The organism is Pseudomonas sp. D3-10 (genome assembly GCF_051132175.1).
In the GTDB taxonomy this organism is placed as follows: domain Bacteria; phylum Pseudomonadota; class Gammaproteobacteria; order Pseudomonadales; family Pseudomonadaceae; genus Aquipseudomonas.
Genome location: NZ_CP071668.1, coordinates 1991885 through 2442806, shown reverse-complemented (window position 1 = coordinate 2442806; position 450922 = coordinate 1991885). Strand labels below are relative to the sequence as shown.

Genomic DNA, 450922 nt, shown 5'->3' with positions numbered 1-450922 from the left:
GTGAGAGAAGCAGCGAGCGACCAGGCGCAGTCGCAGTCGCACGAAAAATCGCGGATGAGTGCATAACCGATCCTTTTTTTGTTTTGCTTTTCACGCATGTTAAATAACGCGGCCGCTTGAACCATAGTCTACTCATTGGAATCGCGCCCAAGCTGAAGGACGACACTCATCGCTTCTCGTCAGGTATAAACAACTGCGCGCCACTGAACGGTGAATATGTCGAGAATGACCGCCAATGAGGTGATTGAGCAGCTCAACAGGGCCAAGATCGCGTTGTTAGATGTTAGAACGTTCACCGCCTCGGCGCAGTCCGATGCTGTGTCTTTGCTCGGATGACCCGCCTCATGACGAACGCACTGGTTTTTTTCGCGACCCTTATCGGTATGGAGGGTTTTGCGTTTCTCGCCCACAAATATGTGATGCACGGCTGGGGCTGGGGCTGGCACCGCTCCCATCATGAGCCCCGCACCGGCTGGTTCGAGAAAAACGACCTGTACGCGATCGCGTTTGCGCTGATCGCCATCGTACTCATCGCGCTTGGCACCCAGGGCATGCACCCGCTGGAATGGATAGGGGCCGGGATGACGGCTTACGGTTTCCTGTACTTTCTGGCCCATGATGGGCTAGTCCACAAACGCTGGCCATTGAAGTACGTCCCCCGCACCGGCTATCTCAAGCGTCTGTATCAAGCGCATTTGATGCACCATGCCGTGTCGGGCAAGGACCGCTGTGTCTCATTCGGTTTTCTCTATGCCCCACCTACCGCGGTGCTTCGGGTTCAGTTGCGCGATCTGCATGGCGGACCTCTTCGCAAGAATGATCCGGGCGCTGCCACAGGCTCGGCAGACGCTCAGGCCAGTGACGCCCGCGAGCAGTGACGGCGCGGCACAGGCCGCCGAGCACATGCCGCAACTTGTCGACCTTCGAGGTCGACACCCGCGTATCCCAGGCATGCTCGCCCCGCCTTGAGACCTTGATGCCAATTTGCCGATAGACACCCGACGCAGTCGCCACCGCCCACGCGGAGCGCCACGGCAATGCCCTTAATCCCGCCTCGGCACTGGCGTAAAAAGGCTCGGCCAGCTGCACCAGCCGTTGCGCGAGGATGGCCAGACCGGGCCGATGCTGATCGTCGGCAAGTGACGCCTCGGGGATCGAAAGCTCATCCAGCCAGTCTCGTGGCAGATAGCACCGGCCGACGGCAGCGTCTTCGACGATATCCCGGGCAATGTTGGTCAATTGAAACGCCATGCCCAGGTCGCAGGCGCGGTCCAATGTCTTTTGGTCGCTGACGCCCATGACCTGAGCCATCATCAGCCCGACGACCCCGGCCACGTGGTAGCAGTAGTCCAAGGTGTCGTTTACGCTCTGATAGCGGCGCTGGTGTACATCCATCGCAAAACCCGCCAGGTGCTCCAGGGCATAACGCTCCTGAATGCGATGTTTGACCACCACCTCTCTGAAAGCAGCGAAGGCTTCGTGCTGCACAGGCAACCCGGCGTACACCGCCCGAGTCAGAGCGGTAAGGCCGGCAAGGCGCCGTTCAATGTCGAACTGGTTCAACACGGTCGCCGAATGCCCCGCCTCCTGACCATCTATCACGTCATCGCAATGCCGGCACCACGCATAGAGCATCATGGCGCTGGCCCGGGTCGAGGGGTCGAACAAGCGCGAGGCCGCGGCAAAGCTCTTCGAGCCCACAGCAATGCTGCGTTGGGCATGCTCCAGCAGGACTTGGTCCTGGTTAGCATCGCGATTCATGAGTGCAGATCCTCCAGCATCAAACCTGCCGTGGCCTTGGCCGAGCCGATGACACCGGGGACGCCCGCACCGGGGTGAGTGCCCGCGCCCACCAGGTAAACGTTGCCAAGGCTCGCGTCGCGGTTATGGGGCCGGAACCAGGCACTCTGCCAAAGGACAGGTTCAAGTGAAAACGCCGAACCCAAATGTGCGTTCAACTCACTGCGAAAATCATCCGGGTTGAAAATCCGACTGGTCACCAAATCTTCCCGCAGGCCAGGCATGTAGTGTTTTTCCAGATACGCGAAAATCCGATCACGGTAGCGTGGCCCCTCTACCTCCCAGTCGATAGGCGCGTTACCCAGATGAGGAACCGGCGAGAGCACGTAGTGGCTGGAGCAGCCCGGCGGGGCGAGACTCGGATCCGTGATGCAGGGCGCATGCAGGTAGAGCGAGAAATCCTCAGCCAGCTCAGCGCCATTGAATATTTCTTGAATCAATGACCGGTAGCGCGGCCCGAAGCAGACCGTGTGGTGTCGAAGCTGAGGTTGCGGCCGCTTGAGGCCGAAATGGATGACGAACAGCGAGTTGCTGAAACGCTTGCCTTTGAGGCGCGCGCTTTCCTTGATGCCACGGGCATGGCCGCCCAGAAGTTGCTCATAGGTATGCACCACGTCCGCATTGGAAGCGACGCAGTCGGCATTCAGCAAGCGACCGTTTTTCAAGCGCACGCCGCTGGCCCTGCCCGCTTGCACCTCGATGCTGGCGACGTCGGCATTGAGCTCGAAACGCCCGCCGAGGTCTTCGAAAAACCTCACCAGCCCCTGCACTAGCGCCCCCGTCCCTCCCTTGGGAAACCACACGCCCCATTCGCGCTCCAGTGCATGGATCAAGGTGTAGATCGATGAGGTGGAAAACGGATTGCCGCCCACCAGCAGGGAGTGAAACGAAAACGCCTGGCGCAGTTTTTCGTCTTCGATAAATTCAGAAACCATCGAGTAGACACTGCGCCACGCCTGCAGCCGAGCCAGTTGCGGCCCGGCCTTGACCATGTCCCGAAACGACAAAAACGGCACGGCGCCCAGCTTGAGATAACCCTCGCGAAAAACCGCCTTGGAGTACGCCAGAAACCGCTGGTAGCCTTCAACATCCTTGGGGTTGAGCCTGGAGATATTGCGGTCCAGCTCGGCCTGATCGTTGGCATAGTCAAACTGCGTACCGTCCTCCCAGCACAAGCGATAGAACGGCGAGACCGGCAGCATCTCGACGTAGTCACGCATGGATCTGCCGGCCGCTGTGAACAATTCCTCGATGGCGGTGGGATCGGTAATCACTGTTGGCCCGGCATCGAAAGTGAATCCCTCGTCGTGATACACATAGGCGCGGCCGCCGGGCTTGTCGCGTTTTTCCAGCAAAGTGGTTTGCACGCCCGCCGCCTGCAGCCGGATCGCCAGTGCCAGGCCACCAAAGCCTGCGCCAATCACAATCGCGCTTTTCCCCTGGGTCATGCTTGATCCTTGTAGTGCCGAGGCAGGCAGCGACGTGCCGCGTGCAGGGCCTCATTGATGGGAACAGGCGGCTTGCCGATCAGCACTCTAAGCTTGTCCTGCAGCGTGCTGTCGCCCGAATAAAAGCGCCTGATCAGCCCCTCGGGCAGACCATAAAAACGTTGCATCACCCGCCAGCGGTCCTGGGGTTTGCCTGCCAGGAACAGCATACGATTAAGCAAACGGTAAAACCCCTGGCGCCGCCACGCCTGTTCAGCGAATGCGCGAATGCCAAGGTATAAGGCGTCCGCCTGCAGGTTCTGCTGGCGGGCGACCCAGTCCGCCAGTTGCACCGCCTGGGGCAACGAATAACCTGTTGTGCAATGGCAAAGACCGGCCCGCAAACCGGAACGCGGCTGGCCGGGCGCCTCGCGCCAGAAGCTGGAAAAGTCGCCTGCCAGGGTGATCGGCAACACGCCTTGCTCTTCGCGAAGGCAGCGGGCAATGATCCATCCGCGATCTTGCACATAATCACGGACATGCTGGCGCAGTTGTTCTGAGGAAAGGCTCTGACGGTCAACGTAGTGGGTGTCCTCCACCAGCACCGTGTCGGCTGAAAACGGCAAGACGTAGACGAAACGATAGCCCTGCCCTTGAGCCACCCGGGCGTCCATGATGATCGGCACGTCCAGCCCATGAGGGGCCTGTAGCTGCAGCACCTGACCCAGGAACGCCTGTTGGCCCAGCACCAGATGTTCGCTGTGCTGGACGCCACGCCCGTCGATGACGGCCTTGGCCCACAGCTGTTCGCCGTCCTCCAGCAACAGCGAAGTCGGGGTGATCTGTTCGATCCGCTGTGAGACACGCAACCCTGCCCGCCCCCCGTCACTGAGCGCCGGTTCGATCACTTGGGCAAAGCGTTCGGAGGTGATGCTGGCATAACCGCTGTTCAACCGTCGCGAACGCCCCGGGAAATGCACCTCGTAGGCAGGCCAGGTTTGCACCACCAAGGGCCTGATCCACTGATGTTGTTCGGCCGTCAAGTCCGAGTCGTGAAAGGACCAGGTATGGTTACCACCGATCCGGGCCTGCTCTTCAACGCACAGCACCTGTAACTCAGGGCGCAACTGCTTGAGCCGCCAGGCGATCAGCCCATTGGCCAGCCCACCACCGGCGAGTATCAGGTCATAGTTCATGCCACCGCCTGCGTCAGCACGGGTTCGCCGCTACGCACCGCCGCCTCAACGATGTCCGCCGCTTTGCTGGCGCCACCGGCGCGCTGCAACTCAGCCGCCATCCGCTGCAAGGGCTCTCGTGGCAGAACAAGCAGCCGGGCCAGCCCATCAGCAATGGTGGCGGCGCTCGCCCAGCGGTGCAGCTTCAGGCCCAGGTCTCGGTAGCTGACACGCGCAGCCACCCCCGGCTGGTCAAAACCGATGGGCATGACGAGCATCGGCGTAGTGGTGGCTATGGCATCCATCACGGTGTTAAGTCCTCCATGGGTCACGACCACATCGGCGTGTTCAAGCACCGCTTGCTGGGGGGCGAACGCAGTGACCCAGGTCGCGCCACTGTCGAGAAGCATGCGTTCCTGAACCGGATCAAGCCTGCCGCAATGGGCGACCAACAATTGCGCATCCAGGCGACGGCAAGCCTTTGCAATCTGCCGGAACATACCCAGGCGCCCGCCCTGCAAGGTACCCAGGCTGGCGAAGACAAAGGGTCGATTTTTATCAATCTGCCACTCGAGGGTTTCACTGCCTGGCGAAGTTTGCCCCGTACCCGAAAAAGGCAGGCGCAACGGTCCGACTGCGTGGAAATGCGCGGGCTGCTGCAAACGGGGAAAATCGAATCCCGCAAGGGTCTGACTGATGTGGGCAAGCGGAGAAAGGCATTCATGCAGCGCATCGCGAGGCACGATGGCAAGCCGTCGACATGCACCTCGCAATACGTCTCTGAGCGGTCGCATCAGCCAATCGTAGACCTGCTGGCTACCGGCGTACATGCGTAGGCTACGTTCGTCGCGACCGTAGGCAAACGGCATCACCGGCAGCGGCAAGCCTGGCTCGCGGTTGACCGGCAACGCGCAAGCCACCGAGACATAAGGTAGCCCCAAGGCCTCGGCGACCAGCCCACCGGCAGCTTCCATCTGATCGCAGAGCAGTGCATCGACCTGCTCGTAAGCCAGCGCCGCGGGTAATTCATTACAAAGCATGTTTGTGGTTGAACACATATCGGCAATAACCCGCCGCAAGGTCAGCGGGTTATTAGAGCTGGCCGCGCGCTGCAACACAGCGTCCAGGCTCCCCGGTGGATGGCTGCTAGCAGCCATCGCATGAAAACCGATGCGCGGATCACCCAGCCAACGGCGCGCGTCACCCTGCTGGAAGAACGTGACCTGATGCCCACGATTCAACAGCTCTACCGCCAGGGCCTGAAAGGCCTGGAAGTGGCTATGGAACGCCGGGGTCACCACGCCGAAATGGCTCATGGGCGATGAACCGGTGGCAGTAATCTGGCTTGACGCAATGCCGCCAGATCTCCGGAACCGGTGCAGAAACAGGCAATGCGCAGCTGCCTGATGACGATGTCGAAATGCTCGATGACCGACGCTGTCGACACCGTCGCATCGCGCAGCACTCCGGCCGCCTGCCCTACCAGGTCGGCCCCCAGACACAGCGCCTTGGCCACATCCACGCCGTTGCGAATGCCGCCGGATGCAATCACCGTCATGCCGGGCAATGCCTCACGCACGCTGATCAGGCTGGTGGACGTCGTTATACCCCAATCGGCAAACGCCATTGCCACCTCGCGATCGGCGGGGCTGCTGGCGCGTTCAGCCTCTACCGCTGCCCAACTGGTGCCGCCGCTGCCTGCCACATCGATCACGCTGACCCCGACTCCAGCCAGGGCCACCGCCACCGATGCCGATATACCCGCCCCGACTTCCTTGACGATCACCGGCACGCCGAGACTTTGCACCGTCAGCCCGATGGCATCCAGCACGCCTCGCCAATCCCGATCACCTTCGGCCTGAACGGCTTCCTGCAACGGGTTCAGATGAATGATCAAAGCGTTGGCCTGCAAAGTCTCCACGGCGCGGCGCGCCAACTCCTGGCCATCCTTTTCCAATAACTGTGCCGCGCCGATATTTCCCAGTAACGGGATGTCGGGCGCCAGCCGCCGCAGCTCACGGGTCAAGCCCTGATCGTTGCCACTGCGCAGACCGACGCGCTGCGAACCTACGCCCATGGCGATGCCAAGCTCCTGGGCGGCCTCAGCCAGATGGCGGTTAATGGCTGAAGAACGCTGCGCCCCGCCGGTCATTGAACTGATCAGCAAGGGCGCTCTGAGGGGGATCCCAACCAGCGCGCTGGCAAGGTCAATGTCGTTCAGATTCAGCTCGGGCAGCGCGCAATGCTCGAACTGAAAGGCATCCAGCCCGTTGCCGCCACCCTGTCGTGGGTTATGGCTCACACCACGGCCGTCCAGCACGATATTGAGATGATCATCCTTTCTCCGACTTAAGGGATGCTCGGTCATGAAAGCTCCAATTCGGTTGAATCATTTCGCGGCGCGCGTGGTCATTTTGTTGAGTGGCGTTATACAAGCTTAGGCCGATCGTACAACTTGTGTGCAACGCTGACTGATAATTGAGGCACTGGTTATTCGAAGTGGTTCAGAGTTTGAGGCCCATCACGTGAACCACCAGAAAGCAGATCCCCCTTCACAACTGCCCTTAAAGCAAAGGTCAAGACCGATGACCATCGAGCCTGACGCAACCGTCGAATATGGGTTTAGCGAACGTTTGGAAGATGTGCGCGCGGCTATTGAGCAGCGTCTGGACCAACTGCTGCCGAGCAGCAGCGACGAGCGCGACCTTGTCGCGCTGGCCATGCGTGACTCCACGCTGGCGCCCGGCAAGCGGATGCGGCCGATTCTGTTGATACTGGCTGCACAAGGCTTGGGGCACGGTGGTGATCAGGCACTGGAATTGGGCTGCGCCGTGGAATTGATCCACGCAGCGTCACTGGTTCTGGACGACATGCCGTGCATGGACAACGCCCGATTGCGCCGTGGGCAGCCGACCGTGCACCTGAAGTTTGGCGAAGACGTGGCGATTCTTGCCGCCGTTGCCCTCCTCAGCCGCGCATTCGGGGTGGCCGCCGGGATTACCGATCTGGCACCCGCAATCCGCATGCAATTGGTGGAGGTCATGGCCAATACCGTTGGCATGCAGGGTCTGGTCAAGGGCCAGTTCAAGGATCTGCGTGACGGGCAGAAAAATCGCCCCCCTGAGGAAATTGCACTGACCAACAACCTCAAGACGGGGGTACTGTTTAGCGCGATCATGGACATGGCCTGGCTGATCAGTGGTGCCAAAGCTCACACACGCCCGATCCTGCAGGACTTTGCCGTTGAGCTGGGTCAGGCGTTCCAAATGTATGATGACCTTTTGGATCGTTGTCCGGACAGCAATAAGGACCAGGGCAAGGACGAGGGCAAGTCGACGTTCATTGCGCTTTACGGCGAGCAAAAAGTCCGCGAACAGCTAGAGGCTCATCTAATGAGCGCCGAAAGCCATTTGCGAGAAGTTTTCGGGCCCTCGCGAATGATCACCTGGTATGTGCGGATGATCTTCGAGAAAGCGGTGCGACAACGTGGCGCAAGGCTGTAGGGCCTACTTGGCCTGCTCGGCGATTGCTTGTTTCAACTTTTCGGCATCGGCAAAACGCTGCTCATTGACGACCGCGCCATTGTTCAAGGCGAGCCACTGAACGGTGTCCCGGTCGCCGCCATAGCGGGTGGCAACCCTGCCGTCCTGGTCGAGCATAATTCTGTATTTGGCCGAACGCATGGCCGGTACTGCCACCAGTTTGATCATGGAAGGCATCTTCTCGATATCGGCCAGGTACACAATGTGGCGCGCTTCCAGATAGCCCTCCGGGTGACCCTCCATCGCCGCATCCACTAACTTGGCGGCCGACATACTGCGCGCTATCAACAGCACCTGAGCGCTGTCGTTCAAGGTATACGCCTTCTCGTTCTGATCCAGCAGGGTCCACTTCATCGCGGGCTGGTTCAGATCTTTGGGTTGATCCAAATCTTTTGATTGGGCTGACTCCTGCGCCAACACGTGGAAGTTCAGTAGTGCACCGATCAGCAGGATCATAAGCCGCATGGTTTCGTACCTTATTCGAGGAAAGTCACGGAGTGAAACGCTGACGCCATCCTACGTCAGCCTGGCTGTCGCGCTCTAGCGCATTAATGCTTTTGTTGCCTGACCTGCTCGCAAGCGCGTTGCCACGGGGGCGCCGGGCCGAGGATGGCGATGCTGCGCCCTTAGAGCAGCGCAATGCTGTAGCTGACAAACACCCGGTTATGATCCTGGTCACGGGCGGCTTCGCTATTGGATTTACCGTTACGCCAGCCGAAGCCAACCCCTTTGAGCGCTCCCGACTGAATGACGTAGTCCAGAAAGATATCCCTCTCCCATTCTTTCTGATCGTCACCGGATCTCGTCTTGATGTTGTCACCGGAGAGGTACATGACCGAGGCTTTCAGGCCCGGGACACCCAGGGCGGCGAAGTCATAGGCATACTGACCGAATACTGTGCGCTCCCCTGCACGGGTGAAACTCTGGATCAGACGATCTGTGTGCAGGTACAAGGAGCTGCCTGCTGCGCCTTTATCTATCAGGCCACCCTGATTGAGCTGGGTGAAGCTGCTACCGTCCGAGACGCTTTGGTAACCCGCCGTCATCGCATGAGCGCCGATGCTGTAGATCAATGCAGCACTCCAGAGACGATTGTCGATAACGCCATCTCCGTTTTTGGTGTAACCGCTGATTCGGTAGCCCGATGTACCGGAACTGTTTTCCCCTGACGCGTCAGTCCTGAAGTAACGCAGGTCGGTTTTCAACGATTGACTGTCCGAGAACGCGAGGGTGTGCGTCAGTCCGAAAAACTGTTGGTTATAGTAGTTTTCGAGCTGGGCATAGTAGTACTGAGCCGTCAGGTCCTTGGTGACTTTCCAGTCACCCCCGGCGAAGGCGAACTGGTTGCTTTCACGCGTACCGCCCATAGCGGCGAGCCCCGTCTGATCCGTTGAGGCACGACCGGTTGCCCGTTCAATTCGCCCACCCGTCAGGGTCAAGTCCTTGAACTCGCTCGAAGTCATCTGGCCGCCCTCGAAGGTTTGTGGAAGCACCCGTCCATCGTTGGCGACCAGAATCGGAAGTTTCGGAATCAAGGTGCCGTAGCGCAGTTCGGTCCTGGACATTTTGACCTTAGCGGTCAGTCCCAGCCGGCTCCACTCGTCGACGGCGCGGTTGTCACTGTCCGAGGGAATCATCGAGCTGCCAACGTGACGTCCCTTGCCACTGTCCAGGGTGACGCCCAGCAACCCAAGGGCATCAACACCAAAACCAACGGCGCCCTCGGTATAACCCGACTTGAAGTCCAGCATGAAGCCCTGCGCCCACTCTTCGGTTTTGAAGGGGCAGCGACACCATCGCGGTTGTCGTTATTGAAGTAGAAGCTCCTCATGCCCAAGGTGGCTTTGCTATCACTTAGAAAGTCGGCAAACGCCTGGCCACTGAGGGCGATGCTGCCAGACACCAACGTTGCAGTTATTTTTTTCAGGCTCACTTATAACGCTCCGATTCTTATTTTTAGTAGGTGATGGAAGCGACTACGACCTAGCCATTCGAAGCCAAACGGACAATGGCATCGCGACTGCCTGCCTGCTCTCGAAGTACAAACTTTTGGATTTTCCCGGTTGCGGTTTTCGGCAACACCGTAAAGACCACTCTGCGCGGACATTTGAATCGAGCCAGACGTGCTTGGCAGAACTCCATTATTTCTGCTTCGGTGGGAGGCTCGACACCCGTTTTTAGCTCGACAAACGCGCACGGTACTTCACCCCATTTGTCATCCGGCTGAGCGACTACCGCGGCATACAGAACAGACGGGTGACAGTGGATCGCCTCCTCGATCTCTACAGACGAAATATTTTCCCCACCGGAGATAATCACGTCTTTGCACCGGTCGGTAATCTGGACGTAGCCGTCAGGGTGCACGACGGCGACATCACCCGTATGAAACCAACCGCCTTCGAATGCTTTTCGGGTTGCACTGTCATTCTTCAGATAACCCATCATTACGGTGTTGCCCCTGAGCAGCAGCTCACCCGTTGTCTGGCCATCTTTTGCGACTGGCCGCATCGTATCGGCGTCAGCCACCATCAAACCTTCGAAGGCGGCTGCACGAGCCCCTTGGCGTACTCGCATAGCGCCTTGCTCACCGGGCGTTAAATCGTCCCAGCCGTCTTGCCAGACGCAGCTGATCGGCGTACCGGACACTTCGGTAATTCCGTACACGTGGTCCACGTCGAAGCCTCGTGAAACAACTGCGTTGAGTATGCTGGCCGGAGGTGGAGAACCAGCAGTCAACACTCGAACCGGCGTCTTGAGCGCGGGGCGGTCTTCGGCGTTGGCAATCATGGCCATGACAATCGGCGCCGCACAGAAGTGATCGACACCGTGGTTATCGATCGCATCGAACACCGTCTCTGCGCACACTTTTCTCAGGCAGACGTGCGTGCCGGCCACAGCCGTGATCGCCCAGGTAAAACACCATCCGTTGGCGTGGAACATCGGCAATGTCCACAGGTAACGAGGCGCCCGCGTGAGCGGCCAGTTGGTCATCTGCAGCAGACTCATGAGGTAGGTGCCACGATGGCTCGCGACCACGCCCTTTGGGTCACCGGTTGTACCGGAGGTGTAGTTGAGCGCTATCGGCTGCCACTCGTCATCCGGCCAGACGCCTTCGAAATCAGGGCTGCCGCTGCGGATGAAGGTTTCGTAGTCAATGTCTGCGACATTCGCGCAAAGTGGCGCCAGGTGATCATTGATATCAATCACCATCGGGGGATGTTCGAGGAGTGCCAATGCAGCCTCCGCAAGCGCAGCAAACTCTCGATCCACCAGCAGCAACTTGCATTCGCCATGACGCAGAATGAATGCCACACCTTCGGCATCGAGGCGGTAGTTGACCGCATTGAGTACCGCGCCGCTGAGGGGGACCCCGAAATGCGCTTCGAGCATGGCAGGAGTATTAGGAGACAGAATTGAAACGGTGTCCCCTGCTCCCAGGCCTTTTTCGCAAAGTGCCGAGGCAAGTCGATAGCAGCGTTCGCGGGTTTCACGCCAGGTTCGTTGCAGTTCGCCATGCACCACCGCTACCCGATCCGGGTGCACAAGGGCTGCCCGATCCAGAAAACCAAGTGGCGTCAGGGGCAGATAGTTGGCCTTGCAGCGATCAAGCCCACTTTCATAAGCACCAGGGGTCATGATGTTGTTTCCTTATTATTGTGATGAAAAGTGCAGAACGCGCTCACCGGCTCCCGATCAGTGACCAAGGTGTTCTCGATGCTGCTCTCGTCGGCGTATCCAAGGCTCATTCCGCAAACCAGCATTTGATCCGAGGGAATCGCAAGGGCTTGCGAAATGACCTGGTGATATTTCAAAAAAGCGGCTTGTGGGCAGGTGTGCAGATGCCTTCCACGCGCAGCGACCATCACGGCCTGTAGAAACATGCCGTAGTCAAGAAGGCTGCCTTCCTTCAACACCCGATCCATGGTGAAGATCAGGCCGACGGGGGCGTCGAAGAATTGGTAATTGCGGCCGTGTTGCGCATGCATCCGCTGCTTGTCTCCCTTTTCAATGCCCAGCAGCCCATAGAGCTCCCACCCGACCTGCCTTCTCCGATCCACGTAGGGTGAAGTCCACTCGCGTGGGTAATAGTCATAGGCATCTTCAAGGTCGTTGCTCTGTGATGGATCGTTGTCAATTTCCGCGATGGCGCATGAAAGACGAGCCTTTGCTTCTCCAGTGACGACATGCACGCGCCAAGGCTGCATGTTCACCCCCGTAGCGCAGAACCGAGCGACATCAAGGATCGCCTCAATGTCTTCGCGCAATACGGGAGTGGGCAAAAAAGCCCGAATACTGCGCCGCGAAGCGATCGCCCAATCAACCGTTTGAGCAAGCAGTTCAGGCGGTATGGGCGGTTTGGATAAGCGATTCATTTTCATGCATTCAATTCCACGGATTCAGCTACAGACGGGGGCATCCATCAGTTCGACAGGGCCGGGGATTTTCTGACTTGGGTAGAGTCGGCGCGTGACTGATTGATCAGGGTTACGGCGACAGCGCCAATGAGGCCAGCCAGGCTGATGGCCATGAAGTTTTTCTCGAGCGCAAGGTTCAACGACACCAACCAGCCAATCAGGACAGGGGCGACGATTGCGCCTATTCGTCCCACACCAGACGCGAAACCCACGCCGGTTGAACGAATCGATGACGGGTAGAAATCGCCGGCGTACGCATACGCCAGCAATTGAGTTCCGAGGGTCGATGCCCCGACGATGAACACCACTGGAAACAGCAACGACGTTGAACGCGTATAACCCAAAACGGTGAGTGCAATCGCACCGACGATATAGAAGCAGACCAATACGTGCTTGATGTTCAGCTTGTCGCTCAACCACCCTCCGCCTATTGCACCGGCGATGGCTCCCAAGTTGAAAACAATCACAAAATTCAACGCAGAACCCAGGCTGAATCCAGCCATCGCCATCAGCTTGGTTAGCCAGGAGTTAAGGGCGTAGACCATGAACAGGCCCGTCATGAACGCGGCCCAGATCATTAAAGTGCTGAAGCCCCGCCCCTCCCTGAATAAGTTACGAACCGGTGCTTGCTGCTTATCCAGGACCGTGGCGTTCCCAGTCATCAGCGTGTTTTCGTCGATAACGAGAGCAGGGTCCAGTTTACGAGCGATCGCTCGCAGTTCGTCCTGACGTCCGGTCTTGAGCAGGTAGCCGATGGATTCAGGCATGGTCTTCAGGATCAGGGGAATAAGCACCACGGGCAGCAACGCCACATAAAACACCCATTGCCATCCATGACTCTCGATCAGTTGCTTACCCGTCAGCGCGACCAGGATTCCGCCCACGGAGAAAATTCACCCATCTGAGCGGTGCAGATAGGCAGTACGCCGCCGATCCCAAGGCCGGCGATGAAGCGGGCTACGCTGAAGCTGATCGGGTCACTGGTGAGGCCTGCCGCCGCCGTGAAAATACTGAACAAGGCCACGCAGATGGCGATCATCCTGGGACGCCCGATACGATCGGCTAGCGTGCCAAGAAAAATGGCGCCCAGCATCGTTCCGAAGAGCGCAGAGCCCGCCATGACGCCGGCGCTGGTTGGATCGACGTTCATGTCCTTCATGATCGCCGGAAGGGCTGCACCGACGACCGCAAGGTCATAGCCATCGATGATCAGAATGAGCACACACCAAAACAGGATGAGCCCATGGAAGCGGTTGAACTTTGATTCAACCGCGAGTGTATAGACGTTTACCGGCTGCATATCGCGTCTCCTTCGATCTTGTTTTTGTTTGTGAAGTGCGAAGAGTTACTGGCTCGCTTGACAGGCGATGCCAGGGCTACCTGCAGCGCATCGTAGGAGTTGCCTTTGCGGTGGCCTATGCCCGACGGCATCGTTGTACGTGACCGTTTTGGACACTCATGACTTACCCGCCAGGCCCGGGATGACCCTGGTCTGTTGAGGTTTTGGCAGATGAAACGAGCTGCAGATCACAGGAGGTAATCTGGCGGGGACGCAGTGCTTTTGTATAAGCGCAAGAAACGCTTTTAAATCTCGCCCGATTCGTCAGCATTGGAGCGGCGGTAAGCGCCGGGACTCACGCCCGTCCACTTTTTGAATGCACGATGAAAGGCACTGCTTTCCTGGAAACCCGTGAGGGCAGCCACTTCAGTCACGGTCATATTCGGCTGGCACAACAGATTGATCGCCATGTCACGGCGCAGATTGTCTTTCAAACGCTGATAACTGACCCCCTCGGCCTGCAGTCTTCGCTGGAGCGTCGAATAAGACATGCACAGCGTGCTTGCCATCTTGTCCAGCTCTGGCCATTGCTCCGGATCGAGGCCTCTCAATCTGAGGCGGATCTGGGCGCTGATGCTGTCCTCGTTACGATATTTCACCAGCAGACTGGCAGGCGACTCCTTCAAGAACGCCGATAGACTGGCTTTGTTTTGCGCGACTTTGAGGCTTAGAAAACTGCGCTCGAAACGAATCATCGTCACTGGCGCACCAAACTGAATGTCTTCACAGAAGCGCATCCGATAGTCGCTATCGTCGAGTGGTCGATTCGGCCTGAAGCAGAGCTCTTTAATGGGAATGCGTCTGTTACCCAACCAGCAGAGCAGTCCATGGACAAGGATCAGCCATGTTCCATAACTAAAGAGACGACGTTCAATGCCGTTGTCATGGATAACGATAACGGCGAAGTCGCCATCAAAACTCAGCTCACCGTGAATATCGTCCAGTACGAGACGCAAAAATTTCAGAATCCGTCGCAACGCTTGCTCTAACGACTCGCAGTCAATCGACGACTGGCACATCAATCGGAAGCTGCCCCGTCGCATGGGATGGCTATCGATTGCGAAAAACTCATCGTCGAGCAGATCCGAGAGCGCGACCCACAGCCGAGAAAATGCTGCAGCCGAAACCCTGGCTTGGGGGGAAGTGAGGAGTACAGGGTCGATACGTGCTTGCTGCAGTGCAAGGGAGGTGTCCAGCTGGCGACGCAACGCGCCCTCCAGGGCCTCATGCACCAATCCGATTGAAGTCGTTCCTTTATCCTGGATGAGCACGCCCTTTCCCCTCTGCCGGTGGTTGCCTGCTGACTTGATGCTGACTTTGAATCTCTTCGGCGGTCCTGCCTTGGGCAACCTGACGAGCCTGAACGCTTTCTACGTTCCGACTTCTCGACATGATCTGTCAACCCGAAGGTTTTGTTATCAACAAGCGCATGGGCCCTCTTCCCAGGCTTTGATGGCGGGTCTTGATAGTTGTCCAAAACATTCAACCACGCCGAGGCTTTTGGACATTGTCCAGGCCGTCGCCCACCGACACTATCGGCCGGCAACCTTCGGTTACGTTGAGTCTGACGCTACAGAATCCAGGAGTTACCGTGACAGAGAAAGAGCTGTACTGGGAAGACTTCACGCCAGGTAGCCTCTGGACGGCCAAGCAATCTGCGCCTATTACAACGCAGGCGATCATTGCCTTTGCCGCAGAGTACGATCCTCTCGATATTCACATAGATCCTGACCTTGCCCGTTCGAGTCCGCTTGGCGTGCACTGTGCCAGTGCAGTGCAAACCTTCGGTATTTCGCAGCGGCTGATGTGCGACGCTTTGCTGCTTCAAACCAATGTCGTGGCGGGTGGCAAGATCGATGGTTTTAGGATGGTTGCTCCGGTGGTGCCCGGAGACACGCTCAAGCTATCCGTTCAAGTCGTTCGATCATTCATTCATGCGTCAAATCATCAACGGGGCTGGGTCGTGTTTAAAGTCGATGTAACAACGAATGAGGGGAAAACGGTTCTTGTTTATGAGGTGGCAGTATTGATATTGCGCAGGAGCGATTTTGATTGAGATTGGTCGGGAGATTTAACGATAACCGTATGTACCGGTCTTGCCCTCCGTCCGCATCGCCCACGTCGCCCTCCCATTCATATATGCAAGGAAATGAAATCCACGAAACAGCGCAGCTTGGGCGTGATAAAGCGATTCGGCGGCCACAGCACACTGAAGTGAATGGTGCGGGTCACCTCTTGGGTCAGCACGGCCTGCAGCGCCCCGGACTCGAGGGCCTCCTTGACGGCAAATTCCGGCAGGCAGGCAATGCCCCGCCCTTCCATGGCGGCGTTGAAAAGCATGTCGATGTTGTTGCAGACCAGCACGGCCCGCAGGTCCTGCGTGCCGTTGTGGGACTTATCCGGTAGCGGCCAGCGCTCAAGCTTTCCGGTGGAAGGCACCCGGTATAACAGGCAGTCATGGTTGCTCAAGTCGCTGGCGTCCACCGGCGTCCCCTGGGCCTGGAAATAGGCCGGGGCGCCCACCAGCAGGAAACGGAAAGCGCCCAATCGCCGCGCCACCAGGCGAGAGTCATTCAACTCACCGGTCCTGACCACCGCATCGAAGCCCTCCTCCACGACATCCACCAGGCGATCGCTGAAATCCAATTCCAGATGAATGTCCGGGTATCGCTTGGCAAAGCTGGACAACAATGTGAACAGGAACTGCCCGGCCAAGGGCAGGCTCACCCGCAGCTTGCCGCGCGGTTCGCTGCTGGTGCTCGACAATTCCAGCTCTGCTGCTTCCAGTTCATTGAGCACGCGCTGGCAGCGGTTCAGGAAAAGCATGCCCTCCGCCGTCAGGTTGATGCTGCGGGTGCTGCGATGAAACAGCCTGACGCCCAGGCGCTGTTCCAGGCGCGCGACGCTTTTGCCGATCGCCGATGAAGACACGCCTAATAGCCGTCCGGCCGCGACAAAACTGCGCGTTTCGGCGACCTGGACGAAAACCGAGATTCCGCTGAGGTTGTCCACGCTCTCTCCTTGAGTTTCTTGCGCCTTGAATTGCGGAACGAAACGTCCGGTGTGTCCGGAATTCTAGCCTCTGTTTCCCCTGCCGTCTGCGACCTAGCATGGCGACGTCCATTACAGCAGGGGAATCGCGAACATGACCGCCAAAGAAACCATCCTACTCTCCAGCGCTATCGCCACCGACCCCATGCAGGTGCGAATCGACGCTGCCCTGAACAGCGCCATCGAAGAAAAACGCCTGGTGGGGGCCGTGGTGCTGGTTGCCCGTCGCGGCGAAATCACTTATCGCAAGGCCGTGGGCCTGGCCGACCGAGAGGCTGGCCTGCCGATGCGCACCGACGCCTTGTTCCGGCTCTCCTCGGTGACCAAACCTATCACCTCGGCCGCCGCCCTGGCCTTGGTCGCCCAAGGCCGCATCGGCCTGGATGATCCTATCGCTCGCTGGCTACCGGGGTTTCAACCAACCCTGGAGGACGGCACTCGCGTATCCATCAGCGTGCGCCAGTTGCTTAGCCACACAGCGGGCCTTGGTTACGGTTTTCTCGAAGGCACGGGCGGCGGCGCCTATGCACAGGCCGGTGTGTGTGACGGGCTGGAAAATGCGCCGGTGACCCTGGAGGAAAACATTCGGCGACTGGCGATGGCGCCGCTGCTCTATCGTCCTGGCACCGATTGGGGGTATTCAATTGCTACTGATGTGTTGGGCGCGCTCATTGCCAAGGTATGCGGGACCAGTCTGGCCGATGCGATCAACCAACTGGTGTGCGAGCCACTCGGCCTGTCCGATACCCGTTTCAATGTCGCCGACACCTCGCGCCTGACGGCTGCCTATCTCAATGCCGACCCCGCGCCACGTCGTATGAATGGTATCGAAGTGATCGAGGTTTTCGAGAACACCGCCGGCATCCGGATGGACGCGGATCGGGCCCTCGACAGCAATGCCTACCATTCGGGAGGCTCAGGGATGATCGGCTCCGCCGAAGAATTCCTGACCTTGCTCGAAACCTTGCGCCAGGGTGGTGGCGCGCTCATGCCGGCGAGCCTGGCAAAAGAAATGGGAACCGTCCAGACCGGCAACCTGGAACTCGCCAACTGGCCTGGCCGTGGCTTCGGCCTCGGATTCACGGTGATGACTGACCCGCAAGCGGCACAAGCGCCGGAGTCCGTCGGGACCTGGCGCCTGGGTGGGGCTTTTGGTCATTCCTGGTTTGTCGATCCGGCGCAGCAGATCTGCGTGGTGGCGTTTACCAACACTGCCTTCGAGGGGATGTTCGGACAGTTTACGGTCGATCTGTGCAACGCCGTATACGGCGCTTGATGGCCCTCGCCTTGCGCTGCCGTTCACGCTTTGAGAATGCGCTCACTCCTGATTCTTGCGAGAAATGACATGACTTGTTCTACCCGATCTAACGCATTATTCAGCCCGATGTTCTTCATTGCCCTGGGGTTGTTCGGCGTCTACACCATCGAGTTCGGCGTGGTTGGTATCTTGCCGGTGATCATTGAACGCTACAGCGTCAGCGCCTCCGAGGCAGGTTATCTGGTGGGTCTGTTCGCCCTGGTCATCGCGGTATGCGGCCCCTTCATGGTGCTGTGGTTTTCGCGCTACAACCGCAAGCGAGTCCTGACCCTGTCGCTGTTCATCTTCGCCGCCTCCAGCGCCTTATCGGCCTATGCGCCCAATTACGGATCACTGGCGATCCTGCGGATCATTCCGGCCTTCTTCCATCCAGTTTATTTCTCACTGGCATTTGTCGCGGTGGTGTCGCTTTATTCAGAGGAACAGGCTACACAAGCGACCGCGAAGGCGTTTGTCGGCACCAGCATGGGCATGGTACTCGGCGTGCCTATCACCACCTGGATCGCTGCACGTTTTTCCTACGAAGCGGCCTTCCTGTTCTGCACCGCAGTCAACGTGATCGCCGGGCTGGGCATCATCGCCCGGTTACCCGATACCTTTGCCGGGCAGCGGACGCCTTATGGGGAACAGTTGGCTATCCTGCGCAAACCGACGTTGTGGCTCAATATCCTGGCCTCGACACTGATCTTCGGAGCAATGTTTTCGGTGTATTCCTACAGCGCCGAGTATCTGTCTCGGGAAGCCGGAATGAGCGGTGAAGTGATCAGTGCCATGTTGATTCTGTTCGGCGTAGGCGGTGTGGCCGGTAATCTGCTGACAGGCCGTTTGTTATCCAAAAATAAAGTGGGTACCACGCTAATGCATCCGATCATGTTGGGGGCGTCGTATCTGATCCTGCATTTCTTTGCCAGTCCGGACATCTTGCCGATGATTCTGATCGTCGTGCTGTGGGGAGCCACCCACACCAGTGGCCTGATCGTGACCCAGGTCTGGCTGACCTCCGAAGCCCCGGAGGCGCCTGAGTTCGTTACGGGTCTTTACATCTCGTTCATCAATCTGGGCGTGACGCTCGGTGCGACTGCCGGTGGCTGGTTCCTGGCCCGCATGGGAATGGAAGGCACCATCGTAAGCGGCTTGGTTTTCTGCGTGCTGGCAGCCGCGACGATCGCGACCAAGGTACTTGTGTACGGGGCGCGACAGCCAGGTCTTGCGACGGAAACCCAAGCAGTTTTGCACTAAGTCATTCATCGGAGACCGTGGCAAGCCACGGTCTTTCTCGAACTCAGCGGAGTTTCTATCGGTCAGAACCACTCGGATGGAGTCACGATAGGAAACGTGCAGGCACTGTTGCAGTTGGAGCCCTAGCGCGGGGGTGGTGCAAGTTCATGAAAAAACCAGTCTTAAGCGAACCTACCGGAAGAATGCCTCACCCGGTGAACTCCGCAGAGGCAACCAAGAGCCGATTAGCGACCGTTAGAGCGTCTGGTCCTGAAGGTAGTCAGAAGGTGTAGACCATATTCAGGACAAGACAGCCTTTGAATCCGACATTAGTTCTTTTTGAGTACCAATCTATGAATTGATCAGCGCTCTGCCGTAGGCAAGAGGGTCGGTAGCATTGGCACAACTTTTCAGAAGTAGCTTTTATATCTTGCCGTCAATGAGGTGTGCCATGCCCAAGGTTGTCCAATTTCACCGTACCGGTGACGCTGATGTTCTGACGCTCGATGAAGTCGCTGTAACCGCGCCGAAAAGCGGCGAGGTTCAGATCGAAGTAAAAGCCATCGGCTTGAACCGTGCGGAAATCATGTACCGCACTGGGCAGTACGTGATCGAGCCCCAGTTCCCGGCGAAGCTGGGCTATGAAGCGGCCGGGATTGTCCGGGCGGTTGGCAGTAACGTCAGCGACATTGTTCCTGGTGACATAGTAAGCGTCGTGCCGGCGTTCTCTTTCGCCGATTACGGTATGTATGGTGAGGTGGTCAATGCGCCTGCGCATGCCGTCGTCAAGCACCCGTCCAATCTCAGCTTCGTGGAGGCAGCAGCCAGCTGGATGATGTTTGTTACTGCATACGGCGCGTTGATTGAGTACGGAAATCTACAGGCTGGCGAAACCGTGCTCATCCCGGCTGCATCAAGCAGTGTCGGTCTGGCAGCAATCCAGATCGCCAACATGCAAGGCGCCATCCCGGTGGCCCTTACCCGCACAAGTGCCAAGCGTCAGGCATTGCTGGACGCTGGTGCGAAATATGTCATTGCCACCCAGGAGGAGGATGTGATCGCCGAGGTGGCCGCGATTACCGGGGGCAAAGGTGCGCGTATTGTTTTCGACCCTGTTGGTGGTCCCGAGGCGACCAAGCTGATCAAGTCCATGGCCAGCAACGGAATCTTCTTTCAGTACGGTGCTCTGGATCATCGCGATATCCCGGTTCCGGTCTTCGACATTCTCGGCAAGCATCTGACCGTGCGGGGCTACGAGCTGTTCGAAATCACCACGGATATGCAAAAGCTGGCCAATGCCAAGGCATTTGTTGCCAAAGGCTTGGCAGGCGGTCAACTCAAGCCCGTCATCGACCAGGTCTTCCCGCTTACTGACATCGCGGCGGCACACCGCCGAATGGAATCGAATGCGCAAATCGGCAAAATAGTCGTCGTGGCCGACTAAGTAAAATGCGGCAGCCAGCTTGGCTGCCGTACGCCATCGCTGCCTGCCCTCAAGCGATGATGGCCTATTTTTTGGGTCCCCAAGAGAGAGGCAGCCCGGCTTCGCTATCATGTGCAGAGTAGGTCTGGCCCGATGCGCAGGTAAATGGAGATTGGCGATGAACCTGATTGAAGCCATGCAAATGTTCGTGGCAGTGGTTGAGCATGGCAGCTACACCAGAGCGGCCGAGGCGCTGAATGTGCATCGCCCGGCACTCTCCAAGAATATCCGTAATCTTGAGCACGAACTGGGTGTGCAGCTGTTGCACCGCACCACGCGCAGGGTGAACACCACGCCAGCTGGCGATGAGTTCTATGACCGCAGCCGGAAGTTACTCGCTGAACTAGCGGACACACTGGACTGGTTTTCGCCGACTCGTCCGCCGCGAGGCAAGCTAAGGATCGACATGCAGACCGTACTCGGTCACGCGGTGATAATCCCGCGACTGCCCGAGTTCATGGAGCGCTACCCTGGCCTGGAAATATCTCTGGGAGCCACTGACAACCTGAACGACCTTATTGCAGAAGGCATCGATTGTTCCGTGCGGCTCGGTGATCTGGATGATTCGAGCCTGGTGCCAAACGTATCGGCGAGGTCGCTTTGGTGACCTGCGCGGCTCCCGCCTACGTAAAGAAACATGGTTTACCAACCACGCTGGATGATCTGCAGGCGCACCTGGCTGTCAACTTCATGGTTGAACAGCGCCGCCAGATCATGCCCTGGCGGTTCAGGGGCAACGGTAAAATTATCAATGTGAAGATGCGCAGCGGCATCGTCGTCGACAACGCAGAGGCATTGCTTTACTGCGCATTGGCGGGGATTGGGATGGTGCAGGGGCTGCGCCCGGCGCTGCAGCGATACATCGATAGCGGACGTCTGGTGGAAGTTCTGCCGGATGTTCCAGTCGAGCCGAAAACCGTTTCCGTGTTGTTTCCGGATCGCCGTCATCTATCACCCAATGTGCGGGTATTTGTCGAATGGGTGAGTGCATTGTTCCAAGAGAAAAGGCATTAGCGCGGCCTCATTGGTGTTGGCCTGATTAACAGTCCCACCTTCCTCTGCCCGCCCCGAAGGCGAATGACTCGCGGCTCGGACCGAACATTTTCAGGTGCCACAACCGGACGAACATCAGGCGATTTTTTCCGGTGAGCATCGTTGGATTTCGCGCGTAGCAACCGCTGGCGCGTAACGATGAAAATCGAACGCCCTTGCTTTTCGTCCCGCACAATTATGGCCAAGTTGACGGTACCCGCGTATAGCGGGCACCGCTTCCCATAGGGGACGAAGGCTTACACGCCTGCTTACCAGCTGTAACTCACTTTGGCGGTAATCTCGCGACCCGGGTTGTAGAAGTTCGCTGTGCCGGAACCGACCACGTGCTGCTCATCCAGCAGGTTGCTGACGTTCACCGCAAGGTCGGTGCCCTTGGCGATCTCGTAGTTGAACGCGGCGTCGAACAGCGTGGCGCCATCGCTTTTGCCGGAGTTGGCTGCATCGAAGTAATAAGAGCCGACGTAGCGCGCGCCCAAGCCAACGCTGACATCAGTACCGGGCACGTCGTAATAACTCCAGAGCGAAGCGGAATGCTTGGGTGCCGTGGTGAACTCATTACCCTTCAGGGAGCTGCCGTCGTACAACGAACCGCGCAATACCTCGGACTCCATATAGGAGTAGCCACCAATCAGGCTGAGGTTCTGCGTCACCTGCGCCTTGGCCTCCAGGTCGAGGCCACGCGCCCGCGATTCGCCCACCGTCTGTTGCTCGATGATGCCGCTCGGCAGCACCACGGCGATGGTGACGTTTTCCTGGGTCAAGTCATAAACGGCCGCGGAGAACAGTGCGTCCATCCCCATCGGCGCATACTTCACGCCCACTTCGTACTGCCTGCCGGTCTGCGGTGTTACGCCAACCTGAGGCGGCGAGACGGACTCCACCATGCTCACATAGGTGGACACCTCATCGTTGACGATATAGGTCAACGCACCTCGGTAGGACGTTTCGGAGAAGTTGTCTTTCTCGGAGGATTGCAAGCCTTTGCTGGTAAGGTCCATCGAATCGTTGCGCATACCGGCGGTGACGATGAAACGCTCGTAGAACGATAGGTTCTGCTGAAGGAATACGGCCTTGGTGGTCGCGTCTCGCTTGTTGACCGCATACGGGGTGATAGAGCGTGAAACGCCAGTAAACACGGGATTTGCAACGTCAATCGGGGTCGTCAAGGCGTAGACCGAGCTTTCCTTGGTAGTCGAATCGAGGTATTCCACGCCCACCAGGCTGCTGCTGTCGATGTTCTCGAAGCGGGCGTCGTATTGCAGCATCAGGTTGCCGTTGAACTGGTCGGCCTCACTGTCCGTTCCAAACAAGTACCGGTCAACGGTAGTACCGACACGCGCGGCGCTGTCGCTGATGTAAACGTAGCCAAAATCATCGGTCAATTTGCTGTAACGCAGATTGCTGCGCAATACGAAGCCGTTGTCGAAGTCATGGGTGACGTTACCGCTGAGGCTGGTGCGCTCGACATCGTGAAAGTTGTAGCTCGGCTCACCATAAAACTTGCTGCGGTCGTATTCCTTGTCCAGCGGATAGCCGCCACTGTTGGGCGAACTTTCGGTTTTCAGATAGTCCAGAATCACGGTGGCTGACGTGTAATCCGTGGGCGCCCAGGTGAGGCCACCCATCAGCAACTGGTTGTCGTCCTGTGAGTGATCGTATTCGCGGTCGCTGTTTTGGCCTTTGGCAGTAAAGCGGCCAGCCAAGGTTTTCTCGTCGTTCAGCGCATCCCCCACATCGATGCCTGTCTCGACATGGTCAAACGAACCGTAGGTCACATAGCCTTGGCCAAACTGCTCAAAGCGCGGCTGTTTGGTCACGAAATTCACCGAACCGCCCGGGTCCGCTGGGCCAAACAGCGTGGAGTTGGCGCCACGCAAAATCTCTATGCGTTCGTAAGCGAATGGATCTTCGCGTACGCCGCGCATCGAACTCAGGGTCAAGCCGTCACGGTAGGTGGTGGCCTGGAAGCCCCGGATCTGGAAATAGTCATTGCGGTCATCCGTACCATAGAAGTCACTGACCACACCCGGGGTGTATTGCAGCGCCTCTTCCGTGGTGCTGACGCTGCGTTGTTCCATTTCCTTGTTGGTAACAACCGACACCGATGCCGGCGTATTGAGAATGCTGGTGGCCACCTTGCCGCCAACCCAGAGTTCCTTGGCGACAACCGAGTTGGCGTCGTCGTCGGCACTGACCCTGACCTTGGCATTGATGATGAGGGGCGCAAGGCGATAGTCCTCGACGGACGTTGTGTCGAGCTCCAGCGGGCCGGCGGGCGTAGGTTGGGGGAACAGTAGATAGGCATTCGGGCCTTGCTGTTGGATTTGCAATTCGCTTCCCTGTAGCAAGGATGACAGCGCTGCCGACGTATCGAGCGTGCCATTCACGCCAGCAGTGGTGCGGTTCGCTACACTCGACGCGTCGAAGGAAAGGCTGATGCCAGCCTCGCGCGCAAAGCGGTCAAGCGCCGGCGCCAGCGGGCCGGCAGCGATGTTCCACTGCTTGACCTGATTGCTGTGGTCAGCGCTCGGCGTTTGCGCCAGCGATGGCAAGGCGTAGCTGCTTACGATCAGCCCCAAAATCGCACCGTGCAAGGCACGACTTAATGGATGGCGCTGGGAAACAGGGGACGAACTCATATTCTCGCTCCAAGAAAGGACATCGGCAGACAGGCCTGTATTCCGGCCTTTCTTAGAGGTCGAACGAGAATGAGAATACACCTCATTATTTTTTTCAGGTGGCACAAAGTTCTGATGGGCTTAGGTGGCAGCGGTCACGGTCACCCAATAACGGGTCCGATAATCAACGTGCAAATGCAGTGACTGCGCGATCAATGCCAGGACCTGATCGTTGTCGGCGAGTTGGAAGGTGCCGGAAACGCGACGATCCGCGACCTCGTCGGCGCAGCGCAGTACACCGGGGCGATAGCGCGACAACTCCACGATGAAATCATCGAGGCGCATATTGCGCGCACTGATCACCCCGTCACCCCAGCTCCATAGATCAAGGCCGTTGCCTTTGAACATTCGGGCCCCACTTGATGTGAACAGCAGCTGATTTCCTGCCTGAACACTGCGGCTGGCAGGCGTTTGACTGGAGCCGGGGAAAACCGTGACTGATCCTTCCTGAGCCGCGACCAGCGTGCCATCGTCGAACTCGCGTGCCAGAAAGCGGGAACTCTGAGCGCGCATGATCCCGTCACGTGATTGCACCCAGAACGGTCGCGCTCGAGGCGAGTGTTGATCCGCGCCGACATTCACGATGATTTCACCACGTCGCAGGATTATCAGACGTCGCTGGGCGTCGAAATCGCTGTCGACGGCGCTATCGCTATTGAGCTGGATTAGGCTGCCATCATCGAGTTGGAAGCGCCGTTGCTCGCCGGTACTGCTGCGCTGCTGCGCAAGCATGGCGGGTACGGGTGTGTAGTCCCGGCCGAGCCAGGCTGCAGTGCCAACAATCGCCAATATGCCCAGGAGTTTCAGGCTTTCCCGCCGCCGCATTCCATGATTGGTCCCATTAAGGGTTTGCCGGGCCAGTTGAGCTGGCACGCCTGCGAATTCATCCCCAAGCGCTTCCACGCGCTGCCACGCCAACACGTGCTCCGGGCACTGCTGCAGCCAGAGCTCAAATGTGCGCTGTGTTTGCTCATCTGGCTGATCGAAGCGCAGGCGCACCTGCCAGTAGATCGCCTGGTCGACAACGGCCGGATCCAGCGTCTGGGACTCACGCCTCGACATAACGCAAGCGATAACAGTGTTGCAGGGCGGTGGCCAGATCGCGTTCCACCGTCGCACGGGAAACACCCAACTTTTCGGCTATTTGCGCGCAGGTCAAGCCGTCGAGCCGGGCATATAAAAACGCCTGGCGAACTCTCGGTTTAAGCATATCGAGCATGCGATCTATCCGCTCGAGCGTATCGAGAATCAGCAGTCGGCTTTCTTCCGAGGGAACCTCGTGTTGAGGCAGTAATGCGACGCTCTCCAGGTAGGCACGTTCGAGTTCGCGACGGCGATACTGATCAATCATCAACCCGCGGGCGATACTGCTCAAATAGGCCCGTGGTTCACGCAAGGGGCTGGACTGACGGGATTTGAGCAGGCGTACGAAGGTGTCCTGCGCCAAATCTGCTGCGTTATCGCGACATCCAATGCGTCGGATTAGCCAGCCGTGCAACCACGAGTGGTGGGTTCGATAGAGCAGCCCTAGATCTGCAGTACCTAGTGGTTCATCGCTGCGCATCGGAATCCCGGCAAATACATGATTGATAATTAATCGCATTCTACTCATGCGGTAGGCCTGAGGCAAATACGTGGTGCTTAGTGTCTGCTTTGGGCGAACGCTATCATTCTGTAGAGGCTGCGAGGGAACGGGAAAAACATTGGCAGCTGACTTCGTATGCCTAGCAGCAACTGAACCGCCCGCAGGTTCTTCGTCCTGCGATAGACCAGTGATGCCTTCGTACATCTCATTGGATAGGCGCACCTGCATCAGCAAATAACCTGAAACTAACTCAGTAAGAGAGCAGCAAAAATCACTGCAGAACTGAGAAACCACCCAATGGGGTGAGCAGATGCTTCGCAGGGGATAGTGACTGAACTCAGGCGTTGGACGAATCATACCTCTCAGTTGTCTGCAGGCCGAAAATAGCTATTGAAGCAGCCACAGACGAGCAATATCCCGCGCCCGCTCGCGCAATAGTCGAGGTGCTTGCTGGCACGCATCGGCGAGGCTCATGGGGCCCGAGACTAATGCGAAAGCAGCGTCGACGCCGTGTTCATACAGCGCCTCGTAGCGCTCACCGAGCGTGCCGGCAAGAATCACTACAGGTACGCCTTGCTCACGCGCAATACGCGCTACCCCCATGGGGGTTTTACCGCGCAATGTTTGACCATCACAACGGCCTTCGCCTGTGATGACTAGGTCTGCACCCTTGATTTTATCGGCAAGCCCGACCAATTCGGCCACCACTTCTATGCCCGGTCGAAAACTGGCCCCCAAGAACGCTTTCGCGGCGAACCCCATGCCTCCGGCTGCCCCAGCGCCCGGAACGTCGCGAACATCCTGCGCAAGCACGACAGCGCAACAATCGGCAAAATGGGTCAATGCCTGATCCAATTGTTCGATCTGCTCGCTGCTTGCCCCCTTCTGCCGACCAAAGGTAAATGAAGCGCCGTGGGCACCGCACAAGGGGTTATCGACATCAGCCGCCACCTCGAAACGGGTGCTATGCAAACGGGGATCCATCTTACTCAAATCGATACTACACAAACCAGAAAGAGCCAAGCCATCTGGCGTCAGCTCCCTTCCATCTCCATCTTGGAAGCGCACTCCCAAGGCATTGAGCATACCCGCACCACCGTCGTTGGTTGCGCTACCACCAATGGTCAAGATGATTGTTTTGGCCCCGGCATCCAGAGCGTCAAGGATCAGTTGCCCAGTGCCATAGCTGGAGCTGAGGCAGGCATTACGTTGCTCCAGGGCCACCAATTGCAGGCCGCTCGCCTCAGCCATTTCGATGACCGCGGTTCGCGTTTGCGCAAGCCATCCCCAACGGGCGCTGACCTCAACACCTAAAGGCCCTCTAACCTTGGCGTGACGACACTCACCGTCCAGGGCCGCCAGAATCGCCTCCACGGTTCCCTCGCCGCCATCGGCCATCGGGCATTGCACCAATTCAGCGTTGGGCAGCACCTCAGCCAGCCCCAGCGCAATGGCTTGTGCAACGCCATCGGCGCTCAGGCTGTCCTTGAATGAATCAGGTGCTATGACGACTTTCATGAGCGCTCTCCGGCGATAGGTGATGCCTCATGCTGACATCAGCGAACCGCTTAGGCTCTAGCTCCAGGCACAAGCACAGGCAAGCGCTTTTGTTCGCGCGCCTAAAGGATTCGCCCGAATCGCGGCGTAGGCTTGGTGAGGTAATAGTTGCCCCTAAATAACAAAAAGAGTGACGTCCAATGATTTTGAACCAGCACCCAGCTGTACAAACGCCGCCTCCCGGAAAGTCCATGACTGATTGGCCACGGGATTTCGATGTCCGTGCCATACGAGCAGAACAGCAAGAACTGCTCGAAAACGCTAGCCACCCGCGCCCTGCAAGCACCACTCGATCGGAGACCCTCCATGACGCCTAAAACCTCTGCCATTACGCACATTCACGCCCGCGAGATACTCGATTCACGCGGCAACCCGACGATAGAAGCCAGCGTGACACTGGCCAACGGTGTGACCGGATCCGCCAGTGTGCCCTCTGGCGCATCGACGGGTTCGAGAGAAGCGCTGGAGCTTCGCGATGGTGAGGCTCGCTACCTGGGCAAGGGCGTACTGCGCGCCGTGGACAACGTAAAGGGCGTGACCAGCGCAGGGGTCAAAGGGCTCAGTGCCCTGGACCAAGAGGCTGTCGATGAGGCCATGATCAAACTGGACGGTACTGATGCCAAAAGCGCCTTAGGGGCCAATGCGATGCTGGCGGTATCGCTGGCCACCGCACGGGCTGGTGCACAGCACCAGGGTCTGGAGCTGTACGAGCACCTGGCCTCCCTATACGGTCAACCTGGACGATACGCCTTGCCCATACCGATGATGAACATCATCAACGGCGGCGAACATGCCGATAATAATGTGGACATTCAGGAGTTTATGATACAGCCAGTTTCAGCCACATCGTTTCGCGAGGCACTGCGCATGGGTGCCGAGATCTTTCACTCCTTGAAAGCTGTATTGCACGCTCAAGGCTTGAGTACCTCGGTCGGCGACGAAGGCGGGTTTGCTCCTTCGCTGCCCTCCAACGAAGCGGCTTTAGTGGTCATCCAGGAAGCCGTGGAGCGGGCAGGCTATGTGCTGGGACAGGACGTTACCCTGGCGCTCGACTGCGCAGCCTCCGAATTCTTCGAGGACGGTTTCTACCATCTGCAGGGTGAAGACCGAAGATTCGACTCCGAAGACTTTACCCGTTACTTGAGTTCACTCTGTGAGCGCTACCCTATCACTTCTATCGAAGACGGCATGGACGAAAGTGACTGGGACGGCTGGAAAAAACTGACCGCCCAGCTGGGCGAACGCGTGCAGCTGGTAGGCGACGATCTGTTCGTGACCAACACGCGCATCCTCAAGGAAGGGATAGATCGAGGGATCGCCAACTCGGTGCTGATCAAATACAACCAGATCGGCACCTTGACCGAAACCCTGGCCGCCATCCGCATGGCTCAAGCGGCGGGCTACAAAGCGGTCATCTCACACCGCTCCGGGGAAACGGAAGATACCTTCATTGCCGACCTCGCCGTCGCCACGCGGGCCGGACAGATCAAGACCGGATCGTTGTGCCGGTCGGACCGAGTGAGCAAATACAATCGTCTACTGCGAATAGAAGAAGCATTGGGCGCCTTCGCGATTTACGGCGCAGGTACTCGCTAAGCCTATGCCGAGTGCTGATACCGGCGAACCGTTTAGGCTTCCAACTCAGGCGCTGACGCAAATCTGCGCCTGTTTACGCATGAACATCGAGGCTCATTCGTCAGACATCAGTTGCACACCCAGGTACAAAACAATCACGTCATCTAGCTTGTTCAGATCCATTTCGGTTATCTCTGAAATCCTATCCATCCGATAACGCAGCGTGTTTCGATGCAGGCCTAGGGCATCTGCACAGGCCTGAATTTGCCCACTGTGTTCACACCAGCTTCGCAACGTCTGCACCAACTGACCATTGCTGTCCTTGGCACGCACCTTGTTGACGACGGCCAGTAGTTCCTCGATCACATACTCTTCTCGATGAGCCCACAACATTGCCGGCAGACGCAAGCGAGTCAGCAACAAAAGCCGCTGCGTCTTCAACACGGCACGACCATAGGCCGCTAGTGCCGTCACATGCGCGCAAACTTTGCGTAGCCGCTCCATGCCCTGGACAGGCACGCCGACGGCCACACGAACAGGCGTCCAGCCTTGACTTTGCATTTTTTGCAGGTATTTGTGAGGATCGACCCCGCTGACGGCGGGGCAGCACCACATTACCGTATTAGGCGACGGACTCAGGCACCAACTGTCCGGAACCCGCCCCAGCAGCCATTCGCTGACCATCGCTGCGACCTGTTTAGATGCAAACTCAAGCAAGAGTGGCGTGCGCGTGAGCTGGTGTTTGAGCCCTAGCTGCTGCGCTTCGTCCAACAAGCGAGGAGAGTCTCCCGCATCCCCCAATAGCAAGGCCAGCAAGTCGTCGCTGCGCTGCTTGCGCCATTGCGACTGCACTTCGCGGTGCCGTTGCGAAACTAGCATTTCAGCAGTCATGCGCAGCAATTCTGCGTAAGTACGCAGCGTATGCGGATCGCCGGTAAGGCCCAACACACCAATCAAGCGTTTATCGTGCATCAGCGGCACGTTGATGCCTGGCTGGACCCCTTTGAGACAGGGAGACGATTGCACATCGATTTCCACCACGCGATGGTTCGCCAAAACTAGCTGGGCACCCTCATGACGGGTGTTGATCCGCTCGGGCTCGCCACTGCCCATAATCAAGCCCTGGCAGTCCATCACATTGACATTGAAAGGAAGGATGACCATCGCTCGATCGACAATGTCCTGCGCAAGCACATGATCCAACTCAAACATTGTTTTTATCCTTGAAATGACTCGCCACGCCACTGGCGCAGCTATCTGATTTCAAAATGGAGGTCACATAAGGAAGAAAACGTCGACTCCTTCCCGGAGTCGACGTTGAGCCAGTCTAACTTCTGATTGCAGAAAGTTTAGACTTTCACAGCAGGCGCTAGGCCCATCTGTTGAGAACCGTTGTTGTAAGCGTCATGGGACGCGGATTGGCTGGCGACAGGGGTCGTCACTTCATCAGGCTCCGGCTGACCGTTGAGTGCACGATTCATCTTCGACGTATCCAGTGCTCCTACCCACTTGGCAATCGCCATGGTGCCGACGCCGTTGCCAATGGTGTTGGTGATGGCACGCGCTTCAGACATGAAACGGTCGACACCCAACAACAGCACCATGCCAGCCACCGGGATGGTTCCCAGCGAAGCCAGGGTGGCCGCCAGAATGATAAAACCCGAACCTGTCACTCCGGCCGATCCCTTGGAGGTGAACATCAGCACGGCCAGCACGATCAGTTGGTCCATCAAGGTCAATGGTGTGTTGGTGGCCTGAGCAATGAAGATGGCGGCAATGGTGTAGTAGATCGCCTGCCCATCCGGGTTGAAGGTCAGGCTCGCCGGAATCACCATGCCAGCAACCGGCTTGGAAACCCCTGCCTTCTCCATCTTGGAAATCATCTGCGGCAGTACCGACTCCGACGAGCTGGTGCCCAGCACGGTGAACAACTCTTCCTTAATAAAGCGCAGGAACTTCCACAGGCTGAAACCACTCATGCGGCAGATGGGACCGAGCACAAAGATCACGAACACAATGCAGGTGAGGTAGACACAAGCCATCAGCTTGCCCAGCGAGAACAGTGAGCCGAAGCCGTATTTGCCGATGGTGAAGGCAATCGCGCCGAATGCGCCAATGGGAGCGAGGCGCATGATCATGTTGACCATGCGAAACATGCCCTGCATCAGGCTATCTAGCATGTCGACGAAGAATTTCGCGCGGGGGCCGACCTGTGCCAGGGCGACGCCCAACAACACCGAGAACAACAGGATTTGCAACACATTGCCTTTAGCAAAGGCATCGACGATGGTGTTGGGGATGATGTTCATCACGAAATCCATGAACGTCGTGTGCTTCGCTGCCGTGGTGTAGGTATCCAGACTTGAAGCGTCCAGCGTCGCGACGTTGATGTTCATGCCTGCGCCGGGCTTGAACACGTCCACCACCACCAGACCAACCACCAGTGCCAGAGTCGATACCACCTCGAAGTAGATTAACGCGCGTAAACCGACACGCCCTAATTCCTTCATGTTTTCCATCTTGGCAATGCCCGTTACCACCGTGAGGAATATCACCGGTGCAAGGAGCATCTTGATCAATTTAATGAAGGCGTCGCCCAAGGGTTTGAGGGCTTCACCGGTTTCAGGAACCGCTACACCCACGACGGCACCGAGGATCACGGCTAGCAAAACTTGAACGTAAAGCTTTCCCAGAATTCTTTTCATGACAGGGCCCTGATTTTTTATTGTTGTCAGGAAATGCCAAGGGCTGGATCAATGACCCCTCCCTTGGCGGTATGCCGCAGTATTACTTTGAATTAGCGGCCAATCAGCTTGATCACAGCGTCGGTGATCTGCCGAGTGGTCGCTGTACCGCCTAGGTCAGGCGTATGCAAACCGCTTTCGGTAACAGCTTCGATGGCGGACATCAGTTCCTTAGCCGCCGCCGACTCGCCCAGATGCTCGAGCATCATCGCCGCAGTCCAGAAGGTGGCGATCGGGTTGGCGACGCCCTTACCGGTGATGTCGAAGGCGGAACCGTGGATCGGCTCGAACATCGATGGGAACTGCCGCGAAGGATTAAGGTTGGCAGTCGGTGCAATACCCAGGCTACCCGACAAGGCGGCGGCGAGGTCGGAAAGGATATCGGCGTGCAGGTTGGTCGCCACGATCACATCCAGAGTTGATGGCTTAAGCACCATGCGCGTGGTAACGGCATCGACCAGCTCTTTGTCGATCTTCACATCAGGAAAGTCCTTGGCCACCTCGTAGAAGATCTCATCCCATAACACCATGCCATGGCGCTGGGCGTTGGACTTAGTGACCATAGTCAAGTGTTTACGCGGACGGCTCTGGGCCAACTGGAAAGCAAAGCGGTGGATACGCTCTACACCGGCACGGGTGAACACGGAGACTTCGGTGGCCACCTCTTCTGGCAAGCCACGGTGTACGCGTCCGCCGTTGCCCGAGTACTCACCTTCAGAGTTTTCACGCACCACAACCCAGTCGATCTGATCACCATTGTGCAGCGGGCTTTTAACGCCAGGAAGCACACGGGCAGGACGTACGTTTGCGTACTGGTCAAACCCTTGGCAAATAGGCAGACGCAGTCCCCACAAAGAAATGTGGTCCGGAACGTTCAGCGCACCTACAGCACCAAAGAAAATGGCATCGAAAGTCTTGAGTTCTTCCAAGCCACCTTCCGGAATGTAGTAGCCATTTTTCAGGTAGTTATCCGAGTTCCAGTCGAAGTCCTTGAAGGTAATTTCAAAGCCGACTTTCTTGGACAGCGCCTTGAGGACTTCAACCCCGGCAGCAATAACTTCAATGCCGATACCGTCACCAGGAACCGAAGCAATTTTGTACGCAGTCATTGTGAACACCTTTGTAAGTTTTGTTTTGCCCGTCGAACGGAGTCGTTCGATCAGGGTGTGTTCGGAGTATAAGTATTGAATTCGAAGATTTGAGTTACTTCAAATCACTACATAATTAACTTTCAGTTATGAATCTTTCGCCATTTTTTACCCGTACTTTGCTCAAGAATGAGCCTTCAAGTAAGCAACCGGCCGGCGTGGTTCCCTCTGGCGTCGCAACTCACCCAAAATTGATCCAGCCATAAAAATGAACCCTGCTCGCCAGCAGAAAGCCTGGAAGGTAAATGCTTTCATCGTGGGCAAGGATGCGCAGGAGAGGCCTTTTTCTGCTCCGTGACGGCAGCTGAGGCTTAAAGAGTCCGGCACAGCACTGATGGAGGTGTTCACCCCCGACACCTTCATTTAAGGCACCTGCTTTTTGCAGGTTGAAAATGCTGTTCAGTCAGGGCATGGGCAGGGTATATGTATTGATAACACTTCAATCATACATAAGCGCCCCATACATCACTTTGAGTCACGAATGAGCCAGACATTAGACCTGTCGTTTTTCTACCTGCTGGCCAACCAAGGCAGCCTAGCCGCCACGGCTCGCGAGCTGGGGGTCACCCCTCCGGCAGTGAGCAAGCGTCTATCGGCGCTGGAGGCCAGGCTGGGCATTCGTCTAATCAATCGCACCACCCGCTCAATGAGCCTGACCACTGAGGGTGAGCTTTACTTCTCCCATGCGGCGCGAATCCTTACGCAGATCGATGAGGTCGAGCAGATGGTCAGCAGCAGTCGGGCCACACCCAAAGGACTGATTAGGGTCAACGCATCGCTCGGCTTTGGTCGCCGCTATATCGGGCCGGCGTTGGCGGCCTTTTACAGCCGGTATCCTGAGGTTGAGATACAACTGGAGATCAGCGACCACCCACTGGATCTGACGACCCACGGGTTTGACCTGAGCATCCGTTTCGGCACACTGCCGGATGCTGCATTCCATGCTCGCAAAATCGCATCCAATCGTCGTTTGCTCTGTGCCTCTCCCCTTTACCTGCAGAAGCACGGCGCACCTGAGCGACTCGCAGATTTGCAGCAGCACAATTGCATTTTCATCAGGCAAAACGAGACGCCTTATGGCGTATGGAGTTTCGCAGCGGGTAGCCGTACTCAAAACATCAAAGTGCATGGCGCTCTGGGTTGCAATGATGGCGAGGTGGCCTTGAACTGGGCGTTGGAGGGTTATGGCATTCTGATGCGAGCAGAATGGGACATTGCTCGCTATGTGCGAAGCGGCCGCTTGCAGTTGATCCTTGAAGATCAGACGCCTACCCGCGCGGATGTCTATGCAGTTTACCCCCAACAACTGCAGCTATCTGCACGGGTTCGCACCCTGATCGACTTTCTGGTCGAGCGCTTTGCTCATATCGACCATTTGAGCGTAGCTGAATGACCCATTAACCTAAAACCTGATGGACCGCAAACAGCGCAGGCAAAGCGCCACGAGGCCCAGACCTGATGCCAGAGGCAGTAGAACTTGCCGGTATACGTGATCTTGGAAAGGCCATGATTCACTGCCACTCAGCGGCTTGCCCTGCCCACAGTGGGAAAATCACGGAGCCGAAGTGATCGGGTTCCTCTTCACGGCGTTCGTTGGTGGTCTTGTAGTTGTCGACCGGGCGGGTAAAGTCCAGGTTGGCGTCGGTGTACTGATAGAAAAGCTCAAGACGTGAATCATCGGCGAACGTCTGGATTGAGCGTCCTGTTTGCATCGTTGCTGTGCGCGATGGGTCACGGGCAAATGGCCGGCTTGCGATTGAGCGGTTTGGACGGCGGACTGCTTTGCTCCACAGGCGGCGGTGCAGTCTTCGAAAAACTGCATGATGCGCCCGTCCCGTCACTGCCCGTCGAGGCTGATTGCGTCATTGCCAGCCTGTTCGGTGCGATCCTGCTGGCAGCGTTCTTCGGGCTGCTCGCCTTGCTTGCCGGCGAACCAGCCTGGCCCTTGCCCCCACAACCTACCCGTTGCTCACCCAGGCAGCGCTGGCCCCTGATTAATCCTCGCGCCTCCCCCGCCCTGCTCCCCTCGCCTTGACGTCATCACCACGTGCCCCTGCATGACGCGCAGTCGGTGTGTACTCATCGAATTAAGCCAGGAAGCTATTCATGTTTCGCTTGATTACTTTGGCGCTGCTCGCGAGCAGCACCTGCGCGTGGGCGCAGGACACTACCCTGAACTTACCCACCAGCTTCATCAACGCCTCGGCCAACCAGCCGAAACCGGCCACCAACCTGGACGTGCACACCCCATCGAAAGCGGTGTCAATCTGTTCCAGAGTGTGCTCGATGTCGATGAAATCGCTACGCTGTACCTGTTCACCGGACAACCCGGTACAGGTTTCGGCATTGCCCAACGGCGCTGGGCCTTGAGGAAGTAAAACTGGATGCTGACGGTGAGGCTCACCCCATACACGGCGGTATGGGGCGCCTGAACCAGGCACGCAGATGATCATCAGGACGGTGCCCAGTCAACAAGCAAGTGGCGATCTATAGGTTGTGGTGTGACCGGCCCCATAAATGTTATGTTATTACATCTTTATGGGAGAGTTCATTTTGAAACATCACGTTCCGCTGCTGACAGGATTCACCCTCGGGCTACTTGGACAACCTATTTCAGCGGCACAACCTCTGACGCTGGACGCGTTGACTATCACCGGATCCACCGTGGAGGAGCGTGCCGATGGACCAGTGCAAGGTTATCGAGCAACGCGTTCGAGCACAGCTACTCGCACCGACTCCGACATTCGCGATACCCCGCAAAGCATCGATGTAATACCCGCCCAGGTGATCAAGGACCTCAACACCACGCGAATCGATCGCGCCCTGGATTTCGCAGGCGGTGTCTCACGACAGAACAACTTTGGCGGACTAACTTTTCTCAACTACAGCGTCCGTGGTTTTACCACCGGCGAACTCTACAGGAACGGCTTTGCCATCAACCGTGGCAGCTACAGCGCGCCGGACACTTCCAATATCGAACGTATCGAAGTGCTCAAAGGCCCGGCGGCAAGTCTCTACGGTCGCGGCGATCCCGGCGGCCTGGTCAATATCGTGACCAAGCGTCCGCAGGCTGAGGCGTTCAGCAACCTGAACATCAGCGCCGGCACCTGGGACCGTTACCGCAGCAGCCTCGACGTCAACTCGCCACTCGACAGCGAGGGCAACCTGCTGGCACGAGTAAACATGGCCATCGAAGACAATGGCAGTTTTCGCGATCACGTCGACAGTCAACGACGGATCATCAGTCCGTCGTTGAGCTGGCAGATTTCACCAGACACCCGCCTGATGCTCGACACCGAGTTCTCCCGTACCGAATCGGTGTTCGACCGCGGCATTCCGGCAGTCAATGGTGAGCTTGGCTCGGTCAAGCGGTCGACCTTCATGGGTGAGCCCAACGATGGCCAGATACGCAACGACAACCAGACCATTGATCTGGCGCTGGAACATTATTTGAACGACAACTGGAAGGTTCGCCTGGCCAATCACTACACGCAGGGCACGCTCAATGGCGCGAGCTCGGAACCTCAAGCATTGGTCGGCACCACCATCACGCGTTTCTATCGCGAGCGTGACTTTGAATGGAACGACAACATCACCCAGGCCGAGCTACATGGCAACTTCGAACTGGCCGGCTGGCAGCATCAGACGCTGGCGGGACTGGAGTATGAAAACTACCGCAACAGCCAGAAGTACCCCCAGAGCGCCACGCTTGCAAGCTATGGCTTGGATATCTACAACCCCGTTTATGGTCAGCCCAAGCCGGCCCTGACCCGCGCCAACGATTTCCACGAGCACACCGAGAGCTACGCGCTCAATTTGCAGGACCAGATCGCCTTTACCGATCGTCTGCGCGGATTGATCGGCGTGCGCCTGGAGCGCATCGAGCAGACTTCGCTGAATCGCACGACAGCTGTCAGCAACAGCCAGGAAAAAGACGTCGCCACTCCACGCGTTGGGCTGCTTTACCAATTGGCACCACAGGTCGGCGTATTCGCCAACGCGTCCACGTCTTTCAAGCCCAATACCATCGGCACGCAAGGCCAGGTCTATAAACCGGAAAAAGGCCTGGGTTATGAAACCGGTTTAAAACTGGACCTGTTCGACAGCCGTATTGGCGCGACCATCGCTCTGTTTCACATCGACAAGGAAAACGTCGTGACGACCGACGCGCTCGGTGAAAGTGTCGCAGCCGGTGAGGCTCGCAGCCAGGGCCTGGATCTGCAGTTCAGCGGCCAGATCACCGATGCCCTGCGTGTTATCGGTGCTTATGCCTACATCGACGCCGAGGTGACCAAAGGCGACTCCGCGCTACCCAAAGGCAGCGACCTGTTAGGCATCGCCCGCAACAGCGGTAGCCTGATGGGTGTTTATGAGTTTCAGGACGGCGCCTTGCGTGGATCGGACATGGGCGCAGCCTTCAACTATGTAGGCGAACGCTCAGGCCAGGCTGGCAGTAGCTTCAAACTGCCGTCGTATAGCACTGTCGATCTGCTCGCGCACTACAAAGCCAGCGAAGACGTTACGCTCGGGCTGAACCTGAACAATCTGTTCGATCGCAAGTACTACGAACGATCCTATAACAGTGCCTGGGTCCTGCCCGGAGAGCCGCGTAACCTCAGTGTGAGTCTGAGCCTCGACCTCTGACAGTGATCGCCAAGGTCGCAATGCATTCACCGCTCGAGCGCCAGGAATCGATTTTCCGGAACGCCTGCTGAGAGGCCTCCTCGACACCTTCGGCAACCAGGGTCAACCGAAGGCTATGAGCCATGGAGATAATCGCCTTGACCAGTTCCGCGCTGTCGCGGTTGTATTCGATGTCGTTGATAAACGAGCGGTGGATGTTGAGCGTTTCGATGGGCAGGCGACTCAAGTAGCTGAGGGCCGAATAGCCGGTGCCAAAACATCAACCAGCTTCAGTTCCACCGTGTATTCTCCCGTCGGATGTTCCACCAATAGCTGTGGATCAGCGCAGACGGGTACCGTTGCCAAAGGAAAGCGGCTGGGCTAATGAGGTAGCTGTCCATATGCCTACACAGAACGTGAGGCCTCTGCAGGGCTACGGTGTCCGTCTCCGCTCAATCATCGGCATCAGAGGCAAAGGAAAGCGGCTGAATCAGATGCGAGCCCTGATTGCGAACATTTCCGACATCCTTACCAACCTTGTACCAATGAAAGTCTGTTGCTGGTCGACAATGCTCCATCGCTAATTCGCGCGCTCGGTCAGGTGGCGTGTCGGGATCAATCCATTCACGAGCATGCTCAGGCGCCATGCGTCCGCACATGCTGTCACCCGTCGAATAGTGCTGCTTATGACATTGACCGCAAGCGATGCAAATCGTTAACTGTATATACGTACAGTTAATCCCTTAAGGCTTGCATCATGAGCATCACCATCCTGGGCCTGTTGGCTACCGGCGGCAAGAAGCTGCCTCTTTATTCATTCAAGGTGCCTGCAGGCTTCCCTTCGCCCGCTGCTGACCACATCGAAAAGCACATTTCCCTGGATGAGCTCTTCGATGTACGAGCTCCCCACGTCTATCTCGTGAGGATCGATGGCGACAGCATGCAGGGCGCGGGGATCTATTCGGGGGATATGGTGGTGGTTGATCGAAGCATAGATCCGATCAGTGGGGACATCGTTATAGCTGCGCTTAACTCCGAGCCACTGCTCAAGCGTCTGCATTTGCGCGACAACGCCGTAATACTTCTGTCGGAAAATCCCAAGTATCCGGCAAGGCACGTGATGGAAGGCGACGAACTCATGATTTGGGGTGTAGTGAAATACAGCGTCCGCGATCATGACAACACGTGAACCTGTCTTCGCCCTGATTGACTGCAACTCGTTTTACGCCAGCTGCGAGCGCGTCTTCAGACCGGACCTCGCGAAGACACCTATAGTGGTGCTGTCCAACGACGACGGCTGTGTAATTGCGCGTAGCTACGACGCAAAACCTTTCGTAAAGATGGGCCAGCCGTACTTCCAAATCAAAGATCATCTACGTCGGCATGGGGTTGTGGCGTTCAGCAGTAATTACGCTCTGTACGGCGACATGAGCGAGCGTGTCATGACGATCATTGAATCGTTAGTACCGACGCTTGAGGTCTACAGCATTGATGAGGCGTTCGCCGACCTCACCGGTATCCCAGGTGACTTATCTGCGTTTGGCCGGCACATGCGTTCTACCCTTCTCAAACGCACTGGCATTCCTGTCGGGGTTGGAATCGCGCACACCAAGACGCTGGCCAAGCTTGCCAACCATACCGCCAAGCGGCTGCTGGATATCACGGGCGGCGTAGTGGATCTCTGTGATCCCTTCAAACGGGACTGGACGCTGCGCAACACTGATGTCGGCGAGGTCTGGGGCATCGGCAGGCGCATGAAGGCGCATCTGGAAACAATGGGGATCCAGACCGCGATGGACTTGGCCAAAGCCGACCCGTGGATGCTTCGTCAAAAATTCAGCGTGGTGATCGAGAAAACCGCTCGCGAACTTGCCGGCACCCCATGTTTGGAGTTGAGTGAGGCTGATCCACCCAAGCAGGAGATTTGTTGTAGCAGGATGTTCGGCACGCGGCTCACCGAGATTGAGCCAATCAAGGAAGCTGTCGCCACCTACACACAACGCGCGGCGGAAAAGCTCCGAGCTCAAAGCTCACTGTGCAAGAAAATCCGCGTGAGCATTAGAACCGGCATGTTCAACCCTCAGGAAGCGAAGTATGCGAACGGGGCGTTGGTCGAATTACCTTACCCGACCAACGACGTGCGGCTCATGACCAACGCCGTAACCGAAGCGGTAAACCGTCTATTCCGGCCCGGCTTCAAGTACAGCAAAGCAGAAGTTTTGCTGATGGATCTGCGCCAGCCTGGCGAATTCACTGATGATCTGTTCGCTCATTCTCAACCCGTCATGGCTGATAAGGTGATGAGTGTTTTGGATGAAATCAATGGTCGATGGGGAAAGGGGGTTATTCGGATAGCGAGTGTGCCTGCAGCGCCTGGTTGGGCAATGCGTCGAGAGCTGATGAGTCAGAGCTATACGACGAACTTTGATCAGTTGTGGACGGTGAAAGCCCGCTAGCGAGGACGCGTTCGGCATCTGCAGCTTAAAAAATGCGCCTCCTATGCCGACTACTTACGGCCAGAGTGTGTAAAAACACAACTACGCTCAAAAGCCCTGTATCGAATTTTTCGTTGTACGTTGAAGCCGCGGACGGCTTTGAACTGAATGATGACCGTCCCCTGCCTCAACATTCGCAACGGAATGCACATGATCGATGTTCCCGCCGTTTTGACAGTCTTTTTGGTTTACCGGCCGGTGTCGTTATTTCAGGGCCAAATTTCGTTGCAGTAGTCCACAAAGCGGTAGCTGCTACGCGGTCAGGAGTTTTGGCCTTGGCAGTCATTCATCCAAGGGGTCGTTTAACGTGGTGATTGTCACCTTCGGTGCCCAGCCCAAGCCGGTTGACAAAGAGCCGATCGACCCGATGGTGTTCGTCGATGCCGTGGTAGCTGCATTGAAGTAAATCCGCGCCCCGGATGACGTTAGTCTTCGCGGCGCGGAACGACGACAACTGCGGGAGCAACGAAGATCGACCCTGTCCCGTCGGATAATTGCAGGTCGCCGTACGCGTACGGCGCGAGGCTTCATTACAGATCTGGCTGCGTACAGCACCGGCTCAATTAGAGCGCATTGAGACAGGCAGCTTTCGGCCAGAAGCTGCCACTCAAAGCGACTCGATAATTCCCACCCGACCGTGCATCATCATGCTCCCCACGATCCCGTCTTGGCAGCGAGGCCGTAGGTGCAGTACCTGCCCGCTCGCAAGAACAAGCCTTTTGAAATGGAAGTCATCTCATGTTCGTACGTAACAAACTGGTTCCGGAGTTAATGGTCACCAACCTGGATAGCAGCCTAGCTTTTTGGGTTTCTCATCTGGGGTTCAAAGTAGCTTATCAACGTCCGGATGATGGATTTGCGTACCTTGATTTGAATGGTGCTCAAGTAATGCTTGAGCAGGTTGATCCAGACGCGGGTCAATGGCTGACTGCGTCGTTGACCAAGCCGTTTGGAAGAGGCATCAACCTACAGATTGATGTAGAGGCTGTCGCACCCATCATCCAGAAACTTGTTCAGGCTGGATGTCCACTCTATCGAGAATGCAAAGACACCTGGTATCGCGCTGACGACATAGAAGTAGGCCAACGCGAGTTCATCGTTCAGGATCCCGACGGTTATCTCGTAAGGTTGGTTGAGCGGTTGGGTGAGCGACCGGCTTGTTCAATGTGAATCTGAGCCAAGCCGACCGTCAGCAATGGGTCGATTGCCGCCTGTGGTGAAGTGCAGCAATCGGCTGATATCGGATGTCCAATTTTGCGGATGATCAGACTGATCATTCTACAGAAAGGCGTCACGTAGATCTTTAATCACACCGCCTACCGTGAGATCTGGAATTTTTGGTGGGGTAGGATTTTCCCCAAACTCTCTCCATATGAACAAGGTCAGCTCTGCGCCGTCAGTTGAAGAGGGGCCATGTTCAGCGTAGGAGAAATTTTCAAGGAGCCGATAACGAGCATCACTCCAGAACATGTCTTCGACCCAGTGGTAGACCGGTATGAAATGGAAGTGAATTGGTAAACCTGGTTCATGACCGAAGCGACCGATATATAGCCGCTTGGGCCGGAGTCGCTGCTCAATTATATTTTGAGTATTGGCGAGCAACCCTTCCAACTCTGTAAGCGCATCTGATGACAGGTCAGTCAACGACGTGGTCTGCATTTTTGTTCCCAGCATCAAGTAGCCGGGAAGCGCTCACGAGGTGATGGTTGATAATCCAATGATCGGTTTGATGAATAATAAAATGCGGCGCAATTTCCATATGCAGTATGTCCTGATGAACTGACGTAGCAGAATAGCAACGTCATTTCGCTATGTCCGCTCCTGGCCGATTGCGGCCGTTCGTGAAACGCATCAATCGGCTACTGGCTGAACATCCCGATGCGAATGCTCACGTGCCTGATTACGCGGCATCGGAGTAAAATTGACTCAACGTAACGGCTCGCCCTTTTTGTGTCGTAGGTGCGTTCAAACCCCATCACCCATTCAGGAAGTTTGGCTCGCATGATCCCCGTTGCACTGCCCTCCGCCGAACTACTGCTTTACCTTGCCTTTTTCTTCGCCACGACGCTTTTCTGGTTCGGGTGGACGATAAGGCTGGTGGTTCGATATATCAAAGGTCGCTGGCGCCGCCCTCTCCTCCTGCCTTACATGCTTGTCACCGCGTGTGCGCTTTTTACCCTGTGGCAGTCCGCGGCTTTTTATGTGCAGATGCGCAGCTATGAACGGGAGAGAGAGGCAAGTTATCGCCCGGAACTAGTAGAGCCGATGCGCCTTGGCCAGATCGACATGCCCAAAGGCACAAAACTCGAATTAGCCGTTGCGGATCATCGGGAATCCTTCAAACGAGCCGTGTTTCCAAGCCCTGTGCGTATGCTCGATATGCCGTCGAAGTAGCCCGCTACATCGCGATTCAAACCAACGAAAAATACGAAACGGTGGGCTTCACGCCAGAGAACATGCGGCTAACCGGCCACGGCACGACGATGCAGATCGGCTGGCGGTGCAATGCGCTGCAACCGGTGGAGTTTGAGCTCAAGCCAGATGGCGGCGTATCGAGGTTCAGCACCTGTACGCTTGCTGATGGCAATGTAGTCGATGGCATCACCTTGCCCGAAGGCACCTCGCTCCGGGCTTCGACCGGCAATGTCTATGCCGATGGGTTTGTAGACTCTGACCGGTGGGTTCTCGATATGCCGGAAGGCGTACCCGTGCGTATCGATAATTTCGAGCTTGCGGATGCCAGTATTGCGCTCGACGCAGAGCGAAGGCTCTATGAAGTCAGAAGTGCGGTGCTTTCGAGCGTTGCCACACTCGCAGGGCGCCGTTATGCGGCGGCAAGCGCTATCCGCTTCAATCCGCTCCATATCCGGGAAGACTATGCGGGTGCCTGGTTGATAACCCCACCGCCGGGCGCCGACGGCTCACAGCCGGTAGCGCCTATGACCATCGTGCAGCGCAGAGACGGAAAGGTGTTGGCCACACTTACTGACTAAACGCGCGATCGATTAACTGAATGGTTGGCCCAGCATGTGCCGGTCCCCTTGCCGGGGGTGCCGAAAGGCAGAGCCCGACAGCAACAGGTGCAAACCACTTGGTTTTTCTTCACTGCGAGTGCTGGTTGGCCCTGAGCAGGTGCGCCAGGTTTCCCGCAGCGCTTTTTACCTGGGCGCGGGTGAGCGCGGCAAAGCCCAAGACAAACGCTGGTCCTGGTTGAAGGTTGTGACAAGAATGGCGAAGCGGTTGCAGCTGCAGCCCGACCTGTTTCGCTGCTTCGACTACCTGGTTTTCGTTTTGGTCTGCAGTCAGCCAGAGAATCAAATGAAAACCCGCGTGTTCACCGCTAAGGGAAACCGGGGACAGGCCACGATTTTGGCTCACCTGTAATCGGACTGTCTCATATCGTGGTCTGTCCCCGTTTCCTCTCCGTCGACGAAAACATCAACTACGCGTACCGGATTGGTATCGCTGACGTAGTCGTCGAGGCTTTCGGGAAGTGAGGTGCCTTGGCCTCGGTGTTCACCTTGGATAAAGCGCTTCATAGCAATCCCCGCGATAAAATCCTCAGTAATCATAGCAAGGGATCACGGAGTCGTTTCTACATACGCCGGGGCAATCGCAGACACCAATGGATGCCTATATATAGACGGTCTGGGGGCAGCGACTCTGATTGCTCAGCCTCAGGCTCCGAGATACCCTTTCTCCTCCTGACAGACAGGCGCGGCCAACAAATCATGTCTACTTGCTATTCCATTCAAATCACGCCAGAAAGACCATTGCCGGCCTTCTATTGCATTGCTGAACATCTATGGGGAACCGGATGTGATGTTGACTCTGACGGTGACTGCGCAGGTTCAGATGATCGCCAATGGACGGAACTGACATTGTCGCTTCGCGGCACATCAGGAGAACGTATCGACATTGACCCGCTCTCGCTCATGCCTCTTACCCTCGTGATCCGTTCATCGCACGCCACCCTCTGCCAAAGAGCGGCCGACTACATCGTATCTGTTTCCGGAGGCACTATCGGCGCAGCTGTTAACGTCAAGACGGTATGAGTGCGCGGACACGAGGCTTATAGATTTCCGGCAGGTGAAGAACCTAAAAGTGAACCCCTTGGCGTTTTTACACACTCTGGGCCGAAAGCTGCCTGTCAACATGAATACCAAAACTTCTCAAGCACAAAAAAGCCACTCATTTCTGAGTGGCTTTTTTGTGAATCTTGGAGCGGGAAACGAGACTCGCATCTGGCGTCCGACCCATTGAAGTCTAAAGGGTTTCTTTTCTTGCGAAAGCAAGAAGAGACTCAATTCTGGACTTGTTCTTTGGGTCTATCAAGAGCAAAAAAGAAATTCCAAGGCAAGCTATCGCGTTCTGGCGCACCGGATTTCGTCCTGCAGTCCATCATCTAAGCTCACTGAAGGCTCTTAATATGGAGAGTCGAATCGACGTCGCAGGTACTCACTCGATTACCGAGCGAAAGCTATGGCTGGTCGGTTATGATGACTGGGCAGGTTCAGCCTCGGCCACCTTGATCGGTGCTACCGGGACAGCAAGAAGTACTGCTCTGGAAATCGAGGCGTTTCTGTCCGGTCACCGACTCGCAGATTTCCGGTACTCCACGCAGGTGCCAGCCCAGCTGAGCTGAAATCTGCTGCGTGGGTTCCATCAGGTGCTTGACGTAGTCCTGCCTCAATTCTTCCCTGAAGCCAAAACAGCGGAATGAAACGCTCATGCCGCCGATCACGTGGCCAAAGCGGTCTCGAATCGGCGCCGCCAGGCAGCTCATGTTGTCTTCGAACTCTTCATGGTCTTCTGCATAGCCTTGTCGGCCATGCGCTCGTGGCCCAGCTCTTCCAGGGCGTGCTTATAGACGAAGCGCAGCAGTGTCGTCTCTTCCGGATCGGCACTGAAGGCGCAAGCGGCCTGGTTGACCGAGTTGTAGCGGGTGTAGTGGTACACCTGCAGCATGAGCTGTTGGTAGAGGGCTGGCGGCGTGTGATTGTCCAGGCTGAACTTCCAGTAGGTGCCCTGCTTGATCTGGGCCCAGCCCGCTTCGACGATAGCGTCGAGTTCCTTGAAGAATGCTTGCATTTCAATAGGTTCCTTTAACATTGTGGTAAACACTTTCGAGTTCCAGGTACACGAGGCTGTAGCGCCGCTCGACCTGTTCCCCGGTCCAGGTAACGTTATCCACCAGCACGCGCCCGCCCAAGCCGACATATAACGCCGCCAGTTGGCCGCGGCACAGGGCCGAGATGAATCGCAGCTGGATGTTGGCTTTCAGCCAGATGGCCGCCTGCAGGAGAAACATGCGCAGGTGCCGCCCGCCGCGGTACCGCTCGTCCAGCACCAAGCGATTGGCATCGAAGGCGTCCGTCGATTGTTCGAAATAGGCGTGCACATTGACTGCCCGCTCGACGAAACTCAGGCCATGGCCCAGCGGGGTGACGCGCAACGTCCCGACCACTTCGTCCTTGTCCAGGTAGACCAGGGGATAGGACAAGGCGTCGCGCACCTGCTCCCTTCGCTCGAAGTCATCCTCCCGTGCCGGGTTGGTCCCCAGATAGCGACTCCTGAGGTGCCGGACGGACTCGAACAGCTCATTTGCGTTGTCGATCACGCGAACAGACAGGCTCATCGGTGACCTCACTGGCCTTGACGCTGATCGACGATGCGCGCTTCTTTCCAGCTGAACCAACTGCCAAGGTTCACATGTTCGGCAAGATCGCCCACCACCATGACCGTGGCATCGACCCCCAGCCGTTCGCGCAGGCGCTCCTTGATCAGCAGCACCAGACGCCCACGATCGCCCTCGAAGAAGCGCGACATTTCCAGCTTGGCGATGACGGTGTCGCGATCATTGGCGCAACTGAGGATGATCTGGTAACCAAGGCATTGTTCGACGCCTTCAAGCAATGCCTGCTCGATCTGCGCAGCCGAGAAGGCGCGACCGTTCAGTTGCACGGCATCCTTCACCCGACCGACAACCTTGACGGTCTGGCGCATCGATTGCGGATAGCCGGGGCGCGACTGGATCGAGACCAGGTCACCCGTGCGGTAGCGGATCAACGGCTTGCTGCCAGGGATCAGCATGGTCACGCACAGCTCACCGTCGCCGGTGCAGCCGAGGCTTCCCCGGACTTGGGATCGAGCACCTCGATGATGTAGTTGAGGCGATGAGGCACCAACTGGTCGTTGGCGTTGCAAGCCGCGATGATCATCGCTTCCTGGGAGCCATACAGGCTGTTGTAGGCCTGCGCGCCCCACAGGCTGTAGAGGTTGTTCTTCAACGCTGGCGTGCACAGCTCGCCGCTCATCATGAACGCGCGCAGGGCGAAGTCCTCGCGTGGGTTCAAGCCCTGCCGCTCGGCTTCCTTGGCCATGGCCAGCAAGAGCCCCGGCGCCGACGCGAGCACGCCGATCTGCAGATCCTTGAGCAGTTGCAGGGCCTTGGGCCAACCGATCACCGGTGAGTGCGGCCAGATCTTGGCATTGCACAGGTCGAGTTGGGTGCAGACATCGCCCAAGGTGTCACCGAAGGAGTGGACCTCGGTGGGTCCCATGATGCCGACTACCGTCTTCTCACCTGGAAAATGCTTTTCGATCACGGCCTGGTAGGCCATGGCCAGTTGGCGATTGCTCGCGTAGCTTTCCTTGCGGTCCCGCGGGCATGGGGTAGCAGGCCCGGTGGTAATTGTAGTCTCGTAGTAGAATATGCTGTCTTCCAGCGGGCCGGACAAAATGTCGAAGCCCGTCTCGCGCAAGTCATCCTTGGTCGTGAATGGCAAGGTGACGAGGTCATCCAAGGTCAGCGAACGTTCGTCGAGCTAGGCAAGGTGCCTTGCATAGAACGGCGAAGAAAGCTTCACGTGGCCGATCACTTCCCCCATCTGTTCCTGATGCCATGCCGCCAGCGCAGTGTCGCTGAGGACGTCGGTCCAATAGGCATGATGAATCGGATCGTACCGCTTCTTGAATGTGTCTAAATACTCTTTCATTTCAGCCGCTCGGGTTTGATGGGTTAGTGGAGCTCAACGGCCGCTACGTTAGTGACAGAAGTTACAAATACCCAGCTGCGCTATCCCGCAGTTGTGTGCGCACGAGTTTCTTGTTAAAAGCACGCGCGATATATGCGCAAGAATAGTTGTTGCGCCTGTCAACACTAAGAAATGAATGAAAGATTAATCCGCCGAGCAGTTGACAGCCCCGGGGCACACTGGTAATTTCGCCGCACTGCCGCTCATTCCCGCAGTACTTAGCCAAGACTGGGATGTCTAAAATGTACTATCACCTTTCTGCTATCAGCTCCTCCCACAGCTATCCCGACAGCTGTACCCGGGCCATTCTGGCCATCTTCAAAAGCAATATCTGGCGTCGCTAACATTCTAGCGAAGACCAGCGTCTGCCTGCTGCCTGCTAGCAACGTCCTGATCTCTCCCCAATGAATTCGAAGGCGCTCGCGCCTTGTGCCCTGCGCATCGCTGACTGCAATCCGTTGTCAGCCTTGTACCGAGCGCGACATGAACAGCGTCCGCCCCGAATATTCAGGATATCCGTCAATACGCATTTAAAGTGCCTGCGCACTTTATATTCCCGTGGCGCTCTCTTAATCGAGTGCCTGAATCGTTGCACCTTAAAAATGGTATTAACCGTGAATACAAATTTAATTGACGTGGATGTTCTTCGTCGCGAAGAACGTCGATCCACGGATCCACTTGGCATATATGCATATGCACTGGCACAACTGGGTCGCGAGTCTGTCTTCATTCTTGAATCACTGTCCGGTCCAAGCCGCGATCGCCGGGCGACGATCCTCGGGCTCGAGCCCCTTTTCGAAGTGTGTATCGATGAGGGCCAGGCACAACTGCGAGGCTGTCCTGCGCTTTGTGAACATTTGTCCGCCAGCCTGCGACAAGGGGGGGTGCAGGTCGATCCCGAGCACAAGATCCATCTACCGGACAGCGAGGCCGCGTGGAACCTGCTCCGGGCTATCCAGGCTACGTTCCTGCTTGCGCCCAATGCCCCTTCCAGCCTGGCGTTCTTCGGCTACTTCTCCTACGACTGCGTTCGCCTGATCGAGCGGCTTCCCGATGTGGCCGAACAAATCTACAGCTACCCGCTCATCGCCCTGTCGGTCTATCAAACACTGGTTTATTTCCACAGCAACGGCATTGTCGAAACCCTGATCAACAACCACCCCCTGTGGGCGCCCCGTACTGTGGAGGATTACCCCTTCCTGACCACAACCCTGGCGTGCGAGGCAGTGGATCTGTCTCCGTATCCAGAGACATTCGACGAAATCCGCACGGTCACTCCGGAGCAGTTCTGCGCACGTGTCGAAGTCGCGATGGAGCACATCCGCGCCGGCGACGTCTACCAGATCCAGCTCGGTCATGAGATTCGGATTCGCTCGCAGGTTGCGCCGTTCGAGGTGTACCAGAACCTGCGCCTGCGCAACCCCTCTCCTTACATGTACCTGGCCCATGTGGGCGGTATCGACCTGATCGGTGCCAGCCCTGAGCTGTTCGTCAGCATCAAGGACGATTTGATAGAGATGCGTCCGATCGCCGGTACTGTCGGCAAGAAGCCCGGCGTCGATCCCACCCAACTGGTCCTGGAGTTGACCCGCTCGGAGAAGGAGCGCGCCGAGCACCTGATGCTCATCGATCTGTGTCGCAATGATATCGGTCGCGTCTGCCAGGCCGGCTCGCTGGAAGTCGACGAATTCATGCTGGTAGAGGAGTACTCGCACCTCTACCACATGGTGTCGAACGTTCGCGGTCTGCTGCGCCCAAGCCTGGATGCCTACGACGTGATCAAGGCCTCATTCCCCGCAGGAACCATGTCCGGCGCGCCCAAGGTCAGGGCAATGGAACTGATCGAGGGAATGGAGAGCAACCGCCGGGGCATCTACGCCGGAGCCCTTGGCCTGGTGGGTTTTGATGGCAGTGTGAATACCGCCCTGTGCATTCGCTCGACCGTCTTCGAAGAGGGGACCTACCACTTGCGTGCATCTGCCGGGGTGGTCGCCGACTCCATTCCCGAGATGGAGTGGAAAGAGACGCTGTACAAGATGGGTTCTGTATACAGGGCAGTGACCGGCAAGGAGATCGCACTATGAAAGTATTCCTGATCGACGCCTACGATAGCTTCGTCTTTATCATCAGCCAGTACCTGGAACAACTGGGGCTGGAAACCCGCGTCGAGCGTCACGACGTGCCAGACCTCCTCCAACGCATCGAGGCTTTTTCGCCGGACTTCTGCGTGCTCGGCCCTGGGCCTGGGCACCCGGTCGACGTTGGCTACATCGAAGTGATCAGGCACTTGCAGGGGCGTTTGCCGCTACTGGGCGTATGCCTGGGTCATCAAGCCATCGGCCTGGCCTTCGGCGCTCAGGTTTGCCGCGCCCCGCACGTGATGCACGGCAAAGTGAGCACGATCGAGAACGATGGCAAGGGCGTCTATGACCACACGCAGGCACGCTCCATACAGGCCACCCGCTACCACTCGTTGATGGTCAGCGACCAGCAGTTACCCGACAGCCTGGAAGTCACCTCGAGATCCACCGATGACGGCTATGTGATGGGTGTGCGTCATCGCCACCTGCCAGTGGAAGGTGTGCAGTTTCACCCTGAGAGCATCCTGACCGAAAACGGCCTGGACCTGTTTCGCAGTTTCATCAAGTGCTACGTGCACCAGTGATCCGCCAGAAGGGGCGCACTCCCCTTCTTTTCCGTACTCCAGCTGTTTCATTCCCGCTATAACAAGAGCGACTCGTTATGGACGAACACAACTCTCCCGTCTGCAGCCGGAACCAGGCCGGGCGTACCGCACCGCTGACCGCTTTCATGAGTCTCGCCAAAGATGCAAACCGTTGCGATTGGGAGCGCCTGCTGAACAAAGTGCTGCGTCAGCTCGGCTTCGGCAGCTACCTCATCAGCCTGGGACCGGCAGCACCGAGGGATACCGACCCTCTCGCCGGCCTCTCCAACAGCGCACGACAGCGCACTAGCTGGATGATAGGACAAATTATGCGCGCATGTGCTCCATATGCCTACTTGAGCCCAGCGGCGTATTTCTGAATCTTGTTTTAGCCCCGCGGCACCGAGCGTCTTGTATTCATCAATCCATGCTCCAAACGATGACACATCTGCACCGTATCGATGCGTGTCCTCTGTGGCACGCGCTTCGCCCACAATAGTTTCTGAGAGTAAAGAGCGTCGGCTTCTCCGTGTATGTCCAGTCATGACGTGATGGTCTGGCCCAGTTTCTGGCGGCTGATCAATATTCGCAGGCACCGTTTTCCCCGATGCTGGAGGGTAGACGAGTTCGCCGGCCCGTTGTTCTTTGGCCCCCAAAACAAACCAGCTGCTAGCTACGTTAAGAATAGTGCAAAGATAGACACATATCTAATAGCAAATATGAACACTACGAAGGTCTCTCTCTGACTACCCTCTCAGATTCCCATAAATCAACCCATTCAACGAAAAAATCTGCCTTCAAGGGCTTAGAAAAATAATACCCTTGAGCCTCGTCACACTTCAGTACGCTGAGGCAGTTCAGCTGCGCCACCGTTTCAACACCCTCTGCAATAACCCGTAGCGATAAATTCTTGGCCAAGCTTATAATTGCATTCACCAGCCTAGTGTCGTTACTGACTTCAGCTTCTAAACTCAATTCTGAAACAAAAGATCGATCAATTTTTAGGACATCGATGGGAAACTTTTGTAAATAACTTAGACTAGAAAAGCCCGTCCCAAAATCGTCGATCGCCAAACGCACCCCTAAATCCTTTATCGCCTCCAGAGTACTCATGGTGGCCTCAACATTCTGCATTAGTACGCTTTCGGTGATTTCTATCTCCAGCTGTTTTGGTTCAGTTCCTGTTTCATCCAAGACACGCTTCAGGCCGTCGACGAACCCATGCTGCCGAAGATCTAATGGCGAAATATTTACCGACATCATAATCGGCTGCCGCCCTTCAGTTTGCCATAAACGAATCTGCCGGCATGCCTCCCGGATCACCCAGAGGCTCAGTGGGTGTATCAGTCCAGTTTCTTCAGCTATTGCGATAAAATCAGCAGGGTAAACAATACCTCTGTCCGGATGCATCCATCGCACCAGCGCCTCGGCGCCGACCACTTTTCCATTGGCCAGCTCAAGCTTAGGTTGGTAATGCAACACAAACTCATTACGTTGCAAAGCAAGGCGCAGACCGGACTCAATGGCCTGACGGTGTCGAGCCTGCCTATTAATATCTTCGGTATAGAACCGATAATCATTTGGACCGGCCTCTTTGGCACTACGCATTGCCGTTTCGGCTCGCTTGACCAGCTCCACCGCTTCAATGCCGTCCGTCGGATATAGACAGATTCCCAAACTCGCGGTAACGCTTAACTGGTGATTTTCAATTGCATGCGGTGTACTAACAGCCGTCAGCAATTTCATTGCCACGCCTTTGGCTTGCTGCGGCTCTCCCACATCAATCAACAAAACAACGAACTCGTCAGCCCCATATCGAAATACAGAATCGGACGCACGTACTGCATTAGCTAGCGAACTGCTGATTCGCTTAAGAAGTTCATCTCCGACTGCATGTCCGAACGCGTTATTAATCCGCTTGAACCGATCGAGACCAAGAAAAATTACCGCTAAGCGCCGCTTATAACGGTGGCATTGAGCGAGGGCTTGGGTAAGACGATCATTGAGTAATGTGCCGTTAGGTAACTGGGTAAGCGGGTCATAATGCAGCAATCGCGATATCTTAACCAATTCTTGGATTCGCTTCTCAATGGTCTGTTCAAGAAGGCGCACTTTCTTTTCACTGTTCTGCGCCAACTGCCATTTACGAGTCATAGCGTTAATTATCAGTCGAAGCTCTAGACTGACCAATGGCTTGTCTAAAATTACTAGCTGTTCTCCTAGCTCGACCCGCTCAGCCATGTCTCGCCAAAAATGAGTTAAATGCTCGGTAGAGAGCACAATGAACACATTAGGGTCCGCTTTCCACAGGCCCTGCAATACATCAAAACCCTCGCTTTCGGGGAACATACGAACGCTGCTGATGACAAGCGCGTAGGGATCACTTCCGTCCCGGGCCTTCCTGAGCATCTCGACGGCCTGTTTACGATCGTATGCTGACTCAACGAGGTACTGACTTCGCGGATCAACCGCACCGGCCGCACGCCCGCTATTAGAGCCTTTCAACCCGTCCCCTTCGCTGGAGCCTAGAATCAATCGCAAAGCTCGATGGTTCGCGGGCTCGTCTTCGACCAGCAAGATTCGCCTATTGATGTCTTTTTGCATGCTCGTTGTGACCTCCATGATCATTGCTTCGATTAGGTGTTCCCAACCTCTGAGCCTCGATAGCACAACGTAAACTGATGCGGTGATAAAAACCATCTTCTACCACCGCAAAGCTACGGGTTAACTGCAACCGAAGAACGGGCGGAACCTGAATGAGTTCAGCTCACCATCGAATGACGAATGTCCAAGGCTATATGTTAGCCGTCTCGTTAATAAAGCGATGCCTCGTTAATGCTGCAGAGCCACATCTACCCTTACCAAACTGCATTCCATCTTTACGCATTCTCAACATTTCAACCAATTGTAGATCGTTCCCCTCTGCGACGCCTGATGAACCAAGCCCGCATCATAATGTGGTGGAAGCTCTGAGAATTTCGATCGTGTCCCAGGAAGTGGTGTAACCGAACCAACCGAAGGCGCCCTGTGGGCGAAAGAGGATGGTCATCGTGGTTCTTGGCTAATGTTGAGTTTGCGAAGACCAAACACTCACCAGAGAACCCACGATGACCAAGCCCACTATCGCATTGACCGAGTTGGTTGAGAAAGGGGCAGATGCTGATCTGCTCAAGCAAATGATCCAGTTCGTTGCCCAGCGCATGATGGAGTTCGATATCGAAGGCCTGTGCGGCGCCGTCTTCGATGTCAAAAGCCCAGACCGGACCAACAGCCGCAACGGCTACCGTGATCGCCTCTGGCAAACCCGTGCCGGTGACGTTGACCTGAAGATCCCCAAGCTGCGCCAGGACAGCTACTTTCCCGGCTTCCTTGAGCCTCGACGCACCGCTGAGAAGGCCATGGCGGCGGTCATTCAGGACGCCTACATCCAGGGCGTTTCAAAGCGCTCGGTGGACGAGTTGGTCAACACCATGGGCATGACTGGGATTTCCAAGAGCCAGGTTTCACGGCTGGCAGGTGAGATCGATGAGCGCGTTCACGCTGTCCTTGATCGTCCGCTTGAAGGTGACTGGTCCTATCTCTGGATCGATGCCACCTACGTCAGGGTGCGGGAGGCCGGGCGCATCGTCTCGGTTGCCGTAATAATCGCCGTGGCCGTGAACACAGATGGTGTTCGTGGAGTCTTGGGCATGCGCGTTGGCCCCTCCGAAGCTGAACCGTTCTGGACGGACTTTCTGCGCAGTCTCATGCGGCGCGGGTTGCGCGGCGTGAAGCTGGTCATCTCCGATGCCCACGAAGGCCTGAAGGCAGCTGTTTCCAAGGTCTTCCATGCGACCTGGCAGCGCTGCTGCGCACGGTCTTCGCTCAGGACAGCCGTGCCGAGTGCCATCAGCAATGGCGTTTGGTCGCTGATCAGCTACGCGAGAAATACCCCAAGATCGCGGCCCTTATGGATAGCTGCGAGGATGAAGTGCTGGCGCACATGGCGTTTCCCAAGGCGCACCGGCAGCAGTTGCACAGCACCAACCCGCTTGATAGGCTCAACGCCGAGATCAAACGCCGCACCGATGTCGTGGGGATTTTTCCAAACGATCCGGCCATAACGCGGCTGGTGGGGGCGATGCTGCTGGAGCAGAACGACGCGTGGTGCCTGCAACGACGCTACATGCAGTTGGAAGCCTTCGAGGCGGTCAGCGATAATCCACAGGCCAAGCTGTCGGCGGTGACCAACTAAACGGCAAGCTCAATGGCTAGAACCATGATGAGTTACACCACTTCCCGGGACACGATCAGAATTTCGCTAGCGACGGTCGGCTATCCTGTAAACCTCCCTCCACACCGAACGACGAAGACAGCGTAGTCTCAGACGGCGTCTGAAGCCCCAAAACCAAAACCCGCAACTAATTCATTTTCCAGTTATCAGGCGGCGGATTAGAAACGTTAAAGCACCGCCGTTTGGCCAGCGATTAACTGCATGGGGCGAAAGCGTATTTAATCCGATGATTAAGCTCATCCACCAGAACCGTCTGCCTGTCTTCAGCCTGCCTTCGCTCGGTAGAGGCAACAAGCATTTTGATCGTGCCGCCCACCTCTCCATTGGCGTTATGGAGAGGTGTCGGATACGGAATGAATGGAACGCGCAAACCATCGGGTCGTTCCGCAACTGCTTCGTATCCGTCCGGTGAAGTCATCTATTCAGCTCAGCAAAGCTCAGGCATGCCTGCACGTGAATTTTCGGGGGACTCCCTTGTCCTAGCGTCAGCCGCGTGGATCTACCCGCACATTACCCGTACCGGAGGAATTTCTATGAAGCTAGTTGAGATCAGTACGTTTATTACTCGGTGGCCGTTGCTAGGCTTGATGCCTCCAACCGCTTGGCTTGTTTCTCAAGACTGCGAAAACCAAATTTTGGCCTTGCTGGCAGGTCTTGGTGCGGGTTATCGGCGCCATGGAGACTGTGCCATCCACGAAAGCGCCGTTGTGGAGCAAGGGGCTGTGCTGAAAGGCCCGATTATCATCGGCGAAGGATCATTTGTGGCGGCGGGAGCTTACCTACGTGGAGGCGTTTACCTCGGCAGCAATTGCATCGTTGGCCCAAGCTGCGAGATGAAAACCAGCTTCATGCTCGGTGGTAGCAAGCTGGCACACTTCAACTTTGTAGGCGACTCGTTGATCGGCGAGGGCGTGAATTTTGAAGCAGGTGCAATAATTGCCAATTACCGTAATGAGCTGAATGGTGCAGATATCAAAATCCGCCATGGTGACAATGTAATCGTGACGGGAGTAAAAAAATTCGGTGCCTTAGTCGGTGACGGCTGCCAAATTGGAGCAAACGCAGTCATTGCTCCCGGCGCTCTACTACGGCCAAACACCCACGTTCCACGTCTGGGGTTGATTGACCAGTTCGCCTACGATTAAGTGGCGCCAATTTTGAAGCTGGTCACGCTCAGCATCGTAAATGCGGCTTAGCTATAAGCTCTCGCGAAAGCCATCGTATGGAAGCTTAATTATTTTGGACGTAAGCGTCCTGGGAAGTCACATTGCGATGGCCTAGGTGCAACCCTTTTTAAGGGTGAGGTCACTGCCTCGTCCATACCATAGCCTGAACAGTAATATGCGGATGACTTTCCAATGGCTCCCATTCATCCAGGAAGACAAACCCCTGATTCAAATAGAAGCTGAGGCTCTAACGTTTTCAGGAGAGACATCCAGAAAAACGCCGTCAAAACCTCTCTCAGTGGATCGAGCCTTTACGATATCCATCAGTTCATTTGCGATGCCAGACCCCGAGCTGCGTGTTCAACCCACATCCCAATCAAATTGAAGCGCTCTGACTCACTGACTGCGGCACAGACCATCCCGACGGGCCTGCCTTCCTCGAACGCCAGCCAGAACTCGGTTCCCGTAGATGAGGCTCTTTGTTGCCACTGGTCGCAGTCATAGTCAGCAGCAGTCTGTAACTGACGCCAAAGGCTGTTGGCGTATCCGGAAGCGCGGCAAGCCTGACGCGCTTGAGTAGCATCCAGTCGTTCTCGCTTGTTGCTCGAATTCGCATATCTGTCCTTAGTATCGTTTGTCCGGGAGGTACGGGAAATAAGCCTCGCGCAGATCAGCCACCTATCAAATGATGCGGCAGCAGTTGTTCGATCTGACTTGCCTTTTGCGTTAGCAGCCGCGTCAGTACATCCTTGAGATAGGCATACGGATCATGCCCATTCATGCGCGCCGACTGGATCAGACTCATGATCGCGGCCGCCCGTTTGCCACTGCGAAGCGATCCGGCAAAAAACCAATTTGAGCGCCAAAGTGCCCATGGTCTGATCTGGCTCTCCAATTGGTTATTGTCGATGGGTACAGCACCATCGTCCGGGTAGCGCGTCAGCGCTACCCATCGTCTAAAGCTGTAATCCAGGGCTCTGGCTGTTGCCGATCCGTTGGGCACCAGATCACGCTGGGCTGCAGCGTTTTGATGATCGGGGCTGCCTTTTCCTGGCGTATTCGCCAAAGATCCTCATCGCTCATGTCCCGAGCCTGGCGTTCAACTTCGTACAAGCCGCCAATCGAGTACAGCGCTTGTTCAGCCATCTGGCTTTTGTTCGCCACGTGCAGATCGAAAAACTTGCGATGGGCGTGGGCCATGCAGCCAATTTCGGTGATGCCTTTCTCGAAACCAGCTTTTTAGCCAGCGAAATCGTCGAATACCAGCTTGTCGTTCCACCGCCCAAGGAAGTTGTGCGCATGCTCACCTGCACGACTTGGACTGAAGGCATAAACCACAGCCTTGAGCGCCGAAAACGGCGTGGTACTGTAGGCCCAGACGTAAGCGCGGTGAGTTTTCTTCTCGCCTGGCGCTAGCATCTGAACCGGAGTCTCATCGGCGTGGATCACGCCTTGGGCCAACACTTGTTCACGCAGCGCATCGACCAGAGGCTGGAGTTGTACGCTGGTCTGTCCGACCCATTGCGCCAGCATCGAGCGAGCAATCGCCAGCCCGGCCCGAGCAAAAATCTTCACCTGCCGGTACAGCGGTATACGGTCGGCGAGCTTCGCCACCATCACATGGGCCAACAGGCCTGCGGTCGGGATGCCCTTGTCGATCACTTGGGCCGGCACCGGCGCCTGGATCAGTGTTTCGCACTGGCGGCAGGCCCATTTTCCACGCAAATGCTGCTCGACGGTGAACACGCCGGGTGTGTAATCGAGCTTCTCGCTGACGTCTTCGCCAATGCGCTGAAGTTGGCAGCCGCAGACGCACTGGATGTTTTCTGGCTCGTGACGGATCACTGTACGTGGGAACTGCGGTGGCAGCGGCGCACGCTTGGGTTTCTGACGTAGCTTGTCCGGTGCAGGTGGCGGATTGACCGCCTTTAACCCGGCCTCGATGGCCGCGATATCAGTGTCGAGCAGATCGTCGAGCAAGCTACCTTGGTCAGGGCTTAGCTGTTCGCTGCGCTTGGCGAACTTGTGTCGCTTGAGGATGGCGAGTCATGAGCGAGTTGCTCGTTGACCGTTTCAAGGCGGTGGATTTTCTGGCTCATCGAGTCGACCTGGGACAGCAACTGTAAGGCCTGTTCGGCAAAGGCACGTAGCTGTTCCGGTGTCATTTGATCAAGATTGGGCGAGGAAGTTATGCCGCTGATTGTGCCAGAGCCGGAAGTCAGCAGCGATCAACCGATGGGCTAATGGCAGGCGTGACAGCACTGTGATCAAGCCGCCAGCACCGACCCGTTGCCATGGCAAGCCCAGTACCAAAGCATGAGGTACACGCGTCTCCCTGGCCCTGCTGGCCCGTTGTTTGACCCTGACGCCGATTTCCCGGTAGACCCCACTGGCCGTCGCCACCGCCCAGACCGAGCGCCACGGCAACGACGTCAAGCCCGCTTCGGCGTCCTATCGAAAGGCTCCGCCAGGAACACCAGGCGCCGTGCCAGTTCGGCCAGGGCGTCTCGGTATTGGATCTGCGCCAGGTGCTGCTCTGGAATCGAGTACTCCTGCAGCCATTCCCGCGGCAGGTAACACCGGCCCACGCCGGCGTCCTCGATGATGTCCTGGGCAATATCGGTCAATTGGAATCCCATGCCCAGATCGCACGCGCGGTCCAGGGTGCGTTCGTCACGCACGCCCATGACTTGCGCCATCATCAAGCCGACGACGCCGGCGACGTGATAGCAATAGTCCAACGTATCCTTGATACGCAGGTAGTGACGCTGCTGGGCATCCATCGCGAACCCGGACAGGTGCTCCAGCGCGTAGGTTTGCTGAATGCGATGGCGACTCACCACTTCGCGAAACGCCGCCAACGCCTCGCTATCGACGGGTAGCCCGGCGTAGACGGCCTGCGTCTGGGCAACCAGCGCCGCGAGCCGTTGATTGACCTCATCCTGCCCGACGGCGGTAGCCGAGTGGCCCGCGTGCTGCCCATCGATCACGTCGTCGCAATGTCGACACCAGGCATAGAGCATCACGGCGCTGCGGCGCGTGGCTGAATCGAAAAGCCGCGACGCCGCGGCAAAGCTCTTCGAGCCGACGGCAATGCTGCGAGTCGCATAGTCGAGAACGGCAGCTTATAGACGAAAAGATAACCCTGCCCTTGAGCCACTCGGGCATCCATGATGATCGGTGCCTCGAAGCCATGGGGCGCCTGCAGCTGCAGCAACTGCCCGAGAATCGCCCGGCGCTCGAGCATCATCCGATCGCTGTTCCGCACGCCACGACCGTCGATGACCGCCCGCGCCTGAAAATGCTCGCCATTGGCCAGCGACACCGAATCCGGTTTCACCTGCGTAAGGCGCTGGCCGGTGCGCAGGTGGTCACCGAGCGCGGTGGCGATGACCACGATCGATTAGCTCGGACCCCAAGGCCTGAAACGCATGGAAATGACTTTGAAACGCCGGCGCGACGATTCCGAAATGGCTCATGGGCGGACGGGCAATGAGGGAGTTGCGAGTAGCTGGCGCGCCTGTCGCAATGCCGCCAGACTGGCCGAGCCGGTGCAGAAGCAGGCAATGCGCATCTGCCTGATGACGATATCGAAATGCTCGATGACCGCCGCCGTTGACAGGGTGGCCTCACGCAACACCCCCGCCGCCTGGCCAATCACGTCGGCGCCCAGGCAGATGGCCTTGGCGGCGTCGACGCCGTTGCGAATGCCTCCATAGGCAATCAAGGGCATGTCAGGCAGTGCGCGTCGAATATTTTGCAGGCTGATGGCGGTCGGGATGCCCCACCCACTGAACGCTTCGGCCACCCGTTGATCCGCCGGCCGCACCGCGCGGGCAGCTTCGACCGCCGCCCAGCTCGTACCGCCCAGTCCCGCCACATCGATCACCTGCACGCCGGCGGCGGCCAATGCCAGCGCGACCCGCGCCGATATGCCGGCGCCGACTTCCTTGACGACAACGGGCACGCCGACGGTCTCGACAGTACGGCGGATAGCCTCCAGGACCCCACACCAATCGCGGTCGCCTTCGGCCTGAATGGCTTCTTGCAGCGGGTTCAAATGAAGGATCAAGGCGTCCGCCTGCAGCGTATCCGCAGAGCGGCGCGCCAGGTCGAGACCGTCCCGCTCCAGCAGCTGCGCAGCGCCGATGTTGCCCAACAACGCAATGTCCGGCGCGAGTCGGCGCAGTTCGCGGGTCAGGCCTTGATCGTTTCCGCTGCGCAGCCCCACCCGTTGCGAGCCACACCATGGCGATGCCAAGCGCCTGAGCCGCCTCGGCCAGATGGCGATTGATTGCAACGGAACGGTCTCAACTCAGGCAACGCGCAATGCTCGAACTGCAAGGCCTCGAAGCCCGTGCCAGCGCCGCTCAGGCCAGCGCTGCCGCCCAGCGCGATATCCAGGTGATCGTCCTTGCGTCTACTCAGATCGTTATCACTCATCACAAGCCCCAAAACGCTTGAGTCATTTTGTTCTTGACGTTGTCGTTGATTGAGCAAACTTCTTGACCAGTGATGGCCGCAAGTTTGTACAAAGCTGACGCAGACTGAGGCAGCTATGGAGCAGAGTCGTTCCCAAACTTTTAGCGTGACAGATCTAGCAATTGCCCAGCCCCTATTCGCTACAGCGGAGGTATATTCACCGATGACCATGGACTCCGGCGCCATCGTCAATGTCGGCTTCACCGAACGCCTTCCCCAGGTACGCGCGTCCATCGAGAAGCGTCTTGATGAGTTACTTTTTGAAAGTCCCAACGAGCGCGACCTGGTCGCGCTCGCCATGCGTGAATCCACCTTAGCCCCCGGCAAGCGCCTGCGCCCCATTCTGCTGATCCTCATTGCCGAGGGGCTCGGGCATGAAGGGACCTGCGCCCTGGACCTGGGTTGCGCTGTCGAGCTAATACACGCCGCGTCGTTGGTGCTCGACGACATGCCGTGCATGGATAATGCTTCACTCAGGCGCGGTCGGCCAACCGTGCATTTGAAATTCGGGGAGGATGTGGCGATTCTAACCGCGGTCGCGCTGTTGAGCCGCGCGTTCGGTGTGATAGCTTCGATCCGCGAATTGTCGCCCGCGATCAGAACCCAGCTCGTCGAATTGGCGGCCAACGCCGTGGGCGTGCAGGGGTTGGTGCGTGGTCAGTTGCAAGATCTGCGCGACGGCCAGCAACCGCGAAGCCCTGAACAGATCGCGCTGACCAACAATCTCAAGACCGGCGTTTTATTTGGCGCCATCGTGGACATGGCCTGGCTGATCAGCAATAGCGAAGAACGCGTACGATCGATCTTGCAGCGCTTCGCGATAGAGTTGGGCCAGGCTTTCCAGCTGTATGACGATCTCTGTGATAGCTGCCCGGACAGTGGCAAGGATCAGGGCAAAGATTTAGGCAAATCCACCTTCGTTTCAACCTATGGCGTGGAAAAGGTCAGGCAGCAACTCTTCACACACATTTCCAACGCCGAGCGAAACCTGCGTCAGGTATTCAATGATGCCGACATGATTGCCGGCTTTATGGCGATGGTCTTCAAAAAGGCGACGATCCCCGCTTGATCAGGGCTGTGGTCGCCCGCGATGGCCTGCTTGAGCACCAAGCTCTCGGTGAACCGCTGCTCATGCACAACGGCCGCCCTTGAGTGTCAACCATTGAACCGAGTCGCGGTCGGCGTTGTAGCCACCGTTGCGCAGGTGGCTCGAAAATACGGTCGAGCATGAGGAGTTGAGCGAGTCATGGGGTTGGCTCTCGCACAGTCTGTCGCACAGGTAACTCAACTTTGAACGTCGTCCCGACTCCCGCCTCACTGCGCACAGAGATGGTGCCGTTATGTTTTTTCACAATGCCGTACGATAAGGAAAGTCCTAACCCGGTGCCTTGGCCGACAGGTTTGGTCGTAAAGAACGGGTCGAATATTTTTTCGAGAGTGTCGTGGGGAATGCCACACCCTGTGTCTGCAACTTCGATCCAAACGGTTTCACCATTGATACCTGTTCGCAGCGTGATTGTTCCGCGTTCAGCGCCGATCGCCTGACCCGCGTTAACGATCAGATTCATGATTACTTGGTTGATTTGTGACGGCAGGCACTCTACGAGTGGCAGCGCAGCATATTGCTTGACCACGTCCGCCTTGTACTTTATCTCATTGGCGACGATGTTCAGCGTAGAGTCGACGCCGTTATGTAGATCAGTCAGTTCCCACGACAGACTGGACTCCGCTCGTGAAAAGGCCTTTAGGTTATCGACGATCTGGCTGACACGGTACACGCCGTCTTTTGACTCTTTTATGAGCAGCGGAATGTCCGTCAACAGAAAGTCAAGTTCCAACCCTTCTCGGAGTTTTTCTAATTGCGCCAGCTGCTCTGGTGAGCCGATGGCCTGCGCGGCTAGGTCGTAGGCTTTCAACATCTCGAAAAGATTGCCGAAATAACCGTCCAAAGCGCCCAGGTTGGAGGAAATGAAACCAATAGGGTTGTTGATCTCGTGAGCTACGCCAGCCGCCAATTGCCCCAGGGACGCAAGTTTTTCAGATTGCACTAGCTGCATTTCCAGCAGCTTTCGCTCTTCTGTTTCCGTTTTAAGCAAGACACTCGTTTGTTCCAGCGCCTGGGTCCGCTCCTGAATCAACCGTTCCAAGGTGTGCGTTTGCATTCGGGCCCGCGCGGTCATTTCCCACTTCACTGTGAGCGCCTTGGCCATCTGCTGGATTTCGATATTGTCAAAAGGTTTCTTCAGGATTAGCAGACGGTCGTTTCCGTTTAGCCGCTCCAACAGTGCGTCCCAAGCATAATCAGCGTAGGCAGTGCATACGACGACCTGGAGCAACGGGTCTCGCTTCCATAACTCCTCTATCGTCCTGGCACCATCCCATCCGTCAGGCATGCGCATGTCCACGAATGCCAGCGCATAAGGACGCCCGCTATCCATCGCGCGCAGCATTTTATCCAGCCCTTCCTGCCCACCGTAGGCAGAGTCAAGCTCGTATTCAGCCTCAGCGGATTTGGGGGCGTCCCCGAACAGCGCGCACTCCAATGTTTCAAGATCATGATGCCTGTCATCTTTTGGAGTAAGGATCTTGCTGAAATCGTTATGAATTGCAGGCGTATCGTCAATAAGAAGGATCCGCCGATTGCTGAAACTGTTCATCGTTCACCTTCTGCAAGCGTTAGAGGAATTTGCAGCGCAAAAACAGCTCCTTTTCCTAAACCGTCGCTATGAGCCGTTAGTGTCCCTCCCATTTCGACAGCGGCAATTGCGCAACTGTGCAAGCCAAAGCCGTGCCCGTCCTTGCGGGTGGTAAAACCATGGGCGAAGATTTTCGGCATATTTTCCGCCAGGATTCCTTCGCCTCCGTCCCTGACGCTGATACATAATGTCTGAGGGTCAGGAACCTCCACCTTGATGACGATCTCTCTTGAGTCCTCGGGAACATCCGACATGGCGTACTTCGCGTTGCTGATGAGATTAATCAGGATCAGCAACAAACGGTGCTTGTCGCCGACGATTGGCGGAAGGCTGCAGTATTCCTTCACCACTGTGACGTGATGGCGGGTCAAGGCACCAAAGTTCATGCGCAAAGCGTCCTCAATCAGCGAGCTAACGACTAGCGTTTCGACCAGGCCGGCTATGCCGGCATAAGATTGCTGAGTGGCAACAACGTCTTTGATATGCTCAACACTTTTAGTCAGCTGACTAAGCTCTTCCGTTACGCTTTTATGCTCAAGGGCGATGGCCTCTACGAGTTGGTTCAGGTAGGCGGGCAGTAACTTGCCTTTTTCGTCCTCTGTGAGGAAATGTCCTAGGTCGTTGGGGTGTGCATTAATCAGTTGCATAGCCTTACCCAAACCGGAAGCTCGACTGCTGCGCACCCTGCGGCTGACTTCGCCAACGGAAATATTCACGCTATTAAGAACATTGCCGACGTTGTGTAGAACATTAGTGGCAATCTCAGCCATGCCAGCTTGCCGGGCAGTGTCGACCAATTCGCTTTGGGTAATTTTCAACTTACGAGTACGTTCCTCGACCTTAGCTTCCAATTCCTTGTTCGAAGAAAGTAGTCTGTCGTTCATGCGCCTGATTTGGGCGAAACTCTTTCTCAGCCGGATGGACAGGCAGACCAGGATAAACGCTAACAGTCCCGAGAACGCCATTAACACGTAATGGTTGAAGTCATGGCCTGCGGCCACATCCAACTGTTCCTTGTCGAAATACTCGCTGATCACATTTAGACTTTCCGCCACCAGCGGTGTGTCTGCATGTTGCCGAAGCTCCAATATTTGAGGCGTTTGCTTGAGTATCAATTGGACATGCCGACTCAGCTCTTCTATCGACGCTCGCAGAGGTGCCGGCAGACGCTCGGCGTTGGCTTGCACATTGCTAAGGTCTAGGGCAACCTTAGCGGCCTGCTCGCGGGTAGCGGTCCGTATGAACCCCAGCGTATCGAGCATGAGGTCGGCGACATCAATGCTGGCGTATTGCCACTGCAACTTAACCTCGTCAGGCAATCGTAAGAACTGAGCATGTATGCCGTACGCGGCACCATTAAGAAACTGCAAGGACCGGTCTAGTTCTGCACTGCGCATATTCAGCTGTTCAATTATGCTTAGCTTAGCTTCGACGGCTTTGAGATAACCTTCTCGGGGCCCGTTCCAAGGGTGGTGTAGAGCGCCAACTGGATTAGACGCAATAGTATCGAGCTCGTGCCAAAGTCGAGCCAGCTCCTTGGAAGATTCACTAATTTTGTGGTCATCCATTTCAGAGTTGAGCTGACACTCCATAACTGCTCTACTCAAATTGGCATCTTGCTGCCTGAGCTGGCGTACTAGATCTTTGGATTTGATATATAGGGCAGTTTGATTCCGGTCCGAAGCGGCATGCGTAAATACCAAGTAGACTGACAACAGAGTTATGCTAAAAAAAACGACAACTAAGCGAGAGATTGGAGGTAGAGTCATTGAGGATCACGCTGTAATTTCTTGCAATTACTTACATTCAAGGAAGACAAAAAACGAGCGCTGATATTTTCTTCGATGCTGGCCGGTGCCGGTCGTTTTGTAACGTCAGTTGGTTTACTTGTGCGCGGCTTCCCCGCTGCTCGATGGTTCGGTTCTGCGGGTAAGGACCTCGCGAGGCTCACCGCGATTGAGATGATAGATAAGTAAGAGCTTAGGCACAGGGCAGTGGTGCGCATTCCAGGGTATCCGAATGAAAAAATGACAGAGGGCCAGAGCGTGCCAGTATTGTCATCAGCACGGTCGACGATCTCTAATTCCATATTTATCGGGTCGACGCTTGTTTTCTTGAGAAACGGCAGACGGCCGGCATCACGAATCGAATGGCCTGGCCTCGCAGTTATCCTCCAAGCGCGGGTTGGGGATAAAAAATTGGCAGAGGCACAGCACCAGCACTTGTTTTATCCAGATTCCCCTGATCTGATATTATCGCCGCGCCACACAACGCTACCGCGAACATCGGAGCGGTCATCAACCTCGGGGGCTTTCGACCCGGCGTATTTCCGCATCTGTCGCTTGGGTCTCCGTAGACACAAGCGACAAACATCCCCTTGTGCCTGCGAAGAAGAGTGCCCCCGTCCAACCAAAGTCCAATTGCCCATCCGTATGTCGATCGGCTAATGAATACGGCATGCAGGCATGCGAGTACTCGCAACGCATCCTTCTGTCACGCGTTGCAGCGGCGTCAGTTAGATATTATTCACAGGAATTACTATGAAGATTCAACCGCTGGACGCTCCGGGCAAGGTCCAATCCGTACTGCTAGTAGATGATGAAGAGTCAATTCTCAACAGCTTGCGTCGCCTCCTTCGTAATCAGCCATACGAAATTTTACTGGCGAACAGTGGCGCCAAGGCCCTTGAAATATTGAAGGAGCGGCCGGTTGATTTGGTAATGACCGACGCGCGAATGCCGCACATGGATGGTGCCACGCTGCTGGGACATATTCGCCAGCTGTATCCTTTCACAATGCGCATCCTGCTCACCGGCTACGCCGATGTCGGCATCATGACTAAGGCAATCAATGAGGGGCAGCTCCATCGTTACCTGAGCAAGCCTTGGAACGATGAAGAGCTGGTGATAGCCCTGCAACAGTCTCTCGCCCACCAGCACTCCGAAAGCGAACGCCAGCGGCTCGAAGCGCTCACTCGCCAACAGTACATACAACTGAAAACACTTAACGCAACCTTGGAAAATCGCGTTGCAGCGCGTACCGCCGAGCTTCAGCAGACTTCGGACATGCTCGACCTTGCTTATGAAGAGCTCAAACGCAGTTATATAACCGGCACCGAGGTTTTTTCGCAGCTGTCCAACCTCCGCGTTCCGAAAACAAAACAGACCAACCAGCAGGTCATCGAACTCATCAGGGCCTATAGCGAGAGCCAGGGGCTCGATCAGCCCACTAGCCGCGATTTGACCATGGCCGCAGCGCTCTACAACCTTGGCAAGCTAAGCTGGACCGATAGCATGATGGTTACGCCGTCGGATATGTTGCGCCACACCGACCGCGATCTATACCGAGCTTACCCTAAGCAAAGTGAATCACTGCTGATGGCCTTGGACCCGATGAAGGATGCGGCGCGCATCATACTTCATCACCAGGAGCGCTGGGACGGCAGCGGTTTTCCCAATCGCCTTAAGGGTGATGCGATCCCCGTAGGGTCTCGATTGTTGAAACTCGCAGTGGACTTCGTGGAGCTGCAGAAAGGATTGATTCTTGAAAGACAAATGACCAGTGACGAAGCGTTCATCTACATTCGAACGTATGCAGGCAAATTGTACGATCCAGACATGTTGGAACTCTTCATCGAGGTTTGCGTTGCGCACCTACGCGATACGCTGCTGACCAATCCGGAGATACTAATCCTCAGCACTCGTCAGCTCACACCCGGCATGGTCTTGGCGCGCAACCTGAATGCTGATAACGGAATGCTGCTACTCAATACCGGTAAGGTGCTCAGCGGACCGCTGATTGAGAAGCTCATTGGCTTCGAACAACTGGAAGGTGCCAAATACAACGTATTTGTTACCGTATCGCCAGAGCGCCTGGAGTAGCCCGCTTAGCGTCACCTACGGTGAGCGCGGGGTGCTTGGCATCCCGCTCGCTGCGGCTGCGCGACATCCGACGGACGACTCGGAGCCTCAGCGACTTGATCGTATGCGTCCGGCCAACACACCTTCCTGACCCCAACGCCAAAGGTGATGGTGTCCACCTGAAAAATAAGTGGACACCATTTTTAGTCTTTTAAGCGGGTCTTTCACGCAGTTACAACGCCGTTCCTATTCCAAATCCTTCAAGGCTCAGGTCCTTTAAGAGTGCGCCCAGCCAGGGGCCTCGATTGCCAGAGTTGCGCTGAGCCACTGCCTTAACGCAAACCTCGTCCATAAATGGATTCGAGTCCAAGCGCAGAAAACCATGGCTCTGCAGCCTGCGTTCATTCCCCTGCCCTTGCAGCTAGCCGAAGTAAATTCGCAAGCCGCGTCGTCGACTATTTGTCTCGAAATCCCGCACCCACGCGGCACCGTCAAAGTGAGCTGGCCAACCGAAAACGCCGTAGCCTGTGCCACCTTTCTGCGAGATCTGCTGCGATGATCCGCATCGATACCATCTGGCTCGCCACCGAGCCGATGGACATGCGCGCCGGCACCGACACCGCCATGGCCCGCGTGATTTCAGTGTTCGGTGCGGCGCAGCCGCACTGCGCTTATCTGTTCGCCAACCGCCGCGCCACCCGCATGAAAGTCCTGGTGCACAACGGGTTGGGCATCTGGTTGGCGGCGCGTCGACTCCACCAAGGCAAATTCGCTTGGCCTGGCACGCGCCACGGTTCACAGATGGAGCTGAGCGCCGAACAGCTACACGCCTTGATACTGGGCTTGCCATGGCAGAGAGTTGGTCCCGGAAACGCCATTTCCGTCCTCTAAGCCGAACCATGCCCCATCCGGCAGCACAATTGTCCGAACAGCCTGTCGTCCTGTTTACGCTGATCTGGCAAGATCGGCGGCATGACTTCGATTTCCGACCTCGATCAACTGAACCCCGAACAACTGCGTGCACTCGCGGCGCAGTTGCTGCAACGCGTCTCGGCGCTCGACGAGCAAGTTGAAACGATGGGCAAGACCGTCCAGGTCATGGACAAGAAGATCTATCACGACAAAACGCTGATCGAAAAACTCATCCACGAGATCGCCCAGCTCAAGCGTTTCAAGTTCGCCAAACGCAGCGAACAAATGAGCCCGGAACAGGCCAGTTTGCTCGACGATCTGATCGATACCGATATCGCTGCCATTGAAGCGGAACTGGAGTCGCTGCAAGTTACTCCGGCACCCACCCAGGAAAAGCAGAAACCCAAACGTCGCGCCTTGCCGCCTGAGTTTCCCCGCACGCTGATCCATCACGAGCCGGACAACACGGAGTGTGCCTGTGGCTGCGCGCTCAAACGCATCGGTGAAGATGTCAGCGAAAAGCTCGATTACACATCTGGCGTGTTCACCGTAGAGCGCCATATCCGTCGTAAGTGGGTCTGCGACAGTTGCGAAACACTGAGCCAAGCACCGGTGCCGGCGCAGGTGATCGACAAGGGCATCCCGACTGCGGGCTTGTTGGCCCACGTCATGATTGCGAAGTTTGCTGACCATCTGCCGCTGTATCGCCAGGAAGCCATGTTTGGCCGCGCCGGCCTGGTTATCCCGCGTTCGACCCTTGCCCAATGGGTTGGCGCCTGTTGCGTGCAGTTGCAGCCACTGGTTGATGCGCTGCGTGAAGTGGTGCTTGAACAGCCGGTCGTTCACGTTGATGAAACGCCGGTGCAAATGCTCATGCCGGGCACCAAGAAAACCCATCGTTCCTACGTTTGGGCTTACGCCACCAGCCCATTTTGCGAAACCTCGGCTGTCGTTTACGACTTCAGCCTCAGCCGGGCCGGCGAACATGCGCGTAACTTTCTGCAAGACTGGAAGGGCAAGCTGGTCTGCGATGATTTCGGCGGTTACAAGGCCAGCTTCGAACTCGGCATGACTGAAATTGGCTGCATGGCCCATGCGCGGCGCAAGTTCTTCGAACTGCATGCGACCCACAAGAGCACGCTGGCTGAACAAGCCTTGCGTTACATGCAGGCGCTGTACGAGATCGAGGGGGAAATCAAGGATCTGGAGCCAGACATACGCCGTCGAATACGGCAAGAAAAAGCGGTACCCGTGATGGGTGCCTTGCATGCCTGGATGGTTGCCCAGCGATCTGCTGGAGATCGATCCATACTATTTCAATCGCCTTCAGTCGAGCCGACAATTCGGCATAAGAAGTCCAGCGCACGCCGATATGATTTGGCTGGCCGAGCGTCTGATGCCTCTTTTTTAAGACCATCGCCGACATCCGACAGGACAATAGAATAGCCAGGTCACGCAAATATTCGACGATGGTGCTTGCGAGTTTGTTCCAGTCAGCAATATGCGCAACGGAATAAACGCAGGTTACGGCGCTGTACCTATCGGCATCGGCAGCTGAATCCATCTCCGGACGAGGTTTGCCTTGGGGCTACGGCTCAGTGCAACGCCGGCAATCGAGGCGCCGGGTTGGGCACACTGTTGACTGGCCTGGACTATGAACGATTCTGAATCGGAACGGCGTCTTAACGGTATGGAATACCGGCTTGAACCGCTAAAAGTGGCGTCTGCTTACATCAGATGGATCGCATTTGCGCCGAGTTAGAAAGGTGTGTTGGCCGGACGCATACGCCCCACCCGGCCACCGGTTCCGCCCTTCCCGCTGCGACGCCTAAGATTCAACGATTGGAGTCGAAACGATGCTCACCGAATACCCAATTTCTGAGAGCAGTTGTACGAATATCAGCTTGCCTTGAAGCCGCTGTGCTGGAGCTGACCTTGAAGGTAGGAGGTGCAGCAAATATCGGCCTAACGCCCCAGTTGCCCTCCAAACCATCGGAGGTCACGACGGCCTATCACACGTCCACCCTTGGGCATGCGCTCAGGCCCGCGAGAGGCGTAGCGTCAGGATGTCCCGAAGCAGAGGTCAAGACCTTCCGTTAGCAACTCGCTGATGTTTCGCCCGTTGCATTCTATAGCCGGTAGCCCGAGCGGCCTCATCTCTCGAATCCCGAAGACGACGACCACCACTCTTCAAGACGCGGATCGAGCAGCGGTCGCCTGCTAACCACCTGACTCTGTGAGAGGTTACTCTTCCGATGTAATCTACGACGAAATATTGCCAGCCAAAGTGAGTGCGAAAGCAGCGCGTTTCATCAGGGCCCTCACCACCGTACCTTCCTTGTGACTAGATTTTGTGGTGGACCTCCAGCATCCTGGACGTCACTCTTCCGCCTTCGGTGTCGTACCCAGTATTATCTTGCACATATGCACCTGCTTTGAAATACAGTGGCTTGGTTTTCCAACTCGAATCGATGGTGGTTTTCCAATGGTATCCGGCAGTACTAATGCTCAGCGCTCCTTTTGGGCTGAGATGAAGCTGGTAAGAAAAGTTGCGGTTGAGCTGAACTCCAGTCGAAATTGTAACGACCTGACCCGTTTTGTCATCGGGACGCATGCGCACCTTCGCGACTATGCTTCCGGTAGAAGTTGATTTTTTTATATTGAAACTCCAGTTTCACCATCGGACTGTTGCTGTCCTTATTGTGAATCTAACCGATCACAATCTTGCCGGTGCTGGGCACTTGGTTGATAGCCAGACTCGCCCGAAATTTGTTATCTGCCGCCGGATAACGCCAATTGCGTAGACTGCCGTCACTGTTAGTTTCCCGCAATTCGCTGCGTGTATAACTAGCATTAGCTGTTTTGGTACCGGTCACAGGCACCCAGAAAAAAGGTTGCCATTTTCAGAGCTAAAGTATTTATCCTTAAATCCTCGCGCCAATCGTGGGGTTTCAATTGTAGTTGGCGGGCTACCGTCCCCTACCTAGTCACCAGCATCCTGCTATTCGAATAGGCGTAATCGTTGCATCTGGATCCTGGTCTGGAGCCGGAGCCGGAGCCGGAGCGATGTGTAGCCGTTGCACATCGCTTTGCAGCATATGTGACTGAAAAATGTATCAACGGAGCATTGAATTCAATAAATATTCTTCGCGGAGTTTCATACGCGCCAAGCGATAAAAGTTCAGCGCAGAGTCTCTGCTCATGTATCGGTCATCAAAAGCATCTTAAACCTGCGGATGGCCGCCACTCGCCAGACACCTGGGCTACTTCTTCACGAACCGCAGCGACCCCACAATACCAATCGGCACATGCTAGCAAACAACGTCTCGGAGGCGTATGGATTGATCGGTTGGCAGTCGCCGCACGGCTTGCGACCCCTGTTCTCGACAGAAATGACCGGACGCGGATACAACCGAGACTGGATCGAGCGCCCGCTGGCTCACGTCGACATCAGCTTCATCCGCGACGTGCACAACCACGCAGCCTACTTGAGTTCGCACCGCACGTTGAGGTAGCAGTGGGCGGATCTTATTGCTCTATATGCAGTTGATTCGGACAGGAAAACGCTGAAATTCTTTGCAACAAAATTGAAACGCGTTCACTCCTCAAGACAGCTACGGACCAACCGATAAATCGAGCATTAACGCTGCGATCCCGCGGCGCCACTAATGGCAGGCTTCGTATGTTGACCCGTAATATAAGCATATCCATCAGATCAGCCATTGGTTTCGGTATTATCGGCATTATTGTCCTTGCGCTCGGGTTATTCTCATTAAGCCAGATGAAGGACATGCGTAAAGGTTCCGCAGAAATTGACCAGAACTGGCTTCCAAGCATCGTAACGCTAGGCGATCTTAATACCGACATCATGCGCATACGCGCTCTGACTATGCGAGCCCTCCTCGTCAATGGAGAAAAATTGACCCAGACGCTGGAGAAGCTCAACTCCTTGACTGCCAACGTAGACAAATTAAACGCAGCGTATCTAAAAAATGTTACTACAATTGAAGAAAAGGAAGGCTATGACCAATTTTTGACCTTCCAACGACTGTACTTTATTGAGCAGAGAAATATTCTTTCTCTGATTAATCAGGGGCAACGTGAGCTGGCCATACAAGCAGTAGGTGGCCCGATGTCTGGTCACGCAGATGATATGACTCGGACGCTCGATAAACTCCAAGGGATCAATGCGGAAGAGGCTGGTAAAGCCGCAGCCCGCTCAGCCGAGACGTACGAAGCCTCCTTCAACTGGGTCATCATATTTATTGTCATAGCGGCTGTCGCCACGGTGGTCTTGGCTTTCGTATTTACGCGCAGCATTACGGGACCACTTAAGCAAGCGATCACTGTTGCGGAAACTGTGGCCTCAGGTGACTTATCTAAAGAATTCTCTGTCGTTGGCAGCGATGAGCCGGCACGTCTGTTAACTGCACTCAAGACCATGCAAGGCCGTCTGCGCATTACCATCCGCAGCATTTCGGACGCATCAAACCAGTTGGCCTCAGCGGCGAAGGAACTCAATTCAGTCACCGAAGTCTCGACTCGCGGATTACATCAGCAGAATTACGAAATCGAGCAAGCCGCTACCGCTGTGAATGAAATGACTGCCGCGGTAGACGAAGTAGCTCGTAATGCTGTATCTACATCCGAAGCGTCCGGCGCTTCTAACGCTACCGCTCAGCATGGTCGTCAGCAAGTTATGACTACCGTGGAGTCGATCAATCTTTTGGCTGGAGATGTTACAACTACGGCAACGCAAATCGAGCAGCTTGCGGGGCAAGTGATAAAAATCAGCTCTGTGCTTGATGTGATCCGTTCGATTGCTGACCAAACGAACCTACTTGCGCTCAACGCAGCAATTGAAGCTGCAAGGGCAGGCGATGCTGGGCGTGGATTCGCCGTCGTCGCTGATGAGGTTCGGGCACTGGCCCACCGCACTCAGAAATCAACCGAAGAAATCGAGCAGGTGATCAGTGGTGTGCATAAAGGTACTGACAAAGCGGTTCAAGCGATGCAATCGAGCAATGCGCGTTTAACCATTACACTTGAAGTTGCACGATCGGCTGGTGACGCGCTAGACGCAATTACCCATTCTATCAGTCAAATCAGTGAGCGAAACTTAATGATTGCAAGCGCTTCGGAAGAGCAAGCCCAGGTCGCTCGGGAGGTGGATCGCAATCTAGTGAATATTCGTGACCTCTCGTTACAAACCTCTGCCGGTGCTGATCAAACTAGCGCAGCCAGTCAAGAATTGTCATCGCTGGCCGTCCAGCTTAATGGACTAGTTACTCGATTCCGTATTTAGGCAAATTCCAGTGCGGTGCCGTAGCGCCAGCGTTTGCCTCGGGAGTTTGGATCTTCAGCAGGCAATAGCAAATGATCTCGTTAATATGCGGTTTTTTAGAGAAACCGTTTATGAGTATCGAGTCGCTCGCTGCTGCCAATCCAAACCCTTCACCCTGCGTAAATTCATCTCACCTTATTGGTGACCTGCAGGAAGAAACCTTGATTTTTGCATAGTGAACAAGGTTAAACATCGGTATTCTAAAAGTACGTTCGCTATCTATTAAGGGATGGAGGCGATAATAGAAGCCCCGGAGTCGCGAACCTTCGAGGCTTTGCATTCTCCGCCGTTCGGGACTGCTACGATTCAATGCTCACATAATCAACGAAAACCAGCCCGCGCACTAGGCTGCAATCAACGAGCTGTCCAATAGGATCGAGCTGCTAGGCCTCCTGCTGGGTCGCTGATCACGTCCGCGGCACCCCGGACGTGATCGACAAGAACGAGGAGTTCATGAAGATGTCTCTAGCAATCCTGATTCCCCCTGGACTGAATAGCGCGACTCGTCCCCTCCCCTCGCCAGACTTACCCCCGCCTCTATTGCTGTATATCCAAACAGCATTAAGAAGTCGATCCCATCATGAATTTTGAACAGGCCAAGGCGCTGAGGATTCAGCAGTGGCGCGAAACGCTCGACAACCAAGACCTGGGATGCGCACCCGGAGGCGTACCGGTCCTGCCTGCTTGCGGCAAGTGCCAGATTGGCCGGAGAACGGCTGGTTGATCGCATTGAACAATTCGAGATGGACGAACTAGCAAACTCGGCTACTGGCTCGCCGTGGAAGAGCTGCAATGGACAACGGTCCTATATCACAGCGCGCCCCACTACTACATTGTAGCGCGAGACGACTCCCCCGATCTGGGCACGATTCGACAGCCAACGTTTTCGGAAAGAACCGAGGGCCGCCGCCTGCACCTTTACGATGGGAACGTCTTTCGCCTAGGCGGGACTGTGAAGCTGATTTACAGCTCTGCGACCACCACCGGCGTAATTGAAGAACTTTTGCTCACCCTGGAGGACGGTCATCAGTTCCGCCTAGTCGAGAGGAGAAGCGTGAAACGTTGGGACATCGGTACTTAGGGTGGCGAAGCGCAGGCCAAGTCATGTTCGCCGGCCGAGCTCGAAACCATTCTCGAGCACGAACGCCAGATCTTCTTGAAGGCTGACGATCTCGACTGCGTGTCCGCCGAGAGCCTGGCTCTACAGCAATGCCTCACAGTGGTGGATGAGTGGGAGAACGACACTAAGGAAATGCTGAAAAACGTCGCAATTTGCTAACGAGCCACCCTCAGCCTCACACACCGGGCTAGATTGACGCCGCCCTCAACCCCACCGCTGACTAGGAAAGCCAAGCAATTTAAACCGACAAGGCAACGTAACAGCAGGGAACGCTCATTCAGGGAAGCTGACTGTCGACCCACTGCTCTCCGACTCCGATTGCTTCGGTAAGGGCGTCGAGGTAGCTGGACCAGGGTCCTTTGAGTTCTCCTACGGTGCTTGCCAATCCTGGCACATCACAGTTCACCAAGATATGCGCAGCTGTCGGTGCCGCGTCGTTGGGGCGCTTCCAGTCGAATTTCAGGAACAACTGGTGGCCCCTGTAGGTGTGTGCGACGGGCAAATCCAGATTATGAGACATGGCCCTCTCCTTGAGCTACATCAAATACCGGCAATCTTCACCATTACATGCAATACCTCTATCGAGGCTAAAAGCCCCACCATCGCGACCGCTCCAAACACTCATCATTCGGCCGAGGTCAGCTTGACAGAGTCGGCTAGTCTGGAGCAAATTCTGTTGTTTTGTTTACGAACGCGTTCCAGCGGTCATGAGCATCATGCTGTCGTTCAGTAGCTGCATCCCACGCAGGTCCCGAAATGCATTTGGAAGAAACAAGCATCATTAGGCCAGTTGTGGCGGCCTCAAGCTCCAATAGCAGTTCGTGAGCCTCAATCCTAAAGTCGTCGATAGTTTTCATATTATTTGTCCCAGGCGGAGCCAACCGCCATCTAGAAACGATATCCCTTAAGTCTGATATCGGCCGAATACGCCGAAAATTCACCCGGTTTCTCGCCAGTACGAAAATCCCTCCCTTGCACGTCACCCAGACACATCGTTTTGGCTCTCGGGGCGCGCTGGATATTCGTTAAAAAGCAGGAACCATTCCTAGTGCGGCTTTGACGTGTCACGGCCTCACCCACTCGCGCCCTTAGTTTATTTTCAGATTGATCATCCTGCGCAAATCAGCGCAGGCATGCTCATATTTCTGGTGAGCCGCTAGAGCCTTCGCTACAAATGTGCCGACTATTTATTGGCGCCCCCAATGTAATGAAGTCAAGCTATCCATCTAAAGTCTTCCGCTATAGAGACCAGGACGGTCATGCCTATCGACAACAATCGAAAAGGAAGCTGACCTCTGCGCGCTGTTCATCCAGGTATTCAACGAGCTAGCCGGCTGGCCCTGCTACCCAGAGGCCAGGCTCGACGTGCTTGTTGTGCACGAAGATGGCCGGCAGATCGGCGTCGGGGCCAAGATGCAGTTGAACTGCCAAAGTAGCTGACCAGCCCCTTCCCAACCTTGGCAAGGACCACTACGGAAGAGCTGGGTCTGATCACCGACTGCTGATCATAAGCAATCACCGATGCCAGTGCTGGCATAGCGAGGATGCTGGTTCGCCTCGGTGTGAGAATAACACTGCCTAGGGGAAACTCAGTCTTCAACGGTGCCCTATTCACTGATGACCGCTTCTACAATCTCGTCGAGGCGAGCAGCAGGACCTCAATGCTCTTTGAGCAGTTGCCGCATGACTTGAGCCCGTCGGAGCGTTGCCCGGTTCCGATCCTAGTTACCCATTTATTGGTCGGCGCTCCCTCTCCGGTTCGCCTAACGCGTTGGAGTGGCGGCCCTTAAGTTCTCGCCCTCCTTTGTAGTCAGGGGGTTATCCACGGTTAAATACATCGCAAGCCACGGTATCGGCACGTCTACTTGAACGCAGGCGCCCGGCAGCGAGCGGCATGGCTCGCCTAAGGGCGTCGTTCGCGGCACCTTGATCGAGACGGAACACATGCCGGCTTTTGATACCGGTCTATACCGCCCGGCCAACTGTGTGCTCTAAGGGCGGAGGCCTGGTTTACAGCCAGGCCGTCGGTAACGCGCTGCTGCGCCACTGGTTCAGCCACTAAATTGCCCGCCGATGGGAGGCACGGTCGCCGTCATCCTCACTGGCGACTTATTCCTCTCGATCAACGATCGAATAATTGGCCAAACGCATCGCATGCCTAGCCACCACCTTGGGCTCGCACAGTTGAGCCAGCGGCTCGGATACGCTGGCGAGCGGAGAACTTAAGCGAGCCAGGGGGTTGTTCTTTCTATCGCTTGGTGCACGGGTAATACGACGTTGAACGTAGCCCCGACCCCGGCCTCGCTGCGCACTGAATGGTGCGGTTATGTTTTTTCACAATGCCGTCCGATGAGGACTATCCTAACCCAGAGCCTTGTCCGATAGGTTTGGTCGTAAAAAATGGGACGAGTAATTTTTCGAGCGCGTCGCGGGGAATGCCGCACCAGGTGTCCGAACTTCGATCTGTGTGGTTTCGCCATCAACGCCGGTGCACAGCGTAAGGTGCCTCGTTCAGGGCCGATCGCCAGATCCGCGTTGGTTTTGCGCGCAGCCTCAACACGATAACCGAATATTGCTGCTCAACACGGCAAGGTGCGCAGCAGCGCGTTGATAGAGAAACTCATTAGCTTCGAACGCTAGAGGATGCCAAATACAACGTCTTAATTACCGTGCCGCCGACGGACCCAGAGTAGTTAGTTTAGAACCTCTGCCCTTCGCAGAAAGTTTTCGATACAACCACCTGGTTTTGTCGTGTTAGGAACTTAACGAGCAGAGTGCCATGCGCGGTGAGCTGGACAATACCTGTATCAAAAAATCATCAGCGGTATGGCGAGCTTCTGGTGAGTTGATATTTTGGAGTCGCACCTTTCGACCGAGGCGATCGAAAGCCAAGACCACCGTTGGTCGGCCCGTCCGATTAGGCAGGCGCAGACATTCAAAAAATAACCGCTCCAGCCGATAGATTAACTGAGAGTTGACACAGATAACCCTGCCTGGAATCCTATGCTCGAAAACATCCCAACTTCCGCCGCTCCCGCTCTGAACCGTACCAGCGTGGCCCTTATTCGCGCCTCTCTACTTAAATTTGCGGGGCTGTTGGTCAGTGTCTTTCTACTCGCTGCCTGTCTGCTTTTCTATGTGGCGCATGACCTTGATACGGTTGAAGAACACGAAGGCATTTTCTACATCAACAAAGCCATAAAGTCGGTGGAGAAACACGTAACTACCACAGTGAAGGACTACGCTTCTTGGGGGGAGGCGTACAAACACCTTCATCAAATGGTGGATGTTGATTGGGCATTTGCTCAAGCGAACATAGGCTCCGGAGTGTACAAAAATTTTGGCTATCAAGGGGTTTTTGTCGTCGATGGCGCAGATCGCACCGTTTATTCGGTGATCAGGGGCGAACTTAAATCAGTCGACATCGCGCAATGGTTAGGACGACCAATCGATGCGCTCCTCAATGAAGCTCGCGCGGCAGCTGGTAAGGAAGCCGCGGTTTCCACTATCGTTAACTTTGGTGGTATACCTGCGGTAGTTGCAGCTTCGGCACTCACGCCCGGTAACGACCTTACCGTTGAAGCGGTTGATGGTCCAGTATCTGTACTGGTTTTCGTCGAGCCGCTTGATAGTGCAAGGCTTCAAGCCATAGGAACCGACTACGGAATCAAAGCGTTACGTATAGTGACTCATGATAAGGTGTCTTCCACGACAGTGCAGTTAGGCGAAGACGGATCCGCTGGCCATTTGCTCTGGGAATTAGAGAAACCTGGCAAAAAGTTGCTGGGTTTCATGTTGCCATTGATAGGCGTGGCGGCTTCTGTAGTATGGCTGATGACTTGGGTCTTATTGCGACGCACAACCTTCGCAGCAAAGACGCTAGAAGATAATTATGCTTCGTTGCAGACCAGCCAAATTGCGCTTATCAAAAGCGAACAGCGTTTTCGCGATGTAGCGGAAGCCAGTTCGGATTGGATATGGGAGATTGACGCTCAAGGCCAATTGAGTTACCTGTCTGAACGATTCGAAGAAATCACAGGCCTCTCTAGAAATGCCTGGATTGGCGCTGACTTAGACAACTTATTACGTTTTGATTCAGCAAAGTTATCCCAATGGTTGAAAATGCCTAAGAGGCATCCCAACACCAGCGTGCAATGCAGCTATATTGATTCGCAAGGACAGGCACGGATTGCTCGGCTTCATGCGAGAGAGATGGTCGACGAGGGATTTCGCGGCACTGCGTGTGACATCACTGATGAGGTCGAAGCCCGAAGACGCATAGATTATCTTTCGCAGCACGATGCCTTGACTGGACTCCCTAACAGGACGCGTTTACAAGCGTTTCTTGATGGCAAACTCAGGGCTGTTTCCACCCGTGAAGCCCCATTGGTCATGTTGTGTCTTGATCTAGACCGTTTCAAGCCGGTAAATGATCTGCTCGGTCATGCTGCTGGCGATCATGTCCTTAACACAGTATCAAAACGATTAGGAGATTGCGTACGGACGGGAGACCTCGTCGCAAGGATTGGTGGCGATGAGTTTGTGCTGATAATCACTGACATGAGTTCCCAAGACGAAATAGACGCGCTGTGTCAGCGCCTTATCCATTCAATCGAAGAACCGATAGCCCTCGGCGCTCAGGAAGTCTTTGTCAGCGCCAGTATCGGTATTGCGATGGCGCCTAACGATGCGTGCGAAGCCGCCCAGCTGATGCGTTATGCTGATATAGCCCTGTACGAAGCCAAGGCCGGCGGTCGCCACACTTGGCGTTTTTATGCAGGCGACATGAACGCCAAAATCATCGAACGTCGCCGGTTGGAGAGCGATTTACGCTACGCCATCAAACATGGAGAATTACGGTTACACTTTCAGCCGCGCGTTCGCATTGTGGATGGCCGGCTGGTAGGGGCCGAAGCCCTGGTGCGCTGGCAACACCCCGTGCATGGATTGGTCTCCCCGGATACCTTTATACCCATCGCCGAAGAATCGGGGCTGATCGTATCGTTGAGTGACTGGGTGCTTACCGCTGCTTGCGAGAGCGCTAACCACTGGCCGAACAATATGTTCGTTTCAATTAATTTATCTTCAACTGAGTTCCGGCGTGGCAACTTAGTGGCACGAGTTCAAAAAGCCCTGTGCGAAACCGGATTTGATCCGACACGGTTAGAGCTGGAGCTGACCGAAAACATCATGTTGGTGGATGCTACGGGAGCCCTCGAGATCATGCGTGCCCTCAAAGGTCTTGGAGTACGCCTGGCGATGGATGATTTTGGCACCGGCTACTCATCACTGAGTTACCTTCGCTCGTTTCCCTTCGATGGCCTCAAAATCGACCGAAGCTTCGTCAACCGGTTGGGTGAAAACGAAAAAGATAAATCCGTTATACAAGCGATAGTAGGGTTGGGCCGGGCATTGTCGTTGACCGTCACCGCGGAAGGAATTGAAACGGCTGAGCAACTGGAACTGCTCAAAGCCGTACTTTGCGACGAAGGCCAGGGTTACTTTCTTAGCCGTCCCCTGGATAGCGAAGCATTCGACTTATGGGTTAGGGACAAGAAGATTGAACAGACAGGCCCACCGATTCCGTCTCACTAGCGTCCTGCGCAAGTACGATTACTTCTGAGAGTGCCTAATGCCGTCAGGCAATCAGGCAAAGCGCCGTAGCGTGTCTTAGCCCCCTATGGCGATGTGCGGCGCTGTTTCGCTGACAAGCGTACAGTTTCAGATTCTTTAAAGGGCACCTGGTGCCCTAGCTGTTGCGCCGCTGGTTTCATGACCGCCCCTGGGCTCGAAAAATAGTCCCCGCTGTCGTCAGTGGCTGGTTCTGTCTTAGGTTCGCTCGCGGCTTCATCAAGCCTGCCCTGGACGGCGAAAATCCGTAAGCGTTTGGCCAACTCTCCTCGAGTAGTTGGGGTATTGCGCAGACTCTCCCATCCAATTGCATGGAATTGACATAAGTGTCCATTCAACACACATGTTGCGTGGTTAAACGCGTGCCCACTTAACTGTTGACTCTGATAGGAATAGGCAATGCTCTAAGACAAACCGGCATAGGTGACCGAGTTTTCGATACATATCATGGCCTCGTCCCTACTTATTGGAAGTCGCCATGAACAGCAGAAAAACCATATTCATCACGGGGGTGAGCAGTGGCTTCGGCAACGCGCTGGCGCAAGAAGCTCTTGCAGCGGGCCACCGTGTCATAGGTACCGTGCGTAGTGAAGCCGCCTTGCGCGCCTTTCAGGCGCTCTCCGTGGATCATGCTCATGGGGTGATTCTGGATATCACTGACTTCGCCCGAATCGACAGCGTAGTAGCTGCTATTGAAGCAACCCACGGCCCAGTCGACGTGTTGGTCAACAACGCCGGCTACGGTCATGAGGGCATCTTTGAAGAGTCGCCGCTGGAGGAAATGCGTCGCCAATTCGACGTCAACGTGTTCGGCGCGGTAGCTGTGACCAAGGCTTTCGTGCCTTATTTTCGCAAGCGTCGCACTGGTCATATTCTTAATATCACTTCTATGGGCGGCACCATCACGATGCCGGGCATCGCGTACTACTGCGGGAGCAAGTTTGCTCTCGAAGGTATCTCCGATACGCTGAGCAAAGAACTGCTACCGTTCAACATCTTCGTGACCGCCGTGGCACCTGGCTCGTTTCGCACTGACTGGGCCGGTCGTTCGATGCAGCGCACCCCACGAAGCATTGCTGACTATGACGCCAGTTTCGACCCGGTACGTAAGGCCCGCGAAGAAAAGAGCGGCAAACAGCTTGGCGACCCGCGAAAAGCGGCGCAAGCGATGTTGCAGGTTATTGCCAGCACGACACCACCGGCACACTTATTATTGGGCAGTGACGCGCTGGGGCTGGTACGTGACAAGCTGAATCGCACGGCCAGGGAGATTGATAAATGGGAAGCGCTGACCCTTACCACCGACGGTTGAGCGACCAGCAGAGGGGGACATCAATGAATCGGGCCGACTCACGCACCTCGCGCATGGTGCATTTGATGGAAACCCTCGCGCCGGTCGAGGGCTACAACCTCAGCGCGCTAGAGGACATCCGCTTTTTGCGTTCGAATCGGCCACTGACTCGCACTCCGGTGCTGTATGACCCGGGTATCGTGATCCTGTGCCAAGGGCGCAAACGTGGCTATCTGGGCGATGACGTATACGTTTATGACGCCCAGCACTATCTAGTGGTGTCCGTCCCAGTTCCTTTCACCATGGAGACCGATGCCAGCGAGGCGCAGCCAATGCTGGCGGTCTACATGCGCCTCGACTTACAAATGGCCAGCGATTTGATACTGCAAATGGATGAAGCTCTCGGGCCAAGTGATGCCCAGCCCAAGGGCATGTATGCCTCGCCAATGGACGATTTGCTGCGCGCCTCGACGCTACGCTTTCTTGAGGCGATGAGCAGTCCGGGCGAAGCGCAAATACTTGGGCCGTCGCTGGTGCGGGAGATCTACTACCGCATCCTAACCGGCGAGCAAGGTGGCTCGATGCGCGCCGCGCTCAATCGCCAGGGTCACTTTGGTAAGGTCACTCGTGCGATCCGCAAGATCCATCGTTGCTACCAGGAGCGCCTGGATGTGGTGTCCCTTGCCCAAGAAGCGAGCATGAGCGTGCCCAATTTTCATCTGCACTTTCGCAGCGTGACGGACTCGTCGCCGATGCAATACCTGAAGTCGACGCGCTTGCACCAGGCGCGATTACTGATGCTACGCAACGCTATGACCGCTTCGACGGCGGCGTTCAATGTAGGCTACGAAAGCGCCTCGCAATTCAGCCGCGAATTCAAACGTTTCTTTGGGCGCACGCCCCAGGCAGAGATCGAATGGATGAAGGCGACCTACGCACTGCCTGCGCCGTCCACGCCATCTATGTACGTCTCGTCACATTAGCGATGAGCCGACCCGCTGCTCCGGCAACCCCAGTACCAGCGCTGTCCGCACCTGCCCAACATACTTTGGGCGGTTGAACGGGCGCCCATTTATGCGGCACCAACTCGGTAATCTCACTTGCCCGCTGCGTCGGCAGCCGCGGCTCAACGGGCATGATCCGTATGCCTACTTGAAGGACGTCCTCACGCGCCTGCCGACGCAGCAGGCCAGTGAGATTTCCGAGTTGCTACCGCACAGATGGACGCGAGCGTAATCAAAAAGCTTAACCGCTACGCGGCAAGCTCAACGTAGCTAGACTCCCCACCTCCAGTAGCGCCCGACAACAAACCCCATACGGACATCAGAGTGGTGCGTCCTGCGTGATCAACGCCTACCGTGCCACGAGACCAGCAAGCAAGAATCTCACCATCCGTAGTTAAGCAATGTTAAAGAAGCTCAATGGTATCGGGGCTAGTCACGCGTCCGACTTGATGACCCATGCGGATCCGGCCACCTTGATAAGCACCCCAATTGGAATCTTCTTCGACATGGTAGTGAAATACTGTGCCGGCACCGGATAGCCCATGGGCGTTACCCGCTACCGTAAATCGGCGATTGTTCAAATGCTCCCTGATTTGAGCAAGGGGGATTTCCATAAAATGTCGCGTCCTCTTAGTCGAAATGTTCCATTACAGTCGTCGATGATCTTAAGCCATTTTGTCGTGCCTGAAGTGAGGTCTACTTGCCTATCCCTGGAGCCGCAACTCACGACGATAAGACGCTAGATGTGTTCACCGCCGGGTTACGCCAATTGTGCATTTCGGCTTCGCCGACTCTCAGGCGATCGAGCAGGCCGCCAGTAGTTGCGCGAAAATCCTGGCAGCTTTGCCATGGTCCACGGTGCATAGCTGGCCAGTTGTTTTGTACCGAAAAAAGCCCATCCACCGGGTCAGACATCACGGCCTGACTGGTTCGTGGTAGATGCCAGCGCCGATAACGGTAAATGCCAACCGCAGACGCATGCCGACGTCTATCACTTCAGTTGGAAACAAAATGCGTATTGACTCGGGCTTCAGTTGTCCATCCGATGCAACTTCTGACCATGGACAAAAGCGGCAACGTAGTCGATCGCTATCCATTGATGGGTTTCGATGACACCGAAGTGTGGCCTATTTGGGCAACGGCCGTATTGCGCTAAGCGACCAAGAACTCCAGCAGTGGGACACCATCACGTTGCCCACCGACAACTTAGGTCGTCAATCCTTCTGGCCAAAGCGACCCTTTTTGGGGACCGTCCCGCTCAAGCAATACAGTTGGGCGTAGGTATCTCGCACAACGGAAAGGCCATGGATGCCCGTGGCCTCTTCCGCTACCGCGGTCAGGCTGACTTAAGCGAGGCCATGTCAATGACGAAACGGTACTTCACGTCGCTCTTGAGCATGCGCTCGTAGGCTTCGTTGATGTTTCGAATGTCGATCATTTCGATGTCCGAGACGATGCCATGCTCGGCGCAAAAATCAAGCATCTCTTGAGTCTCTGCGATACCGCCGATGAGCGAGCCAGCCAGACGACGACGCTTGAAAATAAGGTTGAATACGCTTGGCGACGGGTGCGGGGACTCAGGTGCGCCCACCAATGTCATGGTCGCGTCGCGCCTGAGCAGTGATAGAAATGCGTCGAGATCGTGTGGGGCCGCAACGGTGTTCAGGATGAAATCGAAGCTGTTCGTGTGCGCTTCCATCTCGTCCTTGTTTTTCGACACAACGACTTCGCTGGCACCCAGGCGAAGGGCATCTTCCTTCTTGTTTGGCGAGGTGGTGAACAACACTACATGCGCGCCCATGGCATTGGCGATTTTAACGGCCATGTGGCCTAGACCGCCGAGGCCTACCACGCCGACCTTCTGGCCGGGCCCAACCTTCCACTCGCGCAGCGGCGAGTAAGTCGTAATACCCGCGCACAGCAGCGGGGCCACAGCGGCGAGATCGGCGTCGCGATGAGAAATGCGCAATGCAAATTTCTCGTTAACCACGATGTTGTCCGAGTATCCGCCGAAGGTGTTTTCACTGCCGCCGAACGCATTGCCGTTGTAAGTCCCAACGAAGCCGTTCTCGCAGTATTGTTCCAAACCTTCCCCACAGGACGGGCAGCTCTGGCAGCTATCGACCATACAGCCGACGCCGGCCAAATCGCCAACCTTAAAGGCTTGGACCGAGTCGCCTACAGCTGTAACACGCCCGACAATCTCATGGCCTGGTACGGAGGGATAAATCGTGTCGTTCCATTCATTTCGGGCCGTATGCAGATCCGAATGGCAGACGCCGCAATAGAGAATCTCGATCTTGACGTCGTTCAAGCCTACTGCGCGGCGTGCGAATGTATAGGGCGCGAGTGGTGCGCTCGGGTCAATGGCAGCATAGCCGATGGCGTTGTTCATGAAGAATGGTCCTTTCAGTTGGACGATTGGATGGTCGTTTGGATCGAGACGGTATTGGAACAACGGCTTTCGAATCTTGGGTTGATGGTGCCTCTGAGCGGCCTTTGAAATCCAAAAAGAGCGATGTTCTCGGAGTTCACCATCGGTACCTCCGTGAGCCGGTAGCCAGATTCCCGTCAGAACCCTTCTAGGACGATCTTGCCCTTTGCCTTGCCGCTCTCCAGCAAGGCATGCGCACGACGAAGGTTCTCTGCGCTGATACGCCCGTAGTTTTCGCCAACGGTGGTGCGCAGCACACCCGAATCGATCTGACGCGCCACTTCATTGAGAATGTGGTGCTGCTCCTGCATGTCGTCGGTCTCGTACAGCGAGCGCGTGTACATCAGCTCCCAGTGCAGCGACAGGCTCTTGCGCTTGAGCGGTACGACATCCAGCGTGGCCGGGTCGTCTATCAGACCCAACTTGCCCTGTGGTTTCAGCGATTCGATAATTTGCTCGTAGTGTCGGTCGGTCTGCGTCAGGCTTGCGACAAAGCTGACCTGAGCAATACCGATGCGCTTGAGCTCTTCGCTCAGTGGCTTGGTATGGTCGATCACGTGATGCGCGCCAAGCTCCGTCACCCAAGCCTGGGTTTCAGGGCGCGAAGCCGTGCCAATGACCGTTAACCCGGTGAGCTGACGCGCCAGTTGCGTGAGGATTGAACCCACCCCGCCGGCAGCGCCGATGATCAACAGCGTTTCGCCCCGGTCGGCGGTATCGCGTGTAACGCCGAGGCGATCAAAGAGCAACTCCCAAGCAGTCAGGGACGTCAGGGGCAATGCCGCAGCCTGGGCGAACTTCAGCGACTGTGGCATCGATCCGACAATGCGCTCGTCCACCAGCTGCAATTCACTATTGCTGCCCGGGCGGATCAGCGACCCGGCGTACCAGACCCTGTCACCAGGCTTGAACAGCGTTACGTCGGGACCGACCGACTTGACCACGCCGGCCGCGTCCCAACCGAGTATGCGTGGCTGGCTTTCGTCTGCGTGCGGCACGTAGCCCTGGCGCACTTTAGTATCAACAGGATTGACCGATACGGCCTTAACCTCTACGAGCAAGTCGCGGGGACCCGGCACGGGATCGGGTAGATCGATCTCCACAAGGGCGTCAGGATTCTCGACTGGCAGACATTTGAAGTGTGCGATAGCTTTCATTTTGAGCCCCTCAGGAGACGCGGTACATTTTCGTGACGGAGAATTTTTCTGCTGCGCGTTCGATGATTGGCAGGGCCGTTTGGAAATGCGGTGTCGCCTCGTGCGCAGTCAACGCCGCTTCATCCAGCCACTGCTCGATCATGTGAAATGTGCAAGCCTGCTCGGCATCTTTGTAAAAGTCGTATTGGATGCAGGCCGCTTCGGCGCGGCTGGGGCCTTGCAGTTCCTGTAGCGCCTGCTGGAGCTCAGCTTCGGCACCGGCCTTGGCGACCAGTGTGGCAATCAGTGTTAGGGGAGCTTTCATTAAACCTCCTGTCTAAGTGTGCTTGAATATGAAAGGTGCATCGAGCTGGCATGACCTATTGAAGGTAACCATGCCAGACATGCCGCGAAGACCTAACGTGGATTACAGCGATACAACAATCTTGCCCACCTGGGCATTTGATTCCATGTACCGGTGAGCCTCGGCCATCTGGACGAAGCTGAATGTACGGTCGATCACTGGTCGCAGCTTTCCGCAAGCGAACCCTTCGTTGATGAATTGCTTGGCCCGTTCAAGTTTGTCGCGATCTTGGGTGATCTCGAAAAGCTGGTAACCGCGTAGAGTCAAATGTTTTCCGAGTAGATCCATGACCGAGACTGGGATATCCCGAGTGTCCAAAGCGCCGTACTGGAAGACGATGCCGTGCTTCGCTAGCGCCTTGAGCACCAAGGCCACTTCGGGTCCGCCAACGGGGTCGAAGGCCATGCGAGCGCCATTGCCGCGAGTAATGGCCATGACCTCAGCCATCATGTCCTGCTCGTGGGTCGCGATGACCGACGCCGCCCCTGCCTGAAGCAAGGCTGCGCGCTTTTCGCTGGTGCGGGTCAGCGCCACAGGTACGGCACCCACCATGTTCGCAATCTGGATAGCGGCAAGCCCCACGCTGCTGGACGCCGCACGGATTAGTACAACATCTCCGGCCTTCAGCCCACCGAGTTCGATCAGTGCGCCATAGGCGGTGACAAACTTCATCCAGATGGCCGCCGCCTCGACGAAAGAGAGCGCTTCCGGATGTTTCACTACCGCATGGGCCGGTGCGTTGACCAACTCACCGTACAAGCCGTATTCGTCAAAGGAGAACGCGGGCACTACGCTGACCGCATCGTCAACAGCGAAGCCGACCACACCGGGACCAACTGCAGCCACGGTTCCAGCGGCTTCATAGCCCAGCATGGCGGGAAACCTCGGTTCGATAACATACTCGCCTGTGCGGTACATCACTTCAGCCCGGTTGATGCCGAGCGCTCTGACGTTAATTTGAACCTCGTTCGGGCCGGGAGCCGGCACGTCAACCTCGTCGATCTGGAGAACCTCGGGTCCACCGGTGCGATGAAAGCGTATGACTCGGGACATAGCGTAATCCTCAGCTAACTTTTTGGATGGACCGAGCCATGAGCGGCCAGCGATGTAGCCACCAGTTCACGGCCGTTGGGGCAGCGGGCGATTAGGCCATGACGGCCATACTCGCCCCAACGATCATTTGTAGCGTTCCAGCCAGTGGGCGTAGGGAGCTGGCAAGGTCCAGGCCGCACGCTCTACGCTCAGTTCTTGAGCGGCAAAATAGGACCAATTCGGATTGGCCAGATGTGCTCGTCCGATCATCGCCAAGTCCAGCTGACCGCTCTTGATCGCTTCTTCGGCGACGCTTGGCGTGCCGAAGCCCCATGCCGAAGCCACAGGTATCCCCGCCTCGCGCTTTATACGCTGGGCAACGTCCCCCATGAATCCCGGAGCCCAAGGGATGTTGGTCTCAGCAATTGTGAAACCGATGCTGACGCTCAGTAGATCCAGGCCACCATCTTTGAACCGACGTGTCAGTTCGACAGCCTCGGCCAGGGTCTGTTCGTCCCGACCGTCGTATTCGATGACCCCTAGACGGGCGGTTAGCGGCAAGTGCTCCGGCCAAACCTCACGAACGGCCGCCAGCGTTTCAAGCAGGAAGCGGCAACGGTTGTCGAAACTGCCGCCGTAGGCATCATCACGTTGGTTGGAGTGTTCGGACAGAAACGATTGGGCTAGATAACCATGGGCGAAATGCAGCTCCAGCCATTCGAAGCCAGCGTCACGCGCACGTCCAGCAGCCGCGACGAAATCCTCACGCACGCGGGCAATGTCTTCCAGGGTCATGGCTTTTGGCTGCTTGCCGAGGTGGCCACCGAAGGCAACGGCCGATGGGGCAATGGTCTGCCAGCCGCGCGAGTCGTTATCACCAATATGGTCATCGCCCTCCCATGGACGATTGGCACTCGCCTTGCGCCCCGCGTGGGCAATTTGGAGTCCCGGCACGGAGCCGGCTGCCTTGATCGACTGGACCACCGGTACGAAGGCCTGAGCCAGTTCATCATTCCAAATACCCGCGCAGCCAGGGGTGATTCGCCCTTCGGGCGCTACAGCCGTAGCCTCGACAATCACGAGCCCCGCGCCGCCACGCGCTAGGGAGGCGTAGTGGACACTGTGCCAATCATTGATGAGGCCATCGTTTGACGAATACATGCACATTGGAGGAATCGCGACTCGGTTGCGAAGAGTGATGTCTTTAAGCGTGAGGGGTTGGAATAGCGCAGGCATTGAGGTTTCTCCGGGAATGCGTAGTACCTTTATTCGATAATATTCGAACTATGGTCGTAGAGCAAACCCGTGTATGATTCGTTCATGCGCCCCTACAGACATCCTTCACTTAGCGATTTCGTTCTTGAGCGTCTGCTTTACGCCTTGAGCGATCCTGTGCGCCTGGAGATCGTGCGGCGCCTTGACGAGTTGGGCGAGGCCAGTTGTGGCGAGTTGGACGGTGGCCGGCCGAAGTCGACAATGTCTCATCATTTTCGAGTGCTGCGAGACGCCGGTTTGGTTCAGACCCAGACCATCGGCACCACCCATATGAACTCGCTGCGCCGGGCCGATTTGGACAATCGATTTCCTGGCCTGTTGGAAACGATCCTTTCTCAGCTTGACTGATGCCGGTTGCAGGATACGTATTGACGTTACTGCCGATCTGCCTCCCTCGAGTCGCCCTGTTTGAGCCAACCGGCAGGCGATCGAACCGTCCCTGTTGTCGACGGCACTAGCTGCGGTTATCAGGGCTGCAAAGGAAGTAGTTCAAGGAGAGCGAGGCAAGCCTTGACGAAGCAAACAAACTCGCACTCAGCTGTTTCCTCAAACGCTAAGCCACTGCCTCGGCGATACTGCCACCGAGACAAGTAGCCGCTTGCCGCGGTGGCACGTTTGTCTCCTCCTCTGGACATCCGTTTGTGGCCGATAGCTGCCTGCCTCCAAGTGCTCTAACCGACCCGGCTCCGCACTCACCCCGTTAAGCTTTCGGGTCAGGAAGCGCGTCGCACCCATCCATTGCTTGAGCGTCCCGAAGGGATGCTCAACCTTCCGTTTTTCGGACCCGCATCATCTCCGGCGCGTTCCTCAGTCGGGCCTGCATTTCCTCTAATACGGCTTCATGCTCCCAGCGTCGAAATCGTCGTTCCGTACTCGGTGTGCACTGCGATTTCAAGGCGCAGCCCCGGCATTTCGAACACCAGTAACGGTGCAACGTCAGGCCTGTTTCAATGTTGGTATAGCGCCAGACCAGCGCCTCCCCCGCGGTTCCAGTGCAGAGCGCTGCAGGTTTACAGAATTAGAACAGTCAATTCCGATATTGTTGACCGAAGCGAACTGCTCCGGTCCGTAGTGTTGACACCTAACTCCGGCGCATCAATTCAAGTCAAACCTTCCAAGGACATAGCGTGACTCCACGTAGCGTTCACCAAACCAGGCGGACTGACTTGGGCAGTCAGCCCGCCTCAGAGTCTTATGGCTTGGCGATGTCCGTGCGCGACACCGCTGGCGATTCCTTCGGCAGCGTGTCCCGCAGTTGCTTGACCTGGGCCGCATTTACCGCCGGGGCCTGATTGCCCCAACTGCTGCGGATGAAGGTTAGCAGTTGCGCCACCTCCTCGTCCGACATACGCCAGGCAAAACCTGGCATGCCCAGTTCGGAAGGTGCAGTCGCGGTCGCGGGCAGCTTGCTGCCAGCCAGCACCAGACGAATCATCGACACCGGATCTTCCGACAGCACCGAGGAGTTCCCGGCGATTTTCGGGAAGACCCGCTCGTAACCCTGGCCGTTGGTGCGGTGGCAGGCGGAACAGTTGTCGAGGTACAACTCGGCGCCACGACTGCCCTCTTCCCCGACAGCCAACGCTTTGGCAGTCGTTGGATCGGCCTTGAAGCTCGATACCTCGCGCCCGCTGGCTGGCAGCGTTTTCAAGTAGGCGGCCACCGCCTGCACGTCGCCATCATTGAGGTGCTGAGTGCTGTGAACCACCACATCGCCCATTGCGCCACCCAATACCGCATGGGTCGTGCTGCGGGCGCTGCGCAGTGTTGCGACGATGTCTTCGGCGCTCCAACTGCCAAGACCGTCCGCCGGATTCCCGCGCAGGTTCACCGCCAGCCAGCCATCGATCACCGACCCGCCCGAAAGGTAAACCGGGCTTGACTCATCCAGCGCCTTTTCTTGCAAGGTCAACGCACGCGGCGTGTGGCAGCTGCCGCAATGCCCAAGACCTTGAACCAGATAGGCACCGCGTGCCACCTGAGCGTCCCTATAGCCGTCGGCCTTGAATGCCACGGCATCGGGCTGCGGTGCAAACACCTTGCGCCAGATCGCCAGCGGCCAGCGCATCGACAATGGCCACGCTACATCGTTGGCGCGGTTCTCGGCATTGACCGCTGTGACGCCATGCATGAAGTACGCGTACAGCGCCCGCACATCATCATCGCTGATTTTCGCGTAGGCCGGATAAGGCATGGCCGGGTACAGACTGTCGCCATTGGCGGCGATGCCGTGACGAATCGCGCGGTCAAAATCATCCAGTGTGTAAGCACCGATGCCGGATGTTGGGTCAGGGGTGATATTGCTGCTGTAAAGCGTACCGATCGGTGAGGCAATCGGCAGGCCGCCGGCGAACGGCTGGCCACCTTGGGTCGTGTCGATCTGGCGAGCATTCTCGCCTAAATGAGTGTCCGGTTTCATTAGACCACTACAAGAGCTTGCTGGATTAGGACAGGTGAGACAGTCACAGCACAGCAATCTTCTGGTGGTAAATTGCCACTATCTGCTGTCGGAAGAATCCAGTGATACGTCGATCTTTGTCCTCGCTCAGTTTTCTTCAATCTCTTCTGGTGCTGTTGTGCACTGCAACGTTGTTGTTTCTGTGGGGATTGCATTTCCAGCAAAAAGCTTCGTCTCGTCGGGAGGCGCTATCGGCAAAGGCTGCAGAACATCTGAACCTCGCCACTATTGCGGCGGAAAACCTGCGTCAGCTGGTAGACAGGGCTCAGGCCATCGGCAGGGTCACCCGCAGCGACATGGAGGAGCTTGGCATACGTCGTCAAGGCTGGGTGCGAATGCTGGCCGAGGATCCGGTTTTGAAGCGCATGAGTTTGTATACGACTGACGGCCATTTGATCTCTGCCAGCCACTCGGACGAACCTGCACAACTACCTGCTGAGTGGGTTACCCAACTGCAGGGCCATGCAGCCCACTATGGCTTCAAAGCGCTTCTGCCATCTTCACTGGCTCAACAGCCCCGTCTCCTCAGGCCCAACTGGCGCTTACCGTTTATCTTGCCGCTTATGGACTCATCCACCGGTAAAATGGCTGACATTTTGGTGATACAGCTTGACGTGGGCTACCTGGCAGCCTTGTTTGAACACATCAATTTGGGCCAAAGCGGGATGATGCGTCTGATAGACAACGATGGGCGGGAGCGTCTGCGGATCAACAGCAGCGGCGTGGTGTTCTCTGGCGCACCTCTTGTTCCCGAGCTGCCCATTGCCGGAAGCGCTTCCGGGACACTTCTTCAGCACTCTCCCGCTGGGCTGTATCAGAGCATGTATTTGCGCGTCCCACAACGCGGATTTAGCGTCGTAGTAAGCCAAGTACACGACGAGATACTCGTTTCCTCTGTGCTCACTTACCGGCGCCAGTTCTGGCTGAATCTTTCCATGACAGTGCTGATTCTCGGAGCCCTGCTTTGGACGCTGCGTGTGCTATGTAAACGTCAGGATGCTTTCACGGCGTTGGAACACGCCCAGCGGGTCAATCAAGAACTGATTGACAGACTGGAGGAGCAGCACCGCCACAGCTGCCACGCTGCGGCGACGGATCATCTGAGTGGGCTGCTCAACCGGCGCCAATTTCTTGAGGTTGCAACACAAGTGCTCTTCACGCAGCGCAGTAAGCGCCGACTCCTAGCCATCCTGTTCATCGACATGGATCGCTTCAAATCCATCAATGACTCACTGGGGCATAAGGCCGGCGATATGCTGCTGCAAGCAGTAGCAGGACGAATCAGCCGCCATCTTGAATCCGGCGATGAGGCGGCTCGCTTCGGGGGGGATGAGTTTGTAGTCTTGTTGGCAGGTGAACGCAGTGAAGAGCAGATCGATGGCTGGGTGCGAACACTGGTTGGAAAGCTTTCGGCTGTTTATTCCCTTAATGAACTTGAGGTAACGACCAGTCCAAGTGTAGGCGTCAGTATTTGTCCTAGGGATGGTCAAGATGTAGATGAACTCATTCGCGGCGCTGACGCCGCGATGTATTCAGCTAAACACGCCGGCAGGGGCCAGTATTGTTTCTTCGATTCATCGCTCAATGTCGCTAACGTGGAAGAGTTCATGCTGGAACAGGCTTTCGGCCATGCATTGAGCCATCGTCAATTCGTTCTGCACTATCAGCCGCTGATTCGCCTGGACACAATGCGCGTTGATGGTTACGAAGCACTGGTTCGCTGGCAGCATCCAGACTTCGGTCTTCTCTACCCGGATCGCTTCATTTCACTGGCGGAACGCACTGGCTTCATCGTGGCGCTCGGGTGGGAGGTGTTGCGTCTGGCCTGCGAGGACTTGGTGCAATGGCATACGCAAGGACGGAAACTAAAGATAGCTGTCAACGTATCAGCAATTCAGCTGCACCAGGCAGATTTCAGCGAAAAACTGCTGAGCAAGTTGGCAACACGAGAAATTGAGCCGAATCATCTAGAACTGGAAATCACCGAAACAGCATTGCTGGATCCGCAGGGCCAGGCAGTTGAGCACCTTCAGCGCCTACGCGCGGCGGGGGTGCGTATAAGCTTTGATGATTTCGGCAGCGGGTACGCCGGATTCGCTCATCTGCATCTATTGCCGCTCAATAAGCTCAAAATCGACCGCGCGCTGATCGCCCCTCTGTCCAATAGCCCAGACGACAACCCGATCGTTTCGTCCACCATCATCTTGGCCAAGCGCCTTGGCCTCGAAGTTGTAGCCGAAGGCGTAGAAACTCGCGAGCAGGTCGTCTGCCTGAAGCTTGCGGGTTGCGACATTGTTCAAGGCTATCACTTCAGCCGGCCCCTTACTGTCGCGCAGCTACACGAGTACCCGCCCTTCATAAATCTGGTAGACAACGCATGCGTGCAATAACATTTTTTGGAGCCCTCCTGACAGCCCTGGCGCTGGCAGACTTGGCTTATGGTCAGTGTTCGCAGCAAAGCCTGCGGGTTGCGGTTATTCCGAAGAAAAGCATGGATGTCTTGTTGCGCGAGCATCGACCTCTGGCCGAGCGACTTAGTGCAGCGACGGGGATGCCGGTGGAGATCGTTCCCTCCTCGTCGTATGAAAGCGTAGTGGACGCAATCGTTTCTGGCGGGGTAGACGTAGCCTGGCTTGGGCCAGCTTCCTACATCATGGCCAATCAACGTGACCCTCGCATTGAGCCGTTCGCCAGCCTCACTATCGCTCAAGGCTATTTCACGTCAGCTGGTCATTATTATCAGGCACTGCTCTTGGCACGCCCAGAGGTGGCTGTGAAGATCGACGACCTTCGCGGGACACGGGTCGCACTTACTGATCCAGCTAGCACATCGGGCAGCGTAGTGCCAAACGCAGAATTCTCAAGCCAGGTTGGCATCCCGCTGGCACAGTTCTTCAACACCGTGGTGTATTCAGGCTCGCACGACAAATCGCTAGATGCATTGCTGGATCGAAAGGTCGAGGCAGCTTTTGTCGCAAGTGTCCGAGTGGATGAATATCTGAAGAAAGGACTGATAAACCGCGATACGTTTAAAGTGCTGTGGCGCTCGGAGCCCATCTACTACGATCCGTTTGTATTTCGTGGCGCCCTTTGCGCCAGCCTCAAAGAGCAAATCCGGGACGCGATGCTAGTTGATAACAGAGGCTTGTATGGCTTCCTTAATTCTCAGGAGGCATCGGGAATTGTGCCGGTGGGACATGCCCAGTATGCCCCCCTGCTTCAAAAAATGCAGTCGATATCCCCTCAGCGTTGATCCTGGAATCATGACCGCCTTTTCCGAAAGCAATTTCTCATGGCAAAGAGCCGCGCTTATGTATTTCAAAGCTCGACACTTTAACGCTGATGCGCTGCTGGACAAGCGATGGCTGCATTTTCGTCGTATCGACTATTTGGCCTTGCTCCATCTGCGTCAAGACCTGCGATTGCGACATACGATTTCGCCCCACTGCTTACACTCTCTTTCCCTCCAACCCGGTTGGATCACAAGGCTGACGGCGCCGTCATTAAGCTCGCCCATTGAGAGAGAGCCTATTGCCATTCTTAGGTGATAGCCGGTAGGTTCAATACTACCTTGGGTCTCAACCGCCTGACGTGGATCGACGTGAGCTGTATAGCACTAGGCGCGTTCGTTACATTGCCGGTCAAAATGACGCAGGTCGGCGGTGTCACTCAGCCATTGCACTGGCGTGGTGGGTAGCTGATCACCAAAACGCTTCTCCGCTTTCCAAGAACAAGTTGCGAAAATTATCACCGAAGTGCCTAGTTGGGCTCGCGACTCAGCCAATGTCCTCGCGATCACAGCGGTTCAGGGCGACGGTCTCGCTCAGTTTGCGTCGTCCTCACAGCGGAACTCAAAACCGTCCGAGCGCCAACGCGTATCGCTGGTTTCCACGGCAATTCGGCCTTCGTGCCGACGCGGCACGCCGGTCTGTTTGATGCGGCGCTCAAGCAACAAGTTGTGATGACGCATGAGCCGGTACACCCGCTTCACATTGATCGCGGGCAGCAACTAGGTTTCACGCGCGCGATGCAGCAATGCCCAGACACGACGGTAGCCATAGCTGGGAAGCTCGCTGACCTGTCGCTGCATCTCAACCACCAGCGCAGCATCATCTACAGGCCTACTTCGCCGTACTTTGGGCGATACCGATTGCTTGATTCGAACCGTTAAACTGCTATCCCTCACAATTACCGACGCCAAAGATCACTAACAGTCGGTGTCGCTCAGATCCCGCTTAAGCTGAACACACATCTGGATAGCAAATCACCGTTCGATCATGCTAGCCGTTAGGGAAGGCGACGCAGCAGCTTCCGGTCGGCACGCCCTTGATAGCATTACCACGGCTAGAAAACCGTACGGACATACACCATTGTTCGAGCCGAATCATGGACGAAGAATACAAAACGGTGCTTTTACCTACAGGTATGAAAATCTCGACGCCCAAGAAGCCTGGCGTCGGCAGCGCTGCGCTTTCCAGTTTCTGAGCCGAATGGCGGAAAACATTCTACCCAAACGCCCGACGGTCGGCATGGAGCAGACAGAGGATCAGCCGATAGCATGGCACTGAAGACCCAACGATCCACTGGTGACACCCTATCATGTCCACGAATCCCAACCCCGTCGACTTCCTAGCCCTTTTGGACTCCATCCAGGAGTTCATCGTCGTTAAGGACGGCGCAGGCCGATGGCTTTTTTGCAACAAAACTGCACTAGCCGCCTATGAAATGTGCGGATTCGAGTATCTGGGCGTTACCGATCAAGAGTTGCTCACCCTGCGCCCAAAGTTCGCGGACGGGTTTGCACGCAACATCGAGACCGACGCCCTTGCGTGGCGAAACCGTTCGGCCACTATGGTTGAGAAGTCCTTCCTAGGACAGGATGGCCGCATCAATACGTGGGAGGTGGTAAAGATGCCTTCCTTCAATCCGGACGGCACCCGTGACCGTCTGATTATCGTCAGCCGCAACATCACCGAGCGAAAGCTCGCCGAAACGGCTTTGCAGGCGAGCGAAGAACGCTTCAAAAACCTTGCTCATGTGGATGCCCTGACTGGAATTCCGAACCGGCGGGGCATCCTGGATCTGATCTCGTCCGTGCTCGATGTATCTGTGTCGATTCCTGACCACCCAGACTGCTCAGCTCTCATCTATATGGATCTAGATAGATTCAAAACGATCAATGACCAGAAGGGCCACGAGGTCGGTGATGAACTGCTGATCGCGTTTGCTAAAAGGACGCGGGCGTGCCTTCGGGATAGCGATCTACTTGGACGCATTGGCGGTGACGAGTTTGTGGCTTTCTTGCCCCGTACGGATCGAAGCCAAGCACTTATCGTCGCCAAGCGGTTGTGCGAGTCCTTGAGCGGATTGTGGTGCCTTGAAGGGCAGCGGATTTACACGTCATCGTCCATCGGGATTGCGTTCCATCCTCATGCCGGTAATGACGTTCACTCGCTTCTACGCCATGCAGATGAGGCACTCTACCGGGCCAAGCGTGCAGGTAGGTCGCAGATCAAGATCTATGAGGCGGAACCAGCTTTAGAGAACCTTAGTGTTTCCATCCCGTTTTCTAACTGTAACTCTGATGTCTAGGCCGCTTTGAGATCGCTAGCCAGTCTTTGGCCTGCCCATCGGAATTGCCCGAGCTTCGAATGCTTATCCCGGAAGACTAACTAAATGCATAGTTCCCGAGCCCAAAGCTTAAGTTACCTTCGTACTCGGGAGACGATATCCAGTCGGTCAGTCAAGAGAATACTCAGCGCCTATCACTTCGGGATCGAACGGCTTGCGAGAGAAAATTCTTCTGACCATTGGTGCGAAGTGCTCCAAATCTGGGGTTGGGAACGCTGGGTCAAAAGAGGCCTGATCCCAACGCTCGAAAAAGTCTGCGCATAGCTGGAACACGGATGGGTTCTGTAGCGATCCCTCTCGTTACGATCCCCGCCAAAATAATGCGTGTAGCAGAAGTTCTGGGTAAGCGTCCGGTGAAGGCACTGTTTAAATTAATGCTGCGTGTAGTGCCGATGGTGTCGGCCCAGGGGTGGATCGTTGTAGCTAGGTGGGGATGCCTCGAAGGGCTTGCTGTTCTTGCAGCCAATCGGTGAAAAAATTGAGTGCTGGCGAAAACGTATCTGCCTCTGAGCTTGGCGTTCTTGCATGGTTCAGAAAATAATCGATCTCAGGCTTCATCTTCGGTGCTATCTGAAGGAAAAGTTCTACATGATCCTCAAGTGTCAGAGGCCATGTTTCGTCCTGCTCCATACGTAGAATGTTCGTCGATCTGATTAGTTTTCGGGATGCCTCTCGTTGTAGGCGACGTAGCTCAATAGCATCAGTTGTATGTTCAATCTTCTCGGCGTACTTTCCTAGTATTGATGCGAAGTCTCCGTTAATCGCCAATGCAATAGCTCGCGAGGGCTTGAAACGTTGCAGACTGGTAGTGACATCTCTCCCCCAAACGCATTTGCAAATGCTTTAGCCAATAGCCCCAGCTTAAAAGGTTTTCAGGAGCCAAGGCTTCGGTGATAGACCCAATGTCGAAGTCAACCTTGGTTATCTCTGGGTGTCTTGTCTGTAACTGATTTTTTATAAAGTTTATCTGGTCAGCATAAAACTCAGGTTGACCATTGATCAGCAGCGTTACGTCTAGATCGGACTCACCCAGTTTGGCGGTACCCCCAGCAACACTGCCATACAGGTAAATGCGGTCTACCACCTCGCCCAATATCGCTACCAAGGAGGAGCACATATCTTCAACAGTGCTTTTGAACTCGGGTTGGAGGTGGTTGCTAGGGATTCGCCTAATGCGCTGTTCGATCCTGCTCAGTAAATCCAGCAGATCGTGACAATTGATATCGTAGATTGACCGCCCGCCGAGGGTGGGCAAGACGTCTTTATTAAATATTCGCAAGATCTGCGAGAGCGTGCTTTGACGCCCTTCCTTCAGGCTCAACCTGCGGAACTCTACCCACTGATTGAACACGGCCTCAAAGGTGTGCTCTGCCGCAAAACGAACAGCACGACGCTGCTGCTTACGGTGCTCATAGGGATTGATGCCTTGGGCGACCAAGGCGCGAGCCTCATCACGTCGGACACGGGCTTCTTTAAGGCTGATTTGCGGATAACTACCGAGAGACATGCGTTTCTGCACGCCCGCCCAGTAATATCTGAAACGCCAGATTTTCCCGCCGCGGGCCGTCACGTTGAGCGCAAGCCCATCCGTGTCGCCTATCGTGTAGTCATTGCCGGTGATTCGGGCTTGCCGAACGGTCGTATCCGAGAGTGCCATAGCGAGCTCCTGAACAGAGTCAGGGCCAGATGCTCGTCTCGCTATCCAAGCTGCTCCAGCAAAAAACCGATTCAGTGCACATCCAAATCCAAGATCCTCATTCGGGACTTAAATCGGGACTTAAAAGCACTGGATGGAGCTGGATTTCAGTGGTTCCCGCTGGAACGAAAAAAGGGCCTAAAGGCCCTGATTTCAATCACTTACAGAATTCAGTGGAACTCTGTAGCGCGGTGCCTTGGCTCTGGACAATCATCCTGTCAAATGATCCAGAACCCATCGGCGAAATCCGGCTAGCTCGGAGGTCACGATTGCATCGTCCGCGCCGCGAATGCCATGCATATCAGCAGTTACATTTGCGCCTGATTGGCGCCCACGACGCCCCCTCACACCGAGCCTTAGCCGCTCACTTTTTCATACGTTGAACGAGGATAGACGACCCTACGCATTCTTTCGCTCCCCCGTCCCTCCCTTCCCAAGCAGGCACAACGAGGCTAGGTTGAGGCAATCGCGCTGATTGCGCGCCAGCATTTCCACCGTCAGTTGATAAGCCTGGTCGGCCGCATCCTTGAGCAGTTGCCAATCCTCCAGGCTGATAAATTGTTGCAACACCAACTCATCGGCGCGCCGAATCAGCGTGTTGCGATAATCCTCGGGAAAGTCCAGGCGATACGCATCGTCCTCGAGCAAAAGCCGCCAGGCTTTCAATTCCATCTCAAGGTCGGTCTCACTCACGGGCGGTTGTCCTTTTAAAGTTCGAACCAGCGGCCCACCCCGGGTCAACCAGGGTGGAGCCAGTTACAAGCAAGCTCAGCTCACTTGCGCAAGCAGGTCTTGCTTGATGAAGTTGCGCACCGTGGCCAAGTGCGTTTCCTCCTGTTCCAGCGCATGGCCGAAGCGCTTGGCGATCAGCGGATGACCACCCTTGTGCGCCAGCTCGATCAGCAGTTCCCAAGCCGCGTTGTCTTCCAGTTCGATGGTCAGGATCGCGCTCATCGATTGCGAGACGGTTGTGCGTGGGTCAGTCAATACTTGCAGCACGCCCATGGCCTTGACGCCCGCCACGTCCGCGCAAGGCGTCATGGCCGTCGGGTCGCCGCCGAGGGTTTCGATGGCTTCGCGCACGATGTTCATGTGCTCCAGTTCCTCGGCCTGGATCTGACGCAAGGTTTCCACCAATGCTGGGTCGGCACCGGGCGCGGACGTGGCCTTGGCGACCATCGCCTCATACAGCCTCACGCCGGTGCGCTCGAAGGCCAGGCGTTCGCCGAGCTTGTCCAGCAACACTTCCGGCGCCTTGCCGATGGTCTTGTCCAACGCGGTCTTGACCATGCCTTTGACCGAGCCTGGCGCCGGCACCGAGCCTATCAGGTCGGCCTCGCGAATGGCGCGCTCGCGTTCGGCGGTGTAGTCGCTGATGTCGCCGGGCACGTCCGCCGGGAACAGTCGGGTGGCTTCCAGTTGGCGAGCCGTGTCCTCGGGAGACATCTGGGTGCCGGTACGATTCATGCCGATGGTGACTTGGCGTTCGCTCATTGCTGTTCTCCCACTGGATTGAGTTCGGAGCCGGGCTTGAAGGTGTAGCCGGCCGAGGCGATGTTGGCGGGCACGCCTTCGCTGTTGAGCTGGGCGCGGTAGTCGAGGGACGCATGGCCTTCGCGCTCCTTGGGCACGTAGTCGATGCCATGGGCGCGCAGGTCGAGTTCCCGGGACAACGTCTCGCGGACAAAATCGCGCTGGCTCTTGAAGGCAATCATGCGTGGCAGCGGACCGGCCAGGATTTCGGCGGGATCGCGCCGTTCGTGCTTCTTGAACAACTCGCAGGCCAGGTTCAAGTGGCCCAGTTCGTAGTCGAGGAAGCGTTCCCACATCGCTTTGATGCGCGGGTTTTCTTCCTGCTCGGCGCAACTGGCGTAGGTGTAGACCTCCATCGCCTCATGCACCAGCCACTTCTCCATGAAGGATTCGCTGGGGTCCTGCAGCGAGCCGTACTGGGTGACGTGCTGTTCCTCCACCGAGGCAATCTCGGCGTACAACGCCCGTGCCACCGGGTCAGCGAACAGCGGGCCGATGTTCATGTAGTAATCGTGGGTCTGGTATTCCGCGCCGGTAATCAGCGCGGCATGGATTTTGGTGATCAGTGCGGCGCTGTCCTTCTGATAGTTGTCTCGAAGGTCATCGCCGGGGGCGCGGTGGTGCTCGCTGGTGGGCCGGCCGGGCACGATGTCCGTGTAGCCTTGCAGGATGTTATTGGCGTCCTTGCCTTCCAGGCGATCAAGCATCGCGGCGTAACGGTAGAGGTGGTCGAAATCTTCCAGCAAACCGAAGCGGTATGTCTGCGCCTGGTAAGGATCCGGCTCGTTCTGGGCCACCGCGGCGGTGACTTCGATGGCGACCTGTTCGTAGGCCACGGTGGTTTCCAGGGGGGAATGATCCGCCGACAGCAACCAGTTGATGGCCGTCATCTGATGGTGTTCGGCACGCCTGACCTGAGCCAGGGGCAGTTGCAGCTCCTTGTGGAAACGCGCACCGAAATGCTTGAGGCGCAGGGCGTCGGACTCGACGCCGTTCATCAATATCACCCGCACACGGGTGAACGTATCGTCGTCCAGTTTGCTGATCGGTTTGCCGGCCAGCTCACGCCAGGTAAAGGTCTGCTTGTCGAGGGGCGTCCCTTTGTTATCCAGCAGATTATCGATTTTGGTCATGGGTCGATCTCCTTCATCAGAGGCCACGCGAAGCACCGTCGAAGCAACGGCGCTGGGGCACAAAACGAACGACCCTGGAGAAATGCGCAGCTCTCCACGCAGACGATGAGCGGTCGCATAAGTGGATGAAATGCCGCTTGATTTTCCGCTCATCAGGTCGGGACAAGGATTTTCGAACCAAGGGCTGGCGCGCCGGCTCGGAGGTACATAACACCGCCGCAGCCCACCGCAAACGAAGCGGTCCGAGGGCTTTCACGGCGGGGGGTGTCGTACAAATCTGCCTGGAGTTTTCGCGATGTGTGAATGTTTCGTTCAGCCTGTTTCTTCCAAGGATTCCCTGGCGTTCTTTGCCCAGCGCGAGCCCTTCGGCGCCAACCAATCAAGCTTGTCCGCCGACAGCCTTCACGCCGCGGCGGCTCCCGCGCTTCATGACCGACAAAGCGTGATCAAGCCGAACATGCAGGTCAGCGCCATCCGCAACCGTGGCGGGCGCCTGGAAAGCATCAAGGTGCGCTGGGGGTGGTCGCCCGTCTGGTCGATGGGCACGATGCCGCCCTTGACCCACCTGCCCTTGCACCTGGTGATGCGCTCCAAAGTGTTTGACCGGGTCAAGCGCGACGGCAGAGTCTTGATAGCGGTCGATGGTTGGTATGAAACGTTAGAACCTGACGTGGCTGTACCGTCCCGCCGCCTCAGCTACACGACCTCCCGCCAGTCGTCACCGATATTCCTTGCGGCCCTAGCCCAGGCCAGTGAAACGCCAAATGGTTGCGATGGCCTTGCCCTAGTGACCTACGGCGAGATCGTTAGCGAGCAGCAAACAGTGCTGGCCTTTACCCGCGAAGATGCGTTGGTATGGCTCCAGCCCGACTTACAATGGGGGCAAGCGCAGCAGATCGCCATGCATATGGCGATTGCCGAACCGCAGCTTGAACACTCATTGACAACTGAGCGACGAGCCCTAGGAAGGCGAGTATGACCGCTATATGGTGTTGTAAACATCTCTTTAAGGAAGGACTTTATCCGAAATAAGGAAGGACTTTATCCGAAATTGATTACAAATTTCTGACGGTCCGCTGCATCGCGTTCGAGCCGTCGTCACATACCGCAACCGCAACCGCCACCGCAACAATTCTGGAGCGCAGGAAAAAGTCACCGCCGTCGGCAGCCCTAGCAATCCATTGCCGCTCCGGCCACGGAATCAACGATGACTCAATTTTCCGTTGGCTACCGCGCCGACCATCGATAGCTTTGCCGGGATTGTAGGCCTGTTGTTCATCGCCAAGGCTGGATTAGGTATGCACCTCGGCGCCTACGTCCAGCCTCGTCAGACGGATTGAATTAAAAGCCCTCCAAGTACTCAGTAACTCCTCACCGGGAGAAATAACGATGCCCTCAGCCATGCTGTACATCATCGATTACGAAATACATGGAGTGCCGAAGTCTTTCATCATTCGCTTAGACATCATGAATAACGCTGAGGCATGGCATTGGGCGAGTTGCGATGCGGGCGTGGGCCGGATTCCGAAGTTCGGTCGAGAAAAGGTCAGGCGTGTCAGCAAACCCCTCGCGGAGCGTTTAGGCATTTCCAATGTTCGCTGGCGCTTGTCGGGCGCAGAACCTTTCAAGCCCGCCGCCTACGTCCCACCAAGGTATTAGCTCCTTCATGAAGAGGGTGGTCCTTAAGCTGATTCGCGACCGCCCTCCACCATAAAGCGTCTGGTATCTGAAGGACCTTCTGACTCCTTTGTCGACGCAACGGAAGGGGGATACCGAAGGATTGCGGCCCCATAAATGGTCGATACTGAGCGGCCCCATGACGATGATCTGCCATGATGATCCGAGTCTCGTATTACACCATTCAGAGCTAAGGGTCTCTGACTTAGCGGTGCATACAAAACACTGTTTAATTGTCAGCATCGTCTCGATGCGGGCAGAAGCACTTCCCCTACCCGCCCAAGCCCCTAAACAAATGCTTGAGCTACTCGATTGGTGCTTTTTCAAGTTAACGAACTCAGCGAGTCAGGCAGGAAGAGTACTCCTCCTGGTCCCCAAAACAGGCGGTCCACTCAAAATCTACGCTTTAATCGTGCCATTTGCTCGGCTAGTTAAGCTTAACAACGGTAGGCACGGTAAGCCGGGTAAACACATACAGCAGCACACCCACTAAAACAAGTGCCCCGCCTCGCAGCCAAGTGCCCATGTTTTGCTGACTCAGCAATACGAGGCAAGACAGGATCGCCAGCCAGGGTATCCAGGTGGGAACCTGAAAATGTTCTTCTGCAACCTTGTCCTTGCGTAACACCAGCACGGCCACGTTGGTGCTGAGGAACACGAACAGTAAAAGCAGCACCACGGTTTGCGCCAAGGTCGCCAACGTTCCTGTCAGCGTCAGTGCGATGGCGACGAGCGTCGTGGCAATAATGGCCGCCCATGGTGTGCGCCTGTGCGGCAGGACCCGTCCCAGGACATCTGGCAAGGAATCGCTGGGGGCGAATCTGCTGATGACCGTGATCGCCTCGTCCATGAACCGCCGATTATACAGCCCTGTCAGCCGAATCATGTGGCGGGGTAATCCTAGGGAAACTCCGGGCGATAGGCGTCTTCGAGCAACAGCCGCCAGGCTTTCAGTTCATTTTCAAGTAGGTTTCACTCACGGGCGGTTGTCCTTTAAAAGTTCGAGCCAGTGGTCCCACCCCGGATAAACTAGGGTGGCGCCAGGTGGTAAGCAAGGCTCAGCTCACTTACGCAAGAAGATCTTGCTTGATGAAGTTGCGCACCGGCCAGGTTCGTTTCCTCCTGTTCCAGGGCATGGCCGAAGCGCTTGCAATCAGTGGATGGGCCCCCCTTCTGAACCAGTTCGATCAGCAACTCCCAAGCTGCGTTGTCCTCTAGCTCGATTGTCGGGATCGCGCTCATCGATTGGGACACGGTCGCGCGTGGGGCAGTCAATACTTGCAGCACGCCCACGACCTTGACGCCCGCCACCATCCGAAGCCATTTGCATTAAGCAAAAATTGCGTCCATAAACGTGTGTTTCGAGAAACTAAAAGGCGCTCCTCTCTTACCAATCAAAGGCCGGATGACACGCGAGGACGATCATGAGAAATAACGCCATTATTTCCGCTTGGCATGAAGCCACCGACCGCACCAACGAGCTGTTTCGAGAGGCCGATCGTCTCAACGCGATTGCTTATGAACTGCTAGCCCATGCCACAGATTCGTCTGAAGCCATGATCGCGTTTCAAAACGCGCGCGCAGCAGCGGATGCGAAAAGCCTTGAAGGCAAAAAAGCCTGGGACCAGGCGAGGGCCGTATTTCGGAAGAAACACTGATCGCTAGTCGCGCGTCAATCGAACGCTCACCCATTTGTGAGGAGCTAAAACCTTTGATCATGGTGCGGCTCGTAATCTTGCGTTTCGCTTTAGAGAGGGAGGTGTGTATCTATGCAACTCGATAGCCACTGTCGGAATATTATCGTTATTGGGGCTTCCGCCGGTGGAGTCGAAGCATTAAGGACTCTATTTCGCTCCCTTCCCTCTGACTTGCCAGCGGCTTTTTTGGTAGTGCTACATATTCCTCCGCACTCGCCGAGTGAGCTAGGAAGGATACTTGCTCGTGAAACCAGCATGAAGGTCATTTCGGTACAAGCCAATCAACCGCTCAAAACCTCAACCGTCTACGTCGCCAGCGCTGATCACCATCTGCTTGTGACAAAGGAGGGGGTCCGCCTTACTCGCGGACCGAAGGAATGCAGAGTTCGTCCGGCTATCGATGTACTCTTTCGCTCAGCGTCGGTGGCTTATGACTCTAGGGTGATCGGAGTGATACTGACCGGAGCGCTGGACGACGGAACAGCGGGACTTTGGGCGATAAAGGACAAAAACGGTACGGCACTCGTGCAGGATCCTTCTGAAGCTACTTATGAATCCATGCCCCGTAGTGCAATAGAGCACGTCGAAACAGACTTTGTAGGCACGCTTACTGAGCTGGCGAATCAGATAGCAACGCGGGTTAGATTGCCGATCAAGCAATTGGCCACAAGGCCCTTAAACGAGCGCCATCTGATCGAGACGAGCATCAGTGAAAATGGCAACGGCTTGGAAGCTGGGGTCATGAGTATAGGGAATATTTCGAGCTATACATGCCCCGATTGTCATGGAGTTTTGGTGCAGATAGAAGAAGGATCGATTGTCAGGTTTCGCTGCCATACGGGCCATGCGTTTTCGATCAAGACCCTAATCGCTGAAGTTAACGCCGCGATTGATACCGGGCTCTGGGACGCGCTCAGGGCGGTTGAAGAAAGAATTATGCTGCTTCGTCAAATGGGCGACCTGGCAGAAGCGCAAGGTTCTAAGAAAGATGCCGAGCGTTCCCGTTCCCAAGCCAAGGAAGCAGAAAACCGTTTGAAGCCGCTCCGCGAGCTTGTACTAGACCCAGACTTTTTTCGCACCAGTTGAGTGACGCAATCAATCAGCACCCTCAGGGGGATCAGCGACGATTGCTCCTAGCTGATCGCTGCCCACCAGAGCGACTCCCTAGAACTGTCGTAGCCGATCGCATCTGTAATCGCCTTTGCACGGTGCCAGGTTTCCATAGCCAATACCTGCAACGCGAAGCCTCGCGCAACCTCATCCGGACACTCAAGTAATACGCTCTGAGCGATGCCCAGCACCCCGCCGTGATTAGCTTGTATACCAAAGTGACCGGAAAAGACCTCTTTCAGTATATAGCGAGCACTGGTACCGATATCGCCGCAGACCACGCCGACGGCAGCAATGACCAAGCCGAAGCCGGATGTTTTGGAGGTGAGTGTGCAATGGTCGCCGTTTCACTCACGAAGTCCCGGGGCCATCGAAGGTGGTGGCTTGGCCGCCGGTGGCGCTGCGTTGGGGCTGCTGGGCGGTGGTTTGACCTCTCTCAGGTTGCGAGGAATAAATGCATGGCTTCCCTAGGTATGATCGATGCGATGCAGAGATTAAGCAAAGGGCGCCGGAAACGCGCTTAGTATCCCGACGGAAGGAAAAAGCCTCCGCAAAAAAGCATAAAACTGCTCCGCTCGGCCTCCTGCTGCCGCCGCCGGCTAACTTTTAGCTCCGGTTGAGGTTCTAAAGACGTGCAACCTAAATTTGAAACCGGCCGACCACATGGCCTATCGATATGTTGGGTAATCAATGCAGCCATACACACCCGCGCACCAGATTATTGTCATAGGCGCTTCCACTGGCGGGCTTCAAGCACTTCGGGAACTCCTAGGCCATTTCCCAAACGATCTCAACGCGTCAGTTTTCATTACCATGCACATCGGGGGAAACGCCAGTTCGTTACCGCATATCCTTGCCAAAGACACCTCTCTAGGGATCGGCTTCGCGGAGCCTCACGAAAAGATCATAAATGGGCGCATCTACGTCGCGCCGCCTGATCGTCATCTTCTAATTGAAAACGACGTCATTCAGGTTGTTCGAAGCGCCAAGGAAAATCATGCCCGACCGGCAATTGACCCCATGTTTCGCTCCGCAGCCATCAGCCACCGAAACATGGTAATTGGCGTCATTCTCACTGGCGAAATGGATGACGGGATCGTTGGACTGCAAGCGGTCAAGGTGTATGGGGGGTTAGCATTGGTACAGGACCCGGCCACCGCCGAGGCGCCCTCTATGCCGGAGAGCGCACTTCGCCATGTAGAAGTTGATGCCTGCCGATCCGTAGCGGAACTAGGGAAGATAATCGTTCAGACAGTCCAAGAGCGTGCTGCGGTGGGCACAGCACTGTCTATGCATTCTCGCATTGAGCCATTCGCCACCGAGAATGAGCTCACCTTCGATTTGAGCGCGGGAGCCCCAAACGCTGTATCTCAGGTAGGCGCCGCATCAGGAATGTCTTGCCCCGAATGCGGGGGCGCGCTGTGGGAGATAGGCGCTTCGCCACCGCGGTATCGTTGCCATACCGGTCATAGCTACACCGCTGCAGCGCTGTTCCAATCCCAGAACAAGACAATGGAAGATGCTCTTTGGGTGGCCATACGAGCGCTGCATGAAAAGCAAACGCTGCTGGACCAGCTGGCGGAGCGCAGCAAATGCAACGGGCGCAGCAAGGCGGTGGACGAATACGAGCTTGCGAGAGAGGAGCTTAATTCACACAGCGCCGTTCTACGGGAGCTAATCGCGAACCTACGCTGACTGGATGTCGTCATTGTAGGGAAGCTCCTATCACAAGACATCGATTTGGACGATTAACTGCTGGACGCTGCGGATTAAGCCTGGCAGATAGGTGCGCATTAAAATCTGGCTCACGATGCCACGGTATTTTGGAATCAATCGTCGAACGCGAAGTACTATTATTTTAGACCTTTACAGCTCAGTCTCGCTGGCTAAGGCATTTTTATATCCTGCGGACTCATGAAACTGCGCTTGGGATTTGCCAGCCCGCTTAGCTGCATACAACGCTTCATCGGCCTTACCCAATGCGTCAGCGAAGTCGCCCTCGGTCCACAGCGCTCCCCCGATGCTACAGCCTACCCTGATCACCTCGCCTGCTAGCGGGACCGGTTCCGCGAGCTTTGTAATGATGCGTTGAGCTGCGCTCTGCACGTTTGCCAGTGATTCGCCCGCCCTCAACCGCAGCAGCAGCACGAACTCGTCACCGCCGTGGCGTACCGCAATGTCGCCATCGCGCACGGTTGCTAAGAGCCGTAGCCCAACAGCATGAAGCAGGGCATCCCCAACGGCATGTCCAAAACGATCGTTCACTGGTTTGAAACCATCCAGATCCAGGCATAACACGCCAAAAGCAGGACGGTGAACAGGCTCACTTTCTATATTCTTGACGTAGTTTTCCAACGCGGCGCGATTAGGCAAACCTGTCACCGTATCGCGATAGGCTACCCCTTTGATGAGCGCCAATTGCTCCTTCTTTTGCGTCAGGCTTTCAACCAAGTGTCGAATGACCATGCTCAGCTTTTCTACTTCAATACTCCCCTTCACCAGCGGAATGTCTACATCGGCCCTTCGGAGAGAAGCGTAGCAGCCTCAGCTATTCGGTTTAGCGGTCCAGTGATGACACCAGCCACAAACCATCCAATCACAGCAAAAGCGATGGACAACATGCTCCCCCAAAGCAGTATTTCTGCGCGGAGTCCGTTTGCCTCAGCAAAGGCGACTTCTGCCGGCTGACGCGTTACAACGGTCCAGCCCAAACCAGGGTAACCATCAAGTCCTTTGCTTTCAGCCGATCCCACCACATAGGTTTTTCCATCCTGCCATTTATTCACCGACCATCGGATCTCACTGTTATGAGCTATGCCGGCCTCACTTGGCTTGCCGATCAGGTGCTTGGGGCCGAGCAGGACATTCCCGTCTTTGCTAACGACCAGAAACTCTAAACCCGGAAGGCTATTTTTCAGAGGCTCGAACATGGTTCGGCCTATTTCTGCGGCCCATTGCCAGGAAAGGTGGGTGGCCAGTACGCCGATAAAGCGTCCGGCTTTATCCTGTACCGGCATGCTGATGTCGACAAACTTCATTGCTTCCCCCGAAGGGTTGGGCAAAAGCTTTGCAAGCATTACCGCTTCGTGTACGTCGCCGACAAACGTCTTGTCCTGCCCTTCCATGAAGACTGGCCGATGCGCAATGCTGACGCCCTCAAGCAAACGACCGGTCGAAGCAACGACCGTTCCTTGAGCGTTAGTGAGTCCAATCCATGAATAGCTCGGGAATTGGGCGTTGAGGTGGTTGAGCGGACTTCTTGCTTCACCTACGTTAGCAGGGTTGCGCAGTGCCTCCAGCGCACTCAAGACGCCGAGTTCCTTGGAGCGGCTGTACATGTCACGATCAAGGCGGTCAATCATCGAGGCGGCATATTCAACGAGGTGATGTCCTGTCTGTTCTTTGTGGCGGGAAATGGCGGAGGCGCCAATGACACTACCGAAAATGCAAGTGAGGACTAGCACGGCGAGGGCCACTACAATCGCGAATTTTGCCCGAAAGCTCTTAAAGGGAAGAAGCTGCATGATAGGTAGGCCCAGTCGATTAAACGCCTACGATCCCTGGCATCCTTGCAGGGTTATCGGCCAGCAGCGCCCTTGCTTTAACCACTACAGGTGGCCTCCTTTGCATGTCTCCTAGATTAAGGAGCGCATCGCCAGAAGGTTTTAGGGTTCGGGCTGTGGCGAATCTTGGATCGCAAGCGTTGGCGAGGGTTACCAATATTACTACTTCCACAGCCCTTTTTGCGTACTTGACTACTCAAAACCCGCCCACCTACAAGCGGATGCCGGGCCTATGTGAACGCCGAGATTCTTCGCGACAGTGCGGCTGGTGGAGTAAACGAGCCGAGGCATGGTAGACAGATTGAGCGTACACTGTCGTATCAACCATTCGTCTGCGTAAGGCCAGCTATGACCGCTAACTGGGAAGCGCTACCACAAATCGATGGCGAAATTGTGGTCGTAGAAGACGATTCAAATCTGCGTGCGCTTACAAAGCAGATCGTAGAAGAAATAGGCGCGAAGACAGTAGCATTTGAGACCGCCAATCAAGCGTTGGTTTATCTGCTGCAATCAAGACAGCCTTGTAGCCTTGCAATTGTTGATTACGGGTTACCGGGTCAGATTAATGGAATGGACTTTATACGGATGATCAGTAACAAATGGCCATCAACAAAAACAATACTCATGTCCGGCTATGAGCTGATGCCAGAAACCGTTCCTTCTCCGACCATTTATCTGCAAAAGCCGTGGTCAATGAAAGACCTAACCAAATCTATACTGATCTACTTCACCCCGGTTACCCAACAGCAGAACGGACACATCCTTTTCAAAAACATTAGTTTCAACTCGTTTGTATCCACCCGGTACACTGCTGAGAAGTATTATTAAGGCAATCTCGACATCATCAGCTGCGCCATGTCCGAATTCAGGCTAAGCCCATTTAGCATGACTACTGCTTAATAGTTTCCCAATCGCATGCGCGCATAAATTATGGACATCAAGGCCCATTTTTCCCGCCAGGCAAACACCGATAGAGGGGCTTGCTGCTTATTAAAACAATCCGAACCAGACATATTCGGCGCCGCCAGATACAAGTCGCCGGATTGAAATTCATCGATTCTGAAGGGCAGTCATACCTGAAGCGAGTTATCTGGAACGTCCGCTTCTGGCCCAGGCTGTGTGAAAACCCCAAGTAAAAAACACGCCCGCGCTTCTATGTGAAAGCTGAAATTTGTCCGCAGGTTCACAGACTTAGATTCATGCAGGCGCGCGATTTGTGGACCGACTTCAAGGTTTCAATGGGTGTTGATGGTTTTCACACAGCCTGGGCCGAAAGCTGCCGTCGACGCAGCCTGCCGCTTAGCCCTCGCACGTATGCCTTGTCTCGAATACTGCATGAACATACAGTTTCAAGTAAGCACCCCATGAGTTGCGAACAAGCCAAAGCGCTGAAAATCCAGCAATGGTGCGATACGCTCGATAATCACAACTTCCTGTTATAGAACCCTGAGGCGTATCGGTCCAGTCTGCATTATCTGTACACCAATTGCAGGGCCAACCGGATGAACGTGCTGATGCAAGACGGCGTGGGTATCTGGCTTGCTGCGCGACGACTGAACCAGCATCTGGCTCGCTACGAGCCCATGGACATACGTGCCGGCACCGAAACTGCTCTGGCAGGAGTGGTGGCAGTGTTCGGTGCGGCGCAGCCGCACTGTGCCTATCTATTCACCAATCGCTGCGCCAGTCAGTGGAAAATTCTGGTGCATGACGGAGCGAGTATAGGCGCACTGGTGGGAAACAATCCTACTGCTACGACAATGGCCAGCCCACGAAATATGTTTATGCTATTCAGGATTCCACAACCGCATCGCCAAGCTATTATGCACTGCCGTCGCGCAGACAGCAGCTTGGCCTGTGGCAACGCTGATCTGCTTGAGCGAATCGACCACATCACCCACTGCATACAGGCCGGAAACAGACGTGCCCTGATGGGAATCAACACGCAGAGCTCCTTCCTCATTAGCCTCGGCGCCAAGCTGCATTGCCAAATCAGAGCAGACATGCGATCCCAAGGACGGGTAGACGACGTCGAAGCATAGCGATTCGCCATTGCAGGTCGCCACTTGCACTTGCCTGTTGCTGACCTCGATCTGCTTAACTCGGTCGCGTACTATTTTTATTCCCGCATCACGCGCTGTGGCAATCGCGTCCTCACAGCCATGAACATCTTCATTTACAAGCACTGTCACCCGATCAGTAAAGCTGCGGAGAAACAACGCATGTTTTATTGCGCACTGCGCCTCCCCGTAGACCGCGACGTTGTCACCGTTCACCTCGTATCCGTCGCAGATCGGGCATAACCGGATAATGGCTTGTGCGACTGCATCGTAAGGCCGCTCCATATGCGGAAGCGTGTCAACGATACCGGTAGCAAGTACGACTCTGCGAGCGGTCACAGATCTTTCATTTATTTGAGCTATGAACCCGGTGCTATTCTTTATTAGAGATTCTATTCGCCCGTCTTCAATTCGCGCGCCGTAACGCTTAGCTTGCTCGCGCAGGCGCGCAAGCAGCTCGCTGCCAGAGATGCCAGGTGGGAAGCCAGGATAGTTATGAGATACCGGGATCAAGCTCGCACGGCTTGGCCCGCCGTCCGCAACGAGTACCTTTCGGTGAAACCGACCCAGGTACACAGCTGTCGTCAACCCAGCTGGCCCGGCACCAATGACCAGACAATCGAGATCTCCCTGCCCTGGCCCGGCTGAACCAGGCCGAGCGGATATTGGTGTGTGCACATCTATTTCCGGAGACATGATCTTTCCCGCAGCGCATAGAACAGTAGAGACCTGAAGATTGAGATGGAAATTCACCAGATAGATAAGCGGTCGCTTATACCGATGGCTTTGTGCAAATAGGACGTTTCTGCAGGGTTAGCCGCCGACTCATTGCTGGATTGAACTCCGTTATCGCTCGCCCCCTCAATAGGCTCCCGAGCGACGCTTGTAGTGGTCAACTAATCCCGGACACGACGTTAAGCTTTTTCTCGGCGCGCGCTGGCGCCAAGCCATCGTTGAATTGGTGAGGCCGAATCTAGTTGTAGCGATGCATCAAAAAATGGCTGATATCGCGCTGTGCTTCCTGTGCAGTTCGATAACCCACGATCGGTATCCATTCTGTTTTCAAGCTGCGGAATACGCGCTCCATCGGGGCGTTATCCCAACAGTTTCCTCGTCGACTCATGCTCTGGCGCATGCGGTATCGCCACAACCGCTGGCGAAAGAGTCGACTTGCATATTGCGATCCTTGGTCCGAGTGGAATAGCAGATCCGAAGGCCTGCCACGCTGCTCGTAGGCCATGTTCAGCGCCTTGATCACCAGCTCAGCGTCTGGTTTTCCGACAACGCCCAACCCACGATCCGGGCGCGTACACAGATCTAGGACGACAGCCAGGTAATGCCATTTTCCTTGCGCCCAAATGTAGGTGATATCGCCGCACCAGACTTGATTGGGCGCTGGCACCTCGAACTCGCGGTTCAATGTGTTCGGGATATCGAGTCTTTCTAGCGTCGCTCTTTTGTAAGCGTGTGAGCCGGGTTGTTTGCTGACTAAATCAAGCTCGCGCATCAACTACGCACTTTGAATCGACCTAGTTGCTCACCATCTTCACGCATCAGCGAGGGAATGCTGCGACTGCCTGCAGCGCTGCGACTTTGCGAGAACAGCTCACTGACGCGACTACGCAATCGAAGCCGTTCAACATCGGGCGTGCGGCGCCGCAGGCGCTGGGCGTAGTAACACGAGCGGGTCACGTCAAACACATTGCACAGCCAATCGACCGGCTCATGGGCGCTCAACTGGTCAATCAGCGCGAACGCTCGTGATCTTCCGACATCAAGAGCGCGGTAGCCTTTTTTTTAATATGGATTTCTCTCGCTCAAGCCGAGCGATCCGGGCCTCAAGTTCCTGGATTTTCTGCTGCTCTGGGGTCAGCGCCTTGCTCTGCGGAGTGACGCCTTGGCGCTCTTTTTGAACCTGGTCAACCCAGCGGCGCAACGCTGACTCGCCAATACCGAGTGAACGGCTGGCTTCGATGTAGCTGTAGTTTTGCTTGAGCACGAGGTCGGCAGCCTCGCGCTTGAATTCAGGGGTAAAGGAGCGGCGTTGTTTGGTCATCTGACACCTCGATCTGGCGAGCATTCTCGCCTAAATGGGTGTCCGGTTTCATTAGACCACTACACTCATGGCCCCCACTCAGAGTGGAGGTGGCGCTTTTGCAAGCGCCACCTCCACTCTATTTGCACCTTCTTGAGTTGTGTCTTCTATAGAGCTTTCTCGGCGTTAAAACCGTCGAAGTTCTCGAAGACGCCCATGAAGCAAGGAACAGTCGACTCGCGTGCCCAGTCACGCTGGAGCTCGCAGTACATCTGCACGCGGCTGATGAGTTTCGCGCCTGCCTGCTCGATTCTGCGCAGGGCCGCTTCGTGCGCGGCGGGCGAGGTGCCGCCGACCGCGTCGACCGGCACATAGACCTCGTAACCTTCCTGAATCGCATCCAGTACCGGGAAGGTCAGGCAGGCTTCGGTCCAGAGCGCGGTCATGATGAGTTTGCGGCGGCCGAGCGCTTTCACTGCCTGCTTGAACTCGATGTCCTCCCAGCTGTTGATGGTCGTGCGGTCATAAGTCGGCAGATGGCCGAGTACGTCCTGCAGCTGTTGAATTGGCGGCTTGTTACGGCCGGTACCGACGTTGACCGTTGAGTGAATGATCGGGAGGTTGTAGTTGACGGCTGCCTTGGCAACGCTGGTGATGTTGAAAACCAGCTCGTCGCGAGGCATCGAGCGGATCGAGGAAACCTGAATCGGCTGATAATCGATGATGATCAGCGCCGAATTTTCGGGGGTCAGGAGGTGGTCGGTATGGGGATTGCGGATCGTCTCGCTTGTCATGTGTAGTCCCTGTTCTCAGTTGTGATGCACGCATGTCGGAGGGCCAGTGCATGCTCGGGTGGCCGGGCGCGACGGTGACGACGCGTCTACTGATATTGTTAGTGGATTGGTTTTTCCGGGAAACGTACGCCAGCGGCGACGTTGCCCGGAGCAAGGATTATGCTGTTGCGAATTTTGCCGCAGTAGTAGCATCCCGAGGCTAGCTGTGTCGCACAAAGGGGAACGCCGATTTGGATATCGAAGAGCTGCAAACATTCGTCGAAGTGGCCGATGCGGGAGGGGTTTCGCCAGCAGCGCTGCGGCTTGGCGTGTCCAAGTCGATCGTCAGTCGCCGGCTCGCTCGGCTTGAGGCGGAACTAGGCATCCAACTGCTTGCACGGACCACTCGCGGGGCTGCCGTTACTGAAGCGGGGGCGACGTTTCGAGACTATGCAGCCAGGGTCTGCGCCGAGATTGAGGTGGCCAAGGAAACGATCCTGCCGCAGGGCCCCCTTCGCGGCCGCTTGCGCGTTGCGGCGCCGTTGTCCTTTGGTCCCACTCATTTCGCGCCTATGCTCGCGGAAATGGCGCGCCGCCACCCCGAACTCCATATCCAGACCTGCTACAGCGATCGCTTCGTTGACCTCATTGCCGAGGGTTTCGATTGTGGGATACGCGTCGGTTACCTTCCGGACTCCAATCTGATCGCAAGGCGTATCGGCCCGATCTACACGAAACTCGTCGCAAGTTCAAGCTATATAAAAGCGCATGGGGCACCCGAGTCACCGGAGGAACTCGCCACGCACGAGGCGCTCATGCAGGGCACCGAAGCGTGGCAATTCATGGATGGCAATAAGATCATCACGGTTCGTCCCCAGGGGCGCTTCAAGGCGGACAACGGCATAGCGATCGTGGCTGCCGCGTCCGCAGGGCTCGGCGTCGCGTACCTTCCGGACTGCCTGACCTACGAGCATGTGACCTCAGGGGCGCTGGTGCCGATCATGACCCGGTTCCCACCGCCACCGGCGGGCGCCTATGTGGTCCGTCCGCCAGGTCAGCATCCGGCACGGAAGATACGGATGCTTGCAGAGCTGCTGATCGAATCGTTTGGACAGTCTCCGCACTTTGCGGGGCCTGCTCGTATTTGATGCGCAGCAAACTCACCACTTGCCGTCCAGGTCATTTCAAGCTATTGAGCTACGTTGGTCATAAGCCGACTGTCTATCGGTATCGGTCGATTAGCAAAAGGGTCGTAACGAGTCCGATCAACGCGCCATGGACAAACTTAATGAGCGGCGGAGTCGGTAACGACATTCTGGTCGAAAGAGAGGACGCCTTGGCATGCTTACTACCAGGTTGCACGGTCAAAATGTGTCCTTTGCGCCGACGGTACTGCCTCACTCTCGGTGGCCGGTGAGACCGGGGAGTCATTCGCAGTGGTGGGACTGGTGAGAAGCGACTATCGAGGGGAACCTGGATTAAAAAGCCTCGCCAAACACATCTTTGGAGACATCCCGCTAGCCCGACAGGCTTGAAAACTCACAGAGCGCAGCCGCTTGGCAATCTCAGCAATCAATCCAGCATGACCATCCCACCGCAACAAAAAGCCCGCCACTCTAGTGGTGCCCGGCCTCCGACCTGTGGAGCAGTTCGACAAACTGGGCAGTTAGCTTGTGGTTAGGCGCCAGGTTAATCAGGGGCAGGCACCGCTCATGTGACTCTCTCATCTTGACCGAGCTACTCAGGTAAACCGGAAGCACCAGCAGCCCTACATCGATCAACTCCTCGACCGTCGTACGATGAAACCCAGCTGTGTTCGAATATTGATTGATGACAATGCCTTCAAGACCAGTAACTCATTATGGTCAGCTTTGAGCTGTTCAACCTGGGCCATTATCTGATAGAGGGCATGGCGGGCGAAAGTGTCGCAGTCAATGGGATCAGAACAGCATCGGACGCAATCAGAGCGCTGAAGGTATAGAAATTCATCGCGGGCGGCGTATCTATGTAGATACGGTCGTAATCCTGTGCAAGCTCTTCCAGCAGTCGACGACATTTGTTGATTTTGAATTTTGCTTCAAGCTTTTGCTGTAGGTCCGCTAGCTCGCTGCTGGCAGCGATAATGTGCAAATTGTCATGGACAGTCTCAAAAATACGAACGCGATTATTCTTGGCTGCCAGCCCTGAAGACAGTGTTTGTTTGAAGAAATCAGCAATGCCGACCGGCGCATCGTCGCCAGTCAAGCCAGTTAAGTAATGAGTGGTATTGGCCTGTGCATCAAGATCGAGCGTCATCGCCACCTGCCAGTGGAAGGTGTGCAGTTTCACCCTGAGAGCATCCTGACCGAAAACGGCCTGGACCTGTTTCGCAGTTTCATCAAGTGTTACGTGCACCAGTGATCCGCCAGAAGGGGCGCACTCCCCTTCTTTTCCGTACTCCAGCTGTTTCATTCCCGCTATAACAAGAGCGACTCGTTTATGGACGAACACAACTCCCCCGTCTGCAGCCGGAACCAGGCCGGGCGTACCGCACCGCTGACCGCCTTCATGAGTCTCGCCAAAGATGCTAACCGTTGCGATTGGGAGCGCCTGCTGAACAAAGTGCTGCGTCAGCTCGGCTTCGGCAGCTACCTCATCAGCCTGGGACCGGCAGCACCGAGGGATACCGACCCTCTCGCCGGCCTCATCGCCACCTTTCCCAAACGCTGGCTGGAACACTATCGCGGTGACGGGTTGATCGAGATCGACCCGATACTCAGGCACTAAAGATGCTAACCGTTGCGATTGGGAGCGCCTGCTGAACAAAGTGCTGCGTCAGCTCGGCTTCGGCAGCTACCTCATCAGCCTGGGACCGGCAGCACCGAGGGATACCGACCCTCTCGCCGGCCTCATCGCCACCTTTCCCAAACGCTGGCTGGAACACTATCGCGGTGACGGGTTGATCGAGATCGACCCGATACTCAGGCACTGTCGACGCGAACTGCTACCTTTTTTCTGGGACAGCGAGCGCAGGCGCGCCCGTGGACGTTCCCGGCACTTCTGGCAACAACGCGAGCAACACGGCCTGCGCAGCGGCCTGAGCATCCCGCTGCGCTACGAGCTGCTCAGGGGAACACTGAGTGTGGCTTTCGATGACACCCAGATCACCGAACAGGAGGGCTTTTCCAACCCTGCCGTTTATCAACTGTTCATGCTCATCCCCTACCTGCTCGCCGGAATGCGCCATCAGTTGTAAGTTCCTGCCCAACCCTGCCAGGACCTCACGCCCAAGGAGTTGGACTGCCTGTATTGGGCCAGCGTCGGCAAGACCTCTTGGGAGATTAGCCACATCCTGACCTGTTCCGAGCGCACCATCGACTTCCACCTGCTCAATGCCCGACGCAAGCTGGGTTCGGTGAGTCGCCAACAGGCCGTCAGTGCTGCAGTGGCCTGCGGGCTGGTCATGCCGACAGTTGCCCCACCGGTTTACAGACGCCAGAAATGATAACCCTCGGCCTCGTAGGACTCCCGATCCAGGACAGCCTTGACATCAATCACACACGCCCCGGGCAATAACTTGGTGCGCATTTGCTGCAATGAGGTGCGCCGATAGGCCTCATGCGGCACAGCCACGATCAGCGCATCGCCTGCGGGCAGCTGTTCCCAACTGCTCAATGCGCAGTCGTACTGACGCATGACCGTCGCCGGGTCGGCCAGTGGGTCATTCACATGGACGTTGACGCCATAGGCTCGCAATTCGACGATCATGTCGTGAACCTTCGAATTGCGCACATCTGCGCAATTTTCCTTGAACGTGATTCCCATCACATTGATCGTCGAGCCCTTCACCACACGGTTGGAGGAGATCAGCAGCTTGATGGTTTTCTCGACGATCCACTTGCCCATGCCATCATTGATTCGCCGCCCGGCAAGGATCACCTGGGGATGGTAATCAAAAGCATCTTAAACCTGCGGATGGCCGCCACTCGCCAGACACCTGGGCTACTTCTTCAGGAACCGCAGCGACCCCACAATACCATTCGGCACATGCTAGCAAACAACGTCTCGGAGTCGTATGGATTGATCGGTTGGCAGTCGCCACACGGCTTGCGACCCCTGTTCTCGACAGAAATGACCGGACGCGGATACAACCGAGACTGGATCGAGCGCCCGCTGGCTCACGTCGACATCAGCTTCATCCGCGACGTGCACAACCACGCAGCCTACTTGAGTTCGCACCGCACGTTGAGGTCTACGGGATGCGGCTCGACGTGGCGAAGGTGATCAGCATGACATCGACCAAGGCGAGCTGTGACGTGATGGCAGCACAGATGAACTATGAGGATTCCAGCGGGGACCTGAAAATCCTTGAGTACCGGACCGCTGGTATCGGTTGCCGGGGCCAGAACTGAGCACGGACCGAGCGGGCAGACTTACGCTGGTAAAAAGCCGGGTTGAAGCGTCAATTCCGGCGATTGATCGCCTGGTTACCGGCTTTCATGACTCGTGGAGTACGATGAGGATTGATAGCTTAGGCAGGAGAGCCCAATGACTGAATCAGCGCGCACCACGGTAAAGTGCCTTGATCCCGGCGATGGCTCCGGCGATGTGATTGTGGAATTACCCGACGATATTCTGCGCGAGCTCGGGCTCACGACGGGCGACAGACTCTTCATCGAGCTCATCAATGGCGATATCGTACTCAAGCCAGTCCGCGAGTGCCGTGAATCTGATTAGCTGCCCTTTGCAAGCGCTCTGTCTCGTCATGTTGAGCTGATGAAGCCTTTCCAGCGGGGGTACAAAGGACGGCGTCAGCCTACCGCCGTCCTCATGGTCGGCGCGTTATTTGGCTGGATAGTTGGCTACTACTTGGTCCTCGCCGCTTTTGGTTAAACCAATGACTTGGTAGGCGTGGCTTACGCCATCAACCTCCATGCCTGGGGATCCAGCTGGCATTCTCGGTACGGCGATCCCGACCAGATCGTTCCGCCCCCTGAGATCTCGAATCTGCTCAGCTGGCACGTGACCTTCAACAAACTTTCCGTCAATCACGGCTGTGTGGCAGGACGCTAACCGTGGCGCTACGCCCAGCTTCTGTTTCACTGCGCTCATGTCCGTCTCAACATGGTCGGTCACTTTGAAACATTGGCTTCCAGGTGCGCGATCCATTTCTTGCAGCAACCGCAGTTCGCGTCTCGGTGAACGTCGATGGACAATGGCTCGGCAGCGTAGGCCCTCGAGGTCACCAGCAGCCCAGCGATAGCGGCTAGACGAACGAGTATCCGGTTAGTTGGCAGGAGTGTGTTCCTTACCGTCTTTGTGAACATGCGTCTTTGGCGACGATTGCGGGTGGGCATCCGGATGGGCTTCGGCCGCATTGTGGTCACCGTGATGATCTGCCGCTTGAGCGGGGCCTGCGGGTGCAGCTCCATGGTCGTGAGATGCCTGGGCATGATCGTCGTCTGCCGCTTCGTCGTGATCGCCATGCTCGGCATTACCGCTTACGCCGTGCTGACCCTCATGGTTATGCATATCGCTTTCACCGCCGCCGTGCTGGTGGCCACCGCTCGTGGCCACCAAAGCCTCGTACTGCTCCGGATTCATTTGGGGCAGTTGATCCAGGAACGCGACGATTCCCCAGATGTACTCGTCACCCATGCTCTTGCCCCAAGCGGGCATGCCGGTGGCTTTGATACCGTGTTTGATCGTCCAGAATGCGGCGGCCGGATCGCCTCCGCCACCCACCTTGGTGAGGTCAGGTGGCGACGGGTATAGCGCTTGGCTTAGTTCAGTCTTCTCAACGCCTGGGGCGAGGTGGCACCCAATGCACATGGCGTTGTAGTTGCCTGCTCCTGCCTTGATCAACGCCGCGTCCTTGAGGTCAGGCACTACAATGTCTCGCGCTCGAACCTCTATCGACCGGTCGCGAGCCATGGCGAGAAACGAATGAACAGCCGGAAAGTGAGGATCATCGGCTCCGACATTCACCAAGCCGAAATACGCCGTGCCCAAAACCGCAGCACTTCCGACAGCACCGGCCACGAGCAGCGTTGTAATTGTTCTTTTCATGTTGGAATTCTCAGAACCACATCCGGATACCGGCAACGAAGCGTGCCTCATTAACATCTCCACCCTCGTCTCGGATGAAGTCAGCGGTGTTGCCGTAGGAGCGGCTCCAGGTCACGCCTATATACGGGGCAAACTGGCGGATAATTTCATACCGTAGACGCAGCCCGACTTCGGTATTGGCCAGACCCGAGCCAACACCGCGCTCAGGATCGTTCTTGCCATAGAAGTTCGCCTCGGCCGTGGGCTGCAAAATTAAGCGATTGGTCAGCAGGATGTCGTATTCTCCCTCAAGACGCGCAGCAGTCTGGCCGTTCTCGCCGATGAACGCCGTGGCTTCGGCCTCGAAGTCATACAAGGCCATGCCCTGAATACCAAAGGCTGCCCAGGTCTGGGGTGATTCCGGTTTGAAATCCTGACGGACTCCGGCGACCACATCCCACCAGGGACTGACCGCGCGCCCGTACAGCAATTGCAGCTCAGCGTCTTCGGTTAACCCATTTGTGCGCTCGCCTTCCGAACGAACCCAGAGTCGATTGATGTCGCCGCCTATCCAGCCTGATGCGTCCCAGGCCAGGGTGCTGCCCTCATCGGAGTCCTGGTATTCGAGCTGGTCCAACAGGAAGAAGCTATTGATTCCGCTGTCGTGCACCTGGTGGCCACCCAAAGGCGGAAAGGCTGCCTCGCGGTCGGCATCAGTGAGCACTGGAATCGGCGTGCGGCTCGTTGTGGTTGGAGAAGTCGCTGAACCATGGTTCATCTGGGAATGGTCCATGCCCTTCATCGAACCGTGATCCATGCCCTTCATGTTTCCATGGTCCATCTTGCTATGGTCCACCGGGCTGGATTTGCTCTGGCTTTGAGCATGCCCCATCTGGCTGTGATCAACAGGGGCAGTCTGTTTCTGCTGTTTGCTCACCACCATCTTGCTGTGATCCATCGCCGGCATCGCTTCGGACGGAGCAGCATCCATTTGCATGGAACCGTGCCCCATTTTCGAATGATCCATGCCCGAGTGATCCATTTCTTCAGCGGCGAAGCTGGGCGTTACGCCCAGCATGCCGATTAAAACAGTCAGGGCCAGCAGCGAAGGCCGCCCAAAGCTATTGGCCATCTTTCCCTGCCTTAGCTTTGTCGCTGCCATGCGATTCCATCATTTTGTCGTGGTCCATGCCTTCCATCGAGCCATGGTCCATCCCTTTCATCGAGCCGTGATCCATACCTTCCATGGAACCATGGTCCATGCCTTCATGGTTCATCCCCTGGCCCTGCTTGTCCTGCGAGCCTTTGGCTTTGCCTGCCTCGGTGGATTTCTGGGAGTGCTGATCATGGTTGTCCCTGGACCACGACGCCGGGGCATAAACAGCCAGCATGCCTACCATCGCAGCAGAAAAGAAAAAGGCGCTTCGTTTCATTGGTTTGCTCATCTCAGATCTCCAGTTCATTCGTCCACACGGACTTCTCGGAACATGCCCATTTCCATGTGGAACAGTAGGTGACAGTGATAGGCCCAACGTCCCAAGGCACCTGCGGTGACGCGATAGCTTCGTTTTGAGCCAGGTGGCATGTCGATAGTGTGCTTGCGAACCATGAAGTTGCCGTTCTCGTCCTCCAGATCACTCCACATACCGTGGAGATGGATGGGGTGAGTCATCATGGTGTCGTTGACCAAGGTGATGCGAAGACGCTCGCCATATTTCAATCGCAGCGGTTCAGCGTCGGAGAATTTGATACCGTCGAACGACCACGCGAACTTCTCCATGTGGCCGGTAAGGTGCAGTTCGATTGTGCGTCCAGGCTCTCGACCATCGGGATCGATGAAGGTGCTCCGCAAATCGGCGTAGGTCAGTACTCGGCGCCCGTTGTTGCGCAGGCCGATTCCCGGATCGTTCAGCTTCGGGGTCGGCGACATGGTCTGCATATCGACCAACGGGTTGTTGGTCTCGGAAGCTGGATGGCTCTGCATTGCACCGCTCATGCCGGCCATGCCCTCATGACCCATCCCAGCCATCTTGCTGTGATCCATGCCGGCCATGCTGCCATGGTCCAGCCCAGCCATCTTGCTATGGTCCATGCCAGCCATGCTGCCGTGATCCATTCCGCCCATGCTGCCGTGGTCCATGCCCATGTCGCTCATAGCGATGATCGGGCGCGGATCTACCTCCGGCACGGGCGCTTGCAAGCCTTCACGAACTGCCAGGGTGCCTCGGGAGTACCCGGTACGGTCCATGGACTGCGCGAAGATCGTATAGGCCTGCTCGTTTTCAGGTTCGACGATGACATCGTAGGTTTCCGCAACGGCGATCCGAAACTCATCGACCGATACGGGTTTGACGTACTGGCCGTCGGCAGCCACAACCGTCATCTTGAGCCCAGGAATCCGGACATCGAAATAGGTCATGGCCGAGCCGTTGATAAAGCGCAGGCGGATTTTCTCGCCGGGCTTGAAGATTCCCGTCCAGTTGCCGTTCGGAGCCTGGCCGTTCATGAGGTAGGTATAGGTATACCCGCTCACATCAGCGAGGTCGGTGGGGCTCATCTTCATTTCAGCCCACATCTTCCGATCCGCTACAGCGGCCGACCAGCCTTTCTCGCTCACATCGTCAACGAAGTCGCCAACTGTGCGCTTGTGGAAGTTGTAGTAGTCGGATTGCTTCTTGAGTTTGGAGAGCACCTGCGCCGGGTCTTCATCCGTCCAGTCGCTGAGCATGACGACGTAATCACGGTCATATACAAACGGCTCCGGATCCATGGCATCGATCACCAAAGCCCCATAGACCCCGGACTGTTCTTGGAAGCCTGAGTGACTGTGATACCAGTAAGTACCGTTCTGGTGGACCTTGAACTTGTATTCGTACATGCCATCGGGAGCGATGCCGTGGAAGCTCAAGCCCGGCACACCGTCCATGTTGGCGGGCAAGATGATGCCGTGCCAGTGAATGGAGGTGTCCTGTTTCAACCGGTTGCGTACGCGCAGCGTCACGGTGTCGCCTTCGCGCCATCGCAGGATCGGCCCTGGCACTGAGCCGTTGATGGCCATGGCCGTACGAGCTGCACCCGTGATGTTGACGGGCAGCTCACCGATGTACAGATCGAAGTCCGTGCCGCTCAGCACGTTCGGTTGGCCAGGGCTGGTCACGGCCCAGACCGGCGCGCGCCACATGCCGAGCCCACCCAGAAGTCCGGTAGCGGCCAGGCCTTTGACGAAAGATCGTCTCGTGGTTTTGCTTTGCATGCCGTTGCGTCCAGTCAGGTAGATCGCTGATATCCAGGCTGCCGATGGCGCAGCCCTTGGGTTCATTGGAGCTCTCACCAGTCTCGTAGACTTTCGCCACTGCGCGAGGCTGATGAGAGGCCGTAGTCTGAAACTGCCATAATTCAGATTCCGGGGTAATTACATTTTCTGTAAGCTCGGATCAGCAGTTTTCGTGGCCCGCGTGCTTACTGGGCTGGGCGGCGACTGGCGCCTGCTCTTTCTTCTCCTGCGCAACCTGGTAGGCCTGCATGGAGCTTTGGCGAGCCGCTTCCATCCGCGCAAAAGCCCGGTCCGCGCCGCCCTCTGCCAGGGCGATGCCTGCCATGCCGAAGGTAACGACCATCAAAATTGCTTTAACCATGTTCATCTGGAGATCCTCAGTGGGTTCTGCGCCTCATGGCGTCAGGTACAGGGTCAAGTTAGCCTCGCGGTGCTGTCAGAAAACTGATCTCGACATTACTTTTCCGTCAGCTTCTGGTGGGGCGTCTTTTTTCCTGCAAACTGGAGATGCACCCCGCATGGATGAGAGCAGATGAAATTACTCGTAGCCGAAGATGAGCCGAAAACCGGTGTCTACCTCCAGCAAGGCCTGACAGAAGCTGGCTTCACCGTTGACCGGGTGATGACAGGCACTGACGCCCTGCAACAGGCACAGAGCGAAGCGTATGACTTGCTGATCCTCGACGTGATGATGCCGGGGCTCGACGGCTGGGAGGTCCTGCGCAAGATCCGTGCAGCGGGTCAGGATGTGCCGGTCCTTTTCTTGACGGCCCGAGACGGCGTAGACGACCGCGTGAAAGGTTTGGAGCTGGGCGCTGATGATTACCTGGTGAAGCCCTTTGCGTTCTCGGAGCTGCTGGCTCGGGTTCGCACGTTGCTGCGCAGAGGCAACGGTGGTTCTGCTCAAACCACCATGAAGATGGCAGACCTTGAGGTAGACCTGCTCAAGCGTCGAGCTACGCGAAACGGCAAGCGGATCGACCTTACTGCGAAGGAGTTTTCCCTGTTGGAGCTGCTCATGCGCCGACGCGGCGAGGTGCTCCCCAAGTCGCTGATCGCTTCTCAGGTCTGGGACATGAATTTCGACAGTGACACCAACGTGATCGAGGTCGCGATTCGTCGACTGCGGGCCAAGATTGATGACGACTTCGCGCCAAAGCTCATCCATACCGCCCGAGGCATGGGCTACATGATGGATGTGTCCGAGTGATGCGACCGCAATCATCGCTCGTCAAGCGACTGACCCTGATGTTCATGTTCGCGGTGACTGCTGTCCTGATGGTTGCTGGCGTGGCTTTCTATGGACTCAGCCAGCACCATTTCCGGATGCTAGATGAGCAGGCGCTTTCCGAAAAGCTGGAGTCAACGCGTCATATCCTGTCCATCTCAGCAGCGCGAGGCGGGCTAGACGATCAGGAGCAGCAGCTGCGGGCATTGCTCGGCGCACATCAAGATCTGTCGGTGAAAATCACCAAGGCTGACGGAACGGTCCTTTTTTCAGACCCCAAAGCCTCCCAAATTCCTCAGGGGTTCGAGCAGGCGCATCGGGGTGCGGTCTGGGAATGGCAGGATGAATCGCAGAACTTCCGCGGCATTACCGCCCAGCTGACCATGACAGGCGAGCCTGAACCAGTGACTGCCGTGCTGATGCTCAATGTCACCACTCACGCCCATTTCTTTGTCACCCTGCAATGGTGGTTCGGCATCGGCTTGGTGATCAGCGCGATTGTGAGCGCAGGCTTGGGCTGGGTCGTGGCCAAGAGTGGGCTTCGGCCTGTTGGGCAAATCACCAAAGTGGCGACCGGGATGTCGGCAAGATCACTCCGCGAGCGCATTCCCCTGGAGCCCGTACCGCTAGAGCTTCAGGAGCTCATCCTGTCTTTCAACGGGATGCTGGGACGATTGGAGGATGCATTCGTTCGGTTGTCCAACTTCTCTGCCGATATCGCTCACGAGTTGAGAACGCCGGTCAGCAACCTACTGACCCATACCGAAGTGGTGCTCGCCAAGAAGCGTGGCCTGGATGCCTATGAGGAAAACCTCTACTCGAACCTTGAAGACCTCAAGCGCATGTCGCGCATGATCGACGACATGCTTTTCCTCGCCAAGGCGGATAACGGTCTGATCGTGCCTGAGCAGATTGATGTGGAGCTCTCCGAGCTTGTATCCAAGCTGTTCGAGTACTACCAGTTCCTGGCTGAGGACCGTGGCATTCAGCTGACCCTCAAAGGTCGTGGCAAGGTTCGTGGCGATCGCCTGATGATTGACCGAGCGCTTTCCAACCTTTTATCGAACGCGTTGCGCTACACCCCGGAAGGCAATGAGATATCAGTGCAGATCGAGCAAACACCTGAAACCGTGACGCTTTCCGTGCGTAACAGCGGGGTAACCATCGATCCCCAGCACATTGCCAAGATCTTCGACCGGTTCTATCGAGCAGATCCAGCCAGGCGAGAAGGCGGGCCGAGCAATGCTGGCCTGGGTCTGTCGATAACACGCTCCATCATTGAGGCTCACAGCGGACGAATCTGGTGTACTTCGTCGGAGGGTGTCACAACTTTTCTCATCAGCCTCCAAGCCTCCAAGCGGTTGGTCGGTGCAGCCCCAACCCCTTAATGCTGAATTCAAGAATACATCTTGTAATGCCTGCCTTGTGCGCTGGCCTGAGAATACTGCGCGTGAGCCTGCCTGGAAGAAACAGGACGTATCAATGATGGCCGACTGCATCAAGGCGGACAGGGATTGCGCAGAGATGTGCAAGCTTGCGGCTACCTTGATGGCACGAGAAAGCATACTCGCCAAAGCCCATTGTGCGCTGTGCGCCAGGATTTTCCGCGCTTGCGGGGAGGAGTGCGGTGAGCATAAGGCAGACCACTGTCAGCATTGCGCAGAGGCCTGGATGGCCTATGCAGCATCCTGCGAAGCAGTGGCTGCGTAGGCGTATTTCGCCCAGGAGACGGGTAGACCGCTCATGACGAGCATGCGCTCTGGCGGAGCCTAGCTTGGGCAGCTAGCTAACCAACGGCGCTGCCTTATGGATATTGTTACAAAGAAGCCCGCCTCGGCGGCGGGCTATCAGATGTCTCCAAGGGAAGGCTGTAGGCCAACAAGTCTCGGAGCAAGCACTCGTAGGATACGCCTCTTGGCTCACACCTACCAGCCAGCTTCGGCGGAAGCGTCCTGCGTTCTGACGGCACTGGAAGCGGCTTATGTAGGCCCCGTCAATTGGCAGGGTAATCCGCCAAGACAAGGCTGGCTGATTATTCCCAGGCGGTATGCCCTCAGGCAGCTGTTCCTCCACCGAGGCAATCTCGGCGTACAACGCCCGCGCCACCGGGTCGGCGAACAGTTGGCCGATGTTCATATAGTAATCGTGGGTCTGGTATTCCGCGCCGGTAATCAGCGCGGCATGGATTTTGGTGATCAGTGCGGCGCTGTCCTTCTGATAGTTGTCTCGGAGGTCATCGCCGGGGGCGCTGCTCGCTGGTGGGCCGGCCGGGCACGATGTCCGAGTAGCCTTGCAGGATGTTATTGGCGTCCTTGCCTTCCAGGCGATCAAGCATCGCGGCGTAACGGTAGAGGTCGTCGAAATCTTCCAGCAAACCGAAGCGGTATGTCTGCGCCTGGTAAGGATCCGGCTCGTTCTGGGCCACCGCGGCGGTGACTTCGATGGCGACCTGTTCGTAGGCCACGGTGGTTTCCAGGGGGGAATGATCCGCCGACAGCAACCAGTTGATGGCCGTCATCTGATGGTGTTCGGCACGCCTGACCTGAGCCAGGGGCAGTTGCAGCTCCTTGTGGAAACGCGCACCGAAATGCTTGAGGCGCAGGGCGTCGGACTCGACGCCGTTCATCAATATCACCCGCACACGGGTGAACGCATCGTCGTCCAGTTTGCTGATCGGTTTGCCGGCCAGCTCACGCCAGGTAAAGGTCTGCTTGTCGAGGGGAGTCCCTTTGTTATCCAGCAGATTATCGATTTTGGTCATGGGTCGATCTCCTTCATCAGAGGCCACGCGAAGCACCGTCGAAGCAACGGCGCTGGGGCACAAAACGAACGACCCTGGAGAAATGCGCAGCTCTCCACGCAGACGATGAGCGGTCGCATAAGTGGATGAAATGCCGCTTGATTTTCCGCTCATCAGGTCGGGACAAGGATTTTCGAACCAAGGGCTGGCGCGCCGGCTCGGAGCTACATAACATCGCCGCAACCGACTCAAGACGACTGGTTTTTTGCGGCTTCAACGGCGGGGTGTAGTCAATATCTGCCTGGGAGTTTTCGCGATGTGTGAATGTTTCGTTCAGCCTGTCTCTTCCAAGGATTCCCTGGCGTTCTTTGCCCAGCGCGAGCCCTTCAGTGCCAACTCATCAAGCTTGTCCGCCGACAGTCTTCACGCCGCGGCGGCGCCCGCGCTGCATGAGCGACAAAGCGTGATCAAGCCGAACATGCAGGTCAGCGCCATACGCAACCGTGGCGGGCGGCTGGAGTGCATCAAGGTGCGCTGGGGGTGGTCGCCTGTCTGGTCGATGGGCACGATGCCGCCGCTGACCCACCTGCCCTTGCACCTGGTGATGCGCTCCAAGGTCTTTGACCGGGTCAAGCGCGATGGCAGAGTCTTGATAGCGGTCGATGGTTGGTATGAAGCGTCAGAACCTGACGTGACTGCACCGTCCCGCCGCCTCAGCTATACGACCTCCCGCCAATCGTCACCGATATTCCTTGCGGCCCTAGCCCAGGCCAGTGAAACGCCAAATGGTTGCGATGGCCTTGCCCTAGTGACCTACGGCGAGATCGTCAGCGAGCAGCAAAGAGTGCTGGCCTTTACCCGCGAAGATGCGTTGGTATGGCTCCAGCCCGACTTACAATGGGGGCAAGCGCAGCAGATCGCCATGCATATTGCGATTGCCGAACCGCAGCTTGAACACTTATTGACAACTGAGCGACGGGCCCTAGGAAGGCGAGGATGACCGCTATATGGTGTTGTAAACATCTCTTTAAGGAAGGACTTTTATCCGAAATTGTTTACAAATTTCTGACGGTCCACTGCATCGCGTTCGAGCCGTCGTCACATACCGCAACCGCCACCGCAACAATTCTGGAACGCAGGAAAAAGTCACCGCCGTCGGCAGCCCTAGCAATCCATTGCCGCTCCGGCCACGGAATCAACGATGACTCAATTTTCCGTTGGCTACCGCGCCGACCATCGATAGCTTTGCCGGGTTTGTAGGCCTGTTGTTCATCGCCAAGGCTGGATTAGGTATGCACCTCGGCGCCCACGTCCAGCCTCGTCAGACGGATTGAATTAAAAGCCCTCCAAGTACTCAGTAACTCCTCACCGGGAGAAATAACGATGCCCTCAGCCATGCTGTACATCGATTACGAAATATATGGAGTGCCGAAGTCTTTCATCATTCGCTTAGACATCATGAATAACGCTGAGGCATGGCATTGGGCGAGTTGCGATGCGGGCGTGGGCCGGATTCCGAAGTTCGGTCGAGAAAAGGTCAGGCGTGTCAGCAAACCCCTCGCGGAGCGTTTAGGCATTTCCAATGTTCGCTGGCGCTTGTCGGGCGCAGAACCTTTCAAGCCCGCCGCCTACGTCCCACCAAGGTATTAGCTCCTTCATGAAGAGGGTGGTCCTTAAGCTGATTCGCGACCGCCCTCCACCATAAAGCGTCTGGTATCTGAAGGACCTTCTGACTCCTTTGTCGACGCAACGGAAGGGGGATACCGAAGGATTGCGGCCGCATAAATGGTCGATGCTGAGCGGCCTCATGACGATGATCTGCCATAATGATCCGAGTCTCGTATTACATCATTCAGAGCTAAGGGTCTCTGACTTAGCGGTGCATACAAAACACTGTTTAATTGTCAGCATCGTCTCGATGCGGGCAGAAGCACTTCCCCTACCCGCCCAAGCCCCTAAACAAATGCTTGAGCTATGGCCTTGATGCAAGCCCTCCGCCTCGACGAAGTCAACTGCCTGGCGATGGGCTATCCAGGCCGGTCGGGGCTTTGTGACGTTTTGTCTCATAGGGACCGCCCTAGACGAGCTACGCTGGGCGTACCGACTTAAGTGGCGCGACACAATTGCTAACGCACGAACGTGTCGCGCTTTACTGCGTTGCCCGGTCCACGGCCTCGATCGCCTTGTCTGCTGCCTTGGTGGCGGTCGTGCGGCCTTGGTCGCCTTCTCGGCTGCGGTGCTGGCCTTGCGGGTGAGCTCATCCAGGCGCTTGTCTCGCTCTTCCATTGCGGCGGCGTAGGCGCCGCGGATAACCGCCCGCCTGCATGACCGCAACACGCAGATGAATGCCCGGGCTGACGGGCAAGTGTAAGACCTGAGGGATCGCGGGAATCGTGGCCGGTAGAGTGAGTAAGCGCCCAGATGGCCACGGCGAGTCCAAGAATAAGCGGCTGAAACCTTCGCCCCGGTGAAACTCCGGTGTCACTACGGCCGCTAATAGTCATGCCGGGATCAGCTCCGGCTATCTGCATCAATCTCCACTGGGTTGCGAGTCCGCGGCCGGGAGAAAGCAACACGGCGGTGGAAGTCCGCGCTGGAGACGTAACGAGCCCCCTCCCCCGACCAATAAATACCGCATGCACATGACACCGCGCCCCAGGGCAACCAGCGGAAGGATCGTGTGCAGCCGGAATTTGTTGGATCAACCAGATGGAGGCCGCCATGGCAACCAGCTATGCAGACAGCCAACACTCCCTTCCGGGGGATATCACGCAGAGCGCGAGCATCGCGCAGACGTATTTCAGGATAAGTACACGGGGCCGCTTGCCCGCACAAGAAAAGCGGAAGTGCCAGCTCTTGGTGCCATTCGTATTCACGAAAAGCGCAAAGCCATCAAAGTCAGGAAGGGTATAGTTTTTGGCGCGAGGTTTGGCGTGCCGGACCGCCGTATTGGTAAGGACCATCGTACTAACTCCACTCATATGAATGAAGGAGTGTTGCAAAGTATTCAGAGTGCCAAGCAGCTCTAAAAACTGACTTACCAAGCGTCGAATTGATGTACTAAAAAATGTACTAAAAAATCGTGGATATTGATGTATCGGAATGGATTTTACTGGAACGAAAAAAGAGACCGATGTCTCTTTTTTTGGTTTCTACATACTCCAATGGAAGTCTATAGAAAAATAATTGGAGCGGGAAACGAGACTCGCATCGGGTGTCCGACCCATTGAAATCTAAGGGGTTCTTTTCTTTCCGGGGCAGAAAAAGGCTTGATTTTGGACTTGTTTTCACAGCGTATCAAGAGGCAATTGGAGCGGTTCCAAACCAAAGCGATTGAGCTTCTTTCGTAGCCAGCCGGACAAGCGTTCATCAAACTGATGGCATCAATGGGCAAGATTATCAGTAGATGATGTTTGCCTATAGCAGCAGCTCAGTTCCCACTAGGGATACTGAGTCAGCGCGAATTGAACGCGGAGGTGTAGCGCAAGCCGCGCCCGCCATTTCTCCACAACCAGACCCGCTAAGTCTTTGATGTTGCCGTCACTTGTATTAGCAATGGCGCGTACGGCAGAAAGCAGGTTATCTGCAAGTGGTGTCGCCCGCGCACCTTCGCTGTCATGTCCGCGAGCAACTCGAAACAGCGCTATCGCAGTACACGTGCTGAAATCCACTGGAAAGGCTCCCGGCACCTGGCGCAGATCCTGTACATCCATCGTCCCACGCCGCCTTCCCACTCACATATGCAAAGAAATGAAATCCACGAAACAGCGCAGCTTGGGCGTGATAAAGCGGTTCGGCGGCCACAGCACACTGAAGTGAATGGTGCGAGTTACCTCCTGGGTCAGCACGGCCTGCAGCGCCCCGGACTCAAGGGCCTCCTTGACAGCGAATTCCGGCAGGCAGGCAATGCCCCGCCCTTCCATGGCGGCATTGAAAAGCATGTCGATGTTGTTGCAGACCAGCACGGCCCGCAGGTCCTGCGTGCCGTTGTGGGACTTATCCGGTAGTGGCCAGCGCTCAAGCTTTCCCGTGGAAGGCACCCGGTATAACAGGCAGTCATGGTTGCTCAAGTCGCTGGCGTCCACCGGCGTACCCTGGGCCTGGAAATAGGCCGGGGCGCCCACCAGCAGGAAGCGGAAAGCACCCAATCGCCGCGCCACCAGACGAGAGTCATTCAATTCACCAGTCCTGACCACCGCATCGAAGCCCTCCTCCACGACATCCACCAGGCGATCGCTGAAGTCCAGTTCCAGATGAATGTCCGGGTATCGCTTGGCAAAGCTGGACAACAACGTGAACAGGAACTGCCCGGCCAAGGGCAGGCTCACCCGCAGCTTGCCGCGCGGTTCGCTGCTGGTGCTCGACAGCTCCAGTTCTGCTGCTTCCAGCTCATTGAGCACACGCTGGCAGCGGTTCAGGAAAAGCATGCCCTCCGCCGTCAGGTTGATACTGCGAGTGCTGCGATGAAACAGCCTGACGCCCAGGCGCTGCTCCAGGCGCGCTACGCTTTTGCCGATCGCCGATGAGGACACGCCTAATAGCCGTCCGGCCGCGACAAAACTGCGCGTTTCGGCGACCTGGACGAAAACCGAGATTCCGCTGAGGTTGTCCACGCTCTCTCTCCTTGAGTTTCTTGCGCTTTGAATTGCGGAACGAAACGTCCGGTGTGTCCGGAATTCTAGCCTCTGTTTCCCCTGCCGTCTGCGACCTAGCATGGCGACGTCCATTACAGCAGGGAATCGCGATCATGACCGCCAAAGAAACCATCCAATTTTCCAGCGCTATCGCCACCGACCCCATGGAGGCGCGAATCGACGCAGCCCTGAACAGCGCCATCGAGGACAAACGCCTGGTGGGCGCCGTGGTGCTGGTTGCCCGTCGCGGCGAAATCACTTATCGCAATGCCGTGGGCCTGGCCGACCGGGAGGCTGGCCTGCCGATGTGCACCGACGCCTTGTTCCGGCTCTCCTCGGTGACCAAACCTATCACCTCGGCCGCCGCCCTGGCCTTGGTCGCCCAAGGCCGCATTGACCTGGATGATCCTATCGCTCGCTGGCTACCGGAGTTTCAGCCAACCCTGGCGGACGGCACCCGCACGTCCATCACCGTACGCCAATTACTCAGCCATACAGCGGGCCTGGGTTACGGTTTTCTCGAAGGCACGGGCGGCGGCGCCTATGCGCGGGCCGGTGTGTGTGACGGGCTGGAAAATGCGCCGGTGACCCTGGAGGAAAATATTCGCCGACTGGCGACGGCGCCGCTGCTCTATCGTCCTGGCACCGATTGGGGCTATTCAATTGCCACTGACGTGTTGGGCGCGCTCATCGCCAAGGTATGCGGGACCAGTCTGGCCGATGCAGTCAATCAACTTGTGTGCGAGCCACTCGGTCTGTCCGATACCCGTTTCAATGTCGTCGACACTTCCCGCCTGACGGCCGCCTATCTCAATGCCGATCCCGAGCCACGTCGTATGAATGGCGTCGAAGTGATCGAGGTTTTCGAAAACACCGCTGGCATCCGGATGGACGCGGATCGGGCCCTGGACAGCAATGCCTACCATTCGGGAGGCTCAGGCATGATCGGCTCCGCCGAAGAATTCCTGACCTTGCTCGAAACCTTGCGCCAGGGTGGTGGCCCGCTCATGCCGGCGAGCCTGGCGAAAGAAATGGGAACCGTCCAGACCGGCAACCTTGAACTCGCCAATTGGCCTGGCCGTGGTTTCGGTCTGGGATTCACGGTGATGACTGACCCGCAAGCGGCACAAGCGCCGGAGTCCATCGGTACCTGGCGCTTGGGTGGGGCTTTTGGTCACTCCTGGTTTGTCGATCCGGCGCAGCAGATCTCCGTGGTGGCGTTTACCAACACCGCCTTCGAGGGGATGTTCGGACAGTTCACGGTCGATCTGTGCGACGCCGTATACGGCGCTTGAATGAGGCAATCTGTTGCCGCGATAAGGAGTCCATCATGAGAAGACCGGCTTGAGAGCCGGCCTTCATGCGAATGCAATTTGAGTTGTCCAGCTTTGTCTTGGCTACCTGCCCCACGGAATTGACCAGGCACTTCGGCTCCCGACAGTGCCGCGGATCTTTATTGAAAGGTATCGACTCATGACGCATTCACGCCTCTACCACGACTATGCCAACGTACGCCTGGACTCCCTGACGGGGTTTCGATTTGTCGCCGCGGCCTTGGTATTTTTCTTTCATGCCTCACTGACAAAAATCATCGGATTCAATCCGTTTGCCGACCCGCAGATCGTCGCCGGCTTCCAGCGCTTATTCAGCGTGGGTGGCTGGCTTGGCGTCTCGTTTTTTTTCGTGCTCAGTGGTTTCGTCATCACCTGGTCGGCCCGCAGGAACGATACGCTCGGCGCGTTCTGGCGCCGACGCCTGGTGAAGATCTACCCCAACCATCTGGTCACGTTCGTCCTGGCGATGATCTTGTTCGCCGTACCACTGACCGCCGTCAGCGCCTGGCTGCCCAATGTGCTGTTGATTCATGCATGGGTGCCGGACATGTCGGTGTTTCTGAGTGTCAACGGGCCGTCGTGGTCGCTGTGTTGTGAATTGGTTTTCTACTTGGTGTTCCCGTTTTTCTTGCGTGCGTTGTGGAAGGTTGCAGAGGACCGACTCTGGCTGACTGCCGGCCTGACAGTCTGCGCGATGGCTGCGACCCACTGGTTCATCGCCAAGTTTGTCAACGGTACGCCGCAGATCGCCGAGTACCCAATATCCCTGAACCAGTGGTGGCTGGCTTATTACTTTCCGCCGCTGCGGCTGTTCGAATTCGTTCTCGGCATGCTGATGGCGCGGATCCTGATGACGGGGCGCTGGGTTGCTATCCCGGTCGCTCCGGCCCTGACGTTGGCGGCAGCGGCTTACTTCCTCGCAGGAGAAATGCCCTTTATCTATAGCCTGTCACTCACTACCGTCATCCCGATCGCCCTCCTGATTACCAGCCTGGCCGCCGCGGATATAGCGCAACGAAAGTCCTGGTTTCGTCATCCGCTGATGGTGTGGCTGGGGGAGATTTCGTTCGGGTTCTACATGATCCACTTGCTGATCATGATGGGCCTGACCTCGCTGTTGGACGGCCGCCGTTTTTCCGTTATGCCGGCCTCTTTCATTCTTGCCGCCACGTTCTGCCTGTCGCTCCTGGGTGGCTGGCTGCTCTTCGCCTTTGTTGAGCGGCCCGCGATGCAACGTTGGGGCAAGGCCAAGCCGATGGAACGGCCATTGAGTGTCCCTCAAGTCTGATTTTTTATATAGAAAGGATGCTTGCCATGTCATCGTTAATTCGCAGGTTGACCAGCGTGCCCGCTTGGGCGCTGGGTGTATTGGTGCTAGCGGCACTTGCCGGCTTTGCTATCAGCATGCGGGCCCCGGTTGCCCAGGCGAAAACCGCCCCCGCACCGCTGCCCCAGGTGCAAGTGATGACTGCCGTCACGCGTGATGTCATCGACTGGCAGAGCTACACCGGCCGCCTGGTCGCCACCGACACCGTGGTGATCAAGCCCTTGGTGGCGGGCACGCTCATCAGCGTGCACTTCAAGGACGGCGCGCTGCTGCGCAAAGGCGATCTGATGTTCGAAATCGACCCCCGCCCTTATGTCGCCACGCTGCAACTAGCCCAAGCCGCGTTGGTGGCTGCCCGGTCGATGAGCCTGTTTGCGCAGAAAGAGCTGCAGCGCTATGAGCATTTGATCACCAGCAATGCCATCGCGAAAACCGACCTGGACAAGCGCATCCAAAGCGCCAACGAAGCCCAGGCCAGGGTGAACGAAGCCCTAGCCAGGGTCGAGCTGGCCCGGCTCGATCTTGAACACACCCGCATCCTCGCGCCATTTGACGGCCGGGCTTCACGGGTAGAGGTGACACCGGGCAACATCGTCGATGTGGGGGAACGCTCTACGGCGCTGACAAACCTGGTGTCGATCTCGCCGATCTATGCCGACTTCGACGTGGATGAGCAAACCTTCCTGCGCTACCTGGGCAACCGTCCGGCGGGCGATACGGTCCCGGTCATGCTCGGGTTGGCCCACGAAGAGGGATACCCGCGCAAAGGCAACCTGAGCTCCCTGGACAACCGGCTGGATACCCGGTCAGCCACTATCCGGGTCAGGGCCAGTTTCGACAACAGCAACGGCGAGCTGCGCCCGGGCCTGTTTGCCAGGGTCCTGCTGCCAGGCAGCGCCAGCCGCCCCGCTACCTTGATTGAAGACAGCGCCATCGGTACCGACCAGGACAAAAAGTACGTGCTGGTGGTCGATGCCGAGGGCCGCGTCCAGTATCGCCAGGTCAAACCGGGGATACGCCAGGGTGCGCTACGGGTCATTGACCAGGGCATCACACCCGAGGAGCAGGTTGTCGTGAATTCCCTGCACTTGGCGACGCCCGGGATTCAAGTCGATCCTGTACGCGCGCCGTCCCAACCACAGGCGCAACAATGATGAATATTTCCGGATTTTTCATCGACCGTCCGATTTTTTCCGGCGTCCTTAGCGCCCTTGTCCTGCTGGCCGGCCTGCTCTCGCTGACGCGGCTGCCGGTCTCGGAGTACCCCGACGTCGTGCCGCCGCTCATCGTGGTGAATGCACAGTACCCAGGCGCCAACCCCAAGGTAGTTGCCGAGAGCGTTGCTGCGCCGCTTGAAGAGCGCATCAACGGTGTGGAAGGCATGCTGTATATGCAATCCCAGGCCAACAGCGATGGCACGCTGGCGATCAATGTGACATTCGCCTTGGGCACTGATCCCGACAAGGCCCAGCAGTTGGTGCAGAACCGCGTCTCCGAGGCACTCCCGCGGCTGCCGGCCGACGTGTTGAACCTGGGCGTGACCACCAGCAAGTCGTCATCGACCCAGACCCTGGCGATTCACCTGGTGTCGCCCAACAACGAATACGACGCCAACTACCTGCGCAACTACGGGATCCTGAATATCAAGAGCCAACTCGAACGCATCCCTGGCGTTGGCGAAGTGCGCATCTGGGGCGGTGGCGACTACGCCATGCGCATCTGGATCGACCCTGACAGCGTGGTACAGCGAGGCCTTACCGCTGGCGAGGTGGTCCAAGCCATCCGGGAGCAGAACATCCAGGTTGCGGCCGGCGTCATTGGCGCTTCTCCCATGCATGCCGGCGTCCCGTTGCAGCTCTCGGTCAATGCCCAAGGTCGGCTGAAAACCGAAGAGGAATTCGGCAACATCGTCGTAAAGACGGTGCCGGATGGGGGCGTGACGTATCTGCGCGACGTGGCACGGATCGAACTGGCGGCTTCTACCTACGCGCTTCGCTCGCTGGTGGACGGCCAGCCGGCGGTGGGCTTCGGTGTTTTCCAGATGGCGGGCGGCAATGCGTTGGACATCTCCGCACGTGCTCGGGAAATCATGACTGACGCCAAGGCCGATATGCCGGCAGGCGTCGATTACAAGATCGTCTTCGACCCGACCCAATTCGTTCGTTCCAGCATCGATGCAGTCATCAGCACCCTGTTCGAAGCCATCGTGCTGGTCGTGCTGGTGGTTATCGTGTTCCTGCAAACCTGGCGCGCCTCAGTCATTCCATTGCTGGCAGTGCCCATTTCGATTGTCGGCACGCTGGCGTTCTTGCTGGCATTTGGATTCTCCATCAATGCTTTGTCGCTGTTCGGCCTGGTGTTGGCGATCGGCATCGTCGTGGATGATGCGATCGTGGTGGTGGAAAACGTCGAACGCAATATCAGCCAGGGATTGTCCCCTCAACAAGCGACCCATCGGGCAATGGCAGAGGTCTGCAAACCCATCATTGCCATCACCCTGACACTGGTTTGCGTGTTCATTCCGTTGGCGTTCATGCCTGGTCTGTCCGGCGGATTCTACCGTCAGTTCGCCTTGACTATTGCAATATCCACGGTGATATCGGCGTTCAATTCGTTGACCCTTTCTCCAGCCCTCTGCGCCCTGCTGCTCAAACCACACGGCGCGCCTAAGGATCCACTGGAGCGCGGCATCGACAAAGTCATGGGGCGTTTTTTCAAGGGCTTCAATCGCCGGTTCAAGCAGGCCGAGGACCGCTATGGCGCCGGTGTGCGCGGCGTCCTGGCGCACAAGGGCAGGACCTTCGCGTTATTCGCAGTTCTGCTGTGTGCCTGCGCGTGGCTCAGCCACACGCTGCCAACGGGGTTCGTTCCGGCCCAGGACAAGGAATTCCTCGTGGGTTTCGCGCAATTACCGGCCGGTGCTTCGTTGGATCGCACCGAGCAAGTCATCCAGCAAATGAACGACATTGCGCTCAAGCATCCAGGCGTCGCCCATACCTTGGAGTTCCCTGGCATGTCGGTCAACGGTCTGATGAACTCCTCGAGCTCAGGGATCATTTTCGTGATTCTCAAACCCTTTGCCGAACGCTCGGGCGAGGCGCTGGGGGCGAACCAGATAGCGACGGATCTCAATGGTGAATTCAGCAAGATCGCGCAGTCGTTCACGGCCGTCTTCCCGCCGCCGCCCGTCCTTGGACTGGGAACGCTCGGCGGCTTCAAATTGCAGATCGAGGACCGGGCAAGCCTGGGTTATGTCGCCCTCGACAGCGCCGTCAAGGCGTTCATGGCCGAGGCTGCCAAAGCGCCGGAATTGGGACCGCTGTTCTCCAGCTACCAGATCAACGTGCCCCAACTGGACGTCGATCTCGACCGGGTCAAAGCCAAGCAGCTCGGCGTCTCGGTAACGGACGTGTTCGAGACCCTGCAGATTTACCTGGGGTCTTTATATATCAACGATTTCAACCTGTTCGGGCGGGTCTACCAAGTGCGGGCGCAGGCCGATGCGCCGTTCAGGGCCAACCCGGAAGACATCACACGCTTGAAGGTGCGCAATGCTTACGGCGACATGGTGCCCCTGTCGACGCTGCTGTCGGTAGACCCCGCCTATGGGCCGGAAATGGTCGTGCGCTACAACGCCTTTACGGCGGCGGATGTCAACGGCGCGCCCGCCCCCGGTTACTCCTCGGGCCAGGCGGAAGCGGCCATCGAACGCATCGCCCGGCAAACCCTGCCCCAGGGGATACGTATGGAATGGACCGACCTGACCTACCAGCAGCGGCTGGCCGGTGACGCGACCGGCTGGGTATTGGCGGTAAGCACGCTGCTGGTTTTCCTGGTGCTGGCGGCGCTGTACGAAAGCCTTCTGCTGCCGCTGGCGGTGATCCTGATCGTGCCGATGGGTGTGCTCTCGGCCTTGACGGGCGTCTGGCTGACCGGAGGTGATAACAACATCTTCACTCAGATCGGCCTGATGGTGCTGGTGGGTCTGGCGTCGAAGAACGCCATCTTGATCGTCGAATTTGCCAGGGACCTGGAGCGCCAGGGGCGAACCCCGCTGAGCGCCGCCTGGGAGGCCAGCAAGCTGAGGCTTCGACCGATCCTGATGACCTCGATTGCCTTCGTCATGGGCGTCGTTCCCTTGGTGATTTCCACCGGTGCCGGGGCGGAAATGCGCCAGGCAATGGGTGTCGCGGTGTTCTTCGGCATGTTGGGTGTGACCGCATTCGGACTGATTTTCACGCCGCTCTTCTACGTGCTGGTTCGCAGCGTCGGTCGCCGGCTACCCCAGGGCCAATCCATTGCAATTGCGGACACATATATCCGTTAACACCGGAACTCCAGCGCATTTTTCTGCATTGAACGCGCCTCTAGACTGCAAACGTTCCTAATCCTTGCGAGAAATGCCATGACACGTGTCGTTCGATTTTATGAGTATGGTGACCCAGACGTTCTACGGATAGAGGACTTGCTGGTCGCCCAGCCCGGCCCCGATGAGGTCCGCATCCGCGTGAAAGCCATCGGTCTCAACCGCGCCGAATCGATGTTCAGGCGCGGCCAGTACCTTGAACAGGCGACGTTTCCCAGCCGACTGGGTTATGAAGCAGCCGGTTTCGTCGAAGCCGTGGGCGACGCCGTAGACGGCTTCGAAATAGGTGATCCGGTCAGCCTGGTCCCACCTTCGAGCATCGCCCAATGGGGAACCTACGCCGAGCAGGCGGTAGTGCCGGCGGCGATGCTGGTCCGTCATCCGGACAACCTCAGCATGGAACAAGCCGCTGGTATCTGGATGCAATACCTCACAGCCTGGGGCGCGTTGCTGCCCGTGGCCGGGCTGGTCGCGGGTGACTACGTACTCATCACCGCGGCTTCGAGCAGCGTAGGCCTGGCCGCCATCCAGATCGCCAACCGATTAGGGGCGATTCCTATCGCAGTGACCCGTGGTGAAGAAAAGGTGCGCAAACTGCTGGCGGCCGGTGCAGTCCATGTGATCGTCAGCGACCAAGAAGACCTGGTAGCGCGCGTCGAGCACATCACCGCTGGCAATGGCGTGCGGGTTGTCTTCGATCCTGTCGGCGGCCCGGCTATCGAGCAGTTGACGGACGCCACCCGTCGCGGCGGCATCATCATCGAATACGGTGCCCTGAGCAGCGAACCCTCGCCTTTTCCGCTGTTCACCGTATTGGGTAAAAGCCTCACGCTGCGGGGCTATCTGCTACACGAAATCATCAACGACCCCGCCCAGTTCGCCAAAGGCAAGGCGTTCGTCTCCAGCGGCCTGGTCGATGGCAGCCTGTCCCCTGTGATCGCCAAGACCTTTGCCTTCGATGAAATCGTCGAGGCCCATCGCTACCTGGAAGCCGGCGAGCAGTTCGGCAAAGTCATCGTGACGCTGGAGGACCGGCCATGAAAATGTTCAACCCGTTGTTCTTCATTGCCCTGGGTTTGTTCGGTGTCTACACCATCGAATTCGGCGTGGTCGGTATCTTGCCGGTGATCATCGAACGCTACAGCGTCAGCGCCTCCGAGGCGGGTTATCTGGTGGGACTGTTTGCCCTGATCATCGCGGTGTTCGGTCCCTTCATGGTGTTGTGGTTTTCGCGTTACAACCGCAAGCGGATCCTGACCCTGTCGCTGTTTATTTTCGCCGGTGCAAGCGCTTTGTCGGCCTATGCGCCCAATTATGGAACGCTCGCGATCCTGCGGATCATTCCGGCGTTCTTTCATCCGGTGTATTTCTCGCTGGCGTTTGTCGCGGTGGTCTCTCTATATCCCAAGGAACAGGCGACTCAGGCGACGGCCAAGGCGTTTGTCGGCACCAGCATGGGCATGGTGCTCGGCGTGCCTATCACTACCTGGATCGCTGCACGTTTTTCCTACGAAGCGGCCTTCCTGTTCTGCACCGCAGTCAACGTGATCGCCGGGCTGGGCATCATCGCCCGGTTACCCGATACCTTTGCCGGGCAGCGGACGCCTTATGGGGAACAGTTGGCTATCCTGCGCAAACCGACGTTGTGGCTCAATATCCTGGCCTCGACACTGATCTTCGGAGCAATGTTTTCGGTGTATTCCTACAGCGCCGAGTATCTGTCTCGGGAAGCCGGAATGAGCGGTGAAGTGATCAGTGCCATGTTGATTCTGTTCGGCGTGGGCGGTGTGGCCGGTAATCTGCTGGCAGGCCGTCTGTTATCCAGAAATAAAGTGGTTACCACGCTGATGCATCCGATCATGCTGGGGGCGTCGTATCTGATCCTGCATTTCTTTGCCAGTGCGGACGTCTTGCCGATGATTCTGATCGTCGTGCTGTGGGGAGCCACCCACACCAGTGGCCTGATCGTGACCCAGGTCTGGCTGACCTCCGAAGCCCCGGAGGCGCCTGAGTTCGTTACGGGTCTTTACATCTCGTTCATCAATCTGGGCGTGACGCTCGGTGCGACTGCCGGTGGCTGGTTCCTGGCCCGCATGGGAATGGAAGGCACCATCGTAAGCGGCTTGGTTTTCTGCGCGCTTGCAGCCGCGACGATCGCGACCAAGGTACTCGTGTACGGGGCGCGACAGCCAGGTCTTGCAACGGAAACCCAAGCGGTTTTGCACTAAAGTCATTCATCGGAGACCGTGGCAAGCCACGGCCTTTCTCGAACTCAGCGGAGTTTTTATCGGTCAGAACCACTCGGATGGAGTCACGATATGGATGTTAGCAGCACCTCATTCTCAGCGTCACAGGCCGTCGATTTCCCTGTAGACAGCACCCAGTTCGATTGGGAGAACCTTCGGTACTTCATCGCCTTCGCGCGGATACGGTCCCTGGCCGCCGCAGCGCGATCGTTGAACGTCGAGCACGCTACCGTCTCACGGCGGATAGCAGCCCTGGAAACCGCACTGAAAGTGCGCCTGGTGGACCGACGAAGTCACCGGTACGAGTTGACCGAAAACGGCGAACGAATCGCCCAGCTGGGCAACCGCATGCAGGAAACCGCTTGTGCCCTGAGTCGCGCGGTCTGCGCGATCCGAACCGACAAGGTCGCAGATATCACCCTTAGCTCGCCTCCGCACTTGACGACGCATTTCATTGCGCCCCATCTGGGTCGGTTAAGGGAACAATGCCCCGACGTCAGCGTGCGGATCCTGTCCAACCCGCGCGTGGCTTCCATGGCCAGGCGCGAAGCGGATATCGCCATCAGCGTTGGGCGCCCGACCGAGACGGATCTGGTCGTGCGCAAGATTGGCACGCTGGACTTTGGCTTCTTCGCCGCACAATCCTACCTCCAGGGCCGCGCCGCCTCAGACTATGAATTTATTGCCCATGATGATGAGCAGGAACCCTCCCCTCAGCGCATCTGGCTGGAGAATGCCGCAGGCCAACGGCCCGTGGTGTTAAGGGTCAAATCCTTCGACGTGCAGGCCGAAGCGGCCAGAGCGGGGGCTGGTATCGCGTTGCTGCCGGTCTTCATGGCCGATGCCCCAGGCGATTTGCAAAGGGTCCCGATCGAAGAGCAGCCCTTGCATGCTGAGCTCTGGCTGGTGGTCCATCGTGACATGCGAACTGCTCCTGGAATACGCGCAATGATGGACTTCGTCATTCATTGTTTTGCCCGGCAACATCGTTAATCAAGGATTCGGCCCGACTGGGAATTTTTTAACAGTCACTGTTAAAAACAACCTGTTTACAACCTGTGGGAGATTGTCCAGTATCGAATCAGGCCAGGCAAACAAATTTCGCTTGAAGCCATGACCTCAAACAAAGCCGCACCCGCGTCACTCCTATAATAATAAATCCCCCTGCCCTTACGACAAATAACGCTGCCTCTGCTGGCATATCGTTATACGTAATCGGCTGCGCAAGACATTGTAACTCCTGGTTGCCTCTGCTTATTCGAAGTAAAAGCGGCACACTTGCGTGCCTTCGAAACATGATAAAAGCGACTGTATTCATGAGCCAGATAAAGATTATCGATGTCACGCTGCGAGACGGTGGGTACCGTAATGATTTCAACTTCACTGTTGATTACGCCCAGTCTGCAATTTCCCAAATGATCGATGCCGGCATTCCTTATTGCGAAATCGGGTACCGCAACGGTTCGTTCGTACGTAAAGATGAGCATGGACTGACCAGCGCTGTCGATGCCCGATACCTGAGCGCGCTCCATACCGCTGCAGCGGGTCGGATCGACTTGTGTGTCATGGTGCATCCGCACAATGTCGATGCCAGTGATTTCCAGCTGCTTCAGGAACATGGCGTGTCCATGATTAGGGTTTGCCTACGCCGCGACCGCCTGGAAGACGGGTTGGCTACCGTGCGACTGGCCAAGGCTCATGGCTTCCAGGTGAGCGCCAATATCACCCACGTCACGACCCTGGGGCCTGGGGAAATCTCCGACATGAGCCTGCGCGCGGAGAACGCCGGGGCTGATTGCTGGTGTTCGCGGACTCCAACGGCAACATGATCCCGACCGATGTCGACCGGTTGATCACGCGGATTTCCAGTCGTGTCCTGATTCCCCTGGGCTTTCATGCCCACAACAATCTTTCCCTGGCGCTTTCCAATTCCATCGCCGCCATGGATGCCGGGGCCGAATACATCGATGCGTCCATTTGCGGCATGGGCAAAGGGGCTGGCAACCTGCACCTGGGTGTATTTGTCGCCTACCTGCACCGCGCGGGCATACGCAACGACTACGACCTGGTGAGTGCCCTGCATTTATCCCAGCTCACCGCCGACACTGTGCCAGCCAGCAGCCTTCCGCTGTCGCTGACGGATGTCATGATGGGCACCTACAACATGCCATTCGACGTTCAGCAACGCTTGGAGGAAGTGATAAAGGTACACAGCCCCGCTTCAACTTTCCATGCCTTGCAGATATTGCATGAACAAGGCAACCGGAAACCGGAAAAGTCCATCAAGCCGTTGTCGACAACACCGTCGCCCGCGCTTGCAAGTGGGGGTATTCGCTAATGAGCCAGCGCCAACAGGTATGTGTATTGGCAGGTGATGGCATTGGCGTCGAAGTCACTGAAGCGGCACTGCCTTTATTCGATGCTCTTGAATTACCCATCGACCTGAAGTTTGGAAATATCGGCTGGAGCTGCTGGCAGAACGAGGGAAATTGTATTCCAGACAAAACCTGGGAACTGATCAATCAAAGTAATGCAACGTTGTTGGGAGCGATTACCAGCAAGCCTCTTCGCGAGGCAGAGGCAGAACTTTCATCGACACTCAGGGGAACCGGACGAGTCTATGTATCACCGGTTATCCAGCTTCGCCAAAAACTCGGGCTGTTTGCCAACGGGCGGCCTGTTACCGATGTGCTGGGCAACAACCGTTATCGATTTTCGGTGATTCGAGAGAATACCGAGGGCCTCTATGCAGGGCTGGATTTTGCCAGCATTCCGCAAGCCTTCGAGCCGATCCTGGCTGAGCGCGAACGCAATGGAGCGCCATGGACACGAGAGAGCTGCGCCGACGCCACGATGACCGTGCGCCTGCAAACTCGCGCAGGGCTATTGCGGCTGTTCCGCTTTGCCTTCGAGCACGCGCGGCAGCAAGGCTATGACCGCGTCACGCTGGCGGATAAACCCAACGTCCTGCGGTACAGCGGCGCGTTTGCCCGAGAGATCCTGGAATCGGTTGCCGCGGATTTTCCCGACATCCAATGCAACATCGATAACGTCGACGCCGTTGCGTTGTGGATGGTCCGACGACCCGAGCGCTTCGGGGTGATCGTGGCGGAAAATATGTTCGGCGACATTCTTTCCGACCTCGGGGCCGGGGTCATGGGTGGACTGGGCCTGGCGCCCAGCGCAAACATCGGAGCCCAGGGTGCCTACTTCGAACCCGTACATGGCAGCGCGCCCGCCTACGCGGGCCAGCATCGGGCCAACCCGAGCGCAATGTTCCTGTCGGTCGCGCTGATGCTCGAGCACCTCGGACATGAGCACGCCGCCCAGGCCACTCGCAACGCCGTCTCCCAGGTGGCGCGCAGTGATTGTCGCACCTACGACCTGGGCGGAACGGCCAATACCTTCGAAATGGCAGCAGCCATCGTCAAGCAAACCCTCGAATGGGCGGAGCGGCTTGATGGGGCGCCCCCCCGGCAGACCGGCAACCAGGACAAGCATGCCCTGAAAAAAGGAGCCCACGCATGAACGCGATCCTCTCCCCCTCCGTACAGAACAACGATGCGCTGCTCAAAGCTTGCGAGGCTCTCGACACCGCCAGCCTGTCCGATGCACTGGACAGCCTGGGGCTGGCCGGCGGCTTGGCAGGTCTCAACCAGCAGGTACCGGGAACCCGCTGCGTGGGTTTCGCCTACACGGTGTTGTACGAGCCCGTGCAAGAACGAAGCGGCTTCCGGACCGCCGCCAACTACATCGATGAGGTGCCCTCCGACGCGGTCATCGTTTCCAGCAACCCTGGGCGCACCGACTGCACAACCTGGGGCGATATCCTGACCCACGTCGCGATAAGCAAAGGCATTCGCGGCACGCTGATCGATGGTGCCGCACGGGATATCGATACGGTCCAGCGTCTGAACTACCCGCTGTTCAGTCGCGCCCGCTTCATGCAGTCGGCGAAAAACCGAGTGCAGCTCAAGGCAACCCAGGTGCCCGTGCAGATATCCGGGGTAACGGTCAATCCGGGTGATCTGGTGATCTGTGACAGCAGCGGCTGTCTGGCAATACCTGCCGACAAGGCTGAACAAGTCATCCAACGCGCCCAGGCCGTCGAACAAACCGAGAAGGAGATCATCCAGAGCGTGAGCGAGGGCTACACCCTGGAACAGGCCCGCGCCCTGCACCGTTACGACCAGCCCTGGCTGTCATCCAGGGAAAAGCAGGCCAACGTCTGAGTTGCGACTTATTCCGTTCATTTGAAAGAGTATTGACCACATGACCACTGCAAACGTGTCCACTCGCAAGCCTAATCCGGTGCGCGACAGCCAGAACAAAATCAAACTCGGCGTGTTCGGTTTCAACATTGAAGGCGGCTGCACGCTGACTAGCGCCCCGGAGCGCCACCGGGCGGCCGATTGGCAAAGCAACCTGGCAATCGCCACCCTGGCCGATCGCGCCGGCCTGGAGCTTTTGCTGCCCGTCGGCCGTTGGCGCGGCTGGGAAGGCGCCAGCAACCCGATGGGCGTTTCCTACGAAACCTATACCTGGGCCGCCGGTCTGGCATCGGTCACCGAGCAGATCGCGTTGTTCACCACATCCCACCTGTCCACGGTCCACCCTTTGTTTGCCGCCAAGCAGGCGGCGACCATCGATCACATCAGCGGTGGCCGTTTCGGGTTGAACATGATCTGCGGTTGGTTCGGCCAGGAAATGGGCATGTTCAATGGTCACCAGCGTGACCACGACAAACGCTACGACCATGCCGATGAGTGGATAGAGATCGCTAGAAAAGCGTGGGAGGCCAACGGGTACTTCGACTATGAGGGCGAGTTCTTCAATGTGAAGCAAGGCTACGCCGAACCCAAGCCGATCAACCGGCCGTTCCTGATGAACGCCGGTGGTTCTCCAAGGGGCCGCCAATTCTGTGCCAAGCATTGCGATGCGGCGTTCCTGATCCTCAAGCACGAAGATGACGACGACACCATCCGCGCGCAGATCAAGGCCTACCGCGACCTGGCGCGCCTGGAGCATGGCAAGGAACTGCAAATCTGGGTGTACGCCTACGTCGTTCACGAAGACACGCTGGATCAGGCGCACCAGCAGCTCGACTACTACGTGACCCAGCATGGCGACGACGCCGCGCTGGATAACGTGACCCGCGAGATCGGTGTGCAAAGCGGCATGTTCAAGGACGCCGCCGATGCCGAGCGTTTCCGCTTTCATTTCAAGGCGGGGTTCGCTGGCGTGCCGTTGGTGGGCACCTCCGAGATGATCGTGGACCAGATGCAGCGCTGGTCCGACCTGGGCGTGGACGGCATCAACCTGACTTGGCTGGACTACCAGAGCGGGCTCAAGCGCTTCGTCAAGGAAGTGTTGCCCTTGATGGAGCAAGCCGGCCAACGTGCGCCGCACAAACCTGGCAGGATCATGGAGGCCGTGGCATGAGCAGATTCTCCCAGGCCCGCAATGCTTCGGGCAACGTCACGGTCTTGCCCATCGCCACCGATGTCGACACTGACGAATTGGCGGATCAGTTCAAGAACGCCATGCGCAGGCTGACGTCCAGCGTGGCAATCATTGCCAGCCGCGACGGCAATGACCCGGTAGGTATGGTCGCCACGGCGGTGATCTCAGTAAGCACCACGCCCCCCGCGCTACTGATTTGCGTCAACCGCTCGGCCAGCCTCCACAGCCCACTCATGCTGGCTGGACGCTTTAGCGTCAACCTGCTGAGCGCGGCCCATAGCGCCCTGGTGCCGGTGTTCGCCGGCCAGGTCAAAGGCCCCGGACGTTTTGCCCACGGGCAATGGGAAGACATCCAAGGCCTGCCCTGCCTGGCGGACGCGCAATCGAGCCTTATCTGCACCTTGGACAAGCGCCTCAGCTACGGCACCCATGATGTGATCATCGGCCGCGTCGACGCAGTCCAGTTCGCCGAACCTATCCAACCACTGCTTTGGGAAAACGGCAGTCCGGCGATATCCGCCCGGCTGGCGCAATGACCTTACCCAATCTTCAGGAGAATGATTCATGACTCAGATCGAACAGTTCCAGGCACCACAACCGGGCGAAGACCAAGCGATTTTTCTGGTGAACGTCGTCCATGTGAACCCAGGCCAGCAAGGGGCCGCTCTCGCCGTCCTGCGCGACACCGTCCAGTACGTGGCGCAAACCTACCCGGCCTTCCAATGGAGTCGACTGTACAAAAGCCTTGATGGGAAGACGGTCATCAACCAGGCGCAATGGACAAGCAAGGATGCCTTCGACTCGTTGTTTGAGGACGAGTCATTCATGTCCCGTTATTCAGGCCTCAAGGACACCGGGACCTGGGAGTTTCACCTATACCAGGTCAGCGATTTCATCCCCCAGGCGCTGACCGCGGCACTTATCACCGAGTGAATCGAAAAGCCGAAACGGGCAGGCCCGGACCGGCCTGCCCGCACGAGAACAGGAGTATCGATATGGCTGACCTCAACACGCGCCTTACACAACGCTTCAATATCTCCCATCCCATCGTCCTCGCACCCATGGGAGGGGCTTCGGGGGCGAAACTGGCCACTGCGGTCTCCAAGGCCGGTGGGCTCGGTCTGGTCGGCGCCAGTTATGGCGACGAGCAGTGGATGCGCACCGAGCTGGCGCCCATGCGGGAATTGAAGCAGCCATGGGGCGTCGGCCTGGTGATGTTCACCGTGGCCCGGAACATGGCGCTGCTGGACCTGGCATTGGAATACGGACCCAACGCCGTCGCCTTGTCATTTGGCGATCCTGCGGCATTCGTACCGATCATCCATCGGGCCGGCGCGAAAGCCATCGTCCAAATCCATGAACTTGACCAGGCCAGTGCGGCCCTGGATGCCGGGGCCGATGCCTTGATCGTCCAAGGTGCCGAGGCCGGCGGTCACAGCTTACGCCGCGGCCTGATGCCGCTATTGCCCGCCGTGCAGGATTTGGTCGGCGACAAGATCCCGCTGATTGCTGCCGGAGGCATCGCAGATGGGCGGGGCGTGGCGGCAGCGCTGATGTTGGGTGCCGACGGGGTCATGCTGGGCACACGCTTCCTTGCGTCCGAAGAGGCCCTGCCCTCGACCGCATTCAAGAAACGCCTGATCGAGTCCAGCACATCGGACACGGTGCGCACGCGGATTTTCGATCTGGTGCGCGGCATCGAATGGCCTGAACATTACAGCGGCCGAGCCATCGCCAACCGCTTTTCGCACGCGTGGCTGGGCCGCGACGAGGCACTTCGGGAAGCGCCGGATTCGATCCGCCAGGACTACGCCAAGGCGGTCCTCGCTGACGATCTCGACAACCGGGCGATCTGGGCAGGTGAGGTTCTGGATCTGGTTGGCGACATCAAGCCGGCACGCCAGATCGTCCACGACCTGTTGAGCGAAACCACGCGCATCTTGCGCAACAGCCAACAACTGTTGGCGCTCGACAAAATCGCCTGATCATCCGGGAGAAGGATTATGAAAACATCCAATGCAGTCAGCAGCCAATGGGGTAACGGCAATCAACTGGCGGTGGTCATGTCGCCGGTCATGCCCGTTTGGGATGAAGGGCTCTTCTTCCAGCCCATGATTGCCCCTCTGGTAAAAGCGGGTTACCGAGTAGTCCTATTCGACACGCTGTCGCTGCTGGCCGACGAGAACGAATCGCTTGAAGATTTTTCGCAGCGCTGGCAGCACGTGTTGTCGGCGCTGGGCCAGATCGATCTGTTGGTAGGCTCGGCACTGGGAGGCGCGGTCGTCCAGGCGCTACTCGGCACCCGCCTCGCCCCGCACATCAGCAAAGTGCTGCTGCTGTCGTCCCCTGCCCTGGCAGACGGAATTCTGGACGGTCGGCTGGGGAAAATGGCTGATCTGGCCCTGCTCGGTGATCTCGAGCAGGCGCTCCAACTACTCGATCAACTCGTACAACCGGCGACCCGGATACGCCCCAGCGGGCCCATCGACATCGACCAGGCCAGTGCCGCACTCCAGGCCAGGCGCCTGCACTTGGGTTTCCGGCTGCTCAATCGCCTCGACCTGCGACAGGCCAGCCACAGTTTTCCCGGTGCGTTATTGACGGTCTATGGCGAACAGTCGCAGCTGGTGCGTGGTATCAACGTGCATGTCAACGAGCAGGCCCGCCATTACCGGCTACCTATCCCCGACGGCGGCATGCGCCCATTGCTCGATGCGCCGGCATTGGTGATACGCACCGTGCGCGAACATTTGGGCATCAATCTGGAGGTCGCCGCATGAACCACCCGCGGCGTTTACTCGAAGCTGACTTCATCGATGTGCATTATCACGCCGGTCCCGACGCCTACCTGCGGCGTCATGGGGTGATGGAGACGGGACGGCGCTACCGTTCGTTGAATGGCTGGGTGGTGTTGAAAAATCACCTGGGCTGCAGCGCCTCACAAGCCTGGGAGGCCCGACAGGAAGGGCTTCCCGTCTCCGGCTCGGTGGTTCTCAATGAAATTGCCGGCGGTATCGATTTCAGGGTCGTGCAGCGTTCGCTGTGCCACCACGGGGACAGCGAAGCCCGGCTGATCGTGCACCTTCCCACCGTCACAGGCCGCTCCCACCAGTCCCGACTCAAGCGCAACAGCGGTCATTGGATCTTGGATAAATACCCCATCCGGCCACTGACCGTCAGCCATGAAGGGAAACTGAACGAGCAAACCCTGGACGTGCTGCGGATGGCTCGGGACTACCCGATCGTCATCTCCACCGGTCATGCCGACGCTCAGGAAGTGCGTCTGTTGATAGACGCGGCAGTGCGGCTTGATGTACCCCGACTGATGCTCAACCAGCCGGCCAACCCTTTGACCGGATTGGATGCCAGTGCCCTGCTGGAATTGGCTCAAGCGCCCATGGTCTATACCGAGCAAACCGCCCTGACCTACCTGCTCGGCTACCAACCCTGGGACGACTTCACCCAGGTCCTGCGCGACGTGCCCAGGGCGCTCTATAGTTCCGACCTGGGCCAGACCTCTCAGCCTGATATCGAACAATGGCAAGTAGACAGTTTGCTGTGGTTTGAACGGATGGGATTAAGCAGCCAGCGAGCGCAACAGGTCATCCAGCGGAATGCGCTGGAACTGTTGCGACTCGAACCGTAATGCGAATGGGTCGGGACTTGTTCCGAGCGGTCTTACGGAATCAATATTTGTTAGAGCACGCTCTATGCAAGTGCTGAGTGCCTTCAGCTAAAGGGTCCGCTTTTTTTTCTGTGCACTGTCCCGTCCTGAATAAAGTTTACACCTAGAAGGGTCGCGAATATGGGCTTCCATGATGTCGCGTTTAAACAACAATAATCCTGTTTCGGATTGCAAGGCTGCGCACTGAGGTTCGGGCGTGGCGCTATTGCGGCCAAAGCTTTCACGCGCTGTCCGGCACGAAGGATGACCCCGTACGACACAGTTCGTCAGATACAGCTCTTAAGCTATGTCCTCCCGGGCAAAATGGCATAATATGCCAATGATCTAAAGAATCTGTTTATCCAGAGTTGGAGCTAATAATGGCGACGCGAAATGTTGTGCTCACCCCTCACCAGGAACAGGTTATCCAGGACCTGGTGCAGTCCGGCCGTTATCAGAATGCCAGCGAAGTGATGCGAGAAGGCTTACGGCTATTGGAGCAGCGCGTCGCCGAAGACACCGCCAAAATTGAGGCCCTGCGTCAGGCGACCTCGATCGGCATCATGGACCTTGAGCACGGGCGCTTCACTCAGTTGAACGAAGGGGATCTGGAGCACTACCTCGAGGGCTTGAGCCAGGAGGTCACCCTCCCCGCACGCGAGAAACACTGAGCGTGCCGCAATATCGGATTTCCAACGCGGCGCGCGCCGACATTATCGACATCCTCAAACTCTCCCGGATGCAGTTCGGCGATCAAGCACGCCAGCGCTACCAGGCACTGATCCTCGCGGCGCTGCAAGCGATTGCCGACACGCCTTATCGCATTGGCAGCCACGACCGCGATGAGCTTGCACCGGGCCTTCGCAGCTATCACCTCATCTATTCACGCCAGCAGGCCAAACACCCCCATGGGACGGTCAAAAGCCCACGCCATATCGTGTTCTATCGTGTGGGAAACGACGACGTGATCGAGGTCGTCCGACTCCTTCATGACGCCATGGAGGTCCAGTTGCACCTGCCCAACGACTGATCACCGATCTGGCCCAACGGTTTAACTGACCATAAACGACGAAGGTAAGGCGTCGCTCTCTACACCTCAACCTGAGCGCCCTCGCTGTCAGCCGATTCGGCGGCCAATTGAAGTGGGAGGTTCTGGGCCCGACCGGCCTGTCGAGACCCACGACCACAAACACGATGTTCAACTTTGTGTACCACTTTCAATGCTGAACAACCGTTTCTTAGGCGTTCTCCGTGGCCAGGCGCCTGGCATTACGCTCCAACTGCCGATGGACACGCGGATCAATGCCCCTGGCGACCTGTGCCCGCGCAACATCACGCAGCGCCCGAGCATTTCGCAAGCTGACTTCAGGATAGGTACCGAGCGAAATACGGGGTTGCTTATCCGCCCAGGAAAAGCGGAAGTGCCAGCACTTGGCGCCTTTGGTATTTACGAAAAGGGCAAGGCCGTTGTAGTCAGGGAGGGTGTAGTCCTTTGCACGGGGTTTGGCATGCCGGACTGCAGTGGCGGTGAGAGCCATCTTACAATCTCCGTCTCGTTTGAACAGAGAGATTTGTACGGTTTCCAGTGAGGTGAGTACCACGAAAAAGCGATTTATCAAATGCCGAATTGATGTACTAAAAAATGTACTAAAAAATCGTGGATATTGATGTATCAGAATGGATTTTACTGGAACGAAAAAAGAGACCTAAATCTCTTTTTTTGGTTTCTACATACTTCAATGGAAGTCTATAGAAAAATAATTGGAGCGGGAAACGAGACTCGAACTCGCGACCCCGACCTTGGCAAGGTCGTGCTCTACCAACTGAGCTATTCCCGCGTCTTGGTGTGGCGCATTCTATAGAATCCAAACACGCCGTCAACCCTTTGATTCAAAAAAGTTTATTTCGGATCAACGTCAGTCCGCAGGTGCGGCCAGGCGGCGCGCAGGTATTGGACCATCGACCATAGCGTCAGCCCAGCGGACACCAGCAGCAAGGCATAACCCAACAGCACCCAAAAACTGAAATCCGAGGGGTTGGCCAGCAGAATCACCAGGGCCAGCATCTGCGCGGCGGTTTTCCATTTTCCGAGGTTCGACACGGCTACCTGGGCGCGGGCGCCCAGCTCGGCCATCCACTCACGCAGCGCCGAGACGACAATTTCTCGCCCGATGATCACCGCCGCCGGCAGGGTCAGCCAGAGGTTGCCGTGTTCCTGCACCAGCAGCACCAGGGCCACCGCGACCATCAGTTTGTCGGCCACTGGGTCGAGGAACGCGCCGAACGGCGTGCTCTGCTCCAGGCGGCGAGCCAGGTAGCCGTCGAGCCAGTCCGTCGCGGCTGCGAAGGCAAAGACCGAGGCGGAGGCCACGTAGCTCCAGTGGTACGGCAAATAGAACAGCAATATGAAGATCGGGATGAGCAGGACGCGTAGAACGGTAATCAGGTTTGGGATATTCATCGGCACAACTGGCTACGAGGTTGACGGGCATTCTACTCGCTATGCAGGTTTGCATAAATCGACTCTGCGAGCTTTTTACTGATACCGGGTGCTTTGGCTATCTCCTCGATGCTGGCACGAGACAGTTCCTGCAATCCACCAAAATGTTTCAATAGATCGCGCCGGCGCGTCGGCCCGACCCCTGCCACGCCTTCCAGCGTGGAGGTGCGGCGGGTCTTGCCTCGGCGGGCACGATGGCCGGTGATAGCGAAACGGTGGGCTTCGTCGCGGATCTGCTGGATCAGGTGCAGCGCCGGCGAATCCCCTTTCAACGTGAACTCGTGGGCCGCGTCGTTCAGGTACAACGTCTCGAAACCGGCCTTTCGCGTCGCGCCTTTGGCCACGCCGAGCAGGATCAGGTCAGGAACGGCCAGCTCGTTGAGGACGTCCCGGGCCATGGACAACTGGCCCTTGCCGCCGTCTACCAGAAGGATGTCCGGCAACTTGCCCTCCCCGTCCTTTATCTTGCTGAAACGCCGCATCAATGCCTGGTGCATGGCGGCATAGTCATCGCCAGGGGTAACGCCTTCGATGTTGTAGCGACGGTAATCGGACTTGATCGGACCTTCCGGGCCGAAAACCACGCAGGAGGCTACCGTTGCCTCGCCGCTGGAGTGGCTGATGTCATAACACTCCAGCCGTTGCGGCGGCTCGTCCAGGTGGAGGACATCGGCCAGGGCATCGAACCGCGCCGCGACGTGCTGGCGGTTGGCCAAGCGTGCGCCAAGGGCCTGTTCGGCGTTGGTCACGGCCAGTTGCTGCCAGCGCGCACGGGTGCCACGCACACGGTGGCTGATGGTCAGTTCGCGACCGCGAAGCTTTTCGATGGCTTCGATCAAGGCCGGAAAGTCCTCATGAACCACGTTGACGATCAACTCGCTGGGCAAGTCGCGTTCCGGACTGCTGATGTAGTACTGACCCAGGAAAGCGGCCATGACTTCGGAGACGTCTTCCTCGATCCCTACCTGGGGGAAGAAGTTCTTGCTGCCCAAAACCCGGCCGCCCCGCACGTTGATCAAGTGCACACAGGCGCCGCCCGGGTTGATGAACGCGGCCACGATATCGACGTCGCCGCTGCCGCCTTCCATGCTTTGCTGGTCCTGAACCCGGCGCAGCAGCCCGATCTGGTCGCGAAGCTCAGCGGCGCGTTCGAATTCGAGATTGATCGAGGCCTCTTCCATGGCGGCCGACAGCTCATCGGTCAGCGCATTGCTACGCCCCTCCAGGAACATGACCGAGTGACGCACGTCTTCGGCGTAGACCTCGGGCTCCACCAGGCCGACACAGGGCGCCTTGCAGCGTTTGATCTGGTGTTGCAGGCAGGGCCGGGTGCGGTTCTTGTAGTAGCTGTCTTCGCATTGGCGTACGAAAAAGGTTTTCTGCAACAGGCTCAGGCTTTCACGGATCGCCCCGGCACTGGGGTAAGGACCGAAATATCGGCCCTTGGCCTTCTTGGCTCCGCGATGAATGCTCAGGCGCGGAAACGCCCCGTCGGACAGAAACACGTACGGATAGGATTTGTCGTCGCGCAGCAGAATGTTGTACGGCGGCCGCCATTCTTTGATCAGCGTCTGCTCAAGCAGCAACGCCTCGGTTTCATTGGCGGTGATGGTGGTTTCGATCTGCGCGATGCGACCCACCAGCGCGGCCGTCTTCGGTGCCAGGCCAGTCTTGCGGAAGTAGCTGGCCAGGCGCTTCTTGAGGTTTTTGGCCTTACCGACATAAAGCAGGCGCGCGTCGCTGTCGAACATGCGGTACACGCCGGGGCGGCCGCTGCACGTGGACAGGAAAGCACTTGGATCAAACTGTTCGGTCATTATCAGGCGCTGGCGTCGACCATGCCATGACGCACCGCCAGCAGCGTCAACTCGACGTCACTGCTGATCGAAAGCTTTTCGAAGATACGGTAACGGTAGGTATTGACGGTTTTGGGCGACAGGCACAATTTGTCGGAAATAATCTGGACCTTCTGGCAGCCGACGATCATCAGCGCAATCTGGATCTCTCGCTCGGACAGCGCATCGAAGGGCGAATCGTTGGTCGGCTGGAAAGACTTGATCGCCAATTGCTGGGCGATTTGCGGGCTGATGTAGCGTTGTCCGGCAAATACCAGGCGGATGGCCTGGACCATCTCGTTCAAGCCAGCGCCCTTGGTGAGATAGCCCGCCGCCCCAGCTTGAAGCAGCCGGGTGGGAAACGGGTCTTCTTCACAGACGGTCACCGCGACGACCTTGATGTCCGGATGGCTACGCAACAGTTTTCGCGTGGCTTCAAGACCACCGATGCCCGGCATCTTGACGTCCATCAGCACCACGTCGGGTTTCAATTCACGCGCCTTGATCAGGGATTCTTCCCCGGATTCGGCCTGGCCAACCACCTGCAGGCCATCGATGTCAGCCAGCATTCGTGTTATGCCCGTACGGACGAGATCATGGTCGTCGACCACTAACACCCTAATCAAGCAGACACCTCACGATTTGGTCTTGTATGGGTTGCCCACACCTTAGCAAAAAGCACTCGGCAGACCTAGCGCAAACGGGCAGATAAAAGTTACAACAAGTCTTCAGATCCAATATTCGACGCCTCAAGCCTAGGCGTCTCGCTGCATCCTCAGGAAACACTCATCCTCACCGACCACCCGCAGCCCCATGCGTTCATAGAGCGCGCGGGCCGGGTTGTCCTTGAAAACGGTGAGCCGCAACGCCGGTCGATGCTCATTTGCCACCATCGTCCAGACCTGTCCGATCGCCCAGGTTCCGGCACCCTGCCGACGAAACGCCTCATCGATCTGCAACTCCCGAATGTACAAGGCGCGAGCATCACGACTGAGACTGACGAAACCCAGCGCCTGTTCATTGCGCTGAAGAATCCAGTTCTGGCGGATGACCCAGGCCAGATCGAACGCTTCGTCCTGCCACAGCAAATCATGGCGAAGGTAATAGGGAAGCATATTGCTGCAAGTCAATTGACGTGCGAATTCAACGTCACCGACTTCAGCCGGGCGCCATACAAAACTCATTGAAACCTCGTCACAATGCCACGGGCTCACCCGCCCAACGACCGTCGTCGCGGCGAGCGATGACCAACAGCTCTTCCACGCCTGGGGCCGCTGCCATTAGCGTGCCATCCGGGTCATTGTCGACTTCGGTGATTGAAATTGGCACAACGCTGGAGTTTGTCATAAAGCCCGTCGGATTCAAGCGATGGGGTTGTTATTAAAAGGCCATAGCATTTTCTTATTGAACGGCCGCCCCGCGCTCTTGTAAGCTCCAGATCATTCATCGGAGACACACCATGTCCAGCGCCCTTTCACCGCTTCAACCTACCAGTGCCTCGCGCTCGGTTGTGGCTGCCTGGGCGAACGACGTGCCAACTTCGGTAAGCTTTTATTTTGGGTATTGGTTTAGCCACTGGCGCGCCTGATACCCAACCGGCGCCCATTTTAAACGGGTCGCCTTCCAGAGTTTTCCAAACCCCCGGTCGGCCTCCCGACCGGGGGTTTTGTTTTTCAGGCCCCAGACATACGCAGCATCACACCAGTTGAGGATCGAACCATGAACTACGCCACTTATTACCGTTACGACAGTTTTTCCGCCTGGCGATTTACCAGCCACCGCTCGGGACAGCCTGCCGCCTCCGATCGGTCACCTATCGGTGGCATGCCAACGTTGCGGGCCATTACGGCCAATTGTCGAACACCCAACTAGGGCCGGCGCGGGAACGAACCCGCTGCTCGCCCAGGAAGCCAGATCATGAATTCGTCCGTCTCCGCTTTGCCGCTGTCCACGCTCAGCCCTGCCAATGAAACCCTGACCCTGCGCCTGCCAAGCGCGTTGCAACTCAAGCAACAACTGCCGCTAGACAGCATATTGAGCCAACAAGTTGGCGCCCATCGCCAGGCCATCCGCGCCATCCTCGACGGCGAAGATTCCCGCCTGCTGGTCATCGTTGGCCCATGCTCCATCCACGACCCGAAATCCGCGCTCGAATACGCCGCCAACCTGGCTCGCCTTGCCCGGGAAGTCAGCGACAGCATGCTGTTGGTGATGCGCGCCTACGTGGAAAAGCCCCGCACCACCGTGGGCTGGAAAGGCCTGGCCTACGACCCCCATCTCGATGGCAGCGACGACATGGCCACCGGCCTCGAGCTGTCACGGGAGTTGATGCGTGAGATGCTCCGACTCGGCCTGCCCGTGGCCACCGAGCTGTTGCAGCCGATGGCCGCCGGTTACTTCGACGACCTGCTTAGCTGGGTCGCCATTGGTGCGCGCACCACTGAATCGCAGATTCACCGGGAAATGGCCAGCGGTCTGGGCATGCCGGTCGGTTTCAAGAACGGCACCGACGGCGGGGTTGGCATCGCCTGTGACGCCATGCGCTCCGCGGCGCACCCCCATCGACATTTCGGCGTCGACAGCCAAGGGCATCCGGCGATCATCCAGACCCAAGGCAACCCTGATACGCACCTGGTCCTGCGCGGCGGCCACCGCGGCCCGAACTACGATCGCCAAAGCGTGGCGCAGATTCACGCCGACCTCGCCCGCCTCAACATCCCGGCCCACATTCTGGTCGATTGCAGCCACGCCAACAGTGGCAAGGATCCGCTGCGCCAGCCCCAAGTGTTCGAGGACGTGCTGCAACAGCGCTTGCAAGGCAACAAGGCCCTGATCGGCATGATGCTCGAAAGCCACCTCTTCGAAGGCTGCCAACCGTTGGGGCCGGCGATGCGCTACGGCGTGTCGGTGACCGATGGATGCCTTGGCTGGGAGTCCACCGAGCAGTTGCTGCGCCAGGCTCATCGCAGGTTGCGATTGGGCGTCTGAGTTTCGGACCCGTTCATGCCGTGGCGCGGGAGCTGGCTCCCTCGCCACGGTTTTTTTCATTGCGGATCCTTCGTTACGGCCTGGCGCGAACTTCAATGGTGATCTCCGGCGAGCGCTGGCTTACATCATCCAGACGCTCAACCTGATAGAACAGGCGGACCGATTGGCCGCCCTGCTCCTGCCAATAGGCAATCGGCACCGTGAAGACAACTGGCTGGCCGGCCGTGGCCTCGGTGATTTCCCGCTCCTGGGCATCCGAGTAGCTGCCGTCGCATTGCAACCAAACCCGTTCGCCCGCCTCCAGCCCTACGCCGTCGATCACCACCGTCGCTGCGCCATGGAGCCCGTCGACATCCAGCTCACCCTCCATCAACTCCAATACCCTCGGCGCGACCAGCGCTGGGCGTACCAGAGGACCGATCCAGACGGACAGCGGCTCGGCTCGACGTATCGAATGTCCGCGCCTGACGACATAAGCCACGGTCAACGAGTGCCCGATATGGGAAGCGATGTCTCCATGATCGATCCAGAACGATACTTTTTCGCCCACTGCATGAGCCTCTATGTCCAGCACATCCCGCCACAATGGCTTGGAATCGCGGCTGGCCAGAAGGATCAGTCGATCACCGGCCGCCATTCTCGAATAAGGCCGCACGGTCATCGTCGTGCCTTCAGGCACCCGCCCCGGATCAAGGTGCCCACCCACCGCATCATTGGCGATGGGTGGCAGCAGCAGCGGCGCCACGTCGCCAATTTGCAACTGAAGGGCCTGTGAGGCCAATTCGGTCGGCAACTGCTTGCCAATGACCCGGTACGAAATTTCCAGCGAGCCGCCGTCGAGTTCGGCGATATGCGGTTCGCGTACAACAAAGACAAGCTCGCGCCCGACCTGCCGCTCCGTGACGAACCGGCGAATTTGATGGTGGTACTGCTCGCCTTCGTTATTGAGCCCGCGCCAATACAACATCAGCTCGTCGCCACAGGACATGAGCGGGTACGGCTTGACGGTGATGACGGCCTTGCTCCAGGCAGGGTCGATGATGCCTTCGCGGGCCCTCGCCAGCAAAGGCGCGGGCAGCTTTCGCGATGGAGGCCGGCTTTTTCGTACAGTTGATTCAATGGTCATTTCCAGGCTCCAGTCCCTTGGAAAGGGGCACCGCTTCCATAGCGACACCGGATGAAACCATTAGAACTCTCCGGCCCGGGACGCGCAGCCAGACGAGGCGACAAGTTGCGTGGTCTCTCGCTCCTTGAGATGTGGCTTGAAGGGCAATCGGTTATCGGAAGCGTCCGAAACCGCAGGAGTCGTCTGGCTTTTGAGGAAAATTTCTCGTGCTTTCTATTCCTGTTTCCACAGCTAGTAACGGTTTGGTCCTACACCGCTCACTAACGGCCTGGATTAGAGTGGTGCCGCAAACTCAACATGAACCTCTTCGAAAAAGGTACGAACATGCAACGGAATGCAACCACCCGCTTCCCCATCCTTTTGGTACATGGTTTGTTCGGGTTCGACAGGGTCGGCCCGCTCGAACTTTTTCACGACGTCAGACAGGCGTTGTGCAATGCCGGCGCCCGAGTATTCGTCCCGTACGTGTCGGCCACCCACTCCAACGAAGCGCGCGGCGAACAGTTGCTGGCTCAGATGGACCGGGTTCTCGAAGGAACCGGGGCCGCGAAGGTCAACCTTATCGGCCACGGGCAAGGCGCGTTGGCCGCTCGTTATGCCGCCGCCCTGGCGCCCGGCAGTGTCGCCTCGGTCACCTCCGTCAGCGGCCCCAACCAAGGGTCGGAACTCGCTGATTTCCTGCGCAAGGCCCTCACGCCTGGTCGTTTGCCGGAACACGTGGCGAACCGGGTCGCCACGCTTTTCGCCGATTTCATTTCACTGCTCAGTGGCCAGGCACAGCTTCCGCAAAACGCCATCGCAGCGCTGGCGGCGCTGACTACCGAAGGCGTAGGCGCATTCAATGACAGGTATCCGCAAGGCTTGCCCCGACATTGGGGCGGCAACGGGCCGCAATTGGTTAACGGCGTGCGGTATTACTCTTGGAGTGGCACGGTGCAGGAAACCGCGAAACAAGCCGGCAATAGCGCGCCCGATCCGTTGCATGACTTCTGCCGCGCTTTTTCCGAATATTTCACCACCGAGGCGGGACAGAACGATGGCATCGTCGGACGCTTCAGCTCCCACCTGGGCAAGGTGATCCGCTCCGACTACCCAATGGATCACTTGGACACCCTCAACCAGGGCGCTGACGGAGGCTGGCGCAAGGGAAACGACCCGATGGAGCTCTACGTGAAACATGCAGAACGCTTGCGGATCGTCGGACTCTGACGCAATTTTGGCAACAACCGCGGACTGATTCCGGTAGGCTGGGCGCTTTACGACACTGAAAGGAAATACCTCCATGGCCAAAGCCACTGCCCGCCACATCCTGGTTTCCAGCGAAGACAAGTGCAACGAACTCAAGGCCCAGATTGAAGCTGGCGCTGATTTCGCTGAAGTCGCCAAAACCAACTCCACATGCCCATCCAGCCGTCAGGGCGGCGACCTGGGCTCGTTCGGCCCGGGCCAGATGGTCAAGGAATTCGACACCGTGGTATTCAGCGCTCCGATCAATGTGGTTCAAGGCCCGGTCAAGACCCAGTTCGGCTATCACCTGCTGGAAGTAACCAGCCGCCAGGACTGATTTCGGTTTATCGACACGACGGTCCGCCTTAGGGCGGGCTGTCATGCTTGAGCCATGCGAAGGGCTGGCGATCAGCGCGTCCCTCGCGTACAAATCGCACTCATCGATCACCCGGCTTTAAGGCTGACAATGCGACTGGCTTTTCCCTCCTGGCTGTTCACTGCCGTGGTCCTGCTGACTGGCGCCGCAGGCGTGAATGCCGCCCCCCAACATGCCCTGACCGTTTATGGCGAACCGGCCAAGTACGCCGAAGGCTTCGCCCATTTTGCCTACGCCAATCCCCAGGCCCCCAAGGGCGGGACGATGCGCCGCTCGGCCGTGGAGATCGGCCATTTCGACCATGTGCTGCCTTATATCGACAAAGGCATCGGCGTCAGCCAGGTCGACGGCATGCTCTATTCGCCGCTGGCCCAACGCTCCCTGGACGAACCCTATACCGTCTACGGCCTTGTCGCCGAAAAAATGGAACGCGCCGAAGATGGCCTGTCCCTGCGCTTCTACCTCAATCCCAAGGCGCGTTTCGCCGATGGCAAGCCCATCACCGCGCAAGACGTGCGCTACAGCTTCGACCTGCTGATGACCCAGGGCAGCCTGCGCTATCGCACGCAGTTCGCCGCCGTCAAAGGTGTCGAGGTGGAATCGGAACGAACCGTTCGCTTCGACTTCAAGAATAACGAAAGCCGCACCCTGCCCCTGGACATCGCCACCCTGCCGGTTTTTCCCGAGCACTGGTGGAAGAGTCGCGACTTCGCCAACGGCGGCGGTTACGAGGCGCCTCTGGGCAGCGGACCGTACAGGGTGAGCAAGGTCGACTCGGGCCGCAGCATCACCTTCGAGCGCAACGCCGACTGGTGGGGCAAAGACCTGCCGGTCAGCCGCGGGCTCTACAACTTCGACCACTTCAGTATCGAATACTTCGGCGACACCGACGTGGCCCGGCAGGTCTTGCGTGGCGGCGCCTACGATTACAACCGCGAGTTCTCCGCCACGGGCTTTTCCATCGGCTACGACAGCCCGGCCCTGCGCGACGGTCGGCTGCAAAAAGCCCACCTTGCCACCGAGGCGCCCCAGCCGGCCCAGGGTTTTGTGTTCAATCTGCAACGGCCACAATTCCGGGACCGCCGCGTACGCCAGGCGCTGGCCATGCTCTGGGACTTCGAGTGGAGCAATCGCCAGATGATGCGCAACCTCTACGTGCGCCAGCAGAGCTTTTTTTCCAACACCGACCTCGCCGCCCGGGAGCTCCCCGACGCGGGGGAACTGGCGATTCTCGAACCGCTGCGCGGCAAAGTACCGCAAGAGGTGTTCACCCAGGTGTTCCAAGCGCCGAAGACCGACGGCAGCGGGGTCATCCGCGACAAGCAATTGCAGGCCCTGGCGCTATTGGAACAGGCCGGCTGGAAACCTGAAGGCGACCGCCTGGTCAATGCCGAAGGCGAGCCACTGAGCTTCACGTTCCTGGTCACGCAAAACGGAATAGACCGCCTGTTGTTGCCTTACAAGCGCACCCTCGCACAGATCGGCGTCGACATGCACATCCGGCGCATCGACTCGTCCCAGTACGTCAATCGCCTGATGAGCCGCGACTACGACATGATCATTACCGGCTACCCGGTCAGCACTTCGCCGGGCACGGAGCTTTACAATTATTTCGGCTCGGCGGCGGCGAACGACCCGGGAGCCAACAACTACATGGCCTTGCAGAATCCTGCCGTGGACGCCCTCATCGATGGCCTGGTCAAAGCCAGCACCCAGGACGACATGCTCCGCCATGCCCATGCGCTGGACCGGGTGCTGCAATGGAACTACTACTGGATTCCCAACTATTACCCGCCAGGCAGCTCGACGGTCTGGTGGAATCGCTTCGGCATGCCGAAAGTCCAGGCGAGCAATGACGAAGCCATCGAGAGCTGGTGGGAAGTCAGCACCACGCCACTGACCAACGAACAGATGACCGCCGAACGCATCAAGCGTGGCTCGCCTGGAGGGCATCACTGATGTGGGCTTACATTGCGCGGCGCTTGCTGCTGATCATTCCCACGCTGGTGATCATCCTGCTGGTGAACTTCGTGATCGTCCAGGCCGCGCCAGGCGGGCCGGTGGAGCAGGCGATCGCTCACCTGCAGGGCATCGGCGGCGCCAGCGTCGGCAGCTCGGGCAATGCCATGACCGGTAGCTCCCGCGCCAGCCGAGGCCTGGATCCGCAATTGATCAAGGACATCGAAAAACAGTACGGCTTCGACAAGCCCGCCCATGAACGCTTGTGGCTGATGCTCACCAGCTACGCCCGCCTGGACTTCGGCAAAAGCTTCTTCCGCGGTGCCACGGTCACCGACCTGATTCTGGAAAAAATGCCGGTGACCATCTCCCTCGGGCTCTGGGCTACGCTGATCACCTACCTCGTGTCGATTCCCCTGGGTATTCGCAAGGCGGTACACCACGGTTCGGCATTCGATGTCTGGAGCAGCACCGCAATTATTATCGGCTACGCCATGCCGGCGTTCCTGTTCGCGATGTTCCTGATCGTGATCTTCGCTGGCGGCACCTCGCTCAATTGGTTCCCGGTGCGCGGGCTCGTCTCGGACAACTTCGAGTCCCTTTCGACGCTGGGCAAGGTCGCCGACTATTTCTGGCACCTGGTGCTACCCGTCACGTCGTTGGTCATCGGCGGCTTCGCTACCCTGACGATCCTGACCAAGAACTCGTTCCTCAACGAAATCACCCGCCAATACGTGGTCACGGCGCGAGCCAAGGGGATGAGTGAACGACGCGTGCTGTATGGACACGTGTTTCGCAATGCCATGCTGCTGGTGGTGTCGGGCATTCCCCAGGCGTTCATCAGCGTGTTCTTCGCCGGTTCTTTGCTGATCGAGGTGATCTTCTCCCTCGACGGCCTGGGACGCATGAGCTATGAGGCCGCCGTGTCCCGGGACTATCCAGTGGTGTTCGGCTCGCTGTTTATCTTCACGTTGTTCGGCCTGCTGATCAAACTCATCGGCGATCTTTGCTACACCCTGGTGGACCCGCGCATCGACTTCGCCGCGAGGAACGCCTGATGTTCAAGTTATCGCCCCTGGGGCGGCGGCGTTTCGAACGTTTCAGGAAAAACCGTCGCGGCTGGTGGTCGCTGTGGCTGTTCATCGGGCTTTTCGTCTTGACCCTGGGTGGGGAATTGATCGCCAATGACAAGCCCTTGGTGGTGAGCTACCAAGGCTCGTTGTATTTCCCGGTGTTCAAGCGCTACACCGAACAGCAGTTCGGCGGTCAATTGCCGTTCCAGGCTGACTATCGCAGCAGCTATGTGCAGGACCTGATTCACCAGGGCAACGGCTGGCTGCTGTTTCCGCCTATTCCTTTCAGCGACGACACGCCCAACTATGACCTTGAGCGGCCGGCCCCAAGCCCGCCGTCGAGGGTGAACTGGCTGGGCACCGACGACCAGGCACGGGACGTGATGGCGCGGGTCATATTCGGCGCGCGGGTGTCGATCCTGTTCGCCCTGGCGCTGACCGCCATCAGCGCGCTGATCGGCATTGCCGCCGGTGCCCTGCAAGGTTACTACGGCGGCTGGGTGGACCTGCTGGGGCAACGCCTGCTGGAAGTCTGGTCCGGTTTGCCGGTGCTGTACCTGCTGATCATCCTGTCGGGTTTCGTCGAGCCGAACTTCTGGTGGCTGCTGGGTATCATGGCGCTGTTCTCCTGGCTCGCGCTGGTGGACGTGGTGCGTGCCGAATTCCTGCGCGGGCGCAACCTCGAATACGTGAAAGCCGCGCGGGCGCTGGGCCTGACCGACCGCAAGGTCATCGTGCGGCACATACTGCCCAATGCCATGAACGCCACCCTGAGCTACCTGCCGTTCATTCTCACCGGGGCGATCTCCACCCTGACAGCGCTGGATTTCCTGGGATTCGGCATGCCGGCCGGCAGCGCATCCCTGGGTGAGCTGATCGCGCAGGGCAAGCAGAACCTGCAAGCGCCGTGGCTGGGGCTGACGGCGTTTTTTACTTTGGCGCTGATTCTTTCTCTGTTGGTGTTTATCGGCGAAGCGTTGCGAGACGCGTTCGACCCTCGGTCATGAGCGGAACCTTTAGATGAGCGAAAACCTGATCGAAATCCGTGACCTGAGCGTGGCCTTCAACGGCCAGACGGTGGTGCGCAACCTGTGCCTGGACATCCGCCAAGGCGAATGCCTGGCGCTGGTGGGCGAGTCGGGCTCCGGCAAGTCGGTGACGGCCCATTCCATCCTGCAACTGCTGCCGGAAACCGGCACGCGCACCACCGGCAGCATTTGCTATCGCGGCGAAGAACTGGTGGGTGCCGAGGCCAAGACGCTACGGGAACTGCGCGGCAATCGGATCGCAATGATCTTCCAGGAGCCGATGACTTCGCTGAATCCGCTGCACAGCGTCGAAAAGCAGATCGGCGAAACACTGATGCTGCATCGCGGCCTGGGCGGCAAGGCCGCGCGCCAGCGCATCCTGGAATTGCTGGCCCTGGTCGGCATCCAGAAACCCGCCGAACGACTCAAGGCCTATCCGCACCAGCTATCGGGCGGCCAGCGCCAGCGCGTCATGATCGCCATGGCCCTGGCCTGCGAGCCGGAGCTTCTTATCGCCGACGAACCGACCACCGCCCTGGACGTAACGGTGCAGCGCAAGATCCTGCTGCTGCTCAAATCGTTGCAGCAGCGCCTGGGCATGTCCCTGCTGCTGATCAGCCACGACCTCAACCTGGTGCGCAGCATCGCGCAGCGGGTGTGCGTGATGAAGGCCGGGGAGATTGTCGAGCAGGCGCCCTGCGAAACCTTGTTCAGCGCCCCCCGCCACCCTTATAGCTGCGAATTGCTGAACGCCGAACCGGAAGGCGAAGCCCTGCCCCGGGACGAACGCGAAGACGTCCTGCAAGTGCAGGAACTGCGCGTCAGCTTTCCCCTCGGTGGCGGATTGTTCCGGCGCAAGCAGTACCTGCAAGCCGTGGACGGCATCAGCCTGAATATCCAGCGTGGCAAGACCCTGGGCATCGTCGGCGAATCCGGTTCCGGCAAATCCACCCTCGGCCAGGCCATCCTGCGGCTGATAGAGTCCGAAGGCAGCATTCGCTTCCAGGGCCAGGCGCTTGATCATCTGTCGCATAAAGAGCTTCGGCCATGGCGCAAGCAGATGCAGATCGTCTTCCAGGACCCGTTCGGCAGCCTCAGCCCGCGAATGTCAGTGCAACAGATCATCAGTGAAGGCCTGGAGGTCCACAGCCGGTCCAGTGCCGAGCAATGCGAAGCCCAGGTGATCCAGGCGCTCAAGGAGGTCGGCCTCGACCCGCAGAGCCGGCATCGCTACCCCCACGAGTTTTCCGGTGGGCAGCGCCAACGCATCGCCATTGCCCGGGCATTGGTGCTCAAGCCCGCCCTGATCCTGCTTGACGAACCTACGTCCGCCCTCGACCGCACCGTGCAAAAGCAGGTGGTCGCCCTGCTCCGCCAGCTCCAGGAAAAATACGGCCTGACCTACCTGTTCATCAGTCACGACCTGGCGGTGGTCCGCGCCCTGGCCCACGACATGATCGTGATCAAGGACGGCAAGGTGGTCGAGCAAGGCCCCAGCCATGATGTGTTCGATTCACCCCAGCACCCGTATACCAAGGAGTTGTTGGCGGCGGCGCATCCAGAGTGGGCATAATGCGGCGCATGGCGTAGCTTCGTGTCGCGCCCATCGCGAGCAAGCTCGCTCCCACATTGGCCGGTGTTGCACTGAAGGCCAAATGTGGGGGCGAGCTTGCTCGCGATGGGGGCCTGACAAGCAACACACAACCCGGATCCGATCATGAACTCCACCGAAAGCCTCAAGGATTACAAGCGCGTGCGTACGCTGGCGATCCGCTCGTTGTTCGAAATCATCGAGCAGTCCAGCGAAGGCACGGTGATCGTCGACCGCGATGCAAACATCGTCTGGATGAACGAGCGCTACGCTCGTCGCTTCGGCCTGAATTCGGCGCAAGAGGCCATCGGCCGGGCTTGCGAAAGCGTCATTCCGGGCAGCTTGTTGCGAGAGGTGGTGCGTACCGGGCGGCCGATCCTGCTGGACATGCAGGACACGCCCAAGGAACCGCTGGTGGTGATGCGCCTGCCGATCCATGACAGTGCCGGCGCGGTGATCGGCGCCATCGGTTTTGCCCTGTTCGACGAGTTGCGCAGCCTGTCGCCGATGCTCAAACGCTACCTGAGCATGCAGGAAGAACTGGCCTCTACCCGCTCGCTGTTGCGGGCACGGCAGACCAAGTACAACTTTGCCCATTTCATCGGCACCAGCGCTGCGGGACTCGAGGTCAAGCGCCGTGCCCGACGCAGCGCCAGCACCGACTCCCCGGTATTGCTCCTCGGCGAAACCGGCACCGGCAAGGAGCTTCTGGCCCAGGCGATTCACGGTGCTTCGCCGCGTGCGCACAAGGCGTTTGTCAGCATCAACAGCGCCGCCATCCCCGAATCCTTGCTGGAAGCCGAATTCTTCGGCACCGCGCCAGGCGCCTTCACCGGTGCCGACCGCAAGGGCCGCGCCGGCAAGCTGCAAATCGCCCAGGGCGGCACATTGTTCCTCGACGAAATCGGCGATATGCCGCTGCCCTTGCAAAGCAAACTGCTGCGCGTGTTGCAGGAAAAGGAATACGAACCGGTCGGCTCCAATGAAGTACTGCAAAGCGATGTTCGGGTGATTGCCGCGACCTCCACCAACCTGGAGGCGGCGATCCAGCGTGGCGAATTCCGGGCGGATCTGTATTACCGCCTCAATGTGCTGCCCATCCAGGTCCCGCCGCTGCGCGAACGCCTGGATGACCTGCCGGCCCTGAGCGAGGCGATCCTCGAAGAATTGCGCAGCCAGCACGAACTGAATCCCGACGCCCTCGACCTGCTGGGCCAGCACGCCTGGCCGGGCAACATCCGGGAGTTGCGCAACGTGCTGGAACGGGCCGCGCTGCTCAGCGACGACCTGATGCTCACCGCCGCCGACATTCGTGCCGCCATCGGTACTTTCACGCCGGTGGTACGCGCGGCGAGTCCGAGCCTCGAGCCGTTGCCCCAGGAAACCTTCAGCCAGGCCCGGGCCCGATTCGATCGACATTTGATCGAGACCACCCTCGCGCAATGCGGTGGGCGGGTGATTGAGGCAGCCGAGCGGTTGGGACTGGGGCGGTCGACGCTTTACAAGAAAATGGTGGCGCTGGGGATTGCTGAGTCTCAATAAAGAGACTCAATTCTCCTTATTTAGACATATGGATTGGAGCGCTTCGCGCTCATCGCGAGCAGGCTCGCTCCCACAGGAACGGGCGTTCTCCCTGCCATCCTAGTTCACCTGTGGAGCGAGCCTGCTCGCGATGAGGCCAGTAATCCCAACAAAAATCTCAAAACAGAGACGCACTTTCCAAGCTCACGTCGCCCACCTCAATAAATTCCTTACATTTCAATAAGTTAAACAACTGGCACAAAACTCGCTATAGCCCTCCCCACCGCATCACCCACAAAAATAACAATCCAGGAGACACACCATGAGTGTGATCATTGCCTTGGCAGCCCTCACGCTGCTGATGGTTGCCGCCTACCGTGGCTACAGCGTCATTCTTTTTGCCCCCATCGCCGCCCTCGGCGCGGTGTTGCTCACCGATCCGTCCGCCGTTGCCCCAGCCTTCACCGGGGTGTTCATGGACAAGATGGTCGGCTTCATCAAACTCTACTTCCCGGTGTTCCTGCTCGGCGCCGTGTTCGGCAAACTGATCGAGCTGTCGGGGTTTTCCCGCTCCATCGTCGCGGCGGCGATTCGCCTGCTGGGCACGCGCCAGGCCATGCTGGTGATCGTGCTGGTGTGCGCGCTGCTCACCTATGGCGGCGTGTCGCTGTTCGTCGTGGTCTTTGCGGTTTATCCGTTCGCGGCCGAGATGTTCCGCCAGAGCAACATTCCCAAGCGGTTGATCCCGGCCACCATCGCCCTCGGCGCTTTTTCGTTCACGATGGACGCCCTGCCCGGCACGCCACAGATCCAGAACATCATCCCCAGCACCTTCTTCAATACCACTGCCTGGGCAGCGCCGTGGCTGGGCGTGATCGGTACGATATTCGTGTTCAGCTTCGGCATGCTGTTCTTGCAGCGCCAACGCAACAAGGCCCAGCGCACGGGCGAAGGCTACGGTACCGAGCTGCGCAACGAGCCGGAAACCGCCGAAGACATCAAGCTGCCCAACCCCTGGATCGCCGTTTCGCCATTGCTGGCGGTAGGGGTCATGAACCTGCTGTTCACCCAGTGGATCCCACAGTGGTACGGCAAGACCCATAGCCTGGCCCTGCCGGGCATGGCAGCGCCGGTGACCAGCGACATCGCCAAGCTCACGGCGATCTGGGCCGTGCAAGCGGCCTTGCTGGTGGGCATCGTCATGGTGCTGTTGTTCGGTTTCCGAGCCATTCGCAGCAAGCTGGCCGAAGGCAGCAAGAGCGCGGTGGGCGGTGCGTTGCTCGCGGCCATGAACACCGCGTCGGAATACGGTTTCGGTGCGGTGATCGCCTCCCTGCCGGGCTTCCTGGTGCTCGCCGACTGGCTCAAGAACATCCCCAATCCGCTGGTCAACGAAGCCGTGACCGTGACGCTGCTGGCGGGCATCACCGGGTCCGCGTCGGGTGGCATGAGCATTGCCCTGGCGGCGATGTCGCAAACCTTCATCAGCGCCGCCAACGCCGCCAACATCCCACTGGAAGTGCTTCACCGGGTAGCGGCCATGGCCAGCGGCGGCATGGACACCCTGCCCCACAACGGCGCGGTCATCACCTTGCTGGCGGTCACGGGCCTGACCCACCGTGAAGCCTACAAAGACATTTTCTGTATTACGCTGATCAAGACCCTCGCGGTGTTCTTCGTGATCGGTGTGTTCTACGCCACTGGCATTGTGTGAGGTTCCCATGACAACCACCCTTTCCGGCAAGACGGCCCTGGTCACCGGCTCCACCAGCGGCATCGGCCTGGGCATCGCCCTGAGCCTGGCCAAGGCCGGCGCCAACCTGATCCTCAACGGCTTTGGCGATGCTTCGGCGGTGGTCGCCGAAGTCGCTCGACACGGCGTCAAGGTCGGCCATCATCCGGCCGACGTCAGCGACCCCGCGCAGATCGCCGACATGCTCGCTTACGCCGAGCGCGAATTCGGCGGTGTCGACATCCTGGTGAACAATGCCGGCATCCAGCACGTGGCGGCCGTGGAGGATTTCCCGGTGGAGCGCTGGGATTCGATCATTGCGATCAACCTGTCCTCGGTGTTCCACGCCACCCGCCTGAGCCTTCCGGGCATGCGCGCCAAGGGCTGGGGACGGATCGTCAACATTGCCTCGGTGCATGGCCAGGTCGGTTCGGTGGGCAAGGCGGCGTACGTCGCGGCCAAGCACGGGGTGATCGGGTTGACCAAGGTAGTGGGCCTGGAGACTGCCGCCAGCAACGTCACGTGCAACGCCATCTGCCCGGGCTGGGTCCTGACGCCGCTGGTGCAGAAGCAGATCGACGACCGCATCGCCACGGGTGTGGACCCGCAACAGGCCCAGCATGATCTGCTGGCCGAGAAGCAACCGTCCCTGGAGTTCGTGACCCCGCCGCAGTTGGGTGAGCTGGTGCTGTTCCTGTGCAGTGAAGCGGGCAGCCAGGTGCGGGGCGCGGCGTGGAATATTGATGGTGGGTGGTTGGCTCAATAACGCCGCGCCGTCGAGCTTTTGTGGCGAGGGGGCTTGCTCCCGCTCGGCTGCGCAGCAGGCGCCTCTTGGGCCCGCTTCGCAGGCCAGCGGGAGCAAGCTCCCTCGCCACATCCGGCGCCTTGTGCTGAACTATTTGTAAGCCCCAAAACAAGAGGCAAACCATGTCCGACATCCTTTGGCACCCCAGCCCCGAACGCATCGCCCAGTCGCGAATGGACGCCTTTCGCCGGTTCGTCAACGAACGGCACTCGCTGCAACTCAACGACTACCCAACCCTGCATGCCTGGAGCACCGACCACCGCGAAGCCTTCTGGCAGGCCATCGTCGACTTTTTCGAGATCCGCTTCCATCAAGCGCCTGGCGCGGTGCTCGACGAAGGCCCGCAGATGCCCAGTGCCCGCTGGTTCCCAGGGGCGACGCTGAATTTCGCCGAACACTTGCTGCGTCGCCGCGACAGCGCCGTGGCAGTGGTCGCACTCGATGAAAACGGCGGCGAAGAAACGCTGACCTGGGCCGATCTCGCCGCCCATGTCGCCGGCCTGCAAAAAAGCCTGCAAGGCGCTGGCGTGACCCAGGGCGATCGGGTCGCCGCTTGCATGCCCAACACCTGGCAGACGCTGGTGTGCATGCTCGCCACCACCAGCCTGGGCGCCATCTGGTCATGTTCATCGCCGGATTTCGGCACCCAGGGCGTCATCGACCGGTTCGGTCAGATAGAACCCAAGGTCCTGATCACCTGCGCCGGTTATCGCTACGCCGGGAAAACCATCGACCAGCGGCCCAAGGTCAACGAAATCCTCGAACGGCTACCGTCGCTGCAACAATTGATCGTACTGCCCTACGCCCAGCCCGACGCCCGCGTCGAAGATTTCAAGACCCCGGCCCGCGTGGCCCTGTGGGACGGTTTCTACCAATGCGGCGGCGAGCCGGTGTTCAACCCCGTGCCGTTCGATCACCCGCTGTACATTCTCTATTCCAGCGGCACCACCGGGGTGCCGAAGTGCATCGTCCACGGCACCGGTGGCGTGCTGCTGCAACATCTCAAGGAACATGGCCTGCACGTCGACCTGGGCCCCGAAGACCGGCTGTTCTACTACACCACCTGCGGCTGGATGATGTGGAATTGGCTGGTGTCGGCGCTGGCCGTGGGCAGCGCGGTTGTGCTCTATGACGGGTCGCCGTTCCACCCCAGCCCGGAACGCCTGCTCGACCTGATCGACCGACAAGGCATCAGCGTATTCGGCACCAGCCCCAAATACCTGGCCGCCCTGGAAAGCCAAGGCATCAAGCCACGCCAGACCCACGACCTGGGCAGCCTGAGGACGATCCTGTCCACGGGATCAGCCTTGGCGCCCCACAGTTACGATTATGTCTACCGCGACTTCAAGGCCGATGTTTGCCTGGCCTCGATGTCCGGCGGCACTGACATCGTGTCGTGCTTCGTCAACGGCAATCCGCTGGCCCCTGTGCGCCGTGGCGAGATGCAAGGCAAGAGCTTGGGTATGGCGGTGCAGGTCTGGAACGAAGCCGGCGAAGCGGTGGTTGGCGAAAAAGGCGAACTGGTCTGCACCCGGCATTTCCCGGCGATGCCCATCGGGCTGTGGAATGATCCCCAGCGGGAGAAACTTCGCGCCTCCTATTTCAGCCAGTTCCCGGGCGTGTGGGCCCAGGGGGACTACGCCGAAGAGCTGCCCCACGGCGGCCTGCTGATCCACGGCCGCTCCGACGCGGTGCTCAACCCCGGTGGCGTGCGCATCGGCACGGCGGAAATCTATCGGCAGGTGGAAAAAGTCGAGGAAGTCCTGGACAGCGTCGCCATCGGCCAGCAATGGCAGGGTGATGTGCGGGTGGTGCTGTTTGTGCGCCTGCGAGAGGGCTTGGTGCTGGACGACGCCTTGGAGCAGAAGATCCGCCAGGTCATCCGCGCCAACACTACACCGCGCCACGTGCCGGCGAAAATCCTCGCGGTCAACGATATCCCACGCACCATCAGCGGCAAGGTGGTGGAACTGGCGGTGCGCAACGTGGTGCATGGCGAGGCGGTAAAGAACACCGATGCACTGGCCAATCCCGAGGCGCTGGAGCAGTTTCGTGGGCGGGTGGAGCTTGCGACCTGATCTGAATGTTTTGCTGGGCTTGAGGGCCTCATCGCGGGCAAGCTCGCTCCCACAGGGGACCGTTTGCACCCAAATCCCTTGTGGGAGCGAGCCTGCTCGCGATGAACGATAACGCGGTCGCACTACCAACCGATCAGTCCATGAGCCCCCATTCCCCGCCCGCCGATGGCTCAGCCGGTGGCGCCGCTCCCGATTCGGCATGGAGCTTGAGCCGCAAGCGCAGATTGTTCGCCGAATCGGCGTTCTTCAACGCCTCTTCTTCATCGATCGCCCCTTCCACCACCAGGTTGAACAGCGCCTGGTCGAACGTTTGCATCCCCAGTTCCTCGGATTTTTCCATGATGCCTTTGAGCTCGCCCAACTCGTTGCGACGGATCAGGTCGGCCACCGTGGGCGAGCCGAGCATCACCTCCACGGCCGCCCGCCGCTGGCCGGTGCGCGTGCGCACCAGCCGCTGGGAGACAAACGCCTTGAGGTTGTTGCCCAGATCCTGCAGCAGTTGCGGCCGGCGTTCTTCCGGGAAGAAATTGACCACCCGGTCCAGGGCCTGGTTGGCGTTGTGGGCATGCAGGGTGGAAATCACCAGATGGCCGGTGTCGGCGAAGGCCAAGGCGTGTTCCATGGTCTCGCGGTCGCGTATTTCGCCAATCAGCACTACGTCCGGCGCCTGGCGCAGGGTGTTCTTGAGAGCGGCGTGGAAGCTGCGGGTATCCACACCGACTTCTCGCTGGTTGACGATGGATTTCTTGTGCCGGTGAATATATTCCACCGGGTCCTCGATGGTGATGATATGGCCGCTGCTGTTGCGGTTGCGGTAGTCGATCAGCGCCGCCAGTGATGTGGATTTGCCCGAGCCCGTGGCGCCGACGAACAGCATGAGCCCTTGTTTGTGCATGATGGTTTCGAGCAGCACCTTGGGCAGCTTCAGGTCTTCGAAACGCGGGATATCCAGCTTGACGTTGCGTATGACCATGGACACGTCATTGCGCTGTTTGAAGATGTTGACGCGAAACCGTCCGACACCGGCCAGGGAGATCGCCAGGTTCATTTCCAATTCCCGATCGAACTCAAGGCGCTGTTCGGCGTCCATCAATGACTCGGCAAGCCCAGCGATGTCGCCAACCTTGAACGCCTGGTTGCTCAGCGGCTTGAGCACACCTTCGAAACGCGCGCAGGGCGGCGCGCCGGTGGACATGTAGAGGTCGGAGCCGTCCTGGCTTGCCAGGACTCGCAGTAAAGGATCAATTTCCATGACTATAAAAACTTCCGCGAACTTCAATGGACACGCTGACCCGAGCCAGAAAAACTTCAGATCAACCCGCGCTTACCTTCTTCAGAGGATAGTAGAAGCCGCAGCATCGACATGACATCCAGGGATTCCCGTGATGAATGCAGTACCTGCCAGCAGCGACACACAGCAGTTGATCGCCCGTCTGGACTGGACTTCCAGCCCGCTGGGCGCCCAAGAAACCTGGCCCCCGAGCCTGCGCACCGCCGTGGACATCGTGGTCCATTCGCCCATGCCGATGGCCGTGCTGTGGGGACCGCAGTTGATCCATCTGTACAACGACGCCTATGCGCGATTGGTCGGCGACAAGCACCCCAGGGCGTTTGGCCAGCCAACCCACACGGCCTGGCCCGAACTTCGCAGCGAAACCGAAGGGGTTTATCGCAGCGTGTTGCAGGGCCGGGTGCGCACCTGCCGCGATCAACGTTGGCGCATGCCATTTGGCGGCCGCCTCTGCGATGTCTGGCTGGACCTGACCTACAGCCCGATCCATGACGAAAACGCCAGCGTCGCCGGAATTCTGATCACTGCCATCGAGACGGGCGAGCGGCGACGCCTGGCTCAGGAATTCGAACGGCGCTCCGAGGCCAGCCTCAAGGCCCAGCAGGAAAGCGAAGAACGCTTGCAACTGGCCTTGGCGGCCACCGATGCGTTGGGCACCTGGGACTGGGACATCGGCGAGGATCGCTTCATCGCCGACGCGCATTTTGCCCTCCTCCATGGCGTCGACCCGGCCCTGTCAAGGCAATTGCCCATCAGCGCCTATCTCGAGGGCGTCCACCCGGAAGATCGGGCGATGGTTGCGCGCAGCATCAAGCACTGCATCACCCATGGCACCGAGTACGCCGAGGAGTATCGGCTGCAGCAGCCCCACGGCGAGCTGCGCTGGGTGTTCGTGCGTGGACGTTGCTACAAGGATCGCCATGGCCGGCCCAAGCGCTTTCTCGGCGCGGCGCTGGACCTGACCGAACGCAAGCGCACCGAACATGCCTTGCGCCAGAGCCAGACCGAGCTGCAACTGATCATCAACGCCATGCCGGTGCTGATCGGCTACGTCGACCGCGAGGAGCGTTTCCGGCTGAACAACAGTGCCTACCTGAATTGGTACGGGCTGACGCCGCAAGAGCTCTACGGCAAGACCATCCGTGAGGTCATCGGCGACGAGGCCTACGCCGCCCGAGCCGAACAGATCGCCGGCGCCCTGGCGGGCAAGCCGTGCAGTTTCACCGTAGAGTCGCCCCACCGCGACGGCCGGCCGCGCCATGCGTTGATCAACTACCTGCCACGCCGTGGCGCCGACGGATCGGTGAACGGTTTTTACATTTTTGTCATCGACGAAACCGAGCGCAAGAAAACCGAGGAAGCCCTGCGCCACCTCAACGAAACGCTGGAAGAAAGGGTGATCGCCCGCACCCAGCAGCTAGCCGAGGCCAACCACCGACTGCAAAGCGAGATGTTCGAACGCGAACGCGCCGAAGAAGCCCTGCGCCATGCGCAGAAGATGGAAGCCGTGGGCCAACTCACCGGCGGCATCGCCCATGACTTCAACAACATGCTCACTGGCATCCTCGGCAGCCTCGACTTGATGCAGCGCTACATCGCCTCCGGTCGTGCCGCCGAGATCGGCCGTTTTACCGAAGCTGCGATTTCATCGGCCAACCGCGCCGCCGCCCTGACCCACCGCCTGCTGGCTTTTTCCCGACGCCAGTCACTGGACCGCAAGCCTCTGGATGCCAATACGCTGGTTCGCTCGCTTGAAGACCTGCTGAGCCGCACCACCGGCGATCACATTGTGCTGCGACTGCAACTGGCCGGCGAGTTGTGGCCGGTCAGCACCGATGCCAGCCAATTGGAAAACGCCTTGCTCAACCTGGTCATCAACGCCCGGGACGCGATGCCCGATGGCGGCGAGTTGAACATCGAGACCGCCAACGTCTACCTCGACGGCAGCGACATCAGCACGCTGGAGCCGGTGAAGGCCGGCGATTACGTGATGATCGCCGTGCGCGACAACGGCAGCGGCATGACCCCCGCCGTGTTGGCAAAGGCCTTCGATCCGTTTTTCACTACCAAGCCCATCGGCCAGGGCACCGGCCTGGGGCTGTCGATGATTTATGGTTTCGCCCAGCAATCTGGCGGTCACCTGAGCCTGGACAGTGTCCCGGGCCAAGGTACGCGCGTGCAGTTGTACCTGCCGCGCCTGCACGTCGCGCCGGCGGAACAGGCAACGGCACCGACTACCACCGACGCTCCGCCCGTCATCGCCGGCGAAACGGTGTTGCTGGTGGAGGACGAACCGGCGGTGCGCATGCTGGTGCTCGACCTGCTCGCCACCCTGGGCTACACCGCCCTCGAAGCCGAGGACGCCAAGCGGGCGCTGGTATTGCTCGAATCCGAGCAACGCATCGATCTGCTGGTGACCGACGTCGGTCTGCCGGGCATGAACGGCCGCCAGCTGGCGGAAATCGCCCGTCAGCACCGGCCCGGCTTGAAGGTGCTGTTCATGACCGGCTATGCGCAGAAAGCCGCCGAACGCCAAGGTTTCCTGGATCAGGGCATGGACATGGTCGCCAAGCCGTTTACCCTGGACCTGTTGGCCAACAAGATTCGGACGATGATCAACCATGACCACTGACTTGAGGCATAATCGCCGCCCTTTCGCCCCCTTCAGGTCTGTGCCGCAATGAAAGCCCAAGCCCGCCATATCCTGGTGAAAACCGCCGAAGAAGCCGAACAGCTCAAACAACGCATCGCCAAGGGCGAAGCGTTCGACGTGTTGGCAAAGAAATACTCCACCTGCCCCTCCGGCAAGCGCGGCGGCGACCTGGGTGAAGTGCGGCCCGGGCAAATGGTCGGCGCCATCGACGCGGTGATCTTCAAGAAACCACTGCGGGTGGTGCATGGGCCGATCAAGAGCAAGTTTGGCTATCACCTGGTGCAGGTGTTTTACCGGGATTGAAGCGTTGCTGGCCCCTGTGGGAGCGAGCCTGCTCGCGAAGGCGGCGGTCCAGTCAACATTTGTGCAAGCTGACCCAACGCTTTCGCGAGCAGGCTCGCTCCCACAGGTTCTGTGTCATCCCGCTACTTTGGTATCAATGCCCCCGGCACCTGGATCACCCGGCTCGCCAGCAAATGCCCGGCCTCGGCCGCCTCCGCCGGGCTGCCCCCCAGCAAGCGACTCGCCAGATAGGCGGCGCTGAACGAGTCCCCCGCCGCTGTCGTATCCACCACGCGCTCTACCCGTTGGGCCGGCACGTCATAAGACCGGCCATCACAACGAATCAGGCACGCCTCGGCGCCGCGCTTGAGTACCACTTCCGGTGTCCCCAGTTGCTCATAGGCGATGAACACTGCGTCACTGTCGGCATGGCCGAACAGTGCTTGTTCGTCATCCACGGTCAGCAACGCCAGCTCCACATAGGGCAATACGCTGCGATAGGCCGCCCGGGCCGCCTCGACCGAGGCCCAGAGCCGTGGCCGGTAATTGTTGTCGAACACCACCTGCGCGCCCCGGCGCCGTGCCTCGATCAGGGTCTCGATGAGTTTGCGCCGGCCCTGCTCGCCAATCACCGCCAGGGTGATGCCGCTGAAATACAGCACGTCGTATCCGGGCAACGCTTCCAGGATCGGCACGGCGGCCGGCGTGGTGAAGCAATCCCGCACGGCAGCCTCGTTGCGCCAGTACAGGAAACGCCGCTCGCCCGCCGCATCGGTCTGGATGCAATACAGGCCCGGCAGACGACCGGGCAAACGCTGGACCCTTTCCAACCCGATGTTTTCCGAAGCCCAGCTCTGGCACATGGCATCGCTGAAAGAGTCGTCGCCCAGGGCGGTGACGTAATCCACCGAGCCTTTGTCGCCCAACGCACGGGACAGATACACCGCAGTGTTCAGCGTGTCGCCGCCGAAGCTTTGCTGCAGGCTGCCGTCGGCGCGGTGTTGCAGTTCGATCATGCATTCGCCGATCAGGGCGATGCGGGGTTTAGTGTTGCTCATGGATGTTCCTGATGGTTCGGTGGTGTATTGCGGACCGCTATCGCGAGCAAGCTCGCTCCCACAGGGATCGTGGATGAATACTGGTTTTGTATTCACAACAAATCCAATGTGGGAGCGAGCCTGCTCGCGATAGCCGCGACTCGGTCTCAAGCCCTAGAAACAGGTTTCCATGCTCTCAACCACCCGCAACTGCTCGTCCACCAGGCTTCCCACTCGCCACTTGTCGAACGTCAGGCACGGGTGGGAGGTGCCAAACGCAACGATGTCGCCCACCCGCAGCTCAACGCCTGGCGCTACGGTCATGAACGCATGCTGGTCCATCACCGCCGTCACCTTGCAGGCGCTGACATCGTCGCCTGCCACCGAATCAGAATCCGCCTTGTAGCGCTTGAGCGGCACCGGCAGCCCGGCGTCGTAGGCCACGTCGCGCTTGCCCAGGGCGATCACCGCGAAGCCCGGCTCCGGCATCGACTGCACGTGGGCCCAGACTTCCAGGGCCGGACGCAAGCCTTCGTGCAAATCGCTGCGCCGCTCCAGTACGCAGCATTGGGCCTCCTTGTAGATGCCATGGTCGTGGGCCACGTAACTGCCGGGGCGCAGCACGCTGAGGAAACGGCCCTGGGCGTTGCGGGCTTCGAAAGATTCAGCGATCAAGTCGTACCAGGCCGACCCCGAGGCGGTGATGATGGGTTTGTCGATGGCAAACGCGCCGCTGTCCTGCAACTGCATGGCCAGCCCCACCAGGGAAGCGGCGAATGCGCGGATGCCGCTGACGGCATGATCACCGTGGATGACCCCTTCATAGCCTTCGATGCCGGTCAATGCCAGTGCCGGTTGCGCTCCGATGGCCTCGGCCAGGGCCAGCACCTCGGCTTCGGTACGGCAACCGCAACGACCGCCGACGACGCCGTATTCGATCATCACGTTCAGCCGCACGCCGCGAGAAGCGAAATAAGCGCCGAGCTGGGCGACGTTGTCCGGATGATCGACCATGCAATGGAATTCGAACGCCGGGTCGGCCAGCAGATCGGCGATCAATGCCATGTTGGGCTTGCCGACCAATTGATTGGCCATCAGCACGCGCCGTACGCCATGGGCGTAGGCGGCACGGGTCTGCACCGCCGTGGCCAAAGTCAGGCCCCAGGCGCCGGCTTCGATCTGGCGACGAAACAACGCCGGGGTCATGCTGGTCTTGCCGTGGGGCGCCAGCTGCGCACCGCTGTCACTGACAAATTTCTGCATCCATCGGATGTTGTGCTCCAGGGCCTCGCGATGCAGCACCAGCGCCGGCAGGCTCACGTCCCGCAGCAAATGAGCGCCGATGGGCGCGGCGCCCTTCTCGACGCCCGCGTTAGTAATGGCAGAAGACATGTTCGAACTCCTCACACAGCCAAGGCTGTCTATTCGTTGATGCGACGGGCCAGGTGGTTGGCGCTTTCGATCAGCACCCGGCGGTAGTCGGCGTAATTGTTCTTGGCGTCAGCCCTCGGGGCGACGATGCACAGGGTCGCGATGGCCACGCCGTTGGGGTCTTTGACCGGTGCGGCGAAGCAGTGGGTGAAGGTGTCGGCAACGCTATCGAAGGAGAAAAATCCATCGATGCCGGCCTGGCGGATCTCTCCTAGAAACCGCTCCAGCGGCAGGCGTTCGCCGTCCGGCAGGATGAAGTCATCGGGGTCGATCAGGTCGATGATCTGCTGGTCGCTCAGATGCGCCAGCAACAGGCGACCGGAGGCCGTCCAGGGGATCGGCGCGTTTTCACCGATGTCCGAAGAGATGCGAAAGTGCCGCTCGCCCTCCTTCATCAGCGCGACCGTGTATTTGCGCCCGTTGAGCAGACACATCTGCGCGGTTTCCCGGGTCTGCCGGACGATGTCCTGCAAGGCCTGGTCGGCTTCGCGGCTCAGGTCGAAATGCCGCAAATGCGCCTGGCCGAGAAAGTACAACTGGCGCCCCAGGTAGACATGGCCATCCTTGCCCACCGGCTCGAGGATGCGACGCTCCAGCAGCGACGCCACCAGCTCATAGACCGTGGACTTGGGGCTGCCGATGCCGCTGGCGATGTCGTTCGGGCGCAACGGCTGGCCGATCTCCTTGAGGAAATCGAGGATATCGAACGCCCGATCCAATCCCCGGGCCCGGCGTTTGATGGTGTCTTCGGTCATGTCTGTGGTCCCTGAAATTTCACCCATAATCGCATGTATCTTTATTGTGGCGAGGGAGCTTGCTCCCGCTCGGCTGCGCAGCGGTCGTAAAGAATGGGCCTGCTGCGCAGGCCAGCGGGAGCAAGCTCCCTCGCCACAGAAGTGAATTCGCCAGAAGATCGTGGTCAGGCCTTTTTCTTGTAGGCCACACAGTCGATCTCGACCTTGCAATCGACCATCATGCTCGCCTGCACACACGCCCGCGCCGGGGCGTGTTCCGGGCTGAAATACTCACCGAACACCTTGTTGAAGCTCCAGAAATCCCGCGGGTCTTCCAGCCAGACACCGCAGCGAACCACATCTTCCAGGCCATAACCGGCCTCTTGGAGAATGGCGATCAGGTTCTTCATGGTCTGGTGGGTCTGCTCGACGATACCGCCAACGATGATTTCGCCGTTCACTGCCGGCACCTGGCCGGACACGTGCAGCCAGCCATCGGCCTCCACGGCGCGGGCGAAGGGCCGTGGCTGGCCGCCGCCTGCGGTGCTGCCGGTGCCGTAACGGGTAATGCTCATGGATTTATCTCCTTGTTGAATGGAAGTTAAAAACGGGTGTTCTTGAGGAATTCCGCCAGGCGCGGCGATTGCGGTCGCTCGAACAATTGCTTCGGCGGCCCCTGCTCTTCAATGCGGCCCTGGTTCATGAAGACGATCTTGTCCGAAACTTCGAAGGCAAAGCGCATCTCGTGGGTCACCAGCAGCATGGTCATGCCGTCTTCGGCCAGGCCCTTGATCACGTTCAATACTTCGCCGACCAGTTCCGGATCCAGGGCCGAGGTCACTTCGTCGAACAGCATCAGGCTCGGGTTCATCGCAATCGCCCGGGCAATCGCCACGCGCTGCTGCTGACCGCCGGACAACTGACCGGGGAAGTGATCGCGCCGTTCCAGCAGGCCGACCCGCTCCAGCCATTTTTCGGCCAGGGCCACGGCTTCGTCCTTGGGCAGTTTTTTCACCTTGAGCAGGCCCAGGGTGACGTTCTGCAACGCGGTCAGATGCGGGAACAGGTTGAATTGCTGGAAGGCCATGCCGGTCATGGCCCGGTGCCGGGCGATGACTTTCTCGGGGTGGCGCACACGCTTGCCGTCCACCTCGTCATAGCCGATGGACTCGCCGTCGAGCATGATCCGGCCGCCCTGGAATTCTTCCAGCATGTTGACGCAACGCAGCAGCGTGGTCTTGCCCGAACCACTGGAGCCGATCAGCGTGACCACGTTGCCGCGCTGCATGCTCAGGTCAACGCCCTTGAGCACTTCCAGCGGGCCGTATTGTTTGCGCAGGCCACGAATGTCCAGCAACGGTTGGGCGTTGGAGAGGGAAATATCAGTCATGGCAAGGCCACCCGCTTTTCAATGTGCCGCCCGAGCAACTCGATGGCGTAATTGATGATGAAAAAGAGAAAACCGGCGAACAGGTAGAACTCCAGGGTCATGAACGTCCGGGCGATGATCTGCTGGGTGCTGAGCAGCAACTCGGCCACACCGATCACCGACAGCAGGGTCGAGGCCTTGACGATCTCGGTGGAGGAATTGACCCAGGTCGGCAGGATCTGCCGCAACGCCTGGGGCAACAGCACGTAGCCCAGCGCCTGCTGGAATGTCAGGCCAATGGCCTGGCTCGCTTCCATCTGCCCACGGGGCAACGCCTGCAGGGCGCCGCGCACGATCTCGGCCACGTGAGAGCCGCAGAACAGCGTCAGGCCCAGCACACCGGCCTGGAACGCACCGATCTGCCAGCCCAGGGCCGGCGCCATGTAGAAGCAAGCCAGCACCAGCACGAACACCGGTGTACCGCGGATCAAGTCGACATAGAAACGAAACGGCGCGCGCATCCAGACCCGCCCGTATGTCAGCGCCAACCCGGCGAAGAGACCGATCAATGTGCCCAACACAATCGCCAGCGCCGAGCATTGCACGCTGGTCAGGAAGCCACTCCACAAAGTGTCCCGGGCGACCCACAACTCGTGCAACCAACTGGGGGATTCGTACATGGGAAACTCCTAACGGCGGATCGCCAGACGCTGCTCGAAATAACGCAGCAGCATGGCAATGAGGTAACAGGCCGCGACATACAGGGCCGTGGTCACCAGCCAGGTTTCGATCACCCGGTAGCTCTCCACGTTGATCTTGCGGGCGTAATAGGTCAGCTCCGGCACGGCAATCGCCGCCGCCAGGGAGGTGTCCTTGAACAGCGAAATGAAGTTGTTCGACAGGGCCGGCAACACGTTGCGCAGCATCACCGGCACGGTGACGTAGGCCTTGACCTGCCACTCGCCCAGGCCGATCGCCAACCCTGCTTCGCGCTGGCCCTTATGAATACTCAACAGCCCGCCGCGAAACACTTCGGTCAGGTAGGCCCCGGCGTACAGCGAGAGCGTGATAACGAACGACGGCAGCTTGTCCAGGCGAATGCCCAGGCTCGGCAAGGCGAAGTAGATCAACAGGATCAGCACCAGGATCGGCGTGTTGCGGATCACGGTGACGTACACCGAGGCCAACACCCGCAACAAGCGATGCTTGCTGAGCAGCGCAAACGCCATCGCCAGGCCGATCACGCAACCGATGGCGATCGACACCAGCGCGAGGGAAAGCCCCAGGCCAAGCCCCGCCAGCAAGGTGTCGAAATCGCGCCAGACGGCGGCAAAATTCAACTGATAATTCATGGTCGGCAGTACCTTCGACGGTGCGCCCGCGAGGGGCGCCCCGGGCTCACAGGGTCATTTGAATTCAACAGGGAAACCGATCGCCGGAGACGGCAACTCAACGCCGAACCACTGCTTGAACGACGCCGCATAGGTGGGGAATTCCACACCGGTCATGGCCTCGTGCAGGGTGGTGTTGACGAAGTTCAGCCAGTCCTGGTCGCCGCGCTTGACCGCGCAGGCGTAGGTTTGCGGGCTCCAGGCGTAGGCCGGGCTGCGGTAGCGACCGGGGTTCTGCACCATCAGGTACTTGACCGAGGATTGGTCGGTGGCGGCGGCATCGGCGCGGCCGGAGTTCACCGCCTGGTACATCAGGTCGACGCTGTCGTATTGGTCGACCTTGGCCTTGGGCAGCGCCTGGTGGACCAGTTCTTCGGCGTAGACGTTTTGCAGCACCGCCACGGTGACGTCGTCATCGGCGGCCTTGAGGTCCTCGATTTCCTTGTACTTGCTGTTGGCCGGCAACAGCAGGCCCACCCCTTCGCGGTAGTACGGCAGCGTAAACGCCACTTGCTGGGCGCGGCTGGCGGTGACGGTGATGAACTGGCAGCTCATGTCGACCTTGTCGGTCAGCAGGTTGGGAATCCGCGCATCGGATGATTGCACCACGAACTCGACTTTTTCCGGGTCATTGAACAGCCCCTTGGCGACCATCCGCGCGATGTCGATATCAAACCCCTGCAACTTGCCATCCGCTCCTTGGAAGTGCCACGGCGCATTGGTGCTGCCCGTGCCCACGATCAATTTTCCGCGTTGCAGCACGCTGTCCAGCTTGCTGTCGGCCGCCTGGGCGACACCCATGGCGGCCGTCGTGGCCGCGAAGAGAAAAACACACGCTTTGAACAAGGAAGGTCGGCGTTGCATGGCAAGCACTCCAGGGTGAGTTTATTCCGCTATACCGGAATGTGGTATGTAACAACGGAATAGACAGCAGAAAGTGTGCCACAGCCTTTCGATGCGGTGGAGTGAAAAATGGAACGTCAATGAAATCAGGAAGATAGAAATCCAGCGGATCGGGCGGCGCAACCATGACCCGCTCGCGGCTGCTACCGATGGCTACGGCCGCTGGGTAACAAGGCCCCATTACGAAGCCTATCGGGGGCGCAATACACCCATCGCACCGAAACGGGGCCGCCACCTGTCAACTCTGACAGTAGCGTCGCCGGAACGTGTTGCTTATGGTCCTGGGCACGTCTCGACACAGGGAAGCCGCCATGAGCTCGCTCATCACTCACGTCAGCACTCAAAAGGACTACCGCACGGCGCTCAAGACCTGGCGCCCGGTGGTCTTTTATTTCGGCCATCCACACTGCTACGCCTGCGGCATGGCCGACCCGCTGTTCTGCAAGGTTGCCGAGACCTTCGAGAATCGGGCCGTGATCTACAAACTGAGCACCGATCAATCGCCTCGGCACCCGGAAGTCACCGGCACGCCCACCGTGCTGTTCTATAAAGACGGAAAACTACGGCGCAAGCTCAAGGGCATCGGTGACCCGGCCTCATTCGTCCAGACCTTTACCGAGCTCGTCGGCCGGACCAGACCCAGGCGCTTGCCGACGCCACGGCGCGATTTGCGCTGGTTGCGCCAGCAACTCAAAACACTGTGCACCGCCCGCCGGGCCCCGGCACTTTTGCGGCTGCGGGCGACGCCTCGGTAGCGTCGGGCCTGCGAAGCGCCTTCGCTACGTTTTTGCAAAGTCAGCCCGGCATATTCAGCAGATTGTTCTTTGCCGAGCCAAACAACGGCACAACCCGCCAGGGCCGCTTTGGTAGTTTATCGGCATGCAACCACGACCTGCTGCCGGCAGTGTCATCACCGCTCTATGGGAGCCTGATGGATGACCAAACCCTCATATATTCCGCAAAATACCGGGCAGTTCTACATCGATGGTCATTGGCAATCGCCGACCCGGGGGACGACGCTGGCAGTCGTCAATCCGGCCACCGAAGAGATGCTCGCCGAGGTTGCCCAAGGATCATCCGACGACGCTGACCGCGCCGTCGCGGCGGCAAAGGCGGCGATGCCCGGCTGGGCCGCGACCGCAGTGGCGGATCGCGCCCGAATCCTCGGGAAGATCCATGAACTGATGCTCGAACGCAAGGAAGCGCTGGCCCAGGTGCTGTGCCTGGAAATGGGCGCGGCAATCGGTTTCGCCCGATCCATGCAAGTGCCGCTGGCGGCCGAACACGTTCGTGTGGCGCGCGATGTGCTGTCCACTTATGCATTTCAGAAAATCGAGAACGGCACCGCCATCGTGCGCGAACCCATCGGCGTCTGCGGTTTGATCACGCCGTGGAACTGGCCGCTCTATCAGATCACCGCCAAGGTCGCCCCGGCGATCGCCGCCGGTTGCACCGTGGTGCTCAAGCCCAGCGAACTGTCGCCTTTGAGCGCCCTGCTGTTCGCCGAACTGGTGCATGACGCCGGCCTGCCGGCAGGCGTGTTCAACCTGGTCAACGGCGGCGGTGCCGAGGTCGGCGCGGCCATGGCGGCGCACCCCGACATCGACATGATTTCCATCACCGGCTCCAATCGCGCCGGCGCCCTGGTGGCCCAAGCCGCCGCCCCCACGGTCAAGCGGGTCACCCAAGAGCTGGGCGGCAAGTCGCCAAACGTGTTTCTGCCCGACGCCGACTTCGCCAAGGCCGTGCCGCCCGGCGTGATGTCGGCGTTGCGCAATGTCGGCCAGTCCTGCAGCGCGCCGACGCGGATGATCGTACCCAGGAACCGCCTGGCGGAAGTCGAGGCACTGGCGGCCGCCGCGGCCAATGCCATCATCGTCGGTGACCCACGGTCGGAAGACACCGTGCTCGGCCCGATTGCCAACCAGGCCCAGTTCAAGCGCGTGCAGGCGATGATCGAAGCGGGCCTGGAGGAAGGGGCCAAGCTGATTTGCGGTGGGCCGGGACGCGTCGACGGTTTCACCAAAGGCTTCTACACCCGGCCAACCGTGTTCTCGCAAGTCGACAACGGCATGCGCATCGCCCAGGAAGAAATCTTCGGCCCGGTGCTGTGCATCATCCCGTACGACACGCTGGACGAAGCCGTCGCCATCGCCAACGACACCGTCTACGGGCTGGGCGCGCACGTTCAGGGCCGCGACCTTGACCAGGTACGCGCCGTGGCCAAGCGCATCCGTGCCGGGCAAGTGCTGCTGAACTATCCGACCTGGAACCCCATGGCCCCATTCGGCGGTTACAAGCGCTCGGGCAACGGGCGCGAATACGGGGTCCATGGGTTCGAGGAGTATCTGGAGATCAAGGCGATTGTCGGGTTCGAGTAACCGCCTACTCCTCTGTCCGCCCGCTGCCCCCGCGATCATGCTGATACCGCCGCGCCAACGCAAATGCCGGCAGCCAGGACTCGCGGCGCACGGTCCAGCATTCGTAGGTGGGCGTCAGTTGGTCGGGATTATCGAGCGTGCCGAGGTGCACTTCGATCTCGTCGCCGCTGCGGGCGAACAGCGACGAGCCGCAATTGGGGCAGAAGAAGCGCCCGGCATAATCCCGGGGCTCGCCCGTGACGGTGACGGCGTCCTCGGGGAACACCGCCGCCGCAAAAAACAGTGCACCGTGATGCTTGCGGCAATCCAGGCAGTGGCAAAGGCCGACCCGGTATGGACGGCCAGACGCTTCAAGACGAACGTTGCCGCACAGGCAACCGCCGGTGAATCGTTCCATCGCCGTTCTCCTCTGCGATCGAGAAAAATGTCATGACGCCTGCCGATCAAGGATAGGCGCATGCTGCGCCATCAGCTCCATCACCCAGTCAATGAACACCCGCAGCTTGGCACTGATGTGCCGATTCGGCGGGTAGGCCACGTACATCGGCATCGACTCCAGGCGCCAATCTTCGAACAACGGGACCAACGTCCCCTGCGCCTGGTGAGTCCGCGACATATAGATGGGCAACCAGAGCACCCCCAGCCCCGCCAGGCCGGCGGCCAGGTAGGCGTTGCCATCGTCGATCGCCAGGGCGTAACGCCCCTTGATGCGCAGGTGCTCGTCCTGTCGGTGCATGGCATAGGGCAAGGCCTTGCCGGTGCGTGCCCACAGGAAACCGACGACGCGATGTTGGGAATCCTCCAGCTCACGCGGATGGACCGGGGTACCCAGACGCGCCAGGTAGCTTGGCGCGGCGAAGACCCCAAGGGCCAGGTCGCCGACGCGTCGGGCGATCAGCGATTGGTCCTTCAGTTCGCCGCCGCGAACCACGCAATCGACGTTTTCGTCGATTATGTCAACGATGCGGTCGCTGACGCCCATGTCGATCTGGATGTCGGGGTAACGCTCGTAGAACTCCGGCAGCGCCGGTATCAGGATCAGCGCCGCCAGCGGGCTCGGCACATCCACCCGCAGCCGCCCGCGCGGCAGGGCCTGGGCGCCGGACAAGCTGGTCTCGGCGTCGTCCAGGTCCGCCAACAGGCGAATCGCACGCTCATAGAAGGCCGCGCCGTCCGCCGTGACGTTGACCTTGCGTGTCGTGCGGTTGAGCAACTTGACTCGCAGCCGCGCTTCGAGCTGTTGCACCAGCTGGGTCACGGTGGTCTTGCTCATGTGCAGCGTCTCGGCGGCCTTGGTGAAACTGCCCGACTCCACCACACGCACGAACGCCTGCATCGCATCGAAACGGTCCATCTGCGCCTCGGATTGTTTGGATTTGACAAACAGTGAACGCCAAGCTTGCCCGTTTATCGCCCGAGCACAAGCCCCTAAAGTTTCTTCATCGCACATTGGCGGCCGCTACGGCCCATCGAGGAGACACCCCATGACACAGCGTGACGTCGTTTTTCCGCCCGGACGCCAGGCGCTTTACGAGCGCAACCGCTATTCGCCGGCGATTCGCTCCAATGGTTTGCTGTTCGTATCCGGACAGGTCGGCAGCCGCGAGGACGGCTCGCCCGAGCCCGTGCTGGAAGACCAGGTGCGCCGCGCCTTCACCAATCTTGCGGCCATACTCGCCGCCGCCGATTGCAGCTTTGACGACGTGATCGACGTCACGGTCTTCATGGTTGATCCCGAATCGATATTCGAACGGGTCTGGAGCGTGGTGCCCGAATTCTGGGGCCACGCGCCGCACCCAACGCTGACAGCGGTGGGTGTGACATGGCTGTATGGTTTCCAGTTCGAGATCAAGGTGATTGCCAGGTTGCCTGGACCCTCCCTGTAGCATCTGGCGTGTGGAGAGTCAGCGGTGAGTGTGTTGGCTGACCCTCCGCCATCGCGAGCAAGCTCGCTCCCACATTTGATGGAGTAACTTCAATTTTTCTGCCAGCACGGATCCCTGTGGGAGCGAGCTTGCTCGCGATGGCGGAGGGTCAGCTTGCATGGTTTTTACTGCCGACCGCAGGCTACCCCTTCACCGCCGCCTCGATCGCCGCGATGTCGATCTTGGTCATGTTCATCATGGCTTCGAAGGCGCGCTTGGCGGCGGCTTTGTCGGCGCTGGTGATCGCCTCGACCAGAACCCGGGGGCTGATCTGCCACGACACACCCCACTTGTCCTTGCACCAGCCGCAAGCGCTCGCCTGGCCGCCGTTGTCGATGATCGCGTTCCAGAGGCGATCCGTCTCGGCCTGGTCATCGGTTGCGACCTGGAAGGAGAAGGCTTCGTTGTGCTTGAACATCGCGCCGCCATTCAAGCCGATGCAGGGAATGCCGATCACCGTGAAATCCACCGTGATGACATCGCCCTGCTCGCCCGCCGGATAATCGCCCGGCGCATGGTGGATCGCGTTCACCGCGCTGTCGGGAAACGTGCTTGCGTAGAACTCAGCTGCGTCCTGCGCGGTGCCGTCGTACCAGAGGCAAATCCTGTTCTTGTTGTTCATTGGGATTCTCCGAAAGGGACTGGACCATGAAGTCTAGCAGCCCCTTCCAGAGATGAATGCCCAGGGCTCAGGCAAACAGATCGACGCCCAGTTGGAACGCCACCCACAACGCCAGGCCGGTCGCGAACACCAGCGCGATGTTCTCGAACAGGTTGTTGCGGTATTCCTTGCCCAGCAGCGACTTCTGGTTGGACATGATCAGCAGGCCCAGGGAGATCACTGGCAGGCCGACGATGTTCAGTGCGTTGACACCGATGGTCAGGGTCACGAAGTCCGGCATGCCCGGCAGCGACCAGATCAGCGGCGTGACGAGGATGAACAGCATGAACCACTTGTGCATCGGGTCGCGGTGGAACTCCTTGCCATAGCGCTCGCGACGCTCAGGACGCACGTGCTGGAAGGCATCGGTGATCAGCATCGGGAATGCCGTGGTCTTGCCGGAAATGCTCGCGAACAGCGTGGCGAACACACCGACGAAGAACACATACCAACCGATCGAGCCGAAGAACATTTCCAGGGCCTTGCCCAGGTCGCCCAGGGTTTTCACCTCGATGCCATTAGGCCGCAGGATCTCGGCGCCGACGATCCAAATCGCCAGGTTGATGACGATCCCGACAAACACCGCAAACAACAGGTCGTTGCGCTGGATGTGCTTGTGCTCAGGGCCAACCCAGCCTTTCTGGCGCATGACATAAGGGTGGACGAAGTTGGCGATGGAACCCGCCACCGCGCCAATCACCGAGACCGCCACCAGCAGCGCACCGTGCACGCCTTCATCGGGTGGAATGCTGAAGCCGATGGTGCCTTTGACGATTCCGGCGACATCCGGGCCGGACATGACCGCCAAGGCGAGGAACGCCAGGGTCATGATCGCCAGCAACACTTTCATCACGCCCTCGATCATCGAGTAGATATTGCGCCCGACGAGCATCCACACTGCCAACACCACCGCCACCGAACACAGCAGCGGGTAGTCGGTCTTGAGCAGCATCGCCAAGGCCTCGCCGGCGCCCTTGATCATGTAGGCGTTCATCAGGTGCCCCATGAGCAGCGCATACACCAGCATGAACCAGGCGAAAAACGGATTGAGCTGGGCGTAACCCTGCAGGATGGTCATGCCCTGGTTATTGCACAGCTGGAATCGGGCAATGATGTTGACGATCAGGTATCGGAGCAGCAAGGACACCGCCAGCACCCACATCATTGCGTAGCCGTAGTTCGCGCCGGCCACGGAAGATGTGATGAGATCGCCAGCGCCCAGCCATGACAGTACCGCGATGATACCTGGGCCAAGTAGCTTCAAGAGGCGTACGAAGCGGCTCTGCGCGGGGGCCACGGCCTGGCCTTCTGCGGAGGGAATGCTCGACATGGATGGAATCTCCGTTATTTTTTTTGTGAGGAACGGAAACAGTCGACCATATTTCGTACGACATCGTACAACCATAATTAAGCTGGAAGTATGTAAAAATGTTTCAACTCCCCGACATGGTTACACGCCGGGGAGATCGCCCATCGTCACGGCCCGCTGCCCCGCTCGCCATTGTTGATCATCCAACGAATCATGCTCGCCAACGGCACCCGATAGTGCTGGGCTGCACACAGGCCCGGTTGCTGCGGGTCGTACCATTCGACGTAGCGGCTGAGCAGTACGTGCTGGCCGTCCTCGGCAAGCCGCAGTTCGAGCTCGCGGCAATGCAGCGAGCCTTGGTCAATGGTCTTCACCCGCCGATGCAGGACCAGCGCCTGGCTATTCATCGGCGCCACCGCGTTCCGGGCATTGCGGCTCGTCCTGGACGGCGCCCAGTTTGCCATCCGCGACGAAATCAGCACGTCGTTGCGCGATGGCGTCGCGCAGCGCCACGTAATAGTCCGGTCGCGCCTGCAACTGGTCGGTGAGCGGCAGCGCCTGCGCGCGTCCATCGACGACGCCGCCCACGGTCTTGATCGTACCCAGGGTCTGGACGGTATCGCTGTTGTCGCCGAAAGGGTCCACGACGAAGCTCACCACCTTGCCGGTCGCGTCCCTCAGGTTGGCAGTGCCCAGCAGCGGCAATTCCACGATCGGTCCGGGGGCGATATTCCAGACGCCAAACGTCTGGCCGAAATCCGATTCATGACGCGCGATGCCCATCTTGCCCGACACGTCGATCAGCCCGACGATGCCCACGGTGGTGTTGATGACGAAGCGCCCAAGAGTCGTGACCGAACGCTGCCCATTGCCTTGCAGCAAATCGTTGATGAACACCTTGGGCTCACCGAAGTTGGCTACGAAGTTGTGTACGCCAGCCTGGAACATGTCCGGCAGTTTGCGATACCCACGGGCGACGGGGGCCAGGGCGTAATCGTCCACGGTACGGTTGAAGGCGAAGATGCCGCGGTTCACCGGTTCGGCCGGATCGTGCACCGCATAGGGAACACTTTCGCAACTGCCCGGCTTGGCGGTTGGCGTACTGGTGCAGCCGCTGGCGAGTACCGCCAGCGCGACGATGACGGTGGATCGGACAAACAGCGGCGCGGGTTTGAGGATCGACATGCGGGGCTATCTCGGGGAGGAATGGAGGGGTGCCTATGCCGGTTAAAAGCCAAACACCAAACCCGTGGCGAGGGCGCTTGCTCGCGCCTTAGTGCGAAGCGCTCACCGCTGTTTTGGGGCCGCTTCGCGACCCAGCGGGAGCAAGCTCCCTCGCCACGGGTTCTGGGTGGAACTGACTATTTGGAGAGACCGACATCGACCCCATCCTGCCGCCGTTTTCTTGCCCGCAGATTTCCGGAATATTGCCCGCCGGCAGCTTTGTTTCCGGATTGAAATAAATGACGCAGGCCCGGATTGACCCTAGTATTGCACCCCATATTCATTGCCCGACGTGACCACCGTGAGCCACTTATTACTGGTGGACGATGACCTCGAAGTCCTCGCCCTGCTGCGCAAATTCCTTGAGCAACATGGCTATAGCGTCGAAGTCGCCGCCGACGGCAACGCCCTGTGGCAAGCGGTGGAGCGCCGGCAGCCAGACCTGATCATCCTCGACGTCATGTTGCCGGGCGACAATGGGCTGGTGCTGTGCCAGCGCCTGCGCAACGAGCACCGGGTCGGGATTATCATGCTCACCGCCATGGGTGAATTGAGCGACCGTGTCGTCGGCCTGGAAATGGGCGCCGATGACTACCTCACCAAGCCCTTCGATGCCCGAGAATTGCTGGCCCGGGTGCGCGCCGTCCTGCGGCGCACCGGCGAAGCCAGGGGCAGCCCGGGCGACCTCGCCCGGCCGACCCTGGAGTTCGAAGGTTGGCAACTGGACGTCACCCGTCGCGAATTGCGCTCGCCCGACAAGGTCATGATTCCGCTGTCTACCGGGGAATTCGAATTACTGCTGGTCTTCGCCGAACATCCACGCCGGGTGCTCACCCGCCAGCAACTGCTCGACCTGGCCCGTGGTGAGACCTTCGATGCGTTTGACCGAAGCATCGATGTCCAGGTCAGCCGTTTGCGGCGCAAATTGGAAAACGACGTCACCGGTCCGTCGATGATCCGCACCGTTCGCAACAGTGGCTACCTGTTCAGTCCCCACGTGGTGAAGCGATGACCACCGGGCCCACGAAGGTCCATCGACCACGGGACACCGTGGCACGCTGGATCGCGCTGACCACAATGGTGGCGATGCTGACGTTGCTGGCGCTCAACGAACTGTTCAGCCTGTTGGCCGGCGCCTGGGCGCGCCCTCCCCTGATGGAAACCGGCCTGATGGAAAAGGCCGCTGCGATTACCCGCATCATTGATTCGGTCAAGCCCGCACAACGACCCGACATTGCCGTGGCGGCCAGTGACGAGGCGTTCAGCGTCCAGTGGCTGCGGCGCTATGAAGATGCGCGGCTACCGGTGATCGACGACCCGGAGTTCAGCGAAGGTTCGGCATCCCTGCATCGGCAGTTGGGCAGGCCCGACGCACGGATCGACGCCTACGAACCAGGAGACTGGCCAGCCGATGACCCCGCCAGGCGCTACGCCGTAATCATCGAACTGTCCGATCGCTCCTGGGTAACCGTCTCTGTGACCTCGCGCAGCTGGGGTCTGGGAGAATGGGCCCGCAACCTGATCATCATCGCACTGATCATGCTGTCGACACTGATCGTCGCCCTGATCGCCACGCGACACCTCGCCACACCGCTGGAGCGCTTTGCCGAGGGCGCCCGACGCTTTGGCGTGGACTTCCGGGCACCGCCGATCCCGGTCGTAGGTCCCTTCGAAATCCGCCAGGCGATCCTGGCGTTCAACGCCATGCAGGCCCAGCTCAAGCACTTCGTCCAGGACCGCACGCAGATGCTCGCCGCCATCTCCCACGACTTGCGAGCCCCCCTGACCCGCATGCGCCTGCGCGGCGAATTCATAGAGGACCCCGAACAGCAATCGAGGTTGTTCCGGGACGTCGACGAGATGCAGGCGATGGTCAACGCCGCCTTGGAATTCTTCCGCGACGAAGCGCGCCTGGAACACGCCACGGCGTTCGACCTGGCGGAACTGCTGCACACCGTCGTCGACGATTTCCGGGACGCTGGCACCGAAGTGTCCTTCGAAGGCGCCCAGCGGTTCGTGTATGTCGGCCGGCCCATCGGGATCAAGCGCGCGCTGAGCAACCTGATCGACAACGCGGCGAAATACGGCAGCGAACCGGGCGTGCGGTTGAAGTCCTTCGCCGACTGCGTCGAGATCCGCATCGTCGATCGCGGGCCGGGCATCGCGCTCCAATATCAGGAGCAAGTGTTCGCGCCGTTCTTTCGCATCGAAGGCTCGCGCAACAAGAACACCGGCGGCGTCGGCCTGGGCCTGTCGGCGGCACGGGCGACGGTACTGGAGCATGGCGGAACGCTGATGCTCAGGAACCGCAGGGACGGGGGCCTCGAGGTCAGGGTCTCGCTGCCGCTCAATTGACCTCGGCACGGCATTGCGGCGAACAATGTCCTAAACAACACGTGCCTTACTCGGTAGGATGTCCGGCCTTTTGACCTGGCCCTGTCGCGCGGAACCGCCCCGATGATCCTGATCGTTTACGCCCATCCCTACCCCGACCAATCGCGGGTCAACCAACAGATGCTCAAGCGCGCGTCCGACAACCCAGACGTGGTCATACGGTCTCTCTACGAGCTTTACCCAGACTTCAACATCGACGTCGAGGCCGAACAGCGCGCTGCCGAGCAGGCTGACCTGATTGTCCTCCAGCACCCGATGTACTGGTACGGCATGCCGCCTCTCTTGAAATTGTGGATCGATAAAGTGTTCACCCATGGCTGGGCCTATGGCAAAGGCGCCACGGCCCTCAACGGTAAGCGCCTGTTGTGGGCCGTGAGCACGGGTGGCGAACGGGAGCATTTCCAGATCGGCGCGTACCCGGACTTTTCCGCGCTGGCCCAGCCGCTCCATGCCACGGCGCTCTATTGCCACATGCGCTGGCTCGAGCCGGTCGCCGTGCACGGCGCCTACGCCGCCGAGTCCGACACTCAACGGGCACAAATCGAACACTACGGCGCACGCCTGGCCGCTTGGAAGGAAGATTGAAATGCAGACGCACAGCCTGATCGAGATGCTCATCTACCTGGCCTCGGCGACGCTGATCGTGCCGATTGCCGTGCGCTTCGGCCTGGGCCCGGTGCTGGGTTACCTGCTGGCCGGTTGCGTGATCGGCCCGTGGGGCCTCAAGCTCATCACCGATGTAAAAGCTATTTTGGAGTTCGCCGAAATCGGCGTCGTCCTGATGCTGTTCATCATTGGTCTAGAGCTCGACCCCAAGCGGTTGTGGGCGCTGCGCAGGATGGTGTTCGGCGGCGGCGCCCTGCAGATGCTGGCCTGCGGCGGTGCAATCGCCGCGTTCTGCGCGGCCCTGGGGCTGAATTGGACGGCGGCGCTGCTGGTCGGCCTGACGTTGAGCCTGTCCTCAACCGCCATCGCCATGCAGGCGATGAGCGAACGCAACCTGACCGCCACCGCCGTCGGGCGCAGCAGCTTTGCGGTGCTGTTGTTCCAGGACATCGCGGCCATTCCCCTGGTCGCCATGATCCCGTTGTTGTCGGCCCACGGCCAAACCCCGTCAGGCATGGCCTTGGCGCTGTCGATCGTCAAAATTGTCGCCGCCATCAGCGTCGTCGTGCTGCTGGGGCGCTACGTGACGCGACCGCTGCTGCGCTTCGCCGCGCGCTCGGGCCTGCGGGAGATTTTCAGTGCGGTGGCGCTGTTCCTGGTGTTCGGTTTCGGCTTTCTTCTCGAAGAGGCCGGCCTGTCGATGGCCATGGGCGCGTTCCTCGCCGGCGTGCTGTTGGCGAGTTCCGAATACCGCCACGCCCTGGAAAGCGACATCGAGCCGTTCAAGGGCCTGCTGCTGGGGCTGTTCTTTATCGGCGTGGGCATGTCGATCGATTTCGGCACGCTGATCAACGCACCGCTGAAGGTCATCACCCTGACCCTGGGTTTCATCCTGATCAAACTGCTGGTGATCAAGACCGTCAGCCGCTTCCTGAACGTGCCCGCCGGCCAGCGCTCCTGGCAAGCGGTGCTGCTCGGCCAGGGCAGTGAATTCGCCTTCGTGGTGTTCGGCGCTGCAACGTTGGCCGGCATCCTCACCGACCAGTGGGGCAAAAGCCTGACGCTGGCGGTCGCCCTGTCCATGTGCCTGACGCCCTTGCTGATCCTGCTGCTGGACCGCGTGGAATCGGCCACCAAAAAGGACAACCAGCAATCCGATCTCGTCGACCAGCAGAATCCAAGGGTGATCATTGCCGGCTTCGGTCGTTTCGGGCAGATCGCCGGTCGCTTGCTGATGTCCTGCGGCGTTGAGGTGGTGGTTCTCGACCATGACCCCGACAACATCGAGACGCTGCGCAAGTTTGGCGTAAAAGTGTTCTACGGCGACGCCACGCGCCTCGATCTGCTCCACGCCGCCGGCGCGGCCCAGGCGATGGTGCTGATCAATGCGATAGACGATCAGCAGGACAACCTGACGCTGACCCGAATGGCCCAGGAACACTTCCCCGGATTGAAACTGATCGTGCGGGCGCGGGACATGGCGCACCTGATCACCCTGCGGCAGTTGGGCGTGGAAAGCGCCGAGCGGGAGACCTTTGAAAGCGCGCTGTCATTGGGTCGACGCGCGCTGGTGCAGATGGGTGTCGGCGCATACGAGGCGCGCGAACGCGCCGACCAGTTCCGTCGTCTCAACCTGCAGATGCTAGAAGAAATCGTCGCCCAGCCGGAAGACGACCTCAAGTTCCGGCACGACGCCTACCGCCGCGCCAATGCGCTGCTCACGGAAATGTTCAACGAGGACCGCGCGCACCCGGTCGACAGCTGGCCGGACCATCACCGAAACGAGAAGGAGCAGGCGCGCAGCTGACGCGCCCCAGCTTCACACCCGCCCGAACTGGCGCCGGTACTGCACCGGCGTCAGCCCTGTCAGCGTCTTGAACATCCGCTGCAGGTTGGAGCTGCTGCTGAAACCCAGCTCGGCGCCGATGCTGGCCAGGGGCAGCGACGTCAATGTCAGGCGTTCGCCCACCTGATTCAACTTGATGCACCGGGCATACGCGGCGACGGTCTGGCCGGTTGCGTCGCCAACCTTGCGCGCCAGCGTGCGCTCGGACATGGCAAGCCGACTCGCCAGCGCCTTGACCGTGATCTGCTCCGCCGGCATCTGCTCGATCAAGCCATGCAACCGGCGCAGCAATCCGTCGGGCTGCTGTATCAGCGCAATCCCCTGAAACGCCACGTGAGGGACGGCCGGGCGCGGCAACACCATCAGCCGGGTAATATCGCGCAGTGCATCGTGACTGACGTTACGTTCGATCAGGTGCTCGGCGATGGGCAGGTAACCGTTCACCCCCGACGCGGTGGCGGTTCGCGCGTTGAACACGCAGTTCTGTTCGCTCTGCCAGCGCACGTTGCCGTACTGCTCCTGCATCGACTGCGCCAACCACCAGGTGACTGTCGCGCCCTGCCCGTCCAATCGGCCACAGGCGGCCAGCAGACAGACCCCGGTGCAGTAGGCCCAGAGTTGCAAGCGCCGGGGGCGGTTTGACAGCGCTTTCAACAGCGGAGCCTGGCCGGCAAGCACACCCTTGACCTGTTCGGCCGATTCGGCCCAGAAACCAGGCACCATGAGCGCATCCAGGTCGGCCTCGCCCAACGACTTCTCAGCCTGAAGACCGATGCCATGGGCGCAGGTCACCGGGCCGGCTTGCAGCGCGACATAGGTCGCCTCGAACAGCACCCGACCACTGCGGCGGTTGGCCGCGTGCAGCAAATCAGCAAAGGCAAACAGGCCGGCAGGCATGCAACCGGGAAACAGCAACAAACCGACGCGGAGTTTTTTCGGCATGGCTCAAATTGAATCAAGGATGTCAGATCCAGCCATTATTCCCATCGCCCGGGATCGGCACCATGGAACGCTCGCCCAACAAGGAACGCTCCATGAAAATCCAACAGATCCGCAACGCCACGATCATCCTTGAGTTCGGCCCGTACCGCGTGCTCGTCGACCCCATGCTGGCCGGCAAAGGCGCCCTGCCGCCGCTTCGCCTGTTCGGCGCGACCCAGCGCAATCCGCTGGTGGAGCTGCCGGCGTCCACGGCAAGCGCTCTTGAAACCGTGACTCATTGTCTGATCACGCACTGCCAGAAAGGCCACTTCGATCATCTCGATCGGGCGGCGAAACACTGGCTGCGAGAACGCCAGATCCCGGTCATCTGCACGCCCCGCGACGCCGGGTACCTCGCCAGGCGAGGCTTGAACGTCCAACCGCTCGCCAACGATCACGAGCAACCCGGCGCGTTCCTGGGTGGCAGCATACGGTCCGTCAAATGCACCCACGGACGGGGCCTGGTGGGCAAGCTGATGGAGCACGGCGTCGGCTACCTGATCGAGTTGCCCGGCGAGCCCAGCGTCTACCTCACCGGCGACACCGTGCTCACCCCCACTGTGTGCGATTTCGTATTGCGCCATCAGCCGCAGGTCAGCGTGGTACCGGCAGGCGGGGCACGTTTCGATATCGGCGACGACATCATCATGGGCATGGAAGAAACCCTGGAATTCACCCGTCTGTCTCGTGGGACCGTGGTGGCCAATCACCTGGAAGCCATCAGCCATTGCCCGACGACACGAGAGGCACTGCGCGCTGCCGCCGAGCGGGCGGGGGTTGCGGAACGGCTGCTCATCCCGGACGACGGTCAGGCACTGGTCTTTTCGTGCACCGGATGACCCGTCACGGTCATCGGCACGGCCTCCCGGGGCAACATGGGCAGGCGTTGGAAATCGACGGCCTTCACGTCCAAACGCCATTGTAGGTGCCGGCACAAATATTCAAACGTTGCCTGCATCAACGACAAGGTCAACGGCTCGCCAGGACAACGGTGGTAGGTGTACTCGCCGCCGCCCTGGCTGATGACCGACGTTTTCATCGGGCATTGGCCGAAACGTTCGGGCGAAAAACTGTCCGGCGCCTTCCAATGCGCCGCATCGCGGTTGCTGCCGAAAAGGTCCAGCAGCACCCGGGTGCCTTTGTCGAAACGATAGCCGCGCCATTCGAAGCTCTCGCGCACGAACGCGGCCACCATCGGAAAGAACGCGTAGAAGCGCCGCGTTTCCTCGGCGAAGGCCCACGCCGCGCCTTCGTTGCGGGCGATGGAGGTGCGCCATCGCGGCTGTCGCTCCAGCTCGATCAGCCCGAACAACAGGAAGCGCCCCACCGCGACCACCGGGCGCAGAATGTTGAGCAGTTCGACGGCCGCTACCCGTGGCGCCAACAATTGCCCTTGCTCATCGCGATGCTGGGCAAGCTTGTGCAGAGGGGACTCCGGCAACGCAGGGTGGGCGCCTCGCCTGCAGTTTTCGATCCAGCGCGCGGCCTCGGCTTCGCAGGCCTTGCGCCGCCACCACGCGGCCGGCATGCGCCAATCCAGGCGACCGCTGCCGTCGATCAGCGAGGCCAACCGCCGGGTCAGCCGGTGCATTTGTTGGTCGCTCATCGTCGCAACGCCGGCCCATTCGCAGACCGACCGACACAACAGGGCCTCGATCCAAGGCAGGCATTCGAACGCCTCGCCCACTGGAAGTCTTGCCGTGGCCTCGCTCAAGCGAGCTTCATAAACCTGGGTCAAACGCTGGACGTTTTCCTTGTCCAGCAGTTCGAGGAACAATTGCTTGCGTCGCGCATGAGGGGCTCCGTCGAGCCCCTGGACCCCACCGGCCCCCAGCAGAATATTGCGCAGCGGCGCAGGCGTGGACGTGGGCGTTCGGACAAAGCGCCGCGCGTCGTAGAACAGCTCCGCCGCCTCCAGCCCGCTGAGGCAAAGCGTGCGCCGACCCAGCAGCCGGGTCTGGAAAACCGGGCTGCCATAGGCGGCGCACCGCTTGCGAATGAACGGGTAGCCCTCGCGTAAAAAAGCCCATGTCGAATCAGCCCAGCGATGGCCGGGAATACCAGGGTCTGCCATGACGAAATCCTTGCCTGACGACGATAAATCTGGGACATCGTCCGGCCGGAGCCTGTTCGATTTTTCAGGCACCAGGCACACCGCCGCGCGGCGCCTGTCGCTACAGCATGGCGTCAAGCTCGGCCAGCATCTGCGCGGGAATTCGCAGTTCACTTGCCGAGAGGTTTTCCTGCAGGTGCGCCACGGATGACGTACCGGGAATCAGCAACATATTCGGCGCACGTTGCAGCAGCCAGGCCAACGCGACGCCCAGCGGTGAAGCGTCCAGGCGCGCGGCGACATCCGACAGGGTTTGCGATTGCAGCGGCGTAAACCCACCCAGTGGGAAGAACGGCACGTAGGCGATGCCTTGCTTGCCCAGCTCTACAATCAGTTGTTCGTCGACGCGATGGGTCAGGTTGTAGTGATTCTGCACGCAGACCACCTTCGCAATGCCCTGGGCCTGCTTGACCTGGGCCGCGGTGACGTTGCTCAAGCCCAGATGGCGGATCAGGCCCTGATGCTGCAACTCGGCCAGCGTCGAGAACTGTTCCTCGATGTCGTCATCGGCTGGCGAATGCAAATTGCCCCAGGCGCGCAGGTTGACCACCTCCAACACATCCACGCCAAGGTTGCGCAGGTTGTCATGGACAGCGCGAGTCAGCTCGGCCGGGCTGTGGGCCGGGTTCCATGACGCATCCGTACCCCGGACGGCGCCAACCTTGGTCACGATGACCAGCTCGTCGGCGTAAGGATGGAGCGCTTCACGGATCAGCCGGTTGGTGACATGGGGCCCGTAGAAGTCAGCGGTGTCGATATGGTTGACGCCCGCCGCCACCGCTTCGCGCAGCACGGCGATGGCCGCCGCCGGATCCTTGGGTGGCCCGAAAACCTGGGGGCCTGCCAGTTGCATCGCGCCGTAGCCCATGCGCTTGACCGTACGATCGCCCAGTTGAAAAGTCCCTGCGGTGTCTGCCCTGCTCATCTCGTACCCCTTGATTAAATGTGCCTGGGCCGACTATAGGCGTTGACCACTCCGCTGATAATCAGGTGCAATCTGAACGGGCTGTACGGTGGAGAGAACAATGGCGACAAATATCCAGGACTTGCTGTCCTTCGTGGCGGTGGTGAACGCGGGCGGGTTTCGTGAAGGCGCGCGGATCAGCGGCAAATCCGCCTCCAGCCTCAGCGATGCCGTGCGACGCATCGAAAGCCGGCTCGGCGTGCGCCTGCTCAACCGCACCACCCGTAGCGTGGTGCCGACCGAGGCCGGCGCGCGCCTGATGGAACGCATCGTGCCGGCCTTGGGCGAGGTGGAATCCGCGCTGGACGTGGTCAACGATTTTCGTGATCGTCCCTCGGGCACCCTCAGGCTGAACGTACCGGTCAGCGCCGCCCGGCTGGTGCTGCCCGCGATCATCGCGCCGTTCCTCAAAAGCTACCCTGACATCCGCCTCGAAGTGGTCACCGAGGAAAGTTTCGTCGACATGCTCGCGGCCGGGTGTGACGCCGGCATTCGCTACGACGAACGCCTTGAGCAGGACATGATCGCCATTCCCATCGGCCCACGCTTGCAGCGCTTCGCCACCGCCGCCTCACCGGCATACCTCGACGCCCGTGGCCGACCCGAGCACCCGCGGGACCTGCTGCGGCACGCCTGCCTGGCCGGCAAGTTTCCCAGCGGGGCCCTACCGCTCTGGGAGTACGAACGGGACGGGGAAACCATCAGCGTCGAGCCGAACGGCCCGTTGATCGTGCGCATCGGCGGCGCCATGGACCTGGCGGTGCAGGCGGCGGTGGATGGGATGGGCATCGTTCATTTGTTCGAGGACTGGCTGCGGCCACACCTGGACAGCGGCCTGCTCGAACCGGTACTCGAACCCTGGTGGCAGCATTTCACCGGGCCGTTCCTCTACTACCCCGGCCGCCGCTACCTACCCTCGCCGCTGCGGGCGTTCGTGGACTTTGTCAATGAGAACCGGGGCGGTTAGACGTCGGTGCGCAGCCGGGAATAGAGCCGGTCAATCTCCTGTCGCGCATGCTCCACATACGCCCTCACCTGTCGGGGTTTGCCAGCAAGATCATCTGCCGCCCACCCCAGATAGACGGCGCGGGCCGTTTCCAGCACGGACCGATGGGCCAGGGGCAAACGTTCCAGGAGCCATGCGGCCGCCTGGTCCTTGGGCGCGATGGTGCCTGTTTCGAGGGTGAGCCAGATGCGCGCCAATGCCAGTACCACGTTGCACTGTTCATCGTGCCAATCGGTGTCTTCATTCCATTGCGTGGTGGTGTCGTACAACGCCCGCCTCAGATCAGCCGCCGGCACTGGGCTGAGCGTTTCATCGATAGGGGCGCCGAACAGGCAAACACTGTGCTGCATTGCCTTGGTCAACAGGATGGCCAGGTCGTGGTCCTTCATGGCAGGCTCGAAATGCCCGGCCTGCAAGTCCTCGCGCAACCACTCCCCGAACTGGAACTCGCGTACCGGCGGATATCGCCACGGGACGATCGCATCCAGGGCGACCACTGTCACCTCCAACGGCCGGAGCGAATCGGTCGGCGGCCAGGCCGAGACGGTCAGCAGATCCTTCATCAGCCCATGCCTCACGGAGTCAGGCAATCGCAGGTCGACCAACACCAACAGATCGATGTCGCTGTTGGGCTTGAGCCCACCGTCCACCGCTGAACCGAACAAGACGACGGCGCGCAGTCCCTGACCAAGATGACGCTTCAGCACCTCGAGCGCACGGGAAACTTGTGAGGTGATTTTCAGTAGCTGATCGGACAGTCATAAGCACTCGTCGCGTGGCATGGAAATGCGTCAGTCTTTCCCAACTGCCCCTGCGAGGGCAAGCATCTTCCGGCCACTTCCCAGGCTGTTTTTTCAAGCTGAACCACCGCTATCGCGAGCAAGCTCGCTCCCACAATAGGTTCTGCGGTGTGGCCAAATTCAACAAACAACACTGCCCCCTGTGGGAGCGAGCTTGCTCGCGATGGCGGTGGCACATCCAACATCTCTGCAAGCTGAACCACCGCTATCGCGAGCAGGGCTCGCTCCCACAACAGGTTCTGCGGTGTGGCCAGATTCAACACACAACACTGCCCCCTGTGGGAGCGAGCCTGCTCGCGATGGCGGCGGCACATCCAACATCTCCATAAGCTGAACCACCGCTATCGCGAGCAGGGCTCGCTCCCACAATAGGTTCTGCGGTGTGGCCAAATTCAACAAACAACACTGCCCCCCTGTGGGAGCGAGCCTGCTCGCGATGGCGGCGGCACATCCGACATCTCTGCAAGCTGAACCACCGCTATCGCGAGCAGGGCTCGCTCCCACAACAGGTCCTGCGGTGTGGCCAAATTCAAGACACAACACTGCCCCCCTGTGGGAGCGAGCCTGCTCGCGATGGCGGCGGCACATCCAACATCTCTGCAAGCTGAACCACCGCTATCGCGAGCAGGGCTCGCTCCCACAACAGGTTCTGCGGTGTGGCCAGATTCAACACACAACACTGCCCCCCTGCGGGAGCGAGCCTGCTCGCGATGGCGGCCGCACATCCAACATCTCTGCAAGCTGAACCACCCCTATCGCGAGCAAGCTCGCTCCCACAATAGGTCCTGCGGTGTGGCCAAATTCAACAAACAACACTGCACCCTGTGGGAGCGAGCTTGCTCGCGATGGCGACAGTACATCCAACATCTCTGCAAGCTGAACCACCCCTATCGCGAGCAGGGCTCGCTCCCACAATAGGTCCTGCGGTGTGGCTAAATTCAACAAACAACACTGCCCCGCTGTGGGAGCGAGCTTGCTCGCGATGGCGGCGGTACATCCAACATCTCTGCAAGCTGAACCACCGCTATCGCGAGCAGGGCTCGCTCCCACAATAGGTCCTGCGGTGTGGCCAAATTCAACAAACAACACTGCCCTGCGGTGGCAAATTTGAGGCGCTAGCGCTTGCCCAACTCCATCCCCTGGGCCTGCCACAGCGTTTGGAACGGCCCTGCGCGTTGGCGCAGTTCATCGGGCGCGCCGTCCTGGACGATTCTTCCGGCCTGCAGCACCAGGATCCGATCGAATCTTGCGACCGTCGACAACCGATGGGCCACTGCCAGTACGGTGCGGCCGCGCATCAGGTCGTCCAGGGCCATTTGCACCTTGGCTTCCGATTCCGTGTCCAGGGCCGAGGTGGCTTCGTCGAGGATCAGGATCGGCGCGTTTTTCAGGAACGCCCGCGCCAACCCCAGGCGCTGGCGCTGACCGCCCGATAACATCACGCCGCGCTCACCCACCAGGGTATTGAACCCGTCCGGCAGGCCACGGATGAACTCTTCGCAATAGGCATGGCGGGCCGCGTCGATCACCTGTTCCTCGGTGGCATCGGGCTGACCATAGGCGATGTTCTCGTAGATGGTGCGATTGAACAGCGCCGGTTCCTGGGGCACCACGGCGATCTGTCTGCGCAGGCTGTCCTGGCTGACCGAGCGCACGTCCCGGTCATCGATCAGGATCACCCCGCTGCGCACATCGTCAAGGCGCTGGACCAGACTGACCAGCGTCGACTTGCCCGCCCCTGAAGGGCCGACAATGCCGACTTTCTGTCCGGCGGGAATATCGAGGAACAGGTGCTTGATCGCACCCCGACCGTCGGCGTAGCTGTAGCTGACGTCGATAAAGCGAATGTTGCCGCGCCCCGGCGCCAGTTCTGCCGGGGTGTCGCTGAGGGCGTGCGGCTGGACGATGATGCGCAGGGTCTCGGCGATCACGCCCATTTGCTGCGAAGTATCCACCAAAGCCAGGGCCAGGTCCCGCGAGCCGTGCAGGATGCGAAACGACAATGCACTGACCATCACCACATCGCCCGGGGTGATCTGCCCGTCCTGCCACAACAGGATCGACCAGCCGAGCATGCCGCCGGCCATGATCGACAGGCAAATGTCATGCAGGACTCGGGCTTTTTCAAGGTAGATCCAACTGCGGCGTTGAGCCTTGGCCTCGACACCTATCGCTTGCTCCAGTCGACGCCGTTCCCGATGCCGGGCGGAGAAAGCCTTGATCGTCCAGACGTTGGAAACCTGGTCCACCAGCTCGCCGCCGACGCGCGCGGCCTGGGACGCGAAGTCGATGTGGCGACTGCGGCCTCGCAGGCCCATCACTGTGATCAAGGTTGCCACCACGACCACGGCGCCAATCAACGCGATGCCCATGGAAAGTCGCACGGTGAACAACACCACCACGGCCCCGATGAAATCGACGCAAGGCGGGATGATTTTCCAGGCCAGCCCACCGTAGATGGACCCAGCCGCGGCGCCCGCCGAGGAAATCCGATTGGCCAGGGCCCCGGCAAAATGCTGGGAGAAATAGCGCATTGGATGGCCCGTCAGGTGATTGAACAGGTCGATGCGCAGATCCGCGCAACTGGCGACCACCGTCCGACAACCCAGGTAACCACCGGAGCGCCAGAACACGTTTTCAATCACGATCAAGGCAATGAACACCGTGAACGGCAGCCACACATGCCCGGCGGCCTCCCTGCCCTGGGCCATCGCGTCCACCAACAGCTTCATACCGAACTGCACCGCCACGGCGCAGCTCGCGGCGCCGATAATCAGCAAAAACAAGGTCGCGAAATGCCACGGCCTGAGGGTGACGTAGCGCCAGAGAAAAGCGATCGCCGTATTGGGCAACGGCAGCCCATGGGGTTGCTGGCTGTTCATGGCACTTGTGCCGTCGCCACGGGTGAGGCGAAGCGCGCCTGCAACGCGGTGATCGCCACCAGCAGTGGATGGAAGGACGCGCGGCTTCCCTCATTGTCGGCATAACCGAACACACCGGTGGGACAGTAGCGGTCATCGTCCCAGCCCGGGTAATCGAGAAACGGATACCAACACATTCCCTCCATCGGAATTTTCCGCTCGATGGCCAGCGCCAGTTGCTCGCCGATGTAGTTCAACCACGGAACACGGGCGGTGTCTTCGGCACCGGTTTCCGACAGTAGCATCGGCCTGCGGTAGCGCTGGTGGACCTCGCTGAGCATGCCCACCAACGGGCGATATTCGGGGCTGCCCGGCTCGATCCGATTGCCATGGAGGAACCACTGGTTATGGGGATAGAAGTTCACCCCGACGATATCCAGGTACTCCTCTCGTCCGCCCAGCCCCGGCCAGCTTCTGCCGGTCAGCAGGTCCCAGGCCTCGAACTGGGATTGTCGATACGCCTCGGCGGCCTCGATGTCCTCGGCTCGCCGAGTCGAGGACAGTACGTTGATCAGTGGATCGCACTGGACGAACCGCGCACCGGGCGTGACCTCTCGAATCGCTTCGATGGCCGCGATGCTTGCGCGCACCAACTGATGCTTGAGTTCAGTACCCCGACGCTGCGCGCCTGGGTTGAAATAACCGACGTCGCCGCCGGCCCAGCTCCAGAAAGAAATCTCGTTGATCGGCGAGTAGAACGGGACCTCGATCCCCTCCTCGCGCATCAACCGCGCCACGGCGGCGCAGAAGCGGGCAAACCGCTCCACGAAAGCGGGGCGCCAGATGTCCAGGTCGTCGGGATAGCCGTAATGACACAAGTCCCATACCACTTGCACATCGCAACGCCGGGCGGCGCGCAGCATCGGCAGGAAGCTGCTCCAGTCGTAACGGCCCGGTTGCCGCTCGATCAGATGCCAGCGCAGGCCATCCCTGGCGCAACGGATGCCCAACCTGGCGAGCTGGCGATAATCCTCGCCTGCCCAGCGGTCGTGGCGAGTCGCCGCGAGCATGTCCAATCGGCGCCCATCGGCGCGGCGCTGGGTGGAGCACTCGTAGCCGGCCATCATGAAACTGCTGAAGATCCTGTCCTGCACGTTGCGGTCTCCTGTACGCAAAGGCGGAGCCAGGCATCAACCTGGCTCGACCTCGTGGGCCTTCGCCTGAACACCCTCTTGCTCGGCGATACGCTGGTACAACGCGAGCGCCTGCCCTACCACCTGATCCATGTTGTAGTACTTGTAGGTGCCCAGCCGCCCGAGAAAAGTCACCCCCGGCGTTTCATCGGCCAACGCCTTGTACCGCTTGTACAACTCGGCATTCTCCGGACGCGGAACCGGGTAGTACGGGTCACCGTCGGAGCAGGGAAATTCGTAGGTCACGCTGGTGCGCGGGTGTTGCTGGCCGGTGAGGTGCTTGTACTCGGTGATACGCGTGTAGGGCACGGCCTCGTCCGGGTAATTGACCACCGCCACCGGCTGAAACTGCTCCTGATCCATGGTTTCGTGCTGGAAACGCAACGAGCGGTACGGCAGCCGACCGAAGCAGTGGTCGAAGTACTCATCGATGGGCCCGCAATAGACCAGTTCGCGATGTGGAATGCGCTGGCGCACAGCCCTGAAATCGGTGGACAGCAGCACATCGATGTTCGGATGGTCGAGCATGCGCTCGAACATTCGCGTGTAGCCGTGCAAGGGCATCATCTGGAACTGGTCGGTGAAATACCGATCGTCCGTGTTGGTGCGTGTCGGCACTCGCGAGGTTACCGATTTGTCCAGCTGCGAAGGGTCCAGGCCCCATTGTTTGCGGGTGTAGCCGCGAAAGAATTTCTCGTACAACTCCTGACCGATCTGGTTGATGACCACGTCCTCGGAGGTACGGATCGTCTCGACCGGCTCCGCCCGCTGCGCCAGGAACGCCTCGGCCTGGGCTTCATCCATGGACAAGCCGAACAGCGTGTTGAGGGTGGTCAGGTTGATCGGAATCGGCACCTGGTGGCCGTCGACCTGGGCCAGGACCCGATGTTCATAGGGCCGCCATTCGGTGAACCGCGACAGGTAATCGATAATGCGCTGGGCGTTGGTGTGGAAGATATGCGGGCCGTAGCGATGGACCAGCACCCCCGCCTCATCCAGATGGTCGTAGGCGTTGCCGCCAATGTGATCGCGACGATCGATCAGCAGGACGCGCTTGCCCAACCCATCGGCCAGTCGCTCGGCCAGTACGCTGCCGGCAAAACCGGCGCCGACGATCAGGTAGTCGTACGGCGTGGCATCGAGTGAGTTGTCCAGGGTCTCGAGGGTTATCGTTGGCATTCGATCTGCTCCTTCATCATTGCGCACGTCTTGTCCCAGGACATGCCGTCCAGGGCTTGATCGGCGTACTGCGCAATCACGCCTGGCTGGGTGCGCAGGTCCAGCGCGGCCTGGATCGCCTCGATGAATGCCTGGGGTGAATCAGCAATGGCAACGACGCCACTGCCGCCGTAGCCGTTGACGACATCACGGATCGGCGTGGATACCACCGGGCAACCGCCCGCCAGGTATTCGGGCGTCTTGGTGGGGCTGATGAAGCGCGTGGATTCGTTCAGGGCGAACGGCATCAACGCTACGTCCCAACCCGCCAGGTAAGCGGGCAACTCCTCATATTGCTTGGCGCCCAGATAATGAATATTAGGCGAGCGCGGCAATGTAGCCGGATCGATCTTGACCACTGGCCCGATCAGCACGATCTGCCACTCGGGGCGTTGGGTAGCCAGTTCCCTCACCAGGTCGATATCGAAACGCTCGTCGATGACCCCGAAGAACCCCAGCCGCGGATGAGCAATCGCGGCCTGGTCCGCCGGGTCCGGAATCGGCTGTCGGGCCGCGGCAAAGTGCGCTACATCAACGCTGCTGGGCATGGCGTGGACGTTGTCATGGTGCTGGCGTTTGGCCTCCCACAGGCTGTAGCCGCCGGTGAACACCACGTTGGCCTTTGCCATCAACCGCCGCTCCATTTCCACCAGCGCGGGCGGGGCGAACTTGAAGGCCGAGAGCTCGTCCATGCAATCGAAAATCACCACGTTAGCCTCCAGGTGATCGGTGAAGACCTGGCTCATGGGCGTGAGGTACCAGAGCATCAGCTCACTCGGCCAGTGTTGCGCCAGCCAGGCGTCCAGCAGCTCGCGCTGGGCATCGATCACCTGAGCTTCATCCAGCCCTTCCGGAAGCCTGGGCACCAGCACCGTCACGCCCTCGGCCACCCCATAGTGTTCCAGGTGCGCGGTCTGCCGCCCTTCGAAAATCGGCTCCTCGAAGAACAGAACGTCGTAGTCCCTGGCCAATCGCGACATCACGTGCTGGGGCCGTTGGTAGACGAAACCCCAGCGCAAATGTGACAGGCACAACAGCGTGGGTCGCAGGCTCGTGGTGGAAGCGGCGCTCTGCTTGGGGTGAAGTTGTTCTTGTTGATTCATGTGACGTTCCTTTTCTAGAGATCGATGCTGGGCCCACCGGAATCTGGCGCTGGCCGCCTGGCAAACAAGACCTGAAGACTCCCCTCGCGCTTGGCCTTGTGGACGTTGGAGAAAACCGGTTCCAAAGCCGTTCCAAAACTTGTTGAAGCCAGCCGACAAACTGCACGCACCGATCAGTCAACTGCTCTGAACTCCTGACGCACACCACCACACTCAACAGAACAGGCTGATGTCTCCCACGCGCACCACTGCCGAAGCGAGACCGCCGATCAACGCCGAGTGTCTCGCCCATGAGACATCAGGACAGGGACAACCGAGAGGGATTGAGTGATGATTCTGGTAACAGGTGGTGCGGGCTACATAGGTGCCCATGTGGCGGTCGAGTTGATGAACCAGGGCAACGGGGTGCTGATCCTGGACAATCTCTGCAACAGCTTCCGGGGGACACTGCAGCGCATTGCGGACGTGACGGGACGCGAGCCCGGTTTTGTCTATGCCGACGTGCGCAACCGACGGGCGCTGGATAACGTGTTCAAGGAATACCCCATCGAAGCCGTCGTTCACTGCGCCGGGCTCAAGGCCGTGGGCGAAAGCGTGCGCGAGCCGCTGCGATATTTCGATACCAACGTCAGTGGCAGCGTGACGCTGTGCCAGGCCATGGCCGAAGCCGGCGTGTTCAACCTGGTGTTCAGTTCATCGGCGACGGTCTATGGCGATTGCCCACAGATGCCCATCGCCGAGACCTGCCCAACGGGACAGCCGACCAACCCTTATGGCCAGTCGAAGCTGATGGCCGAGCATGTCATGCGTTGCACCGCGAATTCGGACTCTCGTTGGTCCATCGGCCTGCTGCGCTATTTCAATCCCATCGGCGCCCATTGCTCCGGCCTACTGGGAGAGACGCCGACGCAGACGCCCAACAACCTTTTGCCGTACCTGTTGCAGGTAGCCAACGGTGAGCGGGAGGTGCTGCGGATATTCGGTTCCGACTACCCGACGCCGGACGGCACGGGGATCAGGGATTATGTCCATGTGGTAGACCTGGCCGAGGGACATCTGCGGGCGCTGGAGTTTCTGCGTGGGCAGACCGGTGTACACATCTGGAACCTGGGCACTGGGCGTGGTTATTCGGTGCTGGAGGTGGTCAGCGCGTTCGAGCGCGTGACCGGTGAGACGGTGCCGCTGGCCTTTGAGGCGCGTCGCCCGGGCGATATCGCCCGGTGCTGGGCCGACCCTGGCAGGGCCGCCGAACAACTGGGCTGGAGCGCCCGTCATGGGCTTGAGCGGATGCTGGAGGATGCCTGGCGCTGGCAGTGCCTGAACTTCCCTCGGGCCGAGCGCAAGGAGGTGGTCTGGCCGAGTGTTGAACAGGGATGAATCCAAATGGGGAGATCCAATGTGGGAGCGAGCCTGCTCCGTGCGGCGATCCGACGATGGCGGGGTTTCAGTGAAGGAATATGCTGGATGTACCGGCCTCATCGCGAGCAGGCTCGCTCCCACAGGGGGCAGTGTTGACGTCGGTTGCGCTGCTGCTGAAGGACGAGTGTGGGAGCGAGCCTGCTCGCGACGAGGCCCTCGCATTCAGCCACCAGGCAACCGCATCCCCTTCACATTCAAACAATCGCGCTGGTTCCTCGAAAGCATCTCCACGGTCTGCTGATACGCCTGATCGGCCGCATCTTTGAGCAGTTGCCAGTCCTCCAGGCTGATAAATTGATGCAACACCAATTCATCGGCGCGCCGAATCAGCGTGTCGCGATAATCCTCGGGAAAGTCCAGGCGATACGCGTCGTCTTCGAGCAAAAGCCGCCAGGCTTTCAATTCCATCTCAAGGTCGGTTTCACTCACGGGCGGTTGTCCTTTTGAAGTTCGAACCAGCGGCCCACCCCGGGTCAACCAGGGTGGAGCCAGTTACAAGCAAGCTCAGCTCACTTGCGCAAGCAGGTCTTGCTTGATGAAGTTGCGCACCGTGGCCAAGTGCGTTTCCTCCTGTTCCAGCGCATGGCCGAAGCGCTTGGCGATCAGCGGATGACCACCCTTGTGCGCCAGCTCGATCAGCAGTTCCCAAGCCGCGTTGTCTTCCAGTTCGATGGTCAGGATCGCGCTCATCGATTGCGAGACGGTTGTGCGTGGGTCAGTCAATACTTGCAGCACGCCCATGGCCTTGACGCCCGCCACGTCCGCGCAAGGCGTCATGGCCGTCGGGTCGCCGCCGAGGGTTTCGATAGCTTCGCGCACAATGTTCATGTGCTCCAGTTCCTCGGCCTGGATCTGACGCAAGGTTTCCACCAATGCTGGGTCGGCACCGGGCGCGGACGTGGCCTTGGCGACCATCGCCTCATACAGCCTCACGCCGGTGCGCTCGAAGGCCAGGCGTTCGCCGAGCTTGTCCAGCAACACTTCCGGCGCCTTGCCGATGGTCTTGTCCAACGCGGTCTTGACCATGCCTTTGACCGAGCCTGGCGCCGGCACCGAGCCTATCAGGTCGGCCTCGCGAATGGCGCGCTCGCGTTCGGCGGTGTAGTCGCTGATGTCGCCAGGCACGTCCGCCGGGAACAGTCGGGTGGCTTCCAGTTGGCGAGCCGTGTCCTCGGGAGACATCTGGGTGCCGGTACGATTCATGCCGATGGTGACTTGGCGTTCGCTCATTGCTGTTCTCCCACTGGGTTGAGTTCGGAGCCGGGCTTGAAGGTGTAGCCGGCCGAGGCGATGTTGGCGGGCACGCCTTCGCTGTTGAGCTGGGCGCGGTAGTCGAGGGACGCATGGGCTTCGCGCTCCTTGGGCACGTAGTCGATGCCATGGGCGCGCAGGTCGACTTCCCGGGACAACGTCTCGCGGACAAAATCGCGCTGGCTCTTGAAGGCAATCATGCGTGGCAGCGGACCGGCCAGGATTTCGGCGGGATCGCGCCGTTCGTGCTTCTTGAACAACTCGCAGGCCAGGTTCAAGTGGCCCAGTTCGTAGTCGAGGAAGCGTTCCCACATCGCTTTGATGCGCGGGTTTTCTTCCTGCTCGGCGCAACTGGCGTAGGTGTAGACCTCCATCGCCTCATGCACCAGCCACTTCTCCATGAAGGATTCGCTGGGGTCCTGCAGCGAGCCGTACTGGGTGACGTGCTGTTCCTCCACCGAGGCAATCTCGGCGTACAACGCCCGTGCCACCGGGTCAGCGAACAGCGGGCCGATGTTCATGTAGTAATCGTGGGTCTGGTATTCCGCGCCGGTAATCAGCGCGGCATGGATTTTGGTGATCAGTGCGGCGCTGTCCTTCTGGTAGTTGTCACGAAGGTCATCGCCGGGGGCGCGGTGGTGCTCGCTGGTGGGCCGGCCGGGCACGATGTCCGTGTAGCCTTGCAGGATGTTATTGGCGTCCTTGCCTTCCAGGCGATCAAGCATCGCGGCGTAACGGTAGAGGTGGTCGAAATCTTCCAGCAAACCGAAGCGGTATGTCTGCGCCTGGTAAGGATCCGGCTCGTTCTGGGCCACCGCGGCGGTGACTTCGATGGCGACCTGTTCGTAGGCCACGGTGGTTTCCAGGGGGGAATGATCCGCCGACAGCAACCAGTTGATGGCCGTCATCTGATGGTGTTCGGCACGCCTGACCTGAGCCAGGGGCAGCTGCAGCTCCTTGTGGAAACGCGCACCGAAATGCTTGAGGCGCAGGGCGTCGGACTCGACGCCGTTCATCAATATCACCCGCACACGGGTGAACGCATCGTCGTCCAGTTTGCTGATCGGTTTGCCGGCGAGCTCACGCCAGGTAAAGGTCTGCTTGTCGAGGGGCGTCCCTTTGTTATCCAGCAGATTATCGATTTTGGTCATGGGTCGATCTCCTTCATCAGAGGCCACGCGAAGCACCGTCGAAGCAACGGCGCTGGGGCACAAAACGAACGACCCTGGAGAAATGCGCAGCTCTCCACGCAGACGATGAGCGGTCGCATAAGTGGATGAAATGCCGCTTGATTTTCCGCTCATCAGGTCGCGACAAGGATTTTCGAACCAAGGGCTGGCGCGCCGGCTCGGAGGTACATAACACCGCCGCAGCCCACCGCAAACGAAGCGGTCCGAGGGCTTTCACGGCGGGGGGTGTCGTACAAATCTGCCTGGAGTTTTCGCGATGTGTGAATGTTTCGTTCAGCCTGTTTCTTCCAAGGATTCCCTGGCGTTCTTTGCCCAGCGCGAGCCCTTCGGCGCCAACCAATCAAGCTTGTCCGCCGACAGCCTTCACGCCGCGGTGGCTCCCGCGCTTCATGACCGACAAAGCGTGATCAAGCCGAACATGCAGGTCAGCGCCATCCGCAACCGTGGCGGGCGCCTGGAAAGCATCAAGGTGCGCTGGGGGTGGTCGCCCGTCTGGTCGATGGGCACGATGCCGCCCTTGACCCACCTGCCCTTGCACCTGGTGATGCGCTCCAAAGTGTTTGACCGGATCAAGCGCGACGGCCGCGTCCTGGTAGCGGTGGACGGCTGGTATGAAGCCGCCTCGGACACCATCGCGCCCGCCCAGGCCAACCGTCTGAGCTATACGACTTCGCGGCAGTCGTCGCCCATCTTTCTCGCCGCCCTGGCCCAGGCCAGTGAAACGCCCAACGGTTGCGACGGGCTGGCCTTGGTGACTTATGGCGACATAGCCAATCAACAGCAGCGACTGCTGGCCTTCACTGGCGAAAACGCCCTCCAGTGGTTGCGCCCTGACCTGGATTGGGAACAGGCACGACACATGGCCGCACACGTGGCCGTCGACGAACCGCAACTGGAGCACGTGCTGACCGCCAAGCGGATGGTCCAGGGTCGCCGGTGACCGTTATCCGACCCAGTTGCGGAAATCGCTGACAGCTCGATAATCGGCGCTAAACTGGCGGGCCAGTCGCTTTGAAGTGACTGGCTTTTTTTCTTTTACGAGCAAGAGACTTCCATGGCGAACCCAGACATCACGTTCACTCCCGACCCGGACACGGACTCCATCTCATCCGACGTCGCCGGCTTCGGCGGCCTGCTGGTTTCCACGCAAATCCCCACCCGCGCCGACGGCAGCCTGGAACTGGGCGATATCACGGCGCAGAGCGAATGCACGTTGCAGGCACTCAAGACCGCGTTGGAACGCGCCGGCAGTTCCATGGACCGCGTGTTGCACCTGACCATCTACCTCACCGACATGGCCGACCGCGCGGCCTTCAACGAAGTCTACAAACGCTTTTTTGCCAAGCCCTGGCCCGTGCGCGCGGCTGTCGGCGTGGCGGCGTTGGCGGTTGAAGGGATGCGGGTGGAAGTGACGGCGATGGCGGCGAAGGGCTGAGCGGCACACCTCAAACAAGCGAGGTGCTTTTGTGGCGGGTTCTGTGTTAACCCATCTTTTCAGCCTACAGAGGGCTGTGTTTATTCGGTTGTAGGATCCTTCGGGTTCGGGCTACGTCGCCTTGCGCCCTTACCTACAACTACGCCAGAATCCGCCGGCTTGTGCGCCTTGGGGCCGGGCTTTACTGTTGCTCGGTCGCTGAACATCAGCGATCGGGTTTGGTAGCCCGGCTTCTATATGACGCACAGCTTCACTTTTGAGGTGCCCTTGCGCATCTGTATCAATGGTGGCCATGCGTAGGGCGTCTTCGGGCGCGCCGGTGTTCATGTGGACCGGTCTACCAACCTTCGTATGGCCGCCACCCTTCGTTTGGTAGCGAGGGCGAAAGCTTCTCTAAATTCCACATGAGAACTTCACTATGTTCAAAGTAACCCCCAACCCTCCCGACACCGATCCAGCCGACTCGAAAGACTTAGACGAAGCCGCCGACCGCGCCCTCGACTTCTACCTCAAGCCCAAGTCCAGCCAATCGAAAACTGACCCAGGCCGGCTGTTCACCGTGAATGAAGGCATCGACACCGAAGCCCTGCTCGCCAACCTCAGCGAAACCCTCGCCTCGGCCGATGCCATGATCAACGACCTGGCGTTCGACCTGGACGGCTCGCGACGACACGTTGCCCTGGGCATCCTGCAGTTGATCGAACTGGGCGCGATGCTCGCCAACCGCGCGCTGGAGAACGTCGAAGCGCGATAGCCGTTGCACATTCTCTTTGTGGCGAGGGGATTTAGCGAAACGTCGCACCGCCCCGCTGGGTGGCGAAGCCGCCCCAAGATTTCTGCAATGGCAAAGAACTTGGGACTGCTGCGCAGTCCAGCGGGGATAAATCCCCTCGCCACAAAGGGAGTCGCGGACAATCCAGCGACAAATCCCCGCCTATACTTCTCTGCCAATCCCCCCGGGGCCTGCGCTTCCAACAATAAAAAGCAGAGGTGGAACATGGTCTGGCAACAAGTCTACGATCCCTTCGGTAATGCGGTGCTGTCGACGTTTCTGGCGGCGGTCCCGGTGGTGGTGATGCTGGCGTCCCTGGCGTTCTTTCACGTCAAGGCACACCTGGCGGCGCTGTATGCCCTGGCCTCGGCGTTGCTCATCGCGATTTTCGCCTTCGGCATGCCCGCCGACATGGCCGGTTCAGCGGCGCTTTATGGCGCGGCCAACGGGCTGCTGCCCATCGGCTGGATCGTGCTCAACATTATCTTCCTGCACCGACTGACCACCGAGAACGGTTCGTTCAAGGTCCTGCAGGATTCCCTGGCGCGCATCACCGATGACCGCCGCTTGCAGTTGCTGTTGATCGCCTTTTGTTTCGGCGCGTTTTTCGAAGGCGCGGCGGGTTTTGGCACGCCGGTGGCGGTAACCGGGGCGATCCTGATCGGGCTGGGCTTTTCGCCGCTGGCCGCTTCGGGCCTGGCATTGATCGCCAACACCGCTCCCGTGGCCTTCGGCGCGCTGGGCACCCCAATCATTACACTGGCCAAGGTCACCGGCCTGGATGAGATGGAGCTGTCGATGATGGTCGGCCGACAATTGCCGTTCTTCTCGGTGATCGTACCGTTCTGGCTGATCTGGGCGTTCGCCGGCTGGCGCAAGATGCTTGAAGTATGGCCCGCAATCCTGGTGGCCGGTGTCAGCTTCGCTATTCCGCAGTTTCTGGTGTCGAACTACCACGGGCCGATGTTGGTGGACGTGATTGCCGCGCTGATATCCATGGCCTGCCTGGCCGGTTTTCTCAAAATCTGGAAACCGGCCACGATTCACACCTCGGCGGCGCTGACCGGCCGGCACGACGACTCGAAGATTGACGCCAGCGAACAACAAACACCAGTGGCCAGCGCCGCGTTTTCCAATGACGCTCGACCCGCCGTGCTGCGCGCCTGGATGCCGTGGATCATCCTCACGGTGTTCGTATTCGCCTGGGGCACCCAGGGCTTCAAGAACATTTTCGACACCCGCCCGGCCATCGACCCGCAGACGCAATCGGCCAGGCTCGACCCCCAAGGCAAGCCGATGCGCGAGGCGAATCCGATCTTCTCGCCGCTGTTGACCTTCGGCACCATCCACCAACAGATCGAAAAAGTCCCGCCCGTAGTGCCCCAGCCTAAAACCGAGGAAGCGGTCTACAAGTTCAACTGGTTCACCGCCACCGGCAGTGGCATCTTCCTGGCGGCAATCGTGGGAGGCTTGCTGATGGGTTATTCCATCCCGCAACTGGTGCGCCAATACCTGCGAACGCTCTGGGTGGTGCGCTATTCGCTGATCACCATCGTGGCGATGCTGGCGTTGGGTTTCCTCACGCGTTATTCGGGCCTGGACGCCACCATGGGCCTGGCGTTCGCCGCGACGGGCATCTTCTATCCGATGTTCGGCACCCTGCTGGGCTGGCTTGGCGTGGCGCTGACCGGTTCGGACACCGCTTCCAACGTGCTGTTCGGCGGTCTGCAGCGGGTCACGGCGGAACAGCTGGGGATCAGCCCGGTGCTGATGGCTGCCGCGAACAGTTCAGGCGGGGTGATGGGCAAGATGGTCGACGCCCAGTCGATCGTGGTCGCTTCCACCGCGACACGGTGGTACGGCCACGAAGGAGAAATCCTGCGCTACGTGTTTTTCCACTCGGTGGTACTGGCGATTCTGGTGGGCGGGTTGGTGACATTGCAGGCGTATGTGGCGCCGTTCAGTCACATGGTGGTGGGAGGACGCTGAAAGAGGAGGCATGATCGGGGGCTATTGTGGCGAGGGGATTCATCCCCTCGCCACAGGTAAGCTCGCCTACCTTTAACGCTTGGGTTTACTGAACGTTCTTCAGCTTGACCACATCACCGGAAACCGAAGTGGTGTAACCGGTCAGGACCCAGGCCCAGAACCAGTTTTCCTGGACTTGGGTGTTGATCATGGCGTCGCCGCCCTTGGCCTGGATCGCTGCGTTCTGGGCGCGCACGAAACGGTTGTTCTGGCGAATCGGGATCACGCCGAACAGCAGCAGGCCGGTGGCCTTGGCTTCACTGTGACCGACGACGGTGTATTGGCTGCTGTCGTATTGCTGGGTCTTCATCGGGGTGCCGGTGCAACCCGCCAGGACCAGGCCAAACAGTGCGCAGGCGACAACTTTGCTGAGGTGGTTCATTTGACGCTCCATGGGAAAACGCCCGGGATCCATCTCTCGGGCGGCGCGTACTCTACCCGATCAGCAACAAAATGACACAGGATAACCTGCCCGGTTTTTCGGCCTGAGGGGCTTATCACAGAGCCATCCGTCAGGTACGCCTCCAGCGAAACACGCCCTCGTCGATAACATCAAGACTACGCCACGGAAGGCTGTTTTTTGTCTTGACGGCCGCCAGATAGCGGCCGGTCCCGTTGGAGGGTTTCATCATGATTGACGTGACGGTCTGGAGCGTCACCCTGCCGGTGCAAACGCCCGCGCAGGTCGTGGCGACCAAAGCCATGCCGAGTTTGAAAAACAAGTATTTCGACAATAACGGCCAGAGGATTGTCTTCTGGGCCCCCGTCACCGGCTCTCATACCGGTAACAGCGATTACCCGCGCTCAGAACTGCGGGAAACCAGCCGGGACGGGAAACACCGCAACTGGCGCTACAACAGTGGCGTCAACACCCTCAAGGGTGAATTGACGGTCAACCAGGTGCCTTCGGAAGGCCGTGTAGTGGTGGCGCAGATTCACGCCAAGAATGCGCCGACGCCGTTGTTGAAACTGGTTTACCGCTATGCAAAGGGCACCGGCAACATTGACGTGGAATACCGGGTCAAGCCCAAGGACAAGAAAAGCCCGGTGATCTACACCGTGCCCAAGGTGCCGTTGAACAAGTCCTTCTCCTATACGCTGCAGATGGACAAGCAAGGCCAGCTCTCGGTGCTGATCGGCAACAGTGGCAAAAAGGTGAAGCTCGACAAGTCCTGGTACGGCTACGACTTCTATTTCAAGGCCGGCGTCTACACGCTGGACAACAAGGGTTACTCCAACGAAGGCGGGAAAGTGACGTACACCAAGCTGAGCGTCAGTCACAAGTGACTGACGTTCTGCCCTTGCTCATGCCTCGGACGGTGCCACGACCCCTTGCCGACCACTGAAGGTCAGCAGGAAACACACGAATACCACCAGCGCAAAACCGGCCGGGAACAGCCAGATGCTTTTCCAATCGTGCCCGCCTGCCACGACAAAGTGATCGGTCACCTGCCCCGCCACCCAGAAACCGATCAACATCCCCACGCCATAGGTCGCCAGGGTAATCAAGCCCTGGGCCGAGCTGCGCAGGTGTTTGGGCGCCTTGGCGTCGGTGTAGATCTGCCCCGAGACAAAGAAGAAGTCGTAGCAGATGCCGTGCAGGGCGATGCCGATGAACAGCATGAATGCCAGCTCACCGTTATCGCCATAGGCAAACAACACGTAGCGCAACGCCCACGCCAGCATGCCCACCAGCAACGCCAACTTGATGCCGAAGCGCTGGATGAACAGCGGCAACAGCAACATGAACAGCACCTCGGAGACTTGCCCGATGGCCATTTTCGCCGTCGGGTTGGTCATCCCGGTTTCGGCCAGGAACGGGTTGGCGTTCTGGTAATAAAACGCCAAGGGAATGCAGATCAGGATCGAGGCGATGAAGAACACCAGGTAGCTGCGATCCTTGAGCAGGCCCAACGCATCGAGCCCCAGGGACTGCTTGATGCCGCGGGTGCTCGCCTGCTCCTTGAGCGGTGCCGTGGCGGGCAGCGTGAAGCTGTAGAGCCCGAGGACCAGCGAAGCGACCGCGGCCATCAGGAAAGTATTGCGCAGGCCGCCCGCTGAGATCGACTCGCGTGAATCCCAGGCGAACGCATAGCTGATCACCACGCAGGCGAGGATCCAACCGAGGGTGCCCCAGACTCGAATCCGCGAGAATTCCAGCGCGGGGTCGCGCATCTGCCGGAAGGCCACGGAATTGACCAGGGCCAACGTCGGCATGTAGATCACCATATAAGCCAGCACGAACGGGTAGAACGCGCTGAAGTCCACCGCCGAATACAACCGGTACAACAAGACCGCGCCCACCAGGTGCAACACCGCCAGGATGCGCTCGGCGTTGAAGTAGCGATCGGCGATCAGGCCGATCACGAACGGCGCGATGATCGCGCCCCAGGACTGGGTGGCGAAGGCCCTGCCGACCTGCTCGCCGCTGGCGCCCAGGGTGTTGGACAGGAACGTGCCGAGGGTGACGAACCAGCCACCCCAGATAAAGAATTGCAGGAACATCATCGTGCTGAGGCGTGCGTACATCGTCGTCATGACCGTCACCGTCTTGTTGTTGTTTTTGTTGAAACAAAGTCGTGCGCTGCTGTTGCCGCCTGCTTTTTGTGGCCTGCTTTTGTGGCGAGGGAGCTTGCTCCCGCTCGGCCGGTCCAATGCTTCGGGCGCAGCAGTCGTAAAACCAGGCAACGCGGTCTGCCTGGAACATTGTATTTGGGGCGGCTTCGCCACCCAGCGGGAGCAAGCTCCCTCGCCACAAGGCTTCTGCGATCAGCCGTTACCCAGACAACCCCAACAACCGCCGATTGGATGCCTCATCCGCCGTGACCCCGGCAAAATCATCGAACGCCTTGGCCGTCCTGGTGATCATGTGCCGCTGGATAAACGCCGCGCCTTCGGCCGCCCCCTGTTGCGAATCCTTCAGGCAGCATTCCCATTCCAGAACCGCCCAGCCGTCGAAGCCGTATTGGGTCAGCTTGCTGAAAATCGCCTTGAAGTCGATCTGCCCATCGCCCAGGGAACGGAACCGGCCGGGGCGGTCCACCCAGCCCTGGTAGCCGCCATAGACACCGGAGCGGGCGTCGGGGCGGAATTCGGCGTCCTTGACGTGGAACATCCGGATGCGCCCGTGGTAGCGGTCGATAAAGCCCAGGTAGTCCATCTGTTGCAGCAGCAGGTGGCTGGGGTCGTAGAGAATGGCGGCCCGTGGATGATGATCGACGGCTTGCAGGAAGCGCTCGAACGAGGCGCCGTCATGCAGGTCTTCGCCAGGGTGGATCTCGTAGCACAGGTCCACGCCGGCCGCGTCGAAGCAGTCGAGGATCGGCAGCCAGCGCCGGGCCAGTTCGGCGAAACCTTGCTCGACCAGTCCTGCGGGCCGCTGCGGCCACGGGTACATGTAGGGCCACAACAAAGCTCCGGAAAACGTCGCGTGGGCCTTCAGGCCCAGGCGCTGGCTGGCGCGAGCCGCCAGTTTCAATTGCTCGATGGCCCACTCGGTGCGCGCCTGAGGCTGGCCGCGCAGGTGGGCCGGGGCGAAGTCATCGAACAGCGCGTCGAACGCCGGATGCACCGCCACCAGTTGCCCTTGCAGGTGCGTCGACAACTCGCTGATCTCGACGCCGGCCGCCGCGCAGGTGGCCGTGAGTTCATCGCAATAATCCTGGCTCTCGGCGGCCCGGGCCAGGTCGATGTAACGCGTGCCCAGGGTCGGCAATTGGATGGCCTTGTAGCCTTGCGAAGCGGCCCATCGGGCGATGTCCGCCAGGGTATCGAACGGCGCTTCATCTGACATGAACTGCGCCAGGAAGATCGCCGGCCCGCGCAGGCCGCCTGGTGTTTGGTCGTGTGTATTCACAGCTGCGACTCTCCGGTTTCCAGCGCGGTCCACTTTGTGTCGCCCCGGTGATTGATGAGGGCCGTCTCGATAAACGCCATGCCGCGCAAACCGGTCTCGATGCCGGGTACGCCAGGAACGTCCGGGCCTTCCACCCGCGCCCGAATGGCCCGCGCAAAATCGCCGTACAGGTTGGCCATCGCCTCCAGATAACCCTCCGGATGCCCCGCCGGCAGACGCATGCGCTGAGTCGCCTCCTCGCACAGCCAAGGCTGGCCGACACCCCCGCGCAGAATGCGCAGCGGTTGGTCGAAGGCGCGGTGGATCAGGCTCGACGGCTCTTCCTGGCGCCATTGCAGCGCGCCCTTGTCGCCATAGACGCGGATCTTCAGCGGGTTTTCTTCGCCGGTGCAGACCTGGCTGGCCAGCAACACGCCGGTGGCGCCGTCCTTCATCTTGAAGAGCATCGCTGCGTCATCGTCCAGCTGCCGCCCCGGAACATGGGTGCCCAGGGTGGCGCAGAGTTGCTGGATGGGTTGGTCCGCGACGAACTCCGCCAGGGAAAACGCATGGGTGCCAATGTCGCCGATGCAACCGCCCAACCCGGACTGGGCCGGATCATCGCGCCACTCGGCCTGCTTGTTGCCTTGGGCGGCGACGTCCTGGCTGAGCCAGCCTTGGGGGTACTCGACGAATACTTTGCGCACCTTGCCGATCAGGCCTGAGCGAACCATTTCACGGGCCTGCCAGACCATCGGATAACCCAGGTAGGTGTGGGCCAGGCCGTAGAGGCAACGACTGCCTTGCAACACGTCCTTGAGGGCCAATAACTGCTTGAGGTTCAGCGCGGCGGGTTTCTCGCTGAACACGTGGAAACCGGCTTTCAACGCCTGGCTGGCAATCGGTGCATGGAGGTGATTGGGCGTGACGATCACCAGCAATTCCATGCGTTGGTCCAGCGGCAGCAACGCTTCAGCGTCGAGCATCTGCTGCCAGTCGTGGTAACAACGGGACGCGGCGAGCCCCAGGGCCGCACCGGTCTGTCGATTGTTGTGAGGGTCGCGGCTGAACGCGCCGCACACCAGCTCGAAACCGCCGTCCAGGCCCGCCGCCTGGCGATGGGCCTGGCCGATGAACGCACCCTCCCCACCGCCAACGAAGCCCATTCTTATTTTGGGTGCTACAGGATTCATCGCGACTCTCTTCTGTCCGGATCGTTGATGTAACCGGTTACATCATGACGGGAATCTAGGCTCGGTTTTGCCCCGTGTCAAACCCCTTGCATCGCCGATGAGCGTTTGTCAGCTATCGAACCTGCGGTAAGCTCGCGGTCATGCCTGTTTTCAAGGCGCCGAATCGAGGTGAATTTGTCCAATATCCGTGAAGTGGCCCGGCTGGCCGGCGTGTCGGTGGCAACCGTGTCCAGAGCACTCAAGTCCCCGGAGCGGGTGCTGCCCCAGACGCGGGACAAGGTCAACGCAGCCGTGCTGCAAGCCGGTTATCGACCGAACCTGATGGCGGTGCAGTTTCGCTCCCGACGTACCGGCAACCTGGTGATCCTGGTGCCGAAAATCGCCAACACTTTCTTCGCCCGGGTTATCAGCGGCGCCCAACAAGCGGCGCAAGCGGCCGGTTATCGGCTGCTGCTGTGCGACACCCAGGGCCGCGAAGCCATCGAGCAGGAATTCGCTGCCCTGGTCTACGCCCATCAGGCCGACGGCGTGATCCAATTGCGCGCCGGCGACCCCTTCGTCTCCCTGCCTCCCGGCACCGACGCGCTACCGCTGGTCAACGCCTGCGAAGTGGTGAAGGACGCGCCCTACCCGACCATCAGCCTGGATAACCGCAGCGCGGCGCGCGCCATGACCGAGCACCTGATCGGGCTTGGCCACCGGCGCATCGGCATCATCAAAGGCCCGCGCAGCAGCCCTCTGACCCTGGACCGTGTGGCCGGTTACCAGGACGCCCTGCGCAACGCCGGTATCGCCCTTGCACCTGAACTGATCTGCCACGGGGATTTCACTCTCAAGGCCGGCTACGAAGGAGCCGGGACAATGCTCGCCTTGGCCGAACGCCCCAGCGCGCTGTTCTGCGAGAACGACGAAATGGCCATCGGCGCGCTCAAGCGCATCAAGCAGACGGGGTTGCGGGTGCCCGAGGATATTTCCCTGGTGGGTTTTGACGACATTCCGTTTGCCGCGTATTGCGACCCGCCGTTGACGACCATCTCCCAACCGGCCGAAACCTTCGGCCAGAAAGCGGTGGACATGTTGATCGCCTTGATCGAGAACAAGCCCATCACCCAGCGACACGTGCGCCTACCGTTCGAGCTGACCGTGCGCGGCAGTAGCGCGGCCCCAGGCAGCCACCTTGTTTAATCCGACATACCGTTAACTGCCTATTCGCCATCAAGCACGTTTCGACTACAGTGGGGGGACTCTGCATAAAGCCATAACAAGACGGAGAGTTCCCAATGCGAGTCAACAAGCGCTTCACCTTCCTGGCCGCCGCCGCAGCCTTGGCGGTCACCACCGCCGCTCATGCGGCTCCACCGGTGTTCATCAACATCCTGACCGGGGGCACCAGCGGAGTGTATTACCCGATCGGGGTCGGGCTTTCACAGATCTACAGCAGCGGCATCGAGGGCTCCAAAACGTCGGTCCAGGCCACCAAGGCGTCGGTGGAGAACCTCAACCTGCTGCAAGCCGGGCGCGGGGAGCTGGCGCTGGCCTTGGGCGACTCGGTCGCCGATGCGAAAAACGGCGTGGAGGATGCCGGCTTCAAGGCACCGCTCACCAAACTGCGAGCGATTGCGGGCGCCTACCCCAATTACATCCAGATCGTTGCCAGCGAGGAATCGGGGATCAAGACCCTGGCAGACCTCAAGGGCAAAACCGTCTCCGTGGGCGCGGCTAAATCCGGCACCGAACTCAACGCCCGGGCGATCTTCAAGGCGGCCGGCCTGACCTACAACGACATGAAGGTCCAATACCTGCCCTTCGCCGAGTCGGTCGACCTGATCAAGAACCGCCAACTGGACGCCACCCTGCAATCCTCTGGCCTGGGCATGGCGGCGATTCGTGACCTGGCGTCAACGATGAAGCTGAACTACGTGTCGATTCCCACCGACGTGGTGGACAAAATCGGCAACCCGGCCTACCAGAGCGCGATGATCCCCGCCAACACCTACGACGGCCAGGCTGAGGCCGTGCCCACCGTGGCCATCACCAATATCCTGGTGACACACAAGGATGTCCCGGATGAGGTGGCCTACCAAATGACCAAGCTGATGTTCGACAACCTCACCCGCCTGAGCACCTCCCATTCAGCGGCCAAGGACATCTCGCTGAAGAACGCCGCGAAGAACCTGCCGATCGCCCTGCACCCCGGTGCCGAGCGCTACTACAAGGAAGTGGGCGCGCTATAGCCCCTGGACTGCAACGGCGCTCGGCGCCGTTGCAGCATTGCGTTTCGCATCCGCAAGTCGACAACAGGCAGGCATCTCATGAGTGAAGACCAGCACGGCATCGCCACGGACCCGCGGGACTGGCCCAAGACGCTGTTCTACGTGGCGTTGCTGTTTTCCATCTTTCAAATCATCACGGCAGCCTTCTCACCAGTTTCCAGCATTGTGTTGCGGGCGGTGCATGTGGGCTTTCTGCTGTGGGTGGTGTTTCTGAGCTACCCGGCCCACGGCAAGCAAAGGCCATGGCAACCCCTGGCCTGGGCGTTGGGGCTGGCGGGGATGGCCACGGCACTCTATCAATGGGTGTTCGAGGCCGACCTGATCCAGCGCTCCGGCGACCTGACGACTGCCGACATGGTCGTCGGCGTCGTCCTGATCGTGCTGGTGTTCGAGGCGGCGCGGCGAGTGATGGGCATCGCGCTGCCGATCATCTGCGGCCTGTTCCTGGCCTATGGCCTGTTCGGCGAACACCTGCCAGGCGACCTGGCCCATCGCGGCTACGGCGTCGATCAGCTCGTCAACCAACTGTCCTTCGGCACCGAAGGGCTCTACGGCACGCCGACCTACGTATCGGCCACCTACATTTTCCTGTTCATCCTGTTTGGCGCCTTCCTGGAAAAGGCCGGCATGATCAAGCTGTTCACCGATTTCGCCATGGGCCTGTTCGGTCACAAGCTTGGCGGTCCGGCGAAGGTGTCGGTGGTGTCATCGGCGCTCATGGGCACCATCACCGGCTCGGGTATCGCCAACGTGGTGACGACCGGGCAGTTCACCATTCCGCTGATGAAACGCTTTGGCTACAAGGCGGCGTTTGCCGGCGGCGTGGAAGCGACGTCGAGCATGGGCAGCCAGATCATGCCGCCGGTGATGGGCGCGGTGGCGTTCATCATGGCCGAGACCATCAACGTGCCGTTCGTGGAAATCGCCAAGGCCGCGTTGATCCCGGCGTGCCTGTATTTCGGCTCGGTGTTCTGGATGGTTCACCTGGAAGCCAAGCGCTCCGACCTCAAGGGCCTGCCCAAGGATCAATGCCCGAGCGCCTGGGGCGCGGTCAAGGAAAGCTGGTTCCTGCTGATCCCGCTGGGGGTGCTGGTGTATCTGCTGTTTTCCGGACGCACGCCGTTGTTTTCCGGCATGGTCGGGCTGGCACTGACGGCCATCGTGATTCTCGGCTCGGCGATCATCCTCAAAGTCTCGAGCTACGCCTTGCGCTGCGCCTTCTGGGTCGCGCTGGGCATTCTGTGCGTCGGATTCTTCCGGATGGGCATCGGCATCGTGTTCGCGGTGATCGGCGTGCTGGTGGTGGCTTGCTGGTTCATGAAAGGCACTCGGGAAACCCTGGTCATCTGCCTGCACGCATTGGTGGATGGCGCTCGGCACGCCGTTCCGGTGGGGATCGCCTGCGCCTTGGTCGGCACCATCATCGCGGTGGTGTCGCTGACAGGCGTGGCGTCCACCTTCGCCGGTTACATCCTGGCGATCGGCAAGGACAACCTGTTCCTGTCGCTGCTGCTGACCATGCTCACTTGCCTGGTGCTGGGCATGGGCATCCCGACCATTCCGAACTACATCATCACCAGTTCGATTGCAGCGCCCGCGCTCCTGGAATTGGGCGTGCCGCTGATCGTGTCGCACATGTTCGTGTTCTATTTCGGCATCCTCGCCGACCTGACCCCGCCCGTGGCCCTGGCCTGCTTCGCCGCCGCGCCCATTGCCCGGGAAAGCGGCCTGAAAATCAGCTTCTGGGCGGTGCGCATCGCCCTCGCCGGCTTCGTTATTCCGTTCATGACGGTGTACAACCCGGCGCTGATGCTCCAGGGCGACAACCTGTGGATGACTGCCTACATGCTGGTCAAGACGTTGCTGGCAATCGGACTATGGGGCATGGCGTCTACCGGTTACATGCAACAGAAAATGCCCATTTGGGAGCGTCTGATGTGCTTCGCCGCCGGTGCATTGCTGGTGGTTGCCTTGCCGCTGACCGATGAAATCGGCTTCGCCCTGGGTGCGCTGTTGATCGGGCAACACCTTTGGCGCGCCCGGCGTGTCGGGCGGGCCTTGGCGTGATTGGCTTGTGCCTGGGCCTGTCCGGCGTGGTCTGGGCGCAACTCGAACTCAGCGAGTTTACGTTGGCGTGGAATCACACCATCGAGAAGATCCGCTGGGAGGAGGACTACCGGGTCAGCGAACAGGGCCTGATCCTGGGTGAGGCCAGGGTCAAGGGCAACGGCGCTGGGATGGAAATTCCCGAAGGCGCACGGCTGGAAAATGGCAGTTGGCGATATCACCGCGAACTGCCACCGCTGCAACCGTTGAAGCTCGGTCGCACGCCCCAGGCCGGTGATTATCAACTGTGTCATGCCGGCGTTTGCCAACCCATGGCGCACTGGCTGGGACCGCCCGATGCACAACAACCGGCCGTGGAATTGTGGAGCTGCCCGCAGTGATCGCTCAGTCAGCGCTGATGGAACGCCACGCCGCTTGCGCCAACAATTCCCGGTGCGCCTTCGGGCTGGAGGGCACCCGCCCCGCCAGCCATGCCCGGCAATAACTTTCAGACGCGCCGATGATCAACGAAAACATCAACTCGGCGGGATAGCGCTTGAGCGCCTCGCCCTGCTCTGCCGCGCTCAACCACTGCCAAAGCTGACCGTTGCGTGAGGTGTTGCGGCTGGCGAGTTCGTCCTTGAACGGTCCCTTGGTCACCGCAAAGCGCGCGTGATACTGGAAACGCGCCCATTCGGGTTGGCTGTCCACCCAATCGACGTAGCTATGGATCAACGCCTGCACGCCCTGCTCGGCGGTGGTTGCTTCGGACAGATATTGCTCGCGCAAACGCGCCTGATCGTCCAGGGCGGTGAAGAACAGCGCCGCCACCAAGCCTTCCTTGTTGCCGAAATGATGGTAGATGGCACCGACGCTGGTCTGGCATTCGGTGCGGATCATTTCAATGGTGGTCGCCTCGATGCCCTGCTCGTTGAACAGCGCCAGGGCCTTGCGAAAGATATCGCGCTTGAGTTCAGCCCTTCTGCCGGGGAAGGCGCGTTCGAGTAGATCTGCTGTTTCCATGCTTGGCATAACCGATTTTTTGGATGGGACCGGGCACTGGCTGCCCGTGACGAAGTGGGCACAGCTTGACAGATTCGCCGCCGACAGAATACCGTTCTGTTACAGAATATTATTCTTTATTAGAATACTATTCCGTAACCCCACTTGTCAGCGAGGCTTCACATGAATCAGGTTCTCGGTATGTTCAACAGCGCAGGTCCGGATGCTTTCAGCAAAATGGCCTGTCAGATGGCACCGTACTTTTCCACTATCAACCCGCTGGTCACAGAGTTGCGCCAAGGCGCGGCGACCGTGCAGGTGCCGTTTCGCAAGGAAATCACCAATCATCTGGGCACCGTCCACGCCATCGCCATGTGCAACGCCGCCGAGCTCGCCGCTGGCATGATGACCAACGTTTCCATCCCCGACGGCGCCCGGTGGATTCCCAAAGGCATGACCGTGCAATACCTGGCCAAGGCCAAGAGCGACGTGACGGCGGTCGCGAACGGCGACGAGGTGGACTGGCAGACCGAAGGCGACAAGGTCGTGCCGGTGGACATTCATGATGCGCAGGGCAAGAAAGTATTCACGGCGCAGATCACCATGAACGTGAAGTTGGGTTGAAATCGGGGGCGTCGGGGACGCCCTTTATCGATGAAAGCTAGATGTTCGTGGCGAGGGAGCTTGCTCCCGCTCGATTGCGCAGCAATCGCAATGGCAACTCAAGCCCCCAGCCAGTCATTGGTGGTGCCTGAGGGTCAGGCGAAGGTGGCTCCTCGGGTGTTCACGAACAGCGAGTACAGCGAGTGGCTGCCGGCCATGAACAGCCGGTTGCCCTCTCGCCCGCCAAAGCAGACGTTGGAGCAGCGTTCCGGCAACGAAATGTGCCCGATGGCCTTGCCCTCGGGATTGAATACCCGCACGCCGTCGAGTTTCTCCAGGTCGGCCTTGGGGTCGCCATTCCCGCCCCAACCGCACCAGAGGTTACCGCTCTCGTCGCACTTGATGCCGTCGATGGCCGCATAGTCGAGCCCTTCGATATGCTTGCGTCGCTCGCCCAGGGTGCCGTCGTCCTTGACCGTGATCGCCCAGACCAGACGGTTCGGCTTGGCCCGCCCTTCGACCACATAAAGGATTTTTTCATCCGGGGAAAAGCACAAGCCATTCGGCCCCGCCAAATCGTCGATCACCCGGCTGAGCTTGCCGGTCGCGCCGTCGATCCGGTACACCGCGTGGGGCTGCGCCGGGGTGACTTTATGCCCCTCATAGTTATTGCCGGTCTGGAACGGCGGGTCGGTGAACCAGATCGAGCCATCCCGCTTGCAGACGATGTCATTCGGCGAATTCAATGGCTTGCCGTCGAAACTGTCGGCCAGCACGGTGATGGTGCCGTTGTGTTCGGTACGGGTGATACGCCGCCCTTCGGTGGACGTGGTCGAGCCCTCACAGACCAGCAACCGTCCTTGGCGATCGCGGCACATGCCATTGGAGAAGTTCGAGTTCTCGCGGTACACCGACAAACCTCCGGTGACTTCGTCCCAACGCACGATGCGGTTGTTGGGGATGTCACTGACCAGCAGGTAACGACCGTCACCGATCCACACCGGCCCTTCCGCCCAGCGCAAGCCATCGGCGAGCTTCTCGACGCTGGCATTGAAGATGCGCAAGTCCATGAAGCTGGGGTCGAGGATATTGATCAGAGGGTCTGGATAGCGCTGGCTCAAAGGCGCGGCCTGGGCGAGCCCGGGAAGATTTCCCAGCGTCGCGGCGGCGGCCGAGACCACAAGGGATTTTTTCAAGAAAATCCGGCGCCCCTGATCGGCGGTTGCAGGTTGCGAAGCATCCATCGTACGTCTCCGTTAATTATTATTGGACGGGGAAGATTGTTTTACTCTCTGATAGGACATCGTACAAGGTGTAAAACACGGTGACATCATGGGACTTGCGGCCTGATCCTCGACGATGCGAAACCGCCTTGAACACGCCAGTATTACTGATCTGCACCGAATCAGGGTTTGCGCCAGGCTTGTTCGCTCCTGCCATATGGGGTAAAAATCCGACCCAGGTTGTACGACAACAAAATCAAAAAGCCCTTTGAAGGGCTTAATTCACTCCCCTTTGAGATGTCCTGCCATGACCCGCTCCACCGCCGCATCCAATACCCCTGTTCCCTTTCCCCGCCATATCGCCGTGCTTGTCTTGCTTTGCATGGGGTGCGCCTTTGCCGGCAACCATGTCGCCGCGCGGGCGGCGTTCGATGATGGCGCCGGCGTGCTGCTGGCGATCCTGCTGCGCTCGGGCGGAACGTTGCTGGTACTGGCGGCGATGGTGTTGTGGCAACGGCAAAGCCTTCGCTTGCCCGCCGGCGCCTGGCGCTGGCAGTTGCTGCTGGGCGTGCTGATCGGCGCCCAGAGCCTATGCCTGTATTCCGCCGTGGCCCGGGTTCCGGTGGCGCTGGCGCTATTGGTGGGCAACGTGTTCCCGATCCTCCTGGCCCTGTTGACTTGGGCCCTAGGCGGCCCGCGCCCCACCGCCCGGACGGCGGCACTGATGGGCATGATCCTGGTGGGTCTGGTGTTCGTGCTGGAAGTGCCGACGCGGTTGGCCTCCCAGGCAGACGTCGGCCCGCAGTGGCTGTTGGGGGTTGGCCTGGCCTTCTGCGCCGCGTGCGTCTTCGCTTGTGCGTTGTGGATCACCGATCACAAGTTGTCCCAGGTGCGCGGATCGGTGCGCAGCCTGCTGACGATTTTCATTGTATTCAGCAGCGTCAACCTCGCCGGCCTGACCGGCGCCCTGCCCGGCGGCCTCGACCTGCCCGCCAGCAGCACCGGTTGGTTCGCGCTCGCCACCCTGGTGGTGCTTTATGGGACGGGGTTCATCGTTTTGTTCATGTGCGTGCCACGCCTGGACATGCCGCGCAACGCCCCGGTGATGAACATCGAGCCGCTGGCGACACTGTTGATCGGCTGGCTGGTGCTGGACCAGATGCTCAACCCGGGGCAGATCCTGGGCGGCGCGATCGTGGTGACCGGCATCGTATTGCTGACCTGGCGCAAGGCCGAGCGGGTCAAGGCGCCGGTGGCTGCACACGATTGAACTGATTGACTGGCGCTCTAGTGCGTAGCAGGCCCAAAGAGTTTGGGCCCGCTGCGCGGTCCAGCGGGAGCAAGCTCTCTCGCCACGGGGGGGCGGTCGTTCAATCTCGAGCCGGCCGACGCACCGCCCTTACCTTGCTGCTGCCACCCCCGCCGCAGAAAAATCGGTCCGCGCCGTCGGACTCCAGCCCCGACACGCCGGCCCCCGGCGGCATCGTCACGCTTTCCAGTACTTGCGCCGTTTGCGGATCGATACGCCGCAATTCGCTATCGTCGTTTTCCCAGGTGCCATGCCACAGCTCGCCATCGACCCAAGTCACGCCCGTGACGAAACGGTTGGATTCGATCGTACGCACAATCCTGCCGTCGGCCGGATCGATCTGCAGGATCTTGCGCGCCTTGTACTGACCGACCCAGAGCGAACCTCGGCCCAGGCCAGCCCGGAGTCATCGCCACTGTTGGGGGCCGGAATCGTCGCCAGTACCTGGCCAGTGCGCGGATCGATCTTGCGGATGCTGTCGCCGGCGATCTGGAACAGATGCTGGCCATCGAACGCGGTGCCGGCGTTCGCCGGGACGTCGAGGGTTTGCACGGTTTGGCCACTGGCGGGATCGAAGGCGTGAAGCTTTTCGCCCGAGGCGAACCAGACGCGCTCGCCGTCATGGCTCACGCCGTGGACGCAATCGACGCCAGGGAACGGGCCGTATTCACGCAGGATTTGTGCCTCTGAACGTTTCATCTCACATCGCCTCATCGGTGGGTGTGCTTGCATCCTAACCATCGAACGGCAGTGCAGTGAGTAACAATACGGTCGCGAATCCGGGCATTGACGGTACTGTCCAGCGCCGGGCCCGTGCGCGACCGAACGACTGCGCCTTGCCGCAAGCAGCCAGGTTTTCCAAGGCTCGTTGCACGCTGCGCTGGCTGGTGCTCAAGGCCAGCGCCAGGGCCGAACTGGACCAGGCTTCACCATCCGCCAACAATGCCAGCACCGCCCCGTGGGGCTCCTCAACGACCCGCGCCAGGATCACGACTTCCTGGGCATGGTGTGGCGACAACCTGAAACCGCGCCGGGTTGCGACTACACCAGCCATTGGGCGCAGCGCCCCTCGCAACCGTCCCATTTCAACCCGCAACCGGGCGCGATGGGTCTCGTCCGTCAATTTCAAACCAAAGGCTTGGGTCATGAGCGCTTCCCTCGACGCATCGCCGGGCCAAGCCTGGGCCAACCCACGGGCCAGGGCAAACAGCACCGGCCGCCGTACAAGCACGACCTGGACGCCCGCGCAGCGGATACCGAACCGGCAGGCATCCACAACCAGCGCCGGGCCGGCCAGCAGCGATTGCACCTCTTCCAGCACCAGCAAACGCTCTTCGCCTCGAGCGATCAGCCGGGCTGCGGGCATACTCAGCATCCGCCAGGCGTTGTCGATTTCTCCGTTCAACGCGCTGATCCCTGTTTGTTGCGCGGCTTGCCCGGCCAGTTCCAAAGCCTCACGGGCGGTGTGCGCTTGCAGCCGTCGCATGGCAATTCCCGCAGCCACCAACTGGCACACCGCCCAGGACGCCAACGGCAAGCCGGCGGGCTCCAGGTCGATGAGCTTGAGTTGCGCCTCGTCGAGTCGACCGATCAGCAACAGGCGGCGGATCTCGATGATCCGTGCATGACCGGCGTTGGCCCGATCGCCGTGAGCTTCGAGCACCGTACGGGCGGCGTCGAGGCGTTTCGGCGGCCAGGAAAGGTCACGAGAGGCCAAGGCGATTTCACCTTCGGCCACGACACAGCGCGCCCGTGCCACGACGTCCGTGGATCCGAAGGCCGAACCTGCCCGGCGCAACAGGCCCCTGGCTTTTTCCAGGTCCCCCAACTGCGCCATGGCGATGCCGCGGAGCGCGAGGGCCGGGGCATCATTGCGCAGGGCGACACGATTGAGCGCCGCCACGGGATCACCAGCCGCCAATGCGCGCGCCGCCGCGCCAATCGCCTCATCCACGGTCAATGACCTTCATGGCAAGGGCGCTCTCTTCCACTGCCCCGCGCAGCCTGATCCCTCGTTGAACGGTCAATAGCCCAACGACAACCCCGTGTTGCGACGCGGGTCGTTGGCACCGTAGAAACGGTTCTTGCCCACCGGCTTGCCACCCAACGACGGCGCGCCCACGAGGATCGCGGCGATGTGGTTGGGGTCCTGCGGCCCAGCAAACTTATGGCCCCAGCTTTCCAGCAACTTGAGGGTATCGGGGCTGGCCGCGAAGGTTTCCAGATTGGTCTCCTCCGGCATCCACTGTTGATGGAAGCGCGGCGCGTCGACGGCTTCCTGCAAGTTCATGCCGTAGTCGATCACGTTGAGGATGGTCAGCAAAGTCGCCGTGATGATGCGGCTGCCGCCCGGCGTGCCGACAACCATCACGGTCTTGCCGTCCTTGGTTACGATGGTCGGGCTCATGGACGACAGCGGCGCCTTGCCCGGCGCGATGGCATTGGCCTCGCCCTGCACCAGGCCGTACATGTTGGGCACGCCGACCTTGGAGGTGAAGTCATCCATTTCATCGTTGAGGATCACCCCGGTCTTGCTCGCCATCACGCCGGCACCGAACCAGTCGTTGAGGGTGTAAGTGACGGAGACGGCGTTGCCCCATTGATCGACGATCGAATAATGGGTGGTGTTGCTGCCCTCGTGGGGCGCCACGCCGGGCTTGATCTTCTGGGAGTCGCCGGCTTTCTGCGGCTCGATGGCGGCGCGCAGTTTCGCGGCGTAATTCTTGTCCAGCAGATGATCGATGGGGTTCTGCACGAAGTCCGGGTCGCCCAGGTAGCTGTTGCGGTCGACATAGGCGTGACGCATGGCTTCGATCTGGTAGTGCATGCCTTGGGCCGAATGGAAACCCAGGTCTTTCATCGGATAGCCATCGAGGATGTTCATGATCTGGCAAAGCACCACGCCACCTGAACTGGGTGGCGGCGCGGAAATGATGTGATAGCCGCGATAGTCGCACTCGACCGGCGCCAGTTCACGGGTCTTGTACTTGTCCAGGTCGGCCTGGGTGATGATGCCTTTGTTGGCCTGGCTGGACGTCACCAGCGCATCGGCGACCCAGCCTTTATAGAAGCCGTCGGCACCCTTGTCGGAAATCTCCCGCAGGGTCCTGGCGAGGTCTTTCTGCACCAGCTTCTGGCCGACCTGCATCGGCTCGCCGTTGTGCAGGAAGATTACGCCGGAATCGCGCGCATCTTTCCTGAAGACATCCGTGGCGGTTTCCAGCAGATCCACGTCGCCCTGTTCCAGGACAAAACCGTCCTCGGCGAACTTGATCGCCGGCGCGATCAATTCCGCCCGGGGTTTGCTGCCGTATTTCTTCAGCGCCAGTTCCATGCCAGACACGGTGCCGGGTACGCCTACTGCCAAATGGCCGCGCGTGCTGAGCTCGGGGATGACGTTGCCTGCCTTGTCCAGGTACATGTCGGCCGTGGCGGCCAGGGGGGCTTTTTCACGGAAATCCAGGAAGGTCTTGCGGCCGTCGGCCATCTGCAAGGTCATGAAACCGCCACCACCCAGGTTACCCGCCGCGGGATAAACCACCGCCAGGGCGTAGCCCACCGCCACTGCCGCATCAACGGCATTGCCACCGTTCTTGAGCACATCGACGCCGACATGGGTCGCCAGGTGTTGGGCCGTCACCACCATGCCGTTCTCGGCGGCAACCGGGGCCTGGGACGCGGCGTGGGCAGTCAGACAATAAAGGGAAAGCGAGGTGGCGACGAGGGTCCGGGCCAGGGATTGGAACTTCATGAGTCGGTCTCTTCTTGTTTTAGGGTCGGGATCGCTTCAAAAGCACACAGGAGTATGGCTCGGTTTAAACAATATGCTCGTTTCCTGTAGGCTCGCGTGCTTGATCATCCCCGCACAAGGACATCGCCGATGACGCTGCGAATCGACCGCACGGACGCTCCAACCGATGAAGAACGCCAGGCCATCCTCGCGCCGCTACGCGCCTATAACACCGCCCAGACCGGTGGAAGCGCACCGGAAGCGGTCGCCTGGCTGGTGCGCGACGAGCACGATGAAATCGTTGGCGGCCTGTATGGCCGGGTATTTTTTCGTTGGCTCTATATCGAATTACTGGTGGTGCCCGAACAGGCGCGCGGCCAGGGCACGGGCTCGGAATTGATGCGCATGGCCGAACAACTGGCCAGGGAAAAGGATTGCGTGGGCATCTGGCTCGACACCTTCGACTTCCAGGCTCCGGATTTCTATCGCAGACAGGGTTTCACCCAGTGCGGCCAGATCGATGACTATCCGCCGGGTCACCGGCGCTACTTTTTCCAGAAGCGCCTGGATCTCGAGAATTAAGCTCAACCTATGGGAGCGAGCCTGCTCGCGAAGGCAAACACCTCGGTTTATCGGCTTAGAGACACGTCGCCAACGCCGCCAACCGGCGCTTGGCGACAAAATCATCATGCTTGGCGTAATAATTCAGCGCCGTGCCCGTGGCGCTGGCTTGCAGATCCACAAACGACTCGGCCGATCGGGTGTACACCGTCGAGCCGCCTTGCTTGCCGGGCTGCAGATAGGCGCCGGCATCGACCCCGAACGCCGCTTCGTCTTCCCAGGCAAACTTCACGCATTGGGCGACGTTCTGTTCCGGCTTGTCCGAGGACAGGGTCTTGTAGGGGGCTTGGGTCCGGGCCTGCTCCATCGCCGAACCCGCGCAGCCGGCCAGCAGGGTTGCGGCCACGGCCACCATCAGCATTCGCATTGCATTCACTCTTCTGGAAAAAAACCGACTGTAGCACTGCGCCGCTCGTTGCCGTGCGCCATGATTGAAATTTGCGCGCGACAACGGCTATCTATTCACGCAACCTGTCAGATCATTGACCCAGGAGCGACCATGGCGACAACCGAACAGCAACACGAACGAGCCCTGCAGATTTTTCTCGAGCAACGCCCCGAGCTGCGCGACGAACTGGACAACCTCAACCCGCTGCTGGCCCAAGCCAAGGGCGAAACCGCCGCGCAGTACCGCGCCGAGCGGTTGCATGAAGCCTTCGAAGCCGAGGCCGAGAGCGCCGGATTGTTCGCCTGGGAACTGACGCTGCTGCTGACGACCGATTCAGCCGAGGACTACCAGGCCCAACGCATGGAAGTTCACAAGGAAGTGGCGGAGATGGCAGGAATGGAATGGCCGGAGTATTGCGAGCTGTATGGCCTCGAGCCCTGAGGTTGAGGCTTTGGGCCAGGTGCTCACGCATGCTCTGAGAATCGCCCCACCGCCCATAAAGCATTATCATGGCCGCAGTTTCGCTGATCGGGTCTGTCATGAAGTTCGCCATCGCGCTGTTTTCCGCCGCCCACGCGCCCTCCTCGCGCCGCGCCTTGCTGTTTGCCCAGGCAGCTTTGGCCGGTGGGCATGAGATCGTGCGGCTGTTTTTCTACCAGGACGGCGTCTACAACGCCGCCAACAGCGTCGTCACGCCCCAGGACGAGCAAGACCTGCCCCAGCAATGGCGCGCCTTCGTCAGCGAGCACCAGCTCGACGGCGTGGTGTGCATTGCGGCGGCGTTGCGCCGTGGCGTGCTTAACGAGGAAGAAGCCCAGCGTTACCAGCGTTCGGCGGCCAGTGTCCAAGCGCCGTGGGCGTTGTCCGGGCTGGGCCAGTTGCACGATGCGATCCAGGACGCCGACCGCTTGATCTGTTTTGGAGGCACATGATGGCCAAGTCTTTGTTGCTCATCAGCCGCCAGGCCCCCTGGTCCGGCCCCGGTGCCCGGGAAGCGCTGGACATCGTGTTGGCCGGCGGCGCCTTCGACCTGCCCATCGGTCTGCTGTTTCTCGATGACGGCGTGTTCCAGCTCGCCGCCGGTCAGGATGCCAAGGCCGTCCGGCAAAAAGACTTGAGCGCCAACTTGCAGGCGTTGCCGATGTTTGGCGTCGAAGACCTGTTCGTCTGCGCCGACAGCGCCGTACAGCGCGGTCTCGCCGTCGATGCCCTGGCGCTGGACGACCTCAAAGCGCTGGGCGCTGCGGACATCGCCGCGCTCATTGACCGTTACGACCAGGTGATTACCCTCTGATGTCGACTTTGCATGTGTTGTCTCATTCCCCTTTCGGCGACAGCCGCCTCGCCAGTTGCCTGCGGATCCTGGGAAGCCAAGACGCGCTGCTGCTGTGCGGCGACGCAACGTATGCGCTGCGAACCGGTACCGTGCCGTTCGACACGCTGCGGGCCGGCGGCGCCAAGGTGTTCATCTTGGCCGAAGATGCACAGGCCCGCGCCCTGCCCATTCCGGACTGGGCCGAGGCCATCGATTATGCGGCCTTCGTCGAGCTCTCGATCCAGCACGACAAGGTCAACAGCTGGCTATGAAGACCCTGAACGTGGGCGAGTGCAGCATTGCGCTGGACAAGGATGGCTACCTGGCTGATCTCAATGAGTGGTCCGCCGACGTGGCCACGGCCCTGGCCACCGCCGAAGACATCGAGCTGAGCCCCGAACACTGGGAAATCCTCGAACTGCTGCGCGCGTTCTACGCTGAGTTCCAGTTGTCTCCGGCCACCCGCCCGCTGATCAAGTACACCGCGCTGAAACTGGGAGCGGATAAAGGCAACAGCCTGCACCTGAACCGATTGTTCAAAGGCACTCCCGCCAAACTCGCCGCCAAGCTGGCGGGCCTGCCCAAACCGACGAATTGCCTATGACCGACTTTCCAGCATTGACCCTCCAAACCCCTGCCGAACACCCGTTCGCCCAGTTCGTGCGCATCCTTGGCAAGGGCAAGCGCGGCGCCCGTAACCTCACCCGTGACGAAGCGCGGGAGGCCATGGGCATGGTGCTGGATGAGCGGGTCGAAGAAACCCAACTGGGCGCGTTCCTCATGCTGTTGCGGCACAAGGAAGAAAGCGCTGAGGAAATGGCCGGGTTTACCGACGCCCTGCGTCAGCGCCTGGTTATCCCGGCCATGGCGGTAGACCTCGACTGGCCAACCTACGCCGGAAAGAAGCGTCATCTGCCCTGGTATCTGTTGGCCGCCAAATGCCTCGGGCAAAACGGTGTGCGAATCTTCATGCACGGCGGCGGCGCCCACACGGCGGGCCGGCTCTACACGGAACAGCTGCTGGATTTGCTGGTCATCCCCTTGTGCCGCGACTGGCAGCAGGTCGGCGCGGCGCTGGACAACGGCGGCCTGGCCTTCATGCCGCTGGTGGACTGGGCGCCGCAAATGCAGCGCATGATCGACCTGCGCAACACGCTGGGCTTGCGCTCGCCGATTCATTCCCTGGCGCGCATTCTCAACCCGTTGGGTGCGCGTTGCGGCCTGCAAAGCATCTTCCATCCCGGCTACCAGGCCGTGCATCGCGAGGCCAGCGGACTACTGGGCGACACCAGCATCGTGATCAAGGGCGACGGCGGTGAGATCGAGATCAACCCCGACGCCGACAGCCATTTGTACGGCACCACCGGCGGCGCCAGTTGGGATGAAGAATGGCCGCGACTGTCCGAACAGCGCCACGTCAAGCCGGAGCGCCTCGACCCCGAGCATTTGAAAGCGGTATGGCGCGGTGACCTCGAGGACAGTTATCCGCAGCTGGCGCTGATCGCCACCATGGCCCTGGCCTTGCGCGGTTTGGGCCTGACCCGAGAAGCAGCGTTCGACAAGGCCCGGCAGTATTGGGATGCGCGCGATAGATCGATTTAGTCGATCATCGACGCCCAACCTTTGCGCTATTAGTTCGAACCTATCGGAATAGACTCGTCTCCAATGATTATTGAGAGAGGACGTTCAGATGGGTTTGTTGGTCGAGGGTCGCTGGCAGGACCAGTGGTATGAAAGCAAGGACGGCAGTTTCCAGCGTGAGCAGGCGCAACGCCGCGACTGGATCACCGCCGACGGCAAAAGCAGTTTCCCCGCCGAGGCCGGGCGCTACCATTTGTATGTCTCCCTGGCCTGCCCCTGGGCGCACCGCACGCTGATCTTTCGCAAGCTCAAGGGCCTGGAAGCGCTGATCGACGTTTCGGTGGTCAGCTATCTGATGCTGGAAAACGGCTGGACGTTCGACAAGGCCCACGGCTCGACCGGCGACAACCTGGACAACCTGAGCTTCCTGCACCAGCGCTACACCGCCGACACACCGGATTATACCGGCCGGGTGACCGTTCCGGCGCTGTGGGACAAACAGCAACGGCGCATCGTCAATAACGAATCGGCGGAAATCATCCGCATGTTCAACAGCGCGTTCGATGGCCTGACCGGCAACGACCTGGACCTGTATCCCGAGCACCTGCGCCACGAGATCGATGGGTTGAACGAGCGCATCTACCCAGCGGTGAACAACGGCGTATACCGTGCGGGGTTCGCGACGACCCAGGCCGCTTATGAAGAAGCCTTCGATCAACTGTTTGTCGAACTGGACCGAGTGGAAGCCTTGCTGCAAACCCGTCGCTACCTGGCGGGTGAATACCTGACCGAAGCGGATATCCGCTTGTTCACTACGATGATTCGTTTCGACGCGGTGTATTTCGGCCACTTCAAATGCAACCTACGCCGCATCGCCGATTACCCGAACCTGTCGAACTGGCTGCGCGAGCTGTATCAGTGGCCGGGCGTTGCCGAGACCGTGAACTTCACCCATATCCAGCGGCACTACTACGGCAGCCACAAGACCATCAACCCGAATGGGATCGTGCCCAAGGGGCCGGAGCAGGATTTCACGGTGGCCCACGATCGAGAGAGGTTGAGCGGGAAAGGGATTTGGCTTCGGGCTGAGAGCTGAGCCGCAATCTTTATTGCCTCTGAAGGCCAATCGCGAGCAGGCTCGTTCCCACATTTGATTCGTGTTGAACCACAAAATCTGTGGTTGCACACAGCCCCTGTGGGAGCGAGCCTGCTCGCGAAGGAGGCGACGCGGTCTTCAAACCTGCCCCTGAGCCCCTTCAAACCAAGCCAGCTTCTCGCGTAACTGCACCACTTCGCCAACAATCACCAACGTCGGCGCATGGACTTCATGCTCCGCCACCAGCCGTGGCAGGTCCGCCAACGTGCCGGTGAAAACGCGCTGGTTTGAAGTCGTGCCTTGCTGGATCAACGCCGCCGGCGTGTCCGCCGCGCGACCGTGCTTGATCAGCTCGTTGCAAATCACCGGCAGCCCCACCAAGCCCATATAGAACACCAACGTCTGTGCTGGCGAGACAAGATCGGCCCATGGCAAGTCGCTGGTGCCGTCCTTTAGATGACCGGTAATGAAGCGCACCGACTGGGCATAATCGCGATGGGTCAGCGGAATCCCGGCGTAGGCCGCGCAGCCACTGGCGGCAGTGATGCCCGGGACCACCTGGAACGGGATGCCATGGGCCGCCAGCTCTTCGATCTCTTCGCCACCACGACCGAAGATAAAAGGATCGCCGCCCTTCAACCGCACCACACGTTTACCTTGCCGGGCCAGGTCCACCAGTTGCTGGTTGATCTGGTCCTGGGGCACGGCGTGCTCGGAGCGGCGCTTGCCGACGTAGACCCGTTCGGCGTCGCGGCGGCACAGTTCGAGGATGGCCGGCGCCACCAGACGGTCGTACAGCACCACGTCCGCCTGTTGCATCAGGCGCAGGGCGCGGAACGTCAGCAGGTCGGGATCACCCGGCCCGGCGCCCACCAGATAGACCTCACCCGGCGCATTCGGCGCCTGGCCGTCAATCTTTTCCCGCAACAGCCGCTCGGCTTCGGCGCCCTGCCCGGCCAATTGGCGGTCGGCGATGGGGCCTTGGAACACTTCTTCCCAGAAGGCCCGCCGTTGCTGGACATCGGGAAACAAGCCTTTGACCTGATTGCGAAAGCGCGCCGCCAAACCGGCCAACTGCCCGTAGGTCGACGGAATCCAGGTCTCCAGCTTGGCGCGGATCAGCCGCGCCAGCACCGGGGCATCGCCGCCACTGGACACCGCGATCACCAGGGGCGAACGGTCGACGATGGCCGGAAAAATCACGCTGCACAGGGCCGGCGCGTCCACCACGTTGACCGGTACGCAGCGCTTGTGGGCGTCCGCCGAGACCTGGGCATTGAGCGGTTCGTCATCCGTGGCGGCGATGACCAGGCCACAACCGTCCAAGTCCGCTTCCACGTAGCCCCGCAGGACACATTCGCCGCCGCTGCCACCGACCAGTTCCCGCAACTGCGGTTCGATCTCGGGTGCGACCACCCGCAACAATGCGCCGGCATCGGCCAGCAGGCGAGACTTGCGCAAGGCAATCTCCCCGCCGCCAACCACCAGCACGCGGCTGCCGCGCAGGTTGTGGAACAGTGGCAAATAGTCCATTTAGCCGATGACCTCGATGCCGCCCATGTACGGTTTCAGCACCTCGGGCACACGGATCGAGCCGTCGGCCTGCTGGTAGTTCTCCAGCACCGCCACCAGCGTACGACCCACCGCCAGGCCGGAGCCGTTGAGGGTGTGGACCAGTTCCGGCTTGCCGGTTTCCGGGTTGCGGAAACGCGCCTGCATGCGGCGGGCCTGGAAGTCGCCACAGTTGGAGCACGACGAAATCTCGCGGTACTTGTCCTGGCTCGGGATCCAGACTTCCAAGTCATAGGTCTTGACCGCGCTGAAACCCATGTCGCCGGTGCACAGCGCCAGGGTGCGATACGGCAACTCCAGCAGTTGCAGAACCTTTTCGGCGTTGGCGGTCAGGCTTTCCAGGGCTTCCATGGATTTGGACGGCTCGACGATCTGCACCATTTCGACCTTGTCGAATTGGTGCTGGCGAATCATGCCGCGGGTATCACGGCCCGACGCGCCGGCTTCGCTGCGGAAGCACGGCGTATGGGCAACGAACTTGATCGGCAGTTGCTTGGCATCGACGATTTCGCCCGCGACGATGTTGGTCAGCGACACTTCGGCAGTGGGGATCAGGTACAGGTCGGCTTCGCCGTCGCGACCGATCTTGAACAGGTCTTCCTCGAACTTTGGCAACTGGCCGGTGCCTTGCAGGGCCGGGGCCTGGACCAGGTACGGCGTGTAGGCCTCTTCGTAGCCGTGCTCGGTGACGTGCAGATTGATCATGAACTGCGCCAGCGCCCGATGCAGACGGGCAATCGGCCCGCGCAACAGGGCAAAACGCGCGCCCGACAACTTGGCGGCGGTTTCGAAGTCGAGCCAGCCGAATTTCTCGCCCAGGGCCACGTGGTCCTGCACGGGGAAATCGAAGGTTTTCGGCGTACCCCAGCGGCGTACTTCAACGTTGCCGTCTTCGTCTTCACCGACCGGCACCGACTCGTGAGGCAGGTTCGGAATGCCCAACAGGATCGAATCCAACTCGGTCTGGATCGCGTCCAGCTCGACCTTGCCGGCGCTCAACTCGCCCGCCATGCGCTCGACATCGGCCATCAGCGGCGCGATGTCTTCGCCACGCTGCTTGGCCTGGCCGATGGACTTGGAGCGCGCGTTACGTTCTGCCTGCAGGGCCTCGGTGCGGGTCTGGACGGTCTTGCGCTGTTCTTCCAGCGCTTCGATGCGCGCGACGTCCAGGGCAAAGCCACGGGAAGCCAGGCGGTCCGCTACGTCCTGAAGGTTGCTACGTAACAGTTTGGAATCGAGCATGTCGGTCTCTCGTTATCAAAGTTTGGTCAAGGACAGGCCGGCCCAGGTGGCGAGCAGCCCGCCGAACACGCTGATGGCCGCATAGCCCAGGGCCAGCGGCACCTGCCCGCTTTCCAGCAGGCGCACCGTATCCAGTGAAAAAGATGAAAAAGTCGTCAGGCCGCCAAGAAAGCCGACCATCAACCCCGCGCGCACCTCGATGGGCACCTCGGGACGAATCAAAAACAGGCCGTAAAGAACGCCGATCAGCAGACAGCCCACGATATTAACGGCCAGCGTCGCGGTATAGAAGTGCCGCGGCCAATTTGCACTGATCCAGTTACCCGTGGCGAAACGCAACAACGTACCGGCAACGCCCCCAGCGGAGACTGCGAGAATCAAGGGGATCACGGTTTTCTCCGCTGTCGTGGACTCAATCGGTCCAGCTGGGCCAAATGGTTGAGCTTTTCGCCAATCTTCAACTCAAGGCCTCGAGGTACGGGCTGGTAGAAGCGCTGGGGTTCGAGTTCTTCGGGAAAATAGTCTTCGCCGGCGGCATAAGCGTCGGGCTCATCGTGGGCATAGCGGTATTCATCGCCATAACCTAACTGTTTCATGAGCTTGGTCGGTGCGTTGCGCAGGTGCAGCGGTACTTCGAGGGAGCCGTGTTCGGTGGCGCTGCGCATCGCGGCCTTGAAGCCTATGTACACGGCGTTGCTCTTCGGTGCGCAGGCCAGGTAAGTGATGGCCTGGGCCACGGCGAGCTCGCCCTCCGGGCTGCCGAGGCGCTCCTGCACGTCCCAGGCCGCCAGGCACAGGCTCAGGGCCCGAGGGTCGGCGTTGCCGATGTCCTCGCTGGCCATGCGCACCACCCGCCGAGCCAGGTACAGCGGATCGCAACCACCGTCGATCATCCGCGCAAACCAATACAACGCGGCATCGGGGTTGGAACCGCGGATGGACTTGTGCAGCGCCGAGATCTGGTCGTAGAACGCCTCGCCGCCCTTGTCGAAACGTCGGCGGGTATCGCCCAGCAGGCTTTGCAGCAGCTCGACTCCGATCTCGCTGTTGTCTTCGGCCAGGTCCGAGGCGTTTTCCAGCAGGTTGAGCAGCCGTCGACCATCGCCGTCGGCGGCGCTGAAGAGTATCTGGAAACCTTCATCGCTGAGGCTGAGCTGGCGCTTGCCCAAGCCCCGCTCTTCGGTCAGCGCGCGATGCACCAGCTTGCGCATCGCGGTTTCATCGAGGCTCTTGAGCACATAGACCCGCGCCCGCGACAGCAAGGCGTTGTTGAGTTCGAACGAAGGATTTTCGGTGGTGGCGCCGATGAATATCAGCGTGCCGTCTTCCACATAGGGCAGGAAAGCGTCCTGCTGGGATTTGTTGAACCGGTGTACTTCGTCGACGAACAGGATGGTGCGCTTGCCGTACTGGCCGGCCTGTTGCTTGGCGATTTCCACGGCCTGGCGGATCTCCTTGACCCCGGCCAGCACCGCCGAGACCGTTTCGAAATGCGCGTCAGAAACCTCCGCCAGCAGCCGCGCCAGGGTGGTCTTGCCCACGCCCGGCGGCCCCCAGAAAATCATCGAGTGCAAGGCACCCTGCTCCAAGGCTTCGCGCAGAGGCTTACCGCGAGCGAGCACGTGTTCCTGACCGACATACTCATCCAGGTTGGTCGCGCGCAAGCGGGCGGCCAATGGCTGGGCAATCGGGGCGCTTCGAAACAGGTCCATGATTACTACAAAACCTCCGCAGGGTCCTGTTGCCGATCAGTTAGTTGATTGAACACCACAATCCATTGTGGGAGCGAGCCTGCTCGCGATAGCGGTGGGTCAGTCACATCAATTCCAACTGATCCGCCGCCATCGCGAGCAGGCTCGCTCCCACAGGGGCCATTGGGTTATTCCTGGATCACATCCGCACCCTTGGGGATGTCGAACTTGAACTTGGACGCGGCGATCGGCGTATTGGCCTTGACCCCGGTGAACAGGATGTTGGTGCGCTGGCCAACGCTGTCGATCAGCTGCATGTCGTTAACAAGGCCGTTGCGGAACGACAGGCGCAGGCTGTCGAACAGGCTGTCCTTGGTCTTGGGCTTGAGGGTGAAGTCGATCACCCCGCCGGCTTCCTTGGAGGTAATGTCGAAGCTCTGGCTGATCTCCGAGATGTCACCGGACAGCAGCAACGCTGGCGTCTGGGTCAGGCGCTGGTCAAGAGTCTTGATGGTCACCTGCTCCAGGTCCGGGTCCCACAGCGAGACTTTCTTGCCGTCTGAAACCATCAGTTGTTCGGCGGGAGCATCGGTGTGCCAATAGAACAGGCCAGGACGCTGAAGGGCCATTTCACCGGCGGTTTCCTGCAGCTGGGTGCCACTGCCGTCGAGGGTCAACTGGGAAAAACGCGCAGTCAGGGTCTGGGAGCCGCCCAGCAACTGGGTCAGGCGGGCCACGTCCTTTTCGCCGGCGTGGGCCGAAAAAGTAGACAAGGCCAGTACGGGCAACAGCAACATGCGAATCAGGCGCATGGGAGTCCTCATGAATTCGTGGGGGTTCGAGCGACGCATCGTCACGTCGCCCGGGTAATCAGTCGCGCATCGGGCCAGGCGCGAGCACTTCGCGCGAACCGTTGGTGTTCATGGCCGTCACGACCCCAGCCATTTCCATGGCCTCGATCATGCGAGCGGCGCGGTTGTAGCCGATCTTCAGCTTGCGCTGCACGGCGGAAATCGAGGCACGGCGGCTTTCGAGCACGAACTGCACCGCTTCGTCATAAAGCGCGTCGGTCTCTGCGTCATCATCACCGCCTCCACCGCTGCTGCCTTCAAAACCGCTGCCTGCTTCTTCGACACCGTTGAGGATGTCGTCGTTGTATTCAGGCGCGCCGCGCAATTTCCAGGCTTCCACCACGCGGTGTACTTCATCGTCGGAGACGAACGCGCCGTGGACACGGATCGGCAGGCTCGTGCCGGGCGGCATGTAGAGCATGTCACCGTGACCCAGCAATTGCTCGGCGCCGCCCTGGTCGATGATGGTCCGCGAGTCGATCTTGCTCGACACCTGGAACGCCATGCGGGTCGGGATGTTGGCCTTGATCAGGCCGGTGATCACGTCCACCGATGGTCGCTGCGTGGCGAGGATCAGGTGGATACCGGCCGCACGGGCCTTCTGGGCGATACGGGCGATCAGTTCTTCGACCTTCTTGCCGACGATCATCATCATGTCGGCGAATTCGTCCACCACCACGACGATGGTCGGCAGCTTATGCAGCAGCGGCGCTTCGTCGTGGATGCTTTCGCGGTGATACAGCGGGTCGCTCAGCGGTGTACCGGCTTCCTCGGCTTCCTTGACCTTGGCGTTGAAGCCCGACAGGTTGCGCACGCCCATCTTCGCCATGAGCTTGTAGCGGCGCTCCATCTCGGCAACGCTCCAGCGCAAGGCGTTGGCCGCGTCCTTCATGTCGGTGACCACCGGGCACAGCAGGTGCGGGATGCCTTCGTAGATCGACAATTCGAGCATCTTCGGGTCGATCATGATCAGCTTGGCGTCTTCCGGGCCGGACTTGAACAGGATCGAAAGGATCATCGCGTTCACGCCCACCGACTTACCGGAGCCGGTGGTACCGGCCACCAGCAGGTGGGGCATTTTCGCCAGGTCGGTGATGACCGGCTTGCCGCCGATGTCGTGACCCAAGGCCAAGGTGACCGGCGACTTGTGGTTGTCATATTCCGGCGTCGACAGTACTTCGGAGAAGCGCACAATCTGCCGGTCTTCGTTGGGAATCTCGATGCCCACGGTGGTCTTGCCGGGAATCACCTCCACCACCCGCACGCTGGTCACGGCGAGCGAGCGCGCCAGGTCCTTCGCCAGGTTGGCGATACGGCTGACCTTCACGCCGGCGGCCGGCTGGATTTCGTAACGGGTGATGACCGGGCCCGGGTGGATCGAATCCACCGAGACCTCCACACCGAACTCCTTGAGCTTGATTTCGAGCAAATGCCCGACGGCCGCCAAGGACTCGGGGGAATAGTTGAGCTGTTTCTTCTCGGCCGGGTCGAGGATCGAGATCGGCGGCAAGGTGCCTTCCACCGCGCTGTCGACGAACAGCGGTGCCTGTTTCTCTTTCTGCACGCGCTTGCTTTGCTCCGGCGGCTTGGCCGGGGCCATGGTGATGACCGGCGGCACCTGCTTTTCGCGCTCGGACATGTGCTTGCTCAGGGCCTGCTCGCGTTCGATCAGGCGCTCCTTGACCTTGGCCTGCTCGCGTTTGTCAGTCACCGTCGGCGCCACAACGTCATGGACGCGGTCGTCGACTTCACGCAGTTGCGCCACCAGTTGCTTGCGTTCGTTGCGCGCCGCCCACCAACGGTTCAGCGCGCCCTGGATCAATTCAATGAGGTCAAGGGTGATCTTGCCGGTGACGTCCATCACCTTGAACCACGACAGGTCGGTGAATACCGTCAGGCCAAACAGGAACAAGGCGATGAACAGCAGCGTGCTGCCCTGGATGTTCAGGGCATTGCGGGCCAGGTCGCCGAGGCTTTCACCCAGTGCGCCACCCGCCCCTGCGGGCAGGCCAGTGGGGGCGTGGAAATGAATATGGGCCAGCGCGGCTCCCGACAGCACCAGGAAGACCAGGCCGATCAGGCGCCAGGAGAACAGCCAGCCGCTCCACTGCCAGGGCTCATGGCGCTGGCGGAATATCTGGTACGTCTTGATCGCCAGCAGCAGCGGGAAGATATAGGCGAAATAGCCCAGCACCATGAACAGGATGTCGGCGCTGTAGGAACCGGCCGGACCGCCGAAATTCTGCACGTCTTCGATCTTGCTGTTGTGGCTCCAGCCCGGATCGTCCTTGCCGTAGGTCAGCAAGGCCATCATCAGGAACAGGCACAAGGCACCGATGGCGATCAACGCACCTTCCTTGAGCCGGTAGTGCAATTGTTGGCGCCAGAGCGGAACGACTGTCTTGGGTGCTGCGGTGGATTTCTTCAAAACGCTTATTTTCCTGCGCCCAAGGCGCGTCCATCTGTTGAATGACTATGAAAAACTGCCCATGACGAGCAGGTAAAAAAAGTGAATGTGCTCAACCGGTACTACTTTTACCACTGTGGCATGCGTCCGGAAAACCACAGGAGTCGCTGAAGATTTGATCTTTTGCTCATCCTGCGTTCAAAACCCAAGCATTGTACGGGTTTGTCATGCCCAAGGCATTGCCCGCGCGCTTGGCGACAGCATAGCCATGATCAGGGGGTCTTGGGCGCCAATTTGAGCATGCATTCTCTTTTGTGACAAAGGCTTATGAGGTGTTTTTATGAGCGAAGCGAAGCATTCACGCCTGATTATTCTCGGTTCCGGCCCTGCAGGGTACAGCGCTGCTGTCTATGCGGCCCGTGCCAACCTCAAACCCGTTGTCATCACCGGCATACAGGCCGGTGGCCAGCTCACCACCACGGTCGAAGTCGATAACTGGCCCGGCGACGTCGAAGGCCTGACCGGCCCCGTGCTGATGGAGCGCATGCAACGGCACGCCGAGCGCTTCGACACGCAGATCGTCTACGACCATATTCACACCGCCAAGTTGCAACAACGTCCGTTCGAATTGATCGGTGACAGCGGCACCTACACCTGCGACGCACTGATCATCGCCACCGGCGCCTCAGCCCAGTACCTCGGCCTGCCGTCGGAGGAAACCTTCGCTGGCAAAGGTGTTTCAGCCTGCGCGACCTGCGATGGTTTTTTCTACCGAAACCAGGTGGTGGCGGTGGTCGGTGGCGGCAACACCGCCGTGGAAGAAGCCCTGTACCTGTCGAATATCGCCAAGGAGGTGCATTTGATTCACCGGCGGGACAAGTTGCGCTCCGAAAAGATCTTGCAAGACAAACTCTTCGAGAAAGCCGCCAATGGCAATATCCGTTTGCACTGGAACCAGAACCTGGACGAGGTCCTGGGCGATGCCAGCGGCGTGACCGGCGCGCGCCTGCGGCACAGCGAGACCGGTGAAACCAGCACGTTGTCGCTGGCCGGCGTCTTCATCGCCATCGGGCACAAACCCAATACCGACCTGTTCCAGGGCCAACTGACGATGCGCGATGGTTACCTGATCGTGCGCGGCGGCAGCGACGGCAATGCCACGGCCACCGACATCGAAGGCGTGTTTGCCGCTGGCGATGTGGCCGATCATGTCTATCGCCAGGCCATTACTTCGGCCGGCGCCGGCTGCATGGCCGCCCTGGACGCAGAGAAGTATCTCGATGACATCCCGGCCGTTTGACGGTTAACCTCTAGGCGGGCTCTGGCTGATCTGGAGCCCCGCCCTCCCCTTCTGCAAGCCCGGACAACGATGCTGACTTGGTTACAACGCAACACTTTCGATTTTCCGCCACTGGAAAAAGCCATGCGCGACCCCAACGGCCTGCTCGCCGCCGGCGGGGACCTGTCCGCCGACCGCTTGATCCAGGCCTATCGCCACGGCTGCTTTCCATGGTTCTCCGAAGGCCAGCCGATCCTGTGGTGGTCGCCGGACCCGCGCACGGTGCTGTTTCCCGACGAGCTGCATGTATCGCGCAGCCTGGGCAAGCTGTTGCGCAAGCAGCGCTATGAAGTGACGTTCGACCGGGATTTCGCCGGGGTCATCCAGGCCTGCGCCGCGCCCCGGGATTATGCTGATGGCACCTGGATCACCGACGCCATGCAGACCGCCTATCTGGAACTGCACCGACGCGGCTTCGCCCATTCCGTGGAAGTCTGGGATCAAGGCACGCTGGTCGGCGGCCTGTATGGCTTGGCAATGGGTCAGTTGTTTTTTGGCGAGTCCATGTTCAGTCGCGCCGACAATGCGTCGAAATTCGGCTTCGCAACCCTGGTCCAACACCTCAAGGAGGCGGGTTTCGTCCTGATCGACTGCCAGATGCCCACCGAGCATTTGCATAGCCTGGGCGCGCGGCCGATTCCGCGAACCGAGTTCGCGGCTTACTTGAAGGCCCATCTGGACCAACCCAACCATGCCACCTGGGTTTGCTGAGCGATATTCGCGCTCCTGGCTTACACTTGAATTGAAGTTTATCCCGAGGGTTGATCATGACCGAGTTGGCGCGCTTGAAGTTTTATGCCACTCAACCTCACTCTTGCAGCTACCTGCCAGAGGAGCAGGCCACGACCCTGTTCCTCGATCCCAGCCAGCCCATGGATGTGCATGTCTATGCAGACCTGTCGGAGATGGGGTTTCGTCGCAGCGGCGATCACCTCTACCGGCCCCATTGCCAGCATTGCAATGCGTGCGTGCCGGCGCGCATTCCCGTGGCCCGCTTTACCCCGAACCGGCAGCAGAAGCGTATTTTCAAGCGCAACGCCGATTTGCAGGTGCGCCCGGCCAAACCGCAGTTCAGCGAAGAATATTTCGACCTGTACCAGCGCTACATCGAACAGCGCCACGCCGATGGCGACATGTACCCGCCCAGCCGGGACCAATTCTCGACCTTCCTGGTGCGCGACCTGCCGTTCTCGCGTTTCTATGAGTTCCGCCTCGACGGGCGGCTGGTGGCCATCGCCGTCACCGACCTGTTGCCCAACGGCCTTTCGGCGGTCTACACCTTTTATGAGCCCAACGAGGAAAAGCGCAGCCTGGGACGGTTCGCGATCCTTTGGCAGATCAACGAATGCCGGCGCCTGGGCCTGGAAGCGGTGTACCTGGGCTACTGGATCAAGAACTGCAAAAAAATGAACTACAAGACCCAATATCGGCCCATTGAATTGTTGATCAACCAGCGGTGGGTTGTCCTGAACTAGGGGCCGCTCGTAGTTTGCGCCTTATCCATGCGCCGCATTCATTGAGTTACTCCTAAGAACCCCTTGGCTTGCCCCCCCTTTTTCGGGCACAATGCACGCCGCTTTTGCCTGGCGCAGTTGCACCGGGCCATTCACTGGATACCGAGGGCTTTACTGCATGTCGAAAGAAGACAGCTTCGAAATGGAAGGCACTGTCGTCGACACCCTGCCCAACACCATGTTTCGTGTGGAGTTGGAAAATGGGCACGTCGTAACCGCGCATATCTCCGGCAAGATGCGCAAGAACTACATTCGTATTCTTACCGGTGACAAAGTGCGCGTCGAGCTGACGCCCTATGACTTGAGCAAAGGGCGCATTACTTACCGCGCTCGCTAACAAGTCAATACAAAACGCCCGGCTCATGTCGGGCGTTTTTGTTTGCCTGGGTTTTGCTCCAACCATCCACATCACACAGATCCTGTGGAAGCGAGCCTGCTCGCGATAGCGTCGTCACAGTCGGTATTGATGTTGACCGATCCTCCGCCATCGCGAGCAAGCTCGCTCCCACAAGGATTTGGGCTGGACAGCAAAAAGGCGCCTTTCGGCGCCTTTTTATTTTGCTGCAGCTAACGATCAAGCCATCTCGGCCGTGGTTTCGAAGTCGAAGGTCAGCTCGCCGTCCTTGATGTCGATGTGAACCACACCGCCATGCTCGGCCAGTTCGCCAAACAGGATCTCCTCGGCCAGCGGACGCTTGATCTTGTCCTGAATCAAGCGAGCCATTGGCCTTGCGCCCATCGTCACATCGTAACCACCTTCCGCGAGCCAGCTGCGCGCCGCATCGGTGACCTCCAACAGCACACGCTTGTCTTCGAGCTGCGCCTGGAGTTCGGTAAGGAACTTGTCCACCACGCTTTTGATGACCTCATGACTGAGGCGACCAAACTGGATAATGGTGTCCAGGCGGTTGCGGAATTCAGGCGTGAAGCTCTTCTTGATCACTTCCATCGCATCGGACGAGTGGTCCTGATGGGTGAAACCGATCGAAGCGCGCGCGGCGGTTTCGGCACCGGCGTTCGTGGTCATGATGATGATCACGTTGCGGAAATCCGCCTTGCGCCCGTTGTTATCGGTCAGCGTACCGTGGTCCATGACCTGCAGCAGCAGGTTGAAGACTTCCGGATGCGCCTTCTCGATCTCATCGAGCAACAGCACGCAGTGAGGCTGCTTGGTGATTGCCTCGGTCAAGAGACCACCCTGGTCGAAACCGACATAGCCTGGAGGCGCACCGATCAGACGCGATACGGTATGACGCTCCATGTACTCGGACATGTCGAAGCGCACCAACTCGATCCCCAGCGCCTTGGCCAACTGCCGCGCCGCCTCGGTCTTGCCGACACCGGTAGGCCCGGCGAACAGGAATGAACCGACCGGCTTGTCCGGCGACTTGAGTCCCGCGCGGGACAGTTTGATCGCGGTCGACAGCGAGTCGATGGCCGCATCCTGGCCGAACACCGTCAGCTTCAGGTCACGCTCCAGGTTACGCAGCAATTCCTTGTCGGAGCTGGTGACGTGTTTTGGCGGAATCCGCGCGATTTTCGCGACGATGTCCTCGACTTGCGGCACGTCGATGCGCTTGACTCGATTCTCCACCGGTTGCAGCCGCTGATAGGCGCCCGCCTCGTCGATGACATCGATGGCCTTGTCCGGCATGTGCCGATCGTTGATGTAGCGCGACGCCAGTTCGGCGGCAGCGCGCAATGCCTCGTCACTGTATTCGATGCTGTGATGCAACTCGAAACGCCCTTTCAGGCCACGCAGGATACCGATGGTGTCTTCCACCGAAGGCTCCGACACGTCGACCTTCTGGAAACGCCGGGCCAACGCACGGTCCTTCTCGAAAATCCCACGGAATTCCTGGAACGTGGTCGAGCCGATGCAACGGATATCGCCCGAGGACAGCAGCGGCTTGAGCAGGTTGGACGCATCCATGACCCCGCCCGACGCCGCCCCGGCACCGATAATGGTGTGGATTTCGTCGATGAACAGGATCGCCTGCGGACGTTTTTTCAGTTCGCCGAGCAACGCCTTGAAGCGCTTCTCGAAATCGCCCCGGTATTTGGTACCGGCCAGCAAGGCACCCAGGTCGAGGGAATACACCACGCTGTTGGCCAGCAGGTCTGGCACCTGGTTATCGACGATGCGCTTGGCCAGGCCTTCAGCGATCGCGGTCTTGCCCACGCCCGCTTCGCCTACGAGCAATGGGTTGTTCTTGCGGCGCCGGGCCAGGATCTGCGCAACGCGCTCGACTTCCGCCTCGCGCCCGACCAGCGGGTCGATACGGCCCTGGCGAGCCAGTTCGTTCAGATTGCTGGCATACGCGTCCAGCGGATTGCCTGATGAAGAAGACTCGCCGCCCTCGTCATCCTGCATGTCCTGCTCACCTTCGGAATGATCGCCATGCCCCGGCACTTTCGAGATGCCATGGGCGATGTAGTTGACGACATCGATACGCGCAACGCTCTGTTGCTTGAGCAGGAACACCGCTTGGCTTTCCTGCTCGCTGAAAATGGCAACCAGCACGTTGGCGCCGGTGACTTCGCGCTTGCCCGAGCTCTGCACATGAAAGACAGCACGCTGCAGCACACGCTGGAATCCCAGGGTTGGCTGGGTTTCGCGATCCTCGTCGTGGACGGGGATCAGTGGCGTGGTGGAGTCGATGAACTCCTGCAGGTCATGCTTGAGTTTGTCGAGGTTCGCGCCGCAGGCACGCAAAACGGTGGCGGCAGCCTCGTTATCCAATAGGGCCAACAGCAGGTGCTCGACGGTCATGAATTCATGACGCTTCGAACGAGCCTCCTTGAAGGCAAGATTGAGGGTGACTTCGAGCTCGCGGTTTAACATGGCTTCACCTCATACCCAAGTGGTCGGCGTTAACCGTCCTTCTCGATTTCACAGAGTAGCGGATGCTGGCTTTCCCGGGCGTACTGGTTGACCTGCATGGCCTTGGTCTCCGCAATGTCGCGGGTAAACACACCACATACTGCCCGTCCCTCTGTATGAACGGCCAGCATGACCTTGGTCGCCAGCTCGCGATTCAGGTTAAAAAACACCTCGAGCACTTCGACGACGAAATCCATCGGTGTGTAGTCATCGTTGAACAAAACCACCTTGTACATCGGTGGAGCCTGTAAAGCGGGCTTTGATTCCTGAACAGCAATGCCCGCTGAATCGTCATCATGTTGATCCGGGCGATCCTGATTGAATGTTAGTCGAATCTGGCTGATTGCATGCATGGAAAGAAAGGTTCGTTTAGTTGGCAAATACAGTGATGGGGCCGCTTGCGAGCGATTTCAACCGCTACCGCCCGATCACCTTGACTAACGGTGAATCGGTGTTACAACCAATAGAGCCCACCGTGGGTTAAAAAGGTCCGCAAAGTCAATCCGATTTCTTATTTGATCGACAGCGGATGATCAGGATGATACTCCGTTGCAGGGGTGTGTTGCAGAGGGAAAATGGTATGTCAGGTACCACCAGTATGCGAGTCAAGGGAAAGGTCAAGTGGTTCAACAATGCCAAGGGCTATGGTTTTATTATCCAAGACGGGAAGGACGAAGACCTCTTCGCTCACTACTCTGTAATCCAGATGGAAGGTTATAAAACCCTGAAGGCAGGTCAGCCGGTGACGTTCTGCATGATACAAGGGCCAAAGGGTACACATGCCGTTGAGATTTGCCCGGTTGCCGTGGACGTCGACCCCAACAGCACCGAGGCCAGCGTAAAGCCAGAACCGATCAAGGTCCGCCTCAAGCCGCGGGTAACCGAAGACCACTAGAGCCCGGCCCCAACCCATAAAAAATGCCCGGGTTCGATCACTCGAACCGGGCATTTTTGTGTTCAGGCTTCGCTTACATATGGGAAATCAGCGCATCGCCGAAACCGGAAGACGACACCAGCTTGGCACCGTCCATCAGGCGTTCGAAGTCATAGGTCACGGTCTTGGCCGAAATCGCGCCGTTGGTGCCCTTGATGATCAGGTCGGCCGCCTCGGTCCACCCCATGTGGCGCAGCATCATTTCCGCCGAGAGGATCAACGACCCCGGGTTGACCTGGTCCTTGCCCGCATATTTAGGCGCGGTGCCGTGGGTGGCCTCGAACATTGCCACGGTGTCGGACAGGTTGGCGCCCGGCGCGATACCGATACCGCCCACTTCAGCCGCCAGGGCATCGGAGAGGTAGTCGCCGTTGAGGTTCAGGGTCGCGATCACGTCGTATTCGGCCGGGCGCAGCAGGATCTGCTGGAGCATGGCGTCGGCGATGGCGTCCTTGACCACGACATTCTTGCCGGTCTTCGGATTCTTGAACTGCATCCATGGGCCGCCGTCGAGCAGGGTCGCGCCGAACTCTTCGGCCGCCACCTCGTAGGCCCATTCCTTGAAGGCACCTTCGGTGAACTTCATGATGTTGCCTTTGTGCACGATAGTCAGCGAATCGCGGTCATTGTCGACGACATATTGCAAGGCCTTGCGTGCCAGGCGCTTGGTGCCCTGCTTGGAGACCGGCTTGACGCCGATGCCGCAATCTTCGTCGAAACGGATCTTGGTGACGCCCATTTCCTCTTTGAGGAACTTGATCACCTTGGTGGCTTCGGCCGAACCGGCCTTCCACTCGATACCGGCGTAGATGTCCTCGGAGTTCTCGCGGAAGATGGTCATGTCCACATCGCCCGGTTTCTTGACCGGACTCGGGACGCCTTCAAACCAGCGCACCGGGCGAAGGCAGACATACAGGTCGAGCTGCTGGCGCAATGCAACGTTCAGCGAGCGGATACCGCCACCGACCGGCGTGGTCAGCGGGCCCTTGATGGAAACCACGTAATCCTTGACCGCGTCCAGGGTTTCCTGGGGTAGCCAGGTGTCCTGGTCGTAGACCTGGGTCGCTTTTTCGCCCGCATAAACTTCCATCCAGGAAATCTTGCGCTTGCCGCCGTAGGCCTTTTCGACCGCAGCGTCCACCACCTTGATCATGACCGGACTGATATCAACGCCAATGCCGTCGCCTTCAATGAAAGGGATGATCGGATTGTCGGGAACATTAAGAGAATGGTCTGCATTGACGGTGATTTTGTCACCGACGGCCGGAACCTGAATCTTTTGATACCCCATGCTGAACTCCATTGCTTGGATTGAACATCTGGCTGCGTTCGAGCGTACCCCAGTTGTATCGGCACGCAAACCCTACGTTCGGCCCATCCCCGGCAATTTAATCAAGTTCGCCGCGTACAAGCCTGAAAACCAAGGGAAAAGCGCCAAATTCGAGCATAGTCCAACTCCCCGGCCTGCGACGTTTAGACCAATGGACGTGTACGGAAGTCTATGAACCGTCGGCAGATCGCCAGCTACCTATGTATAATGCCGCCGCTGACCACAGGGTCACGACGGCTGACGGCTCTATCACGAGACTTTCCGCCACTTTAAAGCCGGACCGTTACCGCGGCCCGACCGCTTGACGCTCGACTGATGCACCCAACATCACCGCGAAGAAACCTCGACATTCGGCTCACGGATGACTTTGAACGAACGCGCTTACCCGGCGCCCCTCGAGTTTCTGCGCATGCTTTAGCAAAGAAGAGAGTTAATCCGAATATGCCCACCCGCTCGAAGATCATCTATACCTTCACCGACGAAGCGCCTGCCCTCGCCACCTATTCGCTGCTGCCGATCGTCGAAGCCTTCACCGCTTCGGCCGATATCGCCGTGGAGACCCGCGATATCTCCCTCGCAGGACGCATCCTGGCCAGCTTCCCCGAGCAACTGGGTGACAAAGCCGTCGCCGACCACCTCGCCGAATTGGGCGACCTGGCCGTCACGCCTGAAGCCAACATCATCAAGCTGCCGAACATCAGCGCCTCGGTGCCGCAACTGCAGGCCGCGATCAAGGAATTGCAGGCCCAGGGCTACGCACTGCCGGACTACCCGGAAACCGTGACCACCGACGCCGAGAAAGACGCTCGCGCCCGTTACGACAAGGTCAAGGGCAGCGCCGTGAACCCGGTCCTGCGCGAAGGCAACTCCGACCGCCGCGCGCCGCTGTCGGTCAAGAATTATGCTCGCAAGCACCCGCATAAAATGGGCGCCTGGGCTGCCGACTCCAAGTCCCACGTCGCTCACATGAGCGCCGGCGATTTCTATGGCAGCGAAAAAGCCGCCCTGATCGACGCCGCGGGCACCGTGAAGATCGAGCTGATCGCCAAGGACGGCACTGCCACCGTCCTCAAGGAAAAAACCACCGTACAAGCCGGTGAGATCCTCGATTGCGCCGTGATGAGCAAAAACGCCCTGCGCAACTTCATCGCCGCTGAAATCGAAGACGCCAAGCAAAAAGGCGTCCTGCTGTCGGTCCATCTGAAGGCGACCATGATGAAGGTCTCCGACCCGATCATGTTCGGTCAGATCGTCGCCGAGTACTATAAGGACGCGCTGGCCAAGCACGCCGAGGTGCTGGAGCAGATCGGCTTCAACCTGAACAACGGCATCGGCGACCTGTACGCGCGCATCAAGGCCCTGCCGGCCGAGCAGCAAGCCCAGATCGAAGCCGACATCCAGGCGGTCTACGCCGTTCGTCCGGCGCTGGCGATGGTCAACTCCGACAAGGGCATCACCAATCTGCACGTACCGAGCGACGTCATCGTCGACGCCTCGATGCCGGCCATGATCCGTGACTCCGGCAAGATGTGGGGCACCGACGGCCAACTGCACGACACCAAGGCTGTGATCCCGGATCGCTGCTACGCCACCATCTACCAAGCGGTGATCGAAGATTGCAAGCAACACGGCGCCTTCGACCCAACCACCATGGGCAGCGTGCCGAACGTTGGCCTGATGGCCAAGAAAGCCGAAGAGTATGGCTCCCACGACAAGACCTTCCAGATCAAGGCTGACGGTGTGGTTCGTGTTTCGGACAACAACGGTCAAACCCTGCTGGAGCAGACCGTCGAGGCTGGCGATATCTTCCGCATGTGCCAGACCAAGGACGCGCCGATCCAGGATTGGGTCAAGCTGGCCGTCAACCGTGCCCGCGCCAGCGCCACCCCGGCGATCTTCTGGCTCGACCCGATGCGCGCCCACGACGGCGTGATGATCGAGAAGGTCCAGGCGTACCTGAAGGACCACGACACCAGCGGTCTGGACATCCGCATCATGTCGCCTGTCGACGCGATGAAGTTCACCCTGGCTCGCACCCGCGAAGGCAAGGACACCATTTCGGTGACCGGCAACGTACTGCGCGACTACCTGACTGACCTGTTCCCGATCATGGAACTGGGCACCAGCGCCAAGATGCTGTCGATCGTGCCGCTGATGAACGGCGGTGGCCTGTTCGAAACCGGCGCCGGCGGCTCGGCACCCAAGCACGTGCAACAACTGCTGGAAGAAAACTTCCTGCGCTGGGATTCCCTGGGCGAGTTCCTCGCCCTGGCCGCGTCCCTGGAACACCTGGGCGCGACCTACAACAACCCCAAGGCGCTGGTGCTGGCCAAGACCCTCGACCAGGCGACTGGTGAGTTCCTGGACCGCAACAAGTCGCCTTCGCGCAAGGTCGGCGGCATCGATAACCGCGGCAGCCACTTCTACCTGACCCTGTTCTGGGCCCAGGCACTGGCCGCTCAGGATGACGACGCAGCCCTCAAGGCGCAATTCACCACCCTGGCCAAGACCTTGACCGACAACGAAGAAAAAATCGTTGCCGAACTCAATGCCGTGCAAGGCAAGCCCGTGGACATCGGCGGCTACTACTTCGCCAACCCCGAGCTGACCAGCAAGGCCATGCGCCCAAGCGCCACCTTCAACGCGGCGATTGCTGCGCTGGTGTAAGGTTGTAAGCAAGCACCACAAACCCCGGCCTTGTGCCGGGGTTTGTGTTTCTACCTTCCCTGAAAACAATCCCCTGTGGGAGCGAGCCTGCTCGCGAAAGCGATATACCATTCAACATTGATACTGAGCCATACACCGCTTTCGCGAGCAGGCTCGCTCCCACAGTGATCTGTACTTCATCTAACAAACGAGGCCCCCATGGACTGGAACCCCCACATCACCGTCGCCACCATTGTTGAAGACAACGGCCGCTTCTTGATGGTCGAGGAATCCAAGGGCGGGCGCGCCGTGCTCAACCAGCCCGCCGGCCACCTGGATCCGAACGAAACACTGATCGAGGCCGCCGTGCGCGAAACCCTGGAAGAAACCGGCTGGGACGTAGAGCCCACCAGCGTAACAGGCATCTATCTGTACACCGCCCCCAGCAACGGCGTGACCTACCAGCGGGTCTGCTTCGCCGCCAAGGCCCTGAAACTCCACCCCGAGTATCAACTGGACGATGGCATCCTAGGCGCCAAATGGCTGACCCGCGACGAACTGCTCGAGCAGCGCGACCGCTGGCGCAGCGAGCTCATCATCCGTTGCATCGACGATTACCTGGCCGGCCATCGCCATAGCCTGGAGCTTATCCGCCCTTCTCTTTAGCCTTGCGCGCCCGGGCCTGATAGAATCGCGTCCTTTTTCAAGACACTCATTGAATTCCTATGCGTGATCCAGCCTCTTCGAACACCCCAAAGCAACGCGTCATCGTCGGCATGTCCGGTGGCGTGGACTCTTCCGTTTCCGCCCTTCTGCTGATCGAGCAGGGTTATGAGGTGGAAGGCCTGTTCATGAAGAACTGGGAAGAAGACGACGGAACCGAATACTGCACCGCCATGGACGACCTGGCGGACGCCCAGGCCGTGTGCGACAAGATAGGCATCAAGCTGCACACCGCGAATTTCGCCGCCGAGTACTGGGACAACGTGTTCGAGCATTTCCTGGCCGAATACAAGGCCGGTCGCACACCGAACCCGGACATCCTCTGCAACCGCGAAATCAAGTTCAAGGCGTTCCTCGACTACGCCATGATGCTCGGCGCCGACCTGATCGCTACTGGCCACTACGTGCGCCGCCGCGACATCGACGGCCGTACCGAACTGCTCAAGGGCCTGGATCCGAACAAGGACCAGAGCTACTTCCTGCATGCCGTTGGCGGCGAGCAGATCGCCAAGACCTTGTTCCCGGTTGGCGAGCTGGAAAAGCCCGAAGTACGCGCGATCGCCGAGAAGCACCAACTCGCCACCGCCAAGAAAAAGGACTCCACCGGGATCTGCTTCATTGGCGAGCGCCGTTTCAGCGACTTCCTCAAGCAATACCTGCCGGCGCAGCCGGGCGAGATCAAGACGACCGAAGGCGAGGTCATCGGCCGCCACCATGGCCTGATGTACCACACCATCGGCCAGCGCCAAGGCCTGGGCATCGGCGGGTTGAAGGACGCCGGCGAAGAGCCGTGGTACGTGCTGGTCAAGGACCTGGAGCACAACGAGCTGATCGTTGGCCAGGGTAACGACCACCCGTGGCTGTTCTCCGGCGCCCTGCTCGCCTCGGACATCTATTGGGTCAACCCGATCGACCTCAGCGAACCGCGCCGCCTGACGGCCAAGGTTCGCTATCGCCAGAGCGACCAGGCCTGCACCTTGGAAAAAACCGAGACAGGCTACCGCGCCACCTTCGATGACCCGCAGCGCGCGGTCACGCCCGGCCAGTCGGTGGTGTTCTACGACGGCGAAATCTGCCTGGGCGGCGGCGTGATCGAAGTCGCCGAGCCATGGAGCAGCAAGGCATGACGCCAATCCAGGAACAACTGACGGCGCTGGGCGGCGTCTTCCTGGCCGCCGTGCTGGTGGACCGGATCGCCAAGACCGGCCAGGCCACCGAGGCCGGCCTGGGCTGCATGCTCGGCAGCCTGCTGGTACGCGACCCCAAGGACACCCTGGAGGTCTACGGTGGCGACGACTTGAACCTGCGCGAAGGCTACCGCGCCTTGATCGGCGCCCTGGAGCGCGATCCCAGCGCCCTGCAACGCGAACCGCTGCGCTACGCCCTGTCGATGCTGGGCCTGGAGCGCCAGTTGGCCAAGCGTGACGACCTGCTGGAAACCATCGGCAATCGTTTGCCGCAGATCCAATCCCAGGTCGAGCATTTCGGCCCGTCCCACGAAAACGTGATCGCCGCATGCGGCGCGCTGTACCAGGACACCTTGAGCACGCTGCGCCAGCGCATCCAGGTGCATGGCGACATGCGCAACCTGCAGCAACCGAGCAACGCCTCGAAGATCCGCGCCCTGCTGCTCGCCGGGATCCGCTCGGCACGGCTGTGGCGGCAGCTGGGCGGCCATCGTTGGCAACTGGTGATCAGCCGACGCAAATTATTGAAAGAGCTTTACCCGTTGATGCGCAACGAATAAGTCGCCTCGACCTGCTTTTGTACCTCTTTACGCGTAACACGCCGGTCAGTTGGCGACGGACCGGCGCTGATTTTCATGTATGATACGCGCCCCATTTCGTTGCCCGACTGTCCGAGAACACCCCATGCAGCTCTCTTCGCTCACTGCGGTTTCCCCTGTAGACGGCCGCTACGCCGGCAAAACCCAGGCCCTGCGCCCTATTTTCAGCGAGTACGGCCTGATCCGTGCCCGTGTCCTGGTTGAAGTGCGCTGGCTCCAGCGCCTGGCCGCCCACCCTGGCATTGGTGAAGTTCCGGCCTTTTCCGCCGAAGCCAACGCAGTGCTGAACGCTCTGGCCGACAATTTCGCCCTGGAGCACGCTGAGCGCGTCAAAGAGATCGAGCGCACCACCAACCACGACGTCAAGGCCATCGAGTACCTGCTCAAGGAGCAGGCGGCCAAGCTGCCGGAACTGGCCAACGTCAGTGAGTTCATCCACTTCGCCTGCACCAGCGAGGACATCAACAACCTGTCCCACGCCCTGATGCTGCGCGAAGGCCGTGACGATGTGCTGCTGCCTCTGATGCGCCAGATCGCCCAGGCCATTCGCGAGCTGGCGATCCGCTTCGCCGACGTGCCGATGCTGTCGCGCACCCATGGTCAACCGGCTTCGCCGACCACCCTGGGCAAGGAGTTGGCAAACGTCGTCTACCGCCTGGAGCGCCAGATCACCCAGGTAGCCGCCGTGCCCCTGCTGGGCAAGATCAACGGCGCCGTGGGCAACTACAACGCCCACCTGTCGGCCTACCCGGACATCGACTGGGAAGCCAACGCCCGCGCCTTCATCGAAGACGAACTGGGTCTGAGCTTCAACCCGTACACCACCCAGATCGAACCGCACGACTACATCGCCGAGCTGTTCGATGCGATCGCACGCTTCAACACCATCCTGATCGACTTCGACCGCGATATCTGGGGCTACATCTCCCTGGGTTACTTCAAGCAGCGCACCATCGCCGGCGAGATCGGTTCCTCGACCATGCCGCACAAGGTCAACCCGATCGACTTCGAAAACTCCGAAGGCAACCTGGGCATCGCCAACGCGCTGTTCCAGCACCTGGCGAGCAAGCTGCCGATTTCCCGCTGGCAGCGCGACCTGACCGACTCCACCGTGCTGCGCAACCTGGGCGTGGGTTTTGCCCATAGCGTCATCGCCTACGAGGCCAGCCTCAAGGGCATCGGCAAGCTGGAACTGAACGAGCAGAAAATCGCCGCCGATCTGGACGCCTGCTGGGAAGTCCTGGCCGAGCCGATCCAGACCGTGATGCGTCGCTACAACATCGAAAACCCGTACGAGAAGCTCAAAGAGCTGACCCGTGGCAAGGGCATCAGCCCTGAAGCGCTGCAGACTTTCATCGATGGCCTGGACATGCCTGCCGAAGCCAAGGCCGAGCTGAAAAAGCTGACCCCGGCCAGCTACATCGGCAACGCGGCGGCACAAGCCAAGCGCATCTGACACATCGCTTTACCTTTGAGACGCCCGGCCGCGCCGGGCGTTTTTATTCGCGCCTGAAAAGTATATTTTTTCAATAGGTTACACATGAATCCTGACATTCCACTGCAACTTCTGGGCGGCATCACGGCACGGGAGTTCCTGCGCGATTACTGGCAGAAGAAACCCCTGCTGATCCGCCAGGCGATTCCTGACTTCGAAAGCCCGATCGATGCCGACGAACTGGCCGGCCTTGCGCTGGAAGAAGAGGTTGAATCGCGCCTGGTGATCGAGCACGGCGAGCGTCCCTGGGAGTTGCGTCGCGGCCCGTTCGCCGAAGATGAATTCAGCAAGCTGCCGGAGCGCGAGTGGACGCTGCTGGTGCAGGCGGTCGACCAGTTCGTCCCCGAAGTCAGCGAGCTGCTGGAGCATTTCCGCTTCCTGCCGAGCTGGCGCATCGACGACGTGATGATCAGCTTCGCCGCCCCGGGTGGCGGTGTCGGTCCGCACTTCGACAACTACGACGTTTTCCTGTTGCAAGGCCATGGCAAGCGCAACTGGAAGATCGGCCAGATGTGCGACTCCGAAAGCCCGCTGCTGCCCCATGCGGACCTGCGCATCCTTGCCGATTTCGAGGCCACCGACGAGTGGACCCTGGAACCCGGCGACATGCTCTACTTGCCACCGCGCCTGGCCCACTGCGGTGTCGCCGTGGATGACTGCATGACCTACTCGGTCGGCTTCCGAGCGCCGAGCGCGGCCGAAGTGCTCACCCATTTCACCGACTTCCTCAGCCAGTTCTTGCCGGACGAAGAGCGTTACACCGACGCCGACGCACGCCCCGTCGCGGACCCGCACCAGATCCAGCACGACGCCCTGGACCGCCTCAAAGGCCTTCTGGCCGAGCACATGAGCGATGAGCGTTTGCTGCTGACCTGGTTCGGCCAGTTCATGACCGAACCCCGCTACCCGGAACTGGTGGTGGGCCCGGAATTGGAAGAAGACGACTTGCTGGCCGGCCTGGAACAGGGTGCCGTGATCATCCGCAACCCGAGCGCGCGCCTGGCCTGGTCGGAAGTCGATGACGACCTGCTGCTGTTCGCCAGCGGCCAGAGCCGTTATCTGCCGGGCAAGCTGCGGGACCTGCTGAAGATGATCTGCGCCGCCGACGCGCTGCACATCGAAAACCTCGGCCCATGGCTGGACGATGAAGAAGGCCGCGGCCTTATCCACGAATTGGTCAAACAAGGCAGCCTGGGGTTCGCCGATGAATAAAATTCACGTTCGTGTCGCAGACTGGCAAAAGGATAACGCCGAGATCCGGCGCATTCGTGAAACGGTGTTCATTGCCGAGCAATCCGTACCCCCAGAGTTGGAGTGGGATTCGGATGACCAGGACGCCGTGCATTTCCTGGCCTTCGAAGGCGACTTCCCCATCGGTACCGCGCGCCTGCTGACTGACGGCCATATCGGTCGCGTATCGGTCCTCAAGGACTGGCGCGGTCTGAAGGTCGGCGATGCGTTGATGCATGCAGTGATCGCCGAGGCCGAGAGACGCGGATTGCAACAGCAGATGCTCAGCGCGCAGGTCCATGCCACGCCGTTCTATGAGCGACTGGGGTTTGCGGTGGTCAGCGAGGAATTCCTCGAGGCCGGCATTCCCCATGTGGACATGGTGCGGCGCTCGGCCTGAAACCGCTGGAAGCAGCAACACAATACCCTGTGGCGAGGGGATTTATCCCCGCTGGGTTGCGCAGCAACCTTCAAATCAGTCACTGCGGTGTGTCAGGTTGACGAAATTAGCTTGATTGGGGTTGCTTCGCAGCCCAGCGGGGATAAATCCCCTCGCCACAAGTACATTATCAGCATCACAAAACGCCCCGCCATCCACCGATGCCGGGGCGTTTTGCCGTCTACCATTCAACTTGCCCCACCCGGGGCCGACAAACTGGCAATATCTAGCCTTTGTCTCGCGGAGAAATGGACATGTCCCTACGCACCTTGCTGACCACCCTGCTGCTCGGCTGCAGCCTGTCAGTCATGGCCGCAACCGAAATCGTACCGCTGAACTACCGCACCAGCGCGGATCTACTGCCGGTGGCACAGAATTTCCTCGGCAAGGATGGCCAGGTAAGCGCCTACGGCAACCAACTGATCGTGAATGCCGAACCGGGCAAGATCGAAGAACTCCGCCAATTCCTGGCGCAACTGGACACCGCTCCCAAGCGCTTGCTGATCACTGTCGACACCAACGAGAACAACCTGCAAGGTGACCAGGGCTACTCGATCAACGGCGCCGCGCCCAGCCAGACGCGCATCATCAACCGCAGCACCGCCAGCCGTGAGGGCGGCGTGCAGCAGATCCAGGCCAGCGAAGGCCAGCCGGCGCTCATCCAGGTCGGTCAGAGCGTGCCATTCACCAGCAACCAGACCGACGGCTACGGTCGCATGCAAAGCCAGACCGAATACCGCAACGTCACCCAAGGTTTTTATGTCACCGCCAGTGTCACTGGCGAGACCGTTCACCTGAGTATCAGCACCAACCGTGACCGCATGAGCCAGGAACGTCCAGATGTAGTGAACGTGCAAAGCACCGACACAACCGTCAGCGGGCGCCTCGGCGAATGGATCACCCTCGCTGGGGTGAACCGCCAGACTCAAGCCGACAAACAAGGCCTGACCCGCAGCTACTCGACCCAAGGCCGGGATGACATGATTCTGCGGGTGAAGGTCGACACCCTGAACTGAAGCACCAAAAACTGACTGATGAGTCGTATTAGACCAAAGATGTAGTGCTTGAAAAAAAGCACTACAAAACGTTTGACGAGCCAAAAAACCGAAGGCATGATGGCCTCGCTCCCGCTAATCAGGGGCCCTGGCAAGGGCCTTCGGGTCGATGCTTGCAACCACCCTGCGAGCCGATTCGTGTCTGTACCGCCCACAAGGTGTGTTTGACGAGGTTGCGACTGGAACGAAGTTGTCCCGAGGGACGGAAGCGTAACTAGGTAACCCGGCATCACTCTGAGTTCGTATAAAGGCCCACGACGCCCGAATGCGCCCGCAGTTCGCCTCTACCTGCTCACTTTCCCCTCGAGCCCATCGTTCATCCCGTCGCCTCCCCGCCTGAACCGACTTGTACGCCAACCCCTGGTCGGCAGGAGCAGGAATTTTCCACCCCAGACCTATGCGACGAGGTTTATCTCCATGGCACTGACACGCGAACAGCAAATTGCAGCCCTTGAAAAAGACTGGGCTGAAAACCCGCGCTGGAAAGGCGTGAAGCGCAATTATTCCGCTGCTGACGTCGTCCGTCTGCGTGGTTCGGTTCAACCTGAACACACCTTTGCGAAAATGGGCGCCGAGAAGCTGTGGAACCTGGTCACCCAGGGCGCCAAGCCTTCCTTCCGCCCCGAGAAAGACTTCGTCAACTGCATGGGCGCCCTGACTGGCGGCCAGGCTGTGCAGCAAGTCAAGGCCGGTATCCAGGCGATCTACCTGTCGGGCTGGCAAGTGGCCGCGGACAACAACTCCGCCGAATCCATGTACCCTGACCAGTCGCTGTACCCAGTGGACTCGGTTCCAACCGTGGTCAAGCGCATCAACAACTCGTTCCGTCGCGCCGACCAGATCCAGTGGAAAGCCGGCAAGAACCCGGGCGACGAAGGCTACATCGACTACTTCGCACCTATCGTGGCTGATGCCGAAGCCGGTTTCGGCGGCGTACTGAACGCCTACGAACTGATGAAGAGCATGATCGAGGCAGGTGCCGCCGGCGTTCACTTCGAAGACCAATTGGCCTCGGTGAAGAAATGCGGCCACATGGGCGGCAAGGTACTGGTTCCTACCCAGGAAGCCGTACAGAAGCTGACCGCCGCTCGCCTGGCGGCCGACGTTGCTGGCGTACCGACCATCATCCTGGCCCGTACCGACGCGAACGCCGCTGACCTGCTGACCTCGGACTGCGACCCGTACGACCAGCCGTTCGTCACCGGCACCCGTACCCAGGAAGGCTTTTACAAAGTACGCGCTGGCCTCGACCAGGCCATCGCCCGCGGCCTGGCCTACGCCCCGTACGCCGACCTGATCTGGTGCGAAACCGCCAAGCCGGACCTGGACGAAGCCCGTCGCTTCGCCGAAGCGATCAAGAAGGAATACCCGGACCAACTGCTGTCGTACAACTGCTCGCCTTCCTTCAACTGGAAGAAGAACCTGGACGACGCGACCATCGCCAAGTTCCAGCGCGAACTGTCCGCCATGGGCTACAAGCACCAGTTCATCACCCTGGCCGGCATTCACAACATGTGGCACAGCATGTTCAACCTGGCGCACGACTACGCCCGCAACGACATGACCGCCTACGTGAAGCTGCAAGAGCAGGAATTCGCTGACGCCGCCAAAGGCTACACCTTTGTGGCCCACCAGCAGGAAGTCGGCACCGGCTACTTCGACGACATGACCACCGTGATCCAGGGCGGCACCTCGTCCGTGACCGCGCTGACCGGGTCGACCGAAGAAGAGCAGTTCCACTGATCTATCGCGTAAACGGCCCTTGCGGACCCAATAAAAGCTAACCGCAAAGCCGACGATTTGAAGCCCCGACTGGTTCGGGGCTTTTTTTTGCCTATGCTTTGGCAGCAATGTCTTCACATGAAAGGATTTTGTGGCGAGGGAGCTTGCTCCCGCTGGCTGCGCAGCAGCCTTTTTGTGAGCGCTTCGCACTCAAGCGGGAGCAAGCTCCCTCGCCACAGGAATCCAGACAAGCCTTAAGGAAGCGCCCCACAGGAAAAGCAAAAAAATTGATCGAACGCAGTATCGGGCAGTCAGAAAAAGAGTAAAACGGCCAGCGCTGACAACTGCCATCACGGCTATATAAGACAAGTTCTCAGTTGTTGCATCGACTACCTGCGGTGCCGCGCAGCCAAACAGTAATAATTATCATTTGAAGGCGCTTTCATTGTTACATATGAAATGAAATTCTTTTGAGGTATCAACAGCCAATCCCCATGGGGCCGGGGCTGCGGGGCCGTGGAGACGTACTATGTCCTTATTCCAATAAATAATTTCGCCATCGGAATTTTACTTGCCCGGTGTTTAGCCATAAAATCACCGCGATTGATTGCTGCGACATATCGTCACTGCGTTATTTCTTTTTGAAGCTCAGAGACCTTTGCTCTCTGTTAAGGATTTCCAGCATGCCCGAAGCGACAGGACTCATGGCCCACAATTGGGGCTTTGCCATTTTCCTTCTGGGCGTCGTCGGCCTGTGTGCCTTCATGCTCGGCGTGTCGAGCCTGCTCGGGTCAAAAGCCTGGGGCCGCAGCAAGAATGAACCGTTCGAGTCCGGCATGCTGCCTACCGGTGGCGCCCGCTTGCGGCTCTCAGCCAAATTCTATCTGGTCGCGATGCTCTTCGTGATCTTCGATATCGAAGCCCTTTTTCTCTTTGCATGGTCTGTGTCCGTCCGCGAAAGCGGCTGGACCGGATTCGTCGAAGCTCTCGTTTTCATAGCAATTCTGTTGGCAGGTCTTGTCTACCTTTACCGGGTGGGAGCTCTTGATTGGGCTCCGGAAGCTCGGCGCAAGCGGCAAGCGAAGCTGAAACAATGAGGCTTTGGCAATGCAATACAATCTCACCAGGATCGACCCCGATGCTCCTAACGAGCAATATCCGATCGGCAAGCGGGAAACCGTCGCCGATCCGTTAGAAGATCAAGTCCACAAGAACATCTTCATGGGCAAGCTCGAAGACGTGCTGAACAGCACGGTCAACTGGGGTCGCAAGAACTCCCTTTGGCCGTACAACTTCGGCCTTTCGTGCTGCTACGTGGAAATGACCACCGCCTTCACGGCGCCCCACGACATCGCGCGCTTTGGCGCCGAGGTGATCCGGGCATCGCCGCGTCAGGCGGATTTCATGGTTATCGCCGGTACGCCGTTCCTGAAAATGGCCCCCATCATCCAGCGCCTGTACGAACAGATGCTGGAACCCAAGTGGGTCATTTCCATGGGCGCCTGTGCCAACTCCGGCGGCATGTATGACATTTACTCCGTGGTCCAGGGGGTCGACAAATTCCTCCCCGTGGATGTCTACGTGCCCGGCTGCCCGCCCCGCCCCGAAGCGTTCCTGCAAGGCTTGATGCTGCTGCAGGAATCCATCGGCCAGGAGCGTCGCCCACTGTCCTGGGTCGTCGGTGATCAAGGCGTCTATCGCGCCGACATGCCGTCGCAAAAGGAACAGCGCCGCGAACAGCGAATCGCAGTCACGAATCTGCGCAGCCCCGACGAAGTCTGATCCAGCTCTGCTCTGTAGAAGAAACGAGAACCTGGCTTCATTCTTTACGTTGACCGAAAGCGATAAATAACCATGACTACAGGCAGTGCTCTGTACATCCCGCCTTACAAGGCAGACGACCAGGATGTGGTCGTCGAACTGAACAACCGTTTTGGCGCAGAGGCGTTCACGCTCCAGTCGACCCGCACCGGCATGCCGGTGCTTTGGGTTGCCCGCGCCAAGCTGATCGAAGTCCTGACCTTCCTGCGCAACCTGCCCAAGCCGTACGTCATGCTCTATGACCTGCATGGCGTGGACGAGCGTCTGCGCACCAAGCGCCAGGGCTTGCCTGGTGCCGACTTCACCGTGTTCTACCACCTGTTGTCGGTGGAGCGTAATAGTGACGTGATGATCAAGGTCGCCTTGTCCGAAAGCGACCTCAGCGTGCCGACCGTGACCGGCATCTGGCCGAACGCCAACTGGTACGAGCGTGAAGTCTGGGACATGTTCGGCATCGATTTCCCCGGCCACCCGCACCTGACGCGCATCATGATGCCGCCGACCTGGGAAGGTCACCCGCTGCGCAAGGACTTCCCGGCCCGTGCCACGGAGTTCGACCCGTACAGCCTGACCCTGGCCAAGCAGCAACTCGAAGAAGAGTCCGCGCGCTTCAAGCCTGAAGACTGGGGGATGAAGCGTTCCGGTGCCAACGAGGACTACATGTTCCTCAACCTGGGCCCGAACCACCCTTCGGCCCACGGTGCGTTCCGCATCATCCTGCAGCTGGACGGCGAAGAGATCGTCGATTGCGTTCCGGACATCGGCTACCACCACCGTGGCGCCGAGAAAATGGGTGAGCGCCAGTCCTGGCACAGCTACATCCCCTACACCGATCGCATCGACTACCTTGGCGGGGTAATGAACAACCTGCCGTACGTCCTGTCGGTGGAAAAACTGGCGGGCATCACGGTGCCGGACCGTGTCAACGTGATTCGCATCATGATGGCCGAGTTCTTCCGTATCACCAGCCACCTGCTGTTCCTGGGCACCTACATCCAGGACGTGGGCGCGATGACGCCGGTGTTCTTCACGTTCACCGACCGCCAGAAAGCCTACACCGTGATCGAAGCCGTCACCGGTTTCCGCCTGCACCCGGCCTGGTACCGCATCGGCGGCGTGGCCCACGACCTGCCGCGCGGCTGGGAAAAGCTGGTCAAGGATTTCGTCGAGTGGATGCCCAAGCGCCTGGACGAATACACCAAGGCCGCCCTGAAGAACAGCATTTTGCGCGGCCGAACCGAAGGCGTGGCCGCCTACAACACCAAGGAAGCGCTGGAATGGGGCGTTACCGGCCCGAACCTGCGCGCCACCGGCCTGGACTTCGACCTGCGCAAGGCGCGCCCGTATTCCGGCTACGAGAACTTCGAGTTCGAAGTCCCGCTGGCGACTCACGGTGACGCCTATGACCGCTGCATGGTTCGCGTCGAGGAAATGCGCCAGAGCGTCAAGATCATCGAGCAGTGCATGCGCAACATGCCGGAAGGCCCGTACAAGGCCGACCACCCGCTGACCACGCCGCCACCGAAAGAACGCACGCTGCAACACATCGAGACCCTGATCACCCACTTCCTGCAAGTTTCGTGGGGCCCGGTCATGCCGGCCAACGAATCCTTCCAGATGATCGAAGCGACCAAGGGCATCAACAGTTATTACCTGACGAGCGACGGCGGCACCATGAGCTACCGCACCCGGATTCGCACCCCAAGCTACCCGCACCTGCAGCAGATCCCTTCGGTGATCAAAGGCAGCATGGTCGCGGACTTGATCGCGTACCTGGGTAGTATCGATTTCGTTATGGCCGACGTGGACCGCTAAGCATGAACAGCACGCTTATCCAGACTGACCGTTTCGCCCTGAGCGAAACCGAGCGCTCGGCCATCGAGCACGAGCTGCATCACTACGAAGACCCGCGCGCGGCGTCGATCGAAGCCTTGAAGATCGTCCAGAAGGAACGTGGCTGGGTGCCTGACGGCGCGCTCTACGCCATCGGCGAGATCCTCGGCATCCCGGCCAGCGACGTCGAAGGCGTCGCTACCTTCTACAGCCAGATTTTCCGCCAGCCCGTAGGCCGCCACATCATTCGCGTCTGCGACAGCATGGTCTGCTACATCGGCGGCCACGAATCGGTGGTCGGCGAGCTCCAGAGCAAGCTGGGCATCGGCCTGGGCCAGACCACCGCCGACGGCCGCTTCACCCTGCTGCCCGTGTGCTGCCTGGGCAACTGCGACAAGGCACCGGCGCTGATGATCGATGACGACACCTTTGGTGACGTCAAGCCGGACGGCGTCGCCAAACTGCTGGAGGGCTACGTATGACCCTGACTTCCTTCGGGCCCGCCAACCGCATCCAGCGTTCGGCCGAAACCCATCCCCTGACGTGGCGTCTGCGTGACGACGGCGAAGCGGTATGGCTGGACGAATACCAGGCGAAGAACGGCTATGCCGCCGCGCGCAAGGCATTCGCCGACATGGCCGCCGATGACATCGTCCAGACCGTGAAGGACGCCGGCCTCAAGGGCCGTGGCGGCGCGGGCTTCCCCACCGGCGTGAAATGGGGCCTGATGCCAAAGGACGAGTCCATCAACATCCGCTACCTGCTGTGCAACGCGGACGAGATGGAACCCAACACCTGGAAAGACCGCATGCTGATGGAGCAACTGCCCCATCTGCTGATCGAAGGCATGCTGATCAGTGCCCGCGCGCTGAAGACCTACCGTGGCTACATCTTCCTGCGTGGCGAATACACCACCGCCGCCAAGCACCTGAACCGTGCCGTGGAAGAAGCCAAGGCCGCTGGCCTGCTGGGCAAGAACATCCTGGGCTCAGGCTTCGATTTCGAGCTGTTCGTCCACACCGGCGCCGGGCGTTACATCTGCGGTGAAGAAACCGCGCTGATCAACTCCCTGGAAGGCCGCCGCGCCAACCCACGCTCCAAGCCGCCCTTCCCCGCCGCCGTCGGCGTGTGGGGCAAGCCGACCTGCGTGAACAACGTCGAGACCCTGTGCAACGTGCCGGCGATCATCGCCGACGGCGTCGACTGGTACAAATCCCTGGCCCGTGACGGCAGTGAAGACATGGGCACCAAGCTCATGGGCTTCTCCGGCAAGGTCAAGAACCCTGGCCTGTGGGAACTGCCGTTCGGCGTCACCGCGCGCGAGCTGTTCGAAGACTACGCCGGTGGCATGCGCGACGGCTACAAGCTCAAGTGCTGGCAGCCCGGCGGCGCCGGCACCGGTTTCCTGTTGCCGGAACACCTGGACGCACAAATGTATGCCGGTGGCATCGCCAAGGTAGGCACCCGGATGGGTACCGGCCTGGCGATGGCGGTGGACGACAGCGTCAACATGGTTTCGCTTCTGCGCAACATGGAGCAGTTTTTCTCGCGCGAATCCTGCGGTTTCTGCACCCCTTGCCGCGACGGCCTGCCCTGGAGCGTCAAGCTCTTGATGGCCATCGAGAAAGGCCAAGGCCAACCCGGCGACATCGAGACCCTGCTGGGTCTGGTGGGTTTCCTCGGCCCAGGCAAGACCTTCTGTGCTCACGCACCAGGTGCCGTGGAGCCGTTGGGCAGCGCCATCAAATACTTCCGCCCTGAATTCGAGGCCGGCATCGCGCCAACCCGCGCGGACGATCTCAATCAGGTGGTCTCGCCGACCATGGTCGGCGCGTAACGACGCTTAAAAAGGCGAAGGGTCCGTGCCCTTCGCCTTTCGTTCGATGACGCCTCTTTACCGAGGCTGTTTGGATTCGGACGAACGACAAGATTCCATTAGCCACGCCCGCTGACACCGGGCCAACGAAGAACTTTGAACCATGGCCACTATCCACGTAGACGGCAAAGAGCTCGAAGTCGATGGCGCAGACAACCTGTTACAGGCATGTCTGTCGCTGGGCCTCGACATTCCTTATTTCTGCTGGCACCCCGCCCTTGGCAGCGTTGGCGCCTGTCGCCAGTGCGCGGTCAAGCAGTACACCGACGAGAACGACAAGCGTGGTCGGATCGTCATGTCCTGCATGACCCCCGCCACCGACGGCAGCTGGATCTCCATCGACGACGAAGAAGCGAAAGTGTTTCGCGCCAGCGTCGTCGAATGGTTGATGACCAACCACCCTCACGACTGCCCGGTCTGTGAGGAAGGCGGCCATTGCCACCTGCAAGACATGACCGTGATGACCGGCCACAACGAGCGCCGTTATCGCTTCACCAAGCGTACCCACCAGAACCAGGATCTCGGCCCGTTCATTTCCCACGAGATGAACCGCTGCATCGCCTGCTACCGTTGCGTGCGTTTCTACAAGGACTACGCCGGCGGCACCGACCTGGGCGTGTTCGGCGCCCACGACAACGTCTACTTCGGTCGCGTTGAAGACGGCACCCTGGAAAGCGAATTCTCCGGCAACCTCACCGAGGTCTGCCCGACCGGTGTGTTCACCGACAAGACCCACTCCGAGCGCTACAACCGCAAGTGGGACATGCAGTTCGCGCCAAGCATCTGCCACGGCTGCTCCAGCGGTTGCAACATCAGCCCGGGCGAGCGTTACGGCGAACTGCGCCGTATCGAAAACCGCTACAACGGTTCGGTGAACCAGTACTTCCTGTGCGACCGTGGCCGTTTCGGCTATGGCTACGTCAACCGCAAGGATCGCCCGCGCCAGCCGCTGCTCGCAAACGGCGCCAAGCTGAGCCTGGACGAAGCCCTGGACAAGGCCGCCGAGCTGCTGCGCGGACGCAACATCGTCGGCATCGGTTCGCCTCGCGCCAGCCTGGAAAGCAACTACGCCCTGCGTGAGCTGGTCGGCGCCGAGCACTTCTACAGTGGCATCGAGGCCGGCGAGCTGGAACGCATCCGCCTGGTGCTGCAAGTGCTCAAGGACAGCCCACTGCCCGTGCCGACGATGCGCGACATCGAAGACCACGACGCAGTGTTCGTCCTCGGCGAAGACCTGACCCAGACCGCCGCCCGCATGGCCCTCGCCCTGCGCCAGTCGGTCAAGGGCAAGGCCGAGGACATGGCCGACGCCATGCGCGTCCAGCCATGGCTCGACGCCGCCGTGAAGAACATCGGCCAGCACGCGCTGAACCCGCTGTTCATCGCCAGCCTCGCTGAAACCAAGCTCGACGACGTGGCCGAAGAATGCGTCCACGCCGCTCCGGACGATCTGGCGCGCATCGGTTTCGCCGTGGCCCACGCCCTGGACGCCAGCGCCCCGGCCGTCGACGGCCTGGACAGTGAAGCAGCCGCCCTCGCCCAACGCATCGCCGACGCCCTGCTGGCCGCCAAGCGTCCGCTGATCATCGCCGGCACCTCCCTGGGTTCCAAGGCGCTGATCCAAGCCGCGGCCAACATCGCCAAGGCACTGAAGCTACGCGAAAAAAATGGCTCCATCAGCCTGGTTGTACCTGAGGCCAACAGCCTTGGCCTGGCCATGCTTGGTGGCGAATCGGTCGACGCGGCGCTGCAAGCGGTGATCGACGGCAACGCCGACGCCATCGTCGTGCTGGAGAACGACCTGTTCACCCGCACCGACAATGCCAAGGTCGATGCCGCCCTGAGCGCCGCCAAGGTCTTGATCGTCGCCGACCATCAGAAAACCGCCACCACCGACCGCGCCGACCTGGTGCTGCCGGCGGCAAGCTTCGCCGAAGGCGACGGTACGCTGGTCAGCCAGGAAGGCCGCGCCCAGCGCTTCTTCCAGGTTTTCGACCCGCAGTACCTGGACGCCAGCATTCTGGTCCACGAAGGCTGGCGCTGGCTGCACGCCCTGCGCGCCACCCTGCTGAACCAGCCGATCGACTGGACGCAACTGGACCACGTCACGGCCGCCGTTGCCTCGAGCACTGCGCAACTGGCCGGTGTGGTCGACGCCGCGCCGTCCGCCGCGTTCCGCATCAAGGGCCTGAAACTGGCTCGCGAACCGCTGCGCTACTCCGGTCGCACCGCGATGCGCGCCAATATCAGTGTCCACGAACCGCGTACTCCGCAGGACAAGGACACCGCGTTCGCCTTCTCCATGGAAGGTTACTCGGGCTCCGCCGAACCGCGCTCGCAAGTGCCGTTCGCCTGGTCGCCGGGCTGGAACTCGCCGCAGGCCTGGAACAAGTTCCAGGACGAAGTCGGCGGCCACCTGCGCGCCGGTGATCCGGGCACTCGCCTGATCGAAACCCAGGGCGATGGCCTGGGCTGGTTCGCCAGCGTCCCACGTGCCTTCAACCCGGCACCGGGCACCTGGCAGGTCGTGCCGTTCCATCACCTGTTCGGCAGCGAAGAGAACTCTTCCAAGGCCGAGCCGGTGCAGGAGCGCATCCCGGCCGCCTACGTGTCGCTGGCCAAGTCCGAAGCCGATCGCCTGGGCGTCAACGACGGTGCCCTGCTGAGCCTGAACGTGGCTGGCCAGACCTTGCGTCTGCCGCTGCGCATCAATGAAGAACTGGGCGCCGGCCTGGTGGCCCTGCCGGCTGGCCTGGCGGGTATTCCACCGGCGATTTTCGGCAAAACCGTCGACGGTCTGCAGGAGGCAGCGCAATGAGCTGGTTCACCCCTGAAGTGATCGCCGTGATCCTGACGGTCCTCAAGGCCATCGTGGTCTTGCTGGCCGTGGTGGTCTGCGGCGCGTTGCTGAGCTTCGTCGAACGTCGCCTGCTGGGCTGGTGGCAGGACCGCTACGGTCCGAACCGCGTCGGCCCGTTCGGCATGTTCCAGATCGCCGCCGACATGGTGAAGATGTTCTTCAAGGAAGACTGGACGCCACCGTTCGCCGACAAGGTGATCTTCACCCTGGCACCGGTCGTGGCCATGAGCGCCTTGCTGATCGCCTTCGCGGTCATCCCGATCACCCCGACCTGGGGCGTGGCGGACCTGAACATCGGCCTGCTGTTCTTCTTCGCCATGGCCGGCCTGTCGGTGTACGCGGTGTTGTTCGCCGGTTGGTCGAGTAACAACAAGTTCGCCCTGCTCGGCAGCCTGCGGGCCTCGGCCCAGACCGTGTCCTATGAAGTGTTCATGGGCCTGTCGCTGATGGGCATCGTGATTCAGGCCGGCTCGTTCAACATGCGCGACATCGTCGAGTACCAGGCCCAGAACCTGTGGTTCATCATTCCGCAGTTCTTCGGCTTCTGTACCTTCTTCATCGCTGGCGTGGCCGTGACTCACCGTCACCCCTTCGACCAGCCGGAAGCGGAACAGGAACTGGCCGACGGTTACCACATTGAATATGCCGGCATGAAATGGGGCATGTTCTTCGTTGGCGAGTACATCGGCATCATCCTGATCTCGGCACTGCTGGTGACGCTGTTCTTCGGTGGCTGGCACGGTCCGTTCGGCATCCTGCCGCAACTGTCCTTCGTCTGGTTCGCCCTGAAGACCGCGTTTTTCATCATGCTGTTCGTTCTGTTGCGCGCCTCGATCCCGCGCCCACGCTACGACCAGGTGATGGATTTCAGCTGGAAATTCTGCCTGCCGCTGACCCTTATCAACATGCTGGTGACCGCTGCGATCGTTTTGATGAACGCGCCCGCGGCCGCGGTTCAGTGAGGATTTGACCCATGTTCAAATATATTGGCGACATCGTTAAGGGTACCGGTACCCAACTGCGAAGCCTGGTCATGATCTTCGGCCATGGCTTTCGCAAGCGCGACACCCTGCAATACCCGGAAGAACAGGTCTACCTGGCGCCGCGTTATCGCGGGCGCATCGTCCTGACCCGCGACCCTGACGGCGAAGAGCGCTGCGTGGCCTGCAACCTGTGCGCCGTGGCGTGCCCGGTAGGCTGCATCTCGCTGCAGAAAGCCGAGACCGAAGACGGTCGCTGGTACCCGGACTTTTTCCGCATCAACTTCTCGCGCTGCATCTTCTGCGGTTTGTGCGAGGAAGCGTGCCCGACCACCGCGATCCAGCTCACGCCGGATTTCGAAATGGCTGACTTCAAGCGTCAGGACCTGGTGTACGAGAAAGAAGACCTGCTGATTTCCGGTCCCGGTAAAAACCCTGATTACAACTTCTATCGTGTTGCAGGTATGGCCATTGCCGGCAAGCCGAAAGGCGCCGCGCAGAACGAAGCCGAACCGATCAACGTGAAGAGCTTGCTGCCTTAAGGAAGAAAGATGGAATTCGCTTTCTATTTCGCATCGGGTATCGCGGTGGTGTCCACGCTTCGTGTGGTCACCAACACCAACCCCGTGCACGCCCTGCTCTACCTGATCATTTCGCTGATCGCCGTGGCCATGACCTTCTTCGCCCTCGGCGCGCCGTTCGCCGGTGCCTTGGAAGTGATCGCTTACGCCGGCGCCATCATGGTGCTGTTCGTGTTCGTGGTGATGATGCTCAACCTCGGCCCGGCGGCGATCCAACAGGAACGCGCCTGGCTCAAGCCTGGCATCTGGGCGGGGCCGGTGATTCTCGCCGCCCTGCTGCTGGGAGAACTGCTGTATGTGCTGTTCGCCCACCAGAGCGGCCAGGCCATCGGCCACACCACCGTAGACGCCAAGGCCGTGGGCATCAGCCTGTTCGGCCCTTATCTGCTGGTGGTCGAACTCGCCTCGATGCTGCTGCTTGCCGCAGTCGTCACGGCGTTCCATTTGGGCCGTAATGAGGCGAAGGAGTAATCACATGCCTGCTATCCCTCTCGAGCATGGTCTGGCGGTTGCCGGCATCCTGTTCTGTCTCGGTCTGGTCGGCCTGATGGTCCGCCGCAACATTCTGTTCGTGCTGATGAGCCTGGAGGTGATGATGAATGCCTCCGCCCTGGCCTTCATCGTTGCGGGCGCTCGCTGGGCGCAACCGGATGGACAGATCATGTTCATCCTGGTGATCAGCCTGGCAGCCGCCGAGGCCAGTATTGGCCTGGCGATCCTGTTGCAGCTGTATCGCCGCTTCCACACTCTCGATATTGACGCTGCCAGCGAGATGCGCGGATGAACCTTCTTTTCCTGACTTTCATATTTCCCCTCATCGGTTTCCTGCTGCTGTCGTTCTCCCGTGGACGCTGGTCGGAAAACCTTTCGGCGCTGGTTGGCGTGGGCTCCATCGGCCTGTCTGCCATCGTTACCGCGTATGTGATCTGGCAATTCAACGTCGCCCCGCCGGAAGGTGGCGCGTACGTGCAGGTGCTGTGGCAGTGGATGGCGGTGGAAGGCTTCACGCCGAACTTCGCCCTTTACCTGGACGGCCTGTCGGTGACCATGCTCGGCGTGGTGGTCGGCGTGGGTTTCCTGATCCACCTGTTCGCCTCGTGGTACATGCGCGGTGAAGCCGGTTACTCGCGCTTCTTCGCCTACACCAACCTGTTCATCGCCAGCATGCTGTTCCTGGTGCTCGGCGATAACCTGTTGTTCCTGTACTTCGGCTGGGAAGGCGTGGGCCTGTGCTCGTACCTGTTGATCGGTTTCTACTACAGCAACCGCAACAACGGTAACGCCGCGCTCAAGGCCTTCATCGTGACCCGCATCGGCGATGTGTTCATGGCCATCGGCCTGTTCATCCTGTTCCAGCAGCTGGGCACGCTGAATATCCAGGAATTGCTGGTCAAGGCGCCCGAGCACTTCAAGGCCGGCGACTTCTGGATCGTCCTGGCGACCCTGATGCTGCTGGGCGGCGCTGTCGGCAAATCCGCGCAACTGCCGCTGCAGACCTGGTTGGCGGACGCGATGGCGGGCCCGACGCCGGTTTCGGCACTGATCCACGCGGCGACCATGGTCACCGCCGGTGTCTACCTGATCGCCCGTACCCACGGCCTGTTCGCCCTGGCGCCGGACATCCTGCACCTGGTCGGCCTGGTTGGCGGCGTGACCCTGGTGCTGGCCGGTTTTGCCGCGCTGGTACAGACCGACATCAAGCGCATCCTCGCCTACTCGACCATGAGCCAGATCGGCTACATGTTCCTGGCCCTGGGCGTCGGTGCCTGGGAAGGCGCGATCTTCCACCTGATGACCCACGCCTTCTTCAAGGCCCTGCTGTTCCTTGCCTCCGGTGCGGTGATCGTTGCCTGCCACCACGAGCAGAACATCTTCAAGATGGGCGGCCTGTGGAAGAAACTGCCGTTGGCCTATGCCAGCTTCATCGTCGGTGGCGCGGCCCTGGCGGCCCTGCCATTGGTCACCGCCGGCTTCTACTCCAAGGACGAGATCCTCTGGGAAGCGTTCGCCAGCGGTAACCAGGGTCTGCTTTATGCCGGCCTGGTGGGTGCGTTCATGACCTCGCTGTACACCTTCCGCCTGATCTTCATCGCATTCCACGGTGAAGCCAAGACCGAAGCCCACGCCGGCCACGGCATTGCCCACTGGCTGCCGCTATCGGTGCTGATCGTGCTGTCGACCTTCGTCGGCGCCATGATCACCCCACCGCTGGCCGATGTGCTGCCGCAAAGCGTCGGCCATGCCGGCGGCGAAGCCAAGCACAGCCTGGAGATCGCCTCGGGCGCCATCGCCCTGGCGGGTATCCTGCTGGCTGCCCTGCTGTTCCTCGGCAAGCGTCGCTTCGTCACGGCCATCGCCAACAGCGGCATCGGGCGTTTCCTCTCGGCTTGGTGGTTCGCCGCCTGGGGCTTCGATTGGATCTACGACAAACTGTTCGTCAAGCCATACCTTGCGATCAGCCACATTCTGCGCAAAGACCCGCTCGACCAGACCATTGGCCTGATCCCGCGCATGGCCAAGGGTGGCCACACTGCCCTGAGCCGTACCGAGACCGGTCAACTGCGTTGGTATGCGGCTTCCATGGCGGCTGGCGCCGTGCTGGTTATCGGCGCCATCGTGCTGGTAGCGGTCTGATATGAACCTTGCGAACTTGCGAAAGGAAACGAGCCCGTCATGATTCTGCCCTGGCTAATCCTGATCCCCTTCATCGGCGGCCTGCTGTGCTGGATGGCGGAGCGTTCCAGCTCTACCCTCCCGCGCTGGATTGCGCTGCTGACCATGTCCCTGGAACTCGCGCTCGGCCTCTGGCTGTGGGCGACCGGCGACTATTCATTCGCACCGGCCCCTGGCGCCGATCCGACCTGGGCACTTGAATTCAAGCACGCCTGGATCGAGCGCTTCGGCATCAGCGTGCACCTGGCCCTCGACGGCCTGTCGCTGCTGATGATCCTGCTGACCGGCTTGCTGGGCATTCTCTCGGTGCTCTGCTCCTGGAAAGAGATCCAGCGTCACGTCGGTTTCTTCCACCTGAACCTGATGTGGATCCTGGGCGGTGTCGTCGGCGTGTTCCTGGCGCTGGACCTGTTCATGTTCTTTTTCTTCTGGGAAATGATGCTGGTGCCGATGTACTTCCTCATCGCGCTCTGGGGTCACAGTTCTTCGGACGGCAAGAAGACGCGGATCTACGCAGCGACCAAGTTCTTCATCTTCACCCAGGCTTCCGGCCTGATCATGTTGGTGGCGATCCTTGGCCTGGTTCTGGTGAACTTCAACAACACCGGCGTGATTACCTTCAACTACGCCGACCTGTTGAAAGTAGAGCTGTCGCGCACCACCGAGTACGTGCTGATGCTGGGCTTCTTCATCGCCTTCGCGGTGAAGCTGCCGGTGGTGCCGTTCCACTCCTGGCTGCCCGACGCCCACGCCCAGGCGCCGACGGCCGGTTCCGTGGACCTGGCCGGTATCTTGTTGAAGACAGCGGCCTACGGCCTGCTGCGCTTTGCCTTGCCGCTTTTCCCGAACGCCTCGGCCGAGTTTGCGCCGATCGCAATGACCCTTGGCCTGATCGGTATTTTCTACGGTGCGTTCCTGGCCTTCGCCCAGACCGACATCAAGCGCCTGATCGCGTTCTCCAGCGTTTCGCACATGGGCTTCGTGCTGATCGGGATCTACTCCGGCAGCCAGTTGGCCCTGCAAGGCGCGGTGATCCAGATGCTGGCCCACGGCCTCTCGGCTGCGGCGCTGTTTATCCTCAGCGGCCAGTTGTACGAGCGCCTGCATACCCGGGACATGCGTGAAATGGGCGGCATCTGGTCGCGCATCGCCTACCTGCCGGCCATCAGCCTGTTCTTCGCAGCCGCTTCCCTAGGCCTGCCAGGCACCGGCAACTTCGTCGGCGAGTTCCTGATCCTGATCGGCTCGTTCGTCAGCGCGCCATGGATCACCGCGATTGCCACGTCCGGCCTGGTGTTCGGTTCGGTCTACTCGCTGATCATGATCCACCGCGCCTACTTCGGTCCGGCCAAGTCCGATGAAGTGCTGCGCGGCATGGACGGTCGCGAACTGATCATGGTGCTTGGCCTTGCGGTGCTGCTGGTTTACCTCGGCGTCTATCCGCAGCCATTCCTCGACACTTCCGCCGCCACGATGCATGGCGTGCAGCAGTGGCTCGGCACCGCCTTCTCTCAACTCGCTTCGGCCCGGTAAGAGCGCTATGGAATTCACGATTCAACACTTTATCGCGCTTGCGCCGCTGTTGATCACCAGCGCCACGATCATCGTGGTGATGCTGGCGATCGCCTGGCGCCGCAATCACGCACAAACCTTCCTGCTGTCGGTGGCGGGGCTGAACCTGGCCCTGCTGTCGATCCTGCCGGCCCTGAAAGTCGCGCCCCTGGCGGTCACGCCACTGATACAGATCGACAGCTTCGCCTGCCTGTATATGGCGCTGATCCTGGTCGCCACCCTCGCCTGCGTCACCCTCGCCCACGCCTATCTGGGTGATGGGGGTTCGGGTTACCCGGGCAACCGCGAAGAACTGTACCTGCTGATCCTGATGGCCGCCGCCGGTGGCCTGGTCCTGGTCAGCGCACAGCATCTGGCCAGCCTGTTCATCGGCCTGGAACTGCTGTCGGTGCCGGTTTATGGCCTGGTGGCCTACGCCTTCTTCAACAAGCGCTCCCTGGAAGCCGGCATCAAGTACATGGTGTTGTCGGCCGCCGGTTCCGCGTTCCTGTTGTTCGGCATGGCCCTGCTTTACGCTGAAGCCGGCACCCTGAGCTTCGTCGGTATCGGCCAAGCCCTGGCGGCCACCGGCCTGCCTAGCCCGATCGCTCAACTGGGCCTGGGCATGATGCTGATCGGCCTGGCGTTCAAGCTGTCGCTGGTTCCGTTCCACCTCTGGACCCCGGACGTATACGAAGGCGCCCCGGCGCCCGTGGCGGCGTTCCTCGCCACCGCATCGAAGGTGGCGGTGTTCGCGGTCATGGTGCGTCTGTTCCAGATCTCGCCAGTGGCCAGCAGCGGCGTGTTGAGTAACGTGCTGACCATCATCGCCATCGCGTCGATCCTGTTCGGTAACCTGCTGGCGCTGACCCAGAGCAACCTCAAGCGTCTGCTGGGTTACTCGTCCATCGCGCACTTCGGCTACCTGCTGATCGCTCTGATCGCCAGCAAGGGCCTGGCCGTGGAAGCCATCGGCGTGTACCTGGTCACCTACGTGATCACCAGCCTCGGCGCTTTCGGCGTGATCACCCTGATGTCCTCGCCGTACAACGGCCGCGACGCCGATGCCCTGTACGAATACCGTGGCCTGTTCTGGCGCCGTCCGTACCTGACCGCCGTGCTGACCGTGATGATGCTGTCCCTGGCCGGCATCCCGCTGACCGCCGGCTTCATCGGCAAGTTCTACATCATTGCCACCGGCGTCGAGGCTCACCAATGGTGGCTGGTCGGCTCCCTGGTGCTGGGCAGTGCCATCGGCGTGTTCTACTACCTGCGCGTCATGGTCACGCTGTACCTGATGGAACCGAACCTGCGTCGCCACGATGCCGAGTTGCACTGGGAACAAAAGGCAGGCGGCGTCATGCTGCTGGCCATCGCCGTATTGGCGTTCTTCCTGGGTGTATACCCGCAGCCGTTGCTGACCCTGGTTCAGCAGGCTGGTCTGACCGGCTGATAGCTGAAGCGTCATCGATGACAAAATGCCCGTATCGTGAGATGCGGGCATTTTTTTTGGGATGCAAGTTTGAATTTGCGAGAACCGTGGCGGGGGAGCTTGCTCCCGCTCGATTCTGTAGGAGCTGGCTCCTACACAGCTTCTGCCGGCGCAGCCCAGCGGGAGCAAGTTCTCTGTCACAGATGCACTCCTGCAGAAGGGACTATGCTCAAGCGCTATTGTGCCTTTGAAGGAGATCCAGCGTTGAATGTGGATATTGATTGCATGGTCGTCGGCGCAGGCGTCGTCGGCCTGGCCGTGGCGCGGGAGATGGCGCAGGCCGGGCATGAAGTGCTGGTGATCGAAGCAGGCGATGCCATCGGCGCGGGCATCAGCTCGCGCAATTCGGAAGTGATCCATGCTGGGCTGTATTACCCGCCCGGCAGCCTCAAGGCGCAGCTGTGTGTCGAAGGCCGGCGACGACTGTATGACTACTGCGCCAGCCACGGCGTCCAGACTCGCCGGCTCGGCAAACTGATCGTGGCGAAGGACCAAGTACAACTGGCCGAGCTTGAAAAGCTTCTGGCGCGCGGCCTGCTCAACGGCGTGGACGACCTGCGCCTGCTCGATAAAAAGCAGGCACAGGCGCTGGAGCCGGAGCTGTCCTGTGTTGGCGCGCTGTACTCGCCCTCTACCGGTATCGTCGACGCCCACGCCTTGATGTTGGCATTGCAGGGGGATGCCGAGGCGGCGGGCGCCAACGTGGTGTTTCGCACGCCCTTGCTAGAGGCTCGTGTTGTCGACGAGGGCTTCAGCCTGACATTGGGCGGCACGGCGCAGATGACGTTGTCGTGCCGCCGCCTGATCAACGCCGCCGGCCTCCAGGCCCCTGCCCTCGCCCGCCGGATCGAGGGTCTGGCCCGGCAGTGGATTCCCGATGGTTACCTGTGCAAGGGCAACTACTTCCAACTGGCCGGGCGGGCACCATTCCGCCATTTGGTCTATCCGGCGCCAGAAGCCGCTGGCCTGGGCATTCATATGACGCTCGATCTGGCGGGCCAGGCGCGTTTCGGTCCTGACACCGAATGGGTCGAAGCAGAAGACTACCGAGTGGATCCGGCCCGGGCCGAAGCGTTCTACCAGGCCATTCGAAACTACTGGCCGGGCTTGCCCGACCGGAGCCTGCAACCCGCCTACAGCGGCATTCGCCCGAAGATCTCCGCCCCGGGGGAACCGGCCCGGGACTTTCTTATCAGCGCTGAAACCGAGCACAAGGTGCCGGGGCTGATCAACCTGTTCGGTATCGAATCCCCGGGGCTGACGTCCTGCCTGGCACTGGCGGAACGGGTCAGGCAATCGATCGACAACCGCTGACGGCCTTGGCAGCGCAAAGTGCAACGCGTTTTGATGGTGACTCTTGCAGCCTGCACGATAGCGAAACTGGCAGAAAAGATAAGCCACTGATTTTTAAGTAATTAATAAAGAGGCTCGGCTGGCACGACGGATGCACCTGTCATGTTACGTGGCGTCGGCGCTCGAAGCCGGCCCGCATCCGTGAATGACCGAGGAGCAGCACATGAACGCCATCGACCTGTTGAAAGCCGACCATGAACGCGTCAAAGCCATTCTCACTCAACTGAGTGAGTCCACTGATCGCGCGGTCAAGAAACGCACCGAGCTACTGGCGAAGCTGGAAATGGAAGTCACCATCCACACCCGCCTGGAAGAAGAAATCCTGTACCCGGCCTTCAAGCAGGAAGGCGGCAAGGAAGAAGCCGAGATGTATTACGAAGCCAAGGAAGAGCACCGCACCGTCGATTCGCTGGTGCTGCCCGACCTGAAAGCCACCGACCCTTCCCAGCCTGAATTCGCGGGCCGCGTCAAAGTGGTGAAAGAGCTGCTGGAGCACCACATCGAGGAAGAAGAGAAAGAAATGTTCCCTCAAGCCAAGAAGGTGCTGGGCAAGGCCAAGCTGGACGCCTTGGGCGAGCAGATGGAAACCATGAAAGCGCAGTATAAGAAAGAACTGAGCAGCGCCAACCTCGCCGCTTGATCCATGGCCGCGAACGCTTCAACCACCGATCGGGTTGAAGCGTCGCGGCCTTCATATCATCTGCTCGCGCAAGAATTCCACCAGCGCCTGCACCGGTCGCGAAGCCTGGCGGTGTTGCGGATAGACCGCCGACAGCGTCAACGGCTCGGTTTCGAACCCCTCCAGCACCTTGACCAGGCGACCATCCTTTAGCGCATCGCCGAGGATGAAGGTTGGCAGATACGTGATCCCCATCCCGGCAATCGCCGCATCCCTGAGCAGGTCGCCGTTATTGGCCCGCATCCGTCCCACTACTTCCAGGACCAGCGGTTTGCCATGCCCCTCGAAACGCCACTGCACCTGACGGCTGTGTCCATAAGGCAAACAGTCGTGATTGCGCAGGTCTTCAGGTCGTATGGGTGTGCCTTTGTCTGACAGATAAGCCGGGCTGGCGCAGTACACCCGTTCGATGCTCGCGATGCGCCGGGCGATCAGCGTTGAATCCTCCAGCACGCCGATCCTCAGTGCCAGGTCATAGCCTTCCCCCAAAAGGTCAACCGAGCGGTCGCTCAGGTCCACTTCGACGCTGACATCCCGGTAGCGTTGCAAGAACAGCGGCAGCAGGCTGCCCAGGTGCGCCACGGCGAATGACAACGGCGCGCTGAGCCGGATGGTCCCACGCGGCTCGCTGGTCTGGCCGCTGATGCCCTGCTCCACTTGCTCGACTTCGCTGAGCAGGCGCAACGCCGCTTCGTAGTAGCGCTGGCCGAGCGGCGTGACATCCAGCCGACGGGTCGAGCGATTGAGCAGGCGCACCCCCAGGCGTTGCTCCAGCTCCATGAGCTTGCGGCTGACGAATTGCTTGGACAGCCCGAGCTTGTCCGCTGCGGCGGTGAAACTGCCCGACTCCATGACCTGGGCAAAGATGCGCATCTCTTCGAAGGGGTTCATTGTCATTCCGTGGGTGGACAGTCTGCCGGTTCAGGTAGGCATTGTGATCTGGGTGAGCCAGGTTGCATAGCGGTTGGATGGGCTGACGCTTTCGCGAGCAGGCTCGCTCCCACAATGTTCGAGTCGTCACAAAACCTGTGGGAGCGAGCTTGCTCGCGATGGCGGTGGGTCAGCTGCAAGGCTCTGATGCCGGGCACAAAAACGCCCGCACAGAGCGGGCGTCGTCAAGCATGGACAGCTTACTTGGCCGTCAGTGCCGAGTAGCTGTTCATCAGGTTGCGGTAGTTAGGAATGCGCTGGGACAGCAGGTTGCCCAGGCCTTCGATGTCGTTGCGCCAGTCGCGGTGCAGCTCACAGGCCACCGAGAACCAGTTCATCATCTGCGCGCCAGCAGCAGTCATGCGTACCCAGGCAGCTTGTTGCACGGTTTCGTTGAAGGTACCCGAAGCGTCGGTAACGACGAACACGTCGAAGCCTTCAGCCAGCGCCGACAGGGTCGGGAACGCCACGCAGACATCGGTCACCACGCCGGCGATGATCAGTTGCTTGCGGCCGGTGGCCTTGATCGCCTTGACGAAGTCTTCGTTGTCCCAGGCGTTGATCTGGCCTGGACGCGGGATGTACGGCGCGTCCGGGAACATTTCCTTGAGCTCCGGCACGATCGGACCGTTGGGGCCTTGTTCGAAGCTGGTGGTCAGGATGGTCGGCAGTTCAAAGAACTTCGCCAGGTCGGCCAAGGCCAACACGTTGTTCTTGAACTCGTTGGGCGAGAAGTCCTGGACCAGGGAAATCAGACCGGTCTGGTGATCGACCAGCAGGACGACCGCGTCGTCTTTGTTCAGACGGTTGTAGGCGGGAACGTTGCTCATGGGGTGACTCCTTTGGGATGGATGTATTGAAAACCAATGTGGGAGCGAGCCTGCTCGCGATGACGGTGTGTCAGCTGGCGGCGATGTCGGATGTGCCGACGCCTTCGCGAGCAGGCTCGCTCCCACAAGGGGAGAATCGGTGTGTTAGTCAAAAGGCAAAACAGGAACAGCCAAACGCGCCCCAGAAACCCTGGAAGTCGCTGACCGGGACGTTCGACAGGCGCGCCCGCTCGTGGCTATGGGAATGCACCGTGCAAGGACCGCTGCACTGGTGGACTTGCGCCTGCAAGGGCGATGTCGGGCGCCAGTGGCCAGGGACCTTGACCACCGGCGACCAGTCCGGCAACACCGGGACGCTCGCTGGGCCAAGTTTCTCGAAATCGCCAGCCCCGTAGACCACCTTGCCGTCCACCACCGTCAGCACCGATTCGATCCACTTGATGGCTTCTTCCTCGACGCTGAAGAAATCCGCGCTCAGGGCCGCCAGGTCCGCCAGTTGGCCGACCTTGATCTGGCCTTTCTTGCCCTGCTCCGACGAAAACCAGGCACTGCCGTGGGTAAACAGCTCCAGCGCGGTCAGGCGCGGCAGCCCTTCTTCATGCAATGACAGGCCGCCGACGGTGCGGCCGCTGACCATCCAGTACAACGAGGTCCACGGGTTGTAGCTGGAGACGCGAGTGGCGTCGGTGCCAGCGCCCACCGGCACGCCTTCGGCGAGCATCCGCTTGATCGGCGGTGTGGCTTCGGCGGCTTTGGCGCCGTAGCGATCGACAAAATATTCACCCTGGAAAGCCATGCGGTCCTGGATTGCGATACCGCCGCCCAGCGCCCGCACGCGTTCGATGTTTTTCGGCGTGATGGTCTCGGCGTGGTCGAAGAACCACGGCAGGCCGTTGAACGGAATGTCGCGGTTGACCTTCTCGAACACGTCGAGCATGCGGCTGATGGATTCGTCGTAGGTCGCGTGCAGGCGGAATGGCCAGCGCTGTTCCACCAGGTGACGCACCACTGGCTCCAGGTCCTGTTCCATGCCCGGCGGCAGGTCTGGGCGCGGTTCAAGGAAGTCTTCGAAGTCTGCCGCAGAGAACACCAGCATTTCGCCGGCGCCGTTGTGCCGCAAAAAGTCATCGCCCTGGTGCAGCTTGACGCTGCCGGTCCAGTTCTTGAAGTCGGTGAGTTCTTCCTTGGGCTTCTGGGTGAACAGGTTGTAGGCGATGCGCACCGTCAACTGTTGCTCGCGGGCCAACTGCTCGATGACTTCGTAGTCGTCCGGGTAGTTCTGGTAGCCGCCGCCGGCGTCGATGGCGCTGGTCAGGCCCAGGCGATTGAGCTCGCGCATGAACTGGCGCGTGGAGTTGACTTGGTACTCCAGCGGCAGTTTCGGCCCTTTCGCCAGCGTCGAGTAAAGGATCATCGCGTTGGGGCGCGCCACCAGCATGCCGGTGGGTTCCCCCCTGCTGTCACGCACGATTTCGCCACCCGGTGGGTTCGGCGTGTCACGGGTGTAGCCGGCCACGCGCAGCGCGGCGCGGTTGAGCAAGGCACGATCGTAGAGGTGCAACACGAACACGGGCGTATCGGGAGCGGCCTGGTTGAGTTCTTCCAGGGTCGGCATGCGTTTTTCGGCGAACTGGAATTCGTTCCAGCCGCCCACCACGCGGACCCATTGCGGGGTGGGCGTGCGATCAGCCTGGTCCTTGAGCATGCGCAAGGCATCGGCCAACGAGGGCACACCTTCCCAGCGCAGCTCCAGGTTGTAGTTCAAGCCACCACGGATCAGGTGCAGGTGCGAATCGTTGAGGCCGGGGATGACGGTGCGGCCCTTGAGGTCGATGACCTGGGTGCCGCTGCCACGCAGGGCCATGGCCTCGGCGTCGGTGCCCACGGCGACGAAGCGGCCCTGGCTGATGGCAACCGCGCTGGCGCGAGGCTTCTCACGGTCGACGGTGTGGAATTGGCCATTGAACAGAATCAGATCGGCGTTCATCGGGTTTCCTTGTGAATGGGAAGAAGCAAGGGACAGGCGCGGCCAGAAAGCGGCGGCGGCGCTGAGCAAGGATCCGGCGGCAAGCAACTGGCGGCGCAGTGGATCGGTTGGGTCGTCGTTATTGGCCATGGCCGGGCTCCAGGTGTTCGTGGGTTTTGGAGGATTCCAACCAGGGCGCGAACAACCGGGTCGCCAACGGCATGCACACGTACACCACCGAGAGCACGATGGTCACGGTGATGAGGAACGTGGCGACCACGTAGTTGGACAGAAATGCGTTGAGCTGCAGCAGAGGGCCCCAGAGCAATGGCACCAGCAAGGTGTGCGGCAGGATGACCAGCAACGTCACCACCGATTGCTTCCAGCGCGGTGGCGGCGTGGCGGCATCGGCCAGCGGGGCGAACCAGAATTCCTTATGGGAACCGACCTCGATCTTGTCGCCGTCGGCCAAGAGTGGCGCTGCCTCGGCCACCAATTCACGACGCTCGGAGGAATCCAGCCAGCGTTGCATGGCCTCGGTGGAGCGAAAACGCAGCACGCAGGTAAACAACGACAGTCCGTCCTGCTTGCCCCGCACAACGTCGACGCCCAAATGGCCCGGCCACTGGCCGGCCACGGTGACGATGCGCCGCAACCAGGCCTCATAGGCATCGTTCTGCCCGGCTTTGATCCGGTGCTTGACCACCAGGGTGACGATTTCATCGAAACCGGGTACCGCCGGGCTCGCGGTGGATCTGAGGGTTTGGGACTCAGGCATGACGCAGCACTCCAGCAAAGCGCGCGTTCATCGCCAAACGTCCAGGGCCGGCAATGAACACGCTGGTAAATATGATCAACAGCAACCAGCCGAACTGGCCTTCTTCCAGGCTCCACTGCGGATGCACGACCAGCAGCGCCACGGCCAGCAGGAACAGGATGGGCAGGCACGCCAACCGCACCAGCACGCCGGCCATGATCAGCAAGGGACACAGCACCTCGGCAAAAATCGCCAAGACCAGCGTGGTCGCCGCGCCGAGGTGGAACGGGTCTTCGATGCGGGTCAGCTCGGCGCTGTAATTCAGCAATTTCGGCAAGCCATGCACCCATAACAGGAACAGCGCGCCGCTCAGGCGCAGCAACAGCAGGCCAACGTCCTGCAAGCGGCTTTCGTCAGTGGTATTCATCGGTGGGCTCCGGCCGGGTCCGTCGAAGCGGCGGCCGGCAGCGGTTGGGACATGTGGGCCGCAATGCGCGAGCGCAGCCAGCGCTCGGCGGGGTCGTTGTCATGCACGCCGCTCCAGACCATCGACAACTCGGCGGCATTGATTTCGAACGGCGGATCTTCGGCGCGTAACGCGCACCCTTCCACCAGTGCGCAGGCGGCATAGTCCGGCACGGTGGCGATCAGCTCGGTGCCGGCCAGCAAGGCGCGCAGCCCGCTGAATTGCGGCACCGCCAGCACGACCTTGCGCGCCCGGCCGATGCGGGCCAGGTCCAGGTCGATGTTGCCGCTCAGGTCGCCGGAGAACGAAACCATCGCATGGGGCCGCGAGCAATATTCGTCCAGGGTCAACGGACCCGGGCGCTTGTCGCCACGCAAGACCTTGCAAGGAATGTCCCGCAGTTTCTTGCGCTTGGCGTTAGCAGGGAGATCGGTGGTGTAGCTGACGCCGACGCTGATCTCACCGCTGGCCAGCAGCGACGACATCAGCAGGAAATTGGCCCGGCGCACCACCACGATGATGCCCGGTGCTTCCTCGCGCAGTTGGCTCAGCAAGGGTGGAAACAGGCCGAATTCGGCATCGTCGGACAGACCGATGCGAAACACATCGCAACTGGTGGACGGGTCGAACGCCTTGGCCCGGCTGACCGCACCGGAAATCGTGTCCATGGCCGGCTGCAATTCCTGCAGGATCGCCAGGGCCCGAGGCGTCGGTTCCATGCCCCGGCCATGACGGATCAGCAGCGGGTCATCGAACAGATCCCGCAGCCGCCCAAGCGCCGCGCTCACCGCCGGCTGGCCCATGAACAGTTTTTCGGCAACGCGGGTCAGGTTCTTCTCGAACATCAGCGCCTCGAAGATCACTAGCAGGTTCATGTCGAGACGGCGTAGATCATTGCGGTTCATGGGTGTTGTTCCTGTTTTAACTGTGGGAGCGAGCCTGCTCGCGAAGAGGCCGGCACGGCAAATATCGATGCAAGCTGAGCCACCGCCTTCGCGAGCAGGCTCGCTCCCACAGGTCTTAGCTTGCTTGCGTCAGCCCTGGATGAACGCCAACAGGTCCGCGTTCAAGCGGTCCTTATGGGTATCGGTCAGGCCATGGGGCGCGCCTGGGTAAACCAGCAGCTGCGAGTTCTTGAGCAATTTGGCGGCCGCGATGCCGGCGGTTTCGATCGGCACGACTTGGTCGTCATCGCCATGGACCACCAGGGTCGGCACGTCGATGTTGCGCAGGTCGTCGGAAAGATCGGTCTCCGAGAACGCCTTGATGCAGTCGTAGGTGTTCTTGTGGCCGGCGAGCATGCCTTGCATCCAGAACCAGTCGATCATGCCTTGGGAGACCTTGGCGCCCGGACGGTTGGCGCCGAAAAACGCGCTGGCTACATCCTTGTATAGCTGAGAACGGTCGGCCAGGGAGGCCTGGCGGAAACCGTCGAAGACTTCGACAGGCAAGCCACCGGGGTTGGCCGCGGTCCTGAGCATCAGCGGCGTGACAGCCGAGATCAGGCCGAGCTTGGCGACGCGGGCGGCGCCGTGACGGCCGATGTAGCGGGCCACTTCGCCACCGCCGGTGGAGAAGCCGAGCAACACGGCGTTCTTCAGGTCCAGGCGTTCGATCAGTTCCGCCAGGTCGTCGGCGTAAGTGTCCATGTCATTGCCGTCCCACGGCTGGCTGGAACGCCCATGACCGCGACGGTCGTGGGCAATCACCCGGTAGCCATTGGACGCCAGGAACATCATCTGCGCCTCCCAACTGTCGGAGTTCAACGGCCAGCCGTGACTGAAGACCACCGGTTGACCAGTACCCCAATCCTTGTAGTAGATCTCCGTGCCGTCGCGGGTGATGAATGTGCTCATGACATGACTCCTTGAGGTGGGTGGATTGCTCCATGGTCCGGTCAGGGGGTGTATGTGCGTGAGTTAAACGTTGTTAATTTTTTCGGGACGGTGGTGTTAAAAGCCCCAATGAAGATTGCTTTTGTAGGGGGGATTTGTATCTGTCGATGGCTCTGGATAAGGCTGTTCACCGTTGCGCTTGTCACAAAACCTGACGAATATGCTCAGGTACAGCCATCTCCAGGGAACAGAACAATGAGCGCGCCATGAGCCAGTACCTCAGCCTGCCCGTCGAAAAGACGCTGCATTTCGGCCCTTACCGGGTTCATCCCCGCCAGCGCCTGGTGCTGGAGGGCGGGCAGCCGTTGCGCCTGGGTCGGCGCGCGGTGGAGATTCTATTGGTGTTGCTCGACCACGCAGGCCAAGTGGTGAGCAAGCAGCAATTGATCGCCCGTGTCTGGCCCAAGAGCGTGGTGGAAGACACCAACCTCCGGGTTCACGTGGCGGCGCTGCGCAAGGCGTTGGGCGATGGACAGGCAGGCCAGCGCTACATCGTCACCGTGGCGCAGCGCGGCTACAGCTTCGTCGCGCCGGTGACTTTCGAGTCGCCCGAGCCACTGGCACGTATCCCCCACCCTGCCCTGGCGCGCAACCTGCCGCCGCGCCGAACCCGGGTGATCGGGCGCCAGGGGCTGGTGGAAAGCCTGGTCGCCCAGTTGCCGCGAAAACGCTTCATCACCCTGGTCGGCAGCGGCGGCATCGGCAAGACTACCGTCGCGTTGCGGGTCGCCGAGCGGCTGATCGGCCATTACCGCGACGGCACGTATCTGCTGGACCTCGGCTCGCTCAACGACCCGGCCATGATCGCGCCCAACCTCTGCGCCCTGTTGGAGCTGTCGCCACAAGACGGCGAGCCCTTGGAAGCCGTCGTCCGGCCCTTGAAGGAACGGCATCTGCTGCTGGTGATCGATACTTGCGAACATCTGGTCGACGCCGTGGCCCTGCTCTGCGAGACGCTGCTGCGCGCCGCACCGCACTTGCATATCCTGGCCACCAGCCGCGAAGGCCTGCGCGCCGAAGGCGAACATGTGCAGCGCCTCGATTCACTGGCGATCCCACCCCGGGGGATGGTCATCGAGGGTTATCCGGCCCTGGAATATCCAGCGCTGCAACTGTTTGCTGAACGGGCGATGGCCAGCCAGGACGACTTCGAGCTGACCGACCATGAGGTGCCGCTGATCGTCGACATCTGCCAGCGCCTGGACGGCATTCCCCTGGCCATCGAACTGGCCGCTGCCCAGGTCGGGCACTTTGGGCTGGAGCAGTTGTGCCGGCAACTGCGAGACAGCGTCGCACTGCTCGACCATGACAAGCGTGCCAGCGCACCGCGACAACAGACCCTGCGCGCCACGCTGGACTGGAGCTTCGCGCTGCTCACTGCCTGCGAGCAGACCTGCCTGCGGCGCCTGGCGGTGTTCATGGGCAGTTTCAACCTCGCCTCGGCGGCGGCCGTCATCGTCGGCCAACATGTCGCGCCCGACCAGGTGCTGGTATCGGTCAGCCAGTTGGTCGCCAAGTCGCTGCTCAACGTGGAGATCGGTGACGACGAGGTGCGCTACCGCCTGCTGGACACCACGCGCAGCTACGCGTTGGAAAAACTGCTGGAGACAGGCGAACTGGCCGCGAGCCAGGCGCGACACGCCGAACGCTGCCTGACGTTGATGGAACAGGCTGAAAAAGATTGGGAAGCCACCCCGACGCAGCTTTGGATCGCGCGCTACGCGTCCTACCGAGACGACATCCGTGCGGCGTTGGACCGGGGGCTGGCTGCCCACGGCTCCCACGCCGTGGCGATCCGCTTGACGGCCCGTAGCCTGCCCCTCTGGCAGGAGCTCTCGCTGCTCAAGGAACATGGCCTTTACGTGAGCAAAGCCCGGGCCCTGCTGCACGGCACCGCCTCGCCATGCCCCAGGTTGACCCTTGCGCTGGAACTGGCCCACGCCAGTCTCAACTACCACACCGAGGGCGGCACGCCGGCCACGGTCGAGGTGTTCGTCACGGCCCGGCGCCTGGCCCGGCAGTGCCACGACCTGGCCGGTGAGCTGCGGGCCGTGTCCGGCCACATGGCCGTCAACCTCAGTTGCGGCCGCTACCAACAGGCGCTGGAACAATGCCAGGACTTCGACCGGCTGGGCCCCCCGGGCGACCCGGTGCTGTCCCTGAGCACCCAGCGCCTGCGGGTGCTGGCGTTGCATTTCATTGGCGACCAGGGCGCGGCGCGGCGCGATGCCGAACAGGTCATCCAGCGCCTGGCCCAGAACGGCCACCTGGGCCGCTTCACCCACGGTTTTGGCGTGCAGTACGAACAGAGCGTGGCGGCGCTGACAATCCTGGCGCGCATCCTCTGGCTGCAAGGGTTCGCCGATAAAGCCCGGCGCACCGCCAATCTCGCGCTGCAGATTGCCCTGCAGATCAATCACGGTCTTTCGATTTGTTACACGCTGGTGATCAGCGGTTGCTTGATCGCCCATTACACCGGCGAACATTCAATCGCACGGGAACGGCTCGGTATGTTGAAACACCAGGCCCGGAAGCATTCGGTGATGTTGTTCCATGAGTGGGCCTGCCAGTACGAGAACGCGTTCGATGGAGCGTCCCTGGAGGCCTGCCCGACCAAGAGCGGCTTGATGCAGGACATCGTCGTGACGCTGCGGGCGGATGCCGTGGGACCGGGTCAGATCGAACGCGCCCATAGCGGCGCCGCAGGCTGGTGCTGCGCCGAGATCCTGCGAGCCAGCGCCGAAGCCCTGTTGGCGCAGGATGACCCATCGGCCGAAAAACAAGCCGAAGAGCAACTGCTCGCCGCCCTGGCCGTCGCCCGGCAGCAAGGCGCGCTGGCGTGGGAATTGCGCAGCGCCTTTTCCCTGGCGCGGCTGTGGCAACGGCGTGGCCAGGATGAGGCCGCCGCGGATCTGCTGCGCCCCGTCTATCGGCGTTTCAATGAGGGCTTCGACACGCCCGACCTAAAGCAAGCCGACGCGCTGCTGCGTACGCTGGATGGGCGCCTCGGGTCTTGACCGGGTTTGCCACGCCTGTTGCAGTGCGTAACGCCGATGCCAAAGCGGCAACTGCCCACTGTGACGCAGTTTCTCCAAAGCATAGGCGCGGGTGGTGCGCAGCAGATGGAAACGCGTCCCTTCGGCGCGTTGCTCAACCATCACCAATGATTGGATGACCAACCGCGACAACAACCAGGGCAATCGTCCCGCTTCCACTTCAGGGCAGCTGATCACCGCCAGGGCGGTCTTGAGGCTGAACCGTTCTTCGAACACCGCCAGGCGTTGGAACACCGTTCGCTCATCGTGGCTCAAGCGCTCGAAGCTCCAATCCAGGGCAGCTTCCAGGCTACGGTGGCGAGGCACGGCGGTTCGACGTCCGTGGCTCAGCAGCGACAGACCATGGTCCAACTGCTCCAGGACCCCGGCCACGCCCAGCACATCGACTTGGGCCGCTGCCAGTTCCAGGGCAAGCGGCAACCCGTCGAGGCGCCGACAGATCTGCGCAAGGGCCGCCAGGTCGCGTTCTGCCGGCTGGAAACCCTGCTGGCGGGCGCCGACCCGCTCGACCAGCAACTGCACCGCCGGGCACCCCAGTACATAATCGGACTCATCGGCCGACGCCATCCCCAGACCGGACAGTTGCACGACGTTTTCGTCGGCCAGGTTGAGGATTTCCCGACTGCTCACCAACAGTGATACGCCAGGCGCCCCTGCGCGCAACGTCAAGGCCAATTCCCGGCAGGTATCGATCAGTTGTTCACAACCGTCGAGCACCAGCAGTATCCGACGGGCTTGCAGCTGCTGGGCCAAGCAACCGTCCGCCAGGCCCAGGGCATGCTTAATCCGCAGCGCAACCTGCGCCGGGTCGCCGATGCCGGCCAGGTCGATAAACCAGGCGCCATCGGCAAAGTGCTCCAGCAACAGTTCCGCCACCCGCAACGCCACGGTGGTCTTGCCGATGCCACCCGGGCCGGTGACGGTGGTCAAGGATTGGCGCGGCACTTCCACCAACAGCCGGCCCAGGATTTTGTCGCGACCGATCACCGGGCTCAGCCGGGCGGGCAGATTGTGCCGTTCGGAGGGCTCCGCGCTCGATGACTCGCCCACGGATTCCAGGGTCAGGGGCACCGCAAAGCAGTAGCCCTGGCGAGGATGATTGAGGATGTAGCGATTGCCTTCGCGCGTCTCGCCGAAGGCCCGTCGCAGCGCGGCGATGTGCACCCGCAGATTGATGTCTTCGACCACGCTGTCGGGCCAGACCTGGTCGATCAGCGCTTGCTTGCTGACGAAAGCGCCGGCGTGCGCGACCAGTATCTGCAGGATGTCGAGGGCGCGACCGCCCAATGCCAGAGGTTGACCTTCGCGAGAGACCAGCCGCTGCTGTCGGTGAAAGACGAACGGGCCAAAGCACACCGTTGGCCCGGTGCAGGGTTTGACGAAACTGTTCATGAGCGATCCAGCGCCAGATGACCGGTCCAGGCATGTCGTTGCGAAGCGCCGCACGCGTCTGCCCTGGCTCTCGCGCATCCTTTCCAGAGGGTTCGCGGTAATCTTGGCAGTCCTGCGCCCGATAACAATGCTGGCACAGGCCCCATCACGGACATCACGGTGCCCTGGACGGACACCCGAGGCTCAACTGAACTGCTGGCGGTACTGGATCGGCGTCAGGCCAAGCTTTTCGCTGAACAGCTGACGCATGTGCCGCACGCTGCCAAAGCCACTGCGAAACGCCACGGTCTTGAGCGGCAAGTCGGTGGATTCGAGCAACTGACGCGCCCGATCGATGCGCGCCCCTTGAAGGAATTCCATGGGCGTCATCTTCACTTCGCGGACAAACAGCCGGGCAAAATGCCGGGTGCTCATGGCCGCGACCGCCGCCATGCGTTCCACGGTGAAGGGCTCCTCCAGATGCTCCATCACGTGGTTCTGCACCCGCGTGACCGCCGACTCCTGGGCCGCCACGGTCGCCACCAGCGGGCTGAACTGCGCTTGCCCGCCCTGGCGCTTCATCAGCACCAGCAGCACTTTGGCGACGTCCAGCGCGACTTTGCGGCCGTGGTCCTGGGCGACGATGGCCAAGGCCATGTCGATGCCGGCCGTGACACCGCCGGAGGTGATCAGCCGTCGGTCGCGCAAGAAGATTTTGTCGGTCTCGATCAATGCCTTGGGAAAACGCTGGATCAAGCGCTCGGTGTAGTGCCAGTGGGTGGTAACCCGGTGTCCATCGAGCAACCCCGCTTCGCCGAGCACAAACGCGCCGGTACAAATCGAGCCATAGCAGGTGGCCCTTGGCGCCGCCGCCCGCAACCATGTGTGCAAGCCCGGGTGCCGGTCGTTATAGGCACCGGGACCACCCGGCACGAGCAGTACGTCGTAGGCGGCCCAGGCCTGGTCGATATGGATATCGGCATGGACAGTCACACCGTTGGACGCCCGCAACGGACCTCGCTCGGTGCCCAGGGTCAGCAACTGATAGTGCTGGTCGGGTGCAAGAAAACGGTTGGCGATGGAAAACACTTCAAGCGGCCCGGCCATGTCGAGCAGCAGGAAATCGGGGAACAGCACCATTGCTACGGTTTTCATGGGAAGACGCCAAGATCGAGAAGAACATGCCGGACCCTGTGGGAGCGAGCTTGTTCGCTTGCACAAGGATCATCGGTTGGCATTATGACCAAGCGAAGCGCCCGCTGCGAGATTGTCCACTCACAACGGACAGTATTTCCCTATTCACCTGCTTATTGAACAATCCGATAACCATTAACCTTCTTCTGAACCCGGCGAACGGCCACGGCCACCGCCCACTGAACCAGGAGAATTTCAATGCTGACCCTTCGCAAAGCTTCTGATCGCGGTACTGCCCGTCACGGCTGGCTGACGTCGTTCCACACCTTTTCGTTCGCCAGCTACCGCGACCTCAATCAACAGGGTTTTTCCGACCTGCTGGTGATCAACGACGACCGGGTCGCCGCCGCCAAAGGTTTCGGCCAGCACCCACACCGCGACATGGAGATTTTCTCCTACGTGCTCGAAGGGGCGCTGGAGCACAAGGACACCTTGGGCACCGGTTCGGTCATTCGCCCCGGTGATGTGCAATTGATGAGTGCTGGCAGTGGCGTAGCGCACAGTGAATTCAATCACAGCGCCGACGAGCCGGTGCATTTCCTGCAGATTTGGATCGTGCCCAACGTGGTGGGCGCCACGCCGCGTTATCAGCAGGAACATTTCAGTACCGAGCAGAAACGTGGTCGCCTGCAATTGATCATTTCGCCGGACGGGGCCCAGGGATCGCTCCACGTTCGCCAGGACGCGCGGGTTTATGCCGGGCTGTTCGACGGCCAGGAAAGCGCCACGCTGACGTTGGCTGCCGATCGTTATGCCTATGTCCACGTGGCCCGGGGCAGCGTAGAGCTCAATGGCGTGCCGTTGCACGAAGGCGATGGCGTGCGGGTGCGCCAGGAACAGGTACTGACGCTGGGCAATGGCCAGGATGCCGAAGTGCTGGTATTTGACCTGCGGCCGCAGGAACTGCCGCAAATGCCGTGAGGCCAGTGTGCGGGACATCCTGTGGGAGCGAGCTTGCTCGCTCCCACAGGTTCTCTTATCCAGCGTTATTCGTTTTCCTGGGAAAACGCCGCGACAATCTCATCGATCACCGCCCGCACCCGCGCCGTGTGGCGCAAGTCCGCATGGGTCACCAGCCAGACCTCGTACGGCAGCGGTCGCGTGCGCTCAGGCCATAGGCGCACCAACCCGTCGCGTTCGCCCATGTACACCGGGATTTCCCCCACTCCGATACCCGCCGCAATCGAGCGACGCACCAACAGGCTCGAACTCAGGCTGGCAACGATCCGCCCGCGACTGACCGGCTCGGCGACCAGGGTAAAATCTTTTCGCGCCTGCAAATACGGCTGGTAGACAATCAGGTCATGGCCCTCGAACGCGCTGCCCGGCGTCGGCTCCCCATGGACATCGACATACTCGCGCGCCGCGAACAACCCCACCGGCCAGCGCGCGATCCGCCGCGCGATCAGGTCAGGGTTTTCTGGCCGGGTGTTGCGCACGGCAACGTCCGCTTCGCGCTTGACCAGGCTGATGATCTGCGTGGAGGCGTCCAACTGCACGCGCACGTCCGGGTGACGTTGATGCAGGCGGGCAATGGCCGGGATCAGGAAGTCGATCGCCAATGAATCAGTCGTGGCGACGCGCACATTGCCCATCAGCCGATCGTCCAGTCCTTGTATCCGACGCTCCAGTTCCAGGGCCGACTGCTCCATTTTTTCCACGGACCTGAGCGCGGCCTCGCCCATTGACGTCAGGGCATAACCGTCGGGTGTGCGCAGAAACAGCGCGGCGCTCAGGGATTTCTCCAACGCGGCGATACGCCGGCCCACGGTCGCCTGGTCCACCCCCAGCACACGCGCCGCCCCTCGCAGGGTCGACTCCCGACACACCGCCAGGAATACCCGCGCATCGTCCCAATTCATCCGTCCTCCTATCGATGCAAAATTGCATCGCTGCGCCGCGTAATCGCTGCATAAACGCAACAACGATAGCCGATATGCTGGGCGCCATAAACCTTCTATGGGATCGCTACCATGCGTACATCATCCGCGGCGCTCGCTTCATCTTCCACGGGCATCTGGCTACCGATTTTCGCTGGCCTCTGTGCCAGCCTCGTCAGCATTAGCCTGGCGCGCTTCGCATATACCCCCTTGATTCCGCCGCTGATCCAAGCGCATTGGTTCAGCCCCGGCGACGTGGTCTACCTCGGGGCCGCCAACCTTGTCGGATACCTGATCGGCGCCCTGCTCGGCCGGCCGATGGCCCGTCGACTGTCCCATAAAAACGCCTTGCGACTGATGATGCTGGCCGTGACGGCGGCGTTTTTTGCCTGTGCCTTTCCTGTGTCCGTGGCTTGGTATTTCGCTTGGCGATTGCTGTCGGGCATCGCCGGCGGCGCGATCATGGTGCTGGTGGCGGCCACCGTGCTGCCCCATGTACCTGCCGCCCGCAGGGGGCTGGCCAGTGGCGCGATTTTCCTGGGCATCGGGCTGGGCATCGCCGGCTCCGGAACCCTTGTGCCGCCGCTGTTGAGCCTCGGCCTCGAAGCCACCTGGCTCGGGCTCGGCGTGCTGTCACTGGTCCTGACCGGGCTGAGCTGGTTCGGCTGGCCGCAGGATCTGCCCCAGGCAGCCGTGAGCGTGAAACATGACACGCAAAAAGCACCCATGCCCCGCGCCGTCCATCAATTGTTTGCACAGTACGCATTCATGGCGGCGGGGTTGGTCCCGGCGATGGTGTTTTGGTGGACTATGTCGCCCGCGGCCTTGAGGCCGGCGCCCATGTCGGTGCGCTGGTATGGGTGATGTACGGCTTGGGGGCGATTATCGGCCCGGTGACCTATGGCTTCCTGGCGGACCACCTGGGCGCGCGCAAAAGCATCCGATGGGTGCTGGCCGTGCAGGCGACTGCCCTTGTCTTGCTGGCGACCGCCCATTCATTCCTGGCGTTGGCGCTGCTGGCTGTGGTCATCGGTTCGTTCCCACCGGGCATCGTGCCGCTGGCCCTGGCCCGGGTGCATGAACTGGTACCGAACCATCATGGCCAGCAAGTCGCCTGGAGCCGGGCGACCGTTTCATTCGCCACATTTCAGGCGGTGGCGGGTTTTGCGTATTCGGCGCTGTTCAACGCCAGCGGCGGGCATCATGGGCTGCTGTTTTTGATTTCCGCAGGCGCGATTGTCGTCGCGTTGCTGGTGGACTATGTTCCTTCCATTGCGAGTTATGTATCAAAAGATTAAAGTTCCGCACGATCGTCGCCGCCCGACCAACGGTCAATTTTGTCATCGTCTTGCAATGTTGACTCGGGCCGACAAGCCAAGCAGAATGATCTCACTTGGCCATCATTCTTTGTTGCAGGCCAATCACGGAAGAAAGAAATGAAAAGGATTGTTTCACTGGTCGCCGTCCTGACCGCTTACCCAGCCGCAGCGGACGTACATAAAATTCAGTACAGCTACGATGATTCGAATGCCGAATACGCCATCGTCTCGTTCGTTGAAAGTGGTTCGGCTGTACAGGCCACGGTAAAAAGAACCGGTGCCTATTTCACCAATTACACAAAGCTTGAACTTGATTGCGCCAGTCGCAATGTCCGTCACATGGGCATGTATAACAGCGTCGAGGGATTGGAAAAGGCTGATTTCGACCAGATGCAGGGCCGCATCGTCGAGGGCTCGATCGCTGGCGAAGTGGGCAAGGTGCTCTGCAAAGGCACTACCCTGACCGCCTCGCAAATGGAAGAAGTGCCAATCGAAAATCTGCTGGACGACCAGGGCTGAACCAAAGCCGTTTCCTGGAAGCTTTCTGACATGGAATGTCTGTGCAGTTGATCGACGAGGCTCGCAACCGCTCGCCATCCGCCGCCTTAAGACTCTTTTATTTCTGCCCAGACAGAAAAAAAGCCAACCTGACCGATAGCTTGAACACCCGTCTTTCACGACGGGCGGGGAATTGCAATGCACGCAAGAAAGATCTTCGAACTCCTGATGTCGTCCCTGGCCTATGTCCTCATCTCCTTGCTTTGGTTCGCCTACGCCGTGCCGGGGATGGTCGAGCTCGACTCTGACTTCTCCCTGATAACGGCCGCCTGCGGCTCGATCATCTGGCTGTGCGCCACGGGTTGTATCGCCTTGTACTTCGTTCAGAAAATGCGTACCGCCTGACAAGGCTCACGGCGATATCTGCTTGCGTCCAAACGTCGAGCGATAGCTGCCAGGCGGTACGCCGAAAAAATCCCGGAAGCGTCGTTGGAAATGCGGTGAGCTGACGAAACCCGTCGCGACGGCGATCTCGGTGACGGAGCGGTTGGTCTGTTGGATCAGCTGGCGTGCACGGGTCAGGCGCAGCTCCAGGTAATAACGCGTCGGGGTCGCGCCGAGAAACCGGCAGAACCGCCGTTCCAGCTGGCGTTTGGAAACCTTGACGCACGCCGCCAGCTCATCGATCGTCAACGGCTCCTCGACGTTCTGCCACATCAGTTCCAGCGCCAGCTTGAGGCTTTCCGGCAGCGTCGGGTCCGTCTCGACGAAGATTGGCGGCAGATCCGAGGCGTCATCCCCTGACTCATCGCAGCGAAGGATCTCTTCGATGGCTCCCACCAGCGTCTCCCCGCCCGTGCGGCGGATCAGTTGGAGCATCATGCGCAGCGAACTGTTGGCGCCCGCGCAACTGACCCGCTCACGGTCCACGACATAAGCGCGACTGGACACTTTCACGCCAGGGAACATCTCAGCCATCGTTGCGCGACTTTCCGGGTGGACCGCGCATTCGAAACCGTCGAGCAGGTTCGCCTCGGCTACGAAAAACACGCCATTCCACAACCCGCCCAACCACGCTCCGCAAGCCGCATTGGCGCGCAGCTTGCGCCGCAGTAATGGCGTACCCGCAAGCTTCACGCGAAAGCCGCCGGCGACAATCAGCACGTCCAGGTTGTCCGGCAACTGCGCCAGCTCAAGATCGGTTGAGATGACGATTCCCAGGTCGCTCGTCACCTGCCCGCCCGAAGCGCCTACGGTCAGCACTTCATACAGTGGCGTGTCGTTCATCAGGTTGGCGGTGACCAGTGCGTCCACCGCTCCGGTGAAGGACATCATCGAGAAGTTGTCCATCAGCACAAACGCGACGCGCACCGGCGCCTGGCTGACCGACGCAGTCCCTTGGGGCCGATAAGCCATGTTCTTGTTCTTGAGTACGCTTTCGAATGCGCTTGGCATGGGGCCTCGGATGCAGGAAGGCGATCTGGTGGGGAGCCGGCGCAAAGCCCGGAGCATGCCATCTTGCGGATTAACCGCAGGAGCGGCTTGCGTTCCCGCGACATAACCATCGGCATTAACGACGTCCGACAAATGGTGCTCTCAAGGGAATACGACCTTGGTCGATAGCGTGGATGTAGGCATGGGCGCTTTCCGTTTCACAGTTCGCAATGCTCACCGCTAATGTTTCCGCCGTTCCAATACCGATAAATACCCGCGGGAGAAGTCATGAATATCAAACAGAAGCTGACCTGGGCGTTCGCAACCATTGCCTGCCTCCCGGTTATCCTGGTGGCGGTGCTCGTGGTGATGAACCTGCGCGATGCGGCACAAGCCAACTTCCTGGACAGCAGCAGCCGCGAAATCCGCCAGATCGACAACGGCATGAAGCAGTTCTTCGACGGCATCATGCAGAACGTTGAATTCTTCGCCAAGGACCCGCGGATCGTCGCGGCCAAAGACCTGAAGAACTACTCCGGCGCTGATGCTGCGCAAATTCCTCTTACCGAGAACAACAAACAACTGCTGGATATCTTCGATCGGTTCGCCAAGAGCCACCCGACCACCGCCTACCTATCCCTGGGCCTGGCGGACGGTGGCTACGCCAGTTGGCCGGATGATCCGAAAATCTCCAACTACGACCCGCGCCAGCGCCCCTGGTACAAGGCTGCCGTTGCCGCGCCGGGCACCACCGTGAAGACCGATGCCTACTACTGGGCTCCCGACGACGTGTCGCTGATCGGCATCGTGCACACCGTCGCCGATGCCAGCGGCAAGCTGGTTGGCGTGGTGGGCCTGGACGTGTCGCTCAAGCAACTGACCGAACTGGTGAAGAACATCAAGCTGGGCGACAGTGGCTACCTGATGCTGGTGGAAGGTAGCGGCAACGTCTTGGTGGACCCCGCCGACGCCAAGCACAACTTCAAACCCTTGGCCGACCTCGGTCCCAACTACGCAGCACTGGCCAAGAGCAGCGATGGCGCTACCCAGATCGAGATCGACGGCGTGCCGTACATGGCCAACATCGTCACCTCTAAAAGCCTGGGCTGGCGGTTCATCGGCCTGATCAAGCGTGACGAGGTGATGGCCGAAGCCGCGAGCCTGACCTGGTTGATCGCTATCATCGCCGCCGCGCTGGCCGTGGTCTTCGCAATCGTCGGCGCCAGCTTCGCCAGCGTTATCGTCCGGCCGATCCGCGGCGTTGCCAACGGCCTGCAGGAAATCGCTGAAGGTGAAGGCGACCTCACCCGCCAACTCGCTGTACAGGGCAAGGATGAAACCGCCACCCTGGCAAGCTGGTTCAACCAGTTCCTGGGCATGATTGCGCAACTGGTTCAACGCATCGGCAGCGCCTCCTCCGACCTGCAAACCGCAGCCGCGGACACCCGCGACGTCGCACAGAACATGAACGAAGCCGCCGGGCGCCAGCGCCAGGCCGTGGAGCTGGTGAGCACCGCGTTCAACGAAATGGTCGCCACCGCCAACGAAGTGGCCCGCTCGTGCAGCCAGGCCGCCGTCAGCGCGGACACCGGTTATCGGGATGTACACGACGGCCAGCACCACATCGGCGAAGCCACGGGCAGCGTGTTGAGGCTCAGTGAAGAATTGCAGCAGTCGACCCAGACCATGCAGGCGCTGGAACAGGACAGCAAGAACATCAACACGATCCTGGACACCATTCGCTCGATCGCCGAACAGACCAACCTGCTGGCCCTCAACGCGGCGATTGAAGCCGCACGCGCCGGCGACCAAGGCCGCGGCTTTGCCGTGGTGGCCGACGAAGTACGCGCCCTGGCGCGGCGCACCGCTGACTCCACCGGCGAGATCGACAGCTTGCTCGGCAACCTCGCCCGGCGCACCCAGGAAGTGACGCAACAGATGCAGAACAGCCTGCACGTGTCGCAAACCAGCGTCGAGCGCATCCAGCAGGCCCGCGACAGCTTCGACAAGATCCGCACCTCGGTGGACTCGATCCGCGACCAGAACACGCAGATCGCCACCGCCGCGGAACAACAGCACCAAGTGGCCGAAGACATCAACCGGCACATCGCGCAGATCCACTCCGATGCGCAGCTGGTTGAAGAGTTTGCTCACACCGCACAAACCGGTTCGGGGCGTTTGACGGATATCTCCGGACAGCTCAAGGGCTTGGTGGGACGCTTCAAGTTCTAAACTGGGCTTAAGTCCACTGAAGATCAAATGTGGGAAGCCTGCTCGCGAAAGCGTCGTCACAATCAGCGAAGGAGCTGAACGTGCCGACCTCTTCGCGAGCAGGCTCGCTCCCACAGGATTATGGGTTTGATGGAATCACTACCCTTTTGCCTTGATCGCATACATCCCGCCGGCAATTACCAGAAAGGCCCCTACGACTGTCCATGTGTCGGGCAGCTCGCCGAATACCAATAGGCCAATCAGCGTAGCGAACACCAGAAGAGAATAATTGAACGGTTGAAGTGTGGCTGCCGTTGCAACCTTCAGCGCCTGAAGCAATAACAGCTGGGCCACCACACCGGTCATGGAGAGCACACCTATCAGGCCCCATTGCGCCGGGTTCGGTGCTACCCAACCTGGTAGACCCAACAAGGTGATTGCTATCGCGCCGAAAAAACCCATGTGAAGCATGTTCGTCGCGAACGAGTCCCCCCGGCTGATTCGTCGGGTCAGCACGCTGAAAATCGCAAAACCCAAGGCAGACAACAGCGGAATCAGCGCCGCCAGTTCGAAAACACTGGAGCCGGGACGAAGGATAACCAGCGTCCCCGTGAAGCCAATGGCGGCGGCAACCCATCGACGCACGCCAATGAACTCCCCTAGAAACGCCCCCGCCAACGCCAGTGTCATCAAGGGGAATACCGCGTACAGGGCATGCATTTCAGCGAGTCCCAGATAGCGCAGCCCCAATCCGAACAAGGCGCTCTCACCCACGCCAATGAGCGCACGAATGATCTGCTGGTAGGGATGGCGGCTTCGGCAAGCGGTCCATAGGCTGCCCTGATAGGCGCTATAACCGACAGCAAAAGCCAGGAACACCCAATAACGCACCATCACCAATTGTGCGATCGGGAGCTCCTTGACCAGCACTTTGGTGACCCCATCCTGAGCTGCAAAGATCAGCATGGACAGAAGGCAAAGGACGATACCTAAGCGCGGTCGCGGGGCGTCATGATCATGCACCGCGCGCACCTGCCTCGGTCGAGGCCGACTTCAACCTGACGGGCGGTTCCTCATCCGGTTTGATATCCCATGTCGTGACCGTCATCGCTCAGCCTCTGAATAGAACAAGGACTCATCCAGCAGCGCCCTTGGCTCTCGACCAAGGGCACCGGACTGCAACAGCTATCGGACAGCAACGGCCATCACTGGGCTGGTGTCGCGGACGCCGTCTGGCTGCCAAACATCGCTTCGAAACGCGGTTTGTTGGCTGCGTAATATTCTGCCACCACCTTGTCCGCCGAGCTGTCACGGGCGTCCGCCATCAACTTCTCAAGGTCCGCTTTCGGAATCTTGAAGTTGGCGAAGAATCGGGCCACATCAGGGTGCTCCGCGCTGAAACCTTTGCGTGCGAAGGCGTGGATCTGCTCAGCGCCACCGAAAATCTGCTTCGGATCATCCAGGTAGCGCAGCGGCCATTTGGCGAACATCCAGTGCGGGCTCCAGGCGTTGACCAGTGACCATTTGTCACGCTTGAGGTTGCGATCCAATTCACTCAGCATCCCGGACTCTGAAGAAGCGACCATCTTGTAGCCGTCGAGCTTGTATTGCTCGATGGCTTTTTCCGTCAGCTTGTACTGACCATTGCCCACTTCCGAAGTGAGGATCTTGCCGCCGAGTTTTTCCCGCACTTCAGGCTTGTTGAGGTCTTCGACGCTGGCGATCTCGCTGGTTGGAATGGAGGTGGGCACCGCCATGCCGATCCGGCCTTCGTACAGCACGCCGAGGTCTTCGAGCCTGTCCTTGTACTTGTCATAGAACGATTTGTGGGTGCTGGGCAGCCAGACCATCGGGATCAGGTCGATATTGCCGTTGGCCAGGGCCTGGAACTGGATGCCGATATCGGCCAGCACCAACTTGACCGGTTGCTTGAGGTGATCCTGCAACGCGGTGTTCGCCAGTTTCACCGCGATCTCCGTATCCGACCAGTTCACCCAGCCGATGCGGATGGGCGCGGGTTCATCGGCCTGAGCGATCAGACTGCCGCAGGCAAATGCAAGGCCTGCAAACCAGCCGATAAAATTTTTACTGGATAACGTCATCATGTGCATCTCCGCAGACTGTATTAATAGTTATTGGCAGGGCAGCAGAAGCATTCATTTTCCATCACGACCGCAAGCGGCCATCCGGTAAGTTCTAGTTATCAAAATACAGGGACTTGTGTTTTCGGCCCTCCTCCGCCCTTTGGCGTTTCCAACCGCAATGACCGGCTGATTCACAGCGCTTTCTCGCGTGCCGGCAAAGCCTCGAACAAATCCCCCTTCAGCAGGTAATCCGCCCAGCCTCCAGACCGTTGGGGGCAAACCCTGAATCCACCGCTGCGTGGGAGGCACCCATCGCGCCACCACGCTGATGCAGGCGAGCGGCCGCACGTGCCGAATCCCCCTGTTTCGACTGGATGGTAATCCTGGTTTTCCTGCCACGCAAGAACAATGTACACATGTGTCCCACTCGTTGACACAACTGAACATTCAACATACCGTTATGTCAAAACCCAGCCTGATGTTCTGTTCCCGGAGCAACACCATGTCCAGCGATCCTCTGCTGCAGCCCTACAAAATCAAGCATCTGACGCTCAAGAATCGGATCATGACCACCTCGCATGAGCCCGCGTATCCCGTCGATGGCATGCCGAAGGATCTGTACCGTGCCTATCATGTCGAGCGGGCGAAGGCCGGCGTGGCGCTGACCATGACTGCCGGCTCCGCTGCCGTTTCTCGGGATAGCCCGCCGGTATTCAACAACGTGCTGGCGTACAAGGACGAAGTGGTCAAATGGATGAAAGACCTGACCGATGAGTGCCACGAACACGGCGCGGCGGTGATGATCCAGCTCACCCACCTGGGACGCCGCACGCGCTGGGACAAGGCCGACTGGCTGCCGGTTGTCTCGCCGTCCCATCGCCGCGAAGCGTCCCACCGGGCGTTTCCGAAAAAGCTGGAAGACTGGGACATCGACCGCATCATCAAGGATTACGTCGATGCCGCCGAGCGCATGAAAGCCGCGGGACTTGATGGCCTGGAGTTGCAGGCCTACGGGCACCTCATGGATCAATTCTGGTCGCCACTGACCAATGAGCTTGATGGGCCCTACGGCGGTTCCCTGGAAAACCGAATGCGCTTTACCTTCGATGTGTTGCGCGGTATCCGCCAGCGTTGCGGCGAGGACTTCCTCCTTGGTGTGCGCTACACCGGCGACGAGGATCTTCCCGGCGGTTTTGGTTTCAGCGACGGCATCCAGATTTCCCACATGCTCAAGGACAGCGGCCTGGTGGATTTCCTAAACGTCGTGCGCGGTCATATCGATACCGATGCGGGCCTCACCGACGTGATACCGATCCAGGGCATGCGCAACTCGCCGCACCTGGATTTTGCCGGGGAGATCCGCTCGGCAACCGGTTTCCCGACGTTCCATGCGGCCAAGATTCCGGACGTCGCCACGGCGCGACACGCCATCGCCTCTGGCAAGGTGGACATGATCGGCATGACCCGCGCCCACATGACCGACCCGCACATCGTGCGCAAGATCATCGAAAAACGTGAAGAAGAGATCCGTCCTTGCGTTGGCGCCAACTACTGCCTGGACCGTATCTATCAGGGCGGCGCGGCGTACTGCATCCACAACGCCGCCACCGGCCGCGAAACCACCATGCCCCATGAGATTCCCAAGGCATCGGTCAAGCGCAAGGTGGTGGTGATCGGCACCGGCCCGGCGGGCTTGGAAGCAGCACGGGTGGCCGGCGAACGCGGCCATGACGTCACGGTGTTCGAAGTGGCGGATCAGCCCGGGGGGCAGATCCGCTTGACCGCGCAAAGCGAACGGCGGCGCGAGATGATCAGCATCATCGATTGGCGCATGACGCAGTGCGAACGGCTGGGCGTAAGGTTCCACTTCAACACCTGGGCCGAAGCCGAGACGGTCCTGGCCGAAGAACCGGATGTGGTGATCGTTGCCACAGGCGGCTTGCCCCATACCGAGGTGCTCAAGCTAGGCAATGAGCTGGTGGTGTCGACCTGGGACATCATCTGCGGCGATGTCAAGCCTGGCCAGAACGTGCTGATCTTCGATGACGCCGGCGACCACGCGGCGCTCCAGGCCGCCGAGGTCATCGCCAACAGCGGCGCGAAACTGGAGATCGTCACGCCGGACCGGTCGTTTTCGCCGGAGGTGATGGCGATGAACCTGGTGCCGTACATGCGCAGCCTGCAAGACCTGAACGTCACGTTCACGGTCACGTATCGGGTCGACTCGGTGGAGCAACGCGACGGGCAGCTGGTTGCCCACTTCGGTAGCGATTACGGCCAGGTGCACAAGCAGCGCGTGGTCGATCAGGTGGTGGTCAACCATGGCACCCTGCCGCTGGACGATCTGTACTTCGAACTGCGCCCATATTCGAGCAACAACGGCGCGGTCGAACAGCACAACCTGATCGCAGGGAACCCCCAGAACATCGTGACCAACCCCGAGGGCCGCTTCCAGTTGTTCCGGATCGGCGACGCCGTGTCGGCGCGTAATACCCACGCGGCCATCTATGATGCGCTGCGGCTGGTCAAGGACATCTGAAGCCGTGCCCAACATGATCTTTTCAATTGCTGAAAACTGAAGTGGGAGCGAGCTTGCTCCCACAAGGGTTTTGCGGACGCGGGACTCTTGGGGTCAGGCTTGAAGCCCTTTGCGCGCCACGGCGGCGCCCGCTTGCAATGCCCTTCCCACCTGCGCCTCGAAATGCCCCTGGGTCATCGATTGCAAGGCGGCGGCTGTCACGCCGCGGTAGGCAACCAGAGTATCGATCATTTGCTGGGCGTCGCGGGTGGCCAGCAACTGGCTGCTGTTGATCACGACATTGCTTGCGGCAAGCTGCGCAATCTCGCCGGGGATACCGGCTGCCATCGCCTGATTCGCCAACGCTGTCATCAACAAGGCAGGAAAGGCCGGGCCGGTGCCCGAAAGCGCGGAGAGATAATCGATAAAGTCTTCCTGCTGGACCTCTGCAGCAGTGCCCACGCATTCGAACAACTGCTGAATGAGGGTCTTCGTCATCGGTTCCACCGCGCCAGCGCAATACCAAGGCGTAAAGGACTGCCCGATTTCCACCGCCGCGTTGGGCATCGCCCGCACGACTCTTGAGGCCAAGGTCCGTGCGGCGATTGCCTGCGCCGTGATCCCGGCCATCAATGAGATCACCGTCTTGCCCGATGCGTCGAGGGTCAGGCTGGCGAATTGCTCGGGTCTTACTGCGATGATGATGACGTCGCTGCGATCCGCCAGTGCCTGGTTATCGGTGACCAGGCAAACGCCTTGCTTCGCCAATGGATGGGCACCTGAGCGATTGGAAATAATCAGATTACCCGCCGGCAACCAGGCCTTCGCCAACACGGCCTTGGCAATCGCCGCGCCCAACCACCCCGTTCCGCCGACGATTCCCAGCGTCACTTCATTCATTTTTCAGCCGTTTCTTCAAAGGTTTCCATCAGCGGCACGAACACCCCTGACTCTTTTTCGGCATAGCCGAATTTGCCATAAAACCGATCCAGCTCACGCTGCTTGGGCACCTTGCCGGTGAAAATGCTCACGTAATGCGGGATGCGCTGGAAGCGCACGGTGATCAGCTCGCTGGTGTTCATGGTGATGTAGCCGATCTGCGTCAGATAAATCGTCCGAGCCCGTGCGTCGGCCCCCTGGCTGTCGTAGCCGAAGCGCTTGAACATGCTTGCCAGGGCGCCCATACGTTGCTCGTCGACAATGGCGACCTGTTGCGCGACGTCTGCGGACTGGAGCGCCCAACTGCGCACCGCAAATTCAAACTGAGAATCGAACAATCGCGGATTGAGCCAACATTCAAAAACATTCAGGATCGCCTCGGAGATGCTCTCGGCGTAGCTTTCGCTTTGCCGGATCAAACCCCCGGTGTTGGTTTCGCGCCAGCGCGACAGCAAGGCCGCCAGCAACTGTTCGCGATCCTCGAAAAACCAATAGAAGCTGGTGCGTGACAAACCTAGGCGTTTGGCCAACGGCATGACCCGGACCGCATCGATGCCGGACTCCTTCAAAGCCTCATAGGCCGCTTCCAGCCACCCTTCGGGCGACCCTCGCCAACCTGCGTCCTGGGCCTTGCCACGCGCCTTTCCCACCTGGGGCATCTTGCATCCACCTTATTGAACATACGTAACGCGAATGTACTCGGATGACCGCTAAATGTACACCTAAGTACATTTGATTGACGAGCCGTTCCCTCCTCTCCCCGAGGTCGCGAAAGGACCAATGAGAGCAAGTCATGGGTCGCCCAAAGTGTCGCCCTGGCCCGGTCGCGGTTGCTCGGCGATCACTTGCAGACGAGCAACCTGGTCCGTCCCACCCCAACCCTCTTACGCACTGATGCCAAGCTCTGCCTCCTGGGCCCGTTGGGCCGGACGTCTGAGCGGCAAAGTGTCAGGCGTTTTCGCGAACGGCTGATGACACATCTGGCCCAAACGAAGGATGTTTGATCGGTGGCGCCTCGACCCGTTTTTTATCAATCTGCTTAAAAAACCGGGCCTGCGGCCGATACCCATGACAAGAGCCCAGCGACTGGGTAGCTGGATGGCGGCGGGAACCGGTAATGACAGACATATATCTGCTGATAGCGAGCGGTACGGACCAGAGCGATGCGTACGTCCTGGGTTGGTTCGATGACCGAACCAAGGCCCGGGAAGTGGCCGAGCAGAAGGAATGGGAAGCTTATCGAGCCAGTCTGAAGGCGGAACACCCTTGGTCAAGCCATAAACCACTGGCACCGGACAAGACCGAATACCGGCGCTACTGGATCAAGACCGTTTCGAAATTCGAACACGTTTCCATCCCGAGGTCCCTCGCGGTGCACTGACAGCCCTGCCCCTCATAGCATCGATTCATTGCGAAAATTTAACGAACCGCGCGCGCTCGCCAAGGGTCTAGAAAACTAAGCCCATCCGATGAGAGCGTTCCTATGTTGAAATTTCTTGGTGGTACCGTTGGGATCATTTTCCTGATCGGCCTGATCGTGGTCATAGCCTTGTTCAAGTTCATTTTCTGATCCGGCCAGCGGTAGCGCATTGCGCTACCGCTGGCTTTACACGGGTTCGGACGCGGGCAATAACGCCAGGATCCGATCACGGCAGACTTGCAGTATCTCATCCGCCAACGGAGCATCATCCGGACAGGCCCGCGACAGCATGACTGCGCCGACGGCCTGGGCGAACAGGTTGATCATCGCTGCCCGGCCCCCTTCTTCTGTCGCCCCGAGCTTTTCCTCCAGTGCAGCCAGGGTGCCCTCCAATCCAGTGGCAAACGTGGTTTTCACCTCATCGTCCTGACGCGCCGCGTCGCCGCACAATGCCGCCATCGTGCAGCCGTTGCCCCGCGCATCGCGGTGCTCGCGCGAGACATACATGGCGAAAAAACCCGCGACATCCAGTTTGCTTGCGCTGGTCAATGAGCGCGAAAGACTGTCTGCGGCGGCTTCCGCCATCAGGTCGGCTTTCGAACCGAAATGCTTGTAGAAACCACCGTGAGTGAAGCCGGCGGCGGCCATCAGGTCCGCCACACCGATGCCGTCAAAGCCACGTTCACGAAACAGAACAGACGCCGTCTCGACGATATGTTGCCGGTTTGCCTGTGCCTGAGCCTTAGTCACTCTCATTTTTCATCACCTCGTACCGCTCGAATCATGCCTCGCATCATACATAGATGCCGACCATAATCAAATTCATTGACATCTTAGATTTCGGTCATCATCCTAACAACCAACCCACACGCCCCCCCTAAGCTCGGTGTGGACCGCCAACGGCGGCGAAAAACCCCGCCGTTGATCGCACGTCTTAATCCCTGAAGAGACCGACACCATGACCACTCGCAAAACCGTCCTCATCACTGGCGCTTCCACCGGTATCGGCGCTGTCTATGCCAAGCGCTTTGCCCAACGCGGCCACGATCTCGTGCTGGTGGCCCGTGACAACGCCCGGCTGGAAGCATTGGCAACCGAGCTGCGCAACGAACACCATATTACCGTCGATGTGCTCCAGGCCGACCTCACCCAATCCGCTGACTTGAACCGGGTCGAAGCGCGCCTGCGAGATGACGACCGTATCGGCATCCTGATCAACAACGCGGGCGCGGCCCAATCCGGCAGTTTTATCGAACAGACCACCGACAGCGTCGCGCACCTGGTTTCGCTCAACACCACCGCGTTGGTACGGCTCGCCAGCGCCGTCGCTCCACGCCTGGCAAAGGCCGGCGACGGCGCGATCATCAATATTGGCTCGGTGGTCGGCTTGGCGCCGGAATTCGGCATGTCGGTATATGGCGCGACCAAGGCATTCGTGTTGTTCCTCTCCCAGGGGCTCAGCCTCGAACTCAACCCCAAGGGCGTCTACGTGCAAGCCGTCCTGCCGGCGGCTACCCGGACCGAAATCTGGGAACGCGCGGGCATCGACGTCAATACGCTGAGTGAAATCATGGAAGTGGACGATCTGGTCGACGCGGCGCTGATCGGCTTCGATCGTCGCGAACCGGTGACCATTCCGCCACTGCAGGACGGCGCTCGCTGGGATGCGTTGCAGGCCGCGCGCCAAGGGTTGCTGGGGCAGATCAAGCAATCGGCGGTGGCTGAGCGGTACAAGGCCTGACGGTTCCAAGGTCACCGCTGCGCCGCCGCGGTTCCCTCTATTGGTTAGCCAAATGGCGGTGAAGTGGATTAAGCGCTTTCCATGATCGCTGTTCACCCGCAGGATGTGCTCGGGATCACCACACCTGGACTGGATCATGCCATTTGAGACTTGGTTGCTCTATCTGCTCACCTGCTGCGGCATTGCGGTAGCGCCAGGCCCCAATGCGTTGTTGGCGCTTACCCATGGGGCAATCCATGGAACCCGCAAGACGTTGTTCACTATCGCAGGCGGCGTACTCGGCTTTTCAGTCGTGCTTTCGCTTTGCGCATTGGGGCTGGGTGCGCTGATCCAGGCATCCGCCACTTGGTTCACGGCACTGAAGATCGTTGGCGGGCTCTACCTGATCTGGTTGGGCTTCGGTCTGTGGCGATCCCCGCCCGTCAGTCTCGACGCGACGAGTAACGAAGGCTTTCGACGGTGGTCGCTGTTCCGCCAAGGCTTGGTATCGGCCATCTCCAATCCCAAGGCGCTGCTGCTGTTCACCGCGTTCATCCCGCCCTTCCTTGATCCGCACCGCAATATCATTGCGCAGACACTCACCATTGCGCTGACTTACGCCGTGGTCGAATTCATCGTTGAATACTTTGTCGCCAGCGCAGCTCACCGGGTCAGGCCTTGGCTGGCTCGAACCGGGCGCCGGTTCAACAAAGTCTGCGGTGGCTTTTTTGTGGCTTTTGGGGTGAGCTTGCCCATTCATAGCTGAATACCTGAACCGCAATCATTGCCTACCCATCGGACCATCGCGTAGAAAGCGCCCCCGACTCCAGGCCCTGGCTCTATCATGAGCTAACGTTCATGATTTGCTTTTGCGCCGAATTGCCGGGATACCTATACATGAGAGACCTGCCGCCGACCGCCACATTGCGTGCCTTTGAAGTCGCCACCCGACACCCCACGTTCACCGCGGCCGCGCAGGAGCTGCACGTGACGCAGAGCGCAGTCAGTCACCAGCTCAAGCACCTGGAGGCGCTTTGGGGGTTGCAGTTGTTCGAGCGTGGCAAGTCACTGACCCTCACGGCAGCGGGGGCTACGCTGGCGCCCATCGTGCGGGAATTTTTCATGAGCCTGGAAGCGACCCTGGGCGATCTGCGCGAGCAGAAAGGCAGGGTCAGGCTCGAAGTCAGCACCACGTATTCCTTCGCGCTGAAATGGCTGCTGCCGCGCTTGCCGGGGCTTTCCCGCCATTATCCGGAACTGTTGGTCGCGCTGGACACCACCGATAAGATCATCCATTTCTCCAACGCCCAAGCCGATGTTGCGATCCGGCTTGGCAAAGGCAACTATCCCGGCCTGTATTCGGAATTCCTGTTCGGCGAGCAGGTGTTTCCGGTGGCGAGCCCCGATCTGCTGCAGCGCTTGGGCATGCCACACAGCCCCGCCGAACTGCTGCATTACCCGCTGCTGACCCGTGACGGCGCCGAGCTGGTACCAAAATGGGAGGACTGGTTTCAGAAGGTTGGGTTGGAATTGTCGCCGCTCAAGGAGAGCGTCAGGTTCGGCGACACCAACATGACAGTGGAGGCCGCGTTGCTCGGCCAAGGTGTTGCCTTGGTGCGTAGCGGCCATGTTGAAACCGAAATCAGCGACGGCCGCCTGGTGCGGCTGTTCGATGTGCCGTTTGCGTCACCGCTTGCCTATTATTTTGTCTGTCCCAAGGGCATCGAATCGCAACCGCACATCGTCAGCTTCCGCCAATGGCTGGCCAGCGAGGCGTTGAAGGTTCAACACGTCTACGACTGATACATGAGATTTTGCTCATGAACCAATGAGGAGACTTCTCTGTCGCCCGGCCGTCGCGCTGCCTAGAATGGCGACCATGCCTACCCATATCGTCCTGCTGGTCCTGTTCGCCGCGCTCCTGCATGCCAGCTGGAATGCCTTGCTGCGTGGCGGCGCCGATCGACTCTGGTCAATGACGGTCATGTGTATCGTCATCGCCATCGTCTGTGCCATCGCCGCGATATTCATGGTGCCACCGGCGCCGGCCAGCTGGGGCTATGGGTTGCTTTCGGCGTTGCTGCACGTGGGCTACAACCTGTTCCTGGTGCGCAGCTACCGGGTCGGCGACTTGGGGCAGATCTATCCGATTTCCCGCGGATCGTCACCGGCGTTGATCACCCTGGGGGCGGCGATCTTTGCCGGAGAAAACATTACCCCCGGTGAGCTGCTCGGTATCGGCCTGGTGTCCGGCGGCATCATTTCCCTGGCCTTCCGTGGACGCAGCCTGTCGGTTCCCAGCCTGCCCTATGCGCTGGGAACGGGTTGCTTCATCGCGGCCTATAGCGTCGTCGACGGCATGGGCGCCAGGCTTTCCGGCGCGCCGCTCGCCTACACGGTGTGGATGTGCGCCGCGTGGGGTGTGCTGATGCCTCTCGTGTACATCGGCCTGCGCGACGCCCGCAGCTTATTCTCCGTCCGGCCCGGGATACTCGCCGCGTCGGTCGGCGGGCTGGTCTCGCTGATCGCCTATGCAATTGTCATCTACGCCATGAACGAAGCGCCTCTGGGCGCGGTATCGGCATTGCGCGAGACCAGCGTGTTGTTCGCGGTATTGATCGGCTACCTGTTTCTTGGCGAGACGCTCACCGCCCGCCGGGTCTTGGCGTGCACCGTGATCGCCAGCGGCACCTTCATCATCGGCTGACCCATCAACTGCCCAGGAGAATATTCCCAATGGCTGACATCCCGCAGGCGCCCTTGATCCTGATAACCGGTGGAAGCCGCGGCGTGGGTGCCGCCACCGCTCGGCTGGCCGCCGCACAAGGCTACGACGTCGCCATCAGCTATATCGCCAACGAGACCGCGGCACTGACCGTGGTGGCGGATGTGGAGGCATTGGGACGGCGCGCGCTGGCCATGCGCGCCGACAGCTCGGACCCCAAGCAGGTAGCCGATCTATTCGCAGCCATCGACCGCTCGTTCGGACGCATCGACGTCCTGGTCAATAACGCTGGGGTACTGTCGGCTCAGTCACGCCTGGAGGACCTCGGCTTCGAGCGCATGCAGCGCATCTTCGCAGTCAATTCCATCGGCCCGATTCTCTGCGCCCAGCAGGCAGTGAAACGCATGTCTCACCGGCACAACGGCGCCGGCGGAGTCGTGATCAATATCTCCTCGGCATCGGCGCGCCTCGGCAGCCCCAATGAATACGTCGACTATGCGGCATCAAAGGGAGCATTGGAGACGTTCACTATCGGGTTCGCCAAAGAGGTGGCCCGAGAAGGCATACGCGTCAACTGCATCCGCCCCGGGCATATCTACACCGAAATGCATGCCAGCGGCGGCGAGCCGGGACGGGTCGATCGGGTCAAGGATTCCATCCCCATGGGGCGTGGCGGTCAGCCGGAGGAAGTGGCGCGGGCCATTCTATGGCTGGCCAGCGCGGAGGCGTCGTTTGTGACCGGGACATTTCTTGATGTGACGGGGGGCAAATGACGTGGATGGCCTCATTGGAACGAAGCCTGGAGGCCAGAGCCGGTCATGCCGCTGAAGCGGAATGACCGGAGGCCTTATCGATTATTTTTGCGCCAACAATGCCTTTCTCGCAGCCTTGTCTTGCTTCATTGCGGCGATTTCACGCTCGCAGGCCTCGACGTCGAAAGAGTTGTCCCACTTGGCAATGGCGATGGTGCCGATGCCGTTGCCAATGAGGTTGGTCACAGCCCGCGCTTCGTTCAGGAACCGGTCAATCCCCAAGAGCAAAACGAGGCCTACCAACGGGATGGAGTGGATGGTCGTGAGCGTTGCCGCCAATGTCACAAACCCAGCGCCCGCCACGCCAGCCGAGCCTTTGGACGTCAGCAGGAACACGCCAAGCAGGATCATTTGGTCGACGAAAGTCAGCGGCGTATTGGTGGCTTGGGCAATAAAAATGGCGGCCATGGTGAGATAGATACAAGTGCCGTCAGCGTTGAAGGTATATCCCGTAGGCAGCACCATCCCCACTACTGATTTTTTGCAGCCAAGCTTTTCAAGCTTCACCATCATTCGCGGCAACACAGCCTCGGTTGAACAGGTGCCCAGCGTGATGAGGATTTCATCCTTGAAATAACGCAGAAACTGCATCAGCGGCATGCCCGACCATCTCGCCACCGTACCCAGCACGACCACGATGAATATCAACGTCGTGACATAGAGCGCGACAAGCAGTTGTCCGAGTGAGAACAAGGTCCCAATTCCGTATTTGCCGATAGTGAATGCCATACCGGCCCCAGCACCAATCGGCGCCAAGCGCATGACCATCGCAACTATCTTGAAGAGGCCTTGCAAGAACAGGTCAATGGTGTTGATCAACGGCTTGCTGGTTTCGCCCATTTGGACCAGGGCAACTCCCATCAATACCGAAAGCAGGATGACCTGAAGCATGACGCCATTGGAGAACGCACCAATGAAAGTCTGCGGGATGATATTGAGGAAGAACTCAACGGTGCCGCCCTGTTCATTCGCAACTTGGCTGTATTTGCCAATAGCACTTGCATCAAGCGCGCTGGCATTGATGTTCATACCCACGCCAGGCTTCACGATGTTGACGACGATAAGACCGACAACCAGAGCAATGGTGGACAGGATCTCGAAGTAGATCAATGCCTTCACACCGATCCGGCCGACTTCCTTGATGTTGCCCATCTTCGCTATGCCGACCACGACAGTGCCGAAAATAATGGGTGCCAATAGCATCTTTATCAGTTTGATGAAGCCATCGGCAAAGGGTTGGAGCTTGGCTCCGATATCAGGAACGAAGTAACCGATTGCTGCGCCGATCACGATACCGATCAGCACTTGCACGTACAGCTGGCTATACCAGCGGGACTTGGAATTTTCCACGGAAGCACCTCATTTTATTTTTGTGATGGGCTGTGGGCTGGCGCCGGTGGTCGGCGCCTGGTTCTGCGGCCTGCTCTCGCAGGCCGCAGCTTGAGGGTGATCAGCCTTCGCCCAGCTCACGCATGACTGCATACAAGGCAGACTTGGCTTCGAATCCCACACCCGGAATATCCGGCAGACCGACGTAGCCGTTTTCCACCTTGATCCCATCGGCGAACCCACCGAATGGCTGGAACACGTCTGGGTATGATTCGTTACCACCCAGGTGCAGGCCGGCTGCGATGTTCAGGGACATCTGGTGACCGCCATGGGGCACCACGCGACGGGAAGACCAGCCCAGCTCTTCCATGACTTCAAGGGTGCGCAGGTATTCCACGAGGCCATAAGACAGTGCGCAGTCGAATTGGAGGAAGTCGCGATCGGGCCGCATGCCACCGTGGCGCAACAAGTTGCGAGCATCCTGGTGGGAGAACAGGTTTTCACCGGTGGCCATGGGCAATTCATAGTGGTTGGCCAGCTCAGCCTGCAATGCGTAGTCAAGCGGATCACCGACCTCTTCGTACCAGAAGAGGTTGTACTTTTTGATGGCTTCCGCGTAAGCGATACCCGTCTGAAGATCGAAGCGGCCATTGGCGTCGACCGCCAATCGACGACCGTCCCCCACCACTTCAAGTACCGCTTCGATGCGACGGATGTCTTCGTCCAGTGGCACCGCACCGATCTTCATCTTGACCACATCGTAGCCACGATCCAGATAGCTCTGCATTTCCGCCTTGAGCTTTGTCTGATCCTTGCCAGGGTAGTAGTAGCCACCCGCTGCATAGACCCAGACCTTGTCATCCGCCACGCCATTGCGGTAGCGGTCAGCCAGCAGGCGATAGAGCGGTTTGCCTTCAATCTTGGCGACGGCATCCCATACGGCCATGTCGATGGTGCCAACTGCGACCGAGCGCTCTCCGTGTCCGCCTGGCTTCTCGTTAGTCATCAGGGTCTTCCAGATCGCGAACGGATCCAGGTTGTTGTTTGCATGATCGACAAGGGTGTCGGGCTCAGCTTCGGTGACACGCGCCAGGAAACGATCACGCATCAGGGCACCCTGGCCGTAGCGGCCATTGGAGTTGAAACCGTATCCGATCACGGGTTTGCCATCGCGAATCACATCCGTGACCACAGCGACGACCGAGCAGGTCATTTTGGAGAAGTCGATGTAGGCGTTGGCGATTGGGGACGCAATGGAAACGGTTTTTTCACGAATATCGACGATGCGCATGAGGGGTTCCTCTTGTTGTTTGTAGCCCCACGTTAGGCTTTGCGATCTTTCCCGCCCAATGCTATTAATGCCGCACCCTATGCACAGGAGGCATGGCCCTTGGAACTCGTTTGGCTCGAAGACCTTTCAGCACTCGCGGAATATGGGAGCTTTGTTCGGGCGGCTGAAGCGCGGCACGTCACTCAGCCAGCGTTCAGTCGCAGAGTGCGCTCGTTGGAAAATTGGATGGGCGTACAGCTGTTCATCCGCACGCCTCATGGCGCGACGCTTACCGAAGCGGGGAGGCAAATATTGCCGAGCGCCCAGGAAGCCGCGCGGCGCTTGTACCGAATGCGCAACGAGGCTCAGGAAGTGGCGGGAATGGCCGCCAGATCATTGCAGTTCGCTGCAACCCATTCCCTGTCGTTTACCTTTTTCCCAAGATGGCTCCGCGGCGCAGAACACGGCGCCCCCATCGAGGCCGTGCAGTTGCATTCAGGTAGCATGGCCGTCTGTGAGCAAATGCTGATACACGGACAGGTTCAGTTTCTGCTCTGTCACCGCCATCCCGACGTTCCCCCGTTGCTGGCGCCTGACCAGTTCACGGGTAAGAAAGTTGGCGAAGACGTCCTGGTTCCCCTGGCGAGTGCTTCTGCCAACTTTGGCACCACCCCAGCGGCATTGCCCTACCTCGCCTACACCCATGAATCAGGATTGGGGCGCATCGTTGCTCATCGATTGCAGGGCAAGGAAGACTACCTCCACCTCAAGCCCCTCTTCAGCAGCCACCTCGCGGCGGTGCTGATGTCGATGGCACTGGAAAGCAAAGGAGTCGCATGGCTACCCAAAAGCCTCACCGAGCAGGAGATACTGGACGGGCGCTTAGTCAGGGCATTGGACGAGAGTTGGGATATCCCACTGGAAATTCACCTGACCCGCCCGACGGCGCCACTCAGCCAATCCGCGGAAGAGTTCTGGTCCAGGGTGGGCGTCTAGGCTTATCACGCATGGCTTGAGATTAATCTGAAGCCGTTGTACTGAGGGGTTGGGAACAACCATAAAAAAAGGGTCGCGAGATTAAATCTCGCAACCCTTTCGGATTGTATGGTCGGGACGGAGTGATTCGAACACTCGACCCCTAGCACCCCATGCTTGAAAACGGGTCAAAAGCCCAGCATTTATTGGCTCTCCTCACGGCGCTCGCTGCAAACGGTGCCCTACTGAGCCAAACCGGAATCAGTGAATCCCCGAAAAAGTCCCCTCGCCTTTTGGCACCCTCCTCCGGCGTCCTGCCGATCGGACACAATCCAAACCCTACAGCTCGTCGCCTCCCCCTCGCCCAGATCATCGCGCCTCGATTACTGTATATCCAAACAGTATAAGCAAGGCATGGTCATGGACCCGTATGAAATCGAAGACACCAGCGACTGGCTGGGTACCCCCACGCCGCTGGAAATGTACAAGCACTCCTGTCTCATGCTTGAGAACGAGGTGCAGGAACTCACTACCCAGTTGCGTAAAGCGCGCCAGGACATTTTCGGTTTGATCGAAATGCACGCCGCTGAAGCCAAAGAATGCGCGAAGCTTCGAGCTAAGCTGAAGGCGGTGGAGAAGACTTTAAGCGACCATTATCTGGAGCACACGACCTTAACGAACGCGGCAAGGTCGAAGATAGCAGGCCAGAGCGCCTTGATTGCCGAGCTATACAATCGACTGAAGGTATATGAGGGCGACAGCCTTCCTGATGTGATACTCGGGCAATGAGTGAATCGGATCACCTGAGGGGTTTATATGTGCGGACGACTCTCGCAATACACCGGCATCCACGACTTCGTGGCTGTACTGAGCCTCATGCCCGACGCCCTGATCAGCACAATTGGCGACCAGCCCCTGGGCAGGTACAACGGCGCGCCGTCGCAACAGCTTGCCCTGCTCCATCAAGAAGACGAAACACTGCATGCTGACCTGGTGCGATGGGGCTGGCGACCGCACTGGGCCAAGGATCGCGCTGCACCTATCAACGCCCGGGTTGAGAAAGTCGCCCATGGCCCGTTCTACCGGCCGATCTGGCCGAACCGCGCCATCACGCCGATCAACAACTGGTTTGAATGGGTCGATGAGGGTGGTCCTAAGAAGCAGCCCTACCTGATCCGCAGGCGAGACCAGGCGCCGGTCCTTTGCGCCTCCATCGGCCAGTTCCCCACCGGCGGCCGGGAGCCGGGCGAGCACGACGGCTTCGTCATCATCACCGCCGACAGCGAGGGCGGCATGGTCGACATCCACGACCGGCGGCCCGTGGTGCTGACGCCAGAGCTTGCCCGGGAATGGCTAGACCCGGCCACACCGACGGAACGGGCCGAGCAAATAGCTTTGCACCAGGGCGCACCGGCCGACGTCTTCGAATGGTTCAAGGTAGATCGAGCGATAGGAAATGTGCGTAACCAAGGCCCCGAGTTGATCCGGCCTATGGTTGATTCACTTCTTTGAGAATGCCCACAAAGCGCTTCTGTGCAACATTCAATCAAGCACAGGAAAATTGAATGTACCAGTAGTTGGACTGAGCCCAAAAACTGCTTGTACCAATATTAATGACTGATCCTCCCTCTGCATTCGCCCCCTCAGCGTCGATTCTGTAATTACCCTTACAAGCCTCATGCATCTGCTTGTATGCATCTTGACGGCGCTGTTTACGAACATAAGGCGCACCGTCGTTCAGATACTTCACAACCCCGGATCTTGAGCCCTCATTAATGGGGGCATAACCGGAACTCGTGCTCGGAGAGGACACCATGTCGGCAGACATGCACCCAAATAAACCAGAAACGGCAATGGCGACAACCAATAGCTTTACCACTTTCATGTTTCGAACTCTCATGTTGAAGGGCAAGTATCAATAGCTATCCCTCTGAAGTCAGGTAGCTGGATGCAGCCTGTAGAGTAGTTCGCACTTTGAGATCCCACCATTCGCTCCTTCGCATCAGGTTTAACCGCGACTGCCAGGTCGACCTCGCTCGTCGTGATTTAGCGAGCCCCCTTTACTTATGCAACCTATCGCTGATTCACTGCTTCGACATAGGCTTGGCACGCCCGCAACGCGATCAGCCCCCGGTCGCCGGCTTCGGTGATGGCGATAATTCGTTGAGCATGCGCTGGGTCAAGTTGGGCTCTTGCTTTTCCATGAACCACGCCGCCGGCGCCGGCGGTGGGAGGCACTGCGTTGCAACTGGCTGGATCCTCGGCAAGGAGGACTGACAGCCGGACATCAGCAGTAGCAAGGCGATCGCGCAGGCGAGCCTGTTTTTTCTCTTCATTGCTAAGTACCTGATGGTGTGTTTGTTCGCTGGCCGACAGCTGCTGCTCCAGAGCCAGGCGCTTGCTTTGCTCGACCTGGGCCTGGGCGGTGGCCGCGCTGCTGATCTCTTCCAAATCAGACCGGTGCAGGCCGGCCTGCTCGGCCAACTTCTTGCCATACCGCCAATCCTGGATCTTCCACGTCGCGCTGATCGCCAGTATCAACGCAACGGCCACACCGGCGATCAGCAGCTTCAGACTGGCGGGACTCATGGCACGTCCTTGAAGAATATGTGATTGCCCAGGCGGAAGGTCTGGGTAGCATCCTTGGCCCAGGCCGGCGGCTTCGGCATCGTGGTCGCATAGTAGTGGGTCGCGCCGTTGGTGATGTCTGGCTCCTGGCCGGAGATCACAAGATCGGCCGCCCGCTGGGCCTGGGCGAACTGTTTCGGCGGAATCGGCTTGGCGCCGCTCAGGTAGGGATAGTTCCGGTCGTTCTGGTTCCAGCAACTGAACTGGTACGGCTTCAGGCAAACACCGGCGTAGCCTTCGCCCCACCAGGACCGGCCCTTGCCGTCGTTCACGCGGTTGCGAATCACGCAGGCCACGGCCACCTGGCCGGCCAGGCCCTCACCTCTGCTTTCTCCCCACAGCGTGCGCGCGAGGATGTCGCGGTCCTTTTCGGTTGGCGTCATAACTTTTCTCCAGGCAAAAAAATACCCGCTCAATGGCGGGTTGCGGTGTTCTGTTCGGTCAGATTGATTCGGCGGCCGCCAGCATCGGCGCCGCGATGATCTCGGGGATTGGCGGCTCAACAGGCCATACCGGGGCCTGGTACCAAGTCGGCTGAACTGTGACCTTGCCCAAAGCGAATTTGTAAGTTTTCCAGGCCTTAAGGGTGAGCAGCAGCGCGGCTTGTTCTGCCTCGTCCTCGGGAGTGGCCTCGCCGATTTCAATTCCCATGCCAATCGTGTCGATTCGATCCTGAACACGGGCAATCTGTGCCACGGCCCTGGTGTTCCGCTCTGCGAGATCAGCCTTAGCCACCAGCAATTGGGCAGCAGCCAAGGTGGCGTCTTTCATGGCCTTAGTTACCAACTTCGACCAATCGATGTTCACATCGGCAATGGGCAACGAATCGTCGAGGTTCTTCGGTGCATACGTTTCGCCAGTTGCCACATCAGGGGCGGGCAAGCTTACTCGGCCATTTGGAACATCTAACAGGGGCGCTGGGAACGCTTGCGCCTGACTGTAATTAACAGGAATCGGCATTCTCAGCGTAAGCTCAATCGCGCCGTTAACCCTGCTTACTTCGCCGGGGAATATTTGATCATTCACCGCGCCGCGAGGGAGAGTATCCCCTTCTTGCAGCAGGGAGAAATCGAACCGCTGATAGTCAACAGTCAGGATATCTCCAGACTTGCTCACTACAAGTTCATGGTCAACAAGCGGCCTGATTGGATCAAGGAAGATATTCATATCAGTTCCACCTGCCCTTGGCATAATAGGAAATGTACTGGTTTACGGTCGCAGAGTTAAAAGAACCAAAAAACAAGAGACACCCAGTTGTGGTTACTCCAGCCGCATAAAGCGGGATTGTTAGAGCGCCGCCCGAAGCTGAGCAATGATCTACAACAGGGGTGCCCACGAAAGTCACCGGGAATGTTACGGCCAGTGACGCATAAAACATGCCGCCGCTACCAGATGTTATGGCTACGCTGGTTGTGGTGGTGTCGCGCCGCCAGCACTCCATGGTGCCATCTGCATATTTAATGTATTCCCCATTGGCGGTAAATCCGCGCTCAAACCCTGGAACCTTCCACTCCGTCCACACTCCGGCCTCTTTCCAGCGCTCTCTCACCCCATTGCTACTCGAAAGCGCTGTCCACCGCTGATATGCATAGCCAGTAGTCAGGTTGATATCGTTTGTCAGATATCCCTGGTTGCTACCGCTGGATCCCGAGAATACAGAGCCCGTCCAGGCTGGTGGAGTGCAAAATCGGCCATTTATGGAAAGGCTGTTCGCATCAGCGCTGGGGAGGCTAACCCCAAGCGTTCCGCCAACCCCATATTCCCCTACCCCTACGGCGCCTATTCCGGAGCGTGCCGCAGCCTGCGTTGCTCCGCCAGTGCCACCCTGGCCCACGCTGAGAGCAGTCGTGAGCCCGGTCAAAGACGTGATATCAGCGTTTGCTCCAGACTTCGCGGCGACCAAAGTGGTCCGGCCTGCCGCTGCGTCAGGATCGTTGAGCATCCCCTGCATGAAGACCGATAGATCAGTGATGCCGGTGCCGCCTTTGCTCACAGGCAGAATGTCGTAGTTGCCTGTTGTCCCGAGTGCCGCCAGTTTGGCGCCGTAGGTATTCACGATTGCGCGGAGCTGGTCTGCCGAGTCCTTGACATAGCCCTGCATTGGAGCCAAGGCGTACGCACCAGCGGCCGCTGTCGGCCCCTGATAAGGCGGATCGATGGCAATCGCCGTGTTACTCGCCACGTTCGTGACTTCGTACCAGAGACCGTCCGGACCACGAAACGCATCGCCGACCCGGGTGTTCACTATAAACGCGGTGTTGGTACCAACTACGGCGTTGGAATTCAGGGTGACGGAGACGGTCCCCGCTTTGTACCAAGGCATAGGAATTATCCTTTAAAGTTTCGCGAATACAGCAGGGAGGAAGAAGGCGGACGGGTTATAGCCTGGGGAACCAATCACTATCGCATAAAGATTCCCTCCCGAAAAATCCCACCAACAATACAGTTTTCTATCAAAGGGCTCATATGCGAGCATCGGCATGCTGAAAGTATTTATCAGCATATATTCACCAACCGGAAAATTGAAATCAACCCGATAGTAGTTCCGCGACAGCCCTTGATCAGTGGAATCATTTTTAACATAAGTCCAATTCTGAAATACTCGGGTAAACCTTGCATAAGGTGTTCCGCTGTCGAACAGCAATTTAGAACTAGAGTCCCATAATCGCATCCCGAAGTTAGCAAGCGCAGTTGCAGCAAAGCCGCAAGCAAAATAAGAGCCGTTCGGCTGTAGTGTGAGTGCGTTGTAGGCCCTTACGTAAAATCCAGTCCACGCTCCAGGCGACCCTATAACCCGCATCAAACACAGCCCGGCGATACCAGTACTTCCCGTGGGACGTACAAAAACAAGCGGTGGCTCTTGACTGGTAATAGTTCGAGGAAAGTTTGTAACTGAACCAAGTCCTGACTCTTGAGTTGGTTGATAAGTCCCTTTCGCCAATACAACGAGTCTTGTGAATTCGGAATCTACAGTTACAACACCGCTGTCATTGGTAAACTCTAATCCATATGACATTATAGGAACCTTATTACAATTAGACGCATAGTTGAACTAGTTGTACTGCTGTACTGCTGATAGGGTGAACCCCTAATATAGCTATAGACCCTGACCGCACCTGAGATAACCTCAGTTTCAAGTTGTTTGTCTGTACCATCTACCCACCCCCCGATTGGGACGACGAACGCCGCCCCGTTTGTAGGGGTTAAGCCGGGTACTGAGATTGTCTGGAAAGTCTTGGAATTGCTTCCAGTAACAACACCGCTATAAACAACCCGCATCGTGAACGACGATGGATCTAAGGTGACGTTTCCATTTTCATCCCGGATTTCCAGCCCATAAGTCATGCCGAGAGGTCTCCAAGCTGCACCCGCTTGACGCCGTTCTGGTCATAGACCTTGATAGCACGGTTGGTCATGGTCAGGCGTCCGCCACCAGGTGCTGGACCGTTGAACTCCAGGTTTCCGGCTTTATCCAAGCGCCAGCCCTGCGAGCCGGCAACGTAGTTATCCGATTGCAGGTACTGGCCGATCTTCAGCATCGTGATGCTGCCGTCCTGGATGAAGGCCGAGTTCATGAACACCTGGCCGCCCTGCACCGCGAACGGAACCGAGATTGCGCCGCCGGCAATGGTGTTGACGATGGCGAATCGATCCGCGCTCACCAGGAACTGGCTTTGCAACGTACCGCCAACGTTCTCGATCCCGAGGCCGATACCTGCCGCGACATACTGCCCATTCGCGTTGAGCTGCATCTTCACCGACCACATCGTGCCCAGCTTACCGCTGGTGTCGGCATAGGCTTCGGACGTCTGCTGGATCGCTGCCGAGTTGTCACCGACCTTCACGCTCAACTGATCGATCTTCGTCGCCGTCGCCGATTCGTTCGTGGCCACCACCTCTTCAAGCGTGGTGAGGTTCGCCTCGTTCTCGCCAATCTTCGCGTCCAAGGTTGTCATCCGGCGCGCGGATGCCTCGCTCTCGCTGGCTCGAACACTGCTTTCTGTTGCAATGGCGGCGGTGCTGGTCCATCCCTTCAGCGCATCCGCTAGATCCCCCTCCCCATCGTCCTCGCGCCAAGAAGCCCTCAGCGCTTGAAAGGAGGAAGCGGTTGCCTCAAGGTCGGTGATGCTGGTCGTATTGGTCGCCACCTGCTGCGCCAGGCCATTTGCTGTTTCGAGCAAGTCACCAATATCCTCCCAATAAAGCGGGTTTGGTGGCGGCGTATCGACAGGTACGTCCCGGAGCGCTTGGTAGATATGTCCGTCTCCCACGATCATCTGCCCCTTGAGGTAGGTCTGATCGGACTCGTAACCTTTCAGGCCGTCCAATGCATCGATCTGGTCTTGAAGGCCGGGAATCTTATTGATCTCGTCCCGCAACTGGTCGCTGAGCTCGGTTTCGCCAATTTGGCCGGCGATCAGGTCGAGAACTGGCCCAGCGTCAGCGCTGGACTGGCCTTGGACGCCAATCCCTACCGGATACCACGGCCCAACGTTACCGATCCGATCCACTAGGCGCGCCCAGAAATAGAACGTCACCCCGGCGGCCAGACCGAGCAGGGAGAAATCGCTCTGCGGGTACGCCAAATCGGTTAGTTTGGTCGATGCCTCCTGATCGGTGGTTGGGCCGTACCAGATCTCCGTGCGCTGTGTGTCTTCGGCGCCAGCGGGGAAGCCCCACTTGAGGTAGATGCCGAACAGCAGCGGAGTTGCCGTAAGGAACGAAACCGCAGGCGGCAAGCCCTCCTTGCCCGAGAGGTTGGTCAGTATCGAGTTACGCCAAATCGACGAGATGTCGAAACCGCTCACCGCACGCACGCGAGCCACGTAGGCACCCGCATAGATGCCCTCTACGTCTACGCTGGTCGTGCCGGCGCGCTGGACCTTGATCCAGTTGCCGCTGTCCTTGCGCCATTCGACGTCATACGCCACAGCCCCCTCAACGGCGGGCCAGGTGATTGTCATAGTGGCGACAGCCAACCCCTGGGAGACGACAGAGTTCGACGTCAGCGTGACGCTCGCAGGCGCCGGGACCACGCTGATCGGTATTGCGCTGATTGGACGCTCTTCCAGTCGGGCGCCGGTATCGATAAAGGCGAACTTGCTCGGCTCGTACTGCAGGGCGCTGATTTCGAAGTCACCCTCGGTGGTGCGCTTTGTCCTCAGCACGCGATAAAGCGGAATCGCCAGGTCATCGGCATCGAGCGCCCATTGAAGCTGTGCCCGAGGCATCTCGCTGTAGGCCACCGTGACGGTCACCGCCCGACCGGCGACACTCTGCACGGTGCGGCCTTCGGCGCGCCCGCCGGGGAGATTGATGATCAGCCGATCGCCCGCCTTCGCCAGGGTGTCGCGATCAAGGGTTACAACGCGACCGGCCGCTGCTGAGATACGGCCGCCAATTTCCCGGCCGGCCAGCAGCGAGTCCGCCACGGGGATAATGTGCCCCGGGAGCGGGATCACGCCCTCCATGCCGGTCTTGAAGGTGACGGTCCGGTCCAGGTTGTTGCTGAGGATCGCCCACTTGCCCCGGCGCTGGGCCTCGGAGGCACGCGTGCAGCCTATGGCACTGAGTTCGGTCGGCCGGTCGCCATAGCGGCGCTGAAGGTCCAGGTCCGAGAACGGAATGACGTCGGTATCGAAATTGTTCGCCGGGTTGTCGTAGCTGACCAGAGCCCGGGTGTACCGGGTCTTGGCCGAGGCGCTGCCGTACGAGAACTTCCCATCAATGACGTTGGCCCGGGTGAAGACGTAGTCGAAGTCCTGGGCGCGCGGCATATCGGCTTGCATGATCAGCTGGCCCTGGGCCCAGTAGGTCATGCCTCGGTAAATACCGGAGATGTCCCGCAGCAGCGTCCAGGCGTCGGCCTTGCCTTGCAGGTTCATGTCGCAGAGGAAGCGCGGCTCGTTACCGCCCAGGCCATTCGGAACAAGCTGGTCGCAATACTGCGCGATCCGGTACAGCTCCCACTTGTCGACCATGAACGTCTTGATGCGCTTGCCCAGGCCGAAACGGTCCTCGGTGCAAATCCCGTACGTGATCCAGGCAGGGTTATTCGTCCAGGCCAGCTTCATGCTGCCGTCCCAAGTGCCGGTGTAGGTGCGGGCGATTGGGTCGTAGTTGCTCGGGACCTGCCACTTCCGGGCCTTGCACTTCACGGTGACGGCCGGGATGTTGGTGAACTGCTCGGCATCGAACTCAATGTACAGGAGCGCGGTGTTCGGGTAGCGAAGCTTCGCGTCGATCACCTCAGTGAAGCCGGCGATCAACATGGTGTCTGCGATCTTATTGCTGTTCTGGTTGGGTGTCAGGCGGCGGACGCGGATCAGCCAGCCAGTGGTGGCCTCCGGCAGGTCAACGCGGTTCGTGCGCTCGTAACGGGTGGTGGTCTTCCCATCAACGGCATCGGCGAGAACCTGCTGATAAGGCCCGCCGTCGGTAGAGACGTCGATGGCGTACTCGATCCGGTAGCCGCCAATGTTGCCTTGATCATCCTGGCGCTGAAGCGCGGGCCAGGCGAACCGCAGGCGCACCGCAGAGAGCTGGATGTTCGTGACCGACCGGACCCACGGCGCATCGCTGCGCAGCTCGATGTTCAGCGAGGTCTCGTTCTCGACCGACGGAATTCCTGGGATGTAGGTCTGATCGACCGAGCCCGAGCGCCAGTCCCATTTCACGTTCGGGAAGTTGACGTTCCCGCTGGCGTCTTTGATCGGCGTGTTGTCCAGGTAGATGTCGGCCGCCGTCGGCACGCCTTCGAATTCACCCTCCCCTACAGCGATCAGCAGCTTCGCCAGGTTCGTAGAACGCAGGCTGTCCCGGGCTTCGGTCGGTGACTTCGGCTTGCTGCTGCCGCCCTTCTCGCCGTGGATATCGATCTTGCGTGCTGCGCCCATGCTTTCCTCCAGGCGAAAAAAACCGCCTCATGGGCGGCCTGCTTGCTGCTGTGTGGTTACGCTTTGTCTTCGGCGTAGATGCTCGCGCTGATGATCATCCCGCCCCACCGGCGCTCGCCGATGCAGATCGGGACCGGGTTACCGCTGGCGGTGGTGTTCTTGGCGCTACCGAAGGCGTAGGACGGGGCGTTCTCAGGTCCAGCGCTCTGCTTGAGGCCAGAGGCCTGGGGGCTGAGCATCTGGATGACGCCGCCTGCGACGAGAGCAATGCCCACCGGCGCCAAGGCCTGGAATCCAGGAATGAACGAGGCAGCAATGAGCACCGCCCCGACAATTGTCTGAAGCAACCCGGCGCGCTTACTGCCCGAGATCACCGGCACAATCCGAATTTCCTCGGCACCACCCAGCGTGAACTCCTTTTCCGCGACGTTCTTCCGGTTTCGAAAGATTGCGAACCTCATGCCTCGGCGTTCCAGATCCTTGATAGCGACGTCGAAGCCATCAAGCGTGCATTTCAGCGCTTTAAACGCTTCACCGACCGACTTGCTCCCAAGTTCGCGACGGTGGACCCGTCCAAACAATTTGATGAGCGGACCCGAAAGCAGGATGGTGGTCATTGTTGGATGGCTGTAATTGATCGCTGTCACGGTTTTCTCCGGGCATGAAAAAGCCGCCCGGAGGCGGCTTGGTGTACTTCATTTCGTTTACAGACAGCCTCTCACTGCCTGCTCCATATCACCCCGGCCATATCCCGGGGCCCAGGCCATGCGCTGGTACAGCTTTACAGCACTGCCCTTGGACGTCTTGCGGATGCTCAGCAATTCGTCGGTCATGTTGTTGGTCGCTGCGATGAGCCGGTACCCATACTCCGTCTCGGACATGGTCACGTCGCTGCGCGCGTCCTGCCATCTCGGGAGGACGCAAAGCGCATAACGCTTCGGGTCCTTCGCTGTGCTGGCTGAAATGCTTGGATCCTTTGATTCCAGGTCGCCCGGGGAAACACACCCCGCCAACAAAGCAACAGCTACCGCACCTACGAATAATTTCATCTCGGTCCCTCGCTTGGATTTGGCGAGACTCTATCACCAACGAGGGAGCAACATAAAAGCCCCGCCTGGATAAGGCCCATTGTAAACGTTATGGCAGATCAACTCCCAGTTTGTCCTTGAGCATCTGCTTGCAATAGGCCTTGCCGATCTCAACTAGGAATCCAAGTCCGGCGACTCCAGATTTCTCTGCGCCCTCTTTTGTCCGCCGCCATATTTCTGGATCTCGAATTGCATCAAGGAACTCATGCCCCTTATAGGTAAGGCGGGTAGGCTGCCACTCAAAACTATTCATCCCGCCAAGGCTTGTTCCAGATAGCAGGTTGGCTTCATCCAATATCATGACGTGGTAGGAGACTTCCTGCGCGGACCACCCTTTAATATCGAGTTTGAGCCACCCATTTGGCTTGTCGTATGCCTCTACGGCTAGCAAGATCTCACGCACCAACTCTTTATCGAGCTTCATTGCACATCATTCCTTGGGGAAAGCCCCATCGTATCAGTCCTGCCGCGACCCAACACCGCCTACTGGCCAGGCATCCAGCATGGACAAAAGCTCAGTAGATGAATTGGATCCAGACGTAGTAGCTTTTTGATGGCTGCCGCTCCTCAGTGGCTGAACTTGAAACGGCTTAAGGACAAAACGATGTTCGATGATGATGCTGAAGACACCCGCGCCCGTGCAGAGCAAGGCAAGAAAAACGAACAATTTCGCGACCTTTTCATGAGCGTCAAGATGGAGATTGCGGATGATGCCAGATCGGGCTCACTGAAAACCATTGTCAGACTTAGCAGCTCGGACGTTGAGTTTGTTGAGGTATTAACCGAAAGACTTGAGGATGAGGGCCGGAAAGTTCGTTACGAAGAGGACTCCCGCAAGCTGCACATCGACTCAAGTGAGATCGGCGAAGAATAGGCCCGTCCCCAGTCCTTTGCCTGCAAGCCCAAGGACTGGGATTGCGCCAGTTTCGGCGCGTATTACGCAAGGAGAGTGAAATGAGCAAAACTGCTGAGCAACGCCTGGACGAACTTGAAATTGTTGTACGAACGTTGATCCTGTTCAATCAAAACGCCGTGACCACGCTGAGTAAGCGAGTAACCGAAGGCAACCCAGGAATTGCCAGAGTCCTCGCGCAGGATCTAGCTACTCTGAAATCGCGCGGTTACGAAAACATCGACAATGAGCTGCATGACAGTTTTGTCGACAGCTTAATCGCAGGGATCAATTAAAACCCCGATCCCGGCCGCATAAAGCTTACCGCTGCGCTCGCATTTCTTCATGATTACGCGCCAGCGGTCTGCCAGACCTTGCCTGGAATTGCCGCTGTCAATCTTTATCTTTTCACGTTCCGCCACTCCAAAAACCTTGTTCATACTCATCTCCTGCGGACTTCGCCGCATCATGTGGTTGGCTGTGCATCTTTGTGTCTGAGGATAAGGCGTGTTCTGTCCAGCCACGGCCCACCAAAGACGATGATTTCGCTCGGGCGCCCGTACAGGTGGTGCAGCAGGAAGGGCCCGGGGCCGAAGGTTTCGGCGCGCTCGCCAGGCAGAGCCGGGTCACCGGCGAGAAAAATCCCCGCATGGTTCGGGTGAACCGTACGGCCAACCTCCATCACGATCATGTCACCACGCTGCGGCTGATCGACCCGATAGAACCCGGCAGCCTCGTAGTTCGCCTCGTACAGACTCGCGTTGTCCTTGCTCTCCCACCAGCCGTCGGCGCGCTTGAAGGCTTCGAACTCAAGCCCCCACTCGCGTCTGTACCAATCGGCGCAGACCTGCCAGCAGTCCCATGCGCCGTGGACGAATGGGCGTTTCAGCAGGGGTGTCTCGCCGGTGGGTACCACTGTTCTGATGTCTCCCTCGGGCCAGCTAAGAATGTGCCAGGGCATGCCGGTCGCTTCGCACATCGCCAGGTCACGCGGTGACGGCCTGCTGGTAGCGTCCGGGTGCGAGTGAACAATGCCGATCACCTCGCCCAGGTTTTCAGCCTCGGCATATTCCTCCGGATCGATGCGGAACTCTTCGTTCGGCTCGGTCGCGGTATTGGTACAGGGGAAATACTGCTGCTTCCGCCCTAGAGCCAGAAGCAGCCCGCAGCATTCTTTCGGGTACTCGGCCGCCGCGTGCGCCTGGATCGCGCTCAAAATGTGCTTACGCATGGTCAGCTCCGACTTATGAGAGACACAGCGGGGAATCCCCCGAATGGCAAGGCGTTGCCCTCGCCGAATCGCGGGATGCATCCCCGGCCCAGCGTGGCATCGCACTCGTCCAGCTCAGGGTTATCGGTGACCACACCATCCTTCGTCAAGTAGGGCCCGGTGTAGCCGCAATTCGGGCCGCGGTAGCCGCCAGTGAGGCACCAGTGGCACAGCGTTGTAGCCTGTCGCCCGATGGACTCGCCGCCCACGTCGCCCGGGCTGGCAAGCTCCCAGGTAACCGTCTCCCCGTCCTCGTTCGTTTTCTGGTCGATGTACCAGACCTCGATCGTCTCCTGGGTTGGGTCTGCTTGGGGATTGCCGCCGGGGAAGTTTGCTGCGTCCAGGTACGTGCCCAGCGTGTGGCGCATGGTCAGCTTGAATTCGAGCAGGTCGTCGAAGGCTAGGCACAGGGCTGTGATCCGGCCATTGACGTTACCCACCGATAGCGTGGGGCGAATCGCTGTGCCGTCGCCGTTGGATTCGATGCCGTCAATCTGCATCGGCCAGGCGCTGTACTCGTTGCCTTGCCAGTAGATCGGCTTTGCGGGCAGCTCATCGGCCGCGGCGCCGGCGGCGATCAGCTCGGCAGGCGTATGCGGAATGGCGTGCCCATGGAAGCGCAGGATGTCCGCACCGTAGTCGGAGCCGTCCAATTCGAAGAGCAGCACTTCGCTGCCAGGCTCAAGAACCTGGATGTCACTGATCAGCGGCATGGTTGCTCCTTATGGTTGGAAGGCCCGGTTAAATGTGGCCGTGAGTTTGAAAACTCCGCCCCCTACAGGGGTGGGAGTGGGATTCACGCAGAAAAATAGGCCAAGCTGACCCAGCGGCGTAGTCCATAGGAAGGCTTTTTCGCCGGCGTGCCGGTCGAGAAAGTCCATGATCTCCTGCACCCTGGCGCGTGACCCGGTGTAAGTGATCGGATAGGAGTCTTCCTTGTTGTTCGGACCGTCGCCGGCGACCTGTTTGTAGCCGTCGCCGAACTGCGCGGTGCGCACCCGATAGTTGATCTCGGGTGCGTCTCCGTGCTGGGTTGGCCAAGTGAACGTTTCGATAGCCATCAGCCCCTCCCGTTGATAACGCGCCAAATGGCGCCGCCTGGTTGTAAGCCACGAGCAATTGCCGTTTCCGCCTCGGTCTTGGCTGCTTGCTGGATACCCCTGCCAAGCTGCGTCGTGTCCTCCGTGGTTGTGGCGCCGCCGTCACCGGTGGTCTGGACAGAAACAGCGACCGGGAAGTTGTAGACGTTCCCGCCGCCACTCCCGCCGCTGCTGATGGCCCGAACGCCTAACTGGCCGCCGGCCGTGCGGGTCAAAGGCATGATCGCCTCCTCCCCCGCCTCACCCATCACCCCTATACCGCCGCCGGCCATGCCGAACGCTGTCGGCTTGCTGACGATGGAGTTGGTGAAGGCTGCTCCATTGGCGAACATCTGCACGCCGCCCGACCAGGCACCGCCCTTGGCCTGAATGCTGCCTGGGGTGAAGCCGGATAGGTCACCTGAGTATCCGGCCTGGGTCGAGCCTGCGGAGGTCGCGCCGCCGCCACCAGTGAAGTAGTTGGTCGCAGCCCCCACCAGACTGCTGAGAAGCGCTGAACTGGCCTGCCTGGTGGCGATCCGCGCCATGTCCGCCAAAATCGACTTGGTGAAGTCCGCAAACGAGAACTTTCCAGTCATGGCGAAGTTGACGACCGCGTCCTCCATCGAACTGAAGGCATTGGTAAACAGGTCTCGCGTCTGTCCGGCAACGTTGCGGGCGCTCTCCAGGTAGTTGCTGAAGGCCGAGGTCGCACCTTTGCGCCAGTCGCCTTGTGCCTCCGACAGCTGCTCGTAGTTGCTGAGCACTGTTTCGCTCAGGTCCTTCTCGCTTTTGTTGATGGCGTCCAGCTTGGCCTGGTACTCCTCGGCGCTCATGTTGCGCGCCTTATCCGCTTTGTCGCGAGCCAGGTCCAGGCGCTGCTGGTTGGCTCGGTCGGAGATGCCGTTCAGCTCGCCATTGATGGCGTTCTCACGATCACCACGACCTACGCCATCCGCCGCACGGCTGCCAGCGCGCCGCAGGGCGACGTTCTGCTGGTCCAGGGCATCGGTGTAGCTCTTGATGGCCTGGGCCTGCTTGGCGAGCCTGCCCTGCTCGTTGGTCGCGATGACTTCGAGCTCGCTGTCGGCCTCCTTCTGCGCCTTGACCATATTGGCGCGGGCGTCGGCGATCTTCTGATCCAACTGGATGCGCTGGGCCGCCGAAGTGCTGGCCTTCCCTTTCGTCGCTTCGAGCGCGGCGATCTCGGCCTGATAAGCAGCCGTGACTTCGTCCCGCTCGTTGCCGATCAAGGCCTGGCGCTTGAGCAGGTAGTCTTCCTGGCTGACCAGTCCGGCCTTCTGCGCCGCTTCCAGCTCCTTTTGCGCGTTTTTGTACTCGCCGAGGATCAGCGACAGCTGGTTTTTCGAGTTGTTGAACTCGGTCAGGTTTAATGCGCCGGCCGGACCGGCGGCCTTTTTATTGGCATCCGCAATCTGCTTGTTAACGCGTGCGACCGCGGTCTCGTACTGCTTCTGTAGATCAGGCGTGTACGTGTTGTTGGCGATGTTCTTCTGGCGGGCCTTGTCCAGCTCGACAAGCTTCTTCTCGAGCTTCCGAACGTGGGATTCCGCTGCATCGGCCTCGCGACCAATGAGCTGCATGCCGCTGACGGCCGCCTCCTGGCGCTGCTGATCCTGCTGCTTAGCCTGAGCACGGTTGCGGCGCTCTTGCTCCTCTAGCATCAGCGAAGCCCTTTCGGCCTCAATCTGAGCAGCCCCCCGACCGCCGCCGCCGCGCGGCCCAGCACCAAGCCGGGAAGCATTGGCCGCTGCCTGCTCAAGCTCCGCCAGCTTTTCCTCATAGGTAGCTTCGCGACCGATATCAAGTGCCGAGTCCCACGCCCACTTGGCGGCCTTGGCGACCTTGTTCCAGGCGCCTTCGATCAGCCCCAAGCGCTGGGTGATTTGATCCCCGCGCGACTGGATAGCATCAGCGAACGCATCGGTTGCCAGCCTTACGGCGGCTGCCTGCTCGCCCTGTTTCTCCAGGGCCACGATCTGCTCGTAGACCGAGGCCGTCAGATAGTGATACTGCTCGTTGAGCTTTATCGACGCGGCGACAGGCTCCTTGGCGATCGAGGCGAACTGAGAAACCGTTTCCTCGACAGCCTTGCCCGTGGCCTCTTCCATGGTCAGGGCGGCCTTGGTGATCTCCTCAAAGCTGTAGGCCGCAATATTTCCGCTGCCTGCCAGTTGAGCGAGAACCGCCGCCGCTGCGCCGGTCGTGCCAACCGTTGAGCTGACCTGCTTTGCCAGGGATGCGAGGCCATCCGCCGTGGTCCCAGCATAGTTGCCGGTCAGGATCAGCGATTTGTTGTACTCGTCCGCCTCTTTGCTGCCTTGGTAGTAGGCGAGACCCAGCGCAGCAGCTGCGGCGGCGGCCAGGGTGAACGGATTCACCAGGCCGAGCACGTAACCGCCGAGCGCTTTCGCTGCAGGGCCAATGCCGCCGAACATATCTTTCAGCTGGCCGCCCTGTTGGAGTAGGACAGTCAGCGGAGCCTGACCACCTTGCAGCGACACGGCGATGTCAGTGAATTGCGCAGGCACGCCCCTTAACGCGGCAGCAGTCTGCTTGGCGGTGTTCCCGGTACGGGTGAGCGAGTCGTCAAAACGGCCCAGGTTAGACCGAGACTGATCGATCTTGGCCTGGTATTCGCTGAAGGTCGATGCGTCGAGCGCGCCGAGCTTCTTCTGCTTCGCCAGCTTGCTTTCGAGTTCATCCAGCCGGCCCAGAGCCTTTACAGTCGGGTCGATCTCGCCGAGCAGGTCGCCCAGCTCGTCCTTCTGCTTCTTGATCGAGGCCGTGGCCTTGTCAGCGCCACGGGCAACGCCTTCGGCAGCCTTCTCCGCACGGGCACCCGCCGCGGTGAGCTTGTCGAGGTCGGAGCTCGCCTGCGCAGCATCGGTCGAATCGACCTTGATGCCGAGTTCAGCAATAGAAGTCATGCGGGCTCCGTTATTTCGATTCGCTCATCACGAGCATGGCTTCTGCTTCCATGACGCGGACGTCGTGAAAGGCTTCTGAGAGTTCGCGCCGCTTGATGCCCAGCATGCTGGCGACCGGTGGGAGTGCGGTGTAATCCAGGCCAGAGGCCCCGCCCATGCCCGTGCGCCACTGAGTCGACATCGCTTCGAAGAGGCGGAAGGCCGGCCAGTTGTCCGGCCAGACCTCATACTCTTCATCTGGGATGTCGGCGAGCGTCATGCCGAAGGCCGCCAGGTCCGCCTCGGACGGCCCCGGTTCGTACATGACGCGGGCGGCGCCGCTCAGTTTCCCAGGCGGGCCGGGTTGTAGGCGCTCTGGTACGCATCCAGAACGGCTTGAGGTGCGCCGATGCATGTGGTGACCAGTGCCGTCAGGGATTCATCCGACAGCTTCTCGTCGAAGGCCCAGCCCGCAACGATGTCTCGGAGCTGGGCTACCTGAATGCCGATCTCCGAGGCCGTGGCCTCCTGCCAGCTCAAGCCATCCTCCTTGACCTTGTTGGCATGCTCGTCGCGTGCGCTGTTCCATTTGTCAAAGAGCGCAGAGAGAGCCAAGCGATCCAAGTACTTGAACTCGAACTCTACGTCTTCAGGCTTACCACCCACGCGGGGAATGGCGACCTTTGTCTTGAAGGTCGGGTTTTGGGAAATCTTGATCTTCGCCATGGGTTACACCGCCGCCGCGTAACGGGTAGGCCGGCCAGCCAGCGACAGGCTGATGACTCGGGTCATCAGGTTGTTACGGGACAGGGCCGGGGTCGAAGTGATGGTCACGTAGGCGTTGTAGAGGATACTGTCGCCATTCGGCAGGTTTAGGCGCAATACGCGGGTAGCCTTGTCCTCGTCGGCAGTTTCGACCACGGCCACGTACGGCAGCGCCGGGTCATCGGCCACGGTAACGGACATGCTGATCGGGTTCTTAGTGGTCGGGATCTGGCGATCATCATCGTCAGCCAAGAAGCCGAACGTCAGGAACTGCTGGTCGCCGCCGCTGGTGGTCACGTCCGTAATTTGCGAGATCTCGACGAAACCAGTCACCTCACGCACCGAGCCAGTGCCGGAGCCCGCCGGGTATGGCTGCAGGTTGGTGGTATTGATGTTTTCCAGCGCGAAGGTACCGGTATCGCTGTCGGATACCCGGGCGGCGCGGTCGTTGAGCCGGGTCCAGCCCGAGGTCACAGCAATGATGTCGCCGTCAGTAAGGCCGTGAGCCGCGGCAGTCGCCACAGCCGGGTTTGCATTGCTCAGCGCTGTCACTGGGATGGCAGCGCCGTAGGTTGCGGCAATTTCAAGGGTTGCGCCGTTGGGGAGTCGAAAGCCCATGGTTGTGTTTCCTCTGTGCAGAAATGACAAAACCCGCTCAATGGCGGGTTCAGGGGTTGCCCAACGGGCGGATTAGTTGGTGTCAGCGCGGTACTGGAACGAGGCGGACACCGTGAAGGTGTTGCCGTCTGGAATTCCTGGGCCTGGCGCAACTGGCGTCATCACCAGGGCGACCAGTCCGCCGCGCGGGATGCGCAGGTTCAGCGGGAACAGCGCAGCCAGCTCGTCGACGATGCCGCTGGCCTCGGTCCGGTACTTGCCGGAGGAGGTAACGATGTTGATCTGAAACACGCCGGTGTACAGCCGGTGGTCTCCGCTCAGCGTGTTGCTGTCTGTGATTGCAGGCAGCGTGAAGGCACGAAGGTAAGTCACACCATCGGTTGGCGTGTAGGTCTCGTTCTCCACCACCACCTTTAGCGGCGTGGCGCGAACCTTGGCCCAAGCCAGCAGGCGCGACTCGAAGGCCGCGGCGATTATGCTATGACTCATACCCTGTGCTTCCTTACCGCTTCATCAACAATCTGCTGGAAGCGAGCGAGAGTTACCCGAACCATGCCGTTCGGAGCCTGGGTGCTGTGCCCATATTCCAAAGGGATGCCGTAGGGGAGATTATTGACGATATATGCGGTCTGCCCAGCCGTTAACGATGTCACCTGGCCTCTCAGTAGAGCCAAGGACATGCGACCAGAGGGGTCTATTGTGTCAAGCACGCCATCGGCTGGCGCATCAATCGAAAACTGCCAATTCCCACGGAAGCGACCACCTACATAGTCTTTCCCGGCAACCAAACCGTTCACGTTGAAATTCTGCTCGCGTTCGGTCTTGGTCAACGGCTTGGCATACTTCACGCCGCGCTTCAGGTTTCCAGACTTGGTGAAGTTGCTATCGGTCAGGTTGATGACCGTGTTGCGCACCGAAACCTTAAAGTCATAGTCATCTGCCGCAGCGACATTCTTCGACCGAAAAGCTACGTTCGAAGCCCATAGCTCTTGATTCCCAACCGGCGACATGAGGATCAGCGAGCCGCCTATCTCGATGATTATTTCCCTGAAGCTGGCGTCCATCGCCTCTCTCGCACCCTCGGCGAAGGCGCTAATCTGTTCCGCGAAGCTGCCCTGCTGTCCTGCGTACTTGTTCATGAGCGCACCTGCAACTCGTACACCAACGGAGTGCCGGCCGGGTTTATCTCCTTGAAGTTAATCACCGTCCACGTTTTGCCCTGGACATCGGCTTTGATCAACGGCTTGGGCTTCCATGCCATGCCCAACGCTGCGACCTTCAGCTTCTTGTCGCCACGCACGATCAAGGTGTCATTCTGGAATTCAAGGCCCGTGAAGTCGAGCAAGATGCCTTGAGCGGTTTGCTCAACCACCACTTCCCCGCCGTTCGGGTTGTCAGGGTCATACTCGGGGGGCTGTATGTCGCGCAATGTCACTGGCTGGCCGAATTTAGCGATCAGTTCGAGAGCCAACGCGGCCATTTTGTTGTAGAAGGCCATGCTCACCTCATAAAAAAACCCGCCATAAGCGGGTTCAGTCGAATGTTTTTATCAGGCAGTGCCAAGCGTTACCTTTGCGAAACCGCGGCGCTTTAGCTCCTCAAGTAATTCTTCCACCGTTGCCTCCGTAAGCGTAACCGCGTCCTCAAATTCGTCCATAACCTCGGACGATGGTGCGACCAACTCAGATCCTGGAAAGAGAATTTTGTTTAGCTTAAGCCAGCTATCCGGCTCTGGCACGTGGACGCGGCGCTCATACAAACCGACCATTCCCTCGAAAAAACCGGCTGCCAAGGACAGTTCTTTCTGAGTCATGTTTGCAGCTTTACGAGCAGAGCGCAGGCTTTCGGTAAAGTTTTTAGCGTTAGGGTTAGGTAGCATCGCTGAGGCCTGATGATAGTGGGTGTGTCGTTCATGATACCCACTTTTTACGCAGCGTCAACTGATGATTCACTGTGTTTTATCAATTTATAGCTATACCCTCACAGCAAATAATCCGCGCTTCAGCAGATAGTCTGCGAATTGCGTGCGACTGGGCCGGTCAGGCGCCGCCGGCAACAGCTTGCCGCTGGTGTTGGAGATCGTCGCGTATTCGACATCGACCGCACCCTCAACCCTTTCACGGGTAACCGCGCCCTTGCGCTGGTCGATAGGGTCAATGTCGTCTGCGTGAATCTCGGCAGCCAAAGCCATCTGCCCATACGGGATTCGCGCGGGCAGGTAATTTCTGGGCTTGAGTTCGCAATCCAGCTCAATGTCACGACGCGGCCATGCAAGGGCCTGGGTGGTGGTCATCTTCTTGCCTTTCCACGTCATGCCGTCCATTGCCAGCGCAGACCGACGAAGCAGCGCCTCTTGGGTTGGAACGTCAGCCGGAATGACGACGCCGAACTTCACGGCATAGAGCGCGAGATCCTCGGCGCTTGCGTAGCTTTCAGCGTCCGGCTTGCCGGTGCCGTCCTCAATAATGAGTGTCATTGATTAACTCGCGGGCTGAGTGTCGATGATGGAGGATACCTTGGGGCGAGTCAGCTGAGGGCTATCGCCGTGATCAACCCGTCCACGACGGTAAAGGTGGCCTTGTCTACGTAGGTGCCGGTCACCGCAACGGTTCTAACCATCGAATCCCAAACGATAGTTGCTGTGCCACCGTCTTGCGGAACGACAGTGGTGATGTCGCCGCCACTGACGGTGGGTACCAAGGAAAGGGTTTTCCCGTCGCTCGCGGCGATTACCAGGTCCATTTGCGAAAGGTGCTTGATGATTGCCACATCGCCCGGCGCCGTGATCTTGGCTACCGCGTTTCCAACAACTGATGCGGTCGCGTTACCCATTACCGCGCCATCAAAATCATGAAGCGGTATGGCGTCAGCATCCTCAACGATTGCTGAACCGGCCGGAAGCGCTGCACCCGACCAGACCGCGACGTCACTGTAGATGTCAGGGACCGAACCGGAGACAAAGTCAGCACGCTCGCGGTTATCGCCGAACTTGAGGGCGTCTTCATCAGCCCCGCTGCGCACCAGCACCTCAAATTGCCCGCCCAGCAGGCTGGCGATTTGAGAAAGCTCCGCAGAACTCGGCGTCACGGCCTCGGTGAAGTAGATGACTCTTTGCATTGGTGCTGCCTCCTGGGGCCTGCTCATCTAGCACTGATTGATCTGGCAGAGCTGGTGCTGGAAACCATCCAGCGTTATTCCTGGGGCAGTTCAGCCACAAGTTTTTCCAGCGCTTCCCGAGAAGCATTCGCCCGAAACGACACGTTGGCTTGGCTGAGCTTTGCCTTCATTGCTTCGATCTCAGCATCACCGCCGGCGGCCTTCAGAGTTGCGAGCTTATCGAGCAGGTCAGCATTCTCCTGCGCGAGCCGAACAGCCTTGTCGGCCTCGCCGTCGCGCTCGTTGCGCAGGCTCAGCACGCCAGCATTGACCGCCTCGAACACCTGAAACAGGCGCTCAGCGATAGGACCAAGTTCGCCGACTGGGCGTGATAGCTTTTGATCAGCGAACAACTCGACGATGACGCCGACAGATTCAAGTTCGGCGCGGAATGAATCGATATCGACGCTGGAGCTCCCGCCACCGACCAGAAGCACCCGAGGCGACTCCTTGACCGTCACCGTAGGAACAGACTCAGCCGCATCTTCACGGCTCTCGGTCACGTTCGCGTCAATGATGACCAGTCCGCGCTCCTTGGCGAGCGCCTTCACATCCTCCTGGTACTGATGAAACGGCCCAGGCAGGTACCAAATCTTATTGCTCATGTCGCATCCTCACCGGGCCGAGCGCTAGGCCCGACCCGGTATCAGTGGTTACTTGGACGCATCACCAATCAACGCAACACCGGCGGTGTGCTTGATCGACGTGGCGGTCTTGTCCCAGTTGGTGCCGGTGGCCAGCGCGGCATCGCTTGGTGACTTGCCGCCGGCGGTGGTGTCCCAGGTGTAGCCGCGCATACCCAGACCGAAGGTGTAATCCACCTGCAGAGTGGTTTCGATACGCTCTTTACCGTTGGTGGTCTGGACGTTGCTGATCATGTCTCGACCGTCGTGAACCAGCGCAGCGCCCTGAACCAAGGAGAGGATGATCTCCTTGTTCGGAGTGCCGGTTTGCATCAGGGCAGGCGCGTCGGTAACGACCGAGATTTTGCCCAGGATGTCGATCACGCGAACATTGCCGGCCTGGAACAGTTGCTCAGCGTTGGTGAGGGCCTGACCGATCAGCTTGTGATATGTCGTGCCCTGCATCACCTGAGTGATCAGGTTCTGGCTGGCGTCACCGAACTTGGCGTGAGTGTTGTTGAGCGCCACTTGGCTGATGCCGGCGCTGGCCGACACGTCATTGGTGGCAGCCGCCTGGGCGGTGATGGCTGCGACCAGAGCGGCAATGGCAGTGTTCAGCTGATCCTTGAGCAGGATCTCGGCAAACGCACGGCTCGCCACTTCAACGCCCTGGGCGGTTGGACGCTCCAGCCAGGTCATCTGCGAAGGCTCGTAGCGAATCGGGCCGAAGCCGCCGGCGACCTTGACCGAAGAGTTCTTCAGTTCGGTCAGGTCGGTGATCGGCGCCACGCCATTGGCAGCGTAACGGTCAACGCGGCGCTGGGCAGCGGCCAGGGTTTGGAAGAACGACTCCTGCAAGAAGTCGCCAGTGAAGCCGTCGGGAGACAGCACGATCGCACCACGGCTGGCAGCGTTGAACGCCACCAGCATCTGATCGAGCGTCTCGATGGTCGCCGGCATGATGTATTCGTTGAAAACCTGCATTTGCGACAGGGACATGAGGGTATTTCCTTAAGAAAGAGGGAGATCAGGGAACTTGCTGGCGATTGCCGCAGTGCGTTCCGTTTTATTGCCGCCGATATTGCCTTTTGCGGCCCCGCCGCCTTTCCCAGCACCCGCAGCCCCGCCGCCAGATGCCTTGCTACCCGCGATCAGTGGCGCAAAGGCCACATCGTTTGCGAATTCTGCTTTCAGCTCATCCAGCGTTGCCGCCGAGAGCTTGCCCTGCTGATCGAGAACGACCACGACAGGCTTCCCGTCCCGCTGCTCGACGCTCAACCGGCGCTCGATGTGCGGCAACAGGGCTTTGGCGCTGCCTGGGATTGCCAGGGCAGACGCAATATCAGTTGCGGTACGGCCTACTGTCAGATCCCGGATCTGAGTAGTCAGCGTGCCGCGCTCCTGCTCCAGCATTGCGCTCAGCTCGGCCTCGCGCTTGCTGTACTTCTCGGACCAGGACTTTTCGAGCTCTTCGACGTTGCCCGACTTGCGGGCGGCCTCTTCGCGCTCGGTACGAGCCAGCTCCTCGGCCTCACGGGCTTTCTTTTCCGCCGCCTTCTTTTCATCCAGCAGCTCCTGGACTTTCGACTTCAGACCGGAAACGTCTTCCTGTTGTGGCAGCCCCTCGATGCCGAGGATGAACTTGCCGTCCTTCTCGGTGTAAAGCTCGCGCACGGACTCATCGACACCTTCCAGGCTGTCCAGTTGGAATTTCAGCATTTGTTGTCTCCCAGAGACGTTGGTGCAGGCCCTGCCTGCTATTGAATGCCTGCTCGCTCGAAAGCCAAAGGCTCCAAGGCCTTCATCTCTACAAGCGTCAGTGGTTTGAAATTTCGATCAAGTTGCAGTTGTGAAAACCGCTCAACGCTCAGGCCGCCGTTTCGGAACAGCTCGCCGCGCGCCTTCCCTATCGCTCGATTCTGGAACGCTGCCGGTTGCAGTTTGAGCCAGTGGTAGTAATCGAGATCAGCGCTGACCTGCCCTGCGCCTTCCGGCCCAACCGAAGCCCTTGTGGCCCCCTTAGCAAACATCTCGCTCAAGCGCGTCACCAGTACAAAGGTGGTCCTACAGTTCGGGTGGAAGGGCGGCCTTGGGCCCGAATCAACCGGAAACACCCGCTTATCCAGCGTCCGGCAAATCTGGCTTGTCTTGCTGTCCAGCGTGGCGATCAGTTGAACCCCAGTTACGACATCGGCGTTCGCCTTTGCCGTCTCCATCCGCGCCTGGCTGGCAACGTGCTGGATTGCTGTGCGAACCACAGTTGCCGCGTTGCGATCCGTTGCAGCCAGGATGCCGTCGTTGTAGCCCAGCGCCTTGGTACCGCGAATGTTTTGCAGAATCTGGAAGTTGGTCTGCCCCTCGAAGAAGCCTTGCCGAATGGCGCCCACCACCCGCTCGCGCTCGGCAGATGTCCAGTCCTTTATGAAGGGCTTGAGAAGCTTCCCGCCGGCGGGGCCGCGAATGCTGAGCGGGTTATTCAGCACAGCCGCACGAATAGCCGTGACAGTCGGCACAGCGGCCTCAAAACTGACGCCTACCGGCACGGCCTTGGTCAGGCTCGTTGCCTCAAACTGGGCCTCATAGTTCGCCAGGTCGATGAGGTCCAGATCGAGCTGTTCAGTGAACCGAGTGAAGATGCCCAGCAGCAGGCTATCGACCTCCTCCAGCAGCTTTTCCAGCCGCTTGCGCGTGAATCCGGAAAGGTCTGATCTTGTCAGGCGCTCACGCAATGAGCGGTCGATCTCCTTAAGGAAGGGGGCGAACTTCTTCACCTCCCCCGCTTTCAGTTGCTCCAGAAAGACAGCATTGCGGACGGTGGCGTCAAATAGTGCTTGGTTTGCCGCCATTGCCTTCGCCCTCATCATCCAGGCCTAACCCGGCCGTGCTTTCCTCAAGCTCGCCACGGATATCGTCGTCTGTTTTCTCCGGGTCAATAACGCCGCGATCCCGCAGGTATTGCCAGAAGTCCGAAGCCGGCAGCCTGCCGCCCTGTACAGCGTTGAAAAGCGCCGCGAGAAGGGCAGCATCAAGGCTGACCTGACTGAAGTCCTGATTGAGCTTGTAGAGCGTTTCGCCAACGGCGCCTACGTATTCAGCCATCCAGGCCAGACACTGGCTGTAGCCCTCGCTGACGTTGCTGACCACAAGGGAAAGCACGCTGTGTTCGGCTGCGCTGTCGTTGTCCGCCTGCGTTGCGGTCTTCACCGCGCTGCCGCGCTCAATCAACCTAGCGCCGAGCGAGACCATGTCCTCCTTCTTCGCGTCCATGGCCTCCTTGGCTACGGTGTTGGGCTGGGCTTGCCAAACACCACACGAACCATTTACGGGGAGTATCCAGGGCGCGCGAGAGCCAAGGAATACGCCCTGGCTCTCCATGTGGTCGCGCCATTGCTCATCAAGGCCCGCCATCCACGGCTGAGGCTGGCCGACTAGGTAGGCCGCCTCCTCGTAATCGGCGCTGTTTCGGTAATGCCCGATGTTGACCTCGGCCATGTCATACAGCGGCGCGTCGTCAATACTGGTGTCGTTGTTCTCACTTCCGAGAAACTGGAAAGGGATCACCCGCCATGGAAGTCCTCCACCATTCAAGGGCGCGAATGGCGAAACGGACATTTCGGCTTTGCTGCTGGTTTCCTTCCACATCTCTTGGGTGTAAATGCCAGCCGCATCGAGGCGCAGAACGCGGTACTGCACGATCTGTTCGCTGCCGAATCCATCTTCAGTGTCAACGTCCACTTCCTCGCGCAGCACCACCAGGCTCAGCAAGTGCTGACCACCTACCTGTCGAGTCTTCCAGTTGATGATGGCCTCAGCCGGATAGCTGACCACACTTGCCCTGGCGCGCCCGGACAGTTCATCAGCCCTGCTGACCGTGCCAGGCTCAACGGCGGCATAGTCCACCAGCAGCCCGTGACGACCCGCCTCAAGCAGGTGCCCTATGACCGATTGCGACTGCTGATAGATGCTCACGCCCTGACCGTCGATGTCCTTGGACACGTAATCCAGCGCCGCCGGAACTGTCAGGGTCGGCCAGGTGCGGAACACCGCGCCGACCAGGCTGTGTTTCGTGCGCCCAGTGGCGTTGTAGAACACTGCACGCTTCTTATATGCCTCGTAGCGGTCCTTATTGTCCTGGCTCTTGTCTGAGGCGTTTGGCCGTGGCAGGTAATAATCGCCAGCAGCCTTGATCGTTTCTGACCCCTTGCAGACGTCCCTCACCAGCCGCCAGCGGTATCGCGCCGCCAAGTATTCAGGACGGGTAAAAGTGACGTCCGTCATCGGGCGACTCCCATTTTCATTGTGGTGACCGGTTTGACGATCGGGAACAGGTGAGCCAGCGGATAACCGGCAGCGTCCAGTACGTGGTCAATCCCGCTCGATTTATCTGGCATGCCGTTCTTGTCATAGGCTTGCTGCTCAAGCCCGTCAGTCAGGTGTGGGCATCGATGCGTGTTGACCTTCAGCCGTCGCTCGCCCTTTCCGTTGAGAATCAGCGCGTTTACAGCGTTCACCCGGTCGGCAATGGCTGGGTTGGTCGAGTTGACCCGAACCGACAGCCCGGCCTGGCGAATGATGCTCAAGTCCGACTCGCTGGCATTCTTGCTGCTGGAGTTCTGGCCGGATGCGTCGGGGAATACCTGAACGGCGTGGCCTTTGAGCTTGTATCGCTCGTTGTAAATCTCGACCATCTGCGGCGTATCACGACCATCGACGATTTCATCCACCGCCACGGGCCAGCCATCACGCATGACGTAAACGACTGCACTCATCTTCAGCCGGTTGAAGTCCATCCCGATCAGAACGGGCTCACCGGCTTGAAGGGTGGCGTCAGAGTGATTAAGCGTCCTGCTGAAATCTGGATAAACGCTCCCAGACGTCAGGTTCGTGAATCGACCCTCAATGTAGGCGTCGATCAGCGCAGCCGGATAGCTGTCTCGTAGCGTCTGCACATAGTCGTCGGGCAGAAAGGGGTTTGTGTATGTCGCGGCCTGGATCATCACGTAGCCAGGCTTCGGGTTCCGACCCCAGGTGTCATAGACGAACTGGAACCCTTCGGGCGTTGTATAGGCAGATACGCGGTTGAACGGCTTATCAACGCCTTCGGGCTGCTGCCTGTTCCGCGCGATGATCTTGCGCCAGGCCATGGCCGCCTGAGTCTTCTTGAGCGTATCGATCTCATCGACGTGTGCCCGGTAAGACTCGTAACCGATGATGCGGGCCGGGTTCTCCAGCGTCCGCAGCACGAAGTCGCCGCAATTGGGCGAACTGGTGTAGATGATGTTCTCTTGCTTGTTGTACTTGTAGCGGATGCCCATGTCCGTCAGCTTCTCCTCCATGCGCGGAGCAAGGATGAGGCGCACCAGGTCATAGGTGGGCTCGTACAGGGCGATCAACGCGCTGGACGATGCAAGGGCGTCCCTCAGCGCGCAATTGGCAAGGGTTTCAGTCTTCCCCGTACCAAACCCGCCAACGAACGCAGGGTATTTGTCAGTGAGCTGATAGAAGTCAGCCTGGGGCTGCGTCATTTGCACCCGGAGCGTTCGTCCTTCCACCAACCACCTCGATTTCGATTCTGGTCACCGGTGGCAACTCAACAGGATTGGTCTTCAACAGCTCGGCGCGGGTCCGCTCCAGGCTTTCAATGCGAGCAGTCAGACGATCGATCAGACTGGAATAGTCCCTCACCTTGCTGGTGGTCGTTGTTCCGCCGTTCTCGCCTGTCTCAAGCTTTTCGCTGTCGATCTCCAGTTCATTGCCGAATTCGTTCTCGCGGTTCAGGGCGCGCATCAATCGAATGCGGGTCAACCTCAACTCGTCATCAACCCGACCCAGCTCAATGGTGGACAGGATGGCGTTCTCGTCATCGGTAAGGAACTGGCTGTAGATGGATCCGGGCTTAGCGGCGTGCTTGTTGGCCTTGTTGGCCTTCGACGCACCACCACCGTGTAACTTGCACCGCGAGGAACCCGGAACAGCGTGTCGCTTGCATGGTTCCCCTGAGCGCGTTTTAGCGCCACATAGGGCCATGGGCTTGCCTCATTCATGGGGTGTTTTCGCGGAACGATTCATTCAACGTCGTTCGAACGTCATTCTATGGCCGTTCGGCTTGAAATAATGGCGGATTGCCGGTATTGGTAAGGTTCAACTCAACGGAAGGAAAGCAACATGTCCGAAATCGCCAAGAACGTCCTTGAAGCATCACCAAACAAGACCTCTGAGGAAATACTTCGGAAGCATGCTGTCGCTGCAGCGCTGGAAGTTATCGCGGCGCGCGCACCAGCAATGACGTCAACAGGTCAGCTCGAACACGAAATGAGTAGGCTTTCCAAGTACGCCGACCAGATCCAAGAAGCACTAAAAGCGAAGTGATCCGCCCGTGCCGCACTCACCTGCGGCACACCTCACTTAAACCAGCCAGTCGCCTCTGTACCGCATCCACGGCAGTACACAGCGCCATTGGCCTGCTTGCCCCGGCGCATGATGAAGAAGTCGTCGGAGCCGCAATTGCACTGATAGCCCTCATCACCTTCGGAGGGTCCATAGGGCCACTTGAACACGCCCCGGTGCGAACTACAGGCCGGACACTCCAGATTTCTCTGGCCCGCCGGCGCAACCGCCACCCACTCATGCTTGCAATGGGTGCAGATGGCCTCACCGGCTGAGTGCGGAGCGTCAGGCCGCTTGAGGTCGAGCACCTTGACGGTCATTCAGGTCACCATGATGTGCGTCTGTGCGTGAGCGTGCCCGTGTAGCTCAGCGACGATAAGGCCCTGGGGAAGTCCAGCAGCCCGAGCAGCGTCCACCGCCTTGGCGATAGCGACATCCAGATCGGTCAGGGCCTTGTTGATGTCATGGCTCATAGGGAGAGCGTGGCGAAGGCGGGTTACGTTACTCATCAGCTGAACGGATCGGCAGGCTTGGCAATGGAGCGCACAAACCACATGAAGCCCTGCTGCAGGTTGGTTTTCGCCAGCGCCAGCAAGCGCGGATCAACGCCTTCAATCTGGCCGATCTGCTTGAACAGCTCACCGGTGTCTGCTTCAAGGGCCTTGATCGAATTCATGCCGTCGATTTCTGACTGGCTCAGGTCGCGATAGCCGGTGATCTTCTTATGCTGGTTATCCATGCTGCTCTCCTCGTCGCGTGTTGCGACACAATTTGCTGATACGCGAAACGTGTCGCGCTCTATTGCTTGATCTCGAACACATGGCCACGTCGGGCCCAGGCGTAGGCCACCATCCCGGCATGGAGCATCACGCCGAACGGGTTGACCCAATGGCCTTGCATCGAGGTGACGAACGATCCGAACGCGCCAATGGCAACCAGGTAGAACGCAACGCTCAGTAGAGGCTGGTCGATCGGGCGAACCCGGCGCAGGTAATCGCATGCAGCCAGGGCGACGACGATGCACAAGGCCGCATCAATCACTCCCAGCGCAGATACAAGAATGCTGTTCATGTCAGGCACCTCGCGCCGTTACGAACGCACCCATTGCTGCCTTGATGGCTGGGATGATGTTCATCGCCGTCAGGCCGAGCACGAATGCCACGCCACACAACAAGTCATCATTCACAGCAAGGTCGAGCTTGGGGGCAAGCCATAACGTCACTGGTTGCGTCAGGTAGACCGAAAATCCGAAGCCAGTAGCTACAGCGGTTGCTGCCTGGCCCCGGGTAAGGTCTTTCAGAAAACCAAGGGACAGGATGGAACCGATGAAAGCAGCCATGACCACGCCGTACTTCACCAGCAATACGCTGGCGGCAGTGCTCGTTGGTTCTGCCATTGGTTTCTCCGTGGGATAAAAAAGGCCGGTGTGATCGGCCAAACGCTGGGGAGCAGCGGCGAAGTTGAATCAGCTCCAGCAGCACTCCCAGCTCAGAGCAATGGGTGTGGTGGAGCCGAAAACGAAAGGCCCCGATCAATGTCGAGGCCCTGAATAGGTGCGCAGTCTTTCCCGCTGTCTGCCGCAGACCATCACAGCGTCGACGCCCTATTGCATCGATCTCGCCGCTCAAGTCTCGCGCCACCCGGAAAGCATGTGAGGTCAAGGTGCGCGGGCTGCCGGTGTTATTTCCGTACGCCGTACTGTCCGGCTAATCGGCGTCCAGGTTATCCGTGAGGCCGCCCTGGCTCTGGGCTTGAAAGCTTGTCTGGAGTGCGTGTTATCGTCTTATGTTGTAAATCAACCTGGGCATGACCATGGAAAAGACAAACATTGAACGCTTCGACGAAGTGGCTGCACAGATCCTTGCAGCTCTGTATGAAAAATTTCCGCAACCAACACATATTGACCCCAATGTCATCGGCGCTTTAGACGAAACTCCTACTCGTAACACCGTTGGCGCCGTGTTCTACAGTAAGGAATGGGAAGACCTCAGAGATTTTTCCAACGACACGGCAAAATGGCTTGCAGAAGAAGGATATCTATCTGAGCGACCTGGACGGCATTATTCCAAGTACACCCTTTCCGCTATTGGACTCAAGTCGCTGAAGCATGTAGACCAGCCAGAACTAGGGAGCGACACCTTAGGTGACAAGATCAAAAAAGCCTCAGCCGATGGTGTACGAGCCACCACATCAAAGCTGGTCGAGCAATTCTTTGCCATTGGAGCTCCATTGCTCGCAAAGACAATGGGCGTAGGATGATCGACGCTCAATCCATGAAGCCCGGCGCTTGGCCGGGTTCAGGGTTTCGTGTGCGTTTCGCGTTACTTGTGCACGACTAAATTTTTTCAAGTCCATTGTTGATACGCATTTTCTTGAGCTTGCTCATGGGAAGGCCTTTGGCATCCCAGTGATAGCCTTGCTCGCTCCAGGCGCAGATCAAACCTGTCAGCCCGAGACGTATGCGCTCATCACGATCCCGGGAGAGCCGCTCACACATCAACCTTACCGGCTCCATGTGAAACCATTCCCCGCGCAAGTGATGCTCTTGCAATTCTCGATGCATGGCGGACTCGGCCCGCAAGTTACCGCGGAACACACAGTGCACAATCATCGGCTTTGGCGATCCTACCTGCAAACCGATCATGCGCGAGCTTAGCTCTGTCGCATAACCGATTTTGACGTACGGCTCGCCTTGCATGCCCACCACGTAAACAACGGGCCTACTCTGCCAGGGCGGTGGCGAAGATTTCGGCTTAGGCTGGTGAGCTGTGCAGTAATTCGTTTTCCCGAGAGCATCCTTAAGGCAGCGAGAACGCTGGCAGATGCTTGGAAGGCAGGATGTATCCATGTACGGGACTCTGTGAATCTGGGTCATTGCGAATCTCCAGATCCACCCTGCAATTACATGCTTCCTAAACACACGCACGAATCACAGGATGGACTAATAATGGCTCATTGGCTCAATGCTCGTCAAGCGGCTTGTGTACTAATGAGTCCCTCTGCATCCAACAGGACTTGGGCAGACACCAAAGCCTCATCCACCTCACGCTCCAGCGCCTTGCGAATATCCCGCCTCCACCGCTCCTGGGTCTTGATCGGGTGCGGCTCGTTCGACCAGTTGTCCATCTCGTACCAGCCGGCGGGCAGGACGTTGGTCGACCTCTTCCCATCCACCCCGGGCAGCTTGGGCAATGCCCATGTGACGACGGCGCAGTGAAGGAACCGCTCGGGCGCCGGGGACCGCATGACCTCGGTCAGCTCCGCGATTGCTGCGTGTTTGCGCTCGGTGTGCGTCGAGAACTTCGCAACCAGCACCCGCCAGTGCGCCGCTGACAGCGTCTTATGCAGCCTGCCAAACACCCAGCAGTCAGTCAGGAACGCGGCTTCCTTGCCGACAATCTCCCCCTTCTGCTTGGCGCATTGCACCTTGGGCTCGAAGTCGCAGCCGCCGGCGGAGTTTATGGTCTCGGCGGCCAGAGCCCGAACCACTGCTGAAACAACGTTGCGATAGGTCATGCTGCAGCCCTCTTCAGTTCGCGGGTCTTGGCCCGGTATTCGGCCTTGATGGCCTTCAAGTCATCGACGGTGTACTTGCGCACGCTCTGGTCAGCCTCTAGGGCGTCTACCGCCTCCTGGCCGATTCGCGCGATCAGGCCGATCCGGTAATCCACGGCGTTACCCGAGAGGAACCGGTTATCCTGCTTGCTCTGGGCGTGGCAGTTGCGTTCGTCGAAGCGCAGGTGCGGCGCGGAGCCGACGCTGCGGTAATGCCCTGCATCTACCGCGTTGCCGCTCCAGTCCAATGGCTTGCCGCTGGATATGCAGAGGTGGCCGGCAACCTGATCACGGGCGCGGATGTATGCATTGAAGGCTTGCTGGGCCTCGCGCATGTGGTCGCCACGGGTTTTGAGCTTTTCCTTGCGGACCTTGATGTCACGGCGCTCGCGCTGGGCGAACGACTTGCGCTGCTTCTCCTGTCGCTGGCGGATTATCACCACTGCACAGTCAGGCGAGCACCAGGTTTGAAATGGCTGAGCTGGGACGAATGAGGCCCTGCACTCTGCGACTCGGCACTTCTTGGCGCGGGGTTGTTTGGCTGCGAGCATCAGTAACGCCCCTCCCATAAATCCTTCTGCGTCCAGCGAACACCGTGCTCGGCGCCAAATGCCTCGATCCACTCCAGAAGGCTTGCGCACTGCTTCACGGTCAACTTCGAGGTCCGTTCGTAGATCACGTCGAACCCGTGGCCGTCGACCGCTGGAATCATCTGCGGCTGATCGCCAGCCTCGCGCAGCCATGCAGCAGTGAGCAGACGCTTCCAGACGAGCACGTCCCACTTGCGGCCGGCGTGTTCCACCTGGTTGGCGATGTCGGTCAGCGAGGCGTGGAGCTTCTTGTTCTGCTCACCGCTGCGGTCCAGATCCTTGATGATGATTTTCTTGGGCTTGGTGAAGTCTGTGCCGTCGAGCACGCCACGGAGGCGGCTGGTGTCGTCGCGGCTGCGCATAACTATCTCAGTCATGACTGCTCTCCCTGGGCCATGGCGGCGTCGATCGCGCTGTCCACGTTGTCTTTGCTGAACTTCACGCCGGTAAACCAAATCGGCGTGCTCAGGTAGAACTGATGAATGGACTCGCTTTTATCGCGCAGCCAGCGGTACCGATCCGCATCCTTGCTCAGAAGCTCCGACCCTTTCTGCGCGGTTTCGGCCAGCCCACGCAGCGCCTCGTTCTCAGCCTTCAGCTCAGCATTCACCTGCTCGTAGGCTTGGTAGCCGGTCTTGAGTCCGGCGTTTTCGGCGCGGAGCTCGTCGCGCTCAGCGAGCAGGTTGATGGCCGCTTGGGCGGTGCCTCCCCGGATCTCCAGCTCGATCAATTGCTTGTTTTCGGTGTTCAGCCGCTCGTTCTCAGCGATCAGGGCCAGGACGCCCTCACGCGCCGCAACCATGAACTTTGCAAAGTCGACCGTGCAGGTCTCGACGTATGTAGGCCCATCGTATTGCTCGTCATCAATTTCGAACGGGGCGCCATAGACGCAATAGAACCCAGTTGATCCGCCACCCAGCGATTCGCCTGATGGGCCATTGAAAAACGGTTCAGTGTTGCTGTCCCAATCGAGGTCGGCGGGGAAAGCCTCGGCCAGCCGTTTCAGTTCGTCGTACTGGCTCATGACTTCACCTTCAGGCCGGCGGCTTCGATGGCTACCCTGGTATGAGCGACCCCTTCGAGAAATCCCTGCACAAGCATGTGCTCTCGATTCAGTCCGTCTGCATCCGGCAGCTCAATCACCAGCGCTTCCCGGGATGCCTGCCAGGCGCTCCAGCAGTGGGCCAGTGTGAAGCCGCAGTATTCGCCGTCGTTGAACTGACCCAGATCTGTCTCAGGCCATTTCGAAATGACCCACGCTTCAAACTCTTCACGCATCTTGTCGGTCATGTCCGCACTCCCTTCGGCTCGATCCTGGCAAGGCGCTCGCGCAGGCTGTTGATCTCGTCCTGATACTGGTCGACCAGGGTCGTCAGGTCGTTGAAGTTGACCCAGTGTCCATGCTTGTCTGGGACGCCGATAACGCTGCCCTTCTCATCTTCGCCACCGCGCCAGAAGTTGAAGCGCGGCAAATCGTGGGCTTTGTCCCAGAGGTCGAAGCCTTCACGCGTTTTGATATCTCTCATACCCGCTTCTCCTGCGCTTCCGCGATATACGCCAACCGCTCCAACCGCTGGGCAGCCTGGCCGGCAAGGTTCACGGCGTCGGCCTCGTCGATCACTGGGATGCACACGAAGTTGATCCCGTGCTTGACCAAGGTGTTGGCTACCTCAAGGGCTTGGCGTAGCTGTACTGGGGATGCTCGTTTCATGTCCGTTGCTCCGCTTCCGCTTCCATTTCATCCAGCTTCTGCCAAGCCTTGGCCTTGAGCTCTTCGAACTCTTTGGCGTCTGCCACGGGCATTGGCACGAACAGCACGCCGTGCTTGGCGAATGTCTCTGCCAGGATCAGAACGGCGCGAAGGTCTTTCACATTGGCTCGCATCAAAAACCCTCCTTTCCGCGCTGTGATTCCCACTCGAACGGGATCACGATCACGCCGCCCTCTCTGAGGCGATCTGCGCAACGATCGCCGATTGCCGTAGCCAAGGCCTTCGCATCCAGGTTGGAAACGATGACGGTGGGCCGTAGCTCCTCGTACCGGCCGTTGATGATGGCGAACAGGGTTGTCAGCTCGAAGTCGCTCGGCTTCTCCTTGCTCACTCCGATCTCGTCCAGGATCAGAAGCGATGGACTGATCAGGCTCGACAGGATCTGGCTTTCGCTTTTCTCGCTGGCGTTGTCGTAGGTGGCGCGGATGGCGTGGAGCACAGAGCCGACCGTGCGGTACACGGCTGTTGCGGTGGTGGTCGCCATGATTTCGTTGGCGATTGCCACGGCCAGGTGCGTCTTGCCGGTACCGGGCTTGCCCAGCAGCAACAGGCACCGGCCGCTCTCGGCAATTTCCACGAACTCGGCGGCGTACCGGCGGCAAGTGTTCAGGGCCTTGCGCTGTTCGGCGGTCTTGGCGACGTACTGGTCAAAGGTCTTGCCGGCGAACCGTTTGGGGATCAGGGCTGCCCCGAGCTTTTCGGCCATGCGGATGCGCAGCGCGGTCGTCTCCTGGATCTGGCGGCGAGCCTCTTCCTCCTCGGCGCGGATGCGGCTGCATTCCGGGCAGCCAGAGCGCAGGTCACGGCCCAGGACCGAATAGACCTTCTGCTCGTACTCCCCATGGGTTTCGCAGGTGGCTGGCTGGATACGAGTTCCTGGCGGGTAGGCCGGCGCTGGGATGGCGACAACGTTCTCAGAAGGCATAGGTTCCATCCTCCCGACGAATCAGGCCTGCGGTGTAGTCGCGGTCAGCGAAACCGGTGTGGCGGGATGCGGGGAACGGATGGACGTTGGTGGCGGGCTTTACCTCATCCTCCCAGCGCTTGCCGTTGAGCCAGGTGGTAGGCATCGGGATGTATTTCCCGCCGTCCTTGAGCCAGTCAGCCGACACGACCTGCGCGGCCAGACCGCCGGCAATCATGGCAAACAGGTCTTCAGTGACCTTGAGTTTCGCCCAGGCTTTCTGAGCCTTGGCTTTGTCCTGCTTGCGCGGGTAGAGCGACCAGAACTTCGGGAACAGGTCATCCCTCGCAGGGGGTAAGGGGGTTTTGCTCTTATCTGTATCTGTATCTGTATCTGTATGGTTGGCGTTTCGTTGCAACGGATCGTCAACGGTCGTTGAGGCTTCGTTGGAATTCTGTTGTTTTTGGAGTGCTTTTTTGCGTGCAGAGGCCTTTCCTGCGTTTGAGGCGGTCTGCACCTTGCTGTTTACTGCCTCCAAATCCGACTCAACGCGGAACTGAATCCAATGCGTTTCGGTGATGTGGAAGAACTCACTCAACGTATCGGCAACGGAAGGCCAACGGTCGTTGGGAACGCGTGCGATGGTGGATAGGCGATCGATGCGCAACGGCTTGCCGGTCTGCCAGTAGCTGAACAGCAGCAGCATGTAGGCACCATGCTCTTCCGTGGTCAGGTGAGAAGTGTCGGCCAGATAGTCGGCGACGTAGAACTGCATGTACGGAAGCGCGGCCATCATTCGACCCCCTTGAGATTGTGCTGAGCCCACAGGCCGGCAATCCAGTTGACGCCCTTGGGGGTGAATTTGGATTGGTTGTAGGCGTGACCGCTATCACTGGTACCGGCGCGGACTTCAAAGCGCCCTGCTTCGATATGGCCCTGATAGGCCTGCCACTCGCCGCCCATCCGGTACATGATTTTTCGGTCGAGGAGGAATTCACGGAACCGCCATTCATTGGCCTTGAGCAGCTTCGCAACCTGGCGGAAACCTTTGAGGCCTGTCGATTCGACATAGCGCTCCACAAAGGCGATCTTCGGCGCGGCCTCAATCAGGGCCTGATTGGCTGCCTGCTGGAGTTCGAATTGCTCGGCCCAGGCGCGGGCAGCGGCTGCTGGGTTGGAGAAGTCTGGAAGGGTCGCGAGTACCCTGGGGCGGACCTGCTCCTCGAGCTCCGTCCACCGCCGGACAACCGCCCTTCGCATCTTTGCGCTGTAACCAGTCAACAGGGTCTCGGTCAGCTCCTTGTCTAGCAGGTACTCGGTCTGCTCCCGATTCATGCTATCCAAATAGATGCGAGCAAAATTGCTCACATCTTCTTCAAGCTCAGAAGCCATGGCCTGTATGTCCCGCTTGACGTCTGGGTGACGCTTGCCGGTCAGTTCAGAAATTTCTCGCGAAGACATGGTGGGATTGGTACGCGACACGTTTTTCGAATCACGAAAATGTGTCGCGGGATTTTTGAGGGCCTGTACATCGTAGTTAGAGGTATGCATAATCCGCCTCACAGATGCTTTTGATGTATGCAGTAGAAGAAACCACCGGGCCTGGTGGTTTTTTTTCGCCTGCGGTTTGGGTATCGCTATTCAAGGGCTTCATCAGGGCCTCCCTTTTCCGGGCCTATTAAGTCCTTCGGCGGATCACGCCGTGTTACCGGCAGATTCCGAAGCTTTCCGGAACCCTTTGGCCTGGTCTTCTCGAAGAATCGCTCCGCTCCAAGCTTTGCGGCGTACTCGTCAGGCGTTACGCCTGCCGCTTTCGCCAGTCGTTCAAGCTTTTCGTAAAGCCTTCCCTCGATCCCATGGCAGATCGTGGTTTCAGGCACAGGGCCTCCTGTAGGCCTTCAGGCCATGTGGCGTTCATCGGTAACATCGCTCTCGACGATGCTTTCCAGCTTCTCCTCGACGCACATGCGCACGAATACCGCGAGCTGAAGCTTGTGCAGGCGGGCCACGGCCTTTAAGGCCTCATAGGTTTCATCGTCGTAGCGGGACTTGATCTCCCGGTCTTTCAAGTGGCGCGTGTCGTCGTATGCCATTGGTGAGGCTCCTTGGTTGTTCGAAGGGGTTATGCAGCTTGTTGAGGAATGCTTGGGCGAAGGTCGCGAGCTTTGATGGCGCCGTTGGTGACGATCTCAGCCCGCATAGCGACCTCGGCAGCACAGCCGTGCAGCCCGCGAACCCAACCGCTGACCGTGCCCTGCTTTACGCCGAGAGCTGCCGCCGTAGCGTTCTGCGAGCCGAAATGCTCGACCAACTTTTCAAAGGGATTGTTCATGATTCTCCGCCCATATAAAGGGATACCTTTATCTTATGGCAAAGGTATACCTTTTTGCAAGTTCAAAGGCCAACCTTTAAATTGGCCCGCTATGGAACTTAAAGACCGTCTCAAATACGCACGCAAAAAAGCTGGCCTTACTCAGGTCGAGCTGGCCGAGCGCGCCGGCCTAAAACAGGCATCGATTTCCGAAATTGAACGAGGGCTTACGCGATCAAGCGGGCACCTGGTGAAGCTCGCGCAAATCTGTGGCGTTAATCCTGTCTGGCTTTCGGAAGGAACCCAGTTCCCCAACGATCAATGGAATATCACGGTTGGTACGAAGCAACCGATGCTGGTAATCGCAGATGCCGGCCAGGTTCTAGAATCGAACATGGAGCTGTTGGGTGAACTGTCCAGCTGGGAAGACGGAGACCCCTTAGAAGAGGACGATTGCGAGGTTCCCTATTATGCCGAGGTCGAATTTTCCGGCGGGGCCGGGATGACCGAAGTAGTTGAGGTTGCTGACCGGAAGCTGAGGTTCAGCAACGCAACGCTCCGGGCTGCTGGCGTTGACTGCAAGAGCGCTGCGTGCGCCAGGGTAAAAGGAAAAAGCATGGAGCGCCTGATACTGGACGGCGCCGCTATCGGTTTCGACACCCAAGACACGTCGATCATTGATGGCGAGATATACGCCTTCAATCACGGCGGAATGCTCCGAGTGAAGTATTTGCATCGACTGCCGGCTGGCGCTGTCAGGATTCGCAGCGAGAACGCTGAGGAATATCCTGATGAGGTTATGAGCGCTGAACAGTTTAGAGACGAAGTCAGAATGCTAGGACGTGTATTTTGGTGGTCTACCGTGAGGCGGTCGCCGAAGCGAAAGTAATCTCATATTAAGGACGAAAGAATGACCAGATCGGGCGTGGCACTTTTGGGCTTGCTGGCGTTAAGCGCTGGCGCTCAGGCTGCAAGCAAGCCGCAAAAAGAGGCTCAATGGACTCAGGAGCCGAGCAGCTTCCTTGGGATCAACTTCACCAGCAATATCGTCAACGATTTGCCCTCCTGCGCTCCTGGCGTTATCGGTTTCCAGCAGAAAGCGCTTTGCTACGAAAAGCCCTTTCAGGGGCTTTACGGCATCGAAGGGAAGCCACAAATCGGCCTCTCCTATAACTACAGCCTTCACGCCAAGGTTCGCGACGGGGGCATCGAGTACTTTTACCTAACTGCGAACGTAAATGATTTTGAAAAGCTGGCCCAGCTGTTCATCACGAAGTATGGAGAGCCCTCCAAACGCACCAGTGAAACAATCAAGACCAAGGGCGGCGCCTCATTCACCAACGAGCGACTCTCCTGGTCTGGGCGGAATACCACCATCTTGGTAGAAAAATATGCTGGTGATATCAACACTAGCGCGGCGTCACTGACAAACAAGGCGCTGGAGCAGAAGTCGGCAAACGAGCGAAACCAGAAGCTCAGCGAAGGCGCATCGAAGCTGTAGCCTCTCCTTTCGAAAAGATAGACCTGCCTTTGGCAGGTTTTTTATTGTCCGAGAAAAAATAAAGGTAAACCTGTTGACTCAAAATAAAGGCTACCCTATATTTCACCCATCGAGACGCCACAGCGACTCGCCAGGGCCTCAACAGACCCGCCGCTCTTTAACAACCTGAAGACGTAGACCCAGGCGCCGAGTGAATCCGGCCATTGAGTTCTGGGAACAGTACGCAAGACAGCATGCTTCCTTGCCCGACGTGTCGGCTCGCAGGTTTGCTGAGGAATACCAAATTCAACTGCTGCGCCCGGCATGCCGACGCAGCGGTCAGTAAAGACATTAGATTCAAGCCGGTGACCGACGCCAGTAGCGGGTCACGGCGCCACAGATTTACTGATGCCGCTTCTATGAGGCGGCATTGGAAATCAACGGAGTTACAGCGATGAGCATGATCGAGGTAAGTAGAGACCATTTTTTCCAGGCAGTAGGCGGGCCGGAAAACATCCACCCCACTCCTTGGCCTGAGTTCTCGGAATGGAAAAACCTGAACACCCACGCAACTGTCGGCAGGTCGGAGCCTGGTTATCTGAACAGCTTTGGCACTCCCAAGCGGTATTGGCTGGAAGAGTCTTTCGCCAGCCGCAAGCCGTTCACCGTCAAGGCCGGCCAGCAAGACCTGTTCGCAGCATGACGGACCTTTTCACAGATGGCCCCCTGCTGTTTCAGGTCGGCCATCTGGCTTTACAAATGCCTCTCACACCCCGGGAGGTATTTGAAAGCCAAACAAACCGAGGGCAAGACGATGCAAATCGAGATCGAGCTGGCCGAGCCAGCTACGCCAAACCCAGCAATCGCGGGATGGCTTCTGGTTGCGGATGAGGCTGAGCGGGCCGGGCTGACGTTCGCGGCCAATATGTACCGACGGACCGCCCGCAGCATTGAGATCAAGCAGGAGACAGGCGTCGCTGTCTGCGCCTGCTGCTTCAAACCTTTCGGCCAAGGCACTTTGCACCACTGAACAACCAGCGCCACGACAGCCCTGTCGTTAACTGCCCGATCCTCTCTATGGAGAGCGCATCGGGGTGTGATCTGAACCGCCAGCAGATATTAAGGCGCTGGCAACTAGCCGAAAAGCGAGGGTTCGCAACCTCGGGAAGAACGCGAGACCACGACCAGGCAGTGAGAAATCACCGGAGCGTGGCTTGAGGGGGCGCACTCGGAGGCGCAAAGCGGGGCTTGCCTTCCGCGCAGATCACACCCCGATGCGGACGAAACTGCGGCCTATAACCGCCCACCTGCATCACCGGCGAATAGCTCAACCCGCATTGCGCAGGGTCAGCGCCAACCTGGTATTGGCGAGCTACCTTGATCTGGCACAAGCGCCGTGACAGCCGGGAAAGACCGGCACCCTCCCCCGACCAATCCCGCATGCACATGACACCGCGCCCCACGGCAACCAGCGGAAGGATCGTGTGCAGCCGGAATTTGTTGGATCAACCAGATGGAGAGAGTCATGAGCAAACAAGACGGAGGCCCTGCCTTCCCGGTCGCGGACTACGACCACATGGTTTTTCAGCCGTCGACAGTCGCCGAAACGAAGCGTGATCTGTCCGGCATGAGCCTGCGTGACTACTTCGCGGCCAAGGCCATGCCGCTCGCATGGAAGGCTGCGGAGGATGGTTATTTCGATTCCGGCGAAGACAGCATCAATGCAAATGTCGCCGCCTGCGCGTATCAGATGGCAGATGCAATGGTTTCCGCTCGTTCTTCAGGGGCCATGAGCGAAAAAATGGAAATGCCGAATCCTACCGATGAAGAACTGGCTTCGCCTGAATTTGAGGCGATCTGGCAGCTCATCAAGAGCTGGGATGTGAATGTGCCGACTCATTATGAAGGTTACTGCAGCGCCAACGGATCGCACGTGAAAATGATCCTGGACGCCATTGCCTCCTCAAAGTCCACTTAACCCTAGCCACTGGAGGCGATCATGGCCGTCACGACTGAACAGGCCGAGGTGTTCCGTGGCGGTGGCCGCCGATGGTTCAGCCTCCGGGCCGCATGCCGCGCCGAAGCCGCCGCCCTACTCCGCAAGCATTGTGATTGCGACTACTGCGACCACGAAGGCTGGGGCCGCGAGCATTTGCCCTGCCGCCTGCACCACCCCGACCGCTACCCCCGAATCATCAAGCGCCTCACCGACGGCTATGTGCGCCGCTACCGAGCGCTTAACCAGAGGACAAAGCCATGAACGCCGCACTGAAGATTTGTCAGGAGCGCTACGACAATGCGTCTCCAGATGACGACTCGGCCCGAGATGAAGCGATCAGCCGCTGGGTTGAGGATAACGCCGAACACTTGGTCAGGGGGGGCGATGTGATGTTTAGGCCTCGTTTCGGCCCGCCTCGCGGGGTTACTCAAGGCCGGTTCGTAGAAAAGCTCTGCGACCACCTACGGTCACTTCAGGAGGCGCAAGAGGATGATCTCGGCGAACTTGCGCTTCTGGTGCTGGAGGTCGAGAACGGCGGACCAGCCAAAACCCATGCCCGAAACGTTGCAGGGGTTAGCGACAACCCCCGCGGCAAGCTCTACGAGATTGCGGAATCGCTGCTCGAGCCCTATGCCGATGACGCCCTGATCGCCCAGGCAGAGGACAACGAACTGTGAAAAATCCACTCGCAACATCCCGCCTGGATCTGGAAATCGCAAAAATGGCCCGGTCCTGTACGCCAATCCCTGACCGCACCTACGTCATGGGCATGATCGAAATGGCCGAGTTCGCCGAGTTAATCCCGCGCCATGAAGCAAACACATACCGCGACAGGCTGGACTTGAAGTTCTGCGAGCGCAACGACCACCTTAAGAGGGTTTCGGCATGACCACTCCCATCGTTAAAACGCTGATCGACGAGCAAATCGAAGAGCTGCCCGCCGACCGGATGATCCTGGCCTTCACCCACGAAAAGTGGCTGGGCGCCCTGTCGCTGGCTCATGACGCTGGTATCCCGAACGTGCATGCCTGGAGTGGTCGGGCCTGCCTGTGTGGTGAATGGACCGTTGCTTACGAGGTGAAGGCATGAACATCGATTGGAGCAAGGCGCCCCCGCATGCAACGCACTGGTGCCCAGGTAACGCCAAGATGGAAGCCGGCTGGATCTACAACCCTGGCGGAAATGGCGGTGAGTTCTACAGCTGCTATGCCGACAAAGGGCTGGAGCACATTCCAGAGTTTCCAGGGTGGCAGAAATTGAGGCTTGTTCCGCGCCCATCCAAAACCGCATGGGACGGCGAAGGCCTGCCGCCTGTTGGGACGGTTTGTGAGGTTTTATGGTCCAGCACCACTAACGACTACGTTTGTTGCCTGGTGATTGCGCACGACGAGGGTAGAGCCGTGTATCGCTTTACTTCTGGCTCGCGCAAGGGCGAGTACGGCGCTGACGATACTAGCGATCCTTTTGATGTTCCGACATTCCGACCTATCCGCACGCCCGAGCAGATAGCGGCGGATAATCGCCTGCATGAAATTCGAAATGCGCTCTCGGCCATAAACTCCAAAGTGCATTTCCCGAATGACCTGGTGGGCGGAAACATTCTCGCCGCCGCTGTCGCGGCAATGATCGACGCCGGCTACCGCAAGCCGGTGACGCCATGAAAGCCCTCGCCTGGATCTTCGCCTCCGCCATGCTCATCACCATGCTGGCCTACACCGTAGTACAGGAGCGCTCCAAGGCTTGCTCGGTCACTCAGATATCGCAGGTGCTTCGGTGACTGCCCGCCAGCAGTATCGGCGCCGAGCCCTTCGATGGATCTCGGCCATCGTTGGCCTGACCTTCTACACCATCGTGTTCCTCGGCCCCGCGCTCGGCGGCCTGATCACTCAATAACCCTTCCACAGCGCCCCTCTTCGGTGGCGCGGAGAACAGTCATGTCCGATAAAAACATGCAAATCTGGAATCGGGTTGAAAAGACCGATACCAGATTCACCAAAGACGCCAAGGTCGGCGGACAGCAAATCACCAGCCTGAACGGCACGGCCATGATCATGAAGGCCACCGAGGTTTTCGGTCCTGTTGGCATTGGTTTCGGCTGGAAAGTGACGGAGGAGCGATTCGACAAGGGCGCCGAGATGTTCGTCGGCGAAGGCGACAAGCGCGCCAGCCTGGGCTTCGAGCTGAACCACACGGTGAAAATCCTGTTCTGGTTCAAGATCGACGGCGAACGCGGCGAGCTGGAGCAGTACGGCTGCACGCCCTACCTCTACAAATCGAAGTTCGGCACCACCACGGACGGCGAGGCGCCGAAAAAGTCCCTCACCGACGCAATCAAAAAGTCCCTTTCGATGCTCGGTTTCAGCGCTGACGTGTTCCTGGGTATGTTCGACGATCGCGATTACGTCCAGCAGCGCCAGGAAGAGGAAGCGATTGAGCAGGCCATAGACAAGGATGCCGAAATCGCCAAGCAGCAGCAGGATCGTCTCGACTACATCAAGTCGGTCATTGAAAACCTGCGAAACGCTCAAACACCGCATGAGCGCAAAAAGATTCATGACGTGGCGGTTCTTCAGCTCACGCGGCGAAAGGACGAGAAAGGCGCCGCCCGGATTTCCCTCGAATGGAAAAAGCTATCTGAACCGAAGCAGGAGGACGCAGCGTGACTCAACTCTACGCACTTACCGGCAAGCTGGCCGAGCTTCAAGGCATGACTGACACCGACGATGAGGGGCTGAAAGAGGCCCTGCAGAACGCCATGAATGAAATCCAAGGCGAATTCGAGGTGAAGGCCGACAACATCGTCATGCTGCGCCGGAACATCGAAAGCGACGTAACCGCGATTGAAAACGAGATCGAGCGGCTGGCCGAGCTCAAGCGCATCAAGACTAACAGCGTGGCACAGATCAGCGATTACCTTCGCCGGAACATGGAGGCCTCCGGCCTCAAGTCGATCAAGCGCCCGCTGTTTACCATCACCCTGGCCCTGGGCAAGGAGAAGGTGATCGTCGACAAGGAGGACGAGCTCCCCGAGGACTATGTCGTCCCCAAAACCACCTTCGCACCAGACAAGGCTGCCATTGCGGCCAAGCTCAAGGAAATTCGTGATCACAACGAAGCTGTGCGCAAGCGCATGGCCGCCGGCGAAGACGCCGAGCATGAGCTACTGCCCGAACCCACCTGGGCCCACCTTGAGCGCGGTGACAGCGCCATTCGTATCAAATAGGAGGCCCCATGGCCCGTGGAATAAACAAAGTCATCCTGGTCGGTACTTGCGGACAGGATCCAGAGGTCCGCTACCTGCCGAATGGCAACGCCGTGACCAACCTGAGCCTGGCGACCAGCGAGCAATGGACCGACAAGCAGACGGGCCAGAAGGTCGAAAAGACCGAATGGCACCGCGTCGTCCTGTTCGGGAAAGTGGCCGAGATTGCCGGCGAATACGTCACCAAAGGCACCCAGGTCTACATCGAGGGCAAGCTGCAAACCCGCGAATGGGAGAGGGACAACATCAAGCGTTACAGCACCGAGGTGCACGTCGATATGCGCGGCACGATGCAGCTGCTGGGCTCCCCGGCGCACCGCCAGGCCGGCACGAACGAGCAGCGGCCCACCGGCCAGCGCCAGCAACAGCCGAGGCCGCAGCAATCGGCGCCGCAGAACAGCCAGCAAGGCGCGCCGCCGGACTTCGACAGCTTCGACGACGACATCCCCTTCGCCCCTCATCACCATTTAAACGGTGCCTGATATGGACCAATCAACCGTGGAAGCCGCCAAGCGGCAAAGTGAATTGGAGGCGGCGAAAGCTGCCTTCTTCGCATCTGGCGGGACGGCGCAGCAAATTCCAGCCGGCGTCGGCAAGGACAGCCCGGGCACCGTAACGGTAGCGAAAACACCTTACGGCTACCGGAACATCGAAGCCCAAAAGACCAAGCGTGGTCGCGTCATCACTCAGGAGGAGCGAGACAAGATCGCCGCCGAGCTGATGGAGTGCAAGGCAGCAGGGATGACCCGCAACAAGGCCTGCAAGCACATGGGCATCAGCACGACACTGGCCCGGCGGATCGTAGCGGATTACTCGCTCGACTTCCCGACCAACGCCTGATGCGCAGAATCAGTAGTCGCACCCAACAACGCAAACGACAGACCTGGCTGGCACTGCCGGCCAGTGGAATCGAAGGAGCAGGCCATGGCCGAGGAAGAGAGGCAGCCGACGGCGGAAGCGCTCAAGCAGCGCCGAAAGCGCGAGAAGGCAGCAGAGACGGCTGCAAAGCTGGGCATCGAGAAGTTCACGGTTGAAGTGGCCGGCGTTTTCAAGAAGGACCTTCAGCGGGTCATGAAGGACCACGGCATCAACAACCAGCAGGACGTTCACCAGCGGCTGCTGATGAACCTGATCGCGACCGACTTCGAGACGCAGGCCAAAATGCTGCATATCAAAACAACACCTTTCGTTGTTACAGAAAAGGTGTCGCGACTGATTGAGGCGGCCGGCATGAAGTCGCTCGCCGTCGACCCGCCAGAGCCTGAAGACGAATTTTTCGCCCCAGAAAACTACTCAGGTAAGTGATCGCTTAGCCGAGCAAGAGGCTCTTTAATCGTCCACTTGTCTTCATCCTTCCCTGTCGAAAGAAAGATCTTGTCGTGATAGCTACAGATGTACCTCACACGATCTTCGGTCAGATTGTTGTAACTAGCGATCGCTCGAGTAGATCGGTAGTCCCATCCGTGCTCAGGCCCTGATTGTTCAACCATCCATTTATAGACTCGCTTTGAATCGCGACAGTCTCGGTAACTCGCGTGCCAGTTTTGTACCAAATAGAGCGTAAGTCCGGCCGCGGCACCACCAAACGATGTTGAAATTATGTCGCTCCATAGCTGATCCATAGATTCCCTCCCCCAGTCTGAACGCCAAATATACCCGGCGAGGCCCCCCTATGTCCGCACATCAGAAAAAACACACCTTCGATTTCAAAACTCAATACGGACTCGGCTTCAATCCTCAGGACGATGAGATCGTTGTCGACTTCTTCTGCGGTGGTGGCGGTGCCGGTACCGGTCTGGAGATAGGCCTGGGCCGCACGGTGAACGTTGCGAAGAACCACAGCCCGCAGGCGATAAGCATGCACACGGTAAATCACCCGGGCGCGGTGCACTTCACCACGGATGTTTTCGATGGCGACCCGGATACCGAGTGCGGCGGCAAGGCCGTGGGCTGGTTCCACATGTCGCCGGACTGCACGCATCACAGCCAGGCCGCCGGCGGCCAGCCGCGTAAGCGCGAGATCCGAAACCTGTCGTGGATCGGCCTCAAGTGGGCCGGCAAGAAGATGCCCCGAGTCATCAGCCTGGAGAACGTGAAGCAGATCCTTCAGTGGGGGCCGCTGATCGCCAAGCGGTGCAAGTCCACCGGCCGCGTGGTCACCCTGGACCTGATGCCGCACCCGACAAAGCCAAAGAGCATGGTCAATCGGATCGCGGAGCCTGGCGAAGTCGTGCCGGTGCACAATCAATTCCTGGTCCCCGACCCAAAACGCCGCGGGCAGACCTGGGCTGTGTTCGTCGCCGAGCTGCAGCGCCTGGGCTACGCCGTGGAATGGCGCGTGATTAAGGCTTGCGACTTCGGCGCGCCTACCAGCCGGGAACGCCTATTCATGATCGCCCGGTGCGATGGTCAGCCGATCGTATGGCCGGCGCCAACCCACGCGAAGAACCCGGTCAAAGGCCAGCAGAAGTGGAAGACCGCCGCCGACTGCATCGACTTCAGCGACCTGGGCAAAAGCATATTTGGCCGCAGCAAGGAACTGGCCCCGGCCACCCTGCGCCGCGTTGCTAGGGGCATGAAGAAGTTCGTCATCGACAACCCGGCGCCGTTCATTGTGCCGATCGCGAACTGGTCTGGTGAACTGGCGCAATCGTCGGCGGAACCGCTGCGCACCATCACCAGCTGGCCCCGCGGCGGTTCGTTCGCCATGGCAAGCCCGGTTATTGCGCCAGCCACCCATCAGGGCAGCGTCAGGGTTAATGATCCCTTGGAGCCCTTGCCGACCGTGACATGCGCCAACCGTGGGGAGCTGACGCTTATCAGTCCGGTGATGGTCGGCGCCGGTGGGCCTGTATATAGCGGAAAGCCCACGACGGCCGATCAGCCGGCCGGAACGCTGATGACGCAGAACCATCGCGCGATCGCCGCGGCTCACCTGGTGAAGTTCCGCTTTAACGATGCAGGTAAGGCACTCGACGAGCCACTTCCGACCATCACCAGCGGCGGCAACTACCAGCGCCCGGCCGGTGCCGCCCACGCCATGGGGCTATCCACGGTCTTCATGGCCCAGATGAACGGCGGCTTCAACACCACGTTTGCAAAGGGCATGGACGAGCCGCTGACAACGGTGACCAATACCGGCAGCCAGCAACAGTTGGTGAGCGCCAGCCTGGCTACCCTGCGCCGGAACTGCGTGGGCCGGGGTGTAGATGAGCCGGTGCCGACCATGACCGCGGGCGCCGAGCATCACGCATTGCTGCATTACAAGCTGTCGCCAGAGCATGAAGACGGCGCCCTTCGCGTCGCGGCATTCCTGATCAGCTACTACGGCACCGAGAACATCAGCGCCTGCGATGCACCGGCGCCGACGATCACCACCAAGGATCGCTTGGCAATGGTGACGGTAATGGTCAAGGGCACGCCGTATGTGATCGTCGATATCTGCCTGCGCATGCTGAAGCCGGCCGAACTGTACAAGGCCCAGGGCTTCCCCGCCGACTACGTAATCAGCCACGGCGCCGACGGCAAGCCATTCACCAAAACTCAGCAGGTCCACATGTGCGGCAACAGCGTCAGCCCGCCGCCGATGGCAGCGCTTGCCCGAGCGAACGATCCGTGGCGCGTCGAAGAACGGCAGGCAGTCGCGGCATAAATCATGGCCATGGAACGGCCGAGATCCACTCGGCCAGCCAGGTGACAGTGCGAACAATCAGGTCGATCAGGATCTGGTACATCAGGTCTTCAGTTGCGCGTTTCATGCGGCAGCGCTCCGATGTGGGTACGCATCAAGCCTGAGGCATCAATGCCTCGGTATGCGCACCTAGGATGGCGCCCGCGCAACAACCAATCCTCTTGTGGGTTTTCCATCCCCCACTCCACCGCCCGGGCATGCCCCGGGAAAGAGCCCCGTAATGATCTGGTTATTGATAGGCGTGCTCGCCCTCAACGCGGCTGCTCCCTATGCCGCCTACAGATTCAGCGTTAAGCCCCAGGAGGGTGTATGGAAAGCGTGAAGCGTTACAGATTCAAAGGTGCGGCCGGCGAATACGTGTACGCCGGCGACTTCGACAACGCCGCCCGGTGCTTCCTCGACGCAACTGAACGCTGTCTCGCTGCTGAACGCCGCGAACAAGCCCTACAGCAGCGCCTCACAGTGCAGGATCAGCAGAACGATCAGCTTCGCTCATTCGCCAGCGAAATGATCAGTGCTTGTTTCGAGGGCGGCAGCTTTGACGGCTCCGACATTCAGGACATTGCTGTCAAGCATGGCGTGTTGCGCGTCGAAACCCGTGAAGACGAATGCGGTGAAGGCTGCGCCTGCCGTGAGTATGGGTTTCCTGCCGATTGCTACCGACGCACCGAGCTGATTGCCCTCAACCCCACCGCCGAGGCTGTGAGCCATGAGTAAATTCTTTTGGATACTGCGCGCCTATTTCCACATGCAGAACCGCGCCGGCTTTGCGCGCTGGGATATGTGTGAGTCGCTATACGAAACCTACGCCATCGAATGGGAGATGTCTCCCTCAGATGCCGTTGATGAAGACATGAGCTATTGGGGAGATTGAGCCATGAGCAACAACATACCCTTGTCGCCGTGCCCCTTCTGCGGCTGCACCGTGCAAGCCATAACAGGCTTTGATTATGTTCGGATCAAGGGAGACCATGCCGGTAGCTGTGTATTTGTTGATGACGATCCCATCATCGCTGATGCTGCTGAGTGGAATATCCGCGCCGCCCTGGCTGAAGTGGCTGAAGTGACTCAGGGGCAGCGCGAGCCGGTGGCGTATCGTTGTCGCCACAGCGCTAGCGAGCCGTGGTTCTTCAGCGACAAGCCAGGTTATTGGGAATGGCAGCCCCTCTACACCGAGCAGCCCGCGCCGGTAGCGGTGGTGATGCCTGAGCTGGATGATCATGATCGTTCCGGCCAGAACTATTGGGCTGACCAGGCTGCGCAAGGCAGGCCCTACGAACAGCAGCTGCGTGAAGCGTGCGAGCGCAACGGCATAGATCCCGGCCTCGACGACGAATAATCCAGCAGTAACCCTCCCCCTTCAAAGTCAGCCGCTATAGCGGCAAGGACAAGCTCGCCCATGAAAAAAACAGTTGTGCTCACCGGCAAGGCCGTCGTGAGCTTCCGAAAGGTCATTAAAGACATTGATGACGACGAGGTCGCGGAGCTTTTGGCCAGCAATGACCTTCGTGAAGCTCAGATTGACGATGATGACCTGCTCGACATCGAGTGGATCCATGACGATGTCGACATGAAGGTGACGCCATGATCCTCCCCCTGCTCTACATGGCCCACCTGATATACAGGGGGACGAGGCCATGAGTGGAATGATTGGCGCCCGAGAGGCTCAGCCGAAGCACAAGAGCGTCGAGTGGTACACGCCAGCCTGGATATTCGAACTTCTCGGCCTGCAGTTCGACCTCGACCCATCCAGCCCGCACGACTATGTAACGGCGGTACCGGCAAAGACGAAGTACACGATCTTCGATGACGGCCTATCGAAAGAATGGTCGGGCCGGGTTTGGATGAACCCACCCTACGGGCCTGACACCGGCTTCTGGATGCGCCGCCTTATCTCTCACGGTGACGGAATTGCGTTGGTGTTCAGCCGTACCGATGCCGAGTGGTTCCAGGAAGCAATGGCCTGCGCCTCGGCGACCCTGCTGATAAAGGGCCGCATCGCCTTTGTGCCCGGACATGAGAACAGTCACAAAAAGGGCCGCTCGGGAGCCGGTAGTGCGATGTTTGCTTTCGGCGATGAATGCGCGATCGCGCTGCAAGGCTTGGCGGATCTCGGCGTTCTGGTGCCGCGAATCGCTGCTTGATCTCATAACCCCAATCCACCTACAGCCTGCCGGTGAACGGCGGGCGGAGCTATGCCATGAACAAACAAGAGCTCGCGGACCGGTTATCCGGTATCGCCTACCCCTGCCGCATCCACAAGGATTTGATCCAGGTCGCCAAGGATTCAGGTCTGGTGATTGTCTACGGCGCCAGCGACGACCTGATGGAATTCGAAGGCGCCGCCTGTGAGGAGATCGGTTGCTACGACGGCGGCACCGCCCTGGTTGATGCCCAGGGCGTCCTGCCCGACCGGGATAGCATCGACGATGACGACGAGCTGGAGGAGTACTTCCAGCGCAAGGCAAACGCCAAGCCCATCGAGGCGCTGTGGTGCAAGGAGGATGGCTACTCCTGGACCTACAAAACCGACATCCCCCACGCCACGTTCGAAGTGATGGATGACGTGGACCGATATTGCCGGGGCATCGTCTTCGCGCTGGCTGACCTGGCATAACCCCTCACCACCTTCTGCCGCCACGCGCGGCATGGAGCACACCATGTCTGCAAGAAAACTGTTCGAAATCGTGATGGGCGCCCTTCTCTACCTGCTGATCACGCTGCTGTGGTTCGCCTATGCCGCGCCCCAAATGATCGAGCACGGCTCAGATGCCGCACTGATCACCGCCGGTTTCGGCACGATGGTTTGGATCGCTGCCACGGGCTGCATCGCCATCTACATCATCCAGAAGGCGCGTCCCGCGTAAACCTTTCGGCCGCCAAGCGCGGCAGGAGCAAGACATGGCAAATGCCACAGCGGCAAAAGCAACGAGCATTCCGCCGCGGTTCATCCGGTTTATGGATGCGCCCGGCTACCTCGGCATGTGCCGGGACGAATTCAACAAAACGGTCAGGCCCAACGTCCGCGAATTCCCTATAGGGAAACAAGGCGTGGCGTTCGACCGAATCGAGCTTGACCAGTGGGCCGACGCCTACGTCGAGAGCAAGTCGATTGAAAAGGCAGCAAATCAGGACAACAATCGCCCCCGCAGCGAGTGCCGTGGCGAGCCAACAGGAGGTAAACCATGGCGAGAAAAGCGATCTCCGGCCTCTACCAGAAAGGTGGAATCTGGCAAATCGACAAAGTTTTCCGAGGCGAGCGACTTCGAGAAAGCACTGGCACTAGTGACCGGCAAGAAGCCGAGCAGTACTTGATTCACCGCCTGGAGCAGCTTCGGCAGCAAAAGGTATATGGCGTGCGCCGGGTGCGCACATGGGACGAGGCCGCAACAAAGTTCCTGATCGACCATAGGGATCAGCCTTCGATCAAGCTGACTGCGCACCACCTGAAGCAGCTGCACCCTTATCTCAAGGATCTGCCATTGACGCACATCGATGACCAGGCGCTTGAGCCGTTCGTGAGAGATCGCTTGAAGGGGATGGTCCTGCCGTGCGGCAAGCAACTGAAGCCGGTAGCGCCCAGGACGATCAATATCTCGATCGAGCGGGTGATACGTGTGCTTTCGCTTTGCGTGAGGAAATGGAGGGATGAAGAGCGCAGGCCTTGGCTTGATTCGGTTCCGATGCTGACCAGGTTGGACCTGAAGAAAAAGGTTCGCGAGCCCTACCCAATGACATGGGGAGAGCAATCGATACTCTTCGGGGAGTTGCCGGCTCACCTGCAAACGATGGCCCTGTTCAAAGTGAACACGGGTTGCCGCGAGCAAGAGGTCTGCAAGTTGAGGTGGGATTGGGAGATTCCGGTGCCAGAGCTTGGCACCAGCGTGTTCCTTATACCGTCCGACTTCGGGGGCAGGAACGAGCGGTCAGGCGTGAAAAATGGTGATGAGCGGCTGGTCGTGCTCAACAACGTGGCGAAGTCGATCATTGATAAGCAGCGGGGACTGAGCAAGGAATGGGTTTTTCCTTACAACGGAACTGCAATGCATCGCATGAACGACTCGGCCTGGAAGAAGGCGCGGGTGAGAGCGGCGAAACTCTGGCAGGAGGAAAACCTTCGCCCCGCTCACCCTGGGTATGCATCCATAAGGGTGCATGACTTGAAGCACACATTTGGCCGTCGCCTTCGGGCGGCAGGTGTCACGCAGGAAGACCGTAAGGCTTTGCTGGGACACAAGAACGGCAGCATCACCAGTCACTACTCGGGCGCCGAGCTCGGGCATCTGATTGAAGCTGCGAATATGGTATCAGCAACCGACTCTCGAGGACCGGTGCTGACAATCTTGAAGAGGAAAACTGGATGAAGTCCCGAAAAACTCCCCACCAATGAAAAAGCCCAACTGGCTAGAGTTGGGCTAAGTCATTGAAAAATATGGTCGGGACGGAGTGATTCGAACACTCGACCCCTAGCACCCCATGCTAGTGCGCTACCGGACTGCGCTACGCCCCGACTAGGCGTGAATCTTGTTCCGCTTCTCAACGGAACGCTCAGGAATATATCGCAAGCTTTTGAAAACTGGAAGTATTTAAAAGCAGAAATTTATTTCTTGAGCACCACCAGTACATCTTCGAGCTCGGCGATCATCTGGCGGATCATCTGTTTGTACTGGGTTGTATCGTCCTTGGCCTCGTCACCGGAGAGGCGCAGGCGCGCTCCGCCGATGGTGAACCCCTGGTCGTACAGCAGCGCGCGGATCTGCCGGATCATCAGCACGTCCTGGCGCTGATAATACCGTCGGTTTCCGCGGCGCTTGACCGGATTGAGTTGAGGAAACTCCTGCTCCCAATAGCGCAGCACGTGCGGTTTAACCGCACACAGCTCGCTGACTTCACCAATGGTGAAGTAGCGTTTGCCCGGGATGACGGGTAGTTCGTCGTTATGACTTGGTTCCAGCATAAGCCTCAACTCGGGCCTTCAACTTCTGCCCTGGACGAAAGGTGACCACACGGCGAGCCGTGATCGGGATTTCTTCTCCCGTTTTCGGATTGCGGCCAGGCCGCTGGCGTTTGTCCCGAAGGTCGAAATTGCCGAATCCGGACAATTTGACCTGCTCGTTGTCTTCGAGAGCGTGCCTGATTTCTTCGAAAAACAGTTCGACCAATTCTTTGGCCTCCCGTTTATTCAGGCCCAACTCCTCATACAGACGTTCCGCCATCTCAGCTTTCGTCAGAGCCCCCATACGTCACTTCCTTAACGTGGCGTTCAACCTGTGTTCGAGCGAGGTGAGGATATTCTGCGTTGCGGTATTCACCTCATCGTCATTAAGAGTGCGCGATGGATGCTGCCAGGTCAAGCCGACTGCAAGGCTTTTTCTATGCGGATCAATGCCTTTACCTTGATACACGTCAAATAGCCTGAGGTCCGTCAGCCATTCGCCTGCATTTTCACGGATTACTGCCAGTACGGCACTGGATGCAACGCCGACATCGGCTATCAAGGCAAGGTCGCGACGCACTTCAGGAAAGCGCGATAACTCCTGGAATTTCGGCATTTTTCCTTGGGCGACTTCAGCCAGGACCAGCTCGAAAACGAAGATTGGGCGATCAAGACCCAGCGTCTTCGACAACTCAGGGTGGATCGCGCCGACATAACCGACTTCACGACCGTCTCGCTCGATGCGCGCGGTCTGACCCGGGTGCAGCGCCGGATGCTTGCCAGGCACGAAGGTGAACGCGCCGAGCGCACCAGCAAAGCCCAGCACCGCTTCCACGTCGGCCTTGACGTCGAAGAAATCCACGCCATCACGACCTTGGGCCCAGCCTTCCGGCAGGCGGCTGCCGCAAACGACACCGGCCAGCATTGGCTCTTGCTTCAGGCCGTCCAACTGACCGACAAAACGCAGGCCGCTTTCGAACAGGCGTACGCGGTCCTGCTGGCGATTCAGGTTGTGCTGGAGCGACTTGATCAGGCCCGGCCACAGGGACGAGCGCATGGCGGCCATGTCATTGGAGATCGGGTTGGCCAACAGCAGTGGCTCAACACCTGGGCTGAACAATTCGAACTGACGCGGATCGATGAAACTGTAGGTGATCGCTTCCTGATACCCACGAGCCACCAGCAGGCGACGCAGCTCCGGCAGGTCACTGCGGGCCTCTGCCTTGGCTTGCGGGGCCAGGCGAGCCTGGGGATAGCGGACCGGCAGGCGATTGTAGCCGTACAAGCGGGCCAGCTCTTCGATCAGATCGACTTCCAGGCTAATATCGAAGCGATGGCTTGGCACTTCGACCTGCCACTGCCCTTCCCCCTCGGCACGGACGGTCAGGCCCAAGGCGTTGAGCAGACGCTCGACTTCGGCCGGGTCCATTTCCATGCCGAGCATCTGGGTGATGCGCTGGGCACGCAGCGTCACCGGCGCGATCTTCGGCAGGTGCTGTTCGCTGACGGTTTCGATGATCGGGCCGGCTTCGCCACCGGTGATTTCCAGCAGTAGGCCAGTGGCGCGCTCCATGGCTTCACGGGCCAGTTGCCAATCCACGCCACGCTCATAGCGGTGCGAGGCGTCAGTGTGCAGGCCGTAGGAACGAGCCTTGCCGGCGACGGCGATCTGGTCGAAGAAGGCGCTTTCAAGGAATACATCACGGGTGGTGGCGGAGACGCCACTGTGCTCGCCACCCATCACGCCTGCAATCGCCAGGGCGCGGGTATGGTCGGCAATCACCAGCGTATCGCTGCGCAAGGCCACTTCCTGGCCATCGAGCAGCACCAGCTTTTCACCTTCTTCAGCCATGCGCACGCGGATGCCGCCGTTGATTTCGGCGAGATCGAATGCGTGCAGCGGCTGACCCAGCTCAAGCATTACATAGTTGGTAATGTCGACAGCCGCGTCGATGCTGCGCACGTCGGAGCGTCGCAGACGCTCGACCATCCACAGCGGGGTCGGCTTGGACAGGTCGACATTGCGGATCACGCGGCCCAGGTAACGCGGGCATGCGCTCGGCGCCAAGACTTCGATCGGACGGACTTCGTCATGCACGGCCGGGACACTCGCAACCACCGGGCGAGTGACCGGGGTGGCGTACAACGCGCCGACTTCACGGGCCAGGCCAGCCACTGACAGGCAGTCGCCACGGTTCGGCGTCAGGTCGACTTCGATGCTCGCATCGTCCAGGCCCAGGTATTCACGAAAATCCTTGCCGACCGGCGCATCCGCCGGCAACTCCATCAGGCCATCGTTGCCTTCGCCAACCTGCAATTCGGCTTGGGAGCACAACATGCCGTTGGACTCGACACCGCGCAGCTTGGCTTTCTTGATCTTGAAGTCACCCGGCAGTTCTGCGCCGATCATGGCAAACGGGATCTTCAGGCCGGGACGCACGTTTGGTGCACCGCACACGACCTGGAACGTTTCCCCGCCACTGCTGACCTGGCAAACCCGCAGCTTGTCCGCGTCAGGGTGTTGTTCGGTGCTCAGCACCTCCCCCACCACCACGCCACTGAATGCGCCGGCGGCCGGCGTCACGCTATCGACCTCAAGACCGGCCATCGACAGGCGAGCAACCAGCTCGTCCTGGCTTACCTGCGGGCTAACCCAGCCGCGCAGCCATTGTTCACTGAATTTCATCCTGCTCTCCTAAAGGTTCGTTACGACTAGCGAAATTGCGCGAGGAACCGCAAGTCGTTGTCGAAGAACAGACGCAAGTCGTTCACGCCGTAACGCAGCATGGCCAAGCGTTCCACGCCCATGCCGAAGGCAAAGCCCGAGAATCCTTCCGGATCGATCCCGGACATGCGCAGCACGTTCGGGTGAACCATGCCGCAGCCCATGACTTCCAGCCAGCCCGTCTGCTTGCAGACGCGGCAGCCCTTGCCGCTGCACATCACGCATTCCATGTCGACTTCGGCCGATGGCTCAGTGAACGGGAAATAGGAAGGGCGGAAGCGCACGGCCAGTTCTTTTTCGAAGAACACCCGCAGGAACTCTTCGATAGTCCCTTTCAGGTCAGCGAAATTGATGTCGCGATCCACCAGCAGGCCTTCGACCTGATGGAACATCGGCGAATGGGTGATATCGGAGTCGCTACGGTACACACGGCCTGGGCAGACGATGCGGATCGGCGGCTGCTGCGATTCCATGGTGCGGACCTGTACCGGAGAGGTATGGGTGCGCAACAACATGTTCGCATTGAAATAGAAGGTGTCATGCATCGACCGGGCCGGGTGGTGGCCTGGGATGTTGAGCGCCTCGAAGTTGTGGTAGTCGTCTTCGACCTCAGGACCCTCGGCAATGCCATAGCCGATGCGGGTGAAGAACTGCTCGATGCGTTCCAGCGTCCGGGTCACCGGATGCAGGCCACCGGAAGTCTGGCCACGGCCAGGCAGGGTCACGTCGATGGATTCGGCCGCGAGCTTGGCCGCCAGGTCCGCCTCCTCGAACAGCGCCTTGCGCGCATTGAGGACTTCTGTGACACGTTCCTTGGCGACGTTGATCAGCGCACCAACCTGCGGACGCTCTTCGGCCGGCAGGTTCCCCAGGGTCTTCATCACCTGAGTCAACTCGCCTTTCTTGCCAAGGTAGTGAACCCGGATTTGCTCCAGGGCATTGATATCTTCAGCGCTTTGCACAGCCTCTAGTGCTTGAGCGACCAGCGCGTCCAGGTTTTCCATGTACAGACTCCAGATACAAAATAGGGGAAGAGCTTTAAGGCTCTTCCCCTATTTATGACGTTTGGCACCCGGGCTCACAGAGGTGAGCCCCGGTGACTGCCGGGGGTACTTAAGCCAAGGTGGCTTTAGCTTTCTCGACAATCGCAGCAAACGCCGCTTTTTCGTTCACTGCCAGATCAGCCAGAACCTTACGGTCGATCTCGATGGACGCTTTTTTCAGGCCGGCGATGAAACGGCTGTAGGACAGACCGTAGGTACGAGCACCAGCGTTGATACGAGCGATCCACAGAGCGCGGAACTGACGTTTTTTCTGACGACGGTCACGGTAGGCGTATTGGCCTGCCTTGATTACGGCTTGCTTGGCAACACGGAATACGCGGGAACGCGCACCGTAGTAGCCTTTAGCAAGTTTCATAATTTTCTTGTGACGCTTACGGGCAATGACGCCACGCTTTACACGAGCCATGAGTTACTTCCTCTATTCTTGATCCAAAAATTAACGAAGGCGCAGCATGCGCTCGACTTTTGCCACGTCAGACGGATGCAGCAAGCTGCTACCGCGCAGTTGACGCTTACGCTTGGTCGACATTTTGGTCAGGATGTGGCTCTTGAAAGCGTGCTTGTGCTTGATGCCGTTAGCAGTTTTCAGAAACCGCTTAGCAGCACCACTTTTAGTTTTCATCTTTGGCATGTTCGGATACTCCGCATTCAGTTGATAAACATAATCGCAAGGCCTGCCGTGCCCTGGTGATTACTTCTTCTTTTTCGGGGCGATGACCATGATCAGCTGGCGTCCTTCCATCTTAGGATGCTGTTCGACCGAACCGTACTCGAGCAGGTCTTGTTCAACCCGCTTGAGGAGTTCCATCCCCAGCTCCTGGTGGGCCATCTCACGGCCGCGGAATCGCAAGGATACCTTGGCCCTGTCCCCGTCACTCAGGAAACGTACCAGGTTGCGCAGTTTTACCTGGTAATCCCCTTCCTCCGTCCCTGGACGAAACTTGATTTCTTTTACCTGAATCTGCTTCTGGTTTTTCTTCGCCGCGGCAATCTGCTTCTTCTTTTCGAAGATCGACTTGCCGTAGTCCATCACCCGGCAAACGGGTGGGACTGCGTCCGCGGAAATTTCCACCAGATCAAGCTTGGCTTCTTCAGCAATACGAAGCGCTTCATCAATCGAGACGATGCCAATCTGCTCGCCATCAGCGCCAATTAACCGAACCTCGCGTGCCGAGATATTCTCGTTGATCGGGGCTTTCGGTGCAGCTCGTTTATCTTGTCTCATTTCACGCTTAATAATAATTACTCCGAATCTGGGCGACCACGCCGGGAAACCGCTTGCGCGAGAAACTCGGCGAATTCGGCGACGGGCATCGAGCCCAGGTCAGCACCTTCACGAGTACGCACAGCGACAGTCTGCATCTCGACCTCCCGATCTCCAATAACCAAGAGAAAGGGAACCTTGAGCAAAGTATGCTCGCGGATTTTAAAGCCGATCTTTTCATTTCTCAAGTCGGACTTGGCACGAAATCCGCTTTGATTGAGAGTTTTTTCGACTTCGGCGGCAAAATCTGCCTGTTTATCAGTGATATTCATGATCACTGCCTGGGTCGGCGCCAGCCACGCGGGGAACGCACCCTCGTAATGCTCGATCAGGATCCCGACGAAACGCTCGAAGGAACCGAGGATCGCGCGGTGAAGCATGACCGGGTGCTTGCGGCTGTTGTCTTCGGACACATATTCAGCGCCCAGACGGATCGGCAGGTTGAAATCGAGCTGCAAGGTACCACATTGCCAGACGCGGCCAAGGCAATCTTTCAACGAGAATTCAATCTTCGGACCGTAGAATGCGCCCTCGCCCGGCTGCAGCTCGTACGCAAGCCCCGCGCTGTCGAGGGCGGCGGCCAGGGCGGCCTCGGCGCGATCCCACAGTTCGTCGGAACCGACGCGTTTTTCCGGACGAGTGGACAGCTTCATTTCAACTTCGGTGAAGCCGAAGTCCCGGTAGACGTCCATGGTCAGCTTGATGAACGCGGCGGATTCAGCCTGCATCTGCTCTTCAGTGCAGAAAATGTGCGCGTCGTCCTGAGTGAACGCCCGCACGCGCATGATGCCGTGCAGCGCACCCGATGGCTCGTTACGGTGGCAAGCACCGAACTCGGCCAGGCGCATCGGCAGCTCGCGATAGCTCTTCAGGCCCTGGTTGAATACCTGCACGTGGCACGGGCAGTTCATTGGCTTGATGGCGTAGTCGCGGTTTTCCGACTGGGTGGTGAACATGTTGTCGGCGTAGTTGGCCCAATGCCCGGATTTCTCCCAGAGGCTGCGGTCGACCACTTGCGGCGTCTTGATTTCGAGGTAGCCGTTCTCACGCTGGACCTGGCGCATGTACTGTTCTAGCACCTGGTACAGAGTCCAGCCGTTCGGGTGCCAGAACACCATGCCCGGGGATTCTTCCTGGGTATGGAACAGGCCCAGGCGCTTGCCGATCTTGCGGTGATCGCGCTTCTCAGCCTCTTCGATACGCTGGATGTAGGCCGCCAGCTGCTTCTTGTCCGCCCAGGCCGTGCCGTAGACGCGCTGCAACTGTTCGTTCTTCGCGTCGCCACGCCAGTAGGCGCCGGACAGCTTGGTCAGCTTGAAGGATTTCAGGAAACGCGTGTTCGGCACGTGCGGGCCGCGGCACATGTCGACGTATTCTTCGTGGTAGTACAGGCCCATGGCCTGCTCGTCCGGCATGTCTTCCACCAGACGCAGCTTGTAGTCCTCGCCACGGGCCTTGAAGACTTCGATGACTTCGGCGCGCGGGGTGACTTTCTTGATGACGTCGTAATCTTTCTCGATCAGCTGCTGCATGCGCTGCTCGATCGCGGCCATGTCGTCCGGGGTAAAAGGACGCTCGAAGGCGATGTCGTAATAGAAGCCTTCGTCGATGACCGGCCCGATGACCATCTTCGCGCTCGGGTACAGCTGCTTGACCGCATGACCGACCAGGTGCGCGCAGGAGTGACGAATGATCTCCAGCCCCTCTTCATCCTTGGGCGTGATGATTTGCAGCGTGGCATCGCTGTCGATGACATCGCTGGCGTCGACCAGTTTGCCGTTGACCTTGCCGGCCAGGGTGGCCTTGGCCAGGCCCGCGCCAATGGATGCGGCGACCTCGGCTACGGAAACCGGGTGGTCGAATGAACGTTGACTGCCGTCGGGAAGAGTAATAGTTGGCATGGCGCCTCCTCTCCTAGTGGTGACCCCTACCAAAGGTCACGTGGGTTGGGATGAGCCAGTACAAGATCCAGTCCAGGCCATTCAATGACGAACGCCTGCCTTACAGCGGCAGGAGCCTTGCGGCCAACCGGGAAAACCGAACCAGAGTGACTGGGATTCAAATCAGGGTTAGTCGAACATTTGCCGCCGCCGGGACTTGTCGTCATCCGGAGCCTGAAAATACCCGAGCCCGGCATGCTAACACAGATGAACGGTCATCGCCGCGCTCGCGTTGGAGCGAACGTAAAGCGGGGCTTTTATGCCAAAGTGCTGAACTGAAGCGCCCGCAACCCCTCAGATACCAAGACATCGACCCGAAAGGAGCATCTCAGCATGCGTCTGAATACGTTATTCGCAGTAGTCGCCCCCCTCGCCCTGCTGCTCCCGATTGCCGCCCATGCCGACTGGCCAAAGGGCGAGCGCGAAAAATACATGGCCCAGTGCACCCAGGCGGCAACGCCACAGATCGGCGCGGCAGCGGCCAAGTCACACTGCGCCTGTGGCGCCGACGCCATCAAATCCTATCCGGCCAGTGATATCCAGGCTCTGATGGACAACAAGGCCACCCCTGAACTGCAACAGAAAGCCCTCGGCCAGATCGCCAAATGCAAGGCGAATCCGCCTGCGAAAAAATGACGGTTTGGGCATCAGGAAGGCGCCCGACAGGGGTAAAAAGGCTTGAATAAGCGCTTTTTCCTACGATTTTTGCAGGTTTTTCAGCTTTTTTTATCGTCTTTACGTTCGGCTGAAAGCCTTTGAAACCGGGGCTTCCAGCCCGTTCAGACGGTAAAGAAAACACGACTGATTGGCAAACAGCTCGTCCGGGGGGCTCCCAAATCGAACATTTCGACTATGATACCCGGGTGTGCCCAGTTGGCCTGAGCAGCACAGTACACTGAAAATATATGTTTCTTGGAGATACACCATGTCTAATCGCCAAACCGGCACCGTTAAATGGTTCAACGATGAAAAAGGCTTCGGCTTCATCACTCCTCAAGGTGGCGGTGACGACCTGTTCGTACACTTCAAAGCTATCGAAAGCGACGGTTTCAAAAGCCTGAAAGAAGGCCAGACTGTTTCCTTCGTGGCTGAGAAAGGCCAAAAGGGTATGCAAGCTGCACAAGTTCGCCCAGAGTAATTTCCCGGCGCGCTAAAAAAACCCCGTCCATGTGACGGGGTTTTTTATGGTCAGCTTAAAACCAATCAGCCGCAATTGACCCGGTTGACCACCAGCTTGGCATCGGTATTGAGGTTCAAGCGATCGGAGCGGTACTCAAGCGTCACCATGTCGTTGGGCTTGAGAATACGGGCGTTTTGCGCGCCGGAACGGCTCCGCGCCTGCTCCAGCAACTGGGGCGAGGCCTGCTTGCCAATCGCGAACTCGGCAGCCTTCGCCTCGCAGCGACTATGCCCGGTTTCGGCCGTCACGGGATCAGGGGTCGATTCAGAGGTGCTGCTGCAACCGCTCAAGAGCGCAGCGGCCAGCAAAGTACTCAGTGACGCGAGCTTCCAAGGCATGAAGCCTCCTTTTTCAGTGAAATAGCAGAGAGCGTGCGACAACCCAAACGAAACTTGGTTTCAACGCCAAGGCCATCATGGTGCCCTCATCTGGAAAAACGGCAGTTTGCCTGAGCCCTGCCCAGCTGTTCACCGCTCAATCGTGACTGAATATGAATGGCGCTCAGTAGATGTCGATGTAATCGAAGGGCGGGTTCGGCCAGTTGTCTTTCAATGCATTGTAGATTTGCATCACCCAGACCTCATCGCTCGCCGCAACGTTTCCGACATACCCCGAACCCTTCGCCCAGGTTTCAAGCCGAAACAACAAACCTGCGATGTCGGCACCGCCTACGACACCCGAGGAAAGATAGGCAATGCCAGCCTTGGTCACACGCAACTGGGTATGTTCGTCATCACTGGCGGACGCGAGCAAATCACGCACGGCCTCGAGGGTGAACGCCTCAGGATCCTTCAAATCGATCTGCACGTAGGAGCCCCCGGGAAAAATAAAAAACCGAGTGTCGCACAGTGCTCGCCTGATGCCTAAGTCGCACTGCCAAACCCACTCCAAAAATGCTTAACTCAGCCTACAGATTTCCCAACCTGCGAGCCCCCGACATGAGCACCGTCAGCATCGAAGCCACCATCAATGCAAAATGGGCGCAGGGCCACAGCTCGTACAGCCCAGGCAGCCCGGAAGAACTGGCGATCCTCAGCATCGAGTTGCTGGTGAAAGAACTCGGGACGCAGGCCGCGCAGAACTTCGTCAAGCAAGCGTTCGAGCGCTATCCGAGCATCATTGAGACAACTGCATAAGGTTCCCGCAGGCAGACGCCTGCGGGGTTGCCTTGAGATGCGTTACTTGAGCCGCGCCAATCGCTCGGTCAGCAGATCGAAGAACCCCTGGGCATCGCCGTCCTTCACCCAAAAAGCATTTTTTGGCGCTTTCAGGCCGTCGTACCAATCGACGACGGTCTGGCCGAAAGTCGGCCCTTCACGGCTGTCCACCACAAGGTTGACCGCACGCCCGCTAAACAGCTGCGGCTTGAGAAGGTAGGCGACCACGGTTGCATCGTGCACCGGCCCGCCCGTCATGCCGTAGTGCTCCATGTCGCCCTTGACGTATTCGTTGAGAATATCGCCGACCAACTTGCTCGCGTTGTTGTTCAGCGCAGCGATCTGCTTCAGGCGTGTCTCGCTGGTAAGGATCTTGTGAGTCACGTCCAAGGGCAGGTAGGTCAGCTTCACACCGCTTTTGGCGACGATCTCCGCCGCCTGAGGATCGGCATATAAATTAAATTCGGCCACCGGCGTGATATTGCCGCCGTTGAAGTGCGCGCCACCCATGATCACCACCTCCTTGATCCCCTGAACGATCCCGGGCTCCTGGACCAGCGCCAAGGCCAGGTTCGTCTGCGGGCCGAGCATGGCAATGGTGATGCTGTGGGGCTTGGCCGCCTTAAGCGTGTCGATTAGGTAATTGACGGCATTGCCCTCGGCCAAGCCTTTCTTCGGCTCGTGCACCGTGACACCCGACAAACCCTCCTTGCCGTGGATGTTTTCCGCGTAGATGGGCGTGCGCATCAACGGTTTCGGCGCGCCGGCATAGACCGGCACCTCTTCGCGACCCGCCCACTCACGGGCCAGGCGCGCATTGCGGGAAGTCTTGTCCAGGCGCACGTTCCCCGCCACGGTGGTCAACGCGCGAACGTGCAACTCCTCGGGGGATGCCAGCGCGAACAACAGCGCAACCACATCATCGGCGCCCGGATCGGTGTCGATGATCAAGTCGATCTTCTCTGCCGCCTGGGCGCTTGTAGCCGTGATGAATGACAAAAGCAGCAGACTCCGCAACAGTTGATGCATTTTTTGAGCATAGCGGTGCATGGCGCACTCCTTGTGCAGGTTGTGAATATCTAGAACGTGACGCCCGCGATCAGCACCACGTTGCAGTACGGTGAGCATTCTCCGGTGCGAATGACCGCCCTCGCCTCGCGAGTAAGCACCTTGAACTGCTCATGGCTGACCAACGCCCGCGCGCCTAAGGCGCCTTCGGCGTGCAGCGCCTCCAACGTCGCCAGGGCTGACGGTTGCTTGTCGATAATTTCCTGCGCCAATACATGGCTTTCGACCTGCATCTCGCTGAGCAGCACGTTCAAGGTACTGACAAAATCGGGGACGCCATGGGTCAACGCAAGGTCGATCAGTTCGACGTGTGGCGGCACCGGCAGCCCGGCATCACCAATCACCACCTTGTCGCCATGCCCAAGGGAAGCGACCAGGCGTGACAGGGCGATGTTCAACAAAGGAGTCTTTTTCATGATTCGAACGCCTGAACTTCCGACAATGCAGGAATAGAGGGCTGCGCGCCCGCGCGAGTGACCGACAGCGCAGCGGCGACCTGCCCGAAACGAATGGCCTCGACTTCGTCCTTACTGTTCGCCAGGGCCGCCGCGAACCCGCCGACGAACGTATCGCCTGCCGCGGTTGTGTCAACCGCCTTGACCCGCGGCGCGGGGAAGTGTTCGAAGCTCGCTCCGTTGGCGAACAGCAACCCTTGGGCACCCAGCGTTACGATGACTTTGCCGGCACCCGCCGCGAGCAACTGCGTCGCGGCGGCTTCGGCGGTCTCCAGGGAATCCACGGCCAGGCCACTGAGGACCATCGCTTCGCTTTCGTTAGGGATCAGGTAGTCGACGTAGGCGTACCAGTCGCCCGGCAGGGCATGGGAGGCCGGCGCCGGATTGAGAATGACGATCTTGCCAAGCTCATGGCCGCGCTTGAGCGCATGCCCTACGGTGGCGTCCGGCACTTCCAGTTGGCAGATAATGACATCGGCGCCTTGCAGCACCGCATCAAAACTATCGAGGACGCCGGGCGTCAGCTCACCATTGGCGCCGGCAACGATGACGATCGCGTTCTGGCTGTTGTCATCGACCACGATCAGCGCAACGCCACTGGAGCCCTCCACCACGCTGACCGCCTGGCAATCGATGCCCTCGGCGAGCAGCGCGCCACGCAACTGCTGTCCATAGGCGTCATTGCCGACGCAACCGACCATGGACACTTGCGCACCCAGGCGCGCGGCGGCCACCGCCTGGTTGGCGCCCTTGCCCCCCGGGATGGTGGAAAACGACTCGCCAATCAGGGTTTCCCCACCACGAGGCAGACGCGGCGCACGCGTCACCAGGTCCATGTTCAGGCTGCCTATCACCACTACTTTTGCTGGCATACATCATTACTCATCAATTCGGTTCAGCGGTATTGGGCGAATGTACCGGGCACCGGTGCAGTCGATTCTCGCAAGACAATGCTGGGCGTCACGATCCGCTGGTCAGTGGCAAGCCCCGGCGTTGCGATGCGCCGCAGCAACACCTCGGCCGCCATCTCGCCCAGGTCCAGGATCGACTGCCCCACAGTGGTCAGCGCCGGGTAGACATAACGGCTCATCTGAATATCGTCGAAACCGATGATCGACAGCTCACTGGGCACGCGCACATTGCGTTCGGCGGCGGCGCGCAATGCACCGATGCCGATCATGTCGTTGGCAGCGAAAATCGCGCTGGGCGGCCGTTGCCCAAGCAATTGGGCCGCCGCACGGTAACCGCCGATGCTGGTGAAATCGCTCTCGAGCATGCGCTCGACGGGCAGCTCGATCCCCGCCTCCTTCAGCGCACGGCAATAACCCGCCAGGCGCATCTGTGCCACGCTGGTGTCCGCCGGCCCGCCAATGAAGGCAATGTCGCGATGGCCCAGGTCCAGCAGATGCCGGGTGGCCAGGTACGCGCCATATTCATGGTCGATACGGACCAGGTCCGCATCGACGCCATCCAGGCCACGGTCAACGATCACCATGGGCGTACGCACGTTGGTCAGGCCCTCGGCCAGGCCGACATCGCCCCCGGCCGACGCCACGATCAATCCGTCGATACGTTTTTCCAGCAGCACCCGCAGATAACTGCGCTGCTTGTCCGGATTGTCGTCGGAATTGCATAGGATCACGCAGTAGCCATTGCGCTCGCAGTAATCCTCGATCCCCCGAGCCAGTTCGGCAAAGTACGGGTTGAGGCTGTTGGGCACCAGCAGGCCAATGGTGGCCGTGGTCTTGGCCTTGAGCGAGCGCGCCACGGCGCTGGGCACATAGTCCAAGCGTTCGATGGCGGCCTCGACCTTGCGCCGCACCTCGTCACTGACCGGCCGCGTCTTGTTCACCACATGGGACACGGTCGTGTAGGAAATCCCGGCAAGCGCCGCCACATCCTTGATCGTCGCCATGGTTCAAGCCCGCCGACTGGCGCGCTGGCTGCGGTACGTATCGAGCACCACTGCAATCACGATCACCGCGCCGGTGATGATGCGTTTGGTCGGCTCGGTCGCGCCGATCTGGGCCAGGCCTGCCGCCAGCACCGAAATGATCAGCACGCCGAAAAAGGTGCTGATGACCGAGCCGCGCCCGCCCATCAGGCTGGTGCCGCCGATGACCACGGCGGCGATGACTTGCAGCTCGAGCCCCGAGCCTGCGTTGGGGTCCGCCGCTTCCAGGCGAGAAATCTGGAACAGCGCCGCAACACCGGCCAACAAGCCCATCAGGCTGAACACCAGGATCTTGTAGGGCTTGGGGTTGATGCCGGCCAAGCGCACGGCTTCTTCATTGGTGCCGATGCCAATCAGGTAGCGCCCGAACACCGTGCGGGTCAACACCGCTTGGGCAACAAAGATCACCAGTAAGGCGATGATGAACGAAGGCGAAATACCGAAGGCAATCGGATTGGACAGCCAGGCGAAGGAGTCGCCGATATAGGCGGTCCGCGAGCCGGTCATCTGGTACGCCAGGCCCCTGGCCATTTCCAGCACACCCAGCGAAACGATAAACGACGGGATACGCCATGCCACGGTAATCGAACCGGTGACCGTGCCCGCCAATGCCGCCACGGCCATGCCAAGCAAGGCCGATGGCCAGACGCTCCAGCCCCAGCCCAGCACCGCCACGCTGACTGTCGAAGCCGCCAACGCCAGCACCGAGCCCACCGATAAATCGATGCCGCCGATGATCAGGATAAAGGTCATGCCGACCGCCAGCACCATGAGATCGGGGATCTGATTGGCGAGGGTGCTGAAGGTGTCGTAGGAAAGAAAGTGGCTGCTCAGGACCGAGAACAGCGCGACCATGGCGAGCAAGGCGCCAGCCAGGCCCAGGTAAGTGCCCAGACCATAAAAGTTGCCATTGGATTTGCCGACGGCAGGTGCGGTTTTCATGAGAGATCCCTAGGCGCCGCTTCGTTGAGCAGCGCATCACGTTTCTGGTAGCCGGCGAACGCGGCGGCAAGCAAGTCATCCTGGGTCCAGCTGTCGCGCTCGAATGTGTCGATCAGGCGCCCGGCGGAAAGCACACCGATCCGGTCACAAATCAACATCAGTTCCCGCAGGTCACTGGAGACCACGACCAGCGCCTTGCCCTGGCGAGTCAGTTCACCCAGCAACGCATAAATATCGAACTTGGCGCCGACGTCGATGCCACGGGTCGGCTCGTCGAACAGCAGTACTGAGCAATCGCGTTCGAGCCAACGGCCGATCACCACTTTCTGTTGGTTGCCGCCAGACAATTCGGACACCAGCTGCGTCGGGCTGGAACTGCGGATGCGCATGGCGTCGATCTGCCGCTGCGCCAAGGCCTGCTCCGCGCTGCCATTGACCAGGCCGGCACTGGATATCTCCGGCATGTTGCCCAGCGCGATGTTGGCGGCGATGGATTGGCTCAACAGCAAGCCCTCGCCCTTGCGATCCTCGGTGATCAAGGCAATGCCGTGGGCCACCGCATCGGCCGGGGAACGGATGCTGACCACATTGGCTGGCGAGCCCAGTGCCACCGTACCGCTGTCGGCTACATCCGCGCCGAAGATCAACCGCAACAGCTCTGTGCGCCCTGCCCCGATCAGCCCGGAGATACCGAAGATTTCACCGCTGCGAACTTCGAACGACACATCGCGGACCTTGTCGGAACGGGTCAGGCCCTTCACGGTCAGCGCGGGGGCGCCGATCTGGCGCGGGCCCAGGTCGATATGCTCGCCCAGCTCCCGACCGACCATCAGCGTCACCAACTGCTCACTGTTGTAGTTGGCCATCGGCTCGACGCAGACCAGGTTGCCGTCGCGCAGCACCGCAATGCGCTGGGCCACCCGCGCCAGTTCCTCAAGGCGATGGGAGATATAAATGATCGAGACGCCGCGGGCCTGCAAGCGGGTGATCTGCTCGAAGAGCATTTCGACTTCGCGGGCCGTTAGCATCGCGGTCGGCTCATCGAGAATCAGCACATGGCAATCGCCGATCAGGTTGCGGGCGATCTCGACCATCTGCTGATGACCGATGCCCAGTTCACCGACCAGCGTGTCGGGATCGATTGCATCGAGCCCCACCTGGGCCATGGCGTCGATCGCCGCTTTGCGTAATTGCTTGCGACTGATCCAGCCGCCGTGGCTGGGCAGGTTGTCGAGGAACAGGTTCTCGGCCACGGAAAGAGTCGGCAGCAGGTTGAGTTCCTGCATCACCATGCGCACGCCCAGCTCTTCCGCCTGGGTCCGGCTGCCGGGACGGTAATCCTGCCCGTGGAACTGCATCTGCCCCGTCGTCGGCGTGACCAGCCCACCGATGATCTTGGACAAGGTACTTTTGCCGGCGCCATTTTCACCGGTCAACGCCAGCACTTCACCGCGCATCAACGTCAGGTTGATATCGCTCAGTACCGGCTGGGCATAGGTCTTGCCGATACCGCTGACGCACAGGACAGCGTTCGGGTCGCGAACGGACATAACAAACTCTCCAATGCGCCCGCCCGGACGGGCGAGCGCCGTTGTGTCGCCAGGATTACTGCTTGGTCACCAGCTCGACCGGAGTTTCGATAACGCCGTTGGCGCCGCTGTCGACTTTTTCGCCCTTGAGCATTTTCAATGCGGTCTCGATGCCGAACACAGCCTGCTTGGCAGCGAACTGGTCGGCTGTGGCCAGGACACGGCCGTCCTTGAGCATCGGCTTGATGGCGTTGATATTGTCGTAGCCGACCACTTGCACCTTGCCCGCCTTGCCAGCCGCGCGCACGGCCGAGACCGCACCTACCGCCATGCTGTCGTTGCCGGCCAGCAGCGCCTTGATGTTCGGGTATTCGCTGAGCATCGACGAGGCAACCTGGTTGCCCTTGTTGATCTCCCAATCGCCCGATTGCAGGGAAACGACCTTGATCTGCGCGGCCTCCATCGCATCCTTGAAGCCCGCGGTGCGCGCCTGGGCGTTGGTGGTGGTCGACACGCCTTCGATGATACCCACCTCGTCACCAGCCTTGAGCTCCTTGGCCAGGTATTCACCCACCAGGCGAGCGCCCTTGCGGTTGTCAGGGCCTACGAAAGGCACGGTGATGTTCTTGCTCTTGACCACCGCTGGATCGAGTTGATTGTCGATGTTGATCACAGTGATGCCGGCATCGACGGCTTTCTTGATCACCGGAACCATGGCCTTGGAATCGGCAGGCGCGATGATCAGCGCGTCGACCTTGGACACGATCATCTGCTCGACGATGCGGATCTGGTTGGCGGTGTCGGTTTCATCCTTGATCCCGTTGGAGATCAGGTCGAAGTCGGCGGAGTGTTCTTTCTGATAAGCCTTGGCGCCATCCTCCATCGTCAGGAAGAATTCGTTGGCCAGGGATTTCATGACCAGGGCAACCTTGGGTTTTTCGGGAGTCTGGGCGAGCGCCGAGGAGAAAGGCAGCGCAGCGGATGCGGTCGCGAGCATGGCAACGGCGAGCAGGCGACCAGCGAATGGCAGCTTCATGGGTTCACTCCGATTTTATGATTATTGTGAGCAAAAATCGTCATACGACGACTGCGCAAACGTTTGCGTGGAATGAACTATGGTAAAGCATCGGCGTTTTGTCAACGCTCCGGTTTTATCCGGAACATTGTGGATCAAGCCGTGGTGTTGACCAACGTCCCAGAACTGGAATCCTTCGCCAATTCCTTGATCAAGCTGCCCGTGACTTCCTGCAGCGCACCGGTGGTATCGGCGATCTGTCCCTGGATGGCCATGACCGCGGCAGTCTTGGCTTCAGGCGTGGAATAAGGACGCGCCTGCGCAGCGGCGAGCTGCTGCTGTTGCTCACGCAGTTGCTGCTGTAGCTCTTGCATGCGCTTGAGCAGGACTTTCATGGCGATGCTTTGGGTGCTGTCGCTTTTTTCGGTCTTGCTCTCGGCGTCGGTATGCAGGTTCGCGCGCACCTTACCGGGCGCTTGCGTTTCGCCAAGGGCTTGGTCGGCAGCATCGGCGGTTGCCTCGCTCAAGGCATTCAACGTCGCTGCGGATTTACCGCCGATGGTGACGGCGGCGGCATTTGGAAAGCCGATTGAAAAGCTCATGTCTCGCTCCATGAATGAATTCCTACAAGGTAGATCGTCCATTGGCGCGTTTTCTTTAGCCTCACAACCCAACCTTCCTTCAGACCGTTCTGCTCCGGTTAACCGAACAGCAAACAGCTTGATGTTCGGAAATCCGGCCATGCATCCACCGAAGGGGCATCTTCTCAAATACACATCGTTTTGATTTTCAAGGCGTTAGAAGGTAGACCCACGCTTGCGCAGCAGTGGTACGGATCGTGCTCTGAGAGGAGTGCTCTCGGCATTCAGGTCTGCCGGAGCATCTAGATGAATCCTCATGACTAGAGAGAAAAATAATGACATCTGCCTTAAAGACTCTTGTTCCGGGCGCTTTGGCCCTCTTGCTGCTCCTGCCCAGCGCCCTTCAGGCGAAAGAAAACCCGGTTGAGCAAAAGCTCTCCAACGTCGTCATCCTCGCCACGGGCGGCACCATCGCCGGCGCCGGCGCGAGCTCCGCCAACAGCGCCACCTACCAGGCAGCCAAGGTTGGTATCGAACAACTGATCGCCGGCGTACCGGAGCTCAGCCGGTTGGCCAACGTGCGCGGCGAACAGGTGATGCAGATCGCATCGGAGAGCATCACCAACGAAAACCTTTTGCAACTGGGACGCCGTGTCGCCGAGCTGGCCGACAGCGAGGATGTCGACGGCATCGTCATCACCCACGGCACCGACACGCTGGAGGAGACCGCTTATTTCCTGAATCTTGTCGAGAAAACCGACAAACCGATCATTGTCGTCGGCTCGATGCGGCCCGGCACCGCAATGTCTGCCGATGGCATGCTCAATCTCTACAACGCCGTGGCGGTCGCCAGCAGCAAGGAAGCGCGCGGTAAGGGCGTACTGGTGACCATGAACGATGAAATCCAGTCGGGCCGTGATGTGAGCAAGATGATCAACATCAAGACCGAAGCATTCAAAAGCCCGTGGGGCCCGTTGGGCATGGTAGTGGAAGGCAAATCCTACTGGTTCCGCCTGCCGGCCAAGCGCCACACCTCCGGTTCGGAGTTCGACATCAAGACCATCAAGAGCCTGCCGGACGTGGAAATTGCCTACTCCTACGGCAACGTCAGCGACACCGCGTACAAGGCCCTGGCCCAATCCGGCGCCAAGGCGATCATCCACGCCGGCACCGGCAACGGTTCGGTGTCTTCGCGAGTCGTTCCGTCGTTGCAGGCCTTGCGCAAGGAAGGCGTGCAGATCATTCGTTCGTCACACGCCAACGCAGGTGGTTTCGTACTGCGAAACGCCGAACAGCCTGACGACAAATACGACTGGGTCGTAGCCCACGACTTGAATCCTCAAAAGGCCCGTATCCTGGCAATGGTTGCCCTGACCAAGACCCAAGACAGCAAGGAGTTGCAGCGAATTTTCTGGGAATATTGATTTCCCCCGCCCGACCGAGCCCGGTCGGGCACCGCTTTTTTCATCGTCCGCCCCACGGGCCCATTACCAGGTCCGGTAAAAAATCACCTTCGTCCTACATCAAAATGAAAAAAGCGCTGTCAGACGATTTTCTTGAAATTTAAGCAGTTGCGTAAATGCCTACGGTTAAATACTGTATGCACGTACAGCTTAATAAGGATAATCCTGTGGCCATGCCCTCCGCTGCAACTACCCCCTTAGACTCCTATGCACGACTCGGTCTACGGGTCTCGAAGATCATCAACGCGCCCACCGCACAAAATGCCAAGGCCGCTCTGATCTTTCGCCTGCCCGATGAGCCGGTGGAGGAATGGGAACGCCTGCTGGCAGAAATCGACGAGAACGACAACGTCACCCTCGCCTATCGCGACGATGGCGGCGTGCAGGTTTTCTGGGTTGTGCCGAAGGAAGATTGAGCTTGATGAATTTCCGCTGTCTGGTTTTATTGCTCGTCTTCGTTGCCATGGGCGCACAGGCTGGAGCGCCCCGTACCTTCAACGAAGCCAAGAAAGTCGCCTGGAAGCTCTATGCCCCCCAATCCACCGAGTTCTACTGCGGCTGCAAATACACCGGCAACCGCGTGAACCTCGCCGCCTGCGGTTATGTACCCCGCAAAAATGCCAGTCGCGCCGCCCGCATCGAGTGGGAACATATCGTTCCGGCCTGGCATATCGGCCATCAGCGTCAATGCTGGCAACAAGGTGGGCGCAAGAACTGCACTCGCTACGACCCGGTCTACCAACGGGCCGAGGCCGACCTTCACAACCTGGTGCCCAGCATTGGCGAGGTCAATGGCGATCGCAGCAACTTCAGCTTCGGCTGGTTGCCGGTGCAGAAGGGCCAATACGGCTCGTGCCTGACCCAGGTGGACTTCAAGGCCAAAAAAGTCATGCCCCGCCCTTCCATCCGCGGGATGATCGCCAGGACCTATTTCTACATGAGCAAACAATATGGCCTGCGGCTCTCCAAACAGGACCGGCGCCTGTACGAAGCCTGGGACAAGACCTACCCGGTGCAAGCGTGGGAGCGCCAGCGCAACCAGAGCGTGGCATGCGTGATGGGGCGTGGAAACGAATTCGTCGGACCGGTGGACCTGAAGGCCTGCGGCTGACCTGGCCTATACGAACGGCACAGCTCAACTGTGGGAGCGAGCTCGCGACAGCGGTGGACCCGCAACATTGACGCTGACTGGCAATGGCTCTATCGCGAGCAAGCTCGCTCCCACAGGTTTGGTTTTGTCTGATTATCGTGCTGGCGGAAAGTCCACGACCAAGGTCTCGATGTTGCGCTTCTTGGCTCGTACCAGCGCAGCATTGATCTGCTCCTGTTTCGCCTGAGCTTCAGCCTCGGAACCCAACGGCCCGACCAGGACCCGATCCTTGCCATTTTCCCTGACGACACTGGACATGAAGCTGTGCTCGATCAGCCAGCCCGTCAGGTCGCTGACGGCCTGGGGCGTCTGGCCTCGCACCTCGACAGCCCACTGCGGCGCCGCGACTGCCGGCGTGGAGGTCGCCGCCGGCTTCGGCTTGGGTGCTTCGACGTCGCGCCCTTCCCCACATCCCGCCAGCGCCAGTACCGCAATTACCCAAGCCAATTTACGCACAACGATTCCCCCGCAAGACATGAAGCGAGGATTTTAGCATCCAGTTTCGCCGGAAACGCCCTAAACAGTGCGCAAAACACGAGAATCCTCTCCAACGTCTCTGTATAGTCGCACCCTGGGAATTAATGCAGCATCTGCACGTCAGAAAGAGGCACCCACATTGTGACACTTAGCACTAATCTATAAGCAGTACCGACATCTGCACTGTCTGAATCAGGTGCCCTATAAAGCAATCAAGGAGAACACCATGCTGATACTCACCCGCAAAGTCGGTGAAAGCATAAACATTGGTGACGACATCACGATCACCATTCTGGGCGTTAGCGGCCAACAGGTCCGGATCGGCATCAACGCCCCGAAAAACGTTGCGGTGCATCGCGAAGAAATTTATCAGCGCATCCAGGCAGGCCTCACTGCCCCTGACAAACCGCAAACGCCCTGAGCCCTGCCGCAGTCCGCAGCCAGCCCGTTTGCATCGCCGCAATGGCTGGCTAAAGATGCATGCCGACCGAGCCGCACCCTGTCCAATCCCGCCTTGTAAATCCAATCAACCCGGAACCGATACTACTGGCATGCCCCACACCATGGCTGTCAGACGTTTCGTTTTAATGGCGATGAAGCAGGCGCTAGCGCCGGTCAGCCCAAGCGCACGCCACGGGTCATGCCCGTGGCCGCCACGACCACACGATCAACAGCAACGCTTGCAGGTGGCTGATCCGCGTCACTTGGCAGCGCCGCAGCGCCATGCCGAAGGTCAGCACCGCCCAGAACTCGAAGGCAAACGCCAGCAGATGGGTGGCCGCGACAGATCAACGGAAAAGCATGGGAAGGCTCCCGTCAGGGATGTCGAGCGATCGGTCAGAATCAATTGAAATGCAAAAAACTGTGGGAGCGAGCTTGCTCGCTCCCACAGTGGGTATTGCGCGTTCTAAGAGATGTTAGTCCGCCAAACGCCAGGTCGTCCCGCCCTTCCCGTCTTCCAGCACCACGCCCATGGCAGTGAGCTGGTCGCGGATGCGGTCGGATTCGGCCCAGTCCTTGTTGGCCCGCGCCGCGAGCCGTGCTTGAATCAGCGCGTCGACCTCGGCAGCGTCGACGCGGCCTTCGGCTCCGGCCTGCAGGAAGTCATCGGCTTCGAGCTGCAACACACCCAGAACACTGGCCAGTTCCTTCAAGCGCGCCGCCAAGCCGGCCGCCGCATCGAGATCGCTGTCGCGCAGGCGGTTGATCTCACGCACCATCTCGAACAGCACCGCGCACGCTTCCGGCGTGCCGAAGTCATCGTTCATCACTTCGGTAAACCGTGCCACGAACGCTTCACCACCGGCAGGTGGCACGCTCGGCAGGCCTTTCAACGCATGGTAGAAACGCTCCAGGGCACCCTTGGCATCCTTGAGGTTATCTTCCGAATAGTTGATGGCGCTGCGGTAGTGGCTCGACACCAGCAGGTAACGCACGACTTCCGGATGGTACTTATCGAGCACGTCGCGGATGGTGAAGAAGTTGTTCAAGGATTTGGACATCTTCTCGCCATTGATGCGAATCATGCCGCAATGCATCCAGGCATTGGCGTAGGTCTTGCCGGTGGCCGCTTCACTCTGGGCGATTTCGTTTTCGTGGTGCGGAAATTCCAGGTCGCTGCCGCCGCCATGAATGTCGAAAGTCTCGCCCAGGCAGCAGGTGGACATAACCGAGCATTCGATGTGCCAGCCCGGACGCCCGGCGCCCCACGGCGACTCCCAGCTCGGCTCGCCCGGCTTGGCGCCTTTCCACAGCACGAAGTCCAGCGGGTCTTCCTTCGACTCGTCGACTTCGATGCGTGCGCCGATGCGCAAATCTTCGATCTTCTTGCGCGACAGTTTGCCGTAGCCCATGAACTTGGCGACGCGGTAGTACACGTCGCCATTTCCCGGTGCGTAGGCATAGCCCTTGTCGATCAAGGTCTGGATCATCGCCAGCATGCCCGGGATGTGATCGGTGGCACGGGGCTCCAGGTCCGGCTTCTGGATGTTGAGGCGCGCCTCGTCCTCGTGCATGGCCTTGATCATGCGCTCGGTCAGCGCATCGAACGCTTCACCATTCTCGTTGGCGCGATTGATGATCTTGTCGTCGATGTCGGTGATGTTGCGCACGTAGGTCAGGTCGTAGCCGCTGAAACGCAACCAGCGGGTCACCAGGTCAAAGGCGACCATGCTGCGGCCATGACCCAGGTGGCAATAGTCGTACACGGTCATGCCGCAGACGTACATGCGCACCTTGTTGCCATCCAGCGGCTTGAAGACTTCTTTGCTCTTGGTGAGCGTGTTGTAGATCGTAAGCACAGGGTTTCCCTTAAGACTTGATCACTGACCCCAGGAGTCGCGCAAGGTCACGGTACGGTTGAACACCGGAGCACCGGGTTTCGAGTCCTTGATATCCGCGCAGAAGTAACCTTCGCGCTCGAACTGGAAACGGTCTTCCGGCTGTGCGTTGCCCAGCGAAGGCTCGGCACGACAACCAGTGAGTACTTGCAAGGAGTCAGGGTTGATGTTGTCCAGGAAGCTGGCGCTGTCTTCGGCCTTCTCCGGGTTCGGCGAACGGAACAGGCGATCGTACAGGCGCACTTCGCACTCGACGCTCGCGGCGGCCGGCACCCAGTGGATCACGCCCTTGACCTTGCGACCTTCCGGGTTCTTGCCCAGGGTGTCGGGATCATAGGAGCAACGCAGCTCGACGATATTGCCGTCGGCGTCCTTGATGGCCTCGTCGGCGCGGATCACGTAGCTGCCACGCAGGCGCACTTCGCCGGCAGGTTCCAGGCGCTTGTAGCCTTTGGGCGGCTCTTCCATGAAGTCTTCACGGTCGATGTAGATTTCCCGGGCGAACGGCAGGACGCGTACGCCCATGTCTTCCTTCGGGTGGCACGGCAGTTCGAGGTTCTCGACCTGGCCTTCCGGGTAATTGGTGATGACGACTTTCAGCGGACGCAACACGCACATGGCGCGCGGCGCGCTGTGGTCGAGGTCGTCACGGATGCTGAATTCCAGCATGCCGAAGTCCACCACGCCGTCGGAACGGTTGGTGCCGATCATCTCGCAGAAATTGCGGATCGACTTCGGCGTGTAGCCACGACGGCGGAAGCCCGACAACGTCGACATGCGTGGGTCATCCCAACCGTTGACGTGCTTTTCGTCCACCAGTTGCTTGAGCTTGCGCTTGCTGGTGATGGTGTAGTTCAGGTTCAGGCGGCTGAATTCGTACTGGCGCGGGTTGGCCGGCACCGGCAGGTGCTCCAGGAACCATTCGTACAGCGGACGGTGGCTTTCGAATTCCAGCGTGCAGATCGAGTGCGTGATGCCTTCGATGGCGTCCGACTGGCCGTGGGTGAAGTCATAGTTCGGATAGATGCACCATTTGTCGCCCGTCTGGTGGTGATGGGCATGACGGATGCGGTACATGATCGGGTCGCGCAGGTTCATGTTCGGCGAGGCCATGTCGATCTTGGCGCGCAGCACGCGGGCGCCGTCCGGGAACTCACCGGCGCGCATGCGGGCGAACAAGTCCAGGTTCTCTTCCACGCTGCGGTCGCGGAACGGGCTGTTCTTACCCGGTTCGGTCAGGCTGCCACGGTATTCCTTGGCCTGCTCCGGGGTCAGGTCGCACACGTAGGCGTTGCCGGACTTGATCAGCTCGACCGCCCAGTCATGCAACTGGTCGAAATATTGCGAGGCATAGCGCACTTCGCCCGCCCATTCGAAACCCAGCCACTTGACGTCGCTCTTGATCGCGTCGATGTATTCCTGGTCTTCCTTGGCCGGGTTGGTGTCATCGAAACGCAAGTGCGTGACGCCACCGAACTCCTCGGCGAGGCCGAAGTTCACGCAGATGGATTTGGCGTGACCGATGTGCAGGTAGCCGTTGGGCTCCGGCGGGAAGCGGGTGACGATCTGCGTATGCTTACCCGAATCCAGGTCCGCCTGGATGATCGGGCGCAGGAAGTTGACCGGCACGGCCGGGCCGGTCTTGGAATTCGAGGTAGGGTCGACAGTGGGCTTGCTCATAGGATCCTTGAACATACAAGTGCGCGGCCGGGTGCGGCCTGATAAATCAAAGCCCGTATCATAGCCGATGCTGTCAAGCACCTGACAGGCCGAGCCGGCAAACGATTGAATTTAATCGATGACCCGATGAAAAACAGCCTCGAAATTCGTGCATGGCACGCTAAACTGCCCAACCTGGCGATTGCGGCCAGACCGGTTGCGGGCGCCCGCGCCCCCCAAACCCACGAATTCCTTGAAGAGTAGTAATCATGACCCAAGTCAAACTGACCACCAACCATGGCGACATCGTCCTGGAACTGAACGCCGAAAAGGCACCGATCACCGTTGCCAACTTCGTTGAATACGTCAAGGCCGGCCACTACGAAAACACCGTTTTCCACCGTGTCATCGGCAACTTCATGATCCAGGGCGGTGGTTTCGAACCGGGCATGAAGGAAAAGAAAGACAAGCGCCCAAGCATCCAGAACGAAGCCGACAACGGTCTTTCCAACGACAAATACACCGTCGCCATGGCCCGCACCATGGAGCCGCATTCGGCCTCCGCGCAGTTCTTCATCAACGTGGCCGACAACAGTTTCCTGAACCACAGCGGCAAGAACGTCCAGGGCTGGGGCTATGCGGTATTCGGTAAAGTCACCGCCGGCACCGATGTGGTCGACAAGATCAAAGGCGTGTCCACCACCTCCAAGGCCGGCCATCAGGACGTCCCGGCAGAAGACGTGATCATCGAGAAAGCCGAGATCATTGAGTGATATTGCTGATTTCAGACTTGCATCTGGAAGAGGAGCGCCCGGACATCACCCGGGCGTTTCTGGATCTGCTCGCCACACGCGCCCGTGCGGCGCAAGCGTTGTACATCCTGGGCGACTTTTTCGAAGCCTGGATCGGCGACGATGCCATGACGCCGTTCCAGCGTTCCATCTGCCAGGCCCTGCGCGAATTGAGCGACAGCGGCACGGCCATTTTCCTCATGCACGGCAATCGCGACTTCATGCTCGGGCAGGCGTTCTGCAAAGCGGCTGGCTGCACCTTGCTCAAGGATCCGAGCGTCGTGCAGTTCAACGGTGAACCTGTATTGCTGATGCACGGCGACAGCCTCTGCACGCGGGATATCGGCTACATGAAGCTGCGCCGTTGGCTGCGCAACCCGGTCACGCTGTTCATCCTGCGCCACCTGCCACTGGGCAGCCGCCAGAAACTGGCGCGCAAACTACGCAGCGAAAGCCGCACGCAGACGCGGATGAAAGCCAACGACATCGTCGACGTCACGCCCGAAGAGATCCCGCTGATCATGCAGCAGTACGGCGTGAAGACCCTGGTCCACGGCCACACCCACCGCCCCGCCATCCATAAGCTGCAACTGGGCGAACACGCAGCGCGACGCATCGTGCTGGGGGATTGGGACAAGCAAGGGTGGGCGTTGCAGGTAGATGAACAAGGGTTTGCGTTGGCGCCGTTCGGGTTTGCCCCGCCGCCACAACTGCCGGCACCCGACGCAATCCCCAGCCACACATAAATCCCCCTTGTGGGAGCGAGCCTGCTCGCGAAAGCGGTGTGTCAGTCAAAACATCACTGACTGATAATCCGCATTCGCGAGCAGGCTCGCTCCCACAGGTTGGACTGCGCCCGCCATCAATGACCGCTGGCGGCAGGCCCCGCCTTCGCCGTGAACGGCGGTTTCGCCAGCCACACCAGCAGGATCAACCCCATGAATGCCCAGCCCAGCAACGTGAAGTAATCCACGGTGGAGAGCATGTACGCCTGGCTGGTGAGGATCTGGTCGAGCTGGGCATAGACCGGCGTGCTCGCCCCGCCGAGCTGGTTGATCGTCTCGCGCGTGGCCGGCTCGAAGGTGCTGATGCTTTCGCTCAGGTACGCGTGGTGTTGGTCGGCCCGACGGATCCAGATCCATGTGGTCAAGGATGCGGCGAAGCTGCCGCCCAGGGTCCGCAGAAACGTCGCCAGCCCCGCGCCATCGGCGATCTGGTGAGGCGGCAGGTCGGACATGAGGATGCTCAAGGTCGGCATGAAAAACAGCGCTACGCCGATGCCCATGAACAACTGCACCAGGGCGATGTGCTGGAAATCCACTTCGTTGGTGAACCCGGCGCGCATGAAGCAACTCAGGCCAATCGCCAGGAAGGCCAGCCCGGCCAACAGGCGCAGGTCGAACTTGTGGGCGTATTTGCCGACGAAGGGCGACATCAACACCGGCAGGATACCGATCGGCGCTACAGCCAGGCCGGCCCATGTGGCCGTATAGCCCATCTGGGTCTGCAGCCATTGCGGCAGGATCAGGTTGATGCCGAAGAAACCGGCGTAACCGCCCACCAGCACAATGGTGCCGATGCGAAAGTTGCGATAGGCGAACAGCCGCAGGTTGACCACCGGGTGGCCGTCAGTCATTTCCCAGATCACGAACACCGCGAGGGCGATCACCGAAATCAGTGCGCCAATGATGATGAAGTTCGACTCGAACCAATCCAGGTCATTGCCCTTGTCGAGAATCACCTGCAACGCGCCGACACCAATGATCAACGTGATCAAGCCGACATAGTCCATCGGCTGGCGGCTGGTGACCACCGGCCGCGCCTTGAGCTGCTGGCGCACGACCATCACCGCGAAGATGCCGATGGGCACGTTGATGAAGAAAATCCAAGGCCAGCTATAGCTGTCGGTGATCCAGCCGCCGAGGATCGGCCCGGCGATCGGCGCCACCACCGTGACCATCGCCAGCAACGCCAGGGCCATGCCACGCCTGGCCGGTGGGTACACGGCGATCAGCAAGGTCTGGGTCATCGGATACAACGGCCCGGCCACCAGCCCTTGAAGCACACGAAAGCCGATCAGCTCGGGCATCGATGTCGAGATTCCGCACAGGAACGAGGCCAGGACGAACAACATCGTTGCCCACAGAAACAGCTTCACCTCGCCAAACCGCCGGCTCAACCAGCCGGTCAATGGCAGCGCGATGGCGTTGCTCACCGCGAACGAAGTGATCACCCAAGTGCCCTGCTCCGAGCTCACGCCCAGGTTGCCGGAAATGGTCGGCAAGGCGACGTTGGCGATGGTGGTGTCGAGCACCTGCATGAACGTCGCCAGCGACAACCCGATGGTGCTGAGCAACAGGCTGGGCGGCGTGAAGGACGCGTTATTGCTCATTGCGAGAATCCTATGAAGCGGTGGTGGTGAAATCGAAGCAAAAACCCGCCAGGACCGTGATGCTGTCACTGTCACTTAAGGCCTTTGACAGACACGTGGCGAGGGAGCTTGCTCCCGCTGGGCCGCGGAGCGGCCCCAAAACCTGTCGAGCACGCAACATCAGACACACCGCTCCCACCGGTTTACGACTGCTTCGCAGCCGAGCGGGAGCAAGCTCCCTCGCCACAGGGTTGGCGGCGCTGCTTCAGCGCTGCGCGGTCTTGCCCGCCGCCGCGCTGTTTTCATGAATCAGGCGCGTGATCATCGCGTCGGCGTCGGCCAGCTGGCGGTCGTAGACCTGGGTGCTGAACGTGGCTTTTTGCGGTGGCTGCTGGGCCAGAACCGGCCCGCTCTGGTCATGCAGGTTGACGTCGACCTGGGTCGACAGCCCCACCCGCAGCGGATGCTTGGCCAACTCTTGGGCATTGATATGAATGCGCACCGGCACCCGCTGGACGATCTTGATCCAGTTGCCGGTGGCGTTCTGTGCCGGCAGCAAGGCGAATGCGCTGCCGGTCCCGGCGCCCAGGCTGTCGACCGTGCCGCTGTACTTCACATCGCTGCCATACAGATCGGTCTCGATGTCCACCGGTTGGCCGATGCGCATGTCGCGCAGTTGGGTTTCCTTGAAGTTGGCGTCGATCCACAACTGGTCCAGCGGGATCACGGCCATCAACGCGGTGCCCGGTTGCACCCGTTGGCCGAGCTGAACGGTGCGTTTGGCGACGTAACCGGTCACTGGCGCGATCAAGGTGCTGCGAGCATTGGTCAAGTACGCCTGGCGCAGTTGCGCGGCGGCCGCTTGCACGTCGGGATGGGACGACACCACGGTGTCATCCACCAAGGCGCTGGTGGTCTTGAGCTGCTGCCGGGCATTGGCCAGGGCGTTCTGCGCCGAGGTCAGGTCATCCCGGGCATGGGACAGTTCTTCCTGGGAAATCGCCCCGCCCGCCGCCAGGTTCTTGCGTCGGTTGTAGTTCTCCTGGGCCTTCTGCACTTCGGCTTCTTGCGCATGGACTTGCGCCTTCATGCCATCGACATTGCTGTACAAGCCGCGCACCTGGCGCACGGTACGGGCCAGGTTGGCCTGGGCACTTTGCAGCGCAACTTCGGCATCGTTCGGGTCGAACTGCACCAGCACCTGGCCTTCGCGCACCAGGTCGCCGTCATCGGCGCCGATGCTTATCACGGTCCCGGTGACCTGCGGGGTGATTTCCACGACGTTGCCGTTGACGTAGGCATCGTCGGTGCTTTCGCTCCAGCGCCCATACAGTTCGTGCCAGGCCCAGACGCCCAGGCCACCGAGAATGACGATCACGGCCAGGGCGAGCAGCATGACCTTGCGTTTGCGTGGGTTGCCGCTGTCCTGTGACGTTTGTTGCGTTGTTTCGGCAGTTGCCATGACAAATACCTCGAATCAGTGAGCCGGCGCGGTGGCGGCCGGTGCGGCCGAAGCCACGGTTTGGGTGTCGAAGCCGCCGCCCAGGGCCTGCATCAGTTGGATCGACAAATCAATCTGCTCGGCATTGAGCGTTGCCAGTTGGCGCTGGGCCTGGAGTAACTGCTGCTCGATGCTCAACACGTCCAGGTAATTGCCGATGCCCGAGCCGTAGCGCTGGACCACGGTGTCATAGGAGTTCTGTGCGATATCCACGGCGTGCTGCTGGGCGCCGATCTGCCGGCCGATGTCACGCAACTGATTGATGGTGTCGCTGACATCGCCAAGTGCCGCGACCAGGCTCTTGTTGTATTGCGCCACCGCCAGGTCGTAGTCGGCGTCCCGGGCGTCCAGGTCCGCCCGCAAACGTCCACCGTCGAAAATCGGCAGCGACACCGTCGGCGCCACGTTGAAGAAGCGACTCGCTGAACCAAACATCGCGTCACCCAGCAACGATTGCACCCCGGCCGCCGCGCTCAGGTTGAGGTTGGGGTAGAAGTTCGTCTTGCCGGCCTCAATGTTCTTGCTAGCCGCCTCCACCCGCCACCGCGCGGCGACCAGGTCCGGACGACGGCCCAGCAACTCGGCCGGCAGGTTCGACGGCAAGGCGACCGCGCTGGCCTGCAACACGTGGGGCCGGGCGATTTCGTTGCCACGATCCGGCCCTTTGCCCAGCAGCACCGCCAAGGCGATCTTGGCGCTTTGCAAACGCTTCTCCGCGTCGATCAATGTGGCATCGGCGCTGGCCTCCAGGCTTTCGGTCTGTTGGAACTGATATTCGCTGTCGATTCCGGCGCTGAGTCGGCGCTTGCCCAGGTCGAGCATTTGACGCGTGCGCTTGAGATCTTCGTTGGCCAGGTCATAAATGATATGGGCCTGGCCCAAGTCGCTGTAGGCCCGGGCCACGTCAGCGGCCAGGGTCAGCTGTGCGGCCTGGCGGTCAATCTCGGCGGCGCGGGCCTGGCCGAGGGCAGCTTCCCAGGCAGCGCGCTGGCCACCCCACAAATCGAAGTCGTAGTTGAAATCCACGCTCAGCGAACGCAAGGTGCTGTAGGCGCCGCCCTGCCCTTGCGGGTCCTGGTCGCGAGCCAGGCGCGAACGGCTCACGCTGCCGCTGGCGTCCAGGGACGGCAGACGCGCGGCATTGGCGGCGTAAGCAGCGGCGCTGGCCTGGTGAACACGGGCGCTGGCGATCTGCATGTCAGGGCTGTCACGCAGCGCTTCGCGGATCAGGCTATCGAGTTGCGGATCGCCGAGGCTCTTCCACCAATCGCTTTTGGGCCACGAGGCCGGCGACAACGTGACGCCAGTCAGCGATTGTCCTGCCTGGAGGCTTTTGGCCTCGAGGCTGACACCTTCGGTATTCAGGCCACTGTAGCTGGCACAACCGGCCAGGCTCATGGCCAATAGCACCAGGCTCAGGCCGGTACGCAAGGTTTGACGCTTCATTTTTCCCCCAATCGCAGGACGGTGAAGGGATCACCGGCGGCGAGCAGTATTTTCTTGAGGATGTTCTCGAGGGTTTGCAGCTCCTCGCGGCTGATGGCACCGGCCAGTTGATTCATGGCGTCGGCCCCGATGAATGGCAGGCGGTCAGCCAGCGCTTGGCCGGCCTCGGTCAACACCAGGCGGACCTGCCGTCGGTCCTGGGCCGAGCGTTGGCGAACCAGAAAGCCCTTCTGCTCCAGGCGGTCGAGCATTCGTGTCATCGAGCCGCTGTCCAGCGACAGGTAACGACACAGCTCCACCGGCGTGTCGATGCCGTGCTGGGCCATGATGATCAACACTTTGAACTGCGCGGCAGTGATGCCGACGGGCTCCATGTGCGTGTCGATGATCCGATCCTTGAGCATCGCGGCACGGCCGAGCAGCATGCCGAGATGGCAATTGTGGAATTCGTCTGGGGTGAAATGCTTCATCTGACCACCTTTTGCTGCCTAGGCAGTGAATGTATGACGAGATGTTACTGCCTAGGCAGCAAATGTCAAACAAATAGTTAGTTAGCTACGCATAAACAAACAGACGCAGAAAATTTCGTGGAACGAGCCTGCTCGCGATAGCGGTGTGTCAGTCATCGAAGATGCTGAATGTCATTGCGCTATCGCGAGCAGGCTCGCTCCCACATTGGGCATCGGGAATGTAAAAAGGGGATCAGAAATCGCGCTTGTAAAAGATATCCAGCGAACTGGCGACGCCGCTCGCGGCTTCGAGGTAGACCTTTTTGCTCAGCTTGTAGCGCAACGCGATGGTATTGGCCGGTTCGAACACACCCACGCCATAGCGCAGGCTGAGTTTTTCCGACAGGTTGCCGCTGGCGACCACGCTGGTGTCGTTGCCACTGCCTTGGGTGTCGAGCTGGAAATCTTCGATCCCCAGATTGTTGGCCAGGCTGGTGGTCACTCCGGAGCTGCCCATCAAGCCCAGGCCCAGCGCTGCCTGGGCGAGCATGTTGTTGTCCTCCCCCGTGGTGCTCAACGGCCGGCCCAGCACCAGGTAGGACAACGCCTGCTCCTGGCTCATGGCCGGCTCCGAGAAAATCTGCGTGGCTGGCTGTTCGGCGCTGCCGCTCAGGCGGATGCCGGCGATCACATCGTCGGTCTGGCGGATCGCCTCGATGTCCAGGTACGGCTGGTCAATCGGCCCGGCGAACAACAATCGCGCCCGACGCACCGTCAGCCGTTGCCCATAGGCTCGGTATTTGCCGTCGTTGAGCCACAGCTCGCCGCGTGTGTCCATGTTGTCGCCGATGTGGACCTGCCCTTGCACATTGGCCGTCAGGCCGAAACCTGAGAAGGCGAGTTTTTCCTGGCCGACGATCACGTCGATGTCCATCGCCATGGCCATCGGCACCTCGCCCTGTTCGGTCTGGTGGCCGACGATCACCGTGTCATCCGAGACCTTGACCGTAGACGGCGGCAGCTCGCGTATGGTGATCTCGCCCTTGGGCACCAGGACCTTGCCCGCAATCGAAAGCCGCTCCCCTTGCATCGTGATGTTCAGGTCTGGCGCGACATCCAGCACCGCGTAAGGCTCGACGGTGACCGGCAGTTGCGAGCCCTTGAGCGCCAGGTCCAGGGTCAGGGCCTCGCTCCAGCCGATGTTCCCCGTCAGTCGGCCTTGCCCGCTCTTGCCACTTTTCCAATCACCATCGAGCCGTACGGTTTCGCCAGCGATCATCGCTCGCATTTGCAGGGCTTCGAGGCTGACCGGCAGCTCCGGGCCGGACACTTCGCCGTCACTGAGCACGAGGTTGCCGTTGACCTGGGGCGCGAGCAAGCCACCGGACAGCGTGCCGCTGCCGTTCAAACGACCGGTCAGGGTTTCCACCATCGGCACGAACGGCCGGGCTACCGACAGGTCCAGACCGCTCAGCCGGAAGGTGCCGCTCAACGGTTTGCTGGCCGGCAACGGATTGATTCGCGCCTGAAGCGTCAGTTCACCCAGCCTCTCGCCGACGAAATTGACGTCCGTATCGATGCGCGTGGGCGTCAGGCGGCTGTTGAGCTTCAGGGTCTGATAGGGGAAATCCAACCATTGCCCCTTGCCCTGCTCTTTGTCTCGAATCCGTAACGTACCGCCGCTGGCATCCACCAACACTCGACCGCTTGGGCCGCTGGCTGGCAAGTCCAGTTGCAGGTCGGCATTGAGCCGGCCCTGCCAGCCGAAGTCCTTAGGCATCCACTGGGCCAGGCTTTCGATGGGGAATTGCTTGAGGTGATAGCGCAGCTTCGGCTCCGGCATCAGGCGCTGATCCTCGCCGCAGAGGCTGGCCGGGCCGGATCGCCAACAGTGAGCACCGAAGTTCAGCGTGCCGTTGGCCAGGCGCTCCAATTTGGCCGGCGCCTGCAAGCGCCAGGTTTGCCCGCCGACTTGTACATCTCCCTTGGCAAGGCGTCCGCGCCAGTTGCCTTGGTCGAGCGAACCATCAAGAGCCAAGTTGGTTTCCAACTGGGGCCCTTGCAGGTCGAGATTGAGCCTCTGTTGCTTGATATCGCCCTGTCCGCTGACCGTCAACACGCCCAGCGATGTTTCGCCGGCCCGGATGCCGCTTGCCTTCAGGTCGACCTTGCCCCGCTGCGCACTGTCGAGCGTCGCGTCCAGGTTCAGGCTTTGCAGGCGGTTGTCCTGAAAAGCCAACTGCGTGCCTTGCACACCGAGCTTGCCTTGGGGCGCCTTGAGCGTTCCGGCCAGGTCGACGCGTCCGGAGACTTGGCCACGTAATTGCGGCCAGAGTTGGGCCAGCCGTGACAGCTTGATGTCGATCTGACCGCTGAGCTTCTGTTGCAGGCTTGCGGTGCCGTTGATGCGATTGTCGCCCAGACGAATGTCCAGGGCGCCGAGGTTCCATTGCTCGCCTGCACCGCTGGCCTTGGCCTGGAACAGCGCCGGTTGGCCGCGCAGCTTGCCCTTGAGGTCCAGGTCCGCGTCGAGTTCGAGGCGGTCGTTTTTCATCGCGCCTTTACTGCGCAACGGCCCGGCCAGCGTGCCGGGAAGCTCGCCAAGCCAATACGCCGGGTTGATGGCCGACAATTGCAGCGCCGTATCCCAAGCGATGCCGTCGGCAAATTGCAGGCTCAAGTGCCCCTCGGCCTTGCCCTCCCCGGCGGCGACCTTGAGCTGCGGCAGGTGGATTTGCGTCAGGTCGCCGCTGAACGGGCTGTCGAGGCTGAACGCCCCGGCTGGACCGTCCAACGCTGCCTGGAAGTTGCCGAGGTATTGGCCATCGGTGTACGAGACCTCGCCATTGAAACTGCGCAGCGTGACTTGCGGTTCTTCGATCAGCGGATAGAGGCGATGCCAGGGGAAATCCAGCCAAGCCACTTCCGCTTCGGCGTTCAGGCCCTCGCGCCAATCCAACCGTCCGGTGAGCTTGAGGCTTTGCTGGTCGCCGGCCTCAAGATCAAGGCCGGCGATCTGCGCACCGTTGGCGTCCACCTTGCCCTGCAACAGCAACGCCACCGGTTTTTTTTTCGGCGCGAAGGCTCGCCTTGCCATGCAACTGGTAACCCTTTTTCAGGTCGCCTTCGCCGGTCAATTCCACCTGGTCGAGCAGCAGCGTGTCCGGTAAATCGGCGCTGGCCTTGAAGCCATCGGCAGTGATGCGCACCTTGGCCGGCAGGTTATCCGCCAGGGGTTGCAGCTCGCCGGTCAGGCGGCCTTGCAGATAGCCGCTGCTGTCGGCGGCCAGATTGAGGGTCTTGAGCAACTCGCCATCGACTTTCAGATCCAGCGCCCAAGGCGTCACACCCGGTGCCGGCAACGTCAGCTGGCCCGCGGCACTCAGCGGCCAATCACCATGCGGCTGCAACAGGCCGGAGAGTTTCAGGCTCAGTTCGTCGCGTTGCAGTTGCACCGAGTCGATCTGCAAACCCTCGGCGGTCCAGTGCGCCGCCAGTTGCAGGCCCTTGAGTTGCTCGCTGCCGTTGAACGACAGGCTGCCCACCTGGACGTCGCCCAGCTCGATCGCCAGGGGCAAGTCCAGGTCCGGAAGGCTGATCGGACCGCTGCTCGGCTCGTCGGTAGAGGCCGGCAGTTGCACCGCAACGTTGTCGGCCTTGAGCTGATCGATGCACAGGGTCATGCGCAGCACGCACGACGGCGACCAGGCGAAGATCGGCTGATGAAGCTCCACCCGGCTGGCGTCCTGCTGCCACAGCACCCGGTCGGCACTCCACTGCCCGCCCAACCGCCCCTGGAAATTCTCCACGGTCAGGCCCGGCACCAGGCCGAGTGCCCAGCGGCTTCCGAACGCCGTGCCCAACACGATGCTCGACACGAGCACGAGCGTCGCCAGCAACCCGCCGAGGGCCAGCAACGTTATCTTCAAACCGCGATTCACAACTCTGGCCCCATGGAAAAGTGCAATCGAATGCCGCCGTCGTCGTCCAGCGCGTGGGCCAGGTCGAGGCGGATCGGGCCGACCGGCGACACCCAGCGCACGCCGACGCCTACGCCGGTCTTCAGGCTCGGCAGCTCGAGACTGTTGAAAGAGTTGCCCTGATCAACAAAGGTTGCGACCCGCCATTTTTCCGCGACTGAATACTGATACTCGAGGCTGCCGGCCACCATGTAGCGGCCGCCGATACGGTCGCCCTCGGAGTTCTCCGGCGACAGGCTCTGGTAGTCGTAGCCGCGCACGCTCTGGTCGCCGCCGGCAAAGAACCGTAGGGACGGCGGAATCGATTTGTAGCCATTGGTGGCGCTGCCGCCAATCTGGGCGCGCGCCAGCAGGCGATGCTTGTCGAACACGGTGGTCAGGCCCTTGACCATGGCGGTGCCGTACAAAAGGTTATTGTCCGACCCCAACCCCTCCTTGGCGACCTTGGTGTCAAATTGCAGCCGATAGCCATTGTGCGGGTCGATACGGTTATCGCTGCGCAGGTACGAATAGCTCACACCCGGCATCAGCAACGTGCTCAGGCCCGAATCGTCACCGAGACGGTACTCCTCGCGCTGCCATTTGAGCGACACCACCCGCTGCCAGCCGCTGGGCAACTTGCTGTGCCATTCCGGCCCGACGGTCAGCAGTTTGCTGAGGGTGTCGGTGCCGGCCAGTTCTTCATATTGATAGCCGCCGGCGTAGCGCAGCTTGTCGGTCAGCGGCGGGTCCAGCGGCACGTCATACCAGAGGCCGACGTTCTGCCGGGGCGCCGAGACTTCCGCTTCCCAGCCGTAGCTGTGCCCCTGCGGGTTGACCCAGTGACGCGTCCAGTTGGCCTTGGCCCGTGGCCCGACGTCAGTGGAGAAACCCAGGCCCAGGCCCATGGTGCGCGGCTTGCGAGTATCGAGTTTGACCGCCACCGGGATCACGTTGCCGGTGGCCGCGGTGGGTGCTGCATCGACGCGAACACCTTCGAAATAGCCGCTCGATTGCAAAGCCTGGTTGAGTTCGGCAATGAGCTCGGAGTCGTAGGGCGCGCCCGCCTTGAACGGCACCATGCGTTGCAGCAGGTCTTCGTCGAAGGGCGTGTCGCCTTCGAAACTGACCGGCCCCAGGGCGTAGCGCTGGCCGCTGTCGTAGATCAACTCGATATCGGCAATACCGGCCTGCGGATCCACGCGCAACGTCTGGCTGACGAAGCGTCCGCTGAAAAAACCATAGCGCGAGGCCTGGTTCTGGATCGTCCGCTTGGCGTCTTCATATCGACCGTGATTGAGCACAGCGCCTGGCTTGAGGCCCGCGCCGCCGGGCACGCGAAACCCCTCGAGCGATGACGCTGGGCCGTCGATGCGGATCGTGACATGACGCAAGTGCACCGGCTCGCCGGGGTCGATGGTCAGGATCAGGCGCGGCGCCTTCCCCGCCTTGACCTCGCTGTCGATCTGCGGCTGGTAGTAGCCCAGCGCCTGGGCCGCTTTGCGCGCCTGCTCTTCGGCGCCGCGACTGAAGCGCAGCAACGCTTCTTCATCACGGTCGCCCACACCACCGATGTAGCCTTCTATGTTGGCCTTGAGTTCATCATTGGACGGTTTGACCCGCACATCCAATTCACTTTGTGCCAGCGCCACGCAGCTGAGAGACAGCAAGAGCGCGCCACCGGTCATTCGTCCTGGGAAGTTCATGGCGCGGATGCTATCACGAGGTTGGGAGCCTGATAGAGCCAGACGACTCCCAAAAGTTCGTCTGATTAAGCCGTCGCGCTCCGCAGAACCTGCGGGTTCGCATGAAAGAACACATGCTCGCGGATCGGTCCTACGGCGACTTCGCCAATTTCCTCGTAACCCTGGCGTTTATAAAATTCGAGGTAACGGGAATTACCCGTGTCCAGCACCACGCCTTGGGAATGCTCGTCCACGGCGCACCAGTTATGCACTGCTTCGAGTAACTGCTCACCGTAGTGTTTGCCCTGGAATTGCGGATGAACCCCCAACAACGGCAATACGTGCACCGCCTCCGACGGCAGGCAGGCCAGCACCGCGGCGTGGTACTCCAAGTACCGCCGGGTACAGCGAAATCCGGTGCTCAAGACCATGCGCAGGCGCCAGGCCCAGCTTTCGGTAATGCCCAGGCGGCGCTGCGGTGGGGCAATCAGCGCGATGCCGATCAAGCGATCGTCCACCAACAGACCGATCGCCGGCAGATCCTGGAAGAAATGCTGTTTGACCAGCTCTCGCACGGTCGCCCGCACCCGCTGCTCGTAACCGGGACGCTCGGACTCGAACAGGTAGCTGAAGGTCGGCTCGTGGCGATAAGCCTGATACAGCAATGAACGCGCTTCGCGGGAATAACCGCTGTCGAGCATGTGGATATCAGCAGTGGCGGTTTCAGGCATGGCGTTGCGTCTCCTGGGCGGGCTCGGTGAGGCCCTGCTCTTATTGACTACGAACCCGGCAGGGTTGCGATCGTTCCTACATGCCAAGGACATTAGCAGTGCATTTCTCCTACTGCCACGCTGGCTCCGCTCCCACATGTCAGCTAGCATCGCAGTTTTGCCAGGACAGCCGACCATGAAGATCGTCTCCTTCAACATCAACGGCCTGCGAGCCCGTCCCCATCAGTTGGCGGCACTGATCGACAAGCACCAGCCGGACGTGATCGGGTTGCAGGAAACCAAGGTCCACGATGAACAGTTCCCACTGGCCGAGGTGCAAGCCCTCGGTTATCACGTGCACTACCACGGGCAAAAAGGCCATTACGGTGTCGCCCTGCTCTCTCGCCAGCCTCCGCTGAGCTTGCACAAAGGCTTCGAGACCGACGACGAAGACGCCCAGCGGCGCTTCATCTGGGGCACGTTTGCCGATGCCAACGGTGTGCCGGTGACCATCATGAACGGCTATTTCCCACAAGGTGAAAGCCGCGATCACCCCACCAAGTTCCCAGCCAAGGAGCGCTTCTACAGCGACTTGCAACAACTGCTGGAAGCCCGCTTCAGCAACGACCAACCGGTCGTGGTGATGGGCGACGTGAACATTTCCCCCGAGGATTGCGACATCGGCATCGGCCCGGACAACATGAAGCGCTGGTTGAAGACCGGCAAATGCAGCTTCCTGCCGGAAGAGCGCGAATGGATGGCTCGCCTGAAGAACTGGGGCCTGGTGGACAGCTTCCGCCACTTGAACCCGGACGTCACCGACCGCTTCAGTTGGTTTGACTATCGCAGCCGTGGTTTCGAAGACGAACCCAAGCGCGGCCTGCGCATCGACCTGATCCTGGCGTCCCAGGGCTTGCTGCCACGGGTCAAGGACGCCGGCGTGGACTATGAACTGCGGGGCATGGAAAAGCCGTCGGACCATGCGCCGATCTGGTTGGAATTGAACTGAATCCCAGCCTTCGGATTCCCTCCAAAGGCTGCCCTGTGGAAGCGAGCTTGCTCGCGATAGCGGTTTATCTGCCACATCAATACTGACTGTGCTGCCGTCATCGCGAGCAGGCTCGCTGCCACAGTTGCTGCGCCGGTTATTGGCCGGCGTCGCACCGCTGTCATCTTTCAGTAACCCGACTGACTTAATCTTCCGGCATTTCCCAAGGTCAGAAGGTGGCCGGCATGCGGCTGTGCGTTGTGTTTTTCCTGGGCCTCTGGCTGCCGTGCGTGGCATGGGCCGGCCGTTTGCCCATTCCTGAACACGGCCCCGCCCTGCGCCTGCAGGGCTCCAACACCATTGGCGCGGCGTTGGGGCCGGCCCTGGTCCGAGGCCTGATGGAAGACCAGGGATTGCTCAAGGTCAGCACTGAAATTACCGGCCGCGACAACGAGCAACGCATCGTCGGACAAACCGCCGAAGGCCAGCGAGTCTCAGTCGAGATCGCCGCCCACGGCTCCAGCACCGGATTCACCGCCCTCAAGCAAGCCAACGCCGACCTGGCCGCCTCTTCCCGGCCGGTCAAGGACAGCGAACTGCACGACCTGGCGGCCCTTGGAGACCTGAAAAGTCCTACCGCCGAGCAAGTCATCGCCATCGACGGCCTGGCGATCATTCTTCATCCACAAAACCCGTTGCGACAGCTCGACACCCGGCAACTGGCGCGCATTTTCAGTGGCGAGGCGAAAACCTGGGAAGCCGTGGGCAGTGTCGGCGGGGCAATCCACCTGTATGCGCGGGACGAGCAGTCCGGGACCTACGATACCTTCAAGGAACTGGTACTCAACCGACAAGGGAAAAAGCTGGATCCTACAGCTCGGCGCTTCGAATCCAGTGAGCAGTTGTCGGACGCTGTCAGCCAGGACCCGCAGGGTATCGGTTTTATCGGCTTGCCCTACGTAAGGCAGGCCAAGCCCCTGGCAATTGTCGACGGCGATTCCCAGCCGATGTTGCCGCTGAACAACCTGATTGCCACCGAGGACTATCCCCTGTCCCGACGATTGTTCTTTTACCTACCCCCTCTGCAAAGCAATCCCTGGGCCGAGGCTCTGGTCGATTTCACCCAAAGCGAACAGGGCCAGGCCATCGTTGCAGCGAACGGGTTCATTGCACAGACCGTACAAGCGATGTCCGTCACCCCCAACGCGCTGATGCCAGAGGGTTATCAGGCCCTGAGCCGCCATGCCCAGCGCTTGACGGTGAATTTTCGTTTCGAAGAAGGCAGTGCCAGCCTGGACAACAAGGCCCAACAAGACCTGGGCCGCGTACTCGATTACATCAAGCAGCACGGCAAGGCCGACCGGCGCGTGACCCTGGTAGGTTTCGGCGATCTCAAGGACGACCCGGCGCGAGCCGACCTGCTGTCAAGGCTTCGGGCCATGGCGGTGCGGCGCGAACTGGTCAAATACGGCGTGACCTTGCGCGAGGTACGCGGATTCGGCGCGTTGATGCCGGTGGCGGCCAACAGCGAAGACGAAGGAAGGGTCCGGAATCGGCGGGTGGAGGTTTGGGTATATTAAACGCCACAATCAAAAAGCGAACTCGGTTTTGTGGCGAGGAGCTTGCTCCCGTTCGGCTGCGCAGCAGTCGTTGAACGGCCGACGTGGTGTTCCTGATCACCACGCCAGCCCCTTTTGGGGCCGCTGCGCAGCCCAGCGGGAGCAAGCTCCCTTGCCGCAAAAGCCAGTGCGCTACCGCCGGCCGACTCGACCACTGACGCTTTCAACGTTCTCCATGAATCTTGGCTATACATGAAAAAGGAGATTCGCTGGCCGACATCGCGTGTTTCAGCAAACCCGCCCCGTCGTCGCGGTATCCCCAGGTTTGAGCTTCACTTACGTAATGACGCCGCCGACTCAGGAGGCGGGTCGAATCCACCATGACCCATGGAGGTAAAGACATGCTGGTGTTGTGGGTGGTCCTCGCCGTGTTCATCGTCTGGAGCTGGCTGACGTATCCAGGCATCGGACATGTGTTGTACGACCTGGGTATGGCCTTGGAAGCGCGCCTTTATCGGCTGCACAAAATCACCGTGCCCATCAGCGAAATGACCGTGTCGACCTGGCAAGGCGGGCCTTACGAAGCCTCCGGCAGCATCCTGATGTTGCATGGCTATAGCGCCGACAAGAACCTGTGGCTGCGCTTCGCCCGGCACTTCGTCAACCAGTACCGGGTGGTCATACCCGACTTGGCCGGCCATGGCGAAACCGGCTTCAAGGCCGGCGGCGGCTACGACATCCCGACCCAGGCCCGGCGAGTCATCGAACTGCTCGATGCCTGCGGCCTGGACAAGGTCCACGTCATCGGCAACTCCATGGGCGGCCACCTTGCGGCGTGGCTGGCGGCGACTTCGCCTGAACGAGTGCTGACCCTCGCGCTGATCGACCCGGCCGGCGTCACTGCTCCCGAGCCCAGCGACATGGAGCGTCACCTGGCCGCCGGCCACAACCCGTTTCTGGTCCACTCCCGGGATGATTTTGCGCCCTTCTACGCCATGACCATGGCATCCCCGCCGTGGCTGCCCAGCGTTGTACTCGCGGCGTTGGCCCAGCGTTACGAGCAGCGCCGGGAGGAATTGGCGGAAATTTTCGTCGACTTGCGCGCCAGCCCGGCGATGGAGCCTCGCCTGGACGATATCCGCGCACCGTCATTACTGCTTTGGGGACGCAAGGACCGGCTGATCGACGTCAGCAGTGTGCCGGTGTGGAGCAAGGGCATCGCCGACCTGCGAGTGGAAATCTGGGAAGGCGTAGGGCACATGCCCATGGTTGAAAAACCCGGCAAGACCGCGGCGCTGTATCGGGACTTTCTTGAGGGATTAGGGCAGTGAGGAAGATGCAGGGCTGAAATGAGCCACCAATCAGTCCTTGGCAGAATGAAGTCCTGAAGATTCTTCGTTTGCCGGCACTGGCGAAGGCTGCGATCTTTCGTCCAACTTTCCCACAGCCCTCGCCAGGAATCCTTACGATGAGCTTCGTCAGCCCCGACTTGATCCGCCAACGCTTCTCCAAGGCGATGTCCGACATGTACCGCGACGAGGTCCCGTTGTATGGGGCATTGATGAACCTCGTGGAGCAAACCAACGCCCAGGCACTGGCCAACGACCCATCACTGGCCGAGCACCTGAGCAGCACCGGCGAACTTCAACGCCTGGACATGGAACGCCATGGCGCGATCCGCGTCGGCACCGCCCCGGAACTGGCGATGCTGGGCCGGCTGTTCGCGGTCATGGGCATGCAGCCGGTGGGTTACTACGACCTGACGCCGGCTGGGGTGCCAGTGCACTCAACGGCCTTCCGCGCCGTTCATGAAAAGTCGCTGCAAATAAGCCCGTTCCGAGTATTTACATCGCTGTTGCGCCTGGAATTGATCGAAAACAGCGAACTGCGGACCTTTGCCGAGTCGGTGCTGGCCAGACGGAAAATCTTCACCCCGGGCGCCCTTGAACTGATCGATCTGGCCGAACGCCAGGGCGGCCTGACGCAACCCCAGGCTGACGATTTTGTCCTGCAAGCGCTGGAGACTTTTCGCTGGCACCACAGCGCCACCGTTACCGCCGATCAATACCGACAACTCAGCGCCCAGCATCGCCTGATCGCCGATGTCGTGGCGTTCAAGGGGCCGCACATCAACCACCTCACACCGCGGACTCTGGACATAGACGTCGTCCAGGCCCAGATGCCGCTGCATGGCATCACGCCCAAAGCGGTGGTCGAGGGGCCACCGCGTCGCCGGTGCCCGATCCTGCTGCGCCAGACCAGCTTCAAGGCGCTCGATGAACCCGTCGCGTTCACTGACCAACCCCAATCCCAGGGCAGCCACAGCGCCCGTTTCGGGGAAATCGAACAACGTGGCGCGGCTCTTACGCCAAAAGGACGGGCGCTCTACGACCAACTTTTGAATGCTGCGCGGGATGCCTTGGGCGGATTTCCCAATGAAGCCAATGCCGAACGCTACAACGCGCTGATGGCCGAACACTTTGCTCAGTTTCCCGATGATCACCAATCATTGCGCCGACAGGCGCTGGCTTACTTTCGCTATTTGGTGACGCCGGCGGGGCTTGCCGCCAAAGGCGCGATGGAACCGAATGTCTCGCTGGAACGCCTGTTGGAACAGGGCTATCTGCGCGCCGAACCGCTGGTCTACGAAGATTTCCTGCCGGTCAGCGCCGCCGGGATATTCCAGTCGAACCTTGGCGACGCCGCCCAGAGTCACTACGCAGGGCAATCCAATCGACAAGCGTTCGAAACTGCACTGGGACGGCCGGCCATCGATGAGTTGGGGTTGTACGCCGAGACACAAAAGCGCTCCCTCGAGGAATGCCTGTTGGCGTTGGGCGCTCAGCAAGCGAGCCACGAATAAAGAGCAGGAAATGGCACAACAGCTCATCGGCCATGCCCTGTCGTTGCTGTTCGTTGCCCGAGGCAGGCGCCCTGCGCTGCGTGGGCAATGGAACGTGGAGCGCGGTGCAACCTTCTGCGTGAATTTCGCGACTTTTCCGCTATACCCAATCGCAGAAAACCTACAACTGATTGATTTTTAAACATTTTCTAAAGATGGCATAGCTCTTGATAACGGTCAGCCGCCTCGGGACGATTCCCGCCCCGGCACCCGTTATCCAGGAAGGAGAGCATCCATTGGCTACCCCCGCTTACATGTCCATCGAAGGCACCAAACAAGGTCTGATCACCGCCGGAGCGTTCACCGCCGACTCGGTGGGCAATACCTATCAGGAAGGTCATGAAGACCAGATCATGGTGCAGGGTTTCCAGCACCAGGTGACTATCCCCCGCGACCCTCAGTCCGGGCAGCCAACCGGCCAGCGCATACACAAGCCCTTGGTCATCACGAAGGTGTTCGACAAGGCCTCGCCGCTGCTCCAGGCAGCCCTGACCAGCGGCGAACGGCTGACGAAAGTCGAAATCCAGTGGTATCGCACCTCGGCCGCGGGCACCCAGGAACACTACTACACCACCACTCTGGAAGACGCGATCATCGTTGATATGAACGACTACATGCTTAATTGCCAGGACCCTGGCAACAGCCACTTCACCCATCTGGAGGACGTCCACTTCACCTACCGCAAGATCACCTGGACCCACGAGGTGAGCGGCACTTCGGGCTCCGATGACTGGCGCACCCCCGTCACAAGCTAAGCCTCACGGGTGTTCGCCCAGTGCGACGGCCTCGGCATTCCATGCACTGGTAAAGAGCCTGGCACTGGGCGAACGCAAACAATGATAGTGGAGCTTGCGAGGGATGTGCGTGAGCCAGGCTTAAATTATTCTTCATGAGGATGGCAAGGCAGCCTGCTCCCGGCAGCGTTATTTGCGCCTTGCTGTTTTCTGCGCGTCGGTTTCCTGCGCATCGGGGTTGCCCTGCTGCTGTTCGCGCTTGGCCGGGTCGTTGGGCCGCAAAGCGTCGTTGTCACGCTCCACTTCACCGGGCAAGGCCGGGGCGTCGGGGTTCTGCTGGGTTTGATCATGGCTGGACTTCATCACGAACTCCTTGGGTTGGCTTGAAAGGTATCAAGCGTCGGGGTCTGCCATTTCCTCGGCAACGTTGGCATCTGGCGAGCGTTGGTGGAGCTCCTCAGCCTTGGTTTTCAAATCTTGCCACCGGTCCAGGTCAATCTCTCCCAGGCCGAACAGGTCGTCGGCGAGCCGCATCAGCTCGGTGAAATGAGCATCAGGCGACTCCTGCCAATAGGCCTTGTCGTCGAATAGCCGCTGCCAGTTGGCCAGCGACGGTTGTTTGATGTCATCGCTCATGACGGACTCCCGCGAGGCATTCATAGTTATGAGGGGCGATGAACGCAGGGAGTTCCGACGAATCAATACCCCGTCATTTCCAGATAACCGGTGCCACCATGACTGCCGCTCAGTTGCACCGGCCCCTCCCAATACGGGATGCGAAGGTTCATCCAGGCATTGGGGTTCAGGGCTCGCGTGGTGATATCGAATTGCTTGCCGGGAATCCTGATTGACCAGCTCACTGGCATGGGCCTTCCCGCAACTTCGGCGCTGTCCAGCGGTGTGAGGCTGATTTGGCTGGCGGCCAGTGTCGTCGCCTGGCCTTGGGCGTCAATCCAGGTGCCGGTGAGGTACGGCTCACCGTCCTTGTGGCGCATGCGGTAGAGCATCACGTGCTCGCCTTTGTCCAGGTGCAAGGAAAACCAGTCCCACCCGGTCTGGTTTTCCGTCAGGGGCTGGCTGCTCCATTCCCGGTCGAGCCAGGCCGGGCCACTGACCTGATAGCGCTGGCCATCGATTTCCAAGTGACCACCGGCTTGGAACAACGGTTGGCTGTAATAGTACGAGGCCTGACCTTGCTCGGATTTCTGACTGAAGCCTTGGTTGCCCTGCAGCACCAGTGGACGGCTCGACGTCAGCCGCAGGTCGTAGCTGAAGCGCGGCCCGCGCGCCTGCAACTGCATGTCTGCGAGCGGGTCCGGGCCAGCGGCTTGAGTACCGAATCGCCAGTCGTCGATCCAGGCCTCGAAGGGCGTGGTACGCACCCCGGCCTGCCCCACTCCACCCCGGGCGTAGCGCTCGGCGGCGTGATGGACGGTGGCGGACGTGACGGCGGCATGGCCGAGCCAGATCGTCTGGTTGCGCCAACCGCTGGCCGGAGGCGCGGCATCCAGGGCGCTGCGGAACAGCGTCCACTGCACACCGAAATCCCACCCCTCGACGTCCTTGAGATTGGCGGTGACGTACCACCACTCGATGCGAAAGCCTTCATGCGCACCATGATCGGCTGGAAAGCTGAACACGCGCCCAGGTACCACCGGCGTAAAGGCGACAGCCTCGGTACCCAGGCCGGCAAAGCCCTTGTCCGGAGGCGTTGTGTTGTCACAACCGCCGAGCAGCGCCAGCAACACCAGGCCGATTCTAATCCTCATGGGCGAAAGTCCTCAGCAGGTCCGCCGGCCGCGTGCGGTACAACGCATAGAGCGGCCAGGCCGATGCCAGCAGCGTGGCGAACATCGCCAGGCCCAGCAACTGCGCCAATTGCATCGGAAAGATGCGCAATGGCAGGCGCCAACCAAAGGCCTGGACATTGATGACCGCGTCCAGGCACCAGGCCAGGGCAATGCCCAGCGGCAGGGCCAGCAGCAGCGTCAGCAACGCCAGCAGCCAGGTCTGCCCGAGGTTGAGCAGCATCAATTGCCGCCGCGTGATTCCCAATGCCCATAACGGCGCCAACTGACTGAGGCGACTCTGGCTCTGGGTCAGCAGGCTGATGAACAGCGCAACGCCAGCCACCGCCAGGGTCAAGCTGTTAAGCGCCGCCGTGGCGGCAAAGGTGCGTTCGAACACTTGGGTAGACCAGCCCTTGAGTCGAGCCTGATCGACAATGCGGTTGTCATCCAGGTTGAAGCGGTCTTGCAACGCCGCCAGCATCGGGGGAATCGCCGACGGCTCGATACGCAGATTGAAGCGATTGGGTGCCAACTGCGGCCAATGCGCCCGTAAATGTTCGGCGTTGATGAGCACATGGCCCTTGGGGTTGCCGTAGTCGGCATAAATCCCGACAACCCTTGGGGTCCAGGGCCCTTGCGGGGTCGGCAAGCTCAAGCGGTCGCCGATCCGCACCTTCAGGCGCCGAGCCAGTTGTTCGCTGAGCATCAGCGTGTCGGCTGTTGCCAGTTGCTGCCAGGCTTGGTCACCGGCGGACTCCAGCAACGGCCAGTGCTGGCGATAGGACGAGTGATCGATGATGCCGTAGATGTCCGTCGGCCAACCTTGCAACGGCATCGACACCTGCCAGTTGGGCAACACGGCGGTGATCGTGGGTTGCTGGTTGAGCCAGTCGTGGAGTTCGGCCGCCTGGGCCGGCGTTTGCGGGTTGATGTACAGCTCGGCGGTCAGTCGCTGCTCGAGCCAGTCACTGAACGTCTGGCGAAACCCCGACGTCATGCTGCCAGCGCCGATGTTCGCCGCCAACGCCAGTAGCAGCGCCATCAGCGCCAGGCTCAGCGTCGGCAGTTGTTGACGGCAATCGGCGAGGAACCATTGGCCGAGCACCGAACGGCTGCGGCGCAGCAGTCGGTTCAATACGGCGTTGAGCAACACCGGCAAGGCCAACGCCGCGCCCAGCAACAATGCGGCCATCAGGACAAAACCGCTCGCCAGGCTGTCGCCCCAGGCAAGCGCCAACGCGGCGACCAGCGCCGCCAACAGCGCCACCCCACCTTGGCGCCGCAACCAACGCGCATGGGCCTGGTGCCAGGCCTGGGGATTGGCCAGGGCCAACAACGGTAGGCGAGCGGCGCGCAACAGGCTCTGGGCGCCGGCCAGTACAGCGCCGAGCAGGCCCAGGCCGATACCGCCCAACCACCACCAGGGACTGAGGTTCAGTTGTCCGGGGACTTCGGCGCCGTACAAACCTCGCAGGCTCGCCGCTACATCAGGCAACAACAGGCTGGCCAGCCAATAACCACTGAGCACGCCGGCGATCCCGCCCAGCAGGGCCAGTGCGCCCAGTTCCAGCGCCAGGCTGCTGATCAGCACCCGCGCGCTGACGCCGCAGGCCCGCAGGGTCCGCAGCAGGCCGCGGCGTTGCTCCAGGGCTAGGCCAATGGCGGCATGGACGATGAACAGGCCCACCACGAAGGACAAAAACCCCAGTGCGTCGAGATTCAAGTGGAAGCTTTCGGTCAGGCGCGACAGGTTGTTTTCGTCCTCGGCGCGCTTGAATTGCAACAGCCCGTTGAAGGCCTCGGGCAAGGCGGCGGTGTAGGTGCTGGGCAGTACCAATCGTGAAAGCTGGTCCGGCATCCGAAGTAGCGCTTGAGCAAAACCGATGTCCATCAGCAGCACGCCCGGGGCCATGTCCGGCTGCACGTGCAAGGGTGGCAGGGCCTGGCCGTCAACGGTGCGGGGGCGGTCGCCTTCCTTCAACCCCAGGGCCTGCAATGTCTGCGGTGCAATCCAGGTGTGGCCGGCACCTGTGAAAAATTCCACCACCTCGGCAATCTCCCGCCCCTGCCCCGCCAAAGCCGAACCCGGCGGCAGCGACACCGGGTCGATCCCCATCAGTTGCAGGCGTTGGTCTGCGTGCCCCTGGAGCGTCACTCGCGCCTGCAACACCGGCGACACCGGCCAGCCCTGGCGACGCAGGTCGATGAACCATTGCTGCGCGAACGTGCCACCGCCGGGGGCGCTCAAGCTGGCCTGGGGTTCGCCGCCGATCAACTGACTGGCCCGGGCGTAGCTGTCGCGGGCCTGACTGTTCAACGCCTGCACACCGGTCAGCAGGCTGGTGGCGAGCCAAAGCCCGGTCAATACACTGAAAAACTGCACCGGGTGCCGGCGCCAATGGCTGAGCAGCGCCTTGAGGGTCTGGCGAACGATCATCACCCCTGGGTCGCCTCTGCCAGGCGCCCGCCCTGCAATACCACCCGATGGGCCAGGCGCGCCGCCACCCGCTGGCTATGGGTGACCATCAACAGGCTGGTCGGGCTGCCGTCGAGCAATTCCAGCAACAGCTTCAGCACTTCGTCGCTGGTGGCTTCGTCCAGATTGCCAGTGGGTTCGTCGGCCAACAGTAACGGCGGACGTGACGCCAGGGCCCTGCCCAGGGCGACCCGTTGTTGCTGCCCGCCGGAAAGCTGCTCGGGATAACGCCGCAGCAGTTGCGACAGCCCGAGCCGCTGCACCAGATGCGTTTGCCAGGCCGCGTCGAAACGCCCACACAGGCGCGCCTGGAACGCCAGGTTGTCTTCCACCGGCAAGCTGCTGATCAGGTTGAACTGCTGGAACACCAGGCCGATTTCCGTGCGCCGCCAGTTCGCCAACTCATGTTCACTCATGCCGTCGAGCCGATACCCGCCGCTGCGAATACAGCCGCGATCGACTTTGTCCAGGCCGGCAACCAGGTGCAACAAGGTGCTCTTGCCACTGCCCGATTCGCCCATCAGCGCCAAGCTGCTGCCGGGGGGCAAGGTCAGGTCGATGCCTTGCAACACCGGCAAAAGACCTTGGGGGGTTGGGTAGCTTTTGAATACTTCTCGAACTTCAAGCATTGAAAGGCTCATTGGGTAAAACCACTGGCTCTCAGGATAGCGGAATCGAGGGCCACGGCCATTGGCCGACGTCATCGGCAGTTTCCGTTACCACTGGTCGCCACCCCTGCCTGACGCGCCGGATAATCTTGCGCTTCGTCAACTTTCTGCTATTGATCAATAACTAACGCGCGCCGTTAAAGGCTGTCGGCGCAATCGTCATTAACATGACGCATCAAGGATTCCTCCCTTCACGGACGATCGCCGCCATGCCTCACACCCTATATCGCCCCGATATCGATGGTCTTCGCGCTGTTGCGGTGATCGCCGTGTTTATCCATCACCTCAACGCCAGCCTCTTACCAGGCGGCTTCGTCGGGGTGGACATTTTTTTCGTCATCTCAGGGTTCCTCATCACGTCCCAGGTGTTCAGCGAGATCCAACAGAACACCTTCTCCATGAAGCGTTTTTATCAGCGACGCATCAACCGCATCGTACCGGCGCTGACGACGGTGGTGGTGGCGAGCGTGATTGCCGGGATCTTCGTCCTGTCTCCGGTCAACCTGACCCGACTGAACATCAGCGCGCTGTCCTCCCTGCTCGGTGTTTCGAATATCTATATCTGGATGAAGTACGGAAATTATTTCGCGGCGGACGCCAGCGAAGCCCCACTTCTGCATACCTGGTCACTGGGCATCGAAGAACAGTTCTACCTGCTCTGGCCGCTGCTGATGCTGATGCTGTGTCGATGGGCACCCCGCTACTTGCTGCCGCTGGTGTGCATCGGCGTTGTCGTGACGGTTGGCGTTTCGCAGTACGCCACGACCCTCGTTCCCTCTGCCTCCTACTATCTGCTGCCCACACGTTTTTTCGAACTGCTGCTGGGGGCGACGTTGGCGATTTATCTCGCGCAGCCACGTACGTTCAGTGACGGGGTGGGCCGGATCTGGGCGCTGGCGGGAGCCGGATCGATTGCCTATTCATTGTTTGCACTGAGTCCGGAAACAACCTTTCCCGGCCTCAATGCGCTTATACCTTGCCTGGGGGCGGCGCTGTTGATCCTCGCTGGCAGCGGCGGAACACGCTCGCGCTGGCTGACCAACCGGCCGATGGTATTTGTTGGTCTGATTTCCTACTCGCTTTACCTCTGGCATTGGCCCTTGATTGCGTACCTGAGATATCTGGATATCAACATCACGCTCCCGCTGGGGCTGGGCCTGATGGCAGTGGCGACGCTACTGGCCTGGTGTTCCTGGCATTTTGTCGAAGTCCCCTTTCGACGAACCGGGGCGCTGTTGCCGTTCACCCGCGCATTTGGCCGTCGGTTCATGGTTCCAGCGTTGGGGCTGGCCGTGCTGGCTGTACTGAGCGTGCAATGGCAGGGGTTCCCGCAGCGTTTCGTACCGCAGGTGTCGATCCTTGAAGCGATGAGCCTGACCGAACCGAACAAACTGCGTGAGCGCTGCCACATGCCCAATGCGCGCTACAACGCCGCGCCCGATCCGGCGTGCCACCTCGGGGCACGCAAGGCGCAGATCGACGGCGTGATGGTCGGAGACTCTTTCGCCAACCATTTCACCGGCATGGTCGATGTCCTGGCCGAACCCAACGGCATCGCCTTGATGGATTACACCCTCGACAAGTGCCCACCCATCTTCGGCCACGCCGCCGAGATGTCGGCGGGTTACGGGGCACGCTGCGTGGCGCGCAATGAGCAGGTGTTGCAGTTGATCGAGCGGAACCGGTATCCCTACGTGGTGCTCGCCGGCGCCTGGCCCCGGGACCCGGCAGCAGGAGCTGTCATCGAGGCAAGCATGCGGCAAGTGGCGGACCGGACCGGCCAAGTCATCGTCGTTCTCAGCAATCAGCCAATCGACAACGCCGCGACGTGCCCGGTGCGCCGCTTGATGTTCGCTCCTCTTCGGCAGTGTTCAACGCGGCTGGACGCCGCGGCGCCCTATTGGACGCAGATACGCGCCAGGCTGCCTCAGGTGCGCTTCATCGATCCCAACCAGGTGATTTGCCCGGCCGGCCTGTGCAGCCCGATCATCGACGGACAACTGCTCTACCGGGATGACGCGCACTTGAACGATGTCGGCTCGCGTTTCATTGGCCGCGCGCTCCGCGACCTGGGCTTCACGCTGCTGTACGACCCAGCGCCAACCACGCCGATTGCTACCACCCGATAGGCGCTCGCTCAATGCCCCGCCGCCATCTCGGTCTGGGCCGGTTCCGGTATGACGATGTTGCCCAGATCGATGTGCTTCCAGGCTGGCTTGGCACCCAGCCGCGCGTTGAAGCGGTAGTTGAACGTGAAGTCGTCCTCGGTGGGTTGGCTCAGGGGTTTTCCATAGCGCGCCACGACCGCCGCCGGGTCGTAGCCCATCAACTCAAGCAGCGTCGCAAAGATGTTGTAGTGGCTGGAACGATCCTTGTTTTGCGCCCAGGCGCCGCGCCAGTCCAAGGTGCGCAGCTGACTGCCCTGGATGACCACCAAAGGCACCAGCCCCTCCTCCTCCACCGGGTCGCCGCCGCAATGCGTATTGAGCCCGGGATTGCCACGCTCGTGCAGATCCTGGCCATGATCGGAGGTATAGATCAGCACCGCATTCTGAAGATTTCCTTGACGCAACAGGCGCCGGAAGAACTCGCCGACGTTCCATAGGAGCGTGTTCTGGTACGCATTGCGATACAGCAACCAGTCATATTGCTGGCCGTTGAAGCCGTCGCGCTGGCCGGTGTCGGCCACGTCCTGAAACCGCCCCCGGGGCAAGGCCGGACGGTGTTTCATGAATTCGTCGGGGTATTTGTCGTGGACCGGAAAATGCGCCCCTACTTTATTCACCACCACCAGTTCGGCCCGGTCATTGCCCAAGAGCTCGATCAACTGCGCCGCGGCTGCCATGTCGCGGTCCAGCACACGGACCTGGTCGAATTGGATGAATTGGTCGATGTCTTGTTTTTCCTGTTCGGTCATCAGGTTCTGCAAGTTGCCGCCGGTGCGCTGGGCATCGATATAGACGGTATGCAAGCCCGCGACATGGGCGTACTGCCAGATTGACGGCTGCGTGCTGTTGATACGCACGTAATCAGCCCGCGTACCGCCATAACGCAGGGTAATGTTGGTATCGGCGCTGCAATTGGCGATGGAAGCGGCATAACCGTAATTGAAGATGTCCACCCCAGGCGGCGGGGTCTTGAGGCCGCTGTTCACACCGAACGGGATGTTGATATCGAGATAGTTGCCACCGATGCTTTCGTCGATGATCAACACGATATCGTGCTCGATCGCAGGAGAACGGCGAGCCAAGCTGACCGGCTCGCGGACGCCGACGGTGTCGTGCAGCGCCTCGTAGGCAAACAGGTTCAGATAGGCCAGCGGCGTATACATCACAGGTAGACCACGGGCGCCCTCGCCCGCCCTTGCGAACAGCACACCACTGAGCAGCAATACCCCGACCAACGGCGCGGCGACCGGTACATAACCGGGCAATGGTAAACGCCGCCGAGGCTTCAGCCCGATGCCCAACAGCAGCAACAGGCCGCCCGCCATCGCGCTGAGAATCACCTCTCGATACTGATAAGCCGCCTCCTGGATAAAGCCGCCCGAATACACCAGCGACACGAACTGGCTGTAGGTCAGGTAACTGTCGGTGACCCGGGTATACACCTCGAAGAACACCGCCGAGGCAAACAGTGTCAAGGCAAACAGATGCCGCACCAACGTCTGGCTGATGTAGGCGCTCATCCACAACGCAAGCACCAGCACAAGGAACATCGCACCGAACAGCACCGTTGCAAAACCAAGACCCAGCGCAGCGAGACGCTCCAGGTAATAGTCATGCCCCCTGAAAAGGTACAGCAACAGCAGCAGTTCCTTGAGGTATCGGGTCATGTTTTTCTCGGCGGTGGCGCGGCGGATGGAAGGTTCGTTTTCTGCACACTAGCAGCGGGATTTCAAAGCGCAAGAAAGAGACTGATCGGTCGCAGCGTCAAAAAAAAGTTACCTCAAAAGTGACACCTTTGACGCATCAAAAACATAAAAATCTATGGATATATACCGTTCATCGGTTACTTAAACGTCTCCAGAGCCCTTTAAAAATGGCGCTTTTCCAAGTCAGTCAATGACTTGATATCAAAAAGCCCTAATCCGTCGAGATTTGCCAACACTGACAACTGTCATTTTGCTGACACGTTTTTTTGAAGCTGCGCTATACCCTCTAAACAGTTTCATCCAAGTTACATCAACCGGTTTGAGAGGCGCGCCTAGAATGGACGTGAGCGTATTTGGCACGGGGTATGTGGGGCTGATTCAGGCAGCGGCATTGGCCGACGTCGGGCACCGCGTCCTGTGCGTCGATATCGACCCGAACAAGATCCGTCAACTGCAACAAGCCGTACCGCCCATCAGTGAGCCTGGGCTGTCCGTATTGCTGGAAGACAACATCAAGGCCGGCCGGCTTTTGTTCAGTTGCCAGGCCAGCGATGCGGTCAACCATGGCGAGTTGATTTTTATTGCCGTCGGCACGCCAGCCGACGAAGACGGCTCGGCGGACCTGAGCCATGTGCTGGCGGTGACCCGCCAGATCGCCGACTTCATGGACAGTGACCGCACCCTGATCATCAAGTCGACCGTACCGGTCGGAACAGCCGATAAAGTCGCCGAGTGCGCCCGCCAGGCGCTGGCTCGTCGGGGCCTTAAACAGTTGAATGTGCGTGTGGTATCCAACCCGGAGTTCCTCAAGGAAGGCAGCGCTCTCGCCGATTGCATGCGCCCGGACCGCATCATCATCGGCGCCAGCGATCAACTGGCGCGGGATCAGATGGGCGAGCTCTACGCGCCGTTCTGCCGCAACCACGAAAAACTGATGTTCATGGACAACCGCAGCGCGGAGCTGACCAAGTACGCCGCCAACGCCATGCTCGCCACCCGCATCAGTTTCATGAACGAACTGGCCAACCTCACCGAACGCCTGGGCGCCGACATCGAAGCCGTGCGCAAAGGCATCGGCTCGGACCCACGCATCGGCTATCACTTCATCTATCCGGGCTGCGGCTTCGGCGGCTCGTGCTTCCCCAAGGACCTGCGCGCCCTGCTGCACACGGCCGAACAGAGCGGCATGCCGCTGCGCCTGCTGCGCAGCGTCACCGATGTGAACGACAGCCAGCGGCACATCCTTTTCGAGAAGCTGGCGCAGCAATTTCCGGACGGCTTGGCCGGCAAGTCGATTGCCATCTGGGGCCTGGCCTTCAAGCCCAACACCGACGACATGCGCGAAGCCCCGAGCCGCTACCTGATGGAAGCCCTCTGGCGCGAAGGCGCGCGCGTGCAGGCCTACGACCCGGAAGCCATGTCCGAATGCCGGCGCCTGTACGGTTATCGCAAAGACCTGAACCTGTGCGCCACCCGCGATGACACGCTTGAGGACACCGATGCCCTGGTGATTTGCACTGAGTGGAAGAATTTTCGCGTGGTGGATTTCGACCTGCTGGCGAGCAAGCTGCGCGCCCGGGTCATCATCGATGGCCGCAACCTCTACAACCCCGAGCACCTGGCTGCCGCCGGGCTGCTGTACCGTGGCATCGGCTTGCGCCACACCGTGCCCAGCGCCCCGGGGCCACAAGCGTGAACGTCCTGGTGACCGGCGCCGCCGGATTCATCGGAGCCCACTGCGTCTTGCGGTTGATGCGCGATGGCCATCACGTGTACGGGCTGGACAACTTCAACGATTACTACGACCCGCAGCTCAAGCACGACCGCGTGGCGTGGGTGCGTGACCAGGTCGGCGCATTTCCCTTGGCGCGTATCGACCTGACCGACGCCTCGGCGATCGACGGACTGTTCCAGAGCCATCGCCCGGAGGTGGTGATCCACCTCGCCGCCCAGGCCGGCGTGCGCTATTCGCTGGACAATCCCCGCGCCTATGTCGACAGCAACCTCGCCGGGTTTCTGAACATTCTCGAAAGTTGCCGCCGTCATCCGGTCAAGCACCTGATCTACGCCTCTTCCAGTTCGGTGTACGGCGCCAACCAGCGCACGCCCTATTCGGTACGGGACGGCGTTGATCATCCGCTGTCGTTGTATGCGGCAACAAAGAAGGCCAACGAATCGATGGCCCACAGCTACAGCCATCTGTTCGGCATCCCGTGCACCGGCCTGCGCTTTTTTACCGTGTACGGCCCGTGGGGTCGGCCAGACATGTCGCCGATCCAGTTCGCCACGGCCATCGCGCAAAACCAAGTGTTGCGGCTGTTCAACCATGGTGAGCACGAACGCGACTTCACCTACATCGACGACATCGTCGAGAGCATCGCCCGGTTGATCGAACGTGCGCCGCAGCCAACGCCCCACTGGGATCGCGAGCAACCGGACCCGGCCACCAGCCTGGCGCCATGGCGCATCTACAACATCGGCGGACAGCACCCGGTGGCGTTGCGAACCTACGTGGCGCTGCTGGAAAAACATCTGGGCCGCACCGCCCGGATCGAGCTGCTGCCCCTGCAACCGGGGGACGTGCTCAACACCTGCGCCGATGCCAGCGACCTGGCCCGGGCCACCGGTTTCCAACCGTGCATTGCACTGGATGACGGCCTGGGTCGCTTCGTCGACTGGTTCCTCGATTACTACGCGCAACCCATCGATCACACGCCGCTTGCGGCCGTACCTCAGCGGAGGAGTCTATGACCCGACATGAACAAGACATTCCGATCAGCACCTCCGGACGCGACAAACGTGTCGACCCCGAGCATCGCCGACGCCTGGATGCCGCCATCCACCGCCAGGGCCGTGGCTGGCTCACCGGTCGGGACGGTGGTCGGCCCTGGACGGTTTCGCGGACCAATCGGGTCGTGGCTTGCCTCGGCGCGCTGGCGATCCTGGTACTGCTCACCCCGTTGCTGCTGGGTCTGGCATTGCTGATCAAGTTTTCCAGCCCTGGCCCGGTTTTTTTCGTGCAGAAACGCACCGGTTATCGCGGGCGCGTGTTCGGCATGTACAAGTTTCGCACCATGGTCGTCGATGCCGAGGCCCTGAAAGAGTCGCTGCGCCACCTCAACAAGCACGGCGCCGACGCCATCGACTTCAAGATCGACAACGACCCGCGCATTACCCCGATCGGCAGGTTCCTGCGACGCAGCAGCCTCGATGAACTGCCGAACCTGATCAATGTAGTGACCGGCGACATGCGCCTGGTAGGCCCGCGGCCCACCTCGTTCAACGCCTATCGCTACAAGGACAACCATTTGGTGCGCCTGAGCATCTACCCCGGCCTGACCGGCCTGTGGCAGATCTCCGGGCGCAGCAATATCGACTTCGACCAGCGCGTGGAACTGGACCTCAGCTACATCGCCGAGCAGAGCCTGCTGTTGGATCTGAAGATCCTGATGATTACCCCCTTCAAAGTGTTCAGCGGCCACGGAGCGAGTTAAATGGACGGTTCGACGAATATCCTGACCATAGCCAGCCCGAGCGAGACCAACCTGACCTCGACCGTGCTCGACCCGGATCTGCGGATCCTTCTCATGACAGCGGCCAACACCGGCACCGGCACGAGCACCAGCGCCATGGCGCTGTCCGCCCAGCTGGCGCAGATGAGCAATGGCCGGGTGTTGCTGGTGGACGCCAGCCAGTCGCCGCGCAACCTCAGCCAGCAGCTCTCGCTGCAAAAAGAGCGCGGCTTCAGCGACCTGTTGTTCAACAGCCTGTCCCCACCGTTGTTGCAGGACTGCGTAGTACAGGTGTCGAGCCTGCCCTTCGACGTGCTGCCCCACGGCCGCCTCGGCCACAACGCCGAACGCCTGAGCCCCGAGCGATTGCGCCCGCTGTTCCGGCAACTGGCGGCGCAGTACCGCTTCGTGGTGATCGACGCCGACGCGGTGTATTCGGCCACCGACACGCTGGTGATCAGCACCCAGGTGGACGGCGTGGTGCTGGTGGTGCGCGGCGAAGACACCCGCTGGGAAGTGGCCCAGGCCACCCGACAAAGGTTGGCCCAGGCCGGCGCGAAAGTGGTCGGCAGCGTGTTCAACCGCCGCAAGTACTACATGCCCAAATGGCTCTACAACAACCTGTAAGCCTGCAAAAGGATGACGAGATGAACGCTAGAATGCTTGTCCTGCTGTTGCTGCCGCTTGCCGGTTGCTCCAGCAACACCGATACCCGCTCGATGCCGGTGCAGATCCTCACCGCGGCGCCGGCCAATGCCCAGGCCACCGACATGCCCAAGGTCGAGCAGACCTTGCGGCCCCAGGATGTGCTGGACGTGATATTCCACATCGGCACCACCTCTTCCCAGGCTTATCGCGTGCAGCCTGGCGACCAGGTTGCCCTGAACTTCACCGCCGCCAGCCAGCTCAACGGCACGCAACAGGTGATGCCCGACGGCAGTATCGAACTGCCGGGCGCCAACACCTCGGTGAAAGTCGGCGGCCTGACCACCGACGAGGCGCGCCTGGCGGTGCAGCGCGCCTATGACCAGAAGATGTTGTTCCAGCCCAATCGCAACCAATTGACCGTACTGGTGACGAGCCCGCTCTCCGGCGAGACGAAGCTGCGCAACACCCTGACTCACCCTGGCACGGGCATGAGCCGGGAAATCACCGTGGGCAGGGATGGCTACGCCAGCTTCCCGGAAATTGGCGCCGTGCCTTTGCAAGGCATGACCGTCAGCCAGCTGGAGACTTTCCTCAACGAGCGCTACGCCCAACTGCCCGGCCACATGACGGTGGACGTGCTGCTCAAGTCCACCGCCGGCAACGAAATCTATGTCCTCGGCGAAGTGGCCCAGCCCGGCTCCTACCCGATCCGCCGGCCGATCTCGGTACTCGAGGCCCTGACACTGGCCAGGGGCACGAACGTCAAGGCCCGGCTCGACTCCGTGGTGATCATGCGCCGCAACGGCAATCAGGTCGAAGCCCGCCACTACGACGTGGAGAAAGCCTTGAGCGGCGACGCGTCGCAGATCGCCTATCTACAACCGGAAGACATGCTGTTCGTGCCCAAGACCAAGCTTGCAAGTGCCGGTGAACTGGCCAGGCAATTGGCCGATGTGGTGCTGTTCCAGGGCACGGGGTTGAGCTTCGGCTACCGCGTCGACAACAAAGGCAGCGACAACTGAGACTCAGGTGACCGACATGAACCCCAAGGAAAATTATCTGCACGAGTTTTTCAGGATCTTCTTCGCCAACAAGCAGTGGGTGAAGCGCATCTTCCTGGTTTTCGCCGTGATCGCTCTGGTGTTGCCGTTGATGCTCAAGCAGAGTTTCGACATCACCGCCCAAGTGATCGTCCAGTCGAAAAAACTCTCCCAAGGCGACGCCACTACCTCGTTGAACCAGGAAAACGCGACTTTCATTCCGCCGTCCCTGGCGGACATGGAAACCGAGAGCAACATCCTGCGCTCACCGGCGTTGATTCGCGAAACCATCAAGACCCTGCGCGACCAGGGTGAATACACCCCGAGCCCAGGGGCCCTCAATAAATGGGTGAGCGAACCGCTCAAGCGCTACATCACCCAGCCACTGCGTGAATACGTCATCAATCCGCTTCGCGACGGCCTCGGGCTGGAAGTCGATCCGGTACGCGACACGATGCTCGATACCCTCACCGACGAGGCCATCGCGAACCTGAAAATCGAGACCCTGCCCGGCTCGAACGTGATCTCCATCATCTACAGCTTCGGCGATCCCGCCCAGGGCACCCGGTTCGTCGCGCAGCTGCTGGAAAACTACCTCACCGGCCGCCAGGACCTGCAATCGATCGAATTGCCCCAGACCTTCTACGAGCAGAAAAAAGTCCAATACCAGACGCGCCTCGACGGTCTGGAAGGCACCCGGCTCGGCCTGCTCGAAGGCGTCGGTTCCTCCGATCCCAAGGAAGAAATCACGTTTCGCCTGAACGCCATCAATACCGAAGAACAGGCCCTGAACCTGTACCAGGATCGCCTGCTGCAAAGCCAACGCTGGCTCGATTACCTCAAGACCAGCCTGGCAGCGGCGAACAGCTCGCGGTTCAACGACTACACGTTCCCGTTCACCTTCACCACGACCGTGGACAACATCGCCTTCGAGGACCGGGAAATCAGGCAACTGGGTGAACAGCTGACCAGCCAGGTCAGCCGCTACATGAACGACCTGGCGATCTTCCAGCCCAGCAGCGAACCGATGCTGCTGGCCCGCGAACAGATCATGCGCACACGCCAGCAGTTCCTCAAAGTGGTGAACAACCGCATCCAGGAACGCACCACCGACCTGGCCGTCGTCAGCTCGGTGATCAACCAGAAGGTCGAGCGCATCGCGGCCTTCAAGGAACGCATCCACCAGTTACAGGAAACCCAGAGCAAGCTGCGGCAGATGGACACCGAGATCAACGCACTCCACGCGGCGTTCTCCACCTATGCCCAACGGTTCGCCGAAGCCAGTTCCGCGCGCTCGCTGGACAATGACCTGTCCAACGCCCGTGTCCTGAGCCCCCCGTTCGAACCCACCGCGGCGGTATTTCCCAAGCCGATGCTGATTATCCCGTTCGGCTTGTTCTGCGGCCTGCTGCTGGCGATCGCTCTGGTCTACGTGCGTGAGTTCTTCGACCATCGCTTCAAGCATCCTGCGCAAATCAGCCAGCAACTGGACCTGCCGGTCTTGCTGGTGATCAATGAGCAGTCGCCCGAACAGGTCAATCCGCACCGCAACTGGAGCCTGCCAAGCCTTGTCCATTGGGTGAAAAATTGAACGCGCCGTTCGGCCCGTCCCACCGCAGCAGCCCCCTGTCGATCATTCATCTGCTCGACAGCGGCGGCTTCTATGGGGCCGAGCGGATGCTGCTCGATCATTGCCTGGCGACACCGGGGCAGCACCAAGTGCTGTTCCTGGCGGCGCCGCCGACCTTGATCACGCGGTTTCGCCAGGCCGGGGTGGATTGCCGACACTGCGACAGCTTGGGCGAATTGTTGCAGCATCTGCGGCAACGTCGCGCGGACCGGCCGCTGATCAACACCCACAACTTCAAAGGCTTGCTGTTCGGCTGGGCCGCGGCCACGCTGTTGCGCCTGCCCCTGGTGATTACCCAGCACGGCTTCACGCCGCGCAGCACCAAGCAGCGTTTCTACACCTGGTTGAGCCTGCAACTGTGCCGCACCGCGCCGGTCAAGCGCGTGGTCTGCGTCGCCGAAAGCATCGCGGCATTGCACCGCAAGGCCAGCGTCAAGGCGGACAAGCTCGACGTCATTCCCAACGGTTTGCCGGCCGTCACGACACCGCTGCCCCATCGTGACGACAGGCAGCGCTGGCGGGTCGGGTACGTGGGTCGCTTGAGCAGCGAGAAAGGCCCTGACCTGTTCCTCGACGCGATGATCCCGCTCTGCCAGCGCCATGGTTCGCTGCATGCGGTCATGCTCGGCGACGGTCCGGAACGCCAGCCGCTGCTCAAGCGCATCGCCGACGCGGGGTTGCCGACGCGCATCGAGTTGCCCGGTTATCAAACCGACATGAATGATTGGTGGAGCCGCCTCGACGCTTTGGTGATCAGCTCACGCACCGAAGGCACGCCGATGATCCTGCTCGAAGCCATGCAAGCCGGGGTGCCAGTGGTGGCGTTTGGCGTCGGCGGCATTCCCGACATCCTGCAGGACCGCCACAACGGCCTGCTGGCCACGCCGGCCGACAGCGACGAATTGGCCCGCCAGATCGAAACGCTGTTCAGCGAACCGCCCCTGGCGCGGATCCTCGCCGACAACGCCCGGCGCACCCAACGCGACCGCTACGACCTGCGCACGCTGGCCGAACGCTGGTCGCAACTTTATATCCGCACGGCACGGGAGGCTCGACCATGATCGTCCCGCTCTCGATCATCAGTTTGCTGGGGCTGGTCTGCCTGGCATTGCTGGCCAGTCCTTATCCGTTCCTGGCGCCCGGCGCGGTGTTCGGCCTGGTCGGCGTCGCCGTGCTGTACCGCAAGCCCGGCTGGGGCCTGCTGGGCATCGCCGCGCTGGTGCCATTCGAAGGGCTGTTCAAGGAAAACGGATTGTCGGGCAGCAAGTTCTTTGGCCTGGCGCTGATTCTGATCCTGGCACTGCAACTGGCCCTGCACCAGATTCCGGCGACGCGCCTGCGCAGCAATATCTGGAAGCCGCTGGTCGGCTTCATGGCGCTGTATGGCCTGAGCCTGCTGCTGTCGGAAAACATGGACCTGTCCCAGACCCATCTGCGGGAACTGACGGTAGGGCTGATTCTGTTCGTGATCACCTTGTTGATCGGACGCGAGCTGAACCTGGACCTGTTTGCCCGCTTGATGACCGTGAGCGTGTCCACCACGTGCGTACTCGCGATGTTCTCGGCCAAATACCAGGACCAGGGCCGCGCGTCCGGACTGCTGGAGGACCCGAACTCCTTTGCGCTGCTGATCGCGTTCACCATACCGCTGGCCTTGTTGCTGGTACTGCGCAGCCCGAACCTGTTGCACCGGCTGTTCTGGGGCGGCGGTTTCATCCTGCTGCTGGGCGGCATGACCAAGACCGAATCGCGTTCCGGGCTGGTGGTGTTGCTGCTCAGCCTGATGATCGGCTTGTACCACTACCGCGCGCAGCTACCGCGGATTCGTCCACGGCACCTGGGCTTCGCCATGCTCGGGCTGGCACTGATGATTCCCCTGGCAATCGCGGTGATGCCCGCCGGCTACGTGGCACGCATCCAATCGTTGAGCATCCTCAGCGCCGGCGCCAGCGCTCACAAGGATGAATCCCTGGGCCGCCGCGCCTCCTACATCCTGGTGGGCAGCCAGATGATCCGCGAGAACCCCATCCTCGGTTCAGGGCCCGGGACGTTTCCCCTGCACTACGCGCCGACCGGTTATGCCAAGGCCTTCTCGGCCAACCGCAAACTGGGCGACCTGTACCGTCGCGCTCATAACACCTACCTGGAAATATTCAGCGAGATCGGCGTACCGGGCGGGTTGATGTTTGTCGGCATGATCGGTCTTGGCCTCTACAACCTGGTGCGCGCGCGCCAACTCTGGCTCCAGCGTCGGGACTGGGCCCAGGCCGACCTGCTCACACATTTGGGGATGAGTTTCCTGGCGCTGGCCTTGTTCCTGATGTTTCTCAGCGCGCCGAACCACAAGTTGCTGTGGATCATGCTCGCCTTGACCAGTGTGTTGCGCTACGACGCCGAACAATCCGCGCCATGGGAGGCCCGCCCATGAGCCGCGTCAGTATCGTCATCCCGATGTTCAACGAGGCCCGCCACATCGGCCGCACCCTGCTGGCCGCGCAGCAAGCTGCTCGCCAGGCGCAATTGGAATGCGAACTGATCGTGGTCGACAACGGCTCGGACGATCATGGGCCGCGCATCGCCAATGAACTGGGCGCCCGGGTGCTGATTGTGCCCGGCGTTCACATCGGCGCCTTGCGCAACCGTGGCGCGGCGGTTGCCAGCGGTGAGTGGCTGGCATTCATCGACGCAGACATGGAAATGCCCGCCGACTGGCTGAAGCTGCTCGTCGAAATGGAGGGCCGTCAGGGCGATGTGTTGGGACTGGACCTGGACACGCCCCGACACGCGCCTTGGTTCGCCCAGGCCTGGCAACGCCGCAGCCAACGTCCGGGCGCCCGTCCGCTGCATCGAGTGCAGTGGCTGCCCAGCGCCAATCTGTTGATGCGCCGCCGTTGGTTCGAACAGGTCGGCGGCTTCGACGAGACCCTGCGTACCGGTGAAGACAAGGATTTTTCCCTGCGCTTGCGCCAAGCCGGTGCGCAGTTGTTGCTGGTGAACGAAAGCCTGGCCCTGCATTGGGGTTACGAAGGCAGCTGGCGCGAATGGATGAGCAAGGAACTATGGCGCCAGGGCAGCCATTGGCAGTTGCTGCGCAGCCATGGGCCGAGCCTGCGCTTGCTGCGCTTTCCCGCCTTGTCCGTTGGCGCCTGGGGCCTGGATCTGCTGGCGCTCACCGCCCTGCTCCAGGGCCAGGTGCGCCTGGGGTTGACGCTACTGTTCATCAGCACATTGCCGGCCTTGTTTCTCAGCCTGCGCCAGAGCCAGCGCGACCCGCGCCTGGCGTTGCAACTGTGGGCCTTGCACGGGGTGCGCCTGCACCTGACCGGCGCCGCGTTGCTGCTCAATCTTTTTCAATGGAACGTCAGGAGACCCGCCCGTGGCTGAATCCATCTATTGGTCTTGCCTGTTGCTGCCGGTGTACGCCTACCTCGGCTACCCCGTGCTGTTGACCTTGCTGACACCGTTGTTTCCGCTACGGCGCTATGGCAAGCCCCTGCCGATGGACGTCAGCATTGTTATCGCCGCCCACAACGAGGCACGGCACATCGAAGCGAAATTGCGCACGCTGTTGGCCCAGGATTATCCGGCACGCTCGCTGCAAATCATCTTGGCCAGCGACGGTTCCACCGACGACACGGTGGCCTGTGCGCGCAAAATCGGCGACTCACGCATCACCGTGCTCGACCTGCCACGCCAGGGCAAGGCCGCCGCCCTCAATACCGGCGTGGCCCATAGCTACGGCGAGATCCTGGTGTTCACCGATGCCGACAACCAATGGGCCCACGACACCCTCGGCCACCTGCTGGCGCCGCTGGGCGATCCTGAAGTCGGCGCCTGTGCCGGGCACATGGTCATCCCCGTGCCCGGCAAGGGGCTGAGCCTCGGCGACAGTCTGTATCGGCACTACGAAGGGTGGCTGCGCCGGGTGGAAAGCCGCACCGGCTGCATGGTCTCGGCCGACGGCGCCTTGCTGGCCTTGCGCAGGGCTTTGTTCCAGCCGATTCCGGCCCAGGTCAACGATGATTTTTTCCTCAGCACCTGCGCGCCGGCAGCCGGCAAATCCATTGTTTATGCACCCAAAGCGCGGGTGACCGACCAGGGCGTGGACGAAGCCGACAAGCAGTTTCGTCGTCGTCAGCGCGTCACTGTCGGCGGATTGCAGAGCCTGGCCCAGCGCCGGGAACTGCTCAACCCGCTGCGCCATGGGCTCTACGCCATTGGCCTGATCAGCCACAAATTGATCCGCCGCCTGGCGCCGGTGCTGCTGTTGCCGTTGCTGCTGAGCAACGCCTGGCTGTGGAATGACCATCCGTTCTATCGCCTGACGCTGGTGGCGCAACTGCTCGGTTATGCCACAGCGCTGATCGGCTTGCTCGACGCAGGCCACCGCTTGCCTCGGCCATTTCGGTTGGCCGCGTTCGTGCTGGTAACACTGGTCGGCATGAGCATCGGGCTTTGGCAATTCCTGCGAGGCCAGCGCTACAGCCAATGGAACCCCGACCAAAACCGCTAAGGAGTGTGGCCGATGTCGATCAAACATGTTTTCAAGCGCACCGGCGGCTGGCTGTACCTGAACACGTCCATGGGTCGCCATCCATTGCGTGGCGCCGGCGTCATCCTGATGTTGCACCGGGTATTGAACAACGACCGCGCCGCCGAGCTGCCCCACCGCAATGAACTGTGCGTGGGGCCCGAAGCGTTCGAACACCTGTTGATCTGGTTGCAACGGCATTTTGAATGCGTGCCCTTGATGACCTTGCTGCTGGCCGACCCGGAAAGCGTTCCGGACCGTCCTCGGGTGGCCCTGACGTTCGATGATGGCTGGCGTGACAACGCCATGAACGCCTTTCCCCTGCTGCGTCAGTACCAGGTGCCGGCGAGTATTTTCCTGTCCACCGATTTTGTCGGCAGTCGCCAGCATTTCTGGTGGGAAAGCATCGGCGAAACCCTGTGGGGCAGCCACGGGCAAGTGGCGCGGCATTCGCTGATCGAGCACTTGCAGCACGTCGGCCGGCCATTGCCGGTGCTGCTCGACGACATCGACGACGAGCGCCGCAGCCTGGCGCTGCTGCATTACCTGCAAAGCCTCAAGACGCTCGAACCAAGCACGTTGAGCGATCTCACCGAAGCCTGCCCGCAAGGCTCGCAACCCCAGGCGCTGGATTGGCCCCAGGTGCGCATGCTCGAAGATTCCGGGCTGATTCGTTTCGGCCCCCATGGCGCCAGCCACGCGATTCTGACCGGGCTGGACGATCAGCGCCTGCATGAAGAACTGACCCGCAGTTGGACCGCGCTGGAAAATGGCTGCGCCCAGCCGCTGCCGGTGTATTGCTACCCCAACGGTGACAATGATGTGCGCGTGCGCGAGCAGGTGGCGGCCCACGGTTTTCCGTTCGCCCTGGGCACCGAGGCCGGGCTGTATCGCCACGACGGCGACCCGTTGAACCTGCCGCGTTTCGGCGTCAGCCAGCGCAACGCCCATCACCCTGAATTGCTCGCCTGGCGCATTCGCCGAGGAGCCCGTCCATGAGCCGTGCACACTATCTCAAGCATTTGGCGCTAAGCATGGGCACGCGCCTGGCGATGATCGGCCTGCGGCTGTTGCGCAATGTGTTGCTGGCACGAATCCTGGGGCCCAGCGAACGCGGACTGTTCGCGCTGCTCAGCACCCTGCCCGACTTGATCAGCGCCGCCACCAGTGGAGGCCTCAATTCCGCGGTGGGTTACCAGGCGGCGCAGCAGCGCTCCATGGGTCTGTTGCTTTGCCAGGTGTTGGTTTTCGGGTGTCTGCTGGCCGGGTTGCTGACACTGTTGGTGGTGGCGCTGGCGCGTGAGTTCGGCGCTGAGCTGGACATCACCGCGCAGCTGGGATTGCTGGCTTGGCTGCTGTTGCTGGCCGTCCCCCTGACGGTGCTCAAGAGCGGCCTGCTGACATTGCACAATGCTTCCGGCGGCGTAGGCGCGTTCAATGCGCTGCGACTGATGGAATCCCTGGCGCCGTTGCTGCTGTTTGTAGCGCTGTTCTGGATGTGGCAAGACACGGCGCTGGAGGCGGCGCTGATCAGTTGGCTGGCGGGCCTGAGCCTGGTGGTGCTGGCCGGCTGGATGTGGTTGCGGCGCGATCATGTGGTCACCCTGCGCTGGGATCGCACCGGCCAGAACGAACTGTTGCGTTATGGCGCCCGTAGTCATCCGGACCTGTTGTTCCAACAAGTGATGCTGCGCTCGGATTTTTTGTTCATTGGCGCATTGCTGGGCAGCACGGCGCTGGGTCACTACGCCATGGCCAGCGCCGCGGCCGAACTGCTGCTGATCGTGCCCGAAGCGGTCACCACGCCGCTGATGAAACGCCTGCTCCAGCAAGACACCGACATGCAGCGCCTGACCCCGCTGGCCTTGCGCCTGACTGCTACGGTGATGCTCGGTGCCTGCCTGGGCATGGCGCTGATTGGCGAATGGCTGATCATCACCCTGTTCGGCGCCGCCTATCAACCGGCGTACCCGGCGCTGTTGGCGTTGCTGCCGGGATTGTTCGGCCTGTGCTACGCCAGCATCTTGCGCCTGGACCTGCTGGGCAAGAACCGTCCCGGCACCGTTTCACTGCTGATGGGCGTGGGCGCGCTGCTGAATCTGGCCCTGAACCTGATCCTGATCCCGCGCTACGGCATCGTCGGCGCTGCCGCCGCTTCCTCGATCGCTTACCTGGGCGTGACCCTGGCGCTGCTGACGATGTACTGCCGTCTCAGCGGTGTGGCGCTGTGGCAGACACTGATCATCCTGCCCAGCGATTTGCTGCCGATGCGCCAGATGTTGTTGGGGAAATCCGCGTGAATATCGTCGCCCGCCAGACCGCCATCGCGAGCAAGCTCGCTCCCACAGGCGCCGGTTGCGTCCAGCCGAGTTCCCCTGTGGGAGCGAGCTTGCTCGCGATGGCGGTGGGTCAGCTTGCTGTGATGATGAAGCTAACCGCCTCTTCGCGAGAAGGCTGGCTCCCACAGAGGAAAATGGCCGCGGGTCTATGTCTTCTGGTATTGGCCACCTCGGCCCATGGCGCGTCCATGCACTGGACCAACATCCGCGACGGCAGCCTGTATCTGCAAACCGATCGCCCGGACCAAGTGACCGTCCGCTGGGTTCCGGCCTGGCAGGCCGAGGCCAATACCGAACACCTGTATCTGCTCAACGGCCAAGGCCGGTTAGTGGGTGAGCGCCTGGTCAAGGCTGCCCAAGTGCGCGGCGAGCAGCAATGGCCGCTGTTGCCCGGGGCGGCCAGCTATCGGTTGGAGATCCCCGGCTACAGTTTCCGGCGCTATACGGTCGAACACGATGCCCGCACCCGCGCGCTGTTCGCCCCGGCCAAAGTGCACTTCAGCTCGGAAACACACGATGGTGATGAGCTTTATTTCAAAGTCGCAGCCGGCGAACAGGCTGTGCTGGCCGGCAAATTCCACGGCGGCGTGCGTGCGCTGCAAGCCCGGCGCGTTGCCGATGGCAAGCAGGTGCAACTGAACCTCAAGCCCTACCGGGCCTATTGGCAATTCGACACAGTGGCCCTGCCGGTGGCGGACGCGGACCAGGTCTGGCGCCTGCATCTGCAAGGCAACGGCAAGGCAGCGTTCTGGCTGGACGGCACCGCCAACCTGTTCGCCCAGGACCCGGCGCAACTGCAGCCGCTGCGCCAGGATCCGGGGCGAACCCACCTGACGCTTCACGCCGATGTACTCGGCACGACTCCAAAGCTGGGGATGTCCCTGCCCTACGTACTGCCTCCGCCCTCCAGCTACGCCGTGCTCGATGCGCTGACCCCCCGGGCGGCCAGCTATTACAGCCTCGTCGATGTCACGGCGGCCAAGGCCGATCATGAGGACGCGTTTCGACGTCTGTACCAGGATCGCTTTGGCATCACCCAAGACATCACTCTGCTCGCTGGCAGCCAGCGCAGGGCCGATCTGCAAGCCGACCGGACCAGCGGCAACGGCCTGCAAGCCTGGCTCGAATCGACCCGCGCCCTGGGCGGCAAAGGCATCCACTATCTCAGCTTTGCCGATGAGCCGAACCTCAACTATCCCGACTTCGACAGTTTCCAGCAGGTGTTCCAAAGCCTGTCCGCCCAGGTCCGCGCCAACCCTGCCAACAGCCGCGCCGGCGTCCGCATCGCCATACCGGCCAGTTCGCGGTTCACCAACGGTCCATTGGCCGAGAACGCCGCAGACAAACGTGGCATCGACTGGGCACGACGGCTGCTGGAAACATCGAGCGCCCAGATCGACGCCCTGGCCTGGCATGAATGGATGATCCGCGACCTGCTGGCGACCCGCGTCTATCGCAACAGTGTTCGTCGGGCCGCCAACCTGGTGGGATTGGACAACCAGGGCCGGCCGCGCAAAGCCTTGCTGCTGGACCAGACCAATATGTCCAGCGGATCAAGCCTCAGCCCTTACGACCAGGAAACCCATTACGCCGCCCTGTGGTGGACGTCGGTGGCCATCAACGCCTCGGCCGACGGCTGGCTGGACATGCTCAACTGGTTCATGTCCGCCGACGAACCGGAGTACCCCAAGGGCATGGTGCGGATACTGGACAACCAACGCTTCGAGCTCAAGCCGGTGGGGTTGGTCCAGCAATTCATCCAACAGCATTGGCTCGGCCAGGTGCTGCGCATGGACAACGATGCGTTTGAGGTCGATGCACTGGCCATGGCCAACGGCCTGGAGCGCAGCCTGCTTGGCGTGAACAAAAGCGTCCGGGCCCATCAAGTCAGCCTCGACGGCATGACCTGTCCGCAGCCCGGCGCTGCCCTGGTTTATTTCGGCCCGGACAACATCAGCCGCAACGTTCCATTCGAATGCAAAGCCGGCCAACTCGGTTTCCTTTTGCCAGGTGAAACCGTCTTCGCCCTGAGCTGGACGGCCTCTGTTTTTCCTCAACCCGCCACCCGTCAGGAGGCACCATGAAAGCTCTGCAAAAATTGCGCGACCGCATTCAGAAAAAAGGCTTGCGCTCGGTTATCAAACTGCTGGTACGCCGCTTCGTGTTCTTCCATTCGCGACTGGTATGGCTCGAACACGATGTAAGGATCCCGCTCAAACCGCATAACCTGCGGCCCTACCCACCGGTGCGCCGCGAGTTCATCACCGTCAGCAATGCCGATGCCTTCGCCACGCATTTCGGCGACCGTGTCGAAACCATGCGCGAGTTGGCAGCCGAAGGCTATACAGGGTTCATGTACCTGGATGACAAGGGCAACACCGTGGGGTTTGCCTGGGCGAGCACGCGAGACTATTTCGATCGCCATTTCTATCGCTGCTGGTTTCCGGTCAAGCCCGGTGAATACTTTCAGTTCGGTGGCGAGATGACCCGTGCCTACTGGGGTTCGCAGCTGTCGGCGGATGTCCAGGCCGACGTTTGGAAAGTCATGGCTGACCAGGGTTGCAACAAGATGGTCGATGTCTGCGACCTGGAAAACACCCCGGCGATCAAGATGCATATACGCATGGAGTTCGTGGAGCGTGGGCAGATCACCCATGTGTACTGCCTGTTTGGACGCTTTCGGTTTTTCCGCGATACGTTCTACACCGGCTCGGTACTGGACGCCTTCCGTAAACCGGCTCGGCCGGTTGCATCGACTGCGACGGCTTGATGCTCATGGCGATCCGGTTCCAATGGTATGGCTCTCTGAGCGCGGCGGATTTCCCTGTAACGGCTTTTGAACAGCTGCGCGCACAGGTGACCGACGCAACGCCGTTCAACACCTTGGCCTGGCTGCAAGCATCGGAGTTCGCGCTGTTGCCCGACCAGCAGTTGCATGTTCTGCTGGGCTGGCAGGACCAGGACCTGCTGCTGTGCCTGCCATTGATCAGCGGACAGGAGCGTGTCGGCGGCCTGCGGTTCCGGGTCTTGCATCACCTGGGTTACCCCTTGGCCGACCGTATCGCCTTACTGGCGCGCCTGGACGCCGACGGCATGGGCCAGGCGCTGACGCAGATCCGCCAGTATTTACCGCATGCGCTGCTGCAATTGAACGAAGTGGTCGAGCCGGTGGGCGAGCAAAGCGTGCTCAGTGCATGGATGGCGATGAGCTCCACCGGGGAGCGGCGGCTCAGTTGCCGGGTTCCGGTGCACTTGATCAGTGCCAGCGATCACCAGGAAATTTCCGGCGACCCACGCTACAAGTTGCGCCGGGCGCGCAAGCGAATCGCCGCGTGTGGTGCACAGATTCGCCGCATCACGCCGGACGCCATCGGCATGGGGCCGCTGCTGCGGACCCTTGCCGAGGTGGAGGCCGCCAGCTGGAAAGGCGAGGAAGGCGTCGGCATCTTCGCCGACCCCAGGCGTCGGCAATGGATGAACCATGCCTTCACCGCCCTCGCCGCCCAAGGCTTGGTGCGGGTGGTGACGCTGGAGCTGAACGGCGAATGCATCAGCTATCGCCTGGGCCTGTTGGATCAAGGGCGACTATATGACTACAACCTGGCGTTCCTGCCGCAGCACGCCGACCTGGGCAGCGGCCGCGTATTACTCGAGGAATGGATTCGCTGGGGGCTGGACGACAACTGGCGGTGGATCGACGCTTCACGGGTCAGCCTGGAAAATTCGAGCCATCAACTGCACGAACGTATGACCGGACAACTGGAACATTGGCGTTGGAGTTTTTATTCCTGGCAGCCCGATGGCCTGCTCATGGGATTCGCCTTGCGGCTATGGAAAAGCCTGAAGCCTTGGCTAGGCAAGCGCCGGGCCAGACCGACCGCGACGACGGCCTCGTCCTCTTCCAAGCGCCAGGAAAACACACATGCCTCGCCAAGTGATCATCAACGCTGACGATTTCGGACTCAGCCTCAGTGAAAACGAACTGATCCTGCGGGCGTTCGAAGCAGGCGTCATCAGCTCCGCCACCGCCATGGCCAACATGCCGGCCTTCGACCAGGCCTGTGAACTGTCCCGGCACCCGTTGCTTGAAGGACGCATCGGGTTGCATTTCAATCTCAGCTACGGACCGCCACTAAGCCAGGCAATCAGGGCGCGACGGAGGTTTTGCAATGCCAACGGCGAATTCGACCTCAACCTGTCACGCTACTGCCTGCACTTGGGAGCGGCCGATCTGGCAGCGGTGCAAGCAGAACTTCAGGCGCAATGGCAGCATTGCCTGGACCGCGGCCTGCGCCCCAGCCACCTGGACTCGCATCAACACGTGCATAACATCTGGCCCGTCGGAGAACTGGTGGCACGCTTCGCAGCGCGACAAGGCGTGCCTATGCGCCTGGCACGCAACCTCGGCCCCAACCTGAGCGTGCCCAAGCGCATCTTCAAGACGCTGCTCAACCATCGTCTGCGCCAGCTCTGCGGCGCAACCGCCGATTACGTCTGCACCCCGGCGGACCTGCACCACGCCGCACCGCCGGTCCATGGCTCGCTGGAAGTGATTGTCCATCCACTGGAACTGGACGGGGATTTTGGCGATGCCAGCCTGGCGCCTGGCAATTCATTGACCCAAGTGCTTCAGCGGCGCCTGGCGGGGGTGCCAAAGGTCGGGTATGGCGGGAATGGCCGCAGGTTGGCGCTGGTTGAATTTGGGGATGTGCACTGAAGGGGCACGTGGCGAGGGAGTTTGCTCCCTCGCCACGGAGGGGCGTGTGTCAGTGGTGCAGGCTTGCCCGCGCCAGCGAGGCGCGGCGATCGATGGCTTCGCGCAGTCGACGTTTTTGCTCCTCCCATACGTCGGCATCGACCCGGGCCGAACGCATCAATGCGAGCATCGCTTGCTTGGCGTTGACGTATTCAGCCCATGCATCCCGAGCCTTGAGCCGGAGTCGTTCTTCATCGCTCATGTCCATGCGCCGCAGGGCCAAGGCGCATTCGTCCTTGATCAAGGGGCCCAGGGTCGTCTGGATCTTGTGCGGTGCCTTGAAACCTGCCGTACCGGCGACGATTTCCCGCGCCCGGCCCAAGCCCCACTCCAACGCCTGGCACAGCGGCTCGCGCATGCTCCGGTCATGGAATTGCTCGACCCAAACGGCGCCGTTCGGACGATAGACACAGACGAAGACCTGCGTGACGGACTGGTGATTGATCCTCGCCTGGACCTCGACATGGGTGCCGTCGTCGAGGATTTCTTCATGGTTGCGGCCCGGCAGCCGACTGTTCACCCAAAGCCAATACTGTGCGCTTCTACGTCGCATCCCGTCGCCCTCCCCTAAGGAACAGGCAGTAAGGCACACGGGTGGAGTAATTTCCAGTTGCGCAAAGGGCCCTCCGGACGAATGACAGGCTTGCCTAGCGGTCGAGCTTTTTCTCCACTTGAGCCACCTCGTCCTGCAGTTTTTCGGCATCCTGCTCGTGGCTTTTGATCGACTTGGGCGTGATGGTCTTATCCACCTTGTCGGTCGCCGGATCGGGGTGGTGAACGTCGCGCTCCACCACTGGCACCGGGGCGCCGGTGGCATCCTTGGCGGGTGCATGATTGTCGGCTTGGGTTTGTCCTTTGGAATGTTCGTTCGTCATGGCGTCGTCCTCGGTAAGGATGGATATTGAGTTTCGAGTGGGACGAAACGGCGAGAGTTCGATCGGCTTGCACTCGCCCTCCCAAGGCAGAGCGAGGCACCCAGTGGCAAGTTGCCCGAAACTCCTGCGCGCCCCTGCGCGAATCTGCTAAAAGGCAACTTCTGTTACCCGTAGCGAATCGCATCGATGCCTTCTTTATTCTCTCGTCTCAAACAGCGCTGGCTGGCCTGGTCGTTCATGGTCGCGATAGTGGCCGGTTTGCCGGTGGGCTGTGCAGTGTTGCAACACAAGGAGCGTGAGCTGGTGTTTCGCATCGAGCCGGGGACGGCGAGCTGGTTCAGTGGCCTTCCCAGCGGTGTGCAGGAATTCGATCTCAAGCCCAAGCAGCTCAGGGCAGGGGAAAACATTCACGGCTGGTGGTGGCCGGCCGAACGCAAGGACGCGCCGGCCATCCTGTACCTGCACGGCGTGCGCTGGAACCTGACGGGCCAGTTGTTTCGCATCCAGCAGCTGAGGGCCTTGGGCTATTCGGTGCTGGCGATCGATTACCGTGGCTTCGGCAAAAGCCAGGGCGACCTGCCATCGGAATCCAGTGTCTACGAGGACGCGCGTATCGCCTGGGAGCGCCTCGAAACGCTGCAACCGGACCCGGCCTTGCGGCTGATCTACGGTCATTCACTGGGCGGTGCCGTCGCGGTTGATCTCGCTGCGGATCTGGCTCAGAAAGCCGCGAGCAGTGGCAGCGCCGTACCGGCCAGGGGCCTGGTGATCGAATCCACGTTTACGTCGTTGGGTGATGTCGCCACTGCGATGGCGGACACATCCTTGCCGGTGCGCTGGTTGCTGTCGCAGAAGTTCGATTCCATCGACAAGATCGGCCAGATCAACATGCCGCTGCTGATTGTCCACGGTGCCGCCGACCGCTACGTACCGCCGCGTTTCAGCGAGCAGTTGTTCAACGCCGCCCGCGAACCCAAGCGTTTGCTGTTGGTGCCAGGAGCCACGCACAACAACAGCATGAGCCTGGCGGGCCGCACGTATCGCCAGGCGCTGGATGCGTTGATGAAACCCCAGCCAACACCGGTGGCCAAACACGCTCAAGCAAGCGCCGCCAAGGCGGGTTGATGCGCAAATCCCACGGGGGATTGGTTTTGAGTTCAAACTCGCGAAAAAAAAACGGCACCTTTCGGTGCCGTTTTCTCATTGCCGTGCAGCGTTATTTACGCGCCGCTTCCCACGATTTCAGCAGCTCGGTGTAGCTCACGGTTTCACCTTTAGGTTTCTCGTTCGCCAGTTTCGGCTTCGGTGCGCCCGGCTGATCGAACCAGTATTGCGCGTCGCGCTCAGGGTTCATCTTAGGTGCGCAGGTGGCTTGAGCCTTGGAGCGTTCCAGACGCGTCATGATGGCGTCCTGGTCCTTGGCCAAGCCATCGAGGGCTTGTTGCGGAGTTTTCTCGCCGCTGGCCGCTTCGGCGATGTGGCTCCACCACAACTGCGCCAGGCGTGGGTAGTCCGGCACGTTGGTCCCGGTCGGCGACCATTGCACGCGGGCCGGGCTGCGGTAGAACTCCACCAGGCCACCGAGCTTCGGCGCCAGGTCGGTCATCGCTTGGGAGTTGATGTCCGATTCGCGAATCGGCGTCAGGCCAACGATCGTCTTTTTCAGCGACACGGTCTTGGAGGTTACGAACTGTGCGTAGAGCCAGGCCGCGAGGCGCTGTTTCTCAGGCGTGGACTTCATGAACGTCCAGGAACCCACGTCCTGATAGCCCAGCTTCATGCCCTCTTCCCAATACGGACCGCGTGGCGAAGGCGCCATGCGCCATTTCGGCGTGCCGTCGGCGTTCACCACCGGCAGACCCGGCTTGGTCATGTCGGCGGTGAAAGCGGTGTACCAGAAAATCTGCTGGGCGATGTTGCCCTGGGACGGCACCGGGCCGGATTCGGAGAAGGTCATGCCCGCCGCTTCCGGTGGCGCGTACTTCTTCATCCAGTCCACGTACTTGGTGGTGGCGAACACGGCCGCGGGGCCGTTGGTGTCCCCGCCACGGGTCACGCTGGAGCCCACTGGATGGCAGTCCTCGACGCGGATACCCCACTCGTCCACTGGCAAACCGTTGGGCAGGCCCTTGTCGCCGCCGCCGGCCATGGAGAACCAGGCATCGGTGAAGCGCCAGCCCAAGGACGGGTCTTTCTTGCCGTAGTCCATGTGGCCGTAGACGCGCTTGCCGTCGATCTCCTTGACGTCCTCGGAGAAGAACTTGGCGATGTCTTCATAAGCCGACCAGTTCACTGGCACACCCAGCTCGTAGCCGTACTTTTCCTTGAACTTGGCCTTCAGGTCCGCACGCTCGAACCAGTCGGCGCGGAACCAGTACAGGTTGGCGAACTGCTGGTCCGGCAGTTGATAGACCTTGCCGTCCGGCGCGGTGGTGAAGGAAATGCCGATGAAGTCCTTCAGGTCCAAGGTTGGCGAAGTGAAATTCTTGCCTTCGTTGGCCATCAGGTCGGTGATCGACTCGGTCTTGCCGTAGCGAAAGTGCGTACCGATCAGGTCCGAGTCGTTGACCCAGCCGTCATAGATATTCTTGTCCGACTGCATCTGGGTCTGCAGCTTCTCCACCACGTCGCCTTCCTGCAGCAGGTCGTGGGTCAGCTGGATCCCGGTGATTTCGTTGAAGGCCTTGGCCAGCACCTTGGATTCATACTCGTGGGTGGCGATGGTTTCCGACACCACGTTGATTTTCATCCCGCGAAACGGCTCGGCCGCCTTGATGAACCACTTCAACTCTTCGAGCTGCTGCTCGGCTGTCAGCGTCGACGGCTTGAATTCACTGCCGATCCATTTTTTAGCGGCGTCTTCATAGGCGTCGGCCCAGGCCGTAGCGCTCAGCCCGCTGAGTGCCAGCGCGGCTGCCAATGAAACGCTATGTCGCAGCTTATTGTTTTTATCGAACATAGAGACCTCCTGTTTGGGTTTAAGAGCCTGATCGTCGAGCGACTAGCCCCACCGCATCACTGCCAACAGCCACACCAAAGACAACGCGAACGCTATCCAGATGCTCCAGTCGGTGGCGCCGATCACCAGCAGATGCAGGTAGGCGCTACCGAGAAGACCGATAAACAACCGATCACCACGGGTGGTGGCAATCGGCAGGAAACCACGCCGAGGGATACTCGGCGAACGCAGTTCCCAAGTGGTCATGCCTATCAACAACAAGGCGATGACACCAAAAAACGCCGCCGTCGGGACGGTCCAGTTCATCCATTCCATCATCGACTCCTCAGACCCGGCCCAGGGCAAAGCCCTTGGCCACGTGGTTGCGAACGAACCAGATCACCAGCATGCCCGGCAGGATGGTCAACGCCCCCGCCGCCGCCAGCACGCCCCAGTCGATACCCGACGCCGACACCGTGCGCGTCATGACCGCCGCGATCGGCTTGGCATTGACCGAGGTGAGCGTGCGCGCGAGCAACAGTTCGACCCAGGAAAACATGAAGCAGAAAAACGCCGTGACACCGATGCCGGAGCCGATCAACGGGATGAAGATCTTGACGAAGAACTTGGGGAAACTGTAGCCGTCAATGTAGGCGGTCTCGTCAATTTCTTTTGGCACCCCGGACATGAACCCTTCGAGGATCCACACCGCCAGCGGCACGTTGAACAAGCAGTGAGCCAGGGCAACGGCGATGTGGGTGTCGAACAGGCCGATGGACGAATACAGCTGGAAGAACGGCAACAGGAACACCGCCGGTGGCGCCATGCGGTTGGTCAGCAGCCAGAAGAACAGGTGCTTGTCCCCCAGGAACCGATAGCGGGAAAACGCATAGGCCGCCGGCAACGCAACGCCCAGGGAAATCACCGTGTTCAGGCTCACGTAGTACAGCGAGTTGAGGTAACCGGTGTACCAGCTCGGATCGGTGAAGATCACCTTGTAGTTCTGGAAGGTGAAATCCTGCGGCCACAGGGACAGGCCGCCGAGGATCTCGGTGTTGCTCTTGAACGACATGTTCAGCAGCCAGTAGATGGGCACCAGCAGGAACAGGATGTAGATCAGCAGTGGAATCAGCTTTCTCTTGCTCATTTTGCGGGCCTCAACGGTTGGCGTCGGCGTGCGTCATGGCGGTATAGAACAGCCAGGACACCAACAGAATGATCAGGAAGTACACCAGGGAAAACGCCGCCGCCGGGCCCAGGTCGAATTGACCGATGGCCATCTGCGTCAGGGTCTGGCTGAGGAACGTGGTAGCGTTGCCCGGCCCGCCGCCGGTGAGGACGAACGGCTCGGTGTAGATCATGAAGCTGTCCATGAAGCGCAGCATCACGGCGATCAGCAGCACGCTTTTCATCTTCGGCAGCTGGATGTGCCGGAACACCGCCCAGTTGGACGCCCGGTCGATCCGTGCCGCCTGATAATAGACGTCGGGAATTGCCCGTAGCCCCGAATAGCACAGCAGCGCCACCAGCGACGTCCAGTGCCAGACGTCCATCACCAACACGGTGACCCAGGCATCCATGGTGTTGGCCGCGTAGTTATAGTTAATGCCCAGCCCATTGAGCGTGGAGCCCAGCAAGCCGATGTCGGCGCGGCCGAAAATCTGCCAGATGGTGCCGACCACGTTCCACGGAATCAGCAGCGGAATCGCCAGGATGATCAGCACCAGGGACGACCACTTGCCTTTGGTCGGCATGGTCAGGGCAATGGCGATACCCAGGGGAATTTCAATCAGCAGCACGCACGCCGAGTAGATGAACTGGCGCAACAGCGAATCGTGCAGCCGTGGATCGAGCAGCACCTGCTTGTACCAGTCGGCGCCGACGAAATATCGGCTGGACTGGTCGAAGATGTCCTGCACCGAATAGTTGACCACGGTCATCATCGGGATCACGGCACTGAAGGCCACCAGCAGGAACACCGGCAACACCAGCCACCAGGCCTTGTTGTTCTGCACCTTGTTCATGGCTGCACCTCGCCCACCGGTTCAAGCAAATATTCATCGGCATAGACCATCAGCCATTGGCCCGGAAAACTGATGTACGCCGTGCCTTCCGGCACCGGCTTGTCTTCGGCCAGGCGCACTTTCAGCGGAGCGCCATCGAGGTTGAGGGTCAGGATCTTGTAGGTGCCCAGGTCTTCGACGTGGACCACGTCAGCGCGCATCGCGTCGTCGTACGGGCCATCCCAGACGTGGACGAACTCCGGACGGATGCCCACCTTCAGGCTTTTGCCCTCGGCTTCGGCGACACTCCGTTGCAAGGTTTGCGACAGGGGCAAATGGGTCGACCCGAAGCCAACGCCACCGGGCTGCGCCGTGACCTCTATCAGGTTCATTCCCGGGCTGCCGATGAAGTAGCCGACGAAGGTGTGGCTCGGGCGCTCGAACAAGTCCCGGGGTGTGCCGAACTGCACGATCTGCCCGCCGTACATCACGGCGATCTTGTCGGCGAACGTCGAGGCCTCCAACTGGTCGTGGGTGACGTAGACCATGGTGATGTTGAACTGCTCGTGGATCTGCTTGAGCTTGCGCCGAAGTTTCCATTTCAGGTGCGGGTCTATCACCGTCAACGGCTCGTCGAACAGAATCGCCGACACATCGTCGCGCACCAACCCCCGGCCCATGGAGACTTTCTGTTTCTCGTCGGCGGTGAGGTTGCGGGCCTTTTTATCCAGTAGATTCTGCAGGTCCAGGACCTCGGCGATTTCATGCACCTTGGTGTGGATCCGCGCCTCGGCCATGCCCTGGTTGCGCAGCGGGAATGCCAGGTTGTCGAACACCGTCATGGTGTCGTAGACCACCGGGAACTGGAACACCTGGGCGATGTTGCGCCGCTCCGGGGACAGTTCGTTGACGACTTTGCTGTCGAACATCACTTGCCCTTCGGAAGGGCTGAGCAAGCCGGAAATGATGTTGAGCAAGGTGGACTTGCCGCAGCCCGAAGGCCCGAGCAGCGCATAGGCACCGCCCTGCTCCCAGATGTGGTTCATCTCGCGGATCGCGTAGTCCTCGGGGCTCGCCGGGGTGCTGGTGTAGCTGTGGGCGAGGTTCTGCAAACGAATTTCGGCCATCAGGCAACCCTCGCAATACGCTGACCCGGGGCTTGGACCAGCTTGCCCTCGGCGTCGAAGACAAACAGTTTGTGGGTCGGAATGTAGATGCGGATCGGCGCGTCCACGTCGTATTCATGCACCCCCGGCAAATGCAGCACCAGCAGGAAATGTTCGTTGCGCACGTGCAGGAATGTCTCCGAGCCGCTGATCTCGGCCACCTCGACGGTCACCGCCAGTTCAAGGTCATCGTCGTTGCTCGGCACCAGGGAAATATGGCTGGGGCGCACGCCGAAACGGAACTCGCCCTCGCCCACCGGGCGCAGGTCGACGTTCAGCGGGAAATGCACGAAATTGGCGAAGCTGACCTCATTGCCGGCGATACGCCCCGGCATGAGGTTGATCGGTGGTTCGGAAAACAGTTCGGCGGCCAGCACGGTTTGTGGCTGGTGATAGACCGAAGAAGACTTGCCGCTCTGGATCACCCGGCCTTCGTGAAGAATGGCCGTGGTGCCGCCCAAGGCCAGCGCTTCGTTAGGCTCGGTGGTGGCGTAGACGGCGATGGTATGACGGGCCTCGAACAGCTCGCGCATTTCCTGGCGCAGCTCTTCGCGCAACTTATAGTCCAGATTCACCAGCGGCTCGTCGAACAGGATCAACTCGGCGTCCTTGACCAGGGCCCGCGCCATGGCCGTGCGCTGCTGCTGGCCTCCGGACAATTCCAGAGGATGGCGCTTGAGGAATTTCTCGATCCGCAGCATTTTCGCGGTTTCCAGGACCTTGCCCTGGATGATCTCCTCGGCCACGCCTGCCTGGCGCAACGGCGAGGCGATATTTTCGAAAACGGTCATGGTCGGGTAATTGATGAACTGCTGGTAGACCATCGACACGTTGCGCAACCGCACCGGGCGCTGGGTGACGTCGACGCCGTTCATCAGGATGCGGCCGCTGTCGGGCTTGTCCAGCCCGGCCATCAAGCGCATGAGGCTGGTCTTGCCGGATAGCGTGCGGCCCAGCAAAACGTTGAAGGATCCGGGTTCGAAATTCAGATTGGCATCGTCGATCCAGGTCTGGCCTTCGACGGTGCGACAGATGTGCTCAAGCTTTAATGACATGGCTCGGCCTTTTTATTATTTGGAGTCAAGCGACCCAAGTAAGAAAGCGAAAGCCGTGCCAGAAATCATAAGTCACTGATAAGGCTGGTATTTCGTTTGATTCACTGAAAAAAGACGTTCACTGATGAACACAAGTGAACAACCATGAATGAACAACTGAACAACCAGTCGGTTGACAATGAACAATTTTGAACAACACTCAATGAACGCTTTCGGCTAGCCTGCCATGCCCTTGTGGGAGCGAGCTTGCTCGCTCCCACAAGGGCCGAACACCTATGTGGTGTTTTGGGCCTGCCCCAGCACAAGGACTCTGTGCGAGACTTGCCACAACAATAAAAACAGCACCTGCGAGAGTGCCCCATGGCCGCACCTGCTCCTGCCTTGTCCCACGAGGCCATCATCCAGGCTTCCTGGTCCCGTTGCCGTGCCTTTGGCCTGAACCACCAGAGCGTGCCCGCGTTCGACCAACTGCCGGCCGAAGGTATTGCCCAGTTGTTGGAGAGCCAGCATTCACTGGTGCAGACCACTCACCAGGAAGTGCTGCCGTACTACGAGAACATCCTGAGCAACTCCAATTGCCTGATCATGCTGGCCGATAATCAAGGACAGGTCCTGACGTCCTGGGGCACCCAGCGCTTCATCGAACCGAAACTGGCCCATGGCTTCAGCGCCGGGGCGAGCTGGATGGAGCGCTGCACCGGCACCAACGCTATCGGCACAGCATTGGCTTGCGAGCAGGCCGTTCACATTGAACACGATGAACACTTCCTCAAGGCCAACCGGTTCATGACCGGCTCCGCCGCCCCGATCTTCGATGCCGAGCGCAAGGTCATCGCCGTGCTGGACGTCTCCAGCGACAGCTACCTGCCGCCCTCCCATACCCTGGGCATGGTCAAGATGATGAGCCAGACCGTGGAAAATCGGCTGATCCTCAACCTGTTTCGCGGTGAACATTTCCAGCTGACGTTCAACACCGGCCTGAACAACCTCGACAGCCAATGGGCCGGGCTGCTGATCTTCGATGAAAGCGGCCAAGTGCTCTCGGCCAACCGCCGCGCCGACAACCTGTTGGGCCTGAGCCTGTCGCGGGTGAGCATTGAAAGCCTGTTCAAGGTCTCGCTGATGGAATTGCTGAACCAGCCCGACGGCCTGCCGTTCGCCTTGCAGGCCTCCGGACGCAATCGGTTCCAGTGCGTGCTCAGGCGACCGAAACAGGTTTCGGTCAAGCCGCGCATCTTCGCCGAACCGACGCCCTCGCCCACGCCCACGCCAGCACCGGCCAATACCGGCATCAGCCTCAACTCGCTGCACTTCGGCGACAGCCGCGTGGAAAAAGCCGTGCGGCAGGCCGAGCGTTTGCTGGAAAAAGATATTCCGCTGCTGATCCACGGCGAGACCGGTGTCGGCAAGGAAGTGTTCGTCAAGGCTCTGCACCAGGCCAGCTCGCGCTGCCAACAGCCGTTCATTGCGGTCAACTGCGCGGCCATTCCAGCGGAGCTGGTGGAATCGGAACTGTTCGGGTATGAAAAAGGCGCCTTCACCGGCGCCAACCAAAAAGGCAGCATCGGCCTGATCCGCAAAGCGGATCGCGGCACGTTGTTCCTCGACGAGATCGGTGACATGCCCCTGCCGACCCAGGCCAGGCTGTTGCGGGTCCTGCAGGAACGTTGCGTGCAACCGGTGGGCAGCGCCGAGCTGTTCCCGGTGGACATTCGCATCATCTCCGCCACCAACCGTTCGTTGCGTGAACAGGTGCAACTGGGGCGTTTTCGTGAGGACCTGTACTACCGCATCGGCGGCCTGACCCTCGAACTGCCGCCCCTGCGCGAACGCAGCGACAAGCAGGCGCTGTTCAAACGCCTTTGGGAACATCACCGCGAACCGACCCAATGGGCCGGCCTGAGCCGTGAAGTGACGGATTTATTCGAGCGGCATCCTTGGCCCGGCAACCTGCGGCAAGTCAGCAGCGTGCTGCAAGTCGCCTTGGCGATGGCCGAGGAACAACCGATCCGCCCAGAGCACCTGCCCGACGATTTTTTTGTCGACCTGGACATGGAGCCGGTGGAAACGCCCGAACCACTTACGGTGGACCTCAACGATGCTGAAGACTTGAACCGCCAGTTGCAGGCCGTG

The 450922-nt window shown here is 59.6% G+C and carries 426 protein-coding genes, 2 tRNA genes and 32 pseudogenes (2 of these 460 cut by a window edge); 224 read left to right on the top strand and 236 right to left on the bottom strand.

The genetic code is table 11. The features are described 5' to 3' along the window. On the bottom strand, positions 1–64 hold the start of the coding sequence (locus J3P90_RS11285) for a serine hydrolase domain-containing protein (RefSeq protein ID WP_434676374.1). 1187 nt of this gene lie to the left of the window's left edge; 64 of the gene's 1251 nt are visible here — the first part of the coding sequence; the start codon lies at positions 62–64; the stop codon falls past the left edge of the window. A 280-nt stretch (positions 65–344) separates the two neighbouring features. Here J3P90_RS11285 and J3P90_RS11280 point away from each other — a divergent pair, with 280 nt between their 5' ends. Next, positions 345–878, top strand: a complete 534-nt coding sequence (locus tag J3P90_RS11280; RefSeq protein ID WP_434676373.1) for a sterol desaturase family protein — start codon at positions 345–347, stop codon at positions 876–878. Here J3P90_RS11280 and J3P90_RS11275 read toward each other — a convergent pair. From J3P90_RS11275 to fni (J3P90_RS11255), 5 genes are read right to left on the bottom strand one after another with little or no spacing between them, the layout of a single operon-like run. Next, positions 760–1761 carry a phytoene/squalene synthase family protein gene (locus tag J3P90_RS11275; protein ID WP_434676372.1) on the bottom strand — a complete coding sequence of 334 codons (1002 nt, stop codon included), beginning with the start codon at positions 1759–1761 and terminating at the stop codon, positions 760–762. The genes J3P90_RS11280 and J3P90_RS11275 overlap by 119 nt on opposite strands. Further along, complete coding sequence (locus J3P90_RS11270) at positions 1758–3248, bottom strand: phytoene desaturase (protein WP_434606193.1); 1491 nt, start codon at positions 3246–3248, stop codon at positions 1758–1760. Before J3P90_RS11270 ends, J3P90_RS11275 begins: the two co-directional genes overlap by 4 nt. After that, positions 3245–4423: a lycopene beta-cyclase CrtY gene (gene crtY, locus J3P90_RS11265; protein ID WP_434606195.1), complete on the bottom strand. Its 1179-nt coding sequence runs from the start codon at positions 4421–4423 to the stop codon at positions 3245–3247. Before crtY ends, J3P90_RS11270 begins: the two co-directional genes overlap by 4 nt. Then, complete coding sequence (locus J3P90_RS11260) at positions 4420–5718, bottom strand: glycosyltransferase (protein ID WP_434676371.1); 1299 nt, start codon at positions 5716–5718, stop codon at positions 4420–4422. The genes crtY and J3P90_RS11260 overlap by 4 nt, the downstream gene beginning before the upstream one ends. Then, positions 5715–6770 (bottom strand): type 2 isopentenyl-diphosphate Delta-isomerase, encoded by a 1056-nt coding sequence (gene fni, locus J3P90_RS11255; protein ID WP_434559325.1) that lies wholly within the window; start codon positions 6768–6770, stop codon positions 5715–5717. Before fni (J3P90_RS11255) ends, J3P90_RS11260 begins: the two co-directional genes overlap by 4 nt. A gap of 157 nt (positions 6771–6927) precedes the next feature. Between fni (J3P90_RS11255) and J3P90_RS11250 the strand changes: the two genes are divergently transcribed. After that, complete coding sequence (locus J3P90_RS11250; RefSeq protein WP_434676370.1) at positions 6928–7905, top strand: polyprenyl synthetase family protein; 978 nt, start codon at positions 6928–6930, stop codon at positions 7903–7905. Between the two features lie 3 nt (positions 7906–7908). Here the strand turns inward: J3P90_RS11250 and J3P90_RS11245 are convergent, their stop codons facing one another. The 6 genes and pseudogenes from J3P90_RS11245 to J3P90_RS11220 all read right to left on the bottom strand — a co-directional run bounded on the left by J3P90_RS11245 (position 7909) and on the right by J3P90_RS11220 (position 14969). After that, the gene (locus tag J3P90_RS11245; protein WP_434559329.1) at positions 7909–8409 is read right to left on the bottom strand and encodes a hypothetical protein; all 501 of its coding nucleotides are present in this window, start codon (positions 8407–8409) and stop codon (positions 7909–7911) included. A 161-nt stretch (positions 8410–8570) separates the two neighbouring features. Continuing rightward, positions 8571–9877, bottom strand: a pseudogene (locus tag J3P90_RS11240) (OprD family porin). A gap of 50 nt (positions 9878–9927) precedes the next feature. Beyond that, positions 9928–11580, bottom strand: a complete 1653-nt coding sequence (locus tag J3P90_RS11235; protein ID WP_434676369.1) for an AMP-binding protein — start codon at positions 11578–11580, stop codon at positions 9928–9930. After that, complete coding sequence (locus J3P90_RS11230) at positions 11577–12323, bottom strand: nitroreductase (RefSeq protein ID WP_434676368.1); 747 nt, start codon at positions 12321–12323, stop codon at positions 11577–11579. Before J3P90_RS11230 ends, J3P90_RS11235 begins: the two co-directional genes overlap by 4 nt. A gap of 41 nt (positions 12324–12364) precedes the next feature. After that, positions 12365–13659 (bottom strand): annotated as a pseudogene (locus J3P90_RS11225) (MFS transporter). A 284-nt stretch (positions 13660–13943) separates the two neighbouring features. Then, entirely contained in the window at positions 13944–14969 is a 1026-nt protein-coding gene (locus J3P90_RS11220) for an AraC family transcriptional regulator (protein WP_434676367.1), read from the bottom strand. Positions 14970–15289: 320 nt separating this feature from the next. Here J3P90_RS11220 and J3P90_RS11215 point away from each other — a divergent pair, with 320 nt between their 5' ends. After that, complete coding sequence (locus J3P90_RS11215) at positions 15290–15754, top strand: MaoC/PaaZ C-terminal domain-containing protein (protein WP_434676366.1); 465 nt, start codon at positions 15290–15292, stop codon at positions 15752–15754. 77 nt (positions 15755–15831) lie between these two features. Here the strand turns inward: J3P90_RS11215 and J3P90_RS11210 are convergent, their stop codons facing one another. Further along, a complete protein-coding gene (locus tag J3P90_RS11210) occupies positions 15832–16710 on the bottom strand; it encodes a LysR family transcriptional regulator (protein ID WP_434676365.1) in 879 nt (292 codons plus the stop codon). Between the two features lie 133 nt (positions 16711–16843). Here J3P90_RS11210 and J3P90_RS11205 point away from each other — a divergent pair, with 133 nt between their 5' ends. From J3P90_RS11205 to J3P90_RS11190, 4 genes and pseudogenes are all read left to right on the top strand, one after another. Continuing rightward, positions 16844–18025, top strand: a complete 1182-nt coding sequence (locus tag J3P90_RS11205; protein WP_434676364.1) for a serine hydrolase domain-containing protein — start codon at positions 16844–16846, stop codon at positions 18023–18025. 69 nt (positions 18026–18094) lie between these two features. Then, the gene (locus J3P90_RS11200) at positions 18095–19306 is read left to right on the top strand and encodes an MFS transporter (RefSeq protein WP_434676570.1); all 1212 of its coding nucleotides are present in this window, start codon (positions 18095–18097) and stop codon (positions 19304–19306) included. Positions 19307–19736: 430 nt separating this feature from the next. Beyond that, a complete protein-coding gene (locus tag J3P90_RS11195) occupies positions 19737–20729 on the top strand; it encodes a zinc-dependent alcohol dehydrogenase family protein (RefSeq protein WP_434676363.1) in 993 nt (330 codons plus the stop codon). 109 nt (positions 20730–20838) lie between these two features. After that, positions 20839–21782: pseudogene (locus J3P90_RS11190) on the top strand (LysR family transcriptional regulator). A gap of 287 nt (positions 21783–22069) precedes the next feature. Here J3P90_RS11190 and J3P90_RS11185 read toward each other — a convergent pair. The 4 genes from J3P90_RS11185 to J3P90_RS11170 all read right to left on the bottom strand — a co-directional run bounded on the left by J3P90_RS11185 (position 22070) and on the right by J3P90_RS11170 (position 27602). Next, a complete protein-coding gene (locus tag J3P90_RS11185) occupies positions 22070–24460 on the bottom strand; it encodes a TonB-dependent siderophore receptor (protein ID WP_434676362.1) in 2391 nt (796 codons plus the stop codon). Positions 24461–24580: 120 nt separating this feature from the next. Continuing rightward, entirely contained in the window at positions 24581–25561 is a 981-nt protein-coding gene (locus J3P90_RS11180; RefSeq protein ID WP_434676361.1) for a FecR domain-containing protein, read from the bottom strand. Then, positions 25548–26063 carry a sigma-70 family RNA polymerase sigma factor gene (locus tag J3P90_RS11175; protein WP_434676569.1) on the bottom strand — a complete coding sequence of 172 codons (516 nt, stop codon included), beginning with the start codon at positions 26061–26063 and terminating at the stop codon, positions 25548–25550. The genes J3P90_RS11180 and J3P90_RS11175 overlap by 14 nt, the downstream gene beginning before the upstream one ends. Positions 26064–26471: 408 nt before the next feature. Then, positions 26472–27602 carry a glycerate kinase gene (locus J3P90_RS11170; RefSeq protein WP_434676360.1) on the bottom strand — a complete coding sequence of 377 codons (1131 nt, stop codon included), beginning with the start codon at positions 27600–27602 and terminating at the stop codon, positions 26472–26474. Positions 27603–27947: 345 nt separating this feature from the next. On the opposite strand from J3P90_RS11170, the gene eno reads away from it, so the two are divergent. Further along, the gene (gene eno, locus J3P90_RS11165) at positions 27948–29237 is read left to right on the top strand and encodes a phosphopyruvate hydratase (protein ID WP_434676359.1); all 1290 of its coding nucleotides are present in this window, start codon (positions 27948–27950) and stop codon (positions 29235–29237) included. Between the two features lie 93 nt (positions 29238–29330). On the opposite strand, the gene J3P90_RS11160 is transcribed toward eno, so the two are convergent. The 3 genes from J3P90_RS11160 to J3P90_RS11150 form a co-directional block, all read right to left on the bottom strand. Beyond that, positions 29331–30428 (bottom strand): sugar diacid recognition domain-containing protein, encoded by a 1098-nt coding sequence (locus J3P90_RS11160; RefSeq protein WP_434676358.1) that lies wholly within the window; start codon positions 30426–30428, stop codon positions 29331–29333. A 137-nt stretch (positions 30429–30565) separates the two neighbouring features. Then, entirely contained in the window at positions 30566–31921 is a 1356-nt protein-coding gene (locus J3P90_RS11155; RefSeq protein ID WP_434676357.1) for a dicarboxylate/amino acid:cation symporter, read from the bottom strand. Positions 31922–32013: 92 nt separating this feature from the next. Beyond that, on the bottom strand, positions 32014–33069 hold the full coding sequence (locus tag J3P90_RS11150; RefSeq protein ID WP_434676356.1) for a tartrate dehydrogenase: 1056 nt from the start codon (positions 33067–33069) through the stop codon (positions 32014–32016). Between the two features lie 520 nt (positions 33070–33589). On the opposite strand from J3P90_RS11150, the gene J3P90_RS11145 reads away from it, so the two are divergent. After that, positions 33590–34501, top strand: a complete 912-nt coding sequence (locus J3P90_RS11145) for a LysR family transcriptional regulator (protein WP_434676355.1) — start codon at positions 33590–33592, stop codon at positions 34499–34501. A gap of 118 nt (positions 34502–34619) precedes the next feature. Here J3P90_RS11145 and J3P90_RS11140 read toward each other — a convergent pair whose 3' ends face one another. After that, on the bottom strand, positions 34620–34820 hold the full coding sequence (locus J3P90_RS11140) for a hypothetical protein (RefSeq protein WP_434676611.1): 201 nt from the start codon (positions 34818–34820) through the stop codon (positions 34620–34622). A 345-nt stretch (positions 34821–35165) separates the two neighbouring features. On the opposite strand from J3P90_RS11140, the gene J3P90_RS11135 reads away from it, so the two are divergent. Together J3P90_RS11135 and J3P90_RS11130 are read left to right on the top strand one after the other, a co-directional pair. After that, on the top strand, positions 35166–35486 hold the full coding sequence (locus tag J3P90_RS11135; protein WP_434676354.1) for a hypothetical protein: 321 nt from the start codon (positions 35166–35168) through the stop codon (positions 35484–35486). Positions 35487–35661: 175 nt separating this feature from the next. Continuing rightward, complete coding sequence (locus J3P90_RS11130; RefSeq protein WP_434676353.1) at positions 35662–37752, top strand: TonB-dependent siderophore receptor; 2091 nt, start codon at positions 35662–35664, stop codon at positions 37750–37752. Here the strand turns inward: J3P90_RS11130 and J3P90_RS11125 are convergent. Continuing rightward, positions 37724–37978 carry an EAL domain-containing protein gene (locus J3P90_RS11125; protein WP_434676352.1) on the bottom strand — a complete coding sequence of 85 codons (255 nt, stop codon included), beginning with the start codon at positions 37976–37978 and terminating at the stop codon, positions 37724–37726. The genes J3P90_RS11130 and J3P90_RS11125 overlap by 29 nt on opposite strands. A 510-nt stretch (positions 37979–38488) precedes the next feature. On the opposite strand from J3P90_RS11125, the gene J3P90_RS11120 reads away from it, so the two are divergent. From J3P90_RS11120 to J3P90_RS11105, 4 genes and pseudogenes are all read left to right on the top strand, one after another. Then, positions 38489–38920 (top strand): LexA family protein, encoded by a 432-nt coding sequence (locus tag J3P90_RS11120; RefSeq protein WP_434676351.1) that lies wholly within the window; start codon positions 38489–38491, stop codon positions 38918–38920. Beyond that, positions 38907–40187 (top strand): translesion error-prone DNA polymerase V subunit UmuC, encoded by a 1281-nt coding sequence (umuC, locus tag J3P90_RS11115; protein WP_434676350.1) that lies wholly within the window; start codon positions 38907–38909, stop codon positions 40185–40187. The genes J3P90_RS11120 and umuC overlap by 14 nt, the downstream gene beginning before the upstream one ends. A gap of 189 nt (positions 40188–40376) precedes the next feature. Beyond that, positions 40377–40504: pseudogene (locus tag J3P90_RS11110) on the top strand (LysE family translocator); the annotation flags it as partial. 460 nt (positions 40505–40964) lie between these two features. Beyond that, complete coding sequence (locus J3P90_RS11105) at positions 40965–41396, top strand: bleomycin resistance protein (protein WP_434676349.1); 432 nt, start codon at positions 40965–40967, stop codon at positions 41394–41396. A 108-nt stretch (positions 41397–41504) separates the two neighbouring features. Here the strand turns inward: J3P90_RS11105 and J3P90_RS11100 are convergent. Continuing rightward, positions 41505–41985, bottom strand: a pseudogene (locus J3P90_RS11100) (HIT family protein). Positions 41986–42227: 242 nt separating this feature from the next. Between J3P90_RS11100 and J3P90_RS11095 the strand changes: the two are divergent. Both J3P90_RS11095 and J3P90_RS11090 read left to right on the top strand, forming a co-directional pair. Further along, positions 42228–42620 carry a hypothetical protein gene (locus J3P90_RS11095; RefSeq protein WP_434676348.1) on the top strand — a complete coding sequence of 131 codons (393 nt, stop codon included), beginning with the start codon at positions 42228–42230 and terminating at the stop codon, positions 42618–42620. Positions 42621–42709: 89 nt separating this feature from the next. Then, on the top strand, positions 42710–43219 hold the full coding sequence (locus tag J3P90_RS11090) for a hypothetical protein (RefSeq protein ID WP_434676347.1): 510 nt from the start codon (positions 42710–42712) through the stop codon (positions 43217–43219). Positions 43220–43636: 417 nt separating this feature from the next. Here the strand turns inward: J3P90_RS11090 and J3P90_RS11085 are convergent. The 6 genes and pseudogenes from J3P90_RS11085 to J3P90_RS11060 form a co-directional block, all read right to left on the bottom strand. After that, positions 43637–43765 (bottom strand): annotated as a pseudogene (locus J3P90_RS11085) (hypothetical protein); the annotation flags it as partial. 974 nt (positions 43766–44739) lie between these two features. Next, the gene (locus J3P90_RS11080) at positions 44740–45012 is read right to left on the bottom strand and encodes an IclR family transcriptional regulator domain-containing protein (protein ID WP_434606232.1); all 273 of its coding nucleotides are present in this window, start codon (positions 45010–45012) and stop codon (positions 44740–44742) included. Between the two features lie 44 nt (positions 45013–45056). After that, positions 45057–45317, bottom strand: a pseudogene (locus J3P90_RS11075) (iron-containing redox enzyme family protein); the annotation flags it as partial. A gap of 1 nt (position 45318) precedes the next feature. Beyond that, positions 45319–45864, bottom strand: coding sequence for an acetyltransferase (locus J3P90_RS11070; RefSeq protein ID WP_434676346.1), 546 nt, complete (start codon positions 45862–45864; stop codon positions 45319–45321). A gap of 8 nt (positions 45865–45872) precedes the next feature. Then, positions 45873–46969 (bottom strand): annotated as a pseudogene (locus tag J3P90_RS11065) (phenylacetate--CoA ligase family protein). Between the two features lie 84 nt (positions 46970–47053). Further along, a complete protein-coding gene (locus J3P90_RS11060) occupies positions 47054–47224 on the bottom strand; it encodes a hypothetical protein (RefSeq protein ID WP_434606237.1) in 171 nt (56 codons plus the stop codon). A 653-nt stretch (positions 47225–47877) separates the two neighbouring features. Between J3P90_RS11060 and J3P90_RS11055 the strand changes: the two genes are divergently transcribed. The 3 genes from J3P90_RS11055 to J3P90_RS11045 all read left to right on the top strand — a co-directional run bounded on the left by J3P90_RS11055 (position 47878) and on the right by J3P90_RS11045 (position 50308). Continuing rightward, positions 47878–49347 (top strand): anthranilate synthase component I family protein, encoded by a 1470-nt coding sequence (locus tag J3P90_RS11055; RefSeq protein ID WP_434676345.1) that lies wholly within the window; start codon positions 47878–47880, stop codon positions 49345–49347. Next, complete coding sequence (locus J3P90_RS11050) at positions 49344–49928, top strand: anthranilate synthase component II (RefSeq protein ID WP_434676344.1); 585 nt, start codon at positions 49344–49346, stop codon at positions 49926–49928. Before J3P90_RS11055 ends, J3P90_RS11050 begins: the two co-directional genes overlap by 4 nt. A gap of 77 nt (positions 49929–50005) precedes the next feature. After that, positions 50006–50308 (top strand): hypothetical protein, encoded by a 303-nt coding sequence (locus tag J3P90_RS11045; RefSeq protein ID WP_434627466.1) that lies wholly within the window; start codon positions 50006–50008, stop codon positions 50306–50308. 346 nt (positions 50309–50654) lie between these two features. Here the strand turns inward: J3P90_RS11045 and J3P90_RS11040 are convergent, their stop codons facing one another. Beyond that, a complete protein-coding gene (locus J3P90_RS11040) occupies positions 50655–52532 on the bottom strand; it encodes a putative bifunctional diguanylate cyclase/phosphodiesterase (RefSeq protein ID WP_434627469.1) in 1878 nt (625 codons plus the stop codon). 503 nt (positions 52533–53035) lie between these two features. Between J3P90_RS11040 and J3P90_RS11035 the strand changes: the two are divergent. Together J3P90_RS11035 and J3P90_RS11030 are read left to right on the top strand one after the other, a co-directional pair. Next, positions 53036–54162 (top strand): annotated as a pseudogene (locus J3P90_RS11035) (IS256 family transposase). 572 nt (positions 54163–54734) lie between these two features. Further along, positions 54735–55346 (top strand): transferase, encoded by a 612-nt coding sequence (locus J3P90_RS11030; RefSeq protein WP_434627472.1) that lies wholly within the window; start codon positions 54735–54737, stop codon positions 55344–55346. A gap of 160 nt (positions 55347–55506) precedes the next feature. On the opposite strand, the pseudogene J3P90_RS11025 reads toward J3P90_RS11030, so the two are convergent. From J3P90_RS11025 to fni (J3P90_RS11005), 5 genes and pseudogenes are all read right to left on the bottom strand, one after another. After that, a pseudogene (locus J3P90_RS11025) lies at positions 55507–55983 on the bottom strand (GNAT family N-acetyltransferase). A 54-nt stretch (positions 55984–56037) separates the two neighbouring features. Further along, positions 56038–57559: pseudogene (tnpC, locus tag J3P90_RS11020) on the bottom strand (IS66 family transposase). After that, a pseudogene (locus J3P90_RS11015) lies at positions 57537–58462 on the bottom strand (phytoene/squalene synthase family protein). Before J3P90_RS11015 ends, tnpC (J3P90_RS11020) begins: the two co-directional pseudogenes overlap by 23 nt. Then, positions 58390–58764, bottom strand: coding sequence for a lycopene cyclase family protein (locus J3P90_RS11010; protein ID WP_434676343.1), 375 nt, complete (start codon positions 58762–58764; stop codon positions 58390–58392). The pseudogene J3P90_RS11015 and the gene J3P90_RS11010 overlap by 73 nt, the downstream one beginning before the upstream one ends. 78 nt (positions 58765–58842) lie before the next feature. Then, positions 58843–59759 (bottom strand): annotated as a pseudogene (gene fni / locus J3P90_RS11005) (type 2 isopentenyl-diphosphate Delta-isomerase). Here fni (J3P90_RS11005) and J3P90_RS11000 point away from each other — a divergent pair. Next, on the top strand, positions 59697–59831 hold the full coding sequence (locus J3P90_RS11000) for a hypothetical protein (protein ID WP_434611700.1): 135 nt from the start codon (positions 59697–59699) through the stop codon (positions 59829–59831). The pseudogene fni (J3P90_RS11005) and the gene J3P90_RS11000 sit on opposite strands and share 63 nt — an antisense overlap. Before the next feature lie 181 nt (positions 59832–60012). Then, positions 60013–60918 (top strand): polyprenyl synthetase family protein, encoded by a 906-nt coding sequence (locus J3P90_RS10995; RefSeq protein ID WP_434676342.1) that lies wholly within the window; start codon positions 60013–60015, stop codon positions 60916–60918. A gap of 175 nt (positions 60919–61093) precedes the next feature. Here the strand turns inward: J3P90_RS10995 and J3P90_RS10990 are convergent, their stop codons facing one another. After that, positions 61094–62506 carry an ATP-binding protein gene (locus J3P90_RS10990; RefSeq protein ID WP_434676341.1) on the bottom strand — a complete coding sequence of 471 codons (1413 nt, stop codon included), beginning with the start codon at positions 62504–62506 and terminating at the stop codon, positions 61094–61096. Then, entirely contained in the window at positions 62503–64314 is a 1812-nt protein-coding gene (locus J3P90_RS10985) for a DAHL domain-containing protein (protein ID WP_434676340.1), read from the bottom strand. Before J3P90_RS10985 ends, J3P90_RS10990 begins: the two co-directional genes overlap by 4 nt. A gap of 771 nt (positions 64315–65085) precedes the next feature. Between J3P90_RS10985 and J3P90_RS10980 the strand changes: the two genes are divergently transcribed. The 3 genes and pseudogenes from J3P90_RS10980 to tnpC (J3P90_RS10970) form a co-directional block, all read left to right on the top strand. Beyond that, positions 65086–66426, top strand: coding sequence for an HD domain-containing phosphohydrolase (locus tag J3P90_RS10980; RefSeq protein WP_434676339.1), 1341 nt, complete (start codon positions 65086–65088; stop codon positions 66424–66426). 534 nt (positions 66427–66960) lie between these two features. Next, on the top strand, positions 66961–67296 hold the full coding sequence (tnpB, locus tag J3P90_RS10975; RefSeq protein ID WP_434606260.1) for an IS66 family insertion sequence element accessory protein TnpB: 336 nt from the start codon (positions 66961–66963) through the stop codon (positions 67294–67296). 81 nt (positions 67297–67377) lie between these two features. Beyond that, positions 67378–68607: pseudogene (gene tnpC, locus J3P90_RS10970) on the top strand (IS66 family transposase); the annotation flags it as partial. A 1054-nt stretch (positions 68608–69661) separates the two neighbouring features. Here the strand turns inward: tnpC (J3P90_RS10970) and J3P90_RS10965 are convergent. Beyond that, positions 69662–70273: pseudogene (locus tag J3P90_RS10965) on the bottom strand (polysaccharide lyase family 7 protein). Between the two features lie 726 nt (positions 70274–70999). Between J3P90_RS10965 and J3P90_RS10960 the strand changes: the two are divergent. Next, positions 71000–72622 carry a methyl-accepting chemotaxis protein gene (locus tag J3P90_RS10960; RefSeq protein WP_434627554.1) on the top strand — a complete coding sequence of 541 codons (1623 nt, stop codon included), beginning with the start codon at positions 71000–71002 and terminating at the stop codon, positions 72620–72622. Between the two features lie 1436 nt (positions 72623–74058). Here the strand turns inward: J3P90_RS10960 and J3P90_RS10955 are convergent. After that, the gene (locus J3P90_RS10955; protein WP_434606265.1) at positions 74059–74301 is read right to left on the bottom strand and encodes a hypothetical protein; all 243 of its coding nucleotides are present in this window, start codon (positions 74299–74301) and stop codon (positions 74059–74061) included. 2483 nt (positions 74302–76784) lie between these two features. Between J3P90_RS10955 and J3P90_RS10950 the strand changes: the two genes are divergently transcribed. The 4 genes and pseudogenes from J3P90_RS10950 to J3P90_RS10935 form a co-directional block, all read left to right on the top strand. Continuing rightward, positions 76785–79376: a bifunctional diguanylate cyclase/phosphodiesterase gene (locus tag J3P90_RS10950; RefSeq protein WP_434676338.1), complete on the top strand. Its 2592-nt coding sequence runs from the start codon at positions 76785–76787 to the stop codon at positions 79374–79376. 514 nt (positions 79377–79890) lie between these two features. After that, positions 79891–80724, top strand: coding sequence for an oxidoreductase (locus J3P90_RS10945; protein ID WP_434676337.1), 834 nt, complete (start codon positions 79891–79893; stop codon positions 80722–80724). Between the two features lie 23 nt (positions 80725–80747). Then, complete coding sequence (locus J3P90_RS10940; RefSeq protein ID WP_434676336.1) at positions 80748–81686, top strand: AraC family transcriptional regulator N-terminal domain-containing protein; 939 nt, start codon at positions 80748–80750, stop codon at positions 81684–81686. Positions 81687–81819: 133 nt separating this feature from the next. Then, positions 81820–81939, top strand: a pseudogene (locus J3P90_RS10935) (transposase domain-containing protein); the annotation flags it as partial. Between the two features lie 16 nt (positions 81940–81955). Here the strand turns inward: J3P90_RS10935 and J3P90_RS10930 are convergent. From J3P90_RS10930 to J3P90_RS10905, 6 genes and pseudogenes are all read right to left on the bottom strand, one after another. Next, a pseudogene (locus J3P90_RS10930) lies at positions 81956–82321 on the bottom strand (hypothetical protein). A 722-nt stretch (positions 82322–83043) separates the two neighbouring features. After that, positions 83044–84102: an NAD(P)-dependent alcohol dehydrogenase gene (locus tag J3P90_RS10925; protein WP_434676335.1), complete on the bottom strand. Its 1059-nt coding sequence runs from the start codon at positions 84100–84102 to the stop codon at positions 83044–83046. Positions 84103–84278: 176 nt separating this feature from the next. Next, positions 84279–85298 (bottom strand): zinc-binding alcohol dehydrogenase family protein, encoded by a 1020-nt coding sequence (locus tag J3P90_RS10920; protein ID WP_434676334.1) that lies wholly within the window; start codon positions 85296–85298, stop codon positions 84279–84281. A gap of 10 nt (positions 85299–85308) precedes the next feature. Then, on the bottom strand, positions 85309–85602 hold the full coding sequence (locus tag J3P90_RS10915; RefSeq protein ID WP_434676333.1) for a putative quinol monooxygenase: 294 nt from the start codon (positions 85600–85602) through the stop codon (positions 85309–85311). Positions 85603–85704: 102 nt separating this feature from the next. Continuing rightward, on the bottom strand, positions 85705–86694 hold the full coding sequence (locus J3P90_RS10910; RefSeq protein WP_434676332.1) for a zinc-dependent alcohol dehydrogenase family protein: 990 nt from the start codon (positions 86692–86694) through the stop codon (positions 85705–85707). Between the two features lie 123 nt (positions 86695–86817). After that, positions 86818–87909: an NADH:flavin oxidoreductase/NADH oxidase gene (locus J3P90_RS10905; protein WP_434676331.1), complete on the bottom strand. Its 1092-nt coding sequence runs from the start codon at positions 87907–87909 to the stop codon at positions 86818–86820. 84 nt (positions 87910–87993) lie between these two features. On the opposite strand from J3P90_RS10905, the gene J3P90_RS10900 reads away from it, so the two are divergent. Continuing rightward, positions 87994–88296: an ArsR/SmtB family transcription factor gene (locus J3P90_RS10900; RefSeq protein ID WP_434611607.1), complete on the top strand. Its 303-nt coding sequence runs from the start codon at positions 87994–87996 to the stop codon at positions 88294–88296. A gap of 336 nt (positions 88297–88632) precedes the next feature. Here J3P90_RS10900 and J3P90_RS10895 read toward each other — a convergent pair. Beyond that, positions 88633–88933, bottom strand: a pseudogene (locus J3P90_RS10895) (transposase); the annotation flags it as partial. 207 nt (positions 88934–89140) lie between these two features. Then, the gene (locus J3P90_RS10890; RefSeq protein ID WP_434676330.1) at positions 89141–90367 is read right to left on the bottom strand and encodes a c-type cytochrome; all 1227 of its coding nucleotides are present in this window, start codon (positions 90365–90367) and stop codon (positions 89141–89143) included. A 101-nt stretch (positions 90368–90468) separates the two neighbouring features. Here J3P90_RS10890 and J3P90_RS10885 point away from each other — a divergent pair, with 101 nt between their 5' ends. Both J3P90_RS10885 and J3P90_RS10880 read left to right on the top strand, forming a co-directional pair. Next, positions 90469–92796, top strand: a complete 2328-nt coding sequence (locus tag J3P90_RS10885) for a bifunctional diguanylate cyclase/phosphodiesterase (protein WP_434676329.1) — start codon at positions 90469–90471, stop codon at positions 92794–92796. Continuing rightward, positions 92784–93659, top strand: coding sequence for a phosphate/phosphite/phosphonate ABC transporter substrate-binding protein (locus J3P90_RS10880; RefSeq protein ID WP_434676328.1), 876 nt, complete (start codon positions 92784–92786; stop codon positions 93657–93659). Before J3P90_RS10885 ends, J3P90_RS10880 begins: the two co-directional genes overlap by 13 nt. Positions 93660–94229: 570 nt before the next feature. Here J3P90_RS10880 and J3P90_RS10875 read toward each other — a convergent pair. Continuing rightward, positions 94230–94415: a hypothetical protein gene (locus J3P90_RS10875; RefSeq protein WP_434676327.1), complete on the bottom strand. Its 186-nt coding sequence runs from the start codon at positions 94413–94415 to the stop codon at positions 94230–94232. Positions 94416–95005: 590 nt separating this feature from the next. Here J3P90_RS10875 and J3P90_RS10870 point away from each other — a divergent pair. Beyond that, complete coding sequence (locus J3P90_RS10870) at positions 95006–95998, top strand: diguanylate cyclase domain-containing protein (protein WP_434676326.1); 993 nt, start codon at positions 95006–95008, stop codon at positions 95996–95998. 796 nt (positions 95999–96794) lie between these two features. Here J3P90_RS10870 and J3P90_RS10865 read toward each other — a convergent pair. From J3P90_RS10865 to J3P90_RS10845, 5 genes and pseudogenes are all read right to left on the bottom strand, one after another. Next, positions 96795–97154 carry a nucleotidyltransferase domain-containing protein gene (locus J3P90_RS10865; RefSeq protein WP_434676568.1) on the bottom strand — a complete coding sequence of 120 codons (360 nt, stop codon included), beginning with the start codon at positions 97152–97154 and terminating at the stop codon, positions 96795–96797. A gap of 57 nt (positions 97155–97211) precedes the next feature. Next, a pseudogene (locus J3P90_RS10860) lies at positions 97212–97694 on the bottom strand (tyrosine-type recombinase/integrase); the annotation flags it as partial. Between the two features lie 438 nt (positions 97695–98132). Further along, positions 98133–98426, bottom strand: a complete 294-nt coding sequence (locus J3P90_RS10855; protein WP_434676325.1) for a hypothetical protein — start codon at positions 98424–98426, stop codon at positions 98133–98135. Between the two features lie 75 nt (positions 98427–98501). Then, positions 98502–99227, bottom strand: coding sequence for a ferritin-like domain-containing protein (locus J3P90_RS10850; RefSeq protein WP_420765913.1), 726 nt, complete (start codon positions 99225–99227; stop codon positions 98502–98504). Then, positions 99224–100399, bottom strand: a complete 1176-nt coding sequence (locus J3P90_RS10845; protein WP_434676324.1) for a hypothetical protein — start codon at positions 100397–100399, stop codon at positions 99224–99226. Before J3P90_RS10845 ends, J3P90_RS10850 begins: the two co-directional genes overlap by 4 nt. A gap of 295 nt (positions 100400–100694) precedes the next feature. On the opposite strand from J3P90_RS10845, the gene J3P90_RS10840 reads away from it, so the two are divergent. Both J3P90_RS10840 and J3P90_RS10835 read left to right on the top strand, forming a co-directional pair. Then, a complete protein-coding gene (locus J3P90_RS10840) occupies positions 100695–101378 on the top strand; it encodes an SOS response-associated peptidase family protein (RefSeq protein ID WP_434676323.1) in 684 nt (227 codons plus the stop codon). Between the two features lie 410 nt (positions 101379–101788). Continuing rightward, positions 101789–102058, top strand: a complete 270-nt coding sequence (locus J3P90_RS10835) for a DUF6555 family protein (protein ID WP_434559407.1) — start codon at positions 101789–101791, stop codon at positions 102056–102058. A gap of 445 nt (positions 102059–102503) precedes the next feature. Here the strand turns inward: J3P90_RS10835 and J3P90_RS10830 are convergent. Then, positions 102504–102878, bottom strand: a pseudogene (locus J3P90_RS10830) (amino acid permease); the annotation flags it as partial. Between the two features lie 622 nt (positions 102879–103500). Here J3P90_RS10830 and J3P90_RS10825 point away from each other — a divergent pair. Both J3P90_RS10825 and J3P90_RS10820 read left to right on the top strand, forming a co-directional pair. Further along, a complete protein-coding gene (locus J3P90_RS10825) occupies positions 103501–103734 on the top strand; it encodes a hypothetical protein (RefSeq protein ID WP_434676322.1) in 234 nt (77 codons plus the stop codon). A gap of 111 nt (positions 103735–103845) precedes the next feature. Further along, positions 103846–104859 carry a chemotaxis protein CheB gene (locus tag J3P90_RS10820; protein ID WP_434676321.1) on the top strand — a complete coding sequence of 338 codons (1014 nt, stop codon included), beginning with the start codon at positions 103846–103848 and terminating at the stop codon, positions 104857–104859. A 203-nt stretch (positions 104860–105062) separates the two neighbouring features. Here the strand turns inward: J3P90_RS10820 and J3P90_RS10815 are convergent. Further along, positions 105063–105185, bottom strand: a pseudogene (locus J3P90_RS10815) (KUP/HAK/KT family potassium transporter); the annotation flags it as partial. A gap of 388 nt (positions 105186–105573) precedes the next feature. Here J3P90_RS10815 and J3P90_RS10810 point away from each other — a divergent pair. Further along, positions 105574–106578, top strand: coding sequence for a chemotaxis protein CheB (locus tag J3P90_RS10810; protein WP_434676320.1), 1005 nt, complete (start codon positions 105574–105576; stop codon positions 106576–106578). A 171-nt stretch (positions 106579–106749) separates the two neighbouring features. Here the strand turns inward: J3P90_RS10810 and J3P90_RS10805 are convergent, their stop codons facing one another. Together J3P90_RS10805 and J3P90_RS10800 are read right to left on the bottom strand one after the other, a co-directional pair. Further along, on the bottom strand, positions 106750–107349 hold the full coding sequence (locus tag J3P90_RS10805) for a GGDEF domain-containing protein (protein ID WP_434676319.1): 600 nt from the start codon (positions 107347–107349) through the stop codon (positions 106750–106752). 44 nt (positions 107350–107393) lie between these two features. Further along, positions 107394–108407 (bottom strand): cache domain-containing protein, encoded by a 1014-nt coding sequence (locus tag J3P90_RS10800; RefSeq protein ID WP_434676318.1) that lies wholly within the window; start codon positions 108405–108407, stop codon positions 107394–107396. Positions 108408–108794: 387 nt separating this feature from the next. Between J3P90_RS10800 and J3P90_RS10795 the strand changes: the two genes are divergently transcribed. After that, positions 108795–109274, top strand: a complete 480-nt coding sequence (locus tag J3P90_RS10795; RefSeq protein WP_434676317.1) for a response regulator — start codon at positions 108795–108797, stop codon at positions 109272–109274. A gap of 959 nt (positions 109275–110233) precedes the next feature. Here the strand turns inward: J3P90_RS10795 and J3P90_RS10790 are convergent. From J3P90_RS10790 to J3P90_RS10780, 3 genes and pseudogenes are all read right to left on the bottom strand, one after another. Continuing rightward, on the bottom strand, positions 110234–111202 hold the full coding sequence (locus J3P90_RS10790) for an NAD(P)/FAD-dependent oxidoreductase (RefSeq protein ID WP_434676316.1): 969 nt from the start codon (positions 111200–111202) through the stop codon (positions 110234–110236). A 196-nt stretch (positions 111203–111398) separates the two neighbouring features. Next, positions 111399–112562, bottom strand: a pseudogene (locus J3P90_RS10785) (IS3 family transposase). Positions 112563–112708: 146 nt separating this feature from the next. Continuing rightward, positions 112709–113335, bottom strand: coding sequence for a hydrolase (locus J3P90_RS10780; RefSeq protein ID WP_434676315.1), 627 nt, complete (start codon positions 113333–113335; stop codon positions 112709–112711). Positions 113336–113565: 230 nt separating this feature from the next. Here J3P90_RS10780 and J3P90_RS10775 point away from each other — a divergent pair, with 230 nt between their 5' ends. Then, positions 113566–114462 carry a LysR family transcriptional regulator gene (locus tag J3P90_RS10775; RefSeq protein ID WP_434676314.1) on the top strand — a complete coding sequence of 299 codons (897 nt, stop codon included), beginning with the start codon at positions 113566–113568 and terminating at the stop codon, positions 114460–114462. A gap of 468 nt (positions 114463–114930) precedes the next feature. Here J3P90_RS10775 and J3P90_RS10770 read toward each other — a convergent pair. Beyond that, positions 114931–115609: pseudogene (locus J3P90_RS10770) on the bottom strand (ParA family protein); the annotation flags it as partial. On the opposite strand from J3P90_RS10770, the pseudogene J3P90_RS10765 reads away from it, so the two are divergent. The 4 genes and pseudogenes from J3P90_RS10765 to J3P90_RS10750 all read left to right on the top strand — a co-directional run. Then, a pseudogene (locus J3P90_RS10765) lies at positions 115604–115714 on the top strand (glutamine amidotransferase-related protein); the annotation flags it as partial. The pseudogenes J3P90_RS10770 and J3P90_RS10765 overlap by 6 nt on opposite strands. Before the next feature lie 78 nt (positions 115715–115792). Beyond that, positions 115793–116080, top strand: coding sequence for an autoinducer binding domain-containing protein (locus J3P90_RS10760; protein ID WP_434676313.1), 288 nt, complete (start codon positions 115793–115795; stop codon positions 116078–116080). 40 nt (positions 116081–116120) lie between these two features. Beyond that, complete coding sequence (locus tag J3P90_RS10755) at positions 116121–116549, top strand: autoinducer binding domain-containing protein (protein ID WP_434676312.1); 429 nt, start codon at positions 116121–116123, stop codon at positions 116547–116549. Between the two features lie 39 nt (positions 116550–116588). Next, positions 116589–116798 (top strand): helix-turn-helix domain-containing protein, encoded by a 210-nt coding sequence (locus J3P90_RS10750; protein WP_434676311.1) that lies wholly within the window; start codon positions 116589–116591, stop codon positions 116796–116798. Here J3P90_RS10750 and J3P90_RS10745 read toward each other — a convergent pair. Next, positions 116780–117199 (bottom strand): UDP binding domain-containing protein, encoded by a 420-nt coding sequence (locus tag J3P90_RS10745; RefSeq protein WP_434676310.1) that lies wholly within the window; start codon positions 117197–117199, stop codon positions 116780–116782. The genes J3P90_RS10750 and J3P90_RS10745 overlap by 19 nt on opposite strands. 239 nt (positions 117200–117438) lie before the next feature. Here J3P90_RS10745 and J3P90_RS10740 point away from each other — a divergent pair, with 239 nt between their 5' ends. Then, entirely contained in the window at positions 117439–117705 is a 267-nt protein-coding gene (locus tag J3P90_RS10740) for a DUF2790 domain-containing protein (protein WP_434611610.1), read from the top strand. Positions 117706–117841: 136 nt separating this feature from the next. After that, positions 117842–118030: an AbrB/MazE/SpoVT family DNA-binding domain-containing protein gene (locus J3P90_RS10735; protein ID WP_434606351.1), complete on the top strand. Its 189-nt coding sequence runs from the start codon at positions 117842–117844 to the stop codon at positions 118028–118030. A gap of 105 nt (positions 118031–118135) precedes the next feature. On the opposite strand, the pseudogene J3P90_RS10730 reads toward J3P90_RS10735, so the two are convergent. The 6 genes and pseudogenes from J3P90_RS10730 to J3P90_RS10705 all read right to left on the bottom strand — a co-directional run bounded on the left by J3P90_RS10730 (position 118136) and on the right by J3P90_RS10705 (position 122982). Then, positions 118136–118620 (bottom strand): annotated as a pseudogene (locus J3P90_RS10730) (DUF411 domain-containing protein). Beyond that, positions 118580–119362 (bottom strand): c-type cytochrome, encoded by a 783-nt coding sequence (locus tag J3P90_RS10725; protein ID WP_434676309.1) that lies wholly within the window; start codon positions 119360–119362, stop codon positions 118580–118582. Before J3P90_RS10725 ends, J3P90_RS10730 begins: the two are co-directional and overlap by 41 nt. Before the next feature lie 10 nt (positions 119363–119372). After that, positions 119373–120473, bottom strand: a complete 1101-nt coding sequence (locus tag J3P90_RS10720; RefSeq protein ID WP_434606356.1) for a copper resistance protein B — start codon at positions 120471–120473, stop codon at positions 119373–119375. Next, positions 120463–120786, bottom strand: coding sequence for a hypothetical protein (locus tag J3P90_RS10715; RefSeq protein ID WP_434676308.1), 324 nt, complete (start codon positions 120784–120786; stop codon positions 120463–120465). Before J3P90_RS10715 ends, J3P90_RS10720 begins: the two co-directional genes overlap by 11 nt. Positions 120787–120800: 14 nt before the next feature. Next, a complete protein-coding gene (locus J3P90_RS10710; RefSeq protein ID WP_434676307.1) occupies positions 120801–122594 on the bottom strand; it encodes a copper resistance system multicopper oxidase in 1794 nt (597 codons plus the stop codon). A 181-nt stretch (positions 122595–122775) separates the two neighbouring features. After that, the gene (locus J3P90_RS10705; protein ID WP_434559401.1) at positions 122776–122982 is read right to left on the bottom strand and encodes a co-regulatory protein PtrA N-terminal domain-containing protein; all 207 of its coding nucleotides are present in this window, start codon (positions 122980–122982) and stop codon (positions 122776–122778) included. 165 nt (positions 122983–123147) lie between these two features. On the opposite strand from J3P90_RS10705, the gene J3P90_RS10700 reads away from it, so the two are divergent. The 3 genes and pseudogenes from J3P90_RS10700 (at position 123148) to J3P90_RS10690 (ending at position 125553) form a co-directional block, all read left to right on the top strand. Further along, positions 123148–123825, top strand: a complete 678-nt coding sequence (locus tag J3P90_RS10700) for a heavy metal response regulator transcription factor (protein ID WP_434676306.1) — start codon at positions 123148–123150, stop codon at positions 123823–123825. Further along, positions 123825–125231: a heavy metal sensor histidine kinase gene (locus J3P90_RS10695; RefSeq protein ID WP_434676567.1), complete on the top strand. Its 1407-nt coding sequence runs from the start codon at positions 123825–123827 to the stop codon at positions 125229–125231. Before J3P90_RS10700 ends, J3P90_RS10695 begins: the two co-directional genes overlap by 1 nt. Before the next feature lie 30 nt (positions 125232–125261). Beyond that, positions 125262–125553 (top strand): annotated as a pseudogene (locus J3P90_RS10690) (four-helix bundle copper-binding protein). A gap of 351 nt (positions 125554–125904) precedes the next feature. On the opposite strand, the pseudogene J3P90_RS10685 reads toward J3P90_RS10690, so the two are convergent. Then, positions 125905–126604, bottom strand: a pseudogene (locus J3P90_RS10685) (hypothetical protein); the annotation flags it as partial. Positions 126605–126899: 295 nt separating this feature from the next. Between J3P90_RS10685 and J3P90_RS10680 the strand changes: the two are divergent. Both J3P90_RS10680 and J3P90_RS10675 read left to right on the top strand, forming a co-directional pair. Beyond that, positions 126900–127583, top strand: a complete 684-nt coding sequence (locus J3P90_RS10680; protein WP_434676305.1) for an SOS response-associated peptidase family protein — start codon at positions 126900–126902, stop codon at positions 127581–127583. Positions 127584–127966: 383 nt separating this feature from the next. Beyond that, a complete protein-coding gene (locus J3P90_RS10675) occupies positions 127967–128233 on the top strand; it encodes a DUF6555 family protein (protein WP_434676304.1) in 267 nt (88 codons plus the stop codon). A 1107-nt stretch (positions 128234–129340) separates the two neighbouring features. Here J3P90_RS10675 and J3P90_RS10670 read toward each other — a convergent pair. Together J3P90_RS10670 and J3P90_RS10665 are read right to left on the bottom strand one after the other, a co-directional pair. Continuing rightward, positions 129341–129546 (bottom strand): annotated as a pseudogene (locus tag J3P90_RS10670) (Arm DNA-binding domain-containing protein); the annotation flags it as partial. Between the two features lie 771 nt (positions 129547–130317). Further along, the gene (locus J3P90_RS10665; RefSeq protein ID WP_420763604.1) at positions 130318–131196 is read right to left on the bottom strand and encodes a LysR family transcriptional regulator; all 879 of its coding nucleotides are present in this window, start codon (positions 131194–131196) and stop codon (positions 130318–130320) included. Positions 131197–131381: 185 nt separating this feature from the next. On the opposite strand from J3P90_RS10665, the gene J3P90_RS10660 reads away from it, so the two are divergent. From J3P90_RS10660 to J3P90_RS10570, 19 genes are all read left to right on the top strand, one after another. Next, positions 131382–132512, top strand: a complete 1131-nt coding sequence (locus J3P90_RS10660; RefSeq protein ID WP_434676566.1) for a serine hydrolase domain-containing protein — start codon at positions 131382–131384, stop codon at positions 132510–132512. 178 nt (positions 132513–132690) lie between these two features. Then, entirely contained in the window at positions 132691–133839 is a 1149-nt protein-coding gene (locus tag J3P90_RS10655; RefSeq protein ID WP_434676303.1) for an acyltransferase family protein, read from the top strand. Between the two features lie 26 nt (positions 133840–133865). Next, positions 133866–135032 (top strand): efflux RND transporter periplasmic adaptor subunit, encoded by a 1167-nt coding sequence (locus J3P90_RS10650; RefSeq protein ID WP_434676302.1) that lies wholly within the window; start codon positions 133866–133868, stop codon positions 135030–135032. Next, complete coding sequence (locus tag J3P90_RS10645; RefSeq protein ID WP_434676565.1) at positions 135032–138205, top strand: efflux RND transporter permease subunit; 3174 nt, start codon at positions 135032–135034, stop codon at positions 138203–138205. Before J3P90_RS10650 ends, J3P90_RS10645 begins: the two co-directional genes overlap by 1 nt. A gap of 78 nt (positions 138206–138283) precedes the next feature. After that, a complete protein-coding gene (locus tag J3P90_RS10640) occupies positions 138284–139285 on the top strand; it encodes a zinc-dependent alcohol dehydrogenase family protein (RefSeq protein WP_434676301.1) in 1002 nt (333 codons plus the stop codon). Beyond that, a complete protein-coding gene (locus J3P90_RS10635) occupies positions 139282–140472 on the top strand; it encodes an MFS transporter (protein WP_434676300.1) in 1191 nt (396 codons plus the stop codon). Before J3P90_RS10640 ends, J3P90_RS10635 begins: the two co-directional genes overlap by 4 nt. A gap of 90 nt (positions 140473–140562) precedes the next feature. Then, positions 140563–141483 (top strand): LysR family transcriptional regulator, encoded by a 921-nt coding sequence (locus tag J3P90_RS10630; RefSeq protein ID WP_434676299.1) that lies wholly within the window; start codon positions 140563–140565, stop codon positions 141481–141483. Between the two features lie 323 nt (positions 141484–141806). Further along, entirely contained in the window at positions 141807–142319 is a 513-nt protein-coding gene (locus J3P90_RS10625) for a hypothetical protein (RefSeq protein WP_434676298.1), read from the top strand. Then, positions 142292–142828, top strand: coding sequence for a 4-hydroxy-2-oxovalerate aldolase (locus J3P90_RS10620; protein ID WP_434676297.1), 537 nt, complete (start codon positions 142292–142294; stop codon positions 142826–142828). The genes J3P90_RS10625 and J3P90_RS10620 overlap by 28 nt, the downstream gene beginning before the upstream one ends. Continuing rightward, positions 142828–144018: an isocitrate/isopropylmalate dehydrogenase family protein gene (locus tag J3P90_RS10615; protein WP_434676296.1), complete on the top strand. Its 1191-nt coding sequence runs from the start codon at positions 142828–142830 to the stop codon at positions 144016–144018. The genes J3P90_RS10620 and J3P90_RS10615 overlap by 1 nt, the downstream gene beginning before the upstream one ends. Further along, on the top strand, positions 144015–144722 hold the full coding sequence (locus J3P90_RS10610) for an RraA family protein (RefSeq protein WP_434676295.1): 708 nt from the start codon (positions 144015–144017) through the stop codon (positions 144720–144722). Before J3P90_RS10615 ends, J3P90_RS10610 begins: the two co-directional genes overlap by 4 nt. A gap of 40 nt (positions 144723–144762) precedes the next feature. Continuing rightward, positions 144763–145932 (top strand): LLM class flavin-dependent oxidoreductase, encoded by a 1170-nt coding sequence (locus J3P90_RS10605; RefSeq protein WP_434676294.1) that lies wholly within the window; start codon positions 144763–144765, stop codon positions 145930–145932. Continuing rightward, the gene (locus J3P90_RS10600) at positions 145929–146489 is read left to right on the top strand and encodes a flavin reductase family protein (RefSeq protein WP_434676293.1); all 561 of its coding nucleotides are present in this window, start codon (positions 145929–145931) and stop codon (positions 146487–146489) included. Before J3P90_RS10605 ends, J3P90_RS10600 begins: the two co-directional genes overlap by 4 nt. Before the next feature lie 28 nt (positions 146490–146517). Continuing rightward, positions 146518–146886 carry an antibiotic biosynthesis monooxygenase family protein gene (locus J3P90_RS10595; protein WP_434676292.1) on the top strand — a complete coding sequence of 123 codons (369 nt, stop codon included), beginning with the start codon at positions 146518–146520 and terminating at the stop codon, positions 146884–146886. A 62-nt stretch (positions 146887–146948) separates the two neighbouring features. Then, complete coding sequence (locus J3P90_RS10590) at positions 146949–147938, top strand: NAD(P)H-dependent flavin oxidoreductase (protein WP_434676291.1); 990 nt, start codon at positions 146949–146951, stop codon at positions 147936–147938. 18 nt (positions 147939–147956) lie between these two features. Further along, entirely contained in the window at positions 147957–148733 is a 777-nt protein-coding gene (locus tag J3P90_RS10585) for an alpha/beta fold hydrolase (RefSeq protein WP_434676290.1), read from the top strand. Next, positions 148730–149599: a DUF6282 family protein gene (locus J3P90_RS10580; RefSeq protein WP_434676289.1), complete on the top strand. Its 870-nt coding sequence runs from the start codon at positions 148730–148732 to the stop codon at positions 149597–149599. The genes J3P90_RS10585 and J3P90_RS10580 overlap by 4 nt, the downstream gene beginning before the upstream one ends. A 398-nt stretch (positions 149600–149997) precedes the next feature. After that, the gene (locus J3P90_RS10575; RefSeq protein ID WP_434627639.1) at positions 149998–150288 is read left to right on the top strand and encodes a type II toxin-antitoxin system ParD family antitoxin; all 291 of its coding nucleotides are present in this window, start codon (positions 149998–150000) and stop codon (positions 150286–150288) included. A 2-nt stretch (positions 150289–150290) separates the two neighbouring features. Further along, complete coding sequence (locus J3P90_RS10570; protein WP_434676288.1) at positions 150291–150647, top strand: type II toxin-antitoxin system RelE/ParE family toxin; 357 nt, start codon at positions 150291–150293, stop codon at positions 150645–150647. Between the two features lie 208 nt (positions 150648–150855). Here J3P90_RS10570 and J3P90_RS10565 read toward each other — a convergent pair whose 3' ends face one another. The 7 genes from J3P90_RS10565 to J3P90_RS10535 all read right to left on the bottom strand — a co-directional run bounded on the left by J3P90_RS10565 (position 150856) and on the right by J3P90_RS10535 (position 155299). Next, positions 150856–151155: an Arm DNA-binding domain-containing protein gene (locus tag J3P90_RS10565; protein ID WP_434627645.1), complete on the bottom strand. Its 300-nt coding sequence runs from the start codon at positions 151153–151155 to the stop codon at positions 150856–150858. Positions 151156–151379: 224 nt separating this feature from the next. Then, a tRNA-Gly gene (locus tag J3P90_RS10560) sits at positions 151380–151455 on the bottom strand. A 62-nt stretch (positions 151456–151517) separates the two neighbouring features. Continuing rightward, the gene (pgsA, locus tag J3P90_RS10555; RefSeq protein WP_030141409.1) at positions 151518–152078 is read right to left on the bottom strand and encodes a CDP-diacylglycerol--glycerol-3-phosphate 3-phosphatidyltransferase; all 561 of its coding nucleotides are present in this window, start codon (positions 152076–152078) and stop codon (positions 151518–151520) included. Between the two features lie 32 nt (positions 152079–152110). Continuing rightward, positions 152111–153934 (bottom strand): excinuclease ABC subunit UvrC, encoded by a 1824-nt coding sequence (gene uvrC / locus J3P90_RS10550; RefSeq protein WP_420763562.1) that lies wholly within the window; start codon positions 153932–153934, stop codon positions 152111–152113. 2 nt (positions 153935–153936) lie between these two features. Then, positions 153937–154578 (bottom strand): response regulator transcription factor GacA, encoded by a 642-nt coding sequence (gene gacA, locus J3P90_RS10545; protein ID WP_003200277.1) that lies wholly within the window; start codon positions 154576–154578, stop codon positions 153937–153939. 129 nt (positions 154579–154707) lie between these two features. Next, positions 154708–155136 carry a GNAT family N-acetyltransferase gene (locus J3P90_RS10540; RefSeq protein ID WP_434559475.1) on the bottom strand — a complete coding sequence of 143 codons (429 nt, stop codon included), beginning with the start codon at positions 155134–155136 and terminating at the stop codon, positions 154708–154710. Between the two features lie 10 nt (positions 155137–155146). Then, a complete protein-coding gene (locus J3P90_RS10535; RefSeq protein ID WP_434606423.1) occupies positions 155147–155299 on the bottom strand; it encodes a hypothetical protein in 153 nt (50 codons plus the stop codon). 570 nt (positions 155300–155869) lie between these two features. Between J3P90_RS10535 and J3P90_RS10530 the strand changes: the two genes are divergently transcribed. Beyond that, positions 155870–156940 carry a 3-deoxy-7-phosphoheptulonate synthase gene (locus J3P90_RS10530; protein WP_434606426.1) on the top strand — a complete coding sequence of 357 codons (1071 nt, stop codon included), beginning with the start codon at positions 155870–155872 and terminating at the stop codon, positions 156938–156940. Positions 156941–157013: 73 nt separating this feature from the next. Here the strand turns inward: J3P90_RS10530 and J3P90_RS10525 are convergent, their stop codons facing one another. Beyond that, positions 157014–158066 carry a hypothetical protein gene (locus J3P90_RS10525; RefSeq protein WP_434676287.1) on the bottom strand — a complete coding sequence of 351 codons (1053 nt, stop codon included), beginning with the start codon at positions 158064–158066 and terminating at the stop codon, positions 157014–157016. A gap of 324 nt (positions 158067–158390) precedes the next feature. On the opposite strand from J3P90_RS10525, the gene J3P90_RS10520 reads away from it, so the two are divergent. From J3P90_RS10520 to J3P90_RS10475, 10 genes are all read left to right on the top strand, one after another. After that, complete coding sequence (locus J3P90_RS10520) at positions 158391–159275, top strand: esterase/lipase family protein (protein ID WP_434676286.1); 885 nt, start codon at positions 158391–158393, stop codon at positions 159273–159275. Between the two features lie 73 nt (positions 159276–159348). Further along, the gene (locus tag J3P90_RS10515) at positions 159349–159630 is read left to right on the top strand and encodes a peptidylprolyl isomerase (protein WP_042610373.1); all 282 of its coding nucleotides are present in this window, start codon (positions 159349–159351) and stop codon (positions 159628–159630) included. A 129-nt stretch (positions 159631–159759) separates the two neighbouring features. Next, positions 159760–161628 carry an extracellular solute-binding protein gene (locus tag J3P90_RS10510; RefSeq protein WP_434676285.1) on the top strand — a complete coding sequence of 623 codons (1869 nt, stop codon included), beginning with the start codon at positions 159760–159762 and terminating at the stop codon, positions 161626–161628. After that, positions 161628–162686 carry a microcin C ABC transporter permease YejB gene (locus J3P90_RS10505; protein ID WP_434559485.1) on the top strand — a complete coding sequence of 353 codons (1059 nt, stop codon included), beginning with the start codon at positions 161628–161630 and terminating at the stop codon, positions 162684–162686. Before J3P90_RS10510 ends, J3P90_RS10505 begins: the two co-directional genes overlap by 1 nt. Further along, a complete protein-coding gene (locus J3P90_RS10500; protein WP_434559487.1) occupies positions 162686–163708 on the top strand; it encodes an ABC transporter permease in 1023 nt (340 codons plus the stop codon). The genes J3P90_RS10505 and J3P90_RS10500 overlap by 1 nt, the downstream gene beginning before the upstream one ends. Before the next feature lie 13 nt (positions 163709–163721). After that, the gene (locus tag J3P90_RS10495) at positions 163722–165302 is read left to right on the top strand and encodes an ABC transporter ATP-binding protein (protein WP_420763554.1); all 1581 of its coding nucleotides are present in this window, start codon (positions 163722–163724) and stop codon (positions 165300–165302) included. 144 nt (positions 165303–165446) lie between these two features. Continuing rightward, positions 165447–166862 (top strand): sigma-54 interaction domain-containing protein, encoded by a 1416-nt coding sequence (locus J3P90_RS10490; RefSeq protein WP_420763553.1) that lies wholly within the window; start codon positions 165447–165449, stop codon positions 166860–166862. Positions 166863–167163: 301 nt separating this feature from the next. Continuing rightward, the gene (locus tag J3P90_RS10485) at positions 167164–168555 is read left to right on the top strand and encodes a GntP family permease (RefSeq protein WP_420763552.1); all 1392 of its coding nucleotides are present in this window, start codon (positions 167164–167166) and stop codon (positions 168553–168555) included. Between the two features lie 7 nt (positions 168556–168562). Next, positions 168563–169339, top strand: coding sequence for a 3-hydroxybutyrate dehydrogenase (gene hbdH / locus J3P90_RS10480; protein WP_420763551.1), 777 nt, complete (start codon positions 168563–168565; stop codon positions 169337–169339). Between the two features lie 161 nt (positions 169340–169500). Then, the gene (locus tag J3P90_RS10475; RefSeq protein WP_420763550.1) at positions 169501–171456 is read left to right on the top strand and encodes an acetoacetate--CoA ligase; all 1956 of its coding nucleotides are present in this window, start codon (positions 169501–169503) and stop codon (positions 171454–171456) included. A gap of 133 nt (positions 171457–171589) precedes the next feature. Here the strand turns inward: J3P90_RS10475 and J3P90_RS10470 are convergent, their stop codons facing one another. After that, on the bottom strand, positions 171590–172708 hold the full coding sequence (locus tag J3P90_RS10470) for a PilT/PilU family type 4a pilus ATPase (RefSeq protein ID WP_420763549.1): 1119 nt from the start codon (positions 172706–172708) through the stop codon (positions 171590–171592). Between the two features lie 133 nt (positions 172709–172841). Here J3P90_RS10470 and J3P90_RS10465 point away from each other — a divergent pair, with 133 nt between their 5' ends. After that, positions 172842–175379: a PAS domain S-box protein gene (locus J3P90_RS10465; protein ID WP_434676284.1), complete on the top strand. Its 2538-nt coding sequence runs from the start codon at positions 172842–172844 to the stop codon at positions 175377–175379. Between the two features lie 48 nt (positions 175380–175427). Further along, positions 175428–175703 (top strand): peptidylprolyl isomerase, encoded by a 276-nt coding sequence (locus tag J3P90_RS10460; protein WP_019690952.1) that lies wholly within the window; start codon positions 175428–175430, stop codon positions 175701–175703. 122 nt (positions 175704–175825) lie between these two features. Here the strand turns inward: J3P90_RS10460 and J3P90_RS10455 are convergent, their stop codons facing one another. The 8 genes from J3P90_RS10455 to J3P90_RS10420 all read right to left on the bottom strand — a co-directional run bounded on the left by J3P90_RS10455 (position 175826) and on the right by J3P90_RS10420 (position 182508). Continuing rightward, the gene (locus J3P90_RS10455) at positions 175826–176740 is read right to left on the bottom strand and encodes a sugar kinase (protein WP_434676283.1); all 915 of its coding nucleotides are present in this window, start codon (positions 176738–176740) and stop codon (positions 175826–175828) included. A 153-nt stretch (positions 176741–176893) separates the two neighbouring features. Next, positions 176894–178111 (bottom strand): amino acid deaminase, encoded by a 1218-nt coding sequence (locus tag J3P90_RS10450; RefSeq protein ID WP_434676282.1) that lies wholly within the window; start codon positions 178109–178111, stop codon positions 176894–176896. Positions 178112–178140: 29 nt separating this feature from the next. Then, positions 178141–178905: an IclR family transcriptional regulator gene (locus J3P90_RS10445; RefSeq protein WP_420763545.1), complete on the bottom strand. Its 765-nt coding sequence runs from the start codon at positions 178903–178905 to the stop codon at positions 178141–178143. Between the two features lie 164 nt (positions 178906–179069). Then, entirely contained in the window at positions 179070–179459 is a 390-nt protein-coding gene (locus tag J3P90_RS10440; RefSeq protein WP_264427496.1) for a RidA family protein, read from the bottom strand. A gap of 26 nt (positions 179460–179485) precedes the next feature. Beyond that, positions 179486–180274, bottom strand: a complete 789-nt coding sequence (locus J3P90_RS10435; RefSeq protein WP_434559499.1) for an amino acid ABC transporter ATP-binding protein — start codon at positions 180272–180274, stop codon at positions 179486–179488. Beyond that, positions 180271–180933 carry an amino acid ABC transporter permease gene (locus J3P90_RS10430; protein ID WP_434559501.1) on the bottom strand — a complete coding sequence of 221 codons (663 nt, stop codon included), beginning with the start codon at positions 180931–180933 and terminating at the stop codon, positions 180271–180273. The genes J3P90_RS10435 and J3P90_RS10430 overlap by 4 nt, the downstream gene beginning before the upstream one ends. A gap of 9 nt (positions 180934–180942) precedes the next feature. Beyond that, positions 180943–181605: an amino acid ABC transporter permease gene (locus J3P90_RS10425; RefSeq protein WP_030141394.1), complete on the bottom strand. Its 663-nt coding sequence runs from the start codon at positions 181603–181605 to the stop codon at positions 180943–180945. Positions 181606–181659: 54 nt separating this feature from the next. After that, positions 181660–182508 (bottom strand): transporter substrate-binding domain-containing protein, encoded by an 849-nt coding sequence (locus J3P90_RS10420; protein ID WP_420763542.1) that lies wholly within the window; start codon positions 182506–182508, stop codon positions 181660–181662. Positions 182509–182858: 350 nt separating this feature from the next. On the opposite strand from J3P90_RS10420, the gene J3P90_RS10415 reads away from it, so the two are divergent. Beyond that, positions 182859–183302, top strand: coding sequence for a thioredoxin family protein (locus tag J3P90_RS10415; RefSeq protein ID WP_434676281.1), 444 nt, complete (start codon positions 182859–182861; stop codon positions 183300–183302). Between the two features lie 180 nt (positions 183303–183482). Beyond that, a complete protein-coding gene (locus J3P90_RS10410) occupies positions 183483–184928 on the top strand; it encodes an aldehyde dehydrogenase family protein (RefSeq protein WP_434676280.1) in 1446 nt (481 codons plus the stop codon). 4 nt (positions 184929–184932) lie between these two features. Here the strand turns inward: J3P90_RS10410 and J3P90_RS10405 are convergent, their stop codons facing one another. Beyond that, positions 184933–185325, bottom strand: a complete 393-nt coding sequence (locus J3P90_RS10405) for a GFA family protein (protein ID WP_434606460.1) — start codon at positions 185323–185325, stop codon at positions 184933–184935. A gap of 30 nt (positions 185326–185355) precedes the next feature. Next, positions 185356–186282: a LysR substrate-binding domain-containing protein gene (locus J3P90_RS10400; RefSeq protein ID WP_434676279.1), complete on the bottom strand. Its 927-nt coding sequence runs from the start codon at positions 186280–186282 to the stop codon at positions 185356–185358. 130 nt (positions 186283–186412) lie between these two features. On the opposite strand from J3P90_RS10400, the gene J3P90_RS10395 reads away from it, so the two are divergent. Next, a complete protein-coding gene (locus tag J3P90_RS10395) occupies positions 186413–186814 on the top strand; it encodes a RidA family protein (RefSeq protein WP_434676278.1) in 402 nt (133 codons plus the stop codon). Positions 186815–186995: 181 nt separating this feature from the next. Here the strand turns inward: J3P90_RS10395 and J3P90_RS10390 are convergent, their stop codons facing one another. The 4 genes from J3P90_RS10390 to J3P90_RS10375 form a co-directional block, all read right to left on the bottom strand. Next, positions 186996–187475 carry a VOC family protein gene (locus J3P90_RS10390; RefSeq protein WP_420763535.1) on the bottom strand — a complete coding sequence of 160 codons (480 nt, stop codon included), beginning with the start codon at positions 187473–187475 and terminating at the stop codon, positions 186996–186998. A gap of 67 nt (positions 187476–187542) precedes the next feature. Further along, the gene (locus J3P90_RS10385) at positions 187543–188844 is read right to left on the bottom strand and encodes an Nramp family divalent metal transporter (protein ID WP_434676277.1); all 1302 of its coding nucleotides are present in this window, start codon (positions 188842–188844) and stop codon (positions 187543–187545) included. A 146-nt stretch (positions 188845–188990) separates the two neighbouring features. Beyond that, the gene (locus J3P90_RS10380) at positions 188991–189230 is read right to left on the bottom strand and encodes a hypothetical protein (protein WP_434559513.1); all 240 of its coding nucleotides are present in this window, start codon (positions 189228–189230) and stop codon (positions 188991–188993) included. Continuing rightward, the gene (locus J3P90_RS10375; protein WP_434676276.1) at positions 189223–190008 is read right to left on the bottom strand and encodes an MlaA family lipoprotein; all 786 of its coding nucleotides are present in this window, start codon (positions 190006–190008) and stop codon (positions 189223–189225) included. Before J3P90_RS10375 ends, J3P90_RS10380 begins: the two co-directional genes overlap by 8 nt. 340 nt (positions 190009–190348) lie before the next feature. On the opposite strand from J3P90_RS10375, the gene J3P90_RS10370 reads away from it, so the two are divergent. From J3P90_RS10370 to kefC, 4 genes are all read left to right on the top strand, one after another. Beyond that, positions 190349–191059, top strand: a complete 711-nt coding sequence (locus tag J3P90_RS10370) for a response regulator (RefSeq protein WP_434676275.1) — start codon at positions 190349–190351, stop codon at positions 191057–191059. After that, complete coding sequence (locus tag J3P90_RS10365) at positions 191056–192402, top strand: HAMP domain-containing sensor histidine kinase (protein WP_434676274.1); 1347 nt, start codon at positions 191056–191058, stop codon at positions 192400–192402. Before J3P90_RS10370 ends, J3P90_RS10365 begins: the two co-directional genes overlap by 4 nt. A 102-nt stretch (positions 192403–192504) precedes the next feature. Continuing rightward, on the top strand, positions 192505–193026 hold the full coding sequence (kefF, locus tag J3P90_RS10360; RefSeq protein ID WP_434559517.1) for a glutathione-regulated potassium-efflux system oxidoreductase KefF: 522 nt from the start codon (positions 192505–192507) through the stop codon (positions 193024–193026). Position 193027: 1 nt separating this feature from the next. Next, entirely contained in the window at positions 193028–194854 is a 1827-nt protein-coding gene (gene kefC / locus J3P90_RS10355) for a glutathione-regulated potassium-efflux system protein KefC (RefSeq protein WP_434559519.1), read from the top strand. A gap of 12 nt (positions 194855–194866) precedes the next feature. Here kefC and J3P90_RS10350 read toward each other — a convergent pair whose 3' ends face one another. Continuing rightward, positions 194867–195835: a GlxA family transcriptional regulator gene (locus J3P90_RS10350; RefSeq protein WP_434676273.1), complete on the bottom strand. Its 969-nt coding sequence runs from the start codon at positions 195833–195835 to the stop codon at positions 194867–194869. A 92-nt stretch (positions 195836–195927) separates the two neighbouring features. On the opposite strand from J3P90_RS10350, the gene J3P90_RS10345 reads away from it, so the two are divergent. After that, positions 195928–196713, top strand: a complete 786-nt coding sequence (locus J3P90_RS10345) for an MBL fold metallo-hydrolase (RefSeq protein WP_434676272.1) — start codon at positions 195928–195930, stop codon at positions 196711–196713. Here J3P90_RS10345 and J3P90_RS10340 read toward each other — a convergent pair. Beyond that, complete coding sequence (locus J3P90_RS10340; RefSeq protein WP_434676271.1) at positions 196683–197948, bottom strand: cytochrome P450; 1266 nt, start codon at positions 197946–197948, stop codon at positions 196683–196685. The genes J3P90_RS10345 and J3P90_RS10340 overlap by 31 nt on opposite strands. A gap of 100 nt (positions 197949–198048) precedes the next feature. Continuing rightward, positions 198049–198912: an aldo/keto reductase family oxidoreductase gene (locus tag J3P90_RS10335; RefSeq protein ID WP_434648078.1), complete on the bottom strand. Its 864-nt coding sequence runs from the start codon at positions 198910–198912 to the stop codon at positions 198049–198051. Between the two features lie 100 nt (positions 198913–199012). Between J3P90_RS10335 and J3P90_RS10330 the strand changes: the two genes are divergently transcribed. After that, on the top strand, positions 199013–199918 hold the full coding sequence (locus J3P90_RS10330) for a LysR family transcriptional regulator (protein ID WP_434676270.1): 906 nt from the start codon (positions 199013–199015) through the stop codon (positions 199916–199918). On the opposite strand, the gene J3P90_RS10325 is transcribed toward J3P90_RS10330, so the two are convergent. The 5 genes from J3P90_RS10325 to J3P90_RS10305 all read right to left on the bottom strand — a co-directional run bounded on the left by J3P90_RS10325 (position 199915) and on the right by J3P90_RS10305 (position 207132). Beyond that, positions 199915–200715: an aminoglycoside adenylyltransferase family protein gene (locus J3P90_RS10325; protein WP_434676564.1), complete on the bottom strand. Its 801-nt coding sequence runs from the start codon at positions 200713–200715 to the stop codon at positions 199915–199917. The two genes, J3P90_RS10330 and J3P90_RS10325, sit on opposite strands and share 4 nt — an antisense overlap. 1157 nt (positions 200716–201872) lie before the next feature. Next, positions 201873–203639, bottom strand: coding sequence for an ABC transporter ATP-binding protein (locus J3P90_RS10320; RefSeq protein ID WP_434559533.1), 1767 nt, complete (start codon positions 203637–203639; stop codon positions 201873–201875). Next, a complete protein-coding gene (locus J3P90_RS10315) occupies positions 203636–204745 on the bottom strand; it encodes a beta-glucosidase (protein ID WP_434676563.1) in 1110 nt (369 codons plus the stop codon). The genes J3P90_RS10320 and J3P90_RS10315 overlap by 4 nt, the downstream gene beginning before the upstream one ends. Positions 204746–204808: 63 nt before the next feature. Next, positions 204809–205990, bottom strand: coding sequence for a UDP-galactopyranose mutase (glf, locus tag J3P90_RS10310; protein ID WP_434676269.1), 1182 nt, complete (start codon positions 205988–205990; stop codon positions 204809–204811). Further along, positions 205978–207132: a glycosyltransferase family 1 protein gene (locus J3P90_RS10305; protein WP_434676268.1), complete on the bottom strand. Its 1155-nt coding sequence runs from the start codon at positions 207130–207132 to the stop codon at positions 205978–205980. Before J3P90_RS10305 ends, glf begins: the two co-directional genes overlap by 13 nt. A gap of 330 nt (positions 207133–207462) precedes the next feature. Here J3P90_RS10305 and galE point away from each other — a divergent pair, with 330 nt between their 5' ends. Then, on the top strand, positions 207463–208509 hold the full coding sequence (gene galE / locus J3P90_RS10300; RefSeq protein WP_434676267.1) for a UDP-glucose 4-epimerase GalE: 1047 nt from the start codon (positions 207463–207465) through the stop codon (positions 208507–208509). A 204-nt stretch (positions 208510–208713) separates the two neighbouring features. Here the strand turns inward: galE and J3P90_RS10295 are convergent, their stop codons facing one another. The 3 genes from J3P90_RS10295 to J3P90_RS10285 form a co-directional block, all read right to left on the bottom strand. Beyond that, positions 208714–208980 (bottom strand): hypothetical protein, encoded by a 267-nt coding sequence (locus J3P90_RS10295; RefSeq protein WP_420765914.1) that lies wholly within the window; start codon positions 208978–208980, stop codon positions 208714–208716. A 75-nt stretch (positions 208981–209055) separates the two neighbouring features. Then, complete coding sequence (locus J3P90_RS10290) at positions 209056–209781, bottom strand: ferritin-like domain-containing protein (RefSeq protein WP_420765913.1); 726 nt, start codon at positions 209779–209781, stop codon at positions 209056–209058. Continuing rightward, the gene (locus tag J3P90_RS10285) at positions 209778–210953 is read right to left on the bottom strand and encodes a hypothetical protein (protein ID WP_434676266.1); all 1176 of its coding nucleotides are present in this window, start codon (positions 210951–210953) and stop codon (positions 209778–209780) included. Before J3P90_RS10285 ends, J3P90_RS10290 begins: the two co-directional genes overlap by 4 nt. A 295-nt stretch (positions 210954–211248) precedes the next feature. Here J3P90_RS10285 and J3P90_RS10280 point away from each other — a divergent pair, with 295 nt between their 5' ends. The 4 genes from J3P90_RS10280 to J3P90_RS10265 all read left to right on the top strand — a co-directional run bounded on the left by J3P90_RS10280 (position 211249) and on the right by J3P90_RS10265 (position 215188). Continuing rightward, positions 211249–211932, top strand: coding sequence for an SOS response-associated peptidase family protein (locus J3P90_RS10280; protein WP_434606493.1), 684 nt, complete (start codon positions 211249–211251; stop codon positions 211930–211932). Between the two features lie 114 nt (positions 211933–212046). Further along, the gene (locus J3P90_RS10275; RefSeq protein ID WP_420765910.1) at positions 212047–212427 is read left to right on the top strand and encodes a RidA family protein; all 381 of its coding nucleotides are present in this window, start codon (positions 212047–212049) and stop codon (positions 212425–212427) included. Positions 212428–212845: 418 nt separating this feature from the next. Then, the gene (locus J3P90_RS10270; RefSeq protein ID WP_434559545.1) at positions 212846–213181 is read left to right on the top strand and encodes a DUF6124 family protein; all 336 of its coding nucleotides are present in this window, start codon (positions 212846–212848) and stop codon (positions 213179–213181) included. Positions 213182–213424: 243 nt separating this feature from the next. Next, positions 213425–215188 carry an L-lactate permease gene (locus tag J3P90_RS10265; protein ID WP_434559547.1) on the top strand — a complete coding sequence of 588 codons (1764 nt, stop codon included), beginning with the start codon at positions 213425–213427 and terminating at the stop codon, positions 215186–215188. An 85-nt stretch (positions 215189–215273) separates the two neighbouring features. On the opposite strand, the gene J3P90_RS10260 is transcribed toward J3P90_RS10265, so the two are convergent. After that, positions 215274–215609, bottom strand: a complete 336-nt coding sequence (locus tag J3P90_RS10260) for a hypothetical protein (RefSeq protein ID WP_420765907.1) — start codon at positions 215607–215609, stop codon at positions 215274–215276. A gap of 248 nt (positions 215610–215857) precedes the next feature. On the opposite strand from J3P90_RS10260, the gene J3P90_RS10255 reads away from it, so the two are divergent. After that, complete coding sequence (locus J3P90_RS10255; protein WP_420765906.1) at positions 215858–216514, top strand: polysaccharide lyase family 7 protein; 657 nt, start codon at positions 215858–215860, stop codon at positions 216512–216514. 18 nt (positions 216515–216532) lie between these two features. On the opposite strand, the gene J3P90_RS10250 is transcribed toward J3P90_RS10255, so the two are convergent. From J3P90_RS10250 to J3P90_RS10240, 3 genes are all read right to left on the bottom strand, one after another. Beyond that, positions 216533–217765 (bottom strand): nucleoside permease, encoded by a 1233-nt coding sequence (locus J3P90_RS10250; protein WP_420765905.1) that lies wholly within the window; start codon positions 217763–217765, stop codon positions 216533–216535. A 238-nt stretch (positions 217766–218003) separates the two neighbouring features. Further along, positions 218004–219083 (bottom strand): sugar phosphate isomerase/epimerase family protein, encoded by a 1080-nt coding sequence (locus tag J3P90_RS10245; protein WP_434676265.1) that lies wholly within the window; start codon positions 219081–219083, stop codon positions 218004–218006. Further along, positions 219080–220255 (bottom strand): Gfo/Idh/MocA family protein, encoded by a 1176-nt coding sequence (locus J3P90_RS10240; RefSeq protein ID WP_434676264.1) that lies wholly within the window; start codon positions 220253–220255, stop codon positions 219080–219082. The genes J3P90_RS10245 and J3P90_RS10240 overlap by 4 nt, the downstream gene beginning before the upstream one ends. 174 nt (positions 220256–220429) lie before the next feature. Here J3P90_RS10240 and J3P90_RS10235 point away from each other — a divergent pair, with 174 nt between their 5' ends. The 4 genes from J3P90_RS10235 (at position 220430) to J3P90_RS10220 (ending at position 224975) form a co-directional block, all read left to right on the top strand. Then, positions 220430–221440, top strand: coding sequence for a LacI family DNA-binding transcriptional regulator (locus J3P90_RS10235; RefSeq protein WP_434676562.1), 1011 nt, complete (start codon positions 220430–220432; stop codon positions 221438–221440). A 95-nt stretch (positions 221441–221535) separates the two neighbouring features. Further along, complete coding sequence (locus J3P90_RS10230) at positions 221536–222489, top strand: TAXI family TRAP transporter solute-binding subunit (RefSeq protein WP_434676263.1); 954 nt, start codon at positions 221536–221538, stop codon at positions 222487–222489. A gap of 78 nt (positions 222490–222567) precedes the next feature. Then, the gene (locus J3P90_RS10225; RefSeq protein ID WP_420765901.1) at positions 222568–224595 is read left to right on the top strand and encodes a TRAP transporter permease; all 2028 of its coding nucleotides are present in this window, start codon (positions 222568–222570) and stop codon (positions 224593–224595) included. After that, positions 224592–224975: a DUF1850 domain-containing protein gene (locus J3P90_RS10220; RefSeq protein WP_434559553.1), complete on the top strand. Its 384-nt coding sequence runs from the start codon at positions 224592–224594 to the stop codon at positions 224973–224975. Before J3P90_RS10225 ends, J3P90_RS10220 begins: the two co-directional genes overlap by 4 nt. 4 nt (positions 224976–224979) lie before the next feature. Here J3P90_RS10220 and J3P90_RS10215 read toward each other — a convergent pair whose 3' ends face one another. Next, positions 224980–225597, bottom strand: a complete 618-nt coding sequence (locus J3P90_RS10215) for a TetR/AcrR family transcriptional regulator (protein WP_420765899.1) — start codon at positions 225595–225597, stop codon at positions 224980–224982. A gap of 162 nt (positions 225598–225759) precedes the next feature. On the opposite strand from J3P90_RS10215, the gene J3P90_RS10210 reads away from it, so the two are divergent. Beyond that, complete coding sequence (locus J3P90_RS10210) at positions 225760–226200, top strand: hotdog fold domain-containing protein (protein WP_420765898.1); 441 nt, start codon at positions 225760–225762, stop codon at positions 226198–226200. 134 nt (positions 226201–226334) lie between these two features. Here J3P90_RS10210 and J3P90_RS10205 read toward each other — a convergent pair whose 3' ends face one another. Beyond that, a complete protein-coding gene (locus tag J3P90_RS10205; protein WP_434676262.1) occupies positions 226335–227423 on the bottom strand; it encodes an SMP-30/gluconolactonase/LRE family protein in 1089 nt (362 codons plus the stop codon). 361 nt (positions 227424–227784) lie between these two features. Between J3P90_RS10205 and J3P90_RS10200 the strand changes: the two genes are divergently transcribed. Continuing rightward, positions 227785–228672 (top strand): EamA family transporter, encoded by an 888-nt coding sequence (locus J3P90_RS10200; protein ID WP_434564123.1) that lies wholly within the window; start codon positions 227785–227787, stop codon positions 228670–228672. Positions 228673–228772: 100 nt separating this feature from the next. On the opposite strand, the pseudogene J3P90_RS10195 reads toward J3P90_RS10200, so the two are convergent. The 3 genes and pseudogenes from J3P90_RS10195 to ggt all read right to left on the bottom strand — a co-directional run bounded on the left by J3P90_RS10195 (position 228773) and on the right by ggt (position 232462). Beyond that, positions 228773–229410: pseudogene (locus tag J3P90_RS10195) on the bottom strand (Vgb family protein). 34 nt (positions 229411–229444) lie between these two features. Next, positions 229445–230665 (bottom strand): helix-turn-helix domain-containing protein, encoded by a 1221-nt coding sequence (locus J3P90_RS10190; protein WP_434676261.1) that lies wholly within the window; start codon positions 230663–230665, stop codon positions 229445–229447. Positions 230666–230734: 69 nt separating this feature from the next. Next, positions 230735–232462: a gamma-glutamyltransferase gene (gene ggt / locus J3P90_RS10185; RefSeq protein WP_434676260.1), complete on the bottom strand. Its 1728-nt coding sequence runs from the start codon at positions 232460–232462 to the stop codon at positions 230735–230737. 129 nt (positions 232463–232591) lie between these two features. Between ggt and J3P90_RS10180 the strand changes: the two genes are divergently transcribed. Then, positions 232592–233023 carry a GNAT family N-acetyltransferase gene (locus J3P90_RS10180; protein WP_420765892.1) on the top strand — a complete coding sequence of 144 codons (432 nt, stop codon included), beginning with the start codon at positions 232592–232594 and terminating at the stop codon, positions 233021–233023. Between the two features lie 55 nt (positions 233024–233078). Here the strand turns inward: J3P90_RS10180 and J3P90_RS10175 are convergent, their stop codons facing one another. After that, positions 233079–233429 carry a hypothetical protein gene (locus tag J3P90_RS10175; RefSeq protein WP_420765891.1) on the bottom strand — a complete coding sequence of 117 codons (351 nt, stop codon included), beginning with the start codon at positions 233427–233429 and terminating at the stop codon, positions 233079–233081. Positions 233430–233561: 132 nt separating this feature from the next. Between J3P90_RS10175 and J3P90_RS10170 the strand changes: the two genes are divergently transcribed. The 7 genes from J3P90_RS10170 (at position 233562) to J3P90_RS10140 (ending at position 237442) form a co-directional block, all read left to right on the top strand. Beyond that, complete coding sequence (locus tag J3P90_RS10170; protein ID WP_434606523.1) at positions 233562–233891, top strand: DUF6388 family protein; 330 nt, start codon at positions 233562–233564, stop codon at positions 233889–233891. Positions 233892–233989: 98 nt separating this feature from the next. Further along, positions 233990–234382 (top strand): sulfurtransferase complex subunit TusD, encoded by a 393-nt coding sequence (gene tusD / locus J3P90_RS10165; RefSeq protein WP_420765889.1) that lies wholly within the window; start codon positions 233990–233992, stop codon positions 234380–234382. Beyond that, positions 234382–234744, top strand: coding sequence for a sulfurtransferase complex subunit TusC (tusC, locus tag J3P90_RS10160; RefSeq protein ID WP_434676561.1), 363 nt, complete (start codon positions 234382–234384; stop codon positions 234742–234744). Before tusD ends, tusC begins: the two co-directional genes overlap by 1 nt. Further along, entirely contained in the window at positions 234744–235037 is a 294-nt protein-coding gene (gene tusB, locus J3P90_RS10155) for a sulfurtransferase complex subunit TusB (RefSeq protein WP_434559569.1), read from the top strand. Before tusC ends, tusB begins: the two co-directional genes overlap by 1 nt. Then, positions 235034–235369, top strand: a complete 336-nt coding sequence (locus tag J3P90_RS10150; protein ID WP_434676259.1) for a TusE/DsrC/DsvC family sulfur relay protein — start codon at positions 235034–235036, stop codon at positions 235367–235369. Before tusB ends, J3P90_RS10150 begins: the two co-directional genes overlap by 4 nt. Further along, positions 235366–236367: a glycosyl transferase family protein gene (locus tag J3P90_RS10145; RefSeq protein ID WP_434648112.1), complete on the top strand. Its 1002-nt coding sequence runs from the start codon at positions 235366–235368 to the stop codon at positions 236365–236367. The genes J3P90_RS10150 and J3P90_RS10145 overlap by 4 nt, the downstream gene beginning before the upstream one ends. Before the next feature lie 88 nt (positions 236368–236455). Beyond that, entirely contained in the window at positions 236456–237442 is a 987-nt protein-coding gene (locus tag J3P90_RS10140; RefSeq protein ID WP_434676258.1) for a glutathione S-transferase family protein, read from the top strand. Positions 237443–237580: 138 nt separating this feature from the next. Here J3P90_RS10140 and cysG read toward each other — a convergent pair whose 3' ends face one another. From cysG to J3P90_RS10110, 6 genes are all read right to left on the bottom strand, one after another. Beyond that, positions 237581–238975: a siroheme synthase CysG gene (gene cysG / locus J3P90_RS10135; RefSeq protein WP_420765883.1), complete on the bottom strand. Its 1395-nt coding sequence runs from the start codon at positions 238973–238975 to the stop codon at positions 237581–237583. Continuing rightward, a complete protein-coding gene (gene serS, locus J3P90_RS10130; RefSeq protein ID WP_434559579.1) occupies positions 238976–240256 on the bottom strand; it encodes a serine--tRNA ligase in 1281 nt (426 codons plus the stop codon). Positions 240257–240271: 15 nt separating this feature from the next. Beyond that, positions 240272–240646: a fluoride efflux transporter CrcB gene (crcB, locus tag J3P90_RS10125; protein ID WP_207961507.1), complete on the bottom strand. Its 375-nt coding sequence runs from the start codon at positions 240644–240646 to the stop codon at positions 240272–240274. Then, positions 240643–241968 (bottom strand): replication-associated recombination protein A, encoded by a 1326-nt coding sequence (locus J3P90_RS10120; protein ID WP_420765881.1) that lies wholly within the window; start codon positions 241966–241968, stop codon positions 240643–240645. Before J3P90_RS10120 ends, crcB begins: the two co-directional genes overlap by 4 nt. A gap of 167 nt (positions 241969–242135) precedes the next feature. Then, complete coding sequence (gene lolA, locus J3P90_RS10115; RefSeq protein ID WP_420765880.1) at positions 242136–242759, bottom strand: outer membrane lipoprotein chaperone LolA; 624 nt, start codon at positions 242757–242759, stop codon at positions 242136–242138. Between the two features lie 58 nt (positions 242760–242817). Next, on the bottom strand, positions 242818–245226 hold the full coding sequence (locus tag J3P90_RS10110; RefSeq protein ID WP_420765879.1) for a DNA translocase FtsK: 2409 nt from the start codon (positions 245224–245226) through the stop codon (positions 242818–242820). Positions 245227–245545: 319 nt separating this feature from the next. Here J3P90_RS10110 and trxB point away from each other — a divergent pair, with 319 nt between their 5' ends. From trxB to infA, 4 genes are all read left to right on the top strand, one after another. Then, positions 245546–246505, top strand: a complete 960-nt coding sequence (gene trxB / locus J3P90_RS10105) for a thioredoxin-disulfide reductase (RefSeq protein WP_434559583.1) — start codon at positions 245546–245548, stop codon at positions 246503–246505. Positions 246506–246574: 69 nt separating this feature from the next. After that, on the top strand, positions 246575–247255 hold the full coding sequence (aat, locus tag J3P90_RS10100) for a leucyl/phenylalanyl-tRNA--protein transferase (RefSeq protein WP_420765877.1): 681 nt from the start codon (positions 246575–246577) through the stop codon (positions 247253–247255). Between the two features lie 56 nt (positions 247256–247311). Next, positions 247312–248019, top strand: a complete 708-nt coding sequence (locus J3P90_RS10095; RefSeq protein WP_420765876.1) for an arginyltransferase — start codon at positions 247312–247314, stop codon at positions 248017–248019. A gap of 157 nt (positions 248020–248176) precedes the next feature. Beyond that, on the top strand, positions 248177–248395 hold the full coding sequence (infA, locus tag J3P90_RS10090; protein WP_002553999.1) for a translation initiation factor IF-1: 219 nt from the start codon (positions 248177–248179) through the stop codon (positions 248393–248395). A gap of 237 nt (positions 248396–248632) precedes the next feature. Here the strand turns inward: infA and clpA are convergent, their stop codons facing one another. Continuing rightward, positions 248633–250903, bottom strand: coding sequence for an ATP-dependent Clp protease ATP-binding subunit ClpA (gene clpA, locus J3P90_RS10085; protein ID WP_305495539.1), 2271 nt, complete (start codon positions 250901–250903; stop codon positions 248633–248635). A gap of 29 nt (positions 250904–250932) precedes the next feature. Next, positions 250933–251295 carry an ATP-dependent Clp protease adapter ClpS gene (clpS, locus tag J3P90_RS10080; RefSeq protein WP_030141336.1) on the bottom strand — a complete coding sequence of 121 codons (363 nt, stop codon included), beginning with the start codon at positions 251293–251295 and terminating at the stop codon, positions 250933–250935. A gap of 227 nt (positions 251296–251522) precedes the next feature. Here clpS and cspD point away from each other — a divergent pair, with 227 nt between their 5' ends. Next, positions 251523–251837, top strand: a complete 315-nt coding sequence (gene cspD, locus J3P90_RS10075) for a cold shock domain-containing protein CspD (RefSeq protein WP_434676257.1) — start codon at positions 251523–251525, stop codon at positions 251835–251837. Between the two features lie 73 nt (positions 251838–251910). On the opposite strand, the gene icd is transcribed toward cspD, so the two are convergent. Further along, the gene (gene icd / locus J3P90_RS10070) at positions 251911–253167 is read right to left on the bottom strand and encodes an NADP-dependent isocitrate dehydrogenase (RefSeq protein WP_030141334.1); all 1257 of its coding nucleotides are present in this window, start codon (positions 253165–253167) and stop codon (positions 251911–251913) included. 480 nt (positions 253168–253647) lie between these two features. On the opposite strand from icd, the gene J3P90_RS10065 reads away from it, so the two are divergent. From J3P90_RS10065 to J3P90_RS09950, 24 genes are all read left to right on the top strand, one after another. Next, complete coding sequence (locus J3P90_RS10065) at positions 253648–255873, top strand: NADP-dependent isocitrate dehydrogenase (RefSeq protein WP_434648122.1); 2226 nt, start codon at positions 253648–253650, stop codon at positions 255871–255873. 198 nt (positions 255874–256071) lie between these two features. After that, on the top strand, positions 256072–256518 hold the full coding sequence (locus J3P90_RS10060; protein ID WP_434606544.1) for an NUDIX hydrolase: 447 nt from the start codon (positions 256072–256074) through the stop codon (positions 256516–256518). Positions 256519–256577: 59 nt separating this feature from the next. Next, positions 256578–257702 carry a tRNA 2-thiouridine(34) synthase MnmA gene (mnmA, locus tag J3P90_RS10055; protein WP_434606547.1) on the top strand — a complete coding sequence of 375 codons (1125 nt, stop codon included), beginning with the start codon at positions 256578–256580 and terminating at the stop codon, positions 257700–257702. Beyond that, positions 257699–258322: a high frequency lysogenization protein HflD gene (gene hflD, locus J3P90_RS10050; RefSeq protein WP_039592880.1), complete on the top strand. Its 624-nt coding sequence runs from the start codon at positions 257699–257701 to the stop codon at positions 258320–258322. The genes mnmA and hflD overlap by 4 nt, the downstream gene beginning before the upstream one ends. A 124-nt stretch (positions 258323–258446) precedes the next feature. Further along, positions 258447–259817, top strand: a complete 1371-nt coding sequence (gene purB / locus J3P90_RS10045; RefSeq protein ID WP_420765871.1) for an adenylosuccinate lyase — start codon at positions 258447–258449, stop codon at positions 259815–259817. Between the two features lie 84 nt (positions 259818–259901). Beyond that, the gene (locus J3P90_RS10040) at positions 259902–261068 is read left to right on the top strand and encodes a JmjC domain-containing protein (protein ID WP_420765870.1); all 1167 of its coding nucleotides are present in this window, start codon (positions 259902–259904) and stop codon (positions 261066–261068) included. Continuing rightward, a complete protein-coding gene (locus J3P90_RS10035) occupies positions 261061–261486 on the top strand; it encodes a GNAT family N-acetyltransferase (RefSeq protein WP_420765869.1) in 426 nt (141 codons plus the stop codon). The genes J3P90_RS10040 and J3P90_RS10035 overlap by 8 nt, the downstream gene beginning before the upstream one ends. 293 nt (positions 261487–261779) lie before the next feature. After that, positions 261780–262541, top strand: coding sequence for a secretin N-terminal domain-containing protein (locus J3P90_RS10030; protein WP_434559591.1), 762 nt, complete (start codon positions 261780–261782; stop codon positions 262539–262541). A gap of 456 nt (positions 262542–262997) precedes the next feature. Next, positions 262998–264323 (top strand): isocitrate lyase, encoded by a 1326-nt coding sequence (gene aceA / locus J3P90_RS10025; protein WP_018925513.1) that lies wholly within the window; start codon positions 262998–263000, stop codon positions 264321–264323. A 662-nt stretch (positions 264324–264985) separates the two neighbouring features. After that, a complete protein-coding gene (locus J3P90_RS10020; protein ID WP_030141323.1) occupies positions 264986–265399 on the top strand; it encodes an NADH-quinone oxidoreductase subunit A in 414 nt (137 codons plus the stop codon). Positions 265400–265409: 10 nt separating this feature from the next. Beyond that, on the top strand, positions 265410–266084 hold the full coding sequence (locus J3P90_RS10015; RefSeq protein WP_039592874.1) for a NuoB/complex I 20 kDa subunit family protein: 675 nt from the start codon (positions 265410–265412) through the stop codon (positions 266082–266084). Between the two features lie 72 nt (positions 266085–266156). Then, positions 266157–267938, top strand: a complete 1782-nt coding sequence (gene nuoC, locus J3P90_RS10010) for an NADH-quinone oxidoreductase subunit C/D (protein ID WP_434559593.1) — start codon at positions 266157–266159, stop codon at positions 267936–267938. 2 nt (positions 267939–267940) lie between these two features. Then, positions 267941–268438, top strand: coding sequence for an NADH-quinone oxidoreductase subunit NuoE (nuoE, locus tag J3P90_RS10005; RefSeq protein WP_092196990.1), 498 nt, complete (start codon positions 267941–267943; stop codon positions 268436–268438). Beyond that, positions 268435–269793 (top strand): NADH-quinone oxidoreductase subunit NuoF, encoded by a 1359-nt coding sequence (gene nuoF, locus J3P90_RS10000; protein WP_420765866.1) that lies wholly within the window; start codon positions 268435–268437, stop codon positions 269791–269793. Before nuoE ends, nuoF begins: the two co-directional genes overlap by 4 nt. 142 nt (positions 269794–269935) lie before the next feature. Next, the gene (gene nuoG / locus J3P90_RS09995) at positions 269936–272650 is read left to right on the top strand and encodes an NADH-quinone oxidoreductase subunit NuoG (protein WP_434676256.1); all 2715 of its coding nucleotides are present in this window, start codon (positions 269936–269938) and stop codon (positions 272648–272650) included. Further along, on the top strand, positions 272647–273654 hold the full coding sequence (gene nuoH, locus J3P90_RS09990) for an NADH-quinone oxidoreductase subunit NuoH (protein WP_039592869.1): 1008 nt from the start codon (positions 272647–272649) through the stop codon (positions 273652–273654). The genes nuoG and nuoH overlap by 4 nt, the downstream gene beginning before the upstream one ends. Before the next feature lie 11 nt (positions 273655–273665). After that, entirely contained in the window at positions 273666–274214 is a 549-nt protein-coding gene (gene nuoI / locus J3P90_RS09985) for an NADH-quinone oxidoreductase subunit NuoI (protein ID WP_215005602.1), read from the top strand. 9 nt (positions 274215–274223) lie between these two features. Beyond that, positions 274224–274724 carry an NADH-quinone oxidoreductase subunit J gene (gene nuoJ / locus J3P90_RS09980; RefSeq protein ID WP_186609331.1) on the top strand — a complete coding sequence of 167 codons (501 nt, stop codon included), beginning with the start codon at positions 274224–274226 and terminating at the stop codon, positions 274722–274724. A 4-nt stretch (positions 274725–274728) separates the two neighbouring features. Beyond that, positions 274729–275037 (top strand): NADH-quinone oxidoreductase subunit NuoK, encoded by a 309-nt coding sequence (gene nuoK / locus J3P90_RS09975; RefSeq protein WP_003180046.1) that lies wholly within the window; start codon positions 274729–274731, stop codon positions 275035–275037. Then, the gene (gene nuoL / locus J3P90_RS09970; protein WP_420765863.1) at positions 275034–276887 is read left to right on the top strand and encodes an NADH-quinone oxidoreductase subunit L; all 1854 of its coding nucleotides are present in this window, start codon (positions 275034–275036) and stop codon (positions 276885–276887) included. Before nuoK ends, nuoL begins: the two co-directional genes overlap by 4 nt. A 39-nt stretch (positions 276888–276926) precedes the next feature. After that, entirely contained in the window at positions 276927–278459 is a 1533-nt protein-coding gene (gene nuoM, locus J3P90_RS09965) for an NADH-quinone oxidoreductase subunit M (protein ID WP_434559597.1), read from the top strand. Between the two features lie 7 nt (positions 278460–278466). Continuing rightward, complete coding sequence (gene nuoN, locus J3P90_RS09960) at positions 278467–279930, top strand: NADH-quinone oxidoreductase subunit NuoN (RefSeq protein WP_186609337.1); 1464 nt, start codon at positions 278467–278469, stop codon at positions 279928–279930. Between the two features lie 243 nt (positions 279931–280173). Beyond that, on the top strand, positions 280174–281283 hold the full coding sequence (locus J3P90_RS09955) for an NAD(P)/FAD-dependent oxidoreductase (RefSeq protein ID WP_434676255.1): 1110 nt from the start codon (positions 280174–280176) through the stop codon (positions 281281–281283). Between the two features lie 202 nt (positions 281284–281485). After that, positions 281486–281962, top strand: a complete 477-nt coding sequence (locus J3P90_RS09950; RefSeq protein WP_420765859.1) for a hemerythrin domain-containing protein — start codon at positions 281486–281488, stop codon at positions 281960–281962. Positions 281963–282013: 51 nt separating this feature from the next. Here the strand turns inward: J3P90_RS09950 and J3P90_RS09945 are convergent, their stop codons facing one another. The 7 genes from J3P90_RS09945 to J3P90_RS09915 all read right to left on the bottom strand — a co-directional run bounded on the left by J3P90_RS09945 (position 282014) and on the right by J3P90_RS09915 (position 288806). Beyond that, the gene (locus J3P90_RS09945) at positions 282014–282892 is read right to left on the bottom strand and encodes a LysR family transcriptional regulator (RefSeq protein ID WP_434648158.1); all 879 of its coding nucleotides are present in this window, start codon (positions 282890–282892) and stop codon (positions 282014–282016) included. Positions 282893–283131: 239 nt separating this feature from the next. Then, complete coding sequence (gene ycaC, locus J3P90_RS09940) at positions 283132–283761, bottom strand: isochorismate family cysteine hydrolase YcaC (RefSeq protein ID WP_014337664.1); 630 nt, start codon at positions 283759–283761, stop codon at positions 283132–283134. Between the two features lie 148 nt (positions 283762–283909). Next, a complete protein-coding gene (locus J3P90_RS09935) occupies positions 283910–285748 on the bottom strand; it encodes an amidohydrolase (RefSeq protein WP_434564125.1) in 1839 nt (612 codons plus the stop codon). A 118-nt stretch (positions 285749–285866) separates the two neighbouring features. Then, a complete protein-coding gene (locus J3P90_RS09930; RefSeq protein WP_434676254.1) occupies positions 285867–286505 on the bottom strand; it encodes an antibiotic biosynthesis monooxygenase in 639 nt (212 codons plus the stop codon). Further along, complete coding sequence (locus J3P90_RS09925; RefSeq protein WP_434559603.1) at positions 286498–286911, bottom strand: DoxX family protein; 414 nt, start codon at positions 286909–286911, stop codon at positions 286498–286500. Before J3P90_RS09925 ends, J3P90_RS09930 begins: the two co-directional genes overlap by 8 nt. After that, positions 286908–287855: a LysR family transcriptional regulator gene (locus J3P90_RS09920; RefSeq protein WP_434559605.1), complete on the bottom strand. Its 948-nt coding sequence runs from the start codon at positions 287853–287855 to the stop codon at positions 286908–286910. Before J3P90_RS09920 ends, J3P90_RS09925 begins: the two co-directional genes overlap by 4 nt. Before the next feature lie 129 nt (positions 287856–287984). Beyond that, the gene (locus tag J3P90_RS09915) at positions 287985–288806 is read right to left on the bottom strand and encodes an alpha/beta fold hydrolase (RefSeq protein ID WP_434559607.1); all 822 of its coding nucleotides are present in this window, start codon (positions 288804–288806) and stop codon (positions 287985–287987) included. Between the two features lie 245 nt (positions 288807–289051). Here J3P90_RS09915 and J3P90_RS09910 point away from each other — a divergent pair, with 245 nt between their 5' ends. Further along, entirely contained in the window at positions 289052–291862 is a 2811-nt protein-coding gene (locus J3P90_RS09910) for an ATP-binding protein (RefSeq protein WP_434676253.1), read from the top strand. Here J3P90_RS09910 and J3P90_RS09905 read toward each other — a convergent pair. Further along, the gene (locus J3P90_RS09905; RefSeq protein ID WP_434676252.1) at positions 291809–293293 is read right to left on the bottom strand and encodes an ATP-binding protein; all 1485 of its coding nucleotides are present in this window, start codon (positions 293291–293293) and stop codon (positions 291809–291811) included. The genes J3P90_RS09910 and J3P90_RS09905 overlap by 54 nt on opposite strands. 183 nt (positions 293294–293476) lie before the next feature. Beyond that, positions 293477–294427, bottom strand: coding sequence for a GlxA family transcriptional regulator (locus J3P90_RS09900; protein ID WP_434606571.1), 951 nt, complete (start codon positions 294425–294427; stop codon positions 293477–293479). Between the two features lie 237 nt (positions 294428–294664). Between J3P90_RS09900 and J3P90_RS09895 the strand changes: the two genes are divergently transcribed. Beyond that, positions 294665–295387 (top strand): pirin family protein, encoded by a 723-nt coding sequence (locus J3P90_RS09895; protein ID WP_434676251.1) that lies wholly within the window; start codon positions 294665–294667, stop codon positions 295385–295387. A gap of 65 nt (positions 295388–295452) precedes the next feature. Here J3P90_RS09895 and J3P90_RS09890 read toward each other — a convergent pair whose 3' ends face one another. Then, positions 295453–296328: a LysR family transcriptional regulator gene (locus J3P90_RS09890; RefSeq protein ID WP_434676250.1), complete on the bottom strand. Its 876-nt coding sequence runs from the start codon at positions 296326–296328 to the stop codon at positions 295453–295455. Between the two features lie 111 nt (positions 296329–296439). On the opposite strand from J3P90_RS09890, the pseudogene J3P90_RS09885 reads away from it, so the two are divergent. From J3P90_RS09885 to J3P90_RS09875, 3 genes and pseudogenes are all read left to right on the top strand, one after another. Then, positions 296440–297575: pseudogene (locus J3P90_RS09885) on the top strand (YbfB/YjiJ family MFS transporter); the annotation flags it as partial. Between the two features lie 207 nt (positions 297576–297782). Then, positions 297783–298184 (top strand): hypothetical protein, encoded by a 402-nt coding sequence (locus J3P90_RS09880; protein WP_434648178.1) that lies wholly within the window; start codon positions 297783–297785, stop codon positions 298182–298184. A gap of 177 nt (positions 298185–298361) precedes the next feature. Beyond that, entirely contained in the window at positions 298362–298568 is a 207-nt protein-coding gene (locus J3P90_RS09875; protein ID WP_420765855.1) for a hypothetical protein, read from the top strand. A gap of 6 nt (positions 298569–298574) precedes the next feature. Here J3P90_RS09875 and J3P90_RS09870 read toward each other — a convergent pair whose 3' ends face one another. Then, positions 298575–299618 (bottom strand): GlxA family transcriptional regulator, encoded by a 1044-nt coding sequence (locus tag J3P90_RS09870; RefSeq protein ID WP_434606585.1) that lies wholly within the window; start codon positions 299616–299618, stop codon positions 298575–298577. Positions 299619–299885: 267 nt separating this feature from the next. On the opposite strand from J3P90_RS09870, the pseudogene J3P90_RS09865 reads away from it, so the two are divergent. Next, positions 299886–300920: pseudogene (locus J3P90_RS09865) on the top strand (cache domain-containing protein); the annotation flags it as partial. Between the two features lie 54 nt (positions 300921–300974). After that, on the top strand, positions 300975–301829 hold the full coding sequence (locus tag J3P90_RS09860; protein WP_420765927.1) for a methyl-accepting chemotaxis protein: 855 nt from the start codon (positions 300975–300977) through the stop codon (positions 301827–301829). A 138-nt stretch (positions 301830–301967) separates the two neighbouring features. Here J3P90_RS09860 and J3P90_RS09855 read toward each other — a convergent pair whose 3' ends face one another. Next, complete coding sequence (locus tag J3P90_RS09855; protein WP_434676249.1) at positions 301968–302831, bottom strand: DMT family transporter; 864 nt, start codon at positions 302829–302831, stop codon at positions 301968–301970. A gap of 182 nt (positions 302832–303013) precedes the next feature. Then, positions 303014–303913, bottom strand: coding sequence for a glycine betaine ABC transporter substrate-binding protein (locus J3P90_RS09850; protein WP_434606590.1), 900 nt, complete (start codon positions 303911–303913; stop codon positions 303014–303016). Positions 303914–304394: 481 nt separating this feature from the next. Here J3P90_RS09850 and J3P90_RS09845 point away from each other — a divergent pair, with 481 nt between their 5' ends. After that, the gene (locus J3P90_RS09845) at positions 304395–306431 is read left to right on the top strand and encodes an FAD-dependent oxidoreductase (protein WP_434606592.1); all 2037 of its coding nucleotides are present in this window, start codon (positions 304395–304397) and stop codon (positions 306429–306431) included. 93 nt (positions 306432–306524) lie between these two features. Here the strand turns inward: J3P90_RS09845 and J3P90_RS09840 are convergent, their stop codons facing one another. Both J3P90_RS09840 and J3P90_RS09835 read right to left on the bottom strand, forming a co-directional pair. Then, complete coding sequence (locus tag J3P90_RS09840; protein ID WP_434648185.1) at positions 306525–307310, bottom strand: pyrroline-5-carboxylate reductase family protein; 786 nt, start codon at positions 307308–307310, stop codon at positions 306525–306527. After that, positions 307307–308008: a TetR/AcrR family transcriptional regulator gene (locus tag J3P90_RS09835; protein WP_434606598.1), complete on the bottom strand. Its 702-nt coding sequence runs from the start codon at positions 308006–308008 to the stop codon at positions 307307–307309. Before J3P90_RS09835 ends, J3P90_RS09840 begins: the two co-directional genes overlap by 4 nt. Positions 308009–308466: 458 nt before the next feature. Here J3P90_RS09835 and J3P90_RS09830 point away from each other — a divergent pair, with 458 nt between their 5' ends. Then, on the top strand, positions 308467–308730 hold the full coding sequence (locus tag J3P90_RS09830; RefSeq protein WP_420765848.1) for a hypothetical protein: 264 nt from the start codon (positions 308467–308469) through the stop codon (positions 308728–308730). A gap of 225 nt (positions 308731–308955) precedes the next feature. Here J3P90_RS09830 and J3P90_RS09825 read toward each other — a convergent pair whose 3' ends face one another. Next, positions 308956–309525 (bottom strand): TetR family transcriptional regulator, encoded by a 570-nt coding sequence (locus J3P90_RS09825; RefSeq protein ID WP_434606601.1) that lies wholly within the window; start codon positions 309523–309525, stop codon positions 308956–308958. Between the two features lie 202 nt (positions 309526–309727). Between J3P90_RS09825 and J3P90_RS09820 the strand changes: the two genes are divergently transcribed. From J3P90_RS09820 to J3P90_RS09800, 5 genes are all read left to right on the top strand, one after another. Continuing rightward, entirely contained in the window at positions 309728–310510 is a 783-nt protein-coding gene (locus J3P90_RS09820; RefSeq protein WP_434606603.1) for an SDR family NAD(P)-dependent oxidoreductase, read from the top strand. Positions 310511–310646: 136 nt separating this feature from the next. Then, positions 310647–311255 carry a LysE family translocator gene (locus J3P90_RS09815; protein WP_420765845.1) on the top strand — a complete coding sequence of 203 codons (609 nt, stop codon included), beginning with the start codon at positions 310647–310649 and terminating at the stop codon, positions 311253–311255. Between the two features lie 131 nt (positions 311256–311386). Further along, the gene (gcvA, locus tag J3P90_RS09810; protein ID WP_420765844.1) at positions 311387–312292 is read left to right on the top strand and encodes a transcriptional regulator GcvA; all 906 of its coding nucleotides are present in this window, start codon (positions 311387–311389) and stop codon (positions 312290–312292) included. 76 nt (positions 312293–312368) lie between these two features. Continuing rightward, a complete protein-coding gene (locus J3P90_RS09805) occupies positions 312369–313196 on the top strand; it encodes an EamA family transporter (RefSeq protein ID WP_420765843.1) in 828 nt (275 codons plus the stop codon). Between the two features lie 29 nt (positions 313197–313225). Then, positions 313226–313987: an SDR family oxidoreductase gene (locus tag J3P90_RS09800; RefSeq protein ID WP_434676248.1), complete on the top strand. Its 762-nt coding sequence runs from the start codon at positions 313226–313228 to the stop codon at positions 313985–313987. A gap of 81 nt (positions 313988–314068) precedes the next feature. Here the strand turns inward: J3P90_RS09800 and dctA are convergent, their stop codons facing one another. Both dctA and J3P90_RS09790 read right to left on the bottom strand, forming a co-directional pair. Further along, the gene (dctA, locus tag J3P90_RS09795; protein WP_434676247.1) at positions 314069–315376 is read right to left on the bottom strand and encodes a C4-dicarboxylate transporter DctA; all 1308 of its coding nucleotides are present in this window, start codon (positions 315374–315376) and stop codon (positions 314069–314071) included. A 100-nt stretch (positions 315377–315476) separates the two neighbouring features. Continuing rightward, a complete protein-coding gene (locus J3P90_RS09790) occupies positions 315477–316646 on the bottom strand; it encodes a mandelate racemase/muconate lactonizing enzyme family protein (protein ID WP_434676246.1) in 1170 nt (389 codons plus the stop codon). 99 nt (positions 316647–316745) lie between these two features. Here J3P90_RS09790 and J3P90_RS09785 point away from each other — a divergent pair, with 99 nt between their 5' ends. The 3 genes from J3P90_RS09785 (at position 316746) to J3P90_RS09775 (ending at position 319112) form a co-directional block, all read left to right on the top strand. Next, positions 316746–317621 carry a LysR family transcriptional regulator gene (locus tag J3P90_RS09785; RefSeq protein ID WP_434648193.1) on the top strand — a complete coding sequence of 292 codons (876 nt, stop codon included), beginning with the start codon at positions 316746–316748 and terminating at the stop codon, positions 317619–317621. Positions 317622–318020: 399 nt separating this feature from the next. Then, a complete protein-coding gene (locus J3P90_RS09780; RefSeq protein ID WP_434676245.1) occupies positions 318021–318389 on the top strand; it encodes a hypothetical protein in 369 nt (122 codons plus the stop codon). Between the two features lie 27 nt (positions 318390–318416). Further along, a complete protein-coding gene (locus tag J3P90_RS09775) occupies positions 318417–319112 on the top strand; it encodes an SOS response-associated peptidase family protein (protein WP_434676244.1) in 696 nt (231 codons plus the stop codon). 34 nt (positions 319113–319146) lie between these two features. Here J3P90_RS09775 and J3P90_RS09770 read toward each other — a convergent pair whose 3' ends face one another. The 10 genes from J3P90_RS09770 to J3P90_RS09725 all read right to left on the bottom strand — a co-directional run bounded on the left by J3P90_RS09770 (position 319147) and on the right by J3P90_RS09725 (position 328636). Continuing rightward, positions 319147–319485 carry a hypothetical protein gene (locus J3P90_RS09770; protein WP_434676243.1) on the bottom strand — a complete coding sequence of 113 codons (339 nt, stop codon included), beginning with the start codon at positions 319483–319485 and terminating at the stop codon, positions 319147–319149. A gap of 188 nt (positions 319486–319673) precedes the next feature. After that, positions 319674–320189, bottom strand: a complete 516-nt coding sequence (locus J3P90_RS09765) for a lysis protein (RefSeq protein WP_434676242.1) — start codon at positions 320187–320189, stop codon at positions 319674–319676. Further along, entirely contained in the window at positions 320186–320611 is a 426-nt protein-coding gene (locus J3P90_RS09760; RefSeq protein ID WP_434676241.1) for a cell wall hydrolase, read from the bottom strand. The genes J3P90_RS09765 and J3P90_RS09760 overlap by 4 nt, the downstream gene beginning before the upstream one ends. A 58-nt stretch (positions 320612–320669) precedes the next feature. Then, the gene (locus J3P90_RS09755; protein WP_434676560.1) at positions 320670–320999 is read right to left on the bottom strand and encodes a phage tail protein; all 330 of its coding nucleotides are present in this window, start codon (positions 320997–320999) and stop codon (positions 320670–320672) included. Positions 321000–321396: 397 nt separating this feature from the next. Continuing rightward, complete coding sequence (locus tag J3P90_RS09750) at positions 321397–322551, bottom strand: phage tail protein (protein WP_434676240.1); 1155 nt, start codon at positions 322549–322551, stop codon at positions 321397–321399. 12 nt (positions 322552–322563) lie between these two features. Then, positions 322564–323244 carry a hypothetical protein gene (locus tag J3P90_RS09745; protein WP_434676239.1) on the bottom strand — a complete coding sequence of 227 codons (681 nt, stop codon included), beginning with the start codon at positions 323242–323244 and terminating at the stop codon, positions 322564–322566. Between the two features lie 325 nt (positions 323245–323569). After that, positions 323570–327124, bottom strand: coding sequence for a host specificity protein J (locus J3P90_RS09740; protein ID WP_434676238.1), 3555 nt, complete (start codon positions 327122–327124; stop codon positions 323570–323572). A gap of 56 nt (positions 327125–327180) precedes the next feature. Beyond that, positions 327181–327741 (bottom strand): tail assembly protein, encoded by a 561-nt coding sequence (locus tag J3P90_RS09735; protein ID WP_434676559.1) that lies wholly within the window; start codon positions 327739–327741, stop codon positions 327181–327183. A gap of 87 nt (positions 327742–327828) precedes the next feature. Further along, positions 327829–328173 carry a hypothetical protein gene (locus J3P90_RS09730; RefSeq protein ID WP_434676237.1) on the bottom strand — a complete coding sequence of 115 codons (345 nt, stop codon included), beginning with the start codon at positions 328171–328173 and terminating at the stop codon, positions 327829–327831. A gap of 88 nt (positions 328174–328261) precedes the next feature. After that, on the bottom strand, positions 328262–328636 hold the full coding sequence (locus tag J3P90_RS09725; protein ID WP_434676236.1) for a DUF2513 domain-containing protein: 375 nt from the start codon (positions 328634–328636) through the stop codon (positions 328262–328264). A 180-nt stretch (positions 328637–328816) separates the two neighbouring features. On the opposite strand from J3P90_RS09725, the gene J3P90_RS09720 reads away from it, so the two are divergent. Further along, positions 328817–329086: a hypothetical protein gene (locus tag J3P90_RS09720; protein WP_434676235.1), complete on the top strand. Its 270-nt coding sequence runs from the start codon at positions 328817–328819 to the stop codon at positions 329084–329086. Between the two features lie 80 nt (positions 329087–329166). After that, positions 329167–329400 carry a hypothetical protein gene (locus J3P90_RS09715; protein ID WP_434676234.1) on the top strand — a complete coding sequence of 78 codons (234 nt, stop codon included), beginning with the start codon at positions 329167–329169 and terminating at the stop codon, positions 329398–329400. On the opposite strand, the gene J3P90_RS09710 is transcribed toward J3P90_RS09715, so the two are convergent. The 21 genes from J3P90_RS09710 to J3P90_RS09610 all read right to left on the bottom strand — a co-directional run bounded on the left by J3P90_RS09710 (position 329380) and on the right by J3P90_RS09610 (position 345572). Then, positions 329380–329544 (bottom strand): hypothetical protein, encoded by a 165-nt coding sequence (locus tag J3P90_RS09710; protein WP_434676233.1) that lies wholly within the window; start codon positions 329542–329544, stop codon positions 329380–329382. The genes J3P90_RS09715 and J3P90_RS09710 overlap by 21 nt on opposite strands. 26 nt (positions 329545–329570) lie before the next feature. Beyond that, positions 329571–330335, bottom strand: a complete 765-nt coding sequence (locus J3P90_RS09705) for a C40 family peptidase (RefSeq protein ID WP_434676232.1) — start codon at positions 330333–330335, stop codon at positions 329571–329573. Between the two features lie 2 nt (positions 330336–330337). Beyond that, positions 330338–331087, bottom strand: a complete 750-nt coding sequence (locus tag J3P90_RS09700; RefSeq protein ID WP_434676231.1) for a phage minor tail protein L — start codon at positions 331085–331087, stop codon at positions 330338–330340. A gap of 9 nt (positions 331088–331096) precedes the next feature. Beyond that, positions 331097–331435 (bottom strand): phage tail protein, encoded by a 339-nt coding sequence (locus tag J3P90_RS09695; protein ID WP_434676230.1) that lies wholly within the window; start codon positions 331433–331435, stop codon positions 331097–331099. Then, on the bottom strand, positions 331435–334404 hold the full coding sequence (locus J3P90_RS09690; RefSeq protein ID WP_434676229.1) for a phage tail tape measure protein: 2970 nt from the start codon (positions 334402–334404) through the stop codon (positions 331435–331437). Before J3P90_RS09690 ends, J3P90_RS09695 begins: the two co-directional genes overlap by 1 nt. Positions 334405–334414: 10 nt before the next feature. Then, positions 334415–334708 carry a DUF1799 domain-containing protein gene (locus tag J3P90_RS09685; protein ID WP_434676228.1) on the bottom strand — a complete coding sequence of 98 codons (294 nt, stop codon included), beginning with the start codon at positions 334706–334708 and terminating at the stop codon, positions 334415–334417. 17 nt (positions 334709–334725) lie between these two features. Next, the gene (locus tag J3P90_RS09680) at positions 334726–335109 is read right to left on the bottom strand and encodes a phage tail assembly chaperone (RefSeq protein ID WP_107322553.1); all 384 of its coding nucleotides are present in this window, start codon (positions 335107–335109) and stop codon (positions 334726–334728) included. 3 nt (positions 335110–335112) lie between these two features. Continuing rightward, positions 335113–335766, bottom strand: coding sequence for a phage tail protein (locus J3P90_RS09675; protein WP_434676227.1), 654 nt, complete (start codon positions 335764–335766; stop codon positions 335113–335115). A gap of 72 nt (positions 335767–335838) precedes the next feature. Further along, the gene (locus tag J3P90_RS09670; RefSeq protein WP_434676226.1) at positions 335839–336255 is read right to left on the bottom strand and encodes a phage tail terminator-like protein; all 417 of its coding nucleotides are present in this window, start codon (positions 336253–336255) and stop codon (positions 335839–335841) included. Further along, positions 336252–336905, bottom strand: coding sequence for a hypothetical protein (locus tag J3P90_RS09665; RefSeq protein WP_434676225.1), 654 nt, complete (start codon positions 336903–336905; stop codon positions 336252–336254). Before J3P90_RS09665 ends, J3P90_RS09670 begins: the two co-directional genes overlap by 4 nt. Next, a complete protein-coding gene (locus J3P90_RS09660; RefSeq protein ID WP_434676224.1) occupies positions 336902–337264 on the bottom strand; it encodes a hypothetical protein in 363 nt (120 codons plus the stop codon). The genes J3P90_RS09665 and J3P90_RS09660 overlap by 4 nt, the downstream gene beginning before the upstream one ends. A 51-nt stretch (positions 337265–337315) precedes the next feature. Beyond that, on the bottom strand, positions 337316–337645 hold the full coding sequence (locus J3P90_RS09655; RefSeq protein WP_434676223.1) for a helix-turn-helix domain-containing protein: 330 nt from the start codon (positions 337643–337645) through the stop codon (positions 337316–337318). A gap of 93 nt (positions 337646–337738) precedes the next feature. Further along, positions 337739–338242 (bottom strand): DnaT-like ssDNA-binding protein, encoded by a 504-nt coding sequence (locus J3P90_RS09650; RefSeq protein WP_434676222.1) that lies wholly within the window; start codon positions 338240–338242, stop codon positions 337739–337741. Between the two features lie 50 nt (positions 338243–338292). Then, positions 338293–338883: a hypothetical protein gene (locus J3P90_RS09645; RefSeq protein ID WP_434676221.1), complete on the bottom strand. Its 591-nt coding sequence runs from the start codon at positions 338881–338883 to the stop codon at positions 338293–338295. 74 nt (positions 338884–338957) lie between these two features. Next, on the bottom strand, positions 338958–339527 hold the full coding sequence (locus J3P90_RS09640; protein ID WP_434676220.1) for a hypothetical protein: 570 nt from the start codon (positions 339525–339527) through the stop codon (positions 338958–338960). A gap of 48 nt (positions 339528–339575) precedes the next feature. Further along, positions 339576–340544, bottom strand: coding sequence for a major capsid protein (locus J3P90_RS09635; RefSeq protein ID WP_434676219.1), 969 nt, complete (start codon positions 340542–340544; stop codon positions 339576–339578). A 12-nt stretch (positions 340545–340556) separates the two neighbouring features. Continuing rightward, positions 340557–341264: a hypothetical protein gene (locus tag J3P90_RS09630; protein ID WP_434676218.1), complete on the bottom strand. Its 708-nt coding sequence runs from the start codon at positions 341262–341264 to the stop codon at positions 340557–340559. 38 nt (positions 341265–341302) lie between these two features. Beyond that, positions 341303–342391: a minor capsid protein gene (locus tag J3P90_RS09625; RefSeq protein WP_434676217.1), complete on the bottom strand. Its 1089-nt coding sequence runs from the start codon at positions 342389–342391 to the stop codon at positions 341303–341305. After that, positions 342366–343823, bottom strand: a complete 1458-nt coding sequence (locus tag J3P90_RS09620) for a DUF4055 domain-containing protein (RefSeq protein WP_434676216.1) — start codon at positions 343821–343823, stop codon at positions 342366–342368. Before J3P90_RS09620 ends, J3P90_RS09625 begins: the two co-directional genes overlap by 26 nt. Continuing rightward, positions 343820–345070 (bottom strand): terminase large subunit domain-containing protein, encoded by a 1251-nt coding sequence (locus J3P90_RS09615; RefSeq protein ID WP_434676558.1) that lies wholly within the window; start codon positions 345068–345070, stop codon positions 343820–343822. The genes J3P90_RS09620 and J3P90_RS09615 overlap by 4 nt, the downstream gene beginning before the upstream one ends. Beyond that, positions 345051–345572, bottom strand: coding sequence for an HGGxSTG domain-containing protein (locus tag J3P90_RS09610; RefSeq protein ID WP_434676215.1), 522 nt, complete (start codon positions 345570–345572; stop codon positions 345051–345053). Before J3P90_RS09610 ends, J3P90_RS09615 begins: the two co-directional genes overlap by 20 nt. A 138-nt stretch (positions 345573–345710) precedes the next feature. Here J3P90_RS09610 and J3P90_RS09605 point away from each other — a divergent pair, with 138 nt between their 5' ends. Then, positions 345711–345914, top strand: coding sequence for a hypothetical protein (locus J3P90_RS09605; protein ID WP_434676214.1), 204 nt, complete (start codon positions 345711–345713; stop codon positions 345912–345914). Positions 345915–345946: 32 nt separating this feature from the next. On the opposite strand, the gene J3P90_RS09600 is transcribed toward J3P90_RS09605, so the two are convergent. The 5 genes from J3P90_RS09600 to J3P90_RS09580 are packed head-to-tail and all read right to left on the bottom strand — an operon-like array spanning position 345947 to position 347328. Beyond that, complete coding sequence (locus tag J3P90_RS09600; RefSeq protein ID WP_434676213.1) at positions 345947–346252, bottom strand: hypothetical protein; 306 nt, start codon at positions 346250–346252, stop codon at positions 345947–345949. After that, positions 346253–346441: a hypothetical protein gene (locus J3P90_RS09595; protein ID WP_434676212.1), complete on the bottom strand. Its 189-nt coding sequence runs from the start codon at positions 346439–346441 to the stop codon at positions 346253–346255. It lies immediately after the preceding gene. Continuing rightward, the gene (locus J3P90_RS09590) at positions 346441–346671 is read right to left on the bottom strand and encodes an Acb2/Tad1 domain-containing protein (RefSeq protein WP_033901764.1); all 231 of its coding nucleotides are present in this window, start codon (positions 346669–346671) and stop codon (positions 346441–346443) included. Before J3P90_RS09590 ends, J3P90_RS09595 begins: the two co-directional genes overlap by 1 nt. A gap of 59 nt (positions 346672–346730) precedes the next feature. After that, the gene (locus J3P90_RS09585) at positions 346731–347003 is read right to left on the bottom strand and encodes a hypothetical protein (protein ID WP_434676211.1); all 273 of its coding nucleotides are present in this window, start codon (positions 347001–347003) and stop codon (positions 346731–346733) included. Position 347004: 1 nt separating this feature from the next. Beyond that, positions 347005–347328, bottom strand: a complete 324-nt coding sequence (locus tag J3P90_RS09580) for a peptidase M48, Ste24p (protein WP_434676210.1) — start codon at positions 347326–347328, stop codon at positions 347005–347007. A 416-nt stretch (positions 347329–347744) separates the two neighbouring features. On the opposite strand from J3P90_RS09580, the gene J3P90_RS09575 reads away from it, so the two are divergent. Beyond that, entirely contained in the window at positions 347745–348191 is a 447-nt protein-coding gene (locus J3P90_RS09575) for a hypothetical protein (protein WP_434676209.1), read from the top strand. A gap of 76 nt (positions 348192–348267) precedes the next feature. Here J3P90_RS09575 and J3P90_RS09570 read toward each other — a convergent pair whose 3' ends face one another. The 15 genes from J3P90_RS09570 to J3P90_RS09500 all read right to left on the bottom strand — a co-directional run bounded on the left by J3P90_RS09570 (position 348268) and on the right by J3P90_RS09500 (position 355084). Next, positions 348268–348630, bottom strand: a complete 363-nt coding sequence (locus tag J3P90_RS09570) for a GIY-YIG nuclease family protein (RefSeq protein WP_434676208.1) — start codon at positions 348628–348630, stop codon at positions 348268–348270. A gap of 272 nt (positions 348631–348902) precedes the next feature. Continuing rightward, positions 348903–349448: a hypothetical protein gene (locus J3P90_RS09565; protein ID WP_434676207.1), complete on the bottom strand. Its 546-nt coding sequence runs from the start codon at positions 349446–349448 to the stop codon at positions 348903–348905. Further along, on the bottom strand, positions 349445–350038 hold the full coding sequence (locus J3P90_RS09560; protein WP_434676206.1) for a recombination protein NinG: 594 nt from the start codon (positions 350036–350038) through the stop codon (positions 349445–349447). Before J3P90_RS09560 ends, J3P90_RS09565 begins: the two co-directional genes overlap by 4 nt. Next, positions 350038–350454: a recombination protein NinB gene (locus J3P90_RS09555; RefSeq protein ID WP_434676205.1), complete on the bottom strand. Its 417-nt coding sequence runs from the start codon at positions 350452–350454 to the stop codon at positions 350038–350040. Before J3P90_RS09555 ends, J3P90_RS09560 begins: the two co-directional genes overlap by 1 nt. Then, a complete protein-coding gene (locus J3P90_RS09550; RefSeq protein WP_434676204.1) occupies positions 350451–351101 on the bottom strand; it encodes a hypothetical protein in 651 nt (216 codons plus the stop codon). Before J3P90_RS09550 ends, J3P90_RS09555 begins: the two co-directional genes overlap by 4 nt. Then, positions 351098–351367, bottom strand: a complete 270-nt coding sequence (locus J3P90_RS09545; RefSeq protein WP_434676203.1) for a hypothetical protein — start codon at positions 351365–351367, stop codon at positions 351098–351100. Before J3P90_RS09545 ends, J3P90_RS09550 begins: the two co-directional genes overlap by 4 nt. Next, the gene (locus tag J3P90_RS09540; protein WP_434676202.1) at positions 351364–351603 is read right to left on the bottom strand and encodes a hypothetical protein; all 240 of its coding nucleotides are present in this window, start codon (positions 351601–351603) and stop codon (positions 351364–351366) included. Before J3P90_RS09540 ends, J3P90_RS09545 begins: the two co-directional genes overlap by 4 nt. Then, positions 351600–351788, bottom strand: a complete 189-nt coding sequence (locus J3P90_RS09535) for a DUF1382 family protein (RefSeq protein ID WP_434676201.1) — start codon at positions 351786–351788, stop codon at positions 351600–351602. Before J3P90_RS09535 ends, J3P90_RS09540 begins: the two co-directional genes overlap by 4 nt. Next, the gene (locus J3P90_RS09530; protein ID WP_242209157.1) at positions 351785–351961 is read right to left on the bottom strand and encodes a DUF1382 family protein; all 177 of its coding nucleotides are present in this window, start codon (positions 351959–351961) and stop codon (positions 351785–351787) included. Before J3P90_RS09530 ends, J3P90_RS09535 begins: the two co-directional genes overlap by 4 nt. Next, positions 351961–352773, bottom strand: coding sequence for an ATP-binding protein (locus J3P90_RS09525; protein ID WP_434676200.1), 813 nt, complete (start codon positions 352771–352773; stop codon positions 351961–351963). The genes J3P90_RS09530 and J3P90_RS09525 overlap by 1 nt, the downstream gene beginning before the upstream one ends. Then, complete coding sequence (locus J3P90_RS09520; protein ID WP_434676199.1) at positions 352763–353548, bottom strand: YdaU family protein; 786 nt, start codon at positions 353546–353548, stop codon at positions 352763–352765. Before J3P90_RS09520 ends, J3P90_RS09525 begins: the two co-directional genes overlap by 11 nt. Further along, positions 353545–354303 carry a phage antirepressor KilAC domain-containing protein gene (locus tag J3P90_RS09515; RefSeq protein ID WP_434676198.1) on the bottom strand — a complete coding sequence of 253 codons (759 nt, stop codon included), beginning with the start codon at positions 354301–354303 and terminating at the stop codon, positions 353545–353547. Before J3P90_RS09515 ends, J3P90_RS09520 begins: the two co-directional genes overlap by 4 nt. A gap of 86 nt (positions 354304–354389) precedes the next feature. Then, entirely contained in the window at positions 354390–354632 is a 243-nt protein-coding gene (locus tag J3P90_RS09510) for a hypothetical protein (protein WP_434676197.1), read from the bottom strand. Positions 354633–354650: 18 nt separating this feature from the next. Continuing rightward, on the bottom strand, positions 354651–354845 hold the full coding sequence (locus tag J3P90_RS09505; protein ID WP_028236758.1) for a hypothetical protein: 195 nt from the start codon (positions 354843–354845) through the stop codon (positions 354651–354653). Between the two features lie 29 nt (positions 354846–354874). Then, entirely contained in the window at positions 354875–355084 is a 210-nt protein-coding gene (locus J3P90_RS09500; RefSeq protein ID WP_123587636.1) for a transcriptional regulator, read from the bottom strand. On the opposite strand from J3P90_RS09500, the gene J3P90_RS09495 reads away from it, so the two are divergent. The 25 genes from J3P90_RS09495 to J3P90_RS09375 all read left to right on the top strand — a co-directional run bounded on the left by J3P90_RS09495 (position 355083) and on the right by J3P90_RS09375 (position 369859). Further along, complete coding sequence (locus J3P90_RS09495; RefSeq protein ID WP_434676196.1) at positions 355083–355952, top strand: XRE family transcriptional regulator; 870 nt, start codon at positions 355083–355085, stop codon at positions 355950–355952. The two genes, J3P90_RS09500 and J3P90_RS09495, sit on opposite strands and share 2 nt — an antisense overlap. A gap of 21 nt (positions 355953–355973) precedes the next feature. Then, complete coding sequence (locus J3P90_RS09490; RefSeq protein WP_434676195.1) at positions 355974–356564, top strand: hypothetical protein; 591 nt, start codon at positions 355974–355976, stop codon at positions 356562–356564. 433 nt (positions 356565–356997) lie between these two features. Next, complete coding sequence (locus tag J3P90_RS09485) at positions 356998–357246, top strand: hypothetical protein (protein WP_434676194.1); 249 nt, start codon at positions 356998–357000, stop codon at positions 357244–357246. Positions 357247–357327: 81 nt separating this feature from the next. Continuing rightward, on the top strand, positions 357328–357573 hold the full coding sequence (locus J3P90_RS09480; RefSeq protein WP_434676193.1) for a hypothetical protein: 246 nt from the start codon (positions 357328–357330) through the stop codon (positions 357571–357573). A gap of 495 nt (positions 357574–358068) precedes the next feature. Continuing rightward, a complete protein-coding gene (locus J3P90_RS09475) occupies positions 358069–358521 on the top strand; it encodes a hypothetical protein (protein WP_434676192.1) in 453 nt (150 codons plus the stop codon). Between the two features lie 21 nt (positions 358522–358542). Continuing rightward, positions 358543–358803, top strand: a complete 261-nt coding sequence (locus J3P90_RS09470) for a hypothetical protein (RefSeq protein ID WP_434676191.1) — start codon at positions 358543–358545, stop codon at positions 358801–358803. Further along, complete coding sequence (locus J3P90_RS09465) at positions 358800–359219, top strand: hypothetical protein (RefSeq protein WP_434676190.1); 420 nt, start codon at positions 358800–358802, stop codon at positions 359217–359219. The genes J3P90_RS09470 and J3P90_RS09465 overlap by 4 nt, the downstream gene beginning before the upstream one ends. Next, positions 359216–359431 carry a hypothetical protein gene (locus J3P90_RS09460; protein ID WP_434676189.1) on the top strand — a complete coding sequence of 72 codons (216 nt, stop codon included), beginning with the start codon at positions 359216–359218 and terminating at the stop codon, positions 359429–359431. The genes J3P90_RS09465 and J3P90_RS09460 overlap by 4 nt, the downstream gene beginning before the upstream one ends. Next, positions 359428–359631, top strand: a complete 204-nt coding sequence (locus J3P90_RS09455; RefSeq protein WP_434676188.1) for a hypothetical protein — start codon at positions 359428–359430, stop codon at positions 359629–359631. Before J3P90_RS09460 ends, J3P90_RS09455 begins: the two co-directional genes overlap by 4 nt. Next, on the top strand, positions 359628–360203 hold the full coding sequence (locus J3P90_RS09450) for a hypothetical protein (protein WP_434676187.1): 576 nt from the start codon (positions 359628–359630) through the stop codon (positions 360201–360203). The genes J3P90_RS09455 and J3P90_RS09450 overlap by 4 nt, the downstream gene beginning before the upstream one ends. A gap of 273 nt (positions 360204–360476) precedes the next feature. Next, the gene (locus tag J3P90_RS09445) at positions 360477–361205 is read left to right on the top strand and encodes a hypothetical protein (RefSeq protein ID WP_434676557.1); all 729 of its coding nucleotides are present in this window, start codon (positions 360477–360479) and stop codon (positions 361203–361205) included. Next, a complete protein-coding gene (locus J3P90_RS09440) occupies positions 361202–361765 on the top strand; it encodes a siphovirus Gp157 family protein (protein WP_434676186.1) in 564 nt (187 codons plus the stop codon). Before J3P90_RS09445 ends, J3P90_RS09440 begins: the two co-directional genes overlap by 4 nt. An 8-nt stretch (positions 361766–361773) precedes the next feature. Continuing rightward, positions 361774–362286, top strand: coding sequence for a single-stranded DNA-binding protein (gene ssb, locus J3P90_RS09435; RefSeq protein ID WP_434676185.1), 513 nt, complete (start codon positions 361774–361776; stop codon positions 362284–362286). Between the two features lies 1 nt (position 362287). Beyond that, positions 362288–362644 (top strand): hypothetical protein, encoded by a 357-nt coding sequence (locus tag J3P90_RS09430; RefSeq protein ID WP_434676184.1) that lies wholly within the window; start codon positions 362288–362290, stop codon positions 362642–362644. A gap of 84 nt (positions 362645–362728) precedes the next feature. Next, a complete protein-coding gene (locus J3P90_RS09425; RefSeq protein ID WP_434676183.1) occupies positions 362729–363109 on the top strand; it encodes a hypothetical protein in 381 nt (126 codons plus the stop codon). 367 nt (positions 363110–363476) lie between these two features. Continuing rightward, on the top strand, positions 363477–365456 hold the full coding sequence (locus tag J3P90_RS09420) for a DNA cytosine methyltransferase (protein WP_434676182.1): 1980 nt from the start codon (positions 363477–363479) through the stop codon (positions 365454–365456). A gap of 348 nt (positions 365457–365804) precedes the next feature. Then, entirely contained in the window at positions 365805–366212 is a 408-nt protein-coding gene (locus J3P90_RS09415) for a hypothetical protein (protein WP_434676181.1), read from the top strand. After that, positions 366205–366369 carry a hypothetical protein gene (locus J3P90_RS09410; RefSeq protein WP_434676180.1) on the top strand — a complete coding sequence of 55 codons (165 nt, stop codon included), beginning with the start codon at positions 366205–366207 and terminating at the stop codon, positions 366367–366369. The genes J3P90_RS09415 and J3P90_RS09410 overlap by 8 nt, the downstream gene beginning before the upstream one ends. A 3-nt stretch (positions 366370–366372) precedes the next feature. Then, on the top strand, positions 366373–366834 hold the full coding sequence (locus J3P90_RS09405; RefSeq protein WP_434676179.1) for a hypothetical protein: 462 nt from the start codon (positions 366373–366375) through the stop codon (positions 366832–366834). 60 nt (positions 366835–366894) lie between these two features. Then, positions 366895–367083 (top strand): hypothetical protein, encoded by a 189-nt coding sequence (locus J3P90_RS09400; protein ID WP_434676178.1) that lies wholly within the window; start codon positions 366895–366897, stop codon positions 367081–367083. 49 nt (positions 367084–367132) lie between these two features. Further along, positions 367133–367639, top strand: coding sequence for a DNA N-6-adenine-methyltransferase (locus J3P90_RS09395; protein WP_434676177.1), 507 nt, complete (start codon positions 367133–367135; stop codon positions 367637–367639). 56 nt (positions 367640–367695) lie between these two features. After that, positions 367696–368112: a hypothetical protein gene (locus J3P90_RS09390; RefSeq protein WP_434676176.1), complete on the top strand. Its 417-nt coding sequence runs from the start codon at positions 367696–367698 to the stop codon at positions 368110–368112. Between the two features lie 43 nt (positions 368113–368155). Next, a complete protein-coding gene (locus tag J3P90_RS09385; RefSeq protein ID WP_434676175.1) occupies positions 368156–368362 on the top strand; it encodes a hypothetical protein in 207 nt (68 codons plus the stop codon). A 34-nt stretch (positions 368363–368396) separates the two neighbouring features. Next, on the top strand, positions 368397–368810 hold the full coding sequence (locus J3P90_RS09380) for a hypothetical protein (protein ID WP_434676174.1): 414 nt from the start codon (positions 368397–368399) through the stop codon (positions 368808–368810). After that, a complete protein-coding gene (locus J3P90_RS09375; protein WP_434676556.1) occupies positions 368696–369859 on the top strand; it encodes a tyrosine-type recombinase/integrase in 1164 nt (387 codons plus the stop codon). Before J3P90_RS09380 ends, J3P90_RS09375 begins: the two co-directional genes overlap by 115 nt. A gap of 69 nt (positions 369860–369928) precedes the next feature. On the opposite strand, the gene J3P90_RS09370 is transcribed toward J3P90_RS09375, so the two are convergent. From J3P90_RS09370 to thrS, 9 genes are all read right to left on the bottom strand, one after another. After that, positions 369929–370005 (bottom strand) — tRNA-Pro (locus J3P90_RS09370). A gap of 90 nt (positions 370006–370095) precedes the next feature. Further along, positions 370096–370452 (bottom strand): MerR family transcriptional regulator, encoded by a 357-nt coding sequence (locus J3P90_RS09365; protein WP_003179985.1) that lies wholly within the window; start codon positions 370450–370452, stop codon positions 370096–370098. After that, a complete protein-coding gene (ihfA, locus tag J3P90_RS09360) occupies positions 370433–370735 on the bottom strand; it encodes an integration host factor subunit alpha (RefSeq protein WP_002553164.1) in 303 nt (100 codons plus the stop codon). Before ihfA ends, J3P90_RS09365 begins: the two co-directional genes overlap by 20 nt. Before the next feature lie 3 nt (positions 370736–370738). Continuing rightward, a complete protein-coding gene (gene pheT, locus J3P90_RS09355) occupies positions 370739–373117 on the bottom strand; it encodes a phenylalanine--tRNA ligase subunit beta (RefSeq protein WP_434676173.1) in 2379 nt (792 codons plus the stop codon). Positions 373118–373143: 26 nt separating this feature from the next. After that, on the bottom strand, positions 373144–374160 hold the full coding sequence (gene pheS, locus J3P90_RS09350) for a phenylalanine--tRNA ligase subunit alpha (protein WP_434676172.1): 1017 nt from the start codon (positions 374158–374160) through the stop codon (positions 373144–373146). A gap of 109 nt (positions 374161–374269) precedes the next feature. Continuing rightward, the gene (rplT, locus tag J3P90_RS09345) at positions 374270–374626 is read right to left on the bottom strand and encodes a 50S ribosomal protein L20 (RefSeq protein WP_039592831.1); all 357 of its coding nucleotides are present in this window, start codon (positions 374624–374626) and stop codon (positions 374270–374272) included. Positions 374627–374656: 30 nt separating this feature from the next. Then, positions 374657–374851: a 50S ribosomal protein L35 gene (gene rpmI / locus J3P90_RS09340; RefSeq protein ID WP_002553160.1), complete on the bottom strand. Its 195-nt coding sequence runs from the start codon at positions 374849–374851 to the stop codon at positions 374657–374659. Positions 374852–374911: 60 nt separating this feature from the next. Continuing rightward, the gene (infC, locus tag J3P90_RS09335; protein ID WP_169432615.1) at positions 374912–375463 is read right to left on the bottom strand and encodes a translation initiation factor IF-3; all 552 of its coding nucleotides are present in this window, start codon (positions 375461–375463) and stop codon (positions 374912–374914) included. Then, complete coding sequence (gene thrS / locus J3P90_RS09330) at positions 375463–377385, bottom strand: threonine--tRNA ligase (protein WP_420765837.1); 1923 nt, start codon at positions 377383–377385, stop codon at positions 375463–375465. The genes infC and thrS overlap by 1 nt, the downstream gene beginning before the upstream one ends. 372 nt (positions 377386–377757) lie before the next feature. On the opposite strand from thrS, the gene J3P90_RS09325 reads away from it, so the two are divergent. Next, on the top strand, positions 377758–378060 hold the full coding sequence (locus J3P90_RS09325; protein ID WP_420765836.1) for a hypothetical protein: 303 nt from the start codon (positions 377758–377760) through the stop codon (positions 378058–378060). 289 nt (positions 378061–378349) lie between these two features. Continuing rightward, complete coding sequence (locus tag J3P90_RS09320; RefSeq protein WP_003179963.1) at positions 378350–378562, top strand: cold-shock protein; 213 nt, start codon at positions 378350–378352, stop codon at positions 378560–378562. Between the two features lie 65 nt (positions 378563–378627). Here the strand turns inward: J3P90_RS09320 and J3P90_RS09315 are convergent, their stop codons facing one another. Further along, on the bottom strand, positions 378628–378942 hold the full coding sequence (locus tag J3P90_RS09315; RefSeq protein WP_434606621.1) for an I78 family peptidase inhibitor: 315 nt from the start codon (positions 378940–378942) through the stop codon (positions 378628–378630). A gap of 163 nt (positions 378943–379105) precedes the next feature. Then, positions 379106–379411, bottom strand: coding sequence for a hypothetical protein (locus tag J3P90_RS09310; RefSeq protein WP_420765834.1), 306 nt, complete (start codon positions 379409–379411; stop codon positions 379106–379108). Between the two features lie 131 nt (positions 379412–379542). Here J3P90_RS09310 and J3P90_RS09305 point away from each other — a divergent pair, with 131 nt between their 5' ends. Then, a complete protein-coding gene (locus J3P90_RS09305; RefSeq protein ID WP_434559665.1) occupies positions 379543–379740 on the top strand; it encodes a hypothetical protein in 198 nt (65 codons plus the stop codon). Between the two features lie 42 nt (positions 379741–379782). Here the strand turns inward: J3P90_RS09305 and J3P90_RS09300 are convergent, their stop codons facing one another. The 8 genes from J3P90_RS09300 to J3P90_RS09265 all read right to left on the bottom strand — a co-directional run bounded on the left by J3P90_RS09300 (position 379783) and on the right by J3P90_RS09265 (position 387326). After that, complete coding sequence (locus tag J3P90_RS09300; RefSeq protein WP_434559667.1) at positions 379783–380811, bottom strand: nucleoside hydrolase; 1029 nt, start codon at positions 380809–380811, stop codon at positions 379783–379785. A gap of 29 nt (positions 380812–380840) precedes the next feature. Then, positions 380841–381245, bottom strand: a complete 405-nt coding sequence (rbsD, locus tag J3P90_RS09295) for a D-ribose pyranase (protein WP_434606628.1) — start codon at positions 381243–381245, stop codon at positions 380841–380843. Next, complete coding sequence (gene rbsK, locus J3P90_RS09290) at positions 381242–382156, bottom strand: ribokinase (RefSeq protein ID WP_434606631.1); 915 nt, start codon at positions 382154–382156, stop codon at positions 381242–381244. Before rbsK ends, rbsD begins: the two co-directional genes overlap by 4 nt. 23 nt (positions 382157–382179) lie before the next feature. Further along, positions 382180–383199, bottom strand: coding sequence for a LacI family DNA-binding transcriptional regulator (locus J3P90_RS09285; RefSeq protein WP_420765829.1), 1020 nt, complete (start codon positions 383197–383199; stop codon positions 382180–382182). Positions 383200–383202: 3 nt separating this feature from the next. Then, positions 383203–384180, bottom strand: coding sequence for an ABC transporter permease (locus tag J3P90_RS09280; RefSeq protein ID WP_039592822.1), 978 nt, complete (start codon positions 384178–384180; stop codon positions 383203–383205). Continuing rightward, a complete protein-coding gene (locus J3P90_RS09275) occupies positions 384177–385730 on the bottom strand; it encodes a sugar ABC transporter ATP-binding protein (RefSeq protein WP_434559673.1) in 1554 nt (517 codons plus the stop codon). The genes J3P90_RS09280 and J3P90_RS09275 overlap by 4 nt, the downstream gene beginning before the upstream one ends. A 55-nt stretch (positions 385731–385785) precedes the next feature. Next, positions 385786–386745: a sugar ABC transporter substrate-binding protein gene (locus tag J3P90_RS09270; protein WP_420765827.1), complete on the bottom strand. Its 960-nt coding sequence runs from the start codon at positions 386743–386745 to the stop codon at positions 385786–385788. Positions 386746–386879: 134 nt separating this feature from the next. Beyond that, complete coding sequence (locus tag J3P90_RS09265; RefSeq protein ID WP_420765826.1) at positions 386880–387326, bottom strand: hypothetical protein; 447 nt, start codon at positions 387324–387326, stop codon at positions 386880–386882. A gap of 314 nt (positions 387327–387640) precedes the next feature. On the opposite strand from J3P90_RS09265, the gene J3P90_RS09260 reads away from it, so the two are divergent. From J3P90_RS09260 to J3P90_RS09250, 3 genes are all read left to right on the top strand, one after another. Then, positions 387641–388729: an asparaginase gene (locus J3P90_RS09260; protein ID WP_420765825.1), complete on the top strand. Its 1089-nt coding sequence runs from the start codon at positions 387641–387643 to the stop codon at positions 388727–388729. A 155-nt stretch (positions 388730–388884) separates the two neighbouring features. Continuing rightward, positions 388885–389184 (top strand): DUF1654 domain-containing protein, encoded by a 300-nt coding sequence (locus tag J3P90_RS09255; RefSeq protein ID WP_434606637.1) that lies wholly within the window; start codon positions 388885–388887, stop codon positions 389182–389184. Positions 389185–389189: 5 nt separating this feature from the next. Further along, positions 389190–389879, top strand: coding sequence for an endonuclease (locus J3P90_RS09250; protein ID WP_434606640.1), 690 nt, complete (start codon positions 389190–389192; stop codon positions 389877–389879). 132 nt (positions 389880–390011) lie between these two features. Here J3P90_RS09250 and J3P90_RS09245 read toward each other — a convergent pair whose 3' ends face one another. After that, positions 390012–390374 (bottom strand): SPOR domain-containing protein, encoded by a 363-nt coding sequence (locus J3P90_RS09245; RefSeq protein WP_420765822.1) that lies wholly within the window; start codon positions 390372–390374, stop codon positions 390012–390014. A 247-nt stretch (positions 390375–390621) separates the two neighbouring features. On the opposite strand from J3P90_RS09245, the gene csrA reads away from it, so the two are divergent. After that, the gene (gene csrA, locus J3P90_RS09240; RefSeq protein WP_003179932.1) at positions 390622–390816 is read left to right on the top strand and encodes a carbon storage regulator CsrA; all 195 of its coding nucleotides are present in this window, start codon (positions 390622–390624) and stop codon (positions 390814–390816) included. 496 nt (positions 390817–391312) lie between these two features. Here the strand turns inward: csrA and cysS are convergent, their stop codons facing one another. Beyond that, positions 391313–392695: a cysteine--tRNA ligase gene (gene cysS, locus J3P90_RS09235; RefSeq protein ID WP_434606643.1), complete on the bottom strand. Its 1383-nt coding sequence runs from the start codon at positions 392693–392695 to the stop codon at positions 391313–391315. Between the two features lie 21 nt (positions 392696–392716). Beyond that, a complete protein-coding gene (locus tag J3P90_RS09230) occupies positions 392717–394414 on the bottom strand; it encodes a glutamine--tRNA ligase/YqeY domain fusion protein (protein WP_420765820.1) in 1698 nt (565 codons plus the stop codon). A 248-nt stretch (positions 394415–394662) separates the two neighbouring features. On the opposite strand from J3P90_RS09230, the gene J3P90_RS09225 reads away from it, so the two are divergent. Then, positions 394663–395166 (top strand): peptidylprolyl isomerase, encoded by a 504-nt coding sequence (locus tag J3P90_RS09225; protein ID WP_420765819.1) that lies wholly within the window; start codon positions 394663–394665, stop codon positions 395164–395166. Further along, positions 395163–395930, top strand: a complete 768-nt coding sequence (locus J3P90_RS09220; RefSeq protein WP_434606648.1) for a UDP-2,3-diacylglucosamine diphosphatase — start codon at positions 395163–395165, stop codon at positions 395928–395930. The genes J3P90_RS09225 and J3P90_RS09220 overlap by 4 nt, the downstream gene beginning before the upstream one ends. Positions 395931–396046: 116 nt before the next feature. On the opposite strand, the gene J3P90_RS09215 is transcribed toward J3P90_RS09220, so the two are convergent. From J3P90_RS09215 to J3P90_RS09185, 7 genes and pseudogenes are all read right to left on the bottom strand, one after another. Continuing rightward, positions 396047–397576, bottom strand: coding sequence for a DHA2 family efflux MFS transporter permease subunit (locus J3P90_RS09215; protein ID WP_434676171.1), 1530 nt, complete (start codon positions 397574–397576; stop codon positions 396047–396049). Between the two features lie 244 nt (positions 397577–397820). After that, the gene (locus tag J3P90_RS09210) at positions 397821–399017 is read right to left on the bottom strand and encodes an efflux RND transporter periplasmic adaptor subunit (protein ID WP_434676170.1); all 1197 of its coding nucleotides are present in this window, start codon (positions 399015–399017) and stop codon (positions 397821–397823) included. Positions 399018–399032: 15 nt separating this feature from the next. After that, on the bottom strand, positions 399033–400502 hold the full coding sequence (locus tag J3P90_RS09205; RefSeq protein ID WP_434559685.1) for an efflux transporter outer membrane subunit: 1470 nt from the start codon (positions 400500–400502) through the stop codon (positions 399033–399035). Next, positions 400499–400972 (bottom strand): MarR family winged helix-turn-helix transcriptional regulator, encoded by a 474-nt coding sequence (locus tag J3P90_RS09200; RefSeq protein ID WP_434648223.1) that lies wholly within the window; start codon positions 400970–400972, stop codon positions 400499–400501. The genes J3P90_RS09205 and J3P90_RS09200 overlap by 4 nt, the downstream gene beginning before the upstream one ends. 232 nt (positions 400973–401204) lie before the next feature. After that, positions 401205–404892: pseudogene (locus tag J3P90_RS09195) on the bottom strand (translocation/assembly module TamB domain-containing protein). Further along, positions 404889–406616 (bottom strand): autotransporter assembly complex protein TamA, encoded by a 1728-nt coding sequence (locus J3P90_RS09190; protein WP_434648229.1) that lies wholly within the window; start codon positions 406614–406616, stop codon positions 404889–404891. Before J3P90_RS09190 ends, J3P90_RS09195 begins: the two are co-directional and overlap by 4 nt. A gap of 65 nt (positions 406617–406681) precedes the next feature. Then, positions 406682–407326 carry a GNAT family N-acetyltransferase gene (locus J3P90_RS09185; RefSeq protein WP_420765811.1) on the bottom strand — a complete coding sequence of 215 codons (645 nt, stop codon included), beginning with the start codon at positions 407324–407326 and terminating at the stop codon, positions 406682–406684. Between the two features lie 175 nt (positions 407327–407501). Between J3P90_RS09185 and xthA the strand changes: the two genes are divergently transcribed. From xthA to J3P90_RS09155, 6 genes are all read left to right on the top strand, one after another. Next, entirely contained in the window at positions 407502–408314 is an 813-nt protein-coding gene (gene xthA / locus J3P90_RS09180) for an exodeoxyribonuclease III (RefSeq protein WP_434559689.1), read from the top strand. A gap of 224 nt (positions 408315–408538) precedes the next feature. Then, positions 408539–409873: a substrate-binding domain-containing protein gene (locus J3P90_RS09175; RefSeq protein WP_420765809.1), complete on the top strand. Its 1335-nt coding sequence runs from the start codon at positions 408539–408541 to the stop codon at positions 409871–409873. Between the two features lie 380 nt (positions 409874–410253). Next, positions 410254–411183 carry an alpha/beta fold hydrolase gene (locus tag J3P90_RS09170; RefSeq protein ID WP_420765808.1) on the top strand — a complete coding sequence of 310 codons (930 nt, stop codon included), beginning with the start codon at positions 410254–410256 and terminating at the stop codon, positions 411181–411183. A gap of 137 nt (positions 411184–411320) precedes the next feature. Then, the gene (hglS, locus tag J3P90_RS09165) at positions 411321–412715 is read left to right on the top strand and encodes a 2-oxoadipate dioxygenase/decarboxylase HglS (RefSeq protein ID WP_434676169.1); all 1395 of its coding nucleotides are present in this window, start codon (positions 411321–411323) and stop codon (positions 412713–412715) included. A gap of 10 nt (positions 412716–412725) precedes the next feature. Beyond that, positions 412726–412896 (top strand): hypothetical protein, encoded by a 171-nt coding sequence (locus tag J3P90_RS09160; protein WP_434648235.1) that lies wholly within the window; start codon positions 412726–412728, stop codon positions 412894–412896. A 94-nt stretch (positions 412897–412990) separates the two neighbouring features. Then, positions 412991–413509, top strand: a complete 519-nt coding sequence (locus J3P90_RS09155; protein WP_420765805.1) for an Hcp family type VI secretion system effector — start codon at positions 412991–412993, stop codon at positions 413507–413509. A 168-nt stretch (positions 413510–413677) separates the two neighbouring features. Here J3P90_RS09155 and J3P90_RS09150 read toward each other — a convergent pair whose 3' ends face one another. The 5 genes from J3P90_RS09150 to J3P90_RS09130 all read right to left on the bottom strand — a co-directional run bounded on the left by J3P90_RS09150 (position 413678) and on the right by J3P90_RS09130 (position 418383). Further along, a complete protein-coding gene (locus J3P90_RS09150) occupies positions 413678–413851 on the bottom strand; it encodes a hypothetical protein (protein ID WP_420765804.1) in 174 nt (57 codons plus the stop codon). 30 nt (positions 413852–413881) lie between these two features. Further along, positions 413882–414124, bottom strand: coding sequence for a hypothetical protein (locus J3P90_RS09145; protein ID WP_420765803.1), 243 nt, complete (start codon positions 414122–414124; stop codon positions 413882–413884). Between the two features lie 62 nt (positions 414125–414186). Further along, complete coding sequence (locus J3P90_RS09140; protein ID WP_434676168.1) at positions 414187–415257, bottom strand: lipocalin-like domain-containing protein; 1071 nt, start codon at positions 415255–415257, stop codon at positions 414187–414189. After that, positions 415247–417715 carry an FtsX-like permease family protein gene (locus J3P90_RS09135; RefSeq protein ID WP_434676555.1) on the bottom strand — a complete coding sequence of 823 codons (2469 nt, stop codon included), beginning with the start codon at positions 417713–417715 and terminating at the stop codon, positions 415247–415249. Before J3P90_RS09135 ends, J3P90_RS09140 begins: the two co-directional genes overlap by 11 nt. Further along, complete coding sequence (locus J3P90_RS09130; RefSeq protein ID WP_434676167.1) at positions 417715–418383, bottom strand: ABC transporter ATP-binding protein; 669 nt, start codon at positions 418381–418383, stop codon at positions 417715–417717. The genes J3P90_RS09135 and J3P90_RS09130 overlap by 1 nt, the downstream gene beginning before the upstream one ends. A gap of 248 nt (positions 418384–418631) precedes the next feature. Here J3P90_RS09130 and J3P90_RS09125 point away from each other — a divergent pair, with 248 nt between their 5' ends. Further along, the gene (locus J3P90_RS09125) at positions 418632–420551 is read left to right on the top strand and encodes an acyltransferase family protein (RefSeq protein WP_434676166.1); all 1920 of its coding nucleotides are present in this window, start codon (positions 418632–418634) and stop codon (positions 420549–420551) included. Positions 420552–420559: 8 nt separating this feature from the next. On the opposite strand, the gene J3P90_RS09120 is transcribed toward J3P90_RS09125, so the two are convergent. Then, on the bottom strand, positions 420560–422257 hold the full coding sequence (locus tag J3P90_RS09120; RefSeq protein ID WP_434676165.1) for a sulfatase-like hydrolase/transferase: 1698 nt from the start codon (positions 422255–422257) through the stop codon (positions 420560–420562). A gap of 376 nt (positions 422258–422633) precedes the next feature. On the opposite strand from J3P90_RS09120, the gene J3P90_RS09115 reads away from it, so the two are divergent. From J3P90_RS09115 to J3P90_RS09040, 16 genes are all read left to right on the top strand, one after another. Continuing rightward, positions 422634–423992 (top strand): UDP-glucose dehydrogenase family protein, encoded by a 1359-nt coding sequence (locus tag J3P90_RS09115; RefSeq protein ID WP_434559699.1) that lies wholly within the window; start codon positions 422634–422636, stop codon positions 423990–423992. Then, a complete protein-coding gene (locus J3P90_RS09110; protein ID WP_434606682.1) occupies positions 423989–425047 on the top strand; it encodes an NAD-dependent epimerase in 1059 nt (352 codons plus the stop codon). Before J3P90_RS09115 ends, J3P90_RS09110 begins: the two co-directional genes overlap by 4 nt. Then, positions 425044–425790: a sugar transferase gene (locus J3P90_RS09105; protein ID WP_434559703.1), complete on the top strand. Its 747-nt coding sequence runs from the start codon at positions 425044–425046 to the stop codon at positions 425788–425790. The genes J3P90_RS09110 and J3P90_RS09105 overlap by 4 nt, the downstream gene beginning before the upstream one ends. Further along, positions 425791–426435, top strand: a complete 645-nt coding sequence (locus J3P90_RS09100; RefSeq protein ID WP_420765795.1) for a CpsD/CapB family tyrosine-protein kinase — start codon at positions 425791–425793, stop codon at positions 426433–426435. Positions 426436–426455: 20 nt separating this feature from the next. Next, entirely contained in the window at positions 426456–427478 is a 1023-nt protein-coding gene (locus tag J3P90_RS09095) for a polysaccharide biosynthesis/export family protein (RefSeq protein WP_420765794.1), read from the top strand. A gap of 16 nt (positions 427479–427494) precedes the next feature. Then, positions 427495–429087, top strand: a complete 1593-nt coding sequence (locus tag J3P90_RS09090; protein ID WP_434606689.1) for a GumC family protein — start codon at positions 427495–427497, stop codon at positions 429085–429087. Next, on the top strand, positions 429084–430187 hold the full coding sequence (locus J3P90_RS09085) for a glycosyltransferase family 4 protein (protein ID WP_434676164.1): 1104 nt from the start codon (positions 429084–429086) through the stop codon (positions 430185–430187). Before J3P90_RS09090 ends, J3P90_RS09085 begins: the two co-directional genes overlap by 4 nt. Then, positions 430184–431554, top strand: a complete 1371-nt coding sequence (locus J3P90_RS09080) for an O-antigen ligase family protein (RefSeq protein ID WP_434676163.1) — start codon at positions 430184–430186, stop codon at positions 431552–431554. The genes J3P90_RS09085 and J3P90_RS09080 overlap by 4 nt, the downstream gene beginning before the upstream one ends. Beyond that, positions 431551–432510: a glycosyltransferase gene (locus J3P90_RS09075; protein WP_420765790.1), complete on the top strand. Its 960-nt coding sequence runs from the start codon at positions 431551–431553 to the stop codon at positions 432508–432510. Before J3P90_RS09080 ends, J3P90_RS09075 begins: the two co-directional genes overlap by 4 nt. Continuing rightward, a complete protein-coding gene (locus J3P90_RS09070) occupies positions 432503–433639 on the top strand; it encodes a glycosyltransferase family 2 protein (RefSeq protein ID WP_434676162.1) in 1137 nt (378 codons plus the stop codon). The genes J3P90_RS09075 and J3P90_RS09070 overlap by 8 nt, the downstream gene beginning before the upstream one ends. Before the next feature lie 12 nt (positions 433640–433651). Then, on the top strand, positions 433652–434656 hold the full coding sequence (locus tag J3P90_RS09065; protein ID WP_420765788.1) for a polysaccharide deacetylase family protein: 1005 nt from the start codon (positions 433652–433654) through the stop codon (positions 434654–434656). Beyond that, entirely contained in the window at positions 434653–435957 is a 1305-nt protein-coding gene (locus J3P90_RS09060) for a lipopolysaccharide biosynthesis protein (RefSeq protein ID WP_434559711.1), read from the top strand. Before J3P90_RS09065 ends, J3P90_RS09060 begins: the two co-directional genes overlap by 4 nt. A gap of 227 nt (positions 435958–436184) precedes the next feature. Continuing rightward, positions 436185–438080, top strand: a complete 1896-nt coding sequence (locus J3P90_RS09055; RefSeq protein WP_434676161.1) for a hypothetical protein — start codon at positions 436185–436187, stop codon at positions 438078–438080. Beyond that, on the top strand, positions 438077–438766 hold the full coding sequence (locus J3P90_RS09050; RefSeq protein ID WP_420765786.1) for an N-acetyltransferase: 690 nt from the start codon (positions 438077–438079) through the stop codon (positions 438764–438766). The genes J3P90_RS09055 and J3P90_RS09050 overlap by 4 nt, the downstream gene beginning before the upstream one ends. Positions 438767–438771: 5 nt before the next feature. Next, positions 438772–439947, top strand: coding sequence for a GNAT family N-acetyltransferase (locus J3P90_RS09045; protein ID WP_434606705.1), 1176 nt, complete (start codon positions 438772–438774; stop codon positions 439945–439947). Beyond that, positions 439919–440713, top strand: coding sequence for a ChbG/HpnK family deacetylase (locus J3P90_RS09040; RefSeq protein WP_434606708.1), 795 nt, complete (start codon positions 439919–439921; stop codon positions 440711–440713). Before J3P90_RS09045 ends, J3P90_RS09040 begins: the two co-directional genes overlap by 29 nt. Before the next feature lie 49 nt (positions 440714–440762). Here J3P90_RS09040 and J3P90_RS09035 read toward each other — a convergent pair whose 3' ends face one another. After that, positions 440763–441305: a hypothetical protein gene (locus tag J3P90_RS09035; protein WP_434606710.1), complete on the bottom strand. Its 543-nt coding sequence runs from the start codon at positions 441303–441305 to the stop codon at positions 440763–440765. Between the two features lie 94 nt (positions 441306–441399). Beyond that, positions 441400–441627, bottom strand: coding sequence for a hypothetical protein (locus J3P90_RS09030; protein WP_420765782.1), 228 nt, complete (start codon positions 441625–441627; stop codon positions 441400–441402). Between the two features lie 186 nt (positions 441628–441813). Here J3P90_RS09030 and J3P90_RS09025 point away from each other — a divergent pair, with 186 nt between their 5' ends. Next, positions 441814–442752, top strand: a complete 939-nt coding sequence (locus tag J3P90_RS09025) for an alpha/beta hydrolase (RefSeq protein ID WP_434559717.1) — start codon at positions 441814–441816, stop codon at positions 442750–442752. 91 nt (positions 442753–442843) lie between these two features. On the opposite strand, the gene J3P90_RS09020 is transcribed toward J3P90_RS09025, so the two are convergent. The 6 genes from J3P90_RS09020 to J3P90_RS08995 are packed head-to-tail and all read right to left on the bottom strand — an operon-like array spanning position 442844 to position 448789. After that, complete coding sequence (locus tag J3P90_RS09020; RefSeq protein WP_420765776.1) at positions 442844–444586, bottom strand: ABC transporter substrate-binding protein; 1743 nt, start codon at positions 444584–444586, stop codon at positions 442844–442846. A gap of 42 nt (positions 444587–444628) precedes the next feature. Then, a complete protein-coding gene (locus J3P90_RS09015; RefSeq protein ID WP_030142071.1) occupies positions 444629–444901 on the bottom strand; it encodes a DUF2160 domain-containing protein in 273 nt (90 codons plus the stop codon). Positions 444902–444911: 10 nt separating this feature from the next. Then, positions 444912–445712 (bottom strand): carbohydrate ABC transporter permease, encoded by an 801-nt coding sequence (locus tag J3P90_RS09010; protein ID WP_434676160.1) that lies wholly within the window; start codon positions 445710–445712, stop codon positions 444912–444914. A gap of 10 nt (positions 445713–445722) precedes the next feature. Continuing rightward, complete coding sequence (locus J3P90_RS09005; protein WP_420765774.1) at positions 445723–446589, bottom strand: carbohydrate ABC transporter permease; 867 nt, start codon at positions 446587–446589, stop codon at positions 445723–445725. Next, the gene (locus J3P90_RS09000) at positions 446586–447695 is read right to left on the bottom strand and encodes an ABC transporter ATP-binding protein (RefSeq protein ID WP_434676159.1); all 1110 of its coding nucleotides are present in this window, start codon (positions 447693–447695) and stop codon (positions 446586–446588) included. The genes J3P90_RS09005 and J3P90_RS09000 overlap by 4 nt, the downstream gene beginning before the upstream one ends. After that, complete coding sequence (locus J3P90_RS08995; RefSeq protein WP_434676158.1) at positions 447695–448789, bottom strand: ABC transporter ATP-binding protein; 1095 nt, start codon at positions 448787–448789, stop codon at positions 447695–447697. Before J3P90_RS08995 ends, J3P90_RS09000 begins: the two co-directional genes overlap by 1 nt. A 360-nt stretch (positions 448790–449149) precedes the next feature. Here J3P90_RS08995 and J3P90_RS08990 point away from each other — a divergent pair, with 360 nt between their 5' ends. Further along, positions 449150–450922, top strand: the 5' portion of a protein-coding gene (locus J3P90_RS08990; RefSeq protein WP_434606715.1) for a sigma-54-dependent Fis family transcriptional regulator. The gene runs 84 nt beyond the window's last position; the window shows 1773 of its 1857 coding nt (coding positions 1–1773); it begins with the start codon at positions 449150–449152; its stop codon lies off the right edge, out of view.

Excerpts from the sequence above, each read along its gene's own strand:
- J3P90_RS09045 (WP_434606705.1), top strand. The coding sequence starts at position 438,772 with ATGGCGATCCGGTTCCAATGGTATGGCTCTCTGAGCGCGGCGGATTTC.
- J3P90_RS10585 (WP_434676290.1), top strand. The coding sequence starts at position 147,957 with ATGAAAACATCCAATGCAGTCAGCAGCCAATGGGGTAACGGCAATCAA.
- J3P90_RS09210 (WP_434676170.1), bottom strand. The coding sequence starts at position 399,017 with ATGGCAACTGCCGAAACAACGCAACAAACGTCACAGGACAGCGGCAAC.
- csrA (WP_003179932.1), top strand. The coding sequence starts at position 390,622 with ATGCTGATACTCACCCGCAAAGTCGGTGAAAGCATAAACATTGGTGAC.
- J3P90_RS10845 (WP_434676324.1), bottom strand. The coding sequence starts at position 100,399 with ATGACCAAAATCGATAATCTGCTGGATAACAAAGGGACGCCCCTCGAC.
- J3P90_RS09300 (WP_434559667.1), bottom strand. The coding sequence starts at position 380,811 with ATGCACCGCTATGCTCAAAAAATGCATCAACTGTTGCGGAGTCTGCTG.
- J3P90_RS11105 (WP_434676349.1), top strand. The coding sequence starts at position 40,965 with ATGTTCGTACGTAACAAACTGGTTCCGGAGTTAATGGTCACCAACCTG.
- J3P90_RS09390 (WP_434676176.1), top strand. The coding sequence starts at position 367,696 with ATGAACAAACAAGAGCTCGCGGACCGGTTATCCGGTATCGCCTACCCC.
- J3P90_RS10880 (WP_434676328.1), top strand. The coding sequence starts at position 92,784 with ATGCGTGCAATAACATTTTTTGGAGCCCTCCTGACAGCCCTGGCGCTG.
- J3P90_RS09850 (WP_434606590.1), bottom strand. The coding sequence starts at position 303,913 with ATGATGACGTTATCCAGTAAAAATTTTATCGGCTGGTTTGCAGGCCTT.
- J3P90_RS09060 (WP_434559711.1), top strand. The coding sequence starts at position 434,653 with ATGAGCCGTGCACACTATCTCAAGCATTTGGCGCTAAGCATGGGCACG.
- J3P90_RS10065 (WP_434648122.1), top strand. The coding sequence starts at position 253,648 with ATGCCCACCCGCTCGAAGATCATCTATACCTTCACCGACGAAGCGCCT.
- J3P90_RS10430 (WP_434559501.1), bottom strand. The coding sequence starts at position 180,933 with ATGTACGAATCCCCCAGTTGGTTGCACGAGTTGTGGGTCGCCCGGGAC.
- J3P90_RS10955 (WP_434606265.1), bottom strand. The coding sequence starts at position 74,301 with ATGTCTCATAATCTGGATTTGCCCGTCGCACACACCTACAGGGGCCAC.
- J3P90_RS10525 (WP_434676287.1), bottom strand. The coding sequence starts at position 158,066 with ATGACCATTGAATCAACTGTACGAAAAAGCCGGCCTCCATCGCGAAAG.
- tusC (WP_434676561.1), top strand. The coding sequence starts at position 234,382 with ATGGCCAAGTCTTTGTTGCTCATCAGCCGCCAGGCCCCCTGGTCCGGC.
- J3P90_RS11040 (WP_434627469.1), bottom strand. The coding sequence starts at position 52,532 with ATGCAAAAAGACATCAATAGGCGAATCTTGCTGGTCGAAGACGAGCCC.
- J3P90_RS09575 (WP_434676209.1), top strand. The coding sequence starts at position 347,745 with ATGGAAAAGACAAACATTGAACGCTTCGACGAAGTGGCTGCACAGATC.
- J3P90_RS10960 (WP_434627554.1), top strand. The coding sequence starts at position 71,000 with ATGTTGACCCGTAATATAAGCATATCCATCAGATCAGCCATTGGTTTC.
- J3P90_RS09525 (WP_434676200.1), bottom strand. The coding sequence starts at position 352,773 with ATGCCTTCTGAGAACGTTGTCGCCATCCCAGCGCCGGCCTACCCGCCA.
- J3P90_RS09270 (WP_420765827.1), bottom strand. The coding sequence starts at position 386,745 with ATGAAGCTGCCATTCGCTGGTCGCCTGCTCGCCGTTGCCATGCTCGCG.
- xthA (WP_434559689.1), top strand. The coding sequence starts at position 407,502 with ATGAAGATCGTCTCCTTCAACATCAACGGCCTGCGAGCCCGTCCCCAT.
- J3P90_RS09605 (WP_434676214.1), top strand. The coding sequence starts at position 345,711 with ATGTCCGAAATCGCCAAGAACGTCCTTGAAGCATCACCAAACAAGACC.
- nuoC (WP_434559593.1), top strand. The coding sequence starts at position 266,157 with ATGACTACAGGCAGTGCTCTGTACATCCCGCCTTACAAGGCAGACGAC.
- J3P90_RS09805 (WP_420765843.1), top strand. The coding sequence starts at position 312,369 with ATGCCTACCCATATCGTCCTGCTGGTCCTGTTCGCCGCGCTCCTGCAT.
- J3P90_RS10440 (WP_264427496.1), bottom strand. The coding sequence starts at position 179,459 with ATGAGCATTACCCGTTACGGCACCGGCAGCACCGCAGGCGGCGGCCAG.
- J3P90_RS09825 (WP_434606601.1), bottom strand. The coding sequence starts at position 309,525 with ATGAGAGTGACTAAGGCTCAGGCACAGGCAAACCGGCAACATATCGTC.
- J3P90_RS09130 (WP_434676167.1), bottom strand. The coding sequence starts at position 418,383 with ATGCTTGAAGTTCGAGAAGTATTCAAAAGCTACCCAACCCCCCAAGGT.
- J3P90_RS09705 (WP_434676232.1), bottom strand. The coding sequence starts at position 330,335 with ATGCGTAAGCACATTTTGAGCGCGATCCAGGCGCACGCGGCGGCCGAG.
- J3P90_RS09030 (WP_420765782.1), bottom strand. The coding sequence starts at position 441,627 with ATGACGAACGAACATTCCAAAGGACAAACCCAAGCCGACAATCATGCA.
- J3P90_RS10640 (WP_434676301.1), top strand. The coding sequence starts at position 138,284 with ATGACACGTGTCGTTCGATTTTATGAGTATGGTGACCCAGACGTTCTA.
- J3P90_RS10680 (WP_434676305.1), top strand. The coding sequence starts at position 126,900 with ATGTGTGAATGTTTCGTTCAGCCTGTCTCTTCCAAGGATTCCCTGGCG.
- J3P90_RS10180 (WP_420765892.1), top strand. The coding sequence starts at position 232,592 with ATGACGCTGCGAATCGACCGCACGGACGCTCCAACCGATGAAGAACGC.
- J3P90_RS10675 (WP_434676304.1), top strand. The coding sequence starts at position 127,967 with ATGCCCTCAGCCATGCTGTACATCGATTACGAAATATATGGAGTGCCG.
- J3P90_RS10020 (WP_030141323.1), top strand. The coding sequence starts at position 264,986 with ATGCCCGAAGCGACAGGACTCATGGCCCACAATTGGGGCTTTGCCATT.
- J3P90_RS09900 (WP_434606571.1), bottom strand. The coding sequence starts at position 294,427 with ATGAAAACCGTAGCAATGGTGCTGTTCCCCGATTTCCTGCTGCTCGAC.
- J3P90_RS10030 (WP_434559591.1), top strand. The coding sequence starts at position 261,780 with ATGTCCCTACGCACCTTGCTGACCACCCTGCTGCTCGGCTGCAGCCTG.
- J3P90_RS10840 (WP_434676323.1), top strand. The coding sequence starts at position 100,695 with ATGTGTGAATGTTTCGTTCAGCCTGTTTCTTCCAAGGATTCCCTGGCG.
- J3P90_RS09215 (WP_434676171.1), bottom strand. The coding sequence starts at position 397,576 with ATGAGCAATAACGCGTCCTTCACGCCGCCCAGCCTGTTGCTCAGCACC.
- J3P90_RS10060 (WP_434606544.1), top strand. The coding sequence starts at position 256,072 with ATGGACTGGAACCCCCACATCACCGTCGCCACCATTGTTGAAGACAAC.
- J3P90_RS10695 (WP_434676567.1), top strand. The coding sequence starts at position 123,825 with ATGCGACCGCAATCATCGCTCGTCAAGCGACTGACCCTGATGTTCATG.
- J3P90_RS10435 (WP_434559499.1), bottom strand. The coding sequence starts at position 180,274 with ATGACTGATATTTCCCTCTCCAACGCCCAACCGTTGCTGGACATTCGT.
- cysG (WP_420765883.1), bottom strand. The coding sequence starts at position 238,975 with ATGGACTATTTGCCACTGTTCCACAACCTGCGCGGCAGCCGCGTGCTG.
- J3P90_RS09830 (WP_420765848.1), top strand. The coding sequence starts at position 308,467 with ATGACAGACATATATCTGCTGATAGCGAGCGGTACGGACCAGAGCGAT.
- J3P90_RS10915 (WP_434676333.1), bottom strand. The coding sequence starts at position 85,602 with ATGAAAGCTCCCCTAACACTGATTGCCACACTGGTCGCCAAGGCCGGT.
- J3P90_RS09935 (WP_434564125.1), bottom strand. The coding sequence starts at position 285,748 with ATGAACGCCGATCTGATTCTGTTCAATGGCCAATTCCACACCGTCGAC.
- J3P90_RS10455 (WP_434676283.1), bottom strand. The coding sequence starts at position 176,740 with ATGAGCAACACTAAACCCCGCATCGCCCTGATCGGCGAATGCATGATC.
- kefF (WP_434559517.1), top strand. The coding sequence starts at position 192,505 with ATGATCCTGATCGTTTACGCCCATCCCTACCCCGACCAATCGCGGGTC.
- J3P90_RS09775 (WP_434676244.1), top strand. The coding sequence starts at position 318,417 with ATGTGCGGACGACTCTCGCAATACACCGGCATCCACGACTTCGTGGCT.
- J3P90_RS09595 (WP_434676212.1), bottom strand. The coding sequence starts at position 346,441 with ATGAGTAACGTAACCCGCCTTCGCCACGCTCTCCCTATGAGCCATGAC.
- J3P90_RS09450 (WP_434676187.1), top strand. The coding sequence starts at position 359,628 with ATGAACATCGATTGGAGCAAGGCGCCCCCGCATGCAACGCACTGGTGC.
- J3P90_RS10735 (WP_434606351.1), top strand. The coding sequence starts at position 117,842 with ATGACTGAATCAGCGCGCACCACGGTAAAGTGCCTTGATCCCGGCGAT.
- J3P90_RS10625 (WP_434676298.1), top strand. The coding sequence starts at position 141,807 with ATGAGCCAGATAAAGATTATCGATGTCACGCTGCGAGACGGTGGGTAC.
- nuoG (WP_434676256.1), top strand. The coding sequence starts at position 269,936 with ATGGCCACTATCCACGTAGACGGCAAAGAGCTCGAAGTCGATGGCGCA.
- J3P90_RS09720 (WP_434676235.1), top strand. The coding sequence starts at position 328,817 with ATGTTCGATGATGATGCTGAAGACACCCGCGCCCGTGCAGAGCAAGGC.
- J3P90_RS10500 (WP_434559487.1), top strand. The coding sequence starts at position 162,686 with ATGTTCAAGTTATCGCCCCTGGGGCGGCGGCGTTTCGAACGTTTCAGG.
- J3P90_RS10715 (WP_434676308.1), bottom strand. The coding sequence starts at position 120,786 with ATGAGCAAACCAATGAAACGAAGCGCCTTTTTCTTTTCTGCTGCGATG.
- J3P90_RS09715 (WP_434676234.1), top strand. The coding sequence starts at position 329,167 with ATGAGCAAAACTGCTGAGCAACGCCTGGACGAACTTGAAATTGTTGTA.
- J3P90_RS09730 (WP_434676237.1), bottom strand. The coding sequence starts at position 328,173 with ATGAAATTATTCGTAGGTGCGGTAGCTGTTGCTTTGTTGGCGGGGTGT.
- J3P90_RS10225 (WP_420765901.1), top strand. The coding sequence starts at position 222,568 with ATGAGTGAAGACCAGCACGGCATCGCCACGGACCCGCGGGACTGGCCC.
- J3P90_RS10870 (WP_434676326.1), top strand. The coding sequence starts at position 95,006 with ATGTCCACGAATCCCAACCCCGTCGACTTCCTAGCCCTTTTGGACTCC.
- J3P90_RS09275 (WP_434559673.1), bottom strand. The coding sequence starts at position 385,730 with ATGTCCGTTCGCGACCCGAACGCTGTCCTGTGCGTCAGCGGTATCGGC.
- J3P90_RS10995 (WP_434676342.1), top strand. The coding sequence starts at position 60,013 with ATGACCATGGACTCCGGCGCCATCGTCAATGTCGGCTTCACCGAACGC.
- J3P90_RS09395 (WP_434676177.1), top strand. The coding sequence starts at position 367,133 with ATGAGTGGAATGATTGGCGCCCGAGAGGCTCAGCCGAAGCACAAGAGC.
- J3P90_RS10575 (WP_434627639.1), top strand. The coding sequence starts at position 149,998 with ATGGCGACGCGAAATGTTGTGCTCACCCCTCACCAGGAACAGGTTATC.
- J3P90_RS10510 (WP_434676285.1), top strand. The coding sequence starts at position 159,760 with ATGCGACTGGCTTTTCCCTCCTGGCTGTTCACTGCCGTGGTCCTGCTG.
- J3P90_RS10590 (WP_434676291.1), top strand. The coding sequence starts at position 146,949 with ATGGCTGACCTCAACACGCGCCTTACACAACGCTTCAATATCTCCCAT.
- J3P90_RS10460 (WP_019690952.1), top strand. The coding sequence starts at position 175,428 with ATGAAAGCCCAAGCCCGCCATATCCTGGTGAAAACCGCCGAAGAAGCC.
- fni (WP_434559325.1), bottom strand. The coding sequence starts at position 6,770 with ATGACCGAGCATCCCTTAAGTCGGAGAAAGGATGATCATCTCAATATC.
- gcvA (WP_420765844.1), top strand. The coding sequence starts at position 311,387 with ATGAGAGACCTGCCGCCGACCGCCACATTGCGTGCCTTTGAAGTCGCC.
- J3P90_RS10350 (WP_434676273.1), bottom strand. The coding sequence starts at position 195,835 with ATGCCGAAAAAACTCCGCGTCGGTTTGTTGCTGTTTCCCGGTTGCATG.
- J3P90_RS09625 (WP_434676217.1), bottom strand. The coding sequence starts at position 342,391 with ATGGCGGCAAACCAAGCACTATTTGACGCCACCGTCCGCAATGCTGTC.
- nuoH (WP_039592869.1), top strand. The coding sequence starts at position 272,647 with ATGAGCTGGTTCACCCCTGAAGTGATCGCCGTGATCCTGACGGTCCTC.
- infA (WP_002553999.1), top strand. The coding sequence starts at position 248,177 with ATGTCGAAAGAAGACAGCTTCGAAATGGAAGGCACTGTCGTCGACACC.
- J3P90_RS09445 (WP_434676557.1), top strand. The coding sequence starts at position 360,477 with ATGTCCGATAAAAACATGCAAATCTGGAATCGGGTTGAAAAGACCGAT.
- J3P90_RS09120 (WP_434676165.1), bottom strand. The coding sequence starts at position 422,257 with ATGACCCGATACCTCAAGGAACTGCTGCTGTTGCTGTACCTTTTCAGG.
- J3P90_RS10255 (WP_420765906.1), top strand. The coding sequence starts at position 215,858 with ATGATTGACGTGACGGTCTGGAGCGTCACCCTGCCGGTGCAAACGCCC.
- J3P90_RS10240 (WP_434676264.1), bottom strand. The coding sequence starts at position 220,255 with ATGAATCCTGTAGCACCCAAAATAAGAATGGGCTTCGTTGGCGGTGGG.
- J3P90_RS10340 (WP_434676271.1), bottom strand. The coding sequence starts at position 197,948 with ATGGCAGACCCTGGTATTCCCGGCCATCGCTGGGCTGATTCGACATGG.
- J3P90_RS08995 (WP_434676158.1), bottom strand. The coding sequence starts at position 448,789 with ATGTCATTAAAGCTTGAGCACATCTGTCGCACCGTCGAAGGCCAGACC.
- J3P90_RS09075 (WP_420765790.1), top strand. The coding sequence starts at position 431,551 with ATGAGCCGCGTCAGTATCGTCATCCCGATGTTCAACGAGGCCCGCCAC.
- J3P90_RS09315 (WP_434606621.1), bottom strand. The coding sequence starts at position 378,942 with ATGCCTTGGAAGCTCGCGTCACTGAGTACTTTGCTGGCCGCTGCGCTC.
- J3P90_RS09320 (WP_003179963.1), top strand. The coding sequence starts at position 378,350 with ATGTCTAATCGCCAAACCGGCACCGTTAAATGGTTCAACGATGAAAAA.
- J3P90_RS09470 (WP_434676191.1), top strand. The coding sequence starts at position 358,543 with ATGGCCGTCACGACTGAACAGGCCGAGGTGTTCCGTGGCGGTGGCCGC.
- J3P90_RS11280 (WP_434676373.1), top strand. The coding sequence starts at position 345 with ATGACGAACGCACTGGTTTTTTTCGCGACCCTTATCGGTATGGAGGGT.
- nuoL (WP_420765863.1), top strand. The coding sequence starts at position 275,034 with ATGAACCTTCTTTTCCTGACTTTCATATTTCCCCTCATCGGTTTCCTG.
- ssb (WP_434676185.1), top strand. The coding sequence starts at position 361,774 with ATGGCCCGTGGAATAAACAAAGTCATCCTGGTCGGTACTTGCGGACAG.
- J3P90_RS09800 (WP_434676248.1), top strand. The coding sequence starts at position 313,226 with ATGGCTGACATCCCGCAGGCGCCCTTGATCCTGATAACCGGTGGAAGC.
- J3P90_RS11090 (WP_434676347.1), top strand. The coding sequence starts at position 42,710 with ATGCAGATCGGCTGGCGGTGCAATGCGCTGCAACCGGTGGAGTTTGAG.
- J3P90_RS10535 (WP_434606423.1), bottom strand. The coding sequence starts at position 155,299 with ATGACAAACTCCAGCGTTGTGCCAATTTCAATCACCGAAGTCGACAAT.
- serS (WP_434559579.1), bottom strand. The coding sequence starts at position 240,256 with ATGCTCGATTCCAAACTGTTACGTAGCAACCTTCAGGACGTAGCGGAC.
- J3P90_RS10250 (WP_420765905.1), bottom strand. The coding sequence starts at position 217,765 with ATGACGACGATGTACGCACGCCTCAGCACGATGATGTTCCTGCAATTC.
- J3P90_RS10175 (WP_420765891.1), bottom strand. The coding sequence starts at position 233,429 with ATGCGAATGCTGATGGTGGCCGTGGCCGCAACCCTGCTGGCCGGCTGC.
- J3P90_RS09725 (WP_434676236.1), bottom strand. The coding sequence starts at position 328,636 with ATGAAGCTCGATAAAGAGTTGGTGCGTGAGATCTTGCTAGCCGTAGAG.
- J3P90_RS09920 (WP_434559605.1), bottom strand. The coding sequence starts at position 287,855 with ATGAACCGCAATGATCTACGCCGTCTCGACATGAACCTGCTAGTGATC.
- J3P90_RS10580 (WP_434676289.1), top strand. The coding sequence starts at position 148,730 with ATGAACCACCCGCGGCGTTTACTCGAAGCTGACTTCATCGATGTGCAT.
- J3P90_RS10390 (WP_420763535.1), bottom strand. The coding sequence starts at position 187,475 with ATGAACAACAAGAACAGGATTTGCCTCTGGTACGACGGCACCGCGCAG.
- J3P90_RS09410 (WP_434676180.1), top strand. The coding sequence starts at position 366,205 with ATGAGTAAATTCTTTTGGATACTGCGCGCCTATTTCCACATGCAGAAC.
- J3P90_RS09430 (WP_434676184.1), top strand. The coding sequence starts at position 362,288 with ATGGACCAATCAACCGTGGAAGCCGCCAAGCGGCAAAGTGAATTGGAG.
- J3P90_RS10210 (WP_420765898.1), top strand. The coding sequence starts at position 225,760 with ATGAATCAGGTTCTCGGTATGTTCAACAGCGCAGGTCCGGATGCTTTC.
- J3P90_RS11070 (WP_434676346.1), bottom strand. The coding sequence starts at position 45,864 with ATGAGCCTGTCTGTTCGCGTGATCGACAACGCAAATGAGCTGTTCGAG.
- J3P90_RS09620 (WP_434676216.1), bottom strand. The coding sequence starts at position 343,823 with ATGACGGACGTCACTTTTACCCGTCCTGAATACTTGGCGGCGCGATAC.
- J3P90_RS09185 (WP_420765811.1), bottom strand. The coding sequence starts at position 407,326 with ATGCCTGAAACCGCCACTGCTGATATCCACATGCTCGACAGCGGTTAT.
- J3P90_RS10635 (WP_434676300.1), top strand. The coding sequence starts at position 139,282 with ATGAAAATGTTCAACCCGTTGTTCTTCATTGCCCTGGGTTTGTTCGGT.
- J3P90_RS09910 (WP_434676253.1), top strand. The coding sequence starts at position 289,052 with ATGAGCCAGTACCTCAGCCTGCCCGTCGAAAAGACGCTGCATTTCGGC.
- J3P90_RS10150 (WP_434676259.1), top strand. The coding sequence starts at position 235,034 with ATGAAGACCCTGAACGTGGGCGAGTGCAGCATTGCGCTGGACAAGGAT.
- J3P90_RS09580 (WP_434676210.1), bottom strand. The coding sequence starts at position 347,328 with ATGGCAGAACCAACGAGCACTGCCGCCAGCGTATTGCTGGTGAAGTAC.
- J3P90_RS11170 (WP_434676360.1), bottom strand. The coding sequence starts at position 27,602 with ATGAAAGTCGTCATAGCACCTGATTCATTCAAGGACAGCCTGAGCGCC.
- J3P90_RS09635 (WP_434676219.1), bottom strand. The coding sequence starts at position 340,544 with ATGTCCCTGTCGCAAATGCAGGTTTTCAACGAATACATCATGCCGGCG.
- J3P90_RS11245 (WP_434559329.1), bottom strand. The coding sequence starts at position 8,409 with ATGCGGCTTATGATCCTGCTGATCGGTGCACTACTGAACTTCCACGTG.
- J3P90_RS09675 (WP_434676227.1), bottom strand. The coding sequence starts at position 335,766 with ATGGGCTTTCGACTCCCCAACGGCGCAACCCTTGAAATTGCCGCAACC.
- J3P90_RS09760 (WP_434676241.1), bottom strand. The coding sequence starts at position 320,611 with ATGACGCCAACCGAAAAGGACCGCGACATCCTCGCGCGCACGCTGTGG.
- J3P90_RS09550 (WP_434676204.1), bottom strand. The coding sequence starts at position 351,101 with ATGAGCCAGTACGACGAACTGAAACGGCTGGCCGAGGCTTTCCCCGCC.
- J3P90_RS10825 (WP_434676322.1), top strand. The coding sequence starts at position 103,501 with ATGAGAAATAACGCCATTATTTCCGCTTGGCATGAAGCCACCGACCGC.
- nuoJ (WP_186609331.1), top strand. The coding sequence starts at position 274,224 with ATGGAATTCGCTTTCTATTTCGCATCGGGTATCGCGGTGGTGTCCACG.
- J3P90_RS09670 (WP_434676226.1), bottom strand. The coding sequence starts at position 336,255 with ATGAGTCATAGCATAATCGCCGCGGCCTTCGAGTCGCGCCTGCTGGCT.
- umuC (WP_434676350.1), top strand. The coding sequence starts at position 38,907 with ATGACAACACGTGAACCTGTCTTCGCCCTGATTGACTGCAACTCGTTT.
- J3P90_RS09915 (WP_434559607.1), bottom strand. The coding sequence starts at position 288,806 with ATGAGCACATTCATCACCCGCGACGGCACGGAGATCTACTACAAGGAT.
- J3P90_RS09945 (WP_434648158.1), bottom strand. The coding sequence starts at position 282,892 with ATGAACCCCTTCGAAGAGATGCGCATCTTTGCCCAGGTCATGGAGTCG.
- J3P90_RS10515 (WP_042610373.1), top strand. The coding sequence starts at position 159,349 with ATGGCCAAAGCCACTGCCCGCCACATCCTGGTTTCCAGCGAAGACAAG.
- J3P90_RS10820 (WP_434676321.1), top strand. The coding sequence starts at position 103,846 with ATGCAACTCGATAGCCACTGTCGGAATATTATCGTTATTGGGGCTTCC.
- J3P90_RS10745 (WP_434676310.1), bottom strand. The coding sequence starts at position 117,199 with ATGGGCAAGTGGATCGTCGAGAAAACCATCAAGCTGCTGATCTCCTCC.
- J3P90_RS11235 (WP_434676369.1), bottom strand. The coding sequence starts at position 11,580 with ATGACCCCTGGTGCTTATGAAAGTGGGCTTGATCGCTGCAAGGCCAAC.
- J3P90_RS09630 (WP_434676218.1), bottom strand. The coding sequence starts at position 341,264 with ATGCTGAAATTCCAACTGGACAGCCTGGAAGGTGTCGATGAGTCCGTG.
- J3P90_RS09025 (WP_434559717.1), top strand. The coding sequence starts at position 441,814 with ATGCCTTCTTTATTCTCTCGTCTCAAACAGCGCTGGCTGGCCTGGTCG.
- J3P90_RS10395 (WP_434676278.1), top strand. The coding sequence starts at position 186,413 with ATGACACAGCGTGACGTCGTTTTTCCGCCCGGACGCCAGGCGCTTTAC.
- cspD (WP_434676257.1), top strand. The coding sequence starts at position 251,523 with ATGTCAGGTACCACCAGTATGCGAGTCAAGGGAAAGGTCAAGTGGTTC.
- J3P90_RS10705 (WP_434559401.1), bottom strand. The coding sequence starts at position 122,982 with ATGAACATGGTTAAAGCAATTTTGATGGTCGTTACCTTCGGCATGGCA.
- J3P90_RS10170 (WP_434606523.1), top strand. The coding sequence starts at position 233,562 with ATGGCGACAACCGAACAGCAACACGAACGAGCCCTGCAGATTTTTCTC.
- J3P90_RS09250 (WP_434606640.1), top strand. The coding sequence starts at position 389,190 with ATGAATTTCCGCTGTCTGGTTTTATTGCTCGTCTTCGTTGCCATGGGC.
- J3P90_RS10015 (WP_039592874.1), top strand. The coding sequence starts at position 265,410 with ATGCAATACAATCTCACCAGGATCGACCCCGATGCTCCTAACGAGCAA.
- J3P90_RS09895 (WP_434676251.1), top strand. The coding sequence starts at position 294,665 with ATGCTGACCCTTCGCAAAGCTTCTGATCGCGGTACTGCCCGTCACGGC.
- J3P90_RS09145 (WP_420765803.1), bottom strand. The coding sequence starts at position 414,124 with ATGAGCGATGACATCAAACAACCGTCGCTGGCCAACTGGCAGCGGCTA.
- J3P90_RS09790 (WP_434676246.1), bottom strand. The coding sequence starts at position 316,646 with ATGCGCATCGTCGATATTCGTGAAAAAACCGTTTCCATTGCGTCCCCA.
- J3P90_RS10495 (WP_420763554.1), top strand. The coding sequence starts at position 163,722 with ATGAGCGAAAACCTGATCGAAATCCGTGACCTGAGCGTGGCCTTCAAC.
- J3P90_RS09205 (WP_434559685.1), bottom strand. The coding sequence starts at position 400,502 with ATGAAGCGTCAAACCTTGCGTACCGGCCTGAGCCTGGTGCTATTGGCC.
- nuoN (WP_186609337.1), top strand. The coding sequence starts at position 278,467 with ATGGAATTCACGATTCAACACTTTATCGCGCTTGCGCCGCTGTTGATC.
- J3P90_RS09175 (WP_420765809.1), top strand. The coding sequence starts at position 408,539 with ATGCGGCTGTGCGTTGTGTTTTTCCTGGGCCTCTGGCTGCCGTGCGTG.
- J3P90_RS10270 (WP_434559545.1), top strand. The coding sequence starts at position 212,846 with ATGTTCAAAGTAACCCCCAACCCTCCCGACACCGATCCAGCCGACTCG.
- J3P90_RS09520 (WP_434676199.1), bottom strand. The coding sequence starts at position 353,548 with ATGATGGCCGCGCTTCCGTACATGCAGTTCTACGTCGCCGACTATCTG.
- J3P90_RS09135 (WP_434676555.1), bottom strand. The coding sequence starts at position 417,715 with ATGATCGTTCGCCAGACCCTCAAGGCGCTGCTCAGCCATTGGCGCCGG.
- J3P90_RS11000 (WP_434611700.1), top strand. The coding sequence starts at position 59,697 with ATGCTCGAACTGCAAGGCCTCGAAGCCCGTGCCAGCGCCGCTCAGGCC.
- J3P90_RS09950 (WP_420765859.1), top strand. The coding sequence starts at position 281,486 with ATGAACGCCATCGACCTGTTGAAAGCCGACCATGAACGCGTCAAAGCC.
- J3P90_RS09840 (WP_434648185.1), bottom strand. The coding sequence starts at position 307,310 with ATGAATGAAGTGACGCTGGGAATCGTCGGCGGAACGGGGTGGTTGGGC.
- clpA (WP_305495539.1), bottom strand. The coding sequence starts at position 250,903 with ATGTTAAACCGCGAGCTCGAAGTCACCCTCAATCTTGCCTTCAAGGAG.
- ihfA (WP_002553164.1), bottom strand. The coding sequence starts at position 370,735 with ATGGGGGCTCTGACGAAAGCTGAGATGGCGGAACGTCTGTATGAGGAG.
- J3P90_RS10095 (WP_420765876.1), top strand. The coding sequence starts at position 247,312 with ATGACCGAGTTGGCGCGCTTGAAGTTTTATGCCACTCAACCTCACTCT.
- J3P90_RS10950 (WP_434676338.1), top strand. The coding sequence starts at position 76,785 with ATGCTCGAAAACATCCCAACTTCCGCCGCTCCCGCTCTGAACCGTACC.
- J3P90_RS09230 (WP_420765820.1), bottom strand. The coding sequence starts at position 394,414 with ATGAGCAAGCCCACTGTCGACCCTACCTCGAATTCCAAGACCGGCCCG.
- J3P90_RS09280 (WP_039592822.1), bottom strand. The coding sequence starts at position 384,180 with ATGAAAACCGCACCTGCCGTCGGCAAATCCAATGGCAACTTTTATGGT.
- J3P90_RS09425 (WP_434676183.1), top strand. The coding sequence starts at position 362,729 with ATGGCCGAGGAAGAGAGGCAGCCGACGGCGGAAGCGCTCAAGCAGCGC.
- J3P90_RS10315 (WP_434676563.1), bottom strand. The coding sequence starts at position 204,745 with ATGATGGCCGGCTACGAGTGCTCCACCCAGCGCCGCGCCGATGGGCGC.
- J3P90_RS10985 (WP_434676340.1), bottom strand. The coding sequence starts at position 64,314 with ATGACTCTACCTCCAATCTCTCGCTTAGTTGTCGTTTTTTTTAGCATA.
- J3P90_RS09710 (WP_434676233.1), bottom strand. The coding sequence starts at position 329,544 with ATGAACAAGGTTTTTGGAGTGGCGGAACGTGAAAAGATAAAGATTGAC.
- J3P90_RS10290 (WP_420765913.1), bottom strand. The coding sequence starts at position 209,781 with ATGAGCGAACGCCAAGTCACCATCGGCATGAATCGTACCGGCACCCAG.
- J3P90_RS10805 (WP_434676319.1), bottom strand. The coding sequence starts at position 107,349 with ATGGTCATTCGACACTTGGTTGAAAGCCTGACGCAAAAGAAGGAGCAA.
- J3P90_RS10700 (WP_434676306.1), top strand. The coding sequence starts at position 123,148 with ATGAAATTACTCGTAGCCGAAGATGAGCCGAAAACCGGTGTCTACCTC.
- J3P90_RS10305 (WP_434676268.1), bottom strand. The coding sequence starts at position 207,132 with ATGAATCAACAAGAACAACTTCACCCCAAGCAGAGCGCCGCTTCCACC.
- J3P90_RS10920 (WP_434676334.1), bottom strand. The coding sequence starts at position 85,298 with ATGAAAGCTATCGCACACTTCAAATGTCTGCCAGTCGAGAATCCTGAC.
- J3P90_RS10615 (WP_434676296.1), top strand. The coding sequence starts at position 142,828 with ATGAGCCAGCGCCAACAGGTATGTGTATTGGCAGGTGATGGCATTGGC.
- J3P90_RS09780 (WP_434676245.1), top strand. The coding sequence starts at position 318,021 with ATGGACCCGTATGAAATCGAAGACACCAGCGACTGGCTGGGTACCCCC.
- J3P90_RS10710 (WP_434676307.1), bottom strand. The coding sequence starts at position 122,594 with ATGCAAAGCAAAACCACGAGACGATCTTTCGTCAAAGGCCTGGCCGCT.
- J3P90_RS10280 (WP_434606493.1), top strand. The coding sequence starts at position 211,249 with ATGTGTGAATGTTTCGTTCAGCCTGTTTCTTCCAAGGATTCCCTGGCG.
- J3P90_RS09835 (WP_434606598.1), bottom strand. The coding sequence starts at position 308,008 with ATGCCCCAGGTGGGAAAGGCGCGTGGCAAGGCCCAGGACGCAGGTTGG.
- J3P90_RS09735 (WP_434676559.1), bottom strand. The coding sequence starts at position 327,741 with ATGACCACCATCCTGCTTTCGGGTCCGCTCATCAAATTGTTTGGACGG.
- J3P90_RS10720 (WP_434606356.1), bottom strand. The coding sequence starts at position 120,473 with ATGGCCAATAGCTTTGGGCGGCCTTCGCTGCTGGCCCTGACTGTTTTA.
- J3P90_RS09485 (WP_434676194.1), top strand. The coding sequence starts at position 356,998 with ATGAGCATGATCGAGGTAAGTAGAGACCATTTTTTCCAGGCAGTAGGC.
- J3P90_RS09095 (WP_420765794.1), top strand. The coding sequence starts at position 426,456 with ATGAACGCTAGAATGCTTGTCCTGCTGTTGCTGCCGCTTGCCGGTTGC.
- hglS (WP_434676169.1), top strand. The coding sequence starts at position 411,321 with ATGAGCTTCGTCAGCCCCGACTTGATCCGCCAACGCTTCTCCAAGGCG.
- rplT (WP_039592831.1), bottom strand. The coding sequence starts at position 374,626 with ATGGCTCGTGTAAAGCGTGGCGTCATTGCCCGTAAGCGTCACAAGAAA.
- J3P90_RS09170 (WP_420765808.1), top strand. The coding sequence starts at position 410,254 with ATGCTGGTGTTGTGGGTGGTCCTCGCCGTGTTCATCGTCTGGAGCTGG.
- J3P90_RS10540 (WP_434559475.1), bottom strand. The coding sequence starts at position 155,136 with ATGAGTTTTGTATGGCGCCCGGCTGAAGTCGGTGACGTTGAATTCGCA.
- J3P90_RS09325 (WP_420765836.1), top strand. The coding sequence starts at position 377,758 with ATGCGTCTGAATACGTTATTCGCAGTAGTCGCCCCCCTCGCCCTGCTG.
- hflD (WP_039592880.1), top strand. The coding sequence starts at position 257,699 with ATGACGCCAATCCAGGAACAACTGACGGCGCTGGGCGGCGTCTTCCTG.
- J3P90_RS10445 (WP_420763545.1), bottom strand. The coding sequence starts at position 178,905 with ATGACCGAAGACACCATCAAACGCCGGGCCCGGGGATTGGATCGGGCG.
- J3P90_RS10600 (WP_434676293.1), top strand. The coding sequence starts at position 145,929 with ATGAGCAGATTCTCCCAGGCCCGCAATGCTTCGGGCAACGTCACGGTC.
- J3P90_RS09495 (WP_434676196.1), top strand. The coding sequence starts at position 355,083 with ATGATTCTCCGCCCATATAAAGGGATACCTTTATCTTATGGCAAAGGT.
- J3P90_RS11030 (WP_434627472.1), top strand. The coding sequence starts at position 54,735 with ATGAAGCTAGTTGAGATCAGTACGTTTATTACTCGGTGGCCGTTGCTA.
- J3P90_RS11150 (WP_434676356.1), bottom strand. The coding sequence starts at position 33,069 with ATGACTGCGTACAAAATTGCTTCGGTTCCTGGTGACGGTATCGGCATT.
- crtY (WP_434606195.1), bottom strand. The coding sequence starts at position 4,423 with ATGAACTATGACCTGATACTCGCCGGTGGTGGGCTGGCCAATGGGCTG.
- J3P90_RS09380 (WP_434676174.1), top strand. The coding sequence starts at position 368,397 with ATGGCAAATGCCACAGCGGCAAAAGCAACGAGCATTCCGCCGCGGTTC.
- J3P90_RS09650 (WP_434676222.1), bottom strand. The coding sequence starts at position 338,242 with ATGACACTCATTATTGAGGACGGCACCGGCAAGCCGGACGCTGAAAGC.
- thrS (WP_420765837.1), bottom strand. The coding sequence starts at position 377,385 with ATGCCAACTATTACTCTTCCCGACGGCAGTCAACGTTCATTCGACCAC.
- J3P90_RS09285 (WP_420765829.1), bottom strand. The coding sequence starts at position 383,199 with ATGGCGACGATCAAGGATGTGGCGGCGCTTGCCGGGATTTCCTACACG.
- J3P90_RS09415 (WP_434676181.1), top strand. The coding sequence starts at position 365,805 with ATGGAAAGCGTGAAGCGTTACAGATTCAAAGGTGCGGCCGGCGAATAC.
- J3P90_RS10610 (WP_434676295.1), top strand. The coding sequence starts at position 144,015 with ATGAACGCGATCCTCTCCCCCTCCGTACAGAACAACGATGCGCTGCTC.
- J3P90_RS11260 (WP_434676371.1), bottom strand. The coding sequence starts at position 5,718 with ATGAGCCATTTCGGCGTGGTGACCCCGGCGTTCCATAGCCACTTCCAG.
- J3P90_RS10565 (WP_434627645.1), bottom strand. The coding sequence starts at position 151,155 with ATGGCTCTCACCGCCACTGCAGTCCGGCATGCCAAACCCCGTGCAAAG.
- J3P90_RS10940 (WP_434676336.1), top strand. The coding sequence starts at position 80,748 with ATGAATCGGGCCGACTCACGCACCTCGCGCATGGTGCATTTGATGGAA.
- J3P90_RS11120 (WP_434676351.1), top strand. The coding sequence starts at position 38,489 with ATGAGCATCACCATCCTGGGCCTGTTGGCTACCGGCGGCAAGAAGCTG.
- J3P90_RS09815 (WP_420765845.1), top strand. The coding sequence starts at position 310,647 with ATGCCATTTGAGACTTGGTTGCTCTATCTGCTCACCTGCTGCGGCATT.
- J3P90_RS09695 (WP_434676230.1), bottom strand. The coding sequence starts at position 331,435 with ATGGCTATCGAAACGTTCACTTGGCCAACCCAGCACGGAGACGCACCC.
- J3P90_RS11060 (WP_434606237.1), bottom strand. The coding sequence starts at position 47,224 with ATGAAAGAGTATTTAGACACATTCAAGAAGCGGTACGATCCGATTCAT.
- J3P90_RS10725 (WP_434676309.1), bottom strand. The coding sequence starts at position 119,362 with ATGAAAAGAACAATTACAACGCTGCTCGTGGCCGGTGCTGTCGGAAGT.
- J3P90_RS09200 (WP_434648223.1), bottom strand. The coding sequence starts at position 400,972 with ATGAAGCATTTCACCCCAGACGAATTCCACAATTGCCATCTCGGCATG.
- J3P90_RS10230 (WP_434676263.1), top strand. The coding sequence starts at position 221,536 with ATGCGAGTCAACAAGCGCTTCACCTTCCTGGCCGCCGCCGCAGCCTTG.
- galE (WP_434676267.1), top strand. The coding sequence starts at position 207,463 with ATGATTCTGGTAACAGGTGGTGCGGGCTACATAGGTGCCCATGTGGCG.
- J3P90_RS11050 (WP_434676344.1), top strand. The coding sequence starts at position 49,344 with ATGAAAGTATTCCTGATCGACGCCTACGATAGCTTCGTCTTTATCATC.
- icd (WP_030141334.1), bottom strand. The coding sequence starts at position 253,167 with ATGGGGTATCAAAAGATTCAGGTTCCGGCCGTCGGTGACAAAATCACC.
- J3P90_RS11185 (WP_434676362.1), bottom strand. The coding sequence starts at position 24,460 with ATGAGTTCGTCCCCTGTTTCCCAGCGCCATCCATTAAGTCGTGCCTTG.
- J3P90_RS09560 (WP_434676206.1), bottom strand. The coding sequence starts at position 350,038 with ATGCTCGCAGCCAAACAACCCCGCGCCAAGAAGTGCCGAGTCGCAGAG.
- rbsK (WP_434606631.1), bottom strand. The coding sequence starts at position 382,156 with ATGCCAGCAAAAGTAGTGGTGATAGGCAGCCTGAACATGGACCTGGTG.
- J3P90_RS10275 (WP_420765910.1), top strand. The coding sequence starts at position 212,047 with ATGGCGAACCCAGACATCACGTTCACTCCCGACCCGGACACGGACTCC.
- J3P90_RS11155 (WP_434676357.1), bottom strand. The coding sequence starts at position 31,921 with ATGAAAAGAATTCTGGGAAAGCTTTACGTTCAAGTTTTGCTAGCCGTG.
- tusD (WP_420765889.1), top strand. The coding sequence starts at position 233,990 with ATGAAGTTCGCCATCGCGCTGTTTTCCGCCGCCCACGCGCCCTCCTCG.
- J3P90_RS11175 (WP_434676569.1), bottom strand. The coding sequence starts at position 26,063 with ATGCGCAGCGATGAACCACTAGGTACTGCAGATCTAGGGCTGCTCTAT.
- J3P90_RS10120 (WP_420765881.1), bottom strand. The coding sequence starts at position 241,968 with ATGGACCTGTTTCGAAGCGCCCCGATTGCCCAGCCATTGGCCGCCCGC.
- J3P90_RS10850 (WP_420765913.1), bottom strand. The coding sequence starts at position 99,227 with ATGAGCGAACGCCAAGTCACCATCGGCATGAATCGTACCGGCACCCAG.
- J3P90_RS09035 (WP_434606710.1), bottom strand. The coding sequence starts at position 441,305 with ATGCGACGTAGAAGCGCACAGTATTGGCTTTGGGTGAACAGTCGGCTG.
- J3P90_RS10365 (WP_434676274.1), top strand. The coding sequence starts at position 191,056 with ATGACCACCGGGCCCACGAAGGTCCATCGACCACGGGACACCGTGGCA.
- nuoE (WP_092196990.1), top strand. The coding sequence starts at position 267,941 with ATGAACAGCACGCTTATCCAGACTGACCGTTTCGCCCTGAGCGAAACC.
- J3P90_RS10905 (WP_434676331.1), bottom strand. The coding sequence starts at position 87,909 with ATGCCTGCGCTATTCCAACCCCTCACGCTTAAAGACATCACTCTTCGC.
- J3P90_RS09500 (WP_123587636.1), bottom strand. The coding sequence starts at position 355,084 with ATGAACAATCCCTTTGAAAAGTTGGTCGAGCATTTCGGCTCGCAGAAC.
- J3P90_RS09150 (WP_420765804.1), bottom strand. The coding sequence starts at position 413,851 with ATGAAGTCCAGCCATGATCAAACCCAGCAGAACCCCGACGCCCCGGCC.
- J3P90_RS09645 (WP_434676221.1), bottom strand. The coding sequence starts at position 338,883 with ATGCAAAGAGTCATCTACTTCACCGAGGCCGTGACGCCGAGTTCTGCG.
- J3P90_RS10655 (WP_434676303.1), top strand. The coding sequence starts at position 132,691 with ATGACGCATTCACGCCTCTACCACGACTATGCCAACGTACGCCTGGAC.
- J3P90_RS10200 (WP_434564123.1), top strand. The coding sequence starts at position 227,785 with ATGGGGTGCGCCTTTGCCGGCAACCATGTCGCCGCGCGGGCGGCGTTC.
- J3P90_RS10945 (WP_434676337.1), top strand. The coding sequence starts at position 79,891 with ATGAACAGCAGAAAAACCATATTCATCACGGGGGTGAGCAGTGGCTTC.
- J3P90_RS09405 (WP_434676179.1), top strand. The coding sequence starts at position 366,373 with ATGAGCAACAACATACCCTTGTCGCCGTGCCCCTTCTGCGGCTGCACC.
- J3P90_RS09770 (WP_434676243.1), bottom strand. The coding sequence starts at position 319,485 with ATGAAAGTGGTAAAGCTATTGGTTGTCGCCATTGCCGTTTCTGGTTTA.
- J3P90_RS09000 (WP_434676159.1), bottom strand. The coding sequence starts at position 447,695 with ATGGCCGAAATTCGTTTGCAGAACCTCGCCCACAGCTACACCAGCACC.
- J3P90_RS09530 (WP_242209157.1), bottom strand. The coding sequence starts at position 351,961 with ATGCGAGCCAATGTGAAAGACCTTCGCGCCGTTCTGATCCTGGCAGAG.
- J3P90_RS10980 (WP_434676339.1), top strand. The coding sequence starts at position 65,086 with ATGAAGATTCAACCGCTGGACGCTCCGGGCAAGGTCCAATCCGTACTG.
- J3P90_RS10835 (WP_434559407.1), top strand. The coding sequence starts at position 101,789 with ATGCCCTCAGCCATGCTGTACATCATCGATTACGAAATACATGGAGTG.
- J3P90_RS09305 (WP_434559665.1), top strand. The coding sequence starts at position 379,543 with ATGAGCACCGTCAGCATCGAAGCCACCATCAATGCAAAATGGGCGCAG.
- J3P90_RS11080 (WP_434606232.1), bottom strand. The coding sequence starts at position 45,012 with ATGAGCTGCCTGGCGGCGCCGATTCGAGACCGCTTTGGCCACGTGATC.
- J3P90_RS11045 (WP_434627466.1), top strand. The coding sequence starts at position 50,006 with ATGGACGAACACAACTCTCCCGTCTGCAGCCGGAACCAGGCCGGGCGT.
- J3P90_RS09565 (WP_434676207.1), bottom strand. The coding sequence starts at position 349,448 with ATGACCTATCGCAACGTTGTTTCAGCAGTGGTTCGGGCTCTGGCCGCC.
- J3P90_RS10900 (WP_434611607.1), top strand. The coding sequence starts at position 87,994 with ATGCGCCCCTACAGACATCCTTCACTTAGCGATTTCGTTCTTGAGCGT.
- J3P90_RS09740 (WP_434676238.1), bottom strand. The coding sequence starts at position 327,124 with ATGGGCGCAGCACGCAAGATCGATATCCACGGCGAGAAGGGCGGCAGC.
- J3P90_RS09600 (WP_434676213.1), bottom strand. The coding sequence starts at position 346,252 with ATGACCGTCAAGGTGCTCGACCTCAAGCGGCCTGACGCTCCGCACTCA.
- J3P90_RS10645 (WP_434676565.1), top strand. The coding sequence starts at position 135,032 with ATGAATATTTCCGGATTTTTCATCGACCGTCCGATTTTTTCCGGCGTC.
- J3P90_RS09660 (WP_434676224.1), bottom strand. The coding sequence starts at position 337,264 with ATGGCCTTCTACAACAAAATGGCCGCGTTGGCTCTCGAACTGATCGCT.
- J3P90_RS09590 (WP_033901764.1), bottom strand. The coding sequence starts at position 346,671 with ATGGATAACCAGCATAAGAAGATCACCGGCTATCGCGACCTGAGCCAG.
- aceA (WP_018925513.1), top strand. The coding sequence starts at position 262,998 with ATGGCACTGACACGCGAACAGCAAATTGCAGCCCTTGAAAAAGACTGG.
- J3P90_RS10595 (WP_434676292.1), top strand. The coding sequence starts at position 146,518 with ATGACTCAGATCGAACAGTTCCAGGCACCACAACCGGGCGAAGACCAA.
- trxB (WP_434559583.1), top strand. The coding sequence starts at position 245,546 with ATGAGCGAAGCGAAGCATTCACGCCTGATTATTCTCGGTTCCGGCCCT.
- rpmI (WP_002553160.1), bottom strand. The coding sequence starts at position 374,851 with ATGCCAAAGATGAAAACTAAAAGTGGTGCTGCTAAGCGGTTTCTGAAA.
- pheS (WP_434676172.1), bottom strand. The coding sequence starts at position 374,160 with ATGGAAAACCTGGACGCGCTGGTCGCTCAAGCACTAGAGGCTGTGCAA.
- pgsA (WP_030141409.1), bottom strand. The coding sequence starts at position 152,078 with ATGAATATCCCAAACCTGATTACCGTTCTACGCGTCCTGCTCATCCCG.
- J3P90_RS10605 (WP_434676294.1), top strand. The coding sequence starts at position 144,763 with ATGACCACTGCAAACGTGTCCACTCGCAAGCCTAATCCGGTGCGCGAC.
- J3P90_RS09515 (WP_434676198.1), bottom strand. The coding sequence starts at position 354,303 with ATGCATACCTCTAACTACGATGTACAGGCCCTCAAAAATCCCGCGACA.
- J3P90_RS10145 (WP_434648112.1), top strand. The coding sequence starts at position 235,366 with ATGACCGACTTTCCAGCATTGACCCTCCAAACCCCTGCCGAACACCCG.
- J3P90_RS10795 (WP_434676317.1), top strand. The coding sequence starts at position 108,795 with ATGACCGCTAACTGGGAAGCGCTACCACAAATCGATGGCGAAATTGTG.
- J3P90_RS09455 (WP_434676188.1), top strand. The coding sequence starts at position 359,428 with ATGACCACTCCCATCGTTAAAACGCTGATCGACGAGCAAATCGAAGAG.
- eno (WP_434676359.1), top strand. The coding sequence starts at position 27,948 with ATGACGCCTAAAACCTCTGCCATTACGCACATTCACGCCCGCGAGATA.
- ycaC (WP_014337664.1), bottom strand. The coding sequence starts at position 283,761 with ATGAGCAACGTTCCCGCCTACAACCGTCTGAACAAAGACGACGCGGTC.
- J3P90_RS09015 (WP_030142071.1), bottom strand. The coding sequence starts at position 444,901 with ATGGAATGGATGAACTGGACCGTCCCGACGGCGGCGTTTTTTGGTGTC.
- J3P90_RS10790 (WP_434676316.1), bottom strand. The coding sequence starts at position 111,202 with ATGTCTCCGGAAATAGATGTGCACACACCAATATCCGCTCGGCCTGGT.
- J3P90_RS09140 (WP_434676168.1), bottom strand. The coding sequence starts at position 415,257 with ATGAGGATTAGAATCGGCCTGGTGTTGCTGGCGCTGCTCGGCGGTTGT.
- J3P90_RS09465 (WP_434676190.1), top strand. The coding sequence starts at position 358,800 with ATGAACGCCGCACTGAAGATTTGTCAGGAGCGCTACGACAATGCGTCT.
- J3P90_RS09005 (WP_420765774.1), bottom strand. The coding sequence starts at position 446,589 with ATGAACAAGGTGCAGAACAACAAGGCCTGGTGGCTGGTGTTGCCGGTG.
- rbsD (WP_434606628.1), bottom strand. The coding sequence starts at position 381,245 with ATGAAAAAGACTCCTTTGTTGAACATCGCCCTGTCACGCCTGGTCGCT.
- J3P90_RS10265 (WP_434559547.1), top strand. The coding sequence starts at position 213,425 with ATGGTCTGGCAACAAGTCTACGATCCCTTCGGTAATGCGGTGCTGTCG.
- nuoI (WP_215005602.1), top strand. The coding sequence starts at position 273,666 with ATGTTCAAATATATTGGCGACATCGTTAAGGGTACCGGTACCCAACTG.
- J3P90_RS10660 (WP_434676566.1), top strand. The coding sequence starts at position 131,382 with ATGGAGGCGCGAATCGACGCAGCCCTGAACAGCGCCATCGAGGACAAA.
- J3P90_RS10810 (WP_434676320.1), top strand. The coding sequence starts at position 105,574 with ATGCAGCCATACACACCCGCGCACCAGATTATTGTCATAGGCGCTTCC.
- J3P90_RS10490 (WP_420763553.1), top strand. The coding sequence starts at position 165,447 with ATGAACTCCACCGAAAGCCTCAAGGATTACAAGCGCGTGCGTACGCTG.
- J3P90_RS10380 (WP_434559513.1), bottom strand. The coding sequence starts at position 189,230 with ATGAATAGCCAGGCGCTGGTCCTGCATCGGCGGGTGAAGACCATTGAC.
- J3P90_RS09845 (WP_434606592.1), top strand. The coding sequence starts at position 304,395 with ATGTCCAGCGATCCTCTGCTGCAGCCCTACAAAATCAAGCATCTGACG.
- hbdH (WP_420763551.1), top strand. The coding sequence starts at position 168,563 with ATGACAACCACCCTTTCCGGCAAGACGGCCCTGGTCACCGGCTCCACC.
- J3P90_RS09190 (WP_434648229.1), bottom strand. The coding sequence starts at position 406,616 with ATGAACTTCCCAGGACGAATGACCGGTGGCGCGCTCTTGCTGTCTCTC.
- nuoK (WP_003180046.1), top strand. The coding sequence starts at position 274,729 with ATGCCTGCTATCCCTCTCGAGCATGGTCTGGCGGTTGCCGGCATCCTG.
- J3P90_RS09615 (WP_434676558.1), bottom strand. The coding sequence starts at position 345,070 with ATGACGCAGCCCCAGGCTGACTTCTATCAGCTCACTGACAAATACCCT.
- J3P90_RS09505 (WP_028236758.1), bottom strand. The coding sequence starts at position 354,845 with ATGGCATACGACGACACGCGCCACTTGAAAGACCGGGAGATCAAGTCC.
- J3P90_RS09685 (WP_434676228.1), bottom strand. The coding sequence starts at position 334,708 with ATGTACGAACCGGGGCCGTCCGAGGCGGACCTGGCGGCCTTCGGCATG.
- J3P90_RS09640 (WP_434676220.1), bottom strand. The coding sequence starts at position 339,527 with ATGAGCAATAAGATTTGGTACCTGCCTGGGCCGTTTCATCAGTACCAG.
- J3P90_RS10520 (WP_434676286.1), top strand. The coding sequence starts at position 158,391 with ATGCAACGGAATGCAACCACCCGCTTCCCCATCCTTTTGGTACATGGT.
- J3P90_RS09260 (WP_420765825.1), top strand. The coding sequence starts at position 387,641 with ATGACATCTGCCTTAAAGACTCTTGTTCCGGGCGCTTTGGCCCTCTTG.
- J3P90_RS10320 (WP_434559533.1), bottom strand. The coding sequence starts at position 203,639 with ATGAACAGCCAGCAACCCCATGGGCTGCCGTTGCCCAATACGGCGATC.
- J3P90_RS09540 (WP_434676202.1), bottom strand. The coding sequence starts at position 351,603 with ATGAGAGATATCAAAACGCGTGAAGGCTTCGACCTCTGGGACAAAGCC.
- tusB (WP_434559569.1), top strand. The coding sequence starts at position 234,744 with ATGTCGACTTTGCATGTGTTGTCTCATTCCCCTTTCGGCGACAGCCGC.
- J3P90_RS09040 (WP_434606708.1), top strand. The coding sequence starts at position 439,919 with ATGCCTCGCCAAGTGATCATCAACGCTGACGATTTCGGACTCAGCCTC.
- nuoF (WP_420765866.1), top strand. The coding sequence starts at position 268,435 with ATGACCCTGACTTCCTTCGGGCCCGCCAACCGCATCCAGCGTTCGGCC.
- J3P90_RS09020 (WP_420765776.1), bottom strand. The coding sequence starts at position 444,586 with ATGTTCGATAAAAACAATAAGCTGCGACATAGCGTTTCATTGGCAGCC.
- J3P90_RS09545 (WP_434676203.1), bottom strand. The coding sequence starts at position 351,367 with ATGACCGACAAGATGCGTGAAGAGTTTGAAGCGTGGGTCATTTCGAAA.
- J3P90_RS10865 (WP_434676568.1), bottom strand. The coding sequence starts at position 97,154 with ATGTGCTCCTCCTTGGTAGCGATATTGGGCGAGGTGGTAGACCGCATT.
- J3P90_RS10405 (WP_434606460.1), bottom strand. The coding sequence starts at position 185,325 with ATGGAACGATTCACCGGCGGTTGCCTGTGCGGCAACGTTCGTCTTGAA.
- ggt (WP_434676260.1), bottom strand. The coding sequence starts at position 232,462 with ATGAAGTTCCAATCCCTGGCCCGGACCCTCGTCGCCACCTCGCTTTCC.
- J3P90_RS09570 (WP_434676208.1), bottom strand. The coding sequence starts at position 348,630 with ATGCAAGGCGAGCCGTACGTCAAAATCGGTTATGCGACAGAGCTAAGC.
- J3P90_RS09125 (WP_434676166.1), top strand. The coding sequence starts at position 418,632 with ATGCCTCACACCCTATATCGCCCCGATATCGATGGTCTTCGCGCTGTT.
- J3P90_RS09665 (WP_434676225.1), bottom strand. The coding sequence starts at position 336,905 with ATGAACAAGTACGCAGGACAGCAGGGCAGCTTCGCGGAACAGATTAGC.
- J3P90_RS09750 (WP_434676240.1), bottom strand. The coding sequence starts at position 322,551 with ATGCCTTGGTACAAAGCGGGGACCGTCTCCGTCACCCTGAATTCCAAC.
- J3P90_RS09100 (WP_420765795.1), top strand. The coding sequence starts at position 425,791 with ATGGACGGTTCGACGAATATCCTGACCATAGCCAGCCCGAGCGAGACC.
- J3P90_RS09880 (WP_434648178.1), top strand. The coding sequence starts at position 297,783 with ATGAAAAGGATTGTTTCACTGGTCGCCGTCCTGACCGCTTACCCAGCC.
- J3P90_RS09755 (WP_434676560.1), bottom strand. The coding sequence starts at position 320,999 with ATGAAAGACGCCACCTTGGCTGCTGCCCAATTGCTGGTGGCTAAGGCT.
- J3P90_RS09585 (WP_434676211.1), bottom strand. The coding sequence starts at position 347,003 with ATGAACAGCATTCTTGTATCTGCGCTGGGAGTGATTGATGCGGCCTTG.
- J3P90_RS09655 (WP_434676223.1), bottom strand. The coding sequence starts at position 337,645 with ATGCTACCTAACCCTAACGCTAAAAACTTTACCGAAAGCCTGCGCTCT.
- J3P90_RS11180 (WP_434676361.1), bottom strand. The coding sequence starts at position 25,561 with ATGTCGAGGCGTGAGTCCCAGACGCTGGATCCGGCCGTTGTCGACCAG.
- J3P90_RS10040 (WP_420765870.1), top strand. The coding sequence starts at position 259,902 with ATGAATCCTGACATTCCACTGCAACTTCTGGGCGGCATCACGGCACGG.
- nuoM (WP_434559597.1), top strand. The coding sequence starts at position 276,927 with ATGATTCTGCCCTGGCTAATCCTGATCCCCTTCATCGGCGGCCTGCTG.
- J3P90_RS09050 (WP_420765786.1), top strand. The coding sequence starts at position 438,077 with ATGAAAGCTCTGCAAAAATTGCGCGACCGCATTCAGAAAAAAGGCTTG.
- J3P90_RS10650 (WP_434676302.1), top strand. The coding sequence starts at position 133,866 with ATGTCATCGTTAATTCGCAGGTTGACCAGCGTGCCCGCTTGGGCGCTG.
- J3P90_RS09610 (WP_434676215.1), bottom strand. The coding sequence starts at position 345,572 with ATGGCCCTATGTGGCGCTAAAACGCGCTCAGGGGAACCATGCAAGCGA.
- J3P90_RS10330 (WP_434676270.1), top strand. The coding sequence starts at position 199,013 with ATGGCGACAAATATCCAGGACTTGCTGTCCTTCGTGGCGGTGGTGAAC.
- J3P90_RS09490 (WP_434676195.1), top strand. The coding sequence starts at position 355,974 with ATGACCAGATCGGGCGTGGCACTTTTGGGCTTGCTGGCGTTAAGCGCT.
- J3P90_RS10035 (WP_420765869.1), top strand. The coding sequence starts at position 261,061 with ATGAATAAAATTCACGTTCGTGTCGCAGACTGGCAAAAGGATAACGCC.
- J3P90_RS09690 (WP_434676229.1), bottom strand. The coding sequence starts at position 334,404 with ATGACTTCTATTGCTGAACTCGGCATCAAGGTCGATTCGACCGATGCT.
- J3P90_RS10475 (WP_420763550.1), top strand. The coding sequence starts at position 169,501 with ATGTCCGACATCCTTTGGCACCCCAGCCCCGAACGCATCGCCCAGTCG.
- J3P90_RS11200 (WP_434676570.1), top strand. The coding sequence starts at position 18,095 with ATGACTTGTTCTACCCGATCTAACGCATTATTCAGCCCGATGTTCTTC.
- J3P90_RS09265 (WP_420765826.1), bottom strand. The coding sequence starts at position 387,326 with ATGAGCTTTTCAATCGGCTTTCCAAATGCCGCCGCCGTCACCATCGGC.
- J3P90_RS09475 (WP_434676192.1), top strand. The coding sequence starts at position 358,069 with ATGAGCAAACAAGACGGAGGCCCTGCCTTCCCGGTCGCGGACTACGAC.
- J3P90_RS09420 (WP_434676182.1), top strand. The coding sequence starts at position 363,477 with ATGTCCGCACATCAGAAAAAACACACCTTCGATTTCAAAACTCAATAC.
- J3P90_RS11095 (WP_434676348.1), top strand. The coding sequence starts at position 42,228 with ATGATCCCCGTTGCACTGCCCTCCGCCGAACTACTGCTTTACCTTGCC.
- J3P90_RS10760 (WP_434676313.1), top strand. The coding sequence starts at position 115,793 with ATGGACGAACACAACTCCCCCGTCTGCAGCCGGAACCAGGCCGGGCGT.
- J3P90_RS11135 (WP_434676354.1), top strand. The coding sequence starts at position 35,166 with ATGACGCGCAGTCGGTGTGTACTCATCGAATTAAGCCAGGAAGCTATT.
- J3P90_RS10925 (WP_434676335.1), bottom strand. The coding sequence starts at position 84,102 with ATGAACAACGCCATCGGCTATGCTGCCATTGACCCGAGCGCACCACTC.
- J3P90_RS10505 (WP_434559485.1), top strand. The coding sequence starts at position 161,628 with ATGTGGGCTTACATTGCGCGGCGCTTGCTGCTGATCATTCCCACGCTG.
- J3P90_RS10780 (WP_434676315.1), bottom strand. The coding sequence starts at position 113,335 with ATGACAAGCGAGACGATCCGCAATCCCCATACCGACCACCTCCTGACC.
- J3P90_RS10375 (WP_434676276.1), bottom strand. The coding sequence starts at position 190,008 with ATGTCGATCCTCAAACCCGCGCCGCTGTTTGTCCGATCCACCGTCATC.
- J3P90_RS11160 (WP_434676358.1), bottom strand. The coding sequence starts at position 30,428 with ATGTTTGAGTTGGATCATGTGCTTGCGCAGGACATTGTCGATCGAGCG.
- J3P90_RS10465 (WP_434676284.1), top strand. The coding sequence starts at position 172,842 with ATGAATGCAGTACCTGCCAGCAGCGACACACAGCAGTTGATCGCCCGT.
- J3P90_RS09870 (WP_434606585.1), bottom strand. The coding sequence starts at position 299,618 with ATGCCAAGCGCATTCGAAAGCGTACTCAAGAACAAGAACATGGCTTAT.
- J3P90_RS09010 (WP_434676160.1), bottom strand. The coding sequence starts at position 445,712 with ATGAGCAAGAGAAAGCTGATTCCACTGCTGATCTACATCCTGTTCCTG.
- glf (WP_434676269.1), bottom strand. The coding sequence starts at position 205,990 with ATGCCAACGATAACCCTCGAGACCCTGGACAACTCACTCGATGCCACG.
- J3P90_RS09105 (WP_434559703.1), top strand. The coding sequence starts at position 425,044 with ATGACCCGACATGAACAAGACATTCCGATCAGCACCTCCGGACGCGAC.
- J3P90_RS10285 (WP_434676266.1), bottom strand. The coding sequence starts at position 210,953 with ATGACCAAAATCGATAATCTGCTGGATAACAAAGGGACGCCCCTCGAC.
- J3P90_RS10425 (WP_030141394.1), bottom strand. The coding sequence starts at position 181,605 with ATGAATTATCAGTTGAATTTTGCCGCCGTCTGGCGCGATTTCGACACC.
- J3P90_RS10345 (WP_434676272.1), top strand. The coding sequence starts at position 195,928 with ATGAAAATCCAACAGATCCGCAACGCCACGATCATCCTTGAGTTCGGC.
- aat (WP_420765877.1), top strand. The coding sequence starts at position 246,575 with ATGCTGACTTGGTTACAACGCAACACTTTCGATTTTCCGCCACTGGAA.
- J3P90_RS09820 (WP_434606603.1), top strand. The coding sequence starts at position 309,728 with ATGACCACTCGCAAAACCGTCCTCATCACTGGCGCTTCCACCGGTATC.
- J3P90_RS09115 (WP_434559699.1), top strand. The coding sequence starts at position 422,634 with ATGGACGTGAGCGTATTTGGCACGGGGTATGTGGGGCTGATTCAGGCA.
- J3P90_RS10800 (WP_434676318.1), bottom strand. The coding sequence starts at position 108,407 with ATGCAGCTTCTTCCCTTTAAGAGCTTTCGGGCAAAATTCGCGATTGTA.
- J3P90_RS10990 (WP_434676341.1), bottom strand. The coding sequence starts at position 62,506 with ATGAACAGTTTCAGCAATCGGCGGATCCTTCTTATTGACGATACGCCT.
- J3P90_RS09385 (WP_434676175.1), top strand. The coding sequence starts at position 368,156 with ATGTCTGCAAGAAAACTGTTCGAAATCGTGATGGGCGCCCTTCTCTAC.
- J3P90_RS10890 (WP_434676330.1), bottom strand. The coding sequence starts at position 90,367 with ATGAAACCGGACACTCATTTAGGCGAGAATGCTCGCCAGATCGACACG.
- purB (WP_420765871.1), top strand. The coding sequence starts at position 258,447 with ATGCAGCTCTCTTCGCTCACTGCGGTTTCCCCTGTAGACGGCCGCTAC.
- J3P90_RS09225 (WP_420765819.1), top strand. The coding sequence starts at position 394,663 with ATGACCCAAGTCAAACTGACCACCAACCATGGCGACATCGTCCTGGAA.
- J3P90_RS10530 (WP_434606426.1), top strand. The coding sequence starts at position 155,870 with ATGAATTCGTCCGTCTCCGCTTTGCCGCTGTCCACGCTCAGCCCTGCC.
- J3P90_RS09080 (WP_434676163.1), top strand. The coding sequence starts at position 430,184 with ATGATCGTCCCGCTCTCGATCATCAGTTTGCTGGGGCTGGTCTGCCTG.
- J3P90_RS09890 (WP_434676250.1), bottom strand. The coding sequence starts at position 296,328 with ATGAATTGGGACGATGCGCGGGTATTCCTGGCGGTGTGTCGGGAGTCG.
- J3P90_RS09090 (WP_434606689.1), top strand. The coding sequence starts at position 427,495 with ATGAACCCCAAGGAAAATTATCTGCACGAGTTTTTCAGGATCTTCTTC.
- J3P90_RS09930 (WP_434676254.1), bottom strand. The coding sequence starts at position 286,505 with ATGCCTGAGTCCCAAACCCTCAGATCCACCGCGAGCCCGGCGGTACCC.
- J3P90_RS10410 (WP_434676280.1), top strand. The coding sequence starts at position 183,483 with ATGACCAAACCCTCATATATTCCGCAAAATACCGGGCAGTTCTACATC.
- J3P90_RS09555 (WP_434676205.1), bottom strand. The coding sequence starts at position 350,454 with ATGACTGAGATAGTTATGCGCAGCCGCGACGACACCAGCCGCCTCCGT.
- J3P90_RS11195 (WP_434676363.1), top strand. The coding sequence starts at position 19,737 with ATGCCCAAGGTTGTCCAATTTCACCGTACCGGTGACGCTGATGTTCTG.
- J3P90_RS10470 (WP_420763549.1), bottom strand. The coding sequence starts at position 172,708 with ATGGAAATTGATCCTTTACTGCGAGTCCTGGCAAGCCAGGACGGCTCC.
- J3P90_RS10630 (WP_434676299.1), top strand. The coding sequence starts at position 140,563 with ATGGATGTTAGCAGCACCTCATTCTCAGCGTCACAGGCCGTCGATTTC.
- J3P90_RS10420 (WP_420763542.1), bottom strand. The coding sequence starts at position 182,508 with ATGCAACGCCGACCTTCCTTGTTCAAAGCGTGTGTTTTTCTCTTCGCG.
- J3P90_RS09400 (WP_434676178.1), top strand. The coding sequence starts at position 366,895 with ATGAAAAAAACAGTTGTGCTCACCGGCAAGGCCGTCGTGAGCTTCCGA.
- J3P90_RS09365 (WP_003179985.1), bottom strand. The coding sequence starts at position 370,452 with ATGCTGGAACCAAGTCATAACGACGAACTACCCGTCATCCCGGGCAAA.
- pheT (WP_434676173.1), bottom strand. The coding sequence starts at position 373,117 with ATGAAATTCAGTGAACAATGGCTGCGCGGCTGGGTTAGCCCGCAGGTA.
- clpS (WP_030141336.1), bottom strand. The coding sequence starts at position 251,295 with ATGCATGCAATCAGCCAGATTCGACTAACATTCAATCAGGATCGCCCG.
- J3P90_RS09255 (WP_434606637.1), top strand. The coding sequence starts at position 388,885 with ATGCCTACGGTTAAATACTGTATGCACGTACAGCTTAATAAGGATAAT.
- J3P90_RS10205 (WP_434676262.1), bottom strand. The coding sequence starts at position 227,423 with ATGGATGCTTCGCAACCTGCAACCGCCGATCAGGGGCGCCGGATTTTC.
- J3P90_RS10335 (WP_434648078.1), bottom strand. The coding sequence starts at position 198,912 with ATGAGCAGGGCAGACACCGCAGGGACTTTTCAACTGGGCGATCGTACG.
- J3P90_RS10450 (WP_434676282.1), bottom strand. The coding sequence starts at position 178,111 with ATGTCTTCTGCCATTACTAACGCGGGCGTCGAGAAGGGCGCCGCGCCC.
- uvrC (WP_420763562.1), bottom strand. The coding sequence starts at position 153,934 with ATGACCGAACAGTTTGATCCAAGTGCTTTCCTGTCCACGTGCAGCGGC.
- J3P90_RS09765 (WP_434676242.1), bottom strand. The coding sequence starts at position 320,189 with ATGAGTCCCGCCAGTCTGAAGCTGCTGATCGCCGGTGTGGCCGTTGCG.
- J3P90_RS09875 (WP_420765855.1), top strand. The coding sequence starts at position 298,362 with ATGCACGCAAGAAAGATCTTCGAACTCCTGATGTCGTCCCTGGCCTAT.
- J3P90_RS09700 (WP_434676231.1), bottom strand. The coding sequence starts at position 331,087 with ATGCCGCTGATCAGTGACATCCAGGTTCTTGAGCCTGGCAGCGAAGTG.
- J3P90_RS11270 (WP_434606193.1), bottom strand. The coding sequence starts at position 3,248 with ATGACCCAGGGGAAAAGCGCGATTGTGATTGGCGCAGGCTTTGGTGGC.
- J3P90_RS10485 (WP_420763552.1), top strand. The coding sequence starts at position 167,164 with ATGAGTGTGATCATTGCCTTGGCAGCCCTCACGCTGCTGATGGTTGCC.
- J3P90_RS09925 (WP_434559603.1), bottom strand. The coding sequence starts at position 286,911 with ATGAATACCACTGACGAAAGCCGCTTGCAGGACGTTGGCCTGCTGTTG.
- J3P90_RS09860 (WP_420765927.1), top strand. The coding sequence starts at position 300,975 with ATGATTGCGCAACTGGTTCAACGCATCGGCAGCGCCTCCTCCGACCTG.
- J3P90_RS10415 (WP_434676281.1), top strand. The coding sequence starts at position 182,859 with ATGAGCTCGCTCATCACTCACGTCAGCACTCAAAAGGACTACCGCACG.
- kefC (WP_434559519.1), top strand. The coding sequence starts at position 193,028 with ATGCAGACGCACAGCCTGATCGAGATGCTCATCTACCTGGCCTCGGCG.
- mnmA (WP_434606547.1), top strand. The coding sequence starts at position 256,578 with ATGCGTGATCCAGCCTCTTCGAACACCCCAAAGCAACGCGTCATCGTC.
- J3P90_RS09160 (WP_434648235.1), top strand. The coding sequence starts at position 412,726 with ATGGCACAACAGCTCATCGGCCATGCCCTGTCGTTGCTGTTCGTTGCC.
- J3P90_RS09680 (WP_107322553.1), bottom strand. The coding sequence starts at position 335,109 with ATGGCGAAGATCAAGATTTCCCAAAACCCGACCTTCAAGACAAAGGTC.
- J3P90_RS11205 (WP_434676364.1), top strand. The coding sequence starts at position 16,844 with ATGACCGCCAAAGAAACCATCCTACTCTCCAGCGCTATCGCCACCGAC.
- J3P90_RS09055 (WP_434676161.1), top strand. The coding sequence starts at position 436,185 with ATGCACTGGACCAACATCCGCGACGGCAGCCTGTATCTGCAAACCGAT.
- J3P90_RS09905 (WP_434676252.1), bottom strand. The coding sequence starts at position 293,293 with ATGAACAGTTTCGTCAAACCCTGCACCGGGCCAACGGTGTGCTTTGGC.
- J3P90_RS11145 (WP_434676355.1), top strand. The coding sequence starts at position 33,590 with ATGAGCCAGACATTAGACCTGTCGTTTTTCTACCTGCTGGCCAACCAA.
- J3P90_RS10140 (WP_434676258.1), top strand. The coding sequence starts at position 236,456 with ATGGGTTTGTTGGTCGAGGGTCGCTGGCAGGACCAGTGGTATGAAAGC.
- J3P90_RS10215 (WP_420765899.1), bottom strand. The coding sequence starts at position 225,597 with ATGGAAACAGCAGATCTACTCGAACGCGCCTTCCCCGGCAGAAGGGCT.
- J3P90_RS11140 (WP_434676611.1), bottom strand. The coding sequence starts at position 34,820 with ATGCAAACAGGACGCTCAATCCAGACGTTCGCCGATGATTCACGTCTT.
- J3P90_RS09535 (WP_434676201.1), bottom strand. The coding sequence starts at position 351,788 with ATGAAACGAGCATCCCCAGTACAGCTACGCCAAGCCCTTGAGGTAGCC.
- J3P90_RS10910 (WP_434676332.1), bottom strand. The coding sequence starts at position 86,694 with ATGTCCCGAGTCATACGCTTTCATCGCACCGGTGGACCCGAGGTTCTC.
- J3P90_RS09065 (WP_420765788.1), top strand. The coding sequence starts at position 433,652 with ATGTCGATCAAACATGTTTTCAAGCGCACCGGCGGCTGGCTGTACCTG.
- J3P90_RS10400 (WP_434676279.1), bottom strand. The coding sequence starts at position 186,282 with ATGGACCGTTTCGATGCGATGCAGGCGTTCGTGCGTGTGGTGGAGTCG.
- J3P90_RS11275 (WP_434676372.1), bottom strand. The coding sequence starts at position 1,761 with ATGAATCGCGATGCTAACCAGGACCAAGTCCTGCTGGAGCATGCCCAA.
- J3P90_RS11230 (WP_434676368.1), bottom strand. The coding sequence starts at position 12,323 with ATGAAAATGAATCGCTTATCCAAACCGCCCATACCGCCTGAACTGCTT.
- lolA (WP_420765880.1), bottom strand. The coding sequence starts at position 242,759 with ATGCGCCTGATTCGCATGTTGCTGTTGCCCGTACTGGCCTTGTCTACT.
- tnpB (WP_434606260.1), top strand. The coding sequence starts at position 66,961 with ATGATCCGCATCGATACCATCTGGCTCGCCACCGAGCCGATGGACATG.
- J3P90_RS09745 (WP_434676239.1), bottom strand. The coding sequence starts at position 323,244 with ATGTCATATGGATTAGAGTTTACCAATGACAGCGGTGTTGTAACTGTA.
- J3P90_RS10385 (WP_434676277.1), bottom strand. The coding sequence starts at position 188,844 with ATGTCGAGCATTCCCTCCGCAGAAGGCCAGGCCGTGGCCCCCGCGCAG.
- J3P90_RS10260 (WP_420765907.1), bottom strand. The coding sequence starts at position 215,609 with ATGAACCACCTCAGCAAAGTTGTCGCCTGCGCACTGTTTGGCCTGGTC.